This window comes from Pseudomonas sp. PDM32 (assembly GCF_019219225.1).
GTDB classification, from domain to species: Bacteria; Pseudomonadota; Gammaproteobacteria; order Pseudomonadales; family Pseudomonadaceae; genus Aquipseudomonas; species Aquipseudomonas laurylsulfatiphila.
The window spans coordinates 1-452,614 of sequence record NZ_JAHUWE010000004.1; the positions used below are offsets into that span (position 1 = coordinate 1).

Consider the following 452,614-nt stretch of genomic DNA (forward strand, 5'->3'; position numbering starts at 1 on the left):
AGCGCTGTGAGGCGTTGAGCTAACCAATACTAATTGCCCGTGAGGCTTGACCATATAACACCCAAGCAATTTGCGTCGAAAGGCCAGATTGCGGTGTGTGAAGACGAAACGAACCGAAAGTTCGAGATACTCACAAAACACCAGCTGTCACATACCCAATTTGCTGAAGCGAGGCCAACTGGCCACGACTCAGTACCCGAATTTCTTGACGACCATAGAGCGTTGGAACCACCTGATCCCATCCCGAACTCAGAAGTGAAACGATGCATCGCCGATGGTAGTGTGGGGTTTCCCCATGTGAGAGTAGGTCATCGTCAAGATTAAATTCCGAAACCCCAATTGCGAAAGCAGTTGGGGTTTTGTTTTTGGCGTAGAAAAAGCGCGCGCAATCGAGCACAAATTGGCGCAGTTATTTTTGTCCCGGGACACTAGAATAGGTCCAACTTTTTAGAGTCAGAGCGCTTATGCCGGATTCGGTTGACGCCAAAGAGCTGTCAGAATTACCACTGGAAAATCTGGTTGCCTGCCATGAGTGCGACTTGCTCATGCGCAAGCCAGAGCTCGCCCATGGCGAAAAAGCCCTGTGCCCGCGCTGTGGCTACGAGCTTTATGCCAATCGGTACAACGTCGTACAGCGCAGTCTCGCCCTGGTTATAGCCGCCTTGTTGTTGTTTATTCCGGCGAACTTTTTACCCATCATGCAGCTCAATCTACTCGGGCAGTCTTCGCAAGACACTGTCTGGAGCGGCGTTGTCGCCCTTTTTGACACGGGCATGCAAAGCGTTTCAGTGATTGTATTCCTGTGCAGCATGGGGATCCCGCTGCTCAAGTTGCTGTGCCAACTGGCCGTATTGTTGAGTATCCGTTTTGATGTCGGGCGCAGCTACGGTTTGTTGCTCTATCGCATTTATCACCATATTCGCGAATGGGGGATGCTCGAGGTTTACTTCATGGGCGTGCTGGTGGCGATCGTCAAACTGGCAGATATGGCAGCCATCACCGTCGGCCTCGGCCTGGCGTGCTTCATTGGTTTATTGCTGATTCAAGTCTGGCTGGAGGTCGTAATGTCGCCTCATCAGATCTGGCAAGCGTTATCAGGAGAGGATGCCCATGCGGGCGATTGATGCAGGCATTCTGATTTGCAAGGAATGTCATGAATTGAACAGGCAGGAAGCTGATACCGACGAGCAGGTCTGTACACGCTGCGGAGCGTTGGTGCATGCACGCAGCCCGAATAGCCTGGTGCGCACCTGGGCATTGCTGATTACCGCCGCCATTCTTTACATACCGGCCAATTTGTTGCCGATCATGACCGTGAACTCCCTCGGCAAAGGATCGCCCAGCACGATCATGGCGGGTGTGGTCGAGTTGGTGCACTACGGCATGTTCCCCATTGCGGCCGTGGTGTTTATCGCCAGTATCGTGGTGCCCACGTTCAAGCTGGTGGGCATTGCTCTGCTGCTGTTTTCCGTGCAGCGCCGTCAGCCCCTTTCGGCTCGCCAGCGTATCTGGATGTACCGTTTCATTGAATTCATCGGCCGCTGGTCGATGCTCGATATCTTTGTGATTGCCATCCTCGTGGCGGTCGTGAATTTTGGGCGGCTTGCCAGTATCGAAGCCAATCTTGGCGCCATCGCCTTCGCCTCGGTGGTGATCCTGACGATGCTTGCCGCAGTAACTTTTGATCCCCGACTGATTTGGGACAACACGGAGTCGGACGACGACCATGACTGATTTGCCTGTAGCGAAAACCCGACCGGCTTCGAACTGGTCTGCCATTTGGGTGTTGCCCCTGATCGCCCTGATCATCGGCGGCTGGCTCGGCTGGCGTGCCTATAACGAGACCGGTATCGAGATTCAGGTACGCTTTGAAAGCGGCGAAGGCATTCAGGCCAACAAGACCGAAGTTGTCTATAAAGGCATGCCGGTCGGCAAGGTAAAGAGCCTCAAGCTGGATGACGAAGGCAGTTCCAAAGGCGTGATCGCCAGCATCGAAATGAACAAGGACGTGGAGCAATACCTGCGTACCAGCACGCGTTTCTGGCTGGTCAAGCCGAGCGTGACGTTGGCTGGGATTACCGGTCTTGAGACGCTGGTTTCGGGCAACTACGTAGCGATCAGTCCGGGCGAGGGTGAACCGGTTCGCAAGTTCAAGGCGCTGGCGCAGGAACCGCCGCTTTCCGATGCCCAGCCCGGCCTGCACCTGACCATCAAGGCTGACCGCCTCGGCTCGCTGAACCGTGGCAGTCCGGTGTTTTACAAACAGATCAAAGTGGGCCAGATCAAAAGCTATGTGTTGTCCGAGGACCAGAGTACCGTCGAGCTCAAGGTCTTCATCGAGCCGACTTACGCCAAACTGGTGCGCAAACACACTCGTTTCTGGAATGCCAGCGGCATCAGCATCGACGCCAATCTGTCGGGTGTGAAAGTTCGCAGTGAATCCCTGGCCAGTATCGTCGCCGGTGGCATTGCGTTCGCTACACCCGAAAACCGCAAGGACAGCCCGCCTACCGACCCAAGCCTGCCGTTCAGATTGTATGAAGATTTCGATGCCGCGGCGGCCGGTATCCGGGTCAAGGTCAAGCTCAGCGACTTCGAAGGCTTGCAGGCCGGTCGTACGCCGGTGATGTACAAAGGCATTCAGGTCGGCAATCTCAAGGCGCTGAAGGTCGATCCTGACCTGTCCGGGGCCACCGCTGAGTTGACGATGGACCCGTTGGCCGAAGATTACCTGGTCGACGGTACGCAGTTCTGGGTGGTCAAACCGTCGATTTCTCTCGCCGGGATTACCGGTCTCGAGGCGCTCGTCAAAGGTAACTACATCGCTGTGCGTCCTGGCGACAAGGGTGCCGCACCGCAACGGGAATTCGTGGCGCGGCCCAAGGCGCCCCCCCTGGATCTGCGTGCGCCGGGCCTGCACCTGGTGTTGTTCACCGAAAACCTTGGCTCGCTGGAAGTCGGCAGCCCGGTTCTCTACAAGCAGGTCAAGGTCGGTTCGGTACAGAGCTATCAGTTCTCGCGCACCAAAAAGCAATTGATCATCGGCGTGCATATCGAGAAGGAGTACGAGGATCTGGTCAACGCCTCGACACGCTTCTGGAATGCCAGCGGCATCACGCTTTCGGGGGGACTGACCGGTGGCATTCAAGTCAAGAGTGAATCGCTGCAAAGCCTGATGGCCGGCGGTATTGCCTTTGAAACCCCGGAAGCCAAGGCGCCGCTACAAAAGCGCATTCCACGTTTCCGCTTGTTCGCCAGCCATGACGACGCCACGCAAAAGGGCGAAGTGATTACCATCAAGGTCGATCGCGCCGATGGATTGCGTACGGGCACGCCGATTCGCTTCAAGGGCCTGGATGTCGGCAAAATCGAGGATGTTGACCTGAGTGACGACCTGCAATCGGTGCTGCTGACCGCGCGGATTACCGAAGTGCCGGAGCGCATCGCCCGGGTCGGCAGTCAGTTCTGGGTGGTCAAGCCTGAACTGGGGCTGATCAAGACATCGAACCTTGAAACCCTGGTGACCGGGCAATACATCGAAGTGCTGCCGGCTGCCAAGAATCTGGGGCCGCAGAAAAGCTTCATGGCCCTGGCCAGCCCGCCTGAAGCTGTAAAGCGTGAAGACGGTTTGAGTCTGGTGTTGAGCGCCGCTCGTCGCGGTTCGTTGAAGGCCGGTGTGCCGGTGACGTATCGCGAAATCACGGTGGGCAAGGTAACGGGTTATGAACTGGGGCAGACCGCTGATCGTGTGCTGATCCATATCCTGATCGAGCCGAAGTACGCGCCACTGGTGCGTAGCGGCACGCGATTCTGGAACACCAGCGGTTTCGACTTCGATGTCGGACTGTTCAGGGGTGCAACGGTGCGCACTGAATCCCTGGAGACGATGATTCAGGGCGGTGTTGCCTTCGCCACGCCGGACGGCGAGCGCATGGGCAGCCCGGCGCGACCGGAGCAGACATTCGCGTTGTTCGACAAGTTCGAAGAGGAATGGCTGACCTGGGCGCCGAAGATTTCGCTCGGCAAGTAGTTTTTTGGTGTCTGTGCTGCTCGCGAAGAGGCCTTCAAATGCACCGAAAGCCTAAAAACAAGTCGTAAAAAAGGCCGCGATCCATTGGACCGCGGCCTTTTTCATTGTCTTCGATTCAAGCCTCAGACCGCATCCAGCTCCGGTTCATCCGCTTGTTCGTTGACCGTCGCCTTCACCTGATCGTGACGACGGATGTACTTCCAGTCCGCCTCGTCGATGTAGATGCCGGCCGGGCCGCTGCCGCCTTCCAGGTCGATGGCGACACTGGCGCAAACCTGCGGCTTCACGCTCGCCAGGATCGGCACGAAGCCCAGTTGCAGGCTGGTTTCCAGCAACGCGGCCTGGTTCTTCTCATCGATGTCCGCCGCTTCATCGAGGTAGTACGGCAGGCGTACACGACCGGCCTGGTCACGGTCCATCAAGTGCAGCAACAAGTACATGTTGGTCAGCGCCTTGATGGTCATGGTGGTGCCGTTGGACGCGGCGCCGTCGATGTCGGTGTGGATCACCGGTTGGCCGTTGACCTTGGTGATCTCGAACGCCAGCTCGAACAAGTCCTTGAGGCCGAGCTGGTTGTGGTTCGCCGCCACCAGTCGCGCCAGGTACTCCTTGGCCTCTTCGTTCTTGTTGTCCTGCTCGGCACTTTGGCTGAGGTCGAAGACCGACAGGGTTTCGCCTTCCTCGTACTGACCGGCGCTGTGGATGATCTGGTCGATGTGCTTGAGCGCTTCCTTGTTCGGTGCGAGCACGATGCGGAAGCTTTGCAGGTTGGAGACCTGGCGTTTGTTGATTTCGCGGTTGAACAGCGCCAACTGGTGTTCGAGGCTGTCGTAGTCGCTGCGGATGTTGCGCAGGGTCCGGGCGATGTCCGTCACGGCGGCACGGCGAGCCTTGCCCAGGGTCAGGGCTTCGTCGGTGCGGTGCGCATAGGCGTTGATCAACAGTTGCAGGCGACGCTCCATATCGTCTTCACTGTCGAACTTGGCCACGCCCTTGAGGCGCACCTGTGCGTACAGCGCTTCGATCTGGCCATCGGCCCGCAGCAGGCCTTGCCAGCTGTCCTGATAGTCGTTGAGCAGCGGCAGCAGGTTGTCCATGGAGTCGTCGATCGGGTCCATGAACGGCGTGCCGAACGGCAGGTCCGCCGGCAACAGCTGACGGCGGCGCAGGGCGTCGTCGAGGGTGCGTTGCTTGGCTTCCATGTCGCCGATCTGCCGGCCGACCAGTTGCAGCTTGGCCGACAGTTGCTGGACGCGCTCGGTAAAGGCATCGCTGGAACGTTTCAATTCGTCCTGTGCGGCTTCCATCTGAGCCATCTGTTCCAGCTTGTCGCCTTCTTCGGCGCTCAGGGTTTGCGCGCGACGGAAATCTTCCAGGGCTTTCTGCGCATCCAGCACTTGCTGGTACAGCACTTCAGTCTGGGTCTTGCTCGCGGCACGGTCGGCAGCCACGGCTTGCTGGGTTTTCAGTTGCTTGAGTTCTTTTTCCAGGCGTTCTTTCTGGTCGCGTAGGGCCGCGCGGTCAGCCAGGGCTTGCAAGGCCGGCGGTTCGATGTGCGAGATGTCGATGGACAGGCCCGGCACTTCGAAGCGTTCACCTTTGAAGCCGTCGAGGATCAGCTCCACGGATTTCACCCACTCGCCGTTTTCGTCGAGGGTGATGCCTTGTTCGCCCAGCGGCAGGCTGAACAGTGCACTGTTGAACAGGCGCATCAGGCGCTCGACGTCCTGCTGCGAGAATTCTTCGCGAAGTCGGGCGTAGCTGTTGTTGTCGGCGTGATCGAGCTGCTGCTTGACCGACTTCAGGCGTTTTTCCAGGTCGCGCAGACGCTCGTCGAGGTCTTCGGCGCTGAACTGGCGAGACTGCGCCAAGGCGCCGGCCAGTTCATCGTGGGCGTCCTTGGCGGCCAGCAGTTGCTGCTCCAGCACCTTGACGTCATCGACCAGGGCAAAGCGATGCTTGAGCACCGATAATTCGCCGAGCCAGCGCTGGATGCCGGTGATTTCCCGTTCCAGGCGCATCAGTTCCTGAGTGCCACCGCGCTGGTCGTTTTGCAGGGCGTCCTGCTCGTTGCGGTAGTGCTCGGCCTGAATGGTCAGTTCTTCCTTGCGCGCACTGGCGTAGTCCGACCAGGTGCCCAGCAGTGAATCGAGCAGCGGCGAGATGCGGTGCAGCTTGCCGCGCAGAATGTCGCGTTGCTTCACGCCGTTGGCCAGCGCTTCGACCAGCGGACCGGCGGCGACCAGCGAGTTGTAGTCCTGCTCCATGCGTCGTACATCGCGGAAGGCTTCTTCGCACGCGGCAATGTAATCGACGCTGCCGGATCGCAGGCTGTGTTCGAAGGCATCGAGGAACAGTTGCTTGAGTTTGGCCGCGGTGATTTCGCGCATGTGCAGCAGGTTGATGAACAGTGCGCGGAAGGTCTTCAGGCTCTGCTCGCTGGTGGAGCGCAGCGGGATCAGCGTCAGGTCCAGGGGGATCGAGGTGTGGCCACCGACCAGTAAGCGGCGTAGTTCGTCCGGCTTGAGTTCGTAGGCTTTCAGGCCTTCGCGTTCAAGGTTGGTGAACAATTCTTTCTGACGCAGGCAGGTGTCGTTTTTCTGGTAGTGGGCCAGGTCCAGCTTGCCGGCGTAGGCAAAGAACTGGTGACCGAAACCACCACCGGGGCCGCGACCGACCACGCCGATCACATGCGGACCGTGGGGCAGGTTGACTTCGACCAGGATGTAGCTGGTGTCCGAGGCGAAGTAGAAGCGCCGGGATTGTTCCAGGCTGTACTTGCCGAAGCTCATGTCCGACATGCGCGCCAGGATCGGGAACTGCAAGGCGTTGATCGAGGCGGATTTACCGAGGTTGTTCGCGCCGTACACCGACAGCGGCTCTTCCAGCGGGAACAGGCCGAGGCTGTAGCCGGCGGTGTTCAAAAGGGCAAAGCGGCGGATGCCGTAACGTTCCTTGCTCATGCGTCGAGCTCCTGTTCTTCGGCAATGGCCCGGGCCAGGGCGTCTTCTTCGCTTTCACTTTCGAATTCGCTCAAGTCGAGCGGGTCGTCGGTCTGCAGCAGTTTTTCGTCGCTGTCTTCGTCGATCAGCACCGGCACCGGCAATGGCAGGACGCTGTGCAGGCTGGCGGCCAGATCGCGGTCCTGCTGCACCGACAGGCACACATCGAGGAAACGGTGCATCGGTGGCAGGAAACGGTAGACGCCGTTTTCTTCACTGGCGAAACCGAGCTGGGTCATGCGGCGCATGATCTTTTCTTCCAGCTCGTCCTGGGTCTGCACTTCGGCCTGGATGAACAGGTCGCGGTACTTTTCCAGCAGCGAGGGCAGCTCATCGCGGCCGAGGCTACCACCGTCGAGCACGGAGATCGGGTCGCGGCCCTGGTCGGCCAGGTGCTCGACGAGGATGAAGGTGAACAGCGCCAGGCGCTGGGCGGTCTTGTTCACCGCCGCTGCCGCGAGGTCCGGCACGAAGTAGTAGAAGCCGCGGGTGTCGCAGACCAGTTCAAAACCCAGTGCCTTGAACAGCGTGCGGTATTGGTCCTGAAAGTTCGACAACTGTGCGTACAGCTCCGGATCGCGGCGGCTGACGTGGTAACCCTTGAACAGCTCGCGAAAGATCGGAGCCAGATGGGACAGTTCGGATAGATCAAGATGCATAAGGAGTGCTCGCAGAATTCTCGGTGGCGTCATCGCTGACCGAGAGCAGGGCGAAGGAGCGCAGGCTGACCTGGTGCTCGTGAGTATGGTATTCGCGACGTTCCAGACGCTCGCGCTTGAAGCGTTTTTCCCGCGACAGGCGCGAGAACCAGTACAGCAATTCGTCGGTGGCGCCGTCCGGTTCCTGCTCCAGCAGCCAGGTCATCAGGTCCGGCATCGGCAGGGCGTCTTCGCAGCGCTCGAGCATTTCCCGAACCGTACGAGGCGCGCGTGGTGCATCGCCGCCCTTGTGGGTCTTGTGCGCCTTGGGGAAACGCGCCGGTTTCGGTTCGAAACGCGCCAGCGCGTAGACGTAGGCTTCAACCTGACTGGCGCTGCCGAGGAAAGTGCTTTGCGGTCGTGTGAACAGCGGCATCGCCGCTTGTGGTACGGCGTCGATGCCCTTGCGCCGGATGGCGGCCAGGGCCAGCGCTGCGCCACGGGTCACGGCATTGTGCCGGCGGGCCTCTTCACGCAACGGCAAGAGCAGCTCGCGGGCATGACGCAGGGTCAGCTGGGCGCTGGTCTGCATTTCGAGGATGCGCGCGTGGGTGCGCAGCAGCATGTCGTCGTCGACCAGGTGGCCGAGGCGCTGCTGTTCGCTGAGCATCTTCAGCAGCACGGTCTCGACCTTGCGCACGCCTTGTTCGAAGGCGCCGTCGGCGTTCACCAGATCAATCATCGGCTCGACGTATTCGTCCCAGGTTGCCAGCACTTCCGCATAACGCTGGCGCAACGGAATCTGCCGGTCGCTGGTTTTCGCCCGTTCGGCGACGGCCACCAGTGCCTGTTCGTCGTTATCGAGTTTTTTCAGCACGTCACGCACGCGCATGTCGAGCAGGCGCAACTGGCGGGCCAGGTCATTACCGTCGCGGATGTCGAACGCGTCCTGGATATAGCCGGCCAGGCGCTCAAGGTGGCGCAGGTAGGCTTCGATCTCCAGGCACAGGCCCAGGCGGTGTTCACGGCGCAGATAGGCGAGGAAGTCGTGAATCTGCGCATTGAGCTCGAAACGGTTCGGGCTTTTGGCCACGGGAACCAGGATGTCGAGGCGAATCCACACGTCGAGCAGGCTGGTAATGTCCTGTGGCGTGCTGTCGAGTTGCTGGGCGGCCAGTTGCGTGCGCAGTTCGTTGAGGCTCAGTGTGCCTTGGTCGAAGTGCTCGCACAGTGGCTCCAGAAGTGCCCAGTGTTCAGCGAGGGCGCGCAAGACGCGCTTGGGTTCGATCATCGGAATGGCCGGCTGGTTGGCGATTAAAAGCAGCGATTGTACTGCATCGGGGGCAATGCGATTCACTCTCGGGACGGGCTGTTGTTTTTTCTGTCCGTGAAGTCTATCGATCAACAGCGCGCGATCTTGTGCGAACGGCGGTAGAATCAGCGCACTTTAGTTATCCACAAGTGGCCGACCTTTGCTTATCGAGTCCCGTCGTCGCGCTTATTTGAACGCCATGCAGGTGGTCAACTGGCTGCCGCGCACCGAATTGCCCTTTGCTGCGCCGTCACGCCCCGAGCTGCTGGAGATACCCGAGCCGGCCGTGGTCGCGCCTGTCGTGCCGGCTGTCGTGGCTGAGACGCCCGTGGCGCCTGTGGTCAAACCGGCCGAGCGGGTGAAGATCGAGGTGCCGCGGCCATCGCTGGCGAGCACCCGCACCGGTGCCAAACCGGTGGAAGAGGCCGAAGAGGCACCCGTCGTGGTCAAGGCACCGGTCGTGCCGCCGCCGCGTTTCGCCCTGCAATTGCTGCGGGCCGGGCGTTGCCTGCTGCTGGTGGAGTTACCCACAGGCGAATCCTTCCAGACCCGCGACCCTGCTTATCTGCTGCTCAAGGACATGCTGCGCGCCGCCGGTCTGCCGGACAGCCCGCAGATCGTCGGCGAGCCGGTGCGCTGGCCGCTGCTGGTGCGTGGCACGATGGACCAGGGCCCGGAGGCGGCCCGCGACTTCGTGCAAGGTTTTCTCTCGGTGCGCATGGAAGAAACGCCATGCGCCTGCCTGTGGCTGATCGGCCTGCCCGCCGTGCGTTTTGCCGGCGAAGCGGATGCCGAGGCGTTCAATCGCGAATTGCAGATCGAAGGCCTGGGCGCGGCCTGGGCGGTACCGGGCCTGGAATTATTAATGGAAGAGCCACAGCGTAAGGCTGATGTCTGGCAAGCCATGCGTCGGCTGATGGCGCGCTGGAAAGAATCGAATGAGTGACGCTGTATCGTTTCGCCCGATGACCGAGGCGGACCTGGAAACCGTGCTGAAAATCGAGTACGCGGCCTATAGCCATCCCTGGACCCGCGGGATTTTCCTCGACGGCCTGGGCAAGTACCAGATCTGGCTGATGTTCGAAGGCCAGCAACAGGTGGGCCACGGTGTGGTGCAGATCATCCTCGACGAGGCGCACCTGCTGAACATCACGGTCAAGCCGGAAAACCAGGGCCGCGGCCTGGGGCTGACATTGCTGGAGCATTTGATGTCGATTGCCTACAAGGCCGACGCCCGGGAGTGTTTCCTGGAAGTGCGCGACAGCAATACCGCGGCGTTCAAACTGTATGAGCGTTATGGTTTCAACGAAATTGGCCGGCGCCGGGATTACTACCCGGCGGTGGGTGGGCGCGAAGATGCGGTGGTCATGGCCTGCACATTGGTCGATTGAACACTGTACATGGCCTGCACGTTGGTCGATTGAACCCTGTAGGAGCTGCCGAAGGCTGCGATCTTTTGATCTTTCTTTTGATCTTTTAGTCGTATTACACAAGGATCAAAAGATCGCAGCCTTCGGCAGCTCCTACAGATGTCCGTAAGGCTCAGCGTTTTTTGTCGAGAGGATCGCGCCGCGCCAGTTCCGCCTCATCCAGGCCAGTGCCACCGCCAATATCGTCCTCATCGACGATGCTCAGGTCCCAATCCGCGCGATTATCATTGCCCGCCTCCTGGGCATCCCGGGCGCCGTCTTCACGGATCAGGGTTTCCGGGCTCAGGTCGTCGTCGGTAGGTTGATGGTCGCCGGTCGAGGCGCCCGTGAGGCCTGCTTCACGTCCGCGGCGGGGCGGCATCAGTTGTTCGCGCTCGTTTTCCGGCAGTTCGTCACCGATCCTGGCGCTGGGTTCTTCGGTGTCGAAATCCAGCTCACGCACCGAACCCATGCGGTCTTCGTTATCATCGACGGGTTCCGGTTGCACCGCATCGTACGGACGTCGTGAATCATTCATGGCAATTCCTCATACTGTAGGCCTTACTACGGTTGACCCACGTGGCTACCGAGAATTCCACCGGCATGGAGCCCCGAGTACCGGATCTGGAGAGCATCCGCATTTCGCGCGTGACCCCGACGGACGGTTGTCAGTCAAAGCTGCGCATCATTCTTGAGGCTTCAAAGCATGAACGAATTACAAGATCTGATTGATAACAACGAGCGTTGGGCCGCTGCGATCAAGGAGGAAGATCCTGACTTCTTCGCCAAGCTGGCCCGTCAACAGACCCCGGAGTTCCTGTGGATCGGTTGTTCCGATGCCCGGGTGCCGGCCAACGAGATCGTTGGCATGCTGCCGGGCGATCTGTTCGTACACCGTAATGTGGCCAACGTCGTGCTGCACACCGACCTCAACTGCCTGTCGGTGATTCAGTACGCGGTCGACGTACTCAAGGTCAAGCACATCCTCGTCACCGGCCACTATGGCTGCGGCGGCGTGCGCGCCTCGATGCAGGATCGCCAGTTCGGCCTGATCGACGGCTGGCTGCGCTCGATTCGCGACCTGTATTACGAAAAGCGCGAAGAACTCGCCAAACTGGCCACCGAAGAAGAGCGGGTCGACCGTCTCTGCGAACTCAACGTGATCCAGCAGGTGGCCAACGTCGGGCACACCAGCATTGTGCAAAACGCCTGGCACCGTGGGCAGAGCCTGTCGATCCATGGCTGCATCTACGGTATCAAGGACGGTCGCTGGAAGAGCCTGAACGCCACCATCAGCGGCTTCGAGCAGTTGCCGCCGCAGTACCGCCTGCGTCCGTTCGAACCCCTGTAAAGCCCTTCAGCGCGGACTTTGCCGACGCCACTGTTGCAAAAACAGCTGGCCGTCGGCGTTCGGCGCTTCATCGAAGCCGGTAATCCAGCCCCGGCAGTTGTACGAACCGCAGAGGCAGGCGAACTGGTGCAGCAGTTGGTCTTCCGTGGCAGCGTAATCCATCGACAGCCGGTCACCTTTCTGAATGTCTTTGAGCGCCCACAACCACAGCTCACTCATGTCGAGAAATACGTTCGGGTCGCAAGAGTGGCGCAGCAGCCCACAGAAATGCGGGTCATGGACATGAATATCGCGGGCCAGTTGTCGGGTATGTCGGCCACGACAGGGCAGCAGATGCCCCGATACCCGGCAGATCCGGCTTATGCGGGGGAACTCGCGCAACGCTGCCGCGGCCATGGGCGTGCCCTGGTCGTTCGAAAGAATCTCGAAATCGGCCTGGGATGGATATCCGAGGTGCAGGGGTAGCTCCACAAATGGGTAAATACCCTGCGGCGGTGACGCGAGAGACTTGCGCAGTGCATCGGCTTTCATAACGATCCCTGTCGGCTGGGTGCTGCGACATCCATCGGCTGACGGTCCAGTCAGCGCTGCAGCACATGGGTACAGCCCAAGCCTCTCGCAGATATCGCGGGCGGTCTACTGTCATAACTGACAGGTTGACTGCCGATAGTCGGTTTACAGCGGTGGCGCGGGCAGGGCGGTGGCCGGTGCGGGTGCCTTGAGCTGTTTGAGCTGCAACTGGATCGCTGCTGTCGAGCATTTGGCCGCCGCCTGTCCCGGCGTCAGGTTGCGAATCGAGGTGTAGAACAGCGCACAGGTTTTTTCCTTTTCGGCCACTTGCCAGGTTTGTGTGCAGGTTTTCAGCTCGATATCGGCATTGCTGTCCGGTTGGCGGCCCATGACGGCCTGCCAGCAGGCGGCACTCAAATCCTGACCCATGACTTTCAGTCCCGCCGCATCGGCCTTGGCCTTGGCATCGTTGCCGGAATAGTTTGCCGGATCGGCGGCATACCAGATGTAGCTTGGGTGGTTGGAACCCAGCACCCGCACTTTCACTCCGTCACTCGGGCTGATCATCGCCAGCCCCAGCACATTCACAGTCGCCCCGTATTGTTGCTTGATCCAGTCACGCACCGGTGAGCCGAAGGCGACCATCGGCAATGTCTCACCGCTGGCGTGCAGGCTGACGTTCCTGACCATGGTGGTCTGGTAGTCGTTGAAGTAGCTGTAGACGCCCTCCAGGTCCTTGCCGGCGTTGGAGGGGGCGGCGATAGGGGCGATGTCGATGATGGTTTGAAAGGCCGGCGTCTGCTCGGTCGGGATGCCATTAACGGTGAGCAGCGAGGCCCAGCGATCCGTGGTGGCGGACTTCAGGTAATCCTGGGCCTGGGTCAACGAATAGTCGGGCGGGAAGTGCAGCAGCTCGACACTTTTGCGGTTCTCCAGGGCCATGCCCAGCGGCAGGAACAGGTACCAGCTGTACGCCCACTTGCCGTCGGCATTCAGTTTGCTGGCGCCGTTATAGGCCAGGTCACCGGCATCGAGCAGTGCTGCCAAAGGTTTTTCATAGCTATTGGGCACGCCGATGATTTGCGCGTGGAGCTGACCGTTATCGGTTTTGACCAGAACCTTCGCGTCGCCGTAGCCATCGCGCTGCACGCTCTGGGTCAGGTAATGCTCGACGGTTTGCTCGAGCGTCCAGTTGCGAAAGCAGATCACGTTGCAATTGTTGGGGTAGGCGAAGAGGCGGGTAACGCGTTCGGTCGTGCCCAGCTTCAAATTGACATCGGCATGGGCGGTGGTGCTCAGGGTGAGGGCTGCGAGGGTGAGTGCCGCAAGTTTGAACATGCTCAGATCCTTTTCAGCGTATTAGACCAGCAGATACTGAAACCGACGGGCGGAACAACAAGGGGCCGATCAATACCGTAATGCTGTTCACTTAAGAGATAGAGCGAACAATAAGCAACCTGTGGCGAGGGAGCTTGCTCCCGCTGGACTGCGCAGCAGTCCCATTTTTAGGGCCGCTTCGCGCCCCAACGGGAGCAAGCTCCCTCGCCACGGATACAGTGTTCGTCCTTACGTGAGCAGCATTACGATCAATACCGGCCCTTTTTTTGGGTTACGGCATGACTGGCGGCAAATACGCCAGCGTCGTCCCCAGTGCCCATAACAACACTAGCACCAGTGGCGTGTGTACCAGCAACTGCACGAACGAGAAACCGATCAGGTCCCGCGCCTTCAGCCCCAACACGCCCAGCAATGGCAGCATGTAGAAGGGGTTGATCAGGTTCGGCAAGGCTTCGGCGGCGTTGTAGATCTGTACCGCCCATCCCAGGTGATAGTTCAGGTCATTGGCCACCTGCATCACGTACGGCGCTTCGATGATCCACTTGCCGCCACCGGACGGGATGAAGAAACCGAGGATCGCCGAGTACACGCCCATCAGCAGGGCATAGGTGTCGTGGGAGGCAATGCTGACGAAGAAGGTCGAGATGTGATGCGCCAGGGTCTGCGCATCGGCGCCCTTGACCGTGGTCATCAGTGCCGCGATCGAGCCATACAGCGGGAACTGGATCAACACCCCGGTGGTGGTCGGCACCGCACGGGACACGGCATCCAGAAAGCTGCGAGGGCGCCAGTGCAGCAGGGCACCGAGCATGATGAACAGGAAGTTGTAGGTGTTCAGCCCGGAAATCGCACTGATGGCCGGTTTGGTCGAAAACTCATGGAACAACCACCCGGCAGCCAGCAACACCAGCAGAATCGTCAGCAGCGGGCTGTGTTCCAGCCATTCGCCTGGGCGGGTGCGCGGTTGCAGCGGTGGCAGGTTGAAACTCGGGTCGACACCACAGGCCTTGGCGTCACGCGCCGAATTCGGGCCGGGGGCGGTGGCGTAGGCGATGATCAGCGAAATCACGATCAAGGCCAGCAACATCACGCCGGACTGCCAGAGAAAGATCGTCTGGGTAAATGGAATCACCCCGGTGATCGACAGAATCGAGGGTGGCAGGCTGGCCGGGTTGGCCTGCAATTGAGCGGCCGATGACGACAGGCCCAGGGCCCACACGGCACCGAGCCCCAGGTAGGCGGCGGCACCGGCGGCACGGTAATCCATTTTCAGATCTGTGCGGCGGGCGAGGGCGCGCACCAGCAATCCGCCGAACACCAGGGACAAGCCCCAGTTGAGCAACGAGGCGACCATCGAGATCAGCGCGACCCAGGCCACGGCAGAACGGCCGTTTTTCGGGATTTTCGCCAGGCGGTCGATCAGTTTTACCGCCGGCGGTGAACTGGCAACCACATAACCGCCGATCACCACGAAAGCCATCTGCATGGTGAAGGGGATCAGGCTCCAGAAGCCATCGCCGAACGCCATGGCAGCGTCGGTGGGCTTGGCGCCCATGGCCATGGTGGCCACCGCCACGATAATCACCGCCAGGGCAGCAAACACCCAGGAGTCGGGGAACCAGCGTTCGGCAAAACTTGAACAGCGCAGGGCGAAGCGGGCGGAGCGGCTATCTTCGATATCAGCGGCCACGGGAGTACCTCGGATTTTTATGTTTGTTGTGGTCTTCGGGGCAGTAACCGCCCGTCTGGACAGACGCCAACATTAATTCAAGCCGTGGATTTTTGCGGGGCTGATTTGTGGCTATGGGACTTTGGTCTAACGGGTTGTCCGCCAGCGCGTTTGCGTAGACCATGGGCGCCTTGGTTTTTGCCTGTGCCAGAGTTCTTTACATGACTGCCAACACCGATTCGCGCCCGGCGCCGTTCAGCCGTTCGGACTACAAGACCCTGGGGCTCGCCGCCCTCGGCGGGGCGCTGGAAATCTACGACTTCATCATTTTCGTGTTTTTCGCCCTGACCCTCAGCCAGCTGTTCTTCCCGCCGGAAATGCCCGAGTGGCTGCGCCTGCTGCAAAGCTTCGGGATTTTCGTCACCGGTTACCTGGCGCGACCGTTGGGCGGCATCCTGATGGCGCACTTCGCCGATCGCCTGGGGCGCAAGAAAGTCTTCAGCCTGAGCATCCTGATGATGGCGTTGCCCTGCCTGCTGATCGGGATCATGCCGACCTACGCGCAAATCGGATATTTCGCCCCCTTGTTGCTACTGGTCCTGCGCGTTCTCCAAGGCGCGGCGGTGGGCGGCGAAGTGCCGAGTGCCTGGGTTTTCGTCGCCGAGCATGCGCCGATCGGTCACCGGGGTTATGCCCTGGGGTTCCTGCAGGCGGGGCTGACGTTCGGCTATCTGATCGGTGCATTGACCGCGACCTTCCTGGCCCAGGCCTTCACTCCGGTGGAAATTCTCGATTACGCCTGGCGTTACCCGTTCCTGCTCGGCGGCGTGTTTGGTGTGATCGGCGTCTGGCTACGTCGCTGGCTCAGCGAAACCCCGGTGTTCATGGCCATGCAGGCGCAGCGCGAGGCAGCCGGCGAACTGCCTCTGCGCACGGTCCTGCGCGAGCATCGACTGGCCATTTTGCCGGCGATGATTCTCACCTGTGTGCTGACCTCGGCCGTGGTGGTTTTCGTGGTCATTACCCCGACCATGATGCAGAAAACCTTCGGCATGACCGCCAGCCATACCTTCGCCTTGAGCGCACTGGGCATCGTGTTCCTGAACATCGGCTGCGTGCTCGCGGGGCTGCTGGTCGACCGCATTGGCGCCTGGCGCACGGTGATGCTCTATAGCCTGCTGCTGCCGCTGGGCATCGGTGTGCTTTACGGCTGCCTGATCATGGGCGGTGACTGGATCGGCCTGGCTTACGCCGTGGCAGGGCTGGCCTGCGGAGTGGTCGGCGCGGTGCCATCGGTGATGGTCAGCCTGTTCCCGGCGCGGATTCGCGTCTCGGGCATCTCGTTCACCTACAACATTGCTTATGCCGCTTGGGCGAGCATCACACCGCTGTTGCTGATCGGCCTGATGCCGTGGAGTCCCTGGATCTGCGTGATGTTCAGTGCGGTGATGGGCGCGGTGGGCGTGGGCAGTGCGGCGTACTTCGGTGTGCGGATGCCAAGAATTGCTGGCTGTTCTGCCGCTGGTGCGCATTGATCGGGCCCGTTGTAACTATTTTTGTAGGACAAACCTGAAACACGCTTAAGTAAACGTTTCCAAGGCCGATGGTTAGGCTGCATATCGCTTTCCATCCCTGTCCATCGGTGCTTTCCCATGTTCAATAAACGCTTGAAGCAGGAGCTATTGGCTCTTCGTGAAGAACTCTCCAGCCTCCAGCAAGTGAAGGAAAGTCTGGAAAGCGAGATGCTGGTGCTGACCCTCGACAGTGATGGACTTGTTCAGTCGGTCAATCAAAACTTCCTTGCTGAAATGCATTACAAGAGCGCCGACCTGATCGGCCGGCACATCGACGACCTCGTCCCGGAACACGTGAAATTCGACGAATTCCAGCAGCGCTTCAAGAACGCGCTGACCCGTGGCGAGCACTTCGCCGGTGCGGTACGCCTGTTGCGCGGCACGGGGCAGGAAGCCTGGTTGCGTTCGATTCTGCAGCCAGTGCGCTCGGCGGACGGTCGGATCAAGTGTTTCTCGATCTTCTCCAGCGACCTGACCCGCACCATCGAGGCCTCCCGCGAACACGAGAACCTGATCGGTGCGCTGGTGCGCTCCACGGCGGTGATCGAATTCGACCTCAACGGCAACGTGCTGACCGCCAACGACCGCTTCCTCGCTGGCATGGGTTACAGCCTGGCGCAGATCAAGGGTAAGCATCACCGCACCTTCTGCCAGCCGGAGGAATACAACAGTGCCGAGTACCAGGACTTCTGGCGTCGGCTGAACGCGGGTGAGTACGTGGCCGGCCGTTTCAAGCGTGTCGACAGCCATGGTCGTACCGTCTGGCTTGAGGCGTCCTACAACCCGGTGACCGATGCCAACAATAATCTCTACAAAGTGGTGAAGTTCGCCACGGTGATTACCGATCAGGTCAATCAGGAACAGGCCGTCGCCGAGGCCGCCAACATTGCCTACAGCACCTCGCAGCAGACCGACCAAAGCGCCCAGCGCGGCAACGCCGTGGTGACCCAGGCCGTGGACGTGATGCGTGACCTGGCCAAACACATGCAAACCGCCGGCGACGGCATCGAAGCCTTGAACGAGCAGTCGCTGGTGATCGGTACCATCGTCAAAACCATCAGTGGCATTGCCGAACAGACCAACCTGCTGGCGCTCAACGCGGCCATCGAAGCGGCGCGTGCGGGCGAGCAGGGTCGCGGCTTCGCCGTGGTGGCGGATGAAGTCCGGCAACTGGCATCGCGCACCAGCCAGGCCACCGACGAAATCGTCCTCGTGGTGCGGCAGAACCAGGACATGGCGCGCAACGCCGTGGCCTTGATGACCGATGGCAAACTCCAGGCCGAACAGGGCCTGGCACTGGCGGCGGAAGCGGGCACGGTGATTGTCGAGATCCAGGACGGCGCACAGAAAGTGGTCAATGCGGTGGGGCAGTTTGCCAATCAGTTGTCCAACTAGATTCTGATTGCCAAGAGATCGCAGCGTGCACACCAATCCAATGTAGGAGCTGCCGCAGGCTGCGATCTTTTGATCTTTTGATCTTTTGATTTCTATTCGGGCGGATCAATCCGATACAGCGCCCGGTTCACCGCCAGTTCCCCCAGCATGATGACTTGGGCAATCCCCAACAGCGTATTTCGACTTGTCCCTTCCGTACGATCCGCCAGATCCATGGTCATGACATTGGCCGAGGCCAGCGACTCACAGGCATGGGCCAGCAGGGTTTCGGTGTCGAGTTCCGGGTCGACGATGAACATCGTGCTGAGTTTGCGCGGGGTGGCCATGATATTGGCGGCTGAGGGAATGGGGTCGGATGGGGGTGTGGGATCGATGCCTGGCGGATCCGGTGTCACTTTAACCATAAGCTGATTTCTCCTGAGTGGGGCCGCCAACTCTTCTCTACTAAAAGAAGGGTGGCGACTGTACGCAGGTTAGTAGACCGGGGAGATCAGCATTTACCGGCGCGCCGAAGCGCCCTGCGCACAGCCACCATCAAGTTCAGGGATGGGGATACCTGACTGACAGAGCCTATGCACTTTACTGATAACACCACGGGCTACTAAACCCGATCACTGACAATCAGTGACGCGAATCAAGTTACCGAGCGGCCCCAAGGCGCACAAGCCGGCGGATTCTGGCGTACCTGTAGGCAACGACGCAAGGCGCTGTGGCTTTCGCGAAGTAACTTGGCGAGCTTTTAAACACGCAAAAACCTGCACGCCAAAAAGCTCCTGAAAGAGATCGAAAAGCCCTCGACTTGTCCCCCTTCAAGTACGTCGAATTAGTCCTGCAGACCCCACACGCCAACATCCCGGATGCATCCTGCGCGCATACCAGAAGCCTCCTGTTCAGGGCCATAAAAGGCGCCAAGGTTCGGAGGGGCTGGGAGAAGCGGGTAGCGCTGGAAGTGTGCGCCGTGTTCGCGAGAGTATGAAGGTTGCCAACGTGTCCCCGTGCGATGGGCTCGGCATTGGGGAGCAGAACTGCTGCGGGTTCAAATTGCAGCGCCCAAGTTTCTTTGGCCCACTCTGTAGGAGCTGCCGCAGGCTGCGATCTTTTCATTTGGGATGTCGCTACAATCAGCTCCTTTCCCCTTGGAGCAGACATCCATGAGCGCTTCCCACCGCCGTCCGGTTCCCTTGTCCAAGGCTTATCGTCTGCTCAATCATGGCCCGACCGTGCTGGTCAGCGCCGCCCACGATGGCCGGCGCAATATCATGGCGGCAGGCTGGGCCATGCCGCTGGATTTCGAACCACCGAAAATTGCCGTGGTGCTGGACAAGTCGACCTGGACTCGCCAATTGCTGGAAGCCTCGGGCACGTTTGTGTTGAACGTTCCTTGCGCTGCCCAGGCCGACATCGTGCAGACCGTCGGTTCGACCTCCGGCCTGGAATTGACCCAGGGCCAGGGGCGCGACAAGTTCGCGACCTACGACTTGCAGACCTTCACCGGTGAATCGGTCGATGCGCCGCTGCTCGAGGGTTGCGTGGCCTGGCTGGAATGTCGCCTGTTGCCAGAACCGAACAACCACCAGCAATACGATCTGTTCCTGGCCGAAGTGATTGCCGCCCAAGCCGACGAGCGCGTGTTCAGCGAAGGGCGTTGGCACTTCGAAGGGCAAGACGCCTTGCGCACCTTGCACCATGTGGCGGGCGGGCACTTCCTGACCATTGGCGAGCCGGTGGACGGCAAGAGCTTGCAGCCGTAAGGTTTCGACTATTGAGGTTGTAAGCACATTCACCAGGAGGCCAGGCGATGAAAAAACTGCGTGTAGGGATAATCTTTGGCGGGCGCTCGGCAGAGCATGAAGTGTCGTTGCAATCGGCGAAGAATATCGTCGACGCCCTCGATCGCTCACGCTTCGAGCCGGTGCTGATCGGCATCGACAAACAAGGCCACTGGCACCTCAACGACCCTTCAAATTTTTTGCTGAATCAGGAAAACCCGGCGCTGATCGCCCTCAATCAGTCCAATCGCGAGCTGGCCGTGGTGCCCGGAAAAGCCAGCCAGCAACTGGTGGAAACCAGCAGTCAGGAAATGCTCGGCCACGTCGATGTGATTTTCCCGATCGTCCACGGCACCCTTGGTGAAGACGGTTGCCTGCAAGGTTTGCTGCGCATGGCCGATCTACCGTTTGTCGGCTCCGATGTGCTCGGCTCGGCCGTGTGCATGGACAAGGACATCAGCAAGCGTCTGCTGCGTGATGCCGGCCTGGCCGTGACGCCGTTCGTGACATTGACCCGCGCCTCGGCGGCGCGCACCGGGTTTGCCGAGGTTCAGTCCCTGCTCGGTTTGCCGCTGTTCGTCAAGCCGGCGAACCAGGGCTCTTCCGTGGGCGTGAGCAAGGTCACCGACGAGGCCGAATACAGCGCAGCGGTGGAGCTGGCGTTGAGTTTCGATACCAAGGTGTTGATCGAATCCGCCGTCAGCGGCCGCGAGATTGAATGCGCAGTGCTCGGCAATGAAGAGGCGATCGCCAGTGGTTGCGGCGAGATTGTGGTGCGCAGCGGGTTCTATTCCTACGACAGCAAATACATCGACGACACGGCCGCTGAAGTCGTGGTGCCGGCCAATATCAGCGTCGAGGCCAGCGAGCGTATTCGCGCCCTGGCTGTCGAGGCGTTCCAGGTGCTGGGCTGCTCCGGCTTGGCCCGTGTCGATGTGTTCCTGACCGACAGCGGCGAAGTGCTGATCAACGAAATCAACTCGCTGCCCGGTTTCACCCGCATCAGCATGTACCCGAAATTGTGGCAGGCCACCGGCATGACCTACAGCGAGCTGGTGACGCGGTTGATCGAACTGGCGCTGGAAAAACATCAGGTTCGGCAGGGGTTGAAGATCAGTCGTTAAGTGCGCTGCTGATTTTCGTCTGCTCATGAACAAAAGGGCCTACCCACCGGTAGGCCCTTTTTTGTTCTCGCGTGCGACTCAATCCCCCAGTGCCTGCCCCTCACGCCGCGGGTCGGCACCTCCCGTCAGTGATGCTTTGCCCTGGGCGTCCTTGACCCGAACAATCGCCTGGGTGCCGCTGGTCATGTCGATTTCGCTCACGCTGTGCCCTTTGTCTTTCAGCGCCTGAATCAGCGCGGGGCTGAACTGGCCCCTTTCCAGTTCTGTCGGGCCGTTGCGGCTGCCGAAGTTGGGCAGGTTGATGGCCGCTTGCGCATCGAGATTCCAGTCAAGCAGGCCGATGGTGGATTTGGCCACGTATTCGATGATTTGCGAGCCGCCGGGGGAGCCGACAGTGGCGAGGAATTCGCCGCTCTGGCGGTCGAAGATCAGAGTCGGCGCCATGGACGAGCGCGGGCGTTTGCCAGGTTCGACGCGGTTGGCGACTTTCTGCCCGTTTTCCTCGGGGATGAACGAGAAGTCGGTCATCTCGTTATTGAGCATGAAACCCTGAACCATGATGTGCGAGCCGAACGCCGATTCGATGGTGGTGGTCATCGACACGGCGCCGCCTGCGTCATCGACGGCCACCACTTGCGAGGTGGAAATCCGCAGCGGCGAACGGTCCGGCGCATAGGCCACCTGGATGCCCGGCGGCGTGCCGGGTTTGGCCGTGCCCATGCTGCGTTCGCCGATCAGGGCGGCGCGGCTGGCGAGGTAGGCCGGGTCGACCAGGCCTTTGACCGGCACGGGCACGAAGTCGGTATCGGCCAGGTACTGCGCGCGGTCAGCGTAGGCCAGGCGTTCGGCTTCCGAGATCAGGTGCACGGCTTGCGGGTCGGGTTCGCTGCCGGCCGGGGCTGTGGTCTTGACCGGTTTCAGCGGTGCCAGCGCCAGGCGCTTGTCGCGAGTTTCCAGGGCTTGCAGCGTACCGAGGATCTGCGCCACGGCGATCCCGCCCGACGACGGTGGCGACATGCCGCAGACCTGCCAGCGCTTGTAGTCGGTACACAGCGGTGCGCGTTCCTTGGCCTGATAGTTGGCGATATCGGCCAGGGACAGGCTGCCGGGGTTGGCGTGGCCCTGGACCTTGGCGGCGATTTCCTCGGCGACCGGGCCTTTGTACAGGGCATCCGGGCCTTCGTGGGCGATGCGTTTGAACACGGCCGCCAGTGCCGGGTTCTTCAGGTTGGTGCCGACGGCTTTCGGGCTGCCATCGGCATTACGGAAGTAAGCCATCATTTCCGGCGAGCGTGGCATGGACGAATCTGCAGCGATCAACTGGTGCAGGCGTGGCGAAATGGCAAAGCCTTGCTCGGCGAGCCGGATGGCCGGTTCAAACAGCTGCGCCCAGGGCAGGCGTCCGTGTTTTTTGTGGGCCAGTTCGAGGGCGCGCAATACGCCGGGCGTGCCCACCGAGCGGCCGCCAATCTGCGCCTGGGTAAAGCCCATCGGTTGTCCATTGGCTTGCAGGAAAAGCTTTTCGGTGGCACCGGCCGGGGCGGTTTCACGCCCGTCGTAGGTGCGCACGGCTTTGCCATCCCAAAGTACGATCAATGCGCCGCCACCGATGCCCGACGACTGTGGCTCGACCAGCGTCAACACCGCTTGCATCGCAATCGCGGCATCGATGGCCGAACCGCCCCGGCGCAGCATCTCCCGCCCGGCTTCGGCCGCCAGCGGGTTGGCCGCCGCTGCCATGTATTTCTCGGCGTGTTGAGTTTTCAGGTCGGTGCGGAAACCGGAAGCGCTTTCCGGGGCGAGCGGCAGCGTCGGCACCGAGGCGTTATTGCACGCGGCCAGGGTCAAGGCACTGACGACCAGTGCCAGGGCAGGCAGGCGATAGTGGCCTAAAGGGAAGATTGAGAACACGTGGGGCACTCCGTCCGTTGGATCTACGATCAGTGGACTTTATCGGCCGACCGGGAGGGACGCAAACCAGGGTCCCATGGCACTAACGTTTTTGTCCTTCATCAAAGGCAGGAATTTCTGTAGGGTCGTTGCCAACAGGCAGGCCAGAAAATCAACAAGAGGCAGACATGCACATCGAGTTCCCAACCCAGCCCGGCTACCGCATCCAGCGTGAACATTTCCTGGCCGCAGCGGCTGCCGCAGGCGCAACCTTGACTGAATATCCACACCCGCTCAAAGGTCCGTTCGGTGAGTCGCTGAGTACCGATGTGGCGGTGTTGGGTGATCCCGGCGCCAAGCGCCTCTTGATCGCGCTGAGCGGCACTCACGGGGTTGAGGGCTTCTATGGCTCGGGCTGCCAGATCAAATGGCTGCAGGAGTTGGGCAAGCGCTCCCTGCCAACGGATGTGGCCGTGGTCATGATCCATGCCATCAACCCCTGGGGCATGGCGTGGTTGCGTCGGGTCAACGAAGACAACATCGACCTGAACCGCAATCACCTGGATTTCCAGCGCCCGCTGCCGGACAACCTGGCCTACAACGCCCTGCATGAAATCTATGCCTGCCCGCAGTTGCAAGGCCCCGAGCGTGAGCGTGCCGATGCCTTGCTCGACGAGCAGATTCGCCTGCATGGCTGGCCAGCGGTGATGTCGATTGTCGAGGGCGGTCAGCATGCTCACCCCGATGGCCTGTTCTATGGCGGGCTGGCGCCGAGCTGGTCGAACCGCACGCTGCACCGGATCGTGCAACAGCACGTGGCCCATGCCGAAGTGGCCATGTGTTTCGACTTGCACACCGGTGCGGGTGAATACGGTCATCCGATGTTGCTGACCATCACCGAGTCCGCCTACCCGGCACTGCCGGATGCGCAGGCGATCTACGGGCCGTGGCTCTACAGCCTGCAAACCGGCGCCGACACTGTCAGCGAAACCGGTGTGGCGGCAACGGCCACTGGCTACACCTCGCAGGCATTGATCGATGCACTGCCGCAGGTACGATTGATGCCTTTTGTCATCGAGTGCGGGACGTATCCGGGGCCGGACGTTCACCGCCATTTGCGCGATGACCACTGGCTGCATCTGTATGGCAATCCGGGTGACGCAACAGGGCGCGGGATCAAGTTGAATCTGCTGGAGCAGTTCTATCCGGCCGATAGCGATTGGCAGTCGATGGTCTGGTTGCGCACCTGGCAGATCTGGGAGCGGGCGTTGTCGGCATTACCGACCGTGTAGGAGCGAGCTTGCTCGCGATGGACACAAGAGCGCCGCGTTTAACCAGTAAGCACGCGTTATCGTTAACGACCATCGCGAACGAGCTCGCTCCTACAGACAGGCATAAAAAACGCAGGCATAAAAAAACGGCCTACCTTTCGGTAAGCCGTTTTTAGTACTTGGTGGCTACACAGGGACTTGAACCCCGGACCCCAGCATTATGAATGCTATGCTCTAACCAACTGAGCTATGTAGCCAAGTGGCGCGCATTATTCACCGGTAACGGGGATGCGTCAAGCATAAATCTAAAATATTTCTCTGCGCTTTCAACCGTTTATCAAAATCTACCTTCCAGGCAGGGGGGAAGGGGAGCGCTGGAAACCTCCAACGACCTCGACATCCACCTCAATTCGGACATGCTCTACGTCAACAACGACCACGCACTCTCGGCGGATGTGGCGTGGTTTATCGACTGGCTCAAGACCGAGCTGGAGCGGGACTTTCCGGAAGCGGTGATCCGCGCCTGAGCAGGGCTGCCGGATTCAACTCAAGCGGAAACGCCCGGTGTTGTCGCTCAAGGCTTTGCTGCCCTGACTCAGGGTGTCCGCTGCCTGGTTCACCGCACGGGCACCTTCGAGCAATCGTAGCGCCGCCTGATCGACCTGCTGGATATTGCCGCTGACCTCGTCGGCGGTACTGGCCTGCTCTTCCACCGCCGTGGCGATGTGCGCCAGGGTATCGGTGACACTCTGCACCGCACTGGCGATTTCCCCGAGCCGTTCGCCAAGGCCGGTGACCGCTTGCGCATCACTCTCTGCCTGAGTGCACGCGGCCTCCATCAGGTTGACGGCCTCGTTCACGGTGTGACGCAGGCTGTCGACCGTGCCGGCAATCTGTGCGGTCGACGATTGAGTGCGCTGCGACAGGCTGCGTACTTCATCGGCCACTACCGCAAAGCCACGCCCTTGTTCGCCCGCCCGTGCCGCCTCGATGGCGGCGTTGAGTGCCAGCAGGTTGGTCTGCTCGGCGACGCCGCGAATGGTGTCGACCACCAGTTGAATCTGCTGTCCTTGCTCGCTGACCCGGCCCAGTGCTGCGGCGGTTTCGTTCAGGCGTTGATTGAGTTGCTGGATGCTCGCGGTGGTGCGCTGGCTGTCGCGGCTGCTGTCGGCGGCAATGCGCCGGGTGTGCTGGGCGCTGCCGGACGCCTGTTCGCAACTGTGGGCGACCCCTTGTGAGGTGGCGGCCAGTTGCGTCGCTGCCGCGGCAATCTGACTGATCTGCAATTGCTGGGCTTCGACTTCGCCCAAGGCGTCACTGGAGTGATGGTTGAGGGTTTGCACCGCGTGGCTCAGTTGCAGGGTTTCGTGATCCACCCCTTGCAGGCTGGTGCGCAGTTGCACCACGGCGACGTTCAGCGCGGTGCTGATGACCGCCAGTTCGTCCCGCCCCTGAACCGGTACTTGCAGGCTCAGATTGCCATCGCGCAAGGCCTCGGCCAGCACCGTGATGCCGCTGGCGCTGCGGCGGATCGAAGCCTGCAAGCAGATGAACAGATACAGCGCAGCCAACAGCAGGCAGCCGAACACGGCGGCCACCACAATGAACTGGCGGATCGCCGAGTCGTGGTAGTAATCCAGGCGTTGATCCAGCGACACCAGCGACTGCTGGCGCAACGAGGCGAGGTCAGAGAGCAGGGCGTCGAGACTGCGTTCGAAGTCCTCCGGCTTGAGGTTGATACTACCGCCGAATACGCCGTCATCCAGCACCTTCAGGCCCGCATCGAGGCGCTTGAGGCTGTCATGGTATTGCCCGGCCCAGGTTTGCAGGGCGCTGGGCAAGCGCGCTTCGAGCAGACCCGCCGTTTTCACAAGCTGCTCACGGGCATCGCCGATGCGGCTGCGCAAGTCGCGCAGTTGCAGGCGGCTTTGCAGGGTGAACTGCCCGGACACGACCGACGCCTGGCCCACCGCCGCCAGGCGACCGACTCGTTCGATCAGGTCTGGTGCATGTTGGGTGGAGATCTGCGTCAGCAGATAAGTCTCCAGCCACGGTGCCAGTGTCAGGCGATTGTCCATGGCGATCTGCTCGCGCAAGGCTTGCAGGGCGCTCAGGGCGTTGGTGAAGCGATCATAGCCATCCGGCCACCAGCCGACGCTGCTCAGGCTTTTCGAGTCGAGGCCATCGAGGGCGGTTTGCAGGGCCTGATAACGGCTCAGTGTTTCGCTCTCGGCAGCTTCCTTTTGCAGGGCATTGCCCAGTTCGGCAGTGGCCTGGCTGACGGCGGGTTGGACCGCATCGAAGGCGGCCATCGCGGCGAGTGTGGCCGGTGTCGGCTGGCGATTGGTTTCCGTGGCGCGCCAGCGGGCGGCGCGATCACGCTGGGCGGCGAGCAGGTCATCGAGTGCATCAAGGGCCAGCAGTTGCCGCACCCCGGCACGTTCGCCGGAGATCAGGCTGAGTTTGTCGCGATAGTCCTGGCCGATCATCCACAGGCTGCCGGCCAGCGGCAGGATAAACAGCAGAAACAACAGCTGGAATTTGCGCGCAAAGCCAAAACGCCCCAGCAACCCGATCCCCGGTGATAAAAAAGCCTGCATGCCCCAAGACTCCTCTGGACACCACGCACCATTGGCGTGCGTCGGAGGTTGTTGCACCGCCGACTCGTGCCCTCTAAAAAGGCCTCGAAAGTTCACCCTTGTCCGCTCTGTAGGCTGACTCTGTGGCGAAACTTCCCATTGTCGGTCTCCTTTGTAAGGAAGCCGCGTTCAAGCCGACAAAGAAGGCAAGATTCAGACCATGGCGTTGCGCCATCAATGTTGTGGTGATGAAAATCGAGGTCGTTAGCAGGCTAAGGGGATGGCGTTGCCGCACTAAAAAATGGCACATTGATGCACCTGCACGTTTGTATCTCCTGTTGTTTGGAAATTCCCATGGCTATCAGCAACGCCCAGACCGGCTCAGTGCCGGCGTCCGCTACGCCCCAAAGCAGTCCCTTGGTGATGCGCATCATCGGTGCGGTGGCGCTGGCGCATTTGATCAACGACCTGATCCAGTCGGTGCTGCCGTCGATCTACCCGATGCTCAAGGCCAGCTATGGCCTGACCTTCACCCAGGTCGGCCTGATCACCCTGACGTTCCAGTTGACGGCCTCGCTGTTGCAGCCGTGGGTGGGTTACTACACCGATCGCCACCCCAAGCCGTGGCTGCTGCCGGCGGGTACGGTCTGCACCCTGGTCGGCATTCTGATGATGTCGGTGGTTGGCAGCTTCCCGCTGATTTTGCTGGCGGCGGGCTTGATCGGCATCGGTTCTTCGACCTTCCACCCCGAAGCGTCCCGCGTGGCGCGCCTGGCTTCGGGCGGGCGCTTCGGGCTGGCGCAATCGACCTTCCAGGTCGGCGGTAACGCGGGCTCGGCGTTCGGCCCCTTGCTGGCGGCGGCGATCATCATCCCCTACGGTCAAGGGCACGTGGCCTGGTTCGGTCTGTTCGCGGTGTTTGCGTTGTTCGTGCTGTACCGGATCAGCCGCTGGTACGCCAACCACTTGAACCTGTTCAAGCTCAAGCAAGGTCAGGCGGCGACTCACGGCTTGTCCAAGGGCCGAGTGACCAGCGCGCTGGTGGTGCTCGGGTTGCTGGTGTTCTCCAAGTATTTCTACATGGCCAGCCTCACCAGCTATTTCACCTTCTACCTGATCGAGAAGTTCGACCTGTCGGTCGCCAGTTCGCAGCTGCACCTGTTCCTGTTCCTTGGCGCGGTAGCGGCGGGGACATTCTTTGGCGGGCCGATCGGCGACAGGATCGGGCGTAAGGCCGTGATCTGGTTCTCGATCCTCGGCGTTGCACCGTTCACCTTGTTGCTGCCCCATGTCGACCTGTTCTGGACCAGCATCCTGAGCGTCGTCATCGGCTTCATCCTCGCCTCGGCGTTCTCGGCCATCGTCGTGTACGCCCAGGAACTGGTGCCGGGCAATGTCGGGATGATCGCCGGGGTGTTCTTCGGTTTGATGTTCGGTTTCGGCGGGATAGGCGCAGCGTTGCTGGGGCACCTGGCGGATATTCACGGCATCGAATACGTGTATTACCTGTGTTCGTTCCTGCCGTTGTTCGGGGTGTTGGCGATTTTCCTGCCTCGGACTAAAAAGGCCTGACCCAACACCAATCCCTGTGGGAGCGAGCCTGCTCGCGAAGAGGGAGTGTCAGTCGACATGCATGTGGCTGATACACCGCCTTCGCGAGCAGGCTCGCTCCCACAATGGGGCGGAGGTGTGGCGGATGATTGTTTCAGGCACAAAAAAGCCGCGTATCAAACGCGGCTTTTTCTTGGGCGTATGGCTTACACGTTGAAGCGGAAGTGCATCACGTCGCCGTCCTTGACGATGTAGTCCTTGCCTTCCAGACGCCATTTACCGGCTTCCTTGGTACCGGCTTCGCCCTTGTACTGGATGAAGTCGTTGTAGGCGATCACTTCGGCGCGGATGAAGCCTTTCTCGAAGTCGGTGTGGATCACGCCAGCGGCTTGTGGTGCGGTGGCACCGACGCGCACGGTCCAGGCGCGGACTTCTTCGACGCCGGCGGTGAAGTAGGTCTGCAGGTGCAGCATTTCGTAGCCGGCGCGGATCACGCGGTTCAGGCCAGGCTCTTCGAGGCCCAGGGCTTCGAGGAACATGTCTTTCTCTTCACCGTCATCGAGCTCGGCGATTTCCGCTTCGATCTTGTTGCACACCGGTACAACCACGGCGCCCTCTTCTTCGGCGATGGCCTTGACCACGTCCAGGTGCGGGTTGTTCTCGAAACCGTCTTCAGCGACGTTGGCGATGTACATGACCGGCTTGGTGGTCAGCAGGTGGAAGCCCTTGATCACCGCTTTTTCGTCGGTGCCCATGTTCTTCATCAGGCTGCGCGCCGGCTTGCCTTCGGTGAAGTGAGCGATCAATTGCTCCAGCAGACCTTTCTGGACCACGGCGTCCTTGTCACCACCCTTGGCATTGCGCGCGACTTTCTGCAGTTGCTTCTCGCAGCTGTCGAGGTCGGCGAAGATCAGTTCCAGGTCGATGATTTCGATGTCGCGTTTCGGGTCGACGCTGTTGGAGACGTGAATCACGTTCTCGTCTTCGAAGCAGCGGACCACGTGGGCGATGGCATCGGTTTCACGGATGTTGGCCAAAAACTTGTTGCCCAGGCCTTCACCTTTCGACGCGCCGGCAACCAGGCCCGCGATGTCGACGAACTCCATGGTGGTCGGCAGGATGCGCTTTGGATTGACGATGGCCGCCAGGGCTTCCAGACGCGGATCCGGCATCGGCACGATACCGCTGTTCGGTTCGATGGTGCAGAAGGGGAAGTTCTCGGCCGCGATCCCGGATTTGGTCAGGGCGTTGAACAGGGTGGACTTGCCGACGTTAGGCAGACCGACGATGCCGCAATTGAATCCCATGGTGTTTTCCCCGAGGAGTGAGTCAGGCCTTCTGGCTGTGCAGGTTTTTCATCGCGCGGTTCCATTCCCCGGCGAGGATATCCGGCAGCACGCCGAGGGCAAAGTCGATGCTGGCATCGAGTTTTTCCTGTTCGGCGCGTGGCGCACGACTCAGGACGAAATTTGAAACCATACTGGCAACGCCCGGGTGGCCAATGCCAAGCCGCAAGCGGTGAAAGGTATTCTGATTGCCCAGTTGCGCAATGATGTCGCGCAACCCGTTGTGACCGCCGTGGCCGCCGCCTACTTTGAGCTTGGCAACGCCCGGAGGCAGGTCGAGTTCGTCGTGCGCCACGAGGATTTCTTCGGGCTTGATGCGGAAGAAACCGGCGAGTGCCGCCACGGCCTGGCCGCTGCGGTTCATGTACGTGGTGGGAATCAGCAGACGAACATCCTGACCCTGATGCGAATAGCGCCCGGTCAGGCCGAAATATTTGCGGTCCGCTACAAGGTTCACGCCTTGTGCGTTCGCGATGCGCTCAACAAAAAGGGCCCCTGCGTTATGCCGGGTCTGTTCGTATTCAGCGCCTGGATTTCCCAGGCCAACGATCAGTTTGATGGCAGTCACGATAGGGGCCCTTCATTGGAGTGGTGGATAACATCGCCGCAATCAGGGAAAGCGGCGAAAGTGGACGAAAATTGCTCATTTACCATGATGTAAACTCCGCGTTCTCGCCCGCTTTCTCGCTATGCTCTAGTCCGCGATGTTTCCGGTCACTCCGGCAGCGCAGAGTAAATTACTCTGCAGCGCCTTCAGCAGCTTCTGGAGCAACACGTGGAGCGTGGACGTTGGCAACAGCCTTGTCATCGCCGTGTGCCAGGGCCACGAACTCAACGCCTTTAGGCGCCTTGAGGTCCGACAGGTGAATGATCGAACCGATTTCAGCGTTAGCCAGGTCGACTTCGATGAACTCAGGCAGATCTTTCGGCAGGCAGGAAACTTCGATCTCGGCAACAACGTGCGAGATTTCGCCGCCTTTCTTGGTCGGTGCTTCTTCGTTGATGAAGTGCACTGGAACGATCGCGGTCAGTTTCTGGCCAGCGACTACGCGTACGAAGTCAGCGTGCATCACGTGGCCTTTGGCCGGGTGACGCTGCAGGGCTTTGATCACGACGTTCTGCTTGGTGCCACCAACGTTCAGCTCGATGATGTGGCTGTAAGCCGCTTCGTTTTCGAGCAGTTTGGCAACTTCTTTGGCCAGCATGCTGATGGATTCAGGGGCTTTGTCGCCACCGTAAACTACAGCTGGAACCAGGCTTGCGAGACGACGCAGGCGGCGGCTCGCACCTTTCCCCAGGTCGGAACGCACTTCAGCATTCAGAGTAAAATCGTTCATGTTGTATCTCCAAAATAACCACACTCGCCCCAGCGTTTGCGACCAGCGCTAAAGGCGATATGGGCAAAAAAGCCCCGCCCCGACAGGAATGCCGGGGCGGGGCGCTTTTCGTCAACGAGACATTTCGAGAAGGGCAGGGCCCTTAGCGGAACATCGCACTGATCGATTCTTCATTGCTGATGCGGCGGACCGCCTCGGCAACTACCGGTGCGATATCCAGTTGGCGGATACGCGCACAGGCTTGTGCTGCAGCGGACAGCGGAATGGTGTTGGTCACCACCAGCTCGTCCAGCACGGAATTTTCAATGTTCTCGATTGCCCGACCCGACAGCACAGGGTGCGTGCAGTAGGCGAAAACCTTGGCAGCGCCATGCTCTTTCAGGGCCTTGGCCGCGTGGCACAGGGTGCCGGCGGTATCGACCATGTCATCGACCAGAATACAGGTACGCCCTTCGACATCACCGATGATATGCATCACTTCAGAGTGATTGGCTTTCTCACGGCGTTTGTCGATGATCCCGAGATCCACGCCCAGGGATTTGGCCACGGCACGTGCACGCACGACGCCGCCAATGTCCGGGGACACGATCATCAGGTTTTCGAAGCGCTGATCTTCGATGTCATCCACCAGAACCGGGGAGCCGTAGATGTTATCTACCGGAATATCGAAGAAACCCTGGATTTGGTCAGCATGCAGATCAACCGTGAGAACACGGTCGATGCCGACTACGGTAAGCATGTCAGCCACGACTTTCGCGCTGATAGCCACACGTGCGGAACGCGGACGGCGATCCTGACGGGCATAACCAAAGTAAGGAATAACAGCAGTGATACGAGTAGCCGAGGAGCGGCGGAAGGCATCAGCCATCACTACCAGTTCCATCAGGTTATCGTTGGTCGGAGCGCAAGTCGGCTGAATAATGAAGACGTCTTTACCGCGGACGTTTTCATTGATCTCGGCTGTAATTTCGCCGTCGGAGAATTTACCGACAGAGATGTCACCGAGAGGGATATGCAGCTGACGTACGACACGCCGAGCCAGATCGGGGTTAGCGTTCCCCGTAAAGACCATCATCTTGGACACGCGCAGTACCTGAAGGCTGAGGGTAACCTGGATGAGTATAGGAAAATGGCAGGGGCGGCTGGATTCGAACCAACGCATGGCAGGATCAAAACCTGCTGCCTTACCGCTTGGCGACGCCCCTGTATCTGTTGCAACGATTACCCGGTAATCGGTTCCTTTAGAGCAGACTTTGAAGCTTGCGATGCAACATCGAAACGTTGCTTCCTTTTGCTACAAAACCTGTAAGGGTCTCTGTCAGAAGGGCCGAGACTTTATCAGCTTCAGCTTTGCTTGGGAAGCCCCCAAACACACAACTTCCAGTTCCGGTGAGTTTTGCTTCGGTAAATTTACCTAGCAAATTCAAAGCGTTACGTACCTCAGGATAACGCCTTGTTACCACCGGCAAGCAGTCATTTCGACTGTTTCCCTTGGGAACGGGGCGCACTTTAATGGGAGGAGTGTTACGTGTCAACAACGGATCTGAAAAAATTTCTGCCGTACTTACAGAGACTTGCGGTACCAGCACCAGATACCACGGTTCTTCGGGGTCGACAGGGGTCAGTTTCTCCCCCACGCCCTCGGCGAAAGCCGCATGACCACGAACGAAAACCGGGACGTCGGCGCCCAGCGTCAATCCCAGGCCAGCCAGGCGATCTTCATCCCAGCCCAATTGCCACAGATGATTGAGGCCGAGCAAAGTCGTGGCGGCATTCGAACTGCCGCCGCCGATCCCGCCGCCCATGGGCAGGATCTTGTCGATCCAGATATCGACGCCCAGCGAACAACCGGATTGCTCCTGGAGTTTTTTTGCGGCCTTGACGATCAGGTTGCTGTCGTGGGGCACGCCGGCGAATTCGGTGTGCAGTTGAATGACACCGTCATCGCGCAGGGCGTAGGTGATTTCGTCGCCGTAATCGAGAAACTGAAACATCGTTTGCAGTTCGTGGTAGCCGTCTTCGCGGCGACCGAGAATGTGCAGCATCAAATTGAGTTTGGCCGGAGACGGCAGAGTCAGGCGATTGACTGGCATGTCATGACCCCAGTTTGCGTGGTTGCCAGGCCTTGATCACCAGGGTGACGTCAAGGTCGGTGCCATGCAGCTTGATGCGCTCGGGCAGCCAGTAACCGTTTTGTTGGGTGTAGTCGGTGTATTCGACCTGCCAGCCATCCTGCTCTAGGTTGGCCAGGCGACTGTCGGCATCCAGGGTCAGGTGACTTTTGCTGTCCGGAGACGGGAGCCCGCGCACCCACCAGGCTAGATTGGACACCGGCAGCTTCCAGCCCAGCTGTTCTTCGAGCAGCACTTCCGGATTCGGCGCGTCGTAGCGTCCCTGGTTGGCGACTTCCAGCGACACCTTGCCCGGACGTCCGGTCAGGCGAGCCGCACCACGGCCCAGTGGCCCGGACAGGCGAATGTCGTAGTAATCCTGGCGCTGCAACCAGAACAGCGTGCCGCTGCCCGAGTCTTTGGGCGCACGGATGCCGATCTTGCCGTCGATCTGCCAGCCGTCGAGGCCGGTCAGTTGCTGTTTGTGCTCGCGCCATTGGGTGGCGTTGCCATGACCCTCGACCGATTCGCGGGGACCAAGGCCTGCGCAACCGGCGAGCAGGGCGATAAAGCTGAAAACGATGAAATGGCGCAAAAACATAATCTTAAAGAGTCTCTGATCCGGTCAGGCGTTTGATGGTGCCACGCAGGGTCGGGCTGTCAGGCTGTTCCTTGAGGAATTTGCCCCAGACTTGTCTGGCTTCGCGCTGTTTGCCGTTGGCCCACAGGACTTCGCCCAGGTGCGCGGCGACTTCCTGGTCGGGGAAGCGTTCCAGGGCCTGGCGCAGCAGGCGCTCGGCTTCGTCGAGATTGCCCAGGCGGTAATTCACCCAGCCAAGGCTGTCGAGTACCGCCGGGTCTTCCGGACTGATCTGGTGCGCCTGTTCGATCAGGGCCTTGGCTTCGGCGTAGCGCGTGGTGCGGTCGGACAGGGTGTAGCCGAGGGCGTTCAATGCCATGGCATTGTCCGGGTCGCGCTTGATGATGGTGCGCAGGTCTTTTTCCATTTGCGCCAGGTCATTGCGTTTTTCCGCCTGCATGGCACGGGTGTAGAGCAGGTTCAAATCGTCCGGGTATTGCTGCAAGGCTTGATGCAGAACGCTCCAGGCCTTGTCGCCCTGATTGTTGGCGGACAGGGTTTCGGCTTCGATCAGATACAGCTGGATCGCGTAATCCGGCTGCTCGTCGCGCTCTGCTGCCAGCTTTCTCTGCGCTTCGGCGGTCCTGCCGTTGTCTATCAGGATGTCGGCCTGACGCAATTGCGCCGGCAGGAAATCGTTGCCCGGGCCCACCTTGGCGTACTCGATCAATGCGCCTTGCGGGTCGTTTTGTTCTTCGGCGATGCGGCCGAGGTTCAGGTGCGCCGAGTCGACGTGGCTGTCCCGGGCGATCAGGTCTTCAAGATAACCCTTGGCCTCGTTCCAGGCCTTGGCTTCCAGGCAGACCAGTGCCAGGGAGTATCGCAGATCGTCGTCTTCCGGGTATTGCTGGACCAGGCTGGAGAATTCGGCCTTGGCGTCGTCCATGCGGTCCTGTTCAACCAGCATCCGCGCATAGGTCAGGCGCAGGCGCTTGTCGTCCGGGTATTTCTTGATGCTTTTTTGCAGCAGCGGCAAGGCCTCGTCACCGCGATCGAGGGTTTGCAGCAGGCGTGCGTGCAGCAGAATCGGAGCAATTTCGCCGTCGTCCGGCGGATTGTCTTCCAGCAGTTTCAGTGCGCCTTTGGCGTCGCCATCCTGTTGCATCAGCAGTGCCTTGCCGAAAATCAGCTGGCTGTTGTTCGGATGGCGTTGCAGCAAGCGGTCGAAGCTTTTCATCAGGCCGTTGCGTGTGTCCTGGTCGGTGTCGGCCGCCGACAGCGCCAGGAAGTCGAAATGAGTGTCGCCTTTGCCTTGCAGGACTTTCTCCATATAGACCATGGAGTCGTCATAACGCCCGGCGCGGGCCAGTTGCACGGCGGCGGCGCGTTGCGCTTCGAGGTCGTCGGGGGCGTTTTTGGCCCAGATCAGCGCGGTGTCCAGGGCAGCCTGATCGGCGCCCAGGTATTCGGCGATACGGAATGCCCGCTCCGAGATGCCCGGATCCTGGGTGTTGATGGCCTGGGTCACATAGTTGTCCAGGGCAATGTCGAAACGATTGCGCTGGCCAGCCAGTTCGGCGCTCAACAGGCTGAAGACGGTTTCCTCGCTGAAGGAGCTGTAGACCTTCGGCTTTTCAGGGGCCGGGGTGCTGTCTTCAACCGGCGGCGTACCGTCCGACGAAACGGGTGCCAAGGCCTGGCAGCCGCTGAGGAAGACAAAAGCGAGGAGCAACGCGGAAGATCTATTCATATAGGAAGAGGACGACTAACCTGCGGTCGGATCATCATGACACAAGCTTTAGGCCAAACATAACCGGCCCGCCAATTTACCCAATCCCCGGACTTGCGCGATGCCCCTGTAGGAGCTGCCGCAGGCTGCGATCTTTTGATCTTGAAAAACAAAGTCAAAAGATCGCAGCCTGCGGCAGCTCCTACCGGTCGGGAACGAGAATGGCTCGCAAGCCGGGGCGTCCCATCGGCGCGTTAGATATCGAGTAGTTGTTCTGATTCCGTCGAAGTAGGACAATTGCCGGCTTCACGTCACCATCAGCGACTTTGAATGGCCTTCCTTGCACTCGGTATTAACCACAAGACTGCTTCAGTAGACGTCCGCGAGCGCGTGGCTTTTACCCCTGAGCAGCTGGTTGAGGCCTTGCAGCAGCTCTGCCGACTCACCGACAGCCGCGAAGCTGCGATCCTCTCCACCTGCAATCGCAGTGAACTCTATATAGAACAGGATCACCTGTCGGCGGACGTCGTGCTGCGCTGGCTGGCCGAATATCATCATTTGAGCTACGACGAGCTGCGCGAAAGCGCCTATGTGCATGAAGATGATGCGGCAGTTCGTCACATGATGCGGGTGGCTTCCGGGCTCGACTCGCTGGTGTTGGGCGAGCCGCAGATTCTTGGCCAGATGAAGTCGGCCTATGCCGTGGCTCGCGAGGCGGGCACGATCGGGCCATTGCTGGGGCGGCTGTTCCAGGCCACGTTCAACGCGGCCAAGCAGGTGCGCACCGACACGGCCATCGGCGAGAACCCGGTGTCGGTGGCATTTGCCGCGGTGAGCCTGGCCAAGCAGATTTTCAGCGACCTGCAGCGCAGCCAGGCCTTGTTGATCGGCGCCGGCGAGACCATCACCCTGGTCGCCCGCCATCTGCATGACCTGGGGGTAAAGCGCATCGTGGTCGCCAACCGTACCCTGGAGCGCGCGAGCATCCTGGCCGAGCAGTTCGGCGCGCATGCGGTGTTGTTGTCGGATATTCCGGCAGAGCTGGTGCGCAGCGATATCGTCATCAGTTCCACCGCCAGCCAGTTGCCGATCCTGGGCAAGGGTGCAGTGGAAAGCGCCTTGAAACTGCGCAAGCACAAACCCATTTTCATGGTGGATATCGCCGTTCCCCGCGATATCGAACCCGAAGTCGGCGAGTTGGACGACGTTTACCTCTATAGCGTCGACGATCTTCACGAAGTGGTCGCCGAGAACCTCAAGAGCCGCCAGGGCGCTGCCCAGGCCGCCGAAGAGATGGTCTCGGTCGGCGCCGAAGACTTCATGGTCCGCCTGCGTGAATTGGCGGCGGTGGACGTGCTCAAGGCCTATCGTCAACAGAGCGAACGCCTGCGCGACGAAGAATTGCAAAAGGCCCAGCGCATGCTGGCCAACGGCAGCAGCGCCGAAGAGGTGCTGGTGCAACTGGCTCGCGGGCTGACCAACAAACTCTTGCACGCACCGAGCGTGCAGTTGAAAAAGCTCTCTGCCGAAGGTCGCCTGGACGCGCTGGCGATGGCCCAGGAACTCTTTGCCCTCGGTGAGGGCTCATCGGATAGCTTTTCGGATAAAAAACCGCAATGAAAGCGTCACTGCTCAATAAGCTGGATATTCTCCAGGACCGTTTCGAGGAATTGACTGCCCTGCTGGGCGACGGCGAGGTCATTTCCGATCAGAACAAGTTCCGTACCTATTCCAAGGAGTACGCGGAAGTTGAACCGATCGTGGGCACCTATAAAGAACTGCTGAAAGTGCAGGATGACCTTGAGGGCGCCCAGGCTCTGCTCAAGGACAGCGACCCGGACATGCGTGAAATGGCCGTGGAAGAAGTCCGCGAGGCCAAGGAGCGCCTGGTCACGCTCGAAGCCGACCTGCAGCGCATGCTGCTGCCCAAGGACCCGAACGACGGGCGCAACGTGTTCCTCGAAATCCGTGCCGGCACCGGCGGCGACGAGGCGGCGATTTTCTCCGGCGACCTGTTCCGCATGTATTCGCGTTACGCCGAGCGTCGTGGCTGGCGGGTGGAGATCCTCTCGGAAAACGAGGGTGAACACGGCGGCTATAAAGAGGTGATTGCCCGGGTCGAGGGCGACAACGTCTACGGCAAACTCAAGTTCGAATCCGGTGCGCACCGCGTGCAGCGGGTTCCGGCGACCGAATCCCAGGGGCGCATCCATACGTCGGCCTGCACCGTGGCGGTATTGCCCGAGCCGGACGAACAGGAAGCCATCGAGATCAACCCGGCCGACCTGCGCATCGATACCTATCGCTCCTCCGGCGCCGGTGGCCAGCACGTCAACAAGACCGATTCGGCGATCCGCATCACTCACTTGCCGTCCGGCATCGTGGTCGAGTGCCAGGAAGAGCGTTCGCAGCACAAGAACCGCGCCCGGGCGATGTCCTGGTTGTCGGCCAAGCTGAACGATCAGCAGACCTCCGCTGCGGCCAACGCCATCGCCAGCGAACGCAAGCTGCTGGTGGGTTCCGGTGATCGCTCCGAGCGCATCCGCACCTACAATTTTGCCCAGGGCCGGGTCACCGACCACCGGGTCAACCTGACCTTGTATTCCCTCGACGAGATCCTCGCCGGCGGCGTCGAGGCGGTGATCGAGCCGTTGCTGGCCGAGTACCAGGCCGATCAACTGGCAGCGATAGGTGAGTAAATGACGATCATCGCCAGTTTGTTGCGTGCCGCCGATCTGCCCGACTCGCCGACGGCGCGTCTGGATGCCGAATTGCTGCTGGCGGCGGCGTTGGGCAAGTCCCGCAGTTTCCTGCACACCTGGCCAGAACGCATCGTGCCGAGCGAAGCGGCGCTGACGTTCGCCGAGTATTTGCAGCGCCGCCGCAGCGGCGAGCCGGTGGCCTACATCCTCGGCCAGCAAGGTTTCTGGAAGCTGGACCTGGAAGTGGCACCGCACACGCTGATCCCGCGCCCGGACACCGAACTGCTGGTGGAAACTGCGCTGGAACTGTTGCCGGCCACACCGGCCAAAGTGCTCGACCTCGGTACCGGCAGCGGCGCGATTGCCCTGGCGTTGGCCAGCGAGCGTCCGGCCTGGAGCGTCACGGCCGTGGATCGCGTGCTGGAAGCCGTCGCCCTGGCCGAACGCAATCGCCAGCGTCTGCACCTGAACAACGCCAAGGTGTTGAGCAGCCATTGGTTCAGCGCCCTGGAAGGTCAGCGTTTTCAGCTGATCATCAGCAATCCGCCCTACATTGCAGCGACCGATCCGCATCTGGTCGAGGGCGATGTGCGCTTTGAACCGGCCAGTGCCCTGGTGGCCGGTGTCGACGGGCTCGACGATCTGCGTCTGATCGTCGCCCAGGCGCCGGATCATCTCGACGCTGGCGGCTGGCTGATGCTCGAACATGGTTACGATCAGGCCGAGGCGGTCCGCGACCTGCTGCTGACCCGCGGTTTTGAAGAAGTCCACAGCCGCACCGATCTGGGCGGTCATCAACGCATCAGTCTGGGGCGCCTGCCGTGCTGAATGATCAGGAGTTGCTGCGTTACAGTCGGCAGATTCTGCTGCAACACATCGATATCGACGGCCAGTTGCTGCTCAAGGACAGCCGCGTATTGATCGTCGGACTGGGCGGCCTTGGCGCGCCAGTGGCGCTGTATCTGGCGGCCGCCGGCATTGGCGAGATGCACCTGGCGGACTTCGACACGGTCGACCTGACCAACCTGCAACGCCAGATCATCCACGACACCGACAGCATCGGCATGGGCAAGGTCGATTCAGCGATCAAGCGCCTGACGGCGATCAATCCCGAGATTCGGTTGATCGCCCATCGCGCGGCGCTGGACGAAGATTCCCTGGCCGCCGTGGTGGCGGGGGTGGATCTGGTCCTCGATTGCTCGGACAATTTCTCTACCCGTGAAGCGGTCAATGCCGCGTGCGTGGCCGCCGGCAAACCGCTGGTCAGTGGTGCGGCGATTCGCCTCGAAGGCCAGCTGTCGGTGTTCGATCCGCGTCGGCCAGAGAGTCCGTGCTACCACTGTTTGTACGGGCACGGCAGCGAAGCCGAACTGACCTGCAGCGAAGCCGGCGTGGTCGGTCCACTGGTGGGACTGGTCGGCAGCCTGCAAGCGCTTGAAGCGCTGAAGTTACTGGCCGGATTCGGTGAGCCACTGGTGGGGCGCCTGTTGCTGATCGATGCCTTGGGCACGCGCTTTCGCGAATTGCGGGTCAAGCGTGATCCGGGCTGTAGCGTCTGTGGGTCGAAACATGCGTGAAGCGCCGATTGGCGTGTTCGACTCCGGTGTCGGTGGACTCTCGGTGCTGGCCGAGATCCAGCGCTTGCTGCCCAACGAGACGCTGATGTACGTCGCCGATTGCGGCAATGTTCCCTATGGTGAGAAAACGCCGGAATTTATCCAGCAGCGTTGCAGCGTAATGGCCGACTTCTTTCAGCAGCAGGGCGCCAAGGCCCTGGTGCTGGCCTGCAACACGGCAACGGTGGCCGGCGTCGCCGACTTGCGTCGCGACTATCCCGAATGGCCCATCGTCGGCATGGAGCCGGCCGTCAAGCCGGCCGCCGCCGCAACCCGCTCCGGCGTGGTCGGGGTGCTGGCCACCACCGGCACCTTGCAGAGCGCCAAGTTCGCCGCATTGCTCGATCGCTTCGCCACGGACGTGAAAGTGATCACCCAGCCCTGTCCCGGGCTGGTGGAACTGATTGAAAACGGCGACCTGCATAGCGCCGAGCTGCGTGAGCTGTTGGCCGGGTATGTCGAGCCACTGCTGGCGGCTGGCGCGGACACCCTGATTCTCGGCTGCACCCATTACCCCTTTCTCAAGCCGATGCTCCGGCAGATGATCCCCGCGGACATCAGCCTGATCGATACCGGTGCTGCCGTCGCGCGGCAACTCCAGCGGCTTTTGGCCGAACGCGAACTGCTCGCCGCCGGGCCTGCCCGTGAAGCGCAGTTCTGGACCAGCGCCGATCCGCTTCATTTCAGAAATATCTTGCCGATACTGTGGAATACCTCTGGCGTTGTGCGAAGCTTCAACCGGTAGAAGGCTGTCTGGGGGGACGAAAAATCGGGGTGAACTTCTGATAAATCGCTGACTTCTATAGTTTTGCTGGGCCAGGCAACAAAAAATCATACGAAATCGTTCGGAAAAGGAAGTTTCTAGTGAAGCGACTATTCTGCTTGGCCGCGATTGCGGCCGCATTAATGGGGCACACCTTTACTGCGCAGGCGGCAGGTGTGGAGTTCGCGGTTGGTCAGACCAGCGATTCGACCATGACGTATCGACTGGGCATGCAATTCGATTGGGACCAGAGTTGGTGGCAGAGCGACGTGGGTCGCCTGACCGGTTACTGGAGCGGCGCGTACACCTATTGGGAAGGTGACAAAACCTCCAGCAATAACAGCCTGTCGTTCTCCCCGGTATTCGTTTACGAATTTGCTGGCCAGAACGTCAAACCGTACGTTGAAGCGGGCATTGGCGTGGCGTTGTTCTCCAATACCCGACTCGAAGACAACAACATCGGCAGCGCTTTCCAGTTTGAAGACCGCTTCGGTTTTGGCCTGCGCTTCAATGGCGGTCATGAAGTCGGGGTGCGTGCGACGCACTATTCAAACGCCGGGCTTGCCAGCTCCAATGACGGCGTAGAAAGCTACTCGCTGCACTACACGTTGCCGTTGTAAGACGCAACGCTGTACTAAATGTGGGAGCGAGCCTGCTCGCGAAAGCGGTTTAACATTCACCATTTATAGTGATTGTCAGACTGCATTCGCGAGCAGGCTCGCTCCCACATTTGTATTCGGGTGACTTCAAAGCTCAGCGATACGCCGTCGAAATCCCCAGGCGTTCGTCGATGCACTCCGGTGCGCCCATCTCGAACTCCCGGCAGATCAGCGGACGTTTTTCGTAGATGGTGCACATCATCGTGTTGCGATCCAGGGCGGCACACCAGCCGTCGTCCAGGCGCAGCATGACTTCCCCGCCCCAGTCATCGGTATCGATGAACCGTTCAGGCACACCCGTGTCGGTGATCAGCATGACTTCGAGCTGGCAGCAACAGGCTGCGCAGGTCGAGCACGTGACTGCGGGTTCCGCAATTTGCGTATGGGGGATGGTTTTCATGCCGCGCAGTGTAAGGCAGTCACCCGGTACTGTGTGAAAGGTCTGACGGACGCCCAGGTATCGGCGCGTCCGGGATGCCGCTGCCGATGATGGCGATTTTCAGGGTTGGTCCTTGATTGGTGGCTGGCTGCGCACCATGCGCTTGCCGATCTCCAGTTTCACTTGGTCCGGCCGTTTGGACAGCGGCCAGAGGGCGGCCATGAACGCAGCCGGGAAAGCGATTTCCAGCGGGCGGTCCTTGAGCTTTTCGAAGATGTGTCGCGCAGCTTTCTCCACCGGCCAGCTCAAGGGCATGGGAAAGTCGTTTTTCGCCCTCAGCGGCGTTTCGATAGGCCCAGGGTTGATCACCGTGAGTTCTATGCCTTCAGGGGCCAGGTCGATGCGCAGGGATTCGAACAGGTAACGCAGCCCGGCTTTTGAGGTGCCATACGCTTCTGCCTCGGGCAGCGGCAGGTAAGTGACCGTACTGGCCATGGCCACCAAATGGGGTGCGGTACCGGCACGCAGCAAAGGCAGGGCGGCATCGATGCAATAACTACTGGCCAACAGGTTGGTACGCAACACATGCTCGACAATGGACGCATCGAACTGCTTGGCATCCACGTACTCGCTGGTGCCGGCATTGAGTATCACGGTGTCCAGCGAGCCCCAGTCCTCGGCAATCTGCTCACCGATCTCGCGCACGGTCTGGCTGTTGGTCAGGTCACCGGCCACCACCAGCACTTGCCCCGGATAGCGTTGCGACAAGACTTTCAACTGCGCTACCGAGCGCGAACTGACGGCCAGGTGCGCACCGGTTTTCAGGATTTCTTCGGCCAGGGCCGCACCAATGCCGCTACTGGCACCGGTCAGCCAGTATCGTCGTGCGAGTGTACGACTCATCCCAATCTCCTTTTCAGCCAGGCCATTGCCCGGCCCAATATGGGTAAACATTTATGAAGCAGAGCCCCGGTATCGAGGTAACCCTGGTGGCGGTCATTCATGATCCAACGCCGGCGTATTGGCGTGACGGCAGATTTTTGAACGCCGTCAACGCACGCGTACGGGATGTGCTCAAGTCGACGATCGGTGAAGGGTAATCCACCCCACCAAAAAGGCCGCCGAGATTGGCGGGGTTGTGCACGTCTTTTTTATTCAGCCCTGCCAGCTCCGGCAGCCATTGCTTGATGAATACACCTTCGGGATCGAATTTTTCCGACTGGCTCAGCGGGTTGAAAATCCGGAAGTAAGGCGCCGAGTCGGTACCGGTGGAAGAGCTCCATTGCCAGCCACCATTGTTCGCCGCGAGGTCGCCATCGATCAGGTGATGCATGAAAAAGCGTTCGCCTTCGCGCCAGTCGATCAACAGGTTCTTGGTCAGGAACATCGCCACCACCATGCGCAGGCGGTTGTGCATCCAGCCGGTGGCCAACAGTTGGCGCATGGCGGCGTCGATGATCGGCAAGCCGGTGCGCGCCTGTTGCCAGGCAGCCAGTTCATCGGGAGCGTTGCGCCAGGCCAGCGCTTCGGTTTCCGGGCGAAACGCGCGATGCCGGGACACTCGCGGGTAGCCCACCAGGATGTGTTTGTAGAATTCGCGCCACAGCAGTTCGTTGATCCAGGTGACGGCGCCTGTGTTGCCGCTTTCGAACTCGCCCTGATTGCTGTTCAACGCGGCGTGCAGGCATTGGCGTGGAGAAATCACCCCGGCGGCAAGATAGGCCGAGAGCTGACTGGTGCCGGGTTTTGCCGGGAAGTCGCGTTCGTTCTGGTAGTGGTCGATCTGCGCTTCGCTAAAGCTGTCGAGGCGGCGCCTGGCTTCGGTTTCGCCGGCTGGCCACAGGCTGCGCAGAGGATCACCGGGCGTTGCGAAACCCTCGACGCTCAAGGGGATCGCATCGCTGGCAATGTTCAGCGGCGCTTGTTTGTGCGGCGCGCGGACCAGGCTGGGCAGCGAGTGGTGCAGTCGTTCGTAGCAGACTTTGCGGAACTGGCTGAAGACCTGAAAGTAAGTGCCGGTCCGGGTCAGCACGCTCCCGGGCTTGAACAGCAATTGATCGAGGTGGCGGTGAACTTCGATGCCTTCGGCCTGTAGCGTTCGGACGACCGCTGCATCGCGACGGGACTCGTGAATGCCGTACTCATCGTTGAGGTGCAGCGCGTTGACCTGCCACTGTCGGCACAGGTTCAGCAATACGCTGGGCGCGTCATCCCAGCGGGGAGCCTGGCGGACCAGCAGGGGAATGTTCAGTTGAGCCAGTTCACGGCTCAACTCGCGCAGGTTACGCAGCCAGAAGTCCACTTTGCAGGGCGCGTCGTCGTGCTCCAGCCATTGTTCCGGACTCAGCAGATACACCGCCACGCACGGGCCACGAGCCGCGGCAGCCGAGAGGGCGGTGTTGTCATGTAGACGCAAGTCGCTGCGCAGCCAGATCAATTGCATAGAGGAATCCACGCGATTCATTTAAATCAGCCCGCACTGAACGAGTGCCTGATGTGCCGACAGTGGATCTTCGGCCAGGTACAAGTCAGTGATCTCGTTGGTACTGGCGGACAACTCGGCGTGGTGTATGCACACCGTTGGTCCGGCAATCATTTTTGGGCAACCGACACCTTTGAAAAGTTTCGGCAGTTGCGCCAGGTTCATGGCCTTGCTTGAGTACAGCAGAACCCCGCGGGGTTGCAGCAGTTCGACCGCCAATGCCAGTTCGCTGACAGGCAGCGGCCCGTCGAAGACCTCCACCGGGCAATCCGCACTGCTGATCAGCCAGGCCGTGAGCCACAGCTGAGGTTCCAGGGGTAGGTCCGAGTGGTTGATCAACAGCAGTGGCGCGGTGCGCAACTGACGATTGTTATGGTAGATGCGTGCGCCGAATTTGCTGCGCAGCCAGGCAGAAAAAAACACACGCTCCATCTGCGCACCGAACTGGCCTTGCCAGCGTTGCTCCAGAGCGGCCAGCAAAGGCATCAGCAATTGCTCGCACAGGGTTCGCGGCGGATACAGCGCTATCGCCTGATTGACGTTGTCATCCAGGGCGCGTTCCTGCAATTCGCTGACTGCCTGCAGCAGCGTTAGCAGCAAGGTGTGCCAGTCGTTGTCGACGGACTCGCTGAATACTTGCGGCGTGTCGAGCAATTCCTTGACCTGGCTGACGGCGACGCCACGGTTGAGCCAGGTGAGGATGGCCTGGACACGTTGTACGTGATCGGGCGAGAACAGCCGATGCCCCTTGGGGGTGCGTTGCGGCACGATCAGACCGTAGCGCCGCTCCCAGGCGCGCAGGGTCACGGCATTGACGCCGGTCAGGCGCGCCACCTCGCGGATCGGCAGCCAGCCCTCGTCCAGTGCCTTTTTAAAGTCATCGCCGAGGTCTTCGCGGGCGCTGGTGTCGAGTGTCTTTTTCATCAGATGGCGTTTCGCAGGCTGAGGTTTTCCGGGTGCGGTTGCAGATAGACCTGCTGTGCGATGTACGGATCGGGGTGTTGGCGAAAGTGATGTTTGAGCAGCGTCAGCGGCACCACCAACGGCACGATGCCTTGGTGGTACTGGCTGATCAGCTGTTGCACTTCCTGCTTGTCTTCGCGGCTGATGGCCTGTTTCAGGTAGCCACTGAGGTGTTGCAGGACGTTGGTATGGGTGCGGCGGGTGGCGCACTTTTTCAGCGCTGCCATCAATTCGCTGAAATATCGGGGGCCCAGTTCCTGCGGATCGTTTTTGCCCATGCTGCCCAGCAGGTGGCCCAGGGCTTTGTATTGCACCGGATTGTGGGCCATCAGCAGGTATTTGTAGCGTGAGTGAAAGTCCGTGAGGCCGCGCCGGGTCAGGCCTTCCTGGCGTAGCTGCTGCCAGGCGCTGTAGGCGAATACGCGGGTGAGGAAGTTTTCCCGAAGCACCGGATCGTTGAGCCGGCCGTCTTCCTCCACCGGCAAGTCCGGGTGCAGCAGGCAGAAGGCCCGGGCGTAGATCCCGCGACCGCCACTGTCCGCTCGTGTGCCGTTGGTGTGGTAGACCTTGACCCGCTCCAGGCCGCAGGACGGGGAATTTTGCATGAAGATATAACCGCAAATATCCCCCAGCTGCGCTGCCATGTCCCGGCCGTAGTTGGCCAGCGGTTGTGTCACGTTCAGGTTGTGATCCAGGGTTCCCACGGCTTCGGGTTGATCGGCACCACTCACCAGTCGAATCGGTTGGCGGGGTACGCCGAGACCGATGGCCACTTCCGGGCAGACCGGGATGAAATCGAAATAATCAGTGAGGGTACGGCTGCACAGCCGCGATTCCTTGTGCCCGCCGTTGAAGCGCACATCGAGCCCCATCAGGCAGGCGCTGATGGCTATTTTCGGTTTGACAGGGGCGTGGGACATCGGAACACCTCGAATCTGAACCTGTACAAACATTTGTGTCTGTACAAGATAACCTCATCATAGATTCGAAATTATACAAGTCAAATTTTCTGTATAAGTTTTTCGATGTTATACCCCTGTAGGAGCTGCCGAAGGCTGCGATCTTTTGATCTTGAAAAACAAAATCAAAAGATCGCAGCCTTCGGCAGCTCCTACGCATCATTGCAGGTGTTCATGCAAGCGGCGGGCAGCTTCCTGACCGCTCAGCCAGGCGCCTTCGACGCGTCCGGACAGGCACCAGTCGCCACAGGCGTACAGCCCCAGGTCGGCATCGGCCAGAGTGCCCCATTCGTGATTGCTGGCAGGGCGGGCGTAGAGCCAGCGGTGGGCGAGGCTGAAGCTCGGCGCTGGCATGGAATCGTGCAGCAGTTCGGCAAACGCGCCGTGCAACTGCTCGATCACCGCTTCCTTGGGCAGGTCGATGTGTTGCCGGCTCCAGGCACTCGTGGCGTGCAGCACCCAAGTGTCGAGGGTGTTGTCGCGCCCGGGTTTGCTGCGGTTGCGGGCCAGCCAGTCGAGTGGACTGTCCTGTACGAAGCAGCCTTCCATGGGCGTTTCCAGTGGCGTTTCGAAGGCCAGGGCGATGGCCCAGGTCGGGTCCATTTTCACCCCGGCGGCGGCCCCTGCGAGTTTCGGCGCCGATGCCAGCAAAGCCGTGGCCTGCGGCGCCGGCGTGGCGATGACGACGTGGCTGAACGGTCCGTGGGTGAAGCCCTCGGCGTCCTGCAGATGCCAGTGTTCTTCCCCGCGGTAGACCTCGGTGATCCGGCAGGCGAAATGAACTTCAAGATCACCGAGCAGGGCGCGGGTGATGGCACTCATGCGCGGCGTGCCGACCCAGCGGGTCTGCTCGTCCGGCGACAGGTTGAGCTGACCGCCATGGTAGGTGTACAGCTGCGGCGTCCACTCGGCGACCCAGCCTCTGGCCTGCCAGCGCTGGACTTCCGTGACAAAGCGGCGGTCGCGGGCGGTGAAATACTGCGCGCCCATGTCCAGAGCACCCGCATCGCTGCGCTTGCTCGACATGCGCCCGCCGCTACCGCGGCTTTTATCGAAAAGTTGAACCACATACCCGAGGTCCGTAAGGGCCTGGGCGGCGGAGAGTCCGGCAATGCCGGTGCCAATGATTGCGATAGGTACAGTCATAGGGGCCTCGTTTACCTTTCTGTACAGACTACGCCGGGGTTCAAACCTGTACAATATTGTTTTTTGGTATAACTTTTAGCGTTCTCGTTCTGACAGCTTGGCCTATTGTTAACCATAGAGCCTGCTCGATACCAAAGATCCCTGCTTATAAAAATAGACTAGTGGACAGGGTAAAACGCCACGCGAGGAAGAAGTCATGCACATATTGCTGACCGGCGGTACTGGTTTGATAGGACGTCAGCTCTGCCGGCACTGGTCGGGACAGGGCCATCGCCTGACAGTCTGGAGTCGCAAGCCTGAAAAAGTCGCGAAAACATGTGGTGCCCAAGTGCGTGGAATTGCCCGGTTGGAGGATCTGGGGCAGGAACCGGTGGACGCGATCGTCAATCTTGCCGGAGCGCCGATTGCCGACCGACCCTGGACGCACAAGCGTAAAGCCTTGTTGTGGAGCAGCCGGATCACGCTGACAGAAACCCTGCTGGCGTGGCTTGAGCGTCGCGAGCAGAAACCCCGAGTGTTGATTTCCGGTTCGGCCGTCGGCTGGTATGGCGACGGTGGCGAGCGCGAACTGACCGAGGACTCGGGGCCGGTCAGCGAAGACTTCGCCAGCCAGTTATGCATCGCCTGGGAAGAAACCGCGCAACGGGCTGAAGCGCTGGGCATTCGCGTCATCCTCATTCGAACCGGGTTGGTGCTGTCGGCCGAGGGCGGCTTTTTGTCGCGGCTGTTACTGCCCTTCAAGTTGGGGCTGGGAGGGCCGATCGGCAACGGCCGGCAATGGATGCCATGGATTCATATCGACGATCAAATCGCTCTGATTGATTTTCTTCTGCATCGCAACGAGGCCAGCGGTCCCTATAATGCGTGCGCACCCAAACCGGTGCGCAACCGCGAGTTTGCCAAGACGTTGGGCAGCGTGCTGCATCGCCCGGCATTCATGCCGATGCCGGCCTTCGCCTTGAAGGTCGGGCTGGGCGAGTTGTCCTTGCTGTTGCTGGGCGGCCAACGGGCCACGCCGGTTCGCTTGTTACAGTCGGGTTTCACTTTTCAGTTCACGGATTTGCGTGCGGCACTGGATGATCTGTCCGCTCGCCTTTGAAATAGGATGTTGCATGACCGATCACGCGTTGCTTCTGGTCAACCTGGGTTCACCTGCCTCCACCTCGGTGGCGGATGTGCGCAGCTACCTCAATCAATTTCTGATGGACCCGTACGTGATCGACCTGCCATGGCCGGTGCGGCGCCTGCTGGTGTCGCTGATCCTGATCAAGCGTCCCGAGCAGTCGGCCCATGCCTATGCCTCGATCTGGTGGGACGAGGGCTCGCCGTTGGTGGTGCTCAGCCGTCGCCTGCAACAGGCCATGACTGCCCAGTGGCAACACGGCCCGGTCGAGCTGGCGATGCGCTACGGTGAGCCGTCGATCGAGTCGACGCTGGTGCGCATGGCTGCGGCGGGGCACAAGCGAATAACCCTGGCGCCGCTTTATCCACAGTTCGCCGACAGCACCACCACCACGGTGATTGCAGAAGCCAAGCGTGTGCTGCGCGAAAAAGGACTCGATCTGCAATTGTCGATTCTTCAGCCGTTTTATGACCAACCGGAATACATCGACGCATTGGTCGCCAGCGCGAGGCCACATTTGCAGCAGGATTACGATCACTTGCTGCTGAGCTTTCACGGATTGCCGGAGCGGCACCTGACCAAGCTCGATCCGACGGGGAAGCATTGCTTCAAGAATGAGGATTGCTGCAAGAACGCGTCGCCAGCGGTATTGGCCACCTGCTATCGCGCGCAATGCCTGCGGACAGCATCGGAGTTTGCCAAGCGCATGGGTTTGCCGGACGGCAAGTGGTCGGTGTCATTCCAGTCGCGCCTGGGACGCGCCAAATGGATCGAACCCTACACCGAGGCGCGCCTCGATGAGTTGGCTAAAAGCGGCGTGAAAAAGATTCTGGTGATGTGCCCGGCGTTCGTTGCCGATTGCATCGAGACCCTGGAAGAGATCGGTGATCGCGGCAAGGAGCAGTTCCGCGCGGCGGGGGGGGAGGAGTTGGTGCTGGTGCCGTGCCTCAACGATGACCCGCATTGGGCGCGGGCGTTGAGTGCGTTGTGCGAAAGGGCGCCGTTGGCGCTTTAAAAGCTTCGCGAGCAGGCTCGCTCCCACAGGGGAATGCATTCCAGACTGTGGGAGCGAGCCTGCTCGCGAAAGCTATTTCATTAACAACAAAGCTCTTGAAACACTACAGCAGCGGCTCATTCGCCTTCTTGTGCTTCCAGCTGTCATTGCCCGGCAGGATCAGGTTCAAACCAATCGCCACCACCGCGCACAGCGCGATGCCTTTGAGGCCGAAGTCGTCCGGTCCGGTGCCGGTGCCGATCAGCACGCCGCCGATCCCGAACACCAGGGTCACCGACACAATCACCAGGTTGCGCGCCTCGCCCAGATCAATCTTGTGGCGGATCAGTGTGTTCATCCCCACCGCGGCAATCGAGCCGAACAACAGGCACAGAATCCCGCCCATCACCGGTACCGGAATGCTTTGCAGCAGTGCGCCGAACTTGCCGATGAACGCCAGGCTGATGGCGAAGATCGCCGCCCAGGTCATGATTTTCGGGTTGTAGTTCTTGGTCAGCATGACCGCGCCGGTCACTTCGGCGTAGGTGGTGTTGGGCGGGCCGCCAAACAGACCGGCCGCCGTGGTGGCAATGCCGTCGCCGAGCAGGGTGCGGTGCAGGCCGGGCTTCTTCAGGTAATCGCGACCGGTCACGCTACCCACGGCAATCACGCCGCCGATGTGTTCGATGGCCGGGGCCAAAGCCACCGGAACGATGAACAGGATCGCCTGCCAGTTGAATTCCGGCGCAGTGAAGTGAGGAATGGCGAACCAGGGGGCCGCAGCGATCTTCGCGGTATCGACCACGCCGAAGTAGAACGACATGCCGAAACCGACCAGCACGCCGGAAATGATCGGCACCAGGCGGAAGATGCCCTTGCCGAAAACCGCAACGATCAGCGTGGTCAGCAGCGCAGGCATCGAGATCATCATCGCAGTCTGGTAATGAATCAATTCACTGCCGTCACCGGCCTTGCCCATGGCCATGTTGGCGGCAATCGGTGCCATTGCCAGGCCAATCGAAATGATCACCGGCCCGATCACCACGGGCGGCAGCAGGCGGTCGATGAAACCGGTGCCTTTGATTTTCACCGCGAGGCCGAGGAAGGTATAGACGAAACCTGCTGCCATTACGCCGCCCATGGTCGCGGCCAGGCCGAACTGGCCCTTGGCGAGAATGATCGGGGTAATGAAGGCAAAGCTCGATGCCAGGAACACCGGCACCTGACGCCCGGTGACGATCTGGAACAGGATCGTCCCCAGGCCGGCCGTGAACAGCGCCACGTTCGGGTCGAGACCGGTGATCAGCGGCATCAACACCAGGGCGCCGAAGGCCACGAACAGCATCTGTGCACCCGACAGCACCGTGCGCCAGAGCGGATCGTTGAACTCTTGCTGCATGGTCACGCGTCCTTCTGCTTGGTGCCGAAGATCTTGTCACCGGCATCGCCCAGCCCCGGGATGATGTAGCCATGTTCGTTCAGTTTTTGATCAATGGACGCGGTATAGATGATCACGTCCGGGTGAGCCTTCTCGACCACGGCAATACCTTCTGGCGCAGCGACCAGCACCATGGCGCGGATGTCCTTGCAGCCGGCTTTTTTCAGCAGGTCGATGGTTGCAACCATCGAGCCGCCGGTGGCGAGCATCGGGTCGATGATCATGGCCAGGCGTTCGTCGATTTCCGGCACCAGCTTCTCGAGGTAGGTGTGGGCTTCGAGGGTTTCCTCGTTGCGGGCCACGCCCACGGCGCTGACTTTGGCGCCCGGGATCAGGCTGAGCACACCTTCGAGCATGCCGATGCCGGCACGCAGGATCGGCACCACGGTAATTTTCTTGCCGGCGATTTTCTCGACCGACACAGTGCCGCACCAGCCATCGATATCGTAGGATTCCAGCGGCAGGTCTTTGGTGGCTTCATAGGTCAACAGGGCGCCGACTTCCTGAGCGAGCTCACGGAAATTCTTGGTGCTGATGTCTGCGCGGCGCATAAGGCCAAGTTTATGACGGATCAGCGGGTGGCGGATCTCATGGATGGGCATGGGGAAAGGCTCCGGCGGCGGGCAAAAAAACCGGCCTAGATTAATCTATCCGAGGGTGTTGTCCTATAGACATACAGTACGTTAGTCCACAAACGCTTGATCTGGCCTCGCTTGATGCGTACCTTTGCCCGCTTTTCCCGAATCCGCCATCCCCTGGAGAGCACCATGTCCGCTGATCTCGAGCATATCCGTCAAATCATGCGAGAGGCTGACTGCCTGTACACCGAAGCTGAAGTCGAGGCGGCCATCGCCCGCGTCGGTGCACAAATCAACGATCAACTGGCGGATTCCAACCCGGTGGTGTTCTGCGTGATGAACGGCGGGCTGATTTTCTCCGGCAAGCTGCTGACCTATCTGCACTTCCCGCTGGAAGCGTCCTACCTGCACGCTACCCGCTATCGCAACGAAACCAGCGGCGGCGACCTGTTCTGGAAGGCCAAGCCGGAAGTCTCCTTCATCGACCGTGATGTCTTGATCATCGACGACATCCTCGACGAAGGGCACACCCTGGGTGCGATCATCGACTTCTGTAAACACGCTGGCGCACGTAAAGTGCACACCGCCGTGCTGATTGATAAAGACCACGACCGCAAGGCCCGTCCGGACCTCAAGGCCGATTTCGTCGGTCTGCCGTGCGTCGACCGCTACATCTTCGGTTACGGTATGGACTACAAAGGCTACTGGCGTAACGCCAACGGGATTTTCGCCGTTAAAGGAATGTAAGACATGGATACGCCGCGTTTTCTGGATCAGACCTTGTTCGCCGAGCTGGCCGGGAAAGCCGCGGCCAATCCTCGCGGGCGCCAGCATCACAATTTCCATCAGATGGAAGACGCTTGCCATCGCATGGCGGTGGGGCTGCAACCGTCCACGTATATCCCGCCTCACCGGCACTTGGGCGACAACAAGGCCGAAACCCTGTTGGTCCTCAAGGGGCGATTGGGCGTGTTGATCTTTGACGAGACCGGCATGGTGCTGAGCAAGACCGTGCTCGAGGCCGGTGGCGACTGTGTTGGCGTGGACCTGCCAACCGGTGTGTTCCACGGACTGGTGGTGCTGGAGGCCGACAGTCTGATGTTCGAATGCAAGGCCGGTCCTTACCGTCCGGTCGGTGAGGGTGAGCTGGCGCATTGGGCGCCGCGCGAAGGCGAGCCTGGTGTTGCCGAGTATCAGGCCTGGATGCACGCGCAATTCGATTAGGATCAAAAGATCGCAGCCTTCGGCAGCTCCTACAGGGGCTGCGATCTTTTGCTTTTACACCCGTGGTAAAGTGCCCGGCCCCGCCCTCCGGAGCCCGTCATGAGTGTTTTGATCCGCTGTTGCGCCGCTCTGGCGCTGACCCTCAGCCTGCCCTTGGCCGCCGCCCCGGCGCCCATGCACAGTCAATTCCTGCCGCCGGACGATCTCACTTTGCGCGCTGCTGATCCCGAGCAGCAGCAACTGATGCAGGTCACCGATTATTCGGTGGTGGTCGGCGCTCAGCGTCAATCCACTCAACAGCCGATTCCGGTCACTTCGCCGTTGCTGATTCGTCTCAAGGGCAAATCCCTGAACAAGGGCGCTAACATCAGTCAGGTGCTGGTCAACTTCGATGGTGAAAGCAAGAGCCTGAAGAAGCCGATTTACGATGAGTCGAGCAAGACCCTGACCCTTTATTACCCGCTGGCGCAATACCGGGTGGTGATCGACTTGCTGCGCAATGAGACGGTGTATTGCCAGTTTCTCAGCTACGCCAACGGCCATGTCTGGGCCGATCTGCATACCGGCAGCACTCGTGCGCGTTGAGCCCTGTGCCTGCGCGGGGGTAAACTGCCCGCCCCGTGAAATGTCTGCGAGCTGGAGTCGGCAATGCGTAAAGATAAAAAACAAGTGATTGGTGACGAGATCGGCGATGAGCAGATCAAGTTGTTCCTCGATTTCGAACCGGTCGACGCGACTTCTCCGTCCCTGCACAAACTGGTCAAGGCCTACCGTGGCCTGCGCATCGACGATTTCGAACGTTTCCTGACGTTTTTCGTCGAAGCCGGTTACGACGTGAATGGCAAGGATGAGCACGGCAATGACTTCGTTGCCCTGATCAAGGATCAGCGCAACGCGCCGGACTACATCGAGCTGATCGAGAAGGCCTGCGGCTAAGAGTGTTAAAGTTCTTTAGGAGATTGGAAGGAAATATCCAATCACCTAATAAAACCTGTTTTGTTTTTGTGATCCTTAGTTAGTTGGTTACTATCGAGTGCGCACTGGTGTGCACTCGGGGTAACTCGATAATTAAAGAAAAATCGAAACAGGTGTTGAAATGATCAAGGATGATCTCATGGGAACAATCATGTGCCGGCTTATAGTCGTGGCTGCCACTTTGGCAAGTTCGTACTCGATAGCGGCCGACGAAGTGGTCAATGTGGAAATTTTCAATGCAGGTTCGGCAGTCATACTGCCGGGTGAAGATTTCAAATGGGGGCAGAATCCGGACAACCGGGATCATGACTTCTCGATCAAGCCTGCGGAAAACCAAGAGCTAACCTACTATCTGCCAGAGTCGCGCGCCAAGCGTGAGGCGTTCAGTTATGTCCAGGGTAACAAACGCTGCTTGTTCAGTTTTGGTCATGTAGAGCAAGTGCCCATGGATGAATGGGCGACCATGCATTATACCCGCTGGGTGAAAGCGGAACCTGATCAATATTGCAGCGCTTCATTGATCGATGTTGCGGATGATGATCCATATGTTCGCAATGGTGGCACGCGAATCAAGTTCATCATGAACTAATAAATGTTCATGCTGTAACGCAAAAAGCCCCTGATCTTTCGATCTGGGGCTTTTTAGTGCAGCGAGTTTTTATTCCTCAAGCGTAGCTTTCGGTCTCGCTGCTGGCTTCAACCAGTTCCAGGGCAACGTTGTTCTGCGTGTTGATCTTGCGATACAACGCAGCGTCGGTTTCCAGAACCTTCTCCCGGGCCGGGAAGATTTCTGCCAGTTTGCCAGCCCATTCGCCCTTGGCTTTGCTCGGGAAGCATTTCTCGATGAGCTCGAGCATGATCGAAACAGTCACCGATGCACCTGGCGAAGCGCCGAGCAGTGCCGCCAGAGAACCGTCCTTGGCTGCGACCAGTTCGGTGCCGAATTGCAGGATGCCGCCTTTTTTCGGGTCTTTCTTGATGATCTGCACCCGTTGGCCGGCCACTTCCAGGCGCCAGTCTTCGGCTTTCGCCTCCGGGTAGAAGCGACGCAGGGATTCCAGGCGCTGCTCCATGGACTGCATCACTTCGCTGACCAGGTACTTGGTCAGGTCCATGTTGTTTTTTGCCACGGCCAGCATCGGGCCGATGTTGCCGGCGCGAACCGACAGCGGCAGGTCCATGAAGGAGCCGTGCTTGAGGAACTTGGTGGTGAAGCCAGCGTACGGTCCGAACAGCAGGGACTTCTTGCCATCGACCACGCGGGTGTCCAGGTGCGGCACGGACATTGGCGGTGAGCCTACGGCGGCCTGGCTGTAGACCTTGGCCTGGTGGTGCTTGACCACTTCCGGGTTGTCGCAGCGCAGCCACTGGCCGCTGATCGGGAAGCCGCCGAAGCCTTTGCTCTCTTCGATGCCCGAGGCTTGCAGCAGCGGCAGTGCCGCGCCACCAGCGCCGAGGAAGACGAATTTGGCGTCGACTTCACGGGTGTTGCCGCTGTTGACGTCCTTGATGCTGACGGTCCAGCCGCCGTTGCTGCGCTTAAGGCCGGTCACGCGCTTGCAGTACTTGACCTGGGCATCGGGTGCGCAGGTCAGGTGCTTGAGCAACTGGTTGGTCAGGGCGCCGAAGTTGACGTCGGTACCATTGATCACGCGGGTGGCGGCAAGGGTTTCGCCGGGGTCGCGCCCAGGCATCATCAATGGCATCCACTCTGCCATTGTCGCCTTGTCTTCGGTGTATTCCATGTCGGCGAAGGCGTGGTGCTTGCTCAGCACCTTGAAGCGTTCCTTGAGGAAGGACACGCCGCTGTCGCCCTGCACGAAACTCAGGTGTGGCACCGGGCTGATAAACGATTTGCACGAGCCGAAAGTGCCTTTTTTGGTCAGGTACGACCAGAACTGCTTCGACACCTCGAACTGGGTGTTGATGTGCACGGCTTTCTTGATGTCGACGGCGCCATCGGCTGCCTGCGGCGTGTAGTTGAGCTCACACAGCCCGGCGTGACCGGTACCGGCGTTGTTCCACGGGTTGGAACTCTCCGCGGCACCGGAATCCATCAGCTCGACGACTTCCAGCTTGATCGCGGGGTCGAGCTCTTTGAGCAGGACTGCAAGGGTGGCACTCATGATGCCGGCCCCAACCAGTACTACGTCGACTGCTTCGTTATGCGCCATTTAACGCGTCTCCAAAATCTGCAGCACCAAATTGTCGGCATGGCTGCCAGGTGTTCCGGGGCGTGTCAGTGTGGCCCCAAGGTATCCATGGCAGTATCGCCATGTCCGAATCTTCGCAATTTATCGCAACTTCGACGGACGCTACCTGCCGGGTCTAATAAGAGCCCTATGGACTCATTTCAACGTGCGACTGGCAATTCGACTTATGGTCGATACATCCGTTTGTGCAACCAAATCCGTAGCGGACAGGCTTCAGGCTCCGGTGTTCGAGGAATACTCGGTCCTGTGTCGTTGGGCTGTTGTAGACGCTAATGGTGCATGTTCAGACGCAAAACTATTCATTTGCTCGCCACACTCTTGTGAAGTTGTGAAAACCCGTTTTTTTCACGCTCTTTTGAAGACGTGAACCTCAAAAAGGGCTGTCCCAGCCTGGCACCGTGCCCGGGTGGATTGCCGCCATGGGATACAGGGCAGGCAAAAACGGGCAAACAGCTCAGTGACCGAGCGTAATGACAGCTCTGCAGATTCGCGAAAAGTGGAGGTTTTGCTCAACAAAACAGCAAGCGCGCCAGCTTCACTCGATCTGTGTGGGCGGCTCTCTGTGGGCGGAGCGGGGTGTCAACACAAGTGCATTGACGGTGCTGCGAGGCCCGATCAGGAGACGTCCTTATAATCGGGGGGAGATTGTATCTAAGAAACGCAGGGAAATGGTCGTGTTTTATGACTTTTATTAGGTGTTTGGTCAGATCGTCAGCAGTTGCTGTGCACGCGAGCGTGGCTGACGCGGTTGCGAAGCGACGCGGGCGCCGGCCGGCAGTGGCTGATTGAGCCAGTTCAGGCGGATTTCCTCGATTTCAACCCAGCCATCTCCCATGGGCTGCAAGCTGCACTGCTTGAAGGCCTGGCAGTGGCCGTTGCGGTCGAGCAGGGCGAAGCAGCGGTGCAACGGGCGTGGCGCGAACAGAGAGATCAGATGGCGCATGGTGAAGTACCGTGTGGGTGCTTGCCGGGAAGATTGCCTGTAGGCCATTACGTGCAAGTGTAGGAGTGGTGACATCTGTGTGACATGAACTGCAATCCGCAGGGGTTGTCAGAGATTTCATCAAACACTGTGAGGTGCTGGTTCCCCGCAGTGGCGCACCGCTATACTGCCGGCCTGTTTGTGCCTGATTCTGGAGAGAAGAGCATGTTGCAACGCCTGTTGTTCGGTTTGATCACTGTGACCAGTTTGACCCTGGTTGGATGCGCCCACAGCCCGCAACAACTGAGCCCGGAACCCAAGCTGACCGCGCAGTTGGCCCCGGTCGGCCATGGCCAGCCCGTCGTGGTGCGTGTCGTGGACGGTCGCCCGTCGCCGACGCTGGGCACGCGTGGTGGCCTGTACCCGGAAACCAGCGCGATCACCGTGCAGGGCGCGCAGATCCTGCCGAAGCTGCAGGCCCAGGCTGAAGCCGCCGTGCGTCTGTTGGGCTTTACCCCGACGAACAACGCCATGAATGCGCCGCAACTGACCGTGACCCTGGCGGAACTGAAGTACCAGTCGCCCAAGGAAGGCATGTACGTGACCGAAGCCACCATCGGCGCGACGTTCCGCTCGGATGTGCAGAACGCCAACCGTCGCTACAGCGGCCGTTATGGTTCGTCTCTGGACCAGCGCTTCGGCATGGCGCCGAACCAGGAAACCAACACCAAGCTGGTCAGCGATGTGCTGAGCGATGCGTTGACCCGCCTGTTCAAGGACCCGACCGTAGGTCAGATTCTCGGCGAGTAATGCGAGCCCCTGTAGGAGCGAGCCTGCTCGCGATGGTCGTTAACGATTACGCGGGGAATCGATACCCCGCGGCGTCCTCAAGTCCATCGCGAGCAAGCTCGCTCCTACAGATTGGTATCAGGCAGCTTGCGAGTAAAAATCCAGCACACTCACGCCCGTCAGCAAATCCGTTTCCGGCAAATCCGCATGTTGATGCCCACCCAAGGCGCAATACACCAGCCAATGGCGATCCTGAACGTTGAAGGCGAGGCTGCCGACGAGGGTTTGTTGTTCTTCGCTGGGGGTGATGAGGTAGAGACGATCCTGGTTTTCGGCGTGGAGCATGACGTGATCCGTGTCGGTTTCGGGATGCGCATGTTCGCCGATACAGATGACGAAGCCGTGACTCAGGACAGTCATTGATCAAAAGCTTCGTTATTTGTCGGAAACAGAGGGCAGGGGCGCAGGCTTTCGGTAGAATCCGCGCCGCGGTCGCCCGTCCGGCACCTGCTACCTGTTTGACTTGAGGTTCGTGATGTCGCTGCACTTGATGACGCTGTTTACCGCCCATCCTGCCAAACTGATCAATCTGCTGGCCTTGCTCTTTGCCTTCCCGGGCGGCTGGTTGCTGCACGCCACCCGTCGCCGCGAACTGCGTGCGATGGCCAGTTTGCAGGCGCAGCGCCAGAGCAGCCCGAACGCAGAACCCACGCTGGATTGGGCGACCTTGCGCATGAACCGGTTTTTCTACATCTTCGGTTTTGCCTGCATGGGGATGGCGCTGCTGGTGTCCTGGATCAGCACTCAGGTCTGAACCTTTTCAAGCAAAAGATCGCAGCCTTCGGCAGCTCCTACAGGTGTACATCAATCCCGCGTAGGAGCTGCCGAAGGCTGCGATCTTTAAAACAAACGTCGCCCGAAGGCGCCGTTCTCGTATCCAGCCGAAACCGCTTACAGCGGCAACCCTGCCTTCACCCGGTACTGATTGCGCACCGGTGTCGCATATTGCAGCACCAGGTAAGGACGATGTTCTGGCGGGCAAGCGTCCAGGCGGCGTTGCCATTCTTCCTGGGCCTTGGCCAGTTCTTCGGCCGGGAACACCTCGGCGGCCTTCGGCACTTGCAACTGCGGATCAGCGTCTTTCCACTGCGCGTAAGCCAGGTAGTGCACCGGGAACAAGCGATAGCCGCTGAGGATTTGCTTGTCCATCTCGACTGCCAATTGCTTGGTGTCTTCGAACAGTTCGGTGATCGGCGCGGCAAAGTTCACATGCACCCGGCCCTTGTAGCCGGTGATGCCCTTGGCGATGCTCACATCATCCTCGCCCGGCACCTTGGTGTAGCTGCCGGTGGTGGCGCGGATGTAAAGCTCGCGGGCCTTGGCCTGATCGCAGGGGTCGTATTCGTAGCTGATCGACACCGGGGTCAGGTTCAGCGACTGAATGACTTCGCCGAACGGCTCGTCCTTGCGGCTCATGTGGAACATCTTGAGGATCGCCGATTCGGTACGGTCGTCACCGTCCTTGGCGCGGCCCTCGGCCTGGGCGATCCAGATCGAGGCGCAATCGTTGCGGATCGAATGGTTGATATACGCCGATAGCAATTGATAGGCCGCCATTTTCTCCCGGCGACCGCTGATCGAGCGGTGCACGATGAAGCTCTTGTTCAGGCGCATCAGGTCGCTGACGAAAGGCTTTTGCAGCAGGTTGTCACCAATGGCAATGCGCGGGGTCGGCAGGCCGGCGTGGTACACGGCGTAGTTGACGAAGGCCGGGTCCATCACGATATCGCGGTGGTTGGCGATAAACAGATAGGCGCTGCCGGACTTGAATTGCTCCACCCCGGTATAAGTGACACCGTCGGTGGCGCGCTCGATGGTGTGGTCGACGTAAACCTCGACTTTGTCCTGTAACGTGGCCACACAGGTCACGCCGGCAAACTCACGGCGCAGCCGATGGGCTATAAGAGGTTTGAGCGCCCAGCCTAAAGCGCCGGCAAAACGCGGGAAGCGGAAGTGGGTGAGGATATCTAGAAACGCCTTGTCGCCGAGCAGCCGGTCCAGCACCGCTGGGACTTCGCTGTCGTCGTAAGGTCGGATGGCATCGAATTCGCCCATCATGCTCTCTTGTTAGAAACGGCTAGGGTAAGTAAAGGTTTTGTTCGAAAACCGGCGGGGCACGGTCTGAAAAAGTAGCCAGACAAAAATAGCCCTGCAAATAGACCGGCGATTATACGCACAAGTCACCTGGGAGACCGCGATGCTGGAAAACGCAGTGTATGAATGTCCGTATTGTGGTGAGGAGGTAGAGACTACTCTGGATTTGTCCGGTGGCGATCAGACCTACATCGAGGACTGTCAGGTGTGCTGCCGGCCGATAACCTTCGTGTTGCAGGTTCATGAAGATGAATGGCATCTCGAAGTGTTCAGTGAAAACGAATGAGGGGCGTGTATGCAGCGCATCTACGATCCGGAAAACCTGATGGAAGGCGAGTTGCTGCAAGGCATGCTCGCCAGCGAGGGTATCGAGGCGCATCTGGTGGGGCGTGATTTGCTCGGCGGCTCCGGGGAGTTGCCGATCTATGGCCTGCTCGGGCTGTCGGTCGAGAACGACCAGGCCGAATACGCCCGCGAGCTGATCACCGCGTACAATGCTGCGCTGCCGCTGTCCGGCGATGAACCGGACAGCATTCCCGGCACGCTGGTCTGTTAGGCTGGCGTTCGTTTGATCAAGAGCCGTGTTGCCCCATGTGTGGACGTTATGCCCTGTTTCGCTGGAACCCTGCATTTGCGGCGCTGCCCGGTTTTCCCGCCGATCAGAAGGCGCAGTGGAACATTTCCCCCAACGATTCGGTGTTGATGTTGCGGGCCGAGCCTGACGGTCAGCGCTCGCTTGCCCGCGCCCGCTGGGGCCTGACGCCACCCTGGCTGACCGATCTGTCCCGCACCCCGGCCCACGCCCGCGCCGAAACTGTTGCCGAGCAGCCAATGTTTCGCCAGGCCTTGCGCGAGCGCCGCTGCCTGTTGCCGGCCAATGGTTTCTACGAGTGGCGCGGCACGACGCGCAAGCGCCCGTACTGGCTGACACCGGGGGAGGGTTCGTCATTGTTTTTTGCGGCGATCTGGGAGGCGTATCCGGTACAGGAGCAGGTGTGGCTGAGTACCGCCGTGATTACCCAGCCGGCGGCGAACCAGCGGCGGCCGTTGATTCTGGATGAGGCGGGGCAGGCCGCGTGGCTCGATCCCGAGACGCCGTTGCATGCGTTACAGGCCTTGCTGGCCAGTGAGCCTGCCGCGTTGCGCGAACGGGTGTTGGCCAATATGGTGAATGATCCGAAGCTCAATGGACCGGAGTGTCTCACTCCGGGTTGAGTGGGGCTTCTGAAAAGATCGCAGCCTGCGGCAGCTCCTACAAGGGATCGGTGTGCATCCTGTAGGAGCTGCCGCAGGCTGCGATCTTTCAATCCTAAACCCTGAACTGATTGATCAACCGCCGCTGCTGTTCCGCCAGCTTGGTCAAATCCGCACTGGCCGCACTCGACTCATCCGCACCGCCGGCCACTTCATTGGCCACCTGGCCGATGTTGATCACGTTGCGGTTGATGTCGTCCGCCACCGCACTTTGCTCCTCGGCCGCGCTGGCGATCTGGGTGTTCATGTCGTTGATCACCGACACCGCCTGAGTAATGGTCTCCAGTGCTTCGGCAGCCTTCGATGCGTGCAGTACGCTTTCGTCCGTACGGTTCTGGCTGTCTTCCATGACTCGCACCACATCCCGCGTGCCTTGCTGCAGTTGCTGGATCATGGCCTGGATTTCTTCGGTGGCCTTTTGCGTCTTCTGCGCCAGGTTGCGCACTTCGTCGGCTACCACGGCAAAACCCCGGCCCTGTTCACCGGCGCGGGCCGCTTCGATGGCTGCGTTCAGGGCCAGCAGGTTGGTCTGCTCGGCGATCCCGCGAATGGCGGTGAGGATGGCGTTGATGTTTTCGCTGTCCTTGGCCAGGGTCTGCACCACGCCGACGGCCCGACCGATCTCCACGGCGAGGGCGCCAATCGAGTTCGAGGTGTCGCGCACGATCTGCATGCCTTGGCTGGCAGCTTGATCGGCATGGCTGGCGGCCTGTGCGGCCTGGGTCGCATTGCGTGCCACGTCCTGGGCGGTGGCGGTCATTTCCTGCACGGCGGTGGCCACCTGATCGATCTCGGCCATTTGCTTGTGTACGCCGGTGTTGGTGCGGATGGCGATGTCGGCGGTGTGTTCCGATGAATCGCTGACGCTCTGCACTGACGTCACCACCTGGGTGATCATCGCCTGCAACTTGGCCAGGAAGGTGTTGAAGCCTTTGGCGATCGAACCCAACTCATCGGCGCGGTCGCTGGTCAGGCGCCGGGTCAGGTCGCCTTCGCCCTGGGCGATATCGTCGAGCATGGCCACCATCTGCTTGAGCGGACGGGCGATGCCGTGGCCCACCAGCCAGATCACCAGCAAACCGATACCGGCAATCACCAAGCCGACCATCGCCATACCGAAGGTATCGGATTTACGCTGCGCATCCAGGTCGGCCTGGAGTTTTTGCAGGTCGGCCATGACCGCGTTCAGCGGCAATTGCAGCATCAGGGTCCAGCGCGCATCGGTCTGGCCGATGCCGAACGGCAGGTACAACTCGATCCGGCCCTGGGCCTTGTCGACGGTGTAGGTGACTTCGCCGCGCTTGAGATTGGCCATGTTGGCAATCTGCTTGCTGTCGAGGATATCGCTGACTTTTTCGCCGAATTTGCTCGGATCCCTGGTGTAGGCAACGATGCGGCCATTGCCGCCGATCAGGGCCATTTCCCCGGCGCCGCTGTAGAGTTTCTGATTGGCACCCAGGAGCATTTCCTGAATGAAGTTCACCGACAGGTCGGCGCCAACGATGCCCTGGAAAGCACCGTTGAGCATGATCGGCTCAATAAAGGAGGCGAGCATGACGATTTTGTCGCCCACCTTATAAGGCGCCGGATCGATCACGCAGGATTTTTTGGTTTCTTTCGAGCACAGGTAGTACTCGCTGGCGCGCACGCCGGTGGACAGGGTTTTCTGGTCATCGACGTCCACCAGTTTGTCCTGGCCCAGGGTGCCGTCGTCGTTGCGGAACCACCAGGGCAGGAAGCGCCCGTTGCTGGCGTCGATCCCGACCACCTGGGTGCCGACGTAGGCCGCATCGTTGTGGTCCAGCGCGTCTTTTTCCCAACCGATGTAGGTGCCGAGGATCTTCGGGTTCTTGACTACGTTTTCCTTGATCAGGCCGATCAGTTGCTCACGGCTGAGGCTCAGGGCGGGCTGGCCATCGGCACCGGGCGTGCCGATCAGGGCGTTGACTCGCACCAATCCGCCGGCGATCAGCAGCGGTGCTTCGAGTTCTCGCTGGATCTGGCTGACCTGGGTCTGCGCCAGGGACGTCAGGCGTTGTTCGATGACTTGCTCGAACTGGGCCTGGGTCCGTTCCTGGACCATGTCCTGCGTCCGGGCCCCGGAAAACAGCGCATACACCACCAGCGCTGCCACGACACTAAGGACAATGGCGCCGGCAAGGGCCGCCACGGAAAACTGGATCGACTTGAATTTCATGGGGGCTCCGCACGCGAAAGGACGTCTGCCCGGGTGTATCGGCAGGGTGTCGGGCGGGCATGAGCGCGAGCTGTTGAAACGGCTGTTTTTGCCTGGCGGATGTCGCAAATGAATCAATGCGCGGCGTGACGGGCTGCGGCTCGCTCCGGAATGTGAATTTTTTTCTGCATTGATGAGAGCTTTGGCTGAATTGCGCGTCTTATGTCTATTGTATCTGGCGTCGATACCATTCCACGCCTAGGATACCCGGCATGTTTTCAGGGAGTTTTTCGATGAACAAGACATTGGCTCTATGTGCGCTGAGCGCAGGCCTGCTGCTTGCTGGCTGCCAGTCGGTCAATACCACCAGTGGCGGTGCTGTGGGCGTTGAGCGCAAGCAGTACATGTTCAGCATGTTGTCCTCGCAAGAGGTCGACCAGATGTACGCCCAGTCCTATACAAAGACTGTGAGTGAGGCGAGCAGCAAGGGCGTGCTGGACAAGACCAGCAGCGATGCCAAGCGTGTTCGGATCATTGCTGACCGGCTGATTGCCCAGGCGCCGAACTTTCGTCCGGATGCGGCCCAGTGGAAGTGGGAAGTGAACCTGATCAAGAGCGACGAACTCAATGCCAACTGTGGTCCTGGCGGCAAGATCTTTGTCTACACCGGGCTGATTGACAGTCTTCAACTCACTGACGATGAACTTGCCGCGGTCATTGGTCATGAAATCGCCCACGCCTTGCGCGAGCACAGTCGTGAGGCGATGTCCAAGGCATACGGTATCGAAATGGCCAAGCAGGGCGCCGGTGCGTTGCTCGGGTTGGGCCAGGACAGCCTGGCCCTGGCGGACGCTGTAGCCAACTATGGCATGACCTTGCCCAACAGCCGTGGCAATGAAAACGAGGCGGACCTGATCGGCCTGGAACTGGCCGCCCGCGCCGGCTACAACCCGAACGCCGCGATCACCCTGTGGAACAAGATGAGCAAGGCCAGCGAAGGTGCCCCGCCGGAGTTCCTCAGTACGCATCCGTCTTCGAGCAGTCGGACTGCGGCGTTGCAGGCGGCGATTCCGAAAGTCATGCCGTTGTACGAGCAGGCCAAGAAGTCCTGATAGTCATGCGGTAAGGCTGCTGGCCTCTTCGCGAGCAAGCCCGCTCCCACACTGGATATCGGTCGTACACAAAATTTGTATTCACCGAAGATCAATTGTGGGAGCGGGCTTGCTCGCGAAGAACGATAACGCGGTCTAACGACCTATCGGGTCAAACCCACCCGCTGCTCTGCATCGCCTTGTACACCGCGACAATCGCCAGGATGAAGAACGCCGACGCCGCCAGTCGACGGATCAGGGTCAATGGCAGCTTGTCTGCGGCAAAGTTACCCGCCAGAACCACCGGTACGTTGGCAATCAGCATGCCGGCGGTGGTGCCGATGATCACCAGCCACAACTCCGGATATTGCGCAGCCAGCATCACGGTCGCGATCTGCGTCTTGTCGCCGATTTCCGCCAGGAAGAATGCGATCAGCGTGGTCAGGAACGGACCGAACTTGCGGGCGGTGCTGGCCTCGTCGTCATCCATCTTGTCCGGCACCAGGGTCCACAGGGCGGTCGCGGCAAAGCTCGCGGCGAGGATCCAGTGCAGCATCGTATCCGAGAAGAAACTGCCGACCCAGGCACCGACTGCACCGGCGGCCGCGTGGTTGGCCAGGGTCGCGGCAACAATACCGGCGATGATCGGCCAGGGCTTGCGGAAGCGAGCGGCGAGAATGAGCGCGAGCAGTTGCGTCTTGTCGCCGATTTCGGCCAAGGCAACGATTGCGGTGGGTACGAGTAGTGAATCCAGCATCAGGGGTTTTCCTAAGGGGCGGGTCGACACGGCTATGACACGTACAGCCTTCCCGCCCCGGGTAAGGTGTGCGTGTCATAGGTCTTGTCAAACCCTGCGATCCATCTGGTGTGGATGCTTGGGTCGCATGCGCCATGGTCTGAGGACCAAGTATGTTGACGCATGCCGGACGAGCGTGGCGCTCGTGGGAGACTACTCCCCTAGGACGGAGCGGATTCTGCCTTCGCAGAACCCATTCGGCAAGCCCTCTTTTTCAAAAAGGTTTCAGCCGCGTTTTGCCCGGTAAATTCGAAAGCCCTGTCCTTCGGCCTTGATCGCACACACGCCAAGATGCTCTTCGATCAGCGGTTGATACTTCAGGAAGCTGTTCGCTACCAGGCGAAGTTCGCCTCCGTTTTTCAGATGTTTGGCTGCTTTTCGCAGCAAGTTTTCTGTTGCGAAATAGTCGGTGTGCACGCCGACATGAAACGGTGGATTGCTCAGGATCGCACTCAAACCCATAGGCGCGGCGTCGATGCCGTCACCGGTAATCACCTCGGCTTCCAGACCATTGGCCGCCAGGGTCAGGCGACTGCTGGCAGCGGCAAAGGCGTCCACATCCAGCATCGTGACCTGGTTGTGCGGGTAACGACGTTTCACTGCCGCGCCCAGGACTCCTGCGCCGCAACCGAAATCGAGTAAATGACCGCTGGGCAGTTTGTCCAGGTGTTCCAGCAGCAGCGCGCTGCCGCGATCGAGGCGACCATGGCTGAATACCCCCGGCAGGCTGATGACCTTCAGCGATCCTTCGGCCAGCGGCAGCTCGTAGGTCTGCGCCAGGCTTTCCAGCGGCTTGGCTTCAGGTGCATTGGCCACGGTCACCTGCCAAAGCTGGCAGTGGCGCGCACTGTCGAGTTTGCGTGGCTTGCCGAACGGGTTGAGTTGTTTGGCGGCACCTTCGATGCCGCTTTTTTTCTCGCCGACCAGATACAGTTCGCGGCCGGCCAGCCGCGAGGCGAGGGCGTTGAGGATGTAGTCGGTCAGGTCCTTAGCCTTGGGCAGAAACACCACGGCGCTATCGAACCCGCGCTCCGGTGCGTTCACGCCAAAGTGGCTGCGCTCGGGGAAGCGGGCGTCCAGCGCGGCCTGATCGCCGGCGTGCCAGCACCAGCCATGGGCATCGGGCAGGCGGCCCAGCAGGTCGTCGGCGGGCAAACCGGCCAACAACACCGAACCCTGGAATAACTCGGCCTGGCGAAGCAGTACTTCACTGCGCGGATCCATAACTGCTCCCATGAAAAAAAGTGCCGCAGTTTATCAACTGACGACCCGCAGCGCCTTACCGCTGAAGTATCCCAGTGCGTTTTCGGTCACTTGGCCAACGATCCGCTGGCGCGCTTCACGGCTGCCCCAGGCGTTGTGCGGGGTCACGATCAGGCGCGGGATGTCGTGGGCCAGCAGTGGATTGCCGTTGACGGGAGGCTCGACGCTCAGCACGTCAGTGGCGGCGCCGCCCAGATGACCGTTGCGCAAGGCATCGGCCAGCGCCTGTTCGTCGATCAGGCCGCCGCGGGCGGTGTTGACCAGGAACGCTTCGGGTTTCATCGAGGCCAGTTCGCGGGCACCGATGAAGTGACGGGTGTGTTCGTTGAGCGGGCAGTGCAGGGTCAGGGCATCGACTTGCGGCAGCAGTTCATCCAGTGGCAGGCGGTCCGGCCGGGCAGGGCGTCCGGGAATCTGCCCCAACAGCACGCGCATGCCGAAGGCTTCAGCCAGCCGTGCGACCGCGCTGCCCAATTCGCCGTGACCCAGCAGGCCAAGGGTTTTGCCTTCGAGTTCGACAATCGGGTAGTCCAGCAAGCAGAACTGTTTGGCCTGTTGCCAGCGGCCTGCACCGACGGCCTTCTGATAGTCGGCCAGGCGCGTGGCCAGGTTGAGCAGCAGCATGATCGTGTGCTGCGCCACCGACGGCGTGCCGTAACCCTGGCAGTTGCACACGGTGATCCCGTGGGCGCGGGCGGCAGCGAGGTCGACGTTGTTGGTGCCGGTGGCGGTGATCAGGATCAGTTTGAGGTCAGGGCTGGCGGCCATGGCGGCGGCGTCGATCGGGATCTTGTTGCTGATGGCGACGGTGGCGCCCTTGAGGTGTTCGATGACTTGATCGGGCAAGGTCTGGGCGAACAGCTGCAATTTGCTGAAACAACTGCGCAGCGGGTTGAGGTCAAGGTCGCCGAGGTCCAGGGACGGGTGGTCGAGGAAAACGGCGCGGCGAGTGTTCGTCATCAACTGTACCTTTTGTGCATTGAACTGAAGGCGTAATCTGCCGAGCCTACCAGATGAAATAAATAGTTACGCTTGGCCTGAAGGAGCCCCACATGTACTGGACAGAGTTCTTGACCGTTGCCCTGATTCACTTGCTGGCCGTAGCCAGCCCCGGCCCGGACTTTGCCGTGGTGGTACGTGAAAGTGTTACCCACGGTCGCCGTGCGGGCACCTGGACCGCGCTGGGTGTGGGGACGGCGATTTTCCTGCATGTGGGTTATTCACTGTTGGGTATCGGCCTGATCGTGTCCCAGTCGATCGTGCTGTTCAATGCCTTGAAATGGGCCGCCGCCGCTTACCTGCTGTACATCGGTTACAAGGCGCTGCGCGCGCAACCGGCCAAGCCTGTGGCGGACGATCTACACAAGGAAGCCGGCGAGCGCACGGCCCGTGGCGCCTTCACCTCGGGTTTTGTCACCAACGGTCTCAATCCGAAAGCCACGCTGTTCTTCCTCTCGCTGTTCACTGTGGTGATCAACCCGCACACGCCACTGGCCGTGCAGGCCGGTTACGGGGTTTATCTGGCAGCCGCGACAGCGACCTGGTTCTGCCTGGTGGCGATGTTGTTCAGCCAGCAGCGCGTACGCGCCGGTTTCGCGCGCATGGGGCACTGGTTCGACCGGACCATGGGCGCGGTGCTGATTGCAATTGGCGTGAAGCTCGCTTTTACCGAGATGCATTGATCAAAGGGGTTCCCTGTAGGAGCTGCCGCAGGCTGCGATCTTTTGATCTTGTTCTTCAGTAACTCCAGAACTGTCAAAGATCAAAAGATCGCAGCCTGCGGCAGCTCCTACAGTGCGTAGTAAATGGCCAATGCTGGCGCAATGACAGTATTTGCAGGGCTCTGCAAATCATTCCTTTGGCTGATTTGGCTGACGATCAGGGGCACTACAGTGCGTACTTTCAGTCACGTCCGTGCAGTCAGAAAAAGGGATTCTTATGTTGCAGACTCGCGTTATCCCCCCGGCCGAAGGCGCTTACCAATACCCGCTGCTGATCAAACGGCTGCTGATGTCCGGTGCCCGTTATGAGAAAACCCGCGAGATCATCTACCGCGACAAGTTGCGCTACAGCTACCCGACCCTGATCGAACGGGTGGCCCGCCTGGCCAACGTGCTGACAGCGGCCGGGGTCAAGCCCGGGGATGCCGTGGGTGTGATGGACTGGGACAGCCATCGTTACCTGGAATGCATGTTCGCCATCCCGATGATTGGTGCGGTGATCCACACCATCAACGTGCGCCTGTCGCCGGAACAGATCCTCTACACCATGAACCACGCCGAGGACCGCTTTGTGCTGGTCAACAGCGAGTTCGTCGGCCTCTACAAGGCCATCGAAGGGCATCTGACCACGGTCGACAAAACCCTGTTGCTGACTGACCTGCCGGAAAAAACCGCGGACCTGCCGAACCTCGTCGGCGAATACGAACAACTGTTGGCCGCGGCGAGCCCGCAGTACGACTTCCAGGATTTCGACGAAAACTCGGTCGCGACCACGTTCTACACCACCGGCACCACCGGCAATCCCAAGGGCGTGTACTTCACCCATCGGCAACTGGTGCTGCACACCATGGGCGTGTCGACCATCATGGGCGCGATCGACAGCGTGCGCCTGCTGGGTACCAGCGACGTGTACATGCCGATCACCCCGATGTTCCACGTCCACGCCTGGGGCTTGCCGTATGTGGCGACCATGCTCGGACTCAAGCAGGTGTACCCCGGCCGCTATGACCCGGAGTATCTGGTGGAGTTGTGGCGCAAGGAGAAGGTCACGTTCTCCCATTGCGTACCGACCATTTTGCAGATGGTCCTCAATGCCAAGGCCGCGCAGAACGTCGACTTCGGCGGCTGGAAAATCGTCATCGGCGGCAGCGCCCTGAACCGCACGCTATACGAGGCGGCCAAGGCCAAGGGCATTCAGTTGACCGCCGCCTACGGCATGTCGGAAACCGGGCCACTGGTCTCGTGCGCGCACTTGAACGATGAGTTGATGGCCGGCACCGAAGACGAACGCACCACCTACCGGATCAAGGCCGGCGTGCCCGGGCCGCTGGTGGAGGCGGCGATCGTCGACACCGAGGGCAACTTCCTGCCCGCCGACGGCGAGACCCAGGGTGAGCTGGTGCTGCGCGCACCCTGGCTGACCGAGGGTTATTTCAACGAGCCGCAGAAGGGCGCCGAGCTCTGGGCCGGAGGCTGGCTGCACACCGGCGACGTGGCGACCCTGGACAGCATGGGGGTGATCGACATTCGGGACCGCATCAAGGACGTGATCAAGACCGGTGGCGAGTGGATCTCCTCTCTGGACCTGGAAGACCTGATCAGTCGTCATGTGGCGGTACGTGAAGTAGCAGTGGTGGGGATCCCTGACCCGCAGTGGGGAGAGCGGCCGTTTGCCCTGCTCGTAGTCCGTGAAGGTCACGTCATCGGGGCGAGGGAGCTCAAGGAACACCTCAAGCCTTTTGTGGAACTGGGGCACCTGAGCAAGTGGGCGATTCCGAGCCAGATCGCCCTTGTTACTGAAATTCCCAAGACCAGCGTCGGCAAACTCGACAAGAAGCGCATTCGTGTCGACATCAGCGAATGGCAGGCCACCAACAGCACCTTCCTCTCGACGCTTTAAGCACCTCCCGGCGTGCCCGAAAGGGCACGCCAGCCCCACCAAGCAAGCGCTTGGCTTGTCAAATTGAAATTTTCAGCCATCCTTGCCGTGCCGACGGGTGTCGGACTGGCGAAAGGACTGTTCCAGAGTGGCTGGCAACTGCAAATCACACTTTAGAGGGATCAAGCACTACTACCTGCTGGCTATAGTCCGCTCAAGGATTTTTAAGAACGGGGCAACCGCACGAACCGGGGCGATGCAACTTTGGAATGACTTTGGGATGCCATGGCTCCCGGTTATCCACAGCGTTTTTAGAAGTGCTCAATGCCATAAAAATAAAATGCACATGGAGTAGCGTCGATGACATCAGTAAACCAGTTCTGGCGCCGGGCGAAGCTGCCCCTGGCTGTCAGTCTTGCCTCTACGCTCGCCGGGCCAGCATTCGGCGTCAGTTTCAACGTCGGTGAAATCGAAGGTCAGTTCGACTCATCCCTGTCGCTCGGTGCCAGTTGGTCTACCGAAAGTGCCAACAAGAACCTCATCGGTGTGAACAACGGCGGCAAGGGTCTGTCCCAGACTTCTGATGACGGTCACCTGAACTTCAAGAGCGGGGAAACCTTCTCGAAGATCTTCAAGGGCATCCATGACCTTGAACTGAAATACGGCGATACCGGTGTTTTCGTCCGTGGTAAATACTGGTACGACTTTGAACTGAAGGACGAAAGCCGTCCGTTCAAGGACATCAGCGACGCGGGCCGCAAGGAAGGCGCCAAGTCCGCCGGCGGCCAGATCCTCGACGCCTTCGTCTACCACAACTACTCCATTGCCGATCAACCAGGCTCCGTGCGTCTGGGCAAGCAGGTGGTGAGCTGGGGTGAAAGTACCTTCATCGGTGGCGGGATCAACTCGATCAACCCGATCGACGTGTCCGCGTTCCGTCGTCCGGGTGCCGAGATCAAGGAAGGCCTGATCCCGGTCAACATGTTCTATGTGTCCCAGAGCCTGACCGAAAACCTCTCGGCCGAAGCGTTCTATCAAATTGAATGGGACCAGACCGTCGTCGACAACTGCGGCACCTTCTTCTCCCAGCCGGACATCGTTGCCGACGGCTGCGACAACAACCTGCGCGTGCTGAACAAGCGCTCGCAAATTCCGGCCATTGCCCTGGGGCCATTGGCCAACGCGGGTGTCGACGTCAACGAGGAAGGTGTTCTGGTTCGTCGCGGCCCGGATCGCGATGCCCGCGACGGCGGTCAGTGGGGCGCGTCCTTCAAGTACATGTTCGATCCGCTGGACACCGAGTTTGGCGCCTATTTCATGAACTACCACAGCCGTGCGCCGATCTTCAGTGCCACCGGTGCGCCGCAGTCGGTTTACAACTCGGCATTGGGACTTCCAGCTGCGTTCGCCCGGCTGGCGCCATTGCTGGTGGCGGGTAATTCGCAATACTTCATCGAATACCCGGAAGACATCCGCCTCTACGGCCTGAGCTTCTCCACTACATTGCCTACCGGTACAGCGTGGAGCGGTGAGATCAGCTACCGTCCGAATGCTCCGGTTCAGCTCAACTCAACCGACATCCTGTTCTCCGGTGTGCGTCCTTTGGGCAATAACGATCCGAAGAATCTGTTGACCAATGCATCGCTGCTTACCGGTGTGCCGGGTCAAGACCTGCACGGGTATCGTCGCAAGGAAATCACCCAGTTCCAGACCACCCTGACGCACTTCTTCGATCAGGTCATGGGCGCCAGCCGTCTGACCCTGGTGGGCGAAGTGGGCGTGACCCATGTCGGCGGCCTGGAAAGCACTTCCGATGTTCGTTATGGCCGCGATCCGGTGTACGGTCCAGGTGATTTGCCAGATACCAACGGCCAGAGTACCTGCGTGGGGCTCAATTCCCTCACCATCAGCGGGGCCGGTCCGGGCACTCCGACCAACAACCTCAGCCGCAACTGCACCGACGAAGGCTTCACCACCGCGACTTCGTGGGGCTACCGCGGTCGTGCCATCTGGGAATACAACGACGTGTTTGCCGGTGTGAACCTCAAGCCGAACGTTGCCTGGTCCCATGACGTGAGCGGTTACTCGCCAGGCCCTGGCGGCAACTTCGAGGAAGGCCGCAAGGCGGTGAGCCTCGGTGTCGATGCCGAGTACCAGAACACCTACACCGCGAGCCTGGCCTACACCAACTTCTTCGACGGTAAGTACACCACCGTGGATGACCGCGACTTCGTTGCGCTCAGCGTCGGCGTGAACTTCTAAGCACTGAATTTTCAGGACGAACAAACATATGAAAATAACAAAGAGTCTGTTCCACGCCGGTGTTCTGGGTCTTTCGCTGCTGGCGACCAGCGTCATCGCAGCGGTTCCCCAGGCCGAGGCCGACAAGCTGGGCAAGAGCCTGACCCCGATGGGCGCCGAAATGGCGGGTAACGCCGACGGTTCGATCCCGGCCTGGAAACCGATGGCGAAAAACGCCGGTACGGTCGACAGCAAAGGTTTCCTGTCCAATCCGTTCGCCAGCGAAAAACCGCTGTTCACCATCACGGCGCAGAACGTCGACCAGTACAAGGACAAGCTCGCACCGGGCCAGTACGCGATGTTCAAGCGCTACCCGGAAACCTTCAAGATGCCGGTCTATCCATCCCATCGCGGTGCTACCGTGCCGGATGATGTATTCGCCGCCATCAAACGCAACGCCACCAACACCAACCTGGTGTCGGGCGGCAACGGCCTGGAAAACTTTGAAACCGCCATTCCGTTCCCGATTCCGAAAAGCGGCGTTGAAGTCATCTGGAACCACATCACCCGTTATCGCGGTGGTAGCGTGACCCGCCTGGTAACCCAGGCCACGCCTCAGCCGAACGGCTCGTTCAGCCTGGTGTACTTCCAGGACCAGTTCGTGTTCCGCGACAAGATGAAGGATTACGACCCGAAAAACCCGGGCAACATCCTGTTCTACTTCAAGCAGAAAGTGACCGCCCCGGCGCGTCTGGCCGGTGGTGTACTGCTGGTTCACGAAACCCTCGACCAGGTCAAGGAACCGCGCTCGGCTTGGGTCTACAACGCCGGCCAGCGTCGTGTGCGTCGTGCGCCACAAGTGTCCTATGACGGCCCGGGCACCGCGGCTGACGGCCTGCGTACTTCCGACAACCTGGACATGTACAACGGTGCGCCGGATCGTTACGACTGGAAGCTCGAAGGCAAGAAAGAGATGTACATCGCCTCCGACAGCTACAAGCTCGACGACCCGAGCCTCAAGTACACCGACATCATCAAGGCCGGTCACATCAACCAGGATCTGGCGCGTTACGAGCTGCGTCGGGTGTGGCATGTGGTTGCCACCTTGAAGGAAGGCCAGCGTCACATCTACGCCAAGCGTGACTTCTACATCGACGAAGATACCTGGCAGGCAGCGGTCATCGACCATTACGACGGTCGTGGCCAGCTGTGGCGTGTAGGTGAGGCCCATGCCGAGAACTACTACGACAAGCAAGTGCCGTGGTACGCCCTCGAGGCCCTGTATGACCTGCAGTCGGGTCGTTACCTGGCGCTGGGCATGAAGAACGAAGAGAAGTCGGCTTACGACTTCGGCTTCACTGCCACCACCAGCGACTTCACCCCGGCCGCCTTGCGTCAGGACGGTGTTCGCTAAGGTGAACTGAGTAGAGGCCGCACCCTCTGAAACGCCCCGACTGGTTCGGGGCGTTTTTTTTGCTTGTAGACTTTTTGTAGCCATTTGTAGCAATTACCTTCATTCCCTATCCGTTTACGGCTAGTCTGCGGACATCTGCAACGCCGCCACCCGCAATTCAAACAAGAGCCGGCTATGACTGATTTGTCCACATCCCCAGGTTCTGCACCGGTTGCCGTCGCGACACTCGACGGGCGGTTTTTCCGTCCGCCATTGCCCGACGGCCATGTGCTGCGTCCACGTTTGTGCGAGCGTCTGAGTGCCGGGCTTGCAGGCAGGTTATTGCTGGTCAGTGCCCCGGCAGGGTTCGGCAAGAGTTCGCTGGCGGTGGAGTTTTGTCAGGGTTTGCCGGGGCACTGGCAAAGCCTCTGGCTGGGGTTGAGCCCGCGAGACAGTGACCCGGGGCGCTTTCTCGAACGGCTGCTGGAAGGCCTTCAGGACTATTTCCCGCACCTGGGCAGGCAATCCCTCGGGCTGTTGAAAATGCGCCAGCGCCATCAGCCGTTCGCATTCGAAGAATGGCTCGACGGCTTGCTCGACGAACTGGCCGTACACCTGTCCACGGCGAAGCCCTTGCTGCTGGTGCTGGATGATTACCATCTGGCTCAGGGGCCAGTGCTGGACCGTTGCCTGCAGTTTTTTCTCAATCATCTTCCTGATGGTTTGCTGGTGATGGTCACCAGTCGCCAACGTCCCGACTGGCACCTGGCGCGGCTACGGCTGTCGCGGCAATTGCTGGAGTTACATGAACAGGATCTGCGCCTGACCCACGACGAGGCCTTGAGCCTGCTCGACCGGCACAGCAGCTCCTTACGCGGTGAGGCACTGGAAAACCTGATCCAGCGCAGCGAAGGCTGGGTTGCGGGTTTGCGTTTCTGGCTGCTGGCGGCTTCGGAGGCGGGCACCGATGGCACGCTCCCGCAATCGTTGCATGGCGGGGAGGGGTTGATCCGCGATTACCTGCTCGAAGAAGTCATCGATTGCCTGCCCGCCGAGGTCCAGTCGTTCCTTTATGACACGGCGCCCCAGGAGCGTTTTTGCAGCGAACTGTGCGATGCCGTTCGCGACGCCCATGACAGCGGAGAGATCCTGCGCTTCCTGCTTGCCCATCAAGTGTTCCTGGTGCCGCTGGACGAACATGGTCATTGGTACCGTTATCACCATCTGTTTTCCGATCTGTTGCGCACGCGGCCGACGTCCCAGTCGATAGTGCCGGCCGCGAGCCTGCACCTGCGTGCCTGCCGCTGGTTCAATGCCCAGGGACTGCTCGATGAGGCGGTGGAGCAAGCTTTGCGTGCCGGTCACCTGGACGTCGCGGCGAACCTGGTGCAGAACCTCTCCGAAGAGCAGCTGCTGGCCGAGCAGAATGTCGGCATGTTGCTGCGCTGGAAAATGGACTTGCCCGACAGCTTGCTGATCAGCACGCCGCGCCTGATTGTGCTGTATAGCTGGGCGCTGGGCCTGGCTTGCCAGCTGGATGCTGCCGAAGAGCTGGCCAGCCATTTGAGCCGCTTCCTGCCCGCGCCGTCGGCCACCGCCCAGAAGTCCATGCTGGCTCAATGGCTGGCGTTGAGCGGCATCATTGCCCGTGGGCGCGGCAATCGCGAACTCACGCTGCAGTACTGCCGTGAGGCTTTGGAAAGTCTTCCGGCCAAGCGTTACGGCCAGCGCCTGATGTGCCTCTCGACCTTGTCCAACCTGGCCATTGCCGACGGTGATTTGTGGCGCGCACGGGGACTGAACCGCGAATCGCTGGAGCTGGCGCAACGTGTCGGCAACCCGTTATTCGAAGCGCTGGCGCACTACGACCGCGCACGGGTGCTGCAAGCCCGCGGAGAAATCTGTCGGGCACTGGAAGAGGTCCGTCAGGGCATGCAACGCCTGCAGAGCTTGTCTGCACAACGGCTGTATGCGGTTCGCGCCCGGCTGACCTTGTACGAAGGCTTTTTGTTGGCCCTGCGCATGCAGCCGCAATTGGCGCGGGTGCGATTGCAGGCAGGTCTGAGCGAGGCGCGCGCCTGCCGTGACATCAGCGTGCTTATTGGCCACTGCGTGATTGCCAGGCTGGAAGGCAGCAGCGGCGAGTTCGCCAAGGCCTTTGCCGAATTGGCCGAAGCCGAGCGGCTCATGCACATCTGGGACGTGCCGCCGATCTACTACCTGGCCATGATCACCCTGGTCAAATGTGAGCTCTGGCTGGCTCAGGGGCGTACCGATCTGGCCGAAGCCTGGTTGGCGCGCCTGGGGCAGACCTATAACGGCGAGAACGGGGCGGCACCACCGGAGTTCCATCCGCAATTGCCGCTGCATATCGAATTGCAGCAAGCTTTGCTGGACGTCATCCAAGGCCAGCCGATGCTGGCCGAAGGGAGATTGAATGCGCTGCTCGAACATGGCCAGCAAAGTGGTCGGCAGATGCTCAGTGCCATGGCGCTGACCCAGAAAGTGGCGTTATTGCTGGGAAGCGGACGGGAGCCGGAAGCACGCAAGGCACTGGCTCAGGCGCTGGACGCCGCTGGTGGGGGCGTGCTGCAACCCTTCGAGGGCTTGCTGGCCGAGCACCCGGACTGGCTGCGTGGGCAGCTTCAACAGTGTTCGCCAACCCCTGTTTCCCTGAGCCTCAGTGAAAAGCTGCCGGCGCTGACAGCCCGCCCCGGAGCGGAATCCGGCGCGGCTGCGGAGCAACTCAGCACGCGGGAACTGGCGGTTCTGCGATTGATCGCTCAGGGCTGTTCGAACCAGGAAATCAGCGATCAGCTGTTTATTTCCTTACACACGGTCAAGACCCACGCCAGCCACATCAACAGCAAGCTCGGGGTCGAGCGGCGTACGCAGGCCGTGGCGCGGGCGAAGGAATTGGGGGTACTGGGTTAAGGATTTTTCACGTTACACATCGCGACCATTGGCTGGATACTCAATTGTGCGAAAATCGCCCGTTCCCGTTTATCGAGCAGGCCCCCGATGTCCCAGCATCCCACCCTCATCCGCGAAACCTTCCCCGTCGGCCCTTTGCAGTGCAACTGCACGATCATCGGCGACCCGGTGACGAAAAAGGCCATCGTCGTCGATCCGGGTGGCAATCATGAGCTGATCCTGGCGCGTCTCGATGCCCTGGGGCTGAAAGTGGTCAGCATCATTCACACCCACGCGCACCTCGATCACTTCCTGGCTTCCGGTCAACTCAAGGAGAAAACCGGCGCGACCCTGCATCTGCACAAGGAAGACCAGTTCCTCTGGGACAACCTGGAAATGCAGTGCCAGATGTTCGGTGTCCCTTACACTCCGGTGCCGTCCCCGGACCGCTGGCTGGCCGATGATGAAGAGCTGGCCTGCGGCTGTGGCGTGGCGCTTCACACGCCTGGGCACACACCGGGGTCGATGAGTTTCTGGTTTGCCGATGCCAAGCTGCTGATTGCCGGTGACACGTTGTTCAAGCGTGGGGTAGGACGCACGGATTTGTGGGGTGGCGACCAGGCTACCATCGTGCGTTCGATCAAGCAGCGTTTGTACACCCTCGACGAAGAGGCGACGGTGGTCGCCGGGCATGGTCCGGACACCCGTCTGGGCGATGAAATGCGCGAAAACCCCTTTGTACGGGCCTGATTTGTAACGAGTGGAATTTTTGTTCCCGGAAGTGATCTAACACCCGCAATGGCTATGCCTTGGTCCGTTGCACCACAGAATGCAAAAAAGTAGGAGCTATACATGTTCACCACGCGTCGTTTGATTATTGTCGCTACGGCTGTGGCCGTTTTGTCCGGTTGTGCCTCGCCCAATCCTTACGGCGGTCAAGGCCAGGCTCAGGGGCAGGCGGACAGCGGCTCCGAAGGCATGAGCAAGACCGCGAAGTATGGTGGTCTCGGCGCTCTGGCCGGTGCGCTGGCCGGTGCTGCGATCAACCACGATAACCGTGGCAAGGGCGCGCTGATCGGTGCGGCAGTGGTCGGTGCTTCGGCCGCCGGTTACGGTTATTACGCCGACCAGCAAGAGAAAAAGTTGCGCGCCAGCATGGCCAACACCGGTGTTGAAGTGCAGCGCCAGGGCGACCAGATCAAGCTGATCATGCCGGGCAACATCACGTTTGCTACCGACTCGGCAAACATTGCCCCAAGTTTCTATCAGCCGCTGAACAACCTGGCGGGCTCGCTGAAAGAGTTCAACCAGAACCAGATCGAAATCGTGGGCTATACCGACAGCACTGGCAGCCGCCAGCACAACATGGACCTGTCCCAGCGTCGTGCACAAAGCGTGGCCACCTACCTGACCTCGCAAGGTGTCAGCGGTGCCAACCTGAGCGCTCGTGGCGCGGGGCCGGACAGTCCGGTTGCCAGCAACGGCGACGCCAATGGCCGGGCGCAGAACCGCCGTGTAGAGGTCAACCTCAAGGCGATTCCGGGCCAGCAGTATGGTGGTCAGCAACAGGGTCAGGTTCAGCAGTACCCTTGATCGCCTGAAAAAATAAACCGCCCGATCCTCAACAGATCGGGCGGTTTTTTTTGTGCGCGCGCTTATCTGTAGGAGCTGTCGAGTGCAACGAGGCTGCGATCTTTTGATTTTCAGAAGCAAGATCAAAAGATCGCAGCCTGCGGCAGCTCCTACAAGAAACAATCCGCAACAATGAAGAGCCCAGAAACAAAAAGCCCCCGGACAATCAATCGTCAGGGGGCTTTTTCACACCTGAAACCTGCTTACTTCTTCAGGCCGTAATGCTCATCGAGCATGCCGGGCGCGTTCGGAGCTTTTGGTGCGTAGTCGCGAGGCGGCTCCTGATCGCGCGGTGGCGTCAGGCGTTCACGGGGGGCCTGCGCCGCATCGGCGTGCAGGGAGGCCAGCAGGCGTTGGCGAGTCTGCTCATCCAGGGCCAGGCGGTTGGCGCCCTCGGCGAGATGGTCCTGCACTTCCTGATAGCTCGCAGTCAGTTTCTTGACCAATGTTGCAGTGCTGTTGAAGTGGGTCACCACTTCGTTCTGATAACTGTCGAAACGTTCCTGAATATCGTCCAGCTGACGTTGCGTGCTGCTAGGCGCGGCATTCGGCGCAAGGCGAGCGATCAGGAACCCAATGGCGACACCCACAACCAGGGCAAGAGTCGGTAGCAACCAAACTAAGAGCGAGTGTTCCACGAGTCCTTCCTCTATAAACGGCTTTGCTTTACGTTAACGGCTCGAACCTGCGCTGTATACCGCGATTCACTCGCAATAGACAGCCACAGACAATTTGCTAGACGAGTCGACCCGATTCGAGGTCACGGAGTTCCTTCCTTGCTTATGCGCGAAACCCCTGTAGTGATTGATGGCCCGGTGGGTCAACTGGAAGCCCTTTACCTGGACAACGAGCAGCCTCGCGGCCTGGCGCTGATCTGCCATCCGAACCCGGTACAGGGCGGCACCATGCTCAACAAAGTGGTTTCGACCCTGCAGCGCACTGCGCGTGACGCCGGGCTGGTCACCCTGCGCTTCAACTATCGTGGCGTCGGTGCCAGCGAGGGTTCCCACGACATGGGCACCGGTGAAGTTGATGATGCCCAGGCTGTCGCCGAATGGTTTCGCAGCAAACACCCGGAGTTGCCGCTGACCCTGTTCGGTTTCTCCTTCGGCGGTTTTGTTGCAGCAAGTCTCGGCGGACGCCTTGAGGCCAAGGGCGAGCAACTCAAGCATCTGTTCATGGTCGCGCCGGCGGTCATGCGCCTGGGGGATCAGGATCAACTGCCGCAGCACGGCGAGTTGACCTTGATCCAGCCGGAAACCGACGAAGTGATCGATCCACAAGTCGTTTATCAATGGTCCGACAAGCTCGAACGTCCCCATGAGCTGCTGAAAGTGGCAGAATGCGGACACTTTTTTCATGGCAAGCTGACCGATCTCAAGGATCTGATCCTGCCGCGTCTCTCGAATTGATTGCAGTCTGACAAGCGATTACCCATGACGACCCGTACTCGTATCCTCACCGGCATCACCACCACCGGCACGCCGCACCTGGGCAACTACGCTGGCGCCATCCGCCCGGCGATCGTCGCCAGCCGTGACAGCAATGCCGATTCGTTCTACTTCCTGGCCGACTACCACGCCCTGATCAAGTGCGATGACCCGCTGCGCATCCAGCGCTCGCGTCTGGAAATCGCCGCGACCTGGCTGGCCGGTGGCCTGGATGTCGATCGCGTGACCTTCTACCGCCAGTCCGACATCCCGGAAATCCCCGAGCTGACCTGGCTGCTGACCTGCGTCGCCGCCAAGGGCCTGCTCAATCGCGCCCACGCCTACAAGGCTTCCGTGGACAAAAACGTCGAGACCGGCGAAGACCCGGACGCCGGCATTACCATGGGCCTGTACAGCTACCCGGTGCTGATGGCGGCGGACATCCTGATGTTCAACGCGCATAAGGTGCCGGTCGGTCGCGACCAGATCCAGCACGTGGAAATGGCGCGGGACATCGGCCAGCGCTTCAACCACCTGTTTGGCCAGGGCAAAGAGTTCTTCACCATGCCCGAGGCGTTGATCGAAGAGAGCGTCGCAACGTTGCCGGGCCTGGATGGCCGCAAGATGTCGAAGAGCTACGACAACACCATTCCGCTGTTCTCAAGCGCCAAGGAAATGAAGGACGCGATTTCGCGGATCGTCACCGACTCCCGCGCGCCGGGTGAAGCCAAGGATCCTGATAACTCGCACCTGTTCACCCTGTTCCAGGCATTCGCCACCCCGACGCAGGCCGACGAGTTCCGCAGCGAACTGTTGCAGGGCCTGGGTTGGGGCGAGGCGAAGAATCGTCTGTTCCAGCTGCTCGACAACGAATTGGGTGAATCCCGAGAGCGCTACAACCAGTTGATCGAGCGCCCGGCGGATCTGGAAGACATCCTGCAACACGGTGCGAAAAAGGCCCGTGCGGTCGCGACCCCCTTCCTCAATGAACTGCGTGAAGCGGTGGGCCTGCGCTCCTTCGTTGCCCAGACCCAAGTCGCGGCGACCACCAAGAAGAAGGCTGCGAAAGCCGCACGTTTTGTCAGCTTCCGCGAAGACGACGGCAGCTTCCGTTTCCGTCTGCTGGCCGCCGATGGCGAGCAACTGCTGCTGTCGCGCAACTTCGCCGACGGCAAGACCGCCGGTCAGGTGACCAAGCAACTGCAATCGGGTCAGCCACTGGACGTGCGCAGTGAAGAGCTGAACTTCAGCGTCTGGCTTGAAGGCGAGTGCGTTGCCGACAGTCCGGCCTTCGCTGACAGTGCTGCGCGTGACGCTGCTATCGAAGCATTGCTGATCGCCCTGACGCCGGTTCAGGAATAAACAACGGTCCGGCCCGACCAAGGGCCGATTGCCATTCCTCCGGGCCGTCGCTACAGTGTCGGCCCGTTTTTGTTGCCTTGCTAACGAATTATGACGCCCTTAGAACGATATCAAGCTGATCTGAAACGCCCGGAATTCTTCCATGACGCCGCGCAGGAAACTGCCGTGCGTCATTTGCAGCGCCTGTACGACGATTTGGTCGCGGCCGAGCAAAACAAGCCGGGCCTGCTGGGCAAGTTGTTTGGCAAGAAGGATCAGACCCCGGTCAAGGGCCTGTATTTCTGGGGTGGCGTAGGTCGCGGCAAGACTTACCTGGTGGACACCTTCTTCGAAGCGCTCCCTTTCAAGGAAAAGTCCCGTACGCACTTCCACCGCTTCATGAAGCGCGTGCACGAAGAGATGAAAACCCTGGGCGGCGAGAAGAACCCGCTGACCATCATCGCCAAGCGCTTCGCCACCGAAGCCCGGGTCATCTGCTTCGATGAATTCTTCGTTTCCGACATCACCGACGCCATGATCCTCGGCACCCTGATGGAAGAACTGTTCAAGAACGGCGTGACCCTGGTCGCGACGTCGAACATCGTGCCGGACGGCCTGTACAAGGACGGCCTGCAACGCGCGCGCTTCCTGCCGGCCATTGCGCTGATCAAGCAGAATACCGAGATCGTCAACGTCGACAGCGGCGTCGACTATCGTCTGCGTCACCTCGAACAAGCCGAGCTGTTCCACTATCCGCTCGACGAAGCCGCCAACGAAAGCCTGCGCAAGAGCTTCCGTGCGCTGACACCGGAATGCACGGCAGCGGTCGAAAATGACGTGCTGATGATCGAAAATCGTGAGATTCGTGCTCTGCGCACCTGCGATGACGTGGCCTGGTTCAACTTCCGTGAACTGTGCGACGGCCCGCGCAGCCAGAACGACTACATCGAACTGGGCAAGATCTTCCACGCCGTGTTGCTCAGCGATGTCGAGCAGATGAGCGTCACCACCGACGACATCGCCCGGCGCTTCATCAACATGGTCGACGAGTTCTACGACCGTAACGTGAAGCTGATCATTTCTGCCGAAGTCGAACTCAAGGATCTGTACACCGGCGGGCGCTTGAACTTCGAGTTCCAGCGTACCCTGAGTCGTCTGCTGGAAATGCAATCCCACGAATTCCTGTCCCGGGCACACAAGCCGTAAGAGGATTCGTAAAATAAAAGGGCCTGCATTTGCAGGCCCTTTTTTATGCGCTGAAGATCCACCCTGTAGGAGCTGCCGCAGGCTGCGATCTTTTGATTTTGATTTTTCAAGATCAAAAGATCGCAGCCTGCGGCAGCTCCTACAGTGTTTTGCGAAAGCCTTGAGGCTCAGGCAGCTTGCTGGAACTGCTGCCGATACTGGTTCGGCGACAGCTCCGTGTGCTGGCGGAACAGCCGCGCAAAGAAGCTCGCATCGTCATAGCCCACCTCATAGCTGATGGTCTTGATGCTTTTGCGGCTGCCGGACAACAAGCCCTTGGCGGTTTCGATGCGCAGGCGTTGCAGGTAATGCAGTGGTTTGTCGCCGGTGGCGGTCTGGAAGCGGCGCATGAAGTTGCGGATGCTCATGCCGTGTTCGCGGGCGACGTCTTCGAAACGGAACTTGTCGGCGAAGTGTTCTTCGAGCCAGTGCTGGATCTGCAGGATGATGACGTCCTGGTGCAGCTTCTGGCCGCCAAAACCGATGCGTCCCGGCGAGTAGCTGCGCTGGACCTCGTACAGAATGTCCCGTGCGACGGCCTGGGACACATTGGCGCCACAGAAGCGCTCGATCAGGTAAATGTACAGGTCGCACGCCGAGGTGGTGCCGCCGGCGCAGTACAGGTTATCGGCGTCGGTCAGGTGTTTGTCCTGATTGAGCTGGACCTGTGGGAAGCGTTCGGCGAAGGCATTGAAGAAGCGCCAGTAGGTGGTCGCTTCCTTGCCGTTGAGTAGCCCGGCTTCGGCCAGCCAGAATACACCGGTGGCCTCGCCGCACAGCACGGCGCCACGCGCATGCTGGTGACGCAACCAGGGCAGGACTTGCGGGTAACGTTTGCAAAGGCTTTCAAAATCGTCCCAGAACGCGGGAAGAATGATGATGTCGGCGTTTTCCAGCCCGCCGTCCACCGGAATCATCACATCGCTGAAAGTGTTGACCGGTTTGCCATCGGGGCTGACCAGGCGGGTTTCGAACGCCGGTGTCAGGCCCTGGCCCAGCTGTTTGCCGTAGCGCAGGCTGGCGAGGTGGAAGAAATCCTTGGCTTGCATGAGGGTGGAAGCGAAAACCCGGTCGATGGCCAGGATGCTGACGCGCCGCAGGGGCGTGGAGGCTTGGTTAGACATAATTCAACTTTATTTTTATAGGGGGAAGTGGTCACCAGACGGCTGGATCGTCTTATTTTTTGTCGGATGTGTCCAGTGTCCTGTATCGGAAGCGAGGCATAGTCTCTGAAGGTCAACTCCTTCTAAAAACAAAGAAAAGGTGCCGCATGATCCCCAGAACCTTGTTCAGTTCCGAGCACGAGCTTTTCCGCGACAGCGTGCGGACGTTTCTCGAAAAGGAGGCGGTGCCCTTCCATGGGCAATGGGAAAAACAAGGCTATATCGACCGCAAGCTGTGGAACAAGGCAGGGGAGGCGGGGATGCTCTGTTCACACCTGCCGGAAGAGTACGGCGGCCTGGGGGCGGACTTTCTCTACAGTGCGGTGGTGATTGAAGAAGTAGGCCGGCTTGGCCTGACCGGCATCGGTTTTTCCCTGCACTCGGACATCGTGGCACCGTACATCCTGCATTACGGCAGTGAGGCACTGAAGCAGAAGTACCTGCCGAAACTGGTGTCCGGCGAAATGGTGACCGCGATCGCCATGACCGAACCGGGCGCCGGTTCCGATCTGCAGGGAGTGAAAACCACGGCCGTGCTCGATGGCGACGAGTATGTGATCAACGGCTCCAAGACCTTCATCACCAATGGCTACCTGGCCGATCTGGTGATCGTCGTCGCCAAGACTGATCCGAAGGCCGGCGCAAAAGGCACCAGCCTGTTTCTGGTGGAAGCCGATACGCCGGGCTTCGACAAGGGCAAGCGCCTGGAGAAGGTCGGGATGAAAGCCCAGGACACCTCGGAGCTGTTCTTCCAGGACGTGCGTGTACCCAAGGAAAACCTGCTGGGCCAGGCCGGGATGGGCTTTGCCTACCTGATGCAGGAGTTGCCTCAGGAGCGCCTCACGGTGGCCATTGGCGGGCTGGCTTCGGCCGAAGCGGCGCTGCAATGGACGCTGGACTACACCCGCGAGCGCAAGGCGTTCGGCAAGTCGATCGCAGACTTCCAGAATACCCGGTTCAAACTGGCGGAGATGGCCACGGAAATCCAGATCGGCCGTGTCTTCGTCGACCGCTGTCTGGAACTGCACCTGCAAGGCAAGCTCGACGTGCCGACGGCGGCGATGGCCAAGTACTGGGGCACCGACCTGCAGTGCAAGGTGCTGGATGAGTGTGTGCAGTTGCACGGTGGCTACGGGTTCATGTGGGAATACCCGATCGCGCGGGCATGGGCGGATGCGCGCGTGCAGCGGATCTATGCCGGGACGAACGAGATCATGAAGGAGATCATTGCGCGGTCGCTTTGATTTATTTTTGATGGCTGAAAAGATCGCAGCCTGCGGCAGCTCCTACAGGGTTTACGCCAATCCCATGTAGGAGCTGCCGCAGGCTGCGATCTTTTTAAATTATGGCGCAGGATTCGGATGATCCTTGTGAATCGCCTCGATCCCTTCCAGCACTTCCTCCGACAGCTTCAAGTCAAAACTGGCGATGTTGCTCTCCAGTTGCTCCATGGTGGTCGCGCCAATGATGTTGCTGGTCACGAACGGCTGCTGCGTCACGAACGCCAGGGCCATTTGCGCCGGGTCCAGGCCGTGTTCGCGAGCCAGGGCCACATACCGGCTGCAGGCCGCTTCCGACTGTGGGTTGAAATAGCGGCTGAAGCGGCTGTAGAGGCTCAGGCGAGCTTTTGGCGGGCGGGCGCCACCTTCGTACTTGCCTGACAGGAAACCGAACGCCAGCGGCGAATAGGCGAGCAGGCCGCACTGCTCGCGGATGGCGATTTCCGCCAGGCCGACTTCGAAGCTGCGATTGAGCAGGTTGTACGGGTTCTGGATCGATACGGCGCGCGGCCAGCCACGGGCTTCGGCCAGGGCCAGGAAGCGCATGGTGCCCCACGGCGTCTCGTTGGATAGGCCGATGTGGCGGATCTTGCCGGCGCGGACCTGTTCATCCAGCGCTTCAAGGGTGTCCTCCAGTGGGGTCAGGTTGGCCTCGATCTTGTGCTTGTAGCCGAGCTGGCCGAAGAAGTTGGTGCTGCGCTCCGGCCAGTGCAACTGGTACAGGTCGATGTAGTCGGTTTGCAGGCGCTTGAGGCTGGCGTCCACGGCTTCGGTGATGTGCTGCCGATTGTGCCGAAGGTTCTTGTCGCGGATGTAATCGATGGTATTGCCGGGGCCGGCGATCTTGCTGGCCAGGATCCAGTCGGCGCGGTCGCCGCGGCTTTTGAAGTAATTGCCGATGTAGCGTTCGGTGGTGGCGTAGGTTTCGGCCTTGGGCGGCACCGGGTACATCTCGGCGGTGTCGATGAAGTTGATCCCGGCGCTCTTGGCCCGTTCAATCTGGGCGAAGGCGTCTGCCTCGCTGTTTTGCTCGCCCCAGGTCATGGTTCCGAGGCAGAGGGCACTCACGTTCAGATTGGTTCGGCCTAGCTGGCGATAGTCCATCGGGGTGCTCCTTGGGCAAAACAATCATAAAAGCAGGTTGAATTATTTTTCGCAATCTGCATAATTGCGCACCTCTTTCTGCAGTGGAAGTGATGCGCCGCCGCCGAAGAATCTTGCCGTTGAACGGACGCGCCGACCCGAGCCCCCGAAAGCGTCTGTATCCGGCTGCCTTTGACTTGTCAAAGTACGCACTATTCAGTAAGATCCGCCGTCTAATTTACAGGGCGGCCCCTGAGGCTATAAAGAATGAAAACTTTTACTGCTAAACCGGAAACAGTAAAGCGCGACTGGTTTGTCGTCGACGCTGCAGGTCAGACCCTGGGTCGTCTGGCCACCGAAATCGCGAGCCGTCTGCGTGGCAAGCACAAGCCTGAGTACACTCCTCACGTTGACACCGGCGACTACATCGTCGTAATCAACGCTGAGCAGATCCGTGTTACCGGTGCTAAAACCACTGACAAAATGTACTACTCCCACTCCGGTTTCCCGGGCGGCATCAAGTCGATCAACTTTGAAAAGCTGATCGCCAAGGCCCCTGAGCGCGTGATCGAGACCGCGGTCAAAGGCATGCTGCCTAAGAACCCGCTGGGTCGCGACATGTACCGTAAGCTGAAAGTCTATGCGGGCGCTGCACACCCTCATACTGCTCAGCAGCCCCAAGAACTGAAGATTTAACGGAATAGTTCATTATGTCGGCGACTCAAAATTACGGCACTGGCCGTCGCAAGACCGCAACCGCACGCGTTTTCCTGCGTCCGGGTACTGGTAACATCTCCATCAACAACCGTTCGCTGGATAATTTCTTCGGTCGCGAAACTGCCCGCATGGTAGTTCGTCAGCCGCTGGAATTGACTGAGACTGTCGAGAAGTTCGACATCTACGTCACCGTGATCGGCGGTGGTGTGAGTGGTCAAGCTGGCGCAATCCGCCACGGCATCACCCGCGCTCTGATGGATTACGACGAGACTCTGCGCAGCGCACTGCGTAAAGCCGGCTTCGTAACCCGCGATGCTCGTGAAGTTGAACGTAAGAAAGTCGGTCTGCGTAAAGCGCGTAAGCGTCCGCAGTACTCGAAGCGTTAATTCGCTTTCACGTTCAAAAAAGAACGCCCAGTTTCCTCACGGAGCTGGGCGTTTTTTTATGCCTGCGATTTATCAAAGAATTGCGCTGTGACAACTTGCCACATCCGTAGACGCCCTATACTCCAAGGCTTGAGGGTGGTGGGCTCCGGTAATTACCTTGTCAGAATTGGGGCTTTTCATTACCATTCGGCAAAATTTTTATAAGTACATAGTTTTACTTAGTAGATGCCTGATTTAACAGGCCACAAAGCTGATGGGAGAGGACTGAATGAGCAATGACGGCGTGAATACAGGCCGGCGTCGCTTCTTGGTAGCAGCCACATCCGTGGTGGGTGCTGCAGGAGCGGTGGGGGCTGCGGTCCCGTTCGTGGGGTCATGGTTTCCCAGTGCCAAGGCGAAAGCCGCTGGTGCACCGGTGAAAGTGAATGTCAGCAAAATCGAGCCAGGCCAGCAGATGATTGCTGAGTGGCGCGGTCAGCCGGTGTTCATCGTCCGCCGTACGCCGGAAATCCTGGGGAATCTGAAAAAGATCGAAGGCGATCTCGCCGATCCTGATTCCAAGCAATCGACGCAACCGGCCTATGTCAACCCAGAAACACGTTCGATCAAGCCAGAGGTTCTGCTGCTGATCGGCATTTGCACACACTTGGGTTGTTCGCCTACTTTCCGTCCGGAAGTGGCACCTGCGGATCTTGGTCCGAAATGGGTAGGTGGATATTTCTGCCCGTGCCACGGCTCCCATTACGATCTGGCTGGCCGCGTCTACAAGTCGCAACCTGCGCCTTTGAACCTGCCAGTTCCCCCGCATTCCTATGAGACCGATGAGATCATTGTCATTGGCGTCGATACGGAGAAAGCGTGATGAGCAAGTTCATGGATTGGGTTGATGCGCGCTTTCCCGCGACCAAGATGTGGGAAGACCATCTCAGCAAATATTACGCTCCGAAAAACTTCAACTTCTTCTACTTCTTTGGCTCCCTGGCATTGCTCGTTCTGGTCAACCAGATCGTTACCGGTGTCTGGCTGACCATGAGCTACACCCCGTCGGCGGAAGAAGCGTTCGCTTCCGTCGAGTACATCATGCGCGATGTCGAGTACGGCTCGATCCTGCGTCTGCTGCACTCCACCGGCGCCTCGGCGTTCTTCATCGTCGTCTATCTGCATATGTTCCGTGGCCTGCTCTACGGTTCGTACCAGAAGCCGCGCGAGCTGGTGTGGGTCTTCGGCATGCTGATCTACCTGGCACTGATGGCCGAAGCCTTTATGGGTTACCTGCTGCCGTGGGGTCAGATGTCCTACTGGGGTGCCCAGGTGATCATCTCGCTGTTCGGTGCGATCCCGGTCATCGGCAACGACCTGACCCAGTGGATTCGTGGTGACTACCTGATTTCCGGCATTACCCTGAATCGCTTTTTCGCCTTGCACGTGGTTGCCCTGCCGATCGTCATCCTCGGTCTGGTGGTGCTGCACATCCTGGCGTTGCACGAAGTCGGTTCGAACAACCCGGACGGCGTGGACATCAAGAAGCACAAGGACGAAAACGGCATACCGCTGGATGGCATCGCCTTCCATCCGTACTACACCGTGAAAGATATCGTCGGCGTGGTGGTGTTCCTGTTCATCTTCTGCTCGATCGTGTTCTTCTTCCCGGAAATGGGTGGCTACTTCCTCGAGAAGCCGAACTTTGAAGTGGCGAACGCCTTCAAGACCCCAGAGCACATCGCTCCGGTCTGGTACTTCACCCCGTTCTACGCCATTTTGCGTGCGGTTCCAGACAAGCTCTTTGGTGTCATCGCCATGGGCGCGGCCATTGCCGTGCTGTTCGTCCTGCCGTGGCTGGACCGCAGCCCGGTCAAGTCGATGCGCTACAAAGGCTGGCTGAGCAAGATCTGGCTCTGGGTGTTCTGCATCTCGTTCGTGATCCTGGGCGTGCTGGGTGTTCTGGCCCCAACCCCTGAGCGTACGTTGCTGTCGCAGGTATGTACCTTCCTGTACTTCGCCTACTTCATTCTGATGCCGTTCTACACAAGGCTCGAGAAGACCAAACCGGTTCCGGAAAGGGTGACTGGCTGATGAAAAAACTATTTGCTGTATTGATGCTTGCTGCGCTGCCGGTTTTTGCTTTCGCAGCCGAACACGGTGGTCCTGAGCTGGAAAAAGTCGACATTGACGTTTCCGACAAGGCAGCCATGCAGGACGGCGCGCGTACGTTCGCCAACTATTGCATGGGTTGCCACAGTGCCAAGTTCCAGCGCTATGAGCGTGTTGCCGACGACCTGGGCATTCCCCATGAGTTGATGCTGGAGAAGCTGGTCTTCACGGGTGCCAAGATCGGCGACCACATGAGCATTGGCATGCAGCCTGCGGATGCCAAGGCCTGGTTTGGTGCCGCACCTCCGGACCTGACCCTGGTTGCCCGTGTTCGCGGCACCGACTGGCTCTACAGTTACCTGAAGTCGTTCTACGAAGATCCTGCGCGCCCATGGGGTGTGAACAACAAGGTCTTCCCGAACGTGGGCATGCCTAACGTCCTGGCCGGCCTGCAAGGTCGCCAGGTCGTGGGATGCAAGCAGGTTCCGACCGTCGAAGGCGGCAAGAGGCAATATGATCCGCTGACCACCAATCCGTTGACTCATGAAGCGTGCGATCAGTTGACCATTGTGCCGAAAAGCGGTGCTCTGACTGAAGAGCAGTTCGATGAGAAGGTCAAGAATCTGGTAACCTTCCTGGCTTACTCGGCTAACCCGGTTAAGCTGCAACATCAGCGCATCGGTACGTACGTATTGTTGTACCTGGCGTTCTTCTTCGTATTCGCTTACCTGCTCAAGCGCGAATACTGGAAAGACGTGCACTGATAAAGCTTCAAGCTATTGCTGTTAATCGCGCGCGCCCAAGGGCGCCTCTGAATAGGTAGCGAACTGGTGACCCAGTCGTTACGGGAGGCGCCCTCTGGGCGCGCTCGTTTTTCCGCTTTCGATAATTTCTACAAGCGAGGAGGATCGCCATGGGCGTGACCAATCGGTTGGCCTGTTACTCCGACCCCGCCGACCACTATTCCCACCGAGTGCGCATCGTACTGGCAGAGAAGGGTGTCAGCGCCGAGATCATTTACGTGGAAGCTGGACGCCAGCCACCTAAACTGATTGAAGTGAACCCTTATGGCAGCTTGCCCACCCTGGTCGATCGCGACCTGGCGTTGTGGGAGTCGACTGTGGTGATGGAATATCTGGATGAGCGTTACCCGCACCCGCCGCTACTGCCGGTTTATCCCGTGGCGCGTGCCAACAGTCGCCTGCTGATACACCGCATTCAGCGAGACTGGTGTGGTCTGGTGGACCTGATTCTGGATTCGCGGACCAAGGAGGCGGCCCGTGCTGTGGCTCGCAAAGAGTTGCGCGAAAGCCTGACGGGTGTGTCGCCACTGTTTGCCGACAAGCCGTTTTTCCTCAGTGAGGAACAAAGCCTGGTCGACTGCTGCCTATTGCCAATACTCTGGCGATTGCCGATTCTGGGTATAGAACTGCCGCGGCCGGCCAAGCCGCTGCTTGATTATATGGAGCGCCAGTTTGCGCGTGAGGCTTTCCAGGCGAGTCTGTCTGGTGTCGAACGCGACATGCGCTAAGGCTTAAGGAGCCGCTATGAACTCCAGTCGACCTTATCTGGTCCGCGCGCTCTATGAGTGGATTGTGGACAACGATTGCACCCCGCATATGCTGGTCAATTCCGAGTATCCGTCGGTGCAGGTGCCTCAAGGCTTTGCCAGTGACGGGCAGATCGTCCTGAACGTATCGCCACAAGCCGTGCGCCACTTGCACATGGACAACGAGGCGGTCAGTTTCGAGGGGCGCTTCGGTGGCGTGCCGCACACCTTGTACGTGCCTATCGCATCGATCCTGGGTATCTACGCCCGGGAGAACGGCCAGGGCATGGTGTTTGATCTGGAATCGCCGATGGGCGAGGACGACGACATCGAACCGGATGACGACCTTCCGCCACCGGACAGCGAGCCGCCGCGTCCAAGCGGTCGCCCCAGTTTGAAGGTGGTGAAGTAATAAAAAAGGCGATCCGGATGGATCGCCTTTTTTATTACTTCACCACCTTCAAACGTAGAAGCTGCCGAAGGCTGCGATCTTTTGATCTTGTTTTTTGGAAGATCAAGATCAAAAGATCGCAGCCTGCGGCAGCTCCTACAACATCCCGTGCAGGTCAGTCGATGTACTCGAACAGCTTCACAATCTTCTGCACGCCGGAAACGCCTTGCACCAGGTTGGTCGCCTGCGCAGCTTCCTGTTTGGTCAGCAGACCCAGCAAGTAGACGATGCCGTTTTCAGTGACGACCTTGATACGCGAGCCAGGGATGTTCGCGTCAGCGAGCATCTGGGTCTTGATCTTGGTGGTCAGCCAGGTGTCATTCTGGCGCGCCAGCAGCGAGGAGGGGGCCATGACTTGCAGCTCGTTGTGCACCTGCTTCACGCGCTGGACCGCGGCGGCAGCCTGTTCGGCCTTGGCCTTGAGGTCTGCGCGTGGCGTTTGCCCGGCGAGCAGCACGACGCCGTTGTAGCTGGTGACGACGATGTGCGAGTCCTTGTCCAGGGCCGGGTCGGCCTTGGCGATGTTCACGCCAACCTTGGTGTCGATCAGGGAGTCGTCGATCTTGCTGCCCAGTGTGCGAGTGCCGCGGTCATCTTCAATGGGGGCTTCACGGCTGGCGGTCACCACCGAGGTGCAACCGCTGATGCCGAGGCACAGAGTCAAGGCCAGTAGGCCAAGGCGATTAGGGGTCATTCTTCACTCCCGAACAATTGGCTGTCGATCAAGTCGCAAAGGCAATGGATCGCCAGCAGGTGGACTTCTTGAATACGAGCGGTGACGTTGGCCGGTACGCGAATCTCCACGTCCTCGGGCAACAGCAGCGACGCCATGCCGCCGCCGTCACGTCCCGTCAATGCTACGACAATCATTTCGCGATCATGTGCGGCCTGGATCGCTTGAATTATGTTGGCCGAGTTGCCGCTGGTGGAGATAGCCAGCAACACATCGCCCGGTTGGCCCAGTGCGCGGATCTGCTTGGAGAAGATTTCGTTGTAGCTGTAGTCGTTGGCGATCGAGGTGATCGTCGAGCTGTCGGTCGTCAAGGCAATGGCCGGCAGGCTCGGGCGCTCGCGCTCAAAGCGATTGAGCAACTCGGACGAAAAGTGCTGGGCGTCGCCGGCTGAGCCGCCGTTGCCACAGGAAAGCATTTTGCCTTCGTTGAGCAGGGCGTTGACCATGACCTGGCTGGCTTGCTCGATGTGCGGTGCAAGAACTTCCATCGCCTGTTGCTTGGTGTCGATACTGGCCTGAAAAAGCTGGCGAATTCGGGATTGCATGTCCATCTGTGTGACCTTAATTAGCGCGGCTGTTCGGCACGTGAATGTGCAGCCCGCAAAGCAAAGAGCAAAAGTGTGGGGTGATAGTGTCCGGTTCGTGATGCCGGTGATCAGCCGTCGAAGGCATTCTGTAGCCAGTTCAGCTGATCGAGGTGGCTGTCGATGGCAATCACGTCGAAGCGGCAAGGGGAATTGGCCCAGCGCGACTCGCGCTGAAGAAAATATTGCGCGGCGAAAATCAGTTTTTGCCGTTTGCGCTCATCGATGCTATCGAGCGCGCCACCCCATTGAGTGTCTTTTCGGTAGCGGACTTCAACGAATACTACTGTATCGCCATCTAGCATGACCAGATCAAGCTCGCCGCGTTTGCACAACCAGTTCTGCGCCAGCAGGCGCAGACCCTGTTGTTGAAGATGCTCGAGCGCGTGGCGCTCGGCATCCATACCGCTTTGCTGGCGTGACCTGTCAGGCATCAGCGCGCGGTGTCCGGCAGGCGCTGGATCTGGCCATTGGCGAACTGGGCCCATGGCAACTGGCGCACGACCCGCTGGCTTTGAGTCATGCCGAGGCTGCCCGACTCACCGTCGATGCGGCTGTCCGGCAGAGACTTCAGCTGGCCCAGGCGCGGCGCCAGTCGATAGGCGTCCACGCCCATGGCGTACAGACGCCCCAGGCTACCGGCGGCTTGTGGCCACTGGGCGGTGACCTGGCGGCGCAGTGGATCGTTGGCATCCAGCAGCCAGGGTGTTTCACAGAAACGAATGCCGTTCATGTCGTTGTACTGGTTGACGTCGCCGCTGGCGCTGAACACGTGAGAGGTGGCGTAGACCGGTACATCACCTGCGTACTGGAAGTTCAGGGTCGGTTTGATCTGTTGGGCCTGTTGCGGCGTTGCGGCGAGGAAGATGAATTCGATGTCCTGGCGGCGCGACGGCTGGGCCGCTACTTGCGAGCCGACAGTGCTTTGCAGGCTCTTGGCGCGACCTTCGCTCTGACGCAGCTGGAACATGTCGGCAATCTGCTGGGCCAGCTGGACCGGTTGGTCGACGCGTTCGGTGGCGACGATGGTGCCGCCATTGGCCTGCCAGTCCTGGCTGAACGCCTTGAGCACGCGATCGCCCCATTCGCCTTTCGGCACCATGATGGCTGCGCGATGCAGGCCGTCGGCGCGAGCACGGCGCGACACCTCACGGGCTTCGTCTTCAGCGGCAAGACCGAACTGGAACAACTGCGCCGGGCCTTGATCACCTTCGCTGTAGTTCAGCGCCAGGGTGGTGATCGGGAGTTGTGGGCGAGTGCTCAGCTGTTTGACTAGTGGTTTCTCCAGCGGGCCGACGACCAGTTGCACGCCATCGGCCTGGGCCTTGCGGTAGAACTCGTCCATGGATGTCAGGCGCGAGCTGTCATAAAACTCGATGGTGGGTGGTTTCTGCCCTGCCTGTTGTGCCTGGTAGTGGGCGGCCATGAAGCCGTCGCGCAATGCTTTGCCAACCGAGGCCAACTGGCCATCCTGAGGCAGCAGCAGGGCAATCTTGCTCAAGGGCTGGCTGGCCAGTTCCTTGAGTTGGGTCAGTGGCTGCGGTAATTGAAGGGCGGCCGGGTGTTTCGGGTTCTGCGCGCGCCAGTTATCGATAGCGGCCTGTTGCTGCTCCAGAGTGCCGGCAGATTTCACGGCCAGGGCCAGCGCCATCCAGCCGCTGAGATCGTCGTTGGAGCTCGGCTGTAACTGCTCGGTCGGCAGCGAGGCGATCAGGGTCCAGATCGCTTCGTGGTTTTTGCTCGCGGCTTCACCTTTAAGCATCGGGGCAATGAAGATGCGCTCGCGAGCGGCGGCGAGGGTCTGGCCATCGGCTTCCAGGGCGCGGGCGTGAACAGTGCCGGTGCGGACCTGTTGCTCGACGGGCAGTTCGCTCAAGTATTGCATGCTTGGGTGGCTCAAGGCGGCCAGCGCGGCCTTGGGCTGATTTCGGGTCATGGCCAGTTCAGCCGCCAGGGTGTTGGCGAAAATCTGTGGCCCCGGCTTGAGCTGCTCGACAGGGACCTGTTGCAGGATTTGCGCGGACTGGCCGGCATTGCCCTGGCGATAGGCCAGGTCGGCAGCGCTCAAACGCAAAAGGGCGGCATCTTCTGCAGATTTGCTTTGGGCGGCCTTCTCAAGCAGTTGCTCGATACTGGCGTCCGGCGTCCGTGGAAGTTCGCCAAGGCTGGACGAGGGCGAGCTGGCGCAAGCCGCCAGCAAGGCGGCGAGGCAGAGGGCAGATAACAGCCGCAGGCAAGCGATCATGTAAGCGTTCCTGATACTCGATCAAATTAGCGTGGAATTGTACCCAAGCACTGGCCGGGGCGCGATGTTACTGGCGTGAATCGATCAATTTAGCTGGTGTAAATGTTGCGCCAGCGCACAAACGGTTGCCGATGACGCGATTGCATGCGCGTAGCGTGAGTCTCGCTACGCGCTACAATGGCGACTTTTACCGATCATGAGGTGTGCGCTTTGACTGCTCCAGGTGCTTTGAATTCCGCTGCTGGCTCGCTTTATGTGGTGGCGACGCCCATCGGCAACCTGGATGACATCAGTGCGCGGGCGCTGAAGATTCTTCGTGAAGTGGCCTTGATCGCCGCGGAAGACACCCGTCATTCCCAACGCTTGATGCAACACTTCGGCATTTCGACGCCATTGGCCGCCTGTCATGAACACAATGAGAGGGATGAAGGTAGTCGCTTTATCACGCGTCTGCTCGCCGGTGACAACGTGGCATTGATCTCTGACGCCGGGACGCCACTGATTTCCGATCCGGGTTATCACCTGGTAAGGCAGGCTCGCGCGGCAGGTATCAACGTGGTGCCCGTTCCGGGTGCCTGCGCCTTGATTGCAGCATTGTCGGCGGCGGGGCTGCCATCCGATCGTTTCATTTTCGAGGGTTTTTTGCCGGCCAAGGCGGTGGGGCGGCGAGCGCGCCTCGAGCAGGTAAAAGAAGAACCTCGCACATTGATCTTCTATGAGGCCCCGCATCGTATTCTGGAATGCCTGCAAGACATGGAGCTGGTGTTCGGCCCCGAGCGCCCGGCATTGCTTGCACGTGAGTTGACCAAGACCTTTGAAACCCTCAAGGGGCTGCCTCTGGCCGAGCTGCGCGAGTTCGTCGAGTCGGACAGCAATCAGCAGCGTGGCGAGTGCGTCGTGTTGGTGGCGGGCTGGTCTGCCCCCGAGGAGGAGGGCGCGGTCAGCAGCGAGGCGATGCGCATCCTCAATCTGTTGCTCGAAGAAATGCCGCTCAAGCGTGCGGCGGCGTTGGCAGCGCAAATCACTGGCGAACGAAAGAATGTGCTGTATCAGATCGCGCTGGATAAGCAGAAGGGCGAGTAAAACCCGACGCGCAGGCGTGCGCACCGGCGCTTAACGCTTGTTCTTCGGGCGCTCTGCCGGTAACCTTCGCGGCGGAGAGTCGATCGGACAGTCGCTGCCCTCTATGAAAATTAGGGGGGGGAGGAAAGTCCGGGCTCCATAGGGCGAAGTGCCAGGTAATGCCTGGGAGGCGTGAGCCTACGGAAAGTGCCACAGAAAATAACCGCCTAAGCGCTTCGGCGCCGGTAAGGGTGAAAAGGTGCGGTAAGAGCGCACCGCACGTCTGGCAACAGTTCGTGGCTAGGTAAACCCCACTTGGAGCAAGACCAAATAGGGTCCCAAGGCGTGGCCCGCGCTGGGACCGGGTAGGTTGCTAAAGATGTCCAGTGATGGCCATCGTAGACGAATGACTGTTCAAGACAGAACCCGGCTTACAGATCGACTCTCCACCTTTTTCTCCCCTCTGCTTAAATCATTGAGCAAGGGGGATGGTGATAGCAATTACCCTCCTTGCACAAACGTCGGGAGAAGCGGTTTTGTGATATCGATTAGCCCGCGCTTGTAGGAATCGCATAAACTCCACGCAGCACCGGTTTCCCTCCTTACACATTCATCCGCAGAACCTCTTTTGTAATACCAAAAAAATCTTACTCTTAATAAATTACTTTAACTTTCGAACGCAGCCTCCTGTGCTGATTCAAGTTATCGGGCAGTTTCATGTGCCGGATTCTCGTTGCCCCTCCGTTAATGCTCCTAAATCTCAGTTCTGTAAGGGTTTTCCTTTAATCCGCGCCTTGACGGTGTGGTGGGCGCATTCCTATAGTGTGCGCAAGTGGCGGAAAGTGGCATGAAGTGGGTTTTTTGAACTCAAAACGCTAGAATTTGGAGAGGCGCTGACGTGTTTCGCGGAGCCAACGCTATCAGTCTCGATGCAAAGGGCCGTCTCGCCATGCCGAGCCGGTACCGTGACGAGCTCGATTCGCGTAGTTCCGGTCAATTGATCGTCACAATTGATGCCGTTGATCCTTGTTTGTGTGTTTACCCCCTCGATGAGTGGGAAATTATTGAAACCAAACTGCGCGCACTGCCTTCGCTCCGCGAAGAGAACCGCCGCCTGCAACGTTTACTGATTGGTAATGCCGTCGATCTCGAGCTCGATGGCAGTGGTCGTTTTCTGGTTCCGCCGCGTCTTCGTGAATATGCCAAGTTGGATAAGCGCGCGATGTTGGTAGGCCAACTGAACAAGTTCCAATTGTGGGACGAGGATGCCTGGAACGCGGTTTCTGCCGCTGACCTGGCTGCTATTCAACAACCGGGCGCGATGCCTGATGAACTGCGTGATTTGATCCTGTGACTATTGATAGCGGCTTTAACCACATCACCGTACTGCTTGACGAAGCCGTCGAGGCTCTCGCCGTACGTCCTGATGGCTGCTATCTGGACGGTACGTTCGGGCGCGGCGGGCACAGCCGGTTGATCCTTAGCCAGCTCGGTCCCGATGGTCGCTTGCTCGGATTCGACAAGGATCCACAAGCGATTGCCACCGGGCAGACGCTAGCGGCCGAAGACGGCCGCTTTGTCGTTGTGCAGCGCAGCTTTGCCGAGCTGGGTTCGGAAGTCGCCGACCGCGGTCTGGCCGGCAAGGTCAGCGGCGTTCTGCTGGATCTGGGTGTGTCTTCGCCACAGCTCGACGACCCTGAGCGCGGTTTCAGCTTCCTCAACGACGGCCCGCTGGACATGCGCATGGATCCGTCCCGTGGCATCAGCGCCGCCGAATTCGTCAACACCGCACCCGTGGAAGAAATCGCCCGGGTGTTCAAGGAATACGGCGAAGAGCGTTTCTCCGGTCGCATGGCCCGTGCCGTGGTCGAGCGCCGTGACATCAAGCCATTCGAACGCACCGGTGACCTGGCAGAAGTCCTGAAGGTCGCCAACCCGGCATGGGAAAAGGGCAAGAACCCCGCCACCCGTGCATTCCAGGGCCTGCGCATTCATGTCAACAACGAACTGGGTGATCTGGAAGCCGGCCTCGAAGCCGCGCTGGAGTGCCTGGAAGTGGGCGGTCGCCTGGTGGTGATCAGCTTCCACTCGCTGGAAGACCGTATCGTCAAACTGTTCATGCGCAAGCTGGTGAAAGGCGAAGCCGACAACCTGCCGCGCAACCTGCCGGTTCGGCATGTTGCCTTCGAACCGAAAATCAAAGTCCATGGCAAAGCGCAGACGGCCTCCGACGCCGAACTCAAAGCCAACCCACGTTCGCGAAGCGCTGTCATGCGTGTGGCGGAGAAGCTGCGGTGAGCAAGCTTTTCGCCAAGCCATTGCCCGGCGGAAGCTTCTTCATGCTGCTGCTGTTTGTCGGCGTGCTCGTTTCGGCCATCGGCGTGTCCTACAGCGCGCACTGGAACCGTCAGCTATTGAATTCGCTGTACAACGAATTGAGCGTGCGCGACAAGGCGCAGGCGGAGTGGGGGCGGTTGATTCTGGAGCAGAGCACCTGGACCGCCCACAGCCGAATCGAAGTGCTGGCCACCGAACAATTGAAAATGCACATCCCCGGTGCCGCTGACGTGAAGATGGTGGCGCCATGATGAAACTCGAAGGTGCACTCTTTCCTTGGCGGTTCCGCGTGGTGCTGGGTTTGCTCGGCATCATGGTGGCCGCGATTGCCTGGCGCATCATCGATTTGCAAGTGGTCGACCGTGCCTTCCTTAAAGGTCAGGGCGATGCCCGCAGTGTTCGTCATATTCCGATTCCGGCTCACCGTGGTCTGATCACCGACCGTAACGGCGAGCCTTTGGCCGTGAGTACTCCGGTCACCACCCTTTGGGCCAATGCCAAGGAAATGCAAACGGCCAAAGAGAAATGGCCGGCACTGGCGGCTGCCTTGGGGCAGGACCCGAAAGCCCTGGCCGAACGTCTCGAAGCCCAGGCCAACAAAGAATTCATTTATCTGGTGCGCGGGCTGACCCCGGAGCAGGGCCAGGCTGTGCTCGATCTGAAAGTGCCGGGTGTTTATGGCATCGAAGAGTTCCGGCGTTTCTATCCGGCCGGTGAAGTGACCGCGCATATGGTTGGCTTTACCGATATCGATGACCATGGGAAGGAAGGTATCGAGCTGGCCTATGACGAATGGCTGGCCGGGGTGCCGGGTAAACGACAAGTCATCAAGGACCGGCGCGGCCGGCTGATCAAGGATGTCCAGGTCACCAAAAACGCCAAGGCCGGCAAGCCCTTGGCGTTGTCCATTGACCTGCGCCTGCAATACCTGGCCAACCGCGAATTGCGCAACGCGATCATCGAGAACGGCGCCAAGGCCGGCAGCCTGGTGATCATGGACGTGAAGACCGGCGAGATTCTCGCGATGGTCAACCAGCCGACCTATAACCCGAACAACCGTCGCAACCTGCAACCGGCGATGATGCGTAACCGGGCGATGATCGACGTGTTCGAGCCGGGCTCGACCATGAAAGCGATCTCGATGAGCGCCGCCATCGAAACCGGCCGCTGGAAACCGAGTGATACCGTCGAGGTGTATCCGGGCTCCTTGCAGATTGGCAAGTACACCATCAAGGACGTCTCCAAGACCGAAGGCCCGGTGCTCGACCTGACCGGCATCCTGATCAACTCCAGTAACGTCGGGATGAGCAAGGTCGCGTTCGATATCGGCGGCGAAACCATTTTCCGTCTGGCACAGAAAGTCGGCCTTGGCCAGGACACCGGCCTGGGCTTCCCGGGCGAGCGCGTCGGCAACCTGCCGAACTACCGCGAGTGGCGCAAGGCCGAGACCGCGACGCTGTCCTATGGATACGGTGTTTCAGTGACCGCGATCCAGTTGGTCCACGCCTTCTCGGCCCTGGCCAACAATGGTCGCCTTGCACCGCTGACCCTGATCAAGACCGACAAGGCACCGCAAACCACCCAGGTGCTGCCGGAGGCCGTCGCGAAAACCATGCAAGGCATGCTGCAGCAAGTGATCGAAGCCCCGCGCGGTGTGTTCCGCGCGCAGGTGCCGGCGTATCACGTGGGCGGCAAGTCCGGTACTGCGCGTAAAACCTCGGTCGGCACCAAGGGTTACGCCGAGAATTCCTACCGTTCGCTGTTCGCCGGTTTCGGCCCGATGAGCGATCCACGCTACGCCATCGTGGTCGTCATCGATGAACCGACCAAGGCTGGTTACTTCGGCGGCCTGGTATCCGCGCCTGTGTTCAGCCGCGTGATGTCGGGCACCCTGCGCCTGATGAACATCACCCCGGACAACCTGCCACCTACTCAACAAGCGAACGCAACACCGGTCGTTCCGCTGAAAGCCAATGGAGGGCGCGGCTGATGTCTCTGAGCCTGAACAAGATTTTCCCTCACGCCGGCCACGATCTACTGATTCGCGAGCTCGCCCTGGACAGCCGCAACGTGCGCGCGGGCGACCTGTTCCTCGCCGTGCCGGGCGGGAAGTTCGATGGGCGCGCGCACATTGCCGACGCCTTGCAACGCGGCGCGGCTGCGGTGGCCTATGAAGTGGAAGGCGCCACTGTGCTGCCCATTACCGAGGTTCCATTGATTCCGGTCAAAGGGCTGGCCGCTCAGTTGTCGGACATCGCCGGACGTTTTTATGGCGAGCCAAGTCATCATCTGAACCTGATCGGTGTGACCGGCACCAACGGCAAAACCAGTGTCACTCAACTGGTTGCCCAGGCACTGGATCTGCTTGGCCAGCACTGCGGCATCGTCGGCACCCTCGGTTGCGGTTTCTACGGTGCATTGGAAAGCGGCCTGCACACCACGCCGAACCCGATTGCCATGCAGGCAACGCTGGGCGACCTGAAAAAGGCCGGTGCCAAAGCCGTGGCGATGGAGGTTTCTTCCCATGGTCTGGACCAGGGCCGCGTGACGGCACTGGCCTTCGACGTGGCGGTGATGACCAACCTGTCTCGCGATCATCTGGATTACCACGGCACCATGCAGGCCTACGGTGAAGCCAAGGCCAGGCTGTTCGCCTGGAACGATCTGAAGTGCCGGGTGGTTAACCTCGACGACGACTTTGGTCGGCAACTGGCTGCTGAAAAACGTGAATCGCGGTTGATCACCTACAGCCTGCTCGACAGCAGTGCCTACCTCTATTGCCGTGAGGCGCAGTTCGATGACGAAGGCGTGCGCGCCACGCTGGTCACCCCGCAGGGTGAACACCATTTACGCAGTACCTTGCTCGGCCGTTTCAACCTGAGCAACGTGCTCGCAGCGGTTGGCGCCTTGCTTGGCCTGGATTACGCACTGGACGAAATCCTCAAGGTGCTGCCGAAACTCGAAGGGCCGGCCGGTCGCATGCAGCGCCTCGGTGGCGGCACTCAACCGTTGGTGGTGGTCGATTACGCCCACACCCCGGATGCCCTGGAAAAAGTCCTGACGGCCCTGCGTCCACACGCCAAGGGCCGATTGCTCTGCCTGTTCGGCTGTGGCGGTGATCGCGATCGCGGCAAGCGTCCGTTGATGGCCGAAGTGGTCGAGCGCCTGGCCGATGGTGTGCTGGTGACCGACGACAACCCGCGCACTGAAGATCCATCGGTGATTTTCGATGACATCCGCGCCGGTTTCACGGCTGTGGATAAAGTGGAGTTCGTTGCCGGTCGTGGTCAGGCGATTGCCAGGCTGATCGCCAGTGCCTCGGTGGATGATGTGATTGTCCTGGCCGGTAAAGGTCACGAGGACTATCAGGAAATCAACGGAGAGCGCCATGCCTTTTCCGATCTGGTCGAGGCCGATCATGCCTTGACCGCATGGGAGGTGGCCCATGCTTAAGGCCTTGCAACTGAGCGAACTGACCGGCGCGCTGAATGCTCGCCTGGTGTCGACCGATGCCAGTTTCGATGGCGTCAGCATCGACAGCCGCGCAATCAAGCCGGGTCAGCTGTTTATTGCCCTGACCGGTCCGCGCTTCGATGGTCATGATTATCTGAATGAAGTCGCTACCAAGGGTGCCGTGGCCGCGTTGGTCGAGCGCGAAGTCGCCGACAGCACGCTCCCGCAGTTACTGGTCAGCGATACTCGCCAGGCCCTCGGGCAGTTGGGGGCGCTCAATCGTGCGGCCTACACCCATCCGGTCGCGGCCGTCACCGGTTCGAGCGGCAAGACCACGGTCAAGGAAATGCTGGCGAGCATCCTGCGCACCCGTGGCCCGGTACTGGCGACCCGTGGCAACCTGAACAACGATCTCGGCGTGCCGCTGACCCTGCTCGAACTGGCGCCGGAGCATACGGCGGCAGTGATCGAGCTCGGTGCTTCGCGCCTTGGCGAAATTGCCTACACCGTTGGCCTGACCAAACCGCACGTGGCCATTCTCAACAATGCCGGGACCGCCCACGTCGGCGAGTTCGGTGGCCCGGAAAAAATTGTCGAAGCCAAGGGCGAGATCATCGAAGGGCTGGAGACCGATGGCGTCGCAGTGCTCAATCTCGACGACAAGGCATTCGGTATCTGGAAGACGCGTGCCGGTGCTCGCAAAGTGCTGACGTTTGCGTTGAGCAACAGCCGCGCCGATTTCTATGCCAGTGACCTGACCACCGATGCCCGTGGCTGCCCGGCATTCAATCTGCACAGCCCTGAAGGTGTAGAGCGCGTTCAGCTGAACCTGCTCGGCACCCATAACGTCGCCAATGCCATGGCCGCCGCCGCTGCCGCTCATGCCCTGGGTGTGTCGCTGTTCGGTATCGCCACCGGCCTTGGCGCGGTGCAACCGGTCAAGGGTCGCACCGTCGCGCAACTGGCCAGCAATGGCATGCGCGTGATCGATGACACTTACAACGCGAACCCCACCTCCATGTGCGCTGCCGTTGATATACTGGCCGGCTTTTCCGGTCGCACCGTCCTGGTGCTCGGGGATATCGGCGAGTTGGGCGAATGGGCGGAGCAGGGGCACCGCGACGTGGGCGAGTACGCCCGTGGCAAGGTTTCTGCACTGTACGCCGTCGGGCCAATGATGGCTCACGCCGTGAACGCATTCGGTCCAGAGGCTTTTCACTTCAGCACGCAGGCTGAACTGATCAAGGCCCTGGGCGCCGAGCAAGACACAAACACCACCATTTTGATCAAGGGGTCGCGCAGCGCTGCGATGGAAAACGTCGTCGCCGCCTTGTGCGGGTCCAGCCTGGAGAAACATTAATGCTGCTGCTGCTAGCGGAGTATCTGCAACAGTTCTACAAAGGCTTCGCGGTCTTCCAGTACCTGACCCTGCGCGGGATTCTCGGTGTACTGACCGCGCTGGTCTTGTCGCTGTGCTATGGCCCGTGGATGATCCGCACTTTGCAGAACCGTCAGATCGGTCAATCCGTTCGCAATGACGGCCCCCAGTCGCACCTGTCCAAGTCGGGTACTCCGACCATGGGCGGCGCACTGATCCTGTCGTCCATCGGTGTCAGTACCCTGCTTTGGGCTGACCTGACCAACCGTTACGTCTGGGTCGTACTGCTGGTGACCTTGCTGTTCGGCGCCATCGGCTGGGTCGACGACTACCGCAAAGTCATCGAGAAAAACTCCCGTGGTTTGCCGAGTCGCTGGAAATACTTCTGGCAGTCGGTATTCGGCCTGGGCGCGGCGATCTTCCTTTATATGACTGCCGCCACGCCGGTGGAAACCACGCTGATCCTGCCGATGCTCAAGGACTACAGCATTCCGCTGGGTGCAGGCTTCATCGTCCTGACCTACTTCGTGATTGTCGGTTCGAGCAACGCGGTCAACCTGACCGACGGCCTCGACGGCCTGGCGATCATGCCGACGGTGATGGTGGGCGGTGGCCTGGGCATTTTCTGCTACCTGTCGGGTAACGTGAAATTCGCCGAATACCTGCTGATTCCTTATGTACCGGGCGCGGGCGAACTGATCGTGTTCTGCGGCGCACTGATCGGAGCCGGCCTGGGCTTCCTGTGGTTCAACACTTATCCGGCACAAGTCTTCATGGGGGACGTCGGTGCACTGGCGCTGGGCGCGGCCCTGGGCACCATTGCGGTGATCGTCCGTCAGGAAATCGTCCTGTTCATCATGGGCGGCGTGTTCGTGATGGAAACCCTGTCAGTGGTCATTCAGGTCGCCTCTTTTAAACTGACCGGTCGACGCGTATTCCGCATGGCGCCGATTCACCACCACTTTGAACTCAAGGGTTGGCCCGAGCCACGTGTGATTGTCCGTTTCTGGATCATCACCGTGATTCTCGTGCTGATCGGCCTTGCCACCCTGAAGCTGAGGTAGAAACTCGTGTCTCTGATCGCTTCTGACCACTTCCGCATCGTTGTCGGCCTCGGCAAGAGCGGCATGTCCCTGGTTCGCTTCCTGGCGAACCGGGGCGTGGCGTTTGCCGTGGCCGATACGCGGGAAAATCCACCGGAACTGGCCACGCTCAAGCGTGACTATCCGCACGTGGAAGTGCGTTGTGGCGAGCTGGACGTCGAATTCCTGTGCCGCGCCGACGAACTCTACGTGAGCCCCGGCCTGGCGCTGGCGACCCCGGCCCTGCAGGCCGCCGCCGCCCGTGGCGTGAAATTGTCCGGTGACATCGAGCTGTTCGCGCGTAACGCGAAGGCGCCGATCGTGGCCATCAGCGGTTCCAACGCGAAAAGCACCGTCACCACCCTGGTCGGCGAAATGGCGGCGGCGGCGGGCAAGCGTGTGGCCGTCGGCGGCAACCTCGGTACACCGGCGCTGGATCTGCTGCGCGACGACGTCGAGCTGTACGTGATGGAGTTGTCGAGTTTCCAGCTGGAAACCACCGATCAACTCAACGCCGAAGTGGCGACCGTGCTCAACGTCAGCGAAGACCACATGGACCGTTACAGCGGTCTGCCGGCCTATCACCTGGCCAAGCACCGGATCTTCCGTGGTGCCAGACAGTTCGTGGTCAATCGCCAGGATGCCCTGAGCCGTCCGTTGATGGGCGAAGGCCAGCCGTGCTGGACTTTCGGCCTGAGCAAACCGGATTTCAAAGCCTTCGGCATCCGTGAAGAAGACGGCGAGAAATACCTGGCCTTCGAATTCCAGAACCTGATGCCGGTGCGTGAGTTGAAGATTCGTGGCGCCCACAACCAGTCCAACGCCTTGGCGGCCCTGGCCTTGGGCCATGCGGTCGGCCTGCCGTTCGATGCCATGTTGTCGAGCCTGCGCACCTTCGCCGGTCTCGAGCATCGCTGCCAATGGGTTCGCGACCTCGACGGCGTGGGCTACTACAACGATTCCAAGGCCACCAACGTCGGTGCCGCGCTGGCCGCCATCGAAGGCCTGGGCGCGGACATCGACGGCAAGGTCGTGCTGATCGCCGGCGGTGACGGCAAGGGTGCCGAGTTCAAGGAACTGCGCGATCCGGTGGCGGCCAACTGCCGCGCCGTGGTGCTGATGGGCCGCGACTCCGACAAGATCGGCGAGGCCATTGGCGACGCCGTTCCGCTGATCCGCGCCGCTTCCCTGGTCGAAGCTGTCGAACGATGCCGCGCCGCCGCCCAGCCGGGCGACGTAGTGCTGCTGTCGCCAGCCTGCGCGAGCTTCGACATGTTCAAGAACTACGAAGACCGTGGTCACCAGTTCGTCCAAGCCGTGGAGGATCTGGCATGAGCCTGAAAGGCATCATCAAGCCGTATCCATCGCCGCTCATCACCGGGCGCGGTATCGACCTCGACTTCCCGATGCTCGCCGGTTGCCTGACGCTGCTCGGCCTGGGACTGATCATGATTGCCTCGGCATCGACCGAAGTGGCGGCCGTGCAGTCGGGCAGCGCGCTGTATTACATGATCCGCCACCTTATTTACGTGGTGCTGGGCCTGGGTGCCTGCATCGTCACCATGATGATCCCGATCGCCACCTGGCAGCGCCTGGGCTGGCTGATGTTGCTGGGTGCTTTCGGCTTGCTGATCATGGTGATCATTCCGGGGATCGGCCGCGAGGTTAACGGCTCGATGCGCTGGATCGGCTTCAGTTTCTTCAACGTCCAGCCTTCCGAGATCGCCAAGGTGTTCGTGGTGATCTACCTCGCCGGTTATCTGGTGCGTCGCCAGAAAGAAGTGCGTGAAAGCTGGATGGGCTTCTTCAAGCCGTTCATCGTGCTGTTGCCGATGGCGGGTCTGCTGCTGATGGAGCCGGACTTCGGTGCCACGGTCGTGATGATGGGGGCCGCGGCGGCGATGTTGTTCCTTGGCGGCGTGGGGCTGTTCCGTTTTTCCCTGATGGTGGTGCTGGCCGTCGGCGCGGTGGTGCTGTTGATTCAAATGCAGCCCTATCGAATGGCGCGTCTGACCAACTTCGCCGATCCGTGGGCCGACCAGTTCGGTGCCGGTTATCAGTTGTCCCAGGCATTGATCGCTTTCGGTCGCGGCGAATGGCTGGGCGTTGGCCTGGGCAACAGTGTGCAGAAACAGTTCTACCTGCCGGAAGCCCACACTGACTTCGTGTTCTCGGTCCTGGCCGAAGAGCTGGGGGCGGTGGGTTCGCTGTGCACCGTGGCACTGTTCGTCTTCGTGTGTATTCGCGGTATGTACATCGGATTGTGGGCCGAGAAGGCCAAGCAGTTCTTCGCCGCCTATGTTGCCTACGGTCTGTCGTTCCTGTGGATCGGCCAGTTCCTGATCAACATCGGCGTGAACGTCGGCCTGTTGCCGACCAAGGGCCTGACCCTGCCGTTCCTCAGTTACGGCGGCAGTTCGTTGGTGATCTGCTGCGCCTGTCTCGGCTTGTTGCTGCGCATCGAGTGGGAGAGTCGTACCCACTTGGGCAGCGAGGAGATGGAGTTCCATGAGAGCGACTTCGCCGAGGAGCCGCACCATGGGCGCTAACGTGATGATCATGGCCGGCGGCACCGGTGGCCACGTGTTCCCGGCGCTGGCCTGTGCCCGCGAATTCCAGGCGCGCGGCTATACCGTGCACTGGCTTGGCACCCCGCGTGGCATCGAGAACGATCTGGTGCCAGCCGCCGGTATCGAGCTGCACCGGATCAACGCCAGCGGTCTGCGGGGCAAGGGCAAGCTGTCGCTGCTCAAGGCACCGTTCATGTTGTTCAAGTCGGTCTGGCAGGCACGGGCGATCATTCGCCGTCTGCAACCGGTCTGCGTCGTGGGCTTTGGTGGCTTTGTGACCGGTCCTGGCGGTGTCGCAGCCAAACTGGCCGGCGTGCCGGTGATCGTTCATGAACAGAACGCCGTGGCCGGTACCGCCAATCGGTTGCTGGTGCCGTTGGCCGCCCGAGTCTGTGAAGCGTTCCCCGACACCTTTACCCTGTCGAACAGCCGCCGGACCACCGGTAACCCGGTGCGCACCGAGCTGTTCCTCGAGACATCGCGACCTGCCCTGGCCGGTCGCAAGGCGCGTTTGCTGATCCTGGGCGGAAGCCTGGGCGCAGAACCGTTGAACAAGTTGCTGCCTGAAGCCCTGTCGCAAGTCGCTGCCGATTTGCGCCCGGAAGTGTTCCATCAGGCCGGCAAAAACCACGATGAAGTGACTGCAGAGCGCTATCGCGCGGCTGGCGTCGAGGCGCAGGTGCAGCCCTTCATCAAAGACATGGCCCAAGCCTACAGCTGGGCCGACCTGGTGGTCTGTCGCGCAGGCGCGCTGACCATCAGTGAACTGGCCGCCGCCGGTCTGCCCTCGATGCTGGTGCCTTTGCCCCACGCCATCGACGATCACCAGACCCGCAACGCCGAATATTTGGCCCGTGAAGGCGCAGCCTTCCTGATGCCACAAAGAACGACTGGCGCAGCGGATCTTGCCGCACGCCTGACAGAGGTCCTGATGCAACCACAACGACTCAACGAAATGGCTACCGCGGCACGCCGCCTCGCCAAACCCGATGCCACCCGTAACGTCGTCGATAGCTGCCTGGAGGTGGCCCATGGTTGAGAGTCAGAAAGCCATGCCACAACCGGAAATGCGCCGCATCCGTCGCATCCACTTCGTCGGTATCGGCGGTGTGGGCATGTGCGGGATCGCCGAAGTGTTGCTGAACCTGGGATATGCCGTATCCGGTTCAGACCTGAAAGCTTCGCCGGTCACCGAACGCCTGGAGTCCTTCGGCGCGCAGATCTTCATCGGCCACCGTGCCGAGAACGCCGCTGCCGCCGACGTGCTGGTGGTGTCGAGTGCCGTGAACACCTCCAACCCGGAAGTCGCGACCGCACTGGAACGCCGAATTCCGGTGGTGCCGCGTGCCGAGATGCTGGCCGAGCTGATGCGTTATCGCCACGGTATCGCCGTTGCCGGTACCCACGGCAAAACCACCACCACCAGCCTGATCGCCTCGGTGTTCGCCGCCGGTGGCCTGGACCCGACGTTCGTCATCGGTGGCCGCCTGAATGCCGCGGGCACCAATGCCCAGCTTGGCACCAGCCGCTACCTGATCGCCGAGGCCGACGAAAGCGACGCCAGCTTCCTGCACCTGCAGCCGCTGGTGGCCGTGGTCACCAACATCGACGCCGACCACATGGCGACCTACGACGGTGACTTCAACAAGCTGAAGAAAACCTTCGTCGAGTTCCTGCACAACCTGCCGTTCTACGGCCTGGCGGTGGTGTGCCTGGACGACCCGGTGGTGCGTGAGATCCTTCCGCAGGTCAAGCGTCCGACCGTGACCTACGGCTTCGGCGAAGACTGCGACGTGCGCGCCATCAATGTGCGCCAGCAAGGCATGCAGACTTTCTTCACCGTGCTGCGCCCTGACCGCGAGCCGCTGGATGTGTCGGTGAACATGCCGGGCAACCACAACGTATTGAACTCGCTGGCAACCATCTGCATCGCTACCGACGAAGGCGTCAGCGATGAAGCCATCGTCCAGGGCCTGTCCGGCTTCCAGGGTGTTGGCCGACGCTTCCAGGTCTACGGTGAACTGCCGGTGGACGGCGGCAACGTGATGCTTGTCGACGACTACGGTCACCACCCGACCGAAGTCGCGGCCGTGATCAAGGCCGTACGTGGTGGCTGGCCGGAGCGCCGCCTGGTGATGGTCTACCAGCCGCACCGCTACAGCCGCACCCGTGACCTGTACGACGATTTCGTCAATGTACTGGCCGACGCCAACGTGCTGCTGCTGATGGAAGTCTATCCGGCCGGCGAAGAGCCGATTCCGGGAGCCGACAGCCGCAAACTGTGCAACAGCATCCGTCAGCGTGGCCAGCTCGACCCGATCTACATCGAGCGTGGTGTCGACCTCGCCCCAGTGGTCAAGCCGCTGCTGCGTGCCGGCGACATCCTGCTGTGCCAGGGCGCCGGTGATATTGGCGGTCTCGCACCAAAACTGTTGAAAAGCGAGTTGTTCGCCGGGGCCGTTGCCGCACCGGAGAAGGGGAAGTTGAAATGACTGCTGCCTACGCCAACCTGTTCTCCACGATCGCGCCGAAAGACTTCGGCCGCGTCGCCGTGCTGTTCGGCGGCAAGAGTGCCGAGCGCGAGGTGTCCCTGAAGTCGGGCAACGCGGTTCTCGACGCGCTGCTTAGCGCCGGTGTCGACGCGTTCGGCCTCGACGTGGGTGATGACCTGCTGCAGCGTCTGCTCAATGAAAAGATCGACCGCGCCTTCATCATCCTCCACGGTCGTGGCGGTGAAGACGGCAGCATGCAGGGCCTGCTCGAATGCCTGGGCATTCCGTACACCGGCAGCGGCATCCTGGCGTCGGCCCTGGCCATGGACAAACTGCGCACCAAGCAGGTCTGGCACAGCCTGGGCATTCCGACGCCGCGTCACGCAGTTCTTTGCAGCGAAGCCGATTGTATTTCGGCAGCGACGGAACTGGGCTTCCCTTTGATCGTCAAACCGGCCCATGAAGGTTCAAGTATCGGTATGGCCAAAGTGAGTTCCGCGTCCGAATTGATCGACGCATGGAAAGCGGCCAGTACCTACGATTCGCAAGTGTTGGTCGAGCAATGGATTCACGGTCCGGAGTTCACCATCGCAACCCTGCGTGACCAGGTGTTGCCTCCGATTGCCCTGGGCACGACGCACAGCTTCTACGACTACGACGCCAAGTACATCGCCAACGATACCCAGTACCGCATTCCATGCGGTCTGGACAGCGTCAAGGAACAGGAACTCATGGACCTCACGGCGAAAGCCTGTGAAGCGCTAGGTATCGCCGGTTGGGGCAGGGCAGACGTGATGCAGGACGCCGAAGGGCAGTTCTGGTTCCTGGAAGTCAACACCGCACCGGGCATGACCGATCACAGCCTGGTGCCGATGGCGGCCCGTGCTGCCGGTCTGGATTTCCAGCAACTGGTCCTGGCCATTCTGGCCGAGAGCGTTGCCGGCAATGCTGCTGGTCACCAAGAGTCGACGAGAGGTTAAGGCCATGCAAGGCGCTCAGCTCAGACATCAGCCTCCCGCACCCGGCCGCAAGCCGGTGCCACGGGGTGCCAGCCGAATGGTGGCCAAAGAGCCGATGTCCGCGCGCCTGCCGAAAGCCAACTTCGGTTTTCTCAAAGCGTTGTTCTGGCCGGTGCTGCTGGTGGCCTTGGGGTTCGGTACTTACGAAGGCGCGACACGCTTGCTGCCGTATGCCGACCGGCCGATCACCAAAATCAATGTGCAGGGCGACCTGAGTTATATCAGCCAGCAAGCGGTGCAGCAGCGAATCGCCCCGTACGTGGCGTCGAGCTTCTTCACCATCGACCTGGAGAGCATGCGCACCGAGCTTGAAACGATGCCATGGATTGCCCACGCCGAAGTGCGTCGGGTGTGGCCGGATCAAGTGGTGATCCGCCTGGAAGAACAACTGCCGGTGGCCCGTTGGGGTGACGAATCGCTGTTGAACAACCAGGGCCAGGCCTTCACCCCGCGCGAGCTGGCGAACTACGAACACTTGCCTCAACTGTTCGGCCCACAGCGGGCCCAGCAGCAGGTGATGCAGCAGTACCAGGTGTTGAGTCAGATGCTCCGGCCTCTGGGCTTCTCGATTGCGCGCCTGGAGTTGCGTGAACGCGGCAGCTGGTTCCTGACCACCGGACCCGGCAGTGCCGGCCCGGGGATCGAACTGCTGCTCGGACGCGGCAACCTGGTGGAAAAGATGCGCCGCTTCATCGCCATCTATGACAAGACGCTCAAAGAACAGATTACGAACATTGCGCGCATCGATCTGCGCTACGCCAACGGCCTCGCTGTTGGCTGGCGGGAACCTGTAGCGCCCACGGCAGCCCAACCCGCTGTCGCGAAGAATTAAGAAGAGGCAGGACCCATGGCAAACGTGCAAAGCGGCAAAATGATCGTCGGTCTCGATATCGGCACCTCCAAGGTGGTGGCGCTGGTAGGCGAGGTCGCGGACGACGGCACGCTGGAAATCGTCGGGATCGGTACCCATCCGTCCCGTGGCCTGAAAAAAGGCGTGGTGGTGAATATCGAATCCACCGTGCAATCGATCCAGCGCGCCATCGAAGAAGCGCAGTTGATGGCCGGTTGCCGCATTCACTCGGCATTCGTTGGCGTGGCCGGCAATCACATCCGCAGCCTGAACTCCCACGGCATCGTGGCGATCCGTGATCGCGAAGTCAGCTCGGCCGACCTCGAGCGCGTGCTCGACGCTGCCCAGGCCGTGGCGATCCCGGCTGACCAGCGCGTGCTGCATACCTTGCCGCAAGACTACGTGATCGATAACCAGGAAGGCGTCCGCGAGCCGCTGGGCATGTCCGGCGTGCGTCTGGAAGCCAAGGTCCACGTGGTCACCTGCGCCGTCAATGCCGCGCAGAACATTGAAAAATGCGTGCGTCGCTGCGGCCTGGAAATCGACGACATCATTCTCGAGCAGCTGGCTTCCGCGTATTCGGTACTGACCGATGACGAGAAAGAACTGGGCGTGTGCCTGGTGGACATCGGTGGCGGTACCACCGACATCGCGATCTTCACCGAGGGTGCGATCCGTCACACCGCCGTCATCCCGATTGCCGGCGACCAGGTGACCAACGACATCGCGATGGCGTTGCGCACTCCGACCCAGTACGCCGAAGAAATCAAGATTCGCTACGCCTGCGCCCTGGCCAAACTGGCCGGTGCCGGTGAAACCATCAAGGTGCCAAGCGTTGGCGACCGTCCGCCACGCGAACTGTCCCGCCAGGCCCTGGCCGAAGTGGTCGAGCCGCGTTACGACGAACTGTTCACGCTGATCCAGGCCGAACTGCGCCGCAGCGGCTACGAAGACCTGATCCCGGCCGGCATCGTGCTGACCGGCGGTACCGCGAAGATGGAAGGTGCCACTGAACTGGCCGAGGAAATCTTCCACATGCCGGTGCGCCTGGGCGTGCCGCATGGCGTGAAAGGTCTGGATGACGTGGTCCGCAATCCGATCTATTCCACCGGCGTCGGCCTGTTGATGTACGGCCTGCAGAAGCAGTCCGACGGCATCTCGTTCTCGGGCATCGGCAGCCGCGACAGCTACAGCAACGAAGAGCCACAGGCTCCGCTGCTGGACCGCCTGAAGAAGTGGGTCCAGGGCAATTTCTGAAGATTTACCGCAACACCGTTACACCGAAGCACGCAGTAGGCGAAAAAACTAGAGAATGTAAAGGAGAGGGAAAATGTTCGAACTTGTAGACAACATCCCCGCAAGCCCGGTAATCAAAGTTATCGGTGTCGGCGGTGGCGGCGGCAACGCTGTCAACCACATGGTCAAGAGCAACATCGAAGGCGTCGAGTTCATCTGCGCCAACACCGATGCTCAAGCGCTGAAAAACATCGGCGCGCGTACCATCCTGCAACTGGGCACCGGTGTGACCAAGGGCCTGGGCGCTGGCGCCAACCCTGAAGTCGGTCGTCAAGCCGCTCTGGAAGACCGTGAGCGCATTGCCGAAGTCCTGCAGGGCACCAACATGGTGTTCATCACCACTGGCATGGGCGGCGGTACCGGTACCGGTGCTGCGCCGATCATCGCCGAAGTGGCCAAGGAAATGGGCATCCTCACCGTTGCGGTGGTGACCCGTCCGTTCCCGTTCGAAGGCCGCAAGCGTATGCAGATCGCCGACGAAGGCATCCGCATGCTCTCCGAAAGCGTCGACTCGTTGATCACCATTCCCAACGAGAAGCTGCTGACCATCCTCGGTAAAGACGCCAGCCTGCTGTCGGCTTTCGCCAAGGCTGACGATGTACTGGCGGGTGCCGTTCGCGGTATCTCCGACATCATCAAGCGTCCGGGCATGATCAACGTCGACTTCGCCGACGTGCGTACCGTGATGAGCGAAATGGGCATGGCGATGATGGGCACTGGCTGCGCCAGCGGTCCGAACCGTGCACGCGAGGCCACCGAAGCGGCCATTCGCAACCCGCTGCTGGAAGACGTGAACCTGCAAGGCGCTCGCGGTATCCTGGTGAACATTACCGCCGGTCCGGATCTGTCCCTGGGCGAATACTCCGACGTGGGTAGCATCATCGAGGCGTTCGCTTCCGAACACGCGATGGTCAAGGTCGGCACCGTTATCGATCCGGACATGCGCGACGAGCTGCACGTGACTGTAGTTGCAACCGGTCTGGGCGCTAAAATCGAGAAGCCTGTGAAGGTCATCGACAATACTGTTCACACTTCGATGGCTGCACAGCCACAACAACAGGCCCCTGTTCGTCAGGAAGCTCCAGCGGTGAACTACCGTGACCTGGACCGTCCGACCGTCATGCGCAACCAGGCTCAGGCCGGTGCTGCGACTGCCGCGAAGATGAATCCGCAAGATGACCTGGACTACCTGGACATCCCGGCTTTCCTGCGTCGTCAGGCCGATTGATGAAATGTATCAGGGCTATGAAGGTGATTGGTGTTCAGCAAAGGCGTGGTCTGCTATCATCGCCAGCCTTTGTTGATACCAGTTCGCAATTTGCGCTGAAGCGGCCCATGCCATGATTAAACAACGCACCCTGAAGAATATTATCCGTGCCACAGGTGTCGGCCTGCACTCCGGGGAGAAGGTCTATCTGACCCTCAAGCCAGCGCCTGTCGACACTGGCATTGTGTTTTGTCGCGCCGACCTCGATCCCGTGGTGCAGATTCCTGCCCGCGCGGAAAACGTCGGTGAAACCACTATGTCGACCACGCTCGTTAATGGTGACGTCAAAGTGGACACGGTAGAGCACTTGCTCTCGGCCATGGCAGGCCTGGGCATCGATAACGCCTACGTCGAGCTCTCCGCGTCCGAAGTCCCGATCATGGATGGTAGCGCCGGACCTTTCGTATTCCTGATTCAATCGGCTGGCCTGGAAGAACAGGACGCCGCCAAGAAGTTCATCCGCATCCTGCGTGAAGTGACAGTGGAAGATGGCGACAAGCGCGCTACTTTCGTCCCTTTCGAAGGGTTCAAAGTGAGCTTCGAGATCGATTTCGATCACCCGGTTTTCCGTGACCGCACCCAAAGTGCAAGCGTGGATTTTTCCAGCACTTCGTTCGTAAAAGAAGTCAGCCGCGCCCGTACCTTTGGTTTCATGAGTGACATCGAGTACCTGCGCAAGCACAACCTCGCACTCGGCGGGAGTGTTGAAAACGCTATTGTGGTCGACGCCGATGGCGTACTGAACGAAGACGGCCTTCGTTATGAAGACGAATTCGTGAAGCACAAGATTCTCGATGCAATTGGTGACCTCTACCTGCTGGGCAATAGCCTGATTGGTGAGTTCAAGGGCTTCAAGTCCGGCCACGCACTGAACAACCAGCTGCTGCGCAAGTTGATTGAGCAGACAGATGCCTGGGAAGTCGTGACGTTCGAAGACGCCAGCACTGCACCGATCTCTTACATGCGCCCGGTTGCGGCCGTGTAAGCAAAAAACCTCTCTAGTTTTTTAAAGGCTACCTTCGGGTGGCCTTTTTTTATGCCAGCCGAAAAGTGCAAAGATCGCAGCCTGCGGCAGCTCCTACAGGGAAATGCATTCCAAATGCGGGCTGCGATCTGTTTCAGGCAGCACAAACAACCCGGTTACGCCCCCTCTCCTTGGCCTGATACAGCGCCTTGTCCGCGCTGAACAGCAACTGTTCCAGGGTGATTTCGCTGGCCGCCGTCCAGGTGGCAATACCGATGCTCACGCTCATCGGTTGCTCACCGGCGTCGACCAGTGGCAGTTTTTGCGCAGCCTCACGAATATGTTCGGCAATCTGCCGTGCACCGTCACTGCTTGTTTCGGCCAGGATCACCGAAAACTCTTCGCCCCCGTAGCGCGCCACCAGGTCTGTGGGGCGGTGGACATTGGCGCTGATGACTTCGGCCAATGCCCGTAACGCTTCGTCGCCGGCCTGATGTCCGTGCCGGTCATTGAAGGCCTTGAAGTGATCGGCATCGATCATCAGCAACGACAACGGCTTGCCACTCCTCTGCGCGCGAAACCATTCATGGCGCAGGGTCTGATCAAGGGATCGGCGGTTGGCCACGCCGGTCAAGGCATCGGTGGCCGCCAGTTGCGACAATTCCTGCTCGGCATTCTGGCGCAGGCGCAACTCGCGGCAGAGCAGCCAGGTCAACCACAGCAAACCGATGCACAAAACCCCGGTAGCACCGCTGATCACATAGGCCGTACGGTTCCAGGTGGCGAACACCTCATCCACAGAAAGCGCCACGATGACAGTCAGCGGCAGGTTGCCGACCCGGGTAAAGGTGTACAAGCGCCGTTGATGGTCGACGCTCGACACGCTTTCGAAGGTGCCATTGCGCTCCTGCAGCATGCGTACGACGTTGGGGCGGCTGGAGAAGCTTTTGCCGATGGAGTTGGGTTCCCGGTACGGCTTCTGCGCCAGGAGGATCCCGTCATTGTCGATGATGCCCAGCGTGCTGCCGGTGCCGATGTCGAGGCTGTTGAACAACTGGTCGAAGTAGCTCATGCGCATCGAGGCGACCGCGACACCCAGAAACTCACCCGTGGGCGAGGAAATACGCCGGCTGAAACTGATGCGCCATTGGTCGCTGTCATCGCAGTCGCAGCGCGGCTTGAACGGTCGGCTGATAAACATGCCGGTGTCACGATTGAAGACATGGGCCAGGAAATAATCGCGGTCAGCGAAGTTACCCGGTTTCGGTTCGATCAACGATGAGTCGGCCAGCACGTCGCCGTGTTTGTCCAGCAGCAGGATGTCGCCCTTGTAGCGCGCGGTGGTGGAGCGGTCGAACAGCGCCAGATGACGAATCTGCGGCGAAACCTGTTTCAGGTCGTCCCGTTGGGCGGCGGCGATCAGGCCCTGCAAGGTCAGGTCATAGAGCTCGACCGTACGCAGGACATCGGCATCGATCAGTTGCGCAATGGTGGTCGCGCTGCGTGTGGCGGTCTGCTGGGCGTTGGCGTGTTCGCGGATCAGCAGAAAAGTGACGATGCACAGGATCGAGATGACCGTCAGGGTGCTGCCAAAGATCACCATGATCTCGGGTCGCCCGGACGGGCCTTGAAAATGTGGGGTTCGGCTTGCGGTCATAGGGCTGACGTCTGCTAAAGGGACGCTGTAAGCGTAGTTGCATTAGCGTCGCAGCCGGGTGAATCGTGCTAGTTGCTCTAACGATTGATCAATGATGTGGGCGTCAGCGTTTGTCGTTGCGAAAATTGCAATGAAAGTTGACTCGCCGCGATAAAAAAAGCCGCTGAAAGCAGCGGCTTTGCAGACAACTTTTCAAAGGGAAGAGCCGATGAAAAGTGTCGTGGGAAGCAGGAGTAAGCGGTGCAGATCAGCTGTCCTTTTCGACCTGTGGCAGCGCCTGTGTGGTCGAGGCTTGCGGGGCTTGGGCGTCTTGCGCAGCCTTGGCCGTCATCTCGATCTGCTGCTCTTGGAACGCTGCAGCGCGTGCGGCGTTATGTGCGACGAAAGTCTGCGATTCTTCCGCTATCGCTAATGGCGACAGGAACAAAGAGGACAAAACGAAAGCGCTGGCAATACCCATACTGTTGGACATCTTTAAAACCTTCTTGCTTGGCAAGTGCTGTTTGGTGCGGGCAAAGATAAGGATCTTGGGCGAGGGGAAAAAGAGCGGATTCATGAAAGGACTGTTACAGCAAGAGCAAAGATCGCAGCCTGCGGCAGCTCCTACAGGGGGAATGCATTCCAATGTAGGAGCTGCCGCAGGCTGCGATCTTTTTTGTTCTTCAGACAGGAAGGTGTATGCCAAAGGTATTCATCCCGTGGTCACTGCGCACGAACACATCGCCGCCATGCATCAACGCAATCGCCTTGACGATGGCCAGCCCAAGGCCATGGTTGTGGCCGCTGTTGCTGCGCGAGGCATCTACCCGGTAGAAACGCTCGAACAGCCGTGGCAGGTGTTCGTGGGCAATCGGCGAGCCGGGGTTGGCGACGCCGATGCTGACCTGATGTTCTGCGGCTTCAATGTGTACTTCAATCACCTGACCGGGCGCGGTGTGCTGTACCGCGTTGTTCAGCAGATTGATCAAGGCCCTGCGCAGATGGGCGATCTCGATGCTCACCTGCGCGTCACCACTGACCTCTACCTGGACCTGAGCGTCCTCGAGAATGAAGTCCAGGTATTCCAGGGTCGTGGCCACCTCATCGGCCAGTGACGTCGACGTCAGTCTGGTTGCCTTGCTGCCCTGATCGGCACTGGCCAGGAACAGCATGTCGTTGATGATCGAACGCAGCCGCTCAAGCTCTTCGAGATTCGATTGCAGCACTTCGAAGTAATGCTCGGCGGAGCGTCCGCGGGTCAAGGCGACCTGGGTCTGGCCGATCAGGTTGGTCAATGGCGAGCGCAGTTCATGGGCGACGTCGGCATTGAACGATTCAAGGCGTGAGTAAGCCTGCTCGACCCGTTCCAGGGTCGAGTTGAACGAGCTGACGAACTGATCGAGTTCCGGCGGCAACGGTGACAATCGCAAGCGCCCTGAGCGCAACGGCGGAGCCAGGCGCCGGGCTTCCTGGGACAGTTTGATCAGCGGCTTGAGGCCGATCCGCGCCACCCAGTAACCCAGTGCCGAGGCCAGCAGCACGCCGACAATCGCCAGGCTGATCAGCGCAATCAACAGTTGATGCTGGGTCTGGAAAAACGTCTCGGTGTCGATGGCGATCATGAAGCGCAGCGGTGGGCGCTGGTCCTTGGCCGGGAATTCGCTGACCAGCACTTTCAGCGGATAGGGGTGATCCGGCAGGTGCATGTCGCGCATGCCCAGTGACCCTTGGGCAAAGGTGCGGATCTGCGGGGTCAGGTTGCCGTATTCGTAATGCGGATCGCCGCTGATGATCCAGAAGCTGATGCGCTTGTCTTCTTCGCTCAGCAGGTTGAGCTTGTTGTTGATCTTCACCCAATGCTCAGGCGTGCCGTAACGGCCGACCGTGGATTCGAGCACGCTGTAGCGCGCATCCAACTCGGCTTCGGGCAACAGGCCCAGGCCTTTGTCGACCTGCTGGTACAAGGCCCAGCCGATCAACAGGAACACCAGCAGCGCCACCAGTGTGAACATCCCGCTCAGGCGCAAGGCGATGCTGTTACTGGACACCACGGCTCTCCAGCACATAACCCATGCCGCGAATGGTGTGCAGCAGTTTCTCTTCGAACGGGCCGTCGAGCTTGGCCCGCAGGCGTTTGATCGCGACTTCGACGACGTTGGCGTCGCTGTCGAAATTGATGTCCCAGACCATCTCGGCAATGGCGGTTTTCGAGAGGATTTCACCTTGGCGGCGCGCCAATACGCTGAGCAGCGAGAACTCCTTGGCGGTCAGGTCCAGCCGTGCGCCACCCCGGGTCGCCTTGCGGCTGATCAAATCTATCCACAGGTCGGCGATGCTCACTTGCACCGGTTCATGACCGCCGCTGCGCCGTGTCAGCGCTTGCAGGCGTGCCACCAGCTCAAGGAAGGAAAACGGTTTGCCCAGGTAATCATCGGCGCCGTCACGCAAGCCCCTGATGCGATCTTCCACACGTTCGCGGGCGGTGAGCATGATCACCGGGGTCTGCTTGCGCGCACGCAAGGCGCGCAACACGCCGAAGCCGTCGAGGCCCGGCAACATCACGTCGAGGACGATCACCGCGTAGTCGCTCTCCAGCGCCAGATGCAGGCCTTCGACCCCTTCCCGCGCCAGGTCCACGGTGTAACCCTGTTCCGTCAGGCCACGGTGCAGATAGTCCGCGGTTTTTTCTTCGTCTTCGATAATCAGGACGCGCATGACCCCGCCTCAGTCTGTGGTCGCCAGCGCCGGTACTGGCAAAGGTTTTGGCCTATGAAATAACCGCTCCAGCCACAAGTATATGACCGGCGTGGTGAACAGCGTCAGCGCCTGGCTCACCAGCAAACCGCCGACTACCGCGATCCCCAGGGGTTGGCGCAACTCGGCGCCGGTGCCATAGCCGAGCATCAGTGGCAGGGCGCCAAGCAGGGCGGCGAGGGTGGTCATGATGATCGGCCGGAACCGCGTGATGCAGGCCTTGAAGATCGCTTCCTCAGGCGACAGTCCGCCATTGCGCTGCGCTTCGAGGGCGAAGTCGATCATCAGGATGCCGTTTTTCTTGACGATACCGATCAGCAGCACCAGGCCGATCAAGGCCATGATCGAAAAGTCCTGACCGCAGATCCACAGCATGATCACTGCGCCGAGGCCCGCCGAAGGCAAGGTCGAAATGATCGTCAGCGGGTGCACGAAGCTCTCGTAGAGCACGCCGAGAATGATGTACACCGCTACCAGCGCCGCCAGGATCAGCCACGGCTGGCTGGCCAGCGAACTCTGGAACGCCTGGGCCGCGCCCTGGAAATTACCGCTGATGGCGGTTGGCATGCCGATGTCGGCCTTGGCCTGGTCGAGCATGATCACCGCATCGCCCAACGCTACGCCGGGCGCCAGGTTGAACGACAGGTTGGCGGCCGGGAACATGCCGTCATGGGCGATGGACAGTGGGCCGATGGTGGGCGCATCGAACCTGGCCAGGGCCGACAGCGGTACCATTTCCCCGCTCAGGGGCGAGCGCAGGTAGAAATAGTTGAGGCTTTCGGCCTTGCCGCGTTGCTGGGTGTCCAGCTCCAGGATCACGTTGTACTGGTTGACCTGGGTCTGGAATTCATTGATCTGGCGCTGGCCGAAGGCATCGTACAGGGCTTCGTCGACGTCGCTGGCGGTCAGGCCGAAACGCGCCGCGGCGCTGCGATCGATACTGATGTGGGTGATGCTGCCGCCCAGTTGCAAATCGTTGGAAATATCGCGGAAGGCCGGGTTGGCGCGCAGTTTTTCCGTGAGGCGCTGGGTCCAGGTGCTCAGGGTCGGACCATCGTTGCTCTTGAGCACATATTGATACTGGGCACGGCTCGGGCCGGAACTGAGGTTGATGTCCTGGCCGGCGCGCAGGTAGAGGACGATGCCCGGCACTTTCATCAGTTGCGGACGAATCCGGTCAATGAACTGACTGGCCGAGACATCGCGGTCGCTGCGTTTTTTCAGGGTGATCCAGAACCGGCCGTTGGCGATGGTCTGGTTGCTGCCGGAGACACCGACCGAGTGCGAGAACGTTTCCACGGCAGGGTCGGCGGCGACGATTTCCGCCATGGCGAGGTGTTTTTTCACCATGTCGCCGTAGGAAATGTCAGCAGCGGCTTCGGTGGTGCCGAGGACGAAGCCGGTGTCCTGGATCGGGAAGAAGCCTTTAGGAATGAAGATGTAACCGGCGACGGCCAGACCCAGCGACAAAGCGAACACGCCGATCATCGTTTTCTGATGGGCGAGGGCGCGGCGCAGGCCTTTTTCGTACCAGGCCAACAGACGCTCACCAAAGCCCGGTTTGTCGTGGGCATGATGCACCGGCGCGCGCATGAACAGCGCGGCCAGGGTTGGCGCCAGGGTCAGCGACACCACCACCGAAATCAAGATGGTCGAGGTAGCGGTCAGGGCGAACTCCTTGAACAGTCGCCCGACCACGCCCCCCATGAACAGCAACGGAATGAACGCTGCCACCAGCGAAAAGCTGATCGAGACCACGGTGAAACCAATCTCGCCCGCGCCCTTGATCGCCGCTTCGCGCATGCTGTCGCCGGCCTCCAGGTGCCGGTGAATGTTTTCCACCACCACGATCGCATCGTCGACCACAAAGCCCACGGCCACCACGATCGCCACCAGCGTCAGGTTATTCAGGCTGAAGCCCATGACGTACATCAGCGCAAAACTGGCGACCAGCGAAACCCCCAGCACCGCCGACACGATCAGGGTCGCCGACAACTGGCGCAGGAACAGGGCCATCACTGCCACCACCAGCATGATCGCGATCAGCAGGGTGATTTCCACTTCATGCAGGGACGCGCGAATGGTCTGGGTCCGGTCGATCAGCACCTTGACCTGCACCGAGGCCGGGAGCATCGCTTCCAGCGCCGGCAAGGCGGCCTGGATGCGGTCCACGGTTTCGACGATGTTGGCCCCCGGTTGGCGGAAAATCACCAGGTTCACCCCCGGTTGCGAGCCCGCCCAGGCCTGGACGTAGGCATCTTCCGAACCGTTGACGACTTTGGCGACATCGCGCAGATGAACCGGCGCGCCGTCCTTGTAGGAAACAATCAGCTGGCTGTAGTCCTCCGGGTGAAACAACTGGTCGTTGGTGGACAGGGTCGAGATGTTCGACTCCCCGTACAGCGCACCCTTGGCCAGGTTGAGGCTGGTCTGCTGGATCGCCAGGCGGATGTCGGCGAGGGTCAGGCCGATGGCGGCGAGTTTGTCTGCCGAAACCTGGACGCGGATCGCCGGACGCTGCTGACCGGTGATGGCGACCTGGCCTACACCGTCGACCTGACTCAGCTGACGGGACAACAGGGTTTCCGTCAGGTCGCTGAGCTCCGGACCGGGCATTAGCGAGGAGTTGACGCTGAGGATCAGCACCGGGCTGTCGGCCGGGTTGACCTTGCGCCAGGTCGGCAGGTTCGGCATGTCCTTGGGCAGCTTGCCCGCGGCCGTATTGATCGCCGCCTGCACTTCCTGGGCGGCGGTGTCGATGCTCTTGTCGAGGGTGAATTGCAGGGTCAGGTTGGTCGAGCCCAGTGCACTGCTCGAGGTCATCTGGGTCACGCCGGGAATGGCACTGAATTGCACTTCAAGGGGCGTGGCCACCGAGGACGCCATGGTTTCCGGGCTGGCGCCGGGCAATTGCGCGGCCACCTGGATGGTCGGGAATTCTGCCTCCGGCAACGGCGCTACCGGCAGGCGCGGAAACGCGATGACGCCCAGCAGCACCAGGGCGAACGTCAGCAGGACCGTGGCCACCGGGTGGTCGATGCACCAGGCGGATATCGAACCATGGCCCTTCATTGTGCGGCCTCCGATTGCACCACTTGCGCCGGCTCGGTCATCACCTGCACCGTCGACCCCGGTTTGAGCCGCGACTGACCATCGCTGACCAGTACATCACCCGGTTTCACGCCCTTGATGATGTCCTGGCCGCTGCCTTGATAGACCATTTGCACCTGCACGGCTTCGACCTTGTCGCCATTGACCCGGTACACGAAGTGTTGGTCCAGACCGCGTTGTACGACTGTCGGCGGCACCACCAGTGCATCTTTATCCAGGGCTGTCTGAATCTTTACCGTCACCAGCAGACCCGGCCACAGCTTCTGCCCCGGATTGTCGAACTCGGCCTTGGCGCGGATGGTGCCAGTGTTGGCATTGATCTGGTTGTCGATCAGGGTCAGGTGACCTTCGCCGAGCAGGTTGCCGGTTTCGCCGTCGGTGTCAGCTCCGATGTAGGCCTTGACCCGGGCGTGCTGTGGGTCGTTGATCAGGCCTTGCAAGGTCGGCAGCATTTGCTGTGGCAGGGAGAACTCCACGGCGATCGGGTCGATCTGGGTCACGGTGAACAGGCCCTGGGTGTCGGTCATGCGCAGGAAGTTGCCTTCATCCACGGTGCGAATGCCGACGCGACCGGTCACTGGGGAGCGAATCTGTGTGTAGGAAAGTTGTACCTGAGCTGCGTCGATTGAAGCCTGATTGCCTTGGGCGGTGGCTTTGAGTTGGTTCACCAGCGCCTGTTGCTGGTCGTAGGTCTGCTTGGAAACGCCGTCGTCAACACTCAGCAGTTTGTAGCGTTTAAGGTTGACCAGCGCCACTTGCAGCTGCGCCTGGCTTTCGCCCAGCTGTGCCCGGGCCTGGTCGAGGCTGGCGCGGATCGAGCGGTCGTCGATGGTGGCCAGCAGGTCGTCTTTTTTCACCAGTTGGCCTTCCTTGACCATGATTTTGGTGAGGATGCCGTCGATTTGCGGGCGGACCACGACGCTGTGCAGGGACAGCACCGAACCGATGCCGCTGACGTAGCGTGGCACGTCTTTTTCGGCGACGGCGACCACGCGCACCGGGATGGCGGTGGGGGGGGCGAGTTTTGTCTTGACCGGTTTGGTGGCGTACCACAGGCCCAGCGCTGCCAGGACGATCAGAAGGGCGACGAGCAGGGCGGGTTTTTTCTGGGTTCGCATGCGAGTGGGGCGCCGGGGCTGGTTTTTTGGTCGAAGGGTAGTTTCCTTTATAAACCTGTTTGGCGGTCAGGAGGGTGACGGCTAACTGACGGCGCTGTCAGTTTGGTTTGGTCTTGGCGGCTTCTGGGCCGACCTGGCTTTGGGGTGAAACAGGTGTAAACCTAAACGCACTCCCCCTGTAGGAGCTGCCGCAGGCTGCGATCTTTTGATCTTGAAAAATCAAAGTCAAAAGATCGCAGCCTGCGGCAGCTCCTACAGGGTAGGGATTTGGCTTAATTCGCCACCCGAACTCCGCCCAGACTCCCGCTCAATTCATAAGCCGCCAATTCCGCCTGGTGCGCCGCCAGCAATTCCGGCAACGATCCGCGCAAATATTCGACCCAGGTCTTGATCTTCGCATCCAGGTACTGGCGCGAAGGGTAGATCGCATACAGGTTCAGTTCCTGCGAGCGGTATTTGGGCATCACCCTCACCAGCGTGCCGTTACGCAGGCCTTCAATGGCGGCGTACAGCGGCAGGACGCCAACGCCCATGCCGCTGATGATCGCGGATTTCATCGCGTCGGCGGAGTTCACCAGAAACGGTGAGCTGTTGATGGTCACCATTTCCTGGCCGTCAGGACCGTCGAAGGCCCATTTTTCCAGCGGGATCACCGGGCTGACCAGGCGCAGGCAGGCGTGGTTGAGCAGGTCGCTGGGTTTTTGTGCGCAGCCGTTGGCTTTGACGTAGGCCGGCGAGGCGCAAACGATGCTGTAGGTGATGCCCAGGCGCTGGGAGACGAAACCCGAATCCGGCAGTTCGCGGGCGAGGACGATGGACACGTCGTAACCCTCGTCGAGCAGGTCCGGCACGCGGTTGGCCATGGTCAGGTCGAAGGTTACGTCCGGGTGGGTCTTGCGGTAGCGGGCAATGGCGTCGATCACGAAATGCTGGCCGATGCCGGTCATGGTGTGCACTTTCAGTTGCCCGGCCGGGCGTGCGTGGGCGTCGCTGGCCTCGGCTTCGGCTTCTTCGACGTAGGCCAGGATCTGTTCGCAGCGCAACAGGTAACGCTTGCCGGCTTCGGTCAGGGCGATGCGGCGGGTCGTTCGGTTGAGCAGGCGGGTTTGCAGGTGGGCTTCCAGGTTGGAGACCGCGCGCGAGACGTTGGCCGTGGTGGTGTCCAGTTGCACGGCGGCGGCGGTGAAGCTGCCGGCTTCGGCCACGTAACTGAAGGCGCGCATGTTTTGCAAAGTGTCCATGGGGTGCTCTCTCGTCGAATGACAAATTGTGACACGAAGTTTCTGTTTATTTACAGGCGACTAAAGATCGACATACGGATTATCTCGTTAACGGTAACAAAGATTCACAGGAATCCCAGCTTATCGCCGTCAAAGCCCCCCCATAGAATTGCGTCCACCTCTGTAGGAGCTGCCGAAGGCTGCGATCTTTTGATCTTGCTTGTAAAAGATCGCAGCCTTCGGCAGCTCCTACAGGGGACCGTGTTTACGGTCCAGACATGTGATCTCCCTCCCCTCAGGAATTTTCAGCAGTGCCGCGTCGCATCAGCAGAGCGCTTCAGCCGCTCAGTGTTTTGGCTTTAACCCTGACTATCAGCGGCTGCATCGGAACCGGAGGTATTGCCCCGCAGGGCAAGGCGCTGGAGGCCAATTCACTGGCCACCGACGAAGCAATCCAGAGCGCCGCACAAGATGCGAATTGGCCCACCGCGCAATGGTGGCAAGCCTATGGCGACCCCCAACTGAACCGCTGGATCGACCTCGCCCTGCAAGGCAGCCCGAGCCTGGCGATGGCCGCCGCCCGGGTACGTCAGGCCAGGTCCATGGCTGGCGTGGCGCAAGCGGCCGAGTCGCTGCAGATCAATGGGGACTCGACCCTCAAGCGTCACAACTGGCCTACCGACCAGTTCTATGGCCCCGGCGAGCTGGCCAACAGCACCACTTGGGACAACAACGCGGCCTTGGGTTTCAGTTATGCCCTCGACCTCTGGGGCCGTGAAAGCAATGCCACCGAGCGCGCCGTGGACATGGCGCACATGACCGTCGCCGAAGCGCGACAGGCCCAGCTCGAGTTGCAGGACAACATCGTGCGCGTCTACATCGAACTCTCGCTGCATTACGCGCAACGGGACATCGTTGATGCGACCTTGAGGCAGCAACAGCAGATCCTTGAGCTGGCGCAGAAGCGTTTGAAGGGCGGCATCGGCACCCATTTCGAAGTCAGCCAGGCCGAGACGCCGCTGCCGGAAACCCATCGCCAGATCGACGCCCTCGACGAAGAAATCGCCTTGAGCCGCAACCAGCTCGCCGCCCTCGCCGGCAAGGGCCCGGGGGAGGGCGCGCAGTTGCAGCGGCCAACGCTGTCGCTGGGTGCACCGCTGAAACTGCCGTCGTCGCTGCCGGCGCAATTGCTCGGCCAACGCCCGGACGTGGTCGCCAGCCGCTGGCAAGTGGCGGCGCAGGCGCGGGGCATCGATGTTGCCCATGCCGGTTTCTACCCGAACGTCGATCTGGTCGGCAGCCTCGGCTACATGGCCACCGGCGGCGGGGCCCTGGAGTTCTTGACCGGCAAGAAGCTCAACTACAGCGTGGGGCCGGCGATTTCGTTGCCGATCTTCGATGGCGGGCGCCTGCGTGCGGAGTTGGGTGAAGCCTCGGCCGGGTATGACATCGCCGTGGCCAAGTACAACCAGACCCTGGTCAATGCCCTGAAAAACATCTCCGACCAGTTGATCCGCCGCGAGTCCATGGACAAGCAACAGGCTTTCGCCGCCGAGTCGGTGGCCACCGCGCAGAAGACCTACGACATCGCGATGATCGCCTACCAGCGTGGCCTGACCGACTACCTCAACGTGCTCAACGCCCAGACCCTGCTGTTCAAGCAGCAGCAAGTGCAACAGCAGGTTCAGGCCGCGCGTTTGAGCGCCCATGCGCAATTGGTGACGGCGTTGGGCGGTGGTCTCGGTGCCGGCAACGACGTGCCGAACGCCGAACAGACCCAGGCACCGAAAACCCCGAGCCTTTTACGTTGAACACAAGACCTGTGGGAGCGGGCTTGCTCGCGAAGGCGGTGTGTCTGATGACACTTTTGTCGCCTGATACTCCCTCTTCGCGAGCAAGCCCGCTCCCACAGGTTCCGGTTTTCACTGGAATTTATTGAGCAGGATTTGATGACTCCCTTGCCCGCACCCTTGCGCTGGCTGTACTCCCTGGAATGGCGTCGGGGTTTCTTCGACTGGGCACGCAGCGACGGCGTGACCTGGGTCTACATCTTCAAGGTGCTGATCGCGGCGTTCCTGACGCTTTGGCTGGCCATGCGCCTGGAGCTGCCGCAACCGCGTACCGCGATGATCACCGTGTTCATCGTCATGCAGCCGCAGAGCGGCCAGGTGTTCGCCAAAAGTTTCTATCGGTTTCTCGGCACCCTGGCCGGGTCGGCGGTGATGGTTGCGCTAATCGCCCTGTTTGCGCAGAACACTGAACTGTTCCTCGGTTCGCTGGCGATCTGGGTCGGTATCTGCACGGCCGGTGCCGCGCGCTGCCGCAACTTCCGTGCTTATGGATTTGTCCTCGCCGGGTACACCGCCGCGATGGTCGGTTTGCCCGCGCTGGCCCATCCGGAGGGTGCGTTCATGGCGGCGGTCTGGCGGGTGCTGGAGATCTCGTTGGGCATTCTCTGTTCGACCCTGGTCAGTGCGGCGATCCTGCCGCAATCGGCCAGCGCGGCGATGCGCAATGCCTTGTACCAGCGCTTCGGCGTGTTCGCCCTGTTCGTCACCGACGGCTTGCGCGGTCGCAGTCAGCGCGAGGCGTTCGAGGCCGGCAACGTGCGTTTCATCGCCGAAGCCGTAGGCCTGGAAGGCTTGCGCAGCGTCACTGTTTTCGAAGACCCGCACATGCGTCGGCGCAATGGCCGGCTCAGTCGCCTGAACAGCGAATTCATGGGCATTACCACGCGCTTCAACGCCTTGCACCAGTTGCTCGAACGCCTGCGCAGCAGCGCGGCGGACCAAGTGGTGGAGGCGATCAAACCCGGCTTGCAGGACCTCGCCGAGCTGCTCGACGGCTTCAGTGGGCGTGCCCTGACCAGCGCCGATGCAGCGCGTCTGGTCACGGTGCTGAGCGCCTACAAGGAAGGTTTACCGGCGCGGGTGCGCTGTCTGCGGGCGACGTTCCAGCAGAGCAACCCGAGCGAGGCCGGGCAACTGGATTTCCACACCGCCTACGAACTGCTCTATCGCTTTGTCGACGACTTGCACAGTTATGCCCAGACCCACGCGTCACTGGCTGATCACAGTCACGAACGAGAGCGTTGGGACGAGCCGTTCACCCCGCAAACCAACTGGATGGCAGCGGCAGCATCGGGGATACGCGCGGCATTCATTCTGGTGGTGTTGGGTAGCTACTGGGTGGCAACCGCCTGGCCAAGCGGCGCGACCATGACCCTGATTGCCGCCGCGACCGTGGGCCTGTCCGCCGCTACCCCGAACCCCAAGCGCATGGCCTTTCAGATGGCGTGCGGGACATTGCTCGGGGCATTGATCGGCTTCGTCGAGATGTTTTTCATTTTCCCGTGGATCGATGGATTTCCGTTGCTGTGCGTGATGCTCGCGCCAGTGATCGTACTCGGCTCGTTCCTGACCTCGCGGCCGCAATACGTCGGCGTCGGCCTGGGCTTGCTGATCTTCTTCAGCACCGGTTCGGTGCCGGACAACCTCACGGTCTACAACCCCTACACCTTCATCAACGACTACATCGCCATGGTGCTTGGCATGCTGGTGTGCGCAGCGGCCGGAGCGATCATTCTGCCGCCCAACAGCCGCTGGTTGTGGCGTCGCCTGGAGCAGGACCTGCGTGGTCAGGTGGTGTACGCCATCAGCGGCAAGCTCAAGGGCCTGGCGTCGAGTTTCGAAAGCCGCACCCGCGACCTGGTGCATCAGGCCTACGGCTTCGCAGCGGGCCAACCGCAGGTGCAGCGGGACTTGTTGCGCTGGATGTTCGTGGTGCTGGAAGTCGGCCACGCGATCATCGAATTGCGCAAGGAGCAGGCGATTCTGCCGGTGCATCCGGCCTATGCCGAATCCCAGCCGTGGCGCCAGGCGATCCGGGTGATGGGGCGTGCGCTGGTGCGGCTGTTCCTGCAACCGAACAGCAGCAACCTCGAACGCGCGTTGATCGCGGTCGATCACGCGATCAGCCGTGTGCAGTCCACCGACGAACCTTTCGCCCCGCACTTCGATACCTCGGCGTTGCGCCGGGTGAAGAGCTACCTGCACTTCATCCGCACCTCACTGCTCGATCCGCAATCACCGCTCGCGGCCTTCACAAGCAGCCAGCCAAAAGGATTAGAACATGCCTCGTGAAATCGCCTTCCACGGCGTGTACATGCCGACCATGACCCTGATGTTTTTCATCGCGGCAGCCCTGGCCTGGGCGCTGGACCGGTTCCTGTCCGGGTTCGACCTGTACCGCTTCTTCTGGCACCCGGCGCTGCTGCGCCTGAGTCTGTTTACCTGTCTGTTCGGCGCCATGGCGCTGACTGTCTACCGTTGACTCTCTATTACTGAGAATGCCCCGATGAAAAAGTTTTTCAGCCTGCTCGCGACCCTGCTGGTGCTGGCCCTCGCGTTGTGGATCGGCCGCTCCCTGTGGGAGCACTACATGAACACGCCGTGGACCCGTGACGGCCGCGTGCGTGCCGACATCATCAACGTTGCCGCCGACGTCACCGGCGAAGTGGTGGACGTGCCGGTGCGCGACAACCAGCTGGTGAAAAAAGGCGATTTGCTGATGCAGATTGACCCCGAGCACTACCGTCTGGCGGTCAAGCAAGCGCAGAGTCTGGTGGCATCGCGCAAGGCGACCTGGGAGATGCGCAAGGTCAATGCCCATCGTCGAGCCGATATGGACAACCTGGTGATCTCCCGGGAAAACCGCGACGACGCCAGTAATCTCGCCGACTCGGCCCTGGCTGATTACCAGCAGGCCCAGGCGCAACTGGAGGCCGCCGAACTCAACCTCAAACGCACTGAAGTGCGCGCCGCGGTAGACGGCTACGTGACCAACCTCAACGTGCATCGCGGCGACTACGCGCGCATCGGCGAGGCGAAAATGGCCGTGGTCGACATGAACTCGTTCTGGGTCTACGGCTTTTTCGAAGAAACCAAGCTGCCCCGCGTGCGCGTCGGCGATAAGGCTGACATGCAACTGATGAGCGGCGAAGTGCTCAAGGGCCATGTGGAAAGCATCTCGCGCGGCATCTACGACCGCGACAACCCGGAGAGCCGCGAACTGATCGCCGACGTCAACCCGACCTTCAACTGGGTGCGCCTGGCGCAACGGGTACCGGTGCGCATTCACATCGATGAAGTGCCGGAGGGTGTGGTGTTGGCGGCGGGGATTACCTGTACGGTGGTGGTGAAGCAAGAGGGTGGGGCATAGCCGGTAGACCGAGTCGCCTGCTTCGCGAGCAAGTCGGATCGCCGCACCTCCGCTCCCACATTTTGGAATGCAATCCCCTGTAGGAGCGAGCCTGCTCGCGATGAACCAGAGCACGCCGCGTGTATTCAGAATGCACGCGTTATCGTTGACGTCCATCGCGAGCAGGCTCGCTCCTACAGTTGATCGTCGTCGTGTTCAGCAGAAGGTCTCCTGCAAATGCCGCCAAAGAATCCTGTCATCTAACTTCTCGAACACAACCGTGGAACGACGATCCGAGTGCAACCCGGTCGCATCGGTCTGTTGCTCGCGGTAGCTCACGGTTGCGCCACCCTCGTACAACGCGATACCAAGCAACTCGCTGAGCTCGATCCTGAACCCGAGCTTCTTGCCGCCCGCCAGCGTGAACAGGTCGTTCAGCGCGTCAAAATCCAGCACCCGGCCGAGCGGCGAGACCATGGAGAACTGCGGCGAAAAACGCACTAGCAGTTTTTCGAGATCGGACGCGTCGCGTTCCTCGGCCAGCCATTGTTCGATGGCCTCGTGGGCCTGGATCACTTCGTCGAAGTATTCGGTGTAGTCGGTCATCAACTCACTCCTGAAATTTGCAGTGTCTGTTCCGGCGCCATCGCGAGCAGGCTCGCTCCCACAGGGGAACGCATTTCAAATGCGGGAGCGAGCCTGCTCGCGATAGCGGCGATGCGGTCTCAGAGCTGCCCACGCAACCCGAACCGCTTCATCAGCCCGGATTCGAGCAAACCCTTGGGCAGCAAACTGGCCATCAGCGGCAACGCGCGGCTGCCATTGCCCAAGCGGATCAGCCGTGGCGGTTTGGCTTGCTGCACGGCCTTGAGCAATCCGGCTGCAAACTCACTGGCCGGGGTCGGCCTGTCCTGGGAAGCCCTGGCCCGGGCGCGTATGCCTTCACGCAGCGGAAACCACGGCGATTGTTCACTGATCAGTTGCTCGGCTTCGTGCCCGGCATTCTTGGCGAAGCTGGAAGCGATGGCCCCCGGCTGGACCTCCAAGACCCGCACGCCGAACGGCGCCAGTTCCATGCGCAAGGCATCGCTCAAGGCATGTACGGCAGCTTTCGAAGCGCAGTAGGCGCCGGCGAATGGCGTGACCAGTACGCCGGACACGCTTCCGATATTCACCACCAACCCCTTGGCCCGACGCAGCACCGGGAACAAGGCGCGGGTGACGCCGACGATGGCGAACACATTGGTTTCGAACTGGCGCTGCATGGCCGGTACGCCACCATCGAGCAACGGCCCCATGGCGCCATAACCCGCGTTGTTGATTAGCACATCGAGGCCGCCGGTTTGCTGGTTGATCCGCTCGCTCAAGGCTTCGAGCGCAGCGGCATCGTTGACATCCAGTTGCACGGCTGTGAAACCCGCGGCGGTGAGTGCCGCGACATCTTCGGCCTTGCGGGCACTGGCCCAGACTTCATAGCCGGCGACCTTGAACGCATCGGCAAGGGCACGGCCAATGCCGCTGGAGCAACCGGTAATCAACGCAACGGGCATGGCGCATTCCTTGTGCAAAAAATAGGGGAGGGTCAGTCGGAAAAACTACCCTGCAATCGCTCGGCGCGAAACTCCAGGGTTTCCGGCCGGTAGCCAGGGCGCAACGGCGGCAGCGGCAAGCAATCTTCCCAGTTGCCACCAGCCTGCAATTCGCCGGGGCCGCGATAACGCGGTGCGGAGTATTGGTTGTCGGCCAGGTTCACCGTATCGCCCGGCGCATAGGCCGCAACCCGCCAGCGCAGTTCCGTCAGCGGCACGTCATTGCCATTGTTCATCGTCAGTTTCAGCGGCCGGTCGGCCGGGCAATGCCCGGGCGCATAGCTGATGCGCAACTCCAGGCGTTGCAGTTGCTTGAGTTCGCGGTGGTCCATCCAGATGACCCAGGTCGCGACGATGCCCAGCCCAACGGCGGCAGCCACGGATACGGGCAAAGCCTTGGCCGGGTAGCGCAGCAGCAGGATCAGCCAGGTGATGACCAGCAGGACGCCGATGAACATGACGTAAATCTCGGGAATAGAGAGGGTCATCCTACCTAAGCGGGGGGGGGATTGGCGATGGGCAGGGTGTGGCGAAGGCGTTTGAAACCGTCGGTCTGAACTGTAATTTCTGACAGTAGGCAGGCGTCTGAGCGGCGGGCTTACATGGGGGGAGTGATCCCGGAGAGGTAACTGTGCCCGCAACCCCTTCAATCCACCGCTACACCCCGAGCCTGACCGCGAATGACCCTCGTGGGCTGGTGGTGCGTGCCGTGGGTTACTGGCGTGACAACGACGGTGTGCTCCCTCAGACACGGGTCAATCGCACGGTCCATGATTGGGCGGGGCGAGCGATTGCGCAGTGGGACCCGCGATTGTTTCTGGACGCTTCAGCAGCGCCAAATTTGCAAACGATTCACGCGCTGTCCGGTGCCGTGTTGTGCACGGATAGCGTTGATGCCGGACTGCGTGTTGCGCTGTTGGGGGAGGCTGGGCAACCGGTCCACCACTGGGATGGCCGGGGCTCTCAGCGCTGGATGCAATACGACATTCAGTTGCGCCCGGTATCGGTGTTTGAGCAGCCGCTGGACGGCGAAGCGCTTTGCACTGAGCGCTTGAGTTACGGCGCGAGCGATCCGGCTGCTGCCGAGCGCAACCAATGCGGCCAACTGATCCGCCACGATGACCCGGCGGGCTCGCAGCGATATACCGAGTTCGGATTGCACGGCACGGCGCTGGAGCAGACGCGGCATTTTCTGAACGACCTGGCGCTGCCGGACTGGCCGGAGTCGATAGTGGATCGCGAGTGGCTGCTGGAACCGGGCGAGGGCGCCACCACCCGTTCACAGGTCAATGCGTTGGGCGAGGTCTCCCATCAAACCGATGCCAAGGGTCACCGCCAGTTGTTCAGCCAGACCCTCGACGGGCAGTTGCTGGAGGTTCGACTGCAACTCAACGGCACACCCACCCCGAAAACGCTGGTCAGCGCCATCACCTACAACGCCCACGGCCAGACCGAACGGGAAGTCGCCGGCAATGGCGTAATCACCACGCTGGAATACGACGCGCAAAATGGCCGATTGACCCGCATCAGTGCCCAACGCGGCAACGAAGCCCTGCAAGACCTGAACCACGCCTACGACCCGGTGGGCAATGTGCTGAGCATCAAGGATGCCGCGCTGCCGATTCGCTACTTCGCCAACCAGCGCATTGAGCCGACCAGCCATTATTGCTACGACAGTTTTTCGCAACTGATTGAAGCCACTGGCTGGGAGGCAGGGGGCTCAAACAAGGGGCCGCAGTTTGCAACTTTCGACGATCCCGCGGCCTGCGCCAATTTCCGCCAGACCTATCACTACGACTTGGGCGGCAATCTGCTGGAGTTGACCCACGAAGGTCCGCAAAGCCACGGTCATCGATTGGTGGCAGCAGCGCACAGCAACCGCTGTTTGCCGGTGCTGGAGGGCGTGGAGCCGGGTGAGGACGACTTCCGCCGAGGCTTTGACGGCAACGGCAACTTGCTTAAGTTACAACCGGGGCAGGCCTTGGCCTGGGACCTGCGCAACCAGTTGGTCGAAGTGCGGCCGGTGGTACGCGATTCGGGTGTCAATGACCGCGAACGTTATGTCTACGGTGCCGACGGCATGCGCCTGCGCAAAGTCCGCGAGACGCTGGCCCATGCCCGGACATTGGTCGCTGAAACCCGCTATCTGCCAAACCTGGAACTGCGCAGCCACAGCGGTACGGGCGAAGTGTTGCAGGTAGTCAACGTCCAGGCCGGGCGCTGCAGTGTGCGGGTGTTGCATTGGGAGTCGGCGCCGCCGAAGGGCAGCGCCAATGACCGATACCGCTACCACCTGAATGATCATTTGGGTTCCTGCGCCCTGGAACTCGACGAGGACGGTGAAGTGATCAGCCAGGAGCGTTACCACCCGTTTGGTACCACCGCCTGGTTCGCCGGACGCGGGGAGGTGGAGGCGAGTTACAGAACGGTGCGTTATTCGGGGAAAGAGCGGGACGCGACGGGACTTTATTACTATGGGTTCAGGTATTACGTACCTTGGTGGCAGCGGTGGTTGAATCCGGATCCGGCAGGCATTATTGATGGGAGCAATTTCTTCTCAATGGTCAGTAACACTCCTTTAAATTTAAAGGATTCGATGGGGCTGGCCGGAGATGATCCTGCAGAGGGCGAATATTTTAAACAGCGGGGTATTCAAGTATTGAGGCGTGGGGCGAAAGAGATCGGAAAGGTGTACCCGAAAATTGAAGAGCATATTTATCAAGGAGTGGATGACAGTTTGGAAATGCTTGCGACTGCCTCCCAAAAACTGAAAAATCCCGAAACAGTCGGATCTATTCTCAGGGATTATTTCGGTGAAACGCCTGAAAGTGTAATAAACCTTCATGAGACGGCGGAGGCGGTGATAGAGCGAATTAATAAGATTTCTCAGGGGATTGCTCATCATCAAAAAACAAAGGGCCAAGATATTGTGATGGTTGGTTTTAGTAAAAATGGACCAATCTATACCTTTCAGGATGATCCCAAAATCTACTTGACTTCACAGGTTAATGATCGCGCCAATGGAGCTGCTTTTGCTCGCATTTTTATTCATGAAACCAGTCATTCAGTTGCTGCAACTCAGGATATTTGGTCCTATAAAAATCAACGAAAGGCCAGTGTTGGCATGAAGAGTGATCAGGACTTGGAAAGACAAGAGGCTGCAATCATTGCGTTAAATCCGCTGGCGGCTGGTGCACGGCTGGATATAGGGCTGTTTATTGGGGCGATTGATGGGCTTGATGCAGTCTCGGCTATCGAAGCTCAGGGGGTCGAACCGGTGCTGAGATCGGTACTCCAAAAGTATCAAGCTGATGCATCCTTAAGGGTTAAAGTCAATTTGTTGAATGCATCCACAGTGGAAAGCCTTATTCATGCGCTCAACGTAGATGAAGTCAACAATAAGCACTTTCCCTGGTAGATGGTCCTGGAAAAAAAAGCCCCCGTTCAACCCACTGCGGATAGGGGACGCAGTGAGCTGAATGGGGGCTATTTTTTCGTAAACGCTTACTGCGCGATCGTCTTCACCGCAACTCCACGATCAACCGGCGTAGACCGCCCATAGATATCTTCAAACCGCTCGATATCGTCCTCACCCAGATAACTACCCGACTGCACCTCAATGATCTCTAACGGAATCTTCCCCGGATTACGCAGGCGATGCACCGAAGCAATCGGAATGTAGGTCGACTGGTTCTCGGTCAGCAGGAACACATTCTCGTCACAGGTCACTTCCGCCGTGCCGCTGACCACGATCCAGTGTTCAGCGCGGTGGTGATGCATTTGCAGCGACAGGCAGGCGCCCGGTTTGACCGAGATGTGCTTGACCTGGAAGCGGCCGCCCATGTCCACCGAGTCGTAGGAGCCCCACGGACGGTAGACTTCGCAGTGGTTCTGGGTTTCGCTGCGGCCCTGTTCGTTGAGGGTGTTGACCATCTGTTTCACGCCTTGGACCTTGTCCTTGTGGGCGATCATCATGGCGTCCTTGGTTTCGACCACGACGATGTTTTCCAGGCCGATCACCGACACCAGTTTGCCGTTGCCGTGGATCATGCAGTTTTTGCTGTCCTGGATCACCACGTCGCCTTTGGTGACGTTGCCGTTGGCGTCTTTTGCATTCACTTCCCACAGCGACGACCAGCAACCGACATCGCTCCAGCCGGCGGTCAGCGGCACGACGCAGGCACGTTGGGTTTTTTCCATCACCGAGTAGTCGATGGAATTGTCCGGGCAGCAGGCGAAGGTGGCTTCGTCGAAGGTGATGGTGTCGGCATCCTGTTGGCTGCGTTCCAGGGTCAGCAGGCAGGTGTCGTAGATGTCCGGATCGTGCTTTTTCAGCTCTTCGAGGAAGCGGCTGGCGCGGAACAGGAACATGCCGCTGTTCCAGAAGTAACCGCCGGACTGGACGAACTCGGTGGCGCGCTTCACGTCGGGTTTTTCCACGAAGTGCGAGACGCGGCTGACGCCTTCAGGCAGCAGCGAGTCGTTGGTCGACTTGATGTAGCCATAACCGGTTTCCGGCTTGGTGGCCGGCACGCCGAACAGCACCATTTCACCGTTTTCGGCGGCGACTGTGGCCAGGGCCAGGGCGCGTTGCAGGGCTTTCTGGTCTTCCAGGACGTGGTCGGCCGGCAGTACCAGCATCAGTTCGTCGCGACCTTCATTGACCAGCATCATCGCGGTCAGGGCCACGGCCGGCGCAGTGTTGCGACCGAACGGCTCCATCAGGATGCGCTGGGATTCCAGTTTGCGCGCCGCTAATTGCTCGTTGACGATGAAGCGGTGGTCCTTGTTGCAGACCACGATCGGCGTGTCCATGCCTTCGAACACCAGGCGTTCCAGGGTTTGCTGGAACAGGGTGTGTTCGCCGGTCAGGGCCAGGAACTGTTTAGGGAATTGTTTGCGGGAAAGCGGCCAAAGACGTGAGCCACTACCACCTGACAAGATCACTGGAATCATGTTGTTACTCCTTGAATATCGATTGGTTAGAGCTACTGCGTTCTGTCGTTTCACTCTTGTTTTTGTTCCGTGTCGAAAGGCTGCTGTAGGAGCTGCCGAAGGCTGCGATCTTTTGATCTTTAGCGTCCTGACGAGCGCAAAAAATCAAGATCAAAAGATCGCAGCCTGCGGCAGCTCCTACAGCGATTAATGCCGGCCTTTCGATAAATTCATTAGCGCGTCGATACCGGGCGTTTCACCCAGACCGGCGACAGGCTGCTGCCGCTGCCGGTGACGTACAGCACCGCGGCTTCACCGCGTTCCAGGGCGACCGGTTTCACGTCGCCGACTTTGGTGGTGCCGTCATAGAGCGCCAGGCTGACCTTGACCGGGTTGATTTCACGCTCGCCGCGACCCTTGGGCGCAACGTTCGGGACCACGTCCGTCTTGCCATCGGCGGTTTTCAGGGTCAGCGCCTTGTCACTGAGGTTTTGTACGCGGACCAGGGACTTCTGCTTGTTCTTGAACGGCGGCTCTTCGATCAGTTGCGGTGCGCCGCTGGCGTTGTTGACCAGGGTGTAATAGTGGTCGCCGGCCAGTTTCACCGGCAGGCTTTGGCTGCCGACCTTGGCGCTGTAGTCGCCGCCCGGCATGAAGCTGAAGTCACTGCTCGACAGAGGCGCGACCTCGCTCAGGCTGGTGCTGCCGACGGTGGCGCTGACTTCGGCGTTGCTGGCGTTGTAGATGCGCACGAAGGTCGAGCCTTTCGGTGCGGTCGGGCCGTACAGGGCTGCGTCGCCAGCGGCGAAAACCTGTACCGACAGCACACTGAGGCCGGCAACCAGGGCAAGGCGTTTGGCGAGACGACGAGGAGTTGTAGTGAAAGTCATGGTGTACCTCTCTTTCAGTTTTGCGCCCGGTCGGGCGTCTCGGATTTGTTGTTGATGGCTACGTTTTGTTGGCGGGCGCCGGCTTGTTTAAGCTCTGCGACCCACTGCGGGTCGGCGTCGCCGATTTCGTTGTTCACAGGCAGATATCGTTCAGGGAACTCCCAGATCAGCACCTGAGGCGGGCTGTTCTTGAAGGCATCGCTTTTCAGGTAGCTGAGCATCGGCAGAATCGGGCCGTGGCCGTCTTCGGCGTAATTGACCACGTCGCTGTGCAGCGCCTGCTTGAGCGCACCGACGAAGTTCCAGTTGGGGTTGGCGCTGTAGCTGGTGCCGATCAGGGCCACTGGCACTTCGGTGTTGGCGAACAGCGCGTCGTCGCCGGCGGGCTGATCTTCAGCGGCGACCGTATTGCGCTTTTGCAATTGCTCCTGTTTAGGCATCAGGTTTTCGAACAGCGGGTCCAGTGGCAGGAACAGACGCAGGTCGCCCTTGTGGGTGACGGTTTCGGCCGGTTCGGTGACGAAGCGCTGCGGTTCGCCGCTCAGCGGGTACTTGTCGGCGATGGTCTTGGCCAAACGGTTGGCCGCGATCTCGGCGCCTTCCGGGGTCCAGTGGGTATCGGTGCGCAGGAACACTTGCTGGCCGTTCTGCTTGGCCTGTTGCAGCGGGCCGAGCAGGTCAGGGGCCGGAATCCGGTCGGCGGCCAGGCGCTGGTGGAAGTCCTTGTAGAGGTTGGCGTGGATGCTCGCCGGTTTCTCCTCACCGAGGTGTTCTGGGTACAGGCGCACCTTGGCCGGCACCACCGCCATCACCAGTTGCACGCCTTTCTCTTTCAAGGTCTGGCGCACGCCTTCGACCAGCGCGTAGTTGCCTTGCAGGTTCAGCTCTTCGTTGACCACCGGGTGGAACTCTTCATCGCTGTACAACCACTGGTCGCGGCCGAGCACCACGCCCGGACGACCTTCGTTGAACAGTTTGAAATCCAGCGCGGCCCAGAGATTGGTGCCCAGGCGCTTGATCGGGAACTCGTCGTCGTAGTGGGTTTCCACGGCCTTGGTCCAGCGACCGTTGAGCACCGTCGCATCGGCGTTGGTGCTGAAGCCGAAGAAGCTGCGCACCGACCACAGACCGAGCACCAGCAGGGTCACCAGGAACAGCGCGATGTAGAAGATGCGTAATGAGCGGGTCATGGTCAGATCCCTCAGAACTGGAAGTAAAGGAACGGCGAGAAGCTTTGCGCCGAGAGTTTGAGAATCGAGGCGATGAACAGCAGCAGCACCAGCGCACGCATCACGTAGCGCGACCAGTCAGCGGTCCAGTAGGCCGGTTGCACCTGGGCTTCGACGCCGACGGTGTAGCCAGGCTGGTGGATGCTCGCCGGGTTATCTCCTGGTACAGCCTTGATCGTTCCCGGTGTAGCAGTGGCCGGGCCGTCGCTGTCGACATTCACCGCAGGCTTGGTCTTGACCGGAGGCTGATTGGTGTAGAAGTCGCGCAGGCCGAAGAACGCCAGGGTCACGTAGGCCACGATCAGCGTTGCCACTTGCAGGCCGGTGAGGCTGGCCTGGTTGAGTTCCGACAGCGACCAGTCGCTGAAGCTGAACATCGCGCCGTACATGCGCCCGGCGACGTGCAGGTTTTCCGCACGGAAGATCACCCAGCCCATCACCACCAGCAGGAAGGTCATTGCCCAGCGGATCGGGTTGAAGCTGCGTGGCGAAGTATTCAGGCCGATGGCTTTTTCAATCGCCAGCCACATGCCGTGCCATGCACCCCAGACGATGTAGGTGATGTTCGCGCCGTGCCACAGACCACCGAGCAGCATGGTCAGGAACAGGTTGCGATAGGTCATCAGCGTGCCTTTGCGGTTGCCGCCCAGGGTGATGTACAGATAGTCACGCAGCCAGGTCGACAGACTGATGTGCCAGCGCCGCCAGAACTCGGTGATCGACTGGCTGACATACGGCTGCTTGAAGTTTTCCATGAAGCGGAAACCCATCATCAAGCCCAGGCCGATGGCCATGTCGCTGTAGCCGGAGAAGTCGAAATACAGCTGTGCGGTGTACGCCAGGGCGCCGAGCCAGGCATCGCCCGTGGTCGGGTTTTGCAGGGCGAAGCAATGGTCGGCCACCACCGCGAGGGTGTCGGCGATGAAGACTTTCTTGATGAAACCCTGCATGAACCGCGTGCAGCCCTCGGAGAACTTGTCGAGGGTGTGGGTGCGGTTGTTGAACTGGTCGGCCAGGTCGCGAAAACGCAACACGGGACCGGCGATCAAGTGCGGGAAGATCGCCACGAACGCCGCGAAGTCGATCAGGTTGCGGGTCGCCGGAGTGTCGCCACGGTAGACGTCGATGATGTAGCTGATGGACTCGAAGACGTAGAACGAGATCCCGATCGGCAGCAGCACGTGGGTCAGGATGAAAGGCTCCAGGCCCACCGACGTCATCATCGCGTTGATGCTGTCGACGCCGAAGTTGGCGTACTTGAAGTAGCCGAGGATGCACAGGTCGACGGCCACACCGAGCAGCAGCCAGCGCTGCGCCGGTTTGGTCTTGACCCCGGCGGCACCGACTTTCAGGCCGATCCAGTAGTTCCACAGCGTGACGCCGGCGAACAGTGCGAGGAAGTCCACACGCCACCAGGCGTAGAACACGTAACTGGCAATCAGCAGCAGCAGATTGCGATAGCGTTGCCCGCTCAGGTAGTACAAGCCGAGGAAGATCGGCAAGAACAAAAACAGGAACACGTTGGACGAAAAAACCATCCCGATCTCTCCTTGTTTGAACCAACAGTCAAGGGCCAACGGCCCCCCCAAACCCCCCAAGAAAACCTGGAGGGCAACACACAAAAAACTCACACCTGACGCTGACTCTGTAGGAGCTGCCGCAGGCTGCGATCTTTTGATCTTGCTTTTAAAGATCAAGATCAAGAGATCGCAGCCTGCGGCAGCTCCTACAGGTCAAGTTCCCTTATTGCCCTTTTCATTGGCCGGGTCGTAGACCTTGGTCAGGTCGCCGCCGAGGCGGAAGGTCTTGAACGGTTGCATCTTGTGTTTCTTCGCCAGCACCTCGGGCGAGCAGGTGTAGAGCGAGCAATACGGTTCGAGCCAGGCGAATTTCATGTCCTCTTTGAGGTCGGTCATGTCCTGTTCCTTGCCGTTCTTTTTCTCGAACTCATCCGGGTCTTTCACCCCGGACAGCACCCGGTCACCCAGGCGTTTGAGTGCGCCATTGTTTTCCTGACGCAAGTCCACCCCGTTGACCTGGGCGAAACTGGCGATCATCGCCAGCGGCGGCAGGGCGTAGTTGTGGTAGGCCAGGGCTCGTTGCTGACGCTTGAGTTCGTTGGGCAGGTAGCCGTCGGCGTCGACCTGATTGGCGCCGACCTTGTATTCCTTCACCGCCCAGTCGAACAGGTCGCGGCGGTTGGTGGCGACGGAAGTGGCCATCACCGACCAGGCGGCCCAGTACGAGTGGTTGTTGGTCTGCTCGAGCGGCAGGTTGTCCCAGTCGCTGACCACCTGGTCGGCCATCTTGCTGAACCAGGCTTCGATCAACTGCGCTTGCTGTTGATGGGTGGCCAGCGGGTGGGAGTCGGAAAACTTCAGGCGGATATACGCCGAAGCCATGCTGCCCAGGGCCCATTTGCGCATCGACTTGCCGGTGTGGTTGAAGTCCTTGGACATCAGCGCGTCGGCCTGGGCCCAGGCTGTCAGCCAGCTCAGCGTGCATTCCAGTTGTTCCGGGCGACCGTCACGCATGAACTGCATCACGCGCTTGCTGGTGCCGCGCTCGATCTTGGTGATGTCGGCGGTGCTGTCGCGGAAGGCTTTTTCCGACTGCACGTTCAGGGTCGCGCGGGCCTTGTCCGAACCTTCGTACTTGCTGCGAAATTGCAAAGAGCCGGTGTAAGGCGTCGGCATTGCATCGCAGCCTTCGCTCTTGTCTCCCGACTTGAATTTATCCACAGGCGCAAAATAGCCCTGGGGTGGACGCAGTGGCGCCGCCGCTTGCGTGGCCCCGGCGAACATCGCCAGGCTCAAGAGCGTCGGTGCCAACAGTGTTGATAATTTCGGATTGCGCATGGCAGACCTCATTGCCCGACCGAAGCAGTACGCTGCTCGGAACCCGGGAATACGTTGCGTTTGCAAATTTTCGCTTCGACTTTCTGAGGCGCGGCACCGGCTTCGGGGCCCTGGACTTCAACGGCCAGCAGGTTTTGCGAGGCCCAGTCTTCGTCCGTACGCAATTCGAAAGCGAAACGCCCGTCAGTCTCGGAGGTTTCCGGTTTTTCGATCTTGATGTCCTCGTGGCGACCGTTCATGTACCAGAGGGTGGCTTGCAGGGTTTTCACCGACGTATCGGCGAAGCGGATGTCGACCTGGTGGCTAGCGTTACGCAGGTCCATGTTCTTGCTGTTGACCATCAACTCGTTTTTGCCCGGCTTGAGCGTGGCGCTGCCGGACATCTGTGCATCCTTGCCTTCGCAACCGTTGTCCAGCAGCGCCATCATCTGGCGATAGATGGTTTCCTGGTCGAGGCGGTACAGCGGCGAGAATTCCCAGATGAGAATCTTCGGTGGGTTCTTCTGGAACTCGTCGCTACCCAGGTACTGCAGCATCGAACCTTCCAGGCCGCCGCCGGGGAACGCCACGTTGAGAATGTCGGCGCCGATGGCCTCCTCGAGGAAACCGGCGAAGTTGTAGTTCTTGCCACTGTGGGAGGTACCCACGAGAGTGATTTGCGGATTGCCGGAATCACCGAACAGATCGCCATCGCCCGCTTCGCCCTTCGGCTCGGTGGTGAACTGATCCATGTACTGGATCGCGTAACTGGTGCCACAGAGTTGACCGGCCATGTTGTGCAATGTTCCGGTCTTGCCCATGCGACCCGATTTTTTGGTCTCGAATTCGCGCTTGGGAATGTCGGCGAATTCAGGCAATTGCTTGACCTTTTCGGCGACTATTTTCGCCGTGCGCTGGGCACCGTACGGGGTCCAGTGCTGGTCGCCGCGGAAGTAGAAATCGTGGGCGGGCAGGGTGTCTGGCAACGACTCGTTGGTCAGCGGCGACAGGTCCGGAACGACGTAGCCCATCTGCGCGAAGCGGCCCAGCATGGTCTTGTAGTTTCTCAGCGCCTTGTCGAAGTCGAAGCTGGCTTTCTCCGCCGGGTTGAGCTTGTTGCGGTTCACCAGGCCACGGGTCGGCTGGTACACGACAACCAGTTCCACGCCTTTGCTCTTGAACGCATCGTGCAGCTGTTTCATGCGTTTGTAGCCGGCGGGCGTGGTGTCGAACTCGGTGCGCAAGTCTTCCTGCGTACGGAACAGCCAGTCGCCCTGGGCCTGCACCAGCGTGGTGAAGTTCTGCTGATAGCGGGTGGTGTAGTTCTTCGCGTCGTGGGCGGCCGGACACAGGCTGCAGCACGGTTCGGCGCTGAACTTGGGCGCTTGAACTTCATCGGCACGCGCGCCAGTGCTGGCCGCGAGAATGCCGGCGGTCAGGGCCGACAGGCTGAGTAATTTGATCAAGTGTGGGTGCATAAGATTATCCTCAGTCCCGCATTTCGGTCTGGCGTTCGACGGGGTCGATCAGCACGGCTTTCTGCTGGCGCACCAGCAGGTCGAGAATTTCATCCTGGCGTTCGCCAAGGATGCCGGTGAAGCTGATGCCGCTGGACTTGGTCGGTGCGAGCATGGACACGCGATACAACTCGACACTCAGCGGCGAGTCGATGGACAGCGGGCCGCTGCCGTTGGCCGCCAGCTCACCGCCGACCACGATCAGCGACACCTGGGCGTCGAACGGGTCGAGCTTGATGTCACGGTCGGTGTTGCTCAGGTCCTTGATGTGGCCGTAGACGCCGGTCAGGCCGTTGGCCATGGCGACGTTTTCGTACAGGCGAATGTTCACGCTGTTACGAATGCGGATGCCGTGGCGCCGGTTGCTCAACACACGATTGCCCCACAGCAGGTTGTCGGCACTCTCGTAGAGGGTGATGCCGTCGGTGTGGTTCTGGTAGATCTCGTTGTGGGCAATCAGGTTGTTCACGCTGTTACGGTCGATCACCAGGCCTGACAACTTGTTGTCGTAGCTGCGGTTGTTGAAGATGAAGCTGTCGTTGACCTCACGGGAAATAATGATCCCGTGCTTCTTCTTGGTCCCGTACACCGTGTTGTCGGCAATGATCAGACCGTGGGAACGGTCGTGCGGGTCGATGCCGTAGACGATGTTGTCTTTGTAGGTGTTGCCCTTGACCACGAAGTCGCGGGTCTCATAGCAGTAGAAGCCGTACCACATGTCCGAGAACTCGGAGCCGACGATCCAGCCGGTCGGCTCAGGACGCTTGAGCACCTTGGCCATGTTCGGCGTGTACTGGGAAATACTCACGCCGTAGGACTTACTGTTGGCGTAGCCGAAACTGGCGATCTTGCTGTTGGCGATGTAGGTCTCGGTACCACCCCAGGCCAGCAGGAACGGACGGAATTCCTTCGGCGAATTGAACGTCGCCGGGCCGTTGTCCTTTTCGCGCCAGCCAGTGATCCTGGTATCGCGAACGAACAGTTGGCCGTCGTTGACCAGGAACGCACCAGCCTCCTGGGACAAGCGCAGTTCCTGGGTCTGCTTGTCGATTTCGAGAATGCCGTGACGACCGACCACGATCGGTAGCCTGGCGAGGTACACGCCCGGTGACGTTTCGATGACGTACTTCGGCAGTTTCTTCGCCACGTCCTTGAGGTTCATGTAGCCGTCGTCGACGAAGATCGCCTGGGGGATGCCGTGCTGACGCACCACCCATTCGGCCATCTTGTTGTCCCCGCCGATGAAGTCCTTCAGTGCGTCTTCCTGCATCATCCGGCGCACGCTGACTTTGCCGACCTTGCTGCGCACGATTTTTTTCGCGATGGCCTCGGCGGTGTAGCCCGAGACGTCCGGCAGCGTCGGCTTGGCCAGTTCCAGCGGCGCGGTCGGCGCGCTGCTGACGGTGTAGGTCTTGGCTTGTTGCAGTTCCTTGGCAACAGTGGCCGGCTTGGCGGGCGCAGCGGGCTCCACAGTCGCGAAGGCAGCCGCACTTGCCAGTAGCATCGCGCCGGCCAGCAAGGTCAACGAACCTTTCTTGGCACTGTTCATGTCGGGGACTCCCTTCGCGCTCTGCATCAGAATTTCCAGACCACGTCGATGAACGCGCGATGCATGTACGAATCGACTTCTTTGCCATAGGCGTCGCCGGGCTTGAACACACCGCCACGGAACCGCACCAGGGCCGAAGGTTCATCGATTTTCTGGCTCAGCGCCGCTGGCAACAGGCCTTGCTTGAAGTACTTGGTGACCACCAGATCCATTTCCTGGCCGAGGTCTTTTTCGCCATCGTTCAGCGGCAGGGAGGTGCTGGACAACACGGCGCCGGTCACGTCGTCGGTGTTGTTCTGCACGGCGTCGATGCCGTCGCTGGTGATCGGCTTGTTGCCGTCGACGCGCCAGAATTTGTGGTAGATCAGGCTGGCGTCGTATTCGTCGTTGAGCATCCACGAACCGAACAGCGTGGCCGACTGCATGTTGTTCATTTCGCCACGGAAGGCTTCGCCGAAACGGTGCACGCGTGAACGTGTACCGGTGTAGTTCGAGCGGTTGCTTTCCAGGCCGTTCTGTTCGTAATCGGCGCTGGCCCGGGCGTAGGCCGCACCGACTTGCCATTGCGGATCGAGGCGCAGGCGCACGCCCAGGTCGGTGGCCCAGCCATCGACATTGCCGCTGCTCTTGGGTTGTGCCGGAGCGGTGCCATCAGCGTTCAGCGGGTTGACCGTGTCGCGGTCGCCACTCATGCCGGTGATGCTGCCCCAGTAGTTGAAGGTATTGGTGTTGCGCCAGTTGTAGGCATCGCTGTTGGCCTGCAAGCCCAGCCAGCTGATGTCGCCATTCTGTTTTTTGTCCAGCGAATCGGAAGGTACGCCCGGTTCCGGATAGTCGAGCTTGCCGTCATCGTGAGTGTGGTGACCGCGAATGCCGGCCCAGTGACCCGGTGTCCATTGGTATTCGGCATCGGCGTAGGCGTGCAGGCGATCCTTGTCCTTGGGGGACAGTTCTTTCAGGTCAGTGCGGTACTCGCTGAAGCGCTCGGCGACACCCGCGTTGGCGCGCAACAAGGTGGTGTCGAAGGTCCAGTTCAGGGCTTCGATGTTGGTATCGCGCCATTGACCGTCGTCGTTGTGCAGACGCTGACGACCGAGTTTCAGGATCTCGCCGGGGTAGGGCGTGAAACCGCTGTAGCCGACCCAGAATTCGCGCATCGCCAGGTAGTTCTTCTTGGTCTGGCGATCATTGTTGCTGGTGTTCTCGGTGCCTTCGGACTCTTGCAGTGTGTCGGTCTCGATGATGTCGGTGGACGTCACCGCCTGACCCATGGCGTAAGCGCTCCACGCGCCGCTTTCGCCATACACCCACGGGCGCAGGTCAAGGCCGAGGCCGTTGACGTCGCCGCCGCGCTGGGTGCCGAGGTCACGGTCGTCTTCGGACTGACCGGTGATCTTCATGTCCAGGCCGAAGTTCTTGGTTTCTTCAGTCATCGCAGCAAGCGTCGGGCAAGACCAGATCAGCGCGAATGTCAGGCCGATGCCAGCCTTCATGAATGGATTCAACTTCATTGGGTTTCCTCGCTGACTTCTTCTTGCAGGGTATGCAGTTCCGGCGTGTTCGGGCTCAGGGCACCGCGCACGGCCTGTTCTTGTTTCAACAGGCGTTGGGCTTCGGCCAACCGCTCGGGCGGCAATTGCGTTTGGATTGTTTGCGCAAGCTCGGTGGCTTGCGGTGTGTTCTGGGCCAGGGCCAGTTGGCTGAAGACGTAGGCGTTCAGCGGATCAGGCTTGGTGCCCTTGCCCTGGGAAAACAGCTGGGCGATGGCGAAGTCGGCACTGTTCTGGCCGTTGCGCGCAGCGGTCAACAGATGGTCGAGGGCCTTCTGCGGATAGACCTTGCCCAGGTAGCCACGGCGATAGATCTGGCCGAGGTAGTAATCGGCGGCGACTTCGCGGCCTACGGCTTTCTGGAAATGCTCCTCGGCGACCTTGGCGTCGGCCGGGACCATCTTGCCTTCGAAGTAGAGCTTGCCCAGCAACAGTTCGGCGCGGGGCTGGTCGGCGGCGCGGCCGTTGTCCAGGTACTTCATCATCTGGTCGACGTCGCCCAGTTCGGGGAAGTCGTAGATCAACTGCGCGAGGGTGACCCACGACGCCGGGTAGCCCGGGGCGATCGGTTCGAGCAGCGATTGCGCGGTCTTCTCGTCGGTCTTGCCCAAGGTCGCATCGGCGAGCACACGGGCGACGCTGTCGACGCGCTGCGCCGAAACGCTGCCGTGAGCGTGAGCCGCTTGCATCTGCTTGATCAGCTCGGCCTGTTGCTCTGGCTTGGCCTGTTTCTGGTAGACCGTGGCCAGTTCGACGTAGCAGATGTCACTGGTGTTGAGCGCGGCCTTGCAGATCTTCTCCACGTCATCCAGATGCTGGTCGTAGGTGCCCTGGGTGCGATAGAGCAGCACTTGCGCCAAGCCGGCTTCCGGCTTGTTCTCGGCACGCCATTGGCTGATCTGCTGCTGGGCATTCACGTTGGGAAAGCTGTGCGGGTATTGCAGGTACAGCATCGCCAGCGGAATCAGCGTGTTGCCTTCGCCCGCGGCGGCGGCTTTTTTCAACAGGGTTTCGGCTTCGTGCTGCTCTGCTTCGGTGGAACCGGGTTTGGCCACCAGCAGGCGACCGAGGCGTGCCTGGGCGCGCGGCGAAACGCTGGCCGCGGCGCGGTAAGTCGCCTCGGCCTGTTTCATCTGCGCCGGGTCACGGCTGTCGACCTGGATATCGGCCAGGCCGACTTGTGCTTCGCTGTAGCCCAGGTCTGCCAGTTGCCGGTAGTTCGCCGCAGCGGTGGCGGTATCGCCGCGCTTGAGCGCTTCGTTGGCCAGGCGCTGGTCGGGGAGGCCGGCGCAACCGGCCAGGCTCACCGCCAATGCCACTGCACACAGAGACCCCATGTGGGAGCGGGCTTGCTCGCGAAAGCGGTGTGTCAGCGAGCATTGATTCTGAATGTTCAACCGCATTCGCGAGCAAGCCCGCTCCCACAGGGGCTGCGGCGTGTTTTGAGTTTTTGTGATGGTCACAGGCATGTCCTCGACTTAAAGACCGACAGCCATGGCTTTGTCGATCAGCCAGTTCAGGTTCGGGCCACGGTCGCTGCTCACTTCCACCGGGCGGCCGGCGAGGGAGCTGTCCAGGGTTTCGTCCGGCTGGATCAGCACGCGGATGTCCGACGACAGGTCGGCGCTTTTAAGGCTGGTGCTGCTGACGATCTTGCCGGTGCGGCTCTTGTCCTCGCCGGCGATCTGGAAGCGCACCGAAGTACCCGGGCGTACGTCGCCGAACTGGCGATAGGAGAAGCGCGCTTCAACATTGGCTTCGCTGTTACGCGGCACCAGTTGGAAGATCACGTCGCCCTTGCTGGCGTACTGACCGTTGGCGACCATTTGCTGGGCCACGGTGCAATCGCAAGGCGAGGTCAGGGTGCCGGTCATCTGCTTGCCGAACAGTTCTTCAACCTTGGCCGGTTGCAGCTGGTCTTCGTCCAGATGGCCCTTGAGCACGTCGAGCATGCTGGTGCTGAAGGTCGCCAGCGGTGCGCCTTTGGCGGCCACGCCGTCGGCTTTCACCAGGCTCTGTACGGTACCGTCGCGGGGCATGGTGATGTTCACGCCCGGCACGCTGACCAGGCCGGCCTGGGCGTGACTGACGAAGTACATGCCATACACCGATTTGAAAACGAAGCCGAAGGCGGCAACACCCACCACAAAGACCCCCAGGCTGAAGGTCACGGCTTTCAGGCGTCCGAACGCGGTCATGCCGTGGCCGCCGTCCTTCATCTTGCGCGCCTTGGTAAAGTTGTCGCGCTGCAGGGTCGCCAGCATTTCACCCACGCTGACGATGTCGCCAGCCAAGTGCGAAGTGATCAGGTGGCGCAGGGTCGAGATGTCCCGTGGTTCCAGGTTCTGGAACTGGCAGCCGGCACGTCCGGTCTCGCGGTCGAAGGAGCGGACCTGCAACTCGACGTCCATGGCCAGGCCGAGGTTGTCGATGACGAACTGCAGGCGGGCCTTGTACACATCGCCAGTTTTCAGCGGCAACTGACCGGCGTTGAACGCCAGTCCACCGGCGGACAGGTCGATCACCCGGGCTTCGACCGGCGTCCGGTCAGGGCCGAAGAAACGCAACTTGGCCGGGATTTTTACGCGGGCGTGTTGGCGCTGGGCTTCGGATTCGTGCACTACGTTGGCGTTGACGGCGGTATTCATAAGGGCGATTTCCTGGTTAATTCAATAAGGGGGCGGTCAGACCATCAACAGCAGCACGGCGACAAAAATGCTGCCGGCAGAGAAGGTCATGGTCCGAGACGACCAGGTGTTGAACCAACGTTGAAAGCTGGCGAGATCACGGGTCAGAGAAGTGGGTTGGCGAGTCCAGGACTGTTGGTCGAGGCGGAAGAACACGTAGATCTTCACCAGCGCGCCGACGATCTGGTTGTAATAGAGAATTGCCGGGTAGGCCGGGCCGATCCGGTGTCCGGAGCACGACAGCAACAAGGTCAGGATGAACCGGGTGATGCCGATCCAAAGCAGGTACACCAAGATGAACGCGGTGCCGTACTTGAAGCTGGCGATCAGCGCCACGGTCAGTCCCAGCAGCGAGGTCCACATCGACACGCGCTGGTCGAACAGCACCACCGAAGTGAACACGCCGAGGCGTTTGATCCCCAGGCCCAGGGCACGGGAGTTCTGCCGCAGGTTGTTGCCGTACCAGCGGAACATCAGTTTGCGGCTGGCCTTGATGAAGCTCTTTTCCGGCGGGTGTTCAACGGTGTTGATCGCCGCGTCGGGCACGTAGAAGGTGTCGTAGCCCAGGCGCATCAGGCTGAACCAGCTCGACTTGTCGTCGCCGGTAAGGAACTTGAAGCGGCCCAGGCGCCAGTGTTGCAGCGAGTCGCTTTCCACGTCGGCGATGAATTCCGGGTTGGTGACCACGGTGGCACGGAACACCGACATGCGCCCGGTCATGGTCAGCACGCGCTTGGACAGGGCCATCGAGCACATGTTGATGTGACGCTGGGCGAAACGCAGCTTGTGCCATTCGCTCATGATGTAGCCGCCGCGCACTTCGCAGAATTCGTTGGTGGTCAGGCCGCCGACGTTGCCAAACAACTGGAACCACGGCACGGTCTTGCGCACCACGCCTTCGCCGAGCACGGTGTCCCCATCGATCACCGCGACCACCGCGCGATCGTCCGGCAGGTGTCGGGAGATGGCGCGGAAGCCGTAGGCCAGGCCATCGCGCTTGCCGGTGCCGGGAATGCGCACGAAGTCGAGCTTGACCCGGGCCGGTGGGTTCATCCGGTTCCACAGGCTTTTGACCAGCAGCTCATCGGACATTTCCACGATGGAGCAGACCACGGTGGTCGGCAGGTCGCAGTCGATGGCTTCGCGGATCACCGAGCTGTAGACCTGCGCAGTGGTCAGCGCGTCGATACGAAAGCTGGTGACCATCAGGAATACGTGGGACGGGTCAGCCGCTTTGCCCAGCTTGCGCACTTTGCGCCGCAGGTACGGGTAGACGACGTAGAGAAAAATCATGCCGCGCACAAAATGCGTGGCACCCATCGAGTAGCGCCAGATACCCACGGCGCCAATCAGGAAAATGAAGTCCTTCGACTCGGAGTCGAACGTGGACACGGGCAACGCCATGGCGAGGCCCATCAGTAAACTCAGGTAGAACAGCCAACCGGCGGCCTGGAGTAGGCCGTGCTTTAGCCTGTGCATAATCTGCATCCGTCTCGATCTCGGGCGAGGCCCGATTGGGTTAAGGCAGGCTTACAAAAACTTGCAAGGTCACTGGTGACACCGATTTTCGAAACTCGGGTGAGCCGGTGTAGGAGCTGCCGAAGGCTGCGATCTTTTGATCTTGATCTGGATCTTGATCTTTCAGGGTTCGCTCGGGACTCAAGTGATCCTGGTAAAGATCGCAGCCTCGTTTCACTCGTCAGCTCCTACAAAGGGTTCGCACAGTTATTCCGCTGTGTGTTACCAGCAGATGCCTTCGGTGCGACCGTTGACGCTGGTGGCCTTGGACATGAAGCCCACCAGGTCGATCACCTGCTTGCCGTGTGGAACGTCCTGCACCAGGGCACGGAATTTCTCGTCACGGTTGCCGAGGATGATCACGTCGGAGTTGTTGATCACCGCGTCGAAGTCGGCGTTGAGCAAGGACGAGACGTGCGGGATCTTCGACTCGATGTAGTCTTTGTTCGCGCCGTGAACGCGGGCGTACTCGACGTTGCTGTCGTAGATGCTCAGGTCGTAGCCCTTGCCGATCAGCATTTCCGCCAGGTCAACCAGCGGGCTTTCGCGCAGGTCGTCGGTACCGGCCTTGAAGCTCAGGCCCAGCAGGGCGACTTTGCGTTTGTCGTGGCTGGAGACGATGTCGAAAGCGTTCTGCACCTGGGATTCGTTGCTGCGCATCAGCGAGTTGAGCAGCGGCGCTTCCACGTCCAGGGAGCCGGCGCGGTAGGTCAGTGCACGCACGTCCTTTGGCAGGCACGAGCCGCCGAAGGCGAAGCCCGGGCGCATGTAGTACTGGGACAGGTTGAGGGTCTTGTCCTGGCAGACCACGTCCATCACTTCGCGACCGTCAACGCCGACCGCCTTGGCGATGTTGCCGATTTCGTTGGCGAAGGTGACCTTGGTGGCGTGCCACACGTTGCAGGTGTACTTGATCATCTCGGCGACCGCGATGTCCTTGCGGATGATCGGCGCGTCGAGCTCTTCGTACAGCGATTGCAGAACGTCACCGGACGCTTTGTCGAACTCGCCGATGACGGTCATTGGCGGCTGGTCGTAGTCGGCGATCGCGGTGCTTTCGCGCAGGAACTCAGGGTTCACGGCCACGCCGAAATCGACACCGGCCTTCTTGCCGGAGCAGTCTTCGAGAATCGGGATGACCACGTTGGCCACGGTGCCCGGCAACACGGTGCTGCGCACGACGATGGTGTGGCGGGTGGTCTTGTCACGCAGGACAAAACCGATTTCGCGGCACACTGCCTCGATGTAGTTCAGTTCCAGGTCGCCGTTTTTCTTGCTCGGCGTGCCCACGCAGATCATCGACAGATCGGTGTCGCGAATCGCTTCGGCGAAGTTGGTGGTGCCACGCAGGCGACCGGTCTGGATGCCCTGGGCCAGAAGTTCGCCCAGGCCTGGTTCAACAATCGGCGATTTGCCGGCATTGATCATATCGATCTTGTCTTTGGCCACATCGACGCCAACGACGTCATGACCCCGTGCAGACAGGCAACCGGCACATACTGCGCCAACGTAACCCAAACCAAATATGCTGATGCGCATCGCAATTACCTCTGTATTGATCAAGCCATTAGAAGGCCGGAGTTAATGGTGTTCAGCGTGTTTTAGTGCACTCGCAAGTGCGCCTTACAGGCGCGGCAATGCCCTGTGCTGGCATATAAGTTACGAGTGTCTAAATAAATGCACTCAAGGGGTGCGCAACTAGGCCTTGTTGTTATGATTTGCCCTGTTATGCAGCCGATCCTCCTTCCGAAGGATGCAGGTGCAACGGCCTTGCACGCTTGATGTCAGGCCGAAAGCCCGTAGATCAAGCGGTTGGGTGCTCGGGGGAGCACGTTTATAGGGGCGCTGCCGTGGCCTTGTAGGGGATAGTCATACCGCGTTATCTCCTGTCCGCTCGCTGTTGTTCAAATCAGTGATTAGTCAGCGCAAGTTAGTATTGCAACTTCGCTACAAGAATCGCTTATCTGCGTAAGTTATCTCGTACAGGTTCGGCGAGAATCGTTACCGGTGGTATGAGCGGCGCGTTTGGACATAGTTCCAGTCCGCTCATCGTGAAATCTGAAATTTCTTGAAATATTGAGAAAGATGGCACTGCTCTCAAATTGATAGCACTTGCCGTTTGGCCCTTTATATATAGGCGGATAATTGGGGCGGATAGTTTTTTGCCACTACTGTTAAAAAAAGTCAGTGCCACTACGCAAAAAAATGATTGAAGTCGAGTGAAACTAAAGTTAGGAAAACGATCGATGTTTTTTTGACGCCAATAGACTGGCGATCAGGGGGGGAATTGTCGGACGATCAATGGGCAGCGCATGAGGGGTTTTTCACTCATGCGCCGACCGGCTGCATCACTCTGGTGCGTGATCGCGCAGAAACACCAGGTTGTCCGGTTTGGACTGTTCAGCGCTGTAGCGATAGCCTTGAACGTCGAATTGCTTGAGGGTGGCCGGATCGTTGATGCGTTCTTCGATGACGAAGCGGCTCATCAAACCGCGGGCCTTTTTCGCGTAGAAGCTGATGATCTTGTACTGGCCGTTCTTCAGATCCTTGAATTCGGTATTGATGATGCGTGCGTTCAAGGCGTTGCGCTTGACCGCCGAGAAGTACTCGTTGGACGCCAGGTTGAGCAGCACGTCATCGCCTTGATCGGCCAGGGCTTCGTTCAGCCATTCGCTGATGCGTGTACCCCAGAAGGCATACAGGTCCTTGCCCCGGGCGTTGGCCAGCCGGGTGCCCATTTCCAGGCGATAGGGTTGCATCAGGTCCAGTGGCCGCAGCAGGCCGTACAGGCCGGACAACATGCGCAGATGCTGCTGGGCATAGTCGAAATCGGCTTCGCTGAAGGTTTGTGCATTCAGGCCGGTGTACACATCGCCCTTGAAGGCCAGCAGCGCCTGCTTGGCGTTTTCCGGGGTGAACGCGGGCGTCCAGCTGCCGAAACGCGCGGCGTTGAGCCCGCCGATCTTGTCGGAAACGTGCATCAATTCGCTGATCTGTGCCGGGGACAACTCGCGCAACTGCAGGATCAGCTCCTGGGAGTGGTCGAGGTACTGCGGCTGAGTGAAACGCTGGGTCGCCGGCGGTGTTTCGTAGTCGAGGGTCTTGGCAGGTGAAATCACCATCAGCATGAAGTCGTCTCCTTTAATCGTGGCCGCGATTCTAGGGGGTTGTCGGCGTTGACTCCAGCTATCGGGGCAATAGGTGATGGCCGGTGGCCTTGCACCAAACCCTGTGGGAGCGAGCTTGCTCGCGATAGCGGTCTGACATTCGGAAAAGATGTTGGCTGATGCACCGTCATCGCGAGCAAGCTCGCTCCCACAGGAGATTGGGGTTGCTGCGGGAATGAGGGCCGCGATCAGCTATAGTGCCGCGCGGGTTTTGTTATGGAGACATCCCATTGCGTATCGCTTTTCTCATCTCGATCTGGCTACTGAGCGTCGCTGCCATCGCGGCACCGGGCGATGTGGCGACGCTTGATCGCAGCACCTGGCCAGAAAAACTCGTCAGTCCAACGCTGTTCGACGTGGCGTCGAGGGCCGAGATCCTGATGTTTTCCAGTGCCCTGTTGGCCAGCGAATCGCTGGACGAACCCGCCCTGGCCCAGCGCCTGGGCTTGCGCACCATCAACCTGGAGTCGGTCAACCGGGTTCGCGAGCATATGTGGCAACGGCTGCTGGCCAACTACAACTACGCCCAACAGAGTTGCGACCAGGATGCCTCCTTCTGTTTTCTGGTCGAAGACATGCCCACCCTGCGCGAACAAGCTGCCAAGTTCCAGGTCAGCACAGACAGCTACTACATCAAGTGGGCCGAGCCGAGTCGTGTGTTCCACGCCCAGTACCTGGACGAACAATTGCGCAAGGCCGCCCTGTTCCCGCAAACCAGCAGTGAAGTCGATCATTTTGGCGACTATGAGCGCTCCGGCGACGGGATGCACGACCGGCTGTTTCTGCTGACCTTCGACAGTGCTGCCAACGCCGCGCCGGACAACACCGCCTGGGTCACCGAGTACCTGCGCAAGTCGAACATGAGCGGGACGTTCTTCGTCCTCGGCAAGGACATCCAGGCCCGTTTGGCCGAGCAATCGGTGAGTCACCTGCAAGGCACCTACTCGACCCAGTGCATCGGCGTGCAAGGCTGGGAATTTCGCTCCCACAGTCACTGGCAGGACTGGCAGGACTCGGTGCGCCGCAGCGCCGAACTGGTCAAAAGCAAGCTGCCGGAGAACTTCGTGCCACTGTTCCGTCCGCCCGATGGCCAGCGCCGTTCCGATGCCGAAGGTTTCTTCAAGGCTCAGGGTTTGCAGGTGGCGCTGTGGGACATCGACGCCCAGGACGGCGCTGGCAAACTCAAGGGCAACCCGAGTGCGCAACGGGTGCTGACCCTGATGCTGCTGTGGCGGCACGGGGTCATCAATTTCAATGTGAAGCAGGATGGGGTGAAAACGGCGTTGCCGTGGCTTGTCACGCAAACGGCGCCGGTCGGGATTGGTTGGGAGGATTGCCAGGACGCGTTTCGCTGAAACGGCCAGACCCAGTAAACATTGGGTTTTTGCCGATTTTGGACGGGGATTCGTTGCAGGTGGACTTCCGACTTTAAACGGGTGATGGCAGTCCGCCAAGTGCTATTGGTCAATCTGCAAAATAAACTTCAAAAAAGCGTCAAAGTACTTTTTTCTGTCACACGTTTTGGAGTATTACGAAGACAGACCGCCGAAACCTGCAACACAGGTGGCGTCTTCCAAGACCCCGCATGTATGCAGAACACTTGAGTCCCCGCAGGTGTATTCGGCAGTCACTTCGAGGCGCAGCACCGTCAAGGTATTGCGTCGAATGGCTCCCACAAAGGTGACCGAGTATGGATGATCACGGACGTAGCTCTTCTTCCAACCAGCCAATCCTTTATGTACTCGATACCAACGTATTGATTCACGATCCAAACGCGCTGCTCAACTTCGAAGAACACCACGTCGCGATCCCGATGACCGTGCTTGAAGAGCTCGACAAGCTCAAGAGCGGGCATCACAGCGTAGCCGCCGAATGCCGCCAGGCCATCCGCCTGATCGACAAGACTCTGGGCGATGCCTCACCCGAGGATGTCGAGCAGGGTGTGCCGATCCAGCGTGGCAAAAGCGGACCCAAGGGTTTGCTGTCAATTCTGATGAGCAAGCATGCCGAGCCGAACCTGATTCTGCCCGAGCACCTGAATGACAACAAAATCATCAATCAACTGATCGATCTGCACACACGCGACCCGAAGAAGCCCGTGGTGCTGGTCACCAAAGACATCAACATGCGCCTCAAGGCGCGCGCCTGCGGAATCGCGGCCGAGGACTACAGCACCGACCAACTGGTCGATGACGTGTCCTTGCTGCCCAATGGCTACCACAATATGACCGGCTCTTTCTGGGACCGTGTGAGCAAGGTCGAAACCCGTCAGGACCACGGCCGCACCTGGCATCAGGTGCAGTTGATCGACAACCTGCCGGCGGTGCACATCAATGAATTCATCATTGATGAACAGGGCTTTGTCGGCTGGATCAAGGAGATTGAAGAGGACCGCTTGCTGATCCTCGACCTGCACCAGGAACCGCTGCTGCACCAGGAGGCCTGGGGCCTGAAGCCGCGTGATATCTATCAGAGCCTGGCGTTGTACGCCTTGCTCGATCCGGACATCCACCTGGTCAACCTGTCGGGTGCCGCGGGCTCGGGTAAAACCATCCTGGCGCTGGCCGCTGCGATCGAGCAGACCATGGTCAGCAAACGTTATCGCCGCATCATCGCCACCCGCAGCGTGCAGGGCCTGGACCAGGAAATCGGCTTCCTGCCCGGCACCGAGGCGGAAAAAATGGAGCCATGGCTGGGCGCCATCACCGACAACCTCGAAGCCTTGCACATGGATGACGAAAGCACCCATGGCAGCGTCGACTACATCCTCAGCAAAGTGCCATTGCAGTTCAAATCCCTCAACTATATCCGGGGCCGCAGCTTCCAGCAGAGCCTGATCCTGATCGACGAATGCCAGAACCTCACGCCGCACCAGATGAAAACCATCATCACCCGTGCCGGCGCCGGTTCCAAAGTGGTGTGCCTGGGCAACCTGGCACAGATCGACACCCCTTACCTGTCCGCGACCAGCTCCGGGCTGACCTATCTCACTGAACGCTTCAAGGACTTCCCGAACGGGGTGCACATCACCTTGCAAGGGGTACCACGTTCGATTCTGGCCGAATACGCCGAATCGCATCTGTAACTGTCCACCGGAACCGGGCGGCCCAACAGCCGCCCGGTTTTTGTGGAAGTATGAAAAACCTGTGGGAGCGGGCTTGCTCGCGAATGCGGTGGATCAGTCACCCATGCATTGACTGACCTGCCGCTTTCGCGAGCAAGCCCGCTCCCACATTGGTTTGTGGTGGGCCGATAATCGTGCGTGCGAAAAATTGACCCACAGGTTTACAATCGACGCTCCTGATCAGGAGTAATCCCGTGCTGACTCATCTCGATTCCCAAGGCCGCGCCAACATGGTCGACGTCACTGAAAAAGCCGTGACGTTCCGTGAGGCGACGGCCCAAGCGCTGGTGCGCATGCTGCCCGAGACCCTGCAGATGATCGTCAGCGGCGGCCACCCCAAGGGTGATGTGTTTGCCGTGGCGCGCATTGCCGGCATCCAGGCGGCGAAGAAAACCAGCGATCTGATTCCCCTGTGTCATCCGCTGATGCTGACCGGCGTCAAGGTCGAGCTCAGTGCCGAAGGCGACGATTCGGTGCGCATTGTGGCGCGCTGCAAGCTGTCCGGGCAGACCGGCGTCGAGATGGAAGCCCTGACCGCCGCCAGTGTCGCCGCGCTGACCATCTACGACATGTGCAAGGCCGTGGACCGCGGCATGACCATCGAAAGTGTGCGTCTGCTGGAGAAGGTCGGCGGCAAGAGCGGACATTTCCAGGCGGAGCAGCCATGAACGTGACCGTGAAGTTTTTCGCCCGTTATCGTGAAGCGCTGGGGTTGGACTCGGTGAAGGTTGAAGGCAACTTCGCCACCGTCGACGATGTCCGCGCGCTGCTGGCCCAGCGTGACGGTGCCGAGGTATTGAGTGAGCAGAACCTGATGTGCGCCCGTAACGAAGACCTCTGCCAGCTCGACGAGCCGGTCAGCGAGGGTGATGAAGTGGCGTTCTTCCCGACCGTGACCGGAGGCTGAACCATGGCCATTCGCGTGCAGTCCACGCCGTTCGATCCGGGCGCCGAGGTCAACGCCATGCACGACGCCAACGTTGGTGTCGGGGCGGTGGTGAGCTTTGTCGGCTATGTGCGCGACTTCAATGATGGCCTGGACGTCGCCGGGATGTTCCTCGAACACTATCCCGGCATGACCGAAAAGGCCCTGGGCAAGATCGCCATCGAGGCCGAGCAGCGCTGGCCACTGCTCAAGCTGGAAGTGTTGCACCGCATCGGCGCCCTGGAACCGGGTGAGCCGATTGTCTTCGTCGGCGCGGCCAGCGCTCATCGCCAGGCGGCATTCGACGCCTGCGCCTTTGTCATGGATTACCTGAAAACCCGCGCGCCGTTCTGGAAGAAGGAAAACACCAGCGACGGGCCGCGTTGGGTCGAGGGGCGTGACAGTGATCATGCGGCGGCGGATCGCTGGAAGCAGTAGTTCCTGCTGCGTTCTTTAGTCCGTCTTCGCGAGCAAGCCCGCTCCCACAGGGTTCTGTGTCGTACACAAAATTTGTGTTCAACCAGATCCACTGTGGGAGCGGGCTTGCTCGCGAAGGGGCCATCAGTTACAGCCAATAACTTTCCTGACAAACCACCCGACCATCGGCCGGCACGGGCTGCATTTGCCTGATTGACGACCAATACATAAAAGTCCAAGATGGAATTATAAGTACAAAAAAGGTTTCCACCCCGTTTCAGCTTTTTCTTCTGTCTTGCCAAACCAACAACAACCGCGAGAAAACGAACATGAAGAAGTTCCCCCTCATCACCGGTCTGGCCCTGAGCCTGTTGGCGTGCAGTTCTGTGTTCGCCGCCGAGAAAACCCTGCGCATCGGCATCGAAGCCGCGTATCCACCGTTCGCGTCGAAAACCGACAAAGGCGAGATCGTCGGTTTCGACTATGACATCGGCAATGCCCTGTGCGCCCAGATGAAGGCCAAGTGTGTGTGGGTCGAAGGCGAGTTCGACGGTCTGATTCCTTCCCTGAAGGTGAAGAAAATCGACATGGCGCTGTCGTCCATGACCATCAACGAAGACCGCAAGAAGTCGGTGGACTTCACCCACAAGTACTATTTCACTTCGTCGCGCCTGGTGATGAAGGACGGCGCGGTGGTGGATGACCAGTATGCCAGCCTCAAGGGCAAGACCGTCGGCGTGCAGCGTGCCACCACCACCGACCGTTACGCCACCGAGGTGTTCGAACCCAAGGGCATCAACGTCAAGCGCTACAGCAATAACGAAGAAATCTACATGGACCTGGCAGCCGGTCGCCTCGACGCGATTTTTGCCGACACCATTCCACTCAATGACTTCCTGTCGATGCCGCGTGGCAAGGGTTACGCCTTTGTCGGGCCTGAGCTGAAAGATCCGAAATATGTGGGCGAGGGGGCGGGGATTGCCGTGCGCAAGGGCAACACTGAACTGGTCAGCGAGTTGAACACGGCCATTGATGGCATTCGTGCCAGTGGTGAGTACCAGAAGATTTCGGACAAGTACTTCAAGTCCGACATTTACGGCGACTGATTAAAAGATCGCAGCCTGCGGCAGCTCCTACAGGGGAATGCGTTTCTGTAGGAGCTGCCGCAGGCTGCGATCCTTTGATTTTCAGCCCTTCAATTCCTTCAAATGCTTGTACACCGTCGCCCGGCCCATGTTCAGCACATTGGCCACATAGTTCGATGCGCTTTTGCCCTTGAACGCGCCTTCGGCGTGCAACGCCAGTACCAGCTCACGTTTGTGGTCACGGGTCAGCAGGTTCAGGCTCAACTGACGTTCGCGCAGCCAGGCGTGGAGGAAGGTGTTGATCCGCTCCTGCCAGTCATCGCGGAACAGTGCATCCGGTTGCGGGATCAGTTTGGTCGGCGACAGGAACAGGTCCAAAGCGGCCTTGGCATTCTCGAACAGCGAAATATTCAAGTTGATGCACAACACCGCCAGCGGATGTCCTTCGCTGTCGCGCAGTACCGTGCTGAGGCTGCGAATCTTCTGGCCATCCCAATTGAGCTTTTCGTACGGCCCGATGTTTCGTTCGCTGACATCGTCGCTGAGCATGTCTTCCAGCGCCGAGTCGTCGCCGATTTCCCGCTTGGACAGGTTGTTGGCGATGTAGTCGACCTTTTGCGTGCGCAGGTCGTGCAGCACGACTTCGGCGTGGGGGAAAAACAACGTGGCGATGGCGTCGGCGATCGCGTGGAAGTTATCCAGGGACGTGTCGTCCAAGGCCGAGTCTTTTTCGGGGGCGTTCATACAGTGGAACTCCAGGCAGCGTCAGCGCCCCATCAAAGGGGCGCTGAAAGTGTGCCGTAATCGTGGGGGCACGTCACCTGAGGATCAGGCTCAGCCGAGGCGGGCAGGGGAGAGCATGTCGGCATTCAGGCCGAAACGGCCGAGCGACTCGGGCAGCGCGGCACCGCGCACCAGTGCGGCGCTGGCCTGGCCCATGGCCGGCGAAGTCTGGATGCCATACCCGCCTTGCGCCGCGACCCAGAACAGCCCTGGTACCTGTGGATCGAAACCGGACAGCAAATCGCCGTCGCTGACAAAGCTGCGCAGGCCGGCCCAGGTGCGGGTCGGGCGGCGAATGGTCAGGGTCGTGGCTTCTTCGATCTGGTAGATGCCCATGGCGATGTCCAGCTCTTCGGGCTGTACGTCATGGGGCTCCACCGGGTCGGCGTTGGCCGGCGAACCGAGGAACATCCCGGCGTCGGGTTTCATGTAGAAGGATTCGTCGAGGCTGACCAGCATCGGCCAATGGTGGATGTCCACGCCCTCGGGGCCGGCGAAGATGAACGCGGCACGGCGTTTGGGTTGCAGGCCCAACGGCTTGGCGCCAGCCAGTTCGCCGATCTTGTCGGCCCAGGCGCCGGCAGCGTTGATGATGACCGGGGCGCTGAACGACTGGGTGCCGGTCTGAACGTGCCATGTACCCTGGTCATCGCGGCTCAGGCTGACGACTTCGGCGTCGGTGTGGACTTCGCCCTGATTGCGGCGGATGCCGCGCAGGTATCCCTGATGCAGGGCATCGGTGTCGATGTCGGTAGCGGTCGGATCGTAGATCGCACCGTGGACTTTTTCCCGGCGCAGGATCGGTACCAGCGCGCAGGCCTCGTCGGTGCTGAGCAGTTGCATCTCCGGCACCGTGGCTTTCGCGCTCTGGTATTGCCTGTTCAGTTCATCCGGGTCGCCGGTGAAGTCCACGGTCATTTCGCCGCGTGGCGTCAGCAGCGGGTGTTCGCAGAAGCCGCTGGGCGGATTGTCGAAAAAGTCCCGGCTGGCCAGGGTCAGTGCGCGAACTTGCGGGGTGCCGTAGGCGGCGGTGTAGAGCGCCGCCGAACGTCCGGTGGAATGGTAGGCCGGATGGGATTCGCGTTCGAGTACGATCACACGGCCATGCTGCGACAGCCAGAAACCGGTGGAAGCGCCGGCGATACCGCCGCCGATGATGATGAAATCTGCCTGGCTCATGAACGTCTCCCAAGAGCACAAATATTGTCGAATTCCTTTGTAGGAGCTGACGAGTGAAACGAGGCTGCGATCTTTTGACTTTGCCTTTTCAAAGATCGCAGCCTCGTTTCACTCGTCAGCTCCTACAGGTTGGGGCGTGGGTTGGGGCGTAGGTCAGGGCTGAAGGCGGTAGATCGCATTGGCCAGCGCAATGTCTTCCAGGCCCAGGCCGATGGAGCGGAAAAACACATGTCGATCGTAACCGGGGCGCTGGACTTTATCGCTGAGCAGGTCGGGCAGGTCGCCGACAATCGCGCCCTTGTCCCAGCCGTGTTGTTCGCCGGCGATCAGCATTTCACCCGCCGCGCCCGGGGTGGTGAGGCGATAGTCGCAGAACACCTGCATGGCATTGAGGCTTTGCGGCGGCACTTCGTGGGCACGCGGGGCGTTGGTGCTGATGGAGGTGATCAGCGCCGGTTTGCGCAAGCTCGACGGATCGATCACCGGACCGGCGGATGAGGTGCAGAGCATGATCACGTCGGCGTCCTGCACGGCAGCTTCGCGACTCTCGACGATGTTCAGGCGTGGCTCGATGTTTTTCAGCAGGCTCACGGTCTGAGGATCATCGCTCAGGTTCGGCGCGTACAGGCTGATGCTCTGCCAGTCGCGCAGGCCTTTGACGTAATGCAGGTGCGCCTGGGCCACTTTGCCGCTGCCGATGATGGCCAGGCGCTTGGCAGCCAGCGGCGCGAGGGCATCGACCGCCACGGCGGTGGTCGCGGCGGTGCGTGCGGTGGTCAGTTCGCCCGCGTCGCACAGCAACAGCGGCTGGCCGGTCTGCATCGACATCAGCACAGTCCACGCGGTCACCAAGGGTCCCTGCTCACGGACGATGTACGGCGAAGTCTTGATGCCGTACACGCCGTCTTCGGCCAATACCCCTAGATAGTTGATGAAGTCGCCGGCGCCCTGGGGAAATTCCACCAGTTGTTGTGCCGGTTGCACGGCTTGCCCGGCCGCCAGGTCGCGGAACATTTTGCGCAGGATCTGCGGCACGTCGACCTGTGCCAGCAACTCGCGAGCCTGGTTCTGGTTGATCACTTGGGGCGTATTGGACATGGTCGGCTCCGGGACTGAAAGTAAACTAATTTGTCCATTATGGACTTTTAGTTGTATCTCACAATATCCGGGCGAAAAAAAAGCGCAGTCCGTTTCCGGCTGCGCTTGTCTTTTCCGCGTCGTTTAGTGCGGACGCTTGCGCTCAACCGCCCGCAACAGATGCGTCGGTGGTGTTTCACAGCTGATCTTGCGCCCCAGTTTTTCCTCGATGGACGGTAACTGGTAGGAGTCGTCTTCACCGGCAAAGCTGATGGACACCCCGTCGGCGCCAGCACGACCGGTCCGTCCGATGCGGTGCACGTAGTCGTCCGGCACTTCCGGCAGGGTGAAGTTGATCACGTGGCTGATGCCGTCGATGTGGATGCCGCGACCGGCCACGTCGGTGGCGACCAGGACGCGGATCTTGCCTTCGCGGAAGCCTTCGAGGGTCTTTATGCGCTTGTGCTGCGGCACGTCGCCGGACAGTTGCGCGGCGTTGATGCCGTCGCGCACCAGGCGTTCTTCGATGCGCCGCACTTCATCCTTGCGGTTGGCGAATACGATCACGCGCTCCCAGCCATTGTCGTTGACCAGGTTGTAGAGCAGCTTGTATTTGTCGGCAGCGGCCACGGCGTAGATGTGCTGCTCGACGTTTTCGTTGGCCACGTTGGTGACTTCGATTTCGACGATGGCAGGGTCGGTGGTCCATTGCTTGGCCAGGTTCATCACGTCTTCGGTGAAGGTCGCGGAGAACAGCAGCGTCTGGCGCTCGGCCTTGGGCGGCGTCTGGCGAATGATCTGGCGCACTTGCGGGATGAAGCCCATGTCGAGCATGCGGTCGGCTTCGTCCAGCACCATCACTTCGACCATGTCCAGGTGCACGTCGCCGCGCTGGTTGAAGTCCAGCAGGCGGCCCGGCGTGGCCACCAGGATGTCGCAGTGGCGGGCTTCGAGGTGCTTGAGCTGCTTGTCGAAGTCCATGCCGCCGACGAAGGTCATGACGTTGAGGCCGGTGTACTTGGTCAGGTCGGCGGCGTCCTTGGCGATCTGCACCACCAGTTCGCGGGTCGGCGCGATGATCAGCGCCCGTGGCTCACCCATGTAGCGCTCTTTCGGCGGTGGGGTTTGCAGCAACTGAGTGATGATCGAGATCAGGAACGCAGCGGTTTTGCCGGTACCGGTCTGGGCGCGACCAATGGCGTCTTTGCCGGCGAGGGTGAAGCCCAGCACCTGTGCCTGGATCGGTGTGCAATACGGGAAGCCCAGGTCCTGGATGGCGTGCATCAGTTCGGGGGCCAGCTTGAAATCGTGGAAGCGGGTTTTGCCTTCCTGGGGCTCGACAACGAAGTCTTCGAGTTTCCATGGGATGACCGGCGCCTTGGGCTTGGGTTCGCGGCGCGGTTTGGCGGGTTTCGGCGTTTCGCTGAGCGGCTGTTCCGGGGCTGCTATCGCCACCGGCTGGGCAGCGGGTGCGGGCTTCGGCTCATGCTTGGGTGCCGCCGAGGTGGCGGCCCGTTCAGGCTGATTACCGTCGGTGCGGTGGCTGGGAGCGTGAGACGGAGCGCTGGGGACTGGCGCGAGTTGCTCAGTCTCGCTTTTACCGAACATTTTCTTGAGTGCTTTGAGCACGGTCATCTCATCAATTGGTTAAGGAATGTACGCCGGCCAGTGTAATGCAAGAATCGGGCGCGGCGTAGTGGGATGGATCAAAGGGGCCTTTTAAACAAAGAAAGGAACCTGGAGGGTCAACGCAAGCGCTCGGTGAGCCAGGTGCCGATGTCGCGAATTTCCTCGGGTAACACTTCGTGGCCCATTGGGTATTCCTGCCATGTCACGGTGACACCATGATGCTTCAAGTGCTCGTAGGCGCTGCGTCCCATCGAGTTCTGCACCACATCGTCGTATTGGCCGTGCATCGACAGTACCGGAATGCGCTGCTGGCTGGCGGACAGTTGCAGTTCGTCGCTGAAGGTCGGTGCATAAGTAGAAAGGGCAATGACGCCACCCAGTGGTCCCTGCCACTTCAGAAAGGCGGTGTGTAACACCACGGCACCGCCCTGGGAAAAACCGGCCAGAAAAATTCGCGAGGCGTCTATTCCGCTGGCCTTCTGCGATTCGATCAGTTCGATGATCCAGTTGGCAGACTCTTCCAGTTGCTCGCGGTTGATCGCGCGCGCGGGACTCATGGCCAATATGTCGTACCAGCTCGGCATCTCGTATCCGCCGTTGATGGTGACGGCACGGCTCGGCGCCTGGGGCAAAACAAAGCGGGTGCTCAACAGGGATTCCTGCAGGGCTTCGGCCACTGGCAGGAAGTCATAGCGATCGGCACCCAGGCCGTGCAGCCAGATAACGCAGGCGTCTGCGGTCTTGACGGGTTCAAGAATCAAGGGGTTGGTCATGGCTGCTCCAAAAGTGTGCATGCGCTCTCATTGAGTGCGAGGGCTGAGTGCGTGTCTGGTTGATCAGTTACGAAGATGTCGCAAGGTTACAAGTTTTGCTATTGACCTGCAGCTGAACCGCTTCGGCGAGCGGTCTGGTACGGGCTTTGCTATGGCGAACTCTGTATGAAAAATCCTACGCCTGTCGGTAACACTATCAGGCCAAGGTTGTTAGTGGGATTGAAAAGAATCCGGTGATGGATGTTCGCCATAGGCCGATACGGGGCTTCGCGAACGTGAAAGGGCTACAGCCCGTTCGGCCGACTGGTGAGAGTGAGTTTTCCATGACGTGGATTTTCTCCTACTAGACTCATAGCTAACGTCTTACGTCGGTTGACCCCAAAACAAGCCAACACGGGTCGACTACGCCTCAAAAGGGTGCGACAGGACTCACGCTCCGACACAACAAGAGCAAAACTGGAGGTTTGAATGAAGATGTTGAAATCCACCCTGGCTATCGTGACTGCAGCTGCGGTACTCGGTGTCAGCGGGTTTGCCCAGGCGGGTGCAACCCTGGATGCAGTGATGAAGAAAGGTTTCGTGCAGTGTGGCGTCAGCGATGGCCTGCCAGGCTTCTCGGTTCCGGATTCCACCGGCAAGATCGTCGGTATCGATGCTGACTACTGCCGTGCAGTGGCGGCGGCTGTCTTCGGCGACGCGACCAAGGTCAAGTTCAGCCAGTTGAACGCCAAGGAGCGCTTCACCGCGCTGCAGTCCGGCGAAATCGACATTCTGTCGCGCAACACCACCATGACCAGTTCCCGTGACGCGGGCATGGGCCTGAAATTCCCGGGCTTCATCACCTACTACGACGGCATCGGCTTCCTGGTAAACAACAAGCTGGGCGTGAAAAGCGCTAAAGAGCTGGACGGTGCAACCATCTGCATCCAGGCCGGTACTACCACCGAGCTGAACGTTTCCGACTACTTCCGCGGCAACGGCCTGAAATACACCCCGATCACCTTCGACACCTCCGACGAAAGCGCCAAGTCGCTGGAATCCGGTCGTTGCGACGTACTGACCTCCGACAAATCCCAGCTGTTCGCCCAGCGCAGCAAGCTGGCTTCGCCGAAGGACTACGTGGTTCTGCCGGAAACCATTTCCAAGGAGCCTCTGGGCCCGGTCGTGCGTAATGGTGACGACGAGTGGTTGGCCATCGCGCGCTGGACTGGCTACGCCATGCTCAACGCTGAAGAAGCCGGCATCACTTCGAAAAACGTCGAAGCCGAAGCCAAGGGCACCAAGAACCCTGACGTTGCCCGTCTGCTGGGTACCGACGGTGAATACGGCAAAGACCTGAAAGTGAAGAAAGACTGGGTCGTGCAGATCGTCAAGCAAGTGGGTAACTACGGCGAAGTGTTCGAGAAAAACCTCGGCAAGAGCACTCCGCTGGAAATCGACCGCGGGCTGAACGCTCTGTGGAACGCTGGCGGCATTCAATACGCACCACCAGTGCGCTGATGGTTCTATCACCCGGTGGGCCAACCACCGGGTGATGTTCTGTTCCATTATTTCCGGGGCACTTCATGCAAAATTCAATCGGCGCACCTAAGCAGAGGCTCAGCCTCAGCGATCCACGAGTGCGTGCGTGGGTATTCCAGATCATCACGGTTATCGGGGTGGTCTCGCTGGGCTGGTATCTGTTCGATAACACCCAGACCAACCTGCAGCACCGGGGCATTACCTCCGGTTTCGACTTTCTGGAGCGCAGTGCCGGTTTCGGCATCGCTCAACACCTGATCGACTACACCGAGGCGGACACATACGCCCGGGTGTTTGTCATCGGCCTGCTCAACACGCTGCTGGTGACCTTCATCGGCGTGATCCTGGCGACGATCCTGGGTTTCATCGTGGGTGTGGCGCGGCTGTCGAAGAACTGGATCATCGCCAAAGTGGCGACGGTGTATGTGGAAGTCTTCCGCAACATTCCGCCGCTGCTGCAGATCCTGTTCTGGTACTTCGCGGTGTTCCTGACCATGCCTGGGCCGCGCAACAGCCACAACTTCGGCGACACCTTCTTTGTCAGCAGCCGTGGCCTGAACATGCCGGCGGCGTTGATGGCGGACGGTTTCTGGCCGTTTGTGATCAGCGTTGTAGTCGCCATCGTCGCCATCGTGCTGATGAGCCGCTGGGCCACCAAACGCTTTGAAGCCACAGGTGTGCCATTCCACAAGTTCTGGGTTGGCCTGGCGATGTTCCTGGTGATCCCTGCGCTGTGTGCGCTTGTTTTCGGCGCACCGGTGCACTGGGAGATGCCGAAGCTGCAGGGCTTCAACTTCGTCGGTGGCTGGGTACTGATCCCGGAACTGCTGGCGCTGACCCTGGCTTTGACCGTGTACACCGCGGCGTTCATCGCCGAGATCGTGCGCTCGGGCATCAAGTCGGTCAGCCACGGCCAGACCGAAGCGGCGCATTCCCTCGGCCTGCGCAACGGTCCGACCCTGCGCAAAGTGATCATCCCGCAAGCCCTGCGCGTGATCATTCCACCGCTGACCAGCCAATACCTGAACCTGGCGAAGAACTCCTCGCTGGCGGCCGGTATCGGTTATCCGGAAATGGTCTCGCTGTTCGCCGGAACCGTGCTGAACCAGACCGGCCAGGCGATCGAGGTGATTGCGATCACCATGAGCGTGTACCTGGCGATCAGTATCAGCATTTCCCTGCTGATGAACTGGTACAACAAGCGCATTGCGCTGATCGAGCGGTAAGGAAAAGCGCATGAGCACTCATACTTTCAAACCTGACATGCCCCCACCGAGCAGCAGCATCGGTGCGGTGGCGTGGATGCGCGCGAACATGTTCTCCAGCTGGCTCAACACGCTGTTGACCCTGTTTGCGTTCTATCTGATTTACCTGGTTGTCCCGCCGATCCTGCAGTGGGCGATCCTCGATGCCAACTGGGTTGGCACCAGCCAGGCCGACTGCACCAAGGAGGGCGCCTGCTGGGTGTTCATCCAGCAGCGCTTCGGCCAGTTCATGTATGGCTACTACCCGCCGGTACTGCGCTGGCGCGTGGACCTGACGGTATGGCTGGCGATCGTTGGCGTGGCGCCGTTGTTCATCTCGCGCTTTCACCATAAGGCGGTGTACGGGCTGAGCTTCCTGGTGCTGTACCCGATCATTGCCTGGTGCCTGCTGCATGGCGGCGTATTGGGTCTGGACGCCGTGGCGACCAGCCAGTGGGGTGGCCTGATGCTGACCCTGGTGATCGCCACCGTCGGCATCGCCGGTGCGCTGCCGCTGGGGATTGTCCTGGCCCTGGGGCGTCGTTCGAACATGCCGGCGATTCGCGTGGTCTGCGTGACCTTCATCGAGTTCTGGCGCGGCGTGCCGTTGATCACGGTGCTGTTCATGTCCTCGGTGATGCTGCCGCTGTTCCTGCCTGAAGGCATGAACTTCGACAAGCTGCTGCGGGCCCTGATCGGCGTGATCCTGTTCCAGTCGGCCTATGTGGCCGAGGTGGTGCGCGGTGGTCTGCAAGCGATTCCCAAGGGGCAGTACGAAGCAGCTGCAGCGATGGGGCTGGGCTACTGGCGCAGCATGGGCCTGGTGATTCTGCCGCAAGCCCTGAAGCTGGTGATCCCCGGCATCGTCAACACCTTCATCGCGCTGTTCAAGGACACCAGCCTGGTGATCATCATCGGCCTGTTCGACCTGCTCAACAGCGTCAAGCAAGCCGCAGCCGATCCGAAATGGCTGGGCATGGCTACCGAAGGCTATGTGTTCGCTGCCCTGGTGTTCTGGATTTTCTGTTTTGGTATGTCGCGCTATTCCATGCATCTGGAACGCAAGCTCGACACAGGCCACAAGCGTTAGGAGTTCTTTTATGAGCGAAGCAAATAAAAAGCCTGTGAGCCCTGAAGGCATTATTCAGATGCAGGGCGTGAACAAGTGGTACGGCCAGTTCCACGTGTTGAAAGACATCAACCTCAACGTCAAGCAGGGCGAGCGTATCGTGTTGTGCGGCCCGTCGGGTTCCGGCAAGTCCACCACCATCCGCTGCCTCAACCGTCTGGAAGAACACCAGCAGGGCCGCATCGTGGTCGATGGCGTGGAACTGACCAACGACCTCAAGCAGATCGAAGCGATCCGCCGCGAAGTCGGCATGGTGTTCCAGCATTTCAACCTGTTCCCGCACCTGACCATCCTGCAGAACTGCACGTTGGCGCCGATGTGGGTGCGCAAGATGCCCAAGCGCAAGGCCGAGGAAATCGCCATGCACTACCTGGAACGCGTACGCATTCCGGAGCAGGCGCATAAATTCCCGGGGCAACTGTCCGGCGGTCAGCAACAGCGTGTGGCGATCGCCCGCGCCCTGTGCATGAAACCGAAAATCATGCTGTTCGACGAACCGACTTCGGCGCTCGACCCGGAGATGGTGAAAGAGGTACTGGACACCATGATCGGCCTGGCCGAAGACGGCATGACCATGCTCTGCGTGACCCACGAAATGGGCTTCGCCCGCACCGTGGCCAACCGCGTGATCTTCATGGACAAGGGCGAAATCGTCGAACAGGCCGCGCCGAACGACTTCTTCGATCACCCACAGAATGATCGCACCAAGCTGTTCCTGAGCCAGATCCTGCATTGATCGAACCCAGGCACTGAAATAAACCCGGACTGAGTTCCGGGTTTATTTTTGCCCGCGACTTCACCGCCCCCCCCTTCGGCAGCTCCTACAGGGGGTTGTGTGGGTGGATTAAGCTGACTAACATGTCAGAAAATTCATCCTATGATTGGATGAGAGGGCGAATTCCATGTCAGAAATCTCTCCACTGGTAAAACGATCTCTGGTCGATCAGGCCCTGGACCAACTGCGCCAGCGTATCAACCAGGGCATTTGGGTCGTTGGTCAGCGTTTGCCCACCGAGCCCGAGTTGTCGGCGGAACTGGGCATCAGCCGCAACACCGTGCGTGAAGCCATGCGCGTGTTGGCGTTTTCCGGGTTGATCGAAATCCGCCAGGGCGACGGCAGTTATGTGCGGGCGGTGGTCGATCCGCTCGATACCTTGAAGGCGCTGTCCCGTTGCTCCCTTGAGCAGGCCCGGGAAACCCGACACATCCTTGAAGTCGAGGCCATCGGCCTGGCAGCCATGCGCCGCACCGATGAAGACCTGGTGGCATTGCGCGAGGCGCTGGGTGTCAGCGGCAGTCACTACCATGGCGATCTCGACACCTACATCGCCTGCGATCTGGTGTTCCACCGCCGTCTGGTGGACGCCGCGCACAACCCGACACTCAGCGAGTTGTACCGCTACTTCTCCAGCATCGTCGGCGCGCAGTTGCGCCAGACCCTGAGCATCGTCCCGCGCCGCCAGGAAGTGTTCGACCTGCATATCGAATTGCTCGATGCCGTCGAACAACGCGACCCGGAGCGGGCCAAATCCCTGTCGAGGCAATTGATCAATGAACCTTGAAACCGAGAAGTCGATACCGCGCGGTGATTTATCCACAGCCGCAAAACGTTCGGCAGAGCTGGAAGAGCTGCTGATCGACGCCGAGGCCGATGACGAACAAGTCCAGCAAACCCACCCGGTTCTGCGCCGGCCATGGCTGTTGCTGCTGGGCCTGATTCTGGTGGCGCTGAACCTGCGCCCGGCGCTGTCGAGCATGGCGCCGATGCTCAGCGAGGTCTCGAAGTCCCTCGGCTTGTCGGCGTCTACGGCAGGATTGCTGACCACGTTGCCGGTGCTTTGCCTTGGCCTGTTTGCGCCGCTGGCACCCTTGCTGGCCAGACGTTTTGGGGCTGAGCGGGTGGTGCTGGGCATTCTTCTGACCCTGGCTGGCGGCATCATCCTGCGCAGTTCATTCGGTGGGATCGGCCTGTTTGCCGGCAGTGTGCTGGCCGGTGCCAGCATTGGCGTGATCGGTGTGTTGCTGCCAGGCATCGTCAAGCGCGATTTCCCGAAACAGGCCGGGACCATGACCGGCGTCTACACCATGGCCCTGTGCCTGGGCGCGGCGATGGCGGCGGGTGCGACCGTGCCGCTGAGCGAACACTTCGACAACAGCTGGGCGCTGGGCCTCGGCTTCTGGGTTATTCCGGCATTGGCCGCGGCGCTGTTCTGGCTGCCGCAAGTCGGCCAGAAACACGGCGCGCACAACGTTGCCTACCGCGTTCGAGGCTTGCTGCGCGATCCGCTGGCCTGGCAGGTGACCTTGTACATGGGCCTGCAATCGTCCCTGGCCTACATCGTGTTCGGCTGGTTGCCGTCGATCCTGATCGGTCGCGGCCTGACCCCGATCCAGGCCGGACTGGTGCTGTCGGGTTCGGTGATCGTGCAACTGGTCAGCTCCCTCGCCGCGCCATGGCTGGCGACTCGCGGCAAGGACCAGCGCCTGGCGATCGTGATTGTGATGGCCCTGACCCTCGGCGGCCTGTTCGGTTGCCTGTATGCGCCGATCGAAGGCTTGTGGGGCTGGGCAATCGTGCTTGGGCTGGGGCAGGGTGCCACGTTCAGCCTGGCATTGACCCTGATCGTGCTACGCTCGCGGGACTCCCACGTGGCGGCGAACCTGTCGAGCATGGCCCAGGGTTTTGGTTACACCCTGGCGTCCATGGGGCCGTTCGCGGTCGGTATCGTGCATGACTGGACCGGTGGCTGGACGGCGGTGGGCTGGATCTTCGGCGTCATCGGCCTGGGTGCGATCATCGCCGGTCTCGGTGCCGGGCGGGCGCTGTATGTGCAGGTCGTCAGCGAGAAAATCTAAGCGGCACCGAACCCTACAAGTAGAGCAACTCCAGCGTCGCCGAACCATCGAGTGTGACATCGCTGCTCAAGTCCAGCGTCGAGGTGGGCGCGATGACCGTTTCGACGGTCACCCGGCTGTTCAGATTCTGGATCTCGATAGGGCCGGCGGTGCTGCCTGCGATGTCGGTGAAGCCCAGATAGCTTCTGGCGCCAATCGGAATGGAACTGGAACTCGATGCACTCCAGGCCCGGCCCTCTGTGGTGGAGTCGGTGCGAAAGACCTGGGGCAATGTATCCACCACGGTGTTCAGCGGATGGAAATGCAGTGAATACAGGCCGATCTTGTTGCCGCTGCGGTCGAAGTTCAGGCCGTAGTAGATCTCGCTGTTGACGATTGCCGAGCCGTCTTTGTTGTCGCGCATGCGCAGCGCGAACTGTTTGGGCGTGGTGCAATGGATACTGAAGTCGAGGGTTCTATCTTGCAGTTGCGTGCGCTTATCGGCATTGAGTGCCTGACGGGAGATTTTGCCGTAATCGACGAGGCCGCCGTTGGACAAAGTGGGCGTGCAGGCGCCGGGAATGATCAAGCCTGTAATGCTCAGTTCAACTGTAGGTGCGGCGAGGGCCGCAGGGCTGATGAGCAAAGCGGCCGCAATGGTCGCAAACGTATGGATCAGCATTAAAATTCCTTTTTCGTGTAATGCCAGGGGCGCTGACCGCTCCGTCGTTTTAAGCCATTAGAGTAGCCAGCGCCGGACTTACAGCCATTCACATCCAATGTTGCCGAGCCTTCCGGCGTGACGTCTTCGGTCGAGCGCAGGCTGTTGTTTCATTTTTAAAGGCTCATTCAATTCAATGGTTGTTTGCAGCAAACGCTAGAACCGCTCGTAAAGCGTTGCGAGCGGCTCAGCGGGATTGCCTTACAGGTAGATCATTTCAAACGTCGCGGTACTGTTGATCGGGACATCGTCGGTCAAGGTCAGACTGTCGGCGCGAGCGATCAAAGTGCTGACTTCCAGATCCATCGTCAGGTCTTTCATATCGATCGGTAGACTCGGATACGCAGTCACGGCCGTGATCAGTACGTTCGGATCAATACGAGTAGTGGTGGTCCACGAATTCTCATCTATGTACGAGAAACCAGCGGTCGCGGCTTTTCCGTCAGCAAGGACATTCTTGATGTTTATGCGAAATCCACCGAGCTTTTCACCCGCGTCAGTCAAGCCCAAGCCAAAATAATTACTGCCGAACGATGATCCAGGAGAGCTTTCGATCGTCTTCAGGGCGAATTTCATCGATTCGGTGCAGCTCACGGACAGCTGCATTGGGTGCAGGCCTACTTCTGTGGAGTTGGTTTGATCGAGATCCTTGGCCGAGATTTTTCCGAGTTCGATCAGACCGTTATGAGACAGGGTTGGGGTGCAGGCCTGCGGAATGATAAGCCCTGTAACGGTCAACACTGTCGACTCCGCAAGGGCATAGGGTGCGGCACCGATCAGCGCGGTTACCGAGAGTGCTGCAATGTACTTCTTCATTTGTGCGTCTTCCTTTTTAGTTATTGGCCTTGAATCAGCCAAGGCGCTTGAACGCACCCCGGACTCCGCAAGGCAGATTGGGTGTTACAGGTAAAAAACTTCGATGGTCCCCGACCCGTCCAGGTGAGCGGCCGTGCTCAGATCCAGGCTGGTGGTCGGGGCGATGACGGCTTCCACCGTCACCATGGTGTTGAGGTGCTGGATCGCGACCGGGCCGGCGGTACTGCCTGCCGTGTCGGTAAAGGCGAGGTAGCTTTTTTGGCCGAAGGGAATCGGGTTTGAACGGGCTGGGCTCCAGGCCGCACCGGCAGTGGTGGAGTCGGTGCGATACAGACGGGTGAAGTGGTCTGCGCTGACATCGGCCGGGTCGACATTCAGTGAATACAAGCCGATTTTGTTCTGACCATTATCGAAACCCAGGCCGTAGTAGACCTCGCTGTTGACCGTCGCCGAGCCGGCGCGGTTGTCGTGCATCACCAGGGCGTAATGGGTCGGTGCGTCGCAGTTCACCTGCAGCGACAAGGATTTGGGTGGCAGCCGGGTGCCCTTGTCGGGGTTCAAATCATTGCGGGACAAGCGGCCAAAATCGACCAGGCCACCATTGGATAGATCGGGTTTGCAGGCACCGGGCGCGAAGCTGGCGCGCAGGGTGGTTTCCCGGGAGCGGCCCGCAGCGATGGCATCGAAAACCCCTGAGGTTTCCCAGATCACCGCGTCGCGAACCTGCATCGCTTGTTCCTGAACCCAGGCCGTCACTTCAACCTGCACAGAGAAACTGCGGCCCTGCACCGCCAGCCCGCTGGTGACTGGCACGATCCCGTGTTCCGGGCGCCAGATCACACTCGAAGCCGTATGCACCGGAGACGTTCCGGCAGAGGCAATCAATCCGAGGTCCACCGGCTGACCATCGAGTACGGCGTCTCGAACACTTACTTCATAGCTGCCTCGTTCGGCGAAGTGATAACGCTCGGCGGTCGCGGCCATGGCTCGATAGAACAGGCTCATGTCGGTGGGCGCGGAACAGATCAGGTTCAGGCTCAGGCGGCGTTCACCCAAGCTGCGCACGGGTGTGGTGTCGAGACGTATCGCGCGGTTCATCAACCCAAAATCAAGCACGGGTTGGCTCAGGGAGAGCTGACAGTCGTCGGGCAACGCCCAGGCCAGCGGCGTTAAGCTGCTGAGCGCCAAATGGGTGAAGGCCAACAGTAAGAAGCGGGACAGGTTCATGAAGTCATCCTTAAAGGGCTCGGCACTGGGCAGTGGCGGTCTCGTAATACGCCTGGGTGTCGGCCTTGGCCGGCAGTTCGAAGTCGAGTCGACAGCGATCCATCCCGGGCGCGGTTATCCACAGCGTTCCGGCATCGAGGACGTTGGGCAGGAACACCAGGCCGCCGTCCTGAACCAGGGTGACGAACTCGCCATCCGCGGTGTTGACCATGGCGCCACGGGGCAGCGGCGCACCATTTTCAGCGGTGGCCTTGAGCAACGCCCGACGTGTCAACGTGACCCCGAACTCGACGTTGTCGACGGCACCGCGCCCGGCGGAAATCACCGCCAGGCCGTTGTGGATGTCGACATTGCGTGGCAGTGAGCGGGTCTCGACTTCCACCGCACTGCGCCCATAGGCGGCGACTTGCGAAACCACGGCCTGACCCTGCCAGTCGGTCCAGACCGGCCCACTGGGTGTGCTGACTTTGATCGAGTCCATGTCGCCCACCGACAGCAGTGCGAAGGTATCGCGCACCGGATACGGCGATAGCGTCACGCCACCGCCATGCAGTACGGCAGCCCCGCGTGCACCGGCCTGGTAGCTGGAACGTTCGGCATCGGAGCGGGTGTAGCTCAGGTCCAACTGGCTGTAACGGGGCAACAGCGAAACACCGGCAGAGGACTGCACTTGCTTGTCGCGCGTGTCGTGTTCGACGCCGATGCGGTAGCCGAATTGATCGTTGACCCGTTCGTTCAAGCCCACGCCACTGCGGTACTCGCCGCCAGAGTTGCGCACCCAGGTGCGGGCGCGGCGGCTCTCGCCCAAGGGAATGCTCAGGTTCAGGTAGACGCTGTCGTCGCGACGGTTTGCACCGCTGACTTGCCATTCGGCCGACACCGAAACGGACACGCCGCCAATGTTGGTGCCCCACGACGCCAGCGCACGGTTACTGCTTTGGCCATCGAATGAGCTGGAATGGCTGATGCCAGCGCTGAACGCACCGAGCCCAGGGTGTGACCAGGCCAACGCGGCACTTTGCTGGTCGCGGTAACGGGACTTGCTGCTGTCATACGTCGAGTCGAACACCGCTTCTTCAAGTTCGCGATAGCCAAAGGTCCGGTAGGAGCTGCCGCCGTTGAGCGACCACTGATCGTTGAAACGATGGGAGAACGTCAGATCAGCCTGAAGGCCCTTGGCCGGATTGCTGCCGCTGGCCTGAGCGTTGAGTAGCGATGTCTGGATCTGCGTCTTGGTCGTCGGCAGAAAACCCAGGCTGGCGCCTGCCGCACGGTAGTCGGCGGCGCCTGTCAGGCCTGCGCTGAACAGCAAGCGCGGGTCCAGCGCGCCGCTCCAGCCGCCACTGATTACCCACGGATTACCGTCCTGCGCATCGCCGGTGCTGCGCACCTGACCGGCCGCCAGCGAGTAGCCGGGTGCTGGCAGGCCGATGCCGAGTATGGCGGCGGGCACGGTGAAGCGCCGCTCGCTGCCGTCCTCTTCTGTGACGGTGACTTCGACATCGGAGCGATTGTTCAAGCGCCCTACGTCATTCAGGGAAAATGGGCCGGCGGGCACCACGGTCGAGTGAATCAACGCACCGTTCTGCCGGACTTCGACCTGCGCCTGGCTGTGGGCAATCCCTTCAATAACCGCGCTCTGGCCTTCGACCTGCAGCGCCTCCTCGGTCATGACCTGTACGCCAGTGACCTGGGCGCCGGCGAGTACCGGGTTGTAAAGGTTGATCTGCCCCGCCTGCAGTACCGTTTCATGACTGGCGAAGGTGCGTTGCGCATACGCCGCCAAGTGACTGGTGCGGGATACATCGTCTTGCCAGGTCTGCACTTGCCGGCTGCGCACGATCCAGTCACCGGCGTTGAAGCCGACCTCGGTATTGGCCGCCAGATAGCGGCTCGATTGCTCGCCGTTGAGGCTGTACAGGCTATTGACGTCGTAGTTGAGCAAGCCGGCAATGCCACCGGTTTGATAACCGGAAAAGTCTCGGGCTGCCTGGCGGATCGCGACGGTGGGAACGATCAGCGACAGGCCAAGGCTTGCCGGGTCCTGATCGATGAGCGTTTGCGGCCAAGTACCGAGCACATCGAAGCAGCCGCCATTGGTGGTCGCCAGCGGGGCCGGTTCACTCAGGTTGGCCACCTCGAGCAAGGCGCGATCAAAGCACACGTCGCCATCGCGATTGAACATCACGTTCGCTCGTCCTCGACGCTGCCCATTGACCGTGAGCGTCACCGGGTGCCTGCCGGTGGTGAAGCGCGGCGCTTGCAGCAACAGGGTTGCCAGCGCGGGGTCGATGCCGCGTTGCTGCAACATTTTTTTATCGAAGGTCATCAGCGATGGTTTCTCGGCGACGACTTCGGCGCAGGCATCGGTCAGTATCAGCGCATTGGCCAGCCCAAACGCTACTTTGGCCCAGGGTCTGACACGAATCGCGGGAACGGCTTCGCCGCGACGGTAAATCGATACTGTTTTCATGGGGGTCACTTGGGTTATGCCTGCGTGCTGGCCGCTTCCGTTGTGGCTTCAGGCAGGTGCGTGGCGATGGTCAGGTTTCATCGCCTCTTTGCATCACGGCTTTGTGGGTGGTGCTTGCTCTAGGATTTGACGGGGGCCTCGTAGTGCGGCACCGAAAACCCGTAGACGGTGGCGGGTTGAAAGCGCACTTGGGTGACCTCGCCTTTTGGCACTGCAACGCTGATGCTTTCACCGGGCAAAACGTAGGTTTTGGGCAACATCGCGCCAGCGGCTGCGGGCAGTAATTGCAGCTCTTGAGCCATGCGCACGACATACGGTGTGTCGTTGCTCACGGTCAGTTGACCGTCCTTGATCGACCATTGCAGGTTGGTCCATGGTGTGCGGTTGGGTGCCAGACCCTTGGGGTGAAGAAGCAGCGGCAGATTCTGCCGCACTGTCACGCCGACACGGGCGTGCCCGGCTTGCGGGGCCGACTTACCCTGCGGGATGCCTTCAAATATCACGCGCTTCAAGCGTTGGGTGAGCAGCGGTTTCTCCGATTGCAGAATGAAACGCACCAGTTGGGTTTTCGACGCTTCGACGCGCGACAGCGGCGGCGTTACGAACACCAGGGGTTCGCTGTCTTCCGGTATGTCTTCAATGGTGACGTGCAACAACGCCAGGTTGGGGTCGGTATTGGTCACGGAAACGGAGGCTTCACCATCGGCTTCCTTGACAATCACCACGGAAGTATCGGGTACCGATGCCATCGGCCTGGATCTGAGTGGCCATCAGCAGGGCGCAGGCGCCGACACTGGTGTGACACAGATGGCGACCGAAGAGGAGCAGTGCTGTGCCGAGCAGAGTTGATGACTTTCTCATGTATTGGCTCGTCCTGGTTGGAATTGATTGGCGGTAAGTGAGCACAGCTCCGGGCTTTCACGACCGAGCTATGAGAGACGCGCAATCTAGCGAGCAGGGCGTATGGGAGGAATGCAACAAATACGAAAGCGGGCGGCTTGGTATATGAGAGATTGTTGCGGGGGATAAGTAAGATTTTCTTTTGGCGGGCAGTAAGGGAGTCGTTCGTCTCTGTAGTCCTGTGCGCAGTGCGACGTAGGGGGGGTCTTTTTATTCGTCGGGTAAAAGTGCCTGCCCCTTGAATCCATTGAAAAAACGAGAAACGAGGCTTTATCGAGGCGTTGTGGCAGGCGTAGAACGGCGTTATTTTTCGCGCCTTTCCAGCCACAAGCAGGAGGTATCCCACAATGCGTGTCGTAATTGCTGACGACCATTCCGTCGTTCGGGTCGGGTTACGGATACTCATCAATGCCAGCAGGCAATGCGTAATCGTCGGAGAAGCCGATGGCGCGGACAGTCTGATGGATGTTCTTTCGAGTACGCCTTGTGATCTGCTGATCACCGACTTCTCCATGCCTGGCGGAAAGCAGGCCGATGGTTTGAAGATGCTGAGTGCGATACAGCGTCACTACCCTGCAATGCCGGTCATTCTGGTGACGATGTTTACCAACGTCGTAACGGCAAGGGCAACGCTGGCTCAAGGGGTGATGGCAATCGTCGCCAAGACGGCATCGGCGACCGAACTGCCCCTGGCAATCAACGCGGTGGGGCAGGGGCGACGCTACATCAGTGAGTCCTTGGGAACACTGCTGGCCAGCAGTCAGATGCCGGAGTCGTCTTTGTCAGCCAAAGAACATGAAGTGGTACGAATGCTGGCCAACGGCATGACCGTCAGTGAAATCGCCAGTCATTTCAAGCGCAGTGTGTCGACCATCAGTAAACAGAAAACCATGGCCATGCGCCGGTTGGGTGTTGCCACGGATATCGATCTCTACTCCTACGCCCGTGATAATGGAATGATGTCGTTCTAGCTACCTGTTGAGTAAACAGTTGCGATATTTTCGTGGCGAATGCCGATAGTGTTCGATGCATTTGCCGTCTATCGTGCGGGCAATGTTTCAATGTCATTTTGTACAACAGGGGGTCTACCGATGAGTGATACAAACAGCGCCTTGATCACCCGCTTCTACCAGGCTTTCCAGCGCCTGGATGCCGAAGCCATGGCTGCCTGCTACAGCGATGACGTGGTATTCAGTGACCCGGCGTTCGGTGAGCTTCGCGGTCGCGATGCCGGTGACATGTGGCGCATGCTGACTACTCGGGCCAAGGATTTTTCCCTGACCTTCGATCAAGTTCACGCCGACGGGCGCACCGGTGGTGCCCATTGGGTGGCAACCTACCTGTTCAGCCAGACCGGCAACACCGTGGTCAACGACATCCAGGCACGTTTTATCTTCCGTGACGGCAGGATCTGCGAACATCACGACAGCTTCGATCTGTGGACCTGGTCACGTCAGGCCTTGGGATTCAAAGGTCTGCTGCTGGGCTGGACGCCACTGGTGCGCAACGCCGTTCGCGCACAGGCATTGAAGGGGCTGAAGGCATTTCAGTCCGGTCGCTGATAAGATCGCGGCTTATTTCCTTTCAAGCCTTGATCGTGCCGTGACCACCCCAAGCGAGTCTCCCGTCAGCAAGCCCTGGTTCGTCTACCTCGTTCGCGCAGCCAATGGTTCGCTGTATTGCGGGGTCAGCGATGATCCCATGCGCCGCTTCGCCAAGCATCAAAGTGGCAAGGGGGCACGGTTCTTTCTTTCCAGCCCGGCCATGGCGCTGGTCTACACCGAACTTTGTCGCGACAAAAGCGAAGCGCTGCGCCAGGAACGGCTGATCAAGAAACTGCGCAAAAGCGCCAAGGAATGTCTGGTCGCGTCTTATCAATCTGGCTGATCGGCTCCCATCAGGCACATCTGTAGGCTGCCAACCGTTTGCGCGCTAAGCTGCGGATTCCTAATTTGTGCGGCGGAGCCGAGCATGTCCGAGTTGATTCTGCATCATTACCCGACGTCCCTCTTTGCCGAGAAGGCCCGCCTGTTGCTGGGCTTCAAGGGCTTGTCATGGCGCTCGGTGAAGATCTCTCCGGTGATGCCAAAACCGGACCTTACGGCGTTGACCGGCGGCTACCGCAAGACCCCCGTATTGCAGGTCGGTGCAGATATTTATTGCGATACGGCATTGATTGCCCGGCGACTGGAACAGGAAAAAGCCTTGCCGGCATTCTTTCCGGAAGGTCAGGAAATGATCACCGCGTCGTTTGCAGCCTGGGCCGACTCTGTTGTGTTCCAGCACGCGGTCAGTCTGGTGTTCCAGCCGGAATCGATAGCGGTGCGCTTTGGCAATTTATCGCCGGAAGCGATCAAGGCGTTTCTGGCCGACCGTGCCGGTTTGTTCAGTGGTGGTAGCGCGACAAAATTGTCTGCCGAGCAGGCCAAGCATCAGTGGCCAACGATCATGTCGCGGCTGGAGCTGCAGTTGCAGCGTGAAGAGGGTGATTTCCTGTTCGGTGAACCATCGATTGCCGACTTTGCCTTGGCCCATTGCCTCTGGTTCCTCAAGGCCACACCGGTGACGGCTCCGCTGGTCGAAGCTTACCCGGCAGTCAATGCGTGGCACTCTCGGGTATTGGGCTTTGGTCATGGCGCCTCCAGCGAAATGACGTCCGAAGAGGCGCTGGAGGTGGCGCGCAGGTCCACGCCAGCGGCATTGCCGGATGAGCAGTTCGTCGATCCCAACGGATTCACGGCGGGCCAGCAGGTGGCGATCGCCGCCACGGACTATGGCGTTGATCCGGTCGCGGGAGAGCTGTTGTTTGCCGGCAGCGAAGAATTGATCCTACGACGCAAGGACGAGCGTGGCGGCGTGGTGCATGTGCACTTCCCGCGGTTTGGATTCCGTATCGAGGCCATCTGATGGAGGCTTAAACCTGTGGCGAGGGAGCTTGCTCCCGTCGGGTCGCGAAGCGGCCCCTGAAGAGGGACTGCTGCGCAGTCCAGCGGGAGCAAGCTCCCTCGCCACAAGGGTTTTGTGAACCTGGTCAGTTATCTCAATGCCGCCAGAATCGCATCCGGGTCATACCCGCGAATCAGGGTTCCGTTCACATCGATGATCGGAATCCCTCCGCCACCCAAGGCCTGGTAGTCCTTGCGCGCGACGGCATCTTTCTCGATATCGAATTCCTTGTACGGAATGCCTTTCTGATCGAGAAAGCGCCGGGTCAGCTTGCAGTAACCACACCATTCGGTGGCGTAGAGCACGACGTTGGCCCGGGCCTGCGTCTGTGCTGGCAGCACTTGCGAAGGGTTGAACACCCGCTCGATCTTGCCCCAGTTCTGGTAAGCCACGACCACCAGCAGGATCAGCAGGAATTTTTTCAGTACGCCGCCGAGCATCAGTTGCGACGCTTCAGCTGATCGGTGAGTGAAGTCGGTAAGCCCTTGATGATCAGGGTGCCGGCTTCTTCGTCGTACTCGATCTTCGAACCCAGCAGGTGCGCTTCGAAACTGATCGACAAGCCTTCGGCTCGGCCGGTGAATCGGCGGAACTGGTTCAGGGTGCGTTTATCGGCCGGGATTTCCGGCGACAGGCCGTAGTCCTTGTTGCGAATGTGGTCGTAGAAGGCCTTCGGGCGTTCTTCATCGATCAGCCCCGACAATTCTTCCAGGCCCATCGGCTCACCGAGCTTGGCCTGGCTGCTGGCGTAATCCACCAGGGTCTTGGTCTTCTCGCGGGCGTCGTCTTCCGGCAGGTCTTCGCTTTCAACGAAATCACTGAAGGCCTTGAGCAGGGTGCGGGTTTCACCCGGACCGTCGACGCCTTCCTGACAGCCGATGAAGTCGCGGAAATACTCCGAAACCTTTTTGCCGTTCTTGCCTTTGATGAACGAAATGTACTGCTTGGATTGTTTATTGTTCTGCCATTCGGAAACGTTGATCCGCGCCGCCAGGTGCAATTGGCCCAGGTCCAGGTGACGGGACGGGGTCACGTCCAGTTCATCGGTCACGGCCACGCCTTCGCTGTGGTGCAGCAGGGCGATGGCCAGGTAGTCGGTCATGCCTTGCTGATAGTGTGCGAACAGCACATGGCCGCCGACGGACAGGTTCGATTCTTCCATCAGTTTTTGCAGGTGCTCGACCGCCACGCGGCTGAACGCCGTGAAATCCTGGCCGCCCTCGAAGTACTCCTTCAGCCAGCCGCTGAACGGAAATGCACCGGATTCCGGATGGAACAAGCCCCAGGCTTTACCCTGTTTGGCGTTATAGCTTTCGTTGAGGTCGGCGAGCATGTTCTCGATGGCCGCGGACTCGGCCAGCTCGGAGTCTCGGGCGTGGAGAACTGCAGGTGTGCCGTCGGGTTTTTTGTCGATCAGGTGGACGATGCAATGACGGATCGGCATGGGCTTCTCGGCTGAATGAGGAGAGGAGGGCGTGCTCCCCCGAAAAAGCGCTCAGTGTACCCGCATCCCTCTGTAGGAGCTGCCGAAGGCTGCGATCTTTTGATCTTGTTTCTTAAAATACAAAGGCAAAAGATCGCAGCCTTCGGCAGCTCCTACAGGAGGGATAGAGGGCAATTGGCAGGCGACCGACGGTTCTTATGCGTTTTTTTCCTGTTTTAGCGCAATAAAGCTGACCAAATGGGTAGCTAGAGGCGGATATTTCCACGTCTGTGTGCTAGCTTTGCCCGGTCTTGCGCGAAGTCACTGCGTTAAGCGTGCAGTCAGCATTTGTCAGGTCGAACCAAACCCTGATTTCGGTATCTATAACCCCGATCCCGAGGTTATTTGGCCGAGGGTGCCAGATCCAGAAGATCGGGCTCGATGGCTGACATTGCACTCTGCAATCCATATGAATTTGATAGGGAAGGAACACTAAATGGCTCTTACTAAAGACCAACTGATCGCCGACATCGCTGAAGCTATCGACGCGCCGAAAACCACCGCGCGTAACGCTCTGGACCAACTGGGCCAAATCGTTGCCGATCAGCTGGAAAACGGCGGCGAAATCACTCTGCCAGGTATCGGCAAACTGAAAGTGACTGAGCGTCCTGCCCGTACCGGCCGCAACCCTTCGACTGGCGCTGCCATCGAAATCGCTGCCAAGAAAGTGATCAAGCTGGTTGTGGCCAAAGGCCTGACCGACGCTGTCAACAAGTAAGACTTGTTGAAAAAAACCGTGCACCGGAGCGATTCGGGCACGGTTTTTTTGCGCCTGCTACAACGATTTACGCAAGGAAAATCGCTGCAACATTCTGTTATTGCGGTGAAGCCTTGACCCAGCGCGCCTGACGCCAGGCCTGTTGCTGCGCTTTGGTCTGGAACGTCCAGGCGACGAAGCGGCTCTGCTTCTGTCCCTGACCCATTTCCACCACCCGACTGTCCAGCGCACCGGCCTTGCTCAGGGCCGTCTGGATCGCCGGCAGGTTCGACGCTTTCGACACCAGCGTGCTGAACCACAGCACTTGTTGCGCCACCTGCACGCTCTCACTGACCAGTTGCGTGACGAAACGCACTTCACCGCCCTCACACCACAGTTCCGCCGCCTGCCCGCCAAAGTTCAGCACCGGCAGCTTGCGTTTCGGATCGGCCTTGCCCAGGGCTCGCCATTTGCGCGTACTGCCCCGCGTGGCCTCGTCCAGCGAAGCGTGGAATGGCGGGTTGCACATGGTCAGGTCGAACTGCTCTGCGCTCTCCAGCAGGCCTGTGAGGATCTGCTTGGGGTTGCTCTGCTGGCGTACCTGGATCGCCTTGTTCAGGCCATTGGATTGAATGATGGCCTTCGCCGCGGCGATGGCGGTCGCATCGATGTCGGAGCCAAGGAATTGCCAGCGATAATCGCTGTAACCGATCAGCGGATACACGCAGTTGGCGCCCATGCCGATGTCCAGCACCTTCACGGCAGCACCACGGGGGATCACTCCGTCATTCCCGCTGGCCAGCAGGTCGGCGAGGAAGTGCACATAATCGGCACGGCCTGGCACTGGCGGACACAGGTAGTCGGCCGGAATGTCCCAGTGAGCGATGCCATAGAATGACTTGAGCAGCGCCCGGTTGAATACCCGTACGGCCTCCGGGCTGGCGAAGTCGATGCTTTCCTTGCCGTACGGATTGATAATCACGAATTTTTTCAGTTCCGGCGTGCTTTTGATCAGTGCCGGAAAGTCGTAGCGACCCTGATGGCGATTGCGCGGGTGCAGGCTGGCCTTCTCACGCGGTGCCGCGGCTTTGGCCGCAGGCGCGGATTCAGGCTTTTTGCGCGCAGGTTTTGGTGTGCGGGGGGCGGTCATGGCGGTGGTCGATTCGGGTATGGCTAAAAGTGGCGGGCATTGTCCCACATCCAGGTGTTCCCTGTAGGAGCTGCCGCAGGCTGCGATCTTTTGATCTTGCTTTTTAAAAAAACAAGATCAAAAGATCGCAGCCTGCGGCAGCTCCTACAGGGGGGGCGGCATAAAAAAAGGAGGCCGCTTGGGCCTCCCTTTCTCATTGCGATCTGCCGTTACAAACTGGCAATCCGCGCGTGCTGCTCGGCCAGCTTGCCCAGGGCCTGTTCGGCCTCGGCCAGTTTGGCGCGTTCTTTCTCGATGACTTCGGCTGGCGCCTTGTCAACGAAGCCGGCGTTGGACAGCTTGCCGCCGACACGTTGCACCTCACCCTGCAGACGCTGGATTTCCTTGTCCAGACGCGCCAGTTCCGCACCTTTGTCGATCAGGCCGGCCATTGGCACCAGCACTTCCATCTCGCCGACCAGTGCGGTGGCGGATAGTGGCGCTTCTTCGCCGGCAGCCAGCACGGTGATCGATTCGAGGCGCGCCAGCTTCTTCAGCAGGGCTTCGTTTTCGGTCAGGCGGCGCTGATCTTCGGCGCTGACGTTCTTCAGGAACAGCGGCAGCGGTTTGCCCGGGCCGATGTTCATTTCGCCCCGGATGTTACGGGTGCCGAGCATCAGGCCCTTGAGCCATTCGATGTCGTCTTCGGCCGCCTGATCGATGCGGGTTTCGTTGGCCACTGGCCAAGGTTGCAGCATGATCGTCTTGCCTTCGATGCCCGCCAGCGGCGCGATGCGCTGCCAGATTTCTTCGGTGATGAACGGCATGAACGGATGCGCCAGGCGCAGGGCGACTTCCAGTACGCGCACCAGGGTGCGACGGGTGCCGCGCTGGCGTTCAACCGGAGCGTTTTCGTCCCACAGCACAGGCTTGGACAGTTCCAGGTACCAGTCGCAGTACTGGTTCCAGATGAACTCGTACAGCGCTTGTGCCGCCAGGTCGAAACGGAACTGGTCGAGTTGGCGGGTCACTTCGGCTTCGGTGCGTTGCAGCTGCGAAATGATCCAGCGATCCGCCAGCGACAGCTCATAGGCTTCGCCGTTCTGGCCGCAGTCTTCGCCCTTGTCCAGCACGTAGCGCGCCGCGTTCCAGATCTTGTTGCAGAAGTTGCGATAGCCCTCGACGCGGCCCATGTCGAACTTGATGTCGCGGCCGGTGGACGCCAGCGAGCAGAAGGTGAAGCGCAGGGCGTCGGTGCCGTAGCTGGCGATGCCTTCGGCAAACTCGTCGCGGGTCTGCTTCTCGATCTTCTTCGCCAGTTTCGGCTGCATCATGCCGGAGGTGCGCTTCTGCACCAGGGCCTCGAGTTCGATACCGTCGATGATGTCCAGCGGGTCCAGGACGTTGCCCTTGGACTTGGACATCTTCTGGCCCTGGCCGTCACGCACCAGGCCGTGAACGTACACGGTCTTGAAAGGAACCTGCGGCGTGCCGTCTTCGTTTTTCACCAGATGCATGGTGAGCATGATCATCCGGGCAACCCAGAAGAAAATGATGTCGAAGCCAGTCACCAGGACGTCGGTGGAGTGGAAATTCTTCAGGAACTCGGTTTTTTCCGGCCAGCCGAGGGTGGAGAAGGTCCACAGGCCCGAGCTGAACCAGGTGTCGAGAACGTCGTTGTCCTGTTGCAGGGCAACGTCCGGGCCGAGGTTGTGCTTGGCACGCACTTCGGCTTCGTCGCGACCGACGTAGACCTTGCCCGACTCGTCGTACCAGGCCGGAATGCGGTGGCCCCACCAGAGTTGACGGCTGATGCACCAGTCCTGGATGTCACGCATCCACGAGAAGTACATGTTTTCGTACTGTTTCGGTACGAACTGGATGCGGCCGTCTTCAACGGCGGCGATCGCAGGCTCGGCCAAAGGCTTGGTGGATACGTACCACTGGTCGGTCAGCCACGGTTCGATGACGGTGCCGGAACGGTCGCCTTTCGGCACTTTCAGGGCGTGATCGTCAACGCTGACCAACAGGCCGGCAGCGTCGAACGCGGCCACGATCTGCTTGCGTGCTTCGAAGCGGTCGAGACCGGCGTATTCGGCCGGGATCTTGCCGTCGATGGTTTCGTTCAGCGTGCCGTCGAGGTTGAACACCTGGCAAGCCGGCAGGACCGCTGCGTTCTTGTCGAAGATGTTCATCAGCGGCAGGTTGTGACGCTTGCCGACTTCGTAGTCGTTGAAATCGTGGGCCGGGGTGATTTTCACGCAGCCGGTGCCGAATTCAGGGTCGCAGTAATCGTCGGCGATGATCGGGATGCGGCGGCCAACCAGTGGCAGCTCGACAAATTTGCCGATCAGGGCTTTGTAGCGTTCATCGTTCGGGTTCACGGCCACGGCGGAGTCGCCGAGCATGGTTTCCGGGCGAGTGGTCGCGACGATCAGGAAATCGTTGCCTTCAGCAGTCTTGGCGCCGTCGGCAAGCGGGTATTTCAGGTTCCACAGGAAACCTTTCTCGTCGTGGTTTTCCACTTCGAGGTCGGAAATCGCCGTGTGCAGCTTGGTGTCCCAGTTGACCAGACGCTTGCCGCGGTAGATCAGACCGTCTTCGTGCAAACGAACGAACGCTTCTTTCACGGCTTCCGAGAGGCCATCGTCCATGGTGAAGCGCTCGCGGCTCCAGTCGACGGACGAACCGAGGCGACGGATCTGGCGGCTGATGTTGCCACCGGACTCATCCTTCCATTCCCAGACTTTCTCGAGGAATTTTTCGCGGCCCAGGTCGTGGCGGCTCTGGCCCTTGGCTTCGAGCTGACGCTCTACCAGCATCTGCGTGGCGATACCGGCGTGATCGGTACCCGGCTGCCACAGGGTGTTGCGACCCTGCATGCGGCGGAAACGGATTAGGGCGTCCATGATCGCGTTGTTGAAGCCGTGCCCCATGTGCAGGCTGCCGGTGACGTTCGGCGGCGGGATCATGATGGTGTAGGACTCGCCCGCGCCTTGCGGGGCGAAGTAATTCTCTGACTCCCAGGTGTTGTACCAGGAAGTTTCAATGGCGTGCGGCTGGTAGGTCTTATCCATGCGCGGCGGGACCCTATTGGCATTTATTCAGGAAAAGCCGGGAAGTATAGCGGGGATGAGCCGATGCGCGTAGAGCGAGGTGACAATGGGCTTGGGAAAAATTGTGGTTTTTCGGGAGGCGTTTTGTCTGCAATGACGCCATCGCGGGCAAGCCACGCTCCCACAGGATCAGTGTCGATCACAAAATAGTGGTTCGACAAAAGACCTGTGGGAGCGTGGCTTGCCCGCGAAAGCGATCTGTCAGGCGACCTGATTCAAATCGTTATGCCGCGTTTCCTTCAGGCACAGCACCGCAATCAAACTCAGCACCGCGGCCCCGGACACATAGCCGCCGACGTAGCTCAGTCCGCCCATCGCCACCAGTTTCTGGGCGAAGAACGGCGCTGCGGAGGCGCCCACGATACCGCCCAGGTTGTAGGCCGCTGAAGCACCGGTGTAACGCACGTGGGTGGGGAACAGCTCCGGCAGCAGCGCGCCCATGGGCGCAAATGTCACGCCCATCAGAAACAGTTCGATGCACAGGAACAGCGCCACACTCCAGGTGGAACCTTGGGTCAGCAGCGGTTCCATGAGGAAACCGGACAGGATCGCCAGCACGCCGCCGACGATCAGCACCGGCTTGCGCCCGTAACGGTCGCTGGCCCAGGCCGACAGCGGCGTGGCAGCCGCCATGAACAGCACCGCGAAGCACAGCAGGCCGAGGAAGGTTTCACGGCTGTAGCCGAGTGTTGCAACGCCGTAGCTCAGGGAAAACACCGTAGAGATGTAAAACAGCGCATAGCACACCACCATCGCGCCGGCGCCCAGCAAGACGGGCGCCCAATATTGGCCGAACAGCTCGAACAGCGGGATCTTCACCCGTTCCTGGCGCGCCATGGCGTTGGCGAATACCGGGGTCTCATGCAGCTTGAGGCGCACGTACAGGCCGACCATCACCAGTGCGGCGCTGAGCAGGAACGGAATACGCCAGCCCCATGAGCGGAACTGTTCATCGTCCAGCACCACGGCCAGGGTCAGGAACAGGCCGTTGGCCGCAAGGAAGCCAATGGATGGACCCAGCTGCGGGAACATGCCGAACCAGGCGCGCTTGCCTTTCGGCGCGTTCTCCGTGGCCAGCAATGCCGCGCCACCCCATTCGCCGCCCAGCCCCAGGCCCTGGCCGAAGCGCAGGACGCACAGCAGGATCGGTGCCCAGGCGCCAATGCTGTCGTATCCCGGCAGCACGCCGATCAGCGTGGTGCACACACCCATCAGCAGCAACGAGGCGACCAGGGTCGACTTGCGGCCGATACGGTCGCCGAAGTGGCCAAAAAGGGCCGAACCCAAGGGGCGTGCGAGGAAGGCGATGCCGAACGTGAGAAACGCCGACAGCATCTGGGCGGTGCCGGATGTCTGCGGAAAGAACACCGGGCCAATCACCAGCGCTGCGGCGGTGGCATAGACATAGAAATCGTAGAACTCGATGGCGGTACCGATGAAGCTCGCAGTGGCCACGCGGGTAGCGGAGTTCGTCGGTTGTACAGGTGTGGAGTCGCTGTAAGTCGTGCTGGTCGTCATGCGGTGATCCCTGACAGTCATGTGCCCCAGTGGAGCGAATTATTATGGTCGAGAACCCAGGGATGTGGGCTTAACGCAGAGTGCGGGTGGCACAGGGTGTGGCGGGGCTTGGGTAAGCGGTTCGATTATAGGAAGGTGGCTAACGATTCAACAAGCGCAAAAGATCGCAGTCTGCGGCAGCTCCTACAGGGGAAACGGGTTCCAATGTAGGAGCTGCCGCAGGCTGCGATCTTTCAACAATCTAACGGGCGGGTAAAGCAGCGAGAGCCGGGTTGGTCTGCCAAATCAACACCCGCGTGACACGGTTTTCCTCAGTCGCGAGAATTTCCAGGCGATAGCGGCCGATTTTCAGGCAGACAGGGCAGTCCGGGATGGTTTCCAGCGCTTCGGTGACCAAGCCGTTCAGGGTTTTCGGGCCATCGCTGGGCAGGTGCCAGCCGAGGCTCTTGTTCAGTTCGCGGATGGACGCGGCTCCGTCGATCACCAGGCGTCCGTCGGCTTGCGGATGAATGTGCGGGTTGTCCAGGCTGTGCTGGCTTTCGAACTCGCCGACGATTTCTTCGAGAATGTCTTCCAGGGTGACGATGCCCAGCACTTCGCCGTATTCATCGACCACCATGCCCAGGCGTCGCTGCTGTTTGTGGAAATTGAGCAGTTGCAGCTGCAGCGGGGTGCTTTCCGGCACGAAGTACGGCTCGTGGCTGGCCGCCAGCAAGGCTTCCCTGGTCAGGCTCGCATCGGGCAGCAAGTGCAGGATGTGCCGGGTGTTGAGGACGGCTTCGACCTGGTTGATATCACTGTGGAACACCGGCAGGCGCGTGCGCTTGTTGTGGCGCAACTGTTCGATGATTTCTTCGATGGAGTCATCGAGATTGATGCCGTCCACGTCGCTGCGCGGTACCAGGATGTCATTGACGGTGATGTTGTCCAGCGCGTGGATGCCGGGCAGCGGGTGAGGGCGGCTTACGGTTTCGGAGGGCGCATGCCGCTCCGTCAGTGCTTCATCCTCACTCTGTTGCACCACTTTGGCTTTACGGACAAATGGGCGCGTCAGCAAGCGGCTGATGCTGGTGAGCAGCCATGCCGCGGGATAGATGACTTTTAGCGGCAACCGCAGCAGGTTGTTGCCCTGGGCCAGGATCGCATCCGGATAGCGAGCGGCGAGGGTGCGTGGCAAGTAGTCGGAAAACACCAGCAACATGGCGCCAGCCCCGAGGCAGGCGACCCACGGGCCGTTCTCGGCCCAGGTGAAAATGGCCAGCAAGGTGCTGATGACCACCACGAGTGCACGGCACAGTGTGTTGCAAAAAATCAGGCTGGCCAGGGGGAAACTGAGTTTCGCCACTGGCTTGTCGCTGGAACGCGTTGCGGTGCGCTGGGCCAGCAAATGCTGGTGCGCCGCTTCGATGGCGGTAAACAGCCCCGACCATAAAACCAGCAGGGTCACTACCGCGAGCATCGGCCCTATGGGCAAGTCGTCCATTAATGCCGCCCGTCAGATATGCAGGATGTATTCACGAACCAGCTTGCTGCCGAAGTACGCCAGCATCAGCAGGCAAAAGCCGGCCAGGGTCCAGCGAATGGCTTTGTGCCCGCGCCAGCCGAGGCGATTGCGTCCCCACAGCAGCACGCTGAAAACAACCCAGGCCAGGCAGGCCAGCAGGGTCTTGTGCACCAGATGCTGGGCGAACAGGTTCTCGACGAACAGCCAGCCGGAAATCAGCGACAGCGACAACAGCGTCCAGCCGGCCCAGAGAAAACCGAACAGCAGGCTTTCCATGGTTTGCAGCGGCGGGAAGTTCTTGATCAGCCCGGAGGGGTGCTTGTGCTTGAGCTGGTGGTCTTGAACCAGCAGCAGCAAGGACTGGAACACCGCGATGGTGAACATGCCATAGGCCAGAATCGAAAGCAGGATGTGGGCGAGGATGCCCGGCTCCTCATCGATGACCTGTACCGTGCCGGCGGGGGCAAAGTGCGCCAGCATTACGGTCAAGGCCCCAAGCGGGAACAGCAGGACCAGCAGGTTTTCCACCGGAATCCGCGAGCAGGCCAGCAGGGTCAATGCGATGACTGCCACGGCAATAAGGCTGGCGGCACTGAAGAAGTCCAGGGCCAGGCCGGTCGGGGTCAGCAAGTGGGTGAGCAGGCTGACGCTGTGGGCCAATACGGCGAGCACGCCGAGCATGACCAGCAGGCGTTTGTTGACCTTGGCGCCGGACGCCAGGCGAGTGCCCTGGTAAATGGTCGCAGCGGCATACAAGCAGGCGGCGGCGAGGGTAGTTAGCAAGCTGGGTGACAAGGGGAGCATAAATCCTGTTAGGCAAGCCCGAAAGTCGCTGAGTTTGGCATAGAACCCCTGCCACACGAAAGACCGCACAAGCCGACGGCGAGGTGTCCGCCGGCCCCAGTCTTCGCTATAATCCGCGACCTGCCCACGCCGCAGGCTCGCCGAGCACACGTTTAGTCCGGTCCGGGCCGCCATTATCCCGGTCTACACAGGGCCTGAAAGGATCGCGCAATGTTTGAAAACTTAACCGAACGTCTCTCGCAGACGCTGCGCCATGTCACCGGCAAGGCCAAGCTGACTGAAGACAACATCAAAGACACCCTGCGTGAAGTGCGCATGGCGTTGCTCGAAGCCGACGTCGCCCTGCCGGTGGTCAAGGATTTCGTCAATTCGGTCAAGGAGCGTGCCGTCGGTACCGAGGTGTCGCGCAGCCTGACGCCGGGCCAGGCCTTCGTGAAAATCGTCCAGGCCGAACTCGAAAGCCTGATGGGCGCGGCCAACGAAGACCTGAACCTGAGCGCAGTGCCGCCAGCGGTCATCCTCATGGCCGGTTTGCAAGGCGCTGGTAAAACCACCACCGCCGGCAAGCTCGCGCGCTTCCTTAAAGAGCGCAAGAAGAAGTCGGTCATGGTCGTGTCCGCCGACGTATACCGTCCGGCGGCGATCAAGCAGCTGGAAACACTGGCCAACGACATCGGTGTGACCTTCTTCCCGTCAGACCTGAGCCAGAAGCCGGTCGACATCGCCAATGCGGCTATTAAGGAAGCAAAACTCAAATTCATCGACGTGGTCATCGTCGATACCGCCGGTCGCCTGCACATCGATGAAGAGATGATGGGTGAGATCAAGGCGCTGCACGCCGCGATCAATCCGGTCGAAACCCTGTTCGTGGTCGACGCCATGACCGGCCAGGACGCCGCCAACACGGCCAAGGCCTTCGGCGATGCATTGCCGCTGACCGGTGTGATCCTGACCAAGGTCGACGGCGACGCCCGTGGCGGTGCCGCGCTGTCGGTGCGCGCCATCACCGGCAAGCCGATCAAGTTCATCGGTATGGGCGAGAAGAGCGAAGCGCTCGATCCGTTCCACCCTGAGCGTATCGCCTCGCGCATCCTCGGCATGGGCGACGTGCTCAGCCTGATCGAGCAGGCGGAAGCGACCCTCGACAAGGACAAGGCCGACAAGCTGGCCAAGAAGCTGAAGAAGGGCAAGGGCTTCGACCTCGAAGACTTCCGCGATCAGTTGCAACAGATGAAGAACATGGGCGGCCTCGGCGGGCTCATGGACAAGCTGCCGAACATGGGTGGCGTGAACCTGGCGCAAATGGGCAACGCCCAGGGTGCGGCAGAGAAGCAATTCAAGCAGATGGAAGCCATCATCAACTCCATGACCCCGGCCGAGCGCCGCGATCCCGAGATGATCAGCGGTTCGCGCAAGCGCCGGATCGCCATGGGTTCCGGCACCCAGGTGCAGGACATCGGCCGCTTGATCAAGCAGCACAAGCAGATGCAGAAGATGATGAAGAAGTTCTCTGCAAAAGGCGGAATGGCCAAGATGATGCGCGGCATGGGTGGAATGCTACCCGGCGGCGGCATGCCCAAAATATAGTGTCCTTTCACGCCAATACTGCTCACTTTTGGCGGCGTCTGGTGCCCTCATGCGGCGTTGCCGCTCCTCGCCATAGCGGGCTATGACTCGTCGCGGCGCCTTGCCTGAGGGCACCAGTCACTCGCCAAAATGTGAGCGCATTGGCGAGAAAGGACACACGAATTCGCGCCGACCATCAGGTCGGCGCAGCCCCACACGGACGTGGGATACACAGCAAACCCGCACTTGGCGGGAGCTGACCGGCCGTTTTCAACGACGGCTCTATAGCAAATCTGCATGGCGGCCGATAGACCGCCGGAAAAAGTCATTTGCAAAAGTCCGGATATTCCTTAGAATATGCGGCCTTTCGGGCACCCATGCCCGCTGTGCCTTTAGATTTGCAGCACCGACTACAGGAACGATGTTCACATGCTAACAATCCGTCTTGCCCTTGGCGGCTCCAAAAAGCGCCCGTTTTACCACTTGACCGTAACCGACAGCCGCAACCCGCGCGACGGTTCGCACAAGGAACAGGTTGGCTACTTCAACCCTGTTGCCCGTGGTCAGGAAGTTCGTCTGTCCGTGAACCAAGAGCGCGTAGCCTACTGGCTGAGCGTTGGTGCACAACCTTCTGAGCGCGTTGCTCAGTTGTTGAAGGAATCTGCCAAGGCTGCGGCCTGAGCAATATGAACGCGACGCCAGCTGTTGCTGATGATTTGATCGTTATCGGCAAGATTTATTCTGTTCACGGCGTTCGCGGCGAAGTGAAGGTGTACTCCTTTACTGATCCGATCAAGAACCTGCTGGATTACAAAACCTGGACGCTCAAGCGTGACGGCAATGTAAAGCAGGTAGAGCTGGTCAGCGGACGCGGGAATGACAAGTTCCTGGTCGCAAAGCTCAAGGGTCTCGATGATCGTGAAGAAGCTCGTCTTCTGGCCGGTTATGAGATCTGCGTGCCGCGCAACCTGTTCCCTGAACTCACCGACGGCGAGTACTACTGGTACCAGCTGGAAGGTCTCAAGGTCATCGACACCCTCGGGCAACTGTTCGGGAAGATCGATCACCTGCTGGAGACCGGCTCGAACGATGTCATGGTGGTCAAGCCTTGCGCTGGCAGCCTGGATGATCGCGAACGCCTGTTGCCCTATACCGAGCAATGCGTGTTGGCTGTCGACCTGGCGGCAGGCGAGATGAAGGTGGATTGGGACGCGGATTTCTAAGCGTGGCTAACTTGCGCGTAGAAGTGATCAGTCTGTTTCCCGAGATGTTCTCTGCCATCAGCGAGTACGGCATCACCAGTCGTGCGGTGAAACAGGGGCTCTTGCAGCTCACCTGTTGGAATCCGCGAGACTACACGACGGATCGACATCACACTGTGGACGATCGCCCGTTTGGCGGTGGTCCGGGCATGGTGATGAAGATCAAGCCCCTGGAAGATGCTCTGGTTCAGGCCAAGGCAGCAGCCGGGGAGGCGGCGAAGGTAATTTACCTGTCGCCCCAAGGCCGCCAGCTGACTCAGTCGGCGGTACGCGAGTTGGCGAATCTGGATGCATTGATCCTGATTGCCGGCCGCTATGAAGGCATTGACGAGCGTTTTATTGATGCTCATGTCGATGAAGAGTGGTCGATTGGCGACTATGTTCTGTCTGGCGGCGAGCTGCCGGCGATGGTCCTGATCGATGCGGTTACACGACTGCTGCCTGGAGCTTTAGGGCATGCGGACTCCGCCGAGGAAGATTCCTTTACGGATGGTTTGCTGGATTGCCCGCACTACACCCGACCGGAGGTGTATGCGGATCAGCGTGTTCCCGACGTATTGCTAAGTGGCAATCACGCGCACATCCGGCGTTGGCGTTTACAGCAGTCCCTTGGTCGGACCTTTGAACGACGCGCCGATCTTCTGGAAAGCCGCTCGCTTTCTGGAGAAGAGAAGAAGCTGCTCGAGGAATACATCCGCGAGCGGGACGATAGTTAACAACGTATCGATGGTAGATCCGACGATTTACCTTAGGAGCACAGCATGACTAACAAAATCATCCTTGCACTCGAAGCAGAGCAGATGACCAAAGAGATCCCTACCTTTGCCCCGGGCGACACCATTGTCGTTCAGGTGAAAGTGAAGGAAGGCGACCGTTCGCGTCTGCAAGCGTTCGAAGGTGTTGTTATCGCCAAGCGTAACCGCGGCGTAAACAGTGCATTCACCGTTCGTAAAATCTCCAACGGTGTTGGCGTAGAGCGTACTTTCCAGACCTACTCCCCGCAAATCGACAGCATGGCTGTCAAGCGTCGCGGTGACGTACGTAAAGCCAAGCTGTACTACCTGCGCGACCTGTCGGGTAAAGCAGCTCGCATCAAGGAAAAACTGGCTTAAGTCCAGCTTCCGATGCAAAAAAAAAGCAGCCTGCGGGCTGCTTTTTTGTTGCCTGCGATTTAATGAGTTCTCCGGTTCATGGCCTGACGCAAGACCGAGTTGCGGCCATCGCGAGCAAGCTCGCTCCCGCAGTGGATCTCCAGTGAGCGCAATATCGGTGAGCACTAAAGATCATTGTGGGAGCGAGCTTGCTCGCGATGGGATTTAGCCGGCGCCAACAGTCTCCGGCTGAATCAACGCCAACAACGTCCAGCCCGCCGCGGGCTTGATCGTGCTCTCCGGCGTCACCACATGCACCCAACCGCTGTCATCGCGCACGAACAGCAACGTCGCTCGCTCACCATGCAGTGCCTGGTAATCATCCCAGCCGAAGCCATCCGTCAATGTTGTGCTGTACAGCTCGGCCCCCTGGCTCAACTGGCTGGCGAGTTTGGCGTAGGTCAGCGCTTCGCTGCCCAGTTGATTGCCGCGATGTTCCAGGCTGGTGCGATGCTTGTCGGTGCGACGGCTTTCCTGGCCGCTGCCCAGGCCGAACATACGCTGATGGCCCAGTTCATGACGAAAGCGCATCAGCGCCAGGGTGTTCATTTCACCGGAGGGTGACAGCGCCAGCAAGTGCCCGAGGCCGACCAGGTCCAGGTGCGCATCGGCATGTTGCGACGCCGGATTGCCAAAATAGGTCGGCAAGCCTTCCATCCGGGCTGCGCGAATGTTTTCCCAGCTCGAATCCGTCAACAGTACGCGACTGCCCAGTTGCTGCAGGGCCTTGCCCAGTGTGCGAGCGGGTCCGTTGGCGCCGATGATCAGGAAGCCGCTCGGTGCCGGTTCCGCCACCTTCAGCAGGCGTGCCAGCGGTCGTGCCGTCGCGCTTTGCAACACCACCGTGCCGATGATCACCGCAAAGGTGAGCGGCACCAGCAGCAGTGCCCCCTGATGACCGGCCTCATGCAGGCGGATGGCGAAGATTGCCGACACCGCCGCTGCCACAATGCCCCGCGGGGCGATCCACGCCAGCAGCGCCCGTTCGCGCCAACCCAGGCTGGAGCCCGCTGTGCTCAGCAACACATTCAATGGGCGGGCGATGAACTGAATGACCAGCAACAAAATCAGCACCAGTGGCCCGAGGCCGATCATGGCGTTCAGGTCCAGTCGTGCCGCCAGCAGAATGAACAGGCCGGAGATTAGCAATACGCTGAGGTTTTCCTTGAAGTGCAGGATGTGCCTCACGTCGACGCCTTTCATGTTCGCCAGCCACATGCCCATCAGTGTCACGGCGAGCAGTCCGGATTCGTGGGTGACTTCGTTGGACGCTATGAAAATGCCCAGCACTGCCGCAAGCGCTGCCAGGTTGTGCAGGTATTCCGGCAACCACTGACGACGAATCAGGGTGCCCAGCAACCAGCCGCCAAAAATGCCGAAGAGGCTGCCACACAAGATTACGCCGCCGAAGGTCAGCAGACTTTCCTTGAGCCCGTTACCTTCGGCGCTGGCGATGATGAAGCTATAGACGACCACCGCCAGCAGTGCGCCGATGGGATCGATGACAATGCCTTCCCAGCGCAGAATGTTGGCAATCGAGGCTTTCGGTCGCACGACACGCAGCATCGGTACGATCACGGTCGGCCCGGTCACCAGGGTCAGGCTGCCGAACAGGATGGCGAGCATCCAGTCGAAACCCAGCAGCCAGTGAGTGGCGAGCGCAATGACCGCCCATGTGGAGAGCGCGCCAATCGTGACCAGGCGGTGGACGACGCTGCCGATCTCGCGCCATTCGGACAAGTGCAGGGTCAGGCTGCCTTCGAAGAGGATCAGCGCCACTGCCAGGGACACCAGCGGCATCAGCAATGGCCCGAACATTTCCTGAGGGTCGAGCATGTGCAGCACGGGGCCGACCAGAATGCCGGTCAACAGCAGGAAAAGGATCGCCGGCAGTTTCAGGCGCCAGGCCAGCCATTGACAGAGCAGCGCCGCCGCACCGATTCCACCCAATGCCAGTAAGATCTGCTGTTCGCTCATTGCTGCTCCCTGTTCCTTGATTTGGCGGCCTATGAAAGACTAGCGGCCGTTTCCATGTCTGTTTCTAATTTTGTGCGCAGTCTCAAGGCTGCGTGATTTGAGTGCCCATGCCTGCCATCGATCACCCGCTGATAGACCAATTTCTCGATGCCTTGTGGCTGGAGAAGGGCCTTTCCGATAACACCCGCAATGCCTATCGCAGTGACCTGGCGCTGTTCAACGGCTGGTTACAGGACAAAGGACTGGAGCTGGTCAATGCCGGGCGCGAGTTGATACTCGACCACCTGGCGTGGCGCCTGGAGCAAAACTACAAGCCTCGGTCCACTGCGCGATTTCTCTCGGGGGTGCGTGGCTTCTATCGCTATCTGTTGCGGGAAAAGATGATCGCCGTCGATCCAACCCTGCGCATCGATATGCCGCAACTGGGTAGGCCATTGCCCAAATCCTTGTCGGAAGCTGACGTTGATGCGCTGTTGGCTGCACCGGACCTCAGTGAGGCCATCGGCCAGCGTGACCGGGCAATGCTCGAAGTGCTTTATGCCTGTGGTCTGCGGGTGACGGAGCTGATCAGCCTGACGCTGGAGCAGGTCAATTTGCGCCAGGGGGTGTTGCGAGTGATGGGCAAGGGCAGCAAGGAGCGGTTGGTGCCGATGGGCGAGGAGGCGATTGTCTGGGTCGAGCGCTATATGCGCGATGCCCGCAGCGAACTGCTTGGCGGGCGTCCCAGCGATGTGTTGTTCCCGAGTCAGCGTGGCGAGCAAATGACCCGCCAGACCTTCTGGCACCGGATCAAGCATCAGGCCAAGGTCGCCGGGATTGGCAAGTCGCTGTCGCCGCACACGTTGCGCCATGCCTTCGCCACGCATCTGCTCAACCATGGCGCCGATTTGCGGGTGGTGCAGATGTTGCTGGGGCACAGCGACTTGTCAACGACCCAGATCTACACCCATGTCGCCCGGGCACGGTTGCAAGACCTTCACGCCAAGCATCATCCGCGCGGATGACGGTGTTCCCCTGTAGGAGCTGCCGAAGGCTGCGATCTTTTGATCTTGAAAAAAACAAATCAAAAGATCGCAGCCTTCGGCAGCTCCTACAGGGAGCCTCATGCGTCGAGGTCAAAATGTCTTGCGTCAGGCGCATTCGGTCATGCGAACCTTATGTGATAGGCTTGACCGGTTTGCACGATGGGCGGTTATGACCCGGTGTTTCGGCACGGGCGTTCTGATCGTCCCATATGTTCGCCTTCAGGAGTTCTCATGCGTCTGACCCAGATTTTCGCCGCCGCAGCCATTGCGTTGGTCAGCACCTTTGCCGTCGCCGATGACGCGGCCGACAAAGCCATTCGTAAAAGCCTGGAAAACCTCCAGCTCGAAGTGCCGGTAGAGACCATCACCGCCAGTCCGTTGCCGGGCCTGTACGAAGTCAAGCTCAAGGGCAGCCGTGTGCTGTACGCCAGCGCCGACGGCCAGTACGTGGTGCAGGGCTACCTGTTCGATCTCAAGGACGGCAAGCCGGTCAACCTGACCGAGAAGACCGAGCGCCTGGGTATCTCCAAGCTGATCAACGATATTCCTGTTGCAGAAACCGTGGTGTACCCGGCCATTGGCGAAACCAAGTCGCACATCACCGTTTTCACCGATACCACCTGCCCGTACTGCCACAAGCTCCACGCCGAAGTGCCGGAGCTGAACAAGCGCGGCATCGAAGTGCGTTACGTCGCGTTCCCGCGCCAGGGCCTGGGCTCGCCGGGTGACGAGCAACTGCAAGCCGTGTGGTGCTCTAAAGACAAGAAAGCGGCCATGGACAAAATGGTCGACGGCAAGGAAATCAAGGCCGCCAAGTGCGATAACCCGGTATCCAAGCAGTTCGCTCTTGGCCAGTCGATTGGCGTGAACGGTACACCGGCCATCGTTTTGGCCGACGGACAGGTCATTCCGGGCTACCAGCCTGCGCCACAAGTCGCCAAACTGGCGCTGGGCGCGAAGTAAATTCGCATCGTCACGGGCAGCCATTGACGATCATGGTCCGGCAGCGACATCGCCGGGCCATTAATAGAGAGCCGCGAGCATGCGGCTGTTTTCACGGCCGGCCTTGAGTCGGCCGTTTTATGGGGAGTTCACAGTGAAACCGGTCAAAGTAGGCATCTGTGGGTTAGGGACCGTCGGTGGCGGTACCTTCAACGTACTTCAGCGCAACGCCGAGGAAATTGCTCGTCGTGCCGGGCGTGGGATCGAAGTGGCACAAATTGCCATTCGCACGCCAAAGCCTCAGTTCCAAACGACCGGTATTGCGATTACCAACGATGTCTTCGAAGTGGCCACGAACCCTGAGATCGACATCGTTATAGAGCTGATGGGCGGCTACACCGTTGCCCGCGAGCTGGTACTCAAGGCCATCGAGAATGGCAAGCATGTGGTCACCGCGAACAAGGCGCTTATTGCTGTTCACGGTAATGAAATTTTCGCCAAGGCACGCGAGAAAGGCGTGATCGTTGCGTTCGAAGCGGCGGTGGCTGGTGGCATTCCGGTGATCAAGGCGATTCGCGAAGGCCTGTCCGCCAACCGTATCAACTGGGTGGCCGGCATCATCAACGGCACCGGCAACTTCATCCTGACGGAAATGCGCGAGAAAGGTCGCACCTTCGAGGACGTATTGGCCGAAGCCCAGGCTTTGGGTTACGCCGAAGCCGATCCGACCTTCGACGTTGAGGGGATCGACGCTGCTCACAAGCTGACGATCCTGGCGTCCATCGCATTCGGCATCCCGCTGCAATTCGACAAGGCTTACACCGAAGGGATCACCAAGCTGACCACCGCTGACGTGAACTACGCCGAAGCGCTGGGTTACCGCATCAAGCACCTGGGCGTGGCGCGCAGCACCGCGGCCGGTATCGAGTTGCGTGTGCACCCGACGCTGATCCCGGCCGATCGCCTGATCGCCAATGTCAACGGCGTGATGAACGCGGTGATGGTCAATGGCGACGCCGCCGGTTCGACCCTGTTCTACGGTGCCGGTGCCGGCATGGAGCCGACCGCTTCGTCGGTGATCGCCGACCTGGTGGACGTGGTCCGTGCCATGACGTCCGATCCGGAGAACCGCGTACCGCACCTGGCGTTCCAGCCGGATTCGCTGTCGGCTCACCCGATCCTGCCGATCGAAGCCTGTGAAAGCGCCTATTACCTGCGCATTCAGGCCAAGGACCATCCGGGCGTATTGGCTCAGGTCGCGAGCATCCTCTCGGAGCGCGGCATCAACATCGAGTCGATCATGCAGAAGGAAGCCGAGGAGCACGACGGCCTGGTGCCGATGATCCTGCTGACCCACCGCGTGCTGGAACAGCACATCAACGATGCCATTGCTGCTTTGGAAGCCTTGGCGGGTGTGGTCGGTCCGGTTGTTCGGATCCGTGTCGAGCACCTGAACTAAGCCGATATCGTTGACCGGGCTCGCTTGCGGGTCCGGCACTACGAACACTGTCCATTGGAGTCAGTCATGCGTTACATCAGTACCCGCGGCCAGGCACCGGCCCTGAATTTCGAAGACGTCCTGCTGGCAGGCCTTGCCACCGACGGCGGTCTGTACGTCCCGGAAAACCTGCCACGTTTCACCCAGGAGGAAATCGCTTCCTGGGCCGGCCTGCCGTATCACGAGCTGGCCTTCCGCGTCATGCGCCCGTTTGTCACCGGCAGCATTCCAGACGCTGATTTCAAGAAAATCCTTGAAGAAACCTACGGCGTGTTCGCCCACAGCGCCGTTGCGCCGCTGCGTCAGCTGAACGGCAACGAATGGGTGCTGGAGCTGTTCCACGGCCCGACCCTGGCGTTCAAGGACTTCGCCCTGCAACTGCTCGGTCGTTTGCTCGACTACGTGCTGGAAAAGCGCGGCGAGCGCGTGGTGATCGTCGGCGCTACCTCCGGTGACACCGGTTCGGCCGCCATCGAAGGCTGCAAGCACTGCGAAAACGTCGACATCTTCATCCTGCACCCGCACAACCGCGTGTCCGAGGTGCAACGTCGGCAGATGACCACCATCTTCGGTGAGAACATCCACAACATCGCCATCGAAGGCAACTTCGATGACTGCCAGGAAATGGTCAAGGCCAGCTTTGCCGACCAGGGCTTCCTCAAGGGCACTCGCCTGGTCGCCGTGAACTCGATCAACTGGGCGCGGATCATGGCCCAGATCGTTTACTACTTCCACGCAGCCCTGCAGTTGGGCGGTCCGGCGCGCTCGGTGGCGTTCTCGGTTCCGACCGGCAACTTCGGCGACATCTTCGCCGGTTACCTGGCACGCAACATGGGCCTGCCGATCAACCAGTTGATCGTCGCCACTAACCGCAACGACATCCTGCACCGCTTCATGAGCGGCAACCAGTACGTCAAGGAAACCCTGCACGCCACGCTGTCGCCGTCCATGGACATCATGGTGTCGTCGAACTTCGAACGCCTGCTGTTCGACCTGCATGGTCGCAACGGCGCGGCAATCGCCGGCCTGATGGATTCGTTCAAGCAGGGTGGCGGTTTCAGCGTCGAGCAAGAGCGCTGGACCGAAGCGCGCAAGTTGTTCGACTCGCTGGCCGTGGATGACGCGCAAACCTGCGAAACCATCGCCGAAGTCTACGAGCAGACCGGTGAAGTGCTCGACCCGCACACGGCCATCGGGGTGAAGGCTGCACGCGAATGCCGTCGTAGCCTGGACATTCCAATGGTGATCCTGGGCACTGCCCACCCGGTCAAATTCCCGGACGCCGTGGAAAAAGCCGGTGTAGGAAAAGCGCTCGAACTGCCTGTGCATCTTTCTGATTTGTTTGAGCGAGACGAACGTTGCACCGTATTGCCAAATGACCTGACGGCCGTGCAGGCCTTTGTCAGCCAGCATGGCAACCGTGGCAAGCCGTTGTAACCGGTCAGCGCTGTTACATTTTGAAGCCCGTCTCCTGACGGGCTTTTTCATTTCTGCATGCACACTTGTCGTGTTCTCGCCGCGAAGGGACAGGCGAGTGGATCACCAAGGACATGGGAATGCGGTTTACAAGTGTGTTCAAGCCAGTCGCGCGCTGGCTGATTTTATTCGGCATCGTGGGAGTCGCCGACTGGGGAGGGGCGAGCCCGGCATCGACTCAGGAGCGTGGGAAGACTGTCGCACGTACAGCGGTCGTGCTGGATGACCAGGAGCAGCAGTGGATAGCCAGCCATCCATGGGTCGTGGTCGCGGCACTGGAATACCCGTTATACCATTTCAAGGATGAGCAGGGTCAATGGACGGGCCTGAACAGTGACCTGCTCAAGCGCATCAGTGACATGACGGGGTTGCAGTTCGTTTACGAAGAGTCTTTTTCCGTTGATCAGATGCTGGCTCACCTGGAAAGCGGCGCGGCGGATTTGAGCACCACGCTGTCAATGAATGACGAACGCCGGACCTTTCTCGATTTCAGCCATGCGTACGGTGGTGCAGGATGGGTCTTTGTCGGGTTGGCCGGGTCACCGCCGGTGCAGTCGCTGGAGGATCTGGCGAAGCGGGTACTGGTGCTGCCGGCCCGGCATGCACTGGAAGCGATGATCCGTCGCGATTTTCCGTCCATCGAATTGCGTTCAGTCAAGACCTACGCCGAAGCCCGTGCCTGGGTTGAAAGCGGCGAAGCCTATGCCACCATCGAAAGCGAAATCGGCGCCCGGCTTTTTCCGTCGGGGCGGCTGCAGATCGGAGCTGCGGTGCCGGACAAATGGGATGCGGATTATCTAGCGGTGCGCAAAGGTCAGCCGCAGTTGCTGAGCATCCTCAACAAGGCGCTCGAGGCCTTTCCTGCTCAGGAGCTGCGCGATCTTCGCCGCAAGTGGTTCGGTGGCGCTACCACGGCACAGGCGCCTGGCCTCTGGCAGCGGCTTGACCAGTGGGTCTGCTGGGGCATGTTTGTGCTCAGCCTGTTCGGCCTGTTGTCCCTGCTCTGGAACCGGCGGTTGGCGGTGGTCGTCAGGCAGCGGGTCGAGGCCGAAAGGAACCTGCGTGATCAGCTCGCATTCCAGCACGCCCTGATGGATGCCATGCCTGACCCGATGTTTGTCCGTGACCTGCAAGGGCGTTTGATCATGTGCAACAAAAGTTATGAGGACGCCTTGTCGACACGTTTTGACCGGATGCAGGGGCGGCAGTTGATCGAGGTCGATGTCATGCCCAGACAAACCGCGGAACTGCTGCATGCCGAGCTCATGGCGCAGTTGAGTACGCGCAGGACGCGTTTCTTCGAGCGTCAATTGCTGTTCAAGGAGGGTGTCCGGGATATCTACCAGTGGACAGTGCCGTTTTACACGGCGGATGGCGAGATGAGAGGCTTGTTGGGAGGCTGGGCCGACATCGCCCGGCGTACCCGACAAACGTGACGGCCGGGTTTTTTCTCTGTCATGTTCACCGTGCATGCTCTCTTGACTGTACGGCAGGTTCGCCTGTGGTCAGTAGCCAGAACTTTCTTCTCGGGCAAGTGGTCATCTGTTACAGGCATGCCCCAGGCAAGTTGTTTTCTGACTATTGAGTGGTGATCGGGATGGAAAGTATCAGTCTGTTGCTCGGTGAAGCGCTGAGCCCGTATCAGGTCACATTGACCCCGTCAGGCATTCGTGGCGAATGTCGGGTGACCCTGAAAAATGCTATCGGCGCGACCGTGGTCGAGCGCGAGTTCAATCAGGCCCAGTTGAATGACAAGCGCCTGCTGACGGATGTGGTCGACGGTTTGCATCGCGACGTGCTGATCGCTGAAGGACGCCTTGAGCCTTGTGTCATCGCGGCATTGCGTAATGCTGCCCGGGACAAGCTTCTGGCCAGCCGCAATTGAACGGTTTTTTGTGGGAACCTTCCCACGCCCAGGTCAGTCAGACTTTGTAACAGCAGGATCAAGCATTGTGCTCCGGTGCTTGTAGCTTGCTGCTACTGGTCTCCAAGCAGGCCACGTTTAACCCCGAGTCGTTTCCCCACTTCTCGGGGTTTCTTTTTGCCCGGGATTGATCATGGCTGCGCCAGATTGTCGAAAAACGCCTTGGTGTCTTTCAGGTATTCACTGCGGCTTTGCGGATCCAGCCAGGCCGCATAAGCCTCGTCCAGGCGTTCGCGGGGCAGGGTGCGCAGCACCTGATTGATTTCGGCAATGGCCTGTCGGCCCTTTGGTGTGTCGGTGCAACCGATGTAGCCGGACAGGTATTTGCCCGTGCCACGGATTGGATAGAACAGCAATTCATCCTCGGCGAGGCCTTGCAGCGAAGCCTGGTAGCGGATCTCCGGGCGATAGCCCAACAGCAGGCGCAAACGCCCAAGGCGCTGCATTTGCAGGAGGCTGCCCAAGGCGTCGTTGCCATAATGAGGCGTCAGCACGTCGACGGGTGCTTGCTTGAGCAACCCGTCGAGGTATTCGCCGTAATTACGCTCGGCGATGATCCCCAGTTTTTCGTTGCCGCTGGCGAGCAGCTTTGCGAGGTCCACTTCGCCATCCTTGATAAAGGGGGCCAGTACCTTCTGGTCGACGCGCCGCACGGCCAAACCATTGCTCATCGCACGAAAGACCGGGACGGAAAAGGCGATCCACTGTTCCCGTTCCTTGCTCCAGTTCAGTGCCGCGTCGCAGACGAGGGACGGTTCGTGAAGCATTTGCAGGCCACGCGCGCGATTGACCCTCATCACGCTGTGCTGGTACTGCGGCATGCCGGCTATCAACAGGGGAAGCAGTTGATCGATGACGCCCTGGCCCTTTTTCGGTCCGTCGAAAATCGTCAGCGGCGGCAGGTCGCGTTTGAGCCAGATCAGGGTTTCCCTGGATTGCGCCAAGGCTGACGGGACCGGTTCAATGAGCAGGAGCAAGGTCGCCAGCACGCAAAGCAAGCAGCCAGCGCGCGACGGGCAGTACCGAATGGCCCATGCAGGCAGTCGCCTCAGCTCAGATGGCTCCGTCTTTGCGCAACTGTGCGATCTGCGTCGCGTCATAGCCAAGTTCCTGGAGTACCCGTGCGTTGTGCTCACCCAGTTGTGGCCCGACCCATTCACATTCACCGGGTGTCTCTGAGAGTTTCGGCACGATTCCCGGCATCTTGAAGTCTTTACCGTCCGGCAGTTTGGCCTGCAGGAACATTTCACGCGCCAGGTACTGAGGGTCATTGAACATGTCTTCGGCACTGAAGATCCGGCTGGCCGGCACGTCGGCCTGATTGAGCAGCGCCAGCACCCTGTCCAGCGGCAGCGAATTGACCCAGCGATCGATGACGCCATAGAGCTCGTCGCGCCGCGCATCACGGCCATCGTTGCTGGCAAGCAGAGGGTCGTTGGCGAGGTCTTCCCGGCCAATGATCAGCATGAAGCGTTTGAAAATGGCGTCGCCATTGGCGCCGATCTGCACGTGCTTGCCGTCGGCGCTGGTGTGGATCGAGGACGGGGTGATGCCCGGCATGATATTGCCCGTGCGTTCTCGGATAAAGCCGAACACGTCGAATTCCGGGACCATGCTTTCCATCATGGCGAAGATGGCTTCATACAGCGCCACGTCCACCACTTGCCCCTGGCCGCCGTTGACCTCGCGATGACGCAGGGCCATCAACGCGCCGATCACGCCCCAGAGCGCGGCAATCGAGTCACCGATGGAAATGCCGGTGCGCACCGGTGGCCGGTCTTCGAAGCCGGTGATGTAGCGCAGGCCGCCCATGGACTCGCCAACCGCGCCGAAGCCGGGCTGATCTTTCATCGGGCCGGTCTGGCCGAAACCCGACAGCCGTACCATGACCAGTTTCGGGTTCAAGGCGTGCAGGACGTCCCAGCCCAGGCCGAGTTTTTCCAGGACGCCGGGACGAAAGTTCTCGATCAGAATGTCGGCTTCACCGAGCAACTGTTTCAGGATCGCCTGACCGTCGGGGTGCTTGAGATTGAGGGTCAGGGACTTTTTGTTGCGCGCCTGGACAAACCACCACAACGAAGTGCCTTCATACAATTTGCGCCATTTGCGCAATGGATCACCGCCGTCCGGGGATTCGACCTTGATCACATCGGCACCGAATTCAGCGCAAATGCGCGAAGCAAACGGGCCGGCAATCAAGGTACCCAGTTCGATGACTTTCAGACCGGAAAGCGGTTTGGCGGTGAACGGCATGCGGGATCCTGCTGGACAAGGGATGGGCGAATACAGCGTTTTAACATAGCCGACTGTCAGGCGCTTCAGGTTGATCACCTTCAATTCGTGGATTGCCCGTCGCATCGGTTAGACTTGCCGCCTTTCCTCGTATCAAGAAGCCCGTTCATGGCCCAGCCGTCCACGACCTACAAGTTTGAACTGAACCTCACCGACCTCGACCGCAGCGTCTATGAGAGCGTGAAGCAGACCATCGCCCGTCACCCTTCGGAAACCGAAGAGCGCATGACCGTGCGCCTGCTGGCCTACGCCCTCTGGTACAACGAACAGCTGTCGTTCGGCCGTGGCCTGTCGGAAGTGGATGAACCGGCCTTGTGGGAAAAAAGCCTGGATGACCGCGTCCTGCACTGGATCGAAGTCGGCCAGCCGGATGCCGAGCGCCTGACCTGGTGCTCGCGCCGCACCGAGCGCACCAGCCTGCTGGCCTACGGCAGCCTGCGGGTGTGGGAAGGCAAAGTGGTACCGGCGGTGAAAAACCTGAAAAACGTCAACATCGCTGCCGTGCCTCAGGAAGTCCTGGAGACGCTGGCCAAAGACATGCCACGCGTCATCAAGTGGGACGTGATGATCAGCGAAGGGACGATCTTCGTCACCGACGACCGTGGTCAGCACGAAGTTCAGTTGCAGTGGCTGGCCGGTGAGCGCGGCTGATTTCTCACCGCTTCAGCGCGTCACCCGGTTTTATCCTACGTATTGAAGAGAAGCATCTTTCGCCCCATGCGCATCGAACCTCGCCTGCTGCCCGACACCCTGCCATTCCTCGGTGATATTCCGCCACTGCTGACCCGCCTTTATGCGGCGCGGGGCGTGCAATCGGAGGCGGAACTGGACAAGAGCCTGGCGCGGCTGATTCCGTTCCAGCAGCTCAAGGGCATTGATGCCGCCGTGGATTTACTGGTGACGGCGCTCGATCAGCGCCAGCGCATTCTGATCGTCGGCGACTTCGATGCCGACGGCGCAACGGCGAGCACCGTGGGCACCCTGGGGCTGCGTTTGCTGGGGGCGGCGCATGTCGATTATCTGGTGCCGAACCGTTTCGACTACGGCTACGGCCTGACCCCGGAGATCGTCGCGGTCGCGCTGGAGCGCCAGCCGCATTTGCTGATTACCGTGGATAACGGCATCTCCAGCGTCGAAGGCGTGGCAGCGGCGAAAAAGGCCGGGCTCAAGGTGCTGGTTACCGATCACCACTTGCCCGGCGACGAACTGCCGTTGGCCGATGCCATCGTCAATCCGAACCAGCCAGGTTGCGCGTTCCCGAGCAAGGCCCTGGCCGGTGTCGGGGTGATTTTCTATGTGCTGATGGCCCTGCGTGCGCGTTTGCGCGAGCTCGGCTGGTACGCCAGCAAGCCGCAGCCGAATATCGGCGAACTGCTCGATCTGGTGGCCTTGGGCAGTGTGGCCGACGTGGTGCCACTGGATGCCAACAACCGGATTCTGGTGCATCAGGGCCTCGAGCGGATTCGCGCCGGACGTGCCCGACCGGGAGTCAAGGCGATCCTCGAGGTGGCCAAGCGTGACCATGCGCGCATCACCTCCACCGACCTGGGTTTCATCGTCGGTCCACGCCTGAACGCCGCAGGGCGTCTGGATGACATGAGCCTGGGCATCGAATGCCTGTTGACCGAAGACGCAGCTCTGGCCCGTGAGATGGCGGCTCAGCTGGACGGCATGAACCAGGATCGCAAATCCATCGAGCAGGGCATGCAGCGCGAAGCGCTGGCCCAGCTCAAGGATCTGCCGGTGGAGTCGATGCCGTTCGGCTTGTGCCTGTTCGATCCCGAGTGGCATCAGGGCGTCATCGGAATCCTCGCGTCACGGATGAAAGAGCGTTATTTCCGCCCGACCATCGCCTTTGCCGATGCCGGTGACGGCCTGCTCAAGGGGTCTGGGCGTTCGGTCCAGGGCTTTCACATCCGCGACGCCCTGAGCGTGGTGGCGGCGCAGCATCCGAATCTGATTACCAAGTATGGTGGCCACGCAATGGCGGCCGGCCTGACGCTGCCGGAAGCGAATTTTCCCTTGTTCGCCGAGGCCTTTGACGCTGAAGTGCGCCGCCAACTGCGCGAAGAAGACCTGACTGGCCGCTTGTTGTCGGACGGCACCCTGGCAGTGGAGGAGTTTCACCTGGAACTGGCCCGCGCCCTGCGGCATGCCGGCCCTTGGGGGCAGCACTTCCCGGAACCGTTGTTTCATGGGGTGTTCCAGTTGGTCGAGCAGCGCGTGGTGGGCGAACGGCACCTTAAAGTGGTGCTGAAAAGTGAATGTGGTTCGGTGAAGCTCGACGGCATTGCCTTCGGGATCGACCGCGATATCTGGCCGAATCCGACCATCAAGTGGGTGGAACTGGCCTACAAGCTCGACCTCAACGAGTTTCGTGGCAACGAGACGGTTCAACTGATGATTGCCCATATCGAACCGCGATAGACATTAAAAAATCAAAAGATCGCAGCCTTCGGCAGATCCTACGGGGATCGACATACCCCTGTAGGAGCTGCCGAAGGCTGCGATCTTTTCTCCATTGTCGACTAGGCTCTAATCACTGCTTGATTTTGGTCTTGTGACGTCTTGTCGAATTTTTTGCCCGCGGGGGCGGGTGTTGTACCTTTTTCCTGTCACTCGTCGACTATTCAAACAGAACCTGGAGCCTGCCCACTGATTCGAGAGGTGCCCCATGAGTCTGCTGCTTGAACCCTTTACCCTTCGCCAATTGACCCTGCCCAACCGTATCGCGGTATCGCCGATGTGCCAGTATTCCAGTGCCGATGGCCTGGCCAATGACTGGCACCTAGTCCACCTCGGCAGCCGTGCGGTCGGCGGGGCCGGGCTGGTGTTTACCGAAGCCACGGCGGTCACCGCCGACGGGCGTATCACAGCTCAGGACCTCGGTCTGTGGAATGACGAGCAGATCGAACCCCTGCAACGCATCACCCGTTTCATCAACGCCCAGGGTGGCGTTGCCGGCATTCAACTGGCCCATGCCGGGCGCAAGGCCAGTACCTATCGGCCATGGCTTGGCAAGCACGGCAGCGTCAAACCCGACGAAGGCGGCTGGGTGCCGGTCGGGCCCTCACCGATTGCGTTCGACCCTCAGCACACCCAACCCAGACAACTGGATGACAGCGAGATCGCCCAAGTGATCCAGGCCTTTGTCGATGCGGCAAAGCGCTCGCTGACGGCCGGTTTCAAGGTGGTCGAAGTGCACGCCGCCCATGGCTACCTGCTGCATCAGTTCCTGTCGCCGTTGAGCAATCAGCGTCGCGATCAATATGGCGGCTCGTTCGAAAATCGTATTCGGCTGGTGCTGCAGGTCACTGAAGCGATACGCGCGGTGTGGCCTGAAGAGTTGCCGGTGTTTGTCCGGGTATCGGCCACCGACTGGGTCGAAGACGGCTGGAACCCCGATGAAACCGTGGAACTGGCGCGTCGCCTCAAAGCCTTGGGCGTGGACCTGATCGACGTCTCGTCGGGCGGAACGGCAGTGAATGCCGAAATTCCCACAGGCCCCGGCTACCAGACTCGCTTCGCCGAACGTGTGCGCAAGGAGTCGGGCATGGCCACCGGCACGGTCGGCATGATCACCGAGCCGGCCCAGGCCGAGCATATCCTGCGTACCTGCCAGGCGGATATCATCTTCCTGGCCCGTGAATTGTTGCGCGATCCGTACTGGGCGCTGCATGCCGACGATGATCTGGGCGGGCACAAGGCCGTGTGGCCGGCGCAGTATCAGCGGGCGACTCACCGTGAGCAGCCGATTCACGAATCGGATTTGCGCGACTGAAATCCATCGATACGAAAAAGCCCCTGAATCGCGAGATCCAGGGGCTTTTGTTTATACCGGTGACTGATCACGCCGCTTCGATCTTGCTGCGGTTCTGCTCGACCTGGTTCAGGTAGTCCTTGAGCTTGTCCTGCTCGGCTACTGTCGTGAACAAGCCGAGTTTGCTGCGACGCCAGAGGATGTCTTGGGCGCTGGTGGCCCACTCCTCGCTGCACAGGTAGTCGACTTCACGGGTGTAGAGGCCGCCGCCGATATGCTCGCCCATGTCGCTGAGGTCTTGTACACCTTCAAGCATGCGCCAGGTACGGCTACCGTAGGTGGTGGCCCAGCGGCGCGCGATCTCGCTCGGTACCCAGTCGAACTGGTCGCGGATACGTGAGCTCAAGGCTTGCGGGGTGGTCATGTCTTCACCGCCCGGCAGCGGGGCGCTGGCGGTCCAGCTCGGCTTGATGTGCTTGAAGTACGGTGCCAGTTGCGCCAGCGCCGACTCGGCCAGTTTGCGATAGGTGGTGAGCTTGCCGCCGAACACCGACAGCAATGGGGCTTCCTCGCCACTGCCCGACAGCGCCAGGGTGTAATCGCGGGTCACGGCCGATGGGTTGTCGGATTCGTCGTTGCACAGCGGACGCACACCGGAATAGCTGTGCAGGATGTCGTCGCGGCTGATCTGCTTTTTGAAATGGGCGTTGACCACGTTCAACAAGTAGTCGGTTTCGCCGTCGGTGATTGCAACGGCAGCCGGATCGCCGGTGTACTCGCGGTCCGTAGTGCCGATCAGGGTGAAGTGGTTCAGGTACGGAATGGTGAACACGATGCGCTGATCTTCGTTTTGCAGTATGTGCGCGTGTTCGCCTTCATACAGCTTCGGCACGATCAGGTGGCTGCCCTGGATCAGGCGAATGCCGTAAGGCGATTCCATCTTCAGGTCATCGCGAATGAACCTGGCGACCCATGGCCCGGCCGCATTGACCAATGCCTTGGCGCGAATCGAAAACAGGCTGCCATCGCTGCGTTCCAGGTGCAAGTGCCACAGGCCCTTGGTACGGCGCGCGCTGACGCAACGGGTTTGGGTGTGAACGTGGGCGCCTTGTTCCCGGGCGGCCATGGCGTTCAACACCACCAGGCGCGCGTCGTCGACCCAGCAATCGGAGTATTCGAAACCCTTGGTGATCTCGCTTTTCAGCGCGCTGTCGGGGCCGAACTTCAGGCTTTTCGAACCCTGGAGTTGCTCGCGCTTGCCCAGGTTGTCATAGAGGAACAGCCCGGCGCGGATCATCCATGCCGGACGCAGATGCGGGCGGTGTGGCAACACGAAGCGCATTTGCTTGACGATGTGCGGTGCCTTGGCCAACAGCACTTCACGCTCGGCCAGGGCTTCACGCACCAGGCGAAATTCGTAATGTTCGAGGTAGCGCAGGCCGCCGTGGATCAACTTGCTGCTGGCCGACGAAGTATGGCTGGCCAGATCATCCTTTTCGCAAAGGTACACCGAGAGACCGCGACCGGCGGCATCTGCTGCGATCCCCACGCCATTGATCCCGCCACCGATGACGGCGATATCGTAGACCTCGGCGAGAGGGGGCGTAGGCAAGGTGGAAGTGGGCATCGGCACGGCCTCGGAATTCTTTGATGTTCTGTATTTGAATTCGAACATTAATGTTCATTTGCGAAAATACTAGCCCATAAAGAGGCGCACAGCCAGTCGGCTTCGATTGAAAATACTCATCGAAGGGCCGTTAAAGGAAAATTTACGAACATAAAAGCAAAAGATCGCAGCCTTCGGCAGCTCCTACAGATGCACTCAAATCTGTAGGAGCTGCCGAAGGCTGCGATCTTTTAAGGGTGGTTTAAACGACCTCTAGCCGAACCTTGTGCTGGTTCAACAGCTGCGCCAGCGCCGGGGAAGGCTGCTGGTCAGTGACCAGGCAATCGACCAGGCTGATCGGTCCCAGGCGAATCATGGCATTGCGCCCGAATTTGCTGGAGTCGGCCGCGAGTATCACTTGTCGGGCATTGGCAATGATCGCCTGGGATACCCGCACTTCCTGATAATCGAAGTCCAGCAGGCTGCCGTCCTCATCGATACCACTGATGCCGACCAAGGCGAAATCGACCTTGAACTGGTTGATGAAGTCGACACTGGCCTGACCGACCACGCCGCCGTCGCGCCGCACGTTGCCACCGGTCAGCAGCACGTCGAAGTCGTCCTTGGCGCTGAGCATGGAGGCCACATGCAGGTTGTTGGTGATGATCTTCAGGTGACTGTGGTTGAGCAGCGCCCGGGCGATGGATTCGGTGGTGGTGCCGATGTTGATGAACAACGAGGCATGGTCGGGAATCTGCGCGGCAATGGCTTCGCCGATACGCTGTTTTTCATCGCGCATCTGATCGGCGCGCATGGCGTAGGCGGTGTTTTCGACACTGGAGTCATAGGCGGCGCCACCGTGGTAGCGACGCAACAGGTTGGCTTCCGCGAGCTGATTGATGTCGCGGCGGATGGTCTGCGGTGTAACGACGAACAACGTGGCCATTTCCTCGATGCTGACATAGCCGCGTTCGCGAACCAGCTCGAGGATTTGCTGCTGACGGGGAGGCAGATTCATGGGGCGTCCTTTGGGCTGCCGTGCAAAATTTGCCCATGATGCCGCAGGAATCCGCTCCCTACCAGTTACATACAGATACGGGGACTGGAGTTCGCTTATTCAGCCTCGTCTTCAACGGCCCAATCGCGGGTACGGCTGACGGCTTTTTTCCACCCGGCGTAGAGTTTTTCCTTCGCCGCTTCATCCAGCGTCGGCTCGAACCGGCGCTCGATCACGGCCTTGCCACGCAACTCTTCCAGGCTGCCCCAGAAGCCACAGGCCAGGCCTGCCAGGTAAGCGGCGCCGAGTGCTGTGGTTTCGCGCATTTGCGGGCGCTCGACCTGCGTGCCGAGGATGTCGGCCTGGAATTGCATGAGGAAGTTGTTGGCCACCGCGCCGCCGTCCACGCGCAGAGCTTTCAGACGCTCCCCGGAGTCCTGCTGCATGGCGTCCAGCACGTCGCGGGTCTGGTAGGCAATCGACTCCAGCGCGGCACGAATGATGTGGTCCACGCGAACGCCGCGGGTCAGGCCGAACAATGCGCCACGGGCATACGGGTCCCAGTACGGTGCGCCCAGACCGGTGAAGGCCGGCACCAGGTACACGCCGTTGCTGTCCTTGACCTTGTTGGCGAAGTATTCGGTGTCGTGGGCGTCGTTGATGATCTTCAGCTCGTCACGCAGCCATTGCACGGTGGAGCCGCCGTTGAACACTGCGCCTTCCAGTGCATAAGCCACTTCGCCGCGAGGGCCGCAAGCGATGGTGGTCAGCATGCCATGCTTGGATTTCACCGCTTTGTCACCGGTGTTCATCAGCAGGAAGCAGCCAGTGCCGTAGGTGTTTTTCGCCTGGCCTGGCTCGACGCACATCTGGCCGAAGAGGGCGGCTTGCTGGTCACCGGCGATACCGCCTATGGCGATGCCGCTTTTGGTGTGGCCGTAGATTTGCGAGGACGATTTAACTTCCGGGAGCATTTCGCGCGGAATATCCAGCAGCTCCAGCATCTTCGCGTCCCACTCGAGGGTGTGGATGTTGAAGAGCATGGTGCGCGAGGCGTTGGTGTAGTCGGTGACGTGCACCTTGCCGCCGGTAAATTTCCAGATCAGCCAGCTGTCGACGGTGCCGAACAGCAGTTCGCCATTGCGCGCACGTTCGCGGCTGCCTTCGACGTTGTCGAGAATCCACTTGAGCTTGGTGCCGGAGAAGTAGGGATCGGTGACCAGGCCGGTGGTGTCGCTGATGTATTGCTCGTGGCCATCGCGCTTGAGCTGCTGGCAGATCTCGGTGCTGCGTCGGCACTGCCAGACGACGGCGTTGTAGATCGGGCGACCGGTGTTCTTGTCCCAGACCACGGTGGTTTCGCGCTGGTTGGTGATGCCGATGGCGGCTACCTGGTCGTGGTGCAGGCCGGCTTGTGCCAGGGCCTCGACCATCACGGCGCTTTGGGTGGCGAAGATCTCCATCGGGTCATGCTCGACCCAACCGGCTTGCGGGTAATGCTGGGCGAACTCCCGTTGGGCGGTGCAGACCACGTTCGCGTCGCGGTCGAAAATGATCGCGCGGGAGCTGGTCGTACCCTGATCGAGGGCAATGATGTAGTTCTTATTCTGTGTGTCGGTCATGTCGATTGCCTTGGACGAAAAAAGGGAGTGAGGTCTGGCGCGTGATCAAAGGGCTGGGGCACGCGCCAACGGTATCAGGACGTTCTGGGTTTGCCGTCAATGGCAGGTCGCTCATCCTTTGTAGCAGGTACGGCGCCGGGCAGATGGCGGGCAATCAGCCCGCGATAGGCGGCGGCGCCGAGGCAGGCACCGACAATCGGCGCAAAAACAGGAATCAGGAAGTACGGAATATCGCGTCCGCCAGTGAAGGAAATTTCACCCCAGCCAGCGAAGAAAGTCATCAGTTTAGGGCCGAAGTCCCGCGCAGGGTTCATGGCAAAACCGGTCAGCGGTCCCATCGAGCTACCGATCACCGCAATCAGCAAGCCGATCAGCAGCGGTGCCAACGGGCCTTTCGGCAGGCCATTGTTGTCGTCGGTCAGGGACATGATTACGCCCATCAGGATGGCCGTAATGATCACCTCCACCAGAAATGCCTGGGCGGTGGTGAGCGCAGGATTCGGGAAGGTGGAGAACACGGAGGCCAATTCAAGGCTGGCTTGCGTGCCACGAACCATGTGCTGTGTTTGTTCGAATTCGAAGAATAGATTGCTGTAGAGCGTGTAAACCAACAACGCGCCACAGAAGGCACCTGCCACTTGGGCGAGTACGTAGAAAGGCAGTTTGCGCTTTTCGAAGTCCGCAAAAATGCTCAGGGCAATGCTGACGGCAGGGTTCAGATGAGCCCCGGAAACCCCGGCGGTGAGGTAGATCGCCATGCTGACGCCGACGCCCCAGATAATGCTGATTTCCCACAAACCAAAACTGGCACCCGCGACCTTGAGCGCGGCAACACAACCGGTACCAAAAAAGATCAGCAGCGCCGTACCCAGAAACTCGGCCATGCATTGGCTCGAGAGCGACGGTTGTTGTAAAGCAGTAGTCATTGAAACCTCATTTTTTTTGTTGTCTGGCGCGTTCTTGCCTTCATGGTCAACGCGCGTTTTTCACCGAGGCAGGATCCCCATCCTGGTCGCGGTTTACTGCCGGGTACAGCGGTAGGACGTTTCGTGCAGTTTCAGAAACGAAAAAATATAGACAAGAAACGCTGCTGTCAAAGGTCGAAAGTGAACCATCAGTCACAAAAAAACTATTCGTTGCTTGAATGAATGAGTCATTGCGCAATGGGATGGCCAGGCAATGGCGTTATGAATGCGCCGCCGTAGAGCCTTTTGACGATCAATGTCCTAGAATCCGGCGCAGTATTTTCTTCTGCCGCCCAGTCTGGAGCTGCCATGACCCCCGCATTGGATTTATTGAAAAAGGTTCGGGCCGAACATCGCGTACACAGTTACGAACATGACCCGAAGGCCGCTTCCTATGGTCTGGAAGCCGCGGAAAAACTCGGGCTCGACCCGGCGCAGGTGTTCAAGACTTTGCTGGCGGCCAGCGAAAAAGGAGAGTTGCTGGTGGCTGTGGTGCCGGTTGTCGGCAGCCTGGACTTGAAAGGGCTGGCCCATGCCGCCGGCGTGAAAAAGGTCGAAATGGCCGATCCGGCGGCAGCGCAACGCTCTACGGGCTATCTGTTGGGCGGGATCAGCCCGCTGGGGCAGAAAAAGCGTTTGCGTACCTTCATTGATAACTCGGCCCAGCCTTTCGCCAGCATTTTTGTCAGTGCCGGTCGGCGTGGACTGGAAGTCGAGCTGGCGCCGGCCGTGCTGGCCGAACACACCCAAGCGAAGTTTGCCGATATCGGCCGTGCGTGAGCGGCAGGGCTGTATGGTGAAAATCAGCCGGTTCTGTCACTGGTGCCGGTTCGGTCGGCGCTGCATGCTCGGCGATCAGACAAAGGGAGAAGGGTATGCAGCTTGAGTTTCATCAGGTCGACGCGTTCAGCAATCAACCATTCAGCGGCAACCCGGCGATGGTCTATCGGCTCGATACCTGGCTCGCCGATGGATTGATGCAGAAGATTGCCGCTGAGCACAACCTCGCCGAAACGGCGTTTGTCGTGCGCGAAGGGCAGGGCTGGCACATCCGCTGGTTTACGCCGACCACCGAGGTGCCATTGTGCGGTCACGCGACACTGGCCAGTGCCCATGTGTTGTTTGAGGTCTATAAAGAGCCGGTCGAGCGACTGGACTTTATCTGCAAATCCGGCCCGTTGAGCGTGACCCGTGAAGAGGGACGACTGTGGCTGGATTTCCCGTCGATCACTGCGTCGCCGGTGAACGTGATCTCGGACATCGAGCGTGCACTGGGTGTGAAGGCTGTCGAGGTACTGGCTTCGAATGAGCTGTTCGTGGTGCTGGAGTCAGAGCAAGCCGTACTCGATTGCAAGCCGGACATGGTCGCCCTGGCGAAGTTGCCATGGTTGGGCGCCATCGTGACGGCGCGGGGCGAGCAGCACGATTTCGTGTCCCGGTACTTCGCCCCGGCGATCGGCATCAATGAAGACCCGGTGACCGGATCGACCCATTGCCTTCTGATTCCGTATTGGTCGAAGCGATTGGACAAGTCGAACCTGACGGCCTGTCAGCGTTCGACGCGAGGCGGGGAGTTGTTCTGTCGACTGGAAGGCGAGCGGGTGAAGATCGGCGGGGATGCGACGCTGGTTGCCAGTGGTACGCTGATGCTGGGCTAACTCACATCCAATTGTGGGAGCGGGCTTGCTCGCGAAGGCGGACTGTCAGTTAACATCATCATCGACTGACACTCCGCCTTCGTCGGAACGCCGCCCGGAGCAAGCCCGCTCCCACATTTGATCCATGTTTGTCAGTTGGCCGTGCTGTAGCGCCGGACACCCGATTCAACAGCAGGAATCTGCGCCGCCGTGCTGCCGCACGCCTGGAACAGCACCAGGTGTTCAGCCGCGACACGAATGCCCACATCTGCCCCGACCTGACGATCGACATGGCTCGGGAAGATGGACTCCAACTGCGCGCCTGTCGGCAGTTGCAAGCGATACAGGGTCGACGCACCGAGGAATGTCTTGCCGGCAATTCGCGCCTTCAGTGCGCTGTCCGGCGCATAGACGATATCGTCCGGGCGCAGCAGCACGTCCACGGCGCCGCCTACCGGCCAGGTGTAGGCCCGGTTGCCGCGCAATTCACCCAGCTCGGTTTGTACCGACTCCGGGCTGCTCAACTGACCGCGAATGAAATAGCCCTGGCCGATGAAGCTGGCGACAAAGGGCGTCAGTGGTTCGTGATACAGGTTGTAGGGCGTATCCCACTGTTCCAGTCGACCTTCCTTGAACACGCCGACGTGGTCGCTGACCGCGAAGGCTTCTTCCTGGTCGTGTGTCACCAGAATCGCGCTGGTGCCACGGGTCTTGAGGATGTCGCGTACTTCATGGCTGAGCTTGCGGCGCAATTCGCCATCGAGGTTGGAGAACGGCTCGTCGAGCAACAGCAGTTGCGGTTCCGGCGCCAGGGCACGGGCCAGGGCGACACGTTGCTGCTGCCCACCGGAAAGCTCGTGGGGGAAACGCTTGCCGAGGTTCTTCAGGTTGACCAGTTCCAGCAGCTCTTCGGTGACGCGATCCTTTTGCGGATGCTTGCGAATGCCGAAGGCGATGTTGTCAGCCACGCTCAAGTGCGGGAACAGTGCGTAGTCCTGGAATACCATGCCGATGCGGCGTTTCTCTGGGGCGAGGGTGAAGCCGGCGCTGGAGATGGTCTCGCCGGCCAGCTGGATTTCGCCTTCGTGTACCGGTTCGAAACCGGCAATAGCCCGAAGAGTGGTGGTCTTGCCGCAGCCGGAAGAGCCCAGCAGGCAACCGATGTCACCGGCGTTCAAATGCAGGTTCAGGTTCTGCACCACGCGTTGGTCTTGATAGCCGCACGCGAGGTTGCGCAGGTTAAGCAGTAATGGCTGGCTCATGCGTGGTGATACGCCGGTTCGACGAGGAATTCGAGCAGGGCTTTTTGCGCATGCAGACGGTTTTCGGCTTGATCCCAGGCCACCGAGCGTTTGTCGTCGAGCAGGTCGACGCTGATTTCCTCGCCACGGTGCGCCGGCAGGCAGTGCATGAACAGCACGTCGTCAGCGGCCAGGTCGAGCAGGGCGTGGTTGACCTGGTACGGTGCGAACAGTTGCAGGCGCTTGGCAGTTTCCTCTTCCTGGCCCATGGAGGTCCAGACGTCGGTGCTCACCAGGTGTGCACCACGCACGGCATCTTTCGGGTCGCGAACGATGGAGACGCGATCGCCGGCCTTGGCCAGGAACACCGGGTTGGGCTCGTAGCCTTCCGGGCAGGCAACGCGCAACTGGAAGTCGAACTGGATCGCCGCTTCTATATAGCTGTTGCACATGTTGTTGCCGTCGCCGATCCAGGCCACGGTCTTGCCCTGGATGGAGCCGCGGTGTTCGAGGAAGGTCTGCATGTCGGCCAGCAACTGGCACGGGTGCAGGTCATCGGACAGGCCGTTGATCACCGGTACGCGGGAGTTGGCGGCGAATTCGGTCAGGTTGCTGTGGGCAAAGGTACGGATCATCACCGCATCGAGCATGCTCGACATGACGATGGCGCAGTCGCCGATCGGCTCGCCACGGCCCAGTTGGGTGTCACGGGGCGACAGGAAGATCGCCTGGCCGCCGAGCTGGATCATGCCGGCCTCGAAGGAGATCCGGGTGCGGGTCGAGGATTTCTCGAAAATCATCCCCAGGACGCGGTTTTTCAGAGGCTCGAACAGTACGCCGCGGTTACGCAGGTCCTTGAGCTCAACGCCTCGACGGATCACGCTGACCAGCTCTTCGGGCGTGCAATCCATCAGGGAGAGAAAGTGCCTTGCGCTCATCATTGACTACCTTTTTGCTACAAACCGCAGATGCTCAAAGCCTTGTTTGACGGAACAACGGGCGAGACCTGCGGCGTAAGCCGCACGGGGCGACGAAATAGGGGAAGGCGCGATCTTATAATTAAATGTCGCGTCTTACCAATAGGGCTACAGTTTTTAGGGAGTTTCAGAGGTGCTACGGGTTCACCGAGGTAGCGCTTTTGAAGTCTGTTTCCTGAATGCAGCGGTTCATTTGTACACCGGCCTCTCGGGGCTTGGCAATCAGGCGGGGCGGCAATGGTGCGCTGACAGTCGGTTTCTGACTTGCCGTTCCAGGTCTTGAGCCATGTGTCGCAAGCTTGAAATATTTGCTAATGCAAAGTGCTGGGTTATAAATAAATCTCGAGTGACGCGGAAGCTTCCCGATGGAATCGAAAGAACAGCTGTTAATGGAGCTACTGGGCCTCACGGCTCGCTCGCTGACTCACCTCACCGCCTCGATGACGACGATGTCCTTTGAGTTATTGCGCAGCGAAGACGAGGTGACCCGGGCTGCCGGCCGTCACATGATCGATCGCATGGCCACTATCAGTGCCGGGCTCGACGAGCACTGGCGCCTGATTGGCGAACTGACCGGTGTCGATGTCGCTCACGGGGCGTTCGAAAACCTCCAGGAAATCCAGTTGCAGGCCCCGCCCAGGCTACCTTCGAACTGAACCCGCGCGGCCATCGGCTGGCCTGATACCCCTCGATTCACAAGACGAACGTCGCTGGCGTGGCGTCGGGTCTGGCGCCATAGTTTTGTTTCCGCGGCCATCGGTGCCCGCCTATGACAAGACAGACTGGCCATGACCAAGACTCTCCATCACCGTGCGTGCCATTTGTGCGAAGCCATCTGTGGCCTGACCATCGAAACCACTGAGTTCGAAGGCGGCGGCGTGCAGATCACGTCGATCAAGGGCGATCCTCAGGACGCATTCAGCCGAGGCCACATTTGCCCCAAGGCCGTTGCGTTGCAAGACATCCAGAACGATCCGGATCGCCTGCATCAGCCGATGCGGCGGGTGGGCAATGAATGGCAGCCCATCGAGTGGGACGCGGCATTCAATCTGGTTGCCGAACGTCTTGCCGCCATTCAGGAGCGCCATGGGCAAAACGCCGTGGCGGTCTATCAGGGCAATCCGAGCGTGCACAATTACGGGCTGATGACCCACAGCAATTACTTCCTCGGCCTGCTGAAAACCCGCAACCGGTTTTCCGCGACGTCGGTCGATCAATTGCCCCATCACCTGACCAGTCATTTGATGTACGGCCACGGTTTGCTGCTTCCGATCCCGGACATCGATCACACCGATTTCATGCTGATCCTGGGCGGCAACCCGCTGGCTTCGAACGGCAGCATCATGACCGTGCCCGACGTGGAAAAGCGCTTGAAGGCAATACAGTCCCGGGGTGGCAAAGTGGTGGTGGTCGACCCTCGCCGCAGTGAAACGGCGGCGATTGCCGATCAGCATCTGTTCGTGCGCCCGGGCGGTGATGCCGCGCTGTTGTTCGGGTTGCTCAACACCTTGTTCGCTGAAGGCCTGACCCGCGACGGCCATCTGCCGGTAGACGGTCTGGAGGACGTGCGGGAGGCCGTCGCGCCGTTCACTGCTGAGGCCATGAGTCCGTTGTGCGCCGTACCGGCCGAACAGATCCGCCAATTGGCGCGAGACTTCGCCGCGGCGCCCTCGGCTGTCTGTTATGGCCGCATGGGCGTCTCGACCCAGGCCTTCGGAACACTTTGTCACTGGGTGGTGCAGTTGATCAATCTGGTCACCGGCAACCTCGACCGCGTGGGGGGGGCCTTGTGCACCGAACCGGCGGTGGATCTGGTGGCGACGACTTCGGGCGGGCATTTCAATTTGTGGCAGAGCCGGGTTTCCGGGCGTCCGGAATACGCCGGAGAGTTGCCGGTCTCTGCGCTGGCCGAAGAGATGCTCACCGAAGGGCAAGGGCAAGTCCGGGCGCTGATCACCGTGGCGGGTAATCCGGTGTTGTCCACGCCCAATGGCCGAAAACTCGAGCAGGCACTGGACGGGCTGGATTTCATGGTCAGCATCGACCTGTACATCAATGAGACCACGCGCTACGCCGACCTGATCCTGCCGTCCACATCGGCCCTGGAAAACGACCATTACGACACCACATTCAACCTGTTCGCGGTGCGTAACGTCAGTCGTTTCAACCGTGCAATCCTCGCCAAGCCCGAAGGGGCATTGCACGACTGGGAGATCTTCGTCGGGCTGGCCAAGGCGTTTGCCGCCAGAACCGGCAAAGAGTTGAAACCTACCATCGCCCCGGCGCAAATGATCGATCGCGGCCTGCGCATGGGGATGTACGGCGACACCTCAGAGCACAAGCTATCGCTGGCGACTTTGTTCGATCATCCCCATGGCGTCGATCTTGGCGCGCTCAAGCCTAACCTTGCACCGCGCCTGAAGACTGCCAATCAACGCATCCAGGCCGCGCCGGCGGCGATTCTCGCTGACCTGGCGCGCTTCGCCGCCTTGAAGGCGCCGGCCGCCGACGAGTTGTTGATGATTGGCCGCCGGCATGTCCGCAGCAACAACTCATGGATGCATAACTATCATCGGTTGGTGAAGGGCAAGCCACGACACCAGTTGCTGATGCATCCGGACGACCTGGCCAGTCGCGGGCTCAGTGACGGACAGCGCGTTCGGGTCAGTTCGCGGGTGGGTGTGATTGAGGTCGAAGTGCTGGGCAGTCTTGATATGATGAAAGGTGTGGTCAGCCTGCCGCACGGCTGGGGTCACGCGCGGCCGGGCGTGCAAATGTCGATTGCCAGCAGTCAGCCGGGCTCCAGCGCCAACGACCTGACCGACGAATGCCGGATTGACGAACTGTCGGGAAATGCCGCGCTCAATGGCGTGCCAGTGACCGTGGCGGCGGCTTGAATCAGTCTGACGGAGAGACCGAGCAGGGCGCTCGGCTTTCCGTTACAATGCGCCACCGTGCCGACCCATGAGTCGGAAAGTTCAGCCGAGGTGCTCCATGGATATCATCGAAACGATTAAAGAGCAGATTGCCAACAACACCATTCTGCTTTACATGAAAGGCTCGCCAAATGCCCCGCAGTGCGGCTTCTCCGCGAAAGCTGCACAGGCCGTGATGGCGTGTGGTGAAAAGTTTGCGTACGTGGACATCCTGCAGAACCCGGAAATCCGCGCCAACCTGCCAAAATACGCCAACTGGCCAACCTTCCCGCAACTGTGGGTTGCCGGTGAGCTGGTCGGCGGTAGTGACATCATGACTGAAATGGCTGCTGACGGTTCGCTGCAGAGCCTGATCAAGGACGCTGCCGCCAAGGCCGCTGCTCCAAAGACCGAAGCCTGATTCGCTTCCTGTAGGAGCGAGCTCGCTCGCGATGGACTAAAGAACGCCGCGGGGAACCAGATTTCCCGCGTTATCGTTGACCACCATCGCGAGCAGGCTCGCTCCTACAACAGCAGGCACAAAAAAAGCCCCGCCACTCGAAAGAGGGCGGGGCTTTTTATTGTGTCTGTTGGGGCTGTCGCCGGCTGCGATCTTTTGATCCTGGAAAGTCAAAAGATCGCAGCCTGCGGCAGCTCCTACTCTTCGCCCATCTGCGATTGCAGATAGTTTTCGATACCGATCTTGTCGATCAGGCCCAACTGGGTTTCCAGCCAGTCGATATGTTCTTCTTCGGATTCGAGGATATCTTCAAGTAGCTCACGGCTGCCAAAGTCGCCAACTGTTTCGCAATGCGCGATAGCCACTTTCAGGTCGGCATGGCCGGTTTTCTCGATACGCAGGTCGCACTCGAGCATTTCCTTGGTGTGCTCGCCGATGTGCAGCTTGCCCAGGTCCTGGACGTTCGGCAGGCCTTCAAGAAACAGGATCCGCTTGATCAGCTTGTCCGCGTGCTTCATCTCGTCGATGGATTCGTGGTACTCGTGCTTGCCGAGCTTGTTCAGGCCCCAATCTTCGTACATGCGCGCATGCAGGAAGTATTGATTGATCGCGACCAGCTCATTGGCAAGGATCTTGTTGAGATGCTGGATGACTGTAACGTCGCCTTTCATGATGGGGTCCTGCCCTTTGTTAGCTGTCAATAGAACAGAGAGTTTGAGCCGCGTATTTAATAGTGTCAAACCTAAGTTATTGAAACTTAAATGAAAATTAATCGGAATAAGAATGTTTGTGTTCCGCGTCTAGAGCATAACTAGTTGATTTTGAGACATAAAAAAACCGGACATATGTCCGGTTCTTTGAAATTTGATAGTTAAGCCGCTGTAAATTCTGCTGGATAGGGAATTGCAGCCTGGGCCGTTTGCAGTTTGGTCAGGGTCTCGCGGACCACTTCCTTGGCAAGACAGGCACATTTTCCGCATTGGCTGGCAACGCCGGTAGCCGCACGGACTTCCTTGTAGCTGCAGCATCCTTCATAGATCGCATCGCGGATTTGACCGTCGGTGACGCCAGTGCAGAGGCAAACATACATAAGGAAGACCGTCGCTGATTGTGACTCAATTGCGATGGATCTTAATGTTAACGAGAATGATTGTCAAAGTGGTTTCAGAGTACTTTTTGTCATAAGCGGGGGTGGCTGACGAACGGTCAATACGGTAAACCGGTGACACAAAACCGTCGGGGATTTCATCGTACCGGGAAAAAACAGCTAAGCCAGCTCAAATACGCGGTGTATGATGACCGGTCTTTTGCGACCGGGGTTCGTGTCACAGGGCTGTCGCCTCAGGGTGGCAGGCTGATGCGAACCCTGTTTCTCACGCTAATACACCAGGAGATATCCAATGAGCGTACTCGTAGGCAAACAAGCCCCTGACTTCACCGTACCGGCCGTACTCGGCAATGGCGAGATCGTAGACAGCTTCACCCTGTCTTCGGCGATCAAAGGCAAATACGGCCTGGTGTTCTTCTACCCGCTGGACTTCACCTTCGTTTGCCCGTCCGAGCTGATCGCTCTGGACAACCGCATGTCCGAGTTCAAGGCGCGCAACGTTGAAGTGGTCGCCGTGTCGATCGACTCGCACTTCACCCACAACGCCTGGCGCAACACCCCGGTCAACAATGGCGGTATCGGCGAAGTTCGCTACACCATGGCTGCCGACATCAAGCAGGAAATCATGAAGGCCTACGACGTTCAGTCCGCTGACGGCGTGGCATTCCGTGGCGCGTTCCTGATCGACGACAAAGGCGTTGTCCGTTCGCAGATCATCAACGACCTGCCGCTGGGCCGTAACATGGAAGAGCTGTTGCGTCTGGTCGACGCTCTGCAATTCCACGAAGAGCACGGCGAAGTCTGCCCTGCCAACTGGAAGAAAGGTGACAAAGGCATGAACGCTTCGCCAGAAGGCGTTGCAGCTTACCTGACCGAGCACGCTGCCGCCCTGTAAGGCGCGCGCTGCAGGTAAAAAGAAACCGGCCATCGAGGCCGGTTTTTTTATGTGCGGAAATAAATCTGCGACTGAAATCCCTGTAGGAGCGAGCCCGCTCGCGATGGAGTCAAGAACACCGCGGGGAACCAGAACGCCCGCGTTATCGTTCACGACCATCGCGAGCAGGCTCGCTCCTACAGAAAGCCATCAATCGTCGAAATCTTCCCAGCCACCCATCTGTTTCCAGCGATTGACGATGCCGCAGAACAGCTCTGCCGTCTTCTCGGTGTCATAGCGCGCCGAGTGGGCTTCGCGACCGTCGAAGTCGATGTCCGCTGCCTGACACGCCTTGGCCAGCACGGTCTGGCCATAGGCCAGGCCAGCGAGCGTCGCGGTATCGAAACTGGAGAACGGATGGAACGGATTGCGCTTCATGTCCAGGCGCGCAACCGCCGCATTCAGGAAGCCCAGGTCGAAGCTGCTGTTATGCCCGACCAGGATCGCCCGTTTGCAACCGTTGGCCTTGAGGGCCTTGCGCACGCCGCGGAAGATATCGTTCAGGGCAGACTCTTCACTCACGGCCATGCGCAGCGGGTGATCGAGCTTGATCCCGGTGAATTCCAGGGCCGCCGCTTCAATGTTCGCGCCTTCGAATGGCTCGACACGGAAGAAGTAGGTGTGATCCGGGTAGACAAAACCCTTTTCATCCATGGCGATGGTGGTCGCGGCGATTTCCAGCAGGGCATCGGTGGCCGAGTTGAAGCCACCGGTTTCTACGTCGACGACAACCGGCAGGTAACCACGAAACCTGGCAGCCATTGGATGACGGGAACCGCCACCGCCGCCATTGCCTTCCAGTTCGTCGTCGAAATGGTCTTCACTCACGCGTGTTCCTCCAGCAGGCGCCAGCGCAGTTTTTCACCGGCGCGCAGCGGGATAACGGTCAGCTCGCCAAACGGCAGGCTGGCAGGGGCGGTCCATTCTTCGCGGACCAGGGTGATGCGATCGGTGTTGGCCGGCAGGCCATAGAAACGCGGGCCGTTGAGGCTGGCGAAGGCTTCGAGCTTGTCCAGCGCATTGCGTTGTTCGAACGCTTCGGCGTACATCTCGATCGCCGCATAAGCGGTGTAGCAGCCGGCACAACCACAAGCGGCTTCCTTGGCGTGCTGGGCGTGGGGGGCCGAGTCGGTGCCGAGGAAGAATTTTTCGCTGCCGCTGGTGGCGGCGTCGAGCAGGGCTTCCTGGTGCGTATTGCGCTTGAGGATCGGCAGGCAGTAGAAATGCGGCCGAATCCCGCCCACCAGCATGTGGTTGCGGTTGTACAGCAGGTGATGCGCGGTGATGGTCGCGCCCACGTTGGCCGAAGCCGAGTTGACGAACTGCACGGCGTCAGCGGTGGTGATGTGTTCGAACACCACCTTGAGCGTCGGGAAGCGCTCGACCACACGACGCATATGCTCGTCGATGAAGATTTTCTCGCGGTCGAACACGTCGACATCGCCACGGGTGACTTCGCCGTGGATCAGCAGCGGCATCCCGACTTCGGCCATGGCCTCGAGTGCAGGAAAAATCTTGTCGATGCTGGTAACACCAGAGTCCGAGTTGGTGGTCGCGCCGGCCGGGTAAAGCTTGGCGGCGTGCACGAATCCGGTGGCCTTGGCCTCGCGGATCTCTTCAGGCTGGGTGCGGTCGGTCAGGTACAGGACCATCAGCGGCTCGAACGGGCTGCCGGCCGGGCGGGCAGCGAGAATCCGCTGGCGATAGCCGTCGGCTTCGGCCGCGTTGCGCACCGGTGGAACCAGGTTGGGCATGATGATGGCGCGGCCAAAGGTGCGCGCAACATCCGCGACGGTATTGGTCAACACGGCACCATCGCGAAGATGAATGTGCCAGTCGTCGGGACGCAGCAGGGTCAGGCGGTCGGACATGAGGGGATTCCAGGCGGGTCAAACTCAAGGGAATGCTACCGGAAAAGACTCTTGCAGGCACTCGCTATCAAGTTTTGCCGCCAGCTTCCGATATCCAACAGGTATGCCGTAAACATGTGTGTGTCGGTCTTTTTGTTGTAGAAGCCAGTGGAGCCTCCCGTGCGCCAGCGTTATTTAGCCTTGCTCAGTGTGTTTGCCAGCCTTCCCGCGATGGCGCTCACTTTTCAGACCCGCCTGGAGAGCATTGAGTGGACAGTCGAAGGCGACAAGTTCGAATGCCGCCTGACACAGCCGATTACCGACTTCGGCTCGGGTGAGTTCGTGCGCAAGGCCGGTGAGCAGGCAACGTTTCGTCTGAAAGCCTATAACCCGATGATGGGCGGAGGTTCGGCGACCTTGCTGGCAGCTGCCGCACCGTGGCAACCGGGGCGGGACGATATCAATCTGGGCACGGTGAGAATCGGCAGCGGCAACGTGTTGTTCAACAGCTCACAGGTGCAGGCCGGACGCCTGATCAGTGGCCTGATGGATGGTCGCAGCCCGGTGGTTCGCCATTCCTCGGGAGATGGGCGGGTGTCGGAAGTGCGCTTGCTGCCGGTCAGGTTCACCCAGGCGTTTGCCAATTATCAAGGCTGCGTGGCCAAACTGTTGCCGCAGAACTTCGAGCAGGTGAAACAATCCCAAATCGGCTTCCCTGGTGGCGGAATCGAGCTCGACAGCGCCGCGAAAGCCAAGCTGCAGGTCATGCTGGAGTACATGAAGGCTGATCCGACGGTCAATCACATCGAGCTCGACGGTCACTCCGACAACAGCGGCAACCGCCTGACCAATCGCGACCTGTCGCGGCGCCGGGCCCTGGCAGTTATGGAGTTCTTCAAGGCCAACGGCATCCAGGAGTCGCAAATCACCCTGCGTTTCCATGGCGAACGTTATCCGCTGGCGCCCAATACCAACAACGCCAACCGTGCGAAGAACCGTCGGGTTGCTGTACGTCTGGAACGGGGAGCGCCCGCGGAACAAGTCGCCCCGCAAGCGACGAAAGCGGCCACTTCGGCAACTTCCTGACCCTTCGGTCATCGTCGCGCTCTCGACAGATTCTGTCGCTTGGTCGTCATAAGCTGTCGCGCCTCTGTAAATTATCCTGCATGAGCGGTAGACTTCACGGCTTTCCGTAGAACCCCGTGGAGTGATGGCATGGCGGACGTAAACAAGGTCGTTCTGGCGTATTCCGGCGGCCTGGACACTTCGGTGATCCTCAAGTGGCTGCAGGATACTTATAACTGTGAAGTGGTGACCTTCACCGCTGACCTGGGTCAGGGCGAAGAGGTCGAACCTGCACGCGCCAAGGCTCAGGCCATGGGCGTCAAAGAGATCTACATCGACGACTTGCGCGAAGAGTTCGTGCGCGATTTCGTTTTCCCGATGTTCCGCGCCAACACCGTTTACGAAGGCGAGTACCTGCTGGGTACTTCCATCGCTCGTCCGCTGATCGCCAAGCGCCTGATCGAAATCGCCAACGAAACCGGCGCTGACGCCATTTCCCATGGCGCCACCGGCAAGGGCAACGACCAGGTTCGTTTCGAATTGGGCGCGTACGCCTTGAAACCTGGTGTGAAAGTGATTGCCCCCTGGCGTGAGTGGGACCTGCTGTCCCGTGAAAAGCTGATGGACTACGCCGCGAAGCACGCGATCCCGATCGAGCGTCACGGCAAGAAGAAGTCCCCGTACTCCATGGATGCCAACCTGCTGCACATCTCCTATGAAGGCGGCGTGCTGGAAGACACCTGGACCGAGCACGAAGAAGACATGTGGCGTTGGACCGTTTCCCCGGAAAACGCTCCCGACAAGCCGCAGTACCTGGAACTGACCTACCGCAACGGCGACATCGTCGCGCTGGACGGCGTCGAAATGACTCCGGCCACCGTGCTGGCGACCCTGAATCGTATCGGTGGTGAACACGGTATCGGCCGTCTCGACATCGTCGAGAACCGCTATGTGGGCATGAAGTCCCGTGGCTGCTACGAAACCCCTGGCGGCACCATCATGCTGCGTGCCCACCGTGCGATCGAATCGATCACCCTGGACCGCGAAGTGGCTCACCTCAAAGACGAGTTGATGCCCAAGTACGCCAGCCTGATCTACACCGGCTACTGGTGGAGCCCTGAGCGTCTGATGCTGCAACAGATGATCGATGCGTCCCAGGTCAATGTGAACGGCGTTGTGCGCCTGAAACTGTACAAGGGCAACGTGATCGTCACTGGCCGCAAGTCCGACGACTCGCTGTTCGACGCCAACATCGCTACTTTCGAAGAAGATGGCGGCGCGTACAACCAGGCAGATGCTGCGGGCTTCATCAAGCTCAACGCCCTGCGCATGCGCATTGCTGCGAACAAAGGCCGGAAGCTGTTCTGAGACCTTTGAGATCGTGATGGGTGCCTGACCTCGTCCTCGACGAGGTCAGGCACCTGAAAACGGGGTGTGACGCCACTTATCGCGTTGTTGGTGTTGACGCTGACGGTTTCCTGTCTTTCTCCTTGGTCTGTCCTGCTCTACACGTTGTTGTTTGCCGGTTGCCCGGCTTGATCAATGACCGTCAACCTGTGCGAGACCGGATCGTAGGCAATGTAAAAGGCGGAGCAGTGCTTTCTGGTCTGCCTGGAGTGGTTGAGCGCACTGGCCTTCAGTAAGGTCTCTGAAATGGCACAAGTGATAAACAGAATCACGTACGCCATCTTTTCCCGCGGCTTCTGGATTTTTTCCAGCAGCGTTTCAAACTCGACCTCCTTGCTCATACCGCGTGTATCAACGATGCACAGGTCTTTTACAAATTCCGGTAACTGAAGTTGATGCTGAGCGAAGACGGTGCTGTGCAGACCAATTTCCGTTGGCGGGTCCTGTGCACCGCAGGGCGACCGACCTGGCTGCTGGCCGTTCGCTGACGTTTCCATAGCGGGAAGCGCGGACGACTTCCCGGACACTTTTTTTTCCGACCGCCCAACATCTTCCATCGCCTTCATGAAGTGTTTTCCCTTTTCAAAGTCGGAAGGCGCATACAGTGATCGGTAGTTGAAATTGAGTGTCGCGAAAAAAAGCAAAAGTAAATAAAACGGAAAGCTGATCAGAAACCAGACATAGATTTCTCTTTCCTCTTGGTCAAGGAAGGGCAGAGAAACGGCGGCCGAGGTTTCAGAGAGTGTTGCAAATATCGCAATGATTGTCATTGGGTTGGTGAATGGCTTTTTTTTGTCATGTTCTGTGCTCATGTTGAGTTCTCATTTCTTGAATGGCTTTTGAGATTTGTTTGATGTGGTTGTTTTATAGCTTTTTGATGATTGTTGGGGATGTTTTAATGATTGCTCAAAAAATATAATTTGCTGTAAGAATAATTGGATACCTTGTGTGTGATGTTTCTGGTGTGAATGTTGAGCGCGAAAATATCAGTTAAGTTATTAACGTAGAAATAGATTCTTATGTTTGTCAGGGCGCGGCCGTTCAAGCTGGCTTTTGGAAAATTCTGTTCGTAAGTCGATAGAGCCGATTGCTGAAAACTGCGCCACCATGACGCTGATACAGTTTTCAACTCATTCCGTTCGAGGGATTTTTGTAGGAGAAATCCGTGTTGTTTGTAGGGTATGTCTCTTGGTGTGGGTGGTTGGAAGGGGCGACATGCCATGGGTGAAACGACTAGGCTATTGTGCGGGCTCTAAAAATTCGAACAGCGAAAATTGGACTTGCCCATGAATAAAGTGCTGATCGTGGATGATCACCCCGTCATTCGTCTTGCGGTACGTATGCTAATGGAGCGTCATGGCTACGAAGTTATTGCAGAAACCGATAATGGTGTGGATGCACTGCAACTAGCCCGTGAACTTGCGCCGGATATTGTCATTCTGGATATCGGGATTCCGAAGCTGGACGGATTGGAAGTCATCGCGCGTTTGTCTTCGACCTCAATGCCAATGAAAGTACTGATCCTGACTTCCCAGGCGCCGGGGCATTTTTCCATGCGTTGCATGCAATCCGGTGCGGCCGGTTATGTTTGCAAACAACAAGACCTGACGGAGTTGCTCAGTGCAATAAAGGCCGTATTGTCAGGTTACAGTTACTTTCCCAATCAAGCCTTGCATACCGTGCGTTGCAGTTTGGGGAACGCCAGTGAGTCCGACATGGTTGATCGGTTGTCGGGGCGGGAAATGATGGTCCTGCAGCAGTTGGCCAGAGGGAAGACCAATAAGGAAATTGCCGATGGAATGTTTCTCAGCAATAAAACAGTCAGTACTTACAAGACCCGCCTGTTGCTCAAACTCAATGCAAGGTCCCTGGTCGATTTGATCGAGCTGGCACAACGCAACGGTCTGGTGTGATGGCGTATCTGGGCGACAAGGGGCGTTTGTCGAAGTATGGCACTTAAAAAAAAGCCTCCGTTTCGGGAGGCTTTCAGGTGTCATAAGTCAAAATCGTAGTCGGCCAATTGCTTTTGCAGTCGGCGCTCCTCCAGCAGATTGTCGATGGTGCGGCGTTTGCTCAGATTAGTTTTCGCTACTTCAACCACCGGCTCGGCGTCATCGGTTTCGGCGGTGGTGAAGTCGTCTTCTACGTCCAATTGCTCTTTGCCAGTACTCATTTAATTGCTCCAGGCTAAGAAGGCCTTTGGCGCTCCTTATATCGACAATCTCCCGGCGGGTAAAAAAGATTTTTTCAATCGACAAATCAATAATCCCAATAGCGCCTCAATCGTCGGAGGTTTTGTGCTTGTATTCGCACAAGTCCTCGATCCGGCAGCTTCCGCATCGGGGCTTGCGGGCCAGGCAGACATAGCGGCCGTGAAGGATCAGCCAGTGATGGGAGTCGAGCAGGTACTCCCTGGGCACGAATTTCATCAGTTTTTTCTCGACCTCCACCACATTCTTGCCGGGCGCAATGCCGGTGCGATTGCTGACCCTGAAAATGTGCGTGTCGACAGCCATGGTCAACTGACGGAATGCCGTATTGAGTACCACATTGGCGGTTTTGCGGCCGACGCCGGGCAGCGCTTCCAGTTCTTCGCGGGTTTGCGGCACTTCACCGGCATGACGCTCGACCAGCAAGCGGCAGGTTTCGATCACGTTTTTCGCTTTGCTGTTGTACAGGCCGATGGTCTTGATGTACTCCGACAGTCCCTCGACACCCAGGGCATGGATCGCTGCCGGGGTATTGGCAATCGGGAACAGCTTGGCGGTGGCCTTGTTGACGCCGACGTCGGTCGACTGCGCCGAGAGAATTACGGCAATCAGTAATTCGAACGGTGAGGAATAGGCCAGTTCGGTCTTGGGTTCCGGGTTGTCTTCGTGCAGCCTGCGGAAAATTTCCAGACGTTTTGCGGCATTCATGGGCAGTGCGTTTCCTCGTAGGCAATCAATGTGTGGGTTTGGGGCGCCAGGCCTGCCAGGCGGCGATCAGCAGTCCGAGCAGAATGAACCCGCCAGGAACCAATGTGGCCAGGCGCAGACCGCCATCGGCCACCAGCACCCAGCCGTGCCAGTCAGTTTGCTTTGCACCGGACAGCCACGACAGTCGGTTTCCGAGGGTTGCGGTGCCGATGAGTTCGCGCAGCAGTCCCATAGCGATCATCAGCGTGACAAACAGCCCACTGAGTCGCAGGCACTGGCGCCAGCCGTTTTGAAAGAACCCGGTGTGCTCCAGTACGACGCATTGCAAGGCGATCATGGCGACATAAAACCCCAGATGCTGCTGCCATTGCAGCGACCAGACTTGTGCCATGAGTTCAACGCAACTGGTAAGCGTGGCGGCCAACAGAACGCTGGCCGGCAAGCGGGCCGCCGGGACCAATCGGGGTCGCAGGGCGCCCATGGCCAGGCTGAACAACTGGGTCACCAGCATGAACATCAGGCACAGGCCAAGTGCGGCCATCAGCGAATGGGTGGCGCCGATCAGTGGCGTCAGCATCAGGGCGTTGCGCAGCGTCGATGAGTTATCCATGGGCAGGGTTCCCGAGCAGTTGTTGCCGGTGTTCATCAAAGTAGCGCAAGGCATCGTGCACGGCATTGATCACTGCTCTAGAGGTGATGGTCGCGCCTGCGATCTGATCGAACTGCCCCAGATCCTTTTTCAGCGCCCAACCGCTGTCACTGGGTTCTGTTCGGGATTTTCCGGAAAAAATCTGCAGCCAGCCATTGGGCCAGTCGGCGATCCGTGCCCCCAGTCCAGGTGTTTCCGACTGTTTGAGGGTTTTGACGCCCAGCAACCTGCCATTGGCATCGACAGCAATCAGTAGCTCGATGGCACCGGCGTAGCCAAGGGTTTGACTGCGCAGTAACAGCGCGACGGGTTGCTCGCCCCGTGTTGCCAGATAGCCACCGAGCAAGGTGCTGTTTGCCAGGGTGGTTGTTTCGATCCTGATGGGGTGGTCGAGTGGTTGATTGTCGTAGCGGTCTGACGGTATCAGGTCCAGCAGATTCCGGCTGTCGAGCAGGCGCTGTTCGGCTGCAATGCGCGGCGCGCTGCCGAGTTGCACGAAGTACGTCACACCCATGCCCAGTGCGGCCAAAAACACCAGAAGCGTGATGCTTGATGTCCGGCTCATGACGCCTCCGGCTGTTGTCTGGCCGCCACGAATCGCTCCAGCGCCGGCACGCACAGGTTCATCAACAGCACGGCAAAGGCGATGCCGTCCGGATAGCCACCCCAGGTACGAATCAGATAAGTCAGGAGCCCGACGCCGACGCCGAACAATAGTTTTGCCCCAGGGCTTCTGGCGCCGGATACCGGTTCGGTAATGATGAAGAACGCCCCCAGCATGGTCGCACCGGTCAGCAGGTGAAACAGCGGCGAGCCATGGGAGTCGGAGCCCGAACCGTTCCAGCACAGCAGGCTGATGACGAACAGGCTGGCCAGCATGCCGACCGGGGCATGCCAGCTGATCACCCTTCGTTGCAGGAGAAACATTCCGCCCGCCAGAAACGCCAGGTTCACCCACTCCACACCACGTCCGCCGTAATGGCCGAATGCCGGATTGCCGGCAAACAGTTCATCCATGGTCAGGTTTTTGTTGATCCGCAGGCTGTCCAGTGCCGTGGCCTGCACCCACGCATCCGGTGCCTGAGCGAATCCGAACACTTGCTTCAAGCCACTCAACAGGTCCATGCCATGGGGCGATGGCCAATGGGTCATGGGTTGGGGAAAGGCCACCAGCACCAGAGCAAATCCGAGCATCGCCGGGTTGAAGGGATTCGAGCCGACGCCGCCATACAAGTGTTTGCCAAAGATCATCGCAAAGGCAGCAGCACTGAGGGGCAGCCACCATGGGCAGTAGGGCGGCAGCGCCAGAGCCAGCAAGGTGGCACTGACCAGCGCGCTACCGTCACTCAGGGTTGGCACCAGCGGTCGCTTGCGCCATTGCACGACGGCAGCTTCAACGGCCAGCGCAGCAGCGGCCGCCAGAACCAGGTTGATCAACACGCCCCAGCCGTATAGCCAGAACGCGGCGAGCACTCCCGGCAGCGTGGCCAGCAGCACCAGCTTCATGGCCTGCTGCAGGCGCTCATCAACGGTTTCAAGGGCTGGCATGGGCGTTCACCTGGCGTTCGGCTTCGCCGAGTGCGCGCTCCAGGGCTTCGATGTGCTCCGCCGGTGCTTCATTGGCCTGAGCCTTCTTGAGTTCGGCACGGCGCATGGCCAACTGGATCTTGGCCCGTTTCAGATCAGCATCATTTGACGACACCGTTGCGACCGTCGGCGCAGTGGCAGGTGGCGCGGCGCTTTCCAGTTGCGCCAGGTTTTGTTCGGCGTCTTCGAACTGCTGTTGCAGGACAATCAACTGCGATTGCTGTTCGAAGGTCGGTGGATGTCCGAAGGCTTTCAGCGACTTGTGCAGCTGCGCCCGACTCATCGCCACATCGATCTTCGCCTTTTTCAGCGCGGCATCGGCAGTGGCGGCTTTCTGTGCGCGGACGCGCTCGAGGGCGGCCTGTACCGGGTCGACTGTCGCTTCGCTAGGTTGCGTGGCACGTTGTCGGGCCTGGCGTTCGGCGATTTTCTGTTGTTCTTCGCGCTGCAAGCGGGCATTGCGCTGTTCGAAGCGGCGCCGCGCGTGATCGCGCTTGAGGGTACGGGCCTGCTGCGCTTGCGGTGTGAGGGCCAGGCCCCCGACAACCGGCAATACAGTGTCCAGCGGCAGCGGGCGCATTTCGATGCAGTCTACCGGGCAGGGTGCTACGCAGAGGTCGCAACCGGTGCACTCATCGATGATCACCGTGTGCATCAATTTGGCCGCCCCGACGATGGCATCGACCGGGCAGGCCTGAATGCACTTGGTGCAACCGATACACTCGGCTTCGCGGATATAGGCAATCTGCGCAGGTGCCGAGCCGCGAGTGATGTCCAGTTCCAGCACCGGCACCTTCAGCAACTCGGCCAGGGCCGCGATGGTTTCGTTGCCGCCGGGCGGGCATTTGTTGATTGGTTCGCCGCTGGCAATGCCTTCGGCGTACGGCTTGCACCCGGGGTGGCCGCACTTGCCGCATTGGGTTTGCGGCAAGAGTGCGTCGATGAGTTGAATCAGACTCATGTTTTGATCAGTCCGCTGAATCCGAGAAAAACCACTGCGATCAGGCCGGCACCGATCAGGTCGATCGGCAGGCCACGAAAGGGCAGGGGCACATCGTTGTCGGCCGTGCGTTCACGCAAATCAGTGAACAGGCTCAACACAAGCCAGAAACCCAACCCGGCACCCAGGCTCAAGGCTGTGGCGTGAAACAAGCCTTTGTCCTCCTGAACATTGAGCAAGGCCACGCCGAGTACGCCGGCATTGCCCAGCAGCAACGGCCAGAGGCTTTCGAACGACAGTGTCGAAAATACCCGCGCCAGCAGCTTCAGCAACGGGCCGATCAGCAACACGCTCAATGGCAGAAACACAAACAGACGCAGCGCCGTCAATTGCAGCGGCATCAGCAGCCAGTTATAGAGCGCGTAGCCGAGCATGCCCACGATCAACATCAGGCACGTCGTCGCAATGCCCAAGGCATGGACCTGACGGCGCTGGCCGGCCAACAGCGGATCGACGCTCAGCGGCCAGTGCAACACGAGGTTGTTGATCAGGGCTGTACTGATAAGCGTCAGAAGCGTTTCGGTCATGATCGTCCCTATCCGATGCTGGATAACTCTGTAGGAGCTGCCGCAGGCTGCGATCTTTTGATCTTGCTCTTACAAAAGCCAAGATCAAAAGATCGCAGCCTGCGGCAGCTCCTACAGGAGTCAGTATGGGCCAGACATGAAAATCCCACAGTCGCGCCAGGCACGACTGTGGGATCGGTTTGCCGCAGATCTTACTTGATGCGCTGACCCGGCTTGGCGCCGCTGTCAGGGCTGAGCAGGTAGATCTCTTCACCGCCAGGACCGGCTGCCATCACCATGCCTTCGGAGATGCCGAACTTCATTTTCCGTGGCTTGAGGTTGGCGATCATCATGGTCAGGCGGCCATCGAGCTTGGACGGGTCCGGGTAAGCGCTCTTGATCCCGGAGAACACGTTGCGTTGCTCGTCACCGATGTCCAGGGTCAGGCGCAGCAGCTTGTCTGCGCCTTCCACGTGTTCGGCCTTGACGATCAGCGCGACGCGCAAATCGACTGCCGCGAAGGTGTCGAACTCGATTTCCGGCGACAGAGGATCCTTGGCCAGTTCGCCATTGCCGGCAGGTGCGGCTTCGCCGGTGTCGGTCTGGCTGGCGGTCAGGTCTTCTTTCGAGGCGTCGGTCATGGCTTGTACCTTGACCGGGTCGATGCGGGTCATCAGCGGCTTGAACTCGTTCAACTGATGGTTGGCGAGCAAGGTCGCGTGGTCGTTCCAGGTCAGCGGTGCGACGTTGAGGAACGCCTCGGCGTCGGCGGCCAGCAGCGGCAGCACGGGCTTGAGGAAGATCACCAACTGGCGGAACAGGTTGACGCCGGTGGCGCAGATCGCCTGGACTTCATCCTGCTTGCCTTCCTGCTTGTTCAGCGACCACGGAGCCTTGTCGGCGATCCAGGCGTTGGCGCGGTCGGCCAGGCCCATGATCTCGCGCATGGCGCGGGCGAAGTCGCGGGCTTCGTAGGCGTCGGCAATGCCTGGCGCGGCGGCCAGGAATGCGTCGGTCAGTTCAGGCGCGGCGTTGGTGTCGACCATGACGCCAGCATTGCCTTTGTGAATGAAGCCGGCACAACGGCTGGCGATGTTGACGACCTTGCCCACCAGGTCCGAGTTGACCTTCTGCACGAAGTCTTCGAGGTTCAGGTCGAGGTCGTCGACGCCACGCCCGAGCTTGGACGCGTAGTAGTAGCGCAGGTATTCCGGCGACAGGTGATCCAGGTAGGTGCGGGCCTTGATGAACGTGCCGCGGGACTTGGACATCTTCTGGCCGTTGACGGTCAGGTAGCCGTGCACGTTGATCCCGGTCGGCTTGCGGTAGCCGGCGCCTTCGAGCATGGCTGGCCAGAACAGGGCGTGGAAGTTGACGATGTCCTTGCCGATGAAGTGGTACAGCTCGGCGGTGGAGTCCTTGCCCCAGAACGCGTCGAAGTCCAGCTCCGGCGTGCGGTTGCACAGGTTCTTGAAGCTGGCCATGTAGCCGATCGGCGCATCCAGCCACACGTAGAAGTATTTGCCCGGCTCGTCGGGGATCTCGAAACCGAAGTACGGCGCATCGCGGGAGATGTCCCACTGTTGCAGGCCGGCATCCAGCCATTCGGCGATCTTGTTGGCCACGGCATCCTGCAGGGTGCCGCTGCGGGTCCAGGTTTGCAGCATGGCCTGGAAGTCCGGCAGCTTGAAGAAGAAGTGCTGGGAATCCTTGAGCACCGGGGTGGCACCGGAGATCGCCGACTTCGGATCCTTCAGGTCGGTTGGCGCGTAGGTCGCGCCGCATTTTTCGCAGTTGTCGCCGTACTGGTCTTCGGTGCCGCATTTCGGGCAGGTGCCCTTGATGAAGCGGTCGGCCAGGAACATTTTCTTTTCCGGGTCGAAATACTGGGTGATCGAGCGCGTGGCGATGTGCCCGGCGTCACGCAGCTTCAGGTAGATCTGGCTCGACAGCTCACGGTTTTCTTCGGCGTGAGTGGAGTGGAAATTGTCGAAGTCGACCAGGAAGTCGGCAAAGTCGGCGCTGTGTTCAGCCTGGACGTTGGCGATCAGTTGTTCCGGGGTGATGCCTTCCTTTTCCGCGCGCAGCATGATCGCCGAACCGTGGGCGTCGTCGGCGCAGACATAGATGCATTGATTGCCGCGGTGCTTCTGGAAGCGCACCCACATATCGGTCTGGATGTATTCCAGCATGTGGCCAAGATGGATCGAACCATTGGCATAGGGCAGGGCGCTGGTGACGAGGATCTTGCGTGGCTCGGACATGGGGCTCGGCTACTTGATGAAACGGAGGTCGGCCACTATAAAGCGCTGGCGCATATTTTTCATCCTGTGAGCCTGTTTCATTGGATGAGCAGCCAGAAAAGATCGCAGCCTTCGGCAGCTCCTACAGGAGCTGCCGAAGGCTGCGATCTTTTGAGGTACGATACCCATCATCTTTTCCAGTCCTGTTTTCGGAGTTGCCCATGAGCGCCGTCAATCGCGCAGCGGTGGAAGCCGTCCTTCGCCAATACACCGACCCTTACCTGAACCAGGACCCGGTCAGCGCCGGGTGCGTGCGCAACATCGACATCCAGGGCGACCGCGTCAGCGTCCAGCTCGAATTGGGTTACGCCGCCGGTCTGTTCAAGAGTGGCTGGGCGCAGATGCTGGAAATGGCCATTCAAGGTCTGGATGGCGTGTCGAGTGCCAAAGTTGATATCACCAGCGTGATCGCCGCGCACAAGGCCCAGGCGCAGATCCCGGGGCTGGCCAACGTCAAGAACGTGGTGGCCGTGGCGTCCGGCAAGGGTGGCGTGGGCAAGTCCACCACCGCGGCCAACCTGGCCCTGGCCCTGGCTCGCGAAGGCGCCAAGGTCGGTATTCTCGATGCGGACATCTACGGTCCGAGCCAAGGCATCATGTTTGGTATCCCGGAGCGCACCCGACCTGAGGTCAAGGATCAGAAATGGTTCGTTCCGCTCAAGTCCCATGGCGTCGAAGTGATGTCCATGGCCTTCCTCACCGATGACAACACACCGATGGTCTGGCGTGGTCCGATGGTCTCCGGTGCCTTGCTGCAACTGGTGACCCAAACCGCGTGGGGCGACCTGGATTATCTGGTCATCGACATGCCGCCGGGTACCGGTGACATCCAGCTGACCCTGGCGCAGAAAGTGCCGGTGGCCGGTGCGGTCATCGTGACCACTCCGCAGGACCTGGCCTTGCTGGACGCGCGCAAGGGCGTGGAAATGTTCCGCAAGGTCAACATTCCGGTGCTGGGCGTGGTGGAAAACATGGCCGTGCACATCTGCTCCAACTGCGGACATGCCGAGCATCTGTTCGGTGAGGGCGGTGGCGTGAAGCTGGCCAACCAGTATGGCGTCGAGCTGCTGGCCTCGTTGCCGCTGTCGATGGTCATCCGCGAACAGGCCGATGGCGGCAAGCCGACGGTGATCGCCGAGCCTGACAGCCAGATCGCCATGGTTTACCAGGAGCTGGCGCGTCATGTCGGTGCGCGGATCGTATTGCAGGAAGCTTTGACGCCGGCGATGCCGAACATCAGCATCAGCGACGATTGATGATCTGAAATGCTTTCCCCTGTGGGAGCGGGCTTGCTCGCGAATGCGGTGTGTCATTCAACAGATGGTTGACTGATCCAACGCATTCGCGAGCAAGCCCGCTCCCACATTTGTTTTGTGGTGCCTTTAGATCCGCAACCCGCCATCCATCTCCAGAATCCGACCGGTGTAATAGTCGTTCTCGAAGATGTACGCCGCCGAATGGGCGATCTCTTCCGGCTTGCCCATACGCTTGAGCGGAATGCCGGCAGTCATTTTTTCCAGCGCTTCAGGCTTCATGCCCAGGGTCATCTCGGTTTCGATGAAGCCCGGTGCAATTCCGGCCACGCGAATGCCGTAGCGCGCCAGTTCCTTGGCCCAGGTCACGGTCGCCGCAGCGACACCGGCCTTGGCCGCCGAGTAGTTGGTCTGGCCGATGTTGCCGGCACGGGAAATCGACGAGATATTGATGATCGCGCCGCTGTTGTTCAGCTCGACCATTTTCGCCGCGACTTCACGGGTGCACAGGAACACGCCGGTCAGGTTGACGTCGATGACCGACTGCCACTGGGCCAGGCTCATCTTGGTCATTTCGCCATCCTTGACCTTGAGCAACAGGCCGTCACGCAGGATCCCGGCATTGTTGATCAGGCCGTGGATCGCGCCGAAATCTTCGGCGACCTGGGCGACCATGTGGGTCACTTGCTCTTCGTTGGCGACGTTGCACAGGTAAGCTCGGGCTTCGACACCCTTGGCCTTGCAGGCCGCGACAGCGGCGTCGAGTTTTTCCTGATTGAGGTCGACCAGGGCGAGTTTCGCGCCCTTGCCGGCGAAATACTCGGCCATGGAGCGACCTAAACCCTGGCAACCGCCAGTGATAATGATTACTTTGTCAGTGAGTTGCATTCGCATGTCCCCCGGAAGCAGGTCTGAGTGGTTTCCTTGTAGAGAGCCTCTCGATCTGCGCCTGATGTGGCCCGGCTGCACATGAGAACTGCCCCCGATGGCATGCTGGGACTTTCACCAGCAGCTTGTCCGTTTTTATGACGGATTCTATTTAAGGAGTCATAAATTGAGCGTTGAAGCGGCTAAGCATGCACGAGAATTGCTCCTCAAGGAATACCGTGGAGTGCTCTCGACGCACTCCAAGTCAATGCCCGGTTTTCCGTTCGGCTCCGTGGTTCCGTACTGCCTGGATGAGCAGGGTCGGCCGCTGATCCTGATCAGCCGCATCGCGCAGCACACGCATAATCTGCAGAAAGACCCGAAATGCTCGCTGTTCGTGGGTGAGCGTGGGGCTGAAGATGTCCAGGCCGTTGGTCGCCTGACCTACCTGGCTGAGGCACAGCAGCTCGAAGACGAAGCCGCCATAGAAGCCGCTTCCGAGCGTTACTACCGCTACTTCCCGGAGTCGCAGGGTTATCACAAGGCCCACGATTTCGATTTCTGGGTGCTCAAGCCGGTGCGCCACCGTTACATCGGCGGTTTTGGCGCGATTCATTGGGTCAACGACCTGACTCTGGCCAACCCGTTCGCCGGCAAGGCCGAAGTGAGCATGGTCGAGCACATGAACGCGGATCACGCCAAGGCCATCGCCCATTACGTCGAGCTGGCCGGGCTGCCGAAAAACGTGCCGGCGCAAATGGCCGGCATCGATACCGAAGGCATGCACCTGCGTATCGGCCAGAGCCTTTACTGGTTGCCGTTTCAAGCTCCTTGTAATACGCCGACACAAGTCCGCGAAGCCTTGGTTTCTCTGGCTCACGCCGAACATTGGCCGAAAAATGAAGTGGCCGACGCTTGAATTCACGAAACGGCGACGTCATCTAAGGTGAACTGGCAAGGCATTCTTGCGTTGAGGAACCATTTGATGCGCCCTTTTTTGTTGCTCTTTCTGCTGTTCCCGGTGTTGGAGCTGTTCGTATTCGTCAAGGTGGCAGGGTCCATCGGGTTTTTCCCGGCCCTGCTGCTGATCATTCTCGGCTCGATGTTCGGTGTGTTCGTGCTGCGTATCGCCGGCCTGGCCACGGCCCTGCGAGCCCGTGAAAGCCTGAACCGCGGCGAGTTGCCGGCCCAGACCATGCTCGAAGGCCTGATGCTGGCATTGGCCGGTGGCCTGCTGATTCTTCCGGGTTTCATCAGCGATGTGATCGGCCTGATCATGCTGCTGCCGTTCAGTCGCCGTCTGCTGGCGGGCAAGATGCGCCAGCGCGCCGAAGAGCAGGCCATGCGTCAGCGCGCGTTCGCCGACGACCTCCAGGCCCGTGGCGGTCCAGCCCCCCGCGAGCCTTTGGGGCGTGAACCGAATGTGATCGAAGGCGAGTTCGAACACCGCGATACCAAATAAAACGCCCATCGACACGGCACCTTCGGGTGCCGTGTTCGTTTGCGGGGCACCGACCTGAAAAATTTTCGCTGCCCGCCCTTGTAATAAGCTTATGCGCCCTTATGTAACGGTCACCGCAAGGTTTCTGGCGAACACGCCAGACAGACTTCCGCGGTTCGCTTGACGAACCGCAACCGGCACCGCCGGCCTTTGTTAAACCCGCCGGGACTACACCGGCCGATGAAAACCACAATTAGGAGAGATCGACAATGAAGCTTCGTCCTCTGCATGACCGCGTCGTCATCCGTCGCAGCGAAGAAGAAAAGAAAACCGCTGGCGGTATCGTCCTGCCAGGTTCGGCTGCTGAAAAAGCCAACAGCGGCGAAATCCTCGCTGTAGGCACCGGCCGCGTACTGGAAAGCGGTGAAGTGCGTGCACTGTCCGTGAAAGTGGGCGACAAGGTTGTGTTCGGTCCTTACTCCGGCAGCAACACTGTGAAAGTCGACGGCGAAGACCTGCTGGTAATGAGCGAGAACGAAATCCTCGCTGTTATCGAAGGCTGATTACCCGCTCATTTTCCCGCTACTTCAAAGTATTTAAGGAATATCGATCATGGCTGCTAAAGAAGTTAAATTCGGCGATTCCGCCCGCAAGAAAATGCTCACCGGTGTCAACGTCCTGGCTGACGCAGTAAAAGCGACCCTGGGCCCGAAAGGCCGTAACGTGATCATCGAGAAGAGCTTCGGCGCTCCGACCATCACCAAGGACGGCGTTTCCGTAGCCAAAGAAATCGAACTGGAAGACCGTTTCGAAAACATGGGCGCGCAGCTGGTCAAAGACGTTGCCTCCCGTGCCAACGATGACGCAGGCGACGGCACCACCACCGCTACCGTTCTGGCTCAGTCGATCGTCAACGAAGGCCTGAAGGCCGTCGCTGCCGGCATGAACCCGATGGATCTGAAGCGCGGTATCGACAAGGCGACCATCGCAATCGTCAAAGAGCTCAAAGCCCTGTCCAAGCCATGCGCCGACACCAAGGCTATCGCTCAGGTAGGCACCATCTCCGCCAACTCCGACAACTCCATCGGCGACATCATTGCCGAAGCCATGGAAAAAGTCGGTAAAGAAGGCGTGATCACCGTTGAAGAAGGCTCGGGCCTGGAAAACGAACTGTCGGTTGTTGAAGGCATGCAGTTCGACCGTGGCTACCTGTCCCCGTACTTCGTCAACAAGCCAGAGACCATGGTCGCTGAGCTGGACGGCCCGCTGATCCTGCTGGTCGACAAGAAGATCTCGAACATCCGCGAAATGCTGCCAGTGCTGGAAGCCGTTGCCAAAGCCGGCCGTCCACTGCTGATCGTGGCCGAAGACGTTGAAGGCGAAGCCCTGGCGACTCTGGTTGTGAACAACATGCGTGGCATCGTCAAAGTCGCAGCCGTCAAGGCGCCAGGCTTCGGCGACCGTCGCAAGGCCATGCTGCAGGACATCGCCGTTCTGACCGGCGGTACCGTGATCTCCGAAGAGATCGGCCTGAGCCTGGAAAGCGCAACCCTGGAAAACCTGGGCAGCGCCAAGCGCGTGACCCTGTCCAAGGAAAACACCATCATCGTTGACGGTGCTGGCGTACACGGCGACATCGAAGCACGCATCGCTCAGATCCGTGCCCAGGTTGCCGAGACTTCCTCGGACTACGACCGTGAAAAACTGCAAGAGCGTCTGGCCAAGCTGTCCGGCGGCGTTGCAGTGATCAAGGTTGGCGCTGGTTCCGAAGTTGAAATGAAAGAGAAGAAAGCCCGCGTTGAAGACGCCCTGCACGCTACCCGTGCAGCCGTTGAAGAAGGCGTGGTACCTGGCGGTGGCGTGGCCCTGATCCGTGCTCTGGAAGCACTGACCGAACTGAAAGGCGACAACGCCGATCAGGACGTGGGTATCGCTGTTCTGCGTCGCGCTGTTGAAGCGCCACTGCGCCAGATCGTTGCCAACTCCGGCGACGAGCCAAGCGTAGTCGTCGACAAGGTCAAGAACGGCGAAGGCAGCTTCGGCTACAACGCTGCGACTGGCGAGTACGGCGACATGATCGAAATGGGCATCCTGGACCCAACCAAGGTGACCCGTTCGGCTCTGCAAGCTGCAGCCTCGATCGGCGGTCTGATCCTGACCACCGAAGCTGCTGTTGCTGATGCACCGAAGAAAGACGGCGGTGCTGGCGGCGGTATGCCAGACATGGGCGGTATGGGCGGCATGGGCGGCATGATGTAAGCCAGCCTTACCCCTGTACGAAAAAACCCCGCCTGCGACAGCAGGCGGGGTTTTTTATTGCCGGTCAAAAGATCGCATGCCTCTGTAGGAGCTGCCGAAGGCTGCGATCTTTTGATCTTCTCAGGCATTGACCGGTTCTGCCTTGGCGATTCGCCCAGTCATGGAAGCAGGCCGATACAGAACCCAGTAATACAGAAGAACGCGATCCCCTGCAGGAGCTGCCGAAGGCTGCGATCTCTTGATCTACTCAGGCGGTGACCGGTGCCGCTTTGGTTATTTGCTCAGTCTTTAATGCCGGCCGATACAGAATCCAGTAATACGACCCCAGGCAAATCAGCCAGCAGAACACCGCCGTCCACACGTTGTGCGAGAAAAAGTGCGCCCCCTGCATCATCCGCCCGATGGAAAACACCGAACCCAGGGCAAATGCAAAGACAAATGCCGCACGAGCCATGCGCGGGCGACGATCACGCAGTACGAAAAACAGGGCAAACAGGGTGAAGCCGGTGGCCGCATGGCCGCCAGGCCAGCAGCGTCCCGGTTTATCGGTATGCGGGCGAGGGCTCAACAGTTCGCTGTACGTCTCATGACCGCCGAATTGCTCAAGGCTCCATGGGCATTGCACCGCCGTCACCGCTTTCATTGGCGTGACAAAGGAGGTCGCCAGGCCCAGGGACAACACCAGGCAACCCAGTTCCCGCTTGTACGGTTTAAGCCTGGCCATGAAGAACGAGGCGATGAAGCCGAGGACGGCAAACACCGAGAAGGCGATGACGACTTGCTTGGCGCGATCGTGCAGGATGTTTTCCAGGAAGTAACTGTGCCGTCCGATGAAGTCACCCGCGACCGGGTCGTAGAACAGCTTGGCAAGGTCCATGTCCAGTGAGGTCAGTTCGAGCAACACCAGAATGATCGCCGCAACGGCGGGAACCCCCAGGCACACCCAAAAGTTGAGTGGGCGCGGGGCAGGGCGGACAGCGGTTGATGACATGGTGGATCCTGAACAAAGGAAAAAGCCCCGGGGCATCAGCCCGGGGCGATTCGGTTAACGTTCGCCGACTTGACCGGCACCCTCCTTGGGCGCCTTCCAGCCAAGTAGCTGTTGCTTGAAGCCATAACTGGCGGTTTGGTAATAAGTGATGGCGCGGGTGATCAACGGGTCATTGGCGGTCGACCGGGACTCGCGGCTTTCGGTCAGCGCGTCATCGTGGCGACGCAATCCCTGGCGAGGGCTCAAAATCGCCAGGTCCTTGCCGTCGAACAACCCCAGGTGCTGGTAGTTACCGACGACCACCCGTGGCGGCAGCGGGTTATCCTGCAACAGGTTACGTCCAAAGAATGTCGATTCATAATCCAGATTGAGCAGGCCGAGCAAGGTCGGCGCCAGATCGATCTGGCTGGCCAATTGTGCAGTTTCCCGAGCCTCGATCAACTTGGGTGCATAGATGAACAGCGGAATCTGATAGTTGGCGATGGGCAAGTCTTCCTTGCCGGCGCTGCCTGCGGTGTGGTCCGCGACAAAGACGAAGATTGTATTGTCAAACCAGGGTTTCTGACGCGCCTGATCGAGAAACCGACCGATGGCGTAGTCGGTGTATTTCACCGCGCCGTCACGGCCGTTGCCGGACTTGATGTCGATCCGGTTGTCCGGATAGGTGTAAGGGCGATGGTTGGACGTCGTCATCAACTGCAGCAGGAATGGCTGCTGTTTGGCATAGTCGGCATCGGCCAGTTTCAGTGTCTGATTGTAGAGATCTTCGTCTGCCATGCCCCAGGCATTCTTGAAGTGAATCTCCGACTCCTCGACGCTGCTCTGGTCTACGACGCGATAACCATTGCCACTGAAGAACGCATTCATGTTGTCGAAATAACCGCGGCCGCCGTAAACAAATACGCTGTCATAGCCCACGGCATTGAGTTGCTGGCCAAGGCTGGCAAAACCGCTTTCACGACCCACGCGCTTGACGATCGAGCGACCGGGCGTTGGCGGAATCGCCAGGGTGATGGCTTCCAGGCCGCGATCGGTGCGGGTGCCGGTGGCGTAGAAGTTATTGAAATACAGGCTCTGTTGGCGCAAGGCATCAAGGTTGGGCGTCAGGTTGCGGGTGTCGCCGTTGCTGCCCATGTACTTGGCGCTGAAACTTTCAATGGTGACCAGCACGATGTTGGGCTTGCGCAACGTGCCCGGGTTATCGATTTGCCGACGGATGTCCTGCGGGTCCTGACCCACGAAGCGGGCATCGGGTTCTGCCAGTTCTGTACGAATCTGCTGGGCAACCACTGCCGACGGCAGCGTGCTGTAGAACTGTGGGTAGTCCAGTTCGTTGTTACGGAACGCGGCGAAAAACTGGTAGGGACCGTTGCTCGCCAGTTCGTTCTGATAGGCGTTGCCGCCCTGGGCGCGCGGGGCATCTTGGCTGAGCAGTTGCAGGCTCAGGCCGGCGACGATCAACAAACCGAGCGCATTCAGCAGACGGCCACGCAGCGGGGGTAACGGCGCATCGAGTGTAGCGTTGAAAGCTTTACGCAATACAAGGCTCAGGACCACGGCCAACACGGCGAGGATGCTCAGCAGCGTGCCGATCGGGTACGACTCCAGCAGGTTGTTCAGTACTTCGTCGGAATACACCAGATAGTCGACGGCGATGAAGTTGAAGCGAACGCCGAACTCATCCCAGAACAGCCACTCGGCCACCGCGGTGAACAGCATCGCGAACAGACTGACGGTCAGCAGACCTTGAAGAAACCAGCGATGGCCACGGGTGCGCCAAAGGACCGGCGGGCACACCAATAGGTAGAGCCCCATGGGCAGTGCCGCGTAGGCAATGAAACCAAGGTCGTAGAGCAGCCCGATACCGAACACCGACAGAAATCCGCTGCCGGCCTCATCCAGATGCGTGAGGAGCAGGACTGTTCGAGTCAGAAAAAATACCGCCAACCAGGTGCCGCTGACCAGCAGCAAAAAGCGCAGGGGGGCTGTCTGCAAATAGTCCATTTTTTATATTCCTTATTATCAATCGCGTGACAGTCTTCACCGGCCGCTGTTGTTAGCGTGTGAATCGATAGTGAAAAACTTGTCAATCATACATTTTGGTTGAGCGAATTGATTCACCCATAGCCTTCCCCTAGCCCTGAGCCACACTTGGCCTTAAGCTGCGCGGGCCATGACGGCCGTTACTGTGGACGGAGAGATGCCCATGCGAATTCTATTGGTTGAAGACAACCGCGATATCCTGGCCAACCTGGCCGATTACCTGGGACTCAAAGGCTATACCGTGGATTGTGCGCAGGATGGTTTGTCGGGCCTGCATCTGGCGGCCACCGAGCATTACGACTTGATCGTGCTCGATATCATGCTGCCCGGCATCGATGGCTATACCCTGTGCAAGCGGCTACGCGAAGATGCCCGCCGCGAAACGCCGGTGATCATGCTCACGGCCCGTGATCAACTGGACGACCGTCTGCAAGGCTTCAAGTCCGGCGCCGATGATTACCTGATCAAGCCGTTTGCCCTGTCTGAACTGGCGGCGCGTATCGAAGCCGTCATGCGCCGGACCCAGGGCGGCGGGCGGCGGACCTTGCAGGTCGGCGACCTGAGCTATGACCTCGATACCCTGGAAGTCACCCGCGAAGGCCGATTGCTGAAACTCAACCCGGTCGGCCTGAAATTGCTGGCCGTATTGATGCAGAAAAGCCCGCATGTGCTGCGCCGTGAAATTCTTGAAGAAGCGCTCTGGGGCGATGACTGCCCGGACAGCGACAGCCTGCGCAGCCATGTTCACCAACTGCGCCAGGTGATCGACAAGCCGTTCGCCAAGCCATTGCTGCAAACCGTGCACGGTGTGGGGTATCGCCTGGCCGAGGGCCGTGATGGAGTTTAAGCAGAGCCTTGCTCAACGCATCATCATTGCCTTTGCGCTGATGAGCGCATTGGTGGCGGGTGCCTTTGCCATGGGCATCGTGGCGACCGTGCACCTGGTGGAGGAAAAGCTGATTTCGGCCGGCCTGGGCGGCGATTTGCAGCGCCTGTTGCTGATGGACAATGTCACGGACTGGAGCCATCGCCCCGAACCGGACCAATTGTTCTACTTCAGCAACGGACCAGGCGATTTCAGGTTGCCCAAGGATTTGCGCCACCTGGAGCCGGGTTTCCACGAAGTCTTCCGTGAAAACCTGTCGTACCACGCGATGGTCGAAATCGTCGACGGCCGACGTTACGTGCTGTTGCAGGACCAGAGCGACTTCGAAGAGCGCGAGCGGGTGCTGTTTGCCGTGGTACTGGTGGGTTTCGTACTGAGCCTGGCGCTGGCGGTGTTTCTCGGCTGGGTGCTGGCGCGCAAGGTCATGGCGCCGGTGGTGCGGCTGGCCCGCCAGGTACGCCATCGCGATCAACTGCTCGGCTTGGCCCCACCTTTGGCCCCGGATTATGCCGCCGACGAAGTGGGCGAGCTGGCCGTGGCTTTCGACGCCACCCTCGGGCGCTTGCGTCAGGCCCTGACCCGCGAGCGTTTGTTCACCAGCGACGTCAGCCACGAATTGCGTACGCCTCTGATGATCCTGGCCAGTTCCTGCGAGTTGTTGCTGGAAAACCCTGCTCTCGATCAACGTGGTCGCGCCCAGGTCGAGCGCATTGCCCGGGCGTGTGAAGAAATGCGTGAACTGGTACAAACCTTCCTGATGCTGGCCCGTGCTCAGCGCGAAGACGCCAGCATGTCGCCGCAGCAGTCCTTGGGCCAGGTAGCCGAGGATCTGGTCGGTCTGTGGCGCGAACCTATCGAAAGCAAAGGGCTGAAGCTGATCTTCGAGCCGGGCAAGCCTGGGGCCAAGGGCTACAATGCAACACTGCTGCACGCTGTGATGGGCAACTTGCTGCGCAATGCCTTGCACTACACCGAACAGGGTTTCATCCGCCTGACCCTGACGGACACGGGCTTTGTGGTCGAGGACAGTGGGGTGGGTATTCCCGAGGAGAAACGCGAGGCGATGTTCGAACCTTTTGTTCGAGGCAACGAAAAGCGTGGGGAAGGGCTGGGCCTGGGGCTTTCACTGGTGCAGCGGATCTGTGAAAACCAGGGCTGGCGCGTCAGCCTGACGACGATGGAGCCCAGTGGCTGCCGTTTTCAGGTGGAGCTATCCCGAACTTGATCCGTTGAGTCGGCCGTCCAGAAAACCCAATCAATTCAGTAAAGCCCTGTAATAATTCCGGGTTTCCCATAACGATATTTTCACAAATGGATGACCAGTCGCCGACACCGCAAAATCTAAGGTAGTTGCTATCAGAAGTTCAGGAGACCTGATGATGGACGGCCCGATCAAACTCGATTTTTCAGAAAAGTACGACGATCAACACGCGCAACGCTATTTGCGCAAACACCAGGAAGGTCTCGGCCGTCGATTGTCCCATTGGCGTGACGAACAACTGGCGCGCAAGGCGCTGGCCTTGGTTGGCGAGCCTGGTCTGGTCCTCGATTTGCCTTGTGGTGCAGGGCGTTTCTGGCCCTTGTTGGCGGAAAAGTCCAACCGTGTGATCATCGGTGCCGATAACTCGGAATCCATGCTGAAGATCGCAACCCAGGCGCAACCGGCCGATGTGGTGAAGCGGGTACAACCCTTGCACACATCCGCATTCGACATCGCCTTGCCGGACAACGCCGTCGACAGCATTTTTTGCATGCGCTTGCTCCACCACATCGGTGAAGCCGAGCATCGCATGGCTATCCTGCGTGAATTCGAGCGGGTTTCCCGCGACAGCGTGATCATTTCGCTGTGGGTCGATGGCAACTTCAAGGCCTGGAAACGCAAGCGTTCGGAGAAAACTCGTGGGCAGGAAGGTTACCAAAACCGGTTTGTGTTACCGGCCGCTACCGTAGAGAAGGAATTTGAGCAGGCGGGTTTCCGCATCCAGGAACAACTGGACTTTTTGCCGCTCTATGCCATGTGGCGAGTTTACGTATTACGCAAGAGGTAACAGGATGGCAGTGCAGTGTGCAGCAGAAACGGAAGTCGTTCCCCAGGAGCGTTTCGATTACTTCTGGAATCAGCGTGGTGAATGGGTAGAAGAACCCAACGTCCGTCGCGGCGGGGAAAGTGGCGTTCAACGCCTGATGGGCAGTGATGGTCAACTGCTCTACGTCAAGCGCCAGACCGGTCATATCCATCGTAGCTTGCAGCACCCTTTCGGGCGGCCTACGGTCATGCGCGAGCATGCGGCGCTCACCGGTGTGACGGTGCTTGGCGTACGGGTTCCGGAAATCGTTTTCTGTGGGGCACAGCGCGATCCCGTGCACAAATGGCGCGCCTTGCTGGTCACCAAATCGCTGGACGGCTTCGAGGAAATCGATCGTTGGTACGCTGGTGGCGGTCGCGAGCGTCATGGTGAGGCCATTAACGACCGAGTGCTCAAGGACCTGGCTGAAAACCTGGCTCGCATGCACAAGGGCCGCTGGCAGCACGGTTGCCTTTATGACAAGCACGTATTCGTTCGCGTGACCGGTGAGGGCGAGACGGCCAAGGTCGAAGTGGCCCTGATCGATCTGGAGAAATGCCGACAGCGTTTGACGGCCCGTCGCGCAGCTCTCCATGACATGAAGCAGTTGCGTCGCCACTCGTCGTTCAGCGATGCAGACTGGAAAAAGCTCGTCTACTTTTATGAGACGGCGTTTGGCAGCGCTATCAAGGGTTTATAGCGATGAAACTCGAAATTGCACGAGGTTTGTTTCTGGTAGGAGCCTTGGCAGTTGCATCGATCGCGATGGCAACCTGGGAGCAACCACGCCCCCAGGTTCTCAGCTCGATAAGCGCAGAAGAACATTGTCCGTTGCCGCGGGTTGCGAAGGCATCCGTGGCCACTCGACCCGATCATGATTTATTGTTGTTCATGTTCGGACTTTCTCAGGGATTGAGGCCGCAAAGTTGAATCGATTGAAGCCAAAATGAAAGGCCTCGCAATTGCGAGGCCTTTTTTTTGCCCTGACTTCCAAACATGCACGATTCAATGTGGGAGCGGGCTTGCTCGCGAAAGCGGTGTGTCATTCAACCAATAAGTTGACTGATCAATCGCCTTCGCGAGCAAGCCCGCTCCCACAGGTTTTTCTGCGTCAGCGCTTATCGGGTTTGGCCAGAACCGTGTAGACGCAAGGCAACACAAACAGGGTGAACAACGTGCCGATCGACATGCCGGTCGCGATGACCGTGCCGATGTCGAACCGGCTGACCGCGCCAGCACCGGTGGCGATGATCAAGGGCACCATGCCGAACACCATCGCCGCGGTGGTCATCAACACCGGACGCAGGCGGATGGCCGCCGCTTCCTCCACGGCTTCCCGCGCCGTCAGGCCCTTGTCCTTGCGTAGCTGGTTGGCGAACTCGACGATCAGAATGCCATGCTTGCTGATCAACCCGATCAACGTCACCAGACCGACCTGGGTGTAGATGTTCATGCTCGACCAACCCAGGAACAGCGGAATCAACGCGCCGCAGATAGAGAGGGGCACGGTGACCAGGATCACCAGCGGGTCGCGGAAGCTTTCGAACTGCGCCGCCAACACCAGGAAAATGATCGCCAGTGCCAGGGCAAAGGTGACCCACAGGGCGCTGCCTTCCTGCACGTACTGCCTCGATGCGCCGGCGTAGTCGAAGGCAAAACCGACCGGTGCTTCTTCGCGGGCGATCTGGCGCACGAGGTCGATGGCTTCCCCCATGCTCACCAGCGGCACGCCGGACAGGATGGCCGAGTTGAGTTGCTGGAACTGGTTCAGTTGCCTCGGTCGGGCACGGTCGGTGACGGTGATCAGGGTCGACAACGCCAACAGTTCGCCTTGGGTGTTTTTCACGTAGTAATTGTTCAGCCAGTCCGGATTGTCGCGGAACGCTCGCTCGACCTGGGCAATGACCTTGTAGCTGCGACCTTCAATGGTGAAACGGTTGATCTCGGCTTCGCCCAGCAGGGTCGCCAGGGTTCCCCCCAGATCCTGCATGGAAACCCCCATCTGCGCGGCCTTGGCGCGGTCGATATCCACCACCACTTCCGGCTTGTCGAAGGCCAGGTCAACGTCGACAAATGCAAACTTGCCGGATTCCATCGCCCGTTTTTTTACCCGGTCGACCACTTGCAGCAGCAGTTCGTAATCGTTGGAGGAGTTGATGACGAACTGAAACGGCAAGCCTTCGCCGGTGCCTGGCAGGGACGGCAGGTTGAAGCCGAAAATCTGCAACCCCGGGATGCTTTCCAGTTTGGCCTGAACCTCGGGCAGGATCGCCATCTGAGTGCGACTACGCTCGTTCCAGGGCTTGAGCAGGAAACCGCCGATGCCCGATTGCACGCCGTTGAATCCGTTGATCTGGAATGACGAGTAGTACTCGGGAAACTCCTTGAAGATCGCAACGAACTCGTCGGTGTAGGTGTTCAGGTAGTCGAGGTTGGTCGGTTGCGGGGCGTTGGCAATCATGAAAATGATGCCCTGGTCCTCATCCGGCGCCAGTTCCGATTTGGTGAACTTGAGAAGGACCGGAATCAGGCACAACACGATCACGGCGAACACCAGCACCACCGGGCGGGTGTTGAGGGTGCCGTGAAGCAGGCTCTGGTAGCGGCGCTTGAGGCGTTCGAAAATCATGTCTAGGCGATGGGCCAGGCCACTGGGGTTCTCGTCGTGACGCAGCAGAAACGCACACATCATCGGCGACAGGGTGAGGGCGACGATACCGGAAATCACCACCGCGCCGGCCAGGGTCAGGGCGAACTCCTTGAACAGCGCCCCGGTCAGGCCGGTCAGGAAACCGATCGGCGCATACACCGCCGCCAGGGTGATGGTCATCGAGATCACCGGCATGGCGATTTCCCGGGCGCCTTCAATGGCGGCATCGAACGGCGTCTTGCCTTCCTCGATGTGGCGATGAATGTTTTCCACCACCACGATGGCGTCATCCACCACCAGGCCGATGGCCAGCACCATCGCCAGCAGGGTGAGCAGGTTGATGGAGTACCCCATCATCTGCATGAAGAACATGACGCCGATCATCGACAGCGGGATGGTCACCACCGGGATCACCACCGAGCGCAGGGCGCCAAGGAACAGGAACACCACCACGATCACGATCAGCACCGCTTCGAACAGCGTTTTCACCACTTCGTCGATCGAGGCCTGGATGAACAGCGTGGCGTCGTAGGCGATTTCACCCTTGAGGTTCGGCGGTAGCTGGGCCTCAAGTTCCGGCATGATCTTGCGCACTTCCTTGATCACATCCAGCGGGTTGGCGGCAGGTGTCGCCTTGATCCCGATGTACACCGAAGGGGTGCCACCGAAGGAGCTGATGGAGTCGTAGTTTTCCGCACCCATTTCCACGCGCGCCACATCCCGCAGCAGCACACGGCTGTCGCCATCGACCTTGAGCGGAATCGCCCCGAAGGCCTCGGCGGACTTGAGTTCGGTATTGGCGTTGATGCTGGTGACCACGTATTCGCCTTTCACCTCGCCGGCGGCCGAGAGGAAGTTGTACTGGCGCACCGCGTTGGTCACATCGCTGGCACTGAGGCCGAAACCCGCGAGCTTCACCGGATCCAGCCACAGGCGCATGGCAAATACCTGGTTGCCGAGGATTTCGGCCTCGGCCATGCCGGGCAAGGTCGCCAGTTTGGGCTGGATCACCCGCGACAGGTAATCGGTAATCTGCGGGTTGCTCAATTCCTTGCTGAAGAAACTCATGTACATCAGCACTGACGCATTGGCAGATTCTTTGCTCAGCACCGGGTCTTCTGCGTCCTGGGGCAGCTGGTTCTTGACCTCGTTGGCCTTGGCCAGCAGTTCGGTAAACAGACGGTCGCTGTTGGAGCCGACGCGCGCGTAGATCGATATCACCGAAAAGTTCTGGCGACTCACCGAGGTCATGTAGTCGATACCCTCGGCGCTGGCGAGGCTTTGCTGCATCGGTTGGGTGATGTAGCCCTGGATGGTCTCGGCGTTGGCTCCGGGGTAGGCGGTGGTCACCGTGATCAGGGCGTTTTCCATTTGCGGGTACTGGCGCAGCGGCAGCTTGCTCCAGGCCTGAAAGCCCAGCAGCACAATCAGCAGGCTGACCACGGTAGCGAGAACCGGACGGCGGATGAACGGGTCGGTAAAAGCCATGGAAATTCCTTGATCAGTCCGCGCGTGGCGGGCTGTTCTGCCCGGCCTGGGTCTTGTCGTCGCTGATGGCAATGTGTGAGCCGTTATCCAGTTTGAGCTGGCCGGCGGTCACCACGTTCTCGCCGCTCTGCACGCCTTTGATGATCATCACTTGCCCATCACGGCGTTCGCCGGTCTCGACAAAACGCCGTTCGGCGATCAGCACCGGTTGGCCCTTGTCATCCTTTACCGGGCTGCCGTCTTCGGCCTTCTTTTGCGCGGCCACATACACCGAGTTGCCGTAGAGCGTGTAGGTAATCGCGCTTTCCGGCACCACGATGCGCGGTTGCGGGTCGGGCAGGAGCACCTGGAGGTTGGCGAACATGCCTGGCATCAACTTGCCATCGGGGTTGGCCAGGGTGGCGCGGACCTGCACGTTACGGGTGCTGTTCTCGACTTTCGGGTTGATTGCACTGATGGTGCCCGGGTACTCCTGGTTCGGATACGCCGCGACAATGACCTGCACTGGCTGGCCGAGTGCAATCTTCGGCACCGACTGTTCGGGCACAAAAAAGTCGACATACAGGCTACTGAGGTCTTGCAGGGTGGCGATCATGGTGCCGCTGGCAAGATAGTCGCCAACGTCTACGTGACGAATGCCGATGGTCCCGCTGAAGGGCGCGACGATGCTTTTTTTGCCGAGCGCAGCCTTGAGTTGATTGACCGTGGCCCGGCTCTTTTTCAGCACCGCCGAAAGCCGGTCGAACTCGCCTTTGGAAATGGCCTGGCTGCCGACCAGTTGGCTACCGCGACCGTAATCGAGCTGGGCCAGCCCGAGGTCGGCCAGAGCCGTTTCCAGCAGGGCGCTTTCAACGGCGCTGTCGAGGCGCAGGAGTGGTTGACCGGCCTTGACCTTTTGCCCTGACTCGAACTGCAAATCGATGACGGTGCCATCGGTCTCCAGGCTCAGGTCCACGCCCTGCAATGCCTTGAGCGTGCCAACGGTAGGCAGGCGGGCTTGCCACGGACGCTCGGTGGCGGTGGCCACGGCAACGCTGATGGCCGGTTTAGGCGCAGAGAAGCCTTGAACCATCGTGTAGATCGAGAAAGCTTTGTATGCGGCCAGGATCAGCACAATCAGTAGTACCACACCCAACATGATCAGCATGCGGCGACGCAGCATATTCCAGTTCCTTGGAGAAAATCAGGTGAGACAGCAGGGCACATTACCGGGAGTCTAGAGGTAATCCAACTGCCGTTTTTACAGGTTGTGAGGTATTAGAGGGGGGAAAGCCTGAAAAGATTCGCCGTCTCGGGTCGCGTTTGCGGGAGTACGTAAGGCGGCGATCTTTTCAATGATTCAGGCCATCAGATGTAGATGGTTGTCCCAGAGCCCTGCGGGTAGCTCCAGCGGTTTGGCGACCAGGTTTGTCTGGCGGCAGTCGTAGTAACGGCAGCGCCCCTGGCCCGATGTCACGACAAAACCATCGGCCACCGCGCCGACCCCGGCGCAATCGGGCAGGGGGGCATCCAGGCGTACTTCACCGCTGTCCAGGTCCCAGATGAAGAAACGATTGCCCCGCGGCGCAGTCAACGCCACCAGGCGCAAGTCGTTGTGCACCGCGACGCTGGCGGTGTAGTGCCCCATGGCCTGCAACTGGTGCTCGGGCACCGGGAACGCCACGAAAGGCTGACCGGGACGCTTGATCGCCAACAGCTCCGACGACTCGTGGGCCGCACCCATGAATTGTTGGCTGGCGACGATGGTGCCGTCGCTGGCGATGGCCAGATGGCGCACGCTGTTCATCTGCTGGGCGAGGGTTTCCTTGCTCAGCAGGGTGCCGTCACGTTGCATCAGGACCAGGCTCGGTTCCATGGCGTTGAGGTTCATCTCCACCCGGCTTTCGGCCTCGGTGCGAATCCCGCCGTTGGCCACCACCAGGGTTTCGCCATCGGGCATCCACGACACCTGGTGCGGACCCAGGCCGTGGGTGGAAATCTCACCGCTGTGCACCAGTCTTTCGCCTTCGAACTTATACACGCCGAGCAGGCCGCGGCCCGGATCGGTGGTGTCATTTTCGGTGGCGTACAGCCAGTCGCCGCTGTGGTGAATGACCGCGTGTCCGTAGAAGTGCCGGTTGGGCTGCGACACCACGGTTTGCAGGAGCGTGCCGTCGCGCAGGTCGATCAGGTAACTCTCGGTGCCCGGACGGCGGGCGACGAACAGCGCCATCGGCTGTGTCGGGTGGTTGATGATGTCGTGGCAACGCTGGCCGACCTGGGTGGCGAACACCTGGGTGCCATCGAGCCGATAACCGACGGCGTAATGCTGGCCATCGGTATCGTCCCGTGCCGAAAGCAACAACGGACTCTTGTCCTTTTGCTTGAACAGCGTCCAGCCGCCCAGCGTCACTGCACCCAGCAGCAAACTCCCTAATGTCAGAACCTGGCGTCGCAACATGGAACGGGCCCTCATCAGTCACCGTCGTTGGCATTGAAGCCCAGCTGGATGCCCAATGCCTTGGCCAGATCGGCCTCGTGCAGGCGATGGACGACGTTGAGGCTGTCATACAGCTCGTTGAGTTGCTGGCGGCCGGCCTCGTCATTGAGCATGTCGGTCAGCGAACGCTGGTTGCCGGCAAACAGTTTCAGCGAGGCGGCATAGGCGGCATCGATCTTGTCGGCCAATGGCTTCTGCTCGCTCGGCAACAGACCGCGCAGGCCTTTGTTATCCACACCTTCCCAGACCGTTTTGGCAGCCGCGAGGCTGGCTTCGAGGCTGGTCAGGGACGACTGGCTACGCCAGGCATCGGCCTGGAACGGTTGCGGCACGCCCTTGCTCTGACGACCCATCGGCGTGCCGAGTTTTTTCTTCAGGGTGTCGATGGCGGTGACTTGAACCCGCAGCAGATCGGCGATCGCTTCGTGGGAGTCGGCGTAACGCTGGTTGGGGAATTTGCTCATCTGCGCGAGCATGCCGTCGGTGTTGTTCCAAGTTTGCAGAATCTCTTCGGCCAACTGTTTCTGGCGTTCGCCGATGGCGATCAGCAGTGGGCAGTATTTGCTCTTTTGCTCAGCGTTGGCCACGTCAGGCTTGCTGTCGAACAGTATGTATTCGTAGGCCGAGAGGCCCTGCACCACGACACTGGACTTGGCCAGCGCTGCAACATCGATCTGCGGCTGGGCGCTGACCAGTTGCTCGACCTGACGGCCGACCAGGTTTTTCTTGTCCGGCCAGAACTGCACTTGCCACGAACGGTTGCCTTCGGCCAACGGTCCGATCAGCAGCGGTTGCAGCTCGGCCCAGGCTTTTTGCGCATGCAGGAAGTCGGCACGGGCGGTTTCCAGGGTTTCCTTGCCTTCGCAGTAGGCGAGGGCGCTGACTGCCAATTGACGGTCGGCTTCAACCCAGCGGGTGTAGGTCGGCAGGATCACCGACTTGGCGATGGCCGCCGACGTGACCGCTTGCGGGTCCTGGGGCGAGCAGGCGCCCAGGGCGAGGGCGGCAAGGCTGGTGAACAATAGTTTGGGACGGAACATGTCGGGCTCCCGCGAGTGGAATGCGTGTTAAAGGGAATTCAGGAACGCCAGCAGCGCGGCGCGCTGCTCGGCATTGAAAGACAAAACCTGTTGCTGCGCCGCTGTCGCCTCGCCGCCATGCCAGAGCACGGCTTCGAGCAGGTTGCGGGCGCGGCCGTCGTGCAGGAACTGGGTGTGGCCGCTGACCGCCTGTGTCAGGCCGATGCCCCACAACGGCGGGGTGCGCCATTCGCGGCCACTGGCCTGGAATTCGCTACGGTTGTCGGCCAGGCCGTCGCCCATGTCATGCAGCAGCAGGTCGCTGTAGGGGCGAATCACTTGATTGGCCAGCTCAGGTTCGGCGGCGTTGGCGGCGGTGGTGTATTTCGGTGTGTGACAGGACTGGCAACCGGCCTGATAGAACAAGGTTTTGCCGGCCAGCACTTCAGGTGCGTTGACGTCACGACGGGCCGGTACGGCGAGGTTACGGCTGTAGAACAGCACCAGGCGCAGGATGTTATCGCTGACTTCCGGCTCGCCATCAGGGCCGTTGCCATTGGGTGCCTGTTTGCAGGCCGTTTGCGCGTCCGTGCAGTCATCAAAGGGCCGCAGGCTGGTCGTGAGGCCCATATCGCCCGAAAACGCGTGAACATTCTGTTGATTGAGGTTCGGTTGTCCGGCTTTCCAGCCAAACCTTCCCAAAACCGTCTTTTGCCCGGCGTCATCCCAGACCCGGTTCGGTCGTCCGCTGATGCCGTTGTTCGCCTTGGCCTGTGCCTCGGCGTTGGCCAGGATCGCCTCGTCAGGGATCGCCTCGAGCAGGCCCAGGCCTATCATCGGCGGCGCTACACGCGCCGAAAAACGGGTATCGGGGTGCATCGGGCCGTAGCCCAGTTGAGTGATGTTCAGGCTGGGTTTGCGCAGCTCGACTTCGGTGCCGTCCTTGAAGCGAACCGGCACGGCGGTGTAATCGACCCGCACTTTGCCTTCGGGGGCTACACCGGGTACGGCCATGTCCTGGAACTGACCGCCGTAGACGGGCTCCGGCACCACGCCGATCTGCTCGATGACCTTGGCATATACCGGAGCGTCGGGAATCGACAGGCGTACCAGCATCGACACGGCGTTCACATCGTCCGCAGTCGGTGGATGACCGCGGCCGTCCTTGATGTGGCAGCCCTGGCAGGCATTGGTGTTGAACAACGGGCCGAGGCCATCGCGCGCGGTCGTCGTCGAAGGGGCGATCACCCAAGGGCTGCGGAAGAAACTGTTGCCGACGCTGAAGTCCACACGCCGGGACGGCGGCAGGTTCGCCGAGGGCATGGAAAACGCGTTCTGATCGGTCTTGCGCACCGTCGCACTGCCACCGGAGCGGGCTTCACCGGGTTCTGCCTGGGTGAATTTCGGGGCGTCATCGCAGGCACTCAGGCCCAAGGCCAGAAACAGTGCGGACAAGCGAAGAGGCAGCGAGGGCATCAGGGATCCTGCAAGACGAGCAAAACAAGGGCGCAAAGTCTAACAGGGGATGGGAATTTGAATAAGAGGAATTATCGTTTGCTTGATGTGGGGCAGGTTATTCGGATGACACTGGACCCTGTGGGAGCGGGCTTGCTCGCGAAGGCGGTGGATCAGTCCCCATGGATGTTGCCTGACACGCCGCTTTCGCGAGCAAGCCCGCTCCCACATTGATGGTGCTCGGCCCGACAAAAAAGGCGACCCGAAGGTCGCCTTACTACTCACTCAGCCAGCGTTGATCAGAATTCGTGATCAGCATTGTCCGGGTTCAGATCGTTGATGCCCAGTTTGCCAGCGGCGGCTTCGATCGAACCGGTCTGCTTGACCAGGGCGGCGATGGCGTCACGGACGATCTGGTTGCCTGCGGTGTTGCCGGCAGCGATCAACTGGTCGTAGTGCTCACCCTTGTTGGCGTGATCAACCATGATCTGGATCTTGGCTTCGGTAGCGGCCAGGTCGTCTTTGAGCGCGGTGTCGGCAGCCGGGTCGGCCTTGGCCACCAGGGACGACAGGCTGGCGCCGGTCATTTTGGTGCCGTCGACACGGGTGTATTCACCCAGGTACACGTTACGAATGCCCTTGGCATCGTAGAAGTGCGAGTTGTGGGTGTTGTCGCTGAAGCAATCCTGCTCGTCTTCAGGGGAGTTGGCTTCCAGGGAAACCTTCATGCGCTCGCCCGCCAGTTCGCCCAGGGACAGGCTGCCCATGCCGAACAGCATTTTGCGCAGGCCGGTTTCAGCCGGTTCCGCTTCCAGGGTGGCGCGGTAGTTGTCGGCCACGTTCGGCTTCCAGTTACCGACCATTTCTTCCAGGTCGCTGACCAGCAGCTGAGTCACGGACTTCAGGTAGGCACGACGACGATCGTTGTGACCGCCGGTAGCCCCTTTGCCTTCCAGGTAGTCCGAAGCCGGACGGTTGCCGGCACCAGGGCCGGTGCCGTTCAGGTCCTGGCCCCAGAGCAGGAATTCGATGGCGTGGTAACCGGTGGCGACGTTGGCCTCGGAACCGCCCAGCTCATTCAGGCTGGCGAGTTTTTCCGGGGTGATGTCTTTGACGTCGACCTTGTCTTCGCCGATCTGCACTTCAGTGTTGGCGATGATGTTGGCAGTGGCGCCCGGGTTGCCCAGGGCGTGCTCGTAGGACTTGTCGACGTAGTCGATCAGGCCTTCGTCCAGTGGCCAGGAGTTCAACTGACCTTCCCAGTCGTCAACGATGGTGTTGCCGAAGCGGAACACTTCGCTCTGCAGGTAAGGCACGCGAGCGGCAACCCAGGCAGCCTTGGCGGCTTTCAGGGTGTCGTCGTTCGGCTTGGCGAGGAAGGCGTCTACGGCGGTTTGCAGGGTCTTCGCGGTGGATTCGGCATCGCTGTAAACGGCGAAAACGATGTCGGCGTAGTGAGCGACAACAGCTTTGGCGGCGGCTTCGTCGACTTTACCGGCAACGGCAGGTGCAGCAGCCGGGGCGGCCGCGGTGCTGGCGGCTGGCGCAGGCGCGGCAGCTTTTTCTTTGTCACCTTCGCCACAACCGGCGAGGGAAATAGCGATGGCCAACAGACTGGCGGTAGCCAGAGGCATACGAATCATGGCGAACATCCTGCTTGGATAGGGGTGGAGTGGCGCTATGCGCACGCAAAACTGCGACATAATGCAAATCTTTCGCATTATGTGTAAAGGGTTGTAGGTGGAAATATTTCTTATTCAGGTGGGGGTGTCGTAGATCAAAAGATCGCAGCCTCGTTTCACTCGACAGCTCCTACACAAGCGTGCGGTTCATGTAGGAGCTGTCGAGTGAAACGAGGCTGCGATCTTTTTATGTTCTACAAAATAGCCGCGTTACTGCGTTGGGCCTGCTTGAGGTAAAGCCCCAGTTCCCGCGCCGGCAATGGCTTGCTGTAGTGATAACCCTGACCTTCGTGGCAGCCTTCGGAAATGATGTAGGCCTCCTGTTCGGCGGTTTCCACACCTTCGGCAATCACCTGCATGCCCAGGCTCTTGCCCAGCTGGATGATGGCGCGAACGATGGTCGCATCGTCGTCGTCATCGAGCAGGTCCTGAACGAAGCTTTTGTCGATCTTGATCTTGTCCAGCGGCAGGCTCTTGAGATAGCTCAAGGATGAATAGCCGGTTCCAAAGTCATCGATGGCGATCAGCGCACCGGAGCGGCGCAGGCTGAGCAGATGCTGGGCAGCGGTGCTGATGTCTTCCATCAGGCCGGTCTCGGTGACTTCCAGTTCCAGGCTGCGTGGCGGCAGGCGGTACATTTGCAGCAGGTTGTTGACCACCCGTGGCAGTTCGGCGTGGTGCAATTGAACCGTGGACAGGTTGACCGCCATGCGCAGGTCACTGAAGCCCTGGTCATGCCACTCGCGTAATTGTTTGCAGGCCTGGTCCAGCACCCATTCGCCGATGGCAATGATGGTGCCGTTCTGTTCGGCCAGCGGGATGAACAAGTCTGGCGGTACCAGGCCGTGCTCGGGGTGCTGCCAGCGAATCAGGGCTTCGACGCCCACTACGCGGTTGTCGCGGTAACTGATCTGCGGCTGGTAGACGAGATAGAACTGATTGCGGAGCAGCGCATCGCGCAGGTCTTTTTCCAGCTCGCGGCGGCGGCGCATTTCCGTGTCGACGCTGGCGATATAGAACTGATAGCGGTTGCGCGAGCGGGTCTTGGCCAGCGTCATGGTCTGCTCGGCCTTTTGTAGCAGCTTCTCGGTGCTGTCGCCGTCCTCGGGGAACAGGGTGATGCCGATGGTGGCGCGCAGGCGAATCTCCTGATGGTCGAGGGCAAACGCCGCTTCCAGATCATCGAGAATGCTTTGTGCCAGCTCGGCGGCTTCGTAGGGTTGTTCGATATCGGCCTGGACCAGGGCGAACTGGTCGCCACCGAGGCGGGCGAGGGCACCCAGGCGACCGCTATGGCCGCGCAGGCGATCGGCCAGGGCCAGCAGCAACTGGTCGCCGGTCTGGTAGCTGAACTGTTCGTTGATGCCCTTGAAATCGTCGAGGCCGACACACAACACCGCGACCCGGCGCTGCAACCTGCCGGCGTCGATGAGGATCTTGTCCAGTTGCTGCTGCAATTGCTGCCGGTTCGGCAGTCCCGTCAGGAAATCGTATTGGGACATGCGCAACAGGCTGTTTTCCGCCTCGTGGCGCAGGTGGGTATTGCGTTCGATGGACTCGAGCAACTGGTTGGCAGTGTTGATCCAGATGCCCAGTTCGTTTTTCTCGTGGCCCTTGAGCAGCGGAATCTTGTGTTCGCTGGGACGATCCGGATTGATTTCCGTGAGGTGCTCGATGATTCGCGACAGCGGCTTGGTCAGCAGCCAGTGATAGACCAGATACAGCACCAGCCCCATGGCGAGCGCGCGCAGTACGCCGGAGATGAAGATGATCACCGAGCTGACAATGAAGCCTTGGCCGTAGGTGGCGGTATCGAGGGTGATGCTCAGGTCGCCGTAATACTCGCTGTAAGGCCCGCGACCGACCAGTTGGGTGGTGAAGGTGCGTTCCTGGCCGAGAATCAGGTCGGTCAACCAGCGGCTGTGGGAGTGCTGCAGTTCGCGGGTTTTTTGCGCGAGCATGGCTTCGTTGGGATGGCCGATGGAGGCCTTGCGTACGGCGGCGTCTTGAAACAGGCCTTCGATCACCTGCATGCCCATTTCCCGGTCCAGGCTATAGACGGCCTGGGTCGAGGGGTCACGAAACATATCGAGGATGCGTTCGGCATCGCTGGCGACGGCCTGGCGTGTTTTATAGGCATCGAACACAATCTGCGCGCAGCTCAAGACCACGCCGACGATCAATGCCGACAGGAGCACGACCCGGAGCAACTTCACCGACAAGCTGTTCTTGAGTTCCAGCTTCAAAGGGATATTCCTTGTTCCGTGCGGGTAGTATCAAGTTGCCATGAGTATTGGCAATCCCGTGATGGCAGTCAAAGGGACAATCATCCTTGGGGGATTTTGCCTGCAGCTTGGCTGATTTGCAGTTGTCTTGACGATTTAGCCTATTCGCACTGTGTCGGTTGTCGAGTCCTTCAACTTTAGGGGTGAGGGTGGGGATATTTTCCTTTTGTTTGATGTTAGCCGTCTGTGGCGGTGGGGCAAGGGGCTCGAGGTTTGTTTCATCGTTGGAAAATGCCTTGAATTCTGTGGGGGGGTTAACCGAGTACATATCCGTTTCTGCGGTAACGGCGACTTACGGTTCCGCTCTTACAGCGGGTCACTTTTGGCAAACGCCCCAAAAGTAACCAAAAGGTCTCGCCCCTTACGTACGGCCCCTCGCTGAGGCTCGGGGTTCCTTCGCTCCGGCATTCATCCGGGGGCATTGCCCTCCGGTCGGCTTCGCTTCGACCTACATGCAATGAGTTCGACTACGTCGAACGGCGCTGCGCGCCCATCCCCGGATAAACGCCTCCGCTCAGCCTGCCGAGGGGGCGGGTGGATCAAGATCAAGAGCGGCAGGCGAGCTAACGCTCGGCCTGATGAGTGGTGAGAAGCGTCTGTGTACGCCGACCTGCCTTTGCTTTTCTGTGGGAGCGAGCTTGCTCGCGATGGTGGCCTGACAGCCGACCTGGTTTTTGCAGATGTCCCCGATCCCTGTGGGAGCTGGTTCCTCGTTACGTTTTTGCGGGTTAACGCGGTGTAGGAAAGCGCCAGAACTTTCCCACGCAGTTTTCAGGTTGCCCGTCGGAAGCGGGCTGAATAGCCTTTGGCTGTCGCTGAAAACTCAGCGATCGGGTGTGAGAACCCGGCTACTTATGGTCATCCAGAACCTGTGCACGCATAATCGCCGCCAGCTAGTCCGCTGTCTGTAAATGCGTCATGGCGGCTGTGTGCGGGCAGACTTAGGTCTGGCCCGGGTGTCCATACCGGTTTCTCACCTCGCACATAGCTGCCACCTCTTCACCGCGTGAGAAACGGCAAGTGGTGGCCACTGCGCCAGAGGAATGGTTTTATGGACAAATTAATCCCCGATCCCCCCAGCAGCAGCACCACCAAACCCTACAGCCCCCACACCATGTTCATGATCGTTCCCGACATGGACACTGAAACCCTTCTTGCCCACGCCTGTGAGTCACTGGCTTCAGCCAATGTCCTGGCGAGTGATTTCGCGACCTACCTGAGTGGCCCGCAGCGCAACACAGCGTTGGCCATTTCGCAGATTGTCATGTTGGCGGAGCTGGCGGTTAGTCGCGCGTTGGATAACCTCGATCCGCAGTAGTTGGCAGGCTAACCGCGTCATCGTTCTTCGCGAGCAAGCCCGCTCCCACACTGGATCGGGTCGTATACAGATCAAATGTGGGAGCGGGCTTGCTCGCGAAGGGGCCCAGCCGAACGCTGAAAATCCCGGGCAATAAAAAACCCGGCTGAAAAGCCGGGTTTTTTGACTGGCGTCGAGCTTAAGCGGTGAAGGTTTTGCCTTCGAACTGCTCAGCCACGAATTTCCAGTTGACCAGGTTCCAGAACGCTTCGACGTACTTCGGACGCAGGTTGCGGTAGTCGATGTAGTAAGCGTGTTCCCAGACGTCGCAGGTCAGCAGCGGGGTGTCGCCGTTGGTCAGCGGGTTGCCGGCGCCGATGGTGCTGGCCAAGGCCAGGGAACCGTCAGCCTTCTTCACCAGCCAGCCCCAGCCGGAACCGAAGGTGCCGATGGAAGTCTTGCTGAACTCTTCCTTGAACTTGTCGAACGAACCGAAAGCTGCATTGATGGCTTCAGCCAGTGCGCCGGTTGGTTGACCGCCGGCGTTTGGCGCCAGGCAGTTCCAGTAGAAAGTGTGGTTCCAGACCTGTGCGGCGTTGTTGAAGATACCGCCCGAGGAAGTCTTGACGATTTCTTCCAGGGTCTTGCCTTCGAACTCGGTGCCTGGCACCAGGTTGTTCAGGTTCACGACGTAGGTGTTGTGGTGCTTGTCGTGGTGGAATTCCAGAGTTTCCTTGGAAATGTGCGGCTGCAGGGCATCGTGTGCGTACGGCAGTGGCGGCAATTCGAAAGCCATGATGATTCTCCTAATCAGGTCAGTTGCGGTGAGCGCAAGGCCGATCACGGGCGGCCAGACAAGCGCCGGGGAGTTTGTACTCTTTGCGGCGCAGGGAGTCGGATCATAGCACCGGGGGGACGGCATAACCACGCAACAACTGTGTGGAATAGAGGTTCCGCGAATCAGATGGCCGCGATCAACTGCAGCGCTACGGCAAACATCATCACCGCCACCAACAGATCGAGAATTCGCCAGGTACCGGGGCGGGCGAGCCAGGGTGCCAGCCATGCCGCACCCAGCGCCAAGGTGAAGAACCAAAGCAGCGAGGCACTGGCCGCGCCGACCACATAAGCGCCGGGCTCGGTTTGTTGTGCGCCCAGGGAGCCGATCAGCAAGACGGTGTCCAGGTAGACGTGCGGGTTGAGCAAGGTCACCGCCAGCGCGCTGAGCATGACCGCCCGCAGCGAGCGTACGGTCTGACCCTCGCCCTGCTCAAGGCTCTGTTTCGAAAAGGCCCGGCGCAATGCCTGGGTGCCATACCACAACAGAAACGCTGCACCGCCCCAGCGGGCGACGGCCAGCAAGGTCGGGTTCTGTGCCAATACCGTCGCCAGGCCGAACACCCCCGCCGCCACCAACAGGGCGTCGCAGGCCACGCAGAGTGCCGCGACCGGCAGGTGATGTTCACGCCGCAGGCTTTGCGCGAGGACAAACGCATTCTGGGTGCCGATCGCCATGATCAAGCCAAAGGCCACCAACAGGCCGTTCATATAACTTTGCCACATGATTTTTTACTCCGCGTTGGCTGCCAGATCCCGCAGCACCTGCAGGGCACGGTCGGCGTCAGCCTGGCCTACAAACAAATGGTCGTGGTAGTAGCCGGCAATCACGTTGCAACTGATGCCGGCCTTGCCCAATGCCGTGGCGAACGCGGCGGTCAGGCCAACCGCTTCGAGTGCCGAATGCACATTCAGGGTGATCCAGGCGGCGACGTAGTCGAAGCTGAACCCGGCTTTTTCGGCTTGGGTGCGTTCGAGTATCACGGTCAGGCCTTCCTGCTCGCGGAAGCTGCCGACAATCTCCAGGCCCGCAGGCAACTGGCCGTCGCGCAGGGTGCAGAACACGTATTCGCCGGCATTGAGTTGTGGGCTCATGCTGCGCAGCAGTGTTGCCAATGAAGTTTCGCCAGCCATGTGGGTGATCCTTGTTCAAGAGTTCTTGCTGGTCATTGTCCCTGTGAAGGCTGTATAAGAAAAACCAATCTTGCTGATCGCTCATTAGGAAAACTGATGTTCGACTATAAATTGCTTTCTGCCCTGGCCGCCGTGGTCGAACAGGCCGGCTTTGAACGGGCGGCTCAGGTGCTGGGCTTGTCGCAGTCGGCGATATCCCAGCGCATCAAGCTCCTGGAAGCGCGGGTTGGCCAGCCGGTGCTGGTGCGGGCCACACCGCCGACGCCGACGGAAATCGGTCGGCGGTTGCTCAACCACGTGCAGCAGGTGCGCTTGCTGGAGCGGGATTTGCAAAGCCTGGTGCCGGCACTGGATGAAGAGGGCCTGCCGGAACGCCTGCGGATCGCCCTGAACGCCGACAGCCTGGCCACCTGGTGGGCGCAGGCGGTGGGGGAGTTTTGCGCGCAACAGCATCTGTTGATGGATCTGGTGGTTGAAGACCAGACCGTCGGCCTCAAGCGCATGCGCGCCGGCGAGGTGGCAGCCTGTGTCTGCGCCAGCGAACGTCCGGTGGCGGGCGCGCGTAGCGTGCTGTTGGGGGCGATGCGTTACCGTGCGCTGGCCAGCCCGGCCTTTATTGCCCGGCATTTTCCGCAAGGCGTACGCGCCGATCAGTTGGCCCGCACCCCGGCGCTGGTGTTTGGCCCGGACGATTTCCTGCAGCATCGATATCTTGCGTCCCTCGGTGTCGAGGGTGGTTTCGAGCACCATTTATGCCCGTCCTCGGAAGGCTTCATTCGATTGACCGAAGCCGGTCTGGGCTGGGGCCTGGTTCCGGAACTGCAGGTACGCGAGCAGCTTGAAAGGGGCGTATTGCGGGAGTTATTGCCAGATAAGCCGATCGATGTGCCGCTGTACTGGCATCATTGGCGTAATGGCGGTCAGTTGCTGGGGCTGCTCACCGATCAATTGGTCAGCGCATCGAAGCAATGGCTGGTGCCCTTGGACTGACGCGTAGCGTCAAGACCTCACGTAATACGCAAAACGAAATATTCGGAGCAATTCATGAAAATTCTGGTTACCGGCGCAAGCGGCTTCATCGGCGGACGCTTTGCGCGTTTTGCCCTGGAGCAGGGCCTGGACGTGCGGGTCAACGGTCGCCGGGCCGAAAGTGTGGAGCATCTGGTTCGCCGCGGAGCCGAGTTCATCCAAGGGGATTTGAGCGACCCGGAACTGGCGCGCGAACTGTGTTCGGACGTCGAGGCCGTGGTGCATTGCGCCGGTGCCGTCGGTTTGTGGGGACGTTATCAGGACTTCCATCAAGGCAACGTCCAGGTCACCGAGAACGTGGTCGAGGCCTGCCTGAAGCAACGGGTACGGCGACTGGTGCATTTGTCGTCGCCGTCGATCTATTTCGATGGTCGAGATCACCTGGGCCTGACCGAAGAGCAGGTGCCCAAGCGCTTCAAACACCCTTACGCCACCACCAAGTACCTGGCCGAGCAAAAAGTCTTCGGCGCCCAGGAGTTCGGTCTCGAAACCCTGGCCCTGCGCCCGCGTTTCGTGACCGGGGCCGGCGACATGAGCATCTTCCCGCGCCTGTTGAACATGCAGCGCAAGGGGCGCCTGGCAATCATCGGCAACGGTCTGAACAAAGTTGACTTCACCAGCGTGCAAAACCTCAACGAGGCGTTGCTCAGCAGTTTGCTGGCCAGCGGTTCCGCGCTGGGCAAGGCTTACAACATCAGTAACGGCGCGCCGATTCCTTTGTGGGACGTGGTCAATTACGTCATGCGCAAAATGGACGTCCCACAGGTCACCCGCTACCGCTCCTACGGCCTGGGCTACAGCGTGGCAGCGCTCAACGAGGGCGTGTGCAAGATGTGGCCGGGGCGTCCCGAGCCGACGCTGTCGCGCTTGGGCATGCAAGTCATGAACAAAAATTTCACCCTGGACATCAGCCGCGCCCGGCATTATCTGGATTACGATCCCAAGGTCAGCCTCTGGACGGCGCTCGATGAATTCTGTGGCTGGTGGAAGGCGCAGGATATTCGCTGAGGCTCGAACAACGCGCCATTTCTGAACCGGATACGGGCTTGGGGGTCAATGGTTGCGGCTGTGGGGTTTATACTGCGCGGCATAAAGCCATTATGTGATTCACTAAGGTTGATTCAATGTCCATGCGAAACGATGCCAACGACGACTTCGACGATGTACCGAGCCTGCGTGCAGACGTTCTCGATGACGATTATCCGCCGACTGTTCGCACGGTTGTGCATTCGCGCACGGCGCCGGTGGTGAAGGTCAAGGCGGCGAGTACCGGTCCTCTGTGGGCGCTGGTCGGGGCGTTGTTCTTTGCGTTCGCGGGCCTGGCCTGGTGGAGCTTTCAGCAGATCTCCCTGATGGAACAGCAACTGGTGGCGACCCAGGAAAGTTTCGCCCGGATCAGCGAGGAAGCGGCAGGGCGCTTGCAGGATATTTCCGGAAAGGTTGTGGCCAGCCAGACCAGTGTCACCAGCGACAGCGAGGCCTTGAAGCTGCAGATCCGCCAGCTGGAAGGCAAGCTCCAGGACCAGAGCACCCAGCAGCAAGGTGTGGCCGGCCAGGCCTCGGAACTGGACAAGCGACTGGCGCAAATGACCGCGCAAACCACCGAAGTGGACAAGCGCCTTGCACAGATGACTGCCCAGGACACTGAGCATCAGGCGGTCAATGCGCAGTTGCAGGCCGAGGTCAAAGCCTTGAGTGCTGAAGTGGCCGCCCTGAAAAGTGCCCCGTCCGACGCGGAAAAATTCGATGCACAGTTGAAAAGCCTGGGGGCCGACATCGTCGCCCTGAAGAAGCAAGGCAATCCGAGCGCTGCCATCGAGCGTCTCGAGCAAGATATCGTCGTGCTCAAGAGCGTGCAGGACAACCGGCCGGCCGCCGCATCGGGTGCGACCAATACCGCCGAGTTCGATGCCTTCCGCAGCCAGGTCACCCGCAACATCAATACCCTTCAGGCGCAGATCCAGAACCTGCAACAGCAACTGCGCGCCCGGCAGTAAAACGAACACTTGTGGCGAGGGAGCTTGCTGTGGGGAGGGGGCTTGTCGGAATGCCGCACCACCCCGTTCGGCTGCGTAGCAGTCGTAAAACCGGTAACCGCAGTGTGTCAGGCCATCACCGGTCGCAGGTTTTAGCGCCGCTTCGCAGCGCAACGGGGGCAAGCCCCCTCGCCACAAAAGCCCATCGCACCACAGCACTCCGTGTTTTCCTGAATCTCCATGCCTCCCCCCATTGCCGTCTACGCTCTTGAAACACCATCAGGAACGAGGGATGCGCAATGGGGTTTCTGCATAAGGCCGCCTTGCTATGCGGCATGTTTTTACTGTCCCTGGGCCAGGCACAAGCCGCCGGGACGGAAAAGGACGACAGCAAGGCGGCCATCGCCCTGCTGGAAAAAGCCTTGGCCTACTACCACCAGAACGGTGACAAGGCCTTTGCGGCGTTCAGTCGCCAGGGCGAGTTTGTCGACAAGGACCGTTACGTCTTTGTGCTCGACACCAAGGGCGTGATGCTTGCCAGCGGCGGACCGTCGTCGGCGTTGATTGGCCGGGACGTATCGGAAGTGCTGGGTCCGGACTTGCAGAAAACCTTCAAGGACGCCCTGAAGGTGCCGGAGGGCAATGGCATTCAGCAGGCGGAGTATCGCTGGCAGAACTGGAGCGATGGCAAGGTCGAGCGCAAGCATGTCTACTACCAGCGCATCGGCCAGCGGATTCTGGCGGTCGGTTATTACCTGCCCCGGGCCTCTGCTGAACAGGCCATGGCCTTGCTGAACAAAGCGGCAATCGATCTGGCCAAGGACGAAAAGGGCACCCTGACGGCGATCAATTCCCTCAAGGGCGGCTACCTGCAGGATGACCTGTATGTGTTTGTCGTCGACCTGGACACCCGGCGTTATGTGGCCCACGGCACCAACCTGCGGCTGATCAATACCGATTTCAGCAAGATCGAAGACCCGGAAGGCAAGCCGGTGGGCGAGCCGATCCTGGCGTTGATGGCCAAACAGGATTACGGCGAATACGAATACCGCTGGAAAAACCCGGTGACCGGCAAGGTCGAGAACAAGCATGCCTACCTGAAGAAGGTCGGGCATTTTCTGGTGGCTGTGGGGTATTACAGCCCTTGAATCCTGGTGACGGTTAGACCGCTATCGCGAGCAGGCTCGCTCCCACATTGGATCTCCAGTGATTGCAGAATTCGTGTACGCCAGAGATCACTGTGGGAGCGGGCTTGCTCGCGAATACAGACAACGCGGTCTACCTATCGAACCTTGTCCTCGCGCCCGCGCAACAACATGTTCGGCATGGCAATCGCCGCCGCCAGCCCCAGCAACGACACCACCGCACTGACCGTCAGCAAGTGCCGGAACGTCAGCAGCAATTCAGCACGCAAGGCGTTCTGCGCCTCACCCGGTGCGGCGTTCAATCCGTCGAGCAACACATTCCCCGAACTGCCTTCGGCAATCAGCGACGAGCCGGCCAGGTGCGCAAAACTTGAATCCTGCAACAAGGCCAACAGCAGCGCCGACATCAACGCCACACCCACGGCCCCCCCCAGCGAACGGAACAGGTTGGTGGTACTGGTAGCGACGCCGATGTCCCGCTGGTCCACCGAGTTCTGTGTGCCGACCAACGATGTCGGGAACTGCATACCCGAGGCAATCCCGCAGAGCAGCATGAACAAGCTGCTCACCACGAACGCCTGCGGCGGGCTGAACGCCATGCCGATAATCGCGATGGGCATCAGCGCGGCACCGGTGAGGATCATCGGTTTGTAGCGTCCGGTCACCGAGGTGCGGCGGCCGGCGAAATACGCGCCAATCGGCAAGCCCATGGCCAGCGGCAACAGATGCAGGGCGGCGCTGTCGGCCCCGGCGCCGGTGACGCTCTGGAAGCGCAACGGCATCAACACGATCAGCGAGATGGCCTGGAAACTGGTGAAGAAAATCGTGCACCAGCACAGGATCGCAGGGCGGTTGGCGAACAGATGCATAGGCAGCAACGGCTCCCGTGCCCGCCGCTCGTGAACGACAAACAGCCCCAGCACCAGTACCGCACAAGCGAGCAGCGCCAGCACTTCGGCACTGCGCCAGGAATGACCCTGACCAACCTGCGTGATGCCCAGCAACAATGCCGTCAGCCCGATGATCATCAACACGGTGCCCAGGTAATCGATGACCGGTTTGCGTTGCGGAACCGGCAGGCCCACCAGCGTGCGATGGGCCACCAGCCAGGCACCCAGGCCCAGCGGCAGATTGATCAGGAACACCCAGCGCCAGGACAGGTATTCGGTCATGTAGCCGCCGAGCACCGGGCCGGCCACGCTGGCCACCGCGTACATGCTGCTGAAATAACCCTGATAACGACCGCGCTCCCGTGGCGGCACGATGTCACCGATGATCGCCTGGCTCACCGAAATCATCCCGCCGGCCCCGATGCCCTGGAAGATCCGCGCCAGAACCAATTGCTCCATGCTCTGGGCCATGCCGCAGAACACCGACGCCAGGGTGAACAGGCCCATGCCGAACAGCATCAACTTGCGCCGCCCGTACAGGTCGCCCAGTTTGCCGTAGATTGGCACCGCCACGGTCATGGCCACCATGTAGCCGGAAATCACCCAGGCCAGCAGGCTGACGTCCTTGAACTGTGCGGAGATGGCCGGCATCGACACGGCGACGATGGTCTGGTCCAGCGCCCCGAGAAATATTGCCAGCATCAGCGCGATCAGCACGCTGCGGATGGCGGGTTTGGGCGTTTCAGGCTGATGGAGATTGGTCACGGGAAAACCTGCGGGCAGTGATTGACCCGCACGAGGCAAGGCGAGCGGGGATGCTCGCCAGTGTAAGTCGATAGCAGGCTATTCGATAGCCTCATAAGGAAGCCCGACGTAGTTTTCCGCAATGGTTTTTCGACCCGCCTCGGAGCCGATGAAATACTCCAGTTCCGACTCGGCAATGCGCTGGCTAAAGGCATCGTGGTCCTCGAAACGGTGCAGCATCGAGGTCATCCACCAGGAAAACCGCTCGGCTTTCCACACCCGGCGCAGGCAGATTTGCGAGTATTTCTCCAGCAGATCAGCGCGGTTTTCACGGTAAACCTTGAGCAGGATATTGAACAGCGTACTCACATCGCTGGCTGCCAGGTTCAGGCCCTTGGCGCCGGTGGGCGGAACGATGTGCGCGGCATCGCCGACCAGGAACATCCGCCCGTATTGCATCGGTTCGACCACGAAGCTGCGTAGCGGCGCGATGCTTTTTTCGATGGACGGGCCGGTCACCAGTTTGTCTGCCAACGCCTGTGGCAAACGCGTCTTGAGTTCATCCCAGAAGCGTTGATCCGACCAGTGATCGACATGATCGCTGGTGGGCACTTGAAGGTAGTAACGGGTGCGTGTCGGCGAGCGCATGCTGCACAGGGCAAAACCGCGCTCATGGCGGGCGTAGACCAGTTCGTCGTGGACCGGTGGGGTATCGGCCAGGATCCCGAGCCAGCCGAAGGGGTAGATCCGTTCGAAGACTTTCAGGCTGTCGGCGGGAATCGATTGCCGCGCCACGCCATGGAAGCCGTCACAACCGGCGATGTAGTCGCAATCGAGTCGCCAGGTCTCGCCATCCTTCTCAAAAGTGACAAAGGTTTCGTCGGTTTTCATCCCGTGGGGAACGACGTTGGCTGCCTGGTAAATCGTCTGCGCGCCGGCCTCCCGACGGGCGGCCATCAGGTCGCGGGTGACCTCGGTCTGGCCGTAGATCATCACGGTTTTGCCACCCGTGAGGGCGTGCAGATCGATGTGCACCTGGCGCCCGTCGAGGGCCAGTTCGAAGCCGCCATGCACCAGTCCCTCGGCGTCCATGCGCTGACTCACGCCGGCCTGGCGCAACAGCTCAACCATGCCTTGTTCAAGCACGCCGGCGCGGATTCGGCCGAGTACATAGTCCGGGGTCTGACGTTCGAGAATGAGGGTGTCGATACCGGCGTTGTGCAGCAATTGGCCGAGCAACAAGCCTGAAGGGCCGGCACCAATGATGGCAACCTGGGTTTTCAGCGTTTTCATTGTTTTTATGACTCGCAAGCTTCACGCGACCAGGGGCGGTGAATGATTTTTATGGATCGAGTGCTTGCATTTTTCCCTTGCGAGTCTGTCAATTGAAGGTGAAAACTGAGCCGAAAGCTGTACATTCTGCCAATCGGTGCGATTATCGCCCGCCATCAAACTCCGAGGCCTGGATTGAAGTGATGAACAAGCCTGACCTGCCTTCGATTCCGGTGTTCAAGCTCTACGGTGAAAGCCTGGATTGGCCGACCCCGGACTTGCTGCACTGTGAGACCATTTCCAAACGCAGCCGCGAACATCATTGGGAAATCAAACCCCACCGCCACGCTGATTTATGCCAACTGCTCTTCGTATTCAAAGGCCAGGCAGAGCTTGAAATCGAAGGCCAGCGTACACAACTGGTGGAACCGGGGATCCAGATCCTGCCTCCGCTGTCGGTGCATGGCTTTCGCTTTTCCGAAGACGTGGAAGGCTTTGTCGTGACCCTGGCCGCGCCGTTGATCGCCCACCTGCAGATGCAGTTGGGACACTCGGTCAATGCCTTGGCCCAGGCCGAAAGTTACCCGGCAGGCACGGACGCCGAGTACCTCAACAGCCTGTTCAGTGCCTTGCAGAGCGAATACAACAGCCATCAACCGGCACGGGAAATGCTCATGCATTCGCTGGTCAGCGTGATCGTGGTGTGGGTCAGCCGCCAGGTGATCCAGCGTCGCACCGCCATGGCGCGACCGCAGCGGGCCCGGGAATACCTCAACGGCTTCATTCAGCTGGTGGAGGAGACCTATCGCCAGCACGTCAAGGTCGAGGATCTGGCGCACCGGCTGGGGATTTCCGTGTCGCACCTCAACGGCACCTGCCGTGAGTTGGCGGGGCAACCGGCGTTGCAGATCATGCACGAACGGCAATTGCTGGAGGCCAAGCGCTTGCTGACCTACACCAGCATGACTATTTATGAAATGTCCGACGTGTTGGGGTTTTCCGATCCGACCAACTTCACGCGCCTGTTCCGGCGTCGTGTGGGGATTTCGCCCAAGGCCTTCCGCGACCGCTTGAAGGCCGATCAGGACAACGAAGCCTGACCCCCTTCGTTACCGGAGGGCGTTGAGGGTAGCGTTGTGGGGGATGCAGCGCTCGAAGTTGCAGCTCGCAGCTTCACGGGGCAGGTTGCGCAGTTGCTCGACGCGCCAGGCGGCAGCGCCATACAGCCCGAGCGTGACCGCGCAGGTGATGAAGATCGCGAGGTATCTTCTTGTTCTGATGTTCATGGCGTTGACCTCTGAACGAATACCTTTCGGTATTACATTGAGCATAGGTCAGCGCCATTGAGTTGCCAGCAATAGCGCGGTATTCAGAACACTGATGTCCCCTGTGGGAGCGGGCTTGCCCGCGAAAGCGGTATTTCATGCGCAAAATTTGCGTCGGATGTACCGACCTCTTCGCGAGCAAGCCCGCTCCCACATATTGATCGGGTTACAGGCCCACATCCCACTCCGGTATCTCCGGAAATCTGAGCACCAGAAAATCCAGCAAGCTGCGCAGCGCCGCCGGCATGTGCTTGCGCGAGGCATACACCGCATACACGTTCATTTGCCGGGGTTCGGCCGCCGGCAGCAGGCGAATCAATTCGCCGCTGTGAATGTGCACGCCGGCCTGGTAGGTGGGCAGCATCGCCACCCCGGCGCCGGCGATCGTTGCGCGCAACAGCGTGCTGGCCTCGTTGGCGCTGATGTTGCCCTGCACCGGTACTGAAACCTGCTCGCCGTCCTGCTCGAAATGCCAGAGGCTTTTGCCGAAGTAGGAGTGGGTCAGGCAGTTGTGCAGGCTCAGATCCTCGACCCGTTGCGGCGCCGGATGTTCGCGCAAGTAGGCGGGGGAGGCGCAGATCACCGAGCGGCAAACCGTCAGGCGGCGGGCGATCAGGTTCGGGTCCAGGTCGTTGCTGGTGCGGATCGCCAGGTCGATGCGCTCGTCCACCAGGTTCACGGTGCGGTCGAGCATCTGCATGTCGACGCTGACGCCGGGGTAGCGCTTGACGTACGCGGCCATGGCATCGGCCAGTTGCGCCTGGCCGAACGAGGTGCTGACGCTGATCCGCAGCAGGCCGCGCGGTGCGTCATCCGGTTCGCTGACGGCGGCTTGCATGTCGCTGGACAAGTCGAGCATCTGCCGGCAGCGGGGCAGGATTTCGTTGCCGGCGGCGGTCAGGCTCAACTTGCGTGTGGTGCGGTGCATCAGGCGCGCACCGACCCAATCTTCCAATTCTGCCAGATACCGCGACACTACCGGCCGTGACAGCTCCAGGTGATCGGCGGCGGCCGACTGGCTGCCGAGGTCGACCACCGTGACGAACACCCGCATTGCTTGAAGACGATCCATGATTTGCCCGCTTTCAGAAACAAACTATGTTCAAGCATCGCATTTTTTGTACCGAGTCAGGCAACTAAGCTCTGTTCCATCACCAAACAAGGCATGGAGCAACAAATGATCGGTTTCACCACCCTCAAGCGCGTTTTACTGGCAAGTGCCGCCTTCGGTTTCGCCGCCCATGCAACCGCCTCGACCTTGACGCTGGATGTCTACAACCCAGGCGAAAAGGCCATCTTCCCGGTGACCTCGGTGCTGGTCAGCGGCGAAAAGGAAGCGATTCTGGTGGATGCCCAATTCGGCAAATCCCAGGCCGAGCAGGTGGTGGAAAAAATCCGCGCCAGCGGCAAGCAACTGACCACCATCTACATCAGTCACGGCGACCCGGACTACTACTTCGGCCTCGACACCCTGACAGCCGCGTTCCCCAAGGCCAGGGTCCTCGCCTCGCAGCCGACCGTCGACCACATCAAGCAAACCGTCGACGGCAAACTGGCCTTCTGGGGGCCGAAAATGGGCGCCGATGTGCCGGCCAAAACCATCGTGCCGGACGTGCTCAAGGGCGACAGCCTGATTCTCGAAGGGCAGAAGTTGCAGGTGCTTGGACTTGAGGGGCCGCAACCGGATCGCAGCTTTGTATGGATTCCGTCGATCAAGGCGGTCGTCGGTGGTGTTGTGGTGGCGCAAAACATCCACGTGTGGATGGCTGACACGCAAACGCCGCAGTCCCATGCCGATTGGTTGGCTACGCTGCATTCCATTGAAACCCTGAAACCGCAGGTCGTGGTGCCGGGTCATTACCTTGGCGAGAGCGGTCGCTCCCTGGCCGCCGTGCAGTTCACCGCCGCTTACATCAAGGCCTTCGACGAAGAAACCGCCAAGGCCAGGGACGCTGCTGAACTGATTGCGGCAATGAAGAAACGCTTCCCGGCACTGGGCGATGAAAGCTCCCTGGAACTGAGCGCCAAAGTCGCCAAGGGCGAGATGAAGTGGGGTGAATAAATTTAAGGGTTAATGGGAGTTACTGTGGCGAGGGAGCTTGCTCCCGCTGGAGTGCGAAGCACTCCCCCGCATTCCTTCAGGCTCCCCATAGACACAGGTTTTACGACTGCTGCGCAGCCGAGCGGGAGCAAGCTCCCTCGCCACAAAAGCTCCTATGCAACATACCGATACTTTCAAGCCAACTGGAGTACCTCATGAGCAACATCGCAATCATCGGTGCCACCGGTCGTGCCGGTAGCCAACTGCTGGAAGAAGCCCTGCGTCGCGGTCACAGCGTTACCGCGATCGCCCGCAACACGGCGAAAATCGGCCAGCGTGCCGGTGTGGTCACGCGCGACATCGACGCTTTGGATGCCAATGCTTTGCAAGCGGCCATCGAGGGGCATGACGCAGTCATCAGCGCGGCACATTTCGCAACGCTGCCTGCCAGTGCCGTCATCGGGCCGGTGAAGAAGGCCGGGGTCAAACGCTTGCTGGTAGTGGGTGGCGCCGGGTCGCTCTTGTTGCCCGATGGTACGCGGGTGATCGATAGCGAGGGTTTCCCTGAGGCTTACAAGGCAGAGGCCAGCGCCGGTGCCGAGTTCCTCGCAAATTTGCGTGAAGAGCGGGATCTGGACTGGACCTTCCTGTCGCCTTCGGCCGAATTTGTCGAGGGCCAGCGCACCGGGACATTCCGCCTCGGCCAGGATGATTTGCTGGTGAGCAGCGAAGGGCGTAGCTGGATCACGTTCGCCGACTATGCGATTGCGATGCTCGACGAAGTCGAGGTGCCAAAGCATTCGCGGCAGCGCTTTACAGTCGGCTACTGACACCGCAACCCCTGTAGGAGCTGCCGAAGGCTGCGATCTTTTGATTTTGCTTTTTTAAAAACAAGATCAAAAGATCGCAGCCTTCGGCAGCTCCTACAGGTGGCGGCTCAGCGAGACTGCGCCTGCTCCACCAGCCACCCCATCAATTCACGTAACTTCGGCGAAGGTCCGGGTTTTTCGGGGAAAACCAGGTAGTACGCCAGTCCTGTTGTGACCTTCAGTTCGAATGGCATGACCAGCCGCCCGGCGTTCAGGTCATCGCCGATCAGCGACCAGTCGCCAATCGCCACCCCCGTTCCCTGGGACGCCATCGACATTGCCAGGTCCAGTGTTTCGAAATGCTGGCCCTTGCCGACATTGGTCAAATTCACATCCGCGGCCTTCAGCCAGGCCTTCCAGTCCCGTTCATCGCGGGTCGGGTGCAGCAGCAGGTGTTGTTGCAGATCGGCAGGTGTCTGCAGGGGCATGGGGCCTTCGAGCATAGGTCTGGAACACACCGGCGTGAGTTGCTCGTCGAAGAGTTTTTGCGACATCAATGAATTGTCTGGCGGTGCGCCGTACATCACCGCCGCATCGAACTGTTCGAGATGAAAATCCACGCCGTGCTTGACCGTGGTAGTCAGCTCCACCGGCACGTCCGGGCGTTCCCTTTGCCATTGCAGCAGGCGCGGCAGCAACCAGCGCATGACGCAGGTCGGTGCCTTGAGTTGCAGGGTTTCGCGCTTCTCGCCGATCTGCTCCACGGCCTCGTCGATCAGGCCGAAAATCTGCTGCACCCGTGGCAGCCACTCCCGTCCTTCGGCGGTCAGGTCCAGGCCTCGGGCCTGGCGAATGAACAGCTCATAACCCAGGTGATCTTCCAGCCCGGCGATCTGCCGGCTGACCGCGCCCTGGGTGATGTGCAGTTGTTCGGCGGCCCGGGTGAAATTGCAGCACTGCGCGGTAATCAGAAAAGTGTGCAGCGCCGGCAGGGGAGGCAGTCGTTTCATTGGGATCCAAGGTATGACGTGAGGACATGGCTAGTATGACTTTTTATCCATTGTTGCGGCTACGTGTCGCCCGTTCCAATGAGGCCATTCCCGGGCCTGCCAATCCATCATAAACACAGCGCATGCCCGGCGTCTCAAACGAACAAAAAGGGCAAAGACATGGCGACGTGCGGCGAAGTATTGGTCAAGTTACTCGAAAACTACGGAGTCGAGCAGGTGTTCGGCATTCCGGGGGTTCATACCGTGGAGCTGTATCGCGGGCTGGCCCGTTCGAGCATCAACCACGTGACGCCGCGCCATGAACAGGGCGCCGGCTTCATGGCCGACGGCTACGCCCGCACCAGCGGCAAACCGGGTGTGTGCTTCATCATCACCGGCCCTGGCATGACCAACATCACCACCGCCATGGGCCAGGCCTACGCCGATTCGATCCCGATGCTGGTGATCTCCAGCGTGCAATCGCGCAGCCAGTTGGGCGGCGGTCGCGGCAAGCTGCATGAACTGCCGAACCAGGGCGCACTGTGCGCCGGTGTCGCGGCGTTCTCCCACACCCTGATGTCGGCGTCGGAATTGCCGGGTGTGCTGGCTCGCGCCTTTGCGCTGTTCCAGGCGGGCCGTCCGCGTCCGGTGCACATTGAAATTCCATTGGACGTGTTGGTCGAAGACGCTGACGAGCTGCTCAGCAGCCTGCCGGTCAACATCGACCGCGCCGGTGCTTCGCCAAGCGCCGTGTCGCGCATGACCGAATTGCTGGCCAACGCCAAGCGTCCGCTGATTCTCGCTGGTGGCGGTGCCATCGACGCGGCGCCCGAGCTGACAGAACTGGCCGAACTGCTGGACGCGCCGGTCGCACTGACCATCAATGCCAAGGGCATGCTCGCCTCCGGCCACCCGTTGCTGATCGGCTCGACCCAGAGCCTGGTCGCCACCCGTGCGCTGGTCGCCGAGGCCGACGTGGTCCTGGCCATCGGCACCGAACTGGCCGAGACCGACTACGACGTGACCTTCGCCGGTGGCTTCGAAATTCCTGGCAAGTTGCTGCGCGTGGACATCGACCCGGACCAGACCGTGCGCAACTACCCGCCGCACGTGGCGCTGGTGGCCGACTCGCGCAACGCTGCCCAGGCCTTGCTCAGCGCCTTGTCGCACAAATCCCTGGCCGAGCGCCGCAACGATTGGGGCCAGGTACGGGCCGCCCGTCTGCGTGAAGACCTGTCCGCGACCTGGGACGCACCGACTCTGGCCCAGACCCGTTTCCTCGAAACTGTCCTGCACGAACTGCCGGACGCGGTGTTCGTCGGTGATTCGACCCAACCGGTATACACCGGCAACCTGACGTTCAATCCGGAGCGTCCACGTCGCTGGTTCAACTCGTCCACCGGTTACGGCACCCTCGGTTACGCCTTGCCGGCGGCGATTGGCGCCTGGCTCGGCGGCAGCGCTAAAGACGGTGCTCGCCCGCCCGTGGTGTGCCTGATCGGTGACGGCGGCCTGCAGTTCACCCTGCCGGAACTGGCCAGCGCCGTTGAAGCGCGCACTCCGGTCATCGTGCTGCTGTGGAATAACCAAGGCTACGAAGAGATCAAGAAATACATGGTCAACCGTGCCATCGAGCCGGTCGGCGTGGACATCTACACCCCGGACTTCATCGGTGTGGCCAAGGCCTTGGGCTGCGCGGCCGAAGCCGTCAGCAGTGTCGAGCAATTGCGCGGCGCATTGCGTGTGGCCCACGATCGCCAGGGCCCGACCCTGATTGAAATCGACCAGGCCGAGTGGATGAAGGCGGTGTCGAAATGACTTTCCCGACTACCCTGGATGGCCTGTACATCAACGGCCAATGGTCGGCCGGCAATGAACACCTGCGCGTCATCAACCCGGCGACCGAAGCCCTGTTGACCACGGTCAATGGCGGCGATGAGCGTGCGGTTGATCAAGCGGTGAGCGCGGCGACCCAGGCGTTCGCCGGCTGGTCGAAAACCACCGGTGCCGAACGCGCTGCCATTCTGCGCAAAATCGCCGCAGGCGTGCAGGCCAACCGTGAAAAACTGATGCACTTGCAGTCGAGCAACAACGGCAAGCCGCAATTCGAAGCCGCGATCGACGTCGATGACGTGATCGCCACGTTCGAGTATTACGCCGGTCTGGCTGAAGGGCTGGACGCCAAGCAGGACAGCGCCATCGAACTGCCGAGCGACGACTTCAGTGCGCGCCTGCGCCGTGAGCCGTGCGGTGTGGTCGGCCTGATCGTGCCGTGGAACTTCCCGATGGTCACCACCGCCTGGAAACTTGCCCCGGCCCTGGCCGCCGGTTGCTGCGTGGTGCTCAAGCCGTCGGAAGTCACGCCGCTGCCAGAGCTGGAACTGGCAACGATCATCGCTGAGGCCGGTTTGCCGGCGGGCGTGTTCAACCTGGTGTGTGGCACCGGCCTGGCCGTTGGCGCGCCATTGTCGACGGATCCGCGTATCGCGAAAATTTCCTTCACCGGCAGCAACGCTGTTGGCGTGCAGGTCATGCAGCGGGCGGCGGAAACCGTCAAAGGCGTAAGCCTGGAACTGGGCGGCAAATCATCGCTGCTGGTGCTGGCCGATGCCGATCTCGACCTGGCGGTGGAAGTGGCTTGCGGCGGTGGTTTCTTCAACGCCGGGCAGATGTGCTCCGCCACCAGTCGCGTGCTGGTGGCCGATGAACTGGCCGATGAATTCCTCAGCCGCGTGAAAGCCCGGGCCGAAGCGATTCGCGTGGCAGACCCGTTCGACCCGAACGTGGAAATGGGCGCGCTGGTCAATCAGGCGCAATACCAGCGTGTCCTGGGCCACATCGATCGTGGTTTGAGCGCTGGTGCCAAACTGGTTTGCGGTGGCAATCGCCCGGCGGACCTGCCGCGCGGATATTTTTTGCAGCCGACGGTTTTCACCGAAGTGCCCCTCGACAGTGCGCTGTGGTGTGAAGAGATTTTCGGCCCGGTGATCTGCGTGCGCAGTTTCGTCTCTGAAGCCGAGGCGATTGCCCTGGCCAACGACAGCCAGTTCGGCCTGGTCGCCAGTGTGGTCACGCGCAATGCCGAGACCGCCGACCGCGTCGCCAACGCTTTGCAGGCGGGGCTTGTGTGGATCAACGCACCGCAGGTGATCTTCCCGCAGACCGCCTGGGGCGGCTACAAGCAGAGCAGCATTGGCCGCGAATTGGGGCCTTGGGGCTTGCAGGCTTTCCAGGAAATCAAACACGTGATCCGGGCCGTCTGACACCGATCACTGTGTAGGAGCGAGCCTGCTCGCGATGGACGTCAACGATGACGTGGGGCGCCTGAATGTACGCGGCGCCAGTGCACCCATCGCGAGCAAGCTCGCTCCTACATGAGGCATGCACTGGTGTCATGGCTTCAATGAATTTTTATCGATAGTCAGGTGTTTTACACAACCTCAGGATGAACTCACTGGTTCAGCCAAACCCCCGAAAATAGAGGGGCTAATGCTAATCCAGTCGCGCGGATGCAACAGTTTCGACCTGCCTTATACCTACAAAAACAAAGGGAGTCCGTAATGGGCGAGCATGATCTGAACAGACGTCAATTCATCAAGACCGTGGGCGTAGCCTCGGTTGCAGCAGCGGCCATGAGCATGCCGTTCATCAAGGCCAATGCCAGCGACACACGTTTTGCCGGCAAGACCCTGCGTTTGCTGACCTGGTCCGATGACACCGGCCTGGCTGCACTGCGCAACATCGCCGCGACGTTCGAAGACAAGTACGGCTGCAAGGTCATCGCTGACCGCACTGGCAGTACCTCGGAAATGGTCGCCAAACTCAAGGCCGGCGGTGATCGTCCGCAGTACGACATCATCACCCTGGCAGGCGTCGGCGCCGAAGGTCTGGCCGCCGCCAACCTGCTGGAAAAACCCGACCTCAACCGCATTCCCAACCTGGTCGATGTACCGGAGAAGTACCGCACCGGCGCCAATGGCCACGGTATCGGTTACCTGCTGTGGTGCAACAGCCTGGTCTACAGCACCCGCACCCAGAAAGAAGCCCCGACCAGCTACGCCTCCCTGTGGGATGCCGACGCGGCGCCGAACATCTTCCTGCCGCCGCCGAACTGGACTGAGGCCATGGACCTGATCATCATCGCCGCCAAACTGGCCGGTGGTGACGAGCACAACATCGAACCTGGCTTCAAGAAACTCGCCGAGCTGAAGGATCGTGTGGTGACCCTGGGTGAAAACCCGAACCAGATTGCCGAACTGTTCCGCACCGGCTCCCTGGACATGGGGGGCCTGTATGCACCGGCGTTCTTCCCGAAACAGATCCGCGATCCGAACTACGGTCTGGGCGCGACCTTTGGCATGAAGGAAGGTTTCTACACCGACCTGATGCTCTCGGTGATGCCGAAGAACCGTCCGGGCGATACCGATATGGCCTATGCCTTCATCAACCACTCCCTGGACCCATTGGTGCAGGGCAAGATGGCTGAAGACATCTACAACGGCCCGGTCAACGCCAAGGCGATCATCTCCGCCGAAGCGCGCAAGAGCCCGTACATCCTCACGCCGGAGCAGATTGCCGAGAAGGCGATCATGCACGACAACGCCTTCCTGGCGACTGTGCATGACCAATGGATTCGTCGTTACACGGAAATCTTTTCTTCCTGATCGAGTGACGCTCGCAAGCCCTTGAAGCACCACAAATCAAATGTGGGAGCGGGCTTGCTCGCGAATGCGGTGTGACATTCAACATTGATGTCGGCTGACACGGCCTCTTCGCGAGCAAGCCCGCTCCCACATTAGAAACGCTGTGCTTTCAGGTCTTGTGTCTGTCAGCTGCTTTCCATTGACGAGACCCTTTGCTATGGAACACCAACCTCTGACCCATCCGGTGAGTGCCGCCCCCGTGCGCGCCGCTCGGGGTGTTTCGCCAACGACGCGCGCCTGGTTTTTCCTCACGCCGTCGATGCTGTTTCTTGGCGTACTGATTGCCGCGAGCCTCTTGGTACTGCGCATGAGCGTGGGCACCAAAGGCGCGGAATGGTCCGGGTTCAGCCTGGCCAGCTACGCCCAGTTGCTGGAACCCTATTACCTCAAATCCCTGATGCTGACCCTGCGCCTGGCGCTGATCAGCGCGGTGATCGCAGTGATTCTGGCGATCCCGGTGGCCTACACCATGTCGCGCCTGACCTCGCCGTTCGTGCGACGGATCTTCCTGGCGGCGGTGTTGCTGCCGTTGCTGGTCAACCTGCTGCTGCAAAGCTACGGCTGGCTGGTGATCCTCGGTCCAGGCGGCATGCTCAACCAGGCCTTGATGGGCCTGGGCCTGATCAAGCGCCCGATCATGCTGTTGTACAACCAGAACGGCGTGTTGATGGGCCTGGTGCAAACCGCCTTCCCGCTGGCCGTATTGCCGATTGCCAGCGCCATGCGCGGCGTCGCCCGCAGCTACGAAGAAGCCGCAGCCACCCTCGGCGCCAGTCGTTTCCAGGTGTTCCGCCAGGTGGTCTTGCCGATGAGTCTGCCGGGGATCATTACCGGTGCGACCCTGGTGTTCGCCTACAACGCCAGCAGTTTCGTGGTGCCCTTGTTGCTCGGTGGCCGGCGCGTGCCGATGCTGGCGGTGATGGTGCATGACCAGATCGCCCCCTTGATGAACTGGCCCGCCGCGTCCGCTGCCGGTGTGGTGCTGATCGTCACCACCCTCGCGATCATGACCTTGTCCGAATACATCACTGGCCGTCGTCGGCGCATGCTGGAGGCTTCCCAATGAGCACCCTGACCAAGAAACGTTATGGGCTGTTGCCCGGCGAGACCGGCAAGTTCGCCGGCATCCTTTCCGGCTTCATCCTGCTGCTGGCGGTGCTGCCGATCCTGACCATGATCGTCATGTCGTTCAGCGGCGCGTCGAACCTCGACTTCCCGCCGAGCAGCTACAGCCTGCAATGGTACAAGGCCGCCTGGCATACCTTCGTGTCGCCGGACGCCAGCGATGTGCTGAGCCTGGGCAAAGCCATGACCACCAGCCTGATGGTGTCCTGCCTGACCATGGTGTTCGCGACCATCATCGCCGTACCGGCGGCGTATGCCCTGACCCGTTGCGAGTTCCGTGGCAAGGCCGTGGCCCTGCAACTGATGTCGTTGCCACTGGTGTTCCCGATGGTGGTATTGGGGCTGGCGTTGCTGCTGGTGTTCGACAGCCTGCCATTCCAGATGACCACCTCACGCCTGGTGATTGCCCACGTGATCCTGGCGCTGCCATTCGTGGTGAAGAACTGCACGGCCGCGATGCTCTCCATCGGCAGCGAAGTCGAGGAGGCCGCGCAGATGCTCGGCGCCTCACCGTTGCGGGCGATTGTCGATGTGGTGGTGCCGTTGATGAAGTCGGGGATCCTGGCGGGCATGCTGCTGGCGTTCATCGTCTCGTTCAACGAATTCACCGTGACCTATTTCCTCTACACCATCGATGTGATGACCGTGCCGATCTGGATGTACAGCCGCACCGTGTCCTCGCTCGACCCAACCGTATTTTCGTTCGCCGTGCTGATCGTGCTGATCGACTTCGTCCTGATCTGGGCGCTGGAGAAGCTGGTTGGTGAAGGTGGCGTTTCGTTCTGATTTCTTGAGGTACTTCAAATGTCTGGTCTGATTCTGGAAAACGTCGAGAAACATTACGGCTCGGCCTGCGCGGTAACCGATGTGAACCTGCACTTGCCCGAGGGCAAACTGGTGTGTTTCCTCGGCCCTTCGGGCTGTGGCAAAACCACGCTGCTGCGCATGATTGCCGGCCTTGAAACCCTGACCGGCGGCGAGATCCGCCTGGACGGTGAAGACATCGGCCACACCCCGGCGCACCTGCGCAACTTCGGCATGGTGTTCCAGTCCCTGGCGCTGTTCCCGCACATGACCGTGGGCGAGAACATCGCCTATCCGCTGAAACTGCGCGGAGTCAGCAAGGCTGACCAGCAGGCGCGGGTGGTGGAGTTGCTGGAACTGATCCAGTTGCAACCGATGATCGATCGTCCGGTGGCCAAGCTCTCCGGTGGACAGCGCCAGCGTGTGGCGATTGCCCGGGCGATTGCCAACCACCCGAAAATCCTCCTGCTCGACGAACCGTTGTCGGCGCTGGACGCCAAGCTGCGCGAGTCGATGCAGGTGGAAATCCGTCAACTGCAACAGCGCCTGAACATCACCACCATCATGGTGACCCACGACCAGCGTGAAGCCATGACCATGGCCGATATAGTGGTCGTGCTCGGTGAACATCGGGTGCAGCAGGTCGGCACGCCGATTGAAATCTACCGGCACCCGGCCAACGAGTTCGTCGCGGACTTCATCGGTTCGGGCAATATCTTCCCGGCCACGGCGCTGGGCAACGGCAAGGTCAGCCTGCCGGGTGGCGATGCGCTGCAAGTGCCGATCTGCACGAGCGTTGCGGCAGGGGAAAAGGTGAAGATGCTGATTCGTCCGGAAGACCTGCAACTGTCGGCGCCGCAGGCGACGGCGGGCAACCGCTTGCTGGGCAAGGTGACCTTCGTGCGCGATATCGGCGCGACCATCGAGACCACGGTTGAGTGTTCCGGGGTGTCGTTTACCGCGCTGAGCACGCCGTGCCAGGGCTTTGGCCTGAGCGTCGGTCACCCGGTGTCGGTGACCTTGCCGGCGGAGGCTTGCCGGGTACTTGGGGCCTGATCCAGGACTTGTAGTGCCTGAGCTGGCCTCTTCGCGGGCAAGCCCGCTCCCACATTTGATTTGTGGCGTTCACAAATCCAGTGTGGGAGCGGGCTTGCCCGCGAAGGCGTCAGCCGCCGCACCACTGGATCCGGATCAAACCGTCAACCGCAACCGCGCCAGATCCCGCAACGGCGGCGCCCCGAACAACCGGCTGTACTCCCGGCTGAACTGCGACGGACTTTCATACCCGACGCGATACCCCGCCGCCGAAGCTTCCAGCCCTTCGGCCAGCATCAACCGCCGTGCTTCCTGCAGGCGCAACTGCTTCTGATACTGCAACGGACTCATCGCCGTCATCGCCTTGAAGCGGTGATGCAGGGTCGACACGCTCAGGTTCACTTCTTTCGCCAGATCATCGATGCGCAACGGCTGTTCAAAATTGCCATTGAGCCATTTGATCGCCTGGCTGACGCGATGGCTCTGACTGTTGGCGATGGCGATTTCGTAAAGTCGATGTCCTTGCTTGCTGCGCAACAGTCGATAGAGGATCTCCCGGCGAATCAGCGGCGCGAGCATGGCGATGTCTTTCGGCGTGTCCAGTAGCCGTGCCAGGCGCAGCACGGCATCCAGCATGGCCGTGTCGAGCCGCTCGACATACAGCCCGCGCCCGGTCGGCCGGGAGGGCACGCCGAGGGGGCCGGCGTCGGCGATCAGCGCGGTGATTTCCGCCGGATCGATGTCCAGGCGCAGGGCCAGGATCGGTTCCTCGGCCGAGACATCCACCACCCGTCCACTGAGCGGCATCGAGACCGAGACCACCAGGTAGTTCAACGGGTCGTAGTTGAAGTACTCGTTGGCCAACTGAACTTCCTTGCGCCCCTGGGCCATGATGCACAGTGCCGGTTGCGCCAGCACCGGGGCAAACTCGTGGGACTGGCTGTGGCGGGACATGAACAGCGAGCCAATGGCCGTGGCATAACTGCCATCTTCGGCGGTGTTACGGCGGATGATCGCCGCCAGTTCCGCGCGCTGCTTTTCCATGTCGGTGTCCAGCGGGGCTTGAAAGTGATCGAGTGACGTCATGCGCGGCATCCTCGGCAGGCATGGAGGGAATGGAGCAGAGCATAAGTTTGTGCAAGTGGCAGCGGTAGACACATCCTGCCGGATGCTTGCCTGATTCTGCCTGGGGTGACTTCCATGCCAGCGCATGACAGCCAGTCCCTGCCTCCCACCAACCCCTGTAGGAGCTGCCGAAGGCTGCGATCTTTTGATTTTGTTTTCAAGATCAAAAGATCGCAGCCTTCGGCAGCTCCTACAGGAAGTTTCGCAGGATCGTGCAATGCACCGGCAGGAATCGACTAACGGCACCCGGGCAGTGGCCCTTAACCTTTGATCCTGTCGCAGCCCGTCCCCCGGCTGCCACGCGACTCCCCGGGAGGGTTGAACATGTCCACGCAAATCCCCGTCAGTCATATGGCCTTCGTTCGAGCGCGCGCCGGGCGCTCTGCGGAACTCGGTGTGCGTCTCAGCGCCCTGATCGAACCGTCCCGCGCAGCGCCAGGCTGCCTGAGCTTTAGCTTGCAGCATTCGCAATGCGATCCGGAGTTGTGGCTGGTGTCCGGTTTCTGGAGTGATCAACAGGCCATGACCGCCTACTTCAACACGCCGGCGATGGAGATTTTTGCCGAGCTGGTGCAGGAACTGGTGGTCAACAGTCTGGATTTCCACACCTTCAAGGAGGTGTCGGCGGCGCAGGCCCTGGGACAGTCCGCACTGGAGGTACACAAACTGGCCGGTTGAGGGTTTAATGACGGCATTCTCAATCAGCCAGGATGCGCGACATGGCACGTAAAGCCTTTGATCACTTCGAAGCTGTTTCCGCTGTAGTACCGGGCGAGGGTGGTTACCACGCCGCTATCGCCGTCAAGGCGCTGGGTGGTTCCGGCGCTCCGCGTTTTCACAAAGTGCTGGAAGGCCAGATCTTCAAGACCGCCCATGACGCCGACCTGGCAGCGGCCAAAGAGCTGACCCACCTCAAGGACGTCAAAGAAGACGCCGACCTGCTCTGGTGATCACTTCACCGCCCCCGGGCGGTACATCTTGAACAACGCCTCAGGCCCCAGCTGGAAATAATCCGCCGGCCCGCCGCCGCGCAGAATCGGTTCTGCCGCGGCGGTGTCGTATACCCCATCCTTCAACAGCCATTTGGCGATATGCACGGCGACCACTTCGCCGAGGATCAGCCAGCTCGGCACCACATTGCCGTCCGCTCGCTGCAACTGAATGATCTGCGTGACCTTGCACTCGAAGGACACCGGACTTTCGGCCACCCGTGGCACCTGAATGACTTTCGAGGCAACGGTCGTCAGGCCGGCCAGTTCGAACTCGTTGACCTCAGGCCTGACCATGGCACTGCTCTGGTTCATCTGCTCGGCCAGCGGACGGGTGGCCAGGTTCCAGGCGAATTCGCCGGTCTGTTCGATGTTGTTCAGGCTGTCTTTGCGTCCGACACTGGAAAAACCAATGATCGGTGGAATGTAGTTGAAGGCGTTGAAGAAGCTGTAGGGCGCCAGGTTCAAGCGGCCCTCGGCATTCTGTGAAGAGATCCAGCCGATGGGACGCGGGCCGACGATGGCGTTGAACGGATCGTGGGGCAGGCCGTGGCCGTTGGCGGGTTCGTAGAAGTGGATGTCGTCGGGCATTGGGTGGAATTTCCAGAGCTGGCGGGGAGACGTGCATGGTGCAAGCACGCGCCGCAGATTTCCAGTCGGATTCGGTACCTGGATTGATTAGATCGCTATGTGGGAGCGGGCTTGCTCGCGAAAGCGGTGTGCCAGTCACATTGATGTTGGATCTGCCGCCGTCTTCGCGAGCAAGCCCGCTCCCACAGGTTTTATGTGATTACCAGGCTTTGTGTTCCTCCAAAAAAGACTAAGCCCGGCCGAAGCCGGGCTGTGAATTTCCCTCCACATTCAGCCGATAGCTTCTGCGCTGCCGGTTTTATCGAAGCCATCGGCGGCATAGGTGCCCGAATGGGCGTGTTCGATGGCCGCGCTGGTGCCGGAGCCGTAGGAGGCCGAACCGGTCTTGTCGTAGCCGTCGGCTGCAAAGGCATTGGCAGCCAGCACGGAAAGGGTCAGGGCAAGGATCAATCGGGTTTTCATGACAGGTACTCCAGGTACGTTCGCTATGGGTACGTTCAGGCACTCCTTCGAGGCCTGTAACGGATATACGTGCGTCCTGTCGATCTGGATGCACTCAGCTGCAGGCTGCTGCCGGTGCATTAACCGATGATTATCCGGGTGGAGGGGGAGACGAATGGTGCCCTTCGCGAAACCGTCCGCGAAGGGCCTGGCGCTCACCGTTGCAGTGAGCGCCGGTCGCTGATCAGTCGGTGACGATCCGCGAATGTTTGCGGGTGTCTTTCATGGTGATGTACACCAGCAACGACACGGCAATACACGCAGTCACGTACCAGTAGTAACCCGTCTCCATGCCGATGCTCTTGAACCACAGCGCGATGTATTCAGCGGTGCCGCCGAAGATCGAGACGGTCAATGCGTACGGCAGGCCCACGCCCAGGGCGCGGATTTCGGTCGGGAACAGTTCGGCTTTCACCACGGCGTTGATCGAGGTGTAGCCGCTGACGATGATCAGCGCCGCCATGATCAGGAAGAACGCGCCCCACCAGGTGGTGATGGTGTGCAGGGTGGTGAGGATCGGCACGGTGAACAGCGTACCCAGGATGCCGAAGGCAATCAGGATCGGCCGGCGACCGATTTTATCCGACAGCCCGCCGACGATCGGTTGCAGGCACATGAACAGGAACAGCGTGGCGGCGGATATGGTGGTGGAGTCGGAAATGCTCATGCCGACAGTGTTCACCAGGTATTTCTGCATGTAGGTGGTGTAGGTGTAGAACGCCAGGGTACCGCCCATGGTCAGGCCGACCACGGTCATCAGTTCCTTGGGGTGACGCATCAAGGTGCGCATCGCGCTTTCCTTGGCCTTTTCCTTCTTGGTGAACGACTCGGTCTCTTCCATGCCGCGACGCAGGTACAACGCCACCACGGCACACAGCGCGCCGATGGCGAACGGGATGCGCCAGCCCCAGGCGTACAGCTCTTCGGTGGTCAGCAGTTGTTGCAGCACGATCAACACCGCCAGGGCGATGAGTTGGCCGGAGATCAGGGTCACGTACTGGAAGCTGGAGTAGAAGCCGCGACGTTCCTTGGTCGCCATTTCGCTGAGGTAAGTGGCGGAGGTGCCGTATTCGCCGCCCACCGACAGGCCTTGCAGCAAGCGCGCGAACACCAGCAGGATCGGCGCACCGATGCCAATGACTTCATAACTCGGGCTCAGGGCGATCAGCAGCGAGCCGAAGCACATCAGGTACACCGAGGCCATCAGGGCCTTTTTGCGCCCGACCTTGTCGGCATACAGCCCCATCAGCCAGCCACCGATCGGACGCATCAGGAAGCCCACGGCGAAGATCGCGGCGGTGTTGAGCAGTTGGGCGGTGGTGTCGCCTTTGGGGAAGAAGGTCTTGGCGAAGTACAGGGAGAAGGCGGCGTAGACGTACCAGTCGTACCACTCGACCATGTTGCCGACGGAACCGCTGAAGATCGATTTGATGCGGCTGGACGTGGTTCTTTCTTTGGCCGGTACGGCAGCTGACCCAAGCGGCAGGGAGTTGGAGTTATCCATTGAAGGATCCTTCGTTTAATTGTTTTTGTGGAGCGCGTTTAAACGCAGCCTGCAGGGGCTATAGCAGGAGCTGTGCCAAGGGGGATAGGGCCGGTTTAGAGGGGTGGTGGTGTTTTAGTGAGCGGAAATCCGCTTATTTGTGGCGGGTGATGAGCGGAAATTTGCTTACCTGGAGGGGTATTTGTATTGCCTTTGCCGGCCTCTTCGCGAGCAAGCCCGCTCCCACAATGATCGGCGTACACAGACCCACTGTGGGAGCGGGCTTGCCCGCGAAGAGGCCAGAACAGGCACCACAAAAAACTCAGTTCTCTTGAAGGAACATCTCCCGGCTCAACCCATGCCGCTGCATCTTTTCATTGAAGGTCCGCCGCGGCAGTTGCAGTTCTTCGAGCACCGCCTTGACATCACCCTTGTGCCGGGTCAACGCCGCGCGCAGGCATTGCGCTTCAAAGGCCTCCTGCTGCGCCGCCAGTGACTGGCCGGGCTCGATCCCTGCCGGTACAGGCTCACCAAGCCCCAACACCTGACGCTCGGCGACATTCGCCAGTTCGCGCACATTGCCTGGCCAGTCGTGGCTCAGCAGGTGACTCAACTGCGCACCGCTCAATGGTGGAAATTTACGTCCCAGCCGTTCGGCGGCGTTTTGGGCGAAGGATTCGAACAGCAGCGGGATGTCTTCACGGCGTTCGCGCAAGGGCGGCAGGCGTAGTTCTGCGACGTTCAAGCGATAGGCCAGGTCTTCGCGAAAACGTCCGGCCCGCGCTTCGTCGAGCAGGTCCGGTTTGGTCGCGGCAATGATGCGCAAATCCACGCGAATGCTCTGGTTCGAGCCCAGTCGCTCAAGCTTTTGCTCTTGCAACACCCGCAGCAATTTCACCTGCTGGGCCAGCGGCATGCTTTCGATTTCATCGAGAAACAGCGTGCCACCGTCGGCGTATTCGAGTTTGCCGATGCGCTTGCCGGACGCCCCGGTGAACGCACCGCTCTCGTGACCGAACAGTTCGGCCTCGAACAGTTGCTCGGGGATGGCTGCACAATTGAGTGCGACAAAAGGCTTGTCGGCTCGCGGCCCGAAGTCATGCAGGCAGCGTGCGACCAGCTCCTTGCCGCTACCGGTTTCCCCGCGAATCAGTACGTTCACTGGCAGGGCTGCCAGGTCCAGCACCTGCCGACGCAGGGTTTGCAGGCCACGGGACACGCCGAGCAGCGTGGCATCGAGTTTGGCGCGGTTGTCCGCCTGCTCGTGCAGTGCGCGGTTTTCCAGCACCAGCCGGCGCTTGTCGAGGGCGCGGCGCAGGCTGCCGAGCAGGGTTTCCGGGCTGAAGGGCTTTTCGAGGAAATCGTAGGCGCCGTCGCGCATGGCCTCGACGGCCATCGGTACGTCGCCATGGCCGGTCAACAGGATCACCGGCAAATCGGCATCCCGGCGTTGCACCTCGGCCAGCAGTTCCAGGCCGGTCATGCCGGGCATGCGCACATCGCTGAGAATCACCCCGGCAAAGTGCCTGGGCAATTGCGCCAGGCATTCATCGGCGCGGCTGAACAGCTGCACCTCGAAACCCGACAGGCTCAACCATTGCTCGACGGCACTGCGGATGCTGCTTTCGTCGTCGACCACCATCACTGAGTTCAGCATGGTTCATGCACCTCCTGGTCGATGGGCAAGGTCACGGTAAACACGGCACCTTTGTCATGATTGTCGGCACTCAGGCGCCCGCCGGATTCGTGAACGATGGCGAACGATACGGCCAAACCGATCCCCAGGCCATCGCCCACCGGCTTGGTGGTGAAGAACGGATCGAACACCTTGGACAGGTTCTCTTCGGCGATACCGCCACCGTTGTCGATCACGCTCAGGCGCCACAATTGTTCGTCGGCTTCGAGGCGGATTTCCAGGCGTTTGCAGGGTTTGTCCTGCATCGCATCGAGGGCGTTGCGCAGCAGGTTGATCAGCACCTGTTCCAGGCGAATCGCATCGCCGCGCACCCAGGCCGGGCGGGTCAGGTGCAACACGGTGCTGACCTGTTCGTCGCGCAGCCGGGTGTCGAGCAGTTGCAGCGACTGGTCCACCACCGCCGCCAGGTCCAGGCGTTCGCGCAAACCGCTGGGGCTTTTGCGGGCGAAGGTTTTCAGGTGGCCGGTGAGGGCCGCCATGCGCGTGAGCATTTCATCCACCGGTTTTAGCGCTTTGTAGGCGTCGTCGACCCGGCCGTGGTCGAGCAGCAGGCGCAAGGTCGCCAGCTGCATGCGCTGGGCGGTGAGCGGCTGGTTGATCTCATGGGCCAGGGCGGCGGACATCTGCCCCAGCGCCGCGAGTTTGGCCGACTGCACCAGGCCCTCCTGGGCGGTGCGCAGATCGCGGGTACGCTCTTCCACCAGTTGTTCGAGTTCTTCACGACTACGCTGGCGTAGTCTGGCCAGGCGCCAGCGCTGATTGAGAAACAGCAGCAGGAACACCAGGGTCAGCCACACGCCGGCAGCAGCGAGGGCTGCATTGCGGCTGTCTTCGAAGGCGACTTGCGGGCGCCGCAGCAGATGCAGGGTCCAGCCCTCGGCAGTCAGCGGCAGGGATTCCCACAGGTAATCCGCCTTGCCGTCCGGGCCATCGACCCGAGCCAGGTCACTGTTGTCGTCGAAGCGCCGCAACGATTGAAACTCCAGCGGCGTCAGTGGCTGCTTGTCGTATTGGCGGGTGGCCTTGAGTTCGGCGTGATCGCTGTCGTTCAGCGGCTTGAGCAGGCGATAGCGCCAGCCCGGCTGGTTGGCGATGAAGATGATCCCGCGCGCGTCGCTGACCAGCAGCGTGTCGCTGCCCTGGCGCCACTCGCGTTCCAGCTCGGGAAATTCCAGTTTCACCACCATGGCGCCGAGGAACTGCCCGTCGTCATCGCTGACCGCGCTGGAGAGGAAGTAGCCGGGAATCCCGCTGGTCACGCCGACCGCGTAAAAACGCCCGGTGCCCTGGGTGCGGGTCTGGTTGAAATAGGGACGGAAACCGTAGTTGTGGCCGACATAACTACTGGGCAAACGCCAATTGCTCGCCGCCACGGCAAGGCCGGTGCGATCGAGCAATTCCAAGGTCGAGGATTCGGCTGCGCCGTTGATCTTTTCCAGTTTGCGGTTCAACGCATCCTGCTGCCCGGGACTCACCGCCCCCTGGAGCGCCGAACGCAACTCCGGGTCCAGCGCGAGCACGGCGGGCAGGGCGCGGTAACGCTCGATCAGGGTATGCAGCGACGTGGCATAGAGCGCCAGTTGCTGATTGGCTCGGGCGGCGTCTTCGACCATTGACTGGCGCACGGCGTGGCGCATGGCCAGGGTCGCGGCGATGGCGGCGCCGGCGATGATGAGCAAGGTGTAGAGCGTCAGGCGCAGGGATCTGGAGGTCGGGAGCATCGAACGTAAATCGGACAAAAGATAGGAGGCGCAAGATAGCATGCGGACTATCTTGCGCCAGATCTCATCTCACTGCTCCCGAGTGGATACCTTGAGCTTTCAACGATTTACGTTTCGTCTCATCTGTTCCAGTTCATCTGTCAGTTTCCCCAACGAAACTACCGAGCTCCCGGAGTTGCTCAGATCATCATAGTTCAGGTGTGCTTCATGCATTCTGTTGGCTAGCCCGGTCTGGTCAGACGGTTGCTCACCAGTATCCTGATTGGCTCCACGGGTTCGCTAGAGGGTGAACCGGTGAAAACGCATGAGATTTTCACGGAGAAACATTTCACATGCTCAGGGGAAGTTCGGCGGGTAAGTGGCTGCTTATGAGTCGCCTTGTACGGCGTTATCCCGAGAACATTCCCAAGCAGTTTCACTGCGAAACGCTTCGACTGACCAGCACTCACACATGGTACCGCCCTCGAGAATGGCGCGTATCAAAATAACCCCGCTTGGATTTTCTGCTGCAGCAGCGCAGCGAGTTCACGGCAGGGGTATTGGGCTTGCAGCTCCCAGGCTTTACAGCCGAGTGCATGTTGAAAGGCTCCGGCGTCCATGAGGTCCTGAACGCTCCCGCACAACCGACAGCGCACCAGCGGGCCGTCGAGCGTCCAATGCTTATTCCAGGCTTCCAGCGGCAGGTAGGTAACGGACATTCAAAACTAGGCCTTTGGCGAGGCACGATAGGGGCTTCGTGCGCTTAAAACCACTCACTGAAAGTGATGGTAGGCCAGTCCCCGGGGGTTGGTGATTAGAAGGTAAAAAAAAACCGCGCTGTCATACAAACAGCGCGGCTTTTTTTTAGTCAGCGGTTAAGTGCTTACTGCACTTCCACCGCCAGGCTGTCACTGATCTTCTTCTGCCAGATGGCAGGACCTGTGATGTGTACGGACTCGCCCTTGCTGTCGACTGCAACAGTCACCGGCATGTCCTTGACCTCGAACTCGTAGATCGCTTCCATGCCCAGTTCGGCAAACGCCAGCACCTTGGACTTCTTGATCGCCTGGGCGACCAGGTAAGCGGCGCCGCCGACGGCCATCAGGTACACGGCCTTGCTGTCCTTGATCGCTTCGATCGCGGTCGGGCCGCGCTCGGATTTGCCGATCATGCCCAGCAAACCGGTCTGCTCGAGGATCTGACGGGTGAATTTGTCCATCCGCGTCGCGGTGGTAGGGCCTGCCGGGCCAACCACTTCGTCACCGACCGGATCGACCGGGCCGACGTAGTAGATGAAGCGACCCTTGAGGTCCACCGGCAGGGTTTCGCCCTTGTTCAGCATCTCGACCATGCGCTTGTGCGCGGCGTCGCGACCGGTGAGCATCTTGCCGTTGAGCAGGACGGTTTCGCCCGGCTTCCAGCTCTGCACGTCTTCCGGGGTCAGGGTGTCGAGGTTGACGCGACGGGCCGACGGGCCGGCTTCCCAGACGATTTCCGGGTAGGCGTCCAGCGGTGGCGCTTCCAGCGAGGCCGGGCCGGATCCGTCGAGCACGAAGTGCGCGTGACGGGTGGCGGCGCAGTTCGGGATCATGCACACCGGCAGCGAGGCGGCGTGGGTCGGGTAGTCCATGATCTTCACGTCGAGCACGGTGGTCAGGCCACCGAGGCCCTGGGCGCCGATGCCCAGCTGGTTGACCTTCTCGAACAGCTCCAGGCGCATTTCTTCGATGCGGTTCTGTGGGCCGCGAGCTTTCAGCTCGTGAATGTCGATGGATTCCATCAACACTTCCTTGGCCATGACGGCGGCTTTCTCGGCGGTGCCGCCGATGCCGATGCCGAGCATGCCCGGTGGGCACCAGCCGGCACCCATGGTCGGAACGGTCTTCAGCACCCAGTCGACGATCGAGTCGGACGGGTTGAGCATGGCCATCTTCGACTTGTTCTCGGAACCGCCGCCCTTGGCCGCCACGTCCACTTCCACGGTGTTACCGGGAACGATGGAGTAGTGGATGACTGCCGGGGTGTTGTCCTTGGTGTTCTTGCGAGCGCCCGCCGGGTCGGCGAGGATCGAAGCACGCAGGACGTTTTCCGGCAGGTTGTAGGCGCGACGCACGCCCTCGTTGATCATGTCGTCCAGGCCCATGGTGGCGCCATCCCAGCGCACGTCCATGCCGACACGGACAAACACGGTGACGATGCCGGTGTCCTGGCAGATCGGGCGGTGGCCGGTGGCGCACATGCGCGAGTTGATCAGGATCTGCGCCATGGAGTCACGGGCCGCTGGCGATTCTTCGCGCAGGTAGGCTTCGTGCATCGCCTGGATGAAATCCACGGGGTGGTAGTAGGAAATGAACTGCAGGGCGTCGGCAACGCTCTGAATCAGGTCGTCTTGCTTGATCACGGTCATGAGTCGCGCTCCTCTAAAAGACGGGAACATTCAATAAGGTGCTTGCAGCTTGGGTGCATCGGTCGGTTGCAAGCACCTTTCAAGGCACGCCGGGCATGCTGGCGCGACGCTAAAAAGGCGCGGCAGTATACCGCGCCTCGGTTCCGTAAACACCCGCCGGTGGTCAAACCTTGGTCGCATTGTCGCACCCGGTCCCTGTAGGAGCTGCCGCAGGCTGCGATCTTTTAAGGTCAAGATCAAAAGATCGCAGCCTGCGGCAGCTCCTACAGGGGAATCGGGTCATCCCGAAAATTGAATGGTCATTTATCGGTCACGCCACTAAAGTGACATACGGTCTGTAGAGTAGGACGCTCTGTCAGTCTCCTTTCATTTGGTGAGTCAACGATTGACCCATAACGCCATCCAGCGCCTGTTGCTCAAACGTTTCGCCCTCGCGGCCGGCACCTATGCCCTGGCATTGCTGTTGCTGTGGCTGGCGTTTTTTACCGGTCACTACGACGCGCCGCTGGCCAGTGTCGCCATCGGCAGCGCACTGGTCGTGACCAGCCAGGCCATCCTGTTCGCGGTGTTCTACAGCGGCTGCAACCTGCGTTTCGCCGACCCCAGCCTGACCGAGGCGCAAGTATTGCTGGGGCTGGGCTGGCAAACCTGGCTGATCGCCCATCTGGACGAAGCCCGGGGTGCGTTCCTGGTGTTTTACGTCCTTATCCTGCTGTTCGGCCTGTTCCATCTGTCACGCCGGTCCTTTGTGCGATGCGCCTTGCTGGTGTTCTTCAGCTTTAGTGCGATCACCCTGTGGGAGGGCTACCACTTCCAGTTGCCCGACCCGGCCATGGCAGTGTTGCAGGTGTGCGTGCTGTTCATCGTGCTGGTGTGGCTGGTGTTGTATGCCCGCTACGTCCAGGCTTCGCGACAACGCATGCGTCAGCGGCGTTTTGCCTTGCAAGCGCACCAGGACACCTTGCGCGGGATGATGCGCCAGCTCGAAGACCTGGTGGCCACCGACGAGCTCACAGGCCTGTTCAATCGCCGGCATTTCCTGCGCCTGGCTTCCCGCGAGTTGAACGCCATGGAAGCCGGTGTCGTGCATGGCCTGGCGCTGATCGACCTCGACCATTTCAAACGCATCAACGATCTGCACGGGCATGCCGCCGGCGATCAGGTGCTGCAGGCCTTTGCCGGCGTTGCCACCGCATGCCTGCGTGACAGCGATGTTCTGGCTCGCTACGGCGGCGAAGAATTCGTGGTGCTGCTGCCCGACTGCGATGCCGACAGTCTGACTTCGTGCTGCGAACGGCTGCGCATCGCCTTCACCGATGTCGAGTTGATCGGTCTGAATGTGCGCAACCTCAGCCTGTCCGCCGGCATGACCCTGTTGGAGTTGGGCGACGACCTCGATGACGCGCTGCAACGGGCCGATCAGGCGCTCTATCGGGCCAAGCGTGACGGCCGTAACCGATGCGCGGCGGCGTGGGAGAACGTCGATGCCTGAGTTGCGGGTTGGCGAGCGCCACTGGTCGGTAGCGGCGGGCAGCAATCTGCTCGACGCGTTGAATCAGAACGGCGTGCCGGTGCCTTACAGTTGCCGCGCCGGCAGTTGCCATGCGTGCCTGGTGCAGTGTGTGCGGGGCCTGCCGAGCGACAGCCGGCCGGATGCCCTGAGTGCGCAGCAGCGAGAACAGGGTTGGCGCCTGGCGTGCCAGTGCCAGGTGGTCGAGGACTTGCAGGTGCATGCTTTCGACCCGCAGGTCGATGGCCAACCGGCCGAGGTCGCCGCCGTGGATTGGCTGAGTACCACGGTGCTGCGCTTGCGGGTGATCGCGCAGCGACCGTTGCGCTACAGCGCCGGCCAGCACCTGGTGTTGTGGGCGGGCAACGTGGCGCGGCCGTATTCCCTCGCCAGCCTGCCGCAGGAAGACCGTTTTCTCGAGTTTCATCTCGATTGCCGCAAGCCCGGGGAATTCAGCGATGCTGCCCGGCAATTGCGCATCGGCGATCCGATTCGCCTCGGTGAATTGCGCGGCGGTGCCTTGCATTACGACCCGGACTGGCATACCCGGCCATTGTGGTTGCTGGCGGCCGGCACCGGGTTGGGGCCATTGTTTGGTGTGTTGCGCGAAGCGCTACGCCAGGATCACCAGGGCGCTATTCGCGTCATTCACCTGGCCCATGATGCCGATGAGCACTACCTGGCCAAGCCTCTGCAGGCCATGGTCGCCAGCCGTCCGAACCTGAGTGTCGAACTCTGGACCCCGGCCGAGTTGCCAGCGGCTTTGGCGCAACTGCGGCTTGTTTCCCGGCAAACCCTGGCCTTACTCTGCGGAGCCCCCGACAGTGTCGATGCCTTTGCCCGGCGCCTGTACCTGGCGGGATTGCCGCGCAATCAACTGCTGGCCGATGTCTTCCTGCCCCGTGGTTGAGCGCTGACTTTTCAGACGCGAGACCTGCCATGACCGATGCCATCCAAGTTGAACGCGAACGCGGCCTGTTGACCCTGCGCCTGAATCGCCCGGACAAGAAAAACGCCCTGACTCGAGCCATGTACAGCCAACTGGCCGAGGCGCTGAAACAGGCCGACAACGACCCCGGGATCATTGCCGTACTGATCAGCGGTTCCGCCGAATGCTTCACCGCCGGCAACGACATCGCTGATTTCATCCAGCAACCGCCGACCAGCCTCGACAGCCCGGTGTTCCAGTTCATGCTCAATCTGCTCGAATGCCGCAAACCGGTGATCGCCGCCGTGGCCGGGGCGGCGGTGGGCATTGGCACGACGATGCTGCTGCATTGCGATCTGGTCTACGTCAGTCGCGATGCGCGCCTGCGCATGCCGTTCGTCAATCTGGGGCTGTGCCCGGAGTTCGGTTCCAGTCTGATCCTGCCGCGTTTGCTCGGTCAGGCCAAAGCGGCGGAGTTGTTACTGCTGGGTGAAGGTTTCAGCGGTGAACAGGCGGCTGCGTGGGGTATTGCCAATGAGGCCTTGGGCAGTGGCGAAGAGGCTCTGGCCAAGGCGCGGGAAATGGCCTTGCGCTTTGAGTCGCTGCCGCCGGAAGCGGTGCGGATCAGCAAGCAACTGATGAAAGCGCCGGATCGGGAACTGTTGCGCAAGGTGATTGAAGAAGAGGGTGCGTTGTTCACCCAGCGGTTGCGTTCGCCGGAAGCCTTGGCGGCGTTGACCGGGTTCATCAAGCGGCATTGAACTTGCGGTGTCAGGGCCGGCCCCTTCGCGGGCAAGCCCGCTCCCACAGTAGCCGGTATTGTTCACAAAACCTGTGTCCAACGGAAAACCCTGTGGGAGCGGGCTTGCCCGCGAAGGGGACAGATCAGGCAAAACAAAAAATGGATCAGAAAGCAAAAAGCCCCGCCATTCACATGGCGGGGCTGTTGTTTTTCAGCAACCGGTCACTCAGACCATCGGATCGCCAACGTGCAGGATTTTCATGCCGTTGGTGCCGCCAGTGGTGTGGTAGCTGTCGCCCTTGGTCAGGATGACCCAATCGCCTTTCTGTACTACGCCGCGCTTGACCAGCTCGTCGATCGCCTTCTGGCTGACTTCATTCGGCGCCAGCGAAGCCGGGTCGAACGGGATGGTGTACACGCCACGGAACATCGCCGCGCGAGCCTGGGCTTCGCGGTGCGGGGTGAACGCGTAGATTGGCACCGACGAACGGATACGCGACATGATCAGCGGCGTGTAGCCACTTTCGGTCAGGGCGATGATCGCCTTCACGCCCGGGAAGTGGTTGGCGGTGTACATGGTCGCCAGCGCAATGCTCTCGTCGCAGCGCTGGAACTCCTTGCCGATGCGGTGGCTGGAGGTCTTGCTGGTCGGGTGCTTTTCGGCACCGACACAGATCCGCGCCATGGCCTGAACGGCTTCCAGCGGGTACAGGCCAGCGGCACTTTCGGCCGAGAGCATCACGGCGTCGGTGTAGTCGAGCACGGCGTTGGCCACGTCGGACACTTCGGCGCGGGTCGGCATCGGGTTCTGGATCATCGACTCCATCATCTGGGTCGCGACGATCACCGCCTTGTTGTGGCGGCGTGCGTGCAGAATGATCTTCTTCTGGATGCCCACCAGTTCGGCGTCGCCGATTTCCACACCCAGGTCACCACGGGCAACCATCACCGCGTCGGAGGCCTTGATCAGGCCGTCGAGGGTTTCGTCATCGGCCACGGCTTCGGCGCGTTCGATCTTCGCCACCAGCCAGGCAGTGCCGCCGGCTTCGTCGCGCAGTTGACGGGCGTATTCCATGTCGGCGGCGTCGCGCGGGAAGGACACCGCGAGGTAGTCGACTTCCATTTCCGCAGCGAGCTTGATGTCGGCCTTGTCTTTTTCAGTCAGGGCCGGAGCGGTCAGGCCGCCACCGCGACGGTTGATGCCTTTGTGGTCGGACAGCGGGCCGCCGATGGTCACGGTGCAGTTCAGTTCGGTAGCCGTGGCGGTATCGACGCGCATCACCACGCGACCGTCGTCGAGCAGCAGCTCGTCGCCCACGCCGCAGTCCTTGACCAGGTCCGGGTAGTCGATGCCGACCACTTGCTGGTTGCCTTCGGTCAGGGGATGGCTGGTGGAGAAGGTGAATTGATCACCGATCTTCAGCTCGATCTTCTTGTTGGCGAATTTGGCGATACGGATTTTCGGGCCTTGCAGGTCACCCAGCAGGGCGACGAAGCGGCCGTGCTTGGCGGCGAGGTCACGCACCAGCTTCGCGCGAGCCTTGTGCTCGTCGGGGGTGCCGTGGGAGAAGTTCAGGCGGGCGACGTCCAGGCCAGCCAGAATCAGCTGTTCGAGAACTTCCGGCGAGTTACTGGCCGGGCCAAGGGTGGCGACGATTTTGGTACGACGGACGGACATGCAAAGACTCCTGAGTTCAAGCGCTGAGTGAGGCTACTATGCTCCGAAGGTGTAGTCATTGTTCGTATGCACTACTTTTTTCTTTCTTTATTGAACCTGACAACTTTGCGCCAGGCAGCCTGAAGATTTCCACCCACGGGTCGATACAGCGTTCAAGACAGGAGATCCCCATGCGATTCGTACTCATTGCTGCCCTTGCCGTCGGCGTCCTCAGTGCCACGGGCTGCACCCGTTGGGCAATGAACCATCACTTGAACAATGCCTACAGCGCCTATGACCGGGGCAATTGCGAGCAGGTGATGCTCGAACTGTCCAAGGTCGAACGCGACAGCCGCGCGCGGCCTTACGTGTGGCCGGAAGTGTCGATGATGCGCGGCCAGTGCCTGGAGCGGCAGAAGATGTTTATCGACGCGGCCCAGACCTACCAGTTCATTATTGCCGCCTATCCGCAAAGCGAATACGCCTACCGCGCCCGCGCCCGCCTGGAAACCTTGCAGAGCCTGGGCCACTACCCGCTACGCAGTGCCGCGGCGGTAAAACCGACGCAGTTCTGATGGACGGCGAGCAGTCCATCGCTGGCTCCCCGGCGGCGGTGAGCTATAGTCCAAGGAACCGGTTCTAGAGCCTTGCCTCTGAACCGGGGCAACACCTGTGACCGGCATAAGCAGGACTCAGCGCCGTAAGGACTGGCGCACCGGGAACGGGGAGAGCGGGCCACTACTCAATGCGCACCCGTTCCGAAGCAGTAGTGCGGCTCTGCTTAAGAGCCTTGCATAGCGAAAACGCACATGTTCACCGACCGCCGAATCGAGCGGCATCAACTGCCGTATTTCCTCAAAGTGTTCAACGGCATCACCGGCAAACCCATCGGCTACCTGGGCAATGTCTCTGAAGACGGGTTGATGCTGATCAGCCAGCTGCCGATGATGATCGGCGCGGACTTCAACCTGCGCCTCAAAATTCCAGCCACCGAAGGCGGCCAGCGGATCATCGACCTGCAGGCCTGTTGCCTGTGGTGCCACGAAGACGCGACCCCCCAATATTACGACGCCGGTTTCAGCCTGCAACGGGTACCGCCGGAGTATGGGCATTTGGTGAAGGCGTTGAAGCAGTATTTCAGTTTTCAGTCGTTGCCGGCTTCGGCTTGAGATGACTCGGGCTCAAACTCAAGCTCTTTTCCAGCCCAGATACCGCGTCACCAACGCGGCCCCCAACTCGCCGGGCCGCGCATCCATCACCAACACTCCATGAGCGTTCAAGCGCTCATGGAGTTCGGCGCGTGCATTGAGGTAGTCCACGGTCCCGCAATAGGCCAGCGCCTCGGGCAAGGTCTGTACCGGTGACTGACGCAGGGTGTCGAGCACGTCCTCGCGCAGGCTCGCGACCAGCACCTGGTGCTGCTGGCTCAGGCGCTTGACCGCCGGGAGCAGCTCATCGTCGTCCTCTTCGCGCAGGTTGGTCACCAGCACCACCAGTGCCCGGCGTTTGTGCCGTGCCAGCAGTTGCGTAGCGGCGGTTTGGTAGTCGGCGCTGCGTTGGCTGCTGTTCAAGTCATAGACGCTATTGAGCAGTGTGTTGAGATGGCTGGTGCCTTTTACCGGCGCAAGATAGCGCGGCTGTTCGCTGGCAAAGGTACTCAGGCCCACCGCATCGCCCTGGCGTAGCGCGACGTAGCTGAGCAGCAAGCAGGCATTAAGCGCATGGTCGAAGTGCGACAGCTCGCCGTCCTGGCTGCGCATGTGCCGGCCGCAGTCGAGCATGAAAATGATCTGCTGGTCGCGTTCGTCCTGATACTCCCGGGCAATGGGTGAGCGCTGGCGGGCGGTGGCTTTCCAGTCGATCTGACGCAGGCTGTCGCCTTCGCGAAATTCCCGTAGCTGATGAAACTCCAGACCCAAGCCGCGACGCTGGCGTTGACGTACGCCGAGCTGGCTGAGCCAGTTATCCACAGCCAGCAACTGGCCGCCATAGAGGCGGGCGAAGTCGGGATAGACGCGGGTGTTGTCCGCGACATCGAGAATGCGTTTGTCGGACCACAAACCCATTGGGCTCGGCAGGTTGATTTCGCAGTGCTCAAAACGGAAGTGCCCGCGTTTGAACGGACGTAGCCGGTAGTCGATTCGGCTGTGCTGGCCAGGTTGCAATTGGACAGTCAGCGGCAGGTGTTCGAAGTCCAGGCCCGAGGGTACATGGTCGAAGATCTGTAGGCTCAGCGGTTGTGAAAAGTCGTGCTCAAGGATCAGTTGCACATCGCTCCAGCGACCGAGGGCCAGACTGCCGGGTATCTCACGGCTCAGCCGGGGCGAGGGTAGTCGCTTCAGCCGAAAGGCATCGAGCAGGGCCAGGACCAGCAATGCCAACAGCAGTCCCCAATTGATTTGCGTGACACTCGTTGGCATCGTCAGCTCCAGCGCCCGCAGACTGCCGAGCACGATGCCGATGGCCAGTAGCGAGGTTAACCAGATCAACAGCAGGCGCGAGGGTTTCATGATTGGGCACCTGAAAGATCGCAGCCTGCGGCAGCTCCTGCATTGATCGTGTTCACCTGTAGGAGCTGCCGAAGGCTGCGATTTTTTCGTTTCAGTATGGGGCTCACTGCCGCGGCGCCGGTACTTGGTCAAGCATCTGCCGGAGCACCTGATCGACATCCAGCCCTTCGATGTCCAGCTCCGGCGCGATGCGCACACGATGACGCAGCACGGCCAGGGCGCAACCCTTGATGTCGTCCGGAATCACGAACTCGCCGCCGCGCAGTAGCGCACGGGCGCGGGCACACCGCACCAGCGCGATGGACGCGCGCGGGCCGGCGCCGAGGATCAGGCCGGGCCAACTGCGGGTGGAGCGGGCCAGGCGCACGGCGTAATCGAGCACCTGATCGTCCAGCGCCAGGTCGCTGGCGATGCGTTGCAGGGCCAGCACATCCCTGGCCTGCAACAAGGTGCGCATCGGCTGGACATCGAGCATGTCGGCCCGGGTCGAGCGGCTGACCTGGCGGACCATGTCCAGCTCTTGCTCGGCGTCCGGGTAATCCATGCGCACCTTGAGCATGAAGCGATCCAGTTCGGCTTCCGGCAGCGGGTAAGTGCCTTCCTGTTCGATCGGGTTTTGCGTGGCGAGCACCATGAAGGGTTGCGGGATCGGCAATGGCTGGCCTTCGAGGGTGACTTGCCGTTCCTGCATGGCCTCGAGCAGCGCCGCCTGGGTTTTCGCCGGGGCGCGGTTGATCTCGTCGGCTAACAACAGGTTGGTGAACAGCGGCCCTTTGCGCAGTTTGAATTGCTCGGTCTGCAAGTCATACACCGCGTGCCCGGTGACATCGCTGGGCATCAGGTCCGGAGTGAACTGGATGCGCGCGAACTCACCGCCGAAGCAGCGGGCGAGGGCGCGTACCAACAGGGTCTTGCCCAGCCCCGGCACGCCTTCGAGTAATACGTGGCCGCCAGCGATCAGCGCGGTCAGCACGTCGTCGATCACGCTGTCCTGGCCAATCACGGCTTTTTGCAATTCTTTGCGTACGGCCTGGGCCAGATGGCCGGCACGCTGACGTTGTTGAGCTGCATGGCTCGCGGCGTCGGGCTCGATCGGTTGACTCATAAGGCATTCCTCAGGGATTGCAGGTGGGCGACCTGACGGCTGAATTCAACGCTGGAAAGCCGTTGGTTCGGACGCGGGCTCATGGCCTGGCTGATAGCGCGTGTGGGTTGGCCGGTCAGGCGTGCGAGCACCAACCATTGTTCGGCGACGGCAAGTTGTTCAAAGCCGGGATGGCGACGTCGCACGCGCCGTAGGATGTCCTGCTGCAAGGCTTGCAACAGGCCGGCCTGACCGTTGCGGCGCAGCAGGAAGTCGGCACTGGCGCGCAGGTGCTCTTGCAGTTGCCGGCGTGCTTTCGGTGCCGGTTCCAGCAACGGCCCCTGACGCACGCCAAAGTGCCAGAAACCCAGGCCGATCAAGGCGAACAACGCGACCAGCGCCTGGGGGAAGTAACGCAGCAGCAAGGTCGGCAGGCTGTCGTGATCGGTGTTGAAGATCAGCGTCACGCGGGTGTCGGCGGTCAGGTACCAGAGCAGCCAGGCGTTGTCGTATTGCTCGACGGCCGGGGTTTTCCACAGGTCGGCATCGGTGACCACGATGATCGAGCCGAGTCCGTAATCGAGTTGCATCATGTGCGTTGCCTTGGCGCTATTCGCCCAGGCCTGGGCGAGGTTTTTCGGGTCTTCGAGATGGAAGGCGGTATCGAAACCGGCATAGGCCGGGGCGTCTTCGTCTTCCAGATAGAGCTTGGTCAGTTGTGGGTAAGGATCGTCACCGGTATCCGGTGGCGGCTCCTTGAGGTCTTTGCTCAAGGACTGGCGCAGTTGTACCCGGTCAAGCAGCAGGTCATTGCTGTGGCCGAGTTTTTCATCCCACAACGACTCGGCGACGAACAGCAGCCGCCCGCCGGCCTGGGTCCAGTTCATCACCTGGTCGATTTGCCGTGGCGTCATGTTGTAGCGGTCCCCGAGCAACAACAGGCTGTGTCGATGCGGATCGAGGCTGGGCAGGATGTCCAGGCCGTTGGCGTGATCGACGCTCAGGCCTTGCCGGCGCAGGAACAGCTGCGCCGCCAGGTAAGGGTTGGCCTTGGCTTCGGGAGAAGGGCCGTGGTCGATTTCGACCTGATAAGGGGTCGCCTTGAGGTACAGATAAGCACACAGCGCCGCCGCCAGCACGGCGAGCAGTGCAATGGCGATCGTGCCCCGGCGCCGACTCAATGGAGCGTCTCCGGGTCGAACAACACGCGCCAGCCGTCACACAGTTCCTGTCGCACCTGTTCGGGGGGCAGGCGGTGACCGTAGGCCATGCCTTGCCAGTGCCCGGTCAGGTTTTTGCTGTAGGCCAGCAAGGCCGGTTGCTGTAATTGCTCGATGCGCTGCAGCACCTGTCCTTCAGTGTCGGCGGCCTCGAGCGCGATGTTGAAATCGTGCGACAAGCGGCTGAGCAGGGCGCGATAGAGCAAGCCGAGGGCTTCGCGCGGATGGTTCTGCCAGAGGCTTTCGGCGCGGGCGGCAATGTCCGCGGGCAGGGACTCGGGCTTGAGGTCCAGGCCAAACGCCTGCTGCGGCAAGGGGCGCACGACTTTGGCGCCGAGGGTCGGTCGCCGGCTGACGAACGCCTGCACCCAGTCGCGATAGCGCCAGATCAACAGGCCGACAGCACCGATGACGATGCCCCACAGCGCGATTTCAATCAGGTTCGCCAAGGCTCTGAAGTGCTGTCCCTCAAACAGCTTCAACAGGGACTTCAACCATTGCGGTGTCTGCCCGTCGCCCGACGCTTGCGCGCCCGGCGGGTCTTCGCTGAAGCGATAGCGTGTCACCGCTTCCCGGTTCTTGAAGGGCGGCTGTTCGAGGATCGTCTTGATGCTGTCCCTGGCGACCTGGGTGTTCAGGGGCTGGTCCAGCAGCCGTGGGCTGTCGGGTGAAATGGCCGGTTCGGCGGCCCACACGCTGTGTGTGGGTGGCATCAGCAACATCACGGCGATCAACAGCACGCTGCTTGCGCTGATCAGACGCTGGCGCATCCGGCGGAACACCAGTTCGATATCCCAGGCCTCCAGCACGGTGCGCCGGTTCAAATAAAGGCTGAAACCGCAGGCGACATAGATCGGTTCCCAGACCACCAGCACCAGTGCATAAAACAGGTTGGTCAGGTGTTCCAGCCAGCGCCAGTCCTGGGTGGCCGCAGAAATCAGCGACTGCCAACTCCAGTCCAGCGCGACCTGTTGTGGCAGCAGCAGATAAAACAACACCATCAAGCCGATCCACAGCGCGCCTTCCAGGTGCGCGCCGATGATCGTCAGCCAGCGTGCGGCGCCTGCATCCCGCTGCAATAGCACCGCTAAACGCTGCTGGCGCCGTTGTCCGTCGAGGCCTTCGAGTTGCGCCACCGGCGTCACGAAACTGCGCTGCAGACTCAGGCGTCGCCAGGTCAGGCTGGCCAGCAATTGCCCTTTGAGCAGCCGCGGCCATTGCCGCAGGGCCTGCTTGAGCGTGGGTGTTTCGCCAAACATGGCTCTGGACAGGATGTACAAGGGCAGGCGGTCGAATGCCGGTTTCAACCACCAGAAAATCAACACGGCGAGAGAGGGTGAGTCCCAGAGCCCCCAACTGAGCAACGCGAACACTGGCAACGTGAGCAGCGCCCAACTGGTCATCAGCAAGCGTCGATGGCGCTGGCTCAGGAGCACGCCGAGGTCCATGGCTTCCCAGGTCGAGCGCGGGCGAATGACCACGCTGGCGTCATTCAGGCGCATGGCGGCGACGTCCGGCGAACATGAGATAAACCACCACCAGCAACCAGAGCGCCGCGCCCACCAGGTACTTGGTCTGGGGCGACGGGCGAGTCATCGATGACCAGTAGGCTTCGATAAACGCCGCGATCAACAGGAACAGCATGACCCCGCAAATCAGCAGCACGCTCTTGCGCGCTGCCAATCGCAAGGACTCGGTGCGGGGCAGGCGTCCCGGGGCGACCAACGCCCAACCCAGCTTCAGACCGGCGGCGCCTGCCAGGGCGATGGCGCTGAGTTCGAAAGCGCCATGGCCGATCACGAATGACCAAAAGGTCTGCCCATAGCCGACGTAAGTCAGGTGCCCGGCCACCGCACCGATCATCAGGCCGTTGTAGATCAGGAAGAACACGCTGCCCAGGCCGAACAGCAAACCGCTGGCGAAGGTCTGAAAGGCAATGCCGATGTTGTGCATGATGTAGTAGCCGAACATCACCCAGTCTTCACTGGCGGCCCGTTCCGATGTGCGCCCGAGGTGACCGGCAACGGGGTCGTACATGCTTTGCATTTCGCTGACCTGTTCGGCGGGGATCAGGTTGTAGATCAGGTCCGGGAACAGGTACACCAGCACCGCGAAACCGGCCAGGCTGACAAAGAACATCAGGCTGGCGGCGAGCACGAAGCGCCACTGTTCGCGCACCAGGCGCGGGAAATCCGCGAGGATGAAAGCCAGCGCATTGGCCCCCAGGCGGCTGCGGTGACGGTAAAGCTGTTGATGCCCGCGCAGCACCTGTTGCTGCAACGAGTCGATCAGAAAACTGCTGTAGCCACGCTCCCGTGCCAGTGCCAGGTGTTGGCACAGGCGTCGGTAGTCCTTCGGGAAACTGCCGGTGTCGGTGACCTTGCCGCCCCGTTCCAATTGTTCGAGCAGCCCGCAGAAACGGTCCCACTCGGCTTTGTGCCGACGTTCGAAAAGGCTTTGCTTCATGTCGGCCCCAACAAGCCGCGGGCGATGCCGTTGAGTTCGGTCACCGCCTGCGCGGCCGGGACGTGCAAGGGTTGGGCGAGAATGGCGGCCAGTTCATCGGCCCGCGCCCGGGAGAGTTCGCCCTGGCGCTCGGCAAACCCGAGGATGGCCCGTTGCTCGCTGAGCGTCAGGGCAAATGCCGTGCGACGGGGTTGAGCTTCGGGGAGTTCGGGGCGCGTGTGCGAGTGTTCGCGGTAGATCACCAGAGTCCCGGCGGCGATATCGCCAAGGCGCTTGAAGTGGGGGTGTTGCAGACAGCTGATGGCCCCGAGGAAGTAACCGAAAGGCAGCAGGTCGACAACGCGCAGCAGGTTGCGCAGCAGCGACGCGGACCAGCCGACCGGGGTGCCATCGTCGTGCACCACCCGCAGTCCCATCCATTGCTTGCCCGGCGAGCGGCCCTGGTTGAGCACCTCGAACAGCACCATGTACCACCAGCTCACCCCGAACAGCAGGATCGACCCGAGCCCGGCGCCCAATTTGCCGAGCATCGCCAGCGCAATGAACAGCACACCGAGGACCAGGCCGCGCAAAGCAAGATCGATGGCGAACGCCAGCGCACGAACCATCAAGCCGGCCGGGCGCAGTGGCAGGTCGACGCCCTCCGGCGTTTCGACCTGGTACCGCGTATCCAGTGGCGGTGACAGCGGCGCATTCCCTGGCAGTGCTGTGGTCTCGAGCATGGGCAACCTGATGATGAGGCCTGGATCGGGATTGTGTATCCATTCGATGCTAGCAGCCTATTCGAGGGGCGGGGGCGCAGGGAAACGACATAACCCTGTATTGCATGGCGAGCCGCGCAAGCTGCTTGAATGACAGACTACTGGCCGGGGCGGGAGGTGAACGCCTAGACTTTGCCGATCTTCAGTTCAGGAATCGCCCGTGACCTCCATCTTCTGGTACGACTACGAAACCACTGGCATCAATCCCCGTTGCGACCGTCCGTTGCAAATGGCCGGCCTGCGCACCGACTTCGATCTCAATGAAATCGACGAGCCGGTCAATCTTTACTGCCAGCCCAGCGACGACATCCTGCCGCATCCGGCCGCTTGTGCGATCACGGGAATCACGCCCGGGCAACTGCAGGCGCAGGGCTTGAGCGAAGCCGATTTCATGACACGGGTGCATGCCCAGCTCGCGGCACCGGGTACCTGTGGCGCGGGGTACAACACGCTGCGTTTCGATGACGAGATGACCCGCTACAGCCTGTACCGAAACTTTTTCGATCCTTATGCGCGGGAATGGCAGGGCGGCAACAGCCGCTGGGACCTGATCGATGTGGTACGCGCCGCTTATGCCTTGCGCCCCGATGGCCTGCAATGGCCGACGGACGACGAAGGGCGGGTCACGCTCAAACTCGAGCGCCTGACCGCTGCCAATGGCATCGATCATGGCAATGCCCACGAAGCGCTGTCGGACGTTCGCGCGACGATTGCCCTGGCGCGCCTCATTCGGGAAAAACAGCCAAAGCTCTACGCCTGGCTGTTTCAACTACGCAGCAAGCAAAAAGTCATGGACCAGATACGCCTGCTGCAACCGCTGGTGCATGTTTCCGGGCGCTTTTCGGCGGCGCGCAGCTATGTGGGGGTGGTGTTGCCGCTGGCCTGGCACCCACGCAACAAGAACGCCCTGATTGTCTGTGACCTGCACCTCGATCCCCAGGGCCTGCTCGACCTGGATGCCGAAAGTTTGCGTCAGCGCTTGTATACCCGCCACGACGAACTGGCCGAGGGGGAGTTGCCGGTGCCGTTGAAGTTGATTCACATCAACAAGTGCCCGGTAGTGGCCCCGTTGTCGGTACTTCGCCAGGAGGATCAGCAGCGCCTGGGTCTGGACATGGCGCTGTATCAGCAGCGGGTGTTGCGGCTAAATGACGCGCGGAAAGTTTGGCTGGATAAAGTCCTGGCGATTTATGCCCGCGAAGATTTTTCCCAGAGCCAGGATCCGGAGCAACAGTTATACGATGGATTCATCGGTGATCGGGACCGGCGTTTGTGCGAGCAAGTCAGAACCGTTGACCCAAAGCAGTTGGCACAAGAGCAGTGGCCTTTCGATGACGAACGCTTGCCTGAATTATTGTTTCGATATCGCGCACGCAACTTTCCCGATACGTTGAATGCCGAGGAGCAAGAGCGCTGGAGAATATTCTGTCAGAAGCGTTTGTCAGACCCCGGATGGGGGGCGCCAAATACCCTCGAAAGTTTTGTAGAGGCCGCGGCCCAATTGAGCGTTAGTGCCTCTGCGTTTCAGCAGGGGGTGCTCGGTGAGTGGCAGGATTATGTCGAGGGACTGCGTCAGCGTTTGCATCTTTGAATTCGAACCTGCCGGTGCTTAAAAGCCGCGCATAAAAAAACGCCAGCATTTGCTGGCGTTCTTTTTTTGTCACGGATCCATCTGCGACAAGCTCTGAGGCTTAGCCCAGCAGGGTAGCCCAGCCTTCTACCACGTCGCCGCCCCACTTGGCTTTCCACTCTTTCAGAGTCTTGTGGTTGCCACCTTTGGTTTCGATGACTTCACCGTTGTGCGGGTTTTTGTATTGTTTAACTTTGCGAGCACGCTTGGTGCCGGTAGTTTTCACTGCACCGCCGCGTGGTGCCTTGGTTTTCGACTCTGGATCCAACAGCGCGATGATGTCACGCAGGGACTTGGAGTATTCACCCATCAAGGTGCGCAGTTTGCCTTCGAATTCCAGCTCGGTTTGCAGTTTGTCGTCTTGGGACAGGTTCTTCAAACGGGCTTGCAGCTCTTTGATAGCTTCTTCGGTGGCGCGATATTCGTTGATCAAGGACATGGGAACTACCTTATGTTGTACGCTGGATGGCAGGTGACAGTGCGGCAATAATAGTCACGGTGTTTCATCAAGTAAACATTTAAGGCAACTTTATTTAATTTAGTTGCCGTGTCTTGGGCGCACATTGGTAATGCCGTTATTAGTGTGATCCAGGTCCGTCAGATATACATAATTTAACAATTGTCCGGCACCGCTAGAGCATCCGGACGAACCGGCACGGGTGTTGTCCCTCCAGCTGCACCGACCTTCCGGCAGAGTGAATCGTCAACAATACTGCAGTTTTGCTGCGCAATCGCTAGAATGGCGGCCTTTGCGAAGTTCTGGAGTTTCCCCCTCATGCGCACTTTTCGTCTGGTGATTTCTTGCCCGGACCGTGTTGGCATCGTTGCCAAAGTCAGTAACTTTCTGGCATCACACAACGGTTGGATCACTGAAGCGAGCCATCACTCGGACAATCTCAGTGGCTGGTTCTTCATGCGTCACGAAATCCGTGCCGACTCCCTGCCATTTGGTATCGAAGCGTTGCGCGAAGCCTTTGCCCCGATCGCCGAAGAGTTCTCGATGGACTGGCGCATCACCGATACCGAACAAAAGAAGCGTGTCGTGCTGATGGCCAGTCGCGAGTCGCACTGTCTGGCCGACTTGCTGCATCGATGGCACAGCGATGAACTGGACTGCGAAATTTCCTGCGTGATTTCCAACCATGATGACTTGCGCAGCATGGTGGAGTGGCACGGCATTCCGTACTACCACGTCCCGGTCAATCCGCAGGACAAGCAGCCGGCTTTCGCCGAGGTGTCGCGCCTGGTCAAGCAGCACGACGCCGAAGTGGTGGTGCTGGCCCGCTACATGCAGATCCTGCCGCCCGAGTTGTGCAGCGAATATGCGCACAAGGTGATCAACATTCACCACAGCTTCCTGCCGTCGTTCGTCGGTGCCAAGCCGTACCACCAGGCCTCCCTGCGCGGTGTGAAGCTGATCGGCGCGACCTGCCACTATGTGACCGAAGAGCTGGATGCCGGCCCGATCATCGAGCAGGACGTGGTGCGTGTCAGCCACAGCGACAGCATCGAAGACATGGTGCGTTTCGGCCGCGATGTCGAGAAGATGGTGCTGGCCCGTGGCCTGCGTTATCACCTGGAAGACCGGGTGCTGGTGCACGGCAACAAAACCGTCGTTTTCTGACAGACCTGCGGGACAGTTGATATTCGAAGGGCCTGGGCGTTCAATCGCTCCAGGCCCTTCGCCGTTTCTGCACCGAGGACATGACCATGGCCGATCCACTGGACAAAGCCACATCCAAGGCTCCCGCCACGCTCGGCGAGGGTTGCCTGAGCCGCTACGACCCGGATGACATGGGGCCTGAAGACGGTACGGAGTTTCCGGGGGCCGCCGAGTTGTGGGAGCAGCTGCAGCAAGAGTCTGACGGATTAAAAAGATCGCAGCCTGCGTACCCTGTAGGAGCTGCCGCAGGCTGCGATCTTTTCAGGTCTGCCTGATTTTCATCAACTTCATCAGCAGCGGCCGCCCCAGCATCAGCAAAAACACCGGCCCACCGACCAGCAAGTAGAAGTAATACGTCACCGCCCGCCAGATCAGAATCGCCGCGGCTGCCGTGGACTTCCCGACCATGGGTGCCAATAGCGCCGCCGACGTCAGTTCCGCCGCCCCGGCTCCACCCGGCAGAAGGCTGAATTGCCCGGCACTGAGCGCCAGCATCTGGATCAGAAAACTCCAGGCCCACTGCAAGTCCGCGCCGAGCCCGCGCAACGCCAGATAGAGCACGCTGTAGCGCAGGAGCCAATGCACACAGGTCAGAACGAATACCTTGATCAAGGTCTGTACGGGCAATTTCAGCGTGTCGGTAAACGCCGCCAGAAACTGCAGGAGCTTGCGCGCCCAGCACATTCGCGTGGCTGCCTTGACATTGGCTCGGGCGAGCCATCGGCCGCTCAGGCGAATCAACGAGCGGTGATAACGGGCGACCATGGCGCAGGTGATCAAACCGCCGAACAGCGAGACAGCGCTGACCATCAGCATCCATTCCATGCGCTGGCTGAGGTGCTGGAACAGGGCGTAAACAAGAATCCCGCTCAGGGCGCAGAGGAAAAACAGCAAGTCGCTCAGTTGGTCCATGGCAAACACGGCACTGCCCCTGGCCGGACGCACGCCGTGACGCGCGAGCAACGCCATGATCGTCAGCGGCCCGCCACTGCCACCGGGCGTGGCACAGTAGGCAAATTCGGCGGCCATCACCACGCCAAGGCTCCTGAGCCGGCCGACCTTGTGGCATTGATCCCCCAGCAGCAGGCGCAAACGCAGGGTGTTCACGCCCCAGCACAGCAGGATCATGCCGAACATGATCAACAGCCACGGCAGCGGAAAAGCGCTCAGCCGGGAGCCGATTTCGCTGCCGCCCAACAGCAGTGGAATCAGCACTGCTGCGAGCAGGCCGACGAGCAACAGCAGGGCGCGACTCATGCGGCGCAGCCCATTCGGTTGTTTTGCAGCGCCAGCCACTGGGACTTGGTCATCGGAGCGCGTCCATCATCGAGCAGGCGCTCGAGGGTTCGCAGCCAGTATCGGTGCGAGAACTCGTGGCGCATGTCCACCGGGTGCAAGCCCAGGCGAATCACCGGGGCGTGCTGCCAGTGTTGTTCACGGCGGTCGTTGACGAGCTTCGATACACCCCGGCGCCAGGCGCTGCGCGCACTCCAGACCAGTCCCGGCGCCTCGATCGCGGTGAAATCCGGTAAACGGTATAAATGCTGCGAATCGCTGGTGTAACTCAACGGTAGTTGGCGCAATGCCTGGCGAGTGCCCTGGCTCATCAACCAGGCCGGGGCGACGAACCCTTCCAGCGGCCAGTCATGCCGGTGGAACATCTCGATGCCCGAACGCAGGCGGGCGAGGGCGTCTTCCTGTGACAAACGATAAAACTCGCCTTCTTGGGTGTAGACCCGACGCATGAACCAGTCCCTGGGATTGAGGGTCATCGGCCCCTCGTCGCAATGGAAATAGCCATGCAGTGCCAGTTCGTCGCCCCGGGCGACCCTGGCACTGAGCTGGCGGCAAAACCGCGGATGGGCGTCCAGATTGTTGTGTTTGTGGTAATCCGGAATCACCAGCCAGGTGATCGGCACGTCCCCCAAGGCGTCGACGGCTTTGACGAACGGTTGGTAATCGGCCCAGGTGGGTGGTGCCACGTCGTGCAGCACCAGCAGTAAAGCGGGCCTGTTCATGGACTCAACCATTGGCTGTCAGCGGCCATTGGCTGCCGAGCACGGCGTGGTAGTGGCACAGCAAACTGGTGACCACCGTGTCCCAGGCGTAATGTCGTTCGACATGTAACCGCGCTTGGCGGCCCAGCGCTACGCTGCCCGAGCCGAACAGTTCTCGAACAGCGCTGGCCATCGCGGCTGGATCGTTCGGCGCGCAGAGCCGGCCGCAGTCCTCGGTGACGATTTCCTCGAAAGCCCCGGCCGCCACGGCCACCACCGGAATACCGCTGGCCATGGCTTCGAGTATCACCAGACCGAAGGTTTCCTGATCGCCAGCGTGGAGCAATGCGTCGGCGCTGGCCATCAGGCGGGCCACCTGCGGCGCCGGGCAGAACTCGTCGATCACCGTCACATTGGATGGCACGGCCGTCGGCATCGATGAGCCAACCAGCAGCAGGTGATAGCGTCGGCCCAGGCGTTTCATGCAGTCGAGCAGCACTGGCAGGTTTTTTTCCTTGGAACCGCGCCCGGCGAAGATCAGCAGCCGGGTGTTGTCGTCCAGGCCCAACTCGGCCCGCAGCTCGGGGTCTCTGGCATTGGGATTGAAGGTTTGCAGGTCGACGCCCAAGGGTTGCACAAACACATTCCTGACCCCAAGTCCGGTGAGTTTGTCGGCCATGACCCGACTGGGCGCCAGGACCCGGTCGAAGTTGCCGTAGAGCTTGCTGACATAAGCCTCGACGTTGTTGGTCACCCAGTTGCCCATACGGTTGCTGACCAGCAGCGGCAGGTCCGAGTGGTAGAAACCTATGACCGGTACATCGAGTTGCCGCCGTGCATCCAACGCTGCCCAGGCGGTGAGGTAGGGGTCGCCGACCTCGATCAGGTCAGGTTGCAAAACCTGCAGGACATTGCGCCAGGGCGCGAGACGCAGCGGGAAGCGATAGCCTTTGCCGAAAGGCAGGGCAGGGGCTGGAACGGTGAAGATTCCATCCTGCTCGCTCAAGGACGATCCGGGGATCAGCAAACTGTGGCGAATGCCCGGCTTGATGCCCAGGCGACGGTGCTTTGCATCCAGATAAGTGCGCACGCCACCACTGGCAGGGGCGTAGAACATGGTGATGTCAGCGATATGCACGATGAACGATCCTCCGGTCCCGGTACTCCCTTGGTTGACCTTTATGAAGGATAGATGTTCGGTTGGGGTTGTGCGGGTGGGGTGTCAGCGGGTTTTGTAGTGTTTGACAGGCCGCCTTCGCGGGCAAGCCCGCTCCCACAGGTATTTTGAGTGTTCACACAATTTGTGCTTCACCCGGACTCCTGTGGGAGCGGGCTTGCCCGCGAAGGGGCCCGCAAGAGCGCCTCAGATCCTGAAACTTCCCACCAGCTGCTTCAGTCGAGCCGCCTGCTGCTCAAGGTCCGAGCACGCGCGCAAGGTCGATTGCAGGTTTTCCACGCCTTCCTGGTTCAGCGTGTTGATCTCGGTGATGTCGACGTTGATCGACTCCACCACGGCGGTCTGTTCTTCGGTCGCGGTGGCCACCGACTGGTTCATGCCGTCGATTTCCCCGATACGCAAGGTCACGCTGTTCAGACGTTCACCGGCGAGGTTGGCGATTTCCACACTGTCCTGGCTGTGGCGCTGACTGTCGCTCATGGTGCTCACCGATTCCCGGGCACCGACTTGCAGTTCCTCGATCATGGTTTGCACCTGTTGCGCCGATTCCTGCGTGCGGTGTGCCAGGTTGCGCACCTCGTCCGCCACCACGGCAAAACCTCGACCGGCTTCACCGGCGCGGGCGGCTTCGATCGCGGCATTGAGTGCCAGCAAGTTGGTTTGCTGGGAAATGCTGGTGATCACTTCGAGAATCTGCCCGATGTTTACGGTTTTGCTGTTCAGCGATTCGATGTTGGTGCTCGAGGCGCTGAGCATGCTCGACAGTTGATTCATCGCCACGATGCTACGGTCCACCACTTGCTGGCCGTCTTCGGCCAGGCTGCGGGCATCGCTGGCCTGGCTCGAAGCCTGCGCCGCATTGCGGGCGATTTCCTGGGCGGCGGCGCCGAGCTGGTTAATGGCGGCCGCGACACTGCTGGTGCGGGAGGCTTGCTGGTCGGAGTTGAACATCGACGAGTTGGAAGCCGCGACCACGCGCAACGCCACTTCGTTGACTTGGCCGGTGGCCGAGGACACTTCACGGATCGAGCCGTGAATGCGCTCGACGAAACGGTTGAACGCGGTGCCGAGGGTGCCGAATTCGTCATTGTTCTGGATGGTCAGGCGTTTGGTCAGATCACCTTCGCCGTCGGCGATGTCGGCCATGGCGCGGGTCATGACGTGTAACGGCTGGATCAGGATGCGAATCAACATGCCGAGCAGGGCGATGATGATGGCCACGGCAATGATGGTTGCAACCACGGCCGAGGTGCGGAACTCGCTGAGCATCGAGTAGGCTTTTTCCTTGTCGACCGACAGACCGATGTACCAGTTGACCGAAGGCAAGCCCTTGATCGGGGTAAAGCTGACAATGCGAGTCTTGCCGTCGACGTCCACTTCGCTGAAGCCGTTGCCGATGCGCGGGGTATCTTTCGGATACGCCTCGCTCAGGGGTTTCATCACCAGCGCTTTGTCCGGGTGAACCAGGATCTTGCCGTCGGCGCTGACCAGAAACGCGTAGCCCATGCCATCAAAGTCGCGGGCGCTGAGGGTCGCGATCAGGGTTTGCAGGCTCAGGTCACCACCCACCACGCCGACGCTCTGTCCGGCTTTTTTCGAAGCCGTGGCCATCGAGATGATCAGTTGACCGGTTGCCGCATCGACGTAGGGTTCGGTCAGGGTCGGCGTGCTGCTGTTTTCGGCGCCTTTGTACCAGGGGCGAACACGCGGATCGAAACCGTCGGGCATCTTCGCGTCCGGACGAATGGTGAAGTGCCCGGTGGCATCACCCAGGTAGGACGCCATGAAGGTCGATGTCAGGGTTTTCTGCTCAAGCAGGCTGGCGACATTGGCTTGTTCGGGGTTGATGGCGATGTTTTGCGAGAGGTTCTCGATCAGCAAAATACGCCCGGCCAGCCAGGTCTGGATGTTGTTGGCGGTGACGTCGCCCATCTCGTTGAGATAGTTGTTGAGGTCCTCGCGGATGGCATTGCGCTGCAAATAGTCGTTGTACAGCGTGAATGAGGCGAAGGCGGCAATAACAATGAGGGCGGCGGCAAGCAGGATTTTATGGCTGAAACGCAGATTTTTGTTCATGGCTTGGGGTTCCGCTAAGGTCTTAATGTCCAGCGCGTGCTTTTATAAAGGGACGCACGAAGGGCAAGGTTGAAAGCAATTGAATTTTCCGACTCTCCTTAGGGAAATTTCCTACCAGATCGTGTCTGACTGCTTTGTCGTTATCTCTATCGGCCGTGTAGGACCAAAGATTAATCATGGGTGACCAAATGCCTGACTCACTGCAACTCGTTATCGGCGCCGACCTCAAGGGGCAGCCGATTGCCCAGGCCATGCGCCTGGCGAATCGCCACGGTTTGATCGCGGGCGCGACTGGCACCGGAAAAACCGTGACGTTGCAACGAATGGCCGAAGCTTTCAGCGATGCCGGTGTGGCGGTGTTCGCCGCCGACATCAAGGGTGACCTGTGCGGCCTCGGTGCCGCGGGCAACCCCCAGGGCAAGGTCGCCGAGCGGATTGCCGGGATGCAGTGGCTCAACCACAAGCCTCAGGCTTATCCGGTAACGTTGTGGGACGTACAGGGTCAGTCCGGTCATCCTTTACGCACAACCTTGAGTGAAATGGGGCCGCTGCTGTTGGGCAGCCTGCTGGAACTGACCGACAGTCAGCAGTCGGCGCTGTACGCGGCGTTCAAGGTGGCGGACCGCGAAGGCCTGTTGTTGCTCGATCTCAAGGATCTGAAGGCGTTGCTCAATCACCTGCGGGACCACCCCGAGTTGCTGGGCGACGATGCGGCATTGATGACCACCGGCTCCAGCCAGGCGCTGCTGCGACGTCTGGCGACGCTGGAGCAACAGGGCGCCGAAGCCTTGTTCGGCGAGCCGGCGCTGCAACTCGAAGACATTCTCCAACCCACTGCCGATGGCCGCGGGCGCATCCATTTGCTGGATGCCAGCCGTCTGGTGCATGAAGCGCCGAAAGTCTACGCGACGTTCCTGCTGTGGCTGCTGGCCGAGCTGTTCGAGCAACTGCCGGAGCGTGGCGATGCCGACAAACCCTTGCTGGCGCTGTTCTTCGACGAGGCCCACTTGTTGTTCAACGGCACGCCCCAGGCATTGCGTGATCGTCTGGAACAAGTGGTGAGGCTGATTCGTTCAAAAGGCGTGGGCGTGTATTTCGTCACCCAGTCGCCGGGTGACCTGCCGGATGATGTGCTGGCTCAGCTGGGCTTGCGCATCCAGCACGGTCTGCGTGCGTTTACCGCCAAGGAGCAAAAGTCCCTGCGCGCAGTGGCCGAAGGTTTCCGGCCGAATCCGGCGTTTGATACGTTGTCGGTGTTGACCGAACTCGGGATCGGCGAAGCGCTGGTCGGCACGCTGCAGGAAAAAGGCACCCCGGAAATGGTCCAGCGGGTGCTGGTCGCGCCGCCGCAATCGCGGATCGGGCCTTTGACCGGTGCCGAGCGTACGGCGTTGATTGCCGGTTCGCCGTTGCAGGGGCGTTATGACAAGCCGATTGACCGCGAATCGGCCTATGAAGTGCTGATGGGGCGCAAGGGCCTGGCGCCCGAGCCCGAAGCGGAGCAGGGCAAACAGGAACCGAGTTTCACCGAACAGGCCGGCGAATTCCTCGGTACGGCAGCAGGCAAGGCGCTGAAATCGGCGATGCAACAGGCGGCGAACCAGCTTGGCCGACAGTTGGTGCGCGGCTTGATGGGCTCATTGCTGGGCGGCAGCAAACGCCGCTAGCTTGAGCGAACACAGTCAATGTGGGAGCGGGCTTGCTCGCGAATGCGGTGTGTCATTCAACGAAAATGTCGATTGGTAAACCCATTCGCGAGCAAGCCCGCTCCCACATGGTTTCTGTGTCAGGTTCTGGTCTTGGCGTGCGCCGCCAGTCGCTCCAGCGCTGCCCGCAGATTCGGGTCGCTGATCCCGTCGGCCGTGGCCTGGATGGTCGCGGCCGCATCATCCGACAGATCCATGGTGTGCCCGGCCGCGCCCCGCTGGACGGTCGGTGGCTGCACCTTGAACAGGATTCGCGTCAGGTTGGCGAACTCGTCGAACAGTTGCAGTTGCCGCTGCAGGCGCTTCTGCTGGTAGCGCAGGCGGGTTGCCCAATGGCCGTCGGTGACAATCAGCAACAAACTGCCTTCGCGCCAGGACGCCACGTGGCAATGCTCGCGAGCGGCGGGTTGCAATTGGCTTTCGAGCAAACGTTGCAAATGACCCAGGCGTTGAGCGTGGCCGAGAATGGCTTTCAGCGGCTTGGCTTCGCGTAATAGAACGGCGGGTACTTTGGCCGTAAGTGGGCGAAATGCCATGATCAGACACCTGAAGTAACAGAGGCGCAATGGTAGCAGAAAGCGCCGGATGCACCCGCCCATTGCTTTTGTGGGTGCTTTACCCATTAAATCAACAACTAACTTCTGCCTTGAACGGCTTGAAGTTGAGCAAAACGCCCCTATTTTAAGTGAGCCCCGTCAAAGCGCTGTGCCAGCATCGTGGAATATCGCCACTTTCCTCACCACCGTTTCCGGGTAGAATGCTCGTTCGCATGCGGCCATGAGGGCTGCACGGGCGACTCACGGGGCCGCCCTCCATCCCTTTAGTGTGGAAGATCCTGCCGATATGTTTGCGCCTTTGTTAAAGAAACTTTTTGGAAGCAAGAACGAGCGTGAAGTCAAACGCATGCTCAAGACGGTGCAACTCGTCAATGCCTTCGAAGAGCAAATGGTGGCCCTTTCGGACGATCAATTGCGTGCCAAGACCAGCGAGTTCAAGGCCCGCATCGCCAAAGGGGAATCCCTCGACAAACTGCTGCCAGAAGCCTTTGCGGTCGCCCGCGAAGCCGGCAAGCGTGTCATGGGCATGCGCCACTTCGATGTCCAGCTGATCGGCGGCATGACCTTGCATGAAGGCATGATCGCGGAAATGCGTACCGGTGAAGGCAAGACCCTGGTGGCAACACTGGGCGTTTACCTCAACGCGCTGTCCGGCAACGGCGTGCACGTTGTGACGGTGAACGACTACCTGGCCCGCCGTGACGCCAACTGGATGCGCCCGCTGTATGAATTCCTCGGCCTGACGGTCGGCGTTGTCACGCCGTTCCAGCCGCCGGAAGAGAAGCGTGCTGCCTACGCCGCCGACATCACCTACGGCACCAACAACGAATTCGGGTTCGATTACCTGCGCGACAACATGGCGTTCAGCATGGAAGAAAAATTCCAGCGCGAACTCAATTTTGCCGTGATCGACGAAGTCGACTCCATTCTCATCGACGAAGCCCGTACGCCGCTGATCATCTCCGGTCAGGCCGAAGACAGCTCCAAGCTGTACATCGAGGTCAACAAGCTGATCCCGCAGCTCAAGCTGCACGTTGAAGAAGTCGAAGGCGAAGTGACCCAGGCCGGTCACTACACCGTCGACGAGAAGACCCGTCAGGTCGAACTCAACGAAGCCGGTCACCAGTACGTCGAAGAAACGCTGACCCGCATTGGCCTGCTGGCTGAGGGCGAAAGCCTGTATTCGGCGCACAACCTGAGCCTGCTGACTCACGTCTACGCCGGCCTGCGCGCGCACAAGCTGTTCCATCGCAACGTCGAATACATCGTGCAGGACGGTCAGGTCGTACTGGTCGACGAACACACCGGCCGTACCATGCCGGGTCGCCGTTTGTCCGAAGGCCTGCACCAGGCCATCGAAGCCAAGGAAAACCTGAACATCCAGGCCGAAAGCCAGACACTGGCGTCGACCACCTTCCAGAACTACTTCCGTCTGTACAACAAACTGTCCGGCATGACCGGTACAGCCGACACCGAAGCGTTCGAGTTCCACCAGATCTATGGCCTGCAGGTCATGGTGATTCCACCGAACAAGCCGCTGGCCCGTAAAGACTACAACGACCTGGTGTTCCTGACCGCCGACGAGAAATACGCGGCAATCGTGGCCGACATCAAGGAAAGCATGGCCGCAGGTCGTCCGGTGCTGGTGGGTACCGCCACCATCGAAACCTCCGAGCACATGTCCAACCTGCTCGTGAAGGAAGGCATCGAACACAAGGTCCTGAACGCCAAGTTCCACGAAAAGGAAGCCGAGATCATTGCCCAGGCCGGTCGCCCGGGTGCACTGACCATCGCCACCAACATGGCCGGTCGTGGTACCGACATCCTGTTGGGCGGCAACTGGGAAGTGGAAGTGGCTTCCCTGGAAAACCCGACCCCTGAGCAGATTGCCCAGATCAAGGCCGACTGGCAGAAGCGTCACCAGCAAGTGCTCGAATCGGGTGGTTTGCAGGTGATTGCGTCCGAGCGTCACGAATCGCGCCGTATCGACAACCAGCTGCGTGGTCGTGCCGGTCGTCAGGGCGACGCCGGTTCCAGCCGTTTCTACCTGTCGCTGGAAGACAGCCTGATGCGCATCTTCGCCTCTGACCGGGTGAAGAACTTCATGAAGGCCCTGGGCATGCAGCCTGGCGAGGCGATCGAGCACCGCATGGTGACCAACGCCATTGAAAAGGCCCAGCGCAAGGTTGAAGGCCGCAACTTCGACATCCGCAAGCAACTGCTCGAGTTCGACGACGTCAACAACGAACAGCGTAAAGTGATCTATCACATGCGTAACACGTTGCTGGCCGCCGACAACATTGGCGAAACCATCGCCGACTTCCGTCAGGACGTGCTCAACGCCACCGTCAGCGCACACATTCCTCCGCAATCACTGCCTGAGCAGTGGGACGTGGCCGGTCTGGAAGCTGCGTTGCAGAGCGACTTCGGTGTGACACTGCCGATCCAGCAATGGCTCGACGAAGACGATCACCTGTACGAAGAAACCCTGCGCGAGAAGCTCATGAACGAGCTCATCGCGGCGTACAACGAGAAAGAAGACCAGGCGGGCGCCGAAGCGCTGCGCACCTTCGAGAAGCAAATCGTTCTGCGCGTTCTGGACGACCTGTGGAAAGACCACCTGTCGACCATGGACCACCTGCGTCACGGTATCCACTTGCGTGGTTATGCCCAGAAGAACCCGAAACAGGAATACAAGCGCGAGTCGTTCACCCTGTTCTCCGAGCTGCTGGACTCGATCAAGCGCGACTCGATCCGTGTGCTGTCCCACGTTCAGGTTCGCCGCGAAGATCCAATCGAGGAAGAGCAGCGCCTGCGCCAGGAAGCCGAGGCATTGGCCGCTCGCATGCAGTTCCTGCATGAAGAAGCTCCAGGCCTGGAGCAACCGGAAGTGCTGGGCGAAGAGGTCGATGTGGCGCTCGCCGCTGCCCCGGTTCGCAGCGAGCACAAGCTGGGTCGCAATGAGCTGTGCTACTGCGGTTCGGGCAAGAAATTCAAGCATTGCCACGGGCAGATCCAGTAAAACCCGTTTCAATCGCTGAAATACCCGCGCCGCGACCGGCTTCTGCCGTCGCGGCGTTTTACCATTCGAACCACCGTCTTGCTGAAACGGTGCTGACATCATTTATAAAGGAGCGCATTCATGGCTGTTGGTCTTGGTCCTTTGCCAACGTTGCACCCGGTTGCCGGTTTTGAACTCGGTATCGCCTCGGCTGGCATCAAGCGCCCGGGGCGCAAGGATGTTGTGGTCATGCGCTGTGTTGAAGGCTCCACGGTGGCCGGCGTGTTCACCCTGAACGCCTTTTGCGCCGCCCCGGTGATCCTGGCCAGGCAACGCGTACAAGGCCCTGTGCGTTACCTGCTGACCAACACCGGCAATGCCAACGCCGGTACCGGCGAGCCAGGCCTGGCCGCCGCCGAGCGCACTTGCGCCAAGCTGGCTGAGCTGACCGGCGTCGAAGCCAGCCAGGTGCTACCGTACTCCACCGGTGTGATCGGCGAACCGTTGCCTGTGGAGAAAATCGAAGGCGCGCTGCAAGCGGCTCTCGACGACCTGTCGATCCACAACTGGGAAGCTGCCGCCACCGGCATCATGACCACCGACACCCTGCCCAAAGGTGCCAGCCGCCAGTTCCAGCACGACGGCGTGACCGTCACCGTGACCGGCATCAGCAAAGGTGCCGGCATGATTCGCCCGAACATGGCGACCATGCTTGGTTACATCGCGACCGACGCCAAAGTCTCCCGCGATGTGTTGCAAAACCTGATGCTCGATGGCGCCAACAAGTCGTTCAACCGCATCACCATCGATGGCGATACGTCGACCAACGACTGCTGCATGCTGATCGCCACCGGTCAGGCTGCGCTGCCGGAAATCACCCGCGCCGAGGGCGAACTGTTCGCCAAGTTGAAGCAGGCGGTGTTCGAAGTGTGCATGGACGTGGCCCAGGCCATCGTTCGCGACGGCGAAGGTGCGACCAAGTTCGTGACCGTTGAAGTCAACGGCGGCGGCAACCACCAGGAGTGCCTGGATGTCGGCTACACCGTGGCTCACTCACCGCTGATCAAGACGGCATTGTTTGCTTCCGATCCGAACTGGGGCCGTATCCTGGCCGCCGTTGGCCGTGCCGGTGTGCCGGATCTGGACGTGAGCAAGATCGACGTGTTCCTCGGTGACGTGTGCATTGCCAGCCGTGGCGCGCGCGCCGCGACCTACACCGAAGCCCAGGGCGCGGCGGTGATGCAGCAGGAAGAAATCACCATTCGTATCGAGCTGGGTCGTGGCGATTGCAGCGAAACCATCTGGACCACCGACCTGTCCCACGAGTACGTGAAGATCAACGCCGAGTACCGTACCTAAGACCGAGTCGCTCCATTCGCGAGCAAGCCCGCTCCCACAGGGTTCAATGGTGACACTGTGGGAGCGGGCTTGCTCGCGAAGGCTGACGACCAGACGCTAGATATTCTGGCTTGTTACCCTGACGAGAAGGCACCCCGAACATGAGCCTGCACCTGATCATCGGCGACAAACTGCATTCCTCCTGGTCCCTGCGCGGCGCTCTGGCCCTCGATCTGGCTGGCGCCTCCTACACCGAAGAACTGATCAAGCTGAACCAGCCGGACACCCGCGAGCGCCTGCTCAAGCATTCGCCGACCGCCAAGGTCCCGCTGCTGAAGACCGAACACGGCACCATCGCCGACTCCCTGGCGATTGCCGAATACCTGGCAGAACGGTTCCCCGACGCGAACCTGTGGCCCAAAGACACCGCCGCCCGTGCCCAGGCGCGTTCGGCGTGCGCACAGATGCACAGTGGCTTTTTCGCCATGCGCGGCAACATGCCGTTCGACCTGAGCCATGACGCCCCTTTGTCGCCGGTTCCGGCTGACGTTCAGGGCGACATCGAACGCATGTCGGCGTTGTGGGCCGAGTGCCGTGCTGCCGCGACCGAGAGCGGTCCGTACCTGTTTGGCCGCCTCACGTTGGCCGACGCGTTCTTTGCCCCCATCGCCGTGCGCCTGCGCACCTATCGGGTGAAACTGTCCGCGGCTGACGAAGCCTATGTTGAAACCCTCTACCAATGGCCGGCGTTCAAGGCCTGGCAGAAGGCCGGACTGGAGGAGCTGGAAAAGTGAAGCGAGTTCATGTCGCCGCCGCCGTCATCCGCGATGGCAGCGGCCAGATCCTGATCGCCCGCCGTGCCGATTCACAGCATCAGGGTGGCCTGTGGGAGTTTCCCGGGGGCAAGGTCGAGGCCGACGAGTCGGTCGAAACCGCACTGGCCCGCGAACTCCATGAAGAGTTGGGCATCGTGGTCGAAGCGGCGCGCCCGCTGATCAAGGTCCGGCACGATTATCCGGACAAGCAGGTGTTGCTGGATGTCTGGGAAGTCTCGGCGTTTACCGGCGAGCCCCACGGCGCCGAAGGCCAACCGCTGGCCTGGGTGTCGCCCCGCGACCTGTCGGGTTACGAGTTTCCAGCGGCCAATCAGCCGATCGTCGCGGCGGCCCGATTGCCGTCGCAGTACCTGATTACCCCGGAAGATCTGGAAACCCCGGCGTTGCTGCGAGGCATCCAGAAAGCCATTGCCGGTGGCATCAAGCTGATCCAGCTGCGCGCACCGAACGGTTACGATCCCAAGTATCGCGACCTGGCTGTCGATGCGGTGGGCCTGTGCGCCGGCAAGGCACAATTGATGATCAAGGGGCCGTTCGAATGGTTGGGTGATTTCCCGTCCGCGGGTTGGCACATCACTTCGGCGCAGTTGCGCAAATACGCAGCGGCTGGCCGACCGCTACCGGCTTCGCGCTGGCTGGCGGCATCGTGCCATAACGCTGAAGAGCTGGCGCTGGCCGAACAGATGGGGGTGGATTTCGTGACCCTGTCGCCGGTGCAACCCACCCTGACTCACCCCGGCGCCGAGCCGTTGGGTTGGGAGCAGGCGTCGAGCTTGATCGAGGGCTTCAGCAAGCCGGTGTTCCTGCTGGGTGGCGTTGGCCCGGCCGAGGTTGAGAAAGCCTGGGCGGCGGGTGCGCAGGGTGTGGCAGGGATTCGGGCGTTCTGGCCTGAGGCCTGATTTTGTAGCGCTCCTGCTGGCCCTTTCGCGAGCAAGCCCGCTCCCACAGGTGGTCGAGTTCTTCCTGAAGGAACTCGATCAAAATGTGGGAGCGGGCTTGCTCGCGAAGGGGCCCTGACAGACGCCGGCTAAACCTCAGGCTTCGCCGCCGGCTGCCATAGAATCTCCGCCACTCCCTGACGCTTGGCAATCAGCCGCGCCACCACAAACAACAAATCCGACAGCCGATTGATGTACGCCAGGCCAACCCCGGCCAACGGCTCAATCGCATTCAATTGCTGACACCGCCGCTCGGCACTGCGGGCCAGGCTTCGGCAAACATGGGCCTGGGCAATCAACGCTGAACCGCCGGGCAAGATGAAGTTTTCCAGTGGTCCCAACTCTTCATTCCACACATCGATTGCCGCTTCCAGGCGCTCGATTTCCGCTGCATTCAAGGCCTGATACACCGGCATTGCCAGCTCACCGCCCAGATCGAACAATCGATGCTGGCAAGGCGCCAAAACCTCGATCACTTCCTGCAAACCTGCAACAGTATCCGTTTGTGCCGCCAACCCGGCCAGCAACACGCCCACCTGACTGTTGAGCGTATCGACTTCGCCAATGGCCTCGATCCGCGGGTGATCCTTGGGGACGCGACGGCCATCGCCCAGCCCGGTCTCGCCTTTGTCGCCAGTGCGGGTGTAAATCTTCGACAAACGAAAGCCCATGGTTACCTCGATAGCAGATTGAGTTCTTGCGCGACAGGTGGCGTGCTCGCCAGGGGCAGGCGCAAGGTGAAGCAAGTGCCTTGGCCCAGGGTCGATTGCACTTCCATCTGCCCCTTGTGGTTATTGGTGATGATGAAGTACGACACCGACAGCCCAAGTCCGGTGCCCTGTCCGATTTCCTTGGTGGTGAAGAAGGGTTCGAAGGTGCGTTTGCGCACGCTTTCACTCATGCCGATGCCGTTGTCCTCGACCTGGATTTCCGCCCACGGCGGGTTCAGCCGGGTGCGCAGAATGATCCGCCCCGGCTCGCTGTCGTCTTCGCGCTGGTGAATGGCTTGCGCAGCGTTTTTCAGCAGGTTGAGCAGTACTTGCTCCAGTTCGTTGGCGGTGCCGGGGACCGGGCCCAGCGCCGGGTCGAACTGACGAATGATGGCCTGGCCCTTGAAGTCGAAGCCAATCGCCAGGTCGAAATCGTTGCCGGCGATTTCCACCGCTTGATCAATCAGGGCGGGCAGGTCGCATGGGGCCATCTGGCGGGTGCTGCGACGGCTGAAACTGAGCATGTGGGTGACGATTTTGGCGGCCCGGGCACCGGCCTGCTGGATACCGTCGAGCAACTGCGGTACTTCGCGGATTTTCAGATACTGATTGACCGTATCCAGTTCGATGCCGGCCTGTTCGGCCACTTCAAGGTTCTTCGGCAGGTCGGGGGACAGGCGTCGGCGAATGTTTTGCACGTTGTGCAGGATCGCACCCAGCGGATTGTTGATCTCGTGAGCCATGCCGGCGGCAAGACCGCCTACCGACAGCATTTTCTCCGACTGCACCATCATTTCTTCCAGGGACAGGCGCTGGGTGATGTCGTCGATCCGGATCACTACGCCACGCCCGGCACCGCCCATCAGCGGATAGAAAGTCAGGGCATAGTGGCGGGGCTCGTCGTCCTTGAGCCAGGTGACACGTTCGATTTTGGCCACCGTATGCTGCTCGACCGTTTCCTTGAGTTGCGGCAAGAACGGCTTGAGCGGTTCGAAGGCGAGGAAAATGGGCTGGTTCAGGGCTTCATCGAGGCGTGTGCCGGACAGGGCGCTGGCTTCCTGGTTCCACTGAGTCACGTAGAGCTGTTCGTCGAGGGCGATCAGCGCCGACGGCATGGAGTCGATGATGCTGTTGAGGTAGTTCTGGAAGCCGGTGAGCTTTTTCTCAATCTTGCTGCGCACCTGGACTTCGAGCTCCAGCTTGCGGTTGGTATGACGGGTTTCTTCCGCCAGGCCCTGGGCCTGGTCGTAAGCGGCCTGGGAGTCGTCCCGAGCCCGCTTGAGTTGCTGCTCCCTGGCCTCGATCCGCGAGAGCATGGTGTTGAACGCCTCGGCGAGGCTGCCGATTTCATCGTGGTTCCCTCGCGAAGCGCGCAGTGCGTAGTTTTCTTCACGGGTGACCTGCCGCGACAACTCTTCGAGCTGGTGGATCGGCCGGGTGATCAGGCGCTTGATCTGGCGGGCAATGATCAGCCACAGCAGTACGCTGAAGATCAGAATGCCCAGGCTGGCCGTCAGGGTCCCGGTGTAGAACGCCACTGGCAGTTCACTGCTGGCGACCAACAGCAAATGTCCCGGTGCCGAGCCGGGGCGGGGCAGGGTGATGACTTGATTGGTGCGAAACTCGGTGGCCTGCCAGTCTTCGATATGCCGGAAACGCTTGGGCAGCTCCAGATTGTCGCCATGCTGCAGTTGCGCCAATCGCTCACCCTGTCCGTCATACAGGGCTGCCGCGCGCAATGGCGAATAGCTGTTGAGTTCATTCAGCAGGCGCTCGGCGCTTTGCGGTGACGCCAGGGCTTCGGAGGCCAGGCTCGGGTTGGATACCAGTCGGCCGATGGTCTGCAGGGCCTGGGGTGCCATGCTTTCCTGGGAGATGTAGTACGCGGCGCTGATAAAGGTCAGGTTGGCAACCAGCAGGACGGTGACCATCAGTACCAGCAGGGCGGCCAGCAATTTCTGGCCGACGGGCAGGTTTTCAAGGCGCTGGCGCAATGGCATCGGATTCATCGCAAACAAGGAACAAGTGGCCAGCGTAGCCGCTGCTCAGTCGCTGGGCAATCCAAGGCTTTGCAGGCGAGCGATCAACCTTGCCTGAAGTTGATTGAGGTGAGGCAGGTTCAGTTGATGTCGTCCGGCGACTTTGCAGGCGTAGCCCAGCAGATAACTGATTTCCGTGCGGCGCTGGCTCGTGACGTCCTGATGCATCGACGAGTAATTGGCCGCGGTGGCGTGAATCACCCGTTCGACTTCCTGCTGCAGGTTTTCAGCCGCCGCCGGCTGACCGCAACGCTCAAGCAACTCCACCAGTTCACCGCACAGGGTGGCCACTTCGCACTGATGTTGCTGCAATCCGCCGTTGCGGCAATCGTGCAGCACCGTCAGCGGGTTGATTGCACAGTTGAGGGCCAGCTTGCGCCACAGCCTGGTCAGAATATCGGTGCTCCACTCGTGAGGGATGCCGGCAGCGCTCAAGTCATCGAGCCAGATCGGCGCGACCGGATGGCTCGCATCCCCCAGCCAGGTGAAGCCATGGCCAGCAAACACCACGCGCCAATCGCCATCGCGGAAGGCGCCTTCGGTGCTCGAGGCATAGATGCAGCGTGCCTGGGGAACCTGTGCGGCCACCGCGTCCTGACTGCCCAGGCCATTTTGCAGCAGGATCAGCTCGGCGCCGGGGGCCAGGCGTGACGCCAGTCGGGCCACCGCGCTTTCGGTATCGTAGGCTTTGCACGCTACCAACAGGCGTTTGATCGGCTGGCGGCTGTCCGCTGGTTCGGCGGGCACGGCGTAGTGTTGCGCCTGGCCGTGTTCCACCAGTGTCAATCCGCCTGCAGCCTCATAGGCCTGCAGTCTCGCGGTGTCCCGCAGGATCAGCCTGACCGGCACGCCAGCGCGGGCCAGGCGTGTCGCCCATAAAGTGCCGAGGCTGCCGGCGCCGAGTACATGCCAGGTGGTGGACATCAGCTTTTTGCTCTGTTTAAGGCGTGCATCGGCAGCTCACAGTGAATGATGGGAAAGACCCGTTATAATCAGCGCGGATTTTAACCGCAAGCCAGGCGCGCTCCATCGGTGCGCCTTTAAATTTGGAGAGATTACATGCCGTCGTTCGACGTGGTATCCGAACTGGACAAACACGAAGTCACCAACGCGGTCGAGAACGCCGTCAAGGAACTCGATCGTCGTTATGACCTGAAAGGCAAAGGCAGCTTCGAGTTCAAGGAAAAAGACCTGACCGTCAACCTGACCGCAGAAGCGGATTTCCAGCTCGAAGCGATGATTGAGATCCTCAAGCTGGCTCTGGTCAAGCGCAAAATCGACGTGCAGTGCCTTGAAGTCAAGGATGCCTTCGCGTCGGGCAAGCTGATGAAGCAGGAAGCTGTCCTCAAGGAAGGCATCGACAAGGAACTGGCGAAGAAAATCGTCGCTCACGTCAAAGATGCCAAGCTCAAGGTCCAGGCGGCCATTCAGGGCGAGCAGGTTCGTATTACCGGCAAGAAGCGTGATGACCTGCAAGAAGCCATTGCTGTGCTGCGGGCCAAGGAGTTCGGTATGCCGCTGCAATTCAACAACTTCCGCGACTGACCTTGAGCGGGAACCTCTTGGCGTTTGTGACGTCGCAGACCCAAGCAACGGCAGAAACGATTGAACCCGTCGCGGTTCGATCTTTCTGCCGCTTTTTTACGCATGCCGCATAGCCGGAAAACAGGAGAAAGTAGATGGATTTAAGCGCTGAGGTAGACAACCTGGTCAAGGTATCCCAAACCTGGATCCCGATGATCATGGAATACGGCAGTCGCGTACTGCTGGCGGTCATCACCCTGGCCATCGGCTGGTGGCTGATCAACAAAGTCACGAAAAAGCTCGGCGGTCTGATTGCATTGCGCAATGCCGACCTGGCGCTGCAGGGCTTTATCAGCAGCCTGGCGAACATCATCCTCAAGATCCTGCTGGTCGTCAGCGTGGCCTCGATGATCGGTGTGGAAACCACTTCGTTTGTGGCAGCGATTGGTGCGGCGGGCCTGGCCATTGGCCTGGCTTTGCAGGGCAGCCTGGCGAACTTCGCCGGCGGCGTGTTGATTTTGCTGTTCCGTCCGTTTCGTATCGGCGACTGGATCGAAGCCCAGGGGATTGCCGGCACCGTCGACAGTATCCAGATTTTCCATACCGTACTGCGCACCGGTGACAACAAGACCATCATCGTGCCCAACGGTAATCTGTCCAACGGCATTATCACCAACACCAATCGCCAGCCGACCCGCAAAGTCGTGTTTGATGTGGGCGTCGATTATGAAGCGGACTTGCAGAAAGCCCGGCAAGTGTTGCTGGAGTTGGCCAAGGATCCGCGTGTATTGACTGACCCGGAACCTCAGGCAGTCATTTCGACATTGGGTGACAGTTCTATCACTGTTTCCCTGCGTGTCTGGGTGAAGACAGCGGATTATTGGGATGTGATGTTCATGTTCAATGAACTGTCTCGTGATCGCCTGAGAGAGGCCGGCATCGATATTCCATTTCCACAGCGGGTTATTCGTGTGGTTCAGGAGTCCGCAGTGCAGTGATAGGCCTTGCCATACATGCCTGACTTTTCGGTCAGTCATGTATGGCGATTGTTCAATAATTGAACAATTTGCACGGACAACAAAAAAGGCCCATCCGAAGATGGGCCTTTTGTTTTGTTACCGCAAACTAACTGGATGCGATTACAAAACCGACAGCGGGTAGTCGACGATGAAACGGAACTCTTTCACGTCGCCTTCACCTTCGTCAGCGTTAGCGAAGTGCCATGCTTGACGAATACGGAAGGAGAGGTCTTTTGCCGGGCCAGTCTGAACAACGTACTTGGCTTCGAAGTTGGTCTCGTTATGCTTGCCGTCTTCGCCATACAGGCCAGCGTAAGGGCTGCCAACTGGAGTTTTGGTGCCGTCGATGTCCCAGCCTTTAACGTAACGGGTCATGAAGCTCAGACCTGGAACGCCGTACTCAGCCATTTTCAGGTCATAACGAACCTGGGCAGACTTCTCGCCTGGGGCGTTGAAGTCAGAGTACTGGATGGAGTTGGCGAGGAAGATCGAGTCGCCGCCGCGGTTGTTCTTGCCCACACCGATGTAGTCGAACGGAGTGTCACCGTTAACCTTTTGGAAGGCGAGGGTGATGGTGTGTGCTTTCATGAACGAGAAAGCGGCTGCCAGGGAGTAAGCAGTGTTGCTGATCTCGCCGGCTTTGGCATCACCAGTGTCTTTGGTGTTGTAGATGTTACCGTCCAGGTTCAGCGACTCGTCGCCGCCCAGCGGGATGGTGTAGTTCAGGTTGGCGTAGTACTGGTTCCAGATGTCTTCCAGCTTGGCGCCGTACAGCGATGCCGACAGGTTGTCGGTGATGCCGTATTTGCCACCGAAGTAGTCGATGGAGTTGGCTTCTACGCCAGCGTAGGTTGCAAACAGGCCGCCGTCACGAGCGTTGCGGTCCTGGCTGGTCGCCGAGTAGAAGTGACCGGCTTCGAGGTCAAGGTCTTTGACTTCGCTGCTTTGCAGTTGGATACCGCTGGCAGTTTGAGGAAGGATACGGGAACCGCCAACAGCGAACACTGGAGCAGTGCTTGGCTGCATGTCGCCGACTTTCAGTTCGGTTTTCGATACGCGGAACTTAACAGCGCCGCCGGCTTTGCCCTGGCTGTCGTTAACTTCGCCATCGGCGTCGCGGCTCATGTTACCGGTACCGCCGGTGCCATCACCGCCGTCCAGTTTGATTGCCAGGTAACCGAAAGCGTCAACGCCAACACCGATCAGGCCTTGGGTGTAACCGGAGCTGAAATTGCCCCAGATACCTTGGGTCCAGTCTTTCTGGTCGGTTGCGCCATCTTTGCGGTCACGGTTGAAGTAGTAGTTGCGAACCAGCAAGTTCAGGGAGCTGTCTTCAACAATACCTTTGGCTTCAGCCTGGTCACTTACGAAAGGGGCGGCCGTAGCCAATTGGGTACTGGCTGCTGCTGCAACTGCCAGTGCGATCATGCTCCACTTCATCACGCGCATCGTGATTTGCTCCTTTGGTTTTAGAAGAGTACTGCCGTCCCACCTGTTTTATTATCTGGGCGGCTCTTTCTTTTTGTGTCGGCGCAAACTTATATCACGCCGACAATGTTGGCGATACTTGCGTATCTAACCTTTCGCCTTCTTTACGACCATGTCGCAAACAGCGAGGTAGATGTCGCAAATTTCGAGCTCCGACGCAACCGGGCTGACAACTTTAATGCTGTTTTCTGAGCCTGGGTGTCGGTAAAAAGAGTCCTGGTGAAACGTTTGAATCTCCATCGGGCTACCTTGCCACTGTCTTTTTTGCCTGAATGCCCCCCACTTCCAGCGGGTGTCACTCAGGTGATGTTGGGTATGTATGCAACAAGCGTGCACAAAATCATGTTTTTTTTGCGGTTTTTTCAAATTGACTCTCTGGCGCTGTAAAAACCTCATAAAACTGGGGGGTTCAAGCGCCTTTGGTTTGGGCTTGACGCTATGCTTTGCATCATGCTGCACCCTTCTGGTTGACTGCCTGACAACCAAAAATGTTACCGGTTCACCCCGCCAGTGAGTAAATGGCGGATGTCGAAGCATTCAGCGTAGACTCACTGTGCGGTTTTGGTGCAAAAATTTTAATCTTGTGCTGAATTCATTCCTGTTGATCGAGTGCCTGGCGCGAACTCTTCGTTGCTAATCAGTCATTTCGGCATTTTTTTCGGCTGGCCGGTTCTGTAGTGGTGCTCGGCGTCGAAAAGTGTCTCATTCGGGGGCGGGCTATCAGCTTTTCGCTGGCGCTCGTGGCGTCTGTGCAAGGTTCGCCGTGAAGCGTGCGCCGTTCACAGGTATGCTGCCGTCCGGTCGCTTGGTGCGCCGCTCCTCTGGATGGGCGCTAAGCTGAAAAATGATGACCCGGCGGGAGTACGCGCAGTGTTCGCTCTAGATCCACGACTTCAACAAGACACGTTACCGATCGGGGACTTTCCGCTCTGCCGGTTGCTGTTGTCCAATGACTCGAACTATCCCTGGTTCATCCTGGTACCTCGTCGTGAGGCTATCAGCGAGATATTTCAGTTGGATGTCGCAGACCAGCGACAGCTTTGGCAGGAGACGACGGCGCTTTCGCAGGTGCTCAAGGACTCATTCGATGCGGACAAGTTGAATGTTGCAGCGTTGGGCAATGTCGTCAGCCAGTTGCACGTGCATGTGATTGTGCGCAAGCACGAAGATGCCGCCTGGCCGGCGCCAGTTTGGGGCAGGCATCCGGCAAAACCCTACAGTTCGGAGCAAATTGCCGTCATTCGCGAGCGTTTGCGCCTGATATTGACCGATGACTTTACGTTTCTGGAGGGCTGAACCATGAGCCTGGAAGAACGCGTTACCGATCTTGAAAGCCGCCTGGCCTTTCAGGATGACACCATCCAGTCACTGAATGATGTGCTGGTCGCGCAGCAGCGGGTGGTCGAGCGTCTTCAACTGCAAATGGCTGCGTTGCTCAAGCGGCAGGAGGAAATGGTCGGCCAGTTCGAATCGTTCGAAGAGGAAGCGCCACCGCCGCACTACTAAGCACGTGCAGTAAGCAACGTGCAGGCATGAAAAAACCGCGTACAGCCAGGCTGTACGCGGTTTTTTTCAGCCTTGAATCAGCGGCGTGGCAGTGCGGCGATCACATCTTCGGCTTGCAGGCCCTTGTCACGATTCATGACAGAGAACTCCACGCGCTGACCTTCTACCAGGACGCGGTGGCCTTCACCGCGAATGGCCCGGAAGTGGACGAAGATATCGTCGCCGGAGTCGCGGGAAATGAAGCCGAAGCCTTTGGACGTGTTGAACCACTTGACGGTGCCGGTATCGCGGTTGCTCATGTCGTAGCTTGGCGAGGCAGCGACCGGTGACGATTTGTAGAAACTGATACCCAGGTGCAGGGCAACAGCGATCAGGGCTGCGACCAGGCTGAACAGAACGGCAGGTTGACCGGCGATGACAGGCATCGGTGCGATCAGCGTCAGAGTCTGCAGGACTACCGCCAGAGCCAGCAGGACGCTGACCAGGTTTTGCAGTTGGTGGCGCGGACCTTTGTTCCAGTAAGGGATGACAGGTGCAAGCGTGAGATTGAGCAGGCCGAAAAAGGCCAGGTACAGCGCGTCAGGTTGTTGCAGGTAAGGCAAGGCTTCAGGGTGCAGGCTAGGGATGAAGGACAGCAGCAAGGCCGCTGCGCCTATCAGTAGATGGACGATTTTCAACATTTTGATTAACTCACGTTAAGACAGCTCACAAGGAAGAGCTGATGGCGCACGGTTCGCTTCAAGACAATTAAAGAGGCGTTGGACACGTGCCCGGTATCAGCCTATGCGCCATGCCCGGAAAAATAGGCGCTGGCGACACGACGTCTATTTAACAGCAAAGCCGCAGGCTACTCAAATCAGGGCGTCCGGCGGCTCTTTGGTGGTGATTTTCCGCAGGTTGCCCGAAGTTACGGAGCTTCGCTAAGGCAGGTGATTTGCCGGCCGCGTATGCAGGTGCATGAAAAAGTGGTGGGGATGCTTGGGCTCTACTTTCCTACGTCACTCCATGGGGTGTTTCTGACGGGGGCTTCGTTTCGCTGCGTAGGAAAACGACCGGCGTAGGACGATCTCCAGGGTCTGCCAACTGTTGTTGGCTTATCCTACGTCGAGGGTCATAAAGTCGGCTGGAAAATACCTTTGCACCTGCGTTTTTATAAGTCGACACACAGTTGCGCTTTAAGAAACCAGGATGGCAAAGGAGTGTCAGCGTTATGGTTTATCAAAGGCAAGAAGAAGGGCGATACGGTTCGCGCAGGGATGTAAGGGTCGATCCGTTTGTTCGCGAATTCGATATGGAGTTGGCCCAGCCCTTGTCCCGCTCCATACGATTGAATGGCTTCGCAACCTGTTTGCGGCTTGAGCAGGTTTATTGGGATATTTTGGGGGCAATGGCCCGGGCCAATGGTTGTTCGGTCAGTAGTCTGTTATCTCATGTGGATCGCGAAGTTCACTTGCGTCATGGCGGAGTAAGGAATTTCAGTGGATTGGTGCGGGTCGTCTGTGTCGTACACAGCCTCAAGGAAGGGGGGTGCATCGTCACTGTCTAGTCTGGGTGGTGAAAACGGCAGAGTGTCGGCCTGTGCAGTCTTACGGCTGCACAGGCTGCATTTAATGGATATAATCCCGCTCTTTGCCGCAAAACCCTGCGTGTGCGGTAGCAATCTGATCGCCGAGACAACCTCCATGCCGATGTACGATTATCAATGTGCTTCCTGTGGTCATCAGTTGGAAGCCATTCAAAAGATCAGCGATGCACCGCTGGTCGACTGCCCTGCCTGTCAGGCGCCAGAGCTTAAGAAAATGCTGTCCATGCCGGGATTTCGCCTCAGCGGCACGGGTTGGTACGAAACCGATTTCAAGACCGGTTCCAAGAAGAACCTGGCCGGCGGCGACAAAGCTGACTAAGGTCCTGAACCTGAATTGAACGACACACGCGAGCTCTTGCATCACCCGGTGACTTTTTAAAGGCGGGGCTGCTGTAGGATCTCCAACCGAATTTCGAATTACGAGAAGTGAAACCACGACCATGATGCGCAGCCATTATTGCGGCCAACTGAACGAAAGCCTGGACGGCCAGGAAATTACCCTTTGCGGATGGGTTCACCGTCGCCGTGACCACGGTGGGGTGATTTTCCTCGATATCCGTGATCGTGATGGTCTGGCCCAGGTCGTGTTCGATCCGGACCGCGCTGAAACCTTCGCTGCGGCCGATCGCGTGCGCAGCGAGTACGTCGTGAAGATCACCGGCAAGGTTCGCCTGCGTCCGGCTGGTGCGACCAACGCCAACATGGCGTCGGGCATGATCGAAGTCCTCGGCTACGAGCTGGAAGTGCTGAACGAATCGGAAACCCCGCCGTTCCCGCTGAACGAGTTCTCCGACGTCGGTGAAGAAACCCGCCTGCGCTATCGTTTCCTCGACCTGCGTCGCCCGGAAATGGCCGAGAAGCTGCGTCTGCGTTCGCGCATGACCACCAGCATCCGTCGCTTCCTGGACGAGAACGGGTTCCTCGACGTAGAAACGCCGATCCTGACCCGTGCTACCCCGGAAGGCGCACGCGACTACCTGGTGCCGAGTCGTACTCATGCCGGTTCGTTCTTCGCCTTGCCGCAATCGCCGCAGCTGTTCAAGCAACTGCTGATGGTGGCCGGCTTCGACCGTTACTATCAGATCGCCAAGTGCTTCCGCGACGAAGACCTGCGGGCCGACCGCCAGCCGGAATTCACCCAGATCGACATCGAGACCAGCTTTCTCGATGAAAAAGAGATCATGGGCCTGACCGAGCAAATGATCCGCAATCTGTTCAAGGAAGTGCTGGGCCTGGAATTCGGCGAGTTCCCGCACATGACCTTCGAAGAAGCCATGCGCCGCTACGGTTCCGACAAGCCAGACCTGCGTAACCCGCTGGAACTGGTTGACGTGGCCGACCAGCTCAAGGAAGTCGACTTCAAGGTGTTCAGCGGCCCTGCCAACGACCCGAAATGCCGCATTGCCGCCTTGCGCGTGCCTGGCGGCGCGAGCATGCCGCGCAAGCAGATCGACGACTACACCAAGTTTGTCGGCATCTACGGTGCCAAGGGCCTGGCGTACATCAAGGTCAACGAGCGCGCGAATGGCGTTGACGGTCTGCAATCGCCGATCGTGAAGAACATCCCTGAAGCCAACCTCAACGTGATCCTGGATCGTGTTGGTGCAGTCGACGGCGACATCGTGTTCTTCGGTGCAGACAAGGCCAAGATCGTCAGCGAAGCGTTGGGCGCACTGCGCATCAAGCTCGGTCACGACCTGAGCCTGCTGACCTGCGAATGGGCTCCGATGTGGGTCGTTGACTTCCCGATGTTCGAAGAGAACGACGACGGCAGCTTCAGCGCCTTGCACCACCCGTTCACCGCGCCGAAGTGCTCCCCGGCGGAGTTGGAAGCCAACCCGGCGGGTGCTCTGTCCCGTGCCTATGACATGGTATTGAACGGCACCGAGCTGGGTGGCGGTTCGATCCGTATCCACCGCAAAGAGATGCAACAAGCGGTCTTCCGTCTGCTGGGCATCAACGAAGTGGAACAGGAAGAGAAATTCGGCTTCCTGCTCGACGCCCTGAAATATGGCGCACCGCCGCACGGTGGCCTGGCCTTCGGTCTGGACCGTCTGGTGATGCTGATGACCGGCGCCCAGTCGATCCGTGAAGTGATCGCCTTCCCGAAAACCCAGAGCGCGGCCGATGTCATGACCCAGGCGCCGGGCCAGGTGGATGCCAAGGCATTGCGCGAGTTGCACATTCGTCTGCGTGAAACGCCTAAGGCCGAGTAAGGCTGACCCGAAGGGCGCATCTGCGGATGCGCCCTTTCTTTATAGGCAGAGCTGTTCAAGATTTTTGTTTGCCGGCCGGCGCAATACAGCGCAGCGGGCAATGTTTCAAAGAGAATTCGGAGCGAGTTATGGCAGGTCATTCCAAGTGGGCGAACATCAAGCACCGCAAAGAACGTCAGGATGCCAAGAGGGGCAAGATCTTCACCAAGTGGATTCGTGAGCTGACCGTCGCTGCCCGTCAGGGTGGTGGTGATCCAGGCTCCAATCCGCGTCTGCGCCTGGCCTTGGACAAGGCCCTGGGTGCCAACATGAGCCGTGACATCATCGATCGTGCCATCGCCCGCGGTACCGGCGCTGCCGATACCGACGATGTGGTCGAGCTGACCTACGAAGGTTACGGTCCGGGCGGCGTGGCGGTGATGGTCGAATGCATGACCGACAATCGTAATCGCACTGCCGCCGCTGTTCGTCACGCGTTCAGCAAGTGCGGCGGCAACCTCGGCACTGACGGTTCGGTGGCCTATCTGTTCGAACGCAAGGGGCAGATCTCCTTCGCTGCCGGCGTTGACGAAGACGCGCTGATGGAAGCGGCCATGGAAGCCGACGCCGATGACGTGGTGACCAACGAAGACGGTTCGATCGACGTGTTCACCTCGTTTGCCGGCTTCTATTCCGTGCGTAACGCACTGGAAGCGGCGGGTTTCAAGGGTGACGACGCGGAAATCGTCATGCTGCCGACCACCAGCGCCGAACTCGATCTGGAAGGCGCCGAGAAGGTCCTCAAGCTGATCGACATGCTCGAAGACCTGGATGACGTGCAAAACGTCTACTCCAACGCGGAAATCCCGGAATCGGTGGCCGCACAGCTCGGTTAAAGGGTGGCCACGATCCATGTGGGAGCGGGCTTGCTCGCGAAAGCGGTTTAATATTCAGCAACGATGTTGTCTGATAGTCCGCATTCGCGAGCAAGCCCGCTCCCACATTTATTATTCGCTGAGCTGAAGATCGTGTTCTTTCTTATCCCGCAGGCGTTATGACTTTAATTCTTGGTATCGACCCCGGTTCGCGCATCACCGGTTACGGTGTGGTGCGTGATACCGGCCGTGGCTGCGAGTACGTCGCCTCCGGTTGTATTCGCACCGGTGCCGGCGAGCTGGCTGAGCGATTGCAGATTGTCTATCGCGGGGTGCGGGAGATCATTCAGACTTACCATCCGGTGACCATGGGGATCGAAAAGGTGTTCATGGCCCGTAACGCCGATTCCGCCCTGAAACTGGGGCAGGCTCGTGGTGCCGCGATCGTGGCAGGTGCCGAGGAAAGCCTGGAAATTGCTGAATACAGCGCAACCCAGGTCAAGCAGGCAGTGGTCGGTACCGGCTCGGCCAACAAGGAGCAGGTGCAGATGATGGTCATGCACATGCTCAAGCTGACCAGCAAGCCGCAGATCGATGCTTCGGACGCCCTGGCCATTGCCATCTGTCATGCTCATACCCGCTCCAGTCTGCTGCCCCATGGTCTCGGGGCGGCACGCAGTCGTGGCGGGCGCTTGCGTCTCTGATAGCATCAGCAATCATTTTCATGGGGTGAGGGCGTTTCGCCTGGGTTGTCGGCGCTACTCCCTTGCTCCATCAGTCGCTGGCCCAGAGCTGGCCAACGCTCAAGGATTTGTAACGTGATTGGACGTTTGCGCGGCACCCTGGCTGAGAAGCAGCCTCCACACTTGGTTCTGGATGTAAACGGTCTGGGTTATGAACTCGAAGTGCCGATGACGACCCTCTATCGATTGCCGTCGGTCGGTGAGCCGCTGACGTTGCACACTCATCTGGTCGTGCGCGAAGACGCACAGTTACTCTATGGTTTCGTCGGCAAGCGTGAGCGCGACTTTTTTCGCGAATTGATCCGTCTCAACGGCGTCGGGCCGAAACTGGCGCTGGCCTTGATGTCGAGCCTGGAAGTCGACGAACTGGTTCGTTGCGTACAGTCCCAAGACACTTCGGCGCTGACCAAGGTGCCAGGTGTGGGCAAGAAAACCGCCGAGCGTTTGCTGGTGGAACTCAAGGATCGCTTCAAGGCCTGGGAAACCGTACCGGCCATGTTCGCCCTGGTGCCGAACCAGCCGGATGGACCGACCCCGGTGAGCACTGCCGAGACTGACGCGGTCAGCGCCTTGATTTCCCTGGGCTACAAGCCGCAGGAAGCGAGCAAGGCGGTGTCTGCGATCAAGGAGAAAGGTTTGAGCAGTGAAGACATGATCCGTCGCGCCTTGAAGGGAATGATCTAAGTGATTGAAGCTGATCGTCTGATCGCTGCCACGCACAGTCCGCGTGAGCGCGAAGAAGTCCAGGACCGTGCCATTCGCCCGGTCAGCCTGGCGGAATACATTGGCCAGCCGACCGTTCGCGAGCAGATGGAGTTGTTCATTCAGGCGGCTCGCGGTCGTAACGAGTCCCTGGACCACACGCTGATCTTCGGGCCGCCGGGCCTGGGCAAGACCACCCTCGCCAACATCATCGCCCAGGAAATGGGGGTGTCGATCAAGAGCACTTCAGGCCCGGTGCTGGAGCGTCCAGGTGATCTCGCCGCGCTGTTGACCAACCTTGAGCCTCACGATGTGCTGTTCATCGACGAAATCCATCGCCTGTCGCCCATCGTTGAAGAAGTGCTGTACCCGGCCATGGAGGACTTCCAGCTCGACATCATGATTGGCGAAGGCCCGGCTGCGCGTTCGATCAAGCTCGATCTGCCACCGTTCACCCTGGTCGGCGCAACGACCCGGGCTGGCATGCTGACCAACCCGTTGCGCGACCGTTTCGGCATCGTTCAACGTCTTGAGTTCTACAATAATGCCGACTTGTCGACGATCGTGAGTCGTTCGGCGAGCATCCTTGGTTTGCCGCTGGACCCGGAAGGCGCCTTCGAAATTGCCCGCCGTGCCCGTGGCACGCCCCGGATTGCAAACCGACTGTTGCGCCGGGTGCGTGATTTCGCCGAAGTTCGCGCCAAGGGGCATATCACCAAGCCGATTGCAGACTTGGCGCTGAACCTGCTGGACGTCGACGAGCGTGGTTTCGATCACCAGGACCGACGTCTGTTGCTGACCATGATCGAGAAGTTCGATGGCGGGCCGGTCGGGGTCGACAGTCTGGCCGCCGCCATCAGCGAAGAGCGTCACACCATTGAAGACGTGCTTGAGCCTTACCTGATCCAGCAGGGTTACATCATGCGCACGCCAAGGGGGCGAGTGGTGACGCGGCATGCCTATCTGCATTTCGGTTTAAACATTCCGTCACGATTGGGCGAAATGCCCGTGGCAGACGAGTTCCTCGGTGCCAGTGACGATTAATTAACGTTGCGTGCTGATTTTTTCGGGCAATGTAGGGTCCCAGCACCGTACTTTCGCAAGAAAGCCGCAGATCAATGAAAAACAGTTGCCTGGCCGGATTGGCAACCTGAGGAGTAAGCACTAGAGTATGCGCGCGCAAAACGGGCTTGAGCCTTTCGCACATCGTTGTCGCGTTTATTACGAGGACACCGATGCGGGCGGCATCGTGTATTACGTCAATTACCTCAAGTTTATGGAACGGGCTCGAACCGAGCGGCTGCGAGATCTGGGCTTTGCCCAATCACAGCTGGCAGGGGAGGACCTGTTGTTCGTCGTGCATTCCAGCGAAGCACGCTATCACGCGCCGGCGCGACTGGACGACGAACTGCTGGTAAGCGCTGAAGTAATCGAATTGAACCGTGCCAGCCTGCGCTTCAAGCAGCAGGTCAGGCGGGCAACGGATAATGTGCTGCTCTGTGAAGGGCAGTTTCTGGTGGCCTGTGTGCGCACTGAAAGTTTGAAACCCCGGGCCATTCCCGAAGCTCTACGAGCGGCCTTTGCCGACGTGAGCGGCGCGGGTACACACTCAAAGCAGGAGATAAAGCGTGGAAGCTAACGTCGTCGACCATTCCTCCATGTGGAGCCTGGTCAGCAATGCCAGTATCGTGGTGCAACTGGTAATGCTGACCCTGGTAGCCGCATCGGTGACCTCGTGGATCATGATCTTTCAGCGCAGCAACTTGCTGCGCGCCGGTCGACGTGCCCTGGAGAGCTTTGAAGAGCGCTTCTGGTCGGGTATCGACCTGTCCAAACTGTACCGTCAGGCCGGCAGCAACCCGGACCCCGATTCGGGTGTCGAGCAAATCTTCCGTGCCGGTTTCAAGGAATTCTCCCGCCTGCGCCAGCAGTCAGGCGTTGACCCGGAAGCGGTCATGGAAGGCGTGGCCCGTGCCATGCGCGTTGCGATTTCCCGCGAAGAAGAAAAGCTCGAGCAGAGCCTGCCCTTTCTCGCCACCGTCGGTTCCGTCAGTCCCTACATCGGTCTGTTCGGTACCGTCTGGGGGATCATGAACTCCTTCCGTGGCCTGGCCACCGCCCAGCAAGCGACCCTGGCCACTGTGGCTCCGGGTATCGCCGAAGCACTGATCGCCACGGCCATCGGTCTGTTCGCGGCCATTCCAGCCGTTATCGCTTACAACCGTTTTGCTGCGCGCAGCGAAACCCTGCTGGGCCGCTACTACACCTTCGCCGACGAGTTCCAGGCGATCCTGCACCGCAAAGTGCACACCAGCGAAGAATAAGCAGGTAATTTCCAATGGCTTTAATCGCTCGAGCTCGCAAAAAGCGCAAGCCGGTCGCCGAGATGAACGTGGTGCCCTACATCGACGTGATGTTGGTGCTGCTGGTCATCTTCATGGTGACCGCGCCGATGCTCAATCAGGGCGTGAAAGTTGATCTGCCCAAGGTTTCCAGCGAAGCCTTGCCGCAGGACAACAACACCCAGGTCCTGACCATTTCCATCAAATCCGACAAGACCTACTACTGGAACCTTGGCAGCGAAGTCGACACGGACAAGCAGCAGGACCGGGCCATGACGTTGCCGCAGATGACTGACGCCGTGACCAAGATCATTCGCGTCGGCAATGAAAACGGTAAGCACACCCAGGTCTTCATTCGCGGCGACAAATCCGTCGATTACGGTTCAGTCATGGGGGCCATGGGCGGGTTGCAGAAAGCCGGGGTCGGTAATGTTGGCTTGATTACCGAGGCGCCCTGATGCAGCAACAGCGAGAGCCGTCCGCCTCGGAAAGCTACTTCTGGCCTAGTGTCTGGGCGATTGGCTTGCACGTGCTGGTGTTCGGCATGTTGTTCGTCAGTTTTGCCTTTACCCCGGAGCTGCCGCCGGCCAAGCCGATTGTCCAGGCGACCTTGTACCAGCTGAAATCGAAAAGTCGGGCGACCACCCAGACCAATCAGAAGATTGCCGGTGAGGCGCAGAAATCTGCTGCGCGTCAGACCGAAGTCGAGCAGATGGAGCAGAAAAAGGTCGAGCAGGAAGCGGTGAAGGCTGCGGAACAAAAGAAAGAAGAGGCGGCTCAAAAGGCCGAGGAAGCCAAGAAGGCCGACGAGGCGAAGAAAGCGGACGAGGCGAAAAAGGCTGATGAAGCCAAGAAAGCCGACGACGCGAAGAAAGCCGCGGAAGCCAAGAAGGCAGAAGAGAAACAATTGGCTGATATAGCCAAGAAGAAATCTGAAGAAGAAGCCAAGAAGGCTGCTGAAGAAGAGGCCAAGAAAGCGGCCGCTGAAGAAGCCAAGAAAAAGATCGTCGAAGACGCGAAGAAGAAAGCCGCGGAAGACGCCAAGAAGAAAGCCGAGGCTGAAGAGGCGAAGAAGAAAGTCGCCGAGGAAGCGAAGAAGAAAGCTGCTGCCGATGCTGCGAAGAAGAAATCGCAGGACGCGGCGCGTAAATCCGCCGAAGACAAAAAGGCTCAGGCCCTGGCAGATTTGCTTTCCGACACGCCGCAGCGTCAGCAGGCCTTGGCCGATGAGCAGGGTGACGAAGTCGCCGGCAGTTTCGATGACCTGATTCGTGCGCGTGCAGCGGAAGGCTGGGCTCGTCCACCTTCGGCACGCAAAGGCATGACGGTCGTGTTGCAAATCGGCATGTTGCCGGACGGTACGGTGACTTCGGTCAGCGTGTCCAGGTCCAGTGGCGACGGTCCGTTTGACGCCTCGGCTGTTGCAGCAGTGAAGAATATTGGACGTTTGACAGAAATGCAGGGAATGAAGCCGAGTGACTTCGCTCCGTATCGTTCATTCAAGATGACATTCACACCTGAGGATCTAGCCTTGTGAGAAACCTTCTTCGAGGAATGCTGGTCGTTATCTGCTGCATGGCAGGGATGGCGATGGCAGATGAGAAAAACATTCTGGTTACCAGCGGCAGCGATCGGGCGACTCCGATCGCCGTTGTACCGTTCGGCTTCCAGGGCGGTAGCGTGCTGCCGGACGACATGGCGGAAATCATCGGTAACGACCTGCGCAACTCGGGTTACTACTCGCCGATTCCAAAGCAGAACATGATCAGTCAGCCGAGCCAGGCCGGCGAAATCATCTTCCGTGACTTCAAGGCACTGGGTGCCCAGTACGTCATGGTCGGCAGCATCGTTCCGGCGGGCGGTCGCCTGCAGGTGCAATATGCACTGTTCAACGTAGCCACCGAGCAGCAAGTGCTGACCGGCAGCGTGTCGGGCGGTGTCGATCAGTTGCGCGACATGGCGCACTACATCTCTGACCAGTCGTTCGAAAAACTCACGGGTATCAAGGGTGCCTTCTCGACTCGCCTGCTGTACGTAACGGCCGAGCGTTTCTCCGAGAACAACACTCGCTACACCCTGCAACGTTCGGACTACGACGGTGCCCGCGCCGTGACCCTGCTGCAATCGCGTGAGCCGATCCTGTCGCCGCGTTTCGCACCGGATGGCAAGCGCATCGCTTATGTCTCCTTCGAGCAGAAGCGTCCGCGTATCTTCATGCAGAACATCGACACCGGTCGCCGTGAGCAGATCACCAACTTTGAAGGCCTGAACGGTGCACCTGCCTGGTCTCCCGATGGCAATCGCCTGGCGTTCGTGCTGTCCAAGGACGGCAACCCGGACATCTATGTGATGAACCTCGGCTCGCGTCAGATCAGCCGCGTCACCAATGGTCCTGGTATCAACACCGAACCGTTCTGGGGCAAGGATGGCTCGACCATCTACTTCACTTCCGACCGTGGCGGCAAACCGCAGATCTACAAGACCAGCGCCGGTGGCGGCGGTGCCGAACGCGTGACTTTCGTCGGCAACTACAACGCCAACCCTAAATTGTCGGCTGATGAAAAGACGCTTGTCATGATTCACCGTCAGGATGGCTTCACCAATTTCAAGGTGGCGGCCCAGGATTTGCAGCGCGGTAGTGTAAAAATCCTCACTGATAGCACTCTGGACGAGTCGCCTACTGTCGCGCCCAACGGCACCATGGTAATCTACGCCACCCGCCAGCAGGGCCGGGGAGTCTTGATGCTCGTGTCCATAAATGGACGCGTAAGGCTCCCGCTTCCTACCGCACAAGGCGAAGTCAGAGAACCTTCCTGGTCCCCTTACCTGAACTGACGCGGCGCTATACGTTTTACTTAACACACTGGGGTTCATTAGGAGTTTCACGATGGAAATGCTGAAGTTTGGTAAATTTGCTGCGCTGGCACTGGCCATGGCTGTAGCTGTAGGTTGCTCGTCCAAAGGCGGCGACAATGCCGGTGAAGGCGCGGTAGATCCAAACGCTGGTTATGGCGCAAACACTGGTGCAGTTGACGGTTCCCTGAGCGAAGAAGCTGCACTGCGCGCTATCACCACTTTCTACTTCGAATACGACAGCTCGGACCTGAAGCCAGAAGCCATGCGCGCTCTGGACGTTCACGCCAAAGACCTGAAAGCAAACGGCGCTCGCGTTGTTCTGGAAGGCAACACCGACGAACGTGGTACTCGTGAGTACAACATGGCACTGGGCGAGCGTCGTGCGAAAGCCGTTCAGCGTTACCTGGTACTGCAAGGTGTTTCCCCAGCTCAGCTGGAACTGGTTTCCTACGGCGAAGAGCGTCCAGTTGCTACCGGCAACGACGAGCAGTCCTGGGCTCAAAACCGTCGCGTCGAACTGCGTAAGTAATTCGTCATGCGAACGTGCCGTCGTGCTGTAACTGTTCTGGCTCTCAGCCTCGCGCCGCTTGCGGCGTGGGCTGCGGTTCCTGTGGTCGATAATGACTCCGGCTATAACAATAGCGGGAGCAGTTATCCGCCTGCAGGTTACGGTACGAACGGCGCCTATGCCGGGGGAGGGGTTTCGACCCCTGTCTCGGCACAGGGCCAGCTGTTCAACCAACTGCAACAAATGCAGGAGCAGATCTCGCGCCAACAGGGTGTGATCGAAGAACTGCAAAATGATGTAGCGCGCATGAAGCAGGAAAGCCTGGAGCGATACCAGGATCTTGATCGGCGCATAGGATCCGGCGTTGCACCAGCCGCGCCTCCTGAAAATTCTTCCACCGGTGGTGACGTGAACACCGCCGGTGCAGCCGCAGGTGCAGCAGCTGGCGCAGCCGCCGCTCAAGCACCTGCCGCGGGTAGCGAACCGGCAGATCCGGCGAAGGAAAAGCTCTATTACGATGCTGCCTTCGACCTGATCAAGGCCAAGGATTTCGACAAGGCCAGCCAGGCTTTCGCCGCATTCCTGCGTAAATACCCGAACAGTCAGTACGCGGGCAACGCCCAGTACTGGCTGGGCGAAGTGAACCTGGCCAAAGGCGATCTGCAAGGTGCAGGTCAGGCGTTTGCCAAGGTTTCGCAGCTGTATCCCAAGCACGCCAAGGTGCCTGATTCGCTGTACAAGCTCGCTGATGTAGAGCGCCGTCTCGGTCATACCGACCGGGTCAAGGGCATTCTGCAGCAGGTCGTGTCCCAGTATCCGGGCACTTCCGCTGCTCAACTGGCGCAGCGTGATCTGCAGAAAATGTAAGGCGGCTTGAGCCGTTTCAAAGAAACCCGCGCTTGTCGCGGGTTTTTTCGTTAGAATTCACCCCCTTTTTCTGAAACACGCTTTTTGGGATCTGCGCATTGCCGGGGTTCCTTGAAGTGCCTGACGGAGGCGGACAGCCTGTTTAGCTGTTACGCCCGTGGCGACTATGCAAGACACATTGAGAATCACCGAAGTTTTCTACTCGTTGCAGGGTGAAACTCGGACTGCCGGCCTGCCCACGGTTTTTGTGCGCCTGACCGGTTGCCCGTTGCGTTGCCAATACTGCGACAGCGCCTACGCGTTCACCGGCGGAACCATTCGCACCCTCGACGACATCCTCGAGCAGGTCGCCGGTTTCCGCCCGCGTTATGTCTGTGTCACGGGTGGCGAGCCCCTGGCGCAACCCAACGCCATTCCCTTGCTCAAGCGCTTGTGCGACGCCGGTTACGAAGTGTCACTGGAAACCAGTGGCTCTATCGATATCTCGCCGGTAGATTCCCGGGTCAGTCGCGTTGTCGACCTGAAAACCCCGGGTTCGAAGGAAGCGCACCGCAATCGCTACGAAAACATCGAGCTGCTCACGCCCAACGATCAGGTGAAATTTGTCATCTGTTCGCGGGAGGACTATGACTGGTCCGTTTCCAAACTGATCCAGTACGGTCTGGACCAGCGCGCTGGCGAAGTCCTGTTCTCGCCAAGCCACCATGACCTCAATGCCCGGGATCTGGCGGACTGGGTGGTGGCGGACAACCTGCCAGTGCGTTTGCAATTGCAGCTGCATAAATATCTATGGAATGACGAGCCGGGGCGCTGAAATGACTGAACAACTCAACACTGCTGAAAAACGTGCGGTCATCCTGCTGTCCGGTGGCCTGGACTCGGCGACCGTGGTAGCCATGGCGCGCGCCGAAGGCTACAGCTGCTACACCATGAGCTTCGACTACGGTCAGCGCTCTCACGCCGAACTGCACGCCGCCGAGCGCGTGGCGCGGGATCTGGGTGTGGTCGAGCACAAGGTGATCGGCCTGAACCTGAACGGCATGGGCGGCTCGGCGCTGACCGACCGCAGCATCGATATACCGGAAGAGCTGGGTGAGGGCATTCCTGTCACTTACGTGCCTGCGCGTAACACGGTGTTCCTGTCCCTGGCCTTGGGCTGGGCTGAAGTGCTCGGTGCGCGGGACATCTTCATCGGCGTCAATGCGGTGGATTACTCCGGCTACCCGGACTGCCGTCCCGAGTTCATCGAGTCGTTCGAACGCATGGCCAACCTGGCAACCAAAGCCGGCGTGGAAGGCAATGGCTTCCGCATTCAGGCGCCGCTGCAAAACCTCAGCAAGGCGCAGATTGTCCAGGCGGGTGTGAAGCTTGGCGTGAACTACGGGCTGACCGTTTCCTGCTATCAGGCCGACGATGATGGCCGTGCGTGCGGCAAATGCGACAGCTGCCGACTGCGCGCAGAAGGCTTTGCGGCGGCCGGAATCAGCGATCCAACACCTTATTTTTGATTTTTTTCAAAATAGGTGTTGAATAGTCCTTAAAAATCAGTATTATACGCGCCACCACACAGCGGGTCGTTAGCTCAGTTGGTAGAGCAGTTGGCTTTTAACCAATTGGTCGTAGGTTCGAATCCCACACGACCCACCATTTTTAGCAGTTTTAAAAGTCTGGAAGGCCCACGCAAGTGAGGATTTCCGGATTTTTTTTTGCCTGCGATTCAAGTCCGCCCCGCTCCGGGCTGCTGCGCAAGGCGCAGATCAGAATCATCTTTTGCATCTGTCGGATATTCTGTAGCCTTGCGCAGCTTCAGCGCTGTCCGTGCCTGATGAATACCCACTTTCCCGGCGGTACCCTGAAGGGTCCGGAGCCGGGTGTATACTCGACTTTCGCGCGAATGCGCTTGCAGGTCTTGCGAACATGACGCAAATATCCGAACGCCTTCTGGTTCAAGCCCACCTCGACGCCAAACAGCCCAAACCGCTGACCGCCGATGAAGAGGCTTACTACCGTGCCGCCATCGCTGCCGAGCTCAAGGCTCAGGACGCGGTGCTGGTGGCTCACTTCTATTGTGACCCTGTCATTCAGGCGCTGGCCGAAGAGACGGGGGGCTGTGTCTCCGACTCGCTGGAGATGGCCCGCTTCGGCAATGCCCATCCGGCCAAGACCGTGGTCGTCGCCGGCGTGAAGTTCATGGGGGAGACTGCCAAGATCCTCAATCCGGAAAAACGCGTGTTGATGCCCACCCTCGAAGCGACCTGTTCGCTCGATCTTGGGTGCCCGGTGGACGAGTTTTCCGCGTTCTGCGATCAACACCCGGAGCGTACGGTTGTGGTGTACGCCAACACTTCCGCTGCGGTAAAAGCCCGCGCGGATTGGGTGGTGACTTCAAGCTGTGCACTGGAAATCGTCGAAAGCCTGATGGACAACGGCGAGACCATCATCTGGGGCCCGGACAAGCACTTGGGCACCTACATCCAGCGTCAGACCGGTGCCGACATGCTGCTGTGGGACGGTGCCTGCATCGTTCACGAAGAGTTCAAGTCCAAGCAGCTTGAAGACATGAAGGCGCTGTACCCGGATGCGGCGATCCTGGTGCACCCGGAGTCGCCGACGTCGGTGATTGAACTGGCCGACGCCGTGGGCTCCACCAGCCAGTTGATCGCGGCGGCACAGAGCCTGCCGAACAAGACGCTGATCGTTGCCACCGACCGCGGCATCTTCTACAAGATGCAGCAGCTGTGCCCGGACAAGGTCTTTATCGAAGCCCCGACGGCGGGTAACGGCGCGGCGTGCCGCAGTTGTGCACATTGCCCGTGGATGGCCATGAACACCCTTGAGCGCACGCTCAAGGCGTTGAAAGAAGGCGCGAACGAGATCTTTGTCGACCCGGCGCTGATCCCGCAGGCGATTCGACCGCTCAAGCGGATGCTGGACTTCACCCAGGCTGCGCGGATGAAGTTGGCCGGTAACGCTTAAAAGCCGGAAAGCAAAAGATCGCAGCCTTCGGCAGCTCCTACAGGTGTAAACAAAACCCTGTAGGAGCTGCCGAAGGCTGCGATCTTTTTTGTGGGTGTTACTTGGTCTTCTTCGGAATCCGCACCAGTTCGGTATTGGAATAGATGTCATGCCAGCTGCGTTGCTGTTTGTCGAACAGCGACCAGAAGAACCCAAGGCCAACACACAGCAAGGAAGCAATCGACACCACAAAGCGCAACAGCGCCTGCCACAGGCTGATGGATGAGCCGTCGGCGTTCTGTACGCGAATGCACCAGACCTGCATGCCCAGGGTCTGACCCGACCAGGTCCAGAATTTGGCGAAGAAGCCGAACAGTACGAACAGCAGGACTGTGGAGAGCAGGGGATCGCCGTCCAGCGCGCCGGCTTCGGTCAGGGTGCGCATCCTTTCTTCGCCGATGATCGCCATCTGGATCATCTTGTAGATGCCGCTGGTGACGATCAGCAGGGCGGTGCACAACAGGAAGTCATAGAACATGGCTGCCAGGCGACGACCCAAACCAGCGGCAGGAAAGTCGCCCTGGGGAGTAAGCAGGTGTTTCGACATGGCAGGCTCTCGGCAAAAAAAGAAGGCATTTTACGGATTTACGCGCACAAAAAAGCCCCTGATGTCAGCATCAGGGGCTTTTTCGTTACAGAAGATTAGGCTTCTGCTTGTACTTCGTCAGCCTGCATGCCTTTCTGGCCTTGCACGGCGATGAAAGTCACTTTCTGGCCTTCTTTCAGGCTCTTGAAGCCGTTGCCCTGGATGGCGCGGAAATGCACGAACAGATCCGGACCGCTTTCAGGAGTGATAAAACCAAAACCTTTCTCGTCGTTAAACCACTTGACGGTACCGCTCTGACGTTGGGACATTTCTTATTTCCTTTGACGCAAAAAATTAATGACAGTCTCCTTCTCATGAAAGAGTACTGGGGCTGGTTGCAGGAGAGTAAGAAGACGTCGAACGGGATGTAGCTAACTTGTAGGCTACTGCCCAGGTCACGATTCCAAGCGACCCATGCAAACACAGTGAACAAACTCTACGCCAACTACGGGAGAAAAAACAAGCCCTGTGAAGGCCCCGTATTTCCTCAGGTTGATGGCAAAGTCAGTCCACTAGTGGGGCCTTATACGCTAGCGCTGTTCAAATGTTTTCGATCGTTATAAGCAAAGTTCATAATCGAAGCTTAGAGCCAAACAATGCACTATTTTATGGCGGTTGCGTTACACATTAGTGCACAGTTAACGCAACCGCGTTACTTATAGGAACATTCAATCAGCCGCGATAGTAGCGTTGTGGAACAAATGGCATTTTGCTTACAAGCAATGGCACCTTTTTCCCACGCACAATCGCCCAGACGGGTGTGTCCAGTGCGATATAGGCGCTGTCGACATAACCCATGGCCAGCGGGCCGCCCAGGGTCGGCCCGAAACCGCCGCTGCAGACGCTACCGATGATGTCGCCGGCTTCGTTGACGATCTCCGCACCCTCGCGCACCGGCGTGCGTTCCTGCGGTAACAGGCCGACGCGTTTGCGGGTGACACCTGCCTGTTGCTGGGCGAACACGGTTTCGGCGCCAGGGAAGCCGCCGGCCCGTGCGCCATCGGCGCGACGCGGTTTGGAGATCGCCCACAGCAGGCTCGCTTCGATCGGGCTGGTCTCGGTGTTCATGTCATGCCCGTACAGGCACAAGCCCGCCTCAAGGCGCAGGGAGTCGCGGGCGCCAAGGCCGATGGCGGCCACTTCCGGTTCGGCCAGCAGGGCGCGAGCCAGGGCTTCGGCGTTGGCGGCGGGGACGGAAATTTCGAAACCGTCTTCGCCGGTGTAACCCGAGCGGCTGACAAAACAGTCCACGCCCAGCAGCTTCACGCGGGCGAACTGCATGAAGGTCATCTTCGCAACTTCCGGGGCCAGGCGTGCCAGCACGGTCACTGCAGCCGGGCCTTGCAGAGCAAGCAGGGCACGCTCTTCGAACAGCGGCTCGATCGTGCACTGCTCACCGATGTGCTTGCGCAGGTGGGCCAGGTCCTGATCCTTGCAGGCGGCGTTGACCACCAGGAACAGTTCTTCGTTGCCCAGGTTGGCGACCATCAGGTCATCGAGGATACCGCCCGTCGCATTGGTGAACATCGCATAACGCTGCATGCCGACCGGCAGGTCGATGATGTCCACCGGCACCAGGGTTTCCAGGGCCTTGGCGGCATCGGCGCCGGTCAGGCGGATCTGGCCCATGTGCGAGACATCGAACAGCCCGGCCTGGTCGCGGGTGTGCTGGTGTTCTTTCATCACGCCCAGCGGGTATTGCACTGGCATGTCATAGCCGGCGAACGGCACCATGCGTGCGCCGAGTTCGATGTGCAGCGCGTGCAGCGGGGTTTTCAACAGTTGTTCGGTGGACATATTCAGCTCCTGAAGAAGGGTGCAGATGAGCGCGCATCAGCACTCGATAATGTTGACCGCCAAACCGCCACGGGCGGTTTCCTTGTATTTGCTTTTCATGTCGGCGCCGGTCTGGCGCATGGTGCGGATGACCTTGTCGAGGGAGACGAAGTGTTGCCCGTCGCCGCGCATGGCCATGCGCACGGCATTGATGGCCTTGACCGAACCCATGGCGTTGCGCTCGATGCAAGGCACCTGCACCAGCCCGCCAATCGGGTCGCAGGTCAGCCCGAGGTTGTGTTCCATGCCGATTTCCGCGGCGTTCTCCACTTGTTGCACGCTGCCACCGAGCACTTCGCACAAGGCTCCGGCCGCCATCGAGCAGGCGACGCCGACTTCACCCTGGCAGCCGACTTCGGCGCCGGAAATCGAGGCGTTTTCCTTGTACAGAATGCCGATGGCGGCGGCAGTGAGCAGAAAGCGCACCACCCCGTCATCATTCGCGCCGGGGATAAAACGCATGTAGTAATGCAGCACAGCCGGAATGATCCCGGCCGCACCATTGGTGGGTGCCGTGACCACGCGTCCGCCGTTGGCGTTTTCTTCGTTGACGGCCAGGGCGTAGAGGTTGACCCAGTCCAGCACGGACAGCGGATCGCGCAAGGACGATTCAGGGTTGCTGCACAATTGCCGATGCAGCGCTGCCGCCCGGCGTTTGACCTTCAAGCCTCCGGGCAGGATGCCTTCATTACGGCAACCGGCGGCGACGCAGTCCTGCATGACCTGCCAGATCTTCAGCAGGCCGGCGCGGGTTTCCGCTTCCGGGCGCCAGGCGCTTTCGTTCGTCAGCATCACCTGGCTGATCGACAGGCCGTATTTGGCGCAATGAGCGAGCAGGTCCTTGGCGCTTTTGAAAGGAAAGGTCAGGGGCGTGGCGTCTTCGACGATGCGGTCGGCGCCGGCGGCGTCCTCATCGACCACGAAACCGCCGCCGACCGAGTAGTACTCGCGGCTGCGGATCTGCAGACCCGCCGCATCGAAGGCGCGAAAAATCATGCCGTTGGGGTGATAGGGCAAGGGTTTGCGAATCATCGCCAGGTGTTCTTTCTCGTTGAACGCAATGTTGTGTTCGCCGAGCAGGTTCAAGCGTGCGTTGCTGCGAATCTCTTGCAGGCGCGCAGCGACGGTTTCGGTATCCACGGTGTCCGGGTGTTCGCCTTCCAGGCCCAGCAGCACGGCCTTGTCACTGCCGTGGCCTTTGCCGGTGGCGCCAAGCGAGCCGTACAGCTCGACCTTGACGCAGGTGGTGGCCGTCAGCAGCCCTTCACGGCGCAGGCCTTCGACGAAACGCGCAGCGGCGCGCATCGGGCCAACGGTGTGGGAGCTGGAGGGGCCGATGCCAATCTTGAACAGGTCGAACACGCTTAACGACATGGTGGTTCTCCGGTTTCTTGTTATAGGCGTATCACGGGAGATGCTTTGTGTAGGAGCTGCCGCAGGCTGCGATCTTTTGATCCTGTTGTTTCAAGATCAAGATCAAAAGATCGCAGCCTGCGGCAGCTCCTACAGGATATTGCGGTGTTGTGAAGGGAGCGGTGTGACCGCCCCCTCATTGGTTTAAGCGTAGCTTTCGATCGACGGGCAGGCGCAGACCAGGTTGCGGTCGCCAAACACGTTGTCGACGCGACCGACCGGCGGCCAGTACTTGCCTTCGATCAGCGACGCAACCGGGTAAACCGCTTGCTCGCGGCTGTACGGGTGCGACCACTCGCCCACCAGTTCCTTGGCGGTGTGTGGAGCGTTTTTCAGCGGGTTGTCGTCCTTGTCCAGGGTGCCGTTTTCCACCGCGCGGATTTCTTCGCGGATGCGGATCATGGCGTCGCAGAAGCGGTCCAGTTCTTCCTTGGATTCGCTTTCGGTCGGCTCGATCATCAGCGTGCCGGCTACCGGGAACGACATGGTCGGCGCGTGGAAGCCGAAGTCGATCAGGCGCTTGGCCACGTCATCGACGCTGATGCCGCTGCTGTCTTTCAATGGACGCAGGTCGAGGATGCATTCGTGCGCCACCAGGCCGTTGCTGCCGGTGTACAGCACTGGATAGTGCTCTTCGAGGCGACGGGAGATGTAGTTGGCATTGAGGATCGCCAGCTGCGAAGCGCGCTTGAGGCCCGCGCCACCCATCATACGAATGTACATCCAGGTGATCGGCAGAATGCTCGCGCTGCCGAACGGTGCCGCGCAAACGGCACCTTCCTTGCGCTCCATCTGTGCGTGGCCCGGCAGGAACGGCGCCAGGTGCGATTTCACACCGATCGGGCCGACGCCCGGGCCGCCACCGCCGTGGGGGATGCAGAAGGTCTTGTGCAGGTTCAGGTGCGACACGTCGCCGCCGAACTTGCCCGGCGCGCAGAGGCCGACCATGGCGTTCATGTTGGCGCCGTCGATGTACACCTGGCCGCCGTTGTCATGAACGATGCCGCAGATTTCGCGGATGCCTTCTTCGAACACGCCGTGGGTCGACGGGTAGGTGATCATCAGCGCGGCGAGGTGCTCGCGGTGCTCGATGGCCTTGGCACGCAGGTCTTCGATGTCGACGTTGCCACGGGCATCGCACGCGGTCACGACCACACGCATACCGGCCATCTGAGCGGTGGCCGGGTTGGTGCCGTGGGCCGACGACGGGATCAGGCAGATGTCGCGGCGGTCTTCGCCACGGCTCTGGTGGTAGGCGCGGATCGCCAGCAGGCCGGCGTATTCACCCTGGGAGCCGGCGTTCGGTTGCAGCGAAACCGAGTCGTAGCCGGTCGCAGCGCACAGCATGGCTTCCAGTTCGTCGGTCAATTGCTGATAACCGGCGCTTTGCTCGGCCGGGGCGAACGGGTGCAGGGCACCGAACTCGGCCCAGGTCACCGGGATCATTTCGCTGGCGGCGTTGAGCTTCATGGTGCACGAACCCAGCGGGATCATGGTGCGGTCCAGCGCCAGGTCCTTGTCCGCCAGTTTGCGCAGGTAGCGCATCAGCTCGGTTTCCGAGTGATAGCGGTTGAACACCGGGTGGCTGAGGATCGGCGACTGACGTACCAGCGCGGCCGGGATGGCGCTCTGCACCGAGGCGGCGAGGGCGGCGAAGTCCGGCAGGGCCTTGCCCTCGGACAGCAGGCTCCACAGGGTTTCAACGTCGGCCTGAGTGGTGGTTTCGTCCAGGGACAGGCCCAGGCGCTCGCCATCGACCACGCGCAGGTTGATGCGCTGGGCGTGCGCCTTGTCGTGCAGGGCGGCGGTTTGAGCGCCGGTCTTCACGGTCAGGGTGTCGAAGAAGTTCGCTTGCTCGACGTTCAGACCCAATGCGCTCAAGCCTTTGGCCAGGATCGCAGTCAGGTGATGCACGCGATTGGCGATCTGCGTCAGGCCTTTCGGACCGTGGTACACGGCGTACATGCTGGCGATGTTGGCCAGCAGCACTTGCGCGGTGCAGATGTTCGACGTGGCTTTCTCGCGACGGATGTGTTGCTCGCGGGTCTGCATGGCCAGGCGCAGGGCCGGGTTGCCGAAACGGTCTACGGAAACACCGACCAGGCGGCCCGGCATGTCACGCTTGAATGCATCCTTGGTGGAGAAGTACGCCGCGTGCGGGCCACCGAAGCCCAGCGGCACGCCGAAGCGCTGTGCGCTGCCGATGGCCACGTCGGCACCGAATTCGCCCGGTGCGGTCAGCACGGTCAGGGCCAGCAGGTCGGCCGCCACGGCGACGAGGGCGTTGGCGGCGTGGAAGCGTTCGGTCAGCTCGCGGTAATCGAACACGTCACCGTTGCTTGCCGGGTATTGCAGCAGGGCGCCGAAGAACGGTGTCACGTCGGTCAGTTCGCGCTCGTCGCCAACCACTACGTCGATGCCCAGAGGCTCGGCACGGGTGCGCAGTACGTCGAGGGTCTGCGGGTGGCAATGCACGGAGGCGAAGAACTGGTGGCTGCCTTTGTTCTTGCTCAGGCGTTTGCAGAAGGTCATGGCTTCGGCAGCGGCGGTGGCTTCGTCGAGCAGCGAGGCGTTGGCGATCGGCAGGCCGGTGAGGTCGCTGATCAGGGTCTGGAAGTTCAGCAGCGCTTCGAGACGGCCCTGGGAGATTTCTGGCTGGTACGGGGTGTAGGCGGTATACCAGGCCGGGTTTTCCAGCAGGTTGCGCAGGATCGGCGACGGCGTGTGGGTGCCGTAGTAACCCTGGCCGATGAAGGTCTTGAACAGCTGGTTTTTGCTCGCGATGGACTTGATCAGGGCCAGGGCATCGGCTTCGCTCAAACCGTCTTCCAGGCCGAGGACGCTGGTGCCCTTGATGCTGTCGGGAATCACGCTGGCGCTCAGGGCTTCCAGGGAGTCGAAGCCGAGGCTGTTGAGCATGGCTTGCTCGTCACCAGCGCGCGGGCCGATGTGACGGGCGATAAATTCGTTGGCGGTGCTTATGTTTACAACGGCAGGATTGATCTGGGTCATGTCAGTGCTCCTCAGGCTTCGGCTTGGGCTTTGATCAGGCGGTCGTAGGCGTCCTGGTCCAGCAGTTGGCCGACAGCGGAGGCATCGGCAGGTTTGAAACGGAAGAACCAGCCTTCGCCCAGCGGATCTTCGTTGACCAGCTCAGGGCTGCTGTCCAGCGCCGGGTTCACTTCCAGCACTTCGCCGTCCAGCGGCATGTACACGCCGCTGGCAGCCTTTACCGATTCCACGGTGGCGGCTTCGGCGCCTTTGTCGTAGGACTGCAGTTCAGGCAGTTGAACGAAAACCACGTCGCCCAGGGCGTTCTGTGCGAAAGCGGTGATGCCGACCGTGACGCTGCCGTCAGCTTCGGTGCGCAGCCATTCGTGATCTTCAGTAAAACGCAACTCGCTCATGGAAACTCCTAAGGGGCCAGACTCGTCTGGTGGACGCGATTGAATGCTTGGGCGATGCCCTGTAATGGAGAACTACATAGCAAGAACGCGGCCAACGTTGTTTTTATTGTTATTGATCAATGATTTAGGCGATTTTGACAAAGGCTGAAATTCATTCGTTGTAGCGAAATCGATACGGCATATGTCAATGATAAAAGCCGAGGTGGATCAAAGCCTTGCACAGCCGTGATCGGAGAGGGGTGTAGCGATATCGTTCCGCTGTAGCGCTTTCAGTACAGATGGAGGTCGTTTTTGGCGCGATTTTCAGATCAGCTGCTAACCCTGTGGGAGCGAGCCTGCTCGCGAAGGCGTAGTGTCAGGCAATATTGAAGTGACAGATCCACCGTATTCGCGAGCAGGCTCGCTCCCACAATTGTTCGGTGTCAGGTCTCAGGCTTTGCCGGGAATGCCGTACTTGCGCAGCCGATGGGCAATCGCGGTGTGGGAGGTTTGCAGGCGGGTCGCCAGTTGCCGGGTCGAGGGATAGCTGACGTAGAGTTTTTCCAGCAGGGTCTTCTCGAATTCGTCCATGGCCTGTTCCAGGCTGTCGACGTCATGGTCGCCCTGGCGGGCCACTGAGGTGCCGGCGATGTCGAGGTCGCCAATGTCCACCAGGCTGCTTTCGCAAATCGCCGCGGCGCGGAAGATCACGTTCTGCAATTGCCGTACATTGCCCGGCCAGCGATTGCCCAGCAGTGCCGGGTAAGTGCCTGGCGCCAGGCGACAGATCGGTCGCTGGATCTGCGCACAGGCCTGCTGCATGAAGTAGCGGGCCAGCAGCAGGATGTCCTGGCCGCGCTCGCGCAGGGGCGGGACTTCGACGTTGAGGACATTGAGGCGATAGAACAGGTCTTCGCGGAACAGGCCTTCGCTGACCATTTTTTCCAGGTCGCGGTGGGTCGCGCTGAGGATCCGCACGTTGACCTTGACCTCACGGTCACCGCCGACCCGGCGAAAACTGCCGTCGTTGAGGAAACGCAGCAGCTTGGCCTGCAAATACGGCGACATCTCGCCGATTTCATCGAGAAACACCGTGCCCTGGTTGGCCAGCTCCATCAGCCCTGGCTTGCCGCCGCGTTGCGCGCCGGTGAAAGCGCCGGGGGCGTAGCCGAACAGTTCACTTTCGGCGAGGTTCTCCGGCAATGCCGCGCAGTTCAACGCCAGAAAGGGTGAGCTGTGCCGGGCGCTGATGGCGTGACAGGCACGGGCCACCAGTTCCTTGCCGGTGCCGGTTTCGCCCTGGATCAGCAACGGTGCATCGAGGGCTGCCACCCGCTGGGCGCGCGCCTTGAGGGTGCGGATCACCGGGGACTCGCCGAGCAGTGCATCGAAACCTTCGGCGTGATCATGGTGCAGTGCGGACAGACGTTCGCCGATGCGGTTCGGCTGGTACAGGGTCAGCAGGGCACCGGCGTCGGTGATCGGCGTGGCGTCGAGCAGGAAGGTCTGGCCATTGACGGTGATTTCCCGCAGGGGCAGGCGAAAGCCGTGTTCGAGCAGGGCGTCGAGCAAGGCCGGGTCGGCAAACAGCTCGGCCACACTTTCACCATTCGGTTCGCGGCCGTACAGGGCGATCAACGCCGGGTTGGCCAGCAGCACCTTGCCGTCGCTGTCCAGTGCCAGCACCGGGTCGGTCATGGCGGCCAGCAGCGCGTCGAGCTGCAAGTGCCGACGCTGACCGGGCAGGATGTCGACCACCGTCACCGCTTGCACGCCACGCACGCTGAACAGGGCATCGCGCAGTTCCTCAAGGACTTGCGGGCTCAGTGTCGGGGCGTCGATGTAAACATTGGGCGGGACCATTTCCACCGCATCCAGGTTCAGATTGCGCCCGCCAAGCAGGGCCAGGACTTCCTGGGTAATACCGACGCGGTCGATGAAGCTGACGTGGATACGCATGGGGCGGTTTCGGGGTCTGCAGTGCGGAGGGTGGCAAGTATGCCTTGGGGCGGGCTAATGGTGAAATCCTGCGCGGACTTCAATAGAGCGAGGATTCCCCCTGTGGGAGCGAGCTTGCTCGCGAAAGCGGTGTATCAGTCGCCAACGATGGTGCCTGACACGACGCTTTCGCGAGCAAGCCCGCTCCCACAGGGAAATGTGGGCTACTCGAAGCTTTCGAGATCTATCGGGTCGCCGGATTTCATATTCAGTTGCTTGCGGATGTCTTCGAACATCAAGTCGTAATGCTTGTGCACCGAGCCGATCTGGCTATGTGTCTTCGGGATACCGTACTTCTCTGCGATTTTCGTCACGTTGTTGGCAAAGTTGTAGGCCTCCTCCTTAGGCAGAAAGAAGGTCTCTGTCATCTCCTTTCCCTGCATGCTGCCATGCATGGTGAACTCGATCCCTTTGCCCTTCTTGGGATCCTGCGCGACCTTATAGTCGAGGTGCACGTTGTAGCTCACATCATCCTTGGTCAGCGCGTGACGCTCGATGTGCAAGTGGCCTGGCTCAAACATTGCCATGGACGTCTCTCCTTACGAGTAAATAATGCCCGATGTTGCCGTGCTGATGCGCGTACCGGCCTTGCCCTGGACGATCGCTTCGATGTCCGCGAGCGAGCCAATCACCGCCACTTTTCCAGTATGGCGCGCGAATTCGCAGGCTGCCTGGACCTTCGGTCCCATGGAGCCGGCGGCGAAGCCGAGTTTTTCCATTTCGTCGGGGTGCGCCTGGGCGATGGCTTTCTGCGTGGGTTTGCCAAAGTCGATGAACGCGGCGTTGACGTCGGTGGCGATCACCAGCAGATCGGCTTCAAGTTGTTCGGCCAGCAGCGCCGAGCACAGGTCCTTGTCGATGACCGCTTCGACGCCCTCTAGTTTGCCGGGCGAGGTATACATGGTCGGAATGCCGCCGCCGCCGGCGCAGATCACGATGCTGCTTTTTTCCAGCAGCCATTTGATCGGACGGATTTCGAAGATGCGCTTGGGTTTCGGACTGGCGACTACGCGGCGGTATTTGTCGCCGTCCGGGGCAATGGCCCAGCCTTTTTCGGCGGCGAGTTGTTCCGCCTCGGCCTTGCTGTAGACCGGGCCGATGGGCTTGGTCGGGTTCTTGAAGGCGGGGTCATTGGCATCGACTTCGACCTGGGTCAGCAGGGTCGCGAAGGGCACTTCGAAGTCCAGCAGGTTGCCCAGTTCCTGTTCGATGATGTAGCCGATCATGCCTTCGGTCTCGGCGCCGAGCACGTCCAGCGGGTAGGGTGAAACCGAGGTGTAGGCCGCCGCCTGCAATGACAGCAGGCCGACCTGGGGGCCATTGCCGTGGGCGATGACCAGTTGGTTGCCGGGATGGATCTTGGCGATCTGTTCGGTGGCGATCCGGATGTTGGCGCGCTGGTTGTCAGCGGTCATCGGTTCGCCGCGGCGGAGCAGGGCATTACCGCCCAGAGCAACGACGATACGCATGGTGTCAGTCCTTCTAAGCAAAGAGGTTGCAAGCAACGCGGTCTTTCTGTGGAACCCGGACCAGTGTGGGAGCGGGCTTGCTCGCGAAGACGGTGCATCAGTCAACATTGATGTCGACTGACACTCCGCTTTCGCGAGCAAGCCCGCTCCCACATTGACCCTTTTCCGTAAGTGGGAGCCGAGTCAGCCGTTAAAGATCAGCCAGCGTCGACACCAGAATCGCCTTGATGGTGTGCATGCGGTTTTCCGCTTGCTCGAAGGCGATGCAGGCCGGCGACTCGAACACGTCATCGGTCACTTCGATGCCGTTGCTCAGGTGCGGGTACTGCTCGGCAATCTGCTTGCCGACTTTGGTATCACAGTTGTGGAACGCCGGCAGGCAGTGCATGAACTTGGTGCGCGGGTTGCCGGTTGCTTTCATCAGTTCGGCGTTGACCTGATACGGCAGCAGTTGCTGGATACGTTCGGCCCAGGCTTCAACCGGTTCGCCCATCGACACCCAGACATCGGTGTGGATGAAGTCGACGCCCTTGACCGCCGCTTTCGGGTCTTCGGTGAGGGTGATGCGCGCGCCGCTTTCTTCACCGTACTGTTTGCAGCGGGCGACCAGGTCGTCCGCCGGCCACAGGGCTTTTGGCGCGCAGATGCGCACGTCCATGCCGAGCTTGGCGCCGATCAGCAACAGCGAGTTACCCATGTTGTTGCGCGCATCGCCGAGGTAGGCGTAGCTGATTTCGTGGATCGGTTTGTCGGCGTGCTCACGCATGGTCAGCACGTCGGCGATCATTTGTGTCGGGTGATACTCGTCGGTCAAGCCGTTGAACACCGGTACGCCGGCGAACTTGGCCAGCTCCTCGACGATTTCCTGCTTGAAGCCACGGTACTCGATGGCGTCGTACATGCGCCCGAGCACGCGGGCGGTGTCCTTCATGCTTTCCTTGTGACCGATCTGCGAGGAGTTCGGGTCGATGTAGGTGACGTTGGCGCCCTGGTCATAGGCTGCAACTTCGAACGCGCAACGGGTGCGGGTCGAGGTTTTTTCGAAGATCAGCGCGATGTTGTTGCCCTTGAGATGCTGCTGTTCGGTGCCGGTGTACTTGGCACGCTTGAGGTCGCGGGACAGGTCGAGCAGGTAGCGCAATTCGCGAGGGGTGTGGTGTTCCAGGCTCAGCAGATTGCGGTTATGGATGTTGAACGCCATTTTGGATCTCCTAAGGTGTCGGTTATCCCCTTGGCCCGAACTCGGTAAGCGCGGGCCAAGGCTAATAGGTTAGTAGTCAATCGGATCGCGGATGATCGGGCAGGTCATGCAATGGCCGCCGCCCCGTCCCCGGCCGAGTTCGCCGGCGCTGATGGTGATGACCTCCACCCCGGCCTTGCGCAGCAGGGTATTGGTATAGGTATTACGGTCGTAGCCGATGACCACGCCCGGCTCCACGGCCACCACGTTGTTGCCGTCGTCCCATTGCTCGCGTTCGGCGGCGAAGCTGTTGCCGCCGGTTTCCACCACGCGCAATGCCTTGAGGTTGAGAGCCTGGGCGACGGTGTCGAGGAAGTTGGTGTCTTCGCGACGGATGTCGATGCCACCTGCCTTGCTTTCATCGGGACGCAGGGTGAAGGCGACAATCTGGTTCACCACTTCCGGGAAGATCGTGACGAGGTCGCGATCGCAGAAGCTGAACACGGTGTCCAGGTGCATCGCCGCGCGGGATTTCGGCAGGCCGGCGACTATCACTTTTTCCACGGCCTTGTTCTTGAACAGGTTCACCGCCAGTTGGGCAATGGCCTGGCGCGAGGAGCGTTCGCCCATGCCGATCAACACCACGCCGTTGCCGATCGGCATCACGTCACCGCCCTCAAGGGTGGCGTTGCCGTGGTCCTTGTCCGGGTCGCCGTACCAGATCTGGAAGTCGGCGTTGGTGAACTCGGGGTGGAATTTGTAGATGGCGGTGGTCAGCAGGGTCTCCTGGCGGCGCGCCGGCCAGTACATCGGGTTGAGGGTAACGCCACCGTAGATCCAGCAGGTGGTATCGCGGGTGAACTGGGTGTTGGGCAGCGGCGGCAGGATGAAGCTTGAGTGGCCGAGGAAATCGCGGAACATCTCGATGGCCTTGCCGCCGAAACTGGTCGGTAAGTCGTCGCCCGATACGCCGCCGATCAGGAACTCGGCGATGTGACGTGGCTCCAGGCTGCGCAGCCACGACGCGGTTTCGTTGATCAGGCCCAGACCCACCGAGTTGGCGGTGATCTTGCGCTCCAGAATCCAGTCCAGGGCTTCGGGAATGGCGACGATGTCGGTCAGCAGGTTGTGCATTTCCAGCACATCGACGTTACGTTCGCGCATCTTGGTGACGAAGTCGAAGTGGTCGCGCTTGGCCTGGGCCACCCACAGCACATCGTCGAACAGCAGTTCGTCGCAGTTGTTCGGGGTCAGCCGCTGATGGGCAAGTCCTGGGGAGCAAACCATGACTTTGCGCAGTTTGCCGGCTTCGGAATGGACGCCGTACTTAACTTTTTCCGTGGTCATTACAGTGATCCTCCAGATGACAAAACAATTGCATTACAGGGTCAGGAAGCCGTCGTAGAGACCGTAGGCTGCCACCACGGCGCCGACGACCACCGCAGCGAAAATCAGCTTCTCGACGTTGGTGAAAACCGGTTTGTCGATTTCCAGCTTGGCCTTGGCGAACAGGATCACGCCGGGGGCGTAGAGCAGAGCGGACAGCAGCAGGTATTTGGTGCCGCCGGCGTAGAGCAACCAGACCGCATAGATCAGGGCCACGGCGCCAATGATGAGATCCTTTTGCCGATCGCCTGACGCGCCCTCGTAGGTTTCGCCCCGCACGGCCAGCAGCAAGGCATAGGCCGCCGACCACAGGTACGGCACCAGGATCATCGAGGTGGCGAGGTAGATCAGCGACAGGTAAGTGCTGGCCGAGAACAAGGTAATGACCAGGAAGATCTGCACCATGGCGTTGGTCAGCCACAGGGCATTGACCGGTACATGGTTGGCGTTCTCCTTGCGCAGGAACGCCGGCATGGTGTGGTCCTTGGCTGCGGCGAACATGATCTCCGCACACAGCAGCACCCACGACAGCAACGCCCCCAACAGCGAGATGATCAGGCCGACGCTGATCAGCACTGCGCCCCAGTGGCCGACCACATGCTCCAGCACCGCCGCCATCGACGGGTTCTGCAGTTTGGCCAGTTCCGGCTGGGTCATGATCCCCAGCGACAGCACGTTCACCAGCACCAGGAACAACAGCACGGTGACAAAGCCGATCACGGTGGCTTTACCCACGTCGCTGCGTTTTTCCGCCCGGGCCGAAAAGATGCTCGCGCCTTCGATGCCGATGAACACCCACACGGTGACCAGCATCATCTTGCGCACCTGGTCCATCACGCTGCCCAGGTCCGGATTCTTGAGGCCCCAGATGTCAGCGGTGAAGATGTCCAGTTTGAAGGCGAACAACGCGATCAACATGAACAGCACCAGCGGCACGATCTTGGCGACGGTGGTCACCAGGTTGATGAACGCGGCTTCCTTGATACCTCGCAGTACGAGGAAATGCACGGCCCAGAGCAGCACCGAGGCACCGATCACGGCGGCAGGGGTATTCCCCTCCCCGAATAGCGGAAAGAAGTACCCGAGCGTGCTGAACAGCAAGACGAAGTAACCGACGTTGCCCAGCCAGGCACTGATCCAGTATCCCCAGGCGGACGAGAAGCCCATGTAGTCGCCGAAACCGGCCTTGGCGTAGGCGTAGACCCCGCCGTCCAGGTCGGGTTTGCGATTGGCCAGGGTCTGGAACACGAACGCCAGGGTGAGCATGCCGACGGCGGTGATTGCCCAACCGATCAGAATGGCACCGACATCGGCACTGGCGGCCATGTTTTGCGGCAAGGAAAAGATCCCGCCACCAATCATCGAACCGACGACTAATGCAACCAGTGCGCCGAGTTTGAGTTTTCCGGGAGCTTCAGACATTGCATGACTCCAATGCAGGAGAATAGAGGCCAGCAGATTAATTCCGTTGGTTATCCAATCAGCTGACTTGGATCACTAAATGAGAGCGTTCCCAGTTTGTTGGCGGAGTGCCATCATTTCAAGGCGGCTGCTTGTAATGCCTGATTTAGAGCCTTTTTGTGGACTGTTTCAGTTATTTTGTATTCTGTTTCGAATTATGACGCTAGTTGGTTTTTCAGAATTCGCCAATCTTTCTCAGGGGTTTTTTGTACGAAATGGATGTATTGGAAAAGCGTATACAACAAATGATTATATCGGCGCCTTTAATAGCCATTTTGTGCAAGTAAAAAGACATAGGTTGGCGTAATCCAATAAACGTTATTACGCTTCAACAGTTTAGTTGACGCCCGATATGTGACGATCTCGCGGCAGTTGTCGCCCCCCGGAAAAATGGAGATGCAACGATGTCGCAATCACCGAGCAAGCTTCGCCTGAGCGCATTGATCGCCCTGGTGGTGGGTTCGATGATCGGTGGCGGGATCTTTTCCCTGCCGCAAAACATGGCGGCCAGGGCCGACGCCGGGGCGATCCTGATCGGTTGGGCGATCACCGCCGTCGGCATGCTGACCCTGGCGTTCGTGTTCCAGACCCTGGCCAATCGCAAGCCGGAGCTGGAGTCCGGGGTGTATGCCTATGCCAAGGCCGGGTTCGGCGACTACATGGGCTTCTCGTCCGCCTGGGGGTACTGGATCAGTGCCTGGCTGGGCAACGTCGGCTATTTCGTGCTGCTGTTCAGCACCCTTGGTTATTTCGTTCCGGTCTTTGGCGAAGGCAACACGCCGATCGCCATCGCCTGCGCTTCGCTGCTGCTCTGGACCGTGCATTTTGTGGTGATGCGCGGGATCAAGGAGGCGGCTTTCATCAACCAGGTGACTACCGTGGCCAAGATCGTGCCGTTGATCATGTTCATCGTGATTGCCGCCGTGGCGTTCCAGGCGGACATCTTTACCCTCGATATCTGGGGGCGTAACAACCCGGAATTCGGCAGTGTGATGAATCAGGTTCGGCACATGATGCTGGTCACCGTGTTCGTGTTCATCGGTATCGAGGGGGCCAGTGTCTATTCCGCCCGGGCGGAGAAACGTTCCGACGTGGGCCGGGCGACGGTGATCGGGTTCATTGGGGTATTGGCACTGTTGGTGCTGGTGAACGTGCTGTCGCTGGGGATCATGACCCAGCCGGAACTGGCGAAACTGCAGAACCCCTCGTTGGCGGCGGTGCTTGAGCATATCGTCGGCCACTGGGGGGCAGTGCTGATCAGCGTCGGCCTGGCGATCTCGTTGTTGGGTGCATTGCTGTCCTGGGCGCTGCTGTGCGCCGAAATCCTGTTCGCCACGGCGAAAGACAAGACCATGCCAGCATTCCTGACCAGGGAAAACGCCAACCGTGTGCCGGTCAATGCCATGTGGCTGACCAACTCGATGATCCAGTTGTTCCTGCTGATCACGCTGTTTTCCGCCGGCACCTACACCAGTCTGATTTATCTGGCGTCATCGATGATTCTGGTGCCGTACCTGTGGTCGGCGGCCTATGCGGTGTTGTTGTGCGTGCGCGGGGAAACCTACCAGCAGGCAACCGCCGAGCGCAGCAAGGATTTGTTGGTTGGCGTCATCGCCTTGAGTTACGCGGTGTGGTTGCTGTACGCCGGCGGCCTGAAGTATTTGCTGCTGTCGGCGTTGCTGTATGCGCCGGGTGTGATCCTGTTTGCCAAGGCCCGCCATGAACAGGGCATGCCATTGTTCACGACGCTCGAGAAAGGCGTTTTCACCGCGGTCATCGGCGGCGCCGGGCTGGCGGCTTATGGGCTGTATAGCGGGTTGCTGAGTCTGTGAAGCTGCTGCTGGCGTATCAGCCACCCTATGACTGGCCGGCCATGCTGGGATTTTTGTCGGCACGGGCGATTGCTGGACTGGAAACGGTTGCCGACGACGCCTACTCACGCAGCATCGATCTGAAGGGGATGCACGGCAGCTTTTCTATCCGGCCTGCCACGTCTGATGCCCTTGAGCTGACGCTGGACTTTCCCGACCCGAGCGCCGTGCCCGACATCGTCGCAAGCGTGCGGCGGATGTTCGATCTCGATGCCGACCTCGCCACGATCCATCGGCATTTAGCGCTTGATCCACTGATGGCCCGGTTGATTGCCGAGCGTCCCGGGCTGCGTGTGCCGGGGGCGTGGGACGGGCTGGAACTGGCGATCCGCGCGGTGCTGGGCCAGCAGATTACGGTGGCGGCGGCGATCCGCCTGGCGGGGAAACTGGTGGCGCAATATGGCGTGCCACTGGGTAAGCCGTTGGCGGGTTTGAGTCATGTGTTCCCCTCGGCTGAAGCGTTGGCGGGGGCTGATCTGGCTGCGTTGGGCATGCCGAAAAGCCGGGGGCGGACCTTGTCGGGTGTGGCTCAGGCATTGCTTGATGACCCGCGATTATTCGAGCCTGGTCGGGAGGGGGGCGTAGCGCGGTTACTGGCGTTGCACGGGATTGGTGACTGGACGGCGCAGTACATTGCGTTGCGCCAGTTGCGGGAGATGGATGGATTTCCCAATGGCGATGTGGGGCTGGCCAATGCGTTGGCGGCGCTGGAGGGTGGGCCGGTGACGGCGAAGCAGTTGCTGTTGCGGGCGCAAGCGTGGCGGCCTTATCGCGGGTATGCGGCGCAGGTGCTGTGGACTTCATTGAGCCGGGTGGACTGAGTTGATCCGGAATTTGTATCGATAGACCTGACGCCTTCGCGAGCAAGCCCGCTCCCACAGGTTACCGCGATCAAATGTGGGAGCGGGCTTGCTCGCGAAGGCGATCTGACGGTCACCACCATTGCGCGGGATGTGAACCCAGTTCAGTCGCGGGCAATGTCCACTGTAGTGGCGTCCCGATGATCTTCAGCGGCACCTGCAACCGATGCGCCGGCCCCCACGGTGTCTGCTCCACGAGCATCCCTTGATCCTGCGCATCTTCCGCGCGTAATGCCTCACCCGTCCCCGGCCCATGTTCGAACAACAGCTTCGCGGTACGCGCCAACGACAATCGCGCCGAGCCACCTGTACCGTCACTCAACCGTTGCGCCAACAACCTGATCGCACTGGCCGCCATCAAATACCCGGTGGCGTGATCGAGTGCCTGCACCGGCAATGGCGTCGGCTTGTCCGCCGACTTCCAGTGCATGCCCGCTTCGGCAATGCCACTGCTCATCTGTACCAGGCTGTCAAAGCCCCGGCGATTTTGCCAGGGGCCATTCCAGCCATAGGCGTTGAGGCAGACATCAATCAGGCCGGGGTTTAGTTGCCGGCGCTGATTCGTGCCCAAACCAAGTCGTTCCAGCGCATCGGCACGATAGCCGTGGAGCAGAATGTCGGCGTCCTTGAGCAGGGATTCGAATACGCCGCGGTCGGACTTGTCGTTCAGATCAAGACGCGCGCAACGTTTTCCCAGCGTGACTTCCGGCACTACCCCTGGCTCGTTCCAGGTCGGCGGATCGATGCGCAGGACATCGGCGCCCAGGCCTGCCAGAAAGCGGCTGGCGATGGGGCCTGCCAGTACCCGGGTCAAGTCCAGCACCTTGATGCCGGCCAGGGGGCGAACCACTGAACCTGTCCACGGTTTGTAGCTCTGGCTTGGGTGGTTGGCGAACAGAACCAGGGGTTCGGCATTCACTGCCTGGCCTTGAGGATGGACCTGCCATTGATCCCAGGTGCGCATTTCAGCGGCACAACCACCGGCATCGACCACCGTCTGTTCCAGCTCGCTTTTCGTCCATTGCGCCACTTTGCCGGCCATCGCCGGGCGGTCGGCACAGGCACCGAGCACGCGTTCGGCAGCGGCGCGGTGATGAGGCGCGTTGGTGTGCAGGCGAATCCAGCCGTCGCGGGTGGCGTAATCACCGGCCACCGGGTCCCACAGCGGCGGAACGCTCCAGCCGATCGGGCGAATCGAGGTCGCGAACCAGAAGGACGCGAGGCGTCGATCAACTTCAAGGTCGGGCCGGCGTCCGGTCTGTTGGTGCAGCAGTTCGCTGGCGGCCTGACCGGCGGCGGCGATGCTCGCGCAAGCCAGTTCGGTGACGGCAAATGCCGAGGGCAGGGCGCCGCTGGACGCGAAAGGAATCGGGGTGTGAGGCAAACCGAGTGCGGCTTGAATGGACGTGAGCAGATCAGTCATCGAAGGCCCTCCGGAGCGAGAGGGCAGCATAGAACAAAAGATCAAAAGATCGCAGCCTGCGGCAGCTCCTACATTGATCTCTGTAGGAGCTGCCGCAGGCTGCGATCTTTTAAAGGTTATACCCGGAACTGATCCATCAATTTCATCTGGTGGGTGGTCAGGATGTTGAGCTGGCTGCTGATCTGCGCCGACTCGGTGGCCTGGCCTGTCAGGGTTTCGGTGACGGTGCGGATCGCCGAGACATTGCGGTTGACCTCTTCGGCGACGGCGCTTTGCTGCTCGGCGGCGCTGGCGATTTGCAGGTTCATGTCGCTGATCACGGTGACCGCGTCGCTGATTTTGCTCAGGGCCTGGACCGCCTGCTGGATCTGCCCGGCGTTGCTGTGGGCCTGGGTCTGGCTCGAGTGCATGGTGGCGACCACACCGCGGGTACCGGACTGGATGCGTTCGATCACCAGGCGAATTTCCTCCACCGAATCCTGGGTGCGTTTGGCCAGGTTGCGCACTTCATCGGCGACCACCGCAAAGCCGCGACCGCTTTCGCCGGCACGGGCCGCTTCAATCGCCGCGTTCAGAGCCAGCAGGTTGGTTTGCTCGGCGATGCTGCGGATCACTTCCAGCACCGAGCCGATCTGTTCGCTGTTCACCGCCAAGGCTTCGACTTCGGTCACGGCCTTGCTGACCTCGTCGGCCAGTTGATTGATGTCGCGGGTGCTGCGCTCGATGATGGACATGCCGTCGCGGGCCGACTGGTCGGCACCCTTGGCGGCGTTGGCCGCGTTCGAGGCGCTGTTGGCGACATCGTGGGCCGTGGCGCTCATCTCGTTGGACGCGGTGGCGACCTGGTCGATTTCGCGGAACTGCACCTGCATGCCTTCACTGGTCTGGCGGGCGATCTCCGAAGACTGATCGGCCGTGCCACGAGCATCGGTGATGCTTTGCTTGATCTGCGAGATGGTCGGTTGCAGCTTGTCGAGGAAACGGTTGAACCAGCTCACCAGTTCGCCCAGTTCGTCCTGCTTGCTGTAGTGCAGGCGCTGGGTCAGGTCACCGTCGCCACTGGCAATCGCCTTGAGCATTTGCGCCACGCTGTTGATCGGTCGGGTCACGCCGGACGCGGTGAGCCACATCAGCAGCAGGCCGATCACACCGGCAAGCACCGCCACCGACAAGGCCTTGATCGTGCCGCTTTGCTGGGCATCGTCGAGTACCGCTTGCAGCTTCACCGAGTCGGCCAGCAGCACTTGTTTGGGCAAGTCGATCACCACGGCCCAGGCCTTGGCATCGGCAATCGGGCTGACCGGGTACACCGCGCGGATCAGGTCGCCTTGCTGGAGTATCTTCGGTGCACCGCTGCCAAGCAGTTGCAGGATGTCCTTGCCGTCCTCTCCCAGGGTGTCGCCGATGCTCTTGCCGACCTTACCGGCATCGACACTGTAGGCGGCCAGCACACCAGTGCCGGAAACGATGAGCATGTGCCCGGCACTGTTGAACAGGTCACGCTGAGAGTCGACCGCCGCCGCTTGCAGGGCGTCGAGGGCGATGTCGATACCGACCACGCCGATGGACTTGCCATCCACCAGCAGCGGGACGGAAATGGTGGTCATCAACATTTCCTTGTTGCCGACCGTATCGGCATAGGGGTCGAGCAGGCAGATGCGCTTGCTGTCCCGAGGGCAGGTGTACCAGACGTTGTACGGATTGCCGCTGAGGTTCAGGGTGGTCTTGGTCATGTCCTCTTCGACCATGATCGTGTTGAGGGCATCACCCCCGGCGCGGCTCCAGTACGTAGCGAAGCGACCGGCCTCGTTGGATTGGCGGGCGGCGTCGTTGACGAACTCGCTGTCCTTGCTGTCCAGGCCGTTGGGTTCGAAGGCCAGCCAGATGCCCAGCACCTTGCCGTTGCGTTCGAAGGCGGTTTTCAGGCTCTGGTTCAACTCTTCACGCAAGGCGCCGGGCTCAAGGGAGCGCTTGGCGGCCAGGTTGCGCATGTCCTGGATCTGGTCCGCGAGGGCGGTCACCACCGTCAGGGTTTCACCGAACGTCTTCTGCACCCGCACCGCCTGCTCGGCGGCCTTGGCTTGGAGCAGGTCCTGCACACTGGCGGTGAGCATTCTGCTGCTGGAATCGTTGACCAGGTCATCGTTCTGATTGGTCTGGTAGATGTTCATGCCCACTATCAGGGCGACTACCCCCAGAAGGCACAGACCGGACAGCAGGACGATTTTCAGGCGGATGGACAGTGAGTCGAACATAGGGCGAACTCGCGAATGGATGAAGTGTTGGCTGTGAGCCGTTGCGGCTCACTCGCTAAATCCATTTAGCGCCGATCAATGCACATCGGCGTGAAGGCCAGGTTACATGAATGGGCTGCCGACGAACGGTAGTGGTTGAACGTTTGCGCAGAAAAATGTGCTGAAAATGGGGGTAAAAATAGGAAAAAGCGCGGGGTGAATTCAGGAGGGTTGCGGCAGTGACTCCTGTCTCGACCAGATCCGGCGTTGCCCCCCGACGCCTGAGCGCGATGGGCGCCTTGAATGAAATACATATGTACCGCTTCTCATAAAGGGCAGGTCGCTTAAATGCAGATGCCACCTCGGTGGAACTCTTTCGGAGGTTTTGGCTTCCGGCATCTGACAGAAAATAATGAGAAAACCTTATGTGGATTACTTGCTTTAAAAGCACCGGGTTGCGCTCGGTGTTGTTGTTTTGGGGAATGTTTTTGGCAGCAGAATCGGCACCTGCGATGTCTTTTCTGAACTCGGCAGCTGTTTCGGGTATCGCCTCTCAAATACCCTCGGCGACCACGGTACTGCCGGACAAACTGAACACCCTCGAAGAAAGTCTGGCTGACGAAACGCAGGTGAAGCAGTACAGCTTCATGGCGGTACGGGGGCAGGATGTGTGGATCTACGCGAGGGATCTGAACGGCCGGCCATTGACGCTGGAATACAATCGCGATGGAAACTGGGCCCTAATCCCTTGGGGTACCCCCTTGACGGTTTCTGGCTTGCAGCCGAATCAGGAAGTTCAGGTTCGCATTTCGAAGAAGCCGTCTGCTCCCTTCGTAGCGGGTGATATCTACAAGCTCGAGTTTGGCTCAGCGCCTTACTACGCCGACAGTCGCGTCCGGGACGATGCCGGTGAGCTGCCGCACTACTGGGCGACCACACAGGCCTACAGAGTCTTGAACTGGTCGGTCCGGTTGAGGGATTCGACAGGGCAGCCGCTCGAAGGCGCTACCGCTACGTTGATATTGAACAGGGGGGCAGGTGATCAAAGGTTCGACCTTATAACGGACAGCACGGGTAGCGCTGCGCAAGCCCTTGAGTTGGGCAGGTGTTATGGCCAGTTGAAGTCTGATCCTTTCTGGACCAGCAGTGGCAAGTATCGCTATAAGTGGGAAGTTGAATACAACCTGGGGCATTGGTTGATTCAGGTTCAACGCAAAGAGGCTTCAGGGGTGGGCGGTCGCAACGTGCCGAACGTTTCATTCGCTCATATTTGCTATCAACAGATGTTACGTAGTTAGGCCCGTCGTGTTCCCGGCAATGAAGCCGGTACTTCCAAGTGTGTTTTTGCCGGCAGTTTCTGGCGGGTTTGAAGGGATTTCAGGTGACTTGCGGCAACGATTCCGGTCGTGACCAGATCCACAGGTTGCCCAGCCCCATCCCGGCAATTGCCAGGTAGACCGGCCAGCGGTGATCGAGCATCACCACCATGAGAGCGGCGCATACCAGCATGCTGACGGTGGCACTGACCTTGGCGCGGCGCGCGATGACCTTGCCGTTGCGCCAGTTATGGAGGATGGGGCCGAACAGCCCGTGGTTTTCCAGCCAGGCACTCAGGCGCGGCGAACTGCGGGTCGCGGCCCAGGCGGCCAGCAGGATGAACTCAGTGGTCGGCAGGCCGGGAACGACGATCGCGATCAGGCCGATGCCCAGGCTGAGATAGGCCAGCAGGCCGAAGAGGAGGCGGGAGAGTCTGGAAGAGGTGGGCATGGGCTCAAGGCAACATGTGAGGCAGATCGAGATCTTACAGGCTTACGACATCCCCCTGTGGGAGCGAGCCTGCTCGCGATAGCGGAGTATCAGTCGACAATAATGCTGTCTGGAATACCCTCATCGCGAGCAGGCTCGCTCCCACAGGGACAGTCCTGTATCAGGCGACTTCTGGGGCGGTGGCGTAAGCCTGCTCCAGCAACACGGTGAAGCGGTTGAACGCATCAATGGCGCCTTTTTCCACGTCGGCTTCTTCCTGAGTGCTGAACTCAAGGCTGTCCAGGGTTTTGACGAAGCGCTTCCAGCCTTCCGCGCGGCCGCCGGCTGGTTCGCCGAGGTGGCGGGCACCGAAGGTTTCGCTCAGGCCAAGGCCCACGGCACGCTTGATCAGGAACGCTGCGCCGAGCTTCGAACCTTCGGAGACGAAGAGCCAGCCCAGGGCCTCGGCCTTGGTCGGGTACTTCAGGGCACTGGCGACAGGTGCCGGTACGTCGGTGTCCAGGTCCGCCAGGTCGGCCTTGGCCGCATCGGCGCGGCAGCGGGCCGGCAGGTCCGGGACGATGGCGGTCAGTTCGGCATCGTTGTACAGCGACACCAGTTCCGACTGGAACAGGTACTGCGCCACCACGAAGCGGGCGAAACTGGTCTGGGTTTCAAACGGGGAGTGGGCCTTGACCAGGGCATCGAGCTTGCTGTGCGGCTCGTGGGTGATCTGGTTCAAACGCTGCGAGCGCAGGTTGGGGCGTTGTTCGGTGGCCTGGGTAGTCATGGCAATTCCTTGGAAAAAGAAGAGGCGCTTGGTAACGAGACGAACAGGAGGGCGCCTGACAGTAAAAAATCCTCGCCGGGCGGCGTGATGAAACCACCCGACGGGATGAGCGGATCAGATATCCCAGACCAGGTTGACCGCAAAGTTGCGACCCGGCTGGGTCAGGCGGTCGAGGTTGGCCGGTTGGGTCACCGAGGCTTCGCCGACACTGTCGTAACCGCGCACGTCATCCCACAGCCAGTACTTCTTGTCGGTCAGGTTGTAGACGCCGCCGCTGATGGTCACGTCGTCGGTCACCTTGTAGAACGCGCTCAGGTCCAGAATGCCGAAGCCCGGGGTCTTGAACTGGGTGCTGGTGCCGTCAGGGGTCTTGAAGGTGCTGCTGTCGACGCGGTCCTTCTTCTTCACCAGTGTCCAGTTGAGCAAACCGCCGTAGGTGTCCTGGTCGTATCCGAGTCCGAACACACCGGTCAGCGGGTTGACGCTGTTGAGCGGCTCGCCGCTGTCGTCGTTGCGACCGTAGGCATAGGCCACCGAGCCCTGGGTGTACAGGCCTTGCGGCGCGCCGAAGGCGTCGAGGTTCAGGCGTCCCTTGACCTCGGCGCCCTTGATGGTGGCGTGCTTGATGTTGTTGCTCTGGAACGTGGTCTCGGTGTAGCCGGGAGTGATGGCGTTCTCGTCGATAAAGTCGCGGTATTTGTTGTAGAACACGGCCACGTCGAACGAGCCCTGCTCGAAGTTGCCGCGCAAACCCGTCTCGTAGCTTTTGCTCTTTTCCGGTTCGAGGTCCGGATTAGGCGCGACCCGATAGCCGCCGGCGAGGTTTTCGAAACGGCCATACAACGCCTTGGCGGTTGGGGTGCGGAAGCCTTCGGCGTATTGGCCGTACCAGGTGTAGTTATCGTTGAAGCTGTAGGTGGTGCCGAACTTCGGCGACAAGCGATGCCAGGTCTTGGTCTCGTCGCTCACCGTGCCGTTGCCGCTCTGGTCGGCGGTGGCCAGGAACTCTTCGGTGATGTGCGGCTTGAGCTGGGTGTAGTCGTAGCGTGCACCGGGTACGAAGGTCCAGTTGCCCCAGCCGATCTGATCCTGGGCGAACAGGCTGTAGCTATTGACGGTCGGGTCCGGGAAGTCACTGGCCGGTATCAGCGTGTCGGTGGCGCTAGGGGCACCGATGACCCGGCAAGCGCCGGCCACGGTCAGGCAAGTGCCGGTACCGGTACGCAGGCCGGTGATTTTGTCCTGCTTGATGGTGGTGCCATAGGTGACGAAGTGTTCGGTGTCGGCGATGGCAAACGACTTGTCGACCTGGGCATCGAATACCCATTGGCGATCCTTGTAAGTCGTATCGCGGTTACGCAGCACCGTCCGCGACGGCGCGTAGATTTCTTCGGTGGTCTGGTCGGTCTTGGCGATCTGGTAGTTCAGCGTCCACTTGATGTTGTCAGCCAGTGCACTGTCCAGGCCGAAGCTGTGTTCCAGGCCAAAGCGTTCGCGGGTGATCGTGTCGTTGCCGGTGCGGGACTTGTAGAAGCCGAAACCGCGTCCGTCATTGAACGGGCCGCCCACCGCGCTCAATTGATTGGAGTCGCGGTCGTCCTTGTAGTGCTCGTAGGTCAGGCCCAGGCGCGCATCGTCGGCGTAATCCCAGCCCAGTTTTGCCAGCACGCTGGTGGTGCGAGCATCCTGGGGGTTGGCTTCGGTACGGTTCAGGCCAGTGCCGCCGGTTTCGCCATAGGACTCTGTTTCATGACCGTTGCGTTGACTGAAGTGCAACAGGCCATCGAAGTCGCCGCTGCGGCCGGCGACGGTGCCGGAGGTCAGCCAGCTTTCATCGGCGGAGCTGTAGCCGGTTTTCAGGCGTGCACCGACATCCTTGCCCGGTTTGATGATGTCGTCCGGGTCCAGCGTGTAGTAGCTGACCGCACCGCCAATGGCGTTGCTGCCATACAGCACCGACGCCGGGCCCCGGAGGATCTCCACGCGCTTGACGATTTCCGGGTCGACATAATTGCGGTTGGTCTGGGCATACGGGCCGTTGAAGAAACCGTCGGGAACCTGCACCCCGTCGACCTGGGTCAGCACACGGTCGCCATCGATGCCGCGAATGTTGTAGCCGGTGATGCCGGCGCGCTGGCCTGCGCCGCCTACCGAAACGCCGGGTTCGTAGCGCACCAGTTCCTTGATGGTGTTGACGTTGTTGCGGTCCAGATCTTCGCGCGTGTAGACAGAGACCGTGCTCGGTACGCTGTTCACATCCTGCTCGTTACGGGTGGCGCTGATGGTGACCTGATCCAGATTGAGGGTACTGCTAGCGCTGCGCTTTTCCAGCACGATGCTGTTATTGCCCAGTTTGCGATAACTCAGGTTGGTCCCCACCAACAGGCGATCCAGGGCTTTCTCCGGCGCCAGCGAACCACGGACGCCCGGCGAAGCCACACCTTGCGCCAGCTCCGACGACACGCCGACCTGCCAGCCGGTCACAGCGGTAAAGGCATTGAGTGCCGATACCAGAGACTGTTGGGGAATGGCGAACGCGTAGTCGCCCATTTTGCGAGTCGATGGCTCGGTGGCGGTGGCGGCCATGAGCGGTGCGGTACCAGCCATCAGGATGGCAGCGGTCAGCAGCGACAGCATGCGGGAAGGTGAAGTGTCTGGGCGGGTGAGGCGAGAGGACATCGATAGCGCTCCGTGTCGCACGAATCTTTATAGGTGCTGATTGGCATGGTTAGATGCGAATCAATTGCATTGGCTATAACGAGACGTACAGGGCTTGGCTATCGAGTAAAAATAATTCTCATTCAGTTCAAGATGACCAGCGCCGGGAATTCCTGGAGCCGTGCCGAGGTGATGTGGGCCAGGGAGCGAACCACATCCAGTGGCTGATCGAGGCGGTAGTTGCCGGTCACGGCGACATCGGCCAACTGTTCGTTGTTGTTGATGATCCAGCCCGGGTAGTAGCGGCGAAGTTCCGCCAGCACCTGGTTCAACGGGCAGTTTTCAAACACCAGTCGCCCCTGGACCCACGCCAGGTCGGTGGCGGCATCCAGCTTGGCCGGGCGGTCGAAGCCGTTGGGGCCGATGCGAATGCTTTCCCCGGCGGACAAGCGCACCCGCGCATCGTCACGGGTGGCGCGCAAGTCGACATCCCCGCGTTGCACCCGCACCTGTGCCACGCCGTCGAGGTAACGCACCGCAAACGCGGTATCGCGAACGCTGGCCGTGACGGGGCCTGCGTCGATTTCCAGTGGCTGGTTACGACTGGCCTGCACTTCGAAAAACGCTTCACCCTGATACAAGCGCGCGACGCGTTGCTGGTCGTTGATAGTGCTTGAGAACGCCGAATTGGTGTTGAGCAGGACAGTGGAGCCGTCCTCCAGTTGCAGGCGCTGGCGCTCGCCGACCACGGTCAGGTGATCGGCCTGCAGGCGCATCGGCAAATTGCTGAAATTGAACAGACCGAGTAGCAGCACGGCGGCGGTGGCCAGCGGTTTCCAGTGCGGACGCAAGCGGGCGAGGACCGTGACTTTCTCGGGACGGGCAGCCAGGCTTTGCGCGCATTGCGCCACGTGCGGGCCGTCCCAGATCGCCTGGGCCTTGGCGAACGCCTGGGCATTCAACGGATCGGCGTCAAGCCACGCCTGGAACTGGCGGGTCTGCTCCTCGTCGGGACTGCCGAGTACGATCAGCCAGTCCAGGGCCTGGTCCATCGCGCTTGCGGGATCCTGCGCCAGAGAAGGCTCAGGGGGGCGGTGGTTGTCCGTCACGGTGTTTCCTCGGCAGTGTCTGTGCACGGCTGTTTTTTTAGTGAGGCGTTACAAGTGGGCCAAGGGTAGCAAAGCCCGATGGCCAGCGCAGTCGGCCCAGGTAAGCGGGAGGTCCTGATGCTCAGTTGGCGCCCATGCAATCGGCGACACCGATGCAGATCGACATGATCAATTTGAGCTCTTTCTGCACGGTACTGAGGGATACGTTCAGCTCATCGGCGATCTCCTGGTAGCTATGCCCGTGCAGGCGGCTGAGGATGAAAATCCGCTGTTGGCGGGTGCTCAGTTCACTGAGGCTCACGTTCAGGCGCTCCAGCAATTGTTCGGCGTGGGCGGCGTCTTCGGCGCTGCTGGTGGGGGCGGCGACGCTGTGCACCACCTCCTGCGGTACGTCGTCGACCATGGTGCGCGAATGAATGCGCCGTGCGCGCAAATGGTCCAGCGCCAGGTTGCGCGCCGTCTGGAAGACAAAGGGCTCAAGATGATCGATGGCCCGTTCGCTCAATGCACGGGTCACCCGTAGGTAGGTTTCCTGCAAGAGGTCTTCAGCGGTGCTGTGATTGTTGACCATCCGCTCCAGCGTGCGCAGCAGGGAGGTGCGCTGGGCGAGGAAAACGTGGTTGAAGCGCGACTGACTCACGGGAGAACCTGATCCATTTTGAGTTAATGATAATGCTTATCATCTACTTGGGTGGTCAAGCACTGATTTGTGATGCTTTACGCACGACCCTGCAAATAGCTCGCGTAATCGGGAATCCGATGGAGATGCGCCTGATCCATCAACGGGCTGCTGAGCAGGTAATCGGCGCTGCATTCGTTGCACGCCACCGGAATGTTCCACACGGCCGCGACCCGCAGCAATGCCTTGATATCCGGGTCGTGGGGTTGTGGCTCGAACGGGTCCCAGAAGAACACCAGCATGTCGACCTGCTGCTCGGCGATTTGTGCACCGAGCTGTTGATCGCCACCCAGGGGGCCACTGATCATGCTCTCCACGGGCAGGTCGAGGCGTTGTTGCAACAACAACCCCGTGGTGCCGGTAGCGACCAGATCATGCTGGGCCAGCTTGTCTTTCTGTCGTTCGGCCCAATCGAGCAAGAACACCTTGCAGTGGTCATGGGCAACCAGGGCGATACGCTTGCGCGCCGCCAGGGTCTTTTGCGTAAAACTGATGCCGATCATCGATTGTTGCTCCAGACATGACACGCAACTTGTAGGAGCGAGCCTGCTCGCGATGGACTGTAGAACACCGCGGGGCATCAGGTCCCCCGCGTTATCGTTAACGACCATCGCGAGCAAGCTCGCTCCTACAAAGAAGGGGGGGCGTGCTGCTTATTCTGCGTTGCACAGCGCCAGGCAGTTATCGAGCATGCGGTTGGAGAAGCCCCACTCGTTGTCGTACCAGGCCAGGACCTTGAGCAGCTTGCCGCTGGATTTGGTGTGGTTGGCGTCGAAAACCGACGACAGGGGGTTGTGGTTGAAGTCGCTGGAGACCAGCGGCAGGGTGTTGTACCCAAGGATCTTCGAGTGCTGGCTGGCTTCTTTCATCAGTGCATTGACCTCATCGGCCGACGCTTCGCGCTTGAGCTGCACGGTCAGGTCCACCAGCGACACATTGATCACCGGGACGCGCACCGACATGCCGGTCAATTTGCCCGCCAGTTCCGGTAGCACCAGGCCCACCGCTTCAGCAGCACCGGTCTTGCTCGGGATCATGTTCTGGGTGGCCGAACGGGCGCGGTATGGATCGACGTGATAGACGTCGGTCAGGTGCTGGTCGTTGGTATAGGCGTGAATGGTGGTCATCAGACCGCTTTCGATGCCCAGCTCGCGGTGCAGCACCTGGGCCACCGGGGCCAGGCAGTTGGTGGTGCACGACGCGTTGGAGATGATCTGGTGCGACTGGCGCAGAATGTCGTGGTTCACCCCGTAAACGACGGTGGCGTCGGCGCCTTTGGCCGGGGCCGAGATGATCACTTTGCGCGCGCCGGCCGTAATATGCGCGGCGGCTTTGGCACGGTCGGTGAACAGGCCGGTGCATTCGAACACCACATCAATCTTTTCCGCGGCCCAGGGCAGGTCGGCCGGGTTGCGAATGGCGCTGACCGAAATGCGGTCGCCGTTGACCGTCAGACTCTCCTGGTCATGCTGGACATCGGCATCGAACGTGCCGTGAACGGTGTCGTACTTGAGAAGATGAGCATTGATCGCGCTGTCGCCCAGGTCGTTGATGGCGACGATCTGCAGATCCTGACGGTAGCCCTGGGTATAGAGTGCGCGCAGGACATTACGGCCGATGCGGCCAAAACCATTGATTGCGATTCGAAGAGTCATAGTGCGGCGCTACCGTCGTTTTGTTGTTGGAATTACAAGATTATTCGCAAAAAAATAGAAAACAAGCCTTTTTGATGGCAATATTTTGTTCAATCTACAACGAGTGACCTGAATCAACTGGTCCAACCGATCAAGAAAACCGTCTGTCATCCCATCGACACCGGCCTTTGATCAGCATAGACAATCAGGTCGCCACATCCGTTAGCCTGGAGTTCTACACATGCATCCCCGCGTCCTTGAGGTCACCGAACGGCTTATCGCCCGCAGTCGCGCCACGCGTGAGGCTTACCTTGCATTGATTCGCGGTGCGGCCAGCGACGGGCCGATGCGCGGCAAGCTGCAATGCGCCAACTTCGCCCATGGTGTGGCCGGTTGCGGCAGCGACGACAAGCACAGCCTGCGGATGATGAACGCCGCGAACATCGCGATTGTTTCGTCATATAACGACATGCTCTCGGCGCACCAGCCGTACGAAGTCTTTCCGGAGCTGATCAAAAAGGCCCTGCGCGAAATCGGCTCCGTCGGTCAGTTCGCCGGTGGCACCCCGGCCATGTGCGATGGCGTGACCCAGGGCGAGCCGGGCATGGAGCTGAGCCTGCCGAGTCGCGAAGTGATCGCGCTGTCCACCGCCGTGGCGCTGTCCCACAACATGTTCGACGGCGCGCTGCTGCTCGGTATCTGCGACAAGATCGTGCCGGGCCTGATGATGGGCGCGCTGCGCTTCGGCCATCTGCCGATGATCTTCGTGCCGGGCGGGCCGATGGTCTCGGGCATTTCCAACAAGCAGAAAGCCGACGTGCGGCAGAAATACGCCGAAGGCAAGGCGACCCGCGAGGAGCTGCTGGAGTCGGAGATGAAGTCCTACCACAGCCCTGGCACCTGCACCTTCTACGGCACCGCCAACACCAACCAGTTGCTGATGGAAGTCATGGGCTTGCATCTTCCGGGCGCGTCCTTCGTCAACCCGAACACGCCATTGCGTGACGCCCTGACCCGCGAAGCCGCGCACCAGGTCACGCGCCTGACCAAGCAGAACGGCGACTTCATGCCGATCGGCGAAATCGTCGACGAGCGTTCGCTGGTCAACTCGATTGTCGCGCTGCACGCCACCGGCGGCTCGACCAACCACACCCTGCACATGCCGGCCATCGCCATGGCGGCGGGCATTCAACTGACCTGGCAGGACATGGCCGACCTCTCCGAGGTGGTGCCGACCCTGAGCCACGTCTACCCGAACGGCAAGGCCGACATCAACCACTTCCAGGCCGCGGGTGGCATGTCGTTCCTGATCCGCGAACTGCTGGAAGCCGGGCTGCTCCACGAAAATGTCAACACCGTGATGGGCCATGGCCTGAGCCGCTATACCCAGGAGCCGTTCCTCGACAACGGCGAACTGGTGTGGCGCGAAGGCGTGACCGACAGCCTCGATGAAAGCATCCTGCGGCCGGTGGCCCGCGCGTTCTCGGCCGAAGGTGGCCTGCGGGTGATGGAAGGCAACCTCGGTCGCGGGGTGATGAAAGTCTCCGCCGTCGCCGTGGAAAACCAGATCGTCGAAGCGCCGGCCATGGTGTTCCAGGATCAGCAGGACCTGGCCGATGCGTTCAAGGCCGGCTTGCTGGAGAAGGATTTTGTCGCGGTGATGCGCTTCCAGGGGCCGCGCTCCAACGGCATGCCCGAACTGCACAAGATGACGCCGTTCCTCGGCGTGTTGCAGGACCGCGGCTTCAAGGTGGCGCTGGTGACTGACGGACGCATGTCCGGTGCATCGGGGAAAATTCCGGCGGCCATTCACGTCAGCCCCGAAGCTTATGTCGGCGGCGCTTTGGCGCGGGTGCAAGAGGGCGATATCATCCGCGTCGATGGCGTCAAAGGCACCCTGGAGCTTAAGGTGGACGCCGAAGAATTTGCAGCGCGCACACCGGCCAAGGGCCTGTTGGGCAACAACATCGGCACCGGTCGCGAACTGTTTGGTTTCATGCGCATGGCCTTCAGCTCGGCGGAGCAGGGCGCCAGCGCCTTTACTTCTGCCCTGGAGACGCTTAATTGAAACTGGCTTTGGTCGGTGACATCGGTGGGACCAACGCACGTTTCGCGTTGTGGAAAAACCAGCAGCTGGAATCGGTCCAGGTGCTGGCAACGGCGGATTTCCCCAGCCCGGAAGAAGCGATCAGCCTCTACCTCAACGGTCTGGGGCTGGCGCCGGGTTCGATCGGTTCGGTATGCCTGTCGGTGGCCGGTCCCGTCAGTGGCGATGAGTTCAAGTTCACCAACAATCACTGGCGTCTGAGCCGCAAGGGTTTCTGCCAGACCTTGCAGGTGGATCAACTGTTGCTCGTCAACGACTTCTCGGCCATGGCCCTGGGAATGACCCGTTTGCAGCCCGGCGAATTCCGCGTGGTCTGCGAAGGCGCGCCGGAGCCGTTGCGTCCGGCCGTGGTGATTGGCCCGGGCACCGGCCTGGGCGTCGGCACCTTGCTCGATCTGGGCGAGGGCCGGTTTGCTGCGTTGCCAGGGGAGGGCGGTCACGTCGACCTGCCTTTGAGCAGCCCGCGTGAAACCCAACTCTGGCAGCACATCTTCAACGAGATCGGCCACGTCAGCGCTGAAACCGCGTTGAGCGGCGGCGGCTTGCCCCGCGTCTACCGGGCGATCTGCGCGGTGGATGGGCACACGCCGGTGCTCGACACTCCGGAAGCCATCACTGCCGCCGGGCTGGCGGGCGACCCGATTGCCGTGGAAGTGCTTGAGCAGTTCTGCTGCTGGCTCGGTCGCGTGGCGGGCAACAACGTGCTGACCAGCGGTGGACGCGCTGGCGTGTACATCGTTGGCGGAGTGATTCCACGGTTTGCCGACTTCTTCCTCGAAAGCGGTTTCGCCCGCTGCTTCGCCGACAAGGGTTGCATGAGCGATTACTTCAAGGGGATTCCGGTGTGGCTGGTGACGGCGCCGTATTCGGGATTGATGGGTGCGGGTGTGGCCTTGGAGCAATCTCTCCCAGCCTGAAATGCGATCAAAATGTGGGAGCGGGCTTGCTCGCGAATGCGGTGTGTCAGTCAACGAATGTGTTGAATGTAAAACCGCTTTCGCGAGCAAGCCCGCTCCCACATTGTTTCTGTGGTGTTTGCAGTTTCGGTGCTTAAGGCATAATCCGCCCAATTCCAATATCAAGGACGCCTTCCTGTGAGCTCAGTCAACAAGTCGATTTTGTTGGTCGATGACGATCAAGAGATACGCGAGTTGCTGGACACCTACCTGACTCGCGCCGGGTTCCAGGTACGTGCCACTGCCGATGGCGCCGGTTTTCGCCAGGCGCTGAACGAGGCGCCGGCCGACCTGGTGATCCTTGACGTGATGCTGCCCGACGAAGACGGCTTCAGCCTGTGTCGCTGGATTCGCCAGCATCCGCGCCAGGCGCAGGTGCCGATCATCATGCTCACCGCCAGTTCCGACGAAGCCGACCGGGTCATCGGCCTGGAGCTCGGCGCCGACGATTACCTCGGCAAGCCGTTCAGCCCACGGGAATTGCAGGCGCGGATCAAGGCGTTGCTGCGCCGCGCGCAGTTCGGTCAGGAGCGTAACGGCGGTGAGGTGCTGGCCTTCGATGACTGGCGCCTGGACATGGTCAGCCATCGGTTGTTTCACATCGATGGCGAAGAGGTGATTCTCTCGGGCGCCGACTTCGCGCTGCTGAAACTGTTCCTCGACCATCCGCAGGAAATCCTCGACCGCGACACCATCGGCAACGCGACCCGTGGCCGTGAACTGATGCCGCTGGATCGCATCGTCGACATGGCGGTCAGCCGCTTGCGCCAGCGCCTGCGCGACACGGAAAAACCGCCACGGTTGATCCGCACCGTACGTGGCAGCGGCTACCAACTGGCGGCCAATGTGGTTGCCGTCAATGGCCACTGAGATGTTGCGCAAGCTCGCCGCCAGGTTACCGATGCCGCGTTCGCTGCTCGGGCGGATGTTACTGTTGACCTTGCTGGCCGTGCTGTTCGCCCAGGCGCTGTCGAGTGTGATCTGGGTGTCGCAACTGCGCGCCACGCAGCTCGAGGGCCTGGTTACCAGCGCCCGCAGCCTGGCCCATTCGATGACGGCCAGTGTCAGTTATTTTCGTTCGTTGCCGGTGGCGTTTCGGCCCCTGGTGCTCGATCAGTTGCGCAGCATGGGCGGCACCCGGTTCGTGGTCACGCTCAACGACAAACCCCTGGGCATGGAAGTGCTGCCCATCACCCCGCGCAAAGAGGCGGTGCTCAAGGCGGTGGACGAGGTGCTGCGCCAGTCCCTCGGCCAGGACACGGACATCTCGGTGACCTTCGTCAGCCCGGAAGACCTGCGCATCTTCAATGGCGGCCTGAAACTCGATGAGTTGCCACGCTCCTGGGCGCACTACGCCTTGACCCTGGAACCGGTGAACCCGCCGGTGTTGGTCACGCAGATCCAGATGGCGCCGGGTGAATGGCTGTACATCGCCTCGCTGCTGCCCGAGCCCTACACCAGTCTTGAAGAGCAGGGCCTGCCGGCGCAGCAGGTGTGGTTCATCGTCCTGACCAGCGGCTTTCTGCTGTTGTTCATCGGCCTGCTGGTGCACTGGCAGAGTCGTCCGCTCAAGCGCCTGGCGCGGGCCGCGCGCGATCTGTCGCTGGGTGCCGACGTGGAACCGGTGGCCGAGGGCGGTGGCAGCGAAGTGGTCGAGGTCGGGCGCGCCTTCAACACCATGCGCGAGCGCATCAGCCGGTACCTGACCGAGCGCAGCCAGTTGTTCAGTGCGATTTCCCACGACTTGCGCACGCCGATCACCCGTTTGCGCCTGCGCGTTGAATTGCTCGAAGACGAAACGCTGCAAGCCAAGTTCGGGCGCGATCTGGACGAGCTCGAATTGCTGGTCAAGGGCGCGCTGCAATGCGTGAAGGACACCGACATCCACGAGAACATCGAGCCGGTGGACCTCAACCATGTGCTCGACTGTCTGGTGGAACCGTACCTGGCCCCCAACGGCAATGGTCGCGTGACCCAGCAGGGGCGGGCGCTGGCGGCGTATCCGGGCAAACCCCTGGCGCTCAAGCGCTGCATCGGCAACCTGATCGACAATGCGTTGAAGTACGGGCAGAACGCGCACCTGCACATCGATGACGATGACCGCGCGTTCATCCTGCATGTCGATGATGAAGGGCCCGGCGTGCCGGAGCAGAGGCTGGAGCAGGTGTTCGAACCGCATTTCCGTCTGGCCGGGCAGCAGCAGGGGTATGGGTTGGGGCTGGGGATTGCCCGCAACATTGCCCATAGCCATGGCGGTGAGGTCAGCTTGCAGAACCTGCGTGAGGGTGGGTTGCGGGTGACCTTGCAATTGCCACGCAGCGTTGACTAGTCAGACCGCGTTATCGTTCTTCGCGAGCAAGCCCGCTCCCACATTTGACCGAGTTCATCCAGATGGAATGCGATCAACTGTGGGAGCGGGCTTGCTCGCGAAGGCGTCAGATGATCCAACACATCTCCCAAGGAAATGTCACAACCCGGTGACATAACCCAGCCCCTTCGTTACAAGCCCGCCGCCTTCCGTTGTTTATGCTCCCCCTCAGTCATAACAACAAAAAAGGTACGCCATGGACTCCCTCCAACCAGCCTTCAGCAGTTGGCTGAACGCACCTGCCCACCAGCAATGGCTCGCCGCCGAAGGCCTGCGCCTGTTGAGTTTTGCCAAGGCTTCCAAGCTCCCTGAAGGCTTTGGCAGCCTCGATGAAAGGGGCCGCCTCCCGGCCGGTGCGCAGGCCCAGACCATGAACACCGCACGCATGACCCACAGCTTCGCCATGGCCCATATCCAGGGCTTGCCGGGCTTTGCCGAGCTGGTCGATCACGGTGTTGCGGCCCTGCGTGGTCCGTTGCGCGATGCGGTTCACGGCGGCTGGTTCGCCACTGCCGAACATCGCGATGACAACACCGGCAAGAACGCCTACTTGCATGCCTTCGTCGCGCTGGCCGCCAGTTCTGCGGTGGTCGCACAGCGTCCCGGTGCGCAAGCCTTGCTCGATGATGCCATCGACATCATCGACACCTGGTTCTGGAGTGAAGAAGAAGGCGCGATGCGCGAATCCTTCAATCGCGACTGGAGTGAAGAGGAAGCCTATCGCGGCGCCAACAGCAACATGCACGCCACCGAAGCCTTCCTCGCCCTGGCCGATGTCACTGAAGACAACCGCTGGTTGTGCCGCGCCCAGCGCATCGTCGAACGCGTGATCCATGGTCACGCCGCTGCCAACGACTACCTGGTGATCGAGCATTTCGACCGCGACTGGCAGCCACTGCGAGACTACAACCGTGACAATCCGGCGGACGGTTTTCGCCCCTACGGCACCACCCCGGGCCACGGTTTCGAGTGGGCGCGGCTGTTGCTGCACCTCGAAGCTTCGCGGGTGAGTGCGGGGATGCTCACGCCGGGCTGGCTGGTCACCGATGCGCAAAAACTCTTCGAGCACAACTGTCGTCACGGCTGGGACATCGATGGCGCACCGGGGATTGTCTACACCCTGGACTGGGACAACAAAGCGGTGGTCCGCCATCGCCTGCACTGGACCCATTGCGAAGCCAGTGCCGCCGCCAGTGCCCTGATCAAACGCACGGGTGACCTGCAGTACGAGCAGTGGTACCGCCTGTTCTGGGAATTCTGTGACAGTCATTTCATCGACCGCTGTGATGGCAGCTGGTATCACGAACTCGATCCGCAAAACCGCCCGAGCGCCGATATCTGGCCCGGCAAGCCTGACCTTTACCATGCCTGGCAAGCCGTGCTGATTCCGCGCCTGGCGCTGGCGCCGAGCATGGCCACGGCGCTGGCGCAGTTGTCCCAGAGCGGTTCTATGTAACCATGCGGTGACATTCGCGCATCCCTTCGTTACCTGCGAGGGGATATCCCCTGTTTAGAATCTTATGCAGCGCAAGCAACAGACTTGCATGCATAACAACAAGAAAGGTGCTCCTAGATGAATGCGATTTCTCGCCTCGCTACTGTCATTTCTCTCGCTTCCCTGTCTGCGCTCCCCCTCAGTGTCCTGGCCGCCGAATCCAAAGGTTCCGTTGAAGTCGTTCACTGGTGGACCTCCGGTGGTGAAAAAGCAGCGGTCGATGTCCTGAAGGCTCAAGTCGAAAAAGACGGCTTCACCTGGAAGGACGGCGCAGTCGCCGGTGGCGGCGGTTCCACGGCCATGACCGTACTCAAGAGTCGCGCCGTAGCCGGTAACCCGCCAGGCGTTGCGCAGATCAAGGGTCCGGACATCCAGGAGTGGGGCAGCACCGGCCTGCTCAGCACCGACGCGTTGAAAGACGTTTCCAAGGCGGAAAACTGGGATGGCCTGCTGTCGAAGAAAGTCTCCGACACCGTGAAGTACGAAGGCGATTACGTCGCCGTGCCGGTGAACATCCACCGCGTCAACTGGTTGTGGATCAACCCGCAAGTGTTCAAGAAAGCCGGGATCGAAAAAGCCCCGACCACCCTCGAAGAATTCTATGCTGCCGGCGACAAGCTCAAGGCCGCCGGCTTCATCGCGCTCGCCCACGGCGGTCAGCCTTGGCAGGACAGCACCGTGTTCGAAGACGTGGTGCTTTCGGTCATGGGCGCCGACGGTTACAAGAAAGCCTTGGTCGACCTGGACCAGAAAACCCTGTCCGGCCCGGAAATGACCAAGTCGTTCGCCGAGCTGAAAAAGATCACCGGCTACATGGACCCGAACCGTGCCGGTCGTGACTGGAACATCGCCGCTGCTGACGTCATCAACGGCAAGGCCGGCATGCAGATGATGGGCGACTGGGCGAAAAGCGAGTGGACGGCGGCCGGGAAAGTCGCGGGCAAGGACTACCAGTGCGTAGCGTTCCCGGGCACTGAAAAGGCCTTCACCTACAACATCGACTCCCTGGCGGTGTTCAAGCTCAAGGCTGATCGCAAGGGCGATATCGCCGCCCAGCAAGACCTGGCCAAGGTCGCATTGGGCACCGACTTCCAGAAAGTATTCAGCATGAACAAGGGTTCGATCCCGGTGCGTAACGACATGCTGGGCGAAATGGACAAGCTTGGCTTCGACGAGTGCGCCCAGAAGTCGGCGAAGGACTTCATTGCGGACGACAAGACCGGCGGCCTGCAACCGAGCATGGCGCACAACATGGCCACTTCCCTGGCGGTGCAGGGCGCGATCTTCGACGTGGTCACCAACTTCATGAACGACAAGGACGCGGACCCGGCCAAGGCCAGCGCCCAACTGGCGTCGGCTGTCAAAGCCGCCCAGTAATCCCTGACACAGCCTGACCCAATGTGGGAGCGGGCTTGCTCGCGAATGCGGACTGACATTCAACATTGATGTCGGCTGACACACCGCTTTCGCGAGCAAGCCCGCTCCCACAAGGGATCACCGTGTCGATTCATTTCTCTAAACCTGGATTATCCCGATGAGCTCTGTGGCGGTTTTCAGCAAAGCCTCACCGTTCGATGCGCTGCAACGCTGGCTACCCAAATTGGTACTCGCGCCGAGCATGCTGATCGTGTTGGTTGGCTTCTACGGTTACATCATCTGGACGTTCATTCTGTCCTTCACCAATTCCAGCTTCATGCCGAGCTACAAGTGGGTCGGCCTGCAGCAATACATGCGCCTGATGGACAACGACCGCTGGTGGGTCGCGAGCAAGAACCTCGCGGTGTTCGGCGGCATGTTCATCGGCATCAGCCTGGTGCTGGGCGTGTTCCTCGCTGTGCTGCTGGACCAGCGCATTCGCAAGGAAGGCTTCATCCGCACCGTCTACCTGTACCCGATGGCGCTGTCGATGATCGTCACCGGTACCGCCTGGAAATGGCTGCTCAACCCTGGCCTGGGCCTGGACAAGATGCTGCGTGACTGGGGCTGGGAAGGCTTTCGTCTCGACTGGCTGGTGGATCAGGATCGTGTCGTCTACTGCCTGGTGATCGCCGCCGTGTGGCAAGCCTCCGGGTTTGTCATGGCGATGTTCCTGGCCGGCCTGCGCGGTGTCGATCAATCGATCATCCGCGCCGCGCAAGTCGATGGTGCGAGCCTGCCGACCATCTACCTGAAGATCGTCCTGCCGAGCCTGCGTCCGGTGTTCTTCAGTGCCTTCATGATCCTGGCGCACATCGCGATCAAGAGCTTCGACCTGGTCGCGGCGATGACTGCGGGCGGCCCGGGTTATTCATCCGACCTGCCGGCGATGTTCATGTATTCCTTCACTTTCAGCCGTGGCCAGATGGGCATCGGTTCGGCCAGCGCCATGCTGATGCTCGGCGCCGTGCTGACCATCCTCGTGCCGTACCTGTACTCCGAGCTGCGAGGCAAACGCCATGACTAATCAACTCGGAAAATCGGGCATCAGTTTCAGCCGTATCGCGATCTACGCAACTTTGTTGCTGGCGGCTGCGGTGTATTTGATCCCGTTGGTGGTGATGCTGCTGACCAGCTTCAAATCCCCGGAAGACATCCGCACCGGCAACCTGCTGAGCTGGCCGACCGTGATCGACGGCATCGGCTGGATCAAGGCCTGGGACGTGGTCGGCGGCTACTTCTGGAACTCGGTGAAAATCACCGTGCCGGCGGTGCTGATCTCGACTTTCATTGGGGCAATGAACGGCTACGTGCTGTCGATGTGGCGCTTCCGTGGCTCGCAGTTGTTCTTCGGCCTGTTGCTGTTCGGCTGCTTCCTGCCGTTCCAGACTGTGCTGCTGCCGGCCTCGTTCACCCTCGGCAAGTTCGGCCTGGCCAACACCACCACCGGCCTGGTGCTGGTGCACGTGGTCTACGGCCTGGCGTTCACCACGCTGTTCTTCCGCAACTACTACGTGAGCATTCCGGATGCGCTGGTCAAGGCCGCAAGGCTCGATGGCGCAGGCTTCTTCACGATCTTCCTGAAAATCCTGCTGCCGATGTCGATCCCGATCGTGATGGTCTGCCTGATCTGGCAGTTCACCCAGATCTGGAACGACTTCCTGTTCGGCGTGGTCTTCGCCAGCGGCGATGCACAGCCAATTACCGTGGCCCTGAACAACCTGGTCAACACCAGCACCGGGGCCAAGGAATACAACGTTGATATGGCCGCCGCGATGATCGCCGGGCTGCCGACACTGCTGGTCTACATATTCGCTGGCAAGTATTTCCTGCGTGGGCTGACGTCCGGCGCGGTCAAGGGGTAGAAAGATGGCAACTCTCGAATTACGCAACGTCAACAAGACCTACGGCCCCGGCTTGCCGGACACCCTGAAAAACATCGAACTGAAAATCGATGACGGTGAGTTCCTGATCCTGGTCGGCCCGTCGGGCTGCGGTAAATCCACGTTGATGAACTGCATCGCCGGCCTGGAAACCATCAGCGGCGGCGCGATCCTGGTGGATGACGCCGACATCAGTGGCATGAGTCCCAAGGATCGTGACATCGCCATGGTGTTCCAGTCCTACGCGCTGTACCCGACCATGAGCGTGCGCGACAACATCGCCTTCGGCCTGAAGATCCGCAAAATGCCGACCGCGGAAATCGACGAAGAAGTCGCCCGAGTGTCCAAGCTGCTGCAGATCGAACACTTGCTCAGCCGCAAGCCCGGCCAGCTCTCCGGCGGCCAGCAGCAGCGTGTGGCGATGGGGCGTGCCCTGGCGCGGCGGCCGAAGATTTATCTGTTCGACGAACCGCTGTCCAACCTCGACGCCAAGCTGCGGGTCGAGATGCGCACCGAAATGAAATTGATGCACCAGCGCCTGAAAACCACCACGGTCTACGTGACCCACGACCAGATCGAAGCCATGACCCTGGGCGACAAGGTGGCGGTGATGAAGGACGGGATCATCCAGCAGTTCGGTACGCCGAAGGACATCTACAACAACCCGGCCAACCTCTTCGTGGCGAGCTTCATCGGTTCGCCACCGATGAACTTCATCCCGCTGCGCCTGCAGCGCAAGGACGGTCGCCTGCTGGCACTGCTCGACAGCGGCCAGGCCCGTTGCGAGCTGCCGCTGGGCATGCAGGACGCCGGTCTTGAAGACCGCGAAGTGATCCTCGGCATGCGCCCAGAACAGATCATCCTGGCCAACGGTGAAGCGAACGGTTTGCCGACCATTCGTGCCGAAGTCCAGGTCACCGAACCGACGGGGCCGGACACCCTGGTCTTCGTCAACCTCAATGACACCAAGGTCTGCTGCCGTCTGGCGCCGGATGTGGCGCCTGCGGTGGGCGAGACCCTGACCCTGCAATTCGATCCGGCGAAAGTGCTGCTGTTCGATGCCAGGACAGGGGAGCGCCTGGGGGTGGCCGGCGTGCCGAAAACCGAAGCGCACAGCGCCAACGTCGCCCAATTCAAAGGCCGCTGAAGAACAAACCTGTAGGAGCGAGCCTGCTCGCGATGGACGTCAACGATGACACTGGAAACCTGACACCCCACGGTGTTCTCAGGTTTCTCGCGAGCAAGCTCGCTCCTACAGGGGGGGATTCGCAATGCGCGGCCTGTCGCGCATTGCACCGGATGTAACCGCGTTAAAAAAAAGAAAAGTTAATAACAATAAAACGAGGATGTAGGGATGAAGATGAAGAACAAGGCCCGGTTGATCTGCCAGGTTTCAGCAGCGGCAGCACTGGTTCTGGCCGGCAATGCGATGGCCGATGAAGCGTTCAGCTCCGACTCCAAGTGGATGACGGGCGATTGGGGTGGCGAGCGTACCAAGCTGATCGAGCAAGGCATCGACATCAAGATGGACTACGTCGGTGAAGTCGGTGGTAACCTGCATGGCGGCTTCAACGATGACAAGACCGCGCGCTACGCCGACCAGTTTGGCCTGGGCGCGGCGCTGGACCTGGAAAAACTGTTCGGCTGGGACAATACCCAGGCCAAGATCCAGCTCACCAACCGTAACGGCGAGAACATCTCCAACGACCGTATCGGCGACCCGCGTGCCGGCACCTTGAGTTCCTCCCAGGAAGTCTACGGTCGTGGCCACATGGTGCGTCTGACCCAGTTGTGGATTCAGCACCAGTTCTTCGACAACAAACTGGACGTCAAGGCCGGTTACTTCGGTGAAGGTGAAGACTTCAACACCTTCCCGTGCGAATTCCAGAACCTGGCGTTCTGCGGATCCCAGGTCGGTAACTGGGCCACCAACATCTGGTACAACTGGCCGGTCAGCCAGGCGGCGATCCGGGTGAAGTACCACATCAATGACGAGCTCTATGCTCAGATTGGTGCGTACAACCAGAACCCGACGCAACTGGAACACGGTAACGGCTTCAAGCTCAGCGGCAGCGGCACTGAGGGCACCGTGTTGCCGGTCGAGCTGGTCTGGTCGCCGAAGGTCAACAACCTGCCGGGCGAATACCGTGTCGGTTACTACAAAAGCACAGCCAATGCCGATGACGTTCTCAAGGACGACAACGGCCAGGATGCCGCGACCACTGGCAACCCTTATCGCGTCCACGATAGCAAGCACGGCTACTGGTTCGTCGCGCAACAGCAACTCACCAGCCACAATGGCGATGCATCCCGTGGCCTGAACATCGCGGCCAACGCCACCTTCCACGACAAGGACACTAACTTCATCGACAACTACCAGTCGTTGATGTTCGTGTACAAGGGCCCGTTCGACGCACGTCCGAAGGATGACGTGGGCATCGGTTTCGCCCGTATCCATGTCAACGATGACGTGAAGAAAAACGCCGAGCTGACCAACGCGACCAACGGTGTTTCGGAATACGACAATCCGCTGTTCTCGCCCATTCGTGAAACCGAATACAACTACGAGATCAATTACGGCTTCCACGTGACCAACTGGCTGACCGTACGTCCCAACCTGCAATACGTCACTCACCCGGGTGGTGTGGATGAAGTGGACAACGCGCTGGTGGCCGGCCTGAAAATTCAGTCGGTGTTCTAACGCGTCTGCGATAAGCTTCTCTCCATGTGCGCATATTTGCGGACAGCCATGGCTGTCCGCTTTTTTTTGCGGGCCGCGCACCCCGGTGACAGACGATTTTCAGGACCGTGGCACATGCTTGAGCATCCGCTACAACGCTTCTTCAAATCCTTGCGCGAACGTCCGGTGTTTGCGTGGGAGCGCTATCAGATGCGCGATGTGCTGGTGATCGATCATCCGCTGTGTCAGGCGGTGTTCAGTCGGCAGGGCGCGCAGTTGCTGCACTTCCAGCCCAAGGGGCAAAAGCCCTGGCTGTGGTGCGCGGCAAAGTGGCCGCAGGTCGGGGCCATTCGCGGTGGTGTGCCGGTGTGTTGGCCCTGGTATGGCCGGCATCCGAGCGAAAACGCCTGGCCGTCCCATGGCTGGGCGCGACTGCTCGACTGGAAGCTGCTCGACAGCAGCAGTGACGACGAAGGCGTGCGGTTGCACTGGCAGCTGAAGTTGTGCGACTGGCAGGTGGACCTGCACGCGCACCTGGGTGAGCGCATGGACTTGCGCCTGAGCACCGAGCATCAGGACGACATGCCGTGCCAGATGAGCCAGGCTTTGCATGCTTACTGGCGTATAGGCGATATCAGTGAGATAGCGCTGTCTGGGCTCGAAGGCGCGCAGGGTTATGACCAGTTGAGCCGACAGGTTTGTCAGCAGGAAGGCGAGTTGCGCGTGGACGGCGGTTGCCAGCGGGTGTTCCAGCATGACGGCGAATTACAACTCAACGACCACGCCTGGCAGCGGGCGTTGTGCATCGACACGGGCAAAACGGCCGACACGGTGGTGTGGCATCCCGGTTCGCGGCCGTTGCTCGGCGTGACCTGGAACGAGATATCCGAATTTGTTTGTGTAGAAGCCGCAAGTGGCGGGACGGACAGTTTGAGTCTGGCGCCGGGGGAGCGGGCGCATTTGAGTTTGCAGGCGCGGGTGGGGGGTTAACAGCACATCAAAAGATCGCAGCCTTCGGCAGCTCCTACAAGGGCGTGTGTGCACCTGTAGGAGCTGCCGAAGGCTGCGATCTTTTAATTAATTGAACTCATCCCCCACCGGATACCGGCTGGCATTCAGGCTCTCTTTGATCTTGCGCAAGTGCGGCTGGAAATCCACGCCCCGGCGCAACGTCATGCCTGTGGCGAGTACGTCCAGCACGGTCAGCTGGATGATCCGCGACGTCATCGGCATGTAGATGTCGGTGTCTTCCGGCAGCGGAATGTTCAGGCTCAGGGTGCTGGCCTTGGCCAGCGGCGAGTTCTCGGCGGTCAGGCCCAGCACGGAAGCGCCGTTTTCCCGGGCGATACGCGCCACTTCAACCAGTTCGCGGGTGCGTCCGGTGTAGGAAATGATCACGAACAGTTCGCCGGTATGGGCCACCGAGGCAATCATGCGCTGCATCAACACATCCGCGTGGGCGGTGACGGCGAGGTTGAAGCGGAAGAACTTGTGCTGCGCGTCCAGGGCCACCGGAGCCGAGGCGCCGAGGCCGAAGAAGTGGATCTGCCGGGCCTGGATCAGCAGGTCGACGGCGCGGCTGATCAGGTTCGGGTCCAGTGCCTGGCAGGCGCTGTCCAGCGAGGCGATGGCGCTGCCGAAGATTTTCTGGGTATAGGCCTCCGGATTGTCATCGGCCTCCACCGCGCGGCTAACGTACGCAGCACCACTGGCCAGGCTCTGGGCCAGTTGCAGTTTGAGCTCGGGGTAGCCACTGACGCCGAAGGAACGGCAGAAACGGTTGACCGTCGGCTCGCTGACCGAGGCGGCCTGGGCGAGGGCGGCGATGCTGAAGCGGGTGGCCTGCTGCGGGTTGAGCAGGATCACCTCGGCGACTTTGCGCTCGGCCTTGTTCAGCTCTTCAAGGCGATTCTGGATTTGCTCCAGTAAATTTCGCACGCGGTCCATATAAGTATCCTTGATTCACCGGCGCCGATAAGCGCGCGGCTAATGCAAAAAGGGCCTTTGGTGAGGCCCATGACGGTGGCCTATCCTACTGATGGCTCAGACCGACCACCACTCGGAATCTGTATTTTGCGAAAATGTTGTGGTTATTACTACATTTTCCCTTGAGTGATGCCTTGAAAAAAGGTATTTGTAGCTTAACTTGATAAAAGAACAAACATCATGCTCTCGATTACGGTTGAACCGTGCACCTTTGCCTTGTTCGGCGCCCTTGGCGATCTGGCCTTGCGCAAGCTGTTTCCTGCCCTTTATCAACTCGACGGCGCCGGCCTGTTGCATGAGGACACGCGAATCATCGCGCTGGCCCGTGAGCCGGGCAGCGAGCAGGAACACCTGACGTTCATCGCCTCCGAGCTGCGCCGCTATGTCGGTGCCAAAGAGCTGGATGAAGCCGTGCTCGAGCGCTTTCTGGCGCGCCTGAGCTACCTGCACGTCGACTTCCTCAAGTCCGAAGATTATGTGGCCCTGGCCGAAGTGGCCGGTACCACGCAACGGGTCATTGCCTACTTCGCCACGCCGGCCGCCGTCTACGGCGCAATCTGCGAGAACCTGGCCAAGGTCGGCCTGGCGCAAAACACCCGCGTGGTGCTGGAAAAGCCCATCGGTTCGGACCTGGAATCCTCGCGCAAGGTCAACGACGCCGTGGCGCAGTTCTTCCCGGAGAACCGCACCTACCGCATCGACCACTACCTGGGCAAAGAGACCGTCCAGAACCTGATCGCCCTGCGTTTCGCCAACAGCCTGTTCGAAACCCAGTGGAACCAGAATTACATCTCCCACGTGGAAATCACTGTGGCCGAGAAGGTCGGCATCGAAGGTCGCTGGGGTTACTTCGACAAGGCCGGCCAGCTGCGCGACATGATCCAGAACCACCTGCTGCAACTGCTCTGCCTCATCGCCATGGACCCGCCGGCCGACCTGTCCGCCGACAGCATCCGTGACGAGAAGGTCAAGGTGCTCAAGGCCCTGGCGCCGATCAGCCCGGAAGGCCTGACCACCCAGGTGGTGCGTGGCCAGTACATCGCCGGCTACAGCGAAGGCAAAGCGGTGCCGGGGTACCTGGAAGAACCCAATTCCAACACCCAGAGCGATACCGAGACCTTCGTCGCCCTGCGTGCCGACATCCGCAACTGGCGCTGGGCCGGCGTGCCGTTTTACCTGCGTACCGGCAAGCGCATGCCGCAGAAGCTGTCGCAGATCGTCATCCACTTCAAGGAACCGTCGCACTACATCTTCGCTCCCGAGCAGCGCCTGCAAATCAGCAACAAGCTGATTATTCGCCTGCAACCAGACGAAGGCATTTCCTTGCGCGTGATGACCAAAGACCAAGGCCTGGACAAAGGCATGCAGCTGCGCAGCGGTCCGTTGCAGCTGAATTTTTCCGACACCTGGAGCAGCGCACGGATTCCCGATGCCTACGAGCGGTTGTTGCTGGAAGTGATGCGCGGCAATCAGAACCTGTTTGTCCGTAAAGATGAAATCGAAGCCGCGTGGAAGTGGTGTGACCAGTTGATTGCCGGGTGGAAAAAATCCGGTGATGCGCCCAAGCCGTACGCGGCCGGGTCCTGGGGGCCGATGAGCTCCATTGCTCTGATCACGCGGGACGGGAGGTCGTGGTATGGCGATATCTAAACTGAAACTGCCGCAGGGCGTCAGCGCCCATGCGTTCAAGAGCCCGGTGTTGCTGGCTGAAAGCCTGGCACTGAATGTGGCCAAACAATTGAGCGACGCGATCGACACCCAGGGCACTGCGACCCTGGTGGTTTCCGGTGGCCGCAGTCCGGTGGCGTTTTTCCAGCACCTGGCCAAGCAGTCGCTGGACTGGTCGAACGTGGTGGTCAGCCTGGCCGACGAGCGTTGGGTGCCGGTGGAACACGCCGACAGCAACGCGGGCCTGATCAAGCGTTATCTGTTGCAAGGGCCTGCGGCCAAGGCGCAGTTCCTGAGCCTGTACAGCGCCAGCGCCAACCTTGAACAGGCGGCGGAACAGGCTGACCGCTTGCTGTCCGAACTGCCGGTGATCGACGTGCTGATCCTCGGCATGGGCGATGACGGCCACACCGCGTCGCTGTTCCCCAACAGCCCCAACCTTGCCGAGGCATTGCAGGCCGATGGCGTCCGTCGTTGCTGGCCGATGCTGGCGCCGACCGTGCCGCACCAGCGCCTGACCATGAGCCGCGCGTTGCTGGCTTCGGCCAAGCATAAGGTTCTATCGATTTCCGGTCAGTCCAAGCTGACCACCCTGAGTACCGCACTGGCCGGCGACGATGTCGCCGCAATGCCGGTGCGCGCATTTCTGCAACCCACGTTAGAGATTTTCTGGTGCCCATGAGCCAAGGAACAGCCGCTATGACAAACCCATCCCCGACCGTTTCCATGGCGGACAAAGTTGCCCTGATCGACAGCCTCTGCGCGAAAGCGCGGATCCTGCCGGTGATCACCATCGCCCGCGAGCAGGACGTCCTGCCGCTGGCCGACGCGCTCGCGGCCGGTGGCCTGACAGCCCTGGAAGTGACCCTGCGTTCGCAATTCGGCCTCAAGGCCATCCAGATTCTGCGCGAGCAGCGTCCGGAGCTGGTGACCGGTGCCGGCACCGTGCTGGATCGCCAGATGCTGGCGGCGGCGGAAGCGGCGGGTTCGCAGTTCATCGTCACGCCGGGCATCACCCGCGACTTGCTGGAAGCCAGCGTCGCCAGCCCGATTCCACTGTTGCCAGGCATCAGCAATGCCTCGGGCATCATGGAAGGCTACGGCCTGGGTTACCGCCGCTTCAAGCTGTTCCCGGCCGAAGTCAGCGGTGGCGTTGCGGCCATCAAGGCGTTGGGCGGCCCGTTCGGCGAAGTGAAATTCTGCCCGACTGGCGGCGTAGGACCTGCCAACATCAAGAGCTACATGGCGCTGAAAAACGTCATGTGCGTGGGCGGTAGCTGGATGCTTGATCCGGAGTGGATCAAGAACGGCGACTGGGCCCGCATTCAGGAATGCACCGCCGAGGCCTTGGCGCTGCTGGACTGATCGCTTCACCCTACACTTCGTTGTGTGTTCTACGGCTTTACGGTGCGCTTGGTCGGTGCACCGTTTTTTTTTGCCCGCCAAAATGCAATCCCCCTGTAGGAGCTGCCGCAGGGGATGTGGAAATTCTGCGATACATAGTTACCGCATTGCGCTTTTCGGCCAGTGCTAGCCTGCGTTCATCTTATGGAAGAGAGAACGTCATGGACGCTACCACCCCAGTTGCACCCGCGGCACCGCTTTACCTGCTGTCCCCCGAACAGATTGCCGGCCCTTATTTCCGCAATCCGAAACTGATCCGCAGAAACATCAGCGAAGGCGCCGAAGGCGTTCCGTTGCTGCTGCGCCTGACGATTGTCGATGCCATGACCGGTGAGCCGGTCCCTGATGCGCTCGTGGACATCTGGCACTGCAATGCACGAGGTGCGTACTCGGGCTGGAGCAAGATCAACCCTGATGTCGAGGTCGATTCCGGCGACATTGGTGCTGTTCCGCGCACCGACGACGATACCTACCTGCGCGGCGGGCAGTTCACCGACAAGTCGGGCATCGTGCGCTTCACCACAATCTATCCGGGTTTCTATGCCGGCCGCGCCTTGCACATTCACGTTGCCGTGCGCATTACCGCTGGCAACAACTATCTGCAAGAGCGGCATGTCGCCTGGGTCGGGCAGCTTTACCTGCCTGAGGTGGCCTCGCGCTCTGTACTCAACAGCCGACCGTACAGCGGCCGCAGTGTGCCGGCACTGACCAACGCTGAGGACTTTTTTTATACAACCATGGGCGGTGAAAAATCGACCTTGAACGTGCATACCCTGGGGCGGGACTCGGCTGAAGACGGCTACTTCGGGCAGATGAACATCGGCATCGATACGTTCGCCGTGTCGACACAGATCAAACCCGAAGACTTTGACAAGTACACCGTCTGACGTCAGCCCAGTTCAGTCAGCGCCCTGGCCAATACATCCATGTCGGCCGCCCTGGTCGTCAGCCCGGGTGTAATGCGGATGCACGGACCGCATGCCGCACCGCTGCGGGTCACGGTGAACAGGTTGTACTCATGGAGCAGGCGCTCGGTCATGACTTGCTGGTCAGCCTGCCGGGTAAAGCGCATCGAGGTGATGCCGCAATACAGGCGCGGGTCATCCGGAGTCAGGACTTCAATGCCTGGCAACCGGCGCGCCGCACCGACCCAGCGGTTGCGCAGATAATTTAGCCGTGCGCCCTTGGCTGCGGCCCCTCCCATTGCCCAATGTTCTTCGAGCACCAGCGGCAGGGTCAGCAGCGCCGGGATGTTGGGGGTGCTGTACGAGGTTCGGGCGCGAATGTCAGTGGGCGGGAAGTGCATCTCGCCCATGTCCGGGTCGATGTCGGCCAGGCGTTCGGGGGCGATGTAGATATAGCCGAGCGTCAGCGGTGCACCGATCCACTTGTGCAGGTTGTAGCCGGCGAAGGCGATGCCCAGTTCTGTCAGGTCAAAGTCGAGTTGGCCGAGGGCATGGGCACCGTCGAGGATGACGTCGATGCCCTGTTCCTTTGCAGCGGCCGCAATCGCCTGCACCGGCATCACCAGGCCCGTGCGATGGGTGACGTGGGTCAGGGCCATCAACTTCAGCCGTGGGTGCCGGGCGAAGGTTTCGCGGTAGGTGTTCAGCAGGCTGTCGAAGGTGGCCGGGTGTGCGTGTTCGATTTCGATCACTTCAACGCCGCGATTACGCGCCAGCCAGCGCATGGCGCCTTTGACCGTGTCGTATTCCAGATCGCAAAACAGTACCTGATCGCCGGGCTGCAGCCGGTTGTAGTTGCGGATCAGCGACTGCAAGCCTTCCGACGCGTTGCGGGTCAGGGCGATGCTGTCGCCGGGGACGCCTGTCAACCTGGCCAGTTGCGCACGGATCTTCAGGCTGTCGCCCTGTTCGAAGCGCTGGCGCACGTACACCGAATTGCTGCGATTGATCAGCTCGATGTTGCGTTGGTACTCCTCGACGACCGTGCGCGACATGCGTCCGAAGTAACCGTTCTCCAGGTTGAGCGGGCCGGGTTCGACATCGTAGCGGTCGGCAAAGGTTTGCCAGAAGGCTTCATCACGGGCGCGGCGGGTGTTGTCAGGCATGAGGGTGCTCGGTAGGTGATTCAGTGACGCGGGGCCGGTTTGCCGTGTTTGGCGCGCAGCGGTTCGAGCAAGTCCGACAAACCGTTGTGATCGATTTCCTGCATCAAGGCGAGCAGGCCGCCCAATTCGCCGTGAGGGAAACCCTCCCGGGCGAACCAGTTCAGGTAAGGGCCGGGCAGGTCGGCAATGATTCGACCCTTGTATTTGCCGAAGGGCATTTCACGGGTGATCAGCAGTTCGAGCTTTTCAGGGTTCATCGATCGGTCGTCTTGATTCAGTCAGTCTGGAAAATACAGGCATTCTGCATGCAGGCCAAATGACAGATCATGCAAATAAAACGGATACAGATTTTTGGTTAATGGGTAACTGTTTGAAAAATAACGAATAGTTAAACGATTCCGAGCTGGCATGCAGGGTGCAGTACTCATTGCATCTTTCATCCACCGAAGGAATTGAAAAATGACTGACATGAATAAAGAAGCGATTTCTGTACTCAATGACCTGATTGAAACCAGCAAGGACGGTCAGGCCGGGTTCAAGACTTGCGCTGAAGACATCAAGCACCCTGAACTCAAAACCCTGTTTATCAAGCGTTCGACCGATTGTGCGACGGCCGCTGCGGAGTTGCAGTCCGCGGTGCGTTCGATGGGTGGCGATCCGGAAACCTCAACCAGTGTCAGCGGTGACCTGCACCGTCGCTGGGTCGACGTGAAGTCGATGTTCACCGGCAAGGGCGAGGAGGCCGTGCTCAATGAAGCCGAACGCGGTGAAGACCATGCATTGAAGGCTTATCGGGATGCCATGGAAAAAATCAACAAGCACAACCTGGTGGGCATTCGTGACCTGGTTGAGCGTCAGTACCATGGCGCGCAACGCAATCACGATCAGGTCAAAGCCCTGCGTAACCAGGCGCGTGCGCGTTCATAACGTTCAAATGAAATTCAGGATCAAAAGATCGCAGCCTGCGGCAGCTCCTATGGATACATGAAACCTCGTAGGAGCTGCCGCAGGCTGCGATTTTTTAGCTATTTCAGCCGATGCTGATCGCCGGCAGCTCCGTCAGCGTCACGCTCTGTTGCTTGCGTGGCGCGAGGATTTCCGCTTCGCCATCCACCACCAGTTCATCCCGCTGATTGAACACGCGAGTGGCAATGCGCACGCGAAACTTCGGCAGCTTTTCCAGAATTTCCAGGCGCACGGTCAGGGTGTCGCCGATCTTCACCGGTTTCTGAAAGCTCATTTGCTGGCCGATGTAGATGGTCCCGGGCCCAGGCAATTCGCAGGCGACCGCCGCACTGATCAACGCACCGCTGAACATGCCATGGGCGATGCGCTCCTTGAACATGGTGCTGGCAGCGTATTCGGCATCCAGGTGCACCGGGTTGTGATCGCCGGACATCGCGGCGAACAACTGGATGTCACGCTCTTCGACCGTCTTGCTGAAGCTGGCGGTCTGGCCCACTTCAAGGGCTTCGTAAGGGGTGTTGGTAACCTGGGTCATCTGTCTCAATTCCTGTGACGAATTAAATAATTCACAAAAAAACTATTCGGATCGGTGCGGCCGAGGGGTGCTCAAGGCCTGGGCAATCCAGCTCAGTACATCGGCGACGATTTCATCGCGGTTGCTCTCGTTGAACAGTTCGTGCCGTGCCTGCGGGTAAACGGTCAGTTGCAGGTGCTGGCTGCCGGCCGCCCGCAACGCGTCGGCCAGATCCTTGAGACGTTTGCCTTCGCTCACCGGATCACATTCCCCTCCAATCACCAGCAGCGGCAGGCCTGGGTCGATCTGGGCGAGATTGGACGCTTTGCTGATTTGCTGCAAGCCACCGAGCAAATCGATCCACAGTTGATTGGTGCAGCGGAAACCGCAGAGCGGGTCGTTGACGTACAGGTCGACCTGCGCCGGATCACGGCTGAGCCAGTCGAACGGCGTGCGTGCCGGTTTGAATTTGTTGTTGAACGAACCGAACGACAGCCATTCGATCAATGCGCTGCGGCCTTTGCCGCCCTGGCGCAGCCGTTCGAAACGGGCGATTTGCCGTGCCGCGCGATAAAGCGCCACGGGCTGGAAGTTCGAGCCGCTGAGGATGGCCCCGTGCAGGCTGGCACTGTGGTGCAGCAGATAGGCCTGGGCTATGTAACTGCCCATGCTGTGACCGAGCAGCATGATCGGTATGCCAGGGTGCTGTTGGCCGATGTGCTGGTTGAGGCACGCCAGGTCGCTGACGACCTTGCACCAGCCGTCGTCATCGGCGAAATGCCCCAGCGTCCCGTTTTCGGCAGTTTTGCCATGTCCACGCAGGTCCGGCGCGCACACGCCGTAGCCCTGATCACAGAGCTTTTGCGCCAGGGCGCCATAACGGCCGCTGTGTTCGGCCATGCCATGGGCCAGCAGAATCATTGCCTTGAGACTGCCGTCGGGTAGCCACTGGTTGACGAAGAGGCGGCTGTGGTCGCTCGTGGTCAACCAGAAAGTGTCATGGATCATGGCGGCTCCTTTGCACTGAGTCGTTGCATTGTATAGCGCATCCCGTTGCATGCGTCTGATCAGCCCACAGCAAGGCAGGAAGATTCACGCGATCAATGACGGCTTTGCGCATATTTGCCTGAATCGCCATAGCTGCTAGTGTCCGTGAAGCTCCGCTTTTCGCTTTCTGCCTTTGAAGGATCAGGGAGAAATGACAGAAAGACGGCCCCGGATAGATTCAGGTAAAGAGGACAAGAACAATGCAACCTGATTTCTGGAATGACAAACGCCCGGCCGGCGTCCCCCTGGATATCGATCTGGGTGCCTACAAGTCGGTGATCGAGGTGTTCGAGCGTTCCTGCAAGAAGTTTGCTGACCGCCCTGCGTTCAGCAACATGGGCGTGACCCTGACCTACGCCGAACTGGAACGCCAGAGCGCTGCTTTCGCCGGCTACCTGCAAGCCCACACCGACCTGGTGCCGGGTGACCGCATCGCCGTGCAGATGCCCAACGTCCTGCATTACCCCATTGCCGTGTTCGGCGCCTTGCGCGCCGGGTTGATCGTGGTCAACACCAACCCGTTGTACACCGCGCGGGAAATGCGTCACCAGTTCAAGGATTCCGGTGCCCGGGCGCTGGTGTACCTGAACATGTTCGGCCAGAAAGTCCAGGAAGTGCTCCCCGATACCGACATCCAGTACCTGATCGAAGCGAAGATGGGCGACCTGATGCCCACCGCCAAGGGTTGGCTGGTCAACACAGTGGTGAGCAAGGTCAAGAAGATGGTCCCGGACTATTCCTTGCCCCAGGCTGTCTCTTTCAAGAGCGCATTGCGCATGGGCCGTGGCCTGGGCATCAAACCGCTGAAGGTCGGCCTCGACGACATCGCCGTGCTGCAATACACCGGCGGTACCACGGGCCTGGCCAAGGGCGCGATGCTGACCCACGGCAACCTGGTGGCGAACATGCAACAGGCACGGGCCTGCCTCAGCCAGTCGGCCAGCGACGGTCAGCCGCTGCTGCGTGAAGGCCAGGAGGTGATGATCGCGCCGCTGCCGCTGTACCACATCTATGCCTTCACAGCGAACTGCATGTGCATGATGGTGACGGGCAACCACAACGTGCTGATCACCAATCCACGGGACATCGCCGGCTTCATCAAGGAGCTGAAGAACTGGCGGTTCTCGGCGCTGCTGGGGCTCAACACACTGTTCGTTGCGCTGATGGATCACCCGGATTTCAAGACCCTGGACTTCTCCAGCCTCAAGCTCACCAACTCCGGTGGCACCGCACTGGTCAAGGCCACCGCCGAGCGCTGGGAACAACTGACCGGTTGCCGCATCACCGAAGGTTACGGCCTGACCGAAACCTCGCCGGTGGCTTGTACCAACCCCTATGGCGAGCAGTCCCGGATCGGCACTGTCGGCCTGCCGGTGCCGGGCACCACGCTGAAAGTCATCAGCGATGACGGCGTCGAGCAACCTTTGGGTGAGCGCGGCGAGTTGTGCATCAAGGGCCCGCAGATCATGAAGGGCTATTGGCAGAAACCTGAAGCCACGGCCGAAGTGCTGGATGCCGAGGGCTGGTTCAAGTCCGGTGACATTGCGGTGATCGACCCGGACGGTTTCGTGCGCATCGTTGACCGCAAGAAGGACATGATCATTGTCTCGGGTTTCAACGTGTACCCGAACGAAATCGAAGACGTGGTGATGGCTCACCCGAACGTCGCCAACTGTGCGGTCATCGGTGTGCCTGACGAACGGTCGGGGGAGGCGGTGAAGCTGTTCGTGGTGGCCCGTGAAGCGGGCGTCAGCCTTGAAGAGCTGAAGGCTTACTGCAAGGAGAACTTCACGGCGTATAAAGTACCGAAGCACATCGTGCTGCGTGAGTCGCTGCCGATGACGCCAGTGGGCAAGATCCTGCGGCGGGAGTTGCGTGATATCGCGTAGCCGGTTGTAGGTCGAGGCGGTCCCGAAAGATCGCAGCCTTCGGCAACTCCTACAAGGATCGCATTCCTCTGTAGGAGCTGCCGAAGGCTGCGATCTTTTGCTTTGAGCCCCCAATTTCCGGGGCTTCCAAGGAGGTTATAGAATTTTTGCTCTAAAATGACTCGCTTCAAGTCTTGAGTCACAAATGTGACCGTAGAGGCCGCTTTTGGCTCTAGTCGACCCTTGGCAAAGCTGCTACTCTCGGCGCGCTTTGTGACTTCTCGGCCTTCTATCAGCCAGATTCACCAATGACCAAACACCAATAATAATCGCATCAAATGCGGTGCTGAATTCGCGTTGCTGAGGAGTGGGCTTCCATGATCGAAGACTTTTGGAAGGATAAGTACCCAGCTGGAATTGCTGCCGACATCAATCCAGACGAGTATCCGAATATTCAGGCAGTGTTGAAGCAATCCTGCCAACGCTTCGCCAACAAGCCGGCGTTCAGCAACCTGGGCAAGACACTCACCTACGGTGAACTGTACGAATTGTCCGGTGCGTTTGCCGCTTACCTGCAACAGCATACCGATTTGCAGCCAGGCGATCGAATCGCCGTGCAACTGCCCAACGTGTTGCAGTACCCGGTTGCCGTCTTCGGCGCCATCCGCGCCGGGCTGATCGTGGTCAACACCAACCCGCTGTACACCGCGCGGGAGATGGAACACCAATTCAACGACTCCGGTGCCAAGGCCCTGGTGTGCCTGGCCAACATGGCGCACCTGGCGGAAACCGTTGTGCCGAAAACCGGCGTCAAGCACGTGATCGTCACCGAAGTCGCCGACCTGCTGCCGCCGCTCAAGCGCCTGCTGGTCAACAGCGTCATCAAGTACGTGAAGAAGATGGTGCCGGCCTATCACTTGCCAAAAGCCGTCAAGTTCAACGACGTGCTGAGCAAAGGCCAGGGCCAGCCAGTGGCGGAAGCCAATCCGGCCAGCAGCGATGTCGCGGTGCTGCAATACACCGGCGGTACCACCGGTGTGGCCAAGGGCGCGATGCTGACCCACCGCAACCTGGTGGCGAACATGCTGCAATGCAAGGCGCTGATGGGGTCCAACCTCAATGAAGGTTGCGAGATCCTGATCACGCCGCTGCCGCTGTACCACATCTATGCGTTCACTTTTCACTGCATGGCGATGATGCTGATCGGCAACCACAACATCCTGATCAGTAACCCGCGCGACCTGCCGGCGATGGTCAAGGAACTGTCGAAGTGGAAGTTCAGCGGCTTCGTCGGTTTGAACACACTGTTCGTGGCGCTGTGCAACAACGAAGGCTTCCGCAAGCTGGACTTCTCCGCGCTGAAAGTCACCTTGTCGGGCGGCATGGCCCTGCAACTGGCCGCGGCCGAACGCTGGAAGGCGGTCACCGGTTGCGCCATCTGCGAAGGCTACGGCATGACCGAAACCAGCCCGGTGGCCACGGTCAACCCGATCCAGCACATCCAGATTGGCACCATCGGCATTCCGGTGCCGTCGACCCTGTGCAAAATCATCAACGATGCCGGTGTCGAACAACCGATGGGCGAAATCGGCGAACTGTGCGTGAAGGGTCCGCAGGTCATGAAGGGTTACTGGCAGCGTCAGGAAGCCACCGATGAAATCCTCGACAGCGAAGGCTGGTTGAAGACCGGTGACATCGCGCTGATCCAGCCTGATGGCTACATGCGCATTGTCGATCGCAAGAAAGACATGATCCTGGTGTCCGGTTTCAACGTGTACCCGAACGAGCTCGAAGACGTGCTGGCGACCCTGCCGGGCGTGCTGCAATGCGCGGCCATCGGTGTGCCGGACGAGAAATCGGGCGAGGCGATCAAGATTTTCATCGTCGCCAAGCCAGGCGTGACCCTGACCAAGGAGCAGGTGATGGAGCACATGCGCGCCAACGTCACCGGCTACAAGGTCCCGCGCTCCGTGGAGTTCCGCGATGCACTGCCGACCACCAACGTCGGCAAGATCCTGCGTCGTGAATTGCGCGATGAAGAGCTGAAGAAGATCAACGCGAAGAAAGCCACCGCGTAACCGACAAAAAGCCCCGCAGATGCGGGGCTTTTTGTTGGTGCCGACTTTTGGCGAAGGGGCTTTTGTGGCGAGGGGGCTTGCCCCCGTTGGGCTGCGAAGCGGCCCCAAATCCTGCAGTTGCGGTAACTCAGGCACACCGCGCAGATTGAATTGGCGACGGCTGCGCCGCCGAACGGGGGCAAGCCCCCTCGCCACAAGGGTTCTGCGTATTATTGGCGAAACGGCGCGAAGTTGACGTTGGTGCCCGCCGGGCGCATGTCTTGCAGGAAGGAGTCCTTGTCGGCGCTCAGTTCCAGGCTCAATGCCGCCTTGCGCTTGCCTTCATTGCGTACCACCAGCCCCTCGAGCTTCTCGCGCAGGAACACGGTCGGCACTTTCAGGTGCAGCAGTTCGTCGGTGGCCGGCGTGTGCATCAGCAGGTGGATCCACTCGTACTGACCGATTGCCAGGCGCGTCACCGGGAGGTCGAACCACCAGATGTTGCGATTACGGTTCAATTCGGCGAAGTGGCAGTTGTTGACGCCAAGCACAGCACCGCCGAGTTCCTGGTTTCTGCGGGCAATGGCCTGCTTTTTATCGAGTTTCATAACATTCCTACGGGATTGGATCTTCAGCGCCATGGCCTGAACGTGTTGCGCATTCTCGGGGGTTGGCCCGCAAACATAAAGCGCAACCTGCACTGAACGATGAAATGTCGTGGTGAAAATAAATGAAACTCCCTGCAAAAGCCCTCGGTCAACCTTGTGTAACGACTTTTCTTCCCAATGAACTGTTCACAGGAGAATCACCATGAGCAGCACAACCGATAAAGTCAAAGGCATGGCCAATGAAGCCGCCGGCAACGTCAAGCAAGGGGTGGGCAAGGCCACCGGTAACGACAAATTGCGCGCCGAAGGCGTGATGCAGGAAAAGAAAGGCGAAGCCCAGCAGGCGGTTGGTAAAGCCAAGGATGCACTGAAAAAAGGCATCGACAAGGCGTGATCTGGCCTTTAATAAAGTTAAGAAGCGGCCATCCTCAGATGGCCGTTTTTGTGTCAGCCTGAACTTGAGGGAGGAAAATGTTTCAAAGTCGCGAAACAGGCTGATTTGATGTAGAAAACGGCCCCTGAGTCGCCACGACTTCAACCCAATTCCGTATGCGGCGAATGGAGACGCGAATGATTTTTCCGGACATGAGAGGCATGCCCCTGCACCGTGTGATGATGCGCACGGTCACCGAGTTCATCGCCGACGAGATGTCGACCTATGCCTCGGCGCTGGCCTATCAAATGCTGTTTTCGCTGTTTCCGTTCATCCTGTTCCTGATTGCCCTGATCGGCTTCCTGCACCTGCCGGATTTCTTCTCCTGGCTGCGCCTGCAATCGGAGCTGGTGCTGCCGCCCCAGGCGCTGGAACAGGTCAACCCGGTAATCGACCAGCTTCAGCAGGCCAAGGGTGGTTTGCTCTCGGTGGGTATCGTGATTGCGCTGTATACCGCCTCTGCCGGTGTGCGGCTGATGATGAGCGCGATGAACGCGGCCTACGACGTGGTTGAAGGGCGCCCGCTGTGGAAACGCTTCCCGTTGTCGATCATCTACACCGTCGGCATTGCCGGCATGCTGCTGATCGCCGCCGCGCTGATGGTGCTCGGGCCGCAGGTGATGGGCTGGATCGCTGCGCAAGTCGGCCTTGAGTATTTCATCGTCACGCTCTGGACCCTCTTGCGCTGGCCGGTGATCGTGATTCTGCTGATGGTCGCGGTGGCGCTGATCTACTACGTCATGCCCGACGTCAAACAGGAATTCCGCTTCATCACGCCGGGCTCGGTGCTGGCGGTGGTGGTGTGGATCATTGCCTCCCTGGGCTTCGGTTTGTACGTCAAGGAGTTCGCCAACTACAACGCCATGTATGGCAGTATCGGTGCGATCATCGTGCTGTTGCTGTACTTCTACATTTCCGCCGCGGTGCTGCTGCTGGGCGCGGAGATGAACGCGGTGATCGAACACATGTCGCGAGAGGGCAAGGACCCTGGGGAAAAAGTGGCTGGCGAGCATGGTCCCGTCCATGAGGAAAAACACCACGTCTCGGGCCTGGGCCGCGATCACTCAATCAAACCGACCATTGATGAAACCTGATCATGATTCGTGAAATTCTGAAAATGGGCGACGAACGCCTGCTGCGCATTGCCCCGCCAGTCCCGGCCGAGATGTTCGACAGCCCCGAGCTGTGGCAACTGATCGATGACATGTTCCAGACCATGGAAAGTGTGGGGGGCGTTGGCCTGGCGGCTCCGCAGATCGGCGTCGACCTGCAACTGGTGATCTTCGGTTTCGAGCACAGCGAGCGTTATCCGGATGCCGAGGCCGTGCCGCAGACGATCCTGATCAACCCCTTGATCACGCCGCTGAGCCCGATCATGGAGGAGGGCTTCGAAGGCTGTTTGTCCGTACCCGGCCTGCGCGGCGCGGTGCAGCGTTACCAGCAGATCCGCTACGAAGGCGTCGACCCCAAGGGCGAGCCCATTGTGCGCGTTGCTTCGGGGTTCCACGCGCGGGTGGTGCAGCATGAGTGTGACCACCTGATCGGCCGCCTGTATCCGTCGCGCATCACCGACTTCAGCAAGTTCGGCTTCACCGAAGTGATGTTCCCGGACCTGGACCCCAACGCCGACGACTGAGCACACCACAAACCAATGTGGGAGCGAGCCTGCTCGCGAAAGCGGTCTGACAGTCAGCATTGATGGTGACTGACACACCGCCTTCGCGAGCAGGCTCGCTCCCACATTTTTGATATCGCTTACTTCGGCGCCAACCCCATCGCAATCATCGGCTTGCTGCGCGCATACCGGCTCAACCGTTCAACCATCGCGTAGGGCATCGGTGGGTCGAAAGTAAACCCGTGCCGCTCATAAAACCCGCGCAAGTCCGGATGACAGAACAACCACACCGGCAGTTCACAATCCTTCACCGCAGCCGCAATCAACCCGGCAGCTATGCCTTGTTCCCGGCACTGCGGATCGACAAACAACCCGGTCAGCCAATGCCCGCCGGACACCGGACGCAAACACAGTGCGGCCACAATCCCGTCACGCCGGGCCACCCAGAGCTGCGCGTCGCGCACGGCTTTCATCGACGATTGGTGAGCGCGATAGAACTTGTTCATCAATGGCCATAGCGGCTCGTCGAGCAGGGTGTAGTGGGTGTCTGGCATGGTCTCGGACTGTCGGTGTGCAAAGCGGCGATTATAAAAGAACACGCGCGCCGGGATAGGTGTATACCTGATCTCACATCCCCCCGAGTGGAGTACGCATCATGTCCAAAGGTATGGATTCAAAGAAAGCAGACAAGAAAAAGCCGGCGAAAACCGCTATCGAAAAGCGCGCCGACAAGAAAGCCAAAAAGGTCAATGTGTTCGGGCATTGAGCCTGCGCTGACCGATCGCTCCCGCGCAATGCGGGAGCGATCACATTGAAAATAATCTGCAAGAAATCCGGGCGTCGTTGCACAGAAGAGGATTGGTTCCCGATCCGAGCAATGCCATGCCTCATTATTTCGATGCAGCCCACCGAGAAGAAATCGAAACCCTGCGCCAACGCCTCACCGCCCGCACCGAGTGGCCGACCTGGTTGCTGTTGATTGGCGTGTACAGCGCGTGGTTCACCCTTGTTCTGGCCAGTGATTCATTGGGTCCGTGGTTGAGCACGTTGTTGCTGATTCCCGTGGTGGTGCTGTGGCTGTCGGTGCAGCACGAACTGCTGCACGGTCATCCGACCCGCTGGCCGCTGTTGAACAAAATCCTCGGCTACGCACCGTTTGCCGTCTGGTATCCCTACACCTTGTATCGCGACAGCCATTTGCTGCACCACCGCGATGAAGACCTGACCATCCCCGGTCGCGATCCGGAAAGCCGATACCTGAATGCCGAGCAGTGGCAGGGCAGTTCGTTGTTCGAACAAGGCCTGCACTGGTTGAACAAAACCGTGCTCGGGCGCTTTCTGCTCGGTGCGCCAATCGCCTTGCTGACGCTGGCCCGGGAAGAACTGCAACGCCTGAAAAGCGGTGAGCGCCAGGCCTGGTCGATGTGGCTCAGCCACGGCGCCTTGACCCTGTTGATGCTGCTGTTCATCGCGCGCTACAGCGTGTTGCCGGTGTGGCATTACCTGTTGCTGATCAGCGTACCGGCGCTGTCGATTGCGATGATTCGCTCCTACTATGAACATCGACCTCACGCGGCGCCGGAGCAACGAACCGTGCTCAATGAAGCGGCGTGGCCTTGGCGCTGGCTGTTCCTGAACCTCAATTTCCACCTGGTGCACCACGAGTTACCGGGGTTGCCCTGGTACGACTTGCCCCGCGCTTATTGGGCCCGCCGCGAGCAATGGCTGGCGCGTAGCGGTGGATTCCTGGTGCAGGGGTATGGGCAGCTGTGGCGTGAATATGGCGTAAAGGCCATCGACAGCCCGAGGCATCCGTTTCACTGATGCATAGATCACCTCCAAACCCTGTGGGAGCGGCGGTGCGACGATTCGACTTGCTCGCGAAGGCGTCGTCTCTGCCAACATCAATGTTGAATGACACGACGCCTTCGCGAGCAAGCCCGCTCCCACAGGGGATTTTCGTTGCATGGGACTATCTCGATGACCCAACACATCACCGAACTGCTGATGTACACCGCCCCTGAACCCATCCACCAGGCCAACGAACGCTGGCTGGCGCGAATCCTCGAGCACTTGGGCGAAACCCGCGGCGATGCCGCAGGCCTGTCACTGATGGAGATGTGGTTGTCGCCGCATTTGCTGCTCACCCAAACCTGCGGCTATCCGCTGATGACCGCATTGCGCGGCAAGGTCCGGGTGCTGGGGCGGCCGCGTTATGAGCTGCCGGGCAGCAGCGTCGGCAATCACTGCAGTCTGATCCTGGGACGGGTCGATGATCCGCGTCAGACCCTGGCGGATTTTCGCGGCAGTCGAGGCGTGATCAATGGCCATGACTCCAACAGCGGCATGAACTTGCTGCGCCACCGGTTGGCGCCGTTGCAGCGTGACGGGCGTTTTTTTGCCGAGGTCGGCATCAGCGGCAGTCATCGCGAAAGCCTGCGCTGGTTACGCGAGGACCTTGCCGATCTGGCGGCCATCGACAGCGTGACATTTGCCTGTCTGGCCCGATACGCCGAGGAAGAAGTGACCGGTTTGCGCGTGATTGCTCGCAGTGCATTGAGTCCGACGTTGCCCTACATCACGGCCGCCAGCGTCAGCGATCAGCAGGCTGAAGGGCTATTGCAGGCGATGAATCAGGCGTTGAGCGAATTGCCTGACGTTGCCGAAATCCTCGGTTTGCCAGAGGTGCTGCCCGCCAGTGAACGCGACTATCAGGTTGTGCTCGATTATCAGCGTGAGGCCGAGGCGTTGGGGTATGGGGATTTGCGATAGCGCGCAAATGTCAGGTCGACAGGTTCATTTTTCGCGGGCAATCCCGCTTCCACAGGGTTTCGGTGTATCTGTGGGGTAATTCCATAAATGAATATAAAAATAAGTTTTAAGTATTATTAATGAATAAGGCTCCTTGCTAGGATTCGCCTCACCGGACCACCGGACATTCAGCGACCCCTAACCCAGGAGCCCCTATGTCCGGCGCCGATATTCTTCACCGCAAACAGGTGGACGGACTGTTCCGTGCCCACTACCACTGGCTCTGCATACGCCTGCGTCAGTCCCTGAACGATGCCGCCGCTGTCGAAGACATTGCCTGCGAAACCTTCATGCAACTGCTCCAGGCGCCTGGCCTGACGGCAATCCGTGAACCTCGAGCCCTACTCACCACCATTGCCCGGCGCCTGCTCTTTCAGCGTTGGCGTCGAGGTGACCTGGAGCGCCAGTACCTTCAGCAACTGCAACAGGCCGAGCCGATCCACGCCGAATCACCGGAGGAGCTGGCTCAACGGTCCCAGACCCTGACCCGTGTGGAGCGCAGTCTTCAGCGGCTGCCCGGCAAAGTGCGCTCGACCTTCCTGCTGTCGCGGATCGACGGCCTGACCTATCCGCAAATTGCCGCTGCGCTGGGCATCTCCCTGCGCTCGGTCAGCGACTACATGACCCGTTCCCAGGCCCTGTGCGACCGGCACAGCGCCAATCAATCCCTGAACCGCCCACTCCAGAACAAGAGGTCCGCATGAGATCGATCAAAACCCTGCTCGGCAGTTCGCTGCTGGCCCTGAGCCTGTTGTCCCACCCGGCATCGGCCACGGAAAAAGCGGCGCCTATCCATTTTGGCGACATCACGTGGGAAAGCGGCAGCCTCATCACCGAAATCCTGCGCCTGATCGTTGAAAAAGGTTACGGCTACCCGACCGACACGCTGCCGGGCAGCACCGTCAGCCTGGAAGCGGCGCTGGCCAAAAACGATATCCAGGTCATCGGTGAAGAGTGGGCCGGACGCAGCCCGGCCTGGGTCAAGGCTGCCGCCGAAGGCAAGGTCTTCGGCCTCGGCGATACGGTCAAAGGTGCCACCGAAGGTTGGTGGGTGCCGGAGTACGTGATCAAGGGCGATCCGGAGCGCGGCATCAAACCCTTGGCCCCGGAGCTTAAATCCGTTGCCGACCTGGCGAAGTACAAGGATGTATTCCGCGACCCCGAAGACCCGAGCCGCGGACGCTTCCTCAACAGCCCCACCGGCTGGACTTCGGAAATCGTCAACAGCCAGAAACTCAAGGCTTATGACCTGACCGCCAGCTACGTCAACTTCCGCACCGGTTCCGGCGCAGCGCTGGACGCAGAAGTGGCTTCGTCGATCCGCCGTGGCAAACCGGTGCTGTTCTACTACTGGTCGCCGACGCCACTGTTGGGGCGATTCAAACTGGTGAAGCTCGACGAGCCGCCGTTCGACGCCGAAGCCTGGAAAACCCTGGCCGATGCCAACAACCCGAATCCCAAAGGCACGCGCTCGATGCCGGCGAGCCTGGCCATTGGCGTGTCGGCACCGTTCAAGGCGCAATACCCGGACCTGGTGACGTTCTTCGAAAAGGTCGACCTGCCGATTGATCTGTTGAACCAGACCCTGGGCCAGATGAGTGAAAAGCGCCAGAAACCCCGCGAAGTCGCCGAAGCGTTCTTGCGTGAGCAGCCGCAGGTGTGGAAGGGCTGGGTGCCGGGGGAGGTGGCCAGCAAGGTGAGTGCGAGCTTGTAGTACTGTCTGAAGTTTCTGCGGTGCCTGAACTGCCGTCTTCGCGAGCAAGCCCGCTCCCACAGGGGATCTTTGTTGACCACAGGATTTGTGGACACAACAGACCCAATGTGGGAGCGGGCTTGCTCGCGAATGGTCTCAAGCCCTACGCCAATTCGGCGTCCAACGCCGGTTTCGCCGCCGGCCGCTGCCCCCTCTCTTGAACCCGCGATGCAGGCGCTGCCGGGCATGCTCAACGGACGATACCCCCCAACAAGCAGCTGAACCGTTTTTGTCCTCAATGCTGGCCGACTAGTGGCCTTGCAAGCCCAAGGTTGCTGTCTATGATCAGCTGTAACTGGTTATGTCGACCGTGATGAGGCGGTCGACTTGCCGCCAGAGTGCGCAATCAAAGGCACCAACACTTGAACACAGGGAGCTGTCCGCTAAATGGAATTTGATTCGAACCTGTTAGGGCTGGCCCGCATGCGGGCTATCAAGAGAAGGATGTCTTGATGAGCGTGTCGCTGTAAGGACCCTCCGATTGATCATCGTTTATCACCTGACTAGTCCTTCTTTTTGGAGGGATGCGTGTGCCTGTTCCACGGAACGTAGTGGTGGATGTGAAAGACCTGCAACTTTCATCAATCAAAAAATCGCGCGGAAGGTGATACAACAATGTTCAACCTACATCACAAGGCTGACCTGCTGGAAATCGAACGCTTCAGCTGTGCGCTGACCGAGGCCAACGCCAAGCTGGCGGCGGTCAGTCGTTCGATGGCGATGATTGAATTCACCCCGGACGGCATCGTCATCGATGCCAACGAAAATTTTTGCAGTGCCATGGGTTACAGCGCCGAAGACGTACGCGGTAAGCATCACCGGATCTTTTGTGAAGAGCAGTACTACCGCAGCGACGACTACACCAAACTATGGCGCGACCTGGCGCGGGGCGAACCGCTGAGCGGGACCTTTTTGCGCTTGCACAAAAGCGGCCGTGAAATCTGGCTCGAAGCCAGCTACATGCCGGTGCTGGGCCCCGACCGGCAGGTCAAGAGCGTGATCAAGGTCGCTACCGACATCACCGCCCGGGTCAACAAGGAGCACGAAAACGAAAGCCGACTCGCCGCGATCGGCCGCTCCATGGCCGTGATCGAATTCACGCCCGAAGGTAAGGTCATCAGCGCCAACGACAACTTCCTGAAAACCATGCAGTACTCGCTCAACGAAGTGGTGGGGCAGCATCACAGCCTGTTTTGCCACCGTGCCGAAGCCGAGTCCCAGGGTTACCGCAATTTCTGGGCTTCGCTCAACCGCGGCGAATATCACTCCCATCGTTTCGAGCGCCGGAACAAGCAAGGTCAGACGGTATTCCTCGAAGCGTCCTACAACCCTTTGTTCGACGCCAAGGGGCGTTTGTACAAAGTGGTCAAGTTTGCCAGCGACATCACTCACCAGATGACCACCCTGCAAACCGCCGCCGAATCGGCCCACAGCACCTCGGTGCAAAACGACGTCTGCGCGCGCAAGGGCTCCGAAGTGGTGCAGCAGACGGTGCAGATCATCCAGGACATTTCCCGCGACCTGAACGAAGCGGCACTGAGTATCGATGCCGTGAGCAAACAGTCCGACATCATCGGCACCATCGTGCAGACCATCCGCGGCATTGCCGATCAGACCAACCTGCTGGCACTCAACGCGGCGATTGAAGCGGCGCGGGCCGGTGAGCACGGGCGCGGGTTTGCGGTAGTGGCCGATGAGGTGCGCAGCCTCGCGGCGCGTACCAGCCAGGCGACGCTGGAAATCGTCGAGGTGGTGCGCAAGAACCACGACTTGTCGCTGAGCGCGGTGTCGAGCATGCAATCGAGTCTGAGTCGAACCGGCCTGGGCGTGGAACTGGCGAACGAGGCAGGGGAGGTGATCCTGGAAATCCAGCAGGGCTCACGGCATGTGGTGGATGCGATCAGTCAGTTCAACTCGACGTTGCAACTGAATTAGTCGCGGTAACTACAACTGTAGGAGCCAGCCTGCTGGCGATGGACTCCAGTGCGCCGCGTTTATCCAGTTCATACGCGTTATCGTTAACGACCATCGCGAGCAAGCTCGCTCCTACAGGGGATCGCAATTACAGGAGTCAGCTTGCTGGCGATGGGCTCAAGCGCACCGCGCTCATCCGGGTCACACGCGTAATATTGGCAACCTGCGGCCATTCAAGGCAAGCCGTTGCAGCAATGCTTCAGGAAGCCGGGATGCTGCGCCAGGCGTTTGAAATACTCATCGACGGCGGGGTAGTCCGGACGCTCGATCGGGGTCATCAGCCAGCGGTTGACGGACAGGCCGATGACGATGTCGGCCAGGGTAAACCGCGGTCCGGCGACATAGGTCTTGGTGGTCGCGAGTTGGTGTTCGAGGATGGCCATCTTCTGGTTCCAGCCGCGAATGCCGACCTCAAGGCTATGTGGGTCCTGGAATTCCGGGTCCTTGCGCACCAGCGCCATGAACGGGTATCTCCAGGACGGATTGAGCTCGGTGGCTTGCCAATCCATCCACTGTTCCACCCGGGCGCGAGCGGCCGGTTCGGCAGGCAGCAACTCGGTATGATGGTGATGGTGTTTGCCCACCAGGTAGCGGCAGATGGTGTTGGACTCCCATAACACCCCGGCTTCATCGATGATCACCGGCACCTGCGCGTTGGGATTGAACCGGAGGAACTCCGGGCTGTGGGTGGAAGCAAAGCCGCTGCCCCAATCCTCGCGTTCGTAGGTGATGCCCAGTTCCTCGCAGGTCCACAGGACTTTTCTGACGTTGATGGACGACGCCTTGCCGAGAATCTTCAGTGCATGTTCCATGTTCTGCTCCAGCGAGAATGACGTACAGGCAATTGTAGGTGGTGGCATGTAGGAAGGCGCTGTAGGAGAGCGGCTTCAGATGAATTGTGCAGGTTACGCTTTCTTGCACCCTTGCCTACAACTACGCCAGAATCCGCCGACTTGTGTGCCTGGTATCCGGACTCTATCGTTCCGTGTCGCTGCAAATTCAGCGATCGGGTCTAGCAGCCTGGATACTTTAGACGCATGACGTCCACCCATCGTGATCTGCCCGCCAGTTCACGTTATGGCGGCTGTGCGTGGGAAGACCTTCGGGTCTACCGGGTTCTAGAGTCCTGGTCTGCTAGCCCGCGCACGGCTGCCACCTTATTTTCGTCTAGCAGCGAATCGTGGCAGCTCCACTACTCTAGGAGTATTGCCATGTTCAAGCCCACGCCCAACCCCCCACGCAATCCCAGCCCGATGTTCTCCATCTCACCCGGCATCAACAACGAAACGCTGTTGGCGCACGCCTGCGAATCACTGGCCTCGGCGAGTGTGATGACCAATGACTTTGCAACGTTTCTGGAAGGCAGCCAGCGCAATACGGCGCTGGCGATCGCACAGATCATCATGCTGGCGGAACTGGCGGTGAATCGGGTGCTGGATAACCTCGATCCGCAGGATTGAACACTGAGCGAGGATGAGAGGTCTTCCCTGTGGCGAGGGGGCTTGCCCCCGTTGGGTTGCGAAGCGACCCCAAAAACAGACACTGCGGTCATACAGTTAAACCAAGTGAACTGGATTACGACTGCTCCGCAGCCGAACGGGGGCAAGCCCCCTCGCCACAATGTCCTTTGCCTGACCACATTGAGGCAGGGGCTTATGTACTCTCCCGCACCTTCAACTCAAACCCCATGTCCTGCACCGGCCTGGCCACGCTGTTGCCGGCCATCAGCGTCAGCATCTGCTCTGCCGCGCGGCGGCCGATGGCCTCGCGCGGGGTGTTGATGCTGCTCAGGCGCGGGACCATGTGTTCGGACATGGGCAGGTCGTTGAAGCCGAGGATCGCCACTTGCTCGGGGATCTTGATCCCGTGTCGCATTGCTTCGAGCAGCGCGCCCTGGGCCAGGTCGTCGTTGCCGAAGAAGATCGCATCGACATCCGGGCGGCTGGCGATCATCTGCAGGAACAATTCGCCGCCCAGGCCGACCGAAGACGGGCGGGGCGTCAGCACTTCCAGCGCCGGGTCGTACAAGCCGGCCTTTTGCAGGGCTTTGCGGAAACCTTCGCCGCGTAGCAAGGTGCGCTGGTCCAGTTGCGCGCCGATGTAGGCCAGGCGTTTGCGACCGCGAGACAGCAAGTGCTCGGCCGCCGTTTCGCCGGCCGCCAGTTGCGAAAAGCCGACGCAATTGAGCCCGGCCGCACTGTCCAGCTCCATCATGTACACGCAGGGAATGTTGCTGGCTTCGATCATCCGCCGCGAACTTTCGGTGCGGTCAAACCCGGTCAGGAGCAAGCCGCGTGGCTGATAGGCCATGTAGTTGCGCAGCAGGTTTTCTTCTTCATCACGTGAGTAGTGGAAGTTGCCGATCAGCACTTCGAAGCCTTTGGGGCGCAAAACCTGATGAATGGCTTCCAGGGTATCGATGAACAGCAAATTGGATAATGAAGGCACCAACACCACCACCGAATGGCTCTGGGCCGAGGCCAGGGCGCGGGCGGCAGGGTTGACGACATAGTTGAGTTCCAGCGCCGCTTTCTGCACTTTTTCCACCAGCTCGGTGGCCACGGTGCTGACGCCACGCAGGGCGCGGGAGGCGGTGATCGGGCTGACGCCGGCCAGTCGGGCAACTTCGTTCAGGGTAGGGCGGCCAGTGGTGCGGGTATTTTTATCGTTCTTGGTTGTGTTCATCGACGGCTTGCCAAACAAAATTCAAGGCACTAAGGTAGCGCTGTCTCGATGCAGCTGCAAATGCGTGAGCGAGGGTTCGCCTGATCCTCGCTTTTTGGCGTTGGGACCTAACCTGCTGCAACCCACAAAATGACAAGAAAGGCGTCGGCAACTTCTGCTTTTGGTCTAGTGTCATAACTGGCAAAGGTAGCGCTGTCTGCGCGCTGAGGTGTTACATGAATCATCCCATCACCGCCCTGGTCATCATGGGCGTTGCCGGTTGCGGCAAGACGTGCGTCAGCGAGGCCCTGTGCCAACTGAGCGGCGCTACGGCCATTGAAGGCGACTCTTTCCACCCTGCCGCCAATATCGAAAAGATGAGCGCGGGGATCCCCCTGAACGATGAAGACCGCGCCGGCTGGCTCGACAGCCTGTGCGATGAACTGCGCCGTGTCGACGCCAAGGGCGAGCGCCCGGTGCTGACCTGTTCGGCGCTCAAACACATCTATCGCGAACGTCTGCGCAGCGCCTTGCCGGGCCTGGGCTTCGTGTTCCTTGAGTTGACCCCCGAGGTGGCCGCCGACCGCGTGTCCCATCGACCGGGCCACTTCATGCCGTCGACCCTGATCGACAGCCAGTTCGCCACCCTCGAATCGCCCGTCGGCGAGCCGTTGACCCTGGCGCTGGATGCTTCGACCCATAGCGTCGAGCAACTGGCTGCGCAGGCTCATGTCTGGTGGCAGGCGAACGGCCTGAAGCAGGCGGTATGACTGTGCTTGCAAAGACAGCGCTGTCCTCGCGGCTTCTGATTAACCCGCTTTAATAACAACAACAACCAGGAGACACCCCTAATGTTTGGCATGTCCCACGAGACGTTCCTGCTGCTCGATGCAGTGGTCACGGTGATCGGGCTTATCGTCCTGATCACCAAGTTCAAATTGCACCCCTTCCTCGCCTTGATCATCGCCGCAGCCTTCCTTGGGCTGACCTCCGGCATGCCGATCGGCACTATCATCAAGGCGTTCCAGGACGGCTTCGGTGGCGTGCTTGGTTTTGTCGGCATCATCCTCGCGCTGGGCACGATGCTCGGCAAGATGATGGCCGAATCGGGCGGTGCGGATCAGATCGCGCAGACGTTGATCCGCGCCTTCGGCAAGGACAAGGTGCAGTGGGCGATGATGTTCGCGGCGTTCCTGGTCGGTATTCCGCTGTTCTTCGAAATCGGCTTCGTGCTGCTGATCCCGCTGGTGTTCATCGTCGCTCGCCGCACGGGCGTGTCGATCATCAAGATCGGTATCCCGTTGCTGGCGGGTCTGTCCGCGGTACATGGCCTGGTGCCGCCGCACCCGGGTCCGCTGCTGGCCATCGGGGTGTTCGGTGCCGACATCGGCAAGACCATTCTGTACGGTCTGATCGTTGCGCTGCCAACCGCCATCATCGCTGGCCCGATCTTCGGTACGTTCATTGCCAAGCACATTCCCGGTCATCCGAACCAGGAGCTGGTGGATCAACTGGCCCGCGAAACGGATTCGGCCGAACTGCCGAGCTTCGGCATCACGCTGGTGACCGTGCTGCTGCCGGTGTTCCTGATGCTGCTCAAGACCTTTGCCGACGTGGTGCTGCCCGATGGCAACATCTTCCGCGCCTTCATGGACCTGATCGGTCACCCGATTTCGGCGCTTCTGCTGGCGTTGCTGCTGTCGCTGTATACCTTCGGCTACAAGCAGGGCATCGGTTCCAGCCAGATGATGAAATGGCTGGATGCCAGCCTCGCGCCGACCGCCGCGATCATCCTGATCATCGGTGCCGGTGGTGGCTTCAAGCAGATGCTGGTGACCAGCGGTGTGGGTGACGTGATCGGCCACATGGCGGTGAACGCACAGATCTCGCCGATCCTGCTGGCCTGGCTGGTGGCGGCGGTGATTCGCATCGCCACCGGTTCGGCGACTGTGGCGACCATCACTGGCGCGGGCATCGTGGTGCCGGTGGTGGGGATGATTCCGGGTGTGAACCGTGAGCTGCTGGTGCTGGCCACCGGTGCCGGTTCCCTGATCCTGTCGCACGTCAACGACGCCGGCTTCTGGCTGGTGAAGCAGTACTTCAACATGACCGTGGCTGAAACCTTCAAGACCTGGACGGCGATGGAAACCATCCTGTCGGTGGTGGGCCTGGGCTTTATCCTGTTGTTGTCGCTGTTCGTCTAAGCGATTCGACAGACACAAAAAAACCGCAGCGATGCGGTTTTTTTGTGGGTGATCGATTTAAAGGCTGAACATAGAACAAATGTGGGAGCGGGCTTGCTCGCGAAAGGGGAGTGTCAGTCAACCAAGAGGTTGTTTGATACACCGCATTCGCGAGCAAGCCCGCTCCCACAATGTCATGTGTTGTCAGTTGGTTTTCGGTGCCAACCCATCCGCCCGGAACATCCCGCGAATCCCGCGTACGGCCTGGCGAATCCGGTCCTGGTTTTCGATCAGCGCAAAGCGCACGTGATCATCGCCGTACTCGCCAAACCCGACGCCCGGCGAGACACACACCTTGGCTTCGGCCAGCAGTTTCTTGGCGAACTCCAGCGAACCCAGGTGCGCGTAAGCCTCAGGGATTTTGGCCCAGACGTACATCGACGCTTTCGGGTTTTCCACCATCCAGCCCAGTTCATGCAGGCCCTTGACCAGTACGTTGCGGCGCTGCCGATACTGCTCGGCGATGTCGCGCACGCATTGCTGATCGCCTTCCAGGGCAGCAATCGCCGCCACTTGCAGCGGGGTGAAGGTGCCGTAGTCGTGGTAGCTCTTGATCCGCGCCAGGGCGTTGACCAGTTCCGGGTTGCCGACCATGAAGCCAATGCGCCAGCCAGCCATGTTGTAGCTCTTGGACAGGGTGAAGAACTCCACCGCAATGTCCTTGGCCCCCGGCACCTGCATGATCGACGGGGCTTTCCAGCCGTCGTAGACGATGTCGGCGTAGGCCAGGTCGTGCACCACCAGCACGTCGTACTGCTTGGCGAGGGCGATGACGCGCTCGAAGAAATCCAGCTCCACGCACTGGGCGGTCGGGTTGGACGGGAAACCGAGGATCATCATCTTCGGCTTCGGAATCGAGCCGCGAATGGCCCGCTCCAGCTCCGCGAAGAAATCCACGCCCGGCACCAGCGGCACCGACCGCACCTGGGCACCAGCAATCACGGCACCGTAGATGTGAATCGGGTAGCTCGGGTTGGGCACCAACACGGTGTCGCCCTGATCCAGGGTGGCCAGCATCAGATGTGCCAGGCCTTCCTTGGAACCGATGGTGACGATGGCTTCGCTTTCCGGGTCGATGTCGACCTCGTAGCGGTCCTTGTACCAGTTGGAAATCGCCCGGCGCAGGCGCGGAATGCCCTTGGAGGTGGAGTAGCCGTGGGTGTCTTCGCGCTGGGCCACCGTGACGAGTTTTTCGACGATGTGCGGCGGCGTGGCGCCGTCGGGGTTGCCCATGCTCAAGTCGATGATGTCTTCGCCACGACGACGGGCGGCCATCTTCAGCTCGGCGGTGATGTTGAAAACGTAAGGGGGGAGTCGATCGATGCGCGCAAAGCGGCGCGGCGAACCTTGTTCGGCCATTGTTGCCTCGGATAACGTAAGCGCCCGGAACCGTCCGAGCGACGCTGGTCACTGCGGTGACCTGTGGCGGAATGTAAGGGCAGCTGTGGCAGACTGTCCAGCTTCAATGTAAACAAATTTTTCCGAAGGATAGGGTTCGATGGAATTTACCAGCGGCTTCTTGCTGAGCCTTTCGCTGTGCCTGGATATCGGCGTGGCCAACATCGCGATGATCACCCTGGCTATGCAGCGCGGCTATTTCCAGGGCTTTGCCCTGGGCCTGGGGACCTGCGTCGGCGACCTGATCTACGCGGTACTGGCGCTGGCCGGCATGACCGTGTTGCTGCAATACGAAAGCGTGCGTTGGGTGTTGTGGATCGGTGGCTCGGCGCTGCTGGTGTACTTCGCGGCGAAGATGATCTATTCGGCGATTCACCACGAGGCGGTGCTGGCGCAGTCGGCCGAGGTGGGGCACAACTCCCATCGCAAGGAGTTCTTTCGCGGGATCTTCCTGGCCATGTCGTCGCCCAGTGCGATTCTCTGGTTCGCCGCCGTGGGTGGCACGCTGATCGCCCGTTCCGGTGGCGGTGGTGCCCTCAGCTCAGCGCTGTTTCTCGGCGGTTTTCTCTGCGCGGGGATTCTCTGGTGTGTCGGGCTGTGCTTTGCCGCGAGCCACGGCGGCAAGTTGCTCGGCGACAAGTTGCTGCGTTATTCCTATATGGCATCGGCGGCGATCTTCTGCTATTTCGCGGTCTACGTGATCCTATCGGGTTACAACGAGTTCGTCGGCGCCGGTGCGGTCGAGCCGTTGCACGCCCTGTAACTGGGCGAATCGGGTTTGGCTTCTATACTCCCAGCCGAACCCATTTTTATGCGTCAGGAGTCGAGTCATGGATGAGCCAGCACGCGTCGAACTGACGCAACCGCGTTTCGAACACGGGCACTTCCTGCTGATTGCAGGGCTGGGCGGAACATTCACCCAGCAAACCACCCAGGGCATTCCCGAACTCTGGGAGAAATTCATCCCGCACATGGGCCATATTCCGGGTCAGAAAGGCGAGGTCACCTACGGCGTCTGCTGCAATTTTGACGGCAAGGGCGGCTTCGATTACATCGCCGGGGTCGAGATCAGCAAGCTCGATGACTTGCCGGAAACCTATCGCTGGGTGGAAGTTCAGCCGCAGCTGTACGCGGTGTTCGAACACAAGGGGCCGCTGGACACCCTGCCGCAAACCTTCCAGTACATCCATGGCACGTGGCTGCCGCAGTCCGGCCACGAGCTATTGGCGGCGCCGGAGTTCGAGCGTTACAGCGAAGACTTCAACCCCAAGCTCAACACCGGCAAGCTGGAACTCTGGCTGCCGATCAAGGCATGACACCTGCCGCGAGAGGCGGATCAGCCGATTCGTCTCTCGATGTCCCACGGCGGCTGATTTATCATCCCCAGCCTTTCCCATGCTGATCCCGAGCCGCCATGAACACCGTCATCCGCAACGTCACCCCCGCCGATCTGGACCGCTGCTTTGCCATCGAAACCCTTGCCTATGAAGGTGACGAAGCCGCGACCCGCGAGAAGATCGCCACCCGCATCGCCACCTGGCCCGAGGGGTTTATCGTCGCCGAGGTTGACGGGGTCGTCGCCGGTTTCATCAACTCCGGCGCGGCGTTTCAGGTGGAAATGTCGGACGAAGCTTTCAAGGAATTGATCGGGCACGACCCCGCCGGGCCGCATGTGGTGATCATGTCGGTGGTGGTGCACCCGGATTATCAGGGGCAGGGCCTGGCCAAGCTTTTGATGGGCGAATTCATCGAGCGTATGCGTGCGATGGGCAAAGTCAGCATCAACCTGATGTGCAAGGAGCGGCATATTCCGTTGTATGCCGGTTTCGGCTTTGCCTACGTCAAGCCATCGGCGTCGGACCATGGCGGCATGGCGTGGCATGAGATGGTGCTCGAACTGTAAGCCACACTGAGGTCCCCTGTGGGAGCGGGCTTGCTCGCGAAGGCGGAGTGTCAGTCGACATCATCGTTGGCTGACACTCCGCCTTCGCGAGCAAGCCCGCTCCCACATTTGAATGGGGTTACCTCAAAAGGTCAGGCCCATCCGCCGCTCATAACCGATCCGGCCCTTGTACGCCTCGCCGCTGTCGACAAAGCCGAACCTTTCGTACAGGGCGATGGCTGCTTCGTTATCGGCATCCACCGACAGCTCCAGCCCGCGGATTTCCGGCCAGGCCAGGCGCGCCGCCTCGGGCAGCGCTTGCAGGCAGGCCTTGCCGTAGCCTTTGCCCTGGGCGCGTTGATCGACTTGCAGGGCATGCAGCGTGGCGCTGTGTTCATTGGCCCACGCAGGCAATACGGGTGGGCGTTTGAGCAGCAGGAAGGCCACGGGAATGTCGTCGGCCAGCAGGGCAAATCCTTTGACCCCCGGGCCGGGCCTGGACAACAAGATGTGCAATGCACCGTGGATATCACCGGAGAACTTTATCTGCTCCGGATGTACTTCAATGGCCTCGACCTGTTGGCGCTGCTGCGCATTCAGGCTTTCGTAAGGCACAAGTCGAGCTGTCACGGGAGTGTCCTTTTTCCAACATGAATAGAACCTCGGATTCTAGCGATTCTGGCCGTTTGGATTATTTTTATTTCTTCTGTCGATTCGCCGGATCGCCAGACGACTAAGGGTGTCTTCCAATAAAAACCACGGAGAACCACCATGAACTCGCAAACCCAGATCCAGAACCTCATCGAGAACTATCGTCAGGCGGTCATGACCAAGGACATTGAAAAAGTCATGGCCCTGTATGCCGATGACATTGTCTCCTTCGACGCGGTCAAGGCCCTGCAATTCAAGGGCAAGCCGGCGTATCGCGCGCATTGGCAGGCCTGCATGGAAATGTGCCCCGGCCCGCACATTTTCGAATTCGACGAAATCACCATCGAGCCGTCCCAGGAGATCGCTTTCGCTCACTGGCTGGCCCATTGCGGTGGCACCAACGACAAGGGCGAAACCCAGGCCTGCTGGATGCGTGTCTCGCAGTGCTATCGACAGGAAGCCGGGCTGTGGCAGATCGTCCACGAACATTGGTCGGCGCCGTTCGACATGACCAGCGGGGCGACGCTGTTCGACCTCAAGCCCTGATCGTCGGGAAGCTGAGCCGGAATGCGAGTCAGCGACCATAGTTGATCGTTCGATAAGGAGAGCGTGATGAAGTACCTATGCCTGGTCTACAGCGATGAGCGCTTGCTGCATTCGCTGCCGGAAAGTCCGAAGGACGAAGAGTGCATGGCCTATGCCGAGTCGATCCAGGGCAGTGGCCGGATGGTCGCCGCCGAGGCGCTGGAGTCGGTGCAGACTGCTACCACCGTGCGCATGCGCAACGGCAAGCTGTCGATCACCGACGGTCCATTCGCTGAAACCAAGGAGCAGTTGGCCGGTTTTTACCTGATCGATGCCAAGGACCTCAACGAAGCCCTCCAGGTCGCCGGGAACATTCCGGCGGCCCGGGTCGGCAGTGTCGAAGTGCGCCCCGTTCGGCAGTTGAATCCTTAAGATGCCAGGGCTGCCGGTACAGGCGCAGGTCGAGCGGGTCTATCGCGAAGAGTCGCGGCGCATTCTTGCGACCCTGATTCGTTTGCTGGGTGATTTCGACCTCGCCGAAGAAGCCTTGCACGAGGCGTTTTTCATCGCGGTCGAACGCTGGCAGCGTGACGGCGTGCCGGACAATCCGCGGGCCTGGCTGGTGTCCGCCGGGCGCTTCAAGGCCATCGATGCCTTGCGCCGGCGCGCTCGTTTTGCCGCGTCGCAGCCCTTGCTGATCGCACAGCTGGAGGCGTTGGAACAGGCAGACTGGAGTGATGAAGACGTGGAAGACGATCGCCTGCGGCTGATCTTCACTTGCTGCCACCCGGCCCTGGCGGCGGACGCGCAAGTGCCGCTGACACTACGGGAAGTCTGTGATCTGACCACGGAAGAAATCGCCCGGGCCTTTCTCTCGGCCCCGGCCACCATCGCCCAGCGCATCGTTCGTGCCAAGGCGAAGATCCGCGACGCGAAAATCCCTTATCAAGTGCCGACACTGGCTGAGTTGCCCGAGCGCCTGGACAGCGTATTGCGGGTGATCTACCTGGTGTTCAACGAGGGCTACTCGGCGTCCATTGGCGCCGAACTGGTCCGCGAGGAATTGACCCGCGAGGCGATCCGTCTCGGCCGGTTACTGGTGGAGTTGTTGCCGGAGCCGGAGGTCATGGGCTTGCTGGCGTTGATGCTGCTGCACGAGTCGCGGCGTCCGGCCAGGACTTCGGCGAGTGGTGAGCTGATTGTGCTGGACGAGCAGGACCGTTCGCTGTGGGACGCCGGGTTGATCGCTGAAGGCTGCGCGCTGATCGAGCACGCGCTGGGCATGGGGCGATTCGGGCCCTATTGCCTGCAAGCGGCCATCGCGGCGGTGCATGCCGAAGCCTCGACGGCGGGGGAAACCGATTGGCCGCAGATTGTCGGCCTGTATGACGTGCTACTGCGGGCGGTGCCGTCGCCGGTGATCGAGTTGAATCGTGCGGCGGCGATTTCGCAGCGCGATGGACCGCAGGCGGGGCTGACGCTGGTCGATGCCATTCTGGCGCGGGGCGAACTGCTGGATTACCACCTGGCGCATTCGGCGCGGGCGGAGTTTTGTCGGCAACTGGGTCGTATGCCAGAGGCGCGGGCGGCGTGGGAGCGGGCACTGGCGTTGACCCGGCAGGAGCCGGAGCGGCGGTTTATCGAAGCGCGGCTCAAGGCGTTGGAGTGATGTTGAATGTGATGGCCTCTTCGCGGGCAAGCCCGCTCCCACAGGTGTACGCATTCCAATGTGGGAGCGGGCTTGCTCGCGAAGGCCACACCGCTATTCCAGCATCTTGCCCAGCAACCAGCTCCCCGCCGGCCCCGGTGGATTGAGCCGCGACCACAACGCATCCACCGACACCGTTTTCGGCCAGCCGCGCACCACCAGTTCCTGCAGGGTGCCGGGCCCGAAGCGCTCCACCAGCCAGCGGGGCAACGGCGCCCAGCCGAATCCGCCCTGGGCCATTTCCAGCAGCATCAGATAACTCGGCGCCGACCAGACGCGACCCTTCGCCCGACTTTCATAGGGATTGATGATGGTCGCCAGGCGCAGTTCACGGTGTAGCTGCAATACGTCCTGATCGACGTCGTCCAGCCTTGCCAGCGGGTGGGTAGGGGACACGAACAGGGCGATTTCCGTGCGCTCGTCCACCGTCGAACTGACCAGGTCCGGTGGATAGCTGTCCTGCATTTCGGCGAAGGCAATCTGCGCCCGGCCGCTTTGCACCAGCGACACCAGGTCATCGCATTCGGCGATCAGGCATTCGAGTTCAAGGTCCGGGTAACGCTGCTCGAAGGCACTGAGTGACGCCTCGAAACGGTCCGATTGATAGGTGTCGGACAGCGCCACCGTCAGCTTCGCTTCCACCCCTTGGGACAGCTGGCGGGCGGTCATTTCCAGACGACTGCTGGCGGCCAGGATGTCTTCGGCCCGTTGCAGCATGACGCGTCCGGCCGGGGTCAGCCCGGGCTTGCGGCTGCTGCGGTCGAACAATGTCAGGTTGAGGTCGATTTCCAGGCTGGCCACCGCCGCGCTGATGGTCGACTGACTGCGGCCCAGCTTGCGCGCCGCGGCGGAAAACGAGCCTTGGGTCGCGGCTTCGACAAACGCCAGCAACACTTCGTGAGAGGCCATGAACTATCGCCTTGATCGATGGTTATTGGTTATGAAGTATCGGTGTGATGACAGATCATGGCAACCACAGTCACTCAAGGGAGTTCGGCCATGAGCGCCAACAAATCCATAACTGAGCGTATTTTCCAAGCCATCGGTTTCGAACTGCTGGCCATCCTGATCTGTACTCCGCTGCTGGCCTGGATCATGAAGAAACCAATGCTGGAAATGGGCATGGTCACCGTCCTCATCGCCGCCCTGGCCCTGGCCTGGAACGTGGTCTTCAACGGTATGTTCGACCGGGTGCTCAAGCGCCTCGCCATCGCCCACAACGCCTGGGTCCGCGTGGTGCATGCGCTGTTGTTCGAAGGCGGTCTGGTCGCGCTTGGCGTGCCGCTGATTGCCTGGTGGATGGATGTCAGCCTGTGGCAGGCGTTCCTGCTGGATATCGGCGTGTTGCTGTTCTTCCTGCCGTACACCTACGTGTACCACTGGGTGTATGACGTGGTTCGGGAGCGGGTGGTGTTGCGCCAGGTTTGCTGACAAACGCTTTTGTGGCGAGGGGGCTTGCCCCCGTTGGAGCGCGAAGCGGTTCCAAGCTTTGCGACTGCTTCGCAGTCGAACGGGGCGGTGCGGCGATCCGACAAGCCCCCTCGCCACAGGTGTAGTGTCCCGCCAGTTGTTCAGCATTAAGCGTTACAAAAACATCCCTCCCGACGCCTCGATGCGCTGGCCATTGATCCACTGGCTGCCCGGCGCCAGCAGCAGCGCAATCGCGGCGCCGATGTCATCCGGCAGACCGGCGCGACCCAGGGCGGTGTTGTTCGCCACCAGGGTGTTCAACCCGGGGTTGTCGCGCACGGCGCCACCGCCGAAATCGGTTTCAATCGCGCCGGGTGCGAGGATATTCACCGCGATGTTGCGCGCACCAAGTTCCTTGGCCTGGTAGCGGGTCAACACTTCCATCGCGCCTTTCATCGCCGCATAGGCGCTGTGGCCCGGCAGGCTGAAACGGGTCAGGCCACTGGAAATGTTGATGATGCGCCCGCCGTCATTGAGCAATGGCAACAAGCTCTGCGTGAGGAAAAACGGCCCCTTGAGTTGGATGTTCACCAACAGGTCGAACTGCTCGACGGTGGTGTCGACGAAGTTGGCGTGCAGGCCGATCCCGGCGTTGTTGATCAGAAAATCGAAACCCTCGCGCTCGAAGTGGCTGTGCAGGACCTTTGTGACTTCGCTGGCGAAGGCACTGAAGCTTTCACTGCGGGCAACGTCCAGTTGCAGCATGACGGCGCGACCACCCAGGCTTTCAATCTCGGCCACCAGTGCCTGGGCCTCATCGGCGCGGCTGTTGTAGGTGCCGATGATGTCGATGCCCTGGGCAACCAGATGCAGGGCGGCGTTTTTGCCGAGGCCGCGGCTGGCACCGGTGATCAGTGCGATTTTACGGTTCATGGGACTTCCTCAGGTGCAGTGGGCGGTTGATGTGAGGAAGTTTATTTATCCGGGCATGGGTGATAAACAGAGTAAAACCGGAATCACTGGTCGGATAAGCCGAACAATAAAAGAGCGGGCTGATGAACAAACTGGAATTGCTGCGCACCTTTGTCCGGGTCAGCGAGATGTCGAGTTTTACCCTCGCCGGAGAAAGTCTGGGGCTGCCCAGATCCACGGTGTCCGAGCATGTGCAGGCACTGGAGGCATTGCTCGGCACCCGGCTGTTGCAACGCACCACGCGCAAGGTCCAGGCGACCCAGGATGGCCTGGTGTTGTATGAGCGCAGCAAGGACCTGTTGTCGCACATGGACGAAATCGAGGGCTTGTTTCGCCAGGACGAGGCGTCGCTGGTGGGGCGCATTCGCATCGACCTGCCAAACATTCTCGCCCGTCGCGTGATCATGCCGCGCCTGCCGGCGTTCATGGCGCAGCACCCGCTGATTGAGCTGGAAATCAGCAGCACCGACCGCCGGGTCGATCTGCTCGCCGAAGGGTTCGATTGCGTGCTGCGCATCGGCGCCCAGCCGGACCAATCGGTGGTGGCGCGACACCTGTGTGACTTCACCATGGTCAATTGCGCCAGCCCTGCGTATCTGCAGCGCTATGGCGTGCCCGAGCGACTGGAGGATCTGACGCGGCATCGGCTGGTGCATTACGTCGGCGTTTTGGGTGCCCGTTCGGAAGGCTTTGTGTACGTCGACAAGGGGCAGGTGCGGCGACTGCCGATGGCCGGCAGTGTCACGGTCAACAGCACCGATGCCTATGAGGCCGCCTGTCTGGGTGGTTTCGGCCTGATTCAGGCGCCGAGAATGGGCATGCAGCAATACCTGCAAAGCGGTGAACTGGTCGAGGTGTTGTCGCCGTTCAATGCGCCGTCCATGGAGGCGTCGCTGCTCTATGCCCGGCAGCGGCATTTGCCGTTGCGGGTGAGGGTGTTCATGGATTGGCTGGGGGAAGTGATCCGCTCGGAAACCTGAGACAAGGTTTTTTGTGGGAGCGGGCTTGCTCGCGAAAGCGGTCTGTCTGACACATAGCTGCCGGATGTGCCGACGCATTCGCGGGCAAGCCCGCTACCACAGGGTACTGCGGTGTTCAGAACAGTTGGGTGAACAACCAGTACAAAGGATCACCGTTGACCTGTAGGAGATGCCGAAGGCTGCGATCTTTTGATCTTAATAATCCTGCTGCTTGCGAAACGCCCATCGCCCGGCAATCACGGTAAAGGTCGCGACCAGCGCCACCAGGATCCAGAATCCTTCCGGGTCATCGGCCAACGGAATGCCGCCGACGTTCATGCCGAAGAAACCGGCGATGATGTTGATCGGCAGCGCCAGCACCGTCACCACTGTCAGGGTGAACAGCGTGCGGTTGGTCTGTTCGTTGATGTTGGCGGCGATCTCTTCCTGCAACAGCTTGATCCGCTCACCCAGCGCCGTGAGGTCGTTGATGATCAGCGCAAACTCCTCGGTGGATTTGCGCAGCTCCTTCACGTCTTCCTTTTGCAGCCATTGCGGCGGCCGGTTGAGCAGGCGCAGCAACGAGCCTGGCTCCAGCGCCAACAGCCGTTGCAAGCGCACCAGCACCCGGCGATTGGCGCCCAGCTCGGCGCGGTTGGTCGACAGGCGCGAGGAGAGCAACTCGTCTTCGATCTGGTCCACGCTCTGACTGGTCTTGCGCACGATCTGGGTCAGCACTTCACCCTGGTCGCGCAGCAGATGCACCAGCAGCTCCAGCGGAGAGCGAAAGCATTCCCGGGCCTTCACCGACGAGCGCAACTTGTCCACCGAGTGCAGCGGCTGCAGGCGGGCGCTGATGATCAGCCGGCTGCGGGCGCACACCCACAAGGTCGAGACATCCGACGAGACCAGGTTGCTGAGGTTGAACACCACGTCGTTGACCACCGCCAGCAACGCGGAGTCGACATGCTCGATACGCGTCGAGCGCGAGCCTTCGTGCAGCGCCTCGAAAAACTCTTCGGGCAATTCCAGATGGCTTTTCATCCAGCGCTCGCACGCGGCATGGGCGAGGTTCAGGTGCAGCCAGAGAAACTGTTCGTCGCTTTCCGGTTGTTGCAGGTACTGCAAGGCTTCGGCGGAGCTGATATCCCGACCGGCCTCACCGGGGCGAAAACTGAAACCGTAGAGCAGGCCGAACAGATCCGTGTCGCGATGGCTTTGATCGATGCTGTGGTTCATGAGGACTCGCAAGGGGAGGCGCCTGTCGCGTGTTTTACAGGTTCACTTGAGCGGCATCATCGCAAGCGCGGATGACTTTTTTGTGACGCCAGTAGTGGCGGCAACCACGTCGGGCTCGCTGGTCAGCTCGTGCGCCTGATCAATCATCCAGACGCAAAAAAGCCGCACGACTTTCAATTTGTGCGGCTTTTGCTGAGTGCATCAGTCGTCTTGTTTGTTCTTCAGGACTTCGCCGGTGGCAGCGTTCAAATCCACGTCCCATTCAACATTGCTGGCGTCACGCAGTTCGACTTCGTACTCGTAGATAGTGGAGTGTTTGTCCAGGTCGCTGTCGGTGATGGTGGCGCCCGGGTGCAGCTTCAACACGATCTGGTTCAACTCTTCCAGCGGCTTGATCTTGCCTTCCTTGACCAGTTGAGGGATCTGGTCGACGGGCACATCTTTAGCCTGGGCCAGACCTGTGGTGAGCATCAGGGTCGCAGCGGTGAACAAAGCAGTCAGGGTCTTCATGGGCTTCTTTCCTTGGGTGATCTGTTTAAGTGAGATCAGGTTAGCTTTTGTAACTTAAGCCACCCTTAAAACCCTCTACATGTCCTGCATCAATTCCTGTGGGAGCGTGGCTTGCCCGCGATAGCGGAGTGTCAGTCAACGATGATGTTGAGGCTGATGGCCCCTTCGCGGGCAAGCCACGCTCCCACAGGGTTTTGCGTGATTGCGGATCAGTAGCCGTTGTTCTGAAGCACCTGCGCCACACTCGCCGCCGGACGTTTATAGAACTTCAACAGTTCGCTGGCGCGGTTGGTGAAGATTCCGTCAACGCCGGCGTCCATGACTTTCTGGTAGTCCACCGCATCGTCGATGGTGTAGACGTGCACCAGCAGGCCCTGATCGTGGGTGTACTGGGTCATCCAGGGTTGCACCAGGTCCGAGTAACTCTGGTCGCCACCCTGGGTCAGTGCGGCAGACGGGCCGGTGCCGATGGCGCCCTGGGCCTTGGCGTAGTCGACCCAACGCTGGAATTCGGCTTTGTCCTTCGGTTGTTGTGCGGCGTAGTAAGCGGCCTTGTCCTTGGCGCCGGACTCTGCAAAGGTCACCTTGGACTTGGGCTCGATACTGCCTTCACCGACCCACAACAGCAGGATCTTCGGCACCTTCGGCATTTCCTTTTGCAGCAGTTCGAGACTGCTCTTCTCGAAGGTCTGCAAAACCACCTTACCGTTGCCCTGGCCAACCGCCAGCGCGCTGTTCGCCGGTTTCGATTCGCTCGGGTTCAGCCAGCCACGGGCCTGGAGTTTTTCCTTGAGGTCGTGTTCGATGCCGGGAAACTGCTTGGGCTCCTTGGTCTCGATGTACAGCCCGGGCTTGTGCTGGGCGCTGCCCTCGGCGATGTCGATGATTTCATCCAGGGTCAGAATCTTCAGGCCGGCGAAGGCTGGACGCGCGCGATCCGGGTAGGCGGTATTGAACCAGCTGCCCGCATCCAGGGTTTTCAGTTCGGCCATGGTGAAGGCATTGGCCGGGCTGTCCTTGCGTTCGGGGAATTTGCTGGCGACGTCGGTCGTGCGTTGCAGGTTGTTGTCGTGCAGTGCGAACAGTACGCCGTCCTTGCTGCGCTGCAGATCCAGTTCCAGGTAATCGGCGCCCAGATCGCGGGCCGTCTTGTAGGCCGCGGCGGTGGATTCCGGCGCATCGAAAGACGCGCCACGGTGGGCGATCACCGCCGGGTGCGGAATGCCCAGGCGAGTCGCCAGTTCCGTGGGACCGGGTTCGCTGGCGGCCTGTGCCTGGCCGAGGCCTAGCAGCAGGCTCAACAACAGGGCGCTTTTAGTGAAGGTTGCGGGCATGGTCGAGATCCTTTCGCAATGAGTGAGCGGTCCCTTTTAACAACTCATCTTTGCGGGCGCTATCGCGAGACCGACATAAATCTGCCTGAAGCTGATATTCGTCAGCGTTTTTGTGCGCCCGTTTGCAGTACGCTGGCGCCCTGCAATTTCCCCGGCAGAGGGAAACGCAGGCCCTGCGTGTAAACCAACGATCACCATTGCGGGGTTTACCATGCGCATCACTTCCCAGCTCATCTGCCAGGCGGCCGACCAACTCAAGGGCTTCGTCGGCCTCAACCGCAAGACCGGCCACTACCTAGTGCGCTTCAGCGAAGACTCATTCGGCATGGACGTGGCGGACGACGGCATCATCCCGACCAGCGAATTCGTCTGGGGCGCGGGGCCTGGGCAGGCCATGACGCTCAAGCGCGAATTGATCCAGTTGCTGCTGGACCAGAACATCGATGACCGGATCAACATCACCGAGCCGTTGCGGGTGTACATGAACCGGGGGGAAGTGCCGGAGATATCGGCGGTTCGCAGTCTGGTTCAGGGTTGAGTTTTTTGTGGTGACTGTTCTGGCCTCTTCGCGGGCAAGCCCGCTCCCACAGGTTGCCATCAATCCCTGTGGGAGCGGGCTCGCCCGCGAAGACGGCCTAAAGAACACCGCATCATTTACAGACTGAACCCATAGGCCCGCTCAACCCGACACACCCTTGTATGACACCGCGCATACCAGGTCGAACGCCCACGCTCGCGAATCGCCGTATGCTCCGGATGCTGCTTCCACGCCAGAATCGCCGCCTCACTGGCCCAATACGACACGGTTATTCCCAGCCCATCCTCACCCCGAGCCGATTCCACTCCGAGAAACCCCGGCTGTTCACGGGCCAGTTCGAGCATCCGTGCGGCTGCTTCGGCGTAACCCTGATCACCTTCGGTGCGAACCGAGGTGAAGATCACCGCGTAATAAGGCGCCGTTGGCGTAGCGGCGATCATGACCAGCGCCCCGCGCAGGCTTCGACAAAGGCGCCAACCAGCGGCGGCAATACGCCCCCGAGTGCCGCGCGCTCGGGTTGAAACAAGGTCGCGACAAAGAACGGGTGGCCGCTGAGTTCGACCGCGCGCAGTCCCTGTTCCGAGTCGTGGCCGACGGCGTGCAGCTCGTGCTTGAGCAGCTCCCCTTCGAACTGCGGATTCACCCCATAGCGACAGCGATAGCCTTCACGAATCTCGGCGCTTTCGTACGCCTGTGCGATCAACGAGCCTTCAGCCAGATGAATGGAATCGACGGCCTCGACCAGCGCGCACGACAGTGGCGTCAGCAACGCCCGTGCTGCATCGGGTGCCGTCTCGCCGTGTTCGGCATCCGACCAGCCCAGCACATTGCGCGCATATTCCAGTACCGCGTGTTGAAAACCGCCGCAGGTGCCGAGGAACGGTCGCCGTTGTTCGCGGGCAAAACGGATCGCCAGCAAAGCACCGTCCATGTTGCGATACGGGCTGGCCGGCACACACCAGAAGCCATCGAAGGGGTGCAGCGGTGTCCCGGCGTGGATTTCATCGGTGGCCAGCCATTGCCATTGCACGTTCAGGCCGCTGGGTTCAGCGGCCATTTCAAGGGCTACGGGAATGGCCTGGTGGGCGGTGACTTGCGGGTCGTAGTCGCCGATCAGGGCGATGCGAATCGGAGGTTTTTCCATGAGGGGCCTCTGCACTTGTTGATTCCTGAGGCCCACTATAGATTGGCGCTCACGCACTCAATATTGGCGTTTTCCCAAGTGATCAATGCAGCCACGCACTATCGACTGGACTACCCGGACCTGGCCCTGATCCTTGCATTGGTGCGCGGCGGCTCTCTGGCCCGCGCCGCGCAGCTGTTGAAGGTGGACGTCTCGACGGTGTTTCGAGCGGTGCGTCGGCTGGAGGCTGCGCTGGGTCAGCAATTGTTCGAAAAAAGCCGCGCCGGTTACCTGCCCACCACCCTGGCGCAGTCACTGGCCGAGCAGGCCGAGCGCGCTGAACAGGCGCTGGAGGCGGCGCGCATCGGTGTGGAGCAGGGCGGTGAAGTGATCAGCGGCATCGTGCGCCTGACCTGTACCGATTCGGTCCTGCAAGGTTTGCTGTTGCCGGCGCTGGCGCAGTTCATGCCGAACTATCCGGCGCTGACGCTCGAACTCAGCACCTCCAATGACTTTGCCAACCTCAGCCGCAGGGATGCCGACATCGCCCTGCGCCTGACCCGCACGCCACCGGAGCATCTGGTAGGACGGCGGCTGGCGGATATTGCCTACCGCGTCTGCGCCAGCGAGCGATACCTGCAATCGGTCAACACCATAGAGCTGGCCTCATTGACCTGGATCGCCCCGGATGACTTCCTGCCGGATCATCCGACCGTGACCTGGCGTCGCCAGGCCTTGCCGGGCGTAACGCCGGGTTACCGTTGCAACAGCATGCTGTCGGTTACCGAGCTGGTCAGGGCGGGGCTGGGTGTCGCAGCGTTGCCGGACTTCTTGATCGGCGAGGGATTGCGTCCATTGGGCGAGCCCTTGCACGGATACGACACCGCGCTGTGGCTGCTGACCCGTCCCGACTGCCGAGCCTTGCGCTCGGTGGTCACCTTGTTCGATGAGCTGGGGCGGGCGCTGAAACTGCCGTGAAACCGTTCAGGCCTGTGGCTCATCCTTGCGCACGAAGTGTTGATGCATTTCCGAAGTCAGGTTTTCGATGCGCTCGGTGAGGGCCTTGGTCATCTCCGTGAGGCGGGTGTTCTGCTCGAGCAGTTCCAGCAGTTGCGCGGTGTTTTTCGCGGCTTCTGCCTGCCGCTCACTGTTGGCGGTCGCCAGCGCTTCACGGTGCTGTGCATCGGCATCGGATTGGGCTTTGTCGCGTGCGGCCTGACGCGTCTGGGCCAACAGAATCAGTGGCGCGGCATAGGCCGATTGCAGGCTGAACGCCAGGTTGAGCAGGATGAACGGGTACACATCGAAGTGGGTGACACCGAACAGGTTGAGGCACACCCAGACCACCACGATCAGCGTTTGGGCGCCGAGAAAGGTCGGGGTACCGAAGAACCGCGCAAAGGCTTCGGCGCGCAGGGCAAACTTGTCATTGCCAAAGGTCGGCGCCAGATGGGCGTGATGGCGATGGAAACGCAGGTGATCGACGGGGGCGGCGGTGGCGTTGTCTGTTGGCGTGGTGTTCATGGTGCTCTCTGCCTGGCGCTGGGACTGAGGCTCACTATAGCCCTGGCGTCATTCAAGCAGCGTAATCGCCAAGCTATCGCATCATGCTTACGACGTTTCCAGGCTGGTGTTGTTTGTGTTGACACTGACCTTGTTGCGTCCGGTGTTTTTCGCGGTGTACAGGGCTTTGTCCGCGTCATCGAGCCAGGCCGTTGCATCGGTAAACGACGGTTGGTAGGCCGCCAGACCGATACTCAGGCTGACCCGCAGTCCGGGCACTTCCCCATGCCGATAGTCTTGCAACACGCTGCGCAAACGCTCCATCACGTCCACGGCCTGATTCAGCGGCATGTTGGGCAGAATCACGCAAAATTCATCACCGCCATAGCGACCGGCCAGGTCGCTTTCGCGCAGGTTGCATTTGAGCTCGACGCTCAACTGGCGCAGCACGGAGTCACCGATGAGATGACCGTAGGTGTCATTGATGGCTTTGAAATGGTCGATGTCGATCAGTGCAATGACGGCCTGCTCATGACGCTGGCTGCACTCGCGAAACTTCAGGTGCAGCAAGTCCTTCCAGGCACCGTGGTTGAGCAACCCGGTCAAACTGTCGGTGCGGCTCAGGGCGCTCAGGGTGCGTTTATGTTCTGAAAGCTTGATCGCCAATTGGTAGCAGACCATGCCCAACGCCAACGGGTAGAGCGTCAGCATCGGCAAGCACGCCCACACCTGCAATTGCGTGGTCGACAGGGTGTATGCCGCACCGAACAGCGACCAGGAAATCAGCACGCCCGCCGCTTGGCTCAGGCTGCCCAACAGGAACATCCGATGGCCGCCGGCGGCGACATTGTTCATCGCCATCATCGCCAGAATGGTCACGGTGCAAAGTGGATTGAACTGGAACGTCGCGACCCAAAAGCCACCGCACAGCGAATCGTAAAGCAGATTCCGGCGTTCGGCCTTGTAGGGAAAGGCCGAGCGGCTCGACAGTTGATAAGCAAGATGCGGCCAGACAAAACCATTGAGTGCCAACAAAACCCAGACCCAGACCGGCAAGTGCAGCGGATACAGAGCGGCGGCCACACTCAAACTGCCGATGCCCAAGCCAATGGTTCGAGGCATGTAGATGCGTTTGGCAAATGACAAACCCTTGCCGTGTTGTCTATCCATAATTTCCTGCACCAGATTCATTCTGAAACACTTTACTGCATGGGGGCGGAATTACCGCTCATCGGTAAAAGCGGTGCACATTGTCATTTATTCCAGCCGGATTAATCAGTGTCCTTCGAAGCCATTTAATGTCGGCAAGTGCTGTAGATGGCTGGACTAGAGCTGGTAATAGCCCAGGAACATGGCCAGAGCGGAATCCGCCACCGTGTTTTGCTCCTCGGCTGACAAGCTGGGTTGGCCCATGGAAATCTGCGGCCAGAATGCAAAAGACTTGAGCAGGCCATGGATCTGTTGAGCGGCGAATTCAGGCGCCACGGCTTTCAATCGGCCATCGGCCTGTGCGGCCCGAATCCACACCGTCAGCCCTTCTTCGCGTTCGCCCATTCGCGCCACCATATCCTGCGCCCGCTCCGGGGAATGAATGGTCGCTGCTATCGCCACCCGAGCCAGATCGAGAAAATTGTCATCACCCAACATTTGCAGCTTGGCCATCAGCAACACGCGCAATTGGTCGTGCAACGGCAGGTCGGGACGGTAGGCCGTTTCCTGTTCTGCCGTCACCCGGATCCATAGTTGATTGAGGATCTCGGCGAACAACTCTTCCTTGCTGGGAAAGTGGTTGTACACCGTGCGCTTCGACACGCCGGCAGTGGCCGCAATCCTGTCCATGCTGGTGATCTCGAAACCGTTGTTACGGAACTCGATGATCGCGGCTTGAATGATCGCTTGGCGTTTTCGGTCGGTGAGGCGCTGTGGAGCTGTCATAAGTACGCTTCGGCAGGAAGAAAGTGGAAACTACACTCAGCAGTTTACTTGTCATCGACTTTGATGCAACCTAGAAACTACACTGTGCAGTGTAATGTTTTGTTAATCCTGCCCGGTAAAAATAGAAAGTCCGGCTGATGCGTGCGTGCCTTGGCCATTTATCGTCCCAAAGAGGTAAATCGCGTCAAACGCGGTTTTTCTGGAGTCACTCAGTCATGGCCAATTCAAACTCCCCGGCGGACAACGCCTCCACACCTGAAGCGTCCCGACAGGCTCAAGGCCAGTATCAGAACTTCACGCCGGTTCAACGTTTAAGCTTTGGCAAAACCATGGGCATCCTGTGGAACGCGCTGTTCCACAAACCGCAAAACACCCGCCCGAGCGCCCCCGTCCCGGTGCAAGCCCTGACGCAAGCCGCGCTGATCGCAGCGCCGAATCACAGCGTCTATCGCCTGGGTCACTCCACGGTGCTGCTCAAGTTGCGCGACAAATTCTGGATCACCGACCCGGTCTTCGCCGAGCGCGCCTCGCCCGTGCAATGGGCCGGCCCCAAGCGTTTCCACCAGCCACCGATCAGCCTGGAGGAATTGCCGCCGATCGAAGCGGTAATCCTGTCCCACGACCACTACGATCACCTGGATCATGCGGCTGTGTTGAAACTCGCGGACAAGACCAAACACTTCCTGGCCCCGCTGGGCGTAGGCGACACCTTGATCAAGTGGGGCATCGACTCCAGCAAAGTCCGCCAACTGGATTGGTGGCAAGGCACGGAAGTCGATGGCGTCCAGTTCATCGCCACCCCATCGCAACACTTCTCCGGCCGTGGCCTGTTCGACAGCAACAGCACCCTCTGGGCCTCGTGGGTGATGATCGACGCTGACACGCGCATTTTCTTCAGTGGCGACAGCGGCTACTTCGACGGCTTCAAACGCATCGGCGAACAGTACGGCCCATTCGACCTGACCCTGATGGAAACCGGTGCCTACAACGTCGACTGGCCGCACGTGCACATGCAACCCGAACAAACCCTGCAAGCTCACCTCGACCTCAAAGGCCGCTGGCTACTGCCGATCCACAACGGCACCTTCGACCTGTCGATGCACGCCTGGTACGAGCCCTTCGACCGCATCCTGGCCCTGGCCTGGGAACGCAATGTATCGATCACCACTCCGCAGATGGGAGAGGCGTTCAATCTGATGCATCCGCAGCGTGGTGGTGCGTGGTGGCTGGCGGTGGAAGGGGAGAGTGAGCAAGTGGTGGTGCAGAACGCCCTGTAGGAGCGAGCTTGCTCCGGGCGGCGATCCGACGATGGACTCAAGGACACCGCGGTTATCCAGGATTTGCGCGTTATCGTTAACGTCCATCGCGAGCAGGCTCGCTCCTACAGGGGGGCATTTATGGTCAATCGATGAATTGGCTCACTCCACCATCGCAAAATCCGCCCGTCCGACCGGATTCGGCGTCGACCCTTTCACATTCATCCCTCGACCCGGCGCAAACCCGGGGAAGAACACCAACCCTTCTGATTCGAACCGATAGGCCAGCGCCAGGCGCGTGACATCCAGCACCTCCTGGCGCGCCTCGAAGCGTTGAATGGCCTCCACCGAGACCCGGGACTCGCGCGATAGCTCTTCCACACTCCAGCCCAGCATCGCTCGGGCCTGGGCGCAGTGGGCCGGGGTGAATTGGAAGAGGGCGATACGTTCCAGGGTGATTTTCATCGCTTGAGAGGCCATGGTGTTCTCCGGGCTCGAGAGTGTTGGTCAAAATATACTGTGTTTTTGTACAGTTGTTTTGAGCCCGGATCAAACGCAATTTTTGATTATTCTTTTCAGACAGACGAACGGCACTGCACTTATTTGTCCGCCAACCCCGGCGCTTCCCGCACGATAAAGTGATCCAGATTCTCGATGTTGGCGCTGAACACCCCGAACGTCTGCTCGGGGTTTTTCTTGCTCGGCACCTGCTTCAGCTCGGGCGTCACGCCATAAAAGAAGCAGTACAATTCCCGCCCGCTCTCGATGGCGTGCTTGATCTCCTCGAGGAACGCCTTGCGCTTGCGGTAGCTGTCGATGAGCTTTTTGCTCAGGTAGACATTGACCGAGTAAGGCCTCTTTTCGAACCAGACCTTCTTCTCGAAATCGATGCGAAAACTCTGGGTGTAGTCTTTGATCTCCTTGACCTTGCCCCAGTAAATCAGCCCCTTGTTGTCCTGCAGGTATTCGATCTTCTTGAAAAACGAGCCATAAGGCGCAGTGTGTTCGCCAATCTTCAGCGGCACGCGCTTGAGCAAATCCTTGTCGTCGAAGTTCGACACGAAACACTCCACCGGATGGGCGAAGACGCTGGTCTTGTCCGGGGCCGATTCCCGGCCCGGTTGCTCGAAGTTACGGGTCACCGAAGGCATTGGCGACTCGTCCCGCCCCCCGTCCGCCGCGACCTTCGGGTTGGACGGTTTACGCACATATTCACGCCGAGTCAGTAACAATTCCGACGGGAAGTTTTCCTCGCGGCTGTCATCCGTTTCTGACTCATCCACACCCGACGCCGGCGCCTTCAGGCTGACATAGGGGCAGCCCTCGACATGCCGCGTACTCGGCAAGTTCTTGAAGTGCGGGGTGCGCACGTAATTCACATTCTTGGCGTTGAACGTGCCCAGCTCGTTGGCTGCATCGAACGCCAGGCGACAGGCATCGTTGGGGCACTGGAAGTGTTCCCGGGCGGAGTCGAAATCCATCGTCTCGTCGAAATTCAGGTCCCGAACGTCGTAGATCGACAACTTGTCGTTGAGGCTGAGGCAGTAGGCGAGGTCGAATTTCATGTCGGCTTCCAAGTCCTTTAGGTGAACAGCTTCCAGTGATGGCGCATTCGAAGCAATAGCTACACTGAGATCACTTCGATATCGCCGAGTCTGTCCATTAAAGAGGGCGATTCATGAGCCATCCAGATACTTCGCCTCCTCACCCGGAGCCTGGCCGCATAGCCCGCCGGGACGAACAGACCGGATGGCGCCGCTGGCTGCCGGGATTGGGCGTGCTGCGCGAATACCAATGGGCGTGGTTGCGTGACGACATCGTGGCCGGCCTGGTGCTGACCACGATGCTGGTGCCCGTTGGTATCGCCTACGCGGTGGCCTCGGGCGTGCCCGGCATTTATGGCCTCTACGCGACCATCGTTCCGCTGCTGTTCTATGCCCTGTTCGGCCCCAGCCGGATTCTGGTGATGGGGCCGGATTCCTCCCTGGTGGCCGTCATCCTGGCCGTCATCATTCCACTCTCCGGCGGCGACCCGCAGCGTGCCGTCGCCCTGGCGGGGATGATGGCGATCGTCTCGGGAGCGGTGTGCATCCTGGCCGGTATGGCGCGCTTGGGGTTTATCACCGAGCTGCTCTCCAAACCGATTCGCTACGGCTACATGAACGGCATCGCACTGACCGTATTGATCAGCCAGTTGCCCAAGCTGTTCGGTTTTTCCATTGAGTCCGACGGCCCATTGAGCAACATAGGGGCCATCGCCTCGGCGCTGATGGAGGGCAAGGTCAACTGGACCACCTTCACCGTAGGCGGGCTCACCCTGGCGGTGATCCTGCTCCTCAAAAGATGGCCGCGACTGCCGGGCATCCTGATCGCCGTGGTCGGCGCGACGGTCGCCGTGGGTGCCCTCGACCTGGCGACACGCGCCGGTGTGTCGGTCCTCGGTTCGCTCCCCCAAGGCTTGCCCGGGTTCGCCATCCCCTGGATCACCACCGCCGACATCGTCCCGGTGGTGATCGGCGGGTGCGCCGTCGCACTGGTCTCGTTCGCCGACACCAGCGTGCTCTCTCGTGTCTATGCGGCGCGGACCCGAACCTACGTCAACCCGAACCAGGAAATGGTCGGCCTCGGCATCGCCAACCTGGCGGCCGGTTTTTTCCAGGGCTTCCCGATCAGCAGCAGCTCGTCGCGTACGCCCGTGGCTGAAGCCGCCGGCGCCAAAACCCAAATGACCGGCGTCGTCGGCGCACTCGCGGTTGCCTTGCTGCTGGTGGTGGCACCGGACCTGCTGCAACATCTACCGTCCAGCGCCCTGGCGGCGGTCGTGATCGCCTCGGCCATCGGCCTGATCGAAATCACCGACCTGCGCCGGATCTATCGCATCCAGCGCTGGGAATGCTGGCTATCGATTGTCTGCACCGTCGGCGTGGCCGTGTTCGGCGCGATCGAGGGCATCGGCCTGGCCATCGTGATCGCGATCATCGAATTCCTCTGGGACGCCTGGCGCCCGTACTCCGCCGTATTGGGCCGCGCCGACGGGGTCAAGGGCTACCACGACATCAAACGCTACCCCGACGCGTCCCTGATCCCCGGCCTGGTCCTGTTCCGCTGGGATGCCCCCTTGTTCTTCGCCAACGCCGAACTGTTCAGCGACCGCGTGCTGGACGCCGTCGCGGAATCGCCCACCCCCGTGCGCTGGCTGGTGGTCGCCGCAGAACCGGTCACCAGCGTCGACGTGACCTCCGCCGACATGCTCGCCGAACTGGACGACACCCTGCACGCGGCGGGAATCGAGTTGTGCTTTGCCGAGATGAAGGATCCGGTGAAGGACAAGCTGAAGCGGTTTGGGTTGTTTGCACGGTTGGGGGAGACGGCGTTTTTTCCTACGATTGGGACGGCGGTGGATAGTTATGTCGCGATGTATTCGGTGGATTGGCTGAAAGGATAGGTGCTCTCGCCATTGGACAAGCCCCCATCGCCTGACTAGCGTTGTCTGGCAGATCGAATCGCCGCATCCCTCATATTGTCCAGCCATCCAAGCCTTGATTGTCGTGAAACCCGAGAGGTCGAAATCGAGACTTCACATCAAGGAGCGCACCATGCCGAACAACTGGCCCGACGGAATTGAGCACGTTGTCGTGTTGATGATGGAAAACCGATCATTCGATCATTTACTGGGGGATTACACCCGTATCAACCCTGCGTGTGACGGTATCAATCGCAACGCGCCCAGCACCAATCCGCTGAAGCTGGCCAATGGCAATTCGACGGTGATTACCCAGGCGTCGGAGTTCCCGGAAAACTACAACTTGTGGGCGCCGCCGCCCCCTCTGCCTCCGGCGCTACCACCGAGCAACAGTGAGGGTTTCGACCTTGGCCATGAGTTTGTCAACGTAGAGACGCAGCTGGGCGTCTCCTTCAAGACCAGCCCGGCCAATCCCAAGCTCGATGGTTTTGCCCAAGACGCCTACGACAAGGCCCGCAAGGACCTGAAGGTGTACAAAACCTGGTCGCAATCCATGGCCCAACGGGCGATGAACTACATCCCGTTCGGCGCTAAGCCGGCCGACGATACGCTACCGGCCATCCACGGATTGGCGCGCAATTTCACCGTGTGTGATCGCTGGTTTTCCTCGGTGCCAGGCCCGACCTGGCCGAACCGTTTTTTCGCCATGCTTGGCAGTTGCAATGGCCACTTGCTGATGCCCTCGACCGGCACGGTGCTGGCCGGCATCAAAAGCCTGATCGCACAGTTCGGCGGCGAGAGTATTTTTTCGCTGCTGCGCAACAACGGCCACGACGCGCGCATTTACTCCGACGGTGCGGTTCCGCTGGCGGCGCTGGTCAAGGGCGGTTTGCAGCACCTGAGCATCGAGGCCTTCAAGTCGGACGTCGCCGCTGACACACTCCCCGAACTGTCCTGGATCGAGCCGAGCTATGGCCTGCTCAACGGTAAACTCGGGCCAAACGTGTCCCATCATCCACCGGAGGACCTGCGCTTTGGCGATCAGTTTGTCGGTGAGGTGTTCAACGCCTTGTCGGCCAACACCACTGTCTGGAACAAAACCCTGTTCGTGCTGCTGTACGACGAACACGGCGGTTTCCATGACCACGTGGTGCCGCCGACTTGCGTGGCGACCGGTTCAACGGTCGATGTGCCTTGGAAAAATCCCTTCACCCGACTCGGCGTTCGTGTCCCGGCGATCCTCGCTTCGCCGTGGCTCAAGCCCGGCTTGATTCCCTGGACGGGCAACGTCCAGGCGCAGCATTACGATCACACCAGCCTGCTGGCGTTTCTTTGCGATCACTTCAAATTGCCACGCAGTGCCCTCGGCCCACGGGTGATCGCGGCGCAGCACTTCGGCAATGCGCCCATCTGGCGAGCTGCACCGGGCGTAACGGCTGCGCCGACATTGGCGGCCACCGTGGTGCCAAGTCGTGCCGGGTTGCCATTGATCGAGTCCGAACTGGCGACCCAAAGTCGGCAGGTGGTGGACAGCGTCACCGGTTACCTCGACGGCCTCGATCCAGAGCAGATCTGGAAGAGCAGCGCCCAATGGGTCAGCGGCTTTCTCGGCAACCGCAGCCGAGCCTTGGCTGATCCGGCTCAGGCCGCGCTGACGCCCGCCGCCCCCAGTGCCGACAGCCTGGAGGCGAAACTGCGGCGCCTGCAGGATTTGATGGTTACCGCCCAAGGGCAAGCGGTTCCACCAGTTGCGGCGCCTGCCAGTAAAGCCTTGGCAGAACCAGAGTCGGAAGTCGCGCCCACGCGGCTGCGCATCCTGTGCCTGCCCGGAGTGGGGTTCAGCCGGGCAACGGGCGGGCAGGGTGGCATCGATGCGAACTGGCAGGAGCAATGGCGCACATTGATCCGCAATCAACTGGCGCAGAACGGTCGGCTCATCGATGACCAGGACATCGAATTTCTGTCTTTCGATGATCAACTCAAGGACGGGCCGGACTTCGCCCAGATCACCCGAGGCCTGGCGATGCTGAGGGCCGACGCAAGCGGCAAGGCCGACGAGAATTTCGGCAGTTGGGGCCTGCCGGTCAATCAGATGTTGCGCACCACGGTGGGCGCCATCGTGCAGTGGATCGAAGACGCCGAGTTGCGCACGGCGTTGACTCAACATCTGCTGGCGAAGATCGAGGCATTCAATCCGCAGATCATCTTCGCCCAAGGCCTGGGCAGCCTGATCGGCTACGACGCCCTGCGCCGGTCAGTGGTGAAAAAAGGTTCGGCACTCAAGCGCATCGATGGCCGCGTATTCGTCAGCTTCGGTTCACCGATCGCACTGCCGCTGGTGATGCGCGAAGTGTGGGGCGGGCGGGTCCTGCGCCTGAGCGAAAACGGCCGAGGTATCCGCCGCTGGTTCCACCTCTACAACCCCAACGACGGCTTGCTGAGCCGGCCGATCACCTCGCCGGATTCGGCGCGGGTCGACCTGCAAACCGAGTTCAGCGTGCCACTGCGGGATGACCTGCTGGACCTTAATCACGCCGCCCAGGCTTACTTGTCGTCAGCCACCAGCCAGACCGGCCTGTGGCCACAACTGGCCCGCGACGTGGTGGCCGCGCGCGCACTGGAAGTGCCGGCGTTCCTGTCCCGCAGCGGCCAACGTAAACGTCGCGCCCTGGTGGTCGGCATCAACGATTACCTCGACCCGAGCGCACGCCTCGACGGCTGCATCAACGACACCTACCTGATCAGCCGCATGCTCCAGGAAAGCGGTTACGACGCCGGCGACATCCGCTTGCTGCACGACGCCCGAGCGACCCGGGCCAACTTCGTCGAGCGCCTCGAATGGCTGGTGGAAGGCGCCCGCGCCGGCGACGAGCGCGTGTTGTTCTACTCCGGCCACGGCACCCAGTTGCCGGTGTACAGCAGCAGCGGCGAAGCCGACTGCATGGACGAAACCCTGGTGCTCCACGACTTCGACTGGGACGACGAAAGCACCCACTTCACCGACAAACTGTTCCGCCAGTTCTACAGCCACCTGCCCTTCGACCCGGACGGCCACGGCGCCAAACTCACCGTCCTGTTCGACTGCTGCTACGCCGGCGGCATGACCCGCGGCAACGGCCGCGTGCGCGGCATCACCCCACCCAGCGACATCCGCCACCGCATGCTGCGCTGGGACCCCTACGCCGGCGACTGGGACCGCCGCGTCTACGCCGTCGACACCGACCGCCGCGACTTCAGCGAACAAGACAACAAAACCCGCGGCCTCACCCGCACACGCACCACCCAAGGCGCCGCCACCGGCCTGCGCCCCGAGAAAAAAGCCCAACTGCTGCGCCAGGGCAAACTCTACGGCCACCATGGGCCTTACATGCCCCTGATGCTCTATGCCGCGCGGGAGAACGAAAAAGCCAACGAATACGAGGTCGGCTCCAACAGCTATGGCGCCTTTACCTACGCCCTGGTCGAACAACTGCGCAAATTGCATCAGGAGGATGCGACGTTGGGGTTTGATCAGTTGATTGAACGGGTGGGGAGTGTGTTGAGCGCCAGGTCGTTGGGGCAGACGCCGGAGATTGTCGGGCCGAGCGGGGTGAGGGCGGCGGTGTGCCCGTGGCGGATTAGTGGGTTGGGGAAATGATGCTTTAGCGGTATCGCGGGCAAAGTAAAGGGCCGCAGGAAAATCCAGCGGCCCTGATAACACCAACGTCCCCAAGCCAGCCGCCGAACCCCTGTGGGAGCGAGCTTGCTCGCGATGGCGTAGGTGAATATGTCGCATAAACAAAGTCCGCCACCGGAATCCCGGATTGGAGTTCGCTCCGTAGAACGACTGTTTGATGATCGGCGGTCGAATGCTTCCAATTTCCGCAGCAGATTTGCCTCTCTGTACTGCTTTACCCGTGATGGCAATGTAGTTACCGTTGTAGGATTAATCTCCTGCGGCTGTAGCCTGTTTCCATGGTCGGGTTTTGATTTCTGTAACCTTCTACCGACTTTGATCGAGCCGCTACCACGCGATGCCCATTTTTTGCTCATGTAGCCAAGGAAAGCGACTCGATGACCTCGCCTGCACTCAACCAGATCTTGTTTGGCCCCCCGGGTACCGGGAAGACTTTCTCCACCATCGAGGCAGCGCTGGAAATCCTTGCCCCTGAGTTTCTTCATACCAACAACGAAAATCGGGCTGCGCTGAAGAAGCGCTTCGATGAGTTAGCCACAGACGGATATATCGAGTTCGTCACGTTTCATCAAAGCTTCAGCTACGAAGACTTCGTTGAAGGCCTACGCGCGGAAAGCGGAGACGACGGGCAATTGCGATATAACGTTGTTGATGGTGTGTTCAAAAGATTATGTAGCACTGCCAAAGTGACCCAACAAGCGCCCGCAGCGGAAGTGAGCCATGGCGGTCTCTTTACTAAGGGCGAAACCTTTGGTTCCGGATACCTAGTCACAAGTTCATCCACAGAATTGCTCAACTTGGTTAAGCCCAACGGTAAAGAGTTGCCGGTTGGCATGAACATGCTTAACACGCTTGCTGAATATGTGCGCGCAGGACGTTTAACTGTCGCAGATATTCGCAACAAGCAGGTTTTTGACAAGGTGCCAGAGACTATGCTGGAGCCGTATCTCATTAATGGCTACAACAATATTTTGCCGCTTTTGGTGGCGCGCATATTGGATGGGCGATCCAAAGTCGCCGAGGTTGAGCCAAAAAACCAACCTTACAATGCTCATGTACTCATCATCGATGAAATAAATCGCGGCAATATTTCTCGGATCTTCGGTGAACTGATCACGCTAATCGAACCGTCTAAGCGTGCCGGGGCAGACGAGGCTTTGAAAGTGACACTGCCGTATTCGAAGAAGCATTTCAGTGTACCGAACAATGTCTATCTCATTGGCACGATGAACACTGCTGATCGTTCGTTGGCCGGTCTAGATATCGCTTTACGTCGTCGCTTTACTTTCCGCGAAATGCTGCCTAAGCCTGAGTTGTTGAAAGACATTGCCGTGGGTGAGCTCAATATTGCCAAGCTCCTGAGAGTGATGAATCAGCGAATCGAAATGCTGCTAGATCGTGATCATTGTCTGGGGCACGCTTATTTTATGCCGCTAGATAGCGACCCTACGTTGGAGCGATTGGGTCAGATCTTTCGTGAACAAGTTCTCCCGCTGCTGCAAGAGTACTTTTTTGAAGATTGGCAGCGAATTCAATGGGTGCTCAACGATCATCGTAAAGCCGCAGAGAATTGCTTTATCGAACAGCCACCATTCAAGCCTGATTCGTTGTTTGGCGATCAAGTGGTGCTCAGTAACCAAAATAACCAATGGATGATCAATGAAGAGGCCTTTGCTCGGATCGAGTCCTACTGGGGCGTCATTGATCACCAAGCTGTGCTTCCAAAGCTGCAAGACGCTATCGAAGCTGAAAAAGGCGATATCCAGGTTCGTCAGCTTGAAAGTGGTTCAATCGAAGTTCTACAGGCGGGAAAGATCGTCCGTCCCTCTCGGCCTATATTGCGTGAGCTTGCGGCAGAACATGGCCTAACAACACACCATTCAAGCGGTCGTGAGTTTAATACGCGCCATCTTGGTGTAGCAGTTATCCGAGCATTGAAAGGCGTGACGGCGTGAAACCCATTGTCACGGTTCGCGAATACGCGAGGCTGACGACAGATAACGTCGCTGTGCCGACGTTAGATCTTGCTCAGGTATCGGTTTCAGCCTTTGACTGGTTGTGCAGATTAAGTGCTTTCTTCAGCAAGGCGGGGGCGGGGTTGGTCCAACTCGAAAACCGTTGTTTGCTCAAGCTCGACAACTACGTCGGCGTATTGGAAACACCCTGTGGTACGCGCCTTGAAATTCTTCCCAAGCATTTCGAACGCGAGGATTGCATCAAGCAGAGCAGAGCGTTGCTGAGGCGCATGATCCAATCTTCCCTAGATTTACCCACCCGTGAAGTCGGTACCGCGGATCTTCAGAGTTTCGATGCGCCATTGAGTGAATGGGTCATGGGCCGATTCTTACTGGCTCTGGATCACTTGATCAATCGAGGCCTACGCTTTGACTACCAGCGAGTGGAGGAGGAGCAGCGATTTCTTCGTGGTCAGTTAGATGTGGTCAGGCAAATGCGGCAACCCCCTGGTCGACAGCACCATTTCCAGATACGACATGATATTTATTTGCCCGACCGGCCAGAGAATCGCTTAATCAAATTCGCGTTAGATCAGGTCTGCAAAGCAACAAAGGATGCTGGTAACTGGCGACTGGCTCACGAGTTAAGAACCGTGTTGTTAGAGGTGTCTACAAGCCGCAACGTGCATCAGGATTTCAAACTATGGAGTAACGAGCGACTGATGGCGCACTACGTACCGGTGAAACCATGGTGCGAGCTGATCCTCAAACAACAGATGCCTTTAGCAGTCGCTGGGGATTGGCATGGCATGAGCTTGTTATTCCCTATGGAAAAGCTATTTGAGCGTTATGTAGCTGCGAGCCTAAGTAGGGATCTGCTGCACGATGCGCGACTGCTGACCCAAACCCGCAGTGAACACCTGTGTAAGCATAAGGATGAAAACTTCTTTCAGCTGCGGCCGGACCTGATGATCCACCATCAGCAGAAAAGCTGGGTGCTCGACACAAAGTGGAAGCGGCTGAGCTCATCGGGAGAGTATAAAAACTACGGATTGAAGCAATCAGATTTTTATCAGTTGTTCGCCTATGGCCATAAGTATCTATCGGGTGATGGGGAGTTGGTGCTGATCTACCCAAGACAAGCTGCGTTTGATGCTCCATTGCAGGTGTTCGAGTTCGCGCCACAACTTAAGCTCTGGGTGCTGCCATTTGATTTGGAGCAGGGCATCTTGATGGGTGGGCCTGAGGGGTTGCCGCTGAAATCTCAGTGGTTACAGACGGCCAGTGGTGAGTCGATCGGATGTTTGGCGGGCTAAGTCAATATAGGGTGCAGAAGGTTGCACCCTTTTTGCGACAACCTGTTAAAACAGAAAAAACTGCGAAACCTTCCGCCACCAAGACGTTTGCCGCTGACCTGGCAGTAAACAAGGCATATCTCGTAACCGAATCCACGGTTCATCCCGCCAGTGCAGCAGGCTCAGCGACATCTCCGGCCAATCCAACAAACTCAACATCGGCCGATCCGAATTGTCCGGCTGCTCCGCATCACGTAAGGCCGGCACCACTTGATGGGTGATCCACTCTCGCAGCAAGCGATTTCCTGGTGCGTAGTGATAGACCAGCAGCGCATAGACACCGGACTCACTGAGCATCAGCTGTTTTTCGGGTTGCCGGTAATACTCAATCCACAACGGGCGGTGTTGGTCCTTGTCCAGTTTGTTGACCATGCGTTCACTCAGATGGAAACCCATCAAGCGGCCGATATCGCGGGCGCAGAACCATGGTTGGTTTTCCCGGAGGAGAGCATGGAGAGGGAGATTGTGGCGGGTGAAGACTGTTACAGAACAGAGATCAGACATGGCTGATCTCCATGGTTCGGAGAGTGACGAGAAGGTTGTGTTCAGGCATATCCATTACCTCTACGTTTGGACTTTTGCGGGCCTGACCCAACGTAGAGTGGACATAAGAAGCTCCAACGAGCAAAAGCCTCACACAGCCGTACGATTAATCACCAAGGGTGACTGCTCGTCTGTGTAATTGGCTAGCTTTCTACGTTGGGCGTTTCTTAGGCACCTGCAGTAGAGCTTAGGGCCGCATTGAATGGCCCTCAATACAGACGGTGCTGGAATACATGTAGGAGGTTTAACTACTACTGAGATTGCGAGTAAGAGTTTTCCTACCCCACAAAAAAGCCCCGATCAGATCGGGGCTTTCAGATGTTCGATTTGTCGATTCAAGTCGTCAAATCGCGGCTAGCTTGGGAATCAATCCCAGCTAAGCGCACCACCGGTTTGGTATTCAATCACGCGAGTCTCAAAGAAGTTCTTCTCCTTCTTCAAGTCCATAATCTCGCTCATCCAAGGGAACGGGTTAGTGGTTCCTGGATACTCTTCTTTAAGGCCGATCTGCGACAGACGACGGTTAGCGATGAACTTCAGGTAGTCCTCCATCATCGCCGCATTCATACCCAATACCCCACGAGGCATGGTATCCCGCGCGTATTCAATCTCCAGCTGAGTGCCCTGCAGAATCATCTGCGAAGCTTCTTCCTTCATTTCAGCATCCCACAAGTGCGGGTTTTCGATTTTGATCTGGTTGATCACGTCGATGCCGAAGTTCAGGTGCATGGATTCGTCGCGCAGGATGTATTGGAACTGCTCGGCGACGCCGGTCATTTTGTTGCGGCGGCCCATGGAGAGGATCTGGGTGAAGCCGCAGTAGAAGAAGATGCCTTCCAGGACGCAGTAGTAGGCGATCAGGTTGCGCAGCAACTCTTTGTCGGTTTCGACGGTGCCGGTTTCGAACTTCGGATCGGAGATCGAGCGGGTGTATTTCAGGCCCCAGGTGGCTTTTTTCGCGACCGATGGGATCTCGTGGTACATGTTGAAGATTTCGCCTTCATCCATGGCCAGCGATTCGATGCAGTACTGGTAGGCGTGGGTGTGGATCGCCTCTTCGAAGGCCTGGCGCAGGATGTACTGGCGGCATTCCGGGTTGGTGATCAGGCGGTACACGGCCAGGACCAGGTTGTTGGCAACCAGGGAGTCGGCGGTGGAGAAGAAGCCGAGGTTGCGCATCACGATGCGGCGCTCGTCGTCGGTCAGGCCTTCCGGGTTTTTCCAGAGGGCGATGTCGGCGGTCATGTTGACTTCTTGCGGCATCCAGTGGTTTGCGCAGCCGTCCAGGTACTTCTGCCAGGCCCAGTCGTACTTGAAAGGTACGAGTTGGTTGAGGTCGGCGCGGCAGTTGATCATGCGCTTTTCGTCAACGGCGACACGGGCGGAGGCGCCTTCGAGTTCGGCGAGGCCTTCGGCGACGTCGAGGGAATCCAGGGCAGCTTTGGCGCGGGCAACGGCGGCGGAGTCAGCGGCGGTCACGGCACGGGCTTCCAGGGCGGCGGCACCGCCGGCGCTGTCGAGACGGTCCATGTTGGCTTCGGTGGCGTGGCCAGCGTTGGCGCTCTTGACTGCTACTTCCGTGTCTTCTTTGTCGAATTCGTCCCAGCTCAGCATGACGTGTCGTCTCCTGCGTGAGGGCCAGAGTGCCCGTGTGAAAATGGATAGGTTGGTTTTTTCACACGGCCTTACTGGCCGCGTTGGATCTAAAGGAATCGTTTTTTGCAGCAGCTATACGCAGGCATCAAACAGAATTTTGTACGGGGTTCCGAGAGCCACTGATGGGCGCAGCAAGCGGCAGGCGCCTGTGCGGGGCTTCAGACTGGCTTTTCATCCCTGTAAGGGGATATTGCAGGCCCGTTTAAGGCCGCATTATAGGGAAGTTTTGCGTGCTGTGGTGCGGCGAAATGGCTCACGGATCGGTCGACGGGGGCCGTATTTCGGTCGGAGCGAGGGTTTACAGGGCTTTGAAGGGCATTGGCAGGGGAAGATTTTTTTTCCTGATTTTTTGCCCCGGGAATTTTTTGTACAAGAAATAACCAAAAAAGGCTTTTTTCACTACATCTTGTGTTTCTGTGGGGTTTTCTCAGGTTCCAGACACAACTAAGCCCGACCGAAGTCGGGCTGTGAAGTCACGCGGGTGGATCAGCTCAGGCGACCTGCACCGACATGGTCGGCACCATCGGCGGCGAGGCGGGCGGCGCCGGTGTGGTCAGCGCCGTCGGAAGCCAGTTTGCCGGCACCTACATGGTCGGCGCCATCGGCGGCAAAAGAGGCTGAACCGGTGTGGTCGTAACCGTCGGAAGCGACAGCCGCTTCAGTGGTGTAGGCGGCCGAGCCGGTGCGGTCGTAACCATCGGCGGCGAAGGTGTGGGCAGCCAGGACGGAGAGGGTCAGGGCGAGGATCAGTTGGGTTTTCATGGTCAGTGCTCCGGATTCGTGGGCGTTGTTTGTCTTGGGTTGAACTTGATGCTACGCCGATTAATTCGATTAAAAAGCGCAAATAAATGCTTAAAGCAATCGAATTAATCGATTATTAAGGTTCGGCGCTTCATCTGCCTGATCGTGGCGGGTGGGTCGAACCTTATTGGGGGAGGGTGAAGCAGGGGTCAGCCGTTAGAGCAACCGTTGCCCATCGCGCTGTAACGCAGGATATGCCGTTGACCGTTGGAATCTTCGTATTCCATTTTCATGGGGACAACTTCACAAACATTCGGTGTTTCGCTCATCGAGATCACTTTGGCGATGTCCAGATTCATCGAGTAAGTGTATTCCTCAATAGGCGGTTGTTGCTGCGCGACATCAGTCGGGGCCTCGCTTGCCATGGCGGTTACGCACACGCTGCCGAGGGCCAGAACCAATAAAGCTTTCATTTGAGTTTTACCTTTCTAAGGTCGAGAGGGGGCACGCAATCCTTTTGAGATTGCGTGTGGAGCTTCAGTACCTGGGTGTTTGATTAACTGCCTTCGTGGGGGCTGTAACTTGGTTAATCAGGTTGCCTTGTTGGCGTGGCAGATTTTAGGGGGGACGGATACGTTCATATAGACGTGGTTTTGATAAACACCTTTGACAGATCCTGTAACAATCCATGAATAGCCTGTTCTTTTGTAGGAGCGAGCCTGCTCGCGATGAGCCAGAGAGCTCTGCGGGGTGTCAGATTGGGCGTGTTATCGTTGACGACCATCGCGAGCGAGCTCGCTCCCACAGGTACCGCTTTTGTAGGAGCGAGCCTGCTCGCGATGAGCCAGAGAACACCGCGGGGTGTCAGATTGGGCGCGTTATCGTTGACGACCATCGCGAGCAGGCTCGCACACAGGTACCGCTTTTGTAGGAGCGAGCCTGCTCGCGATGAGTCAGAGAACACCGCGGGGTGTCAGATTGGGCGCGTTATCGTTGACGACCATCGCGAGCGAGCTCGCTCCTACAGGTACCGCTTTTGTAGGAGCGAGCCTGCTCGCGATGAGCCAGAGAACACCGCGGGGTGTCAGATTGGGCGCGTTATCGTTGACGACCATCTCGAGCAGGCTCGCTCCCACAGGTACCGCTTTTGTAGGAGCAAGCTTGCTCGCGATGAGCCAGAGAGCACCGCGGGGTGTCAGATTGGGCGCGTTATCGTTGACGACCATCGCGATCGAGCTCGCTCCTACAGGTGTTGTCTGATGCCCGGGCAGCGCGGGCGCGAGGGTATTCACGACATTTTGTGTGGGCTTGTTACTACCATCGTCGAATGGTTCTATAGGCCCGGCCCGGCTACAACAGGGTCATACAAAAACAACTATTCCACCGAGGTAAGAAAGATGAGTGCGGCTTCCCTGTATCCCGTTCGTCCCGAGGTTCTGGCCAACACCCTGACCGACGAGGCGACCTACAAGGCCATGTACCAGCAGTCGGT

410 protein-coding genes, 3 tRNA genes, 1 rRNA gene, 1 other RNA gene, 10 pseudogenes and 1 riboswitch are annotated in these 452,614 nt (G+C 60.0%); of the genes and pseudogenes, 225 read left to right on the plus strand and 200 right to left on the minus strand.

The window, feature by feature from the left end; all coding sequences use genetic code 11:
- Window positions 1-204: 204 nt before the first annotated feature.
- The 4 genes from rrf (at window position 205) to KW846_RS08665 (ending at window position 4,030) form a co-directional block, all read left to right on the plus strand.
- Window positions 205-320, plus strand: a 5S ribosomal RNA gene (gene rrf / locus KW846_RS08650).
- Between the two features lie 144 nt (window positions 321-464).
- Window positions 465-1,124, plus strand: coding sequence for a paraquat-inducible protein A (locus tag KW846_RS08655; RefSeq protein WP_116581240.1), 660 nt, complete (start codon window positions 465-467; stop codon window positions 1,122-1,124).
- Window positions 1,111-1,734: a paraquat-inducible protein A gene (locus KW846_RS08660; protein WP_007978040.1), complete on the plus strand. Its 624-nt coding sequence runs from the start codon at window positions 1,111-1,113 to the stop codon at window positions 1,732-1,734. Before KW846_RS08655 ends, KW846_RS08660 begins: the two co-directional genes overlap by 14 nt.
- On the plus strand, window positions 1,727-4,030 hold the full coding sequence (locus tag KW846_RS08665; protein ID WP_218481981.1) for an intermembrane transport protein PqiB: 2,304 nt from the start codon (window positions 1,727-1,729) through the stop codon (window positions 4,028-4,030). Before KW846_RS08660 ends, KW846_RS08665 begins: the two co-directional genes overlap by 8 nt.
- A 122-nt stretch (window positions 4,031-4,152) precedes the next feature.
- Here the strand turns inward: KW846_RS08665 and mksF are convergent, their stop codons facing one another.
- From mksF to mksB, 3 genes are read right to left on the minus strand one after another with little or no spacing between them, the layout of a single operon-like run.
- Window positions 4,153-6,993 carry an Mks condensin complex protein MksF gene (mksF, locus tag KW846_RS08670; RefSeq protein WP_218481982.1) on the minus strand — a complete coding sequence of 947 codons (2,841 nt, stop codon included), beginning with the start codon at window positions 6,991-6,993 and terminating at the stop codon, window positions 4,153-4,155.
- Complete coding sequence (gene mksE / locus KW846_RS08675; protein ID WP_007978043.1) at window positions 6,990-7,691, minus strand: Mks condensin complex protein MksE; 702 nt, start codon at window positions 7,689-7,691, stop codon at window positions 6,990-6,992. Before mksE ends, mksF begins: the two co-directional genes overlap by 4 nt.
- Window positions 7,681-8,961 (minus strand): Mks condensin complex protein MksB, encoded by a 1,281-nt coding sequence (gene mksB / locus KW846_RS08680; protein ID WP_162130293.1) that lies wholly within the window; start codon window positions 8,959-8,961, stop codon window positions 7,681-7,683. The genes mksE and mksB overlap by 11 nt, the downstream gene beginning before the upstream one ends.
- 220 nt (window positions 8,962-9,181) lie before the next feature.
- Between mksB and KW846_RS08685 the strand changes: the two genes are divergently transcribed.
- Both KW846_RS08685 and rimI read left to right on the plus strand, forming a co-directional pair.
- The gene (locus KW846_RS08685) at window positions 9,182-9,928 is read left to right on the plus strand and encodes an energy transducer TonB (protein WP_218482205.1); all 747 of its coding nucleotides are present in this window, start codon (window positions 9,182-9,184) and stop codon (window positions 9,926-9,928) included.
- Entirely contained in the window at window positions 9,921-10,373 is a 453-nt protein-coding gene (gene rimI / locus KW846_RS08690) for a ribosomal protein S18-alanine N-acetyltransferase (protein ID WP_007978046.1), read from the plus strand. The genes KW846_RS08685 and rimI overlap by 8 nt, the downstream gene beginning before the upstream one ends.
- A gap of 151 nt (window positions 10,374-10,524) precedes the next feature.
- Here the strand turns inward: rimI and KW846_RS08695 are convergent, their stop codons facing one another.
- Window positions 10,525-10,929 (minus strand): serine kinase/phosphatase, encoded by a 405-nt coding sequence (locus KW846_RS08695; RefSeq protein ID WP_218481983.1) that lies wholly within the window; start codon window positions 10,927-10,929, stop codon window positions 10,525-10,527.
- 168 nt (window positions 10,930-11,097) lie between these two features.
- On the opposite strand from KW846_RS08695, the gene can reads away from it, so the two are divergent.
- Complete coding sequence (gene can, locus KW846_RS08700; RefSeq protein WP_007978048.1) at window positions 11,098-11,742, plus strand: carbonate dehydratase; 645 nt, start codon at window positions 11,098-11,100, stop codon at window positions 11,740-11,742.
- 6 nt (window positions 11,743-11,748) lie between these two features.
- Here the strand turns inward: can and KW846_RS08705 are convergent, their stop codons facing one another.
- The 3 genes from KW846_RS08705 to KW846_RS08715 all read right to left on the minus strand — a co-directional run bounded on the left by KW846_RS08705 (window position 11,749) and on the right by KW846_RS08715 (window position 15,280).
- Window positions 11,749-12,273, minus strand: a complete 525-nt coding sequence (locus KW846_RS08705; protein WP_218481984.1) for an SET domain-containing protein-lysine N-methyltransferase — start codon at window positions 12,271-12,273, stop codon at window positions 11,749-11,751.
- 144 nt (window positions 12,274-12,417) lie between these two features.
- Window positions 12,418-13,590, minus strand: coding sequence for a hypothetical protein (locus tag KW846_RS08710; RefSeq protein WP_218481985.1), 1,173 nt, complete (start codon window positions 13,588-13,590; stop codon window positions 12,418-12,420).
- Between the two features lie 271 nt (window positions 13,591-13,861).
- On the minus strand, window positions 13,862-15,280 hold the full coding sequence (locus tag KW846_RS08715) for a short-chain fatty acid transporter (RefSeq protein WP_007978051.1): 1,419 nt from the start codon (window positions 15,278-15,280) through the stop codon (window positions 13,862-13,864).
- Window positions 15,281-15,480: 200 nt separating this feature from the next.
- Here KW846_RS08715 and KW846_RS08720 point away from each other — a divergent pair, with 200 nt between their 5' ends.
- From KW846_RS08720 to KW846_RS30350, 3 genes and pseudogenes are all read left to right on the plus strand, one after another.
- Window positions 15,481-16,794, plus strand: a complete 1,314-nt coding sequence (locus KW846_RS08720; protein ID WP_218481986.1) for an MFS transporter — start codon at window positions 15,481-15,483, stop codon at window positions 16,792-16,794.
- Between the two features lie 207 nt (window positions 16,795-17,001).
- Window positions 17,002-17,640 (plus strand): annotated as a pseudogene (locus KW846_RS30345) (PAS domain-containing protein); the annotation flags it as partial.
- A 150-nt stretch (window positions 17,641-17,790) separates the two neighbouring features.
- Window positions 17,791-18,228 (plus strand): annotated as a pseudogene (locus tag KW846_RS30350) (methyl-accepting chemotaxis protein); the annotation flags it as partial.
- Window positions 18,229-18,320: 92 nt separating this feature from the next.
- Here the strand turns inward: KW846_RS30350 and KW846_RS08730 are convergent.
- Complete coding sequence (locus KW846_RS08730; protein ID WP_218481988.1) at window positions 18,321-18,632, minus strand: DUF6124 family protein; 312 nt, start codon at window positions 18,630-18,632, stop codon at window positions 18,321-18,323.
- Between the two features lie 747 nt (window positions 18,633-19,379).
- Between KW846_RS08730 and KW846_RS08735 the strand changes: the two genes are divergently transcribed.
- Together KW846_RS08735 and ddlA are read left to right on the plus strand one after the other, a co-directional pair.
- A complete protein-coding gene (locus tag KW846_RS08735) occupies window positions 19,380-19,979 on the plus strand; it encodes a flavin reductase family protein (RefSeq protein ID WP_218481989.1) in 600 nt (199 codons plus the stop codon).
- Between the two features lie 47 nt (window positions 19,980-20,026).
- Complete coding sequence (gene ddlA, locus KW846_RS08740; RefSeq protein WP_218481990.1) at window positions 20,027-21,121, plus strand: D-alanine--D-alanine ligase; 1,095 nt, start codon at window positions 20,027-20,029, stop codon at window positions 21,119-21,121.
- A 78-nt stretch (window positions 21,122-21,199) separates the two neighbouring features.
- Here the strand turns inward: ddlA and ggt are convergent, their stop codons facing one another.
- Complete coding sequence (gene ggt, locus KW846_RS08745) at window positions 21,200-23,032, minus strand: gamma-glutamyltransferase (protein WP_218481991.1); 1,833 nt, start codon at window positions 23,030-23,032, stop codon at window positions 21,200-21,202.
- Window positions 23,033-23,199: 167 nt separating this feature from the next.
- On the opposite strand from ggt, the gene KW846_RS08750 reads away from it, so the two are divergent.
- Window positions 23,200-24,303, plus strand: coding sequence for a DUF2817 domain-containing protein (locus KW846_RS08750; RefSeq protein WP_218481992.1), 1,104 nt, complete (start codon window positions 23,200-23,202; stop codon window positions 24,301-24,303).
- A 159-nt stretch (window positions 24,304-24,462) separates the two neighbouring features.
- On the opposite strand, the gene KW846_RS08755 is transcribed toward KW846_RS08750, so the two are convergent.
- Window positions 24,463-24,539 (minus strand) — tRNA-Met (locus KW846_RS08755).
- 126 nt (window positions 24,540-24,665) lie between these two features.
- On the opposite strand from KW846_RS08755, the pseudogene KW846_RS30355 reads away from it, so the two are divergent.
- A pseudogene (locus KW846_RS30355) lies at window positions 24,666-24,809 on the plus strand (LysR family transcriptional regulator); the annotation flags it as partial.
- A gap of 15 nt (window positions 24,810-24,824) precedes the next feature.
- Here KW846_RS30355 and KW846_RS08765 read toward each other — a convergent pair.
- Window positions 24,825-26,882: a methyl-accepting chemotaxis protein gene (locus tag KW846_RS08765; protein WP_218481993.1), complete on the minus strand. Its 2,058-nt coding sequence runs from the start codon at window positions 26,880-26,882 to the stop codon at window positions 24,825-24,827.
- A gap of 333 nt (window positions 26,883-27,215) precedes the next feature.
- Here KW846_RS08765 and KW846_RS08770 point away from each other — a divergent pair, with 333 nt between their 5' ends.
- Window positions 27,216-28,433 carry an MFS transporter gene (locus tag KW846_RS08770; protein WP_095965584.1) on the plus strand — a complete coding sequence of 406 codons (1,218 nt, stop codon included), beginning with the start codon at window positions 27,216-27,218 and terminating at the stop codon, window positions 28,431-28,433.
- Between the two features lie 185 nt (window positions 28,434-28,618).
- On the opposite strand, the gene ychF is transcribed toward KW846_RS08770, so the two are convergent.
- The 8 genes from ychF to KW846_RS08810 form a co-directional block, all read right to left on the minus strand.
- A complete protein-coding gene (ychF, locus tag KW846_RS08775) occupies window positions 28,619-29,719 on the minus strand; it encodes a redox-regulated ATPase YchF (protein ID WP_096509090.1) in 1,101 nt (366 codons plus the stop codon).
- A gap of 22 nt (window positions 29,720-29,741) precedes the next feature.
- On the minus strand, window positions 29,742-30,326 hold the full coding sequence (gene pth / locus KW846_RS08780; protein ID WP_102671721.1) for an aminoacyl-tRNA hydrolase: 585 nt from the start codon (window positions 30,324-30,326) through the stop codon (window positions 29,742-29,744).
- A gap of 169 nt (window positions 30,327-30,495) precedes the next feature.
- Window positions 30,496-31,095 carry a 50S ribosomal protein L25/general stress protein Ctc gene (locus tag KW846_RS08785; protein WP_007973891.1) on the minus strand — a complete coding sequence of 200 codons (600 nt, stop codon included), beginning with the start codon at window positions 31,093-31,095 and terminating at the stop codon, window positions 30,496-30,498.
- Window positions 31,096-31,237: 142 nt separating this feature from the next.
- Entirely contained in the window at window positions 31,238-32,179 is a 942-nt protein-coding gene (locus KW846_RS08790) for a ribose-phosphate pyrophosphokinase (RefSeq protein WP_003171603.1), read from the minus strand.
- A 46-nt stretch (window positions 32,180-32,225) separates the two neighbouring features.
- A tRNA-Gln gene (locus KW846_RS08795) sits at window positions 32,226-32,300 on the minus strand.
- A 36-nt stretch (window positions 32,301-32,336) separates the two neighbouring features.
- Complete coding sequence (gene ispE / locus KW846_RS08800; protein WP_218481994.1) at window positions 32,337-33,188, minus strand: 4-(cytidine 5'-diphospho)-2-C-methyl-D-erythritol kinase; 852 nt, start codon at window positions 33,186-33,188, stop codon at window positions 32,337-32,339.
- A gap of 1 nt (window position 33,189) precedes the next feature.
- Window positions 33,190-33,807 carry a lipoprotein insertase outer membrane protein LolB gene (gene lolB, locus KW846_RS08805; RefSeq protein ID WP_218481995.1) on the minus strand — a complete coding sequence of 206 codons (618 nt, stop codon included), beginning with the start codon at window positions 33,805-33,807 and terminating at the stop codon, window positions 33,190-33,192.
- A 4-nt stretch (window positions 33,808-33,811) separates the two neighbouring features.
- On the minus strand, window positions 33,812-35,536 hold the full coding sequence (locus KW846_RS08810) for a tetratricopeptide repeat protein (protein ID WP_218481996.1): 1,725 nt from the start codon (window positions 35,534-35,536) through the stop codon (window positions 33,812-33,814).
- A gap of 309 nt (window positions 35,537-35,845) precedes the next feature.
- Here KW846_RS08810 and hemA point away from each other — a divergent pair, with 309 nt between their 5' ends.
- The 6 genes from hemA (at window position 35,846) to KW846_RS08840 (ending at window position 41,216) form a co-directional block, all read left to right on the plus strand.
- Complete coding sequence (hemA, locus tag KW846_RS08815; RefSeq protein ID WP_007973881.1) at window positions 35,846-37,135, plus strand: glutamyl-tRNA reductase; 1,290 nt, start codon at window positions 35,846-35,848, stop codon at window positions 37,133-37,135.
- Window positions 37,132-38,214, plus strand: a complete 1,083-nt coding sequence (gene prfA / locus KW846_RS08820; protein ID WP_007973879.1) for a peptide chain release factor 1 — start codon at window positions 37,132-37,134, stop codon at window positions 38,212-38,214. Before hemA ends, prfA begins: the two co-directional genes overlap by 4 nt.
- Window positions 38,215-39,045: a peptide chain release factor N(5)-glutamine methyltransferase gene (prmC, locus tag KW846_RS08825; RefSeq protein WP_218481997.1), complete on the plus strand. Its 831-nt coding sequence runs from the start codon at window positions 38,215-38,217 to the stop codon at window positions 39,043-39,045. It begins immediately after the preceding gene.
- On the plus strand, window positions 39,039-39,794 hold the full coding sequence (locus tag KW846_RS08830) for a molybdopterin-synthase adenylyltransferase MoeB (protein WP_218481998.1): 756 nt from the start codon (window positions 39,039-39,041) through the stop codon (window positions 39,792-39,794). Before prmC ends, KW846_RS08830 begins: the two co-directional genes overlap by 7 nt.
- Window positions 39,787-40,578 carry a glutamate racemase gene (gene murI, locus KW846_RS08835; RefSeq protein ID WP_218481999.1) on the plus strand — a complete coding sequence of 264 codons (792 nt, stop codon included), beginning with the start codon at window positions 39,787-39,789 and terminating at the stop codon, window positions 40,576-40,578. Before KW846_RS08830 ends, murI begins: the two co-directional genes overlap by 8 nt.
- 119 nt (window positions 40,579-40,697) lie before the next feature.
- Window positions 40,698-41,216 (plus strand): acyloxyacyl hydrolase, encoded by a 519-nt coding sequence (locus KW846_RS08840; RefSeq protein WP_218477343.1) that lies wholly within the window; start codon window positions 40,698-40,700, stop codon window positions 41,214-41,216.
- Window positions 41,217-41,349: 133 nt separating this feature from the next.
- On the opposite strand, the gene KW846_RS08845 is transcribed toward KW846_RS08840, so the two are convergent.
- The 7 genes and pseudogenes from KW846_RS08845 to KW846_RS08870 all read right to left on the minus strand — a co-directional run bounded on the left by KW846_RS08845 (window position 41,350) and on the right by KW846_RS08870 (window position 47,184).
- Window positions 41,350-41,655: a YkgJ family cysteine cluster protein gene (locus KW846_RS08845; protein ID WP_015096814.1), complete on the minus strand. Its 306-nt coding sequence runs from the start codon at window positions 41,653-41,655 to the stop codon at window positions 41,350-41,352.
- Between the two features lie 99 nt (window positions 41,656-41,754).
- A complete protein-coding gene (locus tag KW846_RS08850) occupies window positions 41,755-42,537 on the minus strand; it encodes an SDR family oxidoreductase (RefSeq protein ID WP_218482000.1) in 783 nt (260 codons plus the stop codon).
- A pseudogene (locus tag KW846_RS29980) lies at window positions 42,534-42,629 on the minus strand (transcriptional regulator); the annotation flags it as partial. The gene KW846_RS08850 and the pseudogene KW846_RS29980, both read right to left, overlap by 4 nt.
- A gap of 5 nt (window positions 42,630-42,634) precedes the next feature.
- A complete protein-coding gene (gene phrB, locus KW846_RS08855; protein WP_218482001.1) occupies window positions 42,635-44,077 on the minus strand; it encodes a deoxyribodipyrimidine photo-lyase in 1,443 nt (480 codons plus the stop codon).
- 21 nt (window positions 44,078-44,098) lie between these two features.
- The gene (locus tag KW846_RS08860; RefSeq protein WP_218482002.1) at window positions 44,099-45,040 is read right to left on the minus strand and encodes a MerR family transcriptional regulator; all 942 of its coding nucleotides are present in this window, start codon (window positions 45,038-45,040) and stop codon (window positions 44,099-44,101) included.
- Window positions 45,040-45,999 (minus strand): DUF523 and DUF1722 domain-containing protein, encoded by a 960-nt coding sequence (locus KW846_RS08865; RefSeq protein ID WP_218482003.1) that lies wholly within the window; start codon window positions 45,997-45,999, stop codon window positions 45,040-45,042. The genes KW846_RS08860 and KW846_RS08865 overlap by 1 nt, the downstream gene beginning before the upstream one ends.
- A gap of 198 nt (window positions 46,000-46,197) precedes the next feature.
- Window positions 46,198-47,184, minus strand: a complete 987-nt coding sequence (locus KW846_RS08870) for an NAD(P)/FAD-dependent oxidoreductase (protein WP_116581207.1) — start codon at window positions 47,182-47,184, stop codon at window positions 46,198-46,200.
- A gap of 196 nt (window positions 47,185-47,380) precedes the next feature.
- Between KW846_RS08870 and KW846_RS08875 the strand changes: the two genes are divergently transcribed.
- Window positions 47,381-48,283, plus strand: coding sequence for a TIGR01777 family oxidoreductase (locus KW846_RS08875; protein ID WP_218482004.1), 903 nt, complete (start codon window positions 47,381-47,383; stop codon window positions 48,281-48,283).
- 13 nt (window positions 48,284-48,296) lie between these two features.
- Window positions 48,297-49,322, plus strand: a complete 1,026-nt coding sequence (gene hemH / locus KW846_RS08880) for a ferrochelatase (RefSeq protein ID WP_007973859.1) — start codon at window positions 48,297-48,299, stop codon at window positions 49,320-49,322.
- A gap of 103 nt (window positions 49,323-49,425) precedes the next feature.
- On the opposite strand, the gene KW846_RS08885 is transcribed toward hemH, so the two are convergent.
- Window positions 49,426-50,700, minus strand: a complete 1,275-nt coding sequence (locus KW846_RS08885; protein WP_007973857.1) for a uracil-xanthine permease family protein — start codon at window positions 50,698-50,700, stop codon at window positions 49,426-49,428.
- A gap of 2 nt (window positions 50,701-50,702) precedes the next feature.
- The gene (upp, locus tag KW846_RS08890) at window positions 50,703-51,341 is read right to left on the minus strand and encodes a uracil phosphoribosyltransferase (RefSeq protein WP_007973856.1); all 639 of its coding nucleotides are present in this window, start codon (window positions 51,339-51,341) and stop codon (window positions 50,703-50,705) included.
- A 165-nt stretch (window positions 51,342-51,506) separates the two neighbouring features.
- Here upp and KW846_RS08895 point away from each other — a divergent pair, with 165 nt between their 5' ends.
- From KW846_RS08895 to KW846_RS08915, 5 genes are all read left to right on the plus strand, one after another.
- A complete protein-coding gene (locus KW846_RS08895) occupies window positions 51,507-52,064 on the plus strand; it encodes a hypoxanthine-guanine phosphoribosyltransferase (protein ID WP_007973854.1) in 558 nt (185 codons plus the stop codon).
- Between the two features lie 3 nt (window positions 52,065-52,067).
- Window positions 52,068-52,541 carry a WbuC family cupin fold metalloprotein gene (locus tag KW846_RS08900; RefSeq protein WP_015096807.1) on the plus strand — a complete coding sequence of 158 codons (474 nt, stop codon included), beginning with the start codon at window positions 52,068-52,070 and terminating at the stop codon, window positions 52,539-52,541.
- A gap of 99 nt (window positions 52,542-52,640) precedes the next feature.
- Window positions 52,641-53,126 (plus strand): hypothetical protein, encoded by a 486-nt coding sequence (locus tag KW846_RS08905; RefSeq protein WP_116581204.1) that lies wholly within the window; start codon window positions 52,641-52,643, stop codon window positions 53,124-53,126.
- A gap of 63 nt (window positions 53,127-53,189) precedes the next feature.
- On the plus strand, window positions 53,190-53,477 hold the full coding sequence (locus KW846_RS08910) for a PA4642 family protein (protein WP_218482005.1): 288 nt from the start codon (window positions 53,190-53,192) through the stop codon (window positions 53,475-53,477).
- 160 nt (window positions 53,478-53,637) lie between these two features.
- Complete coding sequence (locus KW846_RS08915; protein ID WP_256356659.1) at window positions 53,638-54,105, plus strand: hypothetical protein; 468 nt, start codon at window positions 53,638-53,640, stop codon at window positions 54,103-54,105.
- 76 nt (window positions 54,106-54,181) lie between these two features.
- Here the strand turns inward: KW846_RS08915 and mqo are convergent, their stop codons facing one another.
- A complete protein-coding gene (gene mqo / locus KW846_RS08920; RefSeq protein ID WP_218482006.1) occupies window positions 54,182-55,690 on the minus strand; it encodes a malate dehydrogenase (quinone) in 1,509 nt (502 codons plus the stop codon).
- 742 nt (window positions 55,691-56,432) lie between these two features.
- Entirely contained in the window at window positions 56,433-56,672 is a 240-nt protein-coding gene (locus tag KW846_RS08925) for a hypothetical protein (protein ID WP_218482007.1), read from the minus strand.
- A 204-nt stretch (window positions 56,673-56,876) separates the two neighbouring features.
- On the opposite strand from KW846_RS08925, the gene KW846_RS08930 reads away from it, so the two are divergent.
- Window positions 56,877-57,461, plus strand: coding sequence for a YajG family lipoprotein (locus tag KW846_RS08930; RefSeq protein ID WP_007973847.1), 585 nt, complete (start codon window positions 56,877-56,879; stop codon window positions 57,459-57,461).
- 117 nt (window positions 57,462-57,578) lie between these two features.
- Here the strand turns inward: KW846_RS08930 and KW846_RS08935 are convergent, their stop codons facing one another.
- A complete protein-coding gene (locus KW846_RS08935; RefSeq protein WP_033048315.1) occupies window positions 57,579-57,785 on the minus strand; it encodes a hypothetical protein in 207 nt (68 codons plus the stop codon).
- A gap of 190 nt (window positions 57,786-57,975) precedes the next feature.
- Here KW846_RS08935 and KW846_RS08940 point away from each other — a divergent pair, with 190 nt between their 5' ends.
- Window positions 57,976-58,254, plus strand: coding sequence for a hypothetical protein (locus KW846_RS08940; RefSeq protein ID WP_056726254.1), 279 nt, complete (start codon window positions 57,976-57,978; stop codon window positions 58,252-58,254).
- Window positions 58,255-58,391: 137 nt separating this feature from the next.
- On the opposite strand, the gene KW846_RS08945 is transcribed toward KW846_RS08940, so the two are convergent.
- Window positions 58,392-59,555 (minus strand): 1-acyl-sn-glycerol-3-phosphate acyltransferase, encoded by a 1,164-nt coding sequence (locus tag KW846_RS08945; protein WP_173900855.1) that lies wholly within the window; start codon window positions 59,553-59,555, stop codon window positions 58,392-58,394.
- 142 nt (window positions 59,556-59,697) lie between these two features.
- On the opposite strand from KW846_RS08945, the gene KW846_RS08950 reads away from it, so the two are divergent.
- From KW846_RS08950 to KW846_RS08960, 3 genes are read left to right on the plus strand one after another with little or no spacing between them, the layout of a single operon-like run.
- Window positions 59,698-59,880 carry a CPXCG motif-containing cysteine-rich protein gene (locus KW846_RS08950; RefSeq protein ID WP_101161926.1) on the plus strand — a complete coding sequence of 61 codons (183 nt, stop codon included), beginning with the start codon at window positions 59,698-59,700 and terminating at the stop codon, window positions 59,878-59,880.
- A gap of 9 nt (window positions 59,881-59,889) precedes the next feature.
- A complete protein-coding gene (locus KW846_RS08955) occupies window positions 59,890-60,150 on the plus strand; it encodes a putative signal transducing protein (protein ID WP_218482008.1) in 261 nt (86 codons plus the stop codon).
- A 35-nt stretch (window positions 60,151-60,185) separates the two neighbouring features.
- Window positions 60,186-60,809, plus strand: coding sequence for an SOS response-associated peptidase (locus tag KW846_RS08960; RefSeq protein ID WP_218482009.1), 624 nt, complete (start codon window positions 60,186-60,188; stop codon window positions 60,807-60,809).
- 94 nt (window positions 60,810-60,903) lie between these two features.
- Here KW846_RS08960 and KW846_RS30360 read toward each other — a convergent pair whose 3' ends face one another.
- The gene (locus KW846_RS30360) at window positions 60,904-61,746 is read right to left on the minus strand and encodes a methyl-accepting chemotaxis protein (protein ID WP_371321737.1); all 843 of its coding nucleotides are present in this window, start codon (window positions 61,744-61,746) and stop codon (window positions 60,904-60,906) included.
- A gap of 12 nt (window positions 61,747-61,758) precedes the next feature.
- A pseudogene (locus tag KW846_RS30365) lies at window positions 61,759-63,045 on the minus strand (HAMP domain-containing protein); the annotation flags it as partial.
- Between the two features lie 272 nt (window positions 63,046-63,317).
- Here KW846_RS30365 and KW846_RS08970 point away from each other — a divergent pair.
- Window positions 63,318-64,136 carry a M48 family metallopeptidase gene (locus tag KW846_RS08970; protein WP_218482011.1) on the plus strand — a complete coding sequence of 273 codons (819 nt, stop codon included), beginning with the start codon at window positions 63,318-63,320 and terminating at the stop codon, window positions 64,134-64,136.
- Window positions 64,137-64,287: 151 nt separating this feature from the next.
- Here KW846_RS08970 and KW846_RS08975 read toward each other — a convergent pair whose 3' ends face one another.
- The 3 genes from KW846_RS08975 to KW846_RS08985 form a co-directional block, all read right to left on the minus strand.
- Complete coding sequence (locus tag KW846_RS08975; RefSeq protein ID WP_007972537.1) at window positions 64,288-64,872, minus strand: TMEM165/GDT1 family protein; 585 nt, start codon at window positions 64,870-64,872, stop codon at window positions 64,288-64,290.
- A 90-nt stretch (window positions 64,873-64,962) separates the two neighbouring features.
- A riboswitch (yybP-ykoY riboswitch) is annotated at window positions 64,963-65,085 on the minus strand.
- 51 nt (window positions 65,086-65,136) lie between these two features.
- Entirely contained in the window at window positions 65,137-66,135 is a 999-nt protein-coding gene (locus tag KW846_RS08980) for a class I SAM-dependent methyltransferase (RefSeq protein ID WP_218482012.1), read from the minus strand.
- Window positions 66,136-66,168: 33 nt separating this feature from the next.
- Window positions 66,169-67,134, minus strand: coding sequence for a 2-hydroxyacid dehydrogenase (locus KW846_RS08985; protein ID WP_218482013.1), 966 nt, complete (start codon window positions 67,132-67,134; stop codon window positions 66,169-66,171).
- Window positions 67,135-67,226: 92 nt separating this feature from the next.
- Between KW846_RS08985 and KW846_RS08990 the strand changes: the two genes are divergently transcribed.
- The 7 genes from KW846_RS08990 (at window position 67,227) to KW846_RS09020 (ending at window position 77,914) form a co-directional block, all read left to right on the plus strand.
- Complete coding sequence (locus tag KW846_RS08990; RefSeq protein ID WP_007972540.1) at window positions 67,227-67,856, plus strand: LysE family translocator; 630 nt, start codon at window positions 67,227-67,229, stop codon at window positions 67,854-67,856.
- A gap of 256 nt (window positions 67,857-68,112) precedes the next feature.
- On the plus strand, window positions 68,113-69,795 hold the full coding sequence (locus KW846_RS08995) for a fatty acid--CoA ligase (RefSeq protein WP_102673408.1): 1,683 nt from the start codon (window positions 68,113-68,115) through the stop codon (window positions 69,793-69,795).
- A gap of 339 nt (window positions 69,796-70,134) precedes the next feature.
- Window positions 70,135-72,036: a DUF1302 domain-containing protein gene (locus tag KW846_RS09000; RefSeq protein WP_218482014.1), complete on the plus strand. Its 1,902-nt coding sequence runs from the start codon at window positions 70,135-70,137 to the stop codon at window positions 72,034-72,036.
- Window positions 72,037-72,064: 28 nt separating this feature from the next.
- Entirely contained in the window at window positions 72,065-73,429 is a 1,365-nt protein-coding gene (locus KW846_RS09005) for a DUF1329 domain-containing protein (RefSeq protein ID WP_007972554.1), read from the plus strand.
- A gap of 174 nt (window positions 73,430-73,603) precedes the next feature.
- Complete coding sequence (locus KW846_RS09010; RefSeq protein ID WP_218482015.1) at window positions 73,604-76,342, plus strand: LuxR C-terminal-related transcriptional regulator; 2,739 nt, start codon at window positions 73,604-73,606, stop codon at window positions 76,340-76,342.
- An 87-nt stretch (window positions 76,343-76,429) separates the two neighbouring features.
- A complete protein-coding gene (locus KW846_RS09015; RefSeq protein ID WP_007972557.1) occupies window positions 76,430-77,071 on the plus strand; it encodes an MBL fold metallo-hydrolase in 642 nt (213 codons plus the stop codon).
- A gap of 102 nt (window positions 77,072-77,173) precedes the next feature.
- Window positions 77,174-77,914: an OmpA family lipoprotein gene (locus KW846_RS09020; protein WP_007972558.1), complete on the plus strand. Its 741-nt coding sequence runs from the start codon at window positions 77,174-77,176 to the stop codon at window positions 77,912-77,914.
- 242 nt (window positions 77,915-78,156) lie between these two features.
- Here the strand turns inward: KW846_RS09020 and KW846_RS09025 are convergent, their stop codons facing one another.
- Window positions 78,157-78,591, minus strand: coding sequence for a YhcB family protein (locus tag KW846_RS09025; RefSeq protein ID WP_102701919.1), 435 nt, complete (start codon window positions 78,589-78,591; stop codon window positions 78,157-78,159).
- Between the two features lie 144 nt (window positions 78,592-78,735).
- Between KW846_RS09025 and KW846_RS09030 the strand changes: the two genes are divergently transcribed.
- From KW846_RS09030 to zapE, 3 genes are all read left to right on the plus strand, one after another.
- Window positions 78,736-79,365 carry an alpha/beta hydrolase gene (locus KW846_RS09030; protein ID WP_033047638.1) on the plus strand — a complete coding sequence of 210 codons (630 nt, stop codon included), beginning with the start codon at window positions 78,736-78,738 and terminating at the stop codon, window positions 79,363-79,365.
- A 24-nt stretch (window positions 79,366-79,389) separates the two neighbouring features.
- Window positions 79,390-80,745: a tryptophan--tRNA ligase gene (locus KW846_RS09035; protein ID WP_218482016.1), complete on the plus strand. Its 1,356-nt coding sequence runs from the start codon at window positions 79,390-79,392 to the stop codon at window positions 80,743-80,745.
- 90 nt (window positions 80,746-80,835) lie between these two features.
- Window positions 80,836-81,930, plus strand: a complete 1,095-nt coding sequence (zapE, locus tag KW846_RS09040) for a cell division protein ZapE (protein ID WP_007998226.1) — start codon at window positions 80,836-80,838, stop codon at window positions 81,928-81,930.
- A 167-nt stretch (window positions 81,931-82,097) separates the two neighbouring features.
- Here zapE and KW846_RS09045 read toward each other — a convergent pair whose 3' ends face one another.
- A complete protein-coding gene (locus KW846_RS09045) occupies window positions 82,098-83,018 on the minus strand; it encodes a GlxA family transcriptional regulator (RefSeq protein WP_218482207.1) in 921 nt (306 codons plus the stop codon).
- Window positions 83,019-83,239: 221 nt separating this feature from the next.
- Here KW846_RS09045 and KW846_RS09050 point away from each other — a divergent pair, with 221 nt between their 5' ends.
- Window positions 83,240-84,376, plus strand: a complete 1,137-nt coding sequence (locus tag KW846_RS09050; RefSeq protein ID WP_007972572.1) for an acyl-CoA dehydrogenase family protein — start codon at window positions 83,240-83,242, stop codon at window positions 84,374-84,376.
- Window positions 84,377-84,475: 99 nt separating this feature from the next.
- On the opposite strand, the gene KW846_RS09055 is transcribed toward KW846_RS09050, so the two are convergent.
- Window positions 84,476-85,516 carry an NADP(H)-dependent aldo-keto reductase gene (locus KW846_RS09055; RefSeq protein ID WP_204932054.1) on the minus strand — a complete coding sequence of 347 codons (1,041 nt, stop codon included), beginning with the start codon at window positions 85,514-85,516 and terminating at the stop codon, window positions 84,476-84,478.
- A gap of 246 nt (window positions 85,517-85,762) precedes the next feature.
- On the opposite strand from KW846_RS09055, the gene rplM reads away from it, so the two are divergent.
- The 7 genes from rplM (at window position 85,763) to KW846_RS09090 (ending at window position 90,650) form a co-directional block, all read left to right on the plus strand.
- Window positions 85,763-86,191, plus strand: a complete 429-nt coding sequence (rplM, locus tag KW846_RS09060) for a 50S ribosomal protein L13 (RefSeq protein ID WP_003228062.1) — start codon at window positions 85,763-85,765, stop codon at window positions 86,189-86,191.
- Window positions 86,192-86,205: 14 nt separating this feature from the next.
- A complete protein-coding gene (gene rpsI / locus KW846_RS09065) occupies window positions 86,206-86,598 on the plus strand; it encodes a 30S ribosomal protein S9 (protein ID WP_003228056.1) in 393 nt (130 codons plus the stop codon).
- Window positions 86,599-86,866: 268 nt separating this feature from the next.
- A complete protein-coding gene (petA, locus tag KW846_RS09070; RefSeq protein WP_007972576.1) occupies window positions 86,867-87,460 on the plus strand; it encodes a ubiquinol-cytochrome c reductase iron-sulfur subunit in 594 nt (197 codons plus the stop codon).
- On the plus strand, window positions 87,460-88,671 hold the full coding sequence (locus KW846_RS09075) for a cytochrome bc complex cytochrome b subunit (protein ID WP_007972577.1): 1,212 nt from the start codon (window positions 87,460-87,462) through the stop codon (window positions 88,669-88,671). The genes petA and KW846_RS09075 overlap by 1 nt, the downstream gene beginning before the upstream one ends.
- Window positions 88,671-89,453 carry a cytochrome c1 gene (locus KW846_RS09080; RefSeq protein ID WP_116581189.1) on the plus strand — a complete coding sequence of 261 codons (783 nt, stop codon included), beginning with the start codon at window positions 88,671-88,673 and terminating at the stop codon, window positions 89,451-89,453. The genes KW846_RS09075 and KW846_RS09080 overlap by 1 nt, the downstream gene beginning before the upstream one ends.
- Before the next feature lie 149 nt (window positions 89,454-89,602).
- Window positions 89,603-90,220: a glutathione S-transferase N-terminal domain-containing protein gene (locus KW846_RS09085; protein ID WP_007972581.1), complete on the plus strand. Its 618-nt coding sequence runs from the start codon at window positions 89,603-89,605 to the stop codon at window positions 90,218-90,220.
- A gap of 16 nt (window positions 90,221-90,236) precedes the next feature.
- Entirely contained in the window at window positions 90,237-90,650 is a 414-nt protein-coding gene (locus KW846_RS09090) for a ClpXP protease specificity-enhancing factor (RefSeq protein ID WP_007972582.1), read from the plus strand.
- 154 nt (window positions 90,651-90,804) lie between these two features.
- Here KW846_RS09090 and KW846_RS09095 read toward each other — a convergent pair whose 3' ends face one another.
- The 4 genes from KW846_RS09095 to KW846_RS09110 all read right to left on the minus strand — a co-directional run bounded on the left by KW846_RS09095 (window position 90,805) and on the right by KW846_RS09110 (window position 94,251).
- Entirely contained in the window at window positions 90,805-91,383 is a 579-nt protein-coding gene (locus KW846_RS09095; protein ID WP_007972583.1) for a BON domain-containing protein, read from the minus strand.
- Window positions 91,380-91,973 carry a phosphoheptose isomerase gene (locus KW846_RS09100; RefSeq protein WP_007972584.1) on the minus strand — a complete coding sequence of 198 codons (594 nt, stop codon included), beginning with the start codon at window positions 91,971-91,973 and terminating at the stop codon, window positions 91,380-91,382. The genes KW846_RS09095 and KW846_RS09100 overlap by 4 nt, the downstream gene beginning before the upstream one ends.
- 104 nt (window positions 91,974-92,077) lie before the next feature.
- Window positions 92,078-92,440, minus strand: coding sequence for a YraN family protein (locus tag KW846_RS09105; RefSeq protein WP_095965538.1), 363 nt, complete (start codon window positions 92,438-92,440; stop codon window positions 92,078-92,080).
- Window positions 92,440-94,251: a penicillin-binding protein activator gene (locus KW846_RS09110; protein WP_218482017.1), complete on the minus strand. Its 1,812-nt coding sequence runs from the start codon at window positions 94,249-94,251 to the stop codon at window positions 92,440-92,442. Before KW846_RS09110 ends, KW846_RS09105 begins: the two co-directional genes overlap by 1 nt.
- Window positions 94,252-94,428: 177 nt before the next feature.
- Here KW846_RS09110 and rsmI point away from each other — a divergent pair, with 177 nt between their 5' ends.
- The 18 genes from rsmI (at window position 94,429) to lpxC (ending at window position 114,042) form a co-directional block, all read left to right on the plus strand.
- Window positions 94,429-95,334 carry a 16S rRNA (cytidine(1402)-2'-O)-methyltransferase gene (gene rsmI, locus KW846_RS09115; RefSeq protein ID WP_173900780.1) on the plus strand — a complete coding sequence of 302 codons (906 nt, stop codon included), beginning with the start codon at window positions 94,429-94,431 and terminating at the stop codon, window positions 95,332-95,334.
- Window positions 95,335-95,409: 75 nt separating this feature from the next.
- Window positions 95,410-95,763, plus strand: an RNA gene (rnpB, locus tag KW846_RS09120) — RNase P RNA component class A.
- A gap of 448 nt (window positions 95,764-96,211) precedes the next feature.
- The gene (gene mraZ, locus KW846_RS09125) at window positions 96,212-96,667 is read left to right on the plus strand and encodes a division/cell wall cluster transcriptional repressor MraZ (RefSeq protein WP_007917012.1); all 456 of its coding nucleotides are present in this window, start codon (window positions 96,212-96,214) and stop codon (window positions 96,665-96,667) included.
- Window positions 96,664-97,611 (plus strand): 16S rRNA (cytosine(1402)-N(4))-methyltransferase RsmH, encoded by a 948-nt coding sequence (gene rsmH / locus KW846_RS09130; RefSeq protein ID WP_371321734.1) that lies wholly within the window; start codon window positions 96,664-96,666, stop codon window positions 97,609-97,611. Before mraZ ends, rsmH begins: the two co-directional genes overlap by 4 nt.
- The gene (gene ftsL, locus KW846_RS09135; RefSeq protein ID WP_007998257.1) at window positions 97,608-97,901 is read left to right on the plus strand and encodes a cell division protein FtsL; all 294 of its coding nucleotides are present in this window, start codon (window positions 97,608-97,610) and stop codon (window positions 97,899-97,901) included. Before rsmH ends, ftsL begins: the two co-directional genes overlap by 4 nt.
- Entirely contained in the window at window positions 97,901-99,640 is a 1,740-nt protein-coding gene (locus tag KW846_RS09140; protein ID WP_173900782.1) for a penicillin-binding protein 2, read from the plus strand. The genes ftsL and KW846_RS09140 overlap by 1 nt, the downstream gene beginning before the upstream one ends.
- Window positions 99,640-101,103, plus strand: a complete 1,464-nt coding sequence (locus KW846_RS09145; RefSeq protein WP_007972595.1) for a UDP-N-acetylmuramoyl-L-alanyl-D-glutamate--2,6-diaminopimelate ligase — start codon at window positions 99,640-99,642, stop codon at window positions 101,101-101,103. Before KW846_RS09140 ends, KW846_RS09145 begins: the two co-directional genes overlap by 1 nt.
- Window positions 101,096-102,463, plus strand: coding sequence for a UDP-N-acetylmuramoyl-tripeptide--D-alanyl-D-alanine ligase (murF, locus tag KW846_RS09150; protein WP_218482018.1), 1,368 nt, complete (start codon window positions 101,096-101,098; stop codon window positions 102,461-102,463). Before KW846_RS09145 ends, murF begins: the two co-directional genes overlap by 8 nt.
- Window positions 102,463-103,545 carry a phospho-N-acetylmuramoyl-pentapeptide-transferase gene (mraY, locus tag KW846_RS09155; RefSeq protein WP_008016698.1) on the plus strand — a complete coding sequence of 361 codons (1,083 nt, stop codon included), beginning with the start codon at window positions 102,463-102,465 and terminating at the stop codon, window positions 103,543-103,545. Before murF ends, mraY begins: the two co-directional genes overlap by 1 nt.
- 6 nt (window positions 103,546-103,551) lie before the next feature.
- Window positions 103,552-104,898, plus strand: a complete 1,347-nt coding sequence (gene murD, locus KW846_RS09160; RefSeq protein WP_218482019.1) for a UDP-N-acetylmuramoyl-L-alanine--D-glutamate ligase — start codon at window positions 103,552-103,554, stop codon at window positions 104,896-104,898.
- Window positions 104,895-106,112 (plus strand): putative lipid II flippase FtsW, encoded by a 1,218-nt coding sequence (ftsW, locus tag KW846_RS09165; RefSeq protein ID WP_095965532.1) that lies wholly within the window; start codon window positions 104,895-104,897, stop codon window positions 106,110-106,112. The genes murD and ftsW overlap by 4 nt, the downstream gene beginning before the upstream one ends.
- On the plus strand, window positions 106,102-107,172 hold the full coding sequence (murG, locus tag KW846_RS09170) for an undecaprenyldiphospho-muramoylpentapeptide beta-N-acetylglucosaminyltransferase (RefSeq protein WP_116581184.1): 1,071 nt from the start codon (window positions 106,102-106,104) through the stop codon (window positions 107,170-107,172). Before ftsW ends, murG begins: the two co-directional genes overlap by 11 nt.
- On the plus strand, window positions 107,165-108,625 hold the full coding sequence (murC, locus tag KW846_RS09175; RefSeq protein WP_057713364.1) for a UDP-N-acetylmuramate--L-alanine ligase: 1,461 nt from the start codon (window positions 107,165-107,167) through the stop codon (window positions 108,623-108,625). The genes murG and murC overlap by 8 nt, the downstream gene beginning before the upstream one ends.
- Window positions 108,622-109,605, plus strand: coding sequence for a D-alanine--D-alanine ligase (locus KW846_RS09180; protein ID WP_218482020.1), 984 nt, complete (start codon window positions 108,622-108,624; stop codon window positions 109,603-109,605). Before murC ends, KW846_RS09180 begins: the two co-directional genes overlap by 4 nt.
- A 4-nt stretch (window positions 109,606-109,609) precedes the next feature.
- Complete coding sequence (locus tag KW846_RS09185) at window positions 109,610-110,476, plus strand: cell division protein FtsQ/DivIB (RefSeq protein WP_104449356.1); 867 nt, start codon at window positions 109,610-109,612, stop codon at window positions 110,474-110,476.
- A 15-nt stretch (window positions 110,477-110,491) separates the two neighbouring features.
- A complete protein-coding gene (gene ftsA, locus KW846_RS09190; RefSeq protein ID WP_007972611.1) occupies window positions 110,492-111,751 on the plus strand; it encodes a cell division protein FtsA in 1,260 nt (419 codons plus the stop codon).
- A gap of 73 nt (window positions 111,752-111,824) precedes the next feature.
- Entirely contained in the window at window positions 111,825-113,018 is a 1,194-nt protein-coding gene (gene ftsZ, locus KW846_RS09195; RefSeq protein WP_007972612.1) for a cell division protein FtsZ, read from the plus strand.
- 112 nt (window positions 113,019-113,130) lie between these two features.
- The gene (lpxC, locus tag KW846_RS09200; protein WP_007939852.1) at window positions 113,131-114,042 is read left to right on the plus strand and encodes a UDP-3-O-acyl-N-acetylglucosamine deacetylase; all 912 of its coding nucleotides are present in this window, start codon (window positions 113,131-113,133) and stop codon (window positions 114,040-114,042) included.
- 133 nt (window positions 114,043-114,175) lie between these two features.
- Here the strand turns inward: lpxC and KW846_RS09205 are convergent, their stop codons facing one another.
- The 7 genes from KW846_RS09205 to KW846_RS09235 form a co-directional block, all read right to left on the minus strand.
- A complete protein-coding gene (locus KW846_RS09205) occupies window positions 114,176-115,678 on the minus strand; it encodes a sensor domain-containing diguanylate cyclase (protein ID WP_218482021.1) in 1,503 nt (500 codons plus the stop codon).
- 247 nt (window positions 115,679-115,925) lie between these two features.
- Window positions 115,926-116,150: a hypothetical protein gene (locus tag KW846_RS09210; protein ID WP_218482210.1), complete on the minus strand. Its 225-nt coding sequence runs from the start codon at window positions 116,148-116,150 to the stop codon at window positions 115,926-115,928.
- 190 nt (window positions 116,151-116,340) lie between these two features.
- A complete protein-coding gene (locus KW846_RS09215) occupies window positions 116,341-117,705 on the minus strand; it encodes a heavy metal sensor histidine kinase (protein WP_218482022.1) in 1,365 nt (454 codons plus the stop codon).
- Entirely contained in the window at window positions 117,695-118,372 is a 678-nt protein-coding gene (locus KW846_RS09220) for a heavy metal response regulator transcription factor (protein WP_218482023.1), read from the minus strand. Before KW846_RS09220 ends, KW846_RS09215 begins: the two co-directional genes overlap by 11 nt.
- Before the next feature lie 9 nt (window positions 118,373-118,381).
- Window positions 118,382-121,483 carry a multidrug efflux RND transporter permease subunit gene (locus KW846_RS09225; RefSeq protein WP_218482024.1) on the minus strand — a complete coding sequence of 1,034 codons (3,102 nt, stop codon included), beginning with the start codon at window positions 121,481-121,483 and terminating at the stop codon, window positions 118,382-118,384.
- Complete coding sequence (locus KW846_RS09230; RefSeq protein ID WP_218482025.1) at window positions 121,480-122,640, minus strand: efflux RND transporter periplasmic adaptor subunit; 1,161 nt, start codon at window positions 122,638-122,640, stop codon at window positions 121,480-121,482. The genes KW846_RS09225 and KW846_RS09230 overlap by 4 nt, the downstream gene beginning before the upstream one ends.
- Window positions 122,641-122,912: 272 nt before the next feature.
- Entirely contained in the window at window positions 122,913-123,881 is a 969-nt protein-coding gene (locus KW846_RS09235; protein ID WP_007972623.1) for a LysR family transcriptional regulator, read from the minus strand.
- 290 nt (window positions 123,882-124,171) lie between these two features.
- Between KW846_RS09235 and KW846_RS09240 the strand changes: the two genes are divergently transcribed.
- The 4 genes from KW846_RS09240 to KW846_RS09255 all read left to right on the plus strand — a co-directional run bounded on the left by KW846_RS09240 (window position 124,172) and on the right by KW846_RS09255 (window position 129,080).
- Entirely contained in the window at window positions 124,172-125,671 is a 1,500-nt protein-coding gene (locus KW846_RS09240; protein ID WP_218482026.1) for an efflux transporter outer membrane subunit, read from the plus strand.
- 138 nt (window positions 125,672-125,809) lie between these two features.
- Window positions 125,810-128,002 carry an FUSC family protein gene (locus KW846_RS09245; RefSeq protein WP_218482027.1) on the plus strand — a complete coding sequence of 731 codons (2,193 nt, stop codon included), beginning with the start codon at window positions 125,810-125,812 and terminating at the stop codon, window positions 128,000-128,002.
- Window positions 127,992-128,192 (plus strand): DUF1656 domain-containing protein, encoded by a 201-nt coding sequence (locus KW846_RS09250; protein ID WP_015096751.1) that lies wholly within the window; start codon window positions 127,992-127,994, stop codon window positions 128,190-128,192. Before KW846_RS09245 ends, KW846_RS09250 begins: the two co-directional genes overlap by 11 nt.
- Before the next feature lie 24 nt (window positions 128,193-128,216).
- On the plus strand, window positions 128,217-129,080 hold the full coding sequence (locus KW846_RS09255) for an HlyD family secretion protein (protein ID WP_104449348.1): 864 nt from the start codon (window positions 128,217-128,219) through the stop codon (window positions 129,078-129,080).
- Window positions 129,081-129,275: 195 nt separating this feature from the next.
- Here KW846_RS09255 and KW846_RS09260 read toward each other — a convergent pair whose 3' ends face one another.
- The 3 genes from KW846_RS09260 to KW846_RS09270 form a co-directional block, all read right to left on the minus strand.
- Window positions 129,276-129,665, minus strand: a complete 390-nt coding sequence (locus KW846_RS09260) for a DUF4440 domain-containing protein (RefSeq protein ID WP_218482028.1) — start codon at window positions 129,663-129,665, stop codon at window positions 129,276-129,278.
- A 119-nt stretch (window positions 129,666-129,784) separates the two neighbouring features.
- Window positions 129,785-130,609 carry an SDR family oxidoreductase gene (locus tag KW846_RS09265; protein WP_218482029.1) on the minus strand — a complete coding sequence of 275 codons (825 nt, stop codon included), beginning with the start codon at window positions 130,607-130,609 and terminating at the stop codon, window positions 129,785-129,787.
- Between the two features lie 32 nt (window positions 130,610-130,641).
- Complete coding sequence (locus KW846_RS09270) at window positions 130,642-131,106, minus strand: multidrug transporter (RefSeq protein WP_218482030.1); 465 nt, start codon at window positions 131,104-131,106, stop codon at window positions 130,642-130,644.
- Between the two features lie 251 nt (window positions 131,107-131,357).
- On the opposite strand from KW846_RS09270, the gene KW846_RS09275 reads away from it, so the two are divergent.
- Window positions 131,358-134,066, plus strand: a complete 2,709-nt coding sequence (locus KW846_RS09275) for an RHS repeat domain-containing protein (protein WP_371321735.1) — start codon at window positions 131,358-131,360, stop codon at window positions 134,064-134,066.
- A gap of 86 nt (window positions 134,067-134,152) precedes the next feature.
- Here the strand turns inward: KW846_RS09275 and KW846_RS09280 are convergent, their stop codons facing one another.
- From KW846_RS09280 to yaaA, 13 genes are all read right to left on the minus strand, one after another.
- Window positions 134,153-135,604 carry a mannose-1-phosphate guanylyltransferase/mannose-6-phosphate isomerase gene (locus KW846_RS09280; protein WP_218482031.1) on the minus strand — a complete coding sequence of 484 codons (1,452 nt, stop codon included), beginning with the start codon at window positions 135,602-135,604 and terminating at the stop codon, window positions 134,153-134,155.
- A gap of 212 nt (window positions 135,605-135,816) precedes the next feature.
- Window positions 135,817-136,473 carry an alginate O-acetyltransferase AlgF gene (locus tag KW846_RS09285; RefSeq protein WP_218482032.1) on the minus strand — a complete coding sequence of 219 codons (657 nt, stop codon included), beginning with the start codon at window positions 136,471-136,473 and terminating at the stop codon, window positions 135,817-135,819.
- 14 nt (window positions 136,474-136,487) lie between these two features.
- A complete protein-coding gene (locus KW846_RS09290; RefSeq protein WP_218482033.1) occupies window positions 136,488-137,663 on the minus strand; it encodes an alginate O-acetyltransferase in 1,176 nt (391 codons plus the stop codon).
- 11 nt (window positions 137,664-137,674) lie between these two features.
- Window positions 137,675-139,240 (minus strand): MBOAT family protein, encoded by a 1,566-nt coding sequence (locus KW846_RS09295; RefSeq protein WP_218482034.1) that lies wholly within the window; start codon window positions 139,238-139,240, stop codon window positions 137,675-137,677.
- A 195-nt stretch (window positions 139,241-139,435) separates the two neighbouring features.
- The gene (locus KW846_RS09300; RefSeq protein ID WP_218482035.1) at window positions 139,436-140,560 is read right to left on the minus strand and encodes a mannuronate-specific alginate lyase; all 1,125 of its coding nucleotides are present in this window, start codon (window positions 140,558-140,560) and stop codon (window positions 139,436-139,438) included.
- Between the two features lie 8 nt (window positions 140,561-140,568).
- The gene (locus KW846_RS09305; protein WP_218482036.1) at window positions 140,569-142,017 is read right to left on the minus strand and encodes an alginate O-acetyltransferase; all 1,449 of its coding nucleotides are present in this window, start codon (window positions 142,015-142,017) and stop codon (window positions 140,569-140,571) included.
- Window positions 142,018-142,027: 10 nt separating this feature from the next.
- On the minus strand, window positions 142,028-143,605 hold the full coding sequence (gene algG, locus KW846_RS09310; RefSeq protein ID WP_218482037.1) for a mannuronan 5-epimerase AlgG: 1,578 nt from the start codon (window positions 143,603-143,605) through the stop codon (window positions 142,028-142,030).
- A gap of 26 nt (window positions 143,606-143,631) precedes the next feature.
- Window positions 143,632-145,116, minus strand: coding sequence for an alginate export family protein (locus tag KW846_RS09315; protein ID WP_218482038.1), 1,485 nt, complete (start codon window positions 145,114-145,116; stop codon window positions 143,632-143,634).
- Window positions 145,113-146,624, minus strand: a complete 1,512-nt coding sequence (algK, locus tag KW846_RS09320) for an alginate biosynthesis TPR repeat lipoprotein AlgK (RefSeq protein WP_218482039.1) — start codon at window positions 146,622-146,624, stop codon at window positions 145,113-145,115. The genes KW846_RS09315 and algK overlap by 4 nt, the downstream gene beginning before the upstream one ends.
- 9 nt (window positions 146,625-146,633) lie before the next feature.
- The gene (locus KW846_RS09325; protein WP_218482040.1) at window positions 146,634-147,803 is read right to left on the minus strand and encodes an alginate biosynthesis protein Alg44; all 1,170 of its coding nucleotides are present in this window, start codon (window positions 147,801-147,803) and stop codon (window positions 146,634-146,636) included.
- A gap of 36 nt (window positions 147,804-147,839) precedes the next feature.
- A complete protein-coding gene (gene alg8, locus KW846_RS09330) occupies window positions 147,840-149,321 on the minus strand; it encodes a mannuronan synthase (protein ID WP_371321736.1) in 1,482 nt (493 codons plus the stop codon).
- A gap of 261 nt (window positions 149,322-149,582) precedes the next feature.
- Window positions 149,583-150,899 carry a nucleotide sugar dehydrogenase gene (locus KW846_RS09335; RefSeq protein WP_095965507.1) on the minus strand — a complete coding sequence of 439 codons (1,317 nt, stop codon included), beginning with the start codon at window positions 150,897-150,899 and terminating at the stop codon, window positions 149,583-149,585.
- An 809-nt stretch (window positions 150,900-151,708) separates the two neighbouring features.
- Complete coding sequence (yaaA, locus tag KW846_RS09340; RefSeq protein WP_218482041.1) at window positions 151,709-152,488, minus strand: peroxide stress protein YaaA; 780 nt, start codon at window positions 152,486-152,488, stop codon at window positions 151,709-151,711.
- 269 nt (window positions 152,489-152,757) lie between these two features.
- On the opposite strand from yaaA, the gene KW846_RS09345 reads away from it, so the two are divergent.
- From KW846_RS09345 to KW846_RS09370, 6 genes are all read left to right on the plus strand, one after another.
- Window positions 152,758-153,882, plus strand: a complete 1,125-nt coding sequence (locus KW846_RS09345; RefSeq protein ID WP_218482042.1) for a polysaccharide deacetylase family protein — start codon at window positions 152,758-152,760, stop codon at window positions 153,880-153,882.
- A 335-nt stretch (window positions 153,883-154,217) separates the two neighbouring features.
- Window positions 154,218-155,612 carry a PhoH family protein gene (locus tag KW846_RS09350; RefSeq protein ID WP_007972659.1) on the plus strand — a complete coding sequence of 465 codons (1,395 nt, stop codon included), beginning with the start codon at window positions 154,218-154,220 and terminating at the stop codon, window positions 155,610-155,612.
- 233 nt (window positions 155,613-155,845) lie between these two features.
- Window positions 155,846-156,319 (plus strand): cyclic pyranopterin monophosphate synthase MoaC, encoded by a 474-nt coding sequence (gene moaC / locus KW846_RS09355; protein WP_007972660.1) that lies wholly within the window; start codon window positions 155,846-155,848, stop codon window positions 156,317-156,319.
- Window positions 156,316-156,558 (plus strand): molybdopterin converting factor subunit 1, encoded by a 243-nt coding sequence (moaD, locus tag KW846_RS09360; protein WP_075945584.1) that lies wholly within the window; start codon window positions 156,316-156,318, stop codon window positions 156,556-156,558. The genes moaC and moaD overlap by 4 nt, the downstream gene beginning before the upstream one ends.
- Before the next feature lie 3 nt (window positions 156,559-156,561).
- Window positions 156,562-157,014, plus strand: coding sequence for a molybdopterin synthase catalytic subunit MoaE (gene moaE, locus KW846_RS09365; protein WP_015096731.1), 453 nt, complete (start codon window positions 156,562-156,564; stop codon window positions 157,012-157,014).
- Between the two features lie 308 nt (window positions 157,015-157,322).
- Entirely contained in the window at window positions 157,323-158,099 is a 777-nt protein-coding gene (locus KW846_RS09370) for an ABC transporter substrate-binding protein (RefSeq protein ID WP_095965502.1), read from the plus strand.
- A gap of 81 nt (window positions 158,100-158,180) precedes the next feature.
- On the opposite strand, the gene KW846_RS09375 is transcribed toward KW846_RS09370, so the two are convergent.
- The 5 genes from KW846_RS09375 to KW846_RS09395 form a co-directional block, all read right to left on the minus strand.
- The gene (locus KW846_RS09375; protein WP_007972668.1) at window positions 158,181-158,822 is read right to left on the minus strand and encodes a transcriptional regulator; all 642 of its coding nucleotides are present in this window, start codon (window positions 158,820-158,822) and stop codon (window positions 158,181-158,183) included.
- Window positions 158,823-158,912: 90 nt separating this feature from the next.
- Complete coding sequence (locus KW846_RS09380) at window positions 158,913-160,040, minus strand: FAD-binding oxidoreductase (protein ID WP_218482043.1); 1,128 nt, start codon at window positions 160,038-160,040, stop codon at window positions 158,913-158,915.
- A gap of 153 nt (window positions 160,041-160,193) precedes the next feature.
- Complete coding sequence (locus tag KW846_RS09385; RefSeq protein WP_218482044.1) at window positions 160,194-161,138, minus strand: ornithine cyclodeaminase family protein; 945 nt, start codon at window positions 161,136-161,138, stop codon at window positions 160,194-160,196.
- Between the two features lie 123 nt (window positions 161,139-161,261).
- Window positions 161,262-162,752, minus strand: coding sequence for an ATP-dependent RNA helicase RhlB (rhlB, locus tag KW846_RS09390; protein WP_218482045.1), 1,491 nt, complete (start codon window positions 162,750-162,752; stop codon window positions 161,262-161,264).
- A gap of 110 nt (window positions 162,753-162,862) precedes the next feature.
- Window positions 162,863-163,519 carry an alpha/beta hydrolase gene (locus tag KW846_RS09395; protein ID WP_218482046.1) on the minus strand — a complete coding sequence of 219 codons (657 nt, stop codon included), beginning with the start codon at window positions 163,517-163,519 and terminating at the stop codon, window positions 162,863-162,865.
- A gap of 468 nt (window positions 163,520-163,987) precedes the next feature.
- On the opposite strand from KW846_RS09395, the gene KW846_RS09400 reads away from it, so the two are divergent.
- The 6 genes from KW846_RS09400 (at window position 163,988) to KW846_RS09425 (ending at window position 170,269) form a co-directional block, all read left to right on the plus strand.
- The gene (locus KW846_RS09400; protein ID WP_217836301.1) at window positions 163,988-165,019 is read left to right on the plus strand and encodes an amino acid ABC transporter substrate-binding protein; all 1,032 of its coding nucleotides are present in this window, start codon (window positions 163,988-163,990) and stop codon (window positions 165,017-165,019) included.
- Between the two features lie 65 nt (window positions 165,020-165,084).
- Window positions 165,085-166,266 (plus strand): amino acid ABC transporter permease, encoded by a 1,182-nt coding sequence (locus tag KW846_RS09405; RefSeq protein ID WP_218482047.1) that lies wholly within the window; start codon window positions 165,085-165,087, stop codon window positions 166,264-166,266.
- Between the two features lie 10 nt (window positions 166,267-166,276).
- Window positions 166,277-167,374, plus strand: a complete 1,098-nt coding sequence (locus KW846_RS09410; protein ID WP_102698484.1) for an amino acid ABC transporter permease — start codon at window positions 166,277-166,279, stop codon at window positions 167,372-167,374.
- A 10-nt stretch (window positions 167,375-167,384) separates the two neighbouring features.
- Window positions 167,385-168,149: an amino acid ABC transporter ATP-binding protein gene (locus KW846_RS09415; RefSeq protein ID WP_218482048.1), complete on the plus strand. Its 765-nt coding sequence runs from the start codon at window positions 167,385-167,387 to the stop codon at window positions 168,147-168,149.
- A 166-nt stretch (window positions 168,150-168,315) separates the two neighbouring features.
- On the plus strand, window positions 168,316-168,975 hold the full coding sequence (locus KW846_RS09420; RefSeq protein WP_218482049.1) for a FadR/GntR family transcriptional regulator: 660 nt from the start codon (window positions 168,316-168,318) through the stop codon (window positions 168,973-168,975).
- Entirely contained in the window at window positions 168,965-170,269 is a 1,305-nt protein-coding gene (locus KW846_RS09425) for a CynX/NimT family MFS transporter (RefSeq protein ID WP_218482050.1), read from the plus strand. The genes KW846_RS09420 and KW846_RS09425 overlap by 11 nt, the downstream gene beginning before the upstream one ends.
- A 13-nt stretch (window positions 170,270-170,282) precedes the next feature.
- Here the strand turns inward: KW846_RS09425 and KW846_RS09430 are convergent, their stop codons facing one another.
- The 5 genes and pseudogenes from KW846_RS09430 to KW846_RS09450 form a co-directional block, all read right to left on the minus strand.
- Complete coding sequence (locus KW846_RS09430) at window positions 170,283-170,930, minus strand: DUF1120 domain-containing protein (protein WP_218482051.1); 648 nt, start codon at window positions 170,928-170,930, stop codon at window positions 170,283-170,285.
- A gap of 240 nt (window positions 170,931-171,170) precedes the next feature.
- Entirely contained in the window at window positions 171,171-171,785 is a 615-nt protein-coding gene (locus KW846_RS09435) for a DUF1120 domain-containing protein (RefSeq protein ID WP_218482052.1), read from the minus strand.
- An 84-nt stretch (window positions 171,786-171,869) separates the two neighbouring features.
- Window positions 171,870-173,012: a DUF1120 domain-containing protein gene (locus KW846_RS09440; protein WP_218482053.1), complete on the minus strand. Its 1,143-nt coding sequence runs from the start codon at window positions 173,010-173,012 to the stop codon at window positions 171,870-171,872.
- A 10-nt stretch (window positions 173,013-173,022) separates the two neighbouring features.
- Window positions 173,023-175,485, minus strand: coding sequence for a fimbria/pilus outer membrane usher protein (locus KW846_RS09445; protein WP_218482054.1), 2,463 nt, complete (start codon window positions 175,483-175,485; stop codon window positions 173,023-173,025).
- Window positions 175,486-175,604: 119 nt separating this feature from the next.
- Window positions 175,605-176,256, minus strand: a pseudogene (locus KW846_RS09450) (fimbria/pilus chaperone family protein).
- A gap of 476 nt (window positions 176,257-176,732) precedes the next feature.
- Between KW846_RS09450 and KW846_RS09455 the strand changes: the two are divergent.
- The 4 genes from KW846_RS09455 to KW846_RS09470 all read left to right on the plus strand — a co-directional run bounded on the left by KW846_RS09455 (window position 176,733) and on the right by KW846_RS09470 (window position 179,292).
- Window positions 176,733-177,356 (plus strand): response regulator, encoded by a 624-nt coding sequence (locus tag KW846_RS09455; RefSeq protein ID WP_218482055.1) that lies wholly within the window; start codon window positions 176,733-176,735, stop codon window positions 177,354-177,356.
- A gap of 120 nt (window positions 177,357-177,476) precedes the next feature.
- Entirely contained in the window at window positions 177,477-177,947 is a 471-nt protein-coding gene (locus KW846_RS09460; RefSeq protein ID WP_218482056.1) for a nuclear transport factor 2 family protein, read from the plus strand.
- 40 nt (window positions 177,948-177,987) lie between these two features.
- Window positions 177,988-178,272, plus strand: a complete 285-nt coding sequence (locus tag KW846_RS09465) for a GIY-YIG nuclease family protein (RefSeq protein ID WP_218482057.1) — start codon at window positions 177,988-177,990, stop codon at window positions 178,270-178,272.
- Between the two features lie 84 nt (window positions 178,273-178,356).
- The gene (locus KW846_RS09470) at window positions 178,357-179,292 is read left to right on the plus strand and encodes a glutathione S-transferase family protein (protein WP_218482058.1); all 936 of its coding nucleotides are present in this window, start codon (window positions 178,357-178,359) and stop codon (window positions 179,290-179,292) included.
- A gap of 128 nt (window positions 179,293-179,420) precedes the next feature.
- Here the strand turns inward: KW846_RS09470 and KW846_RS09475 are convergent, their stop codons facing one another.
- Together KW846_RS09475 and yejK are read right to left on the minus strand one after the other, a co-directional pair.
- Entirely contained in the window at window positions 179,421-179,771 is a 351-nt protein-coding gene (locus tag KW846_RS09475) for a glutaredoxin family protein (RefSeq protein ID WP_218482059.1), read from the minus strand.
- Window positions 179,771-180,775, minus strand: a complete 1,005-nt coding sequence (gene yejK / locus KW846_RS09480; RefSeq protein WP_126047407.1) for a nucleoid-associated protein YejK — start codon at window positions 180,773-180,775, stop codon at window positions 179,771-179,773. Before yejK ends, KW846_RS09475 begins: the two co-directional genes overlap by 1 nt.
- A gap of 475 nt (window positions 180,776-181,250) precedes the next feature.
- On the opposite strand from yejK, the gene KW846_RS09485 reads away from it, so the two are divergent.
- On the plus strand, window positions 181,251-181,532 hold the full coding sequence (locus KW846_RS09485) for an HU family DNA-binding protein (RefSeq protein WP_007905514.1): 282 nt from the start codon (window positions 181,251-181,253) through the stop codon (window positions 181,530-181,532).
- A gap of 97 nt (window positions 181,533-181,629) precedes the next feature.
- On the opposite strand, the gene rlmF is transcribed toward KW846_RS09485, so the two are convergent.
- The 5 genes from rlmF to KW846_RS09510 form a co-directional block, all read right to left on the minus strand.
- A complete protein-coding gene (gene rlmF, locus KW846_RS09490; protein WP_218482060.1) occupies window positions 181,630-182,661 on the minus strand; it encodes a 23S rRNA (adenine(1618)-N(6))-methyltransferase RlmF in 1,032 nt (343 codons plus the stop codon).
- A gap of 209 nt (window positions 182,662-182,870) precedes the next feature.
- Window positions 182,871-185,717 carry a valine--tRNA ligase gene (locus KW846_RS09495; RefSeq protein ID WP_218482061.1) on the minus strand — a complete coding sequence of 949 codons (2,847 nt, stop codon included), beginning with the start codon at window positions 185,715-185,717 and terminating at the stop codon, window positions 182,871-182,873.
- Between the two features lie 240 nt (window positions 185,718-185,957).
- Window positions 185,958-187,274: an MFS transporter gene (locus KW846_RS09500; protein WP_218482062.1), complete on the minus strand. Its 1,317-nt coding sequence runs from the start codon at window positions 187,272-187,274 to the stop codon at window positions 185,958-185,960.
- Window positions 187,275-187,515: 241 nt separating this feature from the next.
- Complete coding sequence (locus tag KW846_RS09505) at window positions 187,516-188,757, minus strand: transporter associated domain-containing protein (protein WP_218482063.1); 1,242 nt, start codon at window positions 188,755-188,757, stop codon at window positions 187,516-187,518.
- Window positions 188,758-188,769: 12 nt separating this feature from the next.
- On the minus strand, window positions 188,770-189,582 hold the full coding sequence (locus KW846_RS09510) for an inner membrane protein YpjD (RefSeq protein WP_007972717.1): 813 nt from the start codon (window positions 189,580-189,582) through the stop codon (window positions 188,770-188,772).
- 210 nt (window positions 189,583-189,792) lie between these two features.
- Here KW846_RS09510 and ffh point away from each other — a divergent pair, with 210 nt between their 5' ends.
- The 5 genes from ffh (at window position 189,793) to rplS (ending at window position 193,522) form a co-directional block, all read left to right on the plus strand.
- Window positions 189,793-191,169 (plus strand): signal recognition particle protein, encoded by a 1,377-nt coding sequence (ffh, locus tag KW846_RS09515; RefSeq protein ID WP_218477635.1) that lies wholly within the window; start codon window positions 189,793-189,795, stop codon window positions 191,167-191,169.
- Window positions 191,170-191,577: 408 nt separating this feature from the next.
- Window positions 191,578-191,829: a 30S ribosomal protein S16 gene (gene rpsP, locus KW846_RS09520; RefSeq protein ID WP_007972721.1), complete on the plus strand. Its 252-nt coding sequence runs from the start codon at window positions 191,578-191,580 to the stop codon at window positions 191,827-191,829.
- A 5-nt stretch (window positions 191,830-191,834) separates the two neighbouring features.
- Complete coding sequence (rimM, locus tag KW846_RS09525) at window positions 191,835-192,371, plus strand: ribosome maturation factor RimM (RefSeq protein WP_007972729.1); 537 nt, start codon at window positions 191,835-191,837, stop codon at window positions 192,369-192,371.
- 2 nt (window positions 192,372-192,373) lie between these two features.
- Window positions 192,374-193,126 carry a tRNA (guanosine(37)-N1)-methyltransferase TrmD gene (gene trmD / locus KW846_RS09530; protein ID WP_007897583.1) on the plus strand — a complete coding sequence of 251 codons (753 nt, stop codon included), beginning with the start codon at window positions 192,374-192,376 and terminating at the stop codon, window positions 193,124-193,126.
- A gap of 45 nt (window positions 193,127-193,171) precedes the next feature.
- Window positions 193,172-193,522 carry a 50S ribosomal protein L19 gene (gene rplS, locus KW846_RS09535; protein WP_003175895.1) on the plus strand — a complete coding sequence of 117 codons (351 nt, stop codon included), beginning with the start codon at window positions 193,172-193,174 and terminating at the stop codon, window positions 193,520-193,522.
- A 204-nt stretch (window positions 193,523-193,726) separates the two neighbouring features.
- Here rplS and KW846_RS09540 read toward each other — a convergent pair whose 3' ends face one another.
- Window positions 193,727-195,538 (minus strand): sodium:proton antiporter, encoded by a 1,812-nt coding sequence (locus KW846_RS09540; protein ID WP_218482064.1) that lies wholly within the window; start codon window positions 195,536-195,538, stop codon window positions 193,727-193,729.
- Window positions 195,539-195,645: 107 nt separating this feature from the next.
- Here KW846_RS09540 and xerD point away from each other — a divergent pair, with 107 nt between their 5' ends.
- From xerD to KW846_RS09570, 6 genes are all read left to right on the plus strand, one after another.
- A complete protein-coding gene (gene xerD / locus KW846_RS09545; RefSeq protein WP_218482065.1) occupies window positions 195,646-196,542 on the plus strand; it encodes a site-specific tyrosine recombinase XerD in 897 nt (298 codons plus the stop codon).
- A gap of 252 nt (window positions 196,543-196,794) precedes the next feature.
- Entirely contained in the window at window positions 196,795-197,526 is a 732-nt protein-coding gene (gene dsbC / locus KW846_RS09550) for a bifunctional protein-disulfide isomerase/oxidoreductase DsbC (RefSeq protein ID WP_007971283.1), read from the plus strand.
- Between the two features lie 133 nt (window positions 197,527-197,659).
- On the plus strand, window positions 197,660-198,964 hold the full coding sequence (locus tag KW846_RS09555) for a homoserine dehydrogenase (protein WP_008053502.1): 1,305 nt from the start codon (window positions 197,660-197,662) through the stop codon (window positions 198,962-198,964).
- 66 nt (window positions 198,965-199,030) lie between these two features.
- Entirely contained in the window at window positions 199,031-200,440 is a 1,410-nt protein-coding gene (gene thrC / locus KW846_RS09560; RefSeq protein WP_218482066.1) for a threonine synthase, read from the plus strand.
- Between the two features lie 119 nt (window positions 200,441-200,559).
- Window positions 200,560-201,915, plus strand: coding sequence for a transporter substrate-binding domain-containing protein (locus KW846_RS09565; protein WP_218482067.1), 1,356 nt, complete (start codon window positions 200,560-200,562; stop codon window positions 201,913-201,915).
- A 161-nt stretch (window positions 201,916-202,076) separates the two neighbouring features.
- Entirely contained in the window at window positions 202,077-202,364 is a 288-nt protein-coding gene (locus KW846_RS09570) for a DUF3509 domain-containing protein (protein WP_007971293.1), read from the plus strand.
- Window positions 202,365-202,534: 170 nt separating this feature from the next.
- On the opposite strand, the gene KW846_RS09575 is transcribed toward KW846_RS09570, so the two are convergent.
- Window positions 202,535-203,503, minus strand: coding sequence for a TIGR02285 family protein (locus KW846_RS09575; protein ID WP_218482068.1), 969 nt, complete (start codon window positions 203,501-203,503; stop codon window positions 202,535-202,537).
- Window positions 203,457-204,656, minus strand: a complete 1,200-nt coding sequence (locus KW846_RS09580; protein WP_218482069.1) for a CaiB/BaiF CoA-transferase family protein — start codon at window positions 204,654-204,656, stop codon at window positions 203,457-203,459. Before KW846_RS09580 ends, KW846_RS09575 begins: the two co-directional genes overlap by 47 nt.
- A 147-nt stretch (window positions 204,657-204,803) precedes the next feature.
- On the opposite strand from KW846_RS09580, the gene KW846_RS09585 reads away from it, so the two are divergent.
- The 3 genes from KW846_RS09585 to KW846_RS09595 all read left to right on the plus strand — a co-directional run bounded on the left by KW846_RS09585 (window position 204,804) and on the right by KW846_RS09595 (window position 208,476).
- On the plus strand, window positions 204,804-205,346 hold the full coding sequence (locus KW846_RS09585) for a YaeQ family protein (protein WP_007971297.1): 543 nt from the start codon (window positions 204,804-204,806) through the stop codon (window positions 205,344-205,346).
- Window positions 205,347-205,412: 66 nt separating this feature from the next.
- On the plus strand, window positions 205,413-207,122 hold the full coding sequence (gene recJ / locus KW846_RS09590) for a single-stranded-DNA-specific exonuclease RecJ (RefSeq protein ID WP_218482070.1): 1,710 nt from the start codon (window positions 205,413-205,415) through the stop codon (window positions 207,120-207,122).
- Between the two features lie 247 nt (window positions 207,123-207,369).
- Entirely contained in the window at window positions 207,370-208,476 is a 1,107-nt protein-coding gene (locus KW846_RS09595) for an NADH:flavin oxidoreductase/NADH oxidase (protein WP_218482071.1), read from the plus strand.
- A gap of 67 nt (window positions 208,477-208,543) precedes the next feature.
- Here the strand turns inward: KW846_RS09595 and glpD are convergent, their stop codons facing one another.
- From glpD to KW846_RS09615, 4 genes are all read right to left on the minus strand, one after another.
- On the minus strand, window positions 208,544-210,082 hold the full coding sequence (gene glpD, locus KW846_RS09600; RefSeq protein WP_218482072.1) for a glycerol-3-phosphate dehydrogenase: 1,539 nt from the start codon (window positions 210,080-210,082) through the stop codon (window positions 208,544-208,546).
- A gap of 241 nt (window positions 210,083-210,323) precedes the next feature.
- Window positions 210,324-211,079, minus strand: a complete 756-nt coding sequence (locus KW846_RS09605) for a DeoR/GlpR family transcriptional regulator (RefSeq protein WP_007971301.1) — start codon at window positions 211,077-211,079, stop codon at window positions 210,324-210,326.
- Window positions 211,080-211,174: 95 nt separating this feature from the next.
- Window positions 211,175-212,680 carry a glycerol kinase GlpK gene (gene glpK, locus KW846_RS09610; RefSeq protein ID WP_218482073.1) on the minus strand — a complete coding sequence of 502 codons (1,506 nt, stop codon included), beginning with the start codon at window positions 212,678-212,680 and terminating at the stop codon, window positions 211,175-211,177.
- Between the two features lie 74 nt (window positions 212,681-212,754).
- Window positions 212,755-213,606, minus strand: a complete 852-nt coding sequence (locus tag KW846_RS09615; RefSeq protein WP_218477669.1) for an MIP/aquaporin family protein — start codon at window positions 213,604-213,606, stop codon at window positions 212,755-212,757.
- Window positions 213,607-213,954: 348 nt separating this feature from the next.
- Here KW846_RS09615 and ybaK point away from each other — a divergent pair, with 348 nt between their 5' ends.
- Together ybaK and KW846_RS09625 are read left to right on the plus strand one after the other, a co-directional pair.
- A complete protein-coding gene (gene ybaK, locus KW846_RS09620) occupies window positions 213,955-214,425 on the plus strand; it encodes a Cys-tRNA(Pro) deacylase (protein WP_007971306.1) in 471 nt (156 codons plus the stop codon).
- Window positions 214,426-214,520: 95 nt separating this feature from the next.
- Window positions 214,521-215,303, plus strand: coding sequence for a PhzF family phenazine biosynthesis protein (locus tag KW846_RS09625; RefSeq protein ID WP_218482074.1), 783 nt, complete (start codon window positions 214,521-214,523; stop codon window positions 215,301-215,303).
- Window positions 215,304-215,434: 131 nt separating this feature from the next.
- Here the strand turns inward: KW846_RS09625 and KW846_RS09630 are convergent, their stop codons facing one another.
- Both KW846_RS09630 and argF read right to left on the minus strand, forming a co-directional pair.
- Window positions 215,435-216,544, minus strand: a complete 1,110-nt coding sequence (locus tag KW846_RS09630) for an ABC transporter ATP-binding protein (protein WP_218482075.1) — start codon at window positions 216,542-216,544, stop codon at window positions 215,435-215,437.
- Window positions 216,541-217,461: an ornithine carbamoyltransferase gene (argF, locus tag KW846_RS09635; protein WP_218482076.1), complete on the minus strand. Its 921-nt coding sequence runs from the start codon at window positions 217,459-217,461 to the stop codon at window positions 216,541-216,543. The genes KW846_RS09630 and argF overlap by 4 nt, the downstream gene beginning before the upstream one ends.
- A 404-nt stretch (window positions 217,462-217,865) precedes the next feature.
- On the opposite strand from argF, the gene KW846_RS09640 reads away from it, so the two are divergent.
- From KW846_RS09640 to grxD, 3 genes are all read left to right on the plus strand, one after another.
- On the plus strand, window positions 217,866-218,156 hold the full coding sequence (locus KW846_RS09640; RefSeq protein WP_104449295.1) for a hypothetical protein: 291 nt from the start codon (window positions 217,866-217,868) through the stop codon (window positions 218,154-218,156).
- A gap of 132 nt (window positions 218,157-218,288) precedes the next feature.
- Window positions 218,289-220,397 (plus strand): molybdopterin oxidoreductase family protein, encoded by a 2,109-nt coding sequence (locus KW846_RS09645; protein WP_218482077.1) that lies wholly within the window; start codon window positions 218,289-218,291, stop codon window positions 220,395-220,397.
- A 97-nt stretch (window positions 220,398-220,494) separates the two neighbouring features.
- The gene (grxD, locus tag KW846_RS09650; RefSeq protein WP_007971318.1) at window positions 220,495-220,836 is read left to right on the plus strand and encodes a Grx4 family monothiol glutaredoxin; all 342 of its coding nucleotides are present in this window, start codon (window positions 220,495-220,497) and stop codon (window positions 220,834-220,836) included.
- 236 nt (window positions 220,837-221,072) lie between these two features.
- On the opposite strand, the gene bfr is transcribed toward grxD, so the two are convergent.
- Both bfr and KW846_RS09660 read right to left on the minus strand, forming a co-directional pair.
- A complete protein-coding gene (gene bfr, locus KW846_RS09655; protein WP_116581125.1) occupies window positions 221,073-221,546 on the minus strand; it encodes a bacterioferritin in 474 nt (157 codons plus the stop codon).
- Between the two features lie 200 nt (window positions 221,547-221,746).
- A complete protein-coding gene (locus KW846_RS09660; protein ID WP_007971322.1) occupies window positions 221,747-221,965 on the minus strand; it encodes a bacterioferritin-associated ferredoxin in 219 nt (72 codons plus the stop codon).
- 310 nt (window positions 221,966-222,275) lie between these two features.
- Between KW846_RS09660 and KW846_RS09665 the strand changes: the two genes are divergently transcribed.
- Entirely contained in the window at window positions 222,276-222,878 is a 603-nt protein-coding gene (locus KW846_RS09665; RefSeq protein WP_007971324.1) for a peroxiredoxin, read from the plus strand.
- 189 nt (window positions 222,879-223,067) lie between these two features.
- Here the strand turns inward: KW846_RS09665 and rnt are convergent, their stop codons facing one another.
- Both rnt and pyrC read right to left on the minus strand, forming a co-directional pair.
- Complete coding sequence (gene rnt / locus KW846_RS09670; RefSeq protein WP_111279785.1) at window positions 223,068-223,745, minus strand: ribonuclease T; 678 nt, start codon at window positions 223,743-223,745, stop codon at window positions 223,068-223,070.
- Complete coding sequence (gene pyrC / locus KW846_RS09675) at window positions 223,742-224,788, minus strand: dihydroorotase (protein ID WP_007972318.1); 1,047 nt, start codon at window positions 224,786-224,788, stop codon at window positions 223,742-223,744. Before pyrC ends, rnt begins: the two co-directional genes overlap by 4 nt.
- Before the next feature lie 159 nt (window positions 224,789-224,947).
- Here pyrC and KW846_RS09680 point away from each other — a divergent pair, with 159 nt between their 5' ends.
- Window positions 224,948-225,853, plus strand: a complete 906-nt coding sequence (locus KW846_RS09680; RefSeq protein WP_218482078.1) for an OmpA family protein — start codon at window positions 224,948-224,950, stop codon at window positions 225,851-225,853.
- Window positions 225,854-225,982: 129 nt separating this feature from the next.
- A complete protein-coding gene (locus KW846_RS09685) occupies window positions 225,983-227,200 on the plus strand; it encodes an argininosuccinate synthase (RefSeq protein ID WP_007972320.1) in 1,218 nt (405 codons plus the stop codon).
- Window positions 227,201-227,337: 137 nt separating this feature from the next.
- Here KW846_RS09685 and KW846_RS09690 read toward each other — a convergent pair whose 3' ends face one another.
- Window positions 227,338-228,051 (minus strand): hypothetical protein, encoded by a 714-nt coding sequence (locus KW846_RS09690; RefSeq protein ID WP_218482079.1) that lies wholly within the window; start codon window positions 228,049-228,051, stop codon window positions 227,338-227,340.
- A gap of 474 nt (window positions 228,052-228,525) precedes the next feature.
- Here KW846_RS09690 and KW846_RS09695 point away from each other — a divergent pair, with 474 nt between their 5' ends.
- On the plus strand, window positions 228,526-229,152 hold the full coding sequence (locus tag KW846_RS09695; protein ID WP_218482080.1) for a response regulator transcription factor: 627 nt from the start codon (window positions 228,526-228,528) through the stop codon (window positions 229,150-229,152).
- Window positions 229,153-229,232: 80 nt separating this feature from the next.
- Here KW846_RS09695 and KW846_RS09700 read toward each other — a convergent pair whose 3' ends face one another.
- The 8 genes from KW846_RS09700 to metG all read right to left on the minus strand — a co-directional run bounded on the left by KW846_RS09700 (window position 229,233) and on the right by metG (window position 236,163).
- Window positions 229,233-229,412, minus strand: coding sequence for a PA3496 family putative envelope integrity protein (locus KW846_RS09700; protein ID WP_007972325.1), 180 nt, complete (start codon window positions 229,410-229,412; stop codon window positions 229,233-229,235).
- Between the two features lie 106 nt (window positions 229,413-229,518).
- Window positions 229,519-230,157 carry an endonuclease III gene (gene nth, locus KW846_RS09705; protein ID WP_218482081.1) on the minus strand — a complete coding sequence of 213 codons (639 nt, stop codon included), beginning with the start codon at window positions 230,155-230,157 and terminating at the stop codon, window positions 229,519-229,521.
- Window positions 230,158-230,182: 25 nt separating this feature from the next.
- Window positions 230,183-230,767 carry an Rnf-Nqr domain containing protein gene (locus KW846_RS09710; RefSeq protein WP_218482082.1) on the minus strand — a complete coding sequence of 195 codons (585 nt, stop codon included), beginning with the start codon at window positions 230,765-230,767 and terminating at the stop codon, window positions 230,183-230,185.
- Window positions 230,760-231,371 (minus strand): RnfABCDGE type electron transport complex subunit G, encoded by a 612-nt coding sequence (locus tag KW846_RS09715; RefSeq protein ID WP_218482083.1) that lies wholly within the window; start codon window positions 231,369-231,371, stop codon window positions 230,760-230,762. The genes KW846_RS09710 and KW846_RS09715 overlap by 8 nt, the downstream gene beginning before the upstream one ends.
- Window positions 231,368-232,354 carry an RnfABCDGE type electron transport complex subunit D gene (locus KW846_RS09720; RefSeq protein ID WP_218482084.1) on the minus strand — a complete coding sequence of 329 codons (987 nt, stop codon included), beginning with the start codon at window positions 232,352-232,354 and terminating at the stop codon, window positions 231,368-231,370. Before KW846_RS09720 ends, KW846_RS09715 begins: the two co-directional genes overlap by 4 nt.
- Complete coding sequence (gene rsxB, locus KW846_RS09725; RefSeq protein WP_218482085.1) at window positions 232,341-233,354, minus strand: electron transport complex subunit RsxB; 1,014 nt, start codon at window positions 233,352-233,354, stop codon at window positions 232,341-232,343. Before rsxB ends, KW846_RS09720 begins: the two co-directional genes overlap by 14 nt.
- Window positions 233,351-233,920, minus strand: a complete 570-nt coding sequence (locus tag KW846_RS09730) for an electron transport complex protein RnfA (protein WP_218482086.1) — start codon at window positions 233,918-233,920, stop codon at window positions 233,351-233,353. The genes rsxB and KW846_RS09730 overlap by 4 nt, the downstream gene beginning before the upstream one ends.
- A gap of 191 nt (window positions 233,921-234,111) precedes the next feature.
- Window positions 234,112-236,163, minus strand: coding sequence for a methionine--tRNA ligase (metG, locus tag KW846_RS09735; protein ID WP_218482087.1), 2,052 nt, complete (start codon window positions 236,161-236,163; stop codon window positions 234,112-234,114).
- A gap of 200 nt (window positions 236,164-236,363) precedes the next feature.
- Here metG and apbC point away from each other — a divergent pair, with 200 nt between their 5' ends.
- On the plus strand, window positions 236,364-237,458 hold the full coding sequence (gene apbC, locus KW846_RS09740; protein ID WP_015096679.1) for an iron-sulfur cluster carrier protein ApbC: 1,095 nt from the start codon (window positions 236,364-236,366) through the stop codon (window positions 237,456-237,458).
- A 126-nt stretch (window positions 237,459-237,584) separates the two neighbouring features.
- Here apbC and KW846_RS09745 read toward each other — a convergent pair whose 3' ends face one another.
- Window positions 237,585-238,343: an SDR family oxidoreductase gene (locus tag KW846_RS09745; RefSeq protein WP_126047359.1), complete on the minus strand. Its 759-nt coding sequence runs from the start codon at window positions 238,341-238,343 to the stop codon at window positions 237,585-237,587.
- Between the two features lie 166 nt (window positions 238,344-238,509).
- On the opposite strand from KW846_RS09745, the gene KW846_RS09750 reads away from it, so the two are divergent.
- The 4 genes from KW846_RS09750 (at window position 238,510) to groL (ending at window position 242,022) form a co-directional block, all read left to right on the plus strand.
- Window positions 238,510-239,241 carry a HugZ family protein gene (locus KW846_RS09750; protein WP_007978561.1) on the plus strand — a complete coding sequence of 244 codons (732 nt, stop codon included), beginning with the start codon at window positions 238,510-238,512 and terminating at the stop codon, window positions 239,239-239,241.
- A gap of 66 nt (window positions 239,242-239,307) precedes the next feature.
- Window positions 239,308-239,784, plus strand: coding sequence for an FxsA family protein (locus KW846_RS09755; RefSeq protein ID WP_218482088.1), 477 nt, complete (start codon window positions 239,308-239,310; stop codon window positions 239,782-239,784).
- Between the two features lie 248 nt (window positions 239,785-240,032).
- Window positions 240,033-240,326 (plus strand): co-chaperone GroES, encoded by a 294-nt coding sequence (locus KW846_RS09760; protein ID WP_007978564.1) that lies wholly within the window; start codon window positions 240,033-240,035, stop codon window positions 240,324-240,326.
- A gap of 49 nt (window positions 240,327-240,375) precedes the next feature.
- Complete coding sequence (gene groL, locus KW846_RS09765) at window positions 240,376-242,022, plus strand: chaperonin GroEL (RefSeq protein ID WP_102698443.1); 1,647 nt, start codon at window positions 240,376-240,378, stop codon at window positions 242,020-242,022.
- A 247-nt stretch (window positions 242,023-242,269) separates the two neighbouring features.
- Here the strand turns inward: groL and KW846_RS09770 are convergent, their stop codons facing one another.
- Window positions 242,270-243,013 (minus strand): phosphatase PAP2 family protein, encoded by a 744-nt coding sequence (locus tag KW846_RS09770; RefSeq protein ID WP_218482089.1) that lies wholly within the window; start codon window positions 243,011-243,013, stop codon window positions 242,270-242,272.
- A 54-nt stretch (window positions 243,014-243,067) separates the two neighbouring features.
- Entirely contained in the window at window positions 243,068-245,017 is a 1,950-nt protein-coding gene (locus tag KW846_RS09775) for an LTA synthase family protein (protein WP_218482090.1), read from the minus strand.
- A 202-nt stretch (window positions 245,018-245,219) separates the two neighbouring features.
- Here KW846_RS09775 and colR point away from each other — a divergent pair, with 202 nt between their 5' ends.
- From colR to KW846_RS29985, 5 genes are all read left to right on the plus strand, one after another.
- Complete coding sequence (colR, locus tag KW846_RS09780) at window positions 245,220-245,903, plus strand: two-component system response regulator ColR (protein WP_007985839.1); 684 nt, start codon at window positions 245,220-245,222, stop codon at window positions 245,901-245,903.
- Window positions 245,893-247,167, plus strand: a complete 1,275-nt coding sequence (locus KW846_RS09785) for a HAMP domain-containing sensor histidine kinase (protein ID WP_218482091.1) — start codon at window positions 245,893-245,895, stop codon at window positions 247,165-247,167. Before colR ends, KW846_RS09785 begins: the two co-directional genes overlap by 11 nt.
- A gap of 154 nt (window positions 247,168-247,321) precedes the next feature.
- A complete protein-coding gene (locus KW846_RS09790) occupies window positions 247,322-247,990 on the plus strand; it encodes a class I SAM-dependent methyltransferase (RefSeq protein ID WP_033048233.1) in 669 nt (222 codons plus the stop codon).
- A 4-nt stretch (window positions 247,991-247,994) separates the two neighbouring features.
- Window positions 247,995-248,708, plus strand: a complete 714-nt coding sequence (locus KW846_RS09795; RefSeq protein ID WP_218482092.1) for a lipopolysaccharide kinase InaA family protein — start codon at window positions 247,995-247,997, stop codon at window positions 248,706-248,708.
- 2 nt (window positions 248,709-248,710) lie between these two features.
- Window positions 248,711-248,938 (plus strand): hypothetical protein, encoded by a 228-nt coding sequence (locus KW846_RS29985; RefSeq protein ID WP_015096670.1) that lies wholly within the window; start codon window positions 248,711-248,713, stop codon window positions 248,936-248,938.
- Between the two features lie 181 nt (window positions 248,939-249,119).
- Here the strand turns inward: KW846_RS29985 and KW846_RS09800 are convergent, their stop codons facing one another.
- From KW846_RS09800 to KW846_RS09830, 7 genes are all read right to left on the minus strand, one after another.
- The gene (locus KW846_RS09800) at window positions 249,120-252,146 is read right to left on the minus strand and encodes a multidrug efflux RND transporter permease subunit (protein WP_218482093.1); all 3,027 of its coding nucleotides are present in this window, start codon (window positions 252,144-252,146) and stop codon (window positions 249,120-249,122) included.
- A 13-nt stretch (window positions 252,147-252,159) separates the two neighbouring features.
- Window positions 252,160-253,308, minus strand: coding sequence for an efflux RND transporter periplasmic adaptor subunit (locus tag KW846_RS09805; RefSeq protein ID WP_218482094.1), 1,149 nt, complete (start codon window positions 253,306-253,308; stop codon window positions 252,160-252,162).
- Between the two features lie 177 nt (window positions 253,309-253,485).
- Window positions 253,486-254,586 carry a DUF1513 domain-containing protein gene (locus tag KW846_RS09810; RefSeq protein WP_218482095.1) on the minus strand — a complete coding sequence of 367 codons (1,101 nt, stop codon included), beginning with the start codon at window positions 254,584-254,586 and terminating at the stop codon, window positions 253,486-253,488.
- A gap of 14 nt (window positions 254,587-254,600) precedes the next feature.
- Window positions 254,601-255,665: an imelysin family protein gene (locus KW846_RS09815; protein WP_218482096.1), complete on the minus strand. Its 1,065-nt coding sequence runs from the start codon at window positions 255,663-255,665 to the stop codon at window positions 254,601-254,603.
- A gap of 27 nt (window positions 255,666-255,692) precedes the next feature.
- On the minus strand, window positions 255,693-257,120 hold the full coding sequence (locus KW846_RS09820; protein WP_218482097.1) for a di-heme oxidoredictase family protein: 1,428 nt from the start codon (window positions 257,118-257,120) through the stop codon (window positions 255,693-255,695).
- Window positions 257,121-257,398: 278 nt separating this feature from the next.
- Complete coding sequence (locus KW846_RS09825) at window positions 257,399-258,742, minus strand: imelysin family protein (protein WP_218482098.1); 1,344 nt, start codon at window positions 258,740-258,742, stop codon at window positions 257,399-257,401.
- Window positions 258,743-258,975: 233 nt separating this feature from the next.
- Window positions 258,976-261,027 carry a bifunctional diguanylate cyclase/phosphodiesterase gene (locus KW846_RS09830; protein ID WP_218482099.1) on the minus strand — a complete coding sequence of 684 codons (2,052 nt, stop codon included), beginning with the start codon at window positions 261,025-261,027 and terminating at the stop codon, window positions 258,976-258,978.
- Between the two features lie 1,090 nt (window positions 261,028-262,117).
- Between KW846_RS09830 and KW846_RS09835 the strand changes: the two genes are divergently transcribed.
- The gene (locus KW846_RS09835; protein WP_218482100.1) at window positions 262,118-262,384 is read left to right on the plus strand and encodes a DUF6124 family protein; all 267 of its coding nucleotides are present in this window, start codon (window positions 262,118-262,120) and stop codon (window positions 262,382-262,384) included.
- Between the two features lie 178 nt (window positions 262,385-262,562).
- On the opposite strand, the gene KW846_RS09840 is transcribed toward KW846_RS09835, so the two are convergent.
- The 3 genes from KW846_RS09840 to KW846_RS09850 all read right to left on the minus strand — a co-directional run bounded on the left by KW846_RS09840 (window position 262,563) and on the right by KW846_RS09850 (window position 264,334).
- Window positions 262,563-263,159, minus strand: a complete 597-nt coding sequence (locus tag KW846_RS09840; protein ID WP_008022038.1) for a superoxide dismutase — start codon at window positions 263,157-263,159, stop codon at window positions 262,563-262,565.
- Between the two features lie 164 nt (window positions 263,160-263,323).
- Window positions 263,324-263,926 carry a LysE/ArgO family amino acid transporter gene (locus KW846_RS09845; protein WP_218482101.1) on the minus strand — a complete coding sequence of 201 codons (603 nt, stop codon included), beginning with the start codon at window positions 263,924-263,926 and terminating at the stop codon, window positions 263,324-263,326.
- 6 nt (window positions 263,927-263,932) lie between these two features.
- Window positions 263,933-264,334: an ACT domain-containing protein gene (locus KW846_RS09850; protein ID WP_218482102.1), complete on the minus strand. Its 402-nt coding sequence runs from the start codon at window positions 264,332-264,334 to the stop codon at window positions 263,933-263,935.
- Window positions 264,335-264,430: 96 nt separating this feature from the next.
- On the opposite strand from KW846_RS09850, the gene KW846_RS09855 reads away from it, so the two are divergent.
- The 4 genes from KW846_RS09855 to KW846_RS09870 all read left to right on the plus strand — a co-directional run bounded on the left by KW846_RS09855 (window position 264,431) and on the right by KW846_RS09870 (window position 268,487).
- On the plus strand, window positions 264,431-265,324 hold the full coding sequence (locus KW846_RS09855) for a LysR family transcriptional regulator ArgP (RefSeq protein ID WP_007978530.1): 894 nt from the start codon (window positions 264,431-264,433) through the stop codon (window positions 265,322-265,324).
- A gap of 54 nt (window positions 265,325-265,378) precedes the next feature.
- Complete coding sequence (locus KW846_RS09860) at window positions 265,379-266,371, plus strand: NAD(P)-dependent oxidoreductase (protein WP_218482103.1); 993 nt, start codon at window positions 265,379-265,381, stop codon at window positions 266,369-266,371.
- Window positions 266,372-266,487: 116 nt separating this feature from the next.
- The gene (locus KW846_RS09865) at window positions 266,488-267,360 is read left to right on the plus strand and encodes an ATPase (protein WP_218482104.1); all 873 of its coding nucleotides are present in this window, start codon (window positions 266,488-266,490) and stop codon (window positions 267,358-267,360) included.
- A 278-nt stretch (window positions 267,361-267,638) separates the two neighbouring features.
- Window positions 267,639-268,487 carry a cache domain-containing protein gene (locus KW846_RS09870; protein ID WP_218482105.1) on the plus strand — a complete coding sequence of 283 codons (849 nt, stop codon included), beginning with the start codon at window positions 267,639-267,641 and terminating at the stop codon, window positions 268,485-268,487.
- Window positions 268,488-268,621: 134 nt separating this feature from the next.
- Here the strand turns inward: KW846_RS09870 and KW846_RS09875 are convergent, their stop codons facing one another.
- Window positions 268,622-270,139, minus strand: a complete 1,518-nt coding sequence (locus KW846_RS09875) for an MDR family MFS transporter (protein ID WP_218482106.1) — start codon at window positions 270,137-270,139, stop codon at window positions 268,622-268,624.
- Between the two features lie 78 nt (window positions 270,140-270,217).
- A complete protein-coding gene (pobA, locus tag KW846_RS09880; protein WP_218482213.1) occupies window positions 270,218-271,402 on the minus strand; it encodes a 4-hydroxybenzoate 3-monooxygenase in 1,185 nt (394 codons plus the stop codon).
- 191 nt (window positions 271,403-271,593) lie between these two features.
- Between pobA and KW846_RS09885 the strand changes: the two genes are divergently transcribed.
- Window positions 271,594-272,490 (plus strand): helix-turn-helix domain-containing protein, encoded by an 897-nt coding sequence (locus tag KW846_RS09885; protein ID WP_218482107.1) that lies wholly within the window; start codon window positions 271,594-271,596, stop codon window positions 272,488-272,490.
- A gap of 9 nt (window positions 272,491-272,499) precedes the next feature.
- Here KW846_RS09885 and KW846_RS09890 read toward each other — a convergent pair whose 3' ends face one another.
- Both KW846_RS09890 and KW846_RS09895 read right to left on the minus strand, forming a co-directional pair.
- On the minus strand, window positions 272,500-272,676 hold the full coding sequence (locus KW846_RS09890) for a hypothetical protein (RefSeq protein ID WP_007978514.1): 177 nt from the start codon (window positions 272,674-272,676) through the stop codon (window positions 272,500-272,502).
- A gap of 205 nt (window positions 272,677-272,881) precedes the next feature.
- Complete coding sequence (locus KW846_RS09895) at window positions 272,882-273,787, minus strand: LysR family transcriptional regulator (RefSeq protein WP_218482108.1); 906 nt, start codon at window positions 273,785-273,787, stop codon at window positions 272,882-272,884.
- 105 nt (window positions 273,788-273,892) lie between these two features.
- Between KW846_RS09895 and KW846_RS09900 the strand changes: the two genes are divergently transcribed.
- Both KW846_RS09900 and KW846_RS09905 read left to right on the plus strand, forming a co-directional pair.
- Window positions 273,893-274,777 (plus strand): MBL fold metallo-hydrolase, encoded by an 885-nt coding sequence (locus KW846_RS09900; RefSeq protein ID WP_218482109.1) that lies wholly within the window; start codon window positions 273,893-273,895, stop codon window positions 274,775-274,777.
- 194 nt (window positions 274,778-274,971) lie between these two features.
- Complete coding sequence (locus tag KW846_RS09905) at window positions 274,972-275,586, plus strand: NAD(P)-dependent oxidoreductase (RefSeq protein ID WP_218482110.1); 615 nt, start codon at window positions 274,972-274,974, stop codon at window positions 275,584-275,586.
- Between the two features lie 107 nt (window positions 275,587-275,693).
- Here the strand turns inward: KW846_RS09905 and KW846_RS09910 are convergent, their stop codons facing one another.
- Window positions 275,694-276,575, minus strand: a complete 882-nt coding sequence (locus KW846_RS09910) for a LysR substrate-binding domain-containing protein (RefSeq protein WP_007978506.1) — start codon at window positions 276,573-276,575, stop codon at window positions 275,694-275,696.
- A gap of 159 nt (window positions 276,576-276,734) precedes the next feature.
- Between KW846_RS09910 and KW846_RS09915 the strand changes: the two genes are divergently transcribed.
- The 6 genes from KW846_RS09915 (at window position 276,735) to KW846_RS09940 (ending at window position 284,242) form a co-directional block, all read left to right on the plus strand.
- Window positions 276,735-278,372: a 5-guanidino-2-oxopentanoate decarboxylase gene (locus tag KW846_RS09915; RefSeq protein WP_218482111.1), complete on the plus strand. Its 1,638-nt coding sequence runs from the start codon at window positions 276,735-276,737 to the stop codon at window positions 278,370-278,372.
- Window positions 278,369-279,817 (plus strand): aldehyde dehydrogenase family protein, encoded by a 1,449-nt coding sequence (locus KW846_RS09920; protein ID WP_218482112.1) that lies wholly within the window; start codon window positions 278,369-278,371, stop codon window positions 279,815-279,817. Before KW846_RS09915 ends, KW846_RS09920 begins: the two co-directional genes overlap by 4 nt.
- A 297-nt stretch (window positions 279,818-280,114) precedes the next feature.
- Window positions 280,115-281,218, plus strand: coding sequence for an extracellular solute-binding protein (locus KW846_RS09925; protein WP_007978499.1), 1,104 nt, complete (start codon window positions 280,115-280,117; stop codon window positions 281,216-281,218).
- A 196-nt stretch (window positions 281,219-281,414) separates the two neighbouring features.
- Window positions 281,415-282,323, plus strand: coding sequence for an ABC transporter permease (locus KW846_RS09930; RefSeq protein WP_102698413.1), 909 nt, complete (start codon window positions 281,415-281,417; stop codon window positions 282,321-282,323).
- Window positions 282,320-283,168 carry an ABC transporter permease gene (locus tag KW846_RS09935; RefSeq protein WP_007986104.1) on the plus strand — a complete coding sequence of 283 codons (849 nt, stop codon included), beginning with the start codon at window positions 282,320-282,322 and terminating at the stop codon, window positions 283,166-283,168. The genes KW846_RS09930 and KW846_RS09935 overlap by 4 nt, the downstream gene beginning before the upstream one ends.
- A gap of 18 nt (window positions 283,169-283,186) precedes the next feature.
- Window positions 283,187-284,242: an ABC transporter ATP-binding protein gene (locus tag KW846_RS09940; protein WP_007978493.1), complete on the plus strand. Its 1,056-nt coding sequence runs from the start codon at window positions 283,187-283,189 to the stop codon at window positions 284,240-284,242.
- 135 nt (window positions 284,243-284,377) lie between these two features.
- Here the strand turns inward: KW846_RS09940 and KW846_RS09945 are convergent, their stop codons facing one another.
- On the minus strand, window positions 284,378-285,307 hold the full coding sequence (locus KW846_RS09945; RefSeq protein ID WP_218482113.1) for an AraC family transcriptional regulator: 930 nt from the start codon (window positions 285,305-285,307) through the stop codon (window positions 284,378-284,380).
- A 363-nt stretch (window positions 285,308-285,670) separates the two neighbouring features.
- On the opposite strand from KW846_RS09945, the gene KW846_RS09950 reads away from it, so the two are divergent.
- Entirely contained in the window at window positions 285,671-286,024 is a 354-nt protein-coding gene (locus KW846_RS09950) for a putative quinol monooxygenase (RefSeq protein ID WP_218482114.1), read from the plus strand.
- A 41-nt stretch (window positions 286,025-286,065) separates the two neighbouring features.
- Window positions 286,066-286,296 (plus strand): hypothetical protein, encoded by a 231-nt coding sequence (locus KW846_RS09955; RefSeq protein WP_015096640.1) that lies wholly within the window; start codon window positions 286,066-286,068, stop codon window positions 286,294-286,296.
- On the opposite strand, the gene KW846_RS09960 is transcribed toward KW846_RS09955, so the two are convergent.
- The 7 genes from KW846_RS09960 to KW846_RS09990 all read right to left on the minus strand — a co-directional run bounded on the left by KW846_RS09960 (window position 286,297) and on the right by KW846_RS09990 (window position 294,713).
- Window positions 286,297-286,926: a flavin reductase family protein gene (locus KW846_RS09960; protein WP_218482115.1), complete on the minus strand. Its 630-nt coding sequence runs from the start codon at window positions 286,924-286,926 to the stop codon at window positions 286,297-286,299. It abuts the gene before it with no gap.
- A 270-nt stretch (window positions 286,927-287,196) separates the two neighbouring features.
- Window positions 287,197-287,388 (minus strand): hypothetical protein, encoded by a 192-nt coding sequence (locus KW846_RS09965; RefSeq protein WP_218482116.1) that lies wholly within the window; start codon window positions 287,386-287,388, stop codon window positions 287,197-287,199.
- Window positions 287,389-287,611: 223 nt separating this feature from the next.
- Window positions 287,612-288,931, minus strand: coding sequence for an MFS transporter (locus KW846_RS09970; protein ID WP_007978480.1), 1,320 nt, complete (start codon window positions 288,929-288,931; stop codon window positions 287,612-287,614).
- 301 nt (window positions 288,932-289,232) lie between these two features.
- Window positions 289,233-290,567, minus strand: coding sequence for a sigma-54 dependent transcriptional regulator (locus tag KW846_RS09975; protein ID WP_218482117.1), 1,335 nt, complete (start codon window positions 290,565-290,567; stop codon window positions 289,233-289,235).
- Window positions 290,561-292,327 carry an ATP-binding protein gene (locus KW846_RS09980; RefSeq protein ID WP_218482118.1) on the minus strand — a complete coding sequence of 589 codons (1,767 nt, stop codon included), beginning with the start codon at window positions 292,325-292,327 and terminating at the stop codon, window positions 290,561-290,563. Before KW846_RS09980 ends, KW846_RS09975 begins: the two co-directional genes overlap by 7 nt.
- Window positions 292,328-292,806: 479 nt before the next feature.
- On the minus strand, window positions 292,807-293,025 hold the full coding sequence (locus KW846_RS09985) for a hypothetical protein (protein ID WP_007978473.1): 219 nt from the start codon (window positions 293,023-293,025) through the stop codon (window positions 292,807-292,809).
- A gap of 164 nt (window positions 293,026-293,189) precedes the next feature.
- The gene (locus KW846_RS09990; RefSeq protein ID WP_218482119.1) at window positions 293,190-294,713 is read right to left on the minus strand and encodes a fumarate hydratase; all 1,524 of its coding nucleotides are present in this window, start codon (window positions 294,711-294,713) and stop codon (window positions 293,190-293,192) included.
- A gap of 385 nt (window positions 294,714-295,098) precedes the next feature.
- On the opposite strand from KW846_RS09990, the gene KW846_RS09995 reads away from it, so the two are divergent.
- The 3 genes from KW846_RS09995 to KW846_RS10005 are packed head-to-tail and all read left to right on the plus strand — an operon-like array spanning window position 295,099 to window position 297,912.
- Window positions 295,099-296,205 (plus strand): GGDEF domain-containing protein, encoded by a 1,107-nt coding sequence (locus KW846_RS09995; protein WP_095965419.1) that lies wholly within the window; start codon window positions 295,099-295,101, stop codon window positions 296,203-296,205.
- On the plus strand, window positions 296,198-297,133 hold the full coding sequence (locus tag KW846_RS10000; protein WP_095965418.1) for an iron-sulfur-binding ferredoxin reductase: 936 nt from the start codon (window positions 296,198-296,200) through the stop codon (window positions 297,131-297,133). The genes KW846_RS09995 and KW846_RS10000 overlap by 8 nt, the downstream gene beginning before the upstream one ends.
- 29 nt (window positions 297,134-297,162) lie before the next feature.
- Window positions 297,163-297,912, plus strand: coding sequence for an enoyl-CoA hydratase-related protein (locus tag KW846_RS10005; RefSeq protein ID WP_218482120.1), 750 nt, complete (start codon window positions 297,163-297,165; stop codon window positions 297,910-297,912).
- Between the two features lie 207 nt (window positions 297,913-298,119).
- Here KW846_RS10005 and pyk read toward each other — a convergent pair whose 3' ends face one another.
- Window positions 298,120-299,571 (minus strand): pyruvate kinase, encoded by a 1,452-nt coding sequence (pyk, locus tag KW846_RS10010; protein ID WP_007978464.1) that lies wholly within the window; start codon window positions 299,569-299,571, stop codon window positions 298,120-298,122.
- Between the two features lie 170 nt (window positions 299,572-299,741).
- On the opposite strand from pyk, the gene KW846_RS10015 reads away from it, so the two are divergent.
- Window positions 299,742-300,125, plus strand: a complete 384-nt coding sequence (locus tag KW846_RS10015; RefSeq protein ID WP_218477886.1) for a tol-pal system YbgF family protein — start codon at window positions 299,742-299,744, stop codon at window positions 300,123-300,125.
- 234 nt (window positions 300,126-300,359) lie between these two features.
- Entirely contained in the window at window positions 300,360-300,719 is a 360-nt protein-coding gene (locus KW846_RS10020; RefSeq protein WP_218482121.1) for a PilZ domain-containing protein, read from the plus strand.
- An 18-nt stretch (window positions 300,720-300,737) separates the two neighbouring features.
- Here the strand turns inward: KW846_RS10020 and KW846_RS10025 are convergent, their stop codons facing one another.
- From KW846_RS10025 to KW846_RS10050, 6 genes are all read right to left on the minus strand, one after another.
- A complete protein-coding gene (locus tag KW846_RS10025; RefSeq protein ID WP_218482122.1) occupies window positions 300,738-302,060 on the minus strand; it encodes a DUF58 domain-containing protein in 1,323 nt (440 codons plus the stop codon).
- 103 nt (window positions 302,061-302,163) lie between these two features.
- On the minus strand, window positions 302,164-303,165 hold the full coding sequence (locus KW846_RS10030) for a MoxR family ATPase (protein ID WP_218482123.1): 1,002 nt from the start codon (window positions 303,163-303,165) through the stop codon (window positions 302,164-302,166).
- Complete coding sequence (locus tag KW846_RS10035) at window positions 303,162-304,325, minus strand: DUF4350 domain-containing protein (RefSeq protein WP_218482124.1); 1,164 nt, start codon at window positions 304,323-304,325, stop codon at window positions 303,162-303,164. The genes KW846_RS10030 and KW846_RS10035 overlap by 4 nt, the downstream gene beginning before the upstream one ends.
- Window positions 304,322-305,866, minus strand: coding sequence for a DUF4129 domain-containing protein (locus KW846_RS10040; RefSeq protein ID WP_218482125.1), 1,545 nt, complete (start codon window positions 305,864-305,866; stop codon window positions 304,322-304,324). Before KW846_RS10040 ends, KW846_RS10035 begins: the two co-directional genes overlap by 4 nt.
- Window positions 305,853-306,830: a stage II sporulation protein M gene (locus KW846_RS10045; protein WP_218482126.1), complete on the minus strand. Its 978-nt coding sequence runs from the start codon at window positions 306,828-306,830 to the stop codon at window positions 305,853-305,855. The genes KW846_RS10040 and KW846_RS10045 overlap by 14 nt, the downstream gene beginning before the upstream one ends.
- The gene (locus KW846_RS10050) at window positions 306,827-307,552 is read right to left on the minus strand and encodes an RDD family protein (RefSeq protein WP_218482127.1); all 726 of its coding nucleotides are present in this window, start codon (window positions 307,550-307,552) and stop codon (window positions 306,827-306,829) included. Before KW846_RS10050 ends, KW846_RS10045 begins: the two co-directional genes overlap by 4 nt.
- A gap of 199 nt (window positions 307,553-307,751) precedes the next feature.
- Between KW846_RS10050 and sbcB the strand changes: the two genes are divergently transcribed.
- Window positions 307,752-309,182: an exodeoxyribonuclease I gene (sbcB, locus tag KW846_RS10055; protein WP_116583392.1), complete on the plus strand. Its 1,431-nt coding sequence runs from the start codon at window positions 307,752-307,754 to the stop codon at window positions 309,180-309,182.
- Between the two features lie 100 nt (window positions 309,183-309,282).
- Here the strand turns inward: sbcB and mvaT are convergent, their stop codons facing one another.
- Window positions 309,283-309,660 carry a histone-like nucleoid-structuring protein MvaT gene (gene mvaT, locus KW846_RS10060; RefSeq protein WP_007933316.1) on the minus strand — a complete coding sequence of 126 codons (378 nt, stop codon included), beginning with the start codon at window positions 309,658-309,660 and terminating at the stop codon, window positions 309,283-309,285.
- 336 nt (window positions 309,661-309,996) lie between these two features.
- On the opposite strand from mvaT, the gene purU reads away from it, so the two are divergent.
- On the plus strand, window positions 309,997-310,845 hold the full coding sequence (gene purU / locus KW846_RS10065; RefSeq protein ID WP_007977367.1) for a formyltetrahydrofolate deformylase: 849 nt from the start codon (window positions 309,997-309,999) through the stop codon (window positions 310,843-310,845).
- A gap of 86 nt (window positions 310,846-310,931) precedes the next feature.
- Window positions 310,932-311,159 carry a hypothetical protein gene (locus tag KW846_RS10070; RefSeq protein WP_218482128.1) on the plus strand — a complete coding sequence of 76 codons (228 nt, stop codon included), beginning with the start codon at window positions 310,932-310,934 and terminating at the stop codon, window positions 311,157-311,159.
- Here KW846_RS10070 and KW846_RS10075 read toward each other — a convergent pair.
- The 4 genes from KW846_RS10075 to KW846_RS10090 all read right to left on the minus strand — a co-directional run bounded on the left by KW846_RS10075 (window position 311,146) and on the right by KW846_RS10090 (window position 316,134).
- Window positions 311,146-312,141 (minus strand): lysylphosphatidylglycerol synthase transmembrane domain-containing protein, encoded by a 996-nt coding sequence (locus KW846_RS10075; RefSeq protein ID WP_218482129.1) that lies wholly within the window; start codon window positions 312,139-312,141, stop codon window positions 311,146-311,148. The two genes, KW846_RS10070 and KW846_RS10075, sit on opposite strands and share 14 nt — an antisense overlap.
- Window positions 312,138-312,914 (minus strand): DUF2334 domain-containing protein, encoded by a 777-nt coding sequence (locus KW846_RS10080; protein WP_218482130.1) that lies wholly within the window; start codon window positions 312,912-312,914, stop codon window positions 312,138-312,140. Before KW846_RS10080 ends, KW846_RS10075 begins: the two co-directional genes overlap by 4 nt.
- Window positions 312,907-314,019: a glycosyltransferase family 1 protein gene (locus KW846_RS10085; protein WP_218482131.1), complete on the minus strand. Its 1,113-nt coding sequence runs from the start codon at window positions 314,017-314,019 to the stop codon at window positions 312,907-312,909. The genes KW846_RS10080 and KW846_RS10085 overlap by 8 nt, the downstream gene beginning before the upstream one ends.
- Before the next feature lie 225 nt (window positions 314,020-314,244).
- Complete coding sequence (locus KW846_RS10090; protein ID WP_218482132.1) at window positions 314,245-316,134, minus strand: methyl-accepting chemotaxis protein; 1,890 nt, start codon at window positions 316,132-316,134, stop codon at window positions 314,245-314,247.
- A gap of 188 nt (window positions 316,135-316,322) precedes the next feature.
- On the opposite strand from KW846_RS10090, the gene KW846_RS10095 reads away from it, so the two are divergent.
- Window positions 316,323-317,801 carry a helicase HerA-like domain-containing protein gene (locus tag KW846_RS10095; protein WP_218482133.1) on the plus strand — a complete coding sequence of 493 codons (1,479 nt, stop codon included), beginning with the start codon at window positions 316,323-316,325 and terminating at the stop codon, window positions 317,799-317,801.
- A 119-nt stretch (window positions 317,802-317,920) separates the two neighbouring features.
- Here the strand turns inward: KW846_RS10095 and KW846_RS10100 are convergent, their stop codons facing one another.
- Entirely contained in the window at window positions 317,921-318,376 is a 456-nt protein-coding gene (locus tag KW846_RS10100) for a DUF721 domain-containing protein (protein ID WP_218482134.1), read from the minus strand.
- 307 nt (window positions 318,377-318,683) lie between these two features.
- On the opposite strand from KW846_RS10100, the gene secA reads away from it, so the two are divergent.
- The 4 genes from secA to KW846_RS10120 all read left to right on the plus strand — a co-directional run bounded on the left by secA (window position 318,684) and on the right by KW846_RS10120 (window position 324,471).
- Window positions 318,684-321,419 (plus strand): preprotein translocase subunit SecA, encoded by a 2,736-nt coding sequence (gene secA, locus KW846_RS10105; RefSeq protein WP_218482135.1) that lies wholly within the window; start codon window positions 318,684-318,686, stop codon window positions 321,417-321,419.
- Between the two features lie 120 nt (window positions 321,420-321,539).
- Window positions 321,540-322,757 carry a bifunctional glutamate N-acetyltransferase/amino-acid acetyltransferase ArgJ gene (argJ, locus tag KW846_RS10110; protein WP_218482136.1) on the plus strand — a complete coding sequence of 406 codons (1,218 nt, stop codon included), beginning with the start codon at window positions 321,540-321,542 and terminating at the stop codon, window positions 322,755-322,757.
- 140 nt (window positions 322,758-322,897) lie between these two features.
- A complete protein-coding gene (locus KW846_RS10115) occupies window positions 322,898-323,530 on the plus strand; it encodes a glutathione S-transferase family protein (protein ID WP_218482137.1) in 633 nt (210 codons plus the stop codon).
- On the plus strand, window positions 323,527-324,471 hold the full coding sequence (locus KW846_RS10120) for a Nudix family hydrolase (protein WP_218482138.1): 945 nt from the start codon (window positions 323,527-323,529) through the stop codon (window positions 324,469-324,471). Before KW846_RS10115 ends, KW846_RS10120 begins: the two co-directional genes overlap by 4 nt.
- 128 nt (window positions 324,472-324,599) lie before the next feature.
- On the opposite strand, the gene KW846_RS10125 is transcribed toward KW846_RS10120, so the two are convergent.
- From KW846_RS10125 to KW846_RS10135, 3 genes are read right to left on the minus strand one after another with little or no spacing between them, the layout of a single operon-like run.
- Window positions 324,600-325,181, minus strand: coding sequence for a cob(I)yrinic acid a,c-diamide adenosyltransferase (locus KW846_RS10125; RefSeq protein ID WP_218482139.1), 582 nt, complete (start codon window positions 325,179-325,181; stop codon window positions 324,600-324,602).
- Window positions 325,182-325,183: 2 nt separating this feature from the next.
- Complete coding sequence (locus KW846_RS10130) at window positions 325,184-327,220, minus strand: PAS domain-containing sensor histidine kinase (protein ID WP_116582965.1); 2,037 nt, start codon at window positions 327,218-327,220, stop codon at window positions 325,184-325,186.
- 45 nt (window positions 327,221-327,265) lie between these two features.
- Window positions 327,266-328,183 (minus strand): putative 2-dehydropantoate 2-reductase, encoded by a 918-nt coding sequence (locus tag KW846_RS10135; RefSeq protein ID WP_218482140.1) that lies wholly within the window; start codon window positions 328,181-328,183, stop codon window positions 327,266-327,268.
- 135 nt (window positions 328,184-328,318) lie between these two features.
- Here KW846_RS10135 and KW846_RS10140 point away from each other — a divergent pair, with 135 nt between their 5' ends.
- Both KW846_RS10140 and KW846_RS10145 read left to right on the plus strand, forming a co-directional pair.
- A complete protein-coding gene (locus KW846_RS10140; protein WP_007977344.1) occupies window positions 328,319-328,804 on the plus strand; it encodes a YajQ family cyclic di-GMP-binding protein in 486 nt (161 codons plus the stop codon).
- A gap of 134 nt (window positions 328,805-328,938) precedes the next feature.
- Complete coding sequence (locus KW846_RS10145; RefSeq protein WP_102698379.1) at window positions 328,939-329,781, plus strand: mechanosensitive ion channel family protein; 843 nt, start codon at window positions 328,939-328,941, stop codon at window positions 329,779-329,781.
- A 141-nt stretch (window positions 329,782-329,922) separates the two neighbouring features.
- Here KW846_RS10145 and KW846_RS10150 read toward each other — a convergent pair whose 3' ends face one another.
- Window positions 329,923-331,251, minus strand: coding sequence for an OprD family porin (locus tag KW846_RS10150; protein WP_007977342.1), 1,329 nt, complete (start codon window positions 331,249-331,251; stop codon window positions 329,923-329,925).
- A 909-nt stretch (window positions 331,252-332,160) separates the two neighbouring features.
- Here KW846_RS10150 and KW846_RS10155 point away from each other — a divergent pair.
- On the plus strand, window positions 332,161-332,586 hold the full coding sequence (locus KW846_RS10155; RefSeq protein WP_218482141.1) for an HIT domain-containing protein: 426 nt from the start codon (window positions 332,161-332,163) through the stop codon (window positions 332,584-332,586).
- A 3-nt stretch (window positions 332,587-332,589) separates the two neighbouring features.
- A complete protein-coding gene (locus KW846_RS10160; protein ID WP_218482142.1) occupies window positions 332,590-332,796 on the plus strand; it encodes a SlyX family protein in 207 nt (68 codons plus the stop codon).
- A 77-nt stretch (window positions 332,797-332,873) separates the two neighbouring features.
- Here the strand turns inward: KW846_RS10160 and KW846_RS30245 are convergent, their stop codons facing one another.
- Window positions 332,874-333,476, minus strand: a complete 603-nt coding sequence (locus KW846_RS30245; protein WP_095965394.1) for a cold-shock protein — start codon at window positions 333,474-333,476, stop codon at window positions 332,874-332,876.
- A 530-nt stretch (window positions 333,477-334,006) separates the two neighbouring features.
- On the opposite strand from KW846_RS30245, the gene KW846_RS10170 reads away from it, so the two are divergent.
- The 18 genes from KW846_RS10170 to nadA all read left to right on the plus strand — a co-directional run bounded on the left by KW846_RS10170 (window position 334,007) and on the right by nadA (window position 348,445).
- A complete protein-coding gene (locus tag KW846_RS10170; protein WP_218482143.1) occupies window positions 334,007-334,342 on the plus strand; it encodes a ribbon-helix-helix domain-containing protein in 336 nt (111 codons plus the stop codon).
- Window positions 334,343-334,478: 136 nt separating this feature from the next.
- On the plus strand, window positions 334,479-334,700 hold the full coding sequence (locus KW846_RS10175; RefSeq protein WP_007977333.1) for an FmdB family zinc ribbon protein: 222 nt from the start codon (window positions 334,479-334,481) through the stop codon (window positions 334,698-334,700).
- A gap of 121 nt (window positions 334,701-334,821) precedes the next feature.
- Window positions 334,822-336,597, plus strand: a complete 1,776-nt coding sequence (gene aspS / locus KW846_RS10180) for an aspartate--tRNA ligase (protein ID WP_007977331.1) — start codon at window positions 334,822-334,824, stop codon at window positions 336,595-336,597.
- A gap of 128 nt (window positions 336,598-336,725) precedes the next feature.
- Window positions 336,726-337,472, plus strand: coding sequence for a YebC/PmpR family DNA-binding transcriptional regulator (locus tag KW846_RS10185; protein ID WP_007977329.1), 747 nt, complete (start codon window positions 336,726-336,728; stop codon window positions 337,470-337,472).
- Window positions 337,473-337,630: 158 nt separating this feature from the next.
- The gene (gene ruvC / locus KW846_RS10190; RefSeq protein ID WP_095965392.1) at window positions 337,631-338,155 is read left to right on the plus strand and encodes a crossover junction endodeoxyribonuclease RuvC; all 525 of its coding nucleotides are present in this window, start codon (window positions 337,631-337,633) and stop codon (window positions 338,153-338,155) included.
- 114 nt (window positions 338,156-338,269) lie between these two features.
- Entirely contained in the window at window positions 338,270-338,878 is a 609-nt protein-coding gene (ruvA, locus tag KW846_RS10195) for a Holliday junction branch migration protein RuvA (protein ID WP_218482144.1), read from the plus strand.
- Window positions 338,879-339,940, plus strand: a complete 1,062-nt coding sequence (gene ruvB, locus KW846_RS10200) for a Holliday junction branch migration DNA helicase RuvB (protein ID WP_015096600.1) — start codon at window positions 338,879-338,881, stop codon at window positions 339,938-339,940.
- 127 nt (window positions 339,941-340,067) lie between these two features.
- On the plus strand, window positions 340,068-340,535 hold the full coding sequence (gene ybgC / locus KW846_RS10205) for a tol-pal system-associated acyl-CoA thioesterase (protein ID WP_007990726.1): 468 nt from the start codon (window positions 340,068-340,070) through the stop codon (window positions 340,533-340,535).
- The gene (tolQ, locus tag KW846_RS10210) at window positions 340,525-341,220 is read left to right on the plus strand and encodes a protein TolQ (RefSeq protein WP_007977321.1); all 696 of its coding nucleotides are present in this window, start codon (window positions 340,525-340,527) and stop codon (window positions 341,218-341,220) included. Before ybgC ends, tolQ begins: the two co-directional genes overlap by 11 nt.
- 23 nt (window positions 341,221-341,243) lie before the next feature.
- A complete protein-coding gene (gene tolR / locus KW846_RS10215) occupies window positions 341,244-341,696 on the plus strand; it encodes a protein TolR (RefSeq protein WP_162130292.1) in 453 nt (150 codons plus the stop codon).
- Window positions 341,696-342,775, plus strand: coding sequence for a cell envelope integrity protein TolA (gene tolA / locus KW846_RS10220; protein ID WP_218477973.1), 1,080 nt, complete (start codon window positions 341,696-341,698; stop codon window positions 342,773-342,775). Before tolR ends, tolA begins: the two co-directional genes overlap by 1 nt.
- A 17-nt stretch (window positions 342,776-342,792) precedes the next feature.
- Window positions 342,793-344,073, plus strand: coding sequence for a Tol-Pal system beta propeller repeat protein TolB (tolB, locus tag KW846_RS10225; RefSeq protein ID WP_162831820.1), 1,281 nt, complete (start codon window positions 342,793-342,795; stop codon window positions 344,071-344,073).
- 52 nt (window positions 344,074-344,125) lie between these two features.
- Window positions 344,126-344,623, plus strand: a complete 498-nt coding sequence (gene pal / locus KW846_RS10230) for a peptidoglycan-associated lipoprotein Pal (protein ID WP_003178634.1) — start codon at window positions 344,126-344,128, stop codon at window positions 344,621-344,623.
- A gap of 6 nt (window positions 344,624-344,629) precedes the next feature.
- Window positions 344,630-345,469, plus strand: a complete 840-nt coding sequence (ybgF, locus tag KW846_RS10235; protein ID WP_218482145.1) for a tol-pal system protein YbgF — start codon at window positions 344,630-344,632, stop codon at window positions 345,467-345,469.
- A 166-nt stretch (window positions 345,470-345,635) separates the two neighbouring features.
- Window positions 345,636-346,283 carry a 7-carboxy-7-deazaguanine synthase QueE gene (queE, locus tag KW846_RS10240; protein ID WP_007977310.1) on the plus strand — a complete coding sequence of 216 codons (648 nt, stop codon included), beginning with the start codon at window positions 345,636-345,638 and terminating at the stop codon, window positions 346,281-346,283.
- 1 nt (window position 346,284) lies between these two features.
- Complete coding sequence (gene queC, locus KW846_RS10245) at window positions 346,285-346,977, plus strand: 7-cyano-7-deazaguanine synthase QueC (RefSeq protein ID WP_126047263.1); 693 nt, start codon at window positions 346,285-346,287, stop codon at window positions 346,975-346,977.
- Between the two features lie 63 nt (window positions 346,978-347,040).
- Window positions 347,041-347,116: transfer RNA gene (locus KW846_RS10250), tRNA-Lys, on the plus strand.
- Between the two features lie 270 nt (window positions 347,117-347,386).
- The gene (gene nadA / locus KW846_RS10255; RefSeq protein WP_007995624.1) at window positions 347,387-348,445 is read left to right on the plus strand and encodes a quinolinate synthase NadA; all 1,059 of its coding nucleotides are present in this window, start codon (window positions 347,387-347,389) and stop codon (window positions 348,443-348,445) included.
- A gap of 97 nt (window positions 348,446-348,542) precedes the next feature.
- Here the strand turns inward: nadA and KW846_RS10260 are convergent, their stop codons facing one another.
- From KW846_RS10260 to arcD (KW846_RS10315), 13 genes and pseudogenes are all read right to left on the minus strand, one after another.
- Window positions 348,543-349,031 carry an RDD family protein gene (locus KW846_RS10260; RefSeq protein WP_218482146.1) on the minus strand — a complete coding sequence of 163 codons (489 nt, stop codon included), beginning with the start codon at window positions 349,029-349,031 and terminating at the stop codon, window positions 348,543-348,545.
- A gap of 95 nt (window positions 349,032-349,126) precedes the next feature.
- Window positions 349,127-349,339 (minus strand): cold-shock protein, encoded by a 213-nt coding sequence (locus KW846_RS10265; protein ID WP_007977299.1) that lies wholly within the window; start codon window positions 349,337-349,339, stop codon window positions 349,127-349,129.
- 403 nt (window positions 349,340-349,742) lie between these two features.
- Complete coding sequence (gene gcvT, locus KW846_RS10270) at window positions 349,743-350,867, minus strand: glycine cleavage system aminomethyltransferase GcvT (protein ID WP_218482147.1); 1,125 nt, start codon at window positions 350,865-350,867, stop codon at window positions 349,743-349,745.
- A gap of 36 nt (window positions 350,868-350,903) precedes the next feature.
- A complete protein-coding gene (locus KW846_RS10275) occupies window positions 350,904-352,280 on the minus strand; it encodes an L-serine ammonia-lyase (protein WP_116582957.1) in 1,377 nt (458 codons plus the stop codon).
- A 183-nt stretch (window positions 352,281-352,463) separates the two neighbouring features.
- Window positions 352,464-355,331: an aminomethyl-transferring glycine dehydrogenase gene (gcvP, locus tag KW846_RS10280; RefSeq protein ID WP_218482148.1), complete on the minus strand. Its 2,868-nt coding sequence runs from the start codon at window positions 355,329-355,331 to the stop codon at window positions 352,464-352,466.
- Between the two features lie 11 nt (window positions 355,332-355,342).
- The gene (gene gcvH / locus KW846_RS10285; RefSeq protein ID WP_007977291.1) at window positions 355,343-355,726 is read right to left on the minus strand and encodes a glycine cleavage system protein GcvH; all 384 of its coding nucleotides are present in this window, start codon (window positions 355,724-355,726) and stop codon (window positions 355,343-355,345) included.
- A 429-nt stretch (window positions 355,727-356,155) separates the two neighbouring features.
- A complete protein-coding gene (locus tag KW846_RS10290) occupies window positions 356,156-357,664 on the minus strand; it encodes a sigma-54-dependent transcriptional regulator (RefSeq protein ID WP_218482149.1) in 1,509 nt (502 codons plus the stop codon).
- 100 nt (window positions 357,665-357,764) lie between these two features.
- Window positions 357,765-357,887 (minus strand): annotated as a pseudogene (locus KW846_RS30370) (metal ABC transporter ATP-binding protein); the annotation flags it as partial.
- Window positions 357,868-358,230, minus strand: coding sequence for a DUF5064 family protein (locus KW846_RS10295; protein WP_218482150.1), 363 nt, complete (start codon window positions 358,228-358,230; stop codon window positions 357,868-357,870). The gene KW846_RS10295 and the pseudogene KW846_RS30370, both read right to left, overlap by 20 nt.
- A gap of 12 nt (window positions 358,231-358,242) precedes the next feature.
- The gene (gene arcC, locus KW846_RS10300; protein ID WP_218482151.1) at window positions 358,243-359,172 is read right to left on the minus strand and encodes a carbamate kinase; all 930 of its coding nucleotides are present in this window, start codon (window positions 359,170-359,172) and stop codon (window positions 358,243-358,245) included.
- A gap of 190 nt (window positions 359,173-359,362) precedes the next feature.
- Window positions 359,363-360,373, minus strand: coding sequence for an ornithine carbamoyltransferase (locus KW846_RS10305; protein ID WP_007974406.1), 1,011 nt, complete (start codon window positions 360,371-360,373; stop codon window positions 359,363-359,365).
- Window positions 360,374-360,442: 69 nt separating this feature from the next.
- Complete coding sequence (gene arcA, locus KW846_RS10310; protein WP_218482152.1) at window positions 360,443-361,699, minus strand: arginine deiminase; 1,257 nt, start codon at window positions 361,697-361,699, stop codon at window positions 360,443-360,445.
- A 33-nt stretch (window positions 361,700-361,732) separates the two neighbouring features.
- Window positions 361,733-363,160, minus strand: a complete 1,428-nt coding sequence (arcD, locus tag KW846_RS10315) for an arginine-ornithine antiporter (protein WP_218482153.1) — start codon at window positions 363,158-363,160, stop codon at window positions 361,733-361,735.
- 443 nt (window positions 363,161-363,603) lie between these two features.
- Here arcD (KW846_RS10315) and arcD (KW846_RS10320) point away from each other — a divergent pair, with 443 nt between their 5' ends.
- Together arcD (KW846_RS10320) and KW846_RS10325 are read left to right on the plus strand one after the other, a co-directional pair.
- Entirely contained in the window at window positions 363,604-365,031 is a 1,428-nt protein-coding gene (gene arcD, locus KW846_RS10320; RefSeq protein WP_218482154.1) for an arginine-ornithine antiporter, read from the plus strand.
- Window positions 365,028-365,891 carry an AlkA N-terminal domain-containing protein gene (locus KW846_RS10325; RefSeq protein WP_218482155.1) on the plus strand — a complete coding sequence of 288 codons (864 nt, stop codon included), beginning with the start codon at window positions 365,028-365,030 and terminating at the stop codon, window positions 365,889-365,891. Before arcD (KW846_RS10320) ends, KW846_RS10325 begins: the two co-directional genes overlap by 4 nt.
- Window positions 365,892-366,003: 112 nt before the next feature.
- Here KW846_RS10325 and KW846_RS10330 read toward each other — a convergent pair whose 3' ends face one another.
- The 3 genes and pseudogenes from KW846_RS10330 to KW846_RS30380 all read right to left on the minus strand — a co-directional run.
- Window positions 366,004-367,353 (minus strand): CoA transferase, encoded by a 1,350-nt coding sequence (locus tag KW846_RS10330; protein ID WP_218482156.1) that lies wholly within the window; start codon window positions 367,351-367,353, stop codon window positions 366,004-366,006.
- A gap of 116 nt (window positions 367,354-367,469) precedes the next feature.
- Window positions 367,470-368,225, minus strand: a complete 756-nt coding sequence (locus KW846_RS30375) for a methyl-accepting chemotaxis protein (RefSeq protein WP_371321738.1) — start codon at window positions 368,223-368,225, stop codon at window positions 367,470-367,472.
- 150 nt (window positions 368,226-368,375) lie between these two features.
- A pseudogene (locus KW846_RS30380) lies at window positions 368,376-369,608 on the minus strand (chemotaxis protein); the annotation flags it as partial.
- Between the two features lie 404 nt (window positions 369,609-370,012).
- On the opposite strand from KW846_RS30380, the gene KW846_RS10340 reads away from it, so the two are divergent.
- Window positions 370,013-370,885, plus strand: a complete 873-nt coding sequence (locus KW846_RS10340; RefSeq protein ID WP_218482158.1) for a hypothetical protein — start codon at window positions 370,013-370,015, stop codon at window positions 370,883-370,885.
- Window positions 370,886-370,964: 79 nt separating this feature from the next.
- Here KW846_RS10340 and KW846_RS10345 read toward each other — a convergent pair whose 3' ends face one another.
- The 7 genes from KW846_RS10345 to gap all read right to left on the minus strand — a co-directional run bounded on the left by KW846_RS10345 (window position 370,965) and on the right by gap (window position 378,224).
- A complete protein-coding gene (locus KW846_RS10345) occupies window positions 370,965-371,354 on the minus strand; it encodes a YbaN family protein (protein WP_218482159.1) in 390 nt (129 codons plus the stop codon).
- Window positions 371,355-371,514: 160 nt separating this feature from the next.
- Window positions 371,515-372,123: a biliverdin-producing heme oxygenase gene (locus KW846_RS10350; protein WP_218482160.1), complete on the minus strand. Its 609-nt coding sequence runs from the start codon at window positions 372,121-372,123 to the stop codon at window positions 371,515-371,517.
- A 114-nt stretch (window positions 372,124-372,237) separates the two neighbouring features.
- Window positions 372,238-374,802, minus strand: a complete 2,565-nt coding sequence (locus KW846_RS10355) for a TonB-dependent receptor (protein WP_218482161.1) — start codon at window positions 374,800-374,802, stop codon at window positions 372,238-372,240.
- A gap of 122 nt (window positions 374,803-374,924) precedes the next feature.
- Complete coding sequence (locus KW846_RS10360) at window positions 374,925-375,890, minus strand: FecR domain-containing protein (RefSeq protein ID WP_218482162.1); 966 nt, start codon at window positions 375,888-375,890, stop codon at window positions 374,925-374,927.
- Between the two features lie 121 nt (window positions 375,891-376,011).
- Window positions 376,012-376,530: a sigma-70 family RNA polymerase sigma factor gene (locus tag KW846_RS10365; RefSeq protein ID WP_218482163.1), complete on the minus strand. Its 519-nt coding sequence runs from the start codon at window positions 376,528-376,530 to the stop codon at window positions 376,012-376,014.
- Window positions 376,531-376,607: 77 nt separating this feature from the next.
- Entirely contained in the window at window positions 376,608-377,072 is a 465-nt protein-coding gene (locus tag KW846_RS10370; RefSeq protein WP_218482164.1) for a methylglyoxal synthase, read from the minus strand.
- A 150-nt stretch (window positions 377,073-377,222) separates the two neighbouring features.
- Window positions 377,223-378,224 carry a type I glyceraldehyde-3-phosphate dehydrogenase gene (gap, locus tag KW846_RS10375; protein ID WP_218482165.1) on the minus strand — a complete coding sequence of 334 codons (1,002 nt, stop codon included), beginning with the start codon at window positions 378,222-378,224 and terminating at the stop codon, window positions 377,223-377,225.
- A gap of 220 nt (window positions 378,225-378,444) precedes the next feature.
- Here gap and edd point away from each other — a divergent pair, with 220 nt between their 5' ends.
- From edd to KW846_RS10430, 11 genes are all read left to right on the plus strand, one after another.
- Entirely contained in the window at window positions 378,445-380,271 is a 1,827-nt protein-coding gene (edd, locus tag KW846_RS10380; RefSeq protein WP_007974426.1) for a phosphogluconate dehydratase, read from the plus strand.
- Complete coding sequence (locus KW846_RS10385) at window positions 380,268-381,227, plus strand: glucokinase (protein ID WP_218482166.1); 960 nt, start codon at window positions 380,268-380,270, stop codon at window positions 381,225-381,227. The genes edd and KW846_RS10385 overlap by 4 nt, the downstream gene beginning before the upstream one ends.
- Before the next feature lie 177 nt (window positions 381,228-381,404).
- Window positions 381,405-382,136: a response regulator transcription factor gene (locus KW846_RS10390; protein WP_218482167.1), complete on the plus strand. Its 732-nt coding sequence runs from the start codon at window positions 381,405-381,407 to the stop codon at window positions 382,134-382,136.
- 31 nt (window positions 382,137-382,167) lie between these two features.
- Window positions 382,168-383,595 (plus strand): ATP-binding protein, encoded by a 1,428-nt coding sequence (locus KW846_RS10395; protein ID WP_015096573.1) that lies wholly within the window; start codon window positions 382,168-382,170, stop codon window positions 383,593-383,595.
- 235 nt (window positions 383,596-383,830) lie between these two features.
- Window positions 383,831-385,090 (plus strand): AGE family epimerase/isomerase, encoded by a 1,260-nt coding sequence (locus tag KW846_RS10400; RefSeq protein ID WP_218482168.1) that lies wholly within the window; start codon window positions 383,831-383,833, stop codon window positions 385,088-385,090.
- 117 nt (window positions 385,091-385,207) lie between these two features.
- A complete protein-coding gene (locus KW846_RS10405; RefSeq protein ID WP_218482169.1) occupies window positions 385,208-386,506 on the plus strand; it encodes an ABC transporter substrate-binding protein in 1,299 nt (432 codons plus the stop codon).
- 157 nt (window positions 386,507-386,663) lie between these two features.
- Entirely contained in the window at window positions 386,664-387,572 is a 909-nt protein-coding gene (locus KW846_RS10410; protein WP_007974433.1) for a carbohydrate ABC transporter permease, read from the plus strand.
- Window positions 387,565-388,410, plus strand: coding sequence for a carbohydrate ABC transporter permease (locus KW846_RS10415; RefSeq protein ID WP_007974434.1), 846 nt, complete (start codon window positions 387,565-387,567; stop codon window positions 388,408-388,410). Before KW846_RS10410 ends, KW846_RS10415 begins: the two co-directional genes overlap by 8 nt.
- A 4-nt stretch (window positions 388,411-388,414) precedes the next feature.
- Window positions 388,415-389,575 carry an ABC transporter ATP-binding protein gene (locus tag KW846_RS10420; RefSeq protein ID WP_007974435.1) on the plus strand — a complete coding sequence of 387 codons (1,161 nt, stop codon included), beginning with the start codon at window positions 388,415-388,417 and terminating at the stop codon, window positions 389,573-389,575.
- A gap of 207 nt (window positions 389,576-389,782) precedes the next feature.
- The gene (locus KW846_RS10425; protein ID WP_218482170.1) at window positions 389,783-391,129 is read left to right on the plus strand and encodes a carbohydrate porin; all 1,347 of its coding nucleotides are present in this window, start codon (window positions 389,783-389,785) and stop codon (window positions 391,127-391,129) included.
- Between the two features lie 114 nt (window positions 391,130-391,243).
- Window positions 391,244-392,098 (plus strand): D-hexose-6-phosphate mutarotase, encoded by an 855-nt coding sequence (locus tag KW846_RS10430; protein WP_116582942.1) that lies wholly within the window; start codon window positions 391,244-391,246, stop codon window positions 392,096-392,098.
- Between the two features lie 87 nt (window positions 392,099-392,185).
- Here KW846_RS10430 and KW846_RS10435 read toward each other — a convergent pair whose 3' ends face one another.
- Window positions 392,186-393,046 (minus strand): MurR/RpiR family transcriptional regulator, encoded by an 861-nt coding sequence (locus tag KW846_RS10435; protein ID WP_170948639.1) that lies wholly within the window; start codon window positions 393,044-393,046, stop codon window positions 392,186-392,188.
- Between the two features lie 228 nt (window positions 393,047-393,274).
- Between KW846_RS10435 and zwf the strand changes: the two genes are divergently transcribed.
- From zwf to KW846_RS10455, 4 genes are all read left to right on the plus strand, one after another.
- Window positions 393,275-394,744, plus strand: a complete 1,470-nt coding sequence (gene zwf, locus KW846_RS10440) for a glucose-6-phosphate dehydrogenase (RefSeq protein WP_104449183.1) — start codon at window positions 393,275-393,277, stop codon at window positions 394,742-394,744.
- Window positions 394,731-395,444 carry a 6-phosphogluconolactonase gene (gene pgl / locus KW846_RS10445; RefSeq protein ID WP_007974444.1) on the plus strand — a complete coding sequence of 238 codons (714 nt, stop codon included), beginning with the start codon at window positions 394,731-394,733 and terminating at the stop codon, window positions 395,442-395,444. The genes zwf and pgl overlap by 14 nt, the downstream gene beginning before the upstream one ends.
- Window positions 395,445-395,461: 17 nt before the next feature.
- Window positions 395,462-396,127 carry a bifunctional 4-hydroxy-2-oxoglutarate aldolase/2-dehydro-3-deoxy-phosphogluconate aldolase gene (locus KW846_RS10450; RefSeq protein ID WP_104449181.1) on the plus strand — a complete coding sequence of 222 codons (666 nt, stop codon included), beginning with the start codon at window positions 395,462-395,464 and terminating at the stop codon, window positions 396,125-396,127.
- 200 nt (window positions 396,128-396,327) lie between these two features.
- On the plus strand, window positions 396,328-397,053 hold the full coding sequence (locus KW846_RS10455) for an intradiol ring-cleavage dioxygenase (RefSeq protein ID WP_218482171.1): 726 nt from the start codon (window positions 396,328-396,330) through the stop codon (window positions 397,051-397,053).
- Window positions 397,054-397,055: 2 nt separating this feature from the next.
- On the opposite strand, the gene KW846_RS10460 is transcribed toward KW846_RS10455, so the two are convergent.
- Window positions 397,056-398,237 carry an aminotransferase class V-fold PLP-dependent enzyme gene (locus tag KW846_RS10460; RefSeq protein WP_218482172.1) on the minus strand — a complete coding sequence of 394 codons (1,182 nt, stop codon included), beginning with the start codon at window positions 398,235-398,237 and terminating at the stop codon, window positions 397,056-397,058.
- A gap of 20 nt (window positions 398,238-398,257) precedes the next feature.
- Window positions 398,258-398,494: a DUF3820 family protein gene (locus tag KW846_RS10465; RefSeq protein WP_003227425.1), complete on the minus strand. Its 237-nt coding sequence runs from the start codon at window positions 398,492-398,494 to the stop codon at window positions 398,258-398,260.
- Between the two features lie 202 nt (window positions 398,495-398,696).
- On the opposite strand from KW846_RS10465, the gene KW846_RS10470 reads away from it, so the two are divergent.
- Window positions 398,697-399,164 carry a PA2169 family four-helix-bundle protein gene (locus KW846_RS10470; protein WP_095967929.1) on the plus strand — a complete coding sequence of 156 codons (468 nt, stop codon included), beginning with the start codon at window positions 398,697-398,699 and terminating at the stop codon, window positions 399,162-399,164.
- Window positions 399,165-399,267: 103 nt separating this feature from the next.
- On the opposite strand, the gene KW846_RS10475 is transcribed toward KW846_RS10470, so the two are convergent.
- On the minus strand, window positions 399,268-399,738 hold the full coding sequence (locus KW846_RS10475) for a MaoC family dehydratase (protein WP_007974451.1): 471 nt from the start codon (window positions 399,736-399,738) through the stop codon (window positions 399,268-399,270).
- Between the two features lie 42 nt (window positions 399,739-399,780).
- A complete protein-coding gene (locus tag KW846_RS10480; RefSeq protein ID WP_218482173.1) occupies window positions 399,781-400,725 on the minus strand; it encodes an alpha/beta hydrolase in 945 nt (314 codons plus the stop codon).
- Window positions 400,726-400,964: 239 nt separating this feature from the next.
- Here KW846_RS10480 and fadD2 point away from each other — a divergent pair, with 239 nt between their 5' ends.
- Both fadD2 and fadD1 read left to right on the plus strand, forming a co-directional pair.
- Window positions 400,965-402,653: a long-chain-fatty-acid--CoA ligase FadD2 gene (gene fadD2 / locus KW846_RS10485; protein ID WP_015096560.1), complete on the plus strand. Its 1,689-nt coding sequence runs from the start codon at window positions 400,965-400,967 to the stop codon at window positions 402,651-402,653.
- 356 nt (window positions 402,654-403,009) lie between these two features.
- A complete protein-coding gene (gene fadD1, locus KW846_RS10490; protein WP_218478093.1) occupies window positions 403,010-404,710 on the plus strand; it encodes a long-chain fatty acid--CoA ligase in 1,701 nt (566 codons plus the stop codon).
- A 209-nt stretch (window positions 404,711-404,919) separates the two neighbouring features.
- Here fadD1 and KW846_RS10495 read toward each other — a convergent pair whose 3' ends face one another.
- Entirely contained in the window at window positions 404,920-405,297 is a 378-nt protein-coding gene (locus tag KW846_RS10495; protein ID WP_008054262.1) for a hypothetical protein, read from the minus strand.
- 202 nt (window positions 405,298-405,499) lie between these two features.
- On the opposite strand from KW846_RS10495, the gene KW846_RS10500 reads away from it, so the two are divergent.
- The 3 genes from KW846_RS10500 (at window position 405,500) to def (ending at window position 407,366) form a co-directional block, all read left to right on the plus strand.
- On the plus strand, window positions 405,500-405,691 hold the full coding sequence (locus KW846_RS10500) for a CsbD family protein (protein WP_102675617.1): 192 nt from the start codon (window positions 405,500-405,502) through the stop codon (window positions 405,689-405,691).
- Window positions 405,692-405,867: 176 nt separating this feature from the next.
- Entirely contained in the window at window positions 405,868-406,824 is a 957-nt protein-coding gene (locus tag KW846_RS10505) for a YihY/virulence factor BrkB family protein (protein WP_217836189.1), read from the plus strand.
- 2 nt (window positions 406,825-406,826) lie between these two features.
- Window positions 406,827-407,366, plus strand: a complete 540-nt coding sequence (gene def / locus KW846_RS10510) for a peptide deformylase (protein WP_015096556.1) — start codon at window positions 406,827-406,829, stop codon at window positions 407,364-407,366.
- 119 nt (window positions 407,367-407,485) lie between these two features.
- On the opposite strand, the gene KW846_RS10515 is transcribed toward def, so the two are convergent.
- Window positions 407,486-407,899 (minus strand): GNAT family N-acetyltransferase, encoded by a 414-nt coding sequence (locus KW846_RS10515; RefSeq protein ID WP_218482174.1) that lies wholly within the window; start codon window positions 407,897-407,899, stop codon window positions 407,486-407,488.
- Window positions 407,900-408,227: 328 nt separating this feature from the next.
- On the opposite strand from KW846_RS10515, the gene KW846_RS10520 reads away from it, so the two are divergent.
- The 6 genes and pseudogenes from KW846_RS10520 to KW846_RS30390 all read left to right on the plus strand — a co-directional run.
- Window positions 408,228-409,169 carry a fatty acid desaturase gene (locus KW846_RS10520; protein ID WP_218482175.1) on the plus strand — a complete coding sequence of 314 codons (942 nt, stop codon included), beginning with the start codon at window positions 408,228-408,230 and terminating at the stop codon, window positions 409,167-409,169.
- A 156-nt stretch (window positions 409,170-409,325) separates the two neighbouring features.
- Complete coding sequence (locus KW846_RS10525; RefSeq protein WP_218482176.1) at window positions 409,326-410,117, plus strand: phosphate/phosphite/phosphonate ABC transporter substrate-binding protein; 792 nt, start codon at window positions 409,326-409,328, stop codon at window positions 410,115-410,117.
- A 194-nt stretch (window positions 410,118-410,311) separates the two neighbouring features.
- Window positions 410,312-410,860 carry a sigma-70 family RNA polymerase sigma factor gene (locus tag KW846_RS10530; protein ID WP_218482177.1) on the plus strand — a complete coding sequence of 183 codons (549 nt, stop codon included), beginning with the start codon at window positions 410,312-410,314 and terminating at the stop codon, window positions 410,858-410,860.
- The gene (locus tag KW846_RS10535) at window positions 410,857-411,870 is read left to right on the plus strand and encodes an ABC transporter substrate-binding protein (RefSeq protein ID WP_007974473.1); all 1,014 of its coding nucleotides are present in this window, start codon (window positions 410,857-410,859) and stop codon (window positions 411,868-411,870) included. The genes KW846_RS10530 and KW846_RS10535 overlap by 4 nt, the downstream gene beginning before the upstream one ends.
- Window positions 411,871-412,629: 759 nt before the next feature.
- Window positions 412,630-413,298, plus strand: a pseudogene (locus tag KW846_RS30385) (PAS domain-containing protein); the annotation flags it as partial.
- A gap of 138 nt (window positions 413,299-413,436) precedes the next feature.
- Window positions 413,437-413,844 (plus strand): annotated as a pseudogene (locus KW846_RS30390) (methyl-accepting chemotaxis protein); the annotation flags it as partial.
- A 212-nt stretch (window positions 413,845-414,056) separates the two neighbouring features.
- On the opposite strand, the gene KW846_RS10545 reads toward KW846_RS30390, so the two are convergent.
- Window positions 414,057-414,695 carry a glutathione S-transferase family protein gene (locus tag KW846_RS10545; protein WP_218482178.1) on the minus strand — a complete coding sequence of 213 codons (639 nt, stop codon included), beginning with the start codon at window positions 414,693-414,695 and terminating at the stop codon, window positions 414,057-414,059.
- Window positions 414,696-415,094: 399 nt separating this feature from the next.
- On the opposite strand from KW846_RS10545, the gene KW846_RS10550 reads away from it, so the two are divergent.
- Window positions 415,095-415,343 carry a DUF6124 family protein gene (locus KW846_RS10550; protein ID WP_007974480.1) on the plus strand — a complete coding sequence of 83 codons (249 nt, stop codon included), beginning with the start codon at window positions 415,095-415,097 and terminating at the stop codon, window positions 415,341-415,343.
- A gap of 193 nt (window positions 415,344-415,536) precedes the next feature.
- Here KW846_RS10550 and KW846_RS10555 read toward each other — a convergent pair whose 3' ends face one another.
- A complete protein-coding gene (locus KW846_RS10555; protein WP_116582929.1) occupies window positions 415,537-416,568 on the minus strand; it encodes a LacI family DNA-binding transcriptional regulator in 1,032 nt (343 codons plus the stop codon).
- 215 nt (window positions 416,569-416,783) lie between these two features.
- Here KW846_RS10555 and KW846_RS10560 point away from each other — a divergent pair, with 215 nt between their 5' ends.
- Window positions 416,784-417,317, plus strand: a complete 534-nt coding sequence (locus KW846_RS10560; protein WP_116582928.1) for a gluconokinase — start codon at window positions 416,784-416,786, stop codon at window positions 417,315-417,317.
- Between the two features lie 81 nt (window positions 417,318-417,398).
- The gene (locus tag KW846_RS10565; RefSeq protein ID WP_007974485.1) at window positions 417,399-418,751 is read left to right on the plus strand and encodes a GntP family permease; all 1,353 of its coding nucleotides are present in this window, start codon (window positions 417,399-417,401) and stop codon (window positions 418,749-418,751) included.
- A gap of 183 nt (window positions 418,752-418,934) precedes the next feature.
- Here KW846_RS10565 and alaC read toward each other — a convergent pair whose 3' ends face one another.
- Entirely contained in the window at window positions 418,935-420,149 is a 1,215-nt protein-coding gene (alaC, locus tag KW846_RS10570; RefSeq protein ID WP_095967913.1) for an alanine transaminase, read from the minus strand.
- A gap of 139 nt (window positions 420,150-420,288) precedes the next feature.
- Here alaC and KW846_RS10575 point away from each other — a divergent pair, with 139 nt between their 5' ends.
- The 3 genes from KW846_RS10575 to KW846_RS10585 all read left to right on the plus strand — a co-directional run bounded on the left by KW846_RS10575 (window position 420,289) and on the right by KW846_RS10585 (window position 422,091).
- A complete protein-coding gene (locus KW846_RS10575; protein ID WP_116583278.1) occupies window positions 420,289-420,951 on the plus strand; it encodes a LysE family translocator in 663 nt (220 codons plus the stop codon).
- Window positions 420,952-421,018: 67 nt separating this feature from the next.
- A complete protein-coding gene (locus KW846_RS10580; RefSeq protein ID WP_218482179.1) occupies window positions 421,019-421,504 on the plus strand; it encodes a GyrI-like domain-containing protein in 486 nt (161 codons plus the stop codon).
- 98 nt (window positions 421,505-421,602) lie between these two features.
- Window positions 421,603-422,091 (plus strand): GNAT family N-acetyltransferase, encoded by a 489-nt coding sequence (locus KW846_RS10585; protein WP_102700530.1) that lies wholly within the window; start codon window positions 421,603-421,605, stop codon window positions 422,089-422,091.
- Between the two features lie 123 nt (window positions 422,092-422,214).
- Here KW846_RS10585 and KW846_RS10590 read toward each other — a convergent pair whose 3' ends face one another.
- Window positions 422,215-422,700 carry a GNAT family N-acetyltransferase gene (locus tag KW846_RS10590; RefSeq protein WP_218482180.1) on the minus strand — a complete coding sequence of 162 codons (486 nt, stop codon included), beginning with the start codon at window positions 422,698-422,700 and terminating at the stop codon, window positions 422,215-422,217.
- Between the two features lie 141 nt (window positions 422,701-422,841).
- Between KW846_RS10590 and KW846_RS10595 the strand changes: the two genes are divergently transcribed.
- The 3 genes from KW846_RS10595 to KW846_RS10605 all read left to right on the plus strand — a co-directional run bounded on the left by KW846_RS10595 (window position 422,842) and on the right by KW846_RS10605 (window position 424,915).
- Complete coding sequence (locus KW846_RS10595; protein ID WP_218482181.1) at window positions 422,842-423,267, plus strand: nuclear transport factor 2 family protein; 426 nt, start codon at window positions 422,842-422,844, stop codon at window positions 423,265-423,267.
- A 66-nt stretch (window positions 423,268-423,333) separates the two neighbouring features.
- Window positions 423,334-423,678 carry a YciI family protein gene (locus KW846_RS10600; protein ID WP_046816587.1) on the plus strand — a complete coding sequence of 115 codons (345 nt, stop codon included), beginning with the start codon at window positions 423,334-423,336 and terminating at the stop codon, window positions 423,676-423,678.
- A gap of 1 nt (window position 423,679) precedes the next feature.
- Entirely contained in the window at window positions 423,680-424,915 is a 1,236-nt protein-coding gene (locus tag KW846_RS10605; protein ID WP_218482182.1) for an RNA polymerase sigma factor, read from the plus strand.
- A gap of 93 nt (window positions 424,916-425,008) precedes the next feature.
- Here KW846_RS10605 and KW846_RS10610 read toward each other — a convergent pair whose 3' ends face one another.
- Window positions 425,009-425,863 carry a LysR family transcriptional regulator gene (locus KW846_RS10610; RefSeq protein ID WP_007974505.1) on the minus strand — a complete coding sequence of 285 codons (855 nt, stop codon included), beginning with the start codon at window positions 425,861-425,863 and terminating at the stop codon, window positions 425,009-425,011.
- 90 nt (window positions 425,864-425,953) lie between these two features.
- Here KW846_RS10610 and KW846_RS10615 point away from each other — a divergent pair, with 90 nt between their 5' ends.
- On the plus strand, window positions 425,954-426,385 hold the full coding sequence (locus KW846_RS10615; RefSeq protein ID WP_218482183.1) for a multidrug/biocide efflux PACE transporter: 432 nt from the start codon (window positions 425,954-425,956) through the stop codon (window positions 426,383-426,385).
- A gap of 153 nt (window positions 426,386-426,538) precedes the next feature.
- Here KW846_RS10615 and KW846_RS10620 read toward each other — a convergent pair whose 3' ends face one another.
- Window positions 426,539-427,297 carry an SDR family NAD(P)-dependent oxidoreductase gene (locus KW846_RS10620; RefSeq protein WP_218482184.1) on the minus strand — a complete coding sequence of 253 codons (759 nt, stop codon included), beginning with the start codon at window positions 427,295-427,297 and terminating at the stop codon, window positions 426,539-426,541.
- Window positions 427,298-427,419: 122 nt separating this feature from the next.
- Here KW846_RS10620 and KW846_RS10625 point away from each other — a divergent pair, with 122 nt between their 5' ends.
- Window positions 427,420-428,316, plus strand: coding sequence for a LysR family transcriptional regulator (locus KW846_RS10625; protein ID WP_218482185.1), 897 nt, complete (start codon window positions 427,420-427,422; stop codon window positions 428,314-428,316).
- A 195-nt stretch (window positions 428,317-428,511) separates the two neighbouring features.
- On the opposite strand, the gene KW846_RS10630 is transcribed toward KW846_RS10625, so the two are convergent.
- The 3 genes from KW846_RS10630 to KW846_RS10640 form a co-directional block, all read right to left on the minus strand.
- Window positions 428,512-429,534, minus strand: a complete 1,023-nt coding sequence (locus KW846_RS10630) for a transporter (RefSeq protein ID WP_218482186.1) — start codon at window positions 429,532-429,534, stop codon at window positions 428,512-428,514.
- A gap of 201 nt (window positions 429,535-429,735) precedes the next feature.
- On the minus strand, window positions 429,736-430,044 hold the full coding sequence (locus KW846_RS10635) for a PepSY domain-containing protein (RefSeq protein ID WP_218482187.1): 309 nt from the start codon (window positions 430,042-430,044) through the stop codon (window positions 429,736-429,738).
- A 209-nt stretch (window positions 430,045-430,253) separates the two neighbouring features.
- Entirely contained in the window at window positions 430,254-431,378 is a 1,125-nt protein-coding gene (locus KW846_RS10640; protein ID WP_218482188.1) for a glycerophosphodiester phosphodiesterase, read from the minus strand.
- 211 nt (window positions 431,379-431,589) lie between these two features.
- On the opposite strand from KW846_RS10640, the gene KW846_RS10645 reads away from it, so the two are divergent.
- Window positions 431,590-431,916 carry a DUF2025 family protein gene (locus tag KW846_RS10645; RefSeq protein WP_218482189.1) on the plus strand — a complete coding sequence of 109 codons (327 nt, stop codon included), beginning with the start codon at window positions 431,590-431,592 and terminating at the stop codon, window positions 431,914-431,916.
- Window positions 431,917-432,032: 116 nt separating this feature from the next.
- Here the strand turns inward: KW846_RS10645 and KW846_RS10650 are convergent, their stop codons facing one another.
- Both KW846_RS10650 and KW846_RS10655 read right to left on the minus strand, forming a co-directional pair.
- Entirely contained in the window at window positions 432,033-432,356 is a 324-nt protein-coding gene (locus KW846_RS10650) for an antibiotic biosynthesis monooxygenase (RefSeq protein WP_218482190.1), read from the minus strand.
- Window positions 432,353-433,060, minus strand: coding sequence for a CTP synthase (locus KW846_RS10655; protein WP_218482191.1), 708 nt, complete (start codon window positions 433,058-433,060; stop codon window positions 432,353-432,355). Before KW846_RS10655 ends, KW846_RS10650 begins: the two co-directional genes overlap by 4 nt.
- Window positions 433,061-433,075: 15 nt before the next feature.
- Between KW846_RS10655 and KW846_RS10660 the strand changes: the two genes are divergently transcribed.
- Window positions 433,076-434,017: a LysR family transcriptional regulator gene (locus KW846_RS10660; RefSeq protein ID WP_218482192.1), complete on the plus strand. Its 942-nt coding sequence runs from the start codon at window positions 433,076-433,078 to the stop codon at window positions 434,015-434,017.
- Between the two features lie 6 nt (window positions 434,018-434,023).
- On the opposite strand, the gene KW846_RS10665 is transcribed toward KW846_RS10660, so the two are convergent.
- The 3 genes from KW846_RS10665 to KW846_RS10675 all read right to left on the minus strand — a co-directional run bounded on the left by KW846_RS10665 (window position 434,024) and on the right by KW846_RS10675 (window position 436,477).
- Window positions 434,024-434,563, minus strand: coding sequence for a DUF1003 domain-containing protein (locus KW846_RS10665; RefSeq protein WP_218482193.1), 540 nt, complete (start codon window positions 434,561-434,563; stop codon window positions 434,024-434,026).
- Window positions 434,564-434,650: 87 nt separating this feature from the next.
- Entirely contained in the window at window positions 434,651-435,712 is a 1,062-nt protein-coding gene (locus KW846_RS10670; RefSeq protein ID WP_218482194.1) for a diguanylate cyclase, read from the minus strand.
- Window positions 435,713-435,868: 156 nt separating this feature from the next.
- A complete protein-coding gene (locus KW846_RS10675) occupies window positions 435,869-436,477 on the minus strand; it encodes a TetR/AcrR family transcriptional regulator (RefSeq protein ID WP_218482195.1) in 609 nt (202 codons plus the stop codon).
- Between the two features lie 215 nt (window positions 436,478-436,692).
- On the opposite strand from KW846_RS10675, the gene KW846_RS10680 reads away from it, so the two are divergent.
- The gene (locus tag KW846_RS10680) at window positions 436,693-437,754 is read left to right on the plus strand and encodes an MBL fold metallo-hydrolase (RefSeq protein WP_218482196.1); all 1,062 of its coding nucleotides are present in this window, start codon (window positions 436,693-436,695) and stop codon (window positions 437,752-437,754) included.
- 141 nt (window positions 437,755-437,895) lie between these two features.
- On the opposite strand, the gene KW846_RS10685 is transcribed toward KW846_RS10680, so the two are convergent.
- Both KW846_RS10685 and KW846_RS10690 read right to left on the minus strand, forming a co-directional pair.
- Window positions 437,896-438,213, minus strand: a complete 318-nt coding sequence (locus KW846_RS10685; protein WP_007978167.1) for a hypothetical protein — start codon at window positions 438,211-438,213, stop codon at window positions 437,896-437,898.
- A gap of 119 nt (window positions 438,214-438,332) precedes the next feature.
- Window positions 438,333-439,298 carry a hypothetical protein gene (locus KW846_RS10690; protein WP_218482197.1) on the minus strand — a complete coding sequence of 322 codons (966 nt, stop codon included), beginning with the start codon at window positions 439,296-439,298 and terminating at the stop codon, window positions 438,333-438,335.
- A gap of 113 nt (window positions 439,299-439,411) precedes the next feature.
- Here KW846_RS10690 and KW846_RS10695 point away from each other — a divergent pair, with 113 nt between their 5' ends.
- From KW846_RS10695 to KW846_RS10710, 4 genes are all read left to right on the plus strand, one after another.
- Window positions 439,412-441,178, plus strand: a complete 1,767-nt coding sequence (locus KW846_RS10695; RefSeq protein WP_218482198.1) for a SulP family inorganic anion transporter — start codon at window positions 439,412-439,414, stop codon at window positions 441,176-441,178.
- Window positions 441,179-441,329: 151 nt separating this feature from the next.
- A complete protein-coding gene (locus tag KW846_RS10700) occupies window positions 441,330-444,833 on the plus strand; it encodes an alkaline phosphatase family protein (protein WP_218482199.1) in 3,504 nt (1,167 codons plus the stop codon).
- Window positions 444,834-445,249: 416 nt separating this feature from the next.
- A complete protein-coding gene (locus tag KW846_RS10705; RefSeq protein ID WP_218482200.1) occupies window positions 445,250-446,827 on the plus strand; it encodes an McrB family protein in 1,578 nt (525 codons plus the stop codon).
- Window positions 446,824-448,143, plus strand: a complete 1,320-nt coding sequence (locus KW846_RS10710; protein ID WP_218482201.1) for an McrC family protein — start codon at window positions 446,824-446,826, stop codon at window positions 448,141-448,143. The genes KW846_RS10705 and KW846_RS10710 overlap by 4 nt, the downstream gene beginning before the upstream one ends.
- 45 nt (window positions 448,144-448,188) lie before the next feature.
- On the opposite strand, the gene KW846_RS10715 is transcribed toward KW846_RS10710, so the two are convergent.
- The 4 genes from KW846_RS10715 to KW846_RS10730 all read right to left on the minus strand — a co-directional run bounded on the left by KW846_RS10715 (window position 448,189) and on the right by KW846_RS10730 (window position 451,595).
- Window positions 448,189-448,686, minus strand: a complete 498-nt coding sequence (locus KW846_RS10715; RefSeq protein ID WP_218482202.1) for a Bro-N domain-containing protein — start codon at window positions 448,684-448,686, stop codon at window positions 448,189-448,191.
- A gap of 405 nt (window positions 448,687-449,091) precedes the next feature.
- On the minus strand, window positions 449,092-450,339 hold the full coding sequence (locus KW846_RS10720; protein WP_007978181.1) for a ribonucleotide-diphosphate reductase subunit beta: 1,248 nt from the start codon (window positions 450,337-450,339) through the stop codon (window positions 449,092-449,094).
- 528 nt (window positions 450,340-450,867) lie between these two features.
- Window positions 450,868-451,143, minus strand: coding sequence for a hypothetical protein (locus KW846_RS10725; protein WP_218482203.1), 276 nt, complete (start codon window positions 451,141-451,143; stop codon window positions 450,868-450,870).
- A 188-nt stretch (window positions 451,144-451,331) separates the two neighbouring features.
- Complete coding sequence (locus tag KW846_RS10730; RefSeq protein ID WP_218482204.1) at window positions 451,332-451,595, minus strand: DUF2790 domain-containing protein; 264 nt, start codon at window positions 451,593-451,595, stop codon at window positions 451,332-451,334.
- A 924-nt stretch (window positions 451,596-452,519) separates the two neighbouring features.
- On the opposite strand from KW846_RS10730, the gene KW846_RS30395 reads away from it, so the two are divergent.
- Window positions 452,520-452,614, plus strand: a 95-nt coding sequence (locus tag KW846_RS30395; protein ID WP_371321739.1) for a hypothetical protein, incomplete at its 3' end; no start/stop codon positions are given.

Coding starts and splice junctions, on each gene's coding strand:
- KW846_RS10275 (WP_116582957.1), bottom strand. CDS start 352,280: ATGTCGTTAAGCGTGTTCGACCTGTTCAAGATTGGCATCGGCCCCTCC.
- KW846_RS09460 (WP_218482056.1), top strand. CDS start 177,477: ATGAGTGATACAAACAGCGCCTTGATCACCCGCTTCTACCAGGCTTTC.
- KW846_RS09245 (WP_218482027.1), top strand. CDS start 125,810: ATGACTCCCTTGCCCGCACCCTTGCGCTGGCTGTACTCCCTGGAATGG.
- murI (WP_218481999.1), top strand. CDS start 39,787: ATGCGTGAAGCGCCGATTGGCGTGTTCGACTCCGGTGTCGGTGGACTC.
- KW846_RS09495 (WP_218482061.1), bottom strand. CDS start 185,717: ATGGATAAGACCTACCAGCCGCACGCCATTGAAACTTCCTGGTACAAC.
- KW846_RS09400 (WP_217836301.1), top strand. CDS start 163,988: ATGAAGATGTTGAAATCCACCCTGGCTATCGTGACTGCAGCTGCGGTA.
- KW846_RS09900 (WP_218482109.1), top strand. CDS start 273,893: ATGATCGGTTTCACCACCCTCAAGCGCGTTTTACTGGCAAGTGCCGCC.
- KW846_RS10265 (WP_007977299.1), bottom strand. CDS start 349,339: ATGTCCCAACGTCAGAGCGGTACCGTCAAGTGGTTTAACGACGAGAAA.
- KW846_RS10555 (WP_116582929.1), bottom strand. CDS start 416,568: ATGAACACAACCAAGAACGATAAAAATACCCGCACCACTGGCCGCCCT.
- murG (WP_116581184.1), top strand. CDS start 106,102: ATGGGCGCTAACGTGATGATCATGGCCGGCGGCACCGGTGGCCACGTG.
- KW846_RS09405 (WP_218482047.1), top strand. CDS start 165,085: ATGCAAAATTCAATCGGCGCACCTAAGCAGAGGCTCAGCCTCAGCGAT.
- KW846_RS08985 (WP_218482013.1), bottom strand. CDS start 67,134: ATGACGAACACTCGCCGCGCCGTTTTCCTCGACCACCCGTCCCTGGAC.
- KW846_RS09855 (WP_007978530.1), top strand. CDS start 264,431: ATGTTCGACTATAAATTGCTTTCTGCCCTGGCCGCCGTGGTCGAACAG.
- KW846_RS09950 (WP_218482114.1), top strand. CDS start 285,671: ATGTCCACGCAAATCCCCGTCAGTCATATGGCCTTCGTTCGAGCGCGC.
- KW846_RS10680 (WP_218482196.1), top strand. CDS start 436,693: ATGGCCAATTCAAACTCCCCGGCGGACAACGCCTCCACACCTGAAGCG.
- argJ (WP_218482136.1), top strand. CDS start 321,540: ATGGCTGTTGGTCTTGGTCCTTTGCCAACGTTGCACCCGGTTGCCGGT.
- KW846_RS10620 (WP_218482184.1), bottom strand. CDS start 427,297: ATGAACCGTAAAATCGCACTGATCACCGGTGCCAGCCGCGGCCTCGGC.
- KW846_RS09920 (WP_218482112.1), top strand. CDS start 278,369: ATGACTTTCCCGACTACCCTGGATGGCCTGTACATCAACGGCCAATGG.
- KW846_RS08930 (WP_007973847.1), top strand. CDS start 56,877: ATGTTGCAACGCCTGTTGTTCGGTTTGATCACTGTGACCAGTTTGACC.
- KW846_RS09095 (WP_007972583.1), bottom strand. CDS start 91,383: ATGACCCCTAATCGCCTTGGCCTACTGGCCTTGACTCTGTGCCTCGGC.
- KW846_RS09470 (WP_218482058.1), top strand. CDS start 178,357: ATGTCCGAGTTGATTCTGCATCATTACCCGACGTCCCTCTTTGCCGAG.
- KW846_RS10135 (WP_218482140.1), bottom strand. CDS start 328,183: ATGTCCACCACCTGGCATGTACTCGGCGCCGGCAGCCTCGGCACTTTA.
- KW846_RS09205 (WP_218482021.1), bottom strand. CDS start 115,678: ATGACCGCAAGCCGAACCCCACATTTTCAAGGCCCGTCCGGGCGACCC.
- KW846_RS08655 (WP_116581240.1), top strand. CDS start 465: ATGCCGGATTCGGTTGACGCCAAAGAGCTGTCAGAATTACCACTGGAA.
- KW846_RS08720 (WP_218481986.1), top strand. CDS start 15,481: ATGACTGCCAACACCGATTCGCGCCCGGCGCCGTTCAGCCGTTCGGAC.
- tolA (WP_218477973.1), top strand. CDS start 341,696: ATGCAGCAACAGCGAGAGCCGTCCGCCTCGGAAAGCTACTTCTGGCCT.
- KW846_RS09260 (WP_218482028.1), bottom strand. CDS start 129,665: ATGACCGACTACACCGAATACTTCGACGAAGTGATCCAGGCCCACGAG.
- KW846_RS08910 (WP_218482005.1), top strand. CDS start 53,190: ATGCGTAAAGATAAAAAACAAGTGATTGGTGACGAGATCGGCGATGAG.
- KW846_RS10685 (WP_007978167.1), bottom strand. CDS start 438,213: ATGGCCTCTCAAGCGATGAAAATCACCCTGGAACGTATCGCCCTCTTC.
- KW846_RS09935 (WP_007986104.1), top strand. CDS start 282,320: ATGAGCACCCTGACCAAGAAACGTTATGGGCTGTTGCCCGGCGAGACC.
- KW846_RS09865 (WP_218482104.1), top strand. CDS start 266,488: ATGTCCATGCGAAACGATGCCAACGACGACTTCGACGATGTACCGAGC.
- pyk (WP_007978464.1), bottom strand. CDS start 299,571: ATGTCCGTCCGTCGTACCAAAATCGTCGCCACCCTTGGCCCGGCCAGT.
- KW846_RS09925 (WP_007978499.1), top strand. CDS start 280,115: ATGGGCGAGCATGATCTGAACAGACGTCAATTCATCAAGACCGTGGGC.
- KW846_RS09410 (WP_102698484.1), top strand. CDS start 166,277: ATGAGCACTCATACTTTCAAACCTGACATGCCCCCACCGAGCAGCAGC.
- KW846_RS08885 (WP_007973857.1), bottom strand. CDS start 50,700: ATGCAGCAAGAGTTCAACGATCCGCTCTGGCGCACGGTGCTGTCGGGT.
- gcvP (WP_218482148.1), bottom strand. CDS start 355,331: ATGACCCAGATCAATCCTGCCGTTGTAAACATAAGCACCGCCAACGAA.
- gap (WP_218482165.1), bottom strand. CDS start 378,224: ATGACTCTTCGAATCGCAATCAATGGTTTTGGCCGCATCGGCCGTAAT.
- KW846_RS09580 (WP_218482069.1), bottom strand. CDS start 204,656: ATGCCGTTCACCGCCAAACCGCTTTCCGGTCTGAAAGTCATCGAACTG.
- KW846_RS10075 (WP_218482129.1), bottom strand. CDS start 312,141: ATGAGTCGCGCCCTGCTGTTGCTCGTCGGCCTGCTCGCAGCAGTGCTG.
- KW846_RS30375 (WP_371321738.1), bottom strand. CDS start 368,225: ATGCAGGTGCAGTTCCGCGAAATCGACCAGGTCGCCACCGCGTCCAAC.
- can (WP_007978048.1), top strand. CDS start 11,098: ATGAACGAATTACAAGATCTGATTGATAACAACGAGCGTTGGGCCGCT.
- KW846_RS08935 (WP_033048315.1), bottom strand. CDS start 57,785: ATGCTCCACGCCGAAAACCAGGATCGTCTCTACCTCATCACCCCCAGC.
- KW846_RS09030 (WP_033047638.1), top strand. CDS start 78,736: ATGCGCGAAACCCCTGTAGTGATTGATGGCCCGGTGGGTCAACTGGAA.
- KW846_RS09960 (WP_218482115.1), bottom strand. CDS start 286,926: ATGCCCGACGACATCCACTTCTACGAACCCGCCAACGGCCACGGCCTG.
- KW846_RS09035 (WP_218482016.1), top strand. CDS start 79,390: ATGACGACCCGTACTCGTATCCTCACCGGCATCACCACCACCGGCACG.
- KW846_RS09965 (WP_218482116.1), bottom strand. CDS start 287,388: ATGAAAACCCGATTGATCCTTGCCCTGACCCTTTCCGTGCTGGCTGCC.
- KW846_RS10290 (WP_218482149.1), bottom strand. CDS start 357,664: ATGCGTATCCACGTCAGCTTCATCGACCGCGTCGGTATTACCCAGGAA.
- grxD (WP_007971318.1), top strand. CDS start 220,495: ATGGATATCATCGAAACGATTAAAGAGCAGATTGCCAACAACACCATT.
- arcC (WP_218482151.1), bottom strand. CDS start 359,172: ATGCGTATCGTCGTTGCTCTGGGCGGTAATGCCCTGCTCCGCCGCGGC.
- aspS (WP_007977331.1), top strand. CDS start 334,822: ATGATGCGCAGCCATTATTGCGGCCAACTGAACGAAAGCCTGGACGGC.
- KW846_RS09015 (WP_007972557.1), top strand. CDS start 76,430: ATGTCCCAGCATCCCACCCTCATCCGCGAAACCTTCCCCGTCGGCCCT.
- KW846_RS09605 (WP_007971301.1), bottom strand. CDS start 211,079: ATGAATCTGCCTCCCCGTCAGCAGCAAATCCTCGAGCTGGTTCGCGAA.
- KW846_RS09050 (WP_007972572.1), top strand. CDS start 83,240: ATGATCCCCAGAACCTTGTTCAGTTCCGAGCACGAGCTTTTCCGCGAC.
- rlmF (WP_218482060.1), bottom strand. CDS start 182,661: ATGACCGCCCCCCGCACACCAAAACCTGCGCGCAAAAAGCCTGAATCC.
- KW846_RS08705 (WP_218481984.1), bottom strand. CDS start 12,273: ATGAAAGCCGATGCACTGCGCAAGTCTCTCGCGTCACCGCCGCAGGGT.
- KW846_RS09105 (WP_095965538.1), bottom strand. CDS start 92,440: ATGCCTGACAGGTCACGCCAGCAAAGCGGTATGGATGCCGAGCGCCAC.
- KW846_RS08905 (WP_116581204.1), top strand. CDS start 52,641: ATGAGTGTTTTGATCCGCTGTTGCGCCGCTCTGGCGCTGACCCTCAGC.
- KW846_RS10020 (WP_218482121.1), top strand. CDS start 300,360: ATGTTCACCGACCGCCGAATCGAGCGGCATCAACTGCCGTATTTCCTC.
- KW846_RS10410 (WP_007974433.1), top strand. CDS start 386,664: ATGAGCTCTGTGGCGGTTTTCAGCAAAGCCTCACCGTTCGATGCGCTG.
- KW846_RS10095 (WP_218482133.1), top strand. CDS start 316,323: ATGCCTGACTCACTGCAACTCGTTATCGGCGCCGACCTCAAGGGGCAG.
- KW846_RS09445 (WP_218482054.1), bottom strand. CDS start 175,485: ATGAAAACAGTATCGATTTACCGTCGCGGCGAAGCCGTTCCCGCGATT.
- KW846_RS10630 (WP_218482186.1), bottom strand. CDS start 429,534: ATGAACCACAGCATCGATCAAAGCCATCGCGACACGGATCTGTTCGGC.
- murC (WP_057713364.1), top strand. CDS start 107,165: ATGGTTGAGAGTCAGAAAGCCATGCCACAACCGGAAATGCGCCGCATC.
- KW846_RS10080 (WP_218482130.1), bottom strand. CDS start 312,914: ATGGTTGAGTCCATGAACAGGCCCGCTTTACTGCTGGTGCTGCACGAC.
- ftsA (WP_007972611.1), top strand. CDS start 110,492: ATGGCAAACGTGCAAAGCGGCAAAATGATCGTCGGTCTCGATATCGGC.
- prfA (WP_007973879.1), top strand. CDS start 37,132: ATGAAAGCGTCACTGCTCAATAAGCTGGATATTCTCCAGGACCGTTTC.
- KW846_RS10160 (WP_218482142.1), top strand. CDS start 332,590: ATGAGCCTGGAAGAACGCGTTACCGATCTTGAAAGCCGCCTGGCCTTT.
- dsbC (WP_007971283.1), top strand. CDS start 196,795: ATGCGTCTGACCCAGATTTTCGCCGCCGCAGCCATTGCGTTGGTCAGC.
- KW846_RS09990 (WP_218482119.1), bottom strand. CDS start 294,713: ATGACCGTGATCAAGCAAGACGACCTGATTCAGAGCGTTGCCGACGCC.
- KW846_RS09325 (WP_218482040.1), bottom strand. CDS start 147,803: ATGAATACCGCCGTCAACGCCAACGTAGTGCACGAATCCGAAGCCCAG.
- KW846_RS09285 (WP_218482032.1), bottom strand. CDS start 136,473: ATGACTTTCACTACAACTCCTCGTCGTCTCGCCAAACGCCTTGCCCTG.
- KW846_RS09775 (WP_218482090.1), bottom strand. CDS start 245,017: ATGGACTATTTGCAGACAGCCCCCCTGCGCTTTTTGCTGCTGGTCAGC.
- KW846_RS10345 (WP_218482159.1), bottom strand. CDS start 371,354: ATGCCCACCTCTTCCAGACTCTCCCGCCTCCTCTTCGGCCTGCTGGCC.
- petA (WP_007972576.1), top strand. CDS start 86,867: ATGAGCAATGACGGCGTGAATACAGGCCGGCGTCGCTTCTTGGTAGCA.
- KW846_RS08950 (WP_101161926.1), top strand. CDS start 59,698: ATGCTGGAAAACGCAGTGTATGAATGTCCGTATTGTGGTGAGGAGGTA.
- KW846_RS09475 (WP_218482059.1), bottom strand. CDS start 179,771: ATGCTCGGCGGCGTACTGAAAAAATTCCTGCTGATCCTGCTGGTGGTC.
- KW846_RS09140 (WP_173900782.1), top strand. CDS start 97,901: ATGAAACTCGAAGGTGCACTCTTTCCTTGGCGGTTCCGCGTGGTGCTG.
- KW846_RS08850 (WP_218482000.1), bottom strand. CDS start 42,537: ATGAGTCGTACACTCGCACGACGATACTGGCTGACCGGTGCCAGTAGC.
- moaE (WP_015096731.1), top strand. CDS start 156,562: ATGGCCATTCGCGTGCAGTCCACGCCGTTCGATCCGGGCGCCGAGGTC.
- KW846_RS09585 (WP_007971297.1), top strand. CDS start 204,804: ATGGCCCAGCCGTCCACGACCTACAAGTTTGAACTGAACCTCACCGAC.
- purU (WP_007977367.1), top strand. CDS start 309,997: ATGCGCACTTTTCGTCTGGTGATTTCTTGCCCGGACCGTGTTGGCATC.
- KW846_RS08940 (WP_056726254.1), top strand. CDS start 57,976: ATGTCGCTGCACTTGATGACGCTGTTTACCGCCCATCCTGCCAAACTG.
- mraY (WP_008016698.1), top strand. CDS start 102,463: ATGCTGCTGCTGCTAGCGGAGTATCTGCAACAGTTCTACAAAGGCTTC.
- hemH (WP_007973859.1), top strand. CDS start 48,297: ATGACCGATCACGCGTTGCTTCTGGTCAACCTGGGTTCACCTGCCTCC.
- KW846_RS10695 (WP_218482198.1), top strand. CDS start 439,412: ATGAGCCATCCAGATACTTCGCCTCCTCACCCGGAGCCTGGCCGCATA.
- KW846_RS09745 (WP_126047359.1), bottom strand. CDS start 238,343: ATGCAACTCACTGACAAAGTAATCATTATCACTGGCGGTTGCCAGGGT.
- ddlA (WP_218481990.1), top strand. CDS start 20,027: ATGAAAAAACTGCGTGTAGGGATAATCTTTGGCGGGCGCTCGGCAGAG.
- KW846_RS08810 (WP_218481996.1), bottom strand. CDS start 35,536: ATGAATAGATCTTCCGCGTTGCTCCTCGCTTTTGTCTTCCTCAGCGGC.
- KW846_RS10340 (WP_218482158.1), top strand. CDS start 370,013: ATGTGGATTACTTGCTTTAAAAGCACCGGGTTGCGCTCGGTGTTGTTG.
- KW846_RS10545 (WP_218482178.1), bottom strand. CDS start 414,695: ATGGAACATGCACTGAAGATTCTCGGCAAGGCGTCGTCCATCAACGTC.
- nth (WP_218482081.1), bottom strand. CDS start 230,157: ATGAATGCCGCAAAACGTCTGGAAATTTTCCGCAGGCTGCACGAAGAC.
- glpD (WP_218482072.1), bottom strand. CDS start 210,082: ATGCCCACTTCCACCTTGCCTACGCCCCCTCTCGCCGAGGTCTACGAT.
- ruvC (WP_095965392.1), top strand. CDS start 337,631: ATGACTTTAATTCTTGGTATCGACCCCGGTTCGCGCATCACCGGTTAC.
- KW846_RS10650 (WP_218482190.1), bottom strand. CDS start 432,356: ATGATCGCCGCTACGCCAACGGCGCCTTATTACGCGGTGATCTTCACC.
- KW846_RS10395 (WP_015096573.1), top strand. CDS start 382,168: ATGCCGCGTTCGCTGCTCGGGCGGATGTTACTGTTGACCTTGCTGGCC.
- KW846_RS09375 (WP_007972668.1), bottom strand. CDS start 158,822: ATGAACGCCCCCGAAAAAGACTCGGCCTTGGACGACACGTCCCTGGAT.
- KW846_RS10115 (WP_218482137.1), top strand. CDS start 322,898: ATGAGCCTGCACCTGATCATCGGCGACAAACTGCATTCCTCCTGGTCC.
- KW846_RS09210 (WP_218482210.1), bottom strand. CDS start 116,150: ATGTCCAACAGTATGGGTATTGCCAGCGCTTTCGTTTTGTCCTCTTTG.
- KW846_RS09230 (WP_218482025.1), bottom strand. CDS start 122,640: ATGCGAACCCAGAAAAAACCCGCCCTGCTCGTCGCCCTTCTGATCGTC.
- KW846_RS08770 (WP_095965584.1), top strand. CDS start 27,216: ATGGCTATCAGCAACGCCCAGACCGGCTCAGTGCCGGCGTCCGCTACG.
- KW846_RS09335 (WP_095965507.1), bottom strand. CDS start 150,899: ATGCGCATCAGCATATTTGGTTTGGGTTACGTTGGCGCAGTATGTGCC.
- KW846_RS09665 (WP_007971324.1), top strand. CDS start 222,276: ATGAGCGTACTCGTAGGCAAACAAGCCCCTGACTTCACCGTACCGGCC.
- KW846_RS09985 (WP_007978473.1), bottom strand. CDS start 293,025: ATGTCCGTTACCTACCTGCCGCTGGAAGCCTGGAATAAGCATTGGACG.
- KW846_RS09255 (WP_104449348.1), top strand. CDS start 128,217: ATGAAAAAGTTTTTCAGCCTGCTCGCGACCCTGCTGGTGCTGGCCCTC.
- KW846_RS10040 (WP_218482125.1), bottom strand. CDS start 305,866: ATGCGCCTGAATGACGCCAGCGTGGTCATTCGCCCGCGCTCGACCTGG.
- KW846_RS09975 (WP_218482117.1), bottom strand. CDS start 290,567: ATGCTGAACTCAGTGATGGTGGTCGACGACGAAAGCAGCATCCGCAGT.
- algG (WP_218482037.1), bottom strand. CDS start 143,605: ATGAACAGTGCCAAGAAAGGTTCGTTGACCTTGCTGGCCGGCGCGATG.
- KW846_RS10665 (WP_218482193.1), bottom strand. CDS start 434,563: ATGAACACCACGCCAACAGACAACGCCACCGCCGCCCCCGTCGATCAC.
- KW846_RS09250 (WP_015096751.1), top strand. CDS start 127,992: ATGCCTCGTGAAATCGCCTTCCACGGCGTGTACATGCCGACCATGACC.
- murF (WP_218482018.1), top strand. CDS start 101,096: ATGCTTAAGGCCTTGCAACTGAGCGAACTGACCGGCGCGCTGAATGCT.
- KW846_RS10625 (WP_218482185.1), top strand. CDS start 427,420: ATGAACAAACTGGAATTGCTGCGCACCTTTGTCCGGGTCAGCGAGATG.
- ffh (WP_218477635.1), top strand. CDS start 189,793: ATGTTTGAAAACTTAACCGAACGTCTCTCGCAGACGCTGCGCCATGTC.
- rpsI (WP_003228056.1), top strand. CDS start 86,206: ATGTCGGCGACTCAAAATTACGGCACTGGCCGTCGCAAGACCGCAACC.
- argF (WP_218482076.1), bottom strand. CDS start 217,461: ATGAGCGCAAGGCACTTTCTCTCCCTGATGGATTGCACGCCCGAAGAG.
- KW846_RS09615 (WP_218477669.1), bottom strand. CDS start 213,606: ATGACTACTGCTTTACAACAACCGTCGCTCTCGAGCCAATGCATGGCC.
- KW846_RS10645 (WP_218482189.1), top strand. CDS start 431,590: ATGCGCATCACTTCCCAGCTCATCTGCCAGGCGGCCGACCAACTCAAG.
- KW846_RS09440 (WP_218482053.1), bottom strand. CDS start 173,012: ATGAACCTGTCCCGCTTCTTACTGTTGGCCTTCACCCATTTGGCGCTC.
- KW846_RS09455 (WP_218482055.1), top strand. CDS start 176,733: ATGCGTGTCGTAATTGCTGACGACCATTCCGTCGTTCGGGTCGGGTTA.
- gcvT (WP_218482147.1), bottom strand. CDS start 350,867: ATGTCCACCGAACAACTGTTGAAAACCCCGCTGCACGCGCTGCACATC.
- KW846_RS10560 (WP_116582928.1), top strand. CDS start 416,784: ATGAATCATCCCATCACCGCCCTGGTCATCATGGGCGTTGCCGGTTGC.
- KW846_RS08845 (WP_015096814.1), bottom strand. CDS start 41,655: ATGAAAACCATCCCCCATACGCAAATTGCGGAACCCGCAGTCACGTGC.
- KW846_RS10295 (WP_218482150.1), bottom strand. CDS start 358,230: ATGGCAATGTTTGAGCCAGGCCACTTGCACATCGAGCGTCACGCGCTG.
- KW846_RS09955 (WP_015096640.1), top strand. CDS start 286,066: ATGGCACGTAAAGCCTTTGATCACTTCGAAGCTGTTTCCGCTGTAGTA.
- KW846_RS10565 (WP_007974485.1), top strand. CDS start 417,399: ATGTTTGGCATGTCCCACGAGACGTTCCTGCTGCTCGATGCAGTGGTC.
- KW846_RS09815 (WP_218482096.1), bottom strand. CDS start 255,665: ATGTTCCGTCCCAAACTATTGTTCACCAGCCTTGCCGCCCTCGCCCTG.
- KW846_RS09755 (WP_218482088.1), top strand. CDS start 239,308: ATGCGCCCTTTTTTGTTGCTCTTTCTGCTGTTCCCGGTGTTGGAGCTG.
- KW846_RS10140 (WP_007977344.1), top strand. CDS start 328,319: ATGCCGTCGTTCGACGTGGTATCCGAACTGGACAAACACGAAGTCACC.
- KW846_RS10705 (WP_218482200.1), top strand. CDS start 445,250: ATGACCTCGCCTGCACTCAACCAGATCTTGTTTGGCCCCCCGGGTACC.
- KW846_RS08870 (WP_116581207.1), bottom strand. CDS start 47,184: ATGACTGTACCTATCGCAATCATTGGCACCGGCATTGCCGGACTCTCC.
- KW846_RS09595 (WP_218482071.1), top strand. CDS start 207,370: ATGAGTCTGCTGCTTGAACCCTTTACCCTTCGCCAATTGACCCTGCCC.
- KW846_RS09720 (WP_218482084.1), bottom strand. CDS start 232,354: ATGCCAGCCCTTGAAACCGTTGATGAGCGCCTGCAGCAGGCCATGAAG.
- KW846_RS10185 (WP_007977329.1), top strand. CDS start 336,726: ATGGCAGGTCATTCCAAGTGGGCGAACATCAAGCACCGCAAAGAACGT.
- KW846_RS09860 (WP_218482103.1), top strand. CDS start 265,379: ATGAAAATTCTGGTTACCGGCGCAAGCGGCTTCATCGGCGGACGCTTT.
- KW846_RS09850 (WP_218482102.1), bottom strand. CDS start 264,334: ATGGCTGGCGAAACTTCATTGGCAACACTGCTGCGCAGCATGAGCCCA.
- mqo (WP_218482006.1), bottom strand. CDS start 55,690: ATGGCGCATAACGAAGCAGTCGACGTAGTACTGGTTGGGGCCGGCATC.
- KW846_RS10550 (WP_007974480.1), top strand. CDS start 415,095: ATGTTCAAGCCCACGCCCAACCCCCCACGCAATCCCAGCCCGATGTTC.
- KW846_RS10405 (WP_218482169.1), top strand. CDS start 385,208: ATGAATGCGATTTCTCGCCTCGCTACTGTCATTTCTCTCGCTTCCCTG.
- KW846_RS10580 (WP_218482179.1), top strand. CDS start 421,019: ATGGATGAGCCAGCACGCGTCGAACTGACGCAACCGCGTTTCGAACAC.
- recJ (WP_218482070.1), top strand. CDS start 205,413: ATGCGCATCGAACCTCGCCTGCTGCCCGACACCCTGCCATTCCTCGGT.
- KW846_RS10480 (WP_218482173.1), bottom strand. CDS start 400,725: ATGATCCATGACACTTTCTGGTTGACCACGAGCGACCACAGCCGCCTC.
- KW846_RS10150 (WP_007977342.1), bottom strand. CDS start 331,251: ATGCGCGTGATGAAGTGGAGCATGATCGCACTGGCAGTTGCAGCAGCA.
- KW846_RS09760 (WP_007978564.1), top strand. CDS start 240,033: ATGAAGCTTCGTCCTCTGCATGACCGCGTCGTCATCCGTCGCAGCGAA.
- KW846_RS10100 (WP_218482134.1), bottom strand. CDS start 318,376: ATGGCATTTCGCCCACTTACGGCCAAAGTACCCGCCGTTCTATTACGC.
- KW846_RS08975 (WP_007972537.1), bottom strand. CDS start 64,872: ATGCTGGATTCACTACTCGTACCCACCGCAATCGTTGCCTTGGCCGAA.
- KW846_RS10500 (WP_102675617.1), top strand. CDS start 405,500: ATGAGCAGCACAACCGATAAAGTCAAAGGCATGGCCAATGAAGCCGCC.
- KW846_RS08665 (WP_218481981.1), top strand. CDS start 1,727: ATGACTGATTTGCCTGTAGCGAAAACCCGACCGGCTTCGAACTGGTCT.
- KW846_RS09280 (WP_218482031.1), bottom strand. CDS start 135,604: ATGATTCCAGTGATCTTGTCAGGTGGTAGTGGCTCACGTCTTTGGCCG.
- KW846_RS29985 (WP_015096670.1), top strand. CDS start 248,711: ATGAAACTCGAAATTGCACGAGGTTTGTTTCTGGTAGGAGCCTTGGCA.
- phrB (WP_218482001.1), bottom strand. CDS start 44,077: ATGCAATTGATCTGGCTGCGCAGCGACTTGCGTCTACATGACAACACC.
- KW846_RS09685 (WP_007972320.1), top strand. CDS start 225,983: ATGGCGGACGTAAACAAGGTCGTTCTGGCGTATTCCGGCGGCCTGGAC.
- KW846_RS08990 (WP_007972540.1), top strand. CDS start 67,227: ATGTACTGGACAGAGTTCTTGACCGTTGCCCTGATTCACTTGCTGGCC.
- ispE (WP_218481994.1), bottom strand. CDS start 33,188: ATGCCAGTCAATCGCCTGACTCTGCCGTCTCCGGCCAAACTCAATTTG.
- KW846_RS09370 (WP_095965502.1), top strand. CDS start 157,323: ATGAAGAAGTTCCCCCTCATCACCGGTCTGGCCCTGAGCCTGTTGGCG.
- KW846_RS09890 (WP_007978514.1), bottom strand. CDS start 272,676: ATGAACATCAGAACAAGAAGATACCTCGCGATCTTCATCACCTGCGCG.
- KW846_RS10670 (WP_218482194.1), bottom strand. CDS start 435,712: ATGGATAGACAACACGGCAAGGGTTTGTCATTTGCCAAACGCATCTAC.
- KW846_RS10505 (WP_217836189.1), top strand. CDS start 405,868: ATGATTTTTCCGGACATGAGAGGCATGCCCCTGCACCGTGTGATGATG.
- KW846_RS09425 (WP_218482050.1), top strand. CDS start 168,965: ATGAACCTTGAAACCGAGAAGTCGATACCGCGCGGTGATTTATCCACA.
- KW846_RS08865 (WP_218482003.1), bottom strand. CDS start 45,999: ATGTCCCACGCCCCTGTCAAACCGAAAATAGCCATCAGCGCCTGCCTG.
- def (WP_015096556.1), top strand. CDS start 406,827: ATGATTCGTGAAATTCTGAAAATGGGCGACGAACGCCTGCTGCGCATT.
- hemA (WP_007973881.1), top strand. CDS start 35,846: ATGGCCTTCCTTGCACTCGGTATTAACCACAAGACTGCTTCAGTAGAC.
- KW846_RS10575 (WP_116583278.1), top strand. CDS start 420,289: ATGGAATTTACCAGCGGCTTCTTGCTGAGCCTTTCGCTGTGCCTGGAT.
- KW846_RS30360 (WP_371321737.1), bottom strand. CDS start 61,746: ATGATCACCCAGGTGGTGACGTCAGTGCAGAGCGTCAGCGATTCATCG.
- KW846_RS09895 (WP_218482108.1), bottom strand. CDS start 273,787: ATGGATCGTCTTCAAGCAATGCGGGTGTTCGTCACGGTGGTCGACCTC.
- KW846_RS09810 (WP_218482095.1), bottom strand. CDS start 254,586: ATGTTGCGACGCCAGGTTCTGACATTAGGGAGTTTGCTGCTGGGTGCA.
- KW846_RS10330 (WP_218482156.1), bottom strand. CDS start 367,353: ATGACTGATCTGCTCACGTCCATTCAAGCCGCACTCGGTTTGCCTCAC.
- KW846_RS10640 (WP_218482188.1), bottom strand. CDS start 431,378: ATGCCCGCAACCTTCACTAAAAGCGCCCTGTTGTTGAGCCTGCTGCTA.
- ybgF (WP_218482145.1), top strand. CDS start 344,630: ATGCGAACGTGCCGTCGTGCTGTAACTGTTCTGGCTCTCAGCCTCGCG.
- algK (WP_218482039.1), bottom strand. CDS start 146,624: ATGCCTGTGACCATCACAAAAACTCAAAACACGCCGCAGCCCCTGTGG.
- KW846_RS30245 (WP_095965394.1), bottom strand. CDS start 333,476: ATGTTGAAAATCGTCCATCTACTGATAGGCGCAGCGGCCTTGCTGCTG.
- rimM (WP_007972729.1), top strand. CDS start 191,835: ATGAACGCGACGCCAGCTGTTGCTGATGATTTGATCGTTATCGGCAAG.
- KW846_RS09820 (WP_218482097.1), bottom strand. CDS start 257,120: ATGCCCTCGCTGCCTCTTCGCTTGTCCGCACTGTTTCTGGCCTTGGGC.
- KW846_RS09640 (WP_104449295.1), top strand. CDS start 217,866: ATGGAATCGAAAGAACAGCTGTTAATGGAGCTACTGGGCCTCACGGCT.
- KW846_RS09940 (WP_007978493.1), top strand. CDS start 283,187: ATGTCTGGTCTGATTCTGGAAAACGTCGAGAAACATTACGGCTCGGCC.
- secA (WP_218482135.1), top strand. CDS start 318,684: ATGTTTGCGCCTTTGTTAAAGAAACTTTTTGGAAGCAAGAACGAGCGT.
- KW846_RS09575 (WP_218482068.1), bottom strand. CDS start 203,503: ATGACGCGACGCAGATCGCACAGTTGCGCAAAGACGGAGCCATCTGAG.
- thrC (WP_218482066.1), top strand. CDS start 199,031: ATGCGTTACATCAGTACCCGCGGCCAGGCACCGGCCCTGAATTTCGAA.
- KW846_RS09630 (WP_218482075.1), bottom strand. CDS start 216,544: ATGAGCCAGCCATTACTGCTTAACCTGCGCAACCTCGCGTGCGGCTAT.
- prmC (WP_218481997.1), top strand. CDS start 38,215: ATGACGATCATCGCCAGTTTGTTGCGTGCCGCCGATCTGCCCGACTCG.
- queC (WP_126047263.1), top strand. CDS start 346,285: ATGACTGAACAACTCAACACTGCTGAAAAACGTGCGGTCATCCTGCTG.
- KW846_RS10450 (WP_104449181.1), top strand. CDS start 395,462: ATGACAAACCCATCCCCGACCGTTTCCATGGCGGACAAAGTTGCCCTG.
- rplM (WP_003228062.1), top strand. CDS start 85,763: ATGAAAACTTTTACTGCTAAACCGGAAACAGTAAAGCGCGACTGGTTT.
- KW846_RS09645 (WP_218482077.1), top strand. CDS start 218,289: ATGACCAAGACTCTCCATCACCGTGCGTGCCATTTGTGCGAAGCCATC.
- KW846_RS10730 (WP_218482204.1), bottom strand. CDS start 451,595: ATGAAAGCTTTATTGGTTCTGGCCCTCGGCAGCGTGTGCGTAACCGCC.
- KW846_RS09715 (WP_218482083.1), bottom strand. CDS start 231,371: ATGAGCCGGACATCAAGCATCACGCTTCTGGTGTTTTTGGCCGCACTG.
- KW846_RS09500 (WP_218482062.1), bottom strand. CDS start 187,274: ATGACGACCAGCACGACTTACAGCGACTCCACACCTGTACAACCGACG.
- KW846_RS09660 (WP_007971322.1), bottom strand. CDS start 221,965: ATGTATGTTTGCCTCTGCACTGGCGTCACCGACGGTCAAATCCGCGAT.
- KW846_RS09010 (WP_218482015.1), top strand. CDS start 73,604: ATGACTGATTTGTCCACATCCCCAGGTTCTGCACCGGTTGCCGTCGCG.
- KW846_RS08960 (WP_218482009.1), top strand. CDS start 60,186: ATGTGTGGACGTTATGCCCTGTTTCGCTGGAACCCTGCATTTGCGGCG.
- colR (WP_007985839.1), top strand. CDS start 245,220: ATGCGAATTCTATTGGTTGAAGACAACCGCGATATCCTGGCCAACCTG.
- KW846_RS08900 (WP_015096807.1), top strand. CDS start 52,068: ATGGATACGCCGCGTTTTCTGGATCAGACCTTGTTCGCCGAGCTGGCC.
- KW846_RS09790 (WP_033048233.1), top strand. CDS start 247,322: ATGGACGGCCCGATCAAACTCGATTTTTCAGAAAAGTACGACGATCAA.
- KW846_RS09290 (WP_218482033.1), bottom strand. CDS start 137,663: ATGACCCGCTCATTACGCATCTTCTACATCGCGCTGTTCCTGGTGACC.
- KW846_RS09700 (WP_007972325.1), bottom strand. CDS start 229,412: ATGAGTACTGGCAAAGAGCAATTGGACGTAGAAGACGACTTCACCACC.
- KW846_RS10655 (WP_218482191.1), bottom strand. CDS start 433,060: ATGGAAAAACCTCCGATTCGCATCGCCCTGATCGGCGACTACGACCCG.
- KW846_RS09835 (WP_218482100.1), top strand. CDS start 262,118: ATGGACAAATTAATCCCCGATCCCCCCAGCAGCAGCACCACCAAACCC.
- upp (WP_007973856.1), bottom strand. CDS start 51,341: ATGCCCATCCATGAGATCCGCCACCCGCTGATCCGTCATAAACTTGGC.
- KW846_RS10170 (WP_218482143.1), top strand. CDS start 334,007: ATGGTTTATCAAAGGCAAGAAGAAGGGCGATACGGTTCGCGCAGGGAT.
- KW846_RS09915 (WP_218482111.1), top strand. CDS start 276,735: ATGGCGACGTGCGGCGAAGTATTGGTCAAGTTACTCGAAAACTACGGA.
- rsmI (WP_173900780.1), top strand. CDS start 94,429: ATGGCGACTTTTACCGATCATGAGGTGTGCGCTTTGACTGCTCCAGGT.
- KW846_RS10720 (WP_007978181.1), bottom strand. CDS start 450,339: ATGCTGAGCTGGGACGAATTCGACAAAGAAGACACGGAAGTAGCAGTC.
- KW846_RS08860 (WP_218482002.1), bottom strand. CDS start 45,040: ATGAAAAAGACACTCGACACCAGCGCCCGCGAAGACCTCGGCGATGAC.
- KW846_RS09235 (WP_007972623.1), bottom strand. CDS start 123,881: ATGGACACTTTGCAAAACATGCGCGCCTTCAGTTACGTGGCCGAAGCC.
- arcD (WP_218482153.1), bottom strand. CDS start 363,160: ATGTCTGAAGCTCCCGGAAAACTCAAACTCGGCGCACTGGTTGCATTA.
- KW846_RS10600 (WP_046816587.1), top strand. CDS start 423,334: ATGAAGTACCTATGCCTGGTCTACAGCGATGAGCGCTTGCTGCATTCG.
- KW846_RS09910 (WP_007978506.1), bottom strand. CDS start 276,575: ATGAAACGACTGCCTCCCCTGCCGGCGCTGCACACTTTTCTGATTACC.
- KW846_RS10690 (WP_218482197.1), bottom strand. CDS start 439,298: ATGAAATTCGACCTCGCCTACTGCCTCAGCCTCAACGACAAGTTGTCG.
- KW846_RS10130 (WP_116582965.1), bottom strand. CDS start 327,220: ATGCCATTGCGCCAGCGCCTTGAAAACCTGCCCGTCGGCCAGAAATTG.
- KW846_RS09770 (WP_218482089.1), bottom strand. CDS start 243,013: ATGTCATCAACCGCTGTCCGCCCTGCCCCGCGCCCACTCAACTTTTGG.
- KW846_RS10470 (WP_095967929.1), top strand. CDS start 398,697: ATGACTGACATGAATAAAGAAGCGATTTCTGTACTCAATGACCTGATT.
- arcA (WP_218482152.1), bottom strand. CDS start 361,699: ATGACCACGGAAAAAGTTAAGTACGGCGTCCATTCCGAAGCCGGCAAA.
- KW846_RS10675 (WP_218482195.1), bottom strand. CDS start 436,477: ATGACAGCTCCACAGCGCCTCACCGACCGAAAACGCCAAGCGATCATT.
- KW846_RS09970 (WP_007978480.1), bottom strand. CDS start 288,931: ATGGATAACTCCAACTCCCTGCCGCTTGGGTCAGCTGCCGTACCGGCC.
- xerD (WP_218482065.1), top strand. CDS start 195,646: ATGCCTGCCATCGATCACCCGCTGATAGACCAATTTCTCGATGCCTTG.
- pal (WP_003178634.1), top strand. CDS start 344,126: ATGGAAATGCTGAAGTTTGGTAAATTTGCTGCGCTGGCACTGGCCATG.
- KW846_RS10455 (WP_218482171.1), top strand. CDS start 396,328: ATGGACGCTACCACCCCAGTTGCACCCGCGGCACCGCTTTACCTGCTG.
- fadD1 (WP_218478093.1), top strand. CDS start 403,010: ATGATCGAAGACTTTTGGAAGGATAAGTACCCAGCTGGAATTGCTGCC.
- KW846_RS10585 (WP_102700530.1), top strand. CDS start 421,603: ATGAACACCGTCATCCGCAACGTCACCCCCGCCGATCTGGACCGCTGC.
- rsxB (WP_218482085.1), bottom strand. CDS start 233,354: ATGAGTCTGATTCAACTCATCGACGCACTCTTGCCGCAAACCCAATGC.
- KW846_RS09430 (WP_218482051.1), bottom strand. CDS start 170,930: ATGCTGATCCATACGTTTGCGACCATTGCGGCCGCTTTGCTCATCAGC.
- KW846_RS10430 (WP_116582942.1), top strand. CDS start 391,244: ATGCTTGAGCATCCGCTACAACGCTTCTTCAAATCCTTGCGCGAACGT.
- KW846_RS10715 (WP_218482202.1), bottom strand. CDS start 448,686: ATGTCTGATCTCTGTTCTGTAACAGTCTTCACCCGCCACAATCTCCCT.
- KW846_RS09265 (WP_218482029.1), bottom strand. CDS start 130,609: ATGCCCGTTGCGTTGATTACCGGTTGCTCCAGCGGCATTGGCCGTGCC.
- KW846_RS09695 (WP_218482080.1), top strand. CDS start 228,526: ATGAATAAAGTGCTGATCGTGGATGATCACCCCGTCATTCGTCTTGCG.
- KW846_RS08955 (WP_218482008.1), top strand. CDS start 59,890: ATGCAGCGCATCTACGATCCGGAAAACCTGATGGAAGGCGAGTTGCTG.
- KW846_RS10610 (WP_007974505.1), bottom strand. CDS start 425,863: ATGGCCTCTCACGAAGTGTTGCTGGCGTTTGTCGAAGCCGCGACCCAA.
- tolB (WP_162831820.1), top strand. CDS start 342,793: ATGCTGGTCGTTATCTGCTGCATGGCAGGGATGGCGATGGCAGATGAG.
- KW846_RS09315 (WP_218482038.1), bottom strand. CDS start 145,116: ATGAAGTTGAATCCATTCATGAAGGCTGGCATCGGCCTGACATTCGCG.
- apbC (WP_015096679.1), top strand. CDS start 236,364: ATGAGCGCCGTCAATCGCGCAGCGGTGGAAGCCGTCCTTCGCCAATAC.
- KW846_RS09185 (WP_104449356.1), top strand. CDS start 109,610: ATGCAAGGCGCTCAGCTCAGACATCAGCCTCCCGCACCCGGCCGCAAG.
- yaaA (WP_218482041.1), bottom strand. CDS start 152,488: ATGCTGATGGTGATTTCACCTGCCAAGACCCTCGACTACGAAACACCG.
- KW846_RS08925 (WP_218482007.1), bottom strand. CDS start 56,672: ATGCGCCATCTGATCTCTCTGTTCGCGCCACGCCCGTTGCACCGCTGC.
- arcD (WP_218482154.1), top strand. CDS start 363,604: ATGTCGCAATCACCGAGCAAGCTTCGCCTGAGCGCATTGATCGCCCTG.
- KW846_RS10260 (WP_218482146.1), bottom strand. CDS start 349,031: ATGTCGAAACACCTGCTTACTCCCCAGGGCGACTTTCCTGCCGCTGGT.
- KW846_RS08915 (WP_256356659.1), top strand. CDS start 53,638: ATGATCAAGGATGATCTCATGGGAACAATCATGTGCCGGCTTATAGTC.
- KW846_RS10420 (WP_007974435.1), top strand. CDS start 388,415: ATGGCAACTCTCGAATTACGCAACGTCAACAAGACCTACGGCCCCGGC.
- KW846_RS10090 (WP_218482132.1), bottom strand. CDS start 316,134: ATGAACAAAAATCTGCGTTTCAGCCATAAAATCCTGCTTGCCGCCGCC.
- KW846_RS10370 (WP_218482164.1), bottom strand. CDS start 377,072: ATGATCGGCATCAGTTTTACGCAAAAGACCCTGGCGGCGCGCAAGCGT.
- KW846_RS09380 (WP_218482043.1), bottom strand. CDS start 160,040: ATGAGCCAGGCAGATTTCATCATCATCGGCGGCGGTATCGCCGGCGCT.
- KW846_RS08945 (WP_173900855.1), bottom strand. CDS start 59,555: ATGGGCGAATTCGATGCCATCCGACCTTACGACGACAGCGAAGTCCCA.
- KW846_RS09295 (WP_218482034.1), bottom strand. CDS start 139,240: ATGGTTTTTTCGTCCAACGTGTTCCTGTTTTTGTTCTTGCCGATCTTC.
- yejK (WP_126047407.1), bottom strand. CDS start 180,775: ATGCCGATCCGTCATTGCATCGTCCACCTGATCGACAAAAAACCCGAC.
- KW846_RS10355 (WP_218482161.1), bottom strand. CDS start 374,802: ATGTCCTCTCGCCTCACCCGCCCAGACACTTCACCTTCCCGCATGCTG.
- alg8 (WP_371321736.1), bottom strand. CDS start 149,321: ATGCACAGGCTAAAGCACGGCCTACTCCAGGCCGCCGGTTGGCTGTTC.
- KW846_RS10305 (WP_007974406.1), bottom strand. CDS start 360,373: ATGGCGTTCAACATCCATAACCGCAATCTGCTGAGCCTGGAACACCAC.
- KW846_RS09800 (WP_218482093.1), bottom strand. CDS start 252,146: ATGGCTTTTACCGACCCGTTCATCCGCCGTCCGGTTCTCGCTACCGTG.
- KW846_RS09885 (WP_218482107.1), top strand. CDS start 271,594: ATGAACAAGCCTGACCTGCCTTCGATTCCGGTGTTCAAGCTCTACGGT.
- KW846_RS09710 (WP_218482082.1), bottom strand. CDS start 230,767: ATGGATAACTCATCGACGCTGCGCAACGCCCTGATGCTGACGCCACTG.
- gcvH (WP_007977291.1), bottom strand. CDS start 355,726: ATGAGCGAGTTGCGTTTTACTGAAGATCACGAATGGCTGCGCACCGAA.
- mksB (WP_162130293.1), bottom strand. CDS start 8,961: ATGATCGAACCCAAGCGCGTCTTGCGCGCCCTCGCTGAACACTGGGCA.
- KW846_RS10465 (WP_003227425.1), bottom strand. CDS start 398,494: ATGAACCCTGAAAAGCTCGAACTGCTGATCACCCGTGAAATGCCCTTC.
- KW846_RS10350 (WP_218482160.1), bottom strand. CDS start 372,123: ATGACTACCCAGGCCACCGAACAACGCCCCAACCTGCGCTCGCAGCGT.
- KW846_RS08765 (WP_218481993.1), bottom strand. CDS start 26,882: ATGCAGGCTTTTTTATCACCGGGGATCGGGTTGCTGGGGCGTTTTGGC.
- KW846_RS10460 (WP_218482172.1), bottom strand. CDS start 398,237: ATGCCTGACAACACCCGCCGCGCCCGTGATGAAGCCTTCTGGCAAACC.
- KW846_RS09930 (WP_102698413.1), top strand. CDS start 281,415: ATGGAACACCAACCTCTGACCCATCCGGTGAGTGCCGCCCCCGTGCGC.
- alaC (WP_095967913.1), bottom strand. CDS start 420,149: ATGGCCGAACAAGGTTCGCCGCGCCGCTTTGCGCGCATCGATCGACTC.
- KW846_RS09090 (WP_007972582.1), top strand. CDS start 90,237: ATGAACTCCAGTCGACCTTATCTGGTCCGCGCGCTCTATGAGTGGATT.
- KW846_RS09085 (WP_007972581.1), top strand. CDS start 89,603: ATGGGCGTGACCAATCGGTTGGCCTGTTACTCCGACCCCGCCGACCAC.
- KW846_RS09840 (WP_008022038.1), bottom strand. CDS start 263,159: ATGGCTTTCGAATTGCCGCCACTGCCGTACGCACACGATGCCCTGCAG.
- KW846_RS09485 (WP_007905514.1), top strand. CDS start 181,251: ATGGCTCTTACTAAAGACCAACTGATCGCCGACATCGCTGAAGCTATC.
- KW846_RS09785 (WP_218482091.1), top strand. CDS start 245,893: ATGGAGTTTAAGCAGAGCCTTGCTCAACGCATCATCATTGCCTTTGCG.
- ychF (WP_096509090.1), bottom strand. CDS start 29,719: ATGGGATTCAATTGCGGCATCGTCGGTCTGCCTAACGTCGGCAAGTCC.
- KW846_RS08785 (WP_007973891.1), bottom strand. CDS start 31,095: ATGAACGATTTTACTCTGAATGCTGAAGTGCGTTCCGACCTGGGGAAA.
- KW846_RS09805 (WP_218482094.1), bottom strand. CDS start 253,308: ATGCTGCGTCGCCGCATGCTGATCATGTTGGGTGTGGTACTACTGATT.
- KW846_RS08710 (WP_218481985.1), bottom strand. CDS start 13,590: ATGTTCAAACTTGCGGCACTCACCCTCGCAGCCCTCACCCTGAGCACC.
- KW846_RS09825 (WP_218482098.1), bottom strand. CDS start 258,742: ATGATTCGTATGCCTCTGGCTACCGCCAGTCTGTTGGCCATCGCTATT.
- KW846_RS09570 (WP_007971293.1), top strand. CDS start 202,077: ATGGAAAGTATCAGTCTGTTGCTCGGTGAAGCGCTGAGCCCGTATCAG.
- rimI (WP_007978046.1), top strand. CDS start 9,921: ATGAGTGACGCTGTATCGTTTCGCCCGATGACCGAGGCGGACCTGGAA.
- KW846_RS10605 (WP_218482182.1), top strand. CDS start 423,680: ATGCCAGGGCTGCCGGTACAGGCGCAGGTCGAGCGGGTCTATCGCGAA.
- KW846_RS09075 (WP_007972577.1), top strand. CDS start 87,460: ATGAGCAAGTTCATGGATTGGGTTGATGCGCGCTTTCCCGCGACCAAG.
- KW846_RS09270 (WP_218482030.1), bottom strand. CDS start 131,106: ATGTTCATCGGCGTCCTGCTGGTCATCACCTGGCTGATCCTGCTGCTG.
- KW846_RS09945 (WP_218482113.1), bottom strand. CDS start 285,307: ATGACGTCACTCGATCACTTTCAAGCCCCGCTGGACACCGACATGGAA.
- KW846_RS09505 (WP_218482063.1), bottom strand. CDS start 188,757: ATGGACGACTTGCCCATAGGGCCGATGCTCGCGGTAGTGACCCTGCTG.
- rhlB (WP_218482045.1), bottom strand. CDS start 162,752: ATGACCGTGCTCAAAGCACTCAAGAAAATGTTCGGTAAAAGCGAGACT.
- KW846_RS09690 (WP_218482079.1), bottom strand. CDS start 228,051: ATGAGCACAGAACATGACAAAAAAAAGCCATTCACCAACCCAATGACA.
- queE (WP_007977310.1), top strand. CDS start 345,636: ATGCAAGACACATTGAGAATCACCGAAGTTTTCTACTCGTTGCAGGGT.
- KW846_RS09145 (WP_007972595.1), top strand. CDS start 99,640: ATGTCTCTGAGCCTGAACAAGATTTTCCCTCACGCCGGCCACGATCTA.
- KW846_RS09110 (WP_218482017.1), bottom strand. CDS start 94,251: ATGATCGCTTGCCTGCGGCTGTTATCTGCCCTCTGCCTCGCCGCCTTG.
- KW846_RS10725 (WP_218482203.1), bottom strand. CDS start 451,143: ATGAAAACCCAACTGATCCTCGCCCTGACCCTCTCCGTCCTGGCTGCC.
- KW846_RS09870 (WP_218482105.1), top strand. CDS start 267,639: ATGGGGTTTCTGCATAAGGCCGCCTTGCTATGCGGCATGTTTTTACTG.
- KW846_RS10615 (WP_218482183.1), top strand. CDS start 425,954: ATGAGCGCCAACAAATCCATAACTGAGCGTATTTTCCAAGCCATCGGT.
- KW846_RS08970 (WP_218482011.1), top strand. CDS start 63,318: ATGAACAAGACATTGGCTCTATGTGCGCTGAGCGCAGGCCTGCTGCTT.
- mksF (WP_218481982.1), bottom strand. CDS start 6,993: ATGAGCAAGGAACGTTACGGCATCCGCCGCTTTGCCCTTTTGAACACC.
- metG (WP_218482087.1), bottom strand. CDS start 236,163: ATGTCCGAGCCACGCAAGATCCTCGTCACCAGCGCCCTGCCCTATGCC.
- KW846_RS08980 (WP_218482012.1), bottom strand. CDS start 66,135: ATGGATCCGCGCAGTGAAGTACTGCTTCGCCAGGCCGAGTTATTCCAG.
- KW846_RS10595 (WP_218482181.1), top strand. CDS start 422,842: ATGAACTCGCAAACCCAGATCCAGAACCTCATCGAGAACTATCGTCAG.
- KW846_RS10700 (WP_218482199.1), top strand. CDS start 441,330: ATGCCGAACAACTGGCCCGACGGAATTGAGCACGTTGTCGTGTTGATG.
- pyrC (WP_007972318.1), bottom strand. CDS start 224,788: ATGTCCGACCGCCTGACCCTGCTGCGTCCCGACGACTGGCACATTCAT.
- KW846_RS10125 (WP_218482139.1), bottom strand. CDS start 325,181: ATGGGCTTTCGTTTGTCGAAGATTTACACCCGCACTGGCGACAAAGGC.
- zapE (WP_007998226.1), top strand. CDS start 80,836: ATGACGCCCTTAGAACGATATCAAGCTGATCTGAAACGCCCGGAATTC.
- KW846_RS10525 (WP_218482176.1), top strand. CDS start 409,326: ATGACCCAACACATCACCGAACTGCTGATGTACACCGCCCCTGAACCC.
- ftsW (WP_095965532.1), top strand. CDS start 104,895: ATGAGCCTGAAAGGCATCATCAAGCCGTATCCATCGCCGCTCATCACC.
- KW846_RS09055 (WP_204932054.1), bottom strand. CDS start 85,516: ATGGACTATCGCCAGCTAGGCCGAACCAATCTGAACGTGAGTGCCCTC.
- nadA (WP_007995624.1), top strand. CDS start 347,387: ATGACGCAAATATCCGAACGCCTTCTGGTTCAAGCCCACCTCGACGCC.
- KW846_RS10030 (WP_218482123.1), bottom strand. CDS start 303,165: ATGAGTCAACCGATCGAGCCCGACGCCGCGAGCCATGCAGCTCAACAA.
- KW846_RS10015 (WP_218477886.1), top strand. CDS start 299,742: ATGCGATTCGTACTCATTGCTGCCCTTGCCGTCGGCGTCCTCAGTGCC.
- KW846_RS09395 (WP_218482046.1), bottom strand. CDS start 163,519: ATGACCAACCCCTTGATTCTTGAACCCGTCAAGACCGCAGACGCCTGC.
- KW846_RS10000 (WP_095965418.1), top strand. CDS start 296,198: ATGCCTGAGTTGCGGGTTGGCGAGCGCCACTGGTCGGTAGCGGCGGGC.
- KW846_RS09350 (WP_007972659.1), top strand. CDS start 154,218: ATGGATGATCACGGACGTAGCTCTTCTTCCAACCAGCCAATCCTTTAT.
- ftsZ (WP_007972612.1), top strand. CDS start 111,825: ATGTTCGAACTTGTAGACAACATCCCCGCAAGCCCGGTAATCAAAGTT.
- KW846_RS09005 (WP_007972554.1), top strand. CDS start 72,065: ATGAAAATAACAAAGAGTCTGTTCCACGCCGGTGTTCTGGGTCTTTCG.
- KW846_RS08660 (WP_007978040.1), top strand. CDS start 1,111: ATGCGGGCGATTGATGCAGGCATTCTGATTTGCAAGGAATGTCATGAA.
- KW846_RS09435 (WP_218482052.1), bottom strand. CDS start 171,785: ATGAAGAAGTACATTGCAGCACTCTCGGTAACCGCGCTGATCGGTGCC.
- KW846_RS09180 (WP_218482020.1), top strand. CDS start 108,622: ATGACTGCTGCCTACGCCAACCTGTTCTCCACGATCGCGCCGAAAGAC.
- zwf (WP_104449183.1), top strand. CDS start 393,275: ATGCTCTCGATTACGGTTGAACCGTGCACCTTTGCCTTGTTCGGCGCC.
- KW846_RS10050 (WP_218482127.1), bottom strand. CDS start 307,552: ATGCTCGAGACCACAGCACTGCCAGGGAATGCGCCGCTGTCACCGCCA.
- lolB (WP_218481995.1), bottom strand. CDS start 33,807: ATGTTTTTGCGCCATTTCATCGTTTTCAGCTTTATCGCCCTGCTCGCC.
- KW846_RS09845 (WP_218482101.1), bottom strand. CDS start 263,926: ATGTGGCAAAGTTATATGAACGGCCTGTTGGTGGCCTTTGGCTTGATC.
- KW846_RS10005 (WP_218482120.1), top strand. CDS start 297,163: ATGACCGATGCCATCCAAGTTGAACGCGAACGCGGCCTGTTGACCCTG.
- KW846_RS08895 (WP_007973854.1), top strand. CDS start 51,507: ATGTCCGCTGATCTCGAGCATATCCGTCAAATCATGCGAGAGGCTGAC.
- KW846_RS08875 (WP_218482004.1), top strand. CDS start 47,381: ATGCACATATTGCTGACCGGCGGTACTGGTTTGATAGGACGTCAGCTC.
- KW846_RS09795 (WP_218482092.1), top strand. CDS start 247,995: ATGGCAGTGCAGTGTGCAGCAGAAACGGAAGTCGTTCCCCAGGAGCGT.
- groL (WP_102698443.1), top strand. CDS start 240,376: ATGGCTGCTAAAGAAGTTAAATTCGGCGATTCCGCCCGCAAGAAAATG.
- KW846_RS09100 (WP_007972584.1), bottom strand. CDS start 91,973: ATGGACATGCAATCCCGAATTCGCCAGCTTTTTCAGGCCAGTATCGAC.
- KW846_RS09045 (WP_218482207.1), bottom strand. CDS start 83,018: ATGCAAGCCAAGGATTTCTTCCACCTCGCCAGCCTGCGCTACGGCAAA.
- KW846_RS10530 (WP_218482177.1), top strand. CDS start 410,312: ATGTCCGGCGCCGATATTCTTCACCGCAAACAGGTGGACGGACTGTTC.
- KW846_RS10535 (WP_007974473.1), top strand. CDS start 410,857: ATGAGATCGATCAAAACCCTGCTCGGCAGTTCGCTGCTGGCCCTGAGC.
- KW846_RS09305 (WP_218482036.1), bottom strand. CDS start 142,017: ATGCACCCACACTTGATCAAATTACTCAGCCTGTCGGCCCTGACCGCC.
- KW846_RS09625 (WP_218482074.1), top strand. CDS start 214,521: ATGCAGCTTGAGTTTCATCAGGTCGACGCGTTCAGCAATCAACCATTC.
- ybgC (WP_007990726.1), top strand. CDS start 340,068: ATGCGCGCGCAAAACGGGCTTGAGCCTTTCGCACATCGTTGTCGCGTT.
- rpsP (WP_007972721.1), top strand. CDS start 191,578: ATGCTAACAATCCGTCTTGCCCTTGGCGGCTCCAAAAAGCGCCCGTTT.
- KW846_RS10515 (WP_218482174.1), bottom strand. CDS start 407,899: ATGCCAGACACCCACTACACCCTGCTCGACGAGCCGCTATGGCCATTG.
- KW846_RS09510 (WP_007972717.1), bottom strand. CDS start 189,582: ATGCTCCCCTTGTCACCCAGCTTGCTAACTACCCTCGCCGCCGCCTGC.
- KW846_RS09000 (WP_218482014.1), top strand. CDS start 70,135: ATGACATCAGTAAACCAGTTCTGGCGCCGGGCGAAGCTGCCCCTGGCT.
- KW846_RS09300 (WP_218482035.1), bottom strand. CDS start 140,560: ATGCGCAATCCGAAATTATCAACACTGTTGGCACCGACGCTCTTGAGC.
- bfr (WP_116581125.1), bottom strand. CDS start 221,546: ATGAAAGGCGACGTTACAGTCATCCAGCATCTCAACAAGATCCTTGCC.
- KW846_RS09020 (WP_007972558.1), top strand. CDS start 77,174: ATGTTCACCACGCGTCGTTTGATTATTGTCGCTACGGCTGTGGCCGTT.
- edd (WP_007974426.1), top strand. CDS start 378,445: ATGCATCCCCGCGTCCTTGAGGTCACCGAACGGCTTATCGCCCGCAGT.
- KW846_RS09080 (WP_116581189.1), top strand. CDS start 88,671: ATGAAAAAACTATTTGCTGTATTGATGCTTGCTGCGCTGCCGGTTTTT.
- KW846_RS10415 (WP_007974434.1), top strand. CDS start 387,565: ATGACTAATCAACTCGGAAAATCGGGCATCAGTTTCAGCCGTATCGCG.
- KW846_RS10475 (WP_007974451.1), bottom strand. CDS start 399,738: ATGACCCAGGTTACCAACACCCCTTACGAAGCCCTTGAAGTGGGCCAG.
- KW846_RS08730 (WP_218481988.1), bottom strand. CDS start 18,632: ATGGTTAAAGTGACACCGGATCCGCCAGGCATCGATCCCACACCCCCA.
- lpxC (WP_007939852.1), top strand. CDS start 113,131: ATGATTAAACAACGCACCCTGAAGAATATTATCCGTGCCACAGGTGTC.
- KW846_RS10175 (WP_007977333.1), top strand. CDS start 334,479: ATGCCGATGTACGATTATCAATGTGCTTCCTGTGGTCATCAGTTGGAA.
- KW846_RS09540 (WP_218482064.1), bottom strand. CDS start 195,538: ATGAGCGAACAGCAGATCTTACTGGCATTGGGTGGAATCGGTGCGGCG.
- KW846_RS10495 (WP_008054262.1), bottom strand. CDS start 405,297: ATGAAACTCGATAAAAAGCAGGCCATTGCCCGCAGAAACCAGGAACTC.
- mksE (WP_007978043.1), bottom strand. CDS start 7,691: ATGCATCTTGATCTATCCGAACTGTCCCATCTGGCTCCGATCTTTCGC.
- pgl (WP_007974444.1), top strand. CDS start 394,731: ATGGCGATATCTAAACTGAAACTGCCGCAGGGCGTCAGCGCCCATGCG.
- ybaK (WP_007971306.1), top strand. CDS start 213,955: ATGACCCCCGCATTGGATTTATTGAAAAAGGTTCGGGCCGAACATCGC.
- rplS (WP_003175895.1), top strand. CDS start 193,172: ATGACTAACAAAATCATCCTTGCACTCGAAGCAGAGCAGATGACCAAA.
- glpK (WP_218482073.1), bottom strand. CDS start 212,680: ATGACCGACACACAGAATAAGAACTACATCATTGCCCTCGATCAGGGT.
- mvaT (WP_007933316.1), bottom strand. CDS start 309,660: ATGTCCTTGATCAACGAATATCGCGCCACCGAAGAAGCTATCAAAGAG.
- KW846_RS08735 (WP_218481989.1), top strand. CDS start 19,380: ATGAGCGCTTCCCACCGCCGTCCGGTTCCCTTGTCCAAGGCTTATCGT.
- KW846_RS08995 (WP_102673408.1), top strand. CDS start 68,113: ATGTTGCAGACTCGCGTTATCCCCCCGGCCGAAGGCGCTTACCAATAC.
- KW846_RS10425 (WP_218482170.1), top strand. CDS start 389,783: ATGAAGATGAAGAACAAGGCCCGGTTGATCTGCCAGGTTTCAGCAGCG.
- KW846_RS09980 (WP_218482118.1), bottom strand. CDS start 292,327: ATGCTCCCGACCTCCAGATCCCTGCGCCTGACGCTCTACACCTTGCTC.
- moaD (WP_075945584.1), top strand. CDS start 156,316: ATGAACGTGACCGTGAAGTTTTTCGCCCGTTATCGTGAAGCGCTGGGG.
- KW846_RS10025 (WP_218482122.1), bottom strand. CDS start 302,060: ATGAAACCCTCGCGCCTGCTGTTGATCTGGTTAACCTCGCTACTGGCC.
- KW846_RS10045 (WP_218482126.1), bottom strand. CDS start 306,830: ATGAAGCAAAGCCTTTTCGAACGTCGGCACAAAGCCGAGTGGGACCGT.
- fadD2 (WP_015096560.1), top strand. CDS start 400,965: ATGCAACCTGATTTCTGGAATGACAAACGCCCGGCCGGCGTCCCCCTG.
- KW846_RS09730 (WP_218482086.1), bottom strand. CDS start 233,920: ATGACCGAAACGCTTCTGACGCTTATCAGTACAGCCCTGATCAACAAC.
- KW846_RS09420 (WP_218482049.1), top strand. CDS start 168,316: ATGTCAGAAATCTCTCCACTGGTAAAACGATCTCTGGTCGATCAGGCC.
- KW846_RS10635 (WP_218482187.1), bottom strand. CDS start 430,044: ATGAAGACCCTGACTGCTTTGTTCACCGCTGCGACCCTGATGCTCACC.
- KW846_RS09220 (WP_218482023.1), bottom strand. CDS start 118,372: ATGCGCGTCCTGATTATCGAAGACGAAGAAAAAACCGCGGACTATCTG.
- KW846_RS09905 (WP_218482110.1), top strand. CDS start 274,972: ATGAGCAACATCGCAATCATCGGTGCCACCGGTCGTGCCGGTAGCCAA.
- KW846_RS10070 (WP_218482128.1), top strand. CDS start 310,932: ATGGCCGATCCACTGGACAAAGCCACATCCAAGGCTCCCGCCACGCTC.
- KW846_RS08750 (WP_218481992.1), top strand. CDS start 23,200: ATGCACATCGAGTTCCCAACCCAGCCCGGCTACCGCATCCAGCGTGAA.
- KW846_RS09565 (WP_218482067.1), top strand. CDS start 200,560: ATGCGGTTTACAAGTGTGTTCAAGCCAGTCGCGCGCTGGCTGATTTTA.
- KW846_RS10145 (WP_102698379.1), top strand. CDS start 328,939: ATGGATTTAAGCGCTGAGGTAGACAACCTGGTCAAGGTATCCCAAACC.
- KW846_RS10520 (WP_218482175.1), top strand. CDS start 408,228: ATGCCTCATTATTTCGATGCAGCCCACCGAGAAGAAATCGAAACCCTG.
- KW846_RS09415 (WP_218482048.1), top strand. CDS start 167,385: ATGAGCGAAGCAAATAAAAAGCCTGTGAGCCCTGAAGGCATTATTCAG.
- KW846_RS10400 (WP_218482168.1), top strand. CDS start 383,831: ATGGACTCCCTCCAACCAGCCTTCAGCAGTTGGCTGAACGCACCTGCC.
- KW846_RS08685 (WP_218482205.1), top strand. CDS start 9,182: ATGCAGGTGGTCAACTGGCTGCCGCGCACCGAATTGCCCTTTGCTGCG.
- KW846_RS09385 (WP_218482044.1), bottom strand. CDS start 161,138: ATGTCCAATACGCCCCAAGTGATCAACCAGAACCAGGCTCGCGAGTTG.
- KW846_RS09225 (WP_218482024.1), bottom strand. CDS start 121,483: ATGAAGGGCCATGGTTCGATATCCGCCTGGTGCATCGACCACCCGGTG.
- KW846_RS08695 (WP_218481983.1), bottom strand. CDS start 10,929: ATGAATGATTCACGACGTCCGTACGATGCGGTGCAACCGGAACCCGTC.